This window comes from Mycobacterium parmense, from assembly GCF_010730575.1.
GTDB lineage: Bacteria > Actinomycetota > Actinomycetes > Mycobacteriales > Mycobacteriaceae > Mycobacterium > Mycobacterium parmense.
Map to the genome: position 1 here is coordinate 4,505,549 of NZ_AP022614.1, position 461,373 is coordinate 4,966,921.

Sequence of the window (461,373 nt, forward strand, 5' to 3'; positions counted from 1 at the left end):
ACGAGAGTGCCCGTCCCCCGCCGAGGTTGAGCTGGGTGAGCACGACGTCGTGGCGGTCGCGGACCTCGGCCATGACGGCGACCAGTTGCCCGATCGCCGCACCGTAGGCGCCGGCGTCGGCGACCAGGGTCCCCAGCTGGCAGTGCAGCCCGACCGGGTCGAGCCACGGCTGGTCCAGGACTCGCTTGACGGCACCGGCCGCGTGGCCGCCCGTCAGCGCGAAGCCGAACGTCTGCGTGGGCGCGCCGGCCCCGTCGGTGTCGGGAATGGCCCTGATCAGCACCCGCTGGCGGCTGCGAACCCAACCGGCGAGCAGCGCGATCTCGCTGGGGGAGTCGACCACCACCCACCCCACCCCGGCGGCGACCGCGTCGTGCAGTTCACCGGCGGTCTTGGCGTTTCCGTGCAGCACGATCCGCGACGGCGGCACGTCGGCGGCCAGCGCGGTGGCCAGCTCGCCGGCCGAGCAGACGCTCACGCCGGCGCCCGCGTCGGCGGCCCACCCGGCCACCGCCACGCTCAGCAGTGCCTTGCCCGCGTAGATCAGATCGGCTTTCGGCAGCGCCGCGCGGTAGCAGCCGATGCGCGCCCGGAAATCGGTTTCGTCCACCAGATGGGCGGGCGTGCCGAACTCGGCGGCGATCTTCGTGGCGGCCACTCCGCCGACGCACAGCCGGCCGAGGTCGTCGACTTCGGCGCTCAGCGGCCAGGTGGAACGGTCGAGGTGCGCCCCGGACGCGTGCCGCGGCGCCGGGAGCACCTCGAAAACGGTCATGCTTCCACGGTGCGGGTCACGGCAAACTCAGGCCAGCTTCTTAACGAAGCCTTCACAACCGTGCGATCAATCTTCACGGATTTCTCGCGGCGCGACGGACGCGCCCGACGACCGGCTAGGTTTCGGCCCCCGCCGCGACAAACGGCACATCGTCGGGTGCGGCGCGCCGGGCGGCCAACAGCGCCCGCGCGGCGTCGCCGATAGGGATGCGCAGCGGCAGCTGAGGCTTCTCCACGGCGTCGACCACCTCGGCGGCGACCTGCGCGGGGGTGATGATCCCGTCGCGCGGCCCGCCGCCGGCCAGCAGCGCGGCGTAGGGGTCGCCGGGCAGGGTGTAGGTCGTCACGTCGTCGAGGGCACCGGAGCTGACCGCGGCCGGCTCGAGTAGCGCCGCCTGGACACCGAAGGGCGCCACCTCGATGGCCAGCGCTTCGATCAGGGCCTCCAGCGCCCATTTCGTCGACGAGTAGGCCGCGCTCGGTGGCGGCACCACGCGCCCGAGGACGCTGGACATGAAGACGAGCTTCCCCGTTCCGCGGGACCGCATCTGCGGCAGGAACGCCTGGGCCACCCGGATCGCCCCGACCGTGTTGAGGTTGAACAGTCGTTGCAATTCCGGCAGCGGAGTGGCCTCGACGGCCGCGTAGAAGATGCGCCCGGCGTTGGCGACGACGACGTCGACGTCGCCGGCTTCGGCAACCGCCGCGGCGACGCTCGCGTCGTCGGTCACGTCGAGCGCGAGCCGCCGGCCGACGTCCAGGTCCTCCAGGGTGTGCGGGTCACGGGCGGTGGCCACGACGCGGTGCCCGCGCCGGGCGAACTCGCCGGCGAGGGCGCGGCCGATGCCGCGGTTTGCACCGGTGATCAGGACGGTTGGCATGGCGGGCCTTTCAGGGATTGTTTCCGTTGCTGCCGGATGGTTTTGCGTGACCGGGCGTTTCGAAGATCAGCAGCGTGCTCGTCGCGGTGGCGACCAGCTTTCCGTTGGCGTCGACGGCCTTCGCTTCGGCGAAGCCGACCCGCGATCCGGCCTTGACGACGGTCCCGACGGCGGTCACCGGTCCGCTGGAGACGGTGACCGGGCTCAGGTAGTTGACCTTGATCTCGATGGAGGTGTAGGCGACACCCACCGGCAGCGTGGTGTGCAGCGCGCAGCCGGTCACCGTGTCGAGCAGGGTGCACATCACGCCGCCGTGCACCACCCCAAGCGGGTTGTACATGGATCCGTCCGGCGTGCAGGCGAACGCGATGCGCCCGTGGTCCACCTCGACGGCGCTCATCCGCATGAGCTCGCCGATGGGCGGTGGCGGCAGTTCTGCTGCCACGACCGCCTGCCAGTAGGCGAGACCCGACATCGACGCGACGCTGGCCTGCGTCGTCATCGGGTCGTGCCAGGTCAGTTCGCGCGACTGTCGCGCGCCCCAACCGGCTCCGACCGCGGTCTCGGTGTTGCCGCGAGCGTCCTGGGTCATCCGTCCATCCCTGGTAGAGGAAACTGATCGGTTTACCTGCTGGCGTCAGCCTAACCGCATCGTCGACGGATGTAAACCGATCGGTGTAACGTGACGGCATGTCAGCACCCACCCGCGCGCCGCGCGCGAGCGGGCGCGGGGCACGCGAGAGGATCGAGCGCGCCGCGGCCCGGCTCTTCTACCGCAACGGAATCCACGCGACCGGGGTCGAATCGATCGCACGCGAGGCCCACGTGTCGAAGCGGACGCTCTATGCGCACTTCGCCAGCAAGAATGACCTTGTCGACGCCTACCTGCGCGGCTTCGAGGCTCGGGGCCTGCCGGCCGAACGGCGCCTGGACGACACGACCCTGGCCGCCCGGGACCGACTGCTGGGCATCTTCGAGATGCCGAGCCGGGATGTGTTGCGCGGCTGCCCCTTTCACAATGCCGCCGTTGAATCCGCCGGCTTCCTGGTGAGTGCCGACGACATCGTGCGCTCGCACAAGCTGCGCGTTACGGGCCGCCTGGTCGCGCTCGCGCGCGAGGCCGGCGCCGCCGATCCCGACCTGTTGGGCCGGCAGCTGGCCGTCCTCTTCGAGGGCGCCGCGGCGATGGCGACGTCGCTGAACGACACCGCACCCGTCGCGCATGCCCGCACAGCCGCCGCCACGCTGATCGACGCCGCGCTGAACGCTTGACTCGCGAATCGGACAACTGCTAGACAGGGCCTGCACCCAGATTTGGGCGATCGCCCAAAACTGGGAGCGCGAAGTGAGGAGCCCGATGACTCTGGCCAACGACACGGACGTCTACTACGACCCCTACGACGTCGACATCATCGCCGATCCGTACCCGGTCTACGCCCGGCTGCGTGAGGAGGCGCCGATCTACTACAACCAGACGTACGACTTCTGGGCCCTATCAAGGCATTCCGACGTCGAGCAGGCGCTGGCGAACTGGCAGGTCTTCTCCAGCCGCCGCAGCGACATCCTCGAGCTGGTCAAGTCGACATACGACATGCCCGGCGGCGTCATGATGTTCCAGGACCCGCCCGAGCACACCAGGCTGCGCGGCCTGATGTCGCGCGTCTTCACCCCACGCCGGATGGCCGAGCTCGAAGACCAGATCCGCCAGTACTGCGTGCGGTGTCTGGATCCGCTGGTGGGCTCCTCGAGCTTCGACATCATCGCCGAGCTCGCCTCGATGATGCCCATGAGGGTGATCGGCATGCTGTTGGGAATCCCCGAGTCCGAGCAGGTCTCGGTCCGCGACGCCAACGACGCCAACCTGCGCACCAAACCCGGCGCGCCGCTGAAGGTGGCCGACGCCGACTCGATCGCCGACGGCCGGATATACGCCGACTACGTCGAGTGGCGCTCGCGCAACCCGTCCGACGACCTGATGACGGTGCTGCTCAACGTCGAGTTCGACGACGACGAAGGCGTTCACCGCAAGCTGACCCGCAACGAAGTGCTGCACTACACCCAGGTGGTCGCCGGTGCGGGCAACGAGACCACCGGCCGGCTGATCGGCTGGCTGGCCAAGGTGCTCGCCGAGCATCCGGACCAGCGCCGGCAGATCCACGAGGACCGGTCGCTGCTGAACCGCGCGGTCGACGAGACACTGCGCTTCGAACCCACCGGCCCCCACGTGGCCCGTTGGATGGCACAGGATTTCACCTGCTACGGCAGGACGGTTCCGGCGGGCAGCGCCATGCTGCTGCTGTTCGGCGCCGCCAACCGCGATCATCGCCGCTACACCGATCCCGACGCCTTCGACATCCATCGTGACAACATCTCGCACATCACGTTCGGCAAGGGCGTGCACTACTGCCTGGGTGCGAACCTGGCGCGACTGGAAGGCCGCGTCGCCCTCGACGAGATGCTCAACCGCTGGCCGGAGTGGGGAATCGACTACGGCACCGCCCAATTGGCGTCGACGTCGACGGTCCGGGGCTGGGAGCGGCTGCGGGTGGTGCCCAGCTAGTCCCCGGTGGGACGGCGAGACCGGGGTGCCGGCATCTCGAAGCGGTCGAGCAGGCGGTTGACCAACGCGACGGCGTCATCGTGTCCCCCGGACGAACCCAGACCCTGCTCCAGGATCAGGGTGCGGCCGATCGCGGTGATGATGACGGCGAGCCCGGCGGCAGGATATTCCTCGGCGTCCAGCTCATGCTGGCGCACAATGAAATTCAGGGCGGTGATCTGCTGCTCGCGCCACCGCTCCGACCAGGCGGCGATCTCCGCCCGGATCTCCTTGCGGTGGTTGGCCAGTCCCATGAACTCCAGCAGCAGCCGGGTGTCCTTGGGTTCGGTCAGGGTTTCCCAGAACGCGTGCAGCGGGCGGTCGGAAGCCAGCGCCTTCTGCTGGCGCTGCAGGTAGATCGCGGCACCGCGGCGGAAGACCGCCAGGTACAGCTCGTCCATCGTGGGGAAGTAGTAGTGCACGAGCGCGGGCTTGACTCCCGCCTTGGCGGCCACCCGGCGTGACGTGGCCGCGGCGTAGCCCTCCTCGACCATGAGTTGACTCGTGGCGTCCACCAGCATGTCGCGGGTGGTCGAATCGCGTGCCCTCGGTGGCCGCGAGGCGGTCATGGGCGAATGCCCTGCGCCGCGGGCAGATCGGCGTGGCGGGCGTGTCCCAAGGCGACCCGGTGGACCGCCCCGAAGATCAGCGCCATCGAGCCGTCTCGTTTCCCGTGGAGTCCGATACCTGAGCGACCGCCCAAATAATTAGTTGACATGCTTGCATCCCCGGCCCGCGGCGGTCAAGGTCGCAACCGGGAGTCGGCCGCGCGATCGCCGAACGGCTGCGCCGCGACGAGGGTGGCCGTCATCGACCTGTCCCGCACCCGCCGAGATGATTAAAAAGGTGAACTATTGGGGAAAGGTCTCTGGCAACCACCGATAGACAAGGACACCAGCGTGGCCACCACCTTCACCGACGTCATCTCGTCGAAGTATCTGCTCCTGACCACCTTCACCAAGGATGGCCGCCCCAAGCCGACCCCGATCTGGGGGGTGCCCGAAGGCGACAAGCTGCTGGTCATCACCGACGACGGCTCCTGGAAGACCAAGCGGATCAAGAACACGCCCAGAGTGACGCTCGCCAAGAGTGCCGCCCTGGGCAAACCCAAGAGCGACGCGGTCGAGGGCGTCGCGCGGGTGCTACCGAAGTCGGAGACCCGGCGCGTCTACAACGCCGTGATCAAGCGCTACTGGTACCACGCGTGGTGGTTCATTCCGCACTCGATCGTCCGCGGGGGCATCGACAAGGTGCACGTCGGCCTGGAGATCAAGCCCGCCGGCTAGTTGCCCTCCCACGACGTCGGAGAGGTCGCCCGCCGGCCCCGCATCCCCGGACGCCCCTCAGCGCCGGAGGGCGGCATAGGTGTCGGCGACGGTCTCTCGCGGGTCGCGGTAGGTGACGCCGAGCTCCCGCTCGCTGGGGGAGTCGTCAGAGGCCGGCATCTGGGTGTAGTACTGCATTCCCGCCCAGGTGATGGGCGTCTCGAAGGGCAGGAAGCGGCTGGCCTGGTCCAGCACCGCCCCCGCGACGCGCAGCGCGGTGTCGGGGATCGGCACGGCGACCATCGCCGTGCCGGCGACGTCGCCGAGGATGGCGGCAAGCTCGGGCACCGCAACACGGTGGCCGCCCGCGGTGTACCGGCGCGGACCGCGGCCGGGCTCCAGCAAGGCCGCGTGCAGCGCGGCCAGGTCGCGGACGTCGACGATCAGCCAGGCCGCGCCGCGTCCGGGGATGGTGTGCATCTGCACGGCGGCCTTGACGCCCTCGCCGGCCTCCCCGAACTGATTGCCGACCGGCGGGCCGAGCACCATACCCGGATAGGTGATGTTCACCGGTGCGCCCGCGTCCTGCAGGCCGCGCGCGTAGATCTCGACCTGCGCCTTGGAGGTTCCGTAGCCGTCGGCGCCGCCGACGACCGGCAGGTCCGCCGTCAGCGTGTCCAGGTCCTTGTGGAACAGCGCGGTGAAGCTCGACACGTGGATGATCGGGTCCAGGCCCAGTTCGACGGACTGCCCGAGGACGTTCTGCGCCCCCTGCATGTTGGTGGCGAGCATGTCGGCGGTCCGGCGCGGATCGGTGGCCACCAGGGCGGCGCTGTGCACCACGGCGTCGCAGCCCTGCAACGCCTCCCGCACCGACACCCGGTCGGTGATGTCGCCGACGGCGAAGTCGGAGGTGTCCACGCCCAGCGTGGCGACGGACGTCTCGAGCCGCGCCGGGTTGCGCACCAGAAACCGGATGTCGTGGCCCGCGTCGGCGATGGCCTTTGCGGTCCACCCGCCCACAAAGCCGGTGCCGCCGGTGACCAGAACGCGCATGGTCACAGGTGGCTGGACGCGAAGTCGGCGGCCTGGCCGGTCATGCCGTTGATCGGGTAGGAGACGTGGGCCGCCGGGTCGCCGCCGTTGCCGCAGATTCCGTCGCCGGAGGCGCACAGCTCGAGGGTCTTGGCCTGGTACTGCGGGCCGATGACGAGCGCGGGCGCGTGATATTTGTCCAGGAACTGGCCCGATGGCGTTCCGAACAGCGTCACCGCGGCGATGTGGTTGGCGATCTGGGGCGGCAGCGGCGGCGGCACCCCCGGCGGCGCGCCCTGCGGGATGGCCGGTGAAGTCGCGTAGCCGACGACGGCCGCGCCCTGCGAGTACCCCCCGATGACCTCTCGGGTGTTGGGGCAGTTCGCGGCCACGGACTCGATGTGGGCGCTGGCATCGCGGATTCCCTCGATGAACATCGCCGGGAAATCGCTGCTGGCGAAGTCCGTGCTGGCCGGGTAGTTGACCGGGTAGACGGCGAGCGAGCGCGAGCCGATCTGCGAGCGCAACGCGTCCACGAAGGGCCCGCCGACGCTGCCGAGGCCCGGGGCCTCCCCGGAACCGCGGGCGAACACCACCTCGACGTCGGGACAGGAATCGGCCCGCGCCGACGGGGTGGTCGCACCTGACGACGACGCACCGGCCACCGCCACCGTCATTGCGACAAGGGCGGTGAGCCGGCGCGCCGCGTGAACGTGTGTCGCCGACAAACCTCTGCTCACCTACTTCTTGAAGGCGTCCTTCACCTTCTCGCCGGCATCCTTGAGGCTCGAATTCGCCTGGTCGGCGCGGCCCTCGTTCTTGGTGTCGGCGTCGCCGGTCACCTTACCGACGGCTTCTTTGGCCCGCCCGCCCAAATCCTCGATCTTGTTCTTCAGCTTGTCTTCGCCGCTCATGTGCGTGCTCCCTTCGAGTTGATGGTTCTAACTACCCGGTCGGAGGTGCTCGCGAAACCCACCGTCGCGGCGATCACTGTCATGATGGTGTGCGTGAGCACCGCGATCGTGGTGGCGGTAGTGGCGGGGCTGATGCTGCTGGGCATCGGCATGGTGGCCAATCAGTTGATCCGCCTCCGCAGATACCTCCGGGAGGCACCGCCGGGTGAGGGCGCCCGCGAGCACCCCCAGGAAGCCCCCGACAATCCGACTCCCTGACAGCCGGCTCGGGTCAGGTCCTGGCGAAGCCGCGGGGCAGCGTCAGCGGGAGGTCGGCGTAGGTGGCGATGCCGGGCGCCGCGGCCACGACGGCCGGGATCGCGTTGATGGCGGGCACCGCCGTCATGATGTGGCCGAGATCCATGAACTCCTCGAGAGTGGTGGCCTCGAAGTAGGGCGGCGGCAGGAAGCCGACCTTGGTGGTCACCGTCGGCTGCCCGTCGATCTGGATCACCCAGCCGTCCTGCTCGATCTTCCAGTCGGGTTCCAGCGTCTGCCCCTTGCGCCAGCGGACGTTGAGGTCGATGAGTGTCTTGCCGTCGACGATGCCCTGCCAGCTGATGTAGGTGCCCGCGACGTGGCCCGCGGGGATGGTCCACGACGCCATCTCGAGATCCGCCGTGGTCTGGGCGAACTCGGCGACGCACGTGACGTCGTCGAGTTCGACGCCGAGCGCGTCGCCCACCAGCCGGACGGCCTCGCCGAAGATCGCCGTCCCCTTGGCGGCCATCGACGGCAGGTCGGGGTAGTGAATCGGCTGACCGAAGCCCACCGGCTTCTCCGTCTCGGGTGAGTCGTAGAACGTGGTGTCTGCGGCCTCGCTGACGGTGACCTTGTCGATGCGGTTGCACACCATCGCCGAGACGATCGCCAGCAGCTCGGCGAAGCCCGGGCTCACGCCGGACCCGAAGATGGTGGCGCCGCCCTTCTCACAGGCGTCCAGGATTCGCCGGCGGCCCTCGCCCAGGTTGTGCCCGGTGATGAACGACGCCGTGGTGACGACGTTGGCGCCCGCGGACAGGATCCGCACCACCTCGTCGACGCTGAACCACATCGGGTTGTAGACGACGCAGTCCGGTTTGAGTGCGAGGAGTTCGTCCACGTCGTTGGTGGCGGCGACCCCGAGCGGGGCGATACCGACCAGCTCGCCGGCGTCGCGGCCGACCTTGTCCGGGGACCAGGCGAAGCACCCGATGAGTTCCAGCGTCGGGTTGTCGGCGATCGACTTCAGCGAGCTCTTGCCCACGTTTCCGGTGTTCCACTGCACGACTCGATAGTTGTTTGGCACTCGCTCAGCATAGGGAAAGATGCCGCGCCGGGCGACAGTGAATTTCGCGACGCGAATCGCCGAACAATCGTCGCCGGATGCACGGCCGGCGGGTCCGACAGCAAACCCCGCGGTAGGCTGCCTCGATGTCGGCGCGACGACGCCCGGCGAAGGGAGACGCCTGCGATGCCCAGCGTGAAGTGGTTGGAAAAGCCTGAGGCGCACGACTTTCCGGCGGCAGCCGACTACCTTGCGTTGCTTGCCGACGCGCACACCGTCAAAGAGGTGACCGATCGGCTGCAGGCCGGCAGCATCGTGCACAAGAAGGCCAAGGACATCCTGCGGGCGGCGCAGCTGATCTTGTTGCCCACCGACAACCCGCATGTGGCCGCCGATCTGTCGAAGATCAAGAAGGGCCAGCCGCTGTCGCCCATCCTGCTGGTGCGCGGCGACTTCGCGACCGGGGTCCCGCTGCAGATCGCCGACGGCTACCACCGGGTGTGCGCCAGTTACCACACCGACGAGAACACCGACATCCCGGTGATCCTCGTCGTGGCGGATCGCTGAGCGGGAACCGGCCGTGATCGAGATCCGGACCGCGGGCACGGCGCAGGTGCTGACCCTGTCGTCGGGCCGGGTCAACGCACTCGACGTCGAGCTGCTCGAGGAGCTCACCCTGGCGGTGCGCGACCTGCGGGTCTCGGGGGCCGACGCGCTCGTCGTCACCGGCGCGGGGCAGGTGTTCAGCGCCGGGGTGGACCTCAAACGCGTCGTGGAGAGCGGCTCGGACTACACCGACCGGCTGGTCACGGCGCTCTCGGAGACCTACGAGGCGCTGTTCTGCTATCCCGCCCCGACCGTCGCCGCGATCAACGGCGCGGCGATCGCGGGTGGGTGCGTGCTCGCGTGCGCGTGCGACCGCCGACTGATCGGCCCGGACGCCGCGATCGGCGCGGCCGAGGTCCGCGTCGGCGTGCCCTTCCCCGTCGCCGCGCTCGAGGTGACGCGTCACGCCTGCGGACGCCACGCCGAGGAGGTACTGCTCGGGGGCCGCACCTACCGGGGAGCCGAGGCCGTCGCCGCCGGCCTGGCCGATTGCGTCGTCACCGACGACCTTCTCGGTGCCGCCGTGGCCGAGGCCTGGGACCTCGACGGCATCCCGGCGGACGCCTACGCCCACACCAAGGCCCAGCTGCGGGCCCCGACCATGGCGCGGATCCGCGAGCGCGCCGGCGTCGACGACGAGGTGCGCCGGATGTGGGGTGCCGAGGAGACGCGACAGCGCATCGCCGACTACGTGGAGCGGCTTCGCTGCCGCGACTGACCGCTACTCGTTGGGCTGTTCGTCGAGCGCGACGCCGCCGCGGGTGCGCCTGCGCCGCATCCGGTGCGAGCCCTTGCCCGTCGGGCGGCGGTTGCGCAGCCCGGCCCCGGCGTCTTGCGAGGCCCCGGCGTCCTCCGACGCCCCGGCCTCGTCTTCCTCCTCCGCCGACCCGGCTTCGGCGGTGTCGGCGCTGTCGGCGGCCGGCCCCGGCGCCGCTTCCGGCGCGCCGGGCTCCTCGGCCTCCGGCTCGCCTGCCTCGGCGGTCGCGGGTTCGTCGGACTCGGGCGCCGCGCTCGTCTGCGCCTTCTCAGCGTCCTTTTTGCGGCCCAGGCGACGACTCGCGGGTTTCTTGGCCTTGATGGGTTTGGGCGGCGGTGGCGGCAGCTCGGCGACGAAGGACAGGTAGAACCCGAACATGCCGAGCAGCGCGATCGCGGCGGCCGCGCCGTAGATCGCGAACAGGTACTGCCCGACCGAGTCGAGCTTGAGCCAGATCTCGCTGATCGCGGTGCCGACGATGAGCACACCGGCCAACACGTGGGCCACGATCGACCACGTCCTGATCGACAGGGCGAGCTGCGGGGTCCCCAGCTCCGGTTTGCGGCTGCGCAGCAAGACGAACACCACCGGCAGAGCCGCCAAGCCGACCAGCGCCCCCGCCGCGATCCGGCCGGCCATTCCCAACGCCTGCGGCATCTCGCCCATCAGCTCGTACCAGCGGGGCAGGACGCAGAAGAAGTAAAGGACGCCGGCGGCCAGCGAGAAGAGCGCGTGCCACAGCACGAACCACTTGCGGCCCATATGCCTCCTCAGGCTGGTGAGCTCGCGCCAGCCGAAGGCGATCAGAACCCACACGTCATCGTGCACGTCCGCGTTGCGGACCGGTTGCGGAGGATGCGGGATTTGAACCCGCGAGGGCTGTTAACCCAACCCGCGTTCCAGGCGAGCGCCATAGGCCACTAGGCGAATCCTCCGTGGCCATGGTAGCCGAGTGGGCCGGGCCGCCGAGACTGCCGCCGCCGGGCCCCGCGCGCCAGGTATTACACTCGCGATGGACCCCGCGCGGCGTCTATCCTGTGAACTCCCCCAGGGCCGGAAGGCAGCAAGGGTCAATGGGCTCTGTCGGGTGCGCGGGGTCCCCTGATGTCGGGGCCCCGGCCCGCGTGCCGGGAGCCCCCCTCTGCAAGGTCCGACAGCGAAAGAGCCCATGGTGTCGTTGGATTCCCTCAGCCCCGAAGAACTCGACGCGGCGCACGTCCGCCACCAGCAGGACTACACGCAGCTGCAGGCCAAGAAGCTGTCGCTGGACCTGACCCGCGGCAAGCCGGCCCCGGCGCAGCTCGACCTGTCCAACCAGCTGTTGAGCCTGCCCGGCGACGACTACCGCGACGCCGAGGGCACCGACACCCGCAACTACGGCGGCCTGCACGGCCTGCCCGGGCTGCGGGCCATCTTCGCCGAGCTGCTCGGCATGCCGGTGCAGAACCTGATCGCGGGCAACAACTCCAGCCTCGAGCTGATGCACGACCTCGTGGCCTTCTCGATGCTCTACGGCGGCGTGGACTCGCAGCGGCCGTGGAAGGACGAGCCGGCCGTCAAGTTCCTGTGCCCGGTCCCCGGCTACGACCGGCACTTCGCCATCACCGAGACGATGGGCGTCGAGATGATCCCCGTCCCGATCCTGCAGGACGGCCCGGACGTCGACCTCATCGAGGAGCTCGTGGCCGCCGATCCCGCCATCAAGGGGATGTGGGCGGTGCCGGTGTTCGCGAACCCGACCGGGGTCACCTACTCGTGGGAAACGGTGCGCCGGCTGGTCCAGATGCGCACGGCCGCACCGGATTTCCGGCTGTTCTGGGACAACGCCTACGCCGTGCACACCCTGACGCACGACTTCGTCCGGCAGGTCGACGTGCTGGGGCTCGCGGCCAAGGCGGGCAACCCGAACCGTCCGTACGTGTTCGCGTCGACCTCCAAGATCACCTTCGCCGGGGCCGGCGTCAGCTTCCTGGGCGGATCGCTGGGCAACATCGCGTGGTACCTGCAGTACGCGGGCAAGAAGTCGATCGGCCCGGACAAGGTCAACCAGCTGCGGCACCTGCGGTTCTTCGGTGACGCCGACGGCGTGCGCCTGCACATGCTGCGCCACCAGCAGATCCTGGCCCCGAAGTTCGCGCTGGCGCTGGAGGTCCTGCAGGATCGCCTCGGCGGCTCCAAGATCGCCTCGTGGACCGAGCCGAAGGGCGGCTACTTCATCAGCCTCGACGTGCTGCCCGGCACCGCGCGGCGGACCGTCGCACTGGCCAAGGATGCCGGCATCGCGGTCACCGAGGCGGGGGCGTCGTTCCCGTACCGGAAAGACCCGGACGACAAGAACATTCGCATCGCGCCCACCTTCCCGTCGTTGCCGGATCTGCGCGACGCGGTCGACGGGCTGGCCACCTGCGCGCTGCTGGCGGCGTCGGAGTCGCTGCTGGTCTCCGCGTCTTCCGGCGTGGGCTGAGATCGTCACCGGTCCCCGGTAGCCTGCTGACCGTGGCCCTCTACCGCAAATACCGACCGGCAACCTTCGCCCAGGTCGTGGGGCAGGAGCACGTCACCGAACCGCTGTCCATCGCTTTGGACGCCGGGCGGATCAACCATGCCTACCTGTTCTCCGGGCCGCGCGGGTGCGGGAAGACCTCGTCGGCGCGCATCCTGGCCCGGTCCCTGAACTGTGTGCAGGGGCCCACGTCGCAGCCGTGCGGCGTGTGCGAGTCGTGCACCGCGCTGGCGCCCAACGCGCCCGGCAGCATCGACGTGGTGGAGCTGGACGCGGCCAGCCACGGCGGCGTGGACGACACCCGCGAGCTCCGCGACCGCGCGTTCTACGCGCCGGCGCAGTCGCGCTACCGGGTCTTCATCGTCGACGAGGCGCACATGGTGACCACCGCGGGCTTCAACGCGCTGCTCAAGATCGTCGAGGAACCACCCGAGCACCTCATTTTCATCTTCGCCACCACCGAACCGGAGAAGGTGTTGCCGACTATCCGGTCGCGCACCCACCACTACCCGTTCCGGCTGCTGCCGCCGAAGACGATGCGGGCGCTGATCGGGCGGATCTGCGAGCAGGAGGGTGTCGTCGTCGACGACGCCGTGTATCCGCTGGTGATCCGCGCCGGCGGTGGCTCGCCGCGCGACACGCTGTCGGTGCTCGACCAACTCGTCGCCGGATCCGAAGCAGGTCCGGCGGGCTCGCACGTGACCTACCAGCGCGCGCTGGGCCTGTTGGGCGCCACCGACGTCGCGCTGATCGACGAGGCCGTCGACGCGCTGGCCGCCGGTGACGCCGCCGCGTTGTTCGGCGCGGTGGAGTCGGTGATCGACGCGGGGCACGATCCGCGCCGCTTCGCCACCGATCTCCTGGAGCGCTTCCGGGACCTGATCGTGCTGCAGGCCGTACCGGATGCCGTCAGCCGCGGCGTGGTGGACGCGCCCGAGGACGTGCTCGACCGGATGCGCGAGCAGGCGACCCGGCTCGGCCCGGGGACGCTGACCCGCTACGCCGAGGTGGTGCAGGCCGGCCTCGGGGAGATGCGCGGGGCGACGGCGCCGCGGCTGTTGCTGGAGGTCGTGTGCGCGCGGCTGCTGTTGCCCTCGGCCAGCGACACCGAGGCGGCGCTGCTGCAGCGCATCGAGCGGATCGAGACCCGGCTGGGCGTGTCGATCCCGGGCGCCGAGGTCGTCGCGCCCCCGCCCCGGCCGGCGCCCGCCGAACCGCCGGCCCCGCCCGTCCGTCCCCGCCGAACGGCCGCCCGGCCCGCCGAGCCGGCGGTCGCGCCCACGCCCCGGCCCGAGCCGCAGCGCGCGCCCGAACCCGCCCCGGCCGCGCCGGCGCCCGAACCGACCGCGGCCCCCGGGGAACTCAACGCGGCGGCGGTGCGCGCCATGTGGCCGACGGTCCGCGACAAGGTGCGTCAGCGCAGCCGCACCACCGAGGTGATGTTGGCCGGCGCCACGGTGCTCGCGCTGGAAGACGACACCCTGGTGTTGGCGCACGCGTCGGCGCCGCTGGCCAAGCGGCTGTCCGAACAGCGCAACGCCGACGTGATCGCCGAGGCGCTCAAGGATGCGCTCGGGGTGAACTGGCGGGTGCGGTGCGAGACCGGCGGACCGGCCGCCGCGCAAGCCCACCCCGGCAGCCCCGTTGGGCCCCCCGCGGCCAGGCCGGTCGCGCCCGCCCCGGACCTGGTGTCCGCGCAGCGCGACGAGGAGGAGGAGCACATGCTCGCCGAAGCCGTGCGCGAGGAGCCCTCGGGACCGCGGCGCGACCCCGAAGAGGTCGCACTCGAATTGCTGCAGAGCGAGCTGGGGGCGCGGCGCATCGACGGCGCCGGCTAGGTCCTCAGGGCCGCCACCACGGCCGCAGCGGCAGGGCGTCGTCGCCGCGCGCGTCGACGTTGGCTGCCAACACGTGGTGCAGCTGAAGGTTGTTCTGCTCGAAGGCCACCCGCGAGGCCGCCATGTACAGGCCCCACACTTTGGCGGTGGGCAACCCCACCTCGGCGACTGCGGAGTCCCAGTGCTCGACCAGGTTGCGGCACCAGTCGCGCAGCGTCATCGCGTAGTGGCGCCGGAAGTTCTCGGCGTGCAAGACTTCGAAGCCGGCGTCCTGGATCTCGGTCAGGATGCGCCCCGAGCCGGTCAGCTCCCCGTCGGGGAAGACGTAGCGGTCGGTGAAACCGCCCGCGAACGACGTCGACCGGTTGTCGTGCCGGGTGATGCAGTGGTTGAGCAGCAGGCCGCCGGTGCGCAACTTGGACTTCAGGAAGCCGAAGTATGCGGGGTAGTTCTTGACCCCGATGTGCTCGGTCAGCCCGATCGACGAGACGGCGTCGAAGTCGACCTCGGGCACGTCGCGGTAGTCGCAGTGGCGCACCTCGGCCAGCCGCCCCAGCCTTTCATGTTCGATCGCCCGCTGGGCCCACTTGGCCTGCTCGGCCGACAACGTCGCGCCGATCACCCGCACACCCTGGCGCGCCGCGTAGCGCACCATTGCGCCCCAGCCGCAGCCGACGTCGAGCAGCCGGTCGCCGGGCTGCAGCCGCAGCTTGTCGAAGATCAGCCGGTACTTGTTGTCCTGGGCCTCTTCCAGTGTCGCGTCGGCGTCGGGGTAGACCGCGCAGGTGTAGGTCATCGACGGCCCCAGCACCCACTCGTAGAAGGTGTTGGACACGTCGTAGTGGTGGTGGATGGCCTCGGCGTCCCGGTGCTTGCTGTGCATGAGGCCGTCGGCGACCCGGCGCCACCGCGGCGGCGCCTCCTGCGGCGGCGGCGCGACCGGCAGCAGACACTCGAGGCCGATCGAACGCACCACGTTCGCCAGCACCAGCGCCGACGGCCGCTTGAACTGCACCCGGTCGGTCAGCGTCTTGAGCAGTTGGTACGGGTCACCGGGATGCACGCCGTAGGTCTGCAGATCGCCCGACACGTACGCGCGCGCGAGGCCGAGCTCACCGGGCGCCGTGGCCAGGTAGGTGGCGCCGCGGGGGGTCCGCAGATCCAGCCCCAGGACGGCGTCCTGGCATCCCGCGCTGCTGCCGTCGTACGCGGTGAGCTTCAGCGGCTCGCGCGCCGCCGCGGTGAAGATTTCCAGCACCTCGGCCATGCTGAGCTTGCGCGCCAGGGTGCGGTTCGGGTCTTTGGTCGCCGTCATCGCCGTTGCACCGCCTTCGCGTAGAGATCGAGGAGACGAGAATCGGGATCGTAGGTCTTCTTTACGGTGTTGTAGGTTTCTCCGCCGTAGAGCGCGTCAAACTCCTCGCGGGAGTAGAAGGAATCCGAGTACAGCGACTTGTGCCCGTGCAGGCGGCTCACCTCGGCTTCGATCATCCGGTTGGTCGCACCCTCGGTGGCCGACGCCGGCACAGAGGACCAGAACCCGATGTTGACGTAGGTGTGGTCCGGCCGCATCGGGTACAGGGGCCAGCCCTCGGGCTCGCGCAGCCGCAGCGGGCACAACCACAGCGGCGTGATGGGCACGGTGGCCAGGAACCACTCCAGGAATTCGCAGGCCCGCTCGACGGGCACCTCGACGTCCTGCACCACCCGCTCGCGGGCCGGACGTCCGTTGCGCTTCTCGACCCAGTCGGACACACCGAAGCGCTGGTCGAGGCCGACGAGCTTGGAGTAGACGCTGCTGCGCCGATAGCGGCGCGGCCACCAGCGCCGCACCGCCGGGTTCTGCATGCCGAACGCGCGCGAGCACCAGAACCAGTCGGTGTCCCAGCGCCAGAAGTAGTCGTGGATGGTGAGCCGGTCGTCTTTGACGGCCCCCTGCGCACCGTTCGAGCCGGGGGAGTCGTGGCGGATCGACTGGTAGTAGATGTCCTTGCCGGTGTAGTCGCTGACCGGCCCGGGCGTCGCGGTGCGTCTGCCCACGCACAGGTAGCTCTCGTCGGGGCTGAACACCACCCCATCCAGATAATCCACGGGGGTGCCGCCCTGGCCGCCGGTGTCGATGATGCGTTCCATCGCCGAGATCATGTCCGGCAGCGAGCCAAACCTGATGTGCCGCAACGCAACAAAGGGCGGGACAGGTTCCAGCTCGATCCGGAGCCGGGTCGAATACCCAAGGGAACCATAGGAATTGGGAAAAGCGCGGAACAGGTCCGAATGCTGGGTGCGCGATGCGGTGAGCAGATCCCCGGCGCCGGTGAGGATGTCCATCTCGAGCACCGATTCGTGGGGCAGGCCGTTGCGAAACGACGCCGACTCGATGCCCAGGCCGCTGACCGCGCCGCCGAGGGTGATGGTCTTCAATTGCGGGACGACAAGTGGCGAAAGGCCGTACGGCAGCGTCGCGGCGACCAGGTCCTCGTAGGTGCACATGCCGGCGACGTCGGCGGTGCGGGCGTCGGGATCGACGGACAGGACGCCGGTCAGGCCCGAGGTGTCCAGCCCGGGCGCGTCGCGTTTGGTCCGGGCGCGGAACAGGTTTGACGTCGGCTTGGAAAGTCGGACGGCGGAGGTTGCCGGGATGGACCGATAGCTGGCCAGCAACCGCTCGACGCCCGACCGATGGTTCGACAGTGCAGATCCAGGGACTGGCACCACATATACCCTAGTCTTCGACAACTGGCCGTGCACCCGTGCGCGGGCGGATCGCAGGCCGATACACGAGGAGTTTCTCTTGGGACAGGTGAGCGCAGCCAGCACGATTCTGATCAACGCCGAGCCCGCGGCCACCCTGGCGGCCGTCGCCGACTATCAGACGGTGCGCCCGAAGATCCTTTCGCCCCAGTACAGCGAATACCAGGTGCTGCAGGGCGGGCAGGGGGCCGGCACCGTCGCCAAGTGGAAGCTGCAGGCGACCAAGTCACGCGTGCGCGACGTCCGGGTCGACGTCGACGTCGCCGGCCACACCGTCATCGAGAAGGACGCGAATTCGTCGATGGTGACCAATTGGACGGTGGCTCCCGCCGGGCCCGGCTCCAGCGTCACGGTGAAGACCAGCTGGACCGGCGCCGGCGGCGTCAAGGGCTTCTTCGAGAAGACGTTTGCGCCGTTGGGCCTGAAGAGGATTCAGGCGGAGGTGCTGGGCAACCTCAAGAGGCAGCTGGAGGCCTAGCGCGCCTGGCCCTGGGTGGCCAGGAAGCCCGCGACCCCGCGGGTGAGCGCGTCGGCGTACTTCTGCCTGCCGTCGGGCGACTCCATCAGCGCCGAGTCCGCCGGGTTTTTCATGTTGCCGCACTCGACCAGGATCGACGGGTACTGCGCCAGATTCAGGCCGGTCAGGTCGGAGCGCCCGTAGAGGCCGCCCTGGCCGATGTAGTTGGCGGGAGGGATGCCCGACGCCTGCATCTGGTCGCGCATGATTCGGGCGAACTGGACCGACGGCCCGGCCTGCGTCTGGTTCAGCGGTGGCGCCGAGTAGTTGACGTGGAAGCCCCGGCCCGACGGCGGGCCGCCGTCGGCGTGGATGCTCAGGATCGCGTTGGGATGCAACGCGGTGGCCATGTTGGCGCGCTCGTCGACGCACGGTGCGAGGCCGGTGTCGTTGCCGCGTGACATGGCCGTCCGGACGCCCAGCGCGTTCAACTCGGCGCGCAGGCGCAGCGCGGTGTCCCAGTTGAAGGTGTGCTCCTGGTACCCGGTGTTGGTCGCCGTACCGCTGGTCTGGCAGTCCTTGGTGCCGCCGCGGCCGGTGGGCACCTGGCGGGTGATCGAAGCGTCGTTGGAGCCGTTGTGGCCGGGGTCGATGAAAACCACCATCCCGGCGATGTTGGAAGGGGCCGGCCAGGCGGCCGGGATCGCCGTCGGGATGATCGCCGCCGAGGCCGCGACCAACGCACCGAACGCCAGTCTGATTCCGACACGGGTGCTCACTCGTAGGTCCACGGCGCAAAGGTAGCGGCGCGCGTCTACGCTGGGGGTTTCGAATCGCCCGACATCCACAGGCGAAACCAACTCGAGACCAAGATGCGAGGGAATTGTCATGCAACCCGGAGGCGACATGTCGGCGCTGCTCGCCCAGGCGCAGCAGATGCAGCAAAAGCTACTTCAGGCCCAGCAACAGCTCGCCAACGCCGAGATCCACGGCCAGGCCGGTGGGGGCTTGGTCAAGGTCGTCGTCAAGGGCAGCGGCGAGGTGATCGGGGTGCAGATCGATCCCCAGGTCGTCGATCCCAACGACATCGAGACCCTGCAGGACCTGATCGTCGGCGCCATGGGCGACGCGTCCAAGCAGGTCACCAAGATGGCGCAGGAGCGGCTCGGCGCGCTGGCCGGCGGGATGGGCGCTCCGCAGGCGCAGCCGGTGGGCCAGCCGCCCGCGCCGCCGACGCGCATGCCGGAGCTGTGACGTCGCACCCGCATGTTTGAGGGACCTGTCCAGGATCTGATCGACGAGCTCGGCAAGCTGCCGGGGATCGGGCCCAAGAGCGCGCAGCGCATCGCCTTCCATCTGCTGTCGGTCGAACCGCCCGAGATCGACCGGCTGACCGGGGTGCTCGCCAAGGTGCGCGACGGCGTGCGGTTCTGTGCGGTGTGCGGCAACGTCTCCGACGACGAGCGCTGCAGGATCTGTTCCGATCCGCGGCGCGACGGGTCGCTCGTGTGCGTGGTCGAGGAGCCCAAGGATGTCCAGGCCGTCGAGCGCACCCGCGAGTTCCGGGGCCGCTACCACGTGCTGGGCGGCGCGCTCGACCCGCTGTCCGGCGTCGGCCCCGAACAGCTGCGGATCCGCGAGCTGCTCAGCCGGATCGGCGAGCGGGTCGACGACGTCGACATCACCGAGGTGATCATCGCCACCGATCCCAACACCGAGGGCGAGGCGACCGCCACCTACCTGGTCAGGATGCTGCGCGACATCCCCGGCCTGACCGTGACCCGCATCGCGTCGGGGCTGCCGATGGGCGGCGACCTGGAGTTCGCCGACGAGCTGACGCTGGGCCGCGCGTTGACGGGCCGCCGGGCGATGGCCTGATCTCGGTTCCTCAGTCGCGAAGGCGGATGGCCCTCAGCGCGCCGCCAGGCGTTCCCGCCGCAGCATGTCCACCTCGGGCAACTCCAGGGGCGCGAGGTCGCCGACCACCTTCGCCAGCAGCAGGTCGGCCAGCTCCGGGTTGCGGGCCAGGCACGGCCCGTGCATGTAGGTCGCGACGACGGAGCCCTGCAGCGCGCCGTCGAAGCCGTCCCCGGCCCGGTTTCCCCCGCCCTTGACCACCGCGCCCAACGGCGCCGCCGCCGCGCCCAGGACCGTGCCGCCCCGATGGTTCTCGAAGCCGGTCAACGGCTGGGTCAACCCGGCGGCCAGCGGCTTGGTGACCAACTCGCCGATGGTCCGCGCCTGCTGCGGCGACGTGGTGGCGTCCAGCAGGCCGACGCCGTCGACCCGCTCGCCGGCCGACGTTTCGTACCAGTGACCGAGCACCTGGACGGCCGCGCAGATCGCCAGCACCGGCGCGCCCCGGGCCGCCGCGCGCTGGAGCCCCGGATACCGCAGCAGGTGCCGGGTGGCCAGCCGCTGCGCGTAGTCCTCCGCGCCGCCCAGCGTGTACAGGTCCAGCTCCTCGGGCACCGGGTCGGCCAGCGTGATCTCGACGATCTCGGCGGGAACGCCGCGCAGGCGCAGCCGCTGGCGCAGCACCAAGGCGTTGCCGCCGTCGCCGTAGGTGCCCATCACGTCGGGCAGCACCAGCCCGATCCGGACGGCCGACTCAGCCATGGCGGGCCAGCGCTCGCTGTAATTGGAGGAAGGCCGTGTAGTTGGCGATCACCTCCACCCGCCCGGGTGGGCAGGACGCGATGGCGGACATGGTGTCGTGCACCAGGGTGTGCTCGACGCCCGCGTAGCCGAGGCGGACGGCCAGGTCGGTGCCGCGCTCGCCGGCGGCGACGACCCGGGTCTCCTCGAGATGCTCGAAGCGCACGTCCCACAGCCACGACAGGTCCTCGCCGTCGGGCACCTGCCCGTTGACCGCGATGACCACCCCGGGGGCGCCCTTGTCCACCATCGACAGCGCCTCCTGCCAGCCGGCCGGATTCTTGGCCAGCAGGACCCGGGCCTCGTGCGCGCCGAGCCGGACGGTCCGGTAGCGTCCGGCGACTTCGTCGACCTGGCAGACCGCCGTCACCGCCTTCGCGGGGTCGGCGCCCAGCGCTACGGCGGCGGCCACCGCCTGCGCGGCATTGCCCCGGTTGACCGCTCCCGGCAGCGCCAGCCGCATCGGCAGCGCCAGGCCGTCGGGGCCGTAGAGCGTGTCGTCGTCGAACCACCATTGCGGGCTGGGGCGCTTGAAGTCGGCGCCGGTGGAATACCAGTGCCCCCGCTCGCGGACGATCACCTCGCCGCTGCGCGGGCAGCTCACCGAGTCGTTCGCCCAGGAGCCGCCCGCGGCCACCCACACCACGTTGGCGCTGTCGTAGGCGGCCGAGGTCATCAGCACGTCGTCGCAGTTGGCGACGACCACCGCCCCCGGGTGCCGCAGCAGGCCGGCGCGCAGCGTGCGTTCGATGACGTTGATCTCCCCGACTCGGTCGAGCTGGTCGCGCGACAGGTTGAGCATGATGACGACCGCGGCGTTCACGGCGTCCATGACGTGCGGGACGTGCATCTCGTCGACCTCCAGCGCCGCCAGCGCGGCACCGCGGTCGGCGGCCAGCGCGGCGACGAGGCCGGCATCCATGTTGGCGCCCTCGGCGTTGGTGGCGACGGCGCCGAGCGTGCCCAGGGCGGCCGCCGTCATGCGCGTGGTGGTCGACTTGCCGTTGGTTCCGGTGACGACGACGGTGCGCCGCCCCGCCGCGAGCTGGCGCAGCACCGAGCGGTCCAGCGTCATTGCCACCAGGCCGCCGATCATCGCCCCGGCGCCGCGGCCGGTCACGCGCGACGCCCAGCGCGCGCCCGCTCCGGCGGCCAGCGCCAGGCGGGCGCGAGTGGTGATCACGCCGGTGAGTTTATGTGGCGCCGATTGCCGACACGATGCGGCAGCGACCGGGTGATGTCGGCCCGACGTGCCATCCTGTCGTTCATGAGCGCGGTTTCCTGGGGTCGGCCGGCGGGCGAGCCGGGCGGGGGCTGGGCCGTCATCGACGTCGAGACATCGGGCTTCCGGCCGGGCCAGGCGCGGATCATCAGCCTCGCGGTGCTCGGCCTCGACTCCGGCGGCCGCGTCGAGCAATCCGTCGTCAGCCTGCTCAATCCCGGCGTCGACCCCGGTCCCACTCATGTGCACGGCCTGACCGCGGCCATGCTCGAGGACCAGCCGCAGTTCGCCGAGATCGTCGGCGACGTCGTCGAGGTGTTGCGCGGCCGCACGCTGGTGGCGCACAACGTCGCGTTCGACTACTCGTTCCTGGCCGCGGAGGCCGAGCTCGCCGGCGCCGAACTCCCGGTCGACGCGGTCATGTGCACGGTGGAGCTGGCCCGCCGGCTGGACCTGGGCACCGAAAACCTGCGCCTGGAAACTCTGGCGGCGCACTGGGGCGTGCGGCAGGAGCGGCCGCACGACGCGTTCGACGACGCGCTGGTGCTGACGGGTGTGCTGGCGGCGGCGCTTGCGCGGGCACGCGAACGCGAGGTCTGGCTGCCGGTACATCCGGTGACGCGGCGCCGCTGGCCGAACGGCCGGGTGACCCATGAAGAGCTGCGTCCGCTGAAGGTGCTCGCGGCGCGGATGCCGTGCCCGTATCTCAACCCCGGCCGCTACGTGCTGGGCAGGCCGCTGGTGCAGGGTATGCGGGTGGCCCTGGCGGCCGAGGTGAGACGCACCCACGAGGAGCTCGTCGAGCGCATTTTGCACGCGGGCCTGGCCTACAGCGATGCCGTCGACCGGGAGACCTCGCTGGTGGTCTGCAACGATCCCGCCGCCGAACAGGGCAAGGGCTACCTGGCGCGGCAGCTGGGCGTGCCGGTGGTCCCCGACGCGCAGTTCATGGAATCGGTGCGCGGCGTCATCGGCGGGCCCACCATGGAGGAGTTCGTCGACGCGACGGCGGCCGACGACCAGCTGGCTCTGTTCTAGGCGTGAATCGGGCGCTTGCCGTTGCGGCCGTGCTACTCGGCGTCGGGGAACGGGATCGAGATGGTGCCCGGCCGCCGACGTCCTAGCGAGACGCCCGGTTCACGGCCGACACGACGGCGCGCAACGACGCGGTGGTGAGCGACGGCGCGGTGCCGACGCCCCACACCGTCTGGCCGTTGATGGACGCCTCGACATACGCCGCCGCCTGCGCCTCCTCGCCGGCGCTCATGGCGTGTTCCGAGTAGTCCAGGACGGACACCTCGAAGCCGACCGTCGCCAGCGCGTCGACGAACGCGGCCAGCGGGCCGTTGCCGACACCGCTGATCTCGGTCTCGACGCCGTTGATCTTGACGGTCGCGGCGATGGTGGTGGTGCCGCCGTCCTCCTCCGAGGCGTCGACGCGCTGCTTGATGCGCTCCAGCGGCCAGATGGGGGACAGGTATTCCTCGGAGAACGCCTCCCACATCTCCTTCGGCGAGACCTCGCCGCCCTCGCCTGCCGTACCCTCCGCGATCTCTTGGATCACGCGCGAGAACTCGATCTGCAACCGCCGTGGCAGGGCCAGGCCGTGATCGGCCTTCATGATGTAGGCCACGCCGCCCTTGCCGGACTGCGAGTTGACCCGGATCACCGCCTCGTAGGTGCGCCCGACGTCCTTGGGGTCGATCGGCAGGTACGGCACCTGCCAGAGCATGTCGTCGACGTCGGCGTCGGCCTCGTCGGCGGCGACCTTCATCGCGTCGAGGCCCTTGTTGATGGCGTCCTGGTGGCTGCCGGAGAACGCGGTGTACACCAGGTCGCCGCCGTAGGGGTGACGCTCGTGCACCGGCAGCTGGTTGCAGTACTCCACCGTGCGGCGGATCTCGTCGATGTTGGAGAAGTCGATCTGCGGGTCCACGCCACGGGAGAACAGGTTGAGGCCCAGCGTCACCAGGCACACGTTGCCGGTGCGCTCGCCGTTGCCGAACAGGCAGCCCTCGATCCGGTCGGCACCCGCCTGATAGCCCAGTTCCGCCGCGGCGACGGCGGTTCCGCGGTCGTTGTGCGGATGCAGGCTCAGGATGACCGATTCACGGTTGGCCAGGTTGCGGCTCATCCACTCGATCGAGTCGGCATAAACGTTTGGCGTGGCCATCTCCACGGTCGCCGGCAGGTTGAAGATGATCGGGTTGTCCGGCGTCGGCGCGATGATCTCGCCGACGGCGTCGCACACCTGCTTGGCGTACTCGAGTTCGGTCCCGGTGTAGGACTCCGGCGAGTACTCGAACCGCCACTGCGTGCCCGGGTGTTTGGCCGCCTCCTCGACGCACTTGCGGGCACCGTCGGTGGCGATGGCCTGCACCGCGGCCCGGTCGGCGCGGAAGACCACACGGCGCTGCAGGATCGACGTCGAGTTGTAGAAGTGGACGATGGCCCGCGGTGCGCCCGCGCACGCCTCGAAGGTGCGCTCGATCAGCTCGGGCCGGCACTGGGTGAGGACCTGGATGGTGACGTCGTCGGGGATGGCGCCGTCGGTGACGATCTCGCGCACGAAGTCGTAGTCGGTCTGGCTGGCCGACGGAAAGCCGACCTCGATCTCCTTGTATCCCATGCGCACCAGCAGGTCGAACATGCGGCGCTTGCGGGCCGGGCTCATCGGGTCGATCAGCGCCTGGTTGCCGTCGCGAAGGTCCACCGCACACCACAGGGGTGCGCGCGTGATGACCCGGTCGGGCCAGGTGCGGTCGGGCAGCCGGACGGGCTCGACTTCCTCGGCGAAGGGCCGGTACCGGTTGACCGGCATGGACGAGCCGCGCTGAGGGTTCCACGCAGGTTGTCCGGGCGCCGGCGGACCGGCCGGATGGACGATGGTTCGTGTCGAGCTGTAGGCGTCTGGGTGAGAAGTCACGGTTATTGCTCCGGGGTGTCAAAGGAACCTCGACCGGCGCATCGAAAGCCCGCGACGGGAAGCCGGTCTGGATCAGACCCCGTCGCGGCGTCCGAGGAGGAGCACCCGCTGCACGTCCTGCACTCTACCGCGCCCGGCGCGGTGACCGAAACCGGATTCGTCGGTTACCCCTCAGACGGCCGCCTGCGGGTCTCGTCGCAGCGGCACCTCGGACGCATTCGATGCGGACGTCCCCCCGACGACCGGGTCCGGATCCCGGCGTCGGAGGGTGCCCGCGTTCCCGCTGCCGATTACGGTGCCGATCCGGCGTACTGGCACTCGACGATCGTGGGCGTGATCAGCGTCCCGGTGGACAGCGTCTTGCCGTTCTGGACCAGGTTGATGTTGTTGCCCGTGCCGCCGTTGACCAGCGAGCCGTTGGTCAGTGCCGCTTCGCAGACCGAGAAGAAGACCTCGCCGTAGTCCGGCATGTTGGTCAGCGCACCGCCGACGACGGGTGTCTCGACCACCCACTCGGCGCTGTTTCCCGTCAGGGCGGTTCCCGTGGGCGCCGTGATCTGATAGGAGGTCGATACGCCGCTGGTGTGATTGCCGAAATAGATTGTCGCTGTTGTGGATCCGGCGCCCTGGGCGGTGCAGATCAGGACCGAGACGAAGTCGCCGGGGCTGACCGCCAGGTTGGTGATCTCCACCCAGCTCGACGGGTACCACTCGTGCCAGGGATAGACGGTGCGCGTGATGGAACTGCCGCTCTGGTAGGCCGCGCAGATCATGCCGGCCTGGCAGACATCACCGGAGCCGTCACCGTCGATGCCGACCCAGGTTGCGCAGTACTGCCATTCGTTCTGTACCGACGGGTACACGTTCGGCACCACCCAGTCGCCCTCGATCCATTTGAACGACTGCCCGCTGGGCGCGTACACCACGCCGCCCGACCAGTTGTCGTAGGTCTCGGTGCCGCCGCCGTTCTGGGCGGCATTGGCGTGCGCGCCCTTGTGCGTGTGTGTGGTTTTCGTCGGGTCGATGCGAAACGTCGGCTCGACGTAGGTGAACTTGTTCTTCGTCTTGGTGAAGAACCGCTCGTAGCGGGCCAGCAGGTGCGGGTCGGTCGGGCGGGGCGGCAAGCCTGCCTGCGCAAGCCGTTTCGCCGGCGAGGTGAGGGGGTCGAGTTCGGGTGAAGGGCTGAAGGTCGTGATCTTGACGTCCTTGCCCAGCTTGATGACTGCCATTTCGGTTTCCAATCGTGGTTGTGGTCTGTCGTCATGGAGGCGACCCGGGTGAAAGAGCCGTGCGGGCTCAGTGCGGACGGTAGGGCTCGGGCGGTTGGATGCGCACGGGTAGTGCACTACCCGTATGGCGTTGTCGCGCCCCCGTATTCGCGGGACACCAGGTCGAGTAGCGCACTACGCATGCCGTCCCGCGGCCCGCGCTTCTACGCTGCGCAAGCCACCACAACCACACCAAGGAGGGTGAAAATGACCGCTCTGCGAGAATCGGCGCCCGTTAAAAGCGTTGAGAAGCAGCAAGATTGGAGCCATGTACGCGGCTACGGTTGGCGACCCCAGTTGCCCGACGCCCGGGACCGGGTGTACGCCGCCAGGCTCACGACCCCCGCGCCGGCGCAATACGATCTGCGCCCGTCGATGCCGCCGGTCTACGACCAGGGCCAGCTCGGGTCCTGCACGGGTAACGCGATCGCCGCGGCGATGGAGTACGAGCGGGATCGCCAGGGCCTGGCGGACTTCGTCCCGTCGCGGCTGTTCATCTACTACAACGAGCGCGCGCTCGAGGGCACGGTGTCCAGCGACTCCGGCGCCGTCATCCGCGACGGCATCAAAGTGATCAACACCGACGGCGTGTGCCAAGAGACGCTGTGGCCCTATGACATCGGGATGTTCACGGTGAAGCCGCCGAAGCGCTGCTACGTCGCCGCGCTGACCGACAAGGCGGCACAGTACGAGGCGGTCCAGACGCTGGGGGACCTCAAGGACGCCATCTCGTCGAATCTGGCAGTGGTTTTCGGTTTCACGGTGTACGAGAGCTTCGAATCGCAGGCCGTCGCCCAGACGGGCGTCGTGCCGTTGCCCGACCCGGCCACGGAGTCGGCCGTGGGCGGCCACGCCGTCCTGGCCGTCGGCTATTCGGATCCGAAGGGCCAGGTGATCGTGCGCAACTCCTGGGGCCCGTCGTGGGGTGACCACGGCTACTTCTACCTGCCGTACCAGTACCTCACCGGGTCGACGTCCAGCTCCGCGGGCTCACCCATCAACGGGGCCTACCTGGCCAGCGACTTCTGGGCGATCGAGCTCGTCGCCTCCTGACCCCTCAACCGGTCGGCGGTGAGCGCCGGGCGCTGTCACACGTATTCTGTTCTCGACCTGCAAGCCGGACCGAAAGAGCAAACAGTGGCGCTCGTCGTGCAGAAGTACGGCGGATCGTCGGTGGCCGACGCCGACCGGATCCGCCGTGTCGCCGAGCGCATCGTCGCGACCAAGAAGCAGGGCAACGACGTCGTCGTCGTGGTCTCGGCGATGGGCGACACCACCGACGACCTCCTGGACCTCGCTCAGCAGGTGTGCCCGGCGCCGCCGCCGCGCGAACTCGACATGTTGCTCACCGCGGGCGAGCGGATCTCCAACGCGCTGGTGGCCATGGCGATCGAATCGCTGGGCGCCCAGGCGCGGTCGTTCACCGGGTCGCAGGCCGGCGTGATCACCACCGGCACCCACGGCAACGCCAAGATCATCGACGTCACCCCGAGCCGGCTGCAGGCCGCGCTCGACGAGGGCCGCATCGTGCTGGTCGCCGGGTTCCAGGGCGTCAGCCAGGACACCCGCGACGTCACGACGCTGGGCCGCGGCGGCTCGGACACCACGGCGGTGGCCCTGGCCGCCGCGCTGGGCGCCGACGTCTGCGAGATCTACACCGACGTCGACGGCATCTTCAGCGCCGACCCGCGAATCGTGCACAACGCCCGCAAGCTCGAGACGGTGACGTTCGAGGAGATGCTCGAGATGGCGGCCTGCGGCGCCAAGGTGCTGATGCTGCGCTGCGTGGAATACGCCCGTCGTTACAACACCCCGGTGCATGTCCGGTCGTCGTACTCGGACAAGCCAGGCACCGTCGTCACCGGATCGATCAAGGACAGCCCCATGGAAGACCCCATCCTGACCGGAGTCGCGCACGACCGCAGCGAGGCGAAGGTGACCATCGTCGGCATCCCCGACATCCCGGGTTACGCGGCCCGGGTCTTCCGGGCCGTCGCCGACGCCGACGTGAACATCGACATGGTGTTGCAGAACGTGTCCAAGGTGGAGGACGGCAAGACCGACATCACCTTCACCTGCTCGCGCGACAGCGGACCCACCGCGGTGGCCAAGTTGGACGCGCTCAAGGGCGAGATCGGTTTCACCCAACTGCTTTACGACGACCACATCGGCAAGGTGTCGCTGATCGGCGCGGGCATGCGCAGCCATCCCGGCGTCACCGCCACCTTCTGTGAGGCGCTGGCCGCGGTGGGCGTCAACATCGAGCTCATCTCCACCTCCGAGATCCGCATCTCGGTGCTGTGCCGCGACACCGAACTGGACAAGGCCGTCGTGGCGTTGCACGAGGCGTTCGGGTTGGGCGGCGAGGAGACGGCGACGGTGTACGCGGGGACCGGCCGGTGAGGGGCGGCGGAGGTTTGTCGATCGGGGTGGTGGGCGCCACCGGCCAGGTGGGCCAGGTCATGCGCACGCTGCTCGAGGAACGCGGCTTCCCCGCGAGCACCGTGCGATTCTTCGCGTCGGCCCGCTCGCAGGGACGCAAACTGGCATTCCGCGGCCGGGAGATCGAGGTCGAGGACGCCGAGACGGCCGATCCCGCCGGGCTGGACATCGCGTTGTTCTCCGCCGGGTCGGCGATGTCGCGGGTGCAGGCGCCGCGGTTCGCGGCGGCGGGAGTGACCGTCATCGACAACTCCTCGGCGTGGCGCAAGGACCCCGACGTGCCGCTGGTGGTGTCGGAGGTCAACTTCACCCGCGACGCTCCCCGGCGCCCGAAGGGCATCATCGCCAACCCGAACTGCACCACGATGGCCGCGATGCCGGTGCTCAAGGTGCTGCACGACGAAGCCGGCCTGGTCCGCATGGTGGTGTCGAGCTATCAGGCGGTGTCGGGCAGCGGGCTGGCCGGGGTGGCGGAGCTGGCCACGCAGGTGCGCGGGGTCATCGACGGCGCCGAGCGGCTGGTGCACGACGGGGGCGCGCTGGAGTTCCCGCCGCCGAAGACCTACGTCGCGCCGATCGGGTTCAACGTCATTCCGCTGGCCGGCTCGCTGGTGGACGACGGCTCGGGCGAGACCGACGAGGACCAGAAGCTGCGCCACGAGAGCCGCAAGATCCTCGGCATTCCCGGCCTGCTGGTCAGCGGCACCTGCGTGCGGGTACCGGTGTTCACCGGGCACTCGCTGTCGATCAATGCCGAGTTCGAACGGCCGCTGTCGCCGCAGCGGGCCCGCGAGCTGCTGGACGGCGCTCCTGGCGTCAAGGTCGTCGACGTGCCGACGCCGCTGGCGGCCGCCGGGGGCGACGACTCGCTGGTGGGCCGCATCCGGCAGGATCCCGGTGTGCCCGGCGGGCGCGGCCTGGCGCTGTTCGTCTCCGGAGACAACCTGCGCAAGGGTGCGGCGCTGAACACCATTCAGATCGCCGAGCTGCTCGCCGCCGAAAACTCGTCCGCGCGGTGATCCGCGGGTGCGCCTGGTGAGTTCAGGCCCCACCCGAGTGATCGCGCGTTGGTCGCTGTACGCGGCGTCTCTGCTGGTGGCGCAGACCGTCTGGCATGCGCCGGGGCCTGCGCGCGCCGACCCGCCGGCGCCCGCGCCCGGTCCGGTGGCCCCGCCGCTGGCGCCCGGTCAGGTGCTGCGGCTCGGCGCGACGGCCGGCACCGGCACACCGACGCGCGACATCGACGTCGGCGCCACCGACCTCTGCGAGTTCATGCAGTTCCCCACCGAGGTGCTGCAGGTCTGCGGCGACAGCTTTCCGGGGCAGGGCGTCGGCTTCGGTCGCGACTTCGCGCCCATCGCGCTGCGCGTCGACACCGCGTCGGTCGACGACCCGGCGGGCGTGCGCTACTCCGGGGTGATGGGGGTGTGGAATCCCCTGCTCGCCGACCCCACCCCGCCGGGTGACTCGCAACTGCCCGCCGGCGTGGTGGAGATCAACCGGCGCAACTACCTGATGGTCACCACCACGCGCGATCTGGTGCCGCAGAACTCGCGGCTGGTGGCCGCCGAGCCCGCCCGCGCCGGCTGGCGGACCCTGCCCGGTTCGCGCCGCCCCGCCGGCTACCAGGGCGGCGCGCAGACTCAGGTCAGCGGCTACTACGACCCGATCCCCACCCCGGACTCGCCCGGCGGCTGGGTGTACATCGTGGCCGACAGCTTCACCCGCAGCCTGCCGGTCGAGCTGTATCGGGCCACCCCGCAGAACTTCACCGACCGGTCCAAGTGGCAGGGCTGGGCGCCCGGGCCGGGGGGCGGCTGGAACAAGCCGCCGGCGCCCCTGTGGCCCGACATGGTCGGCGAGATGTCGATCCGGCAGATCGACGGCAAGGCGGTGCTGTCGTACTTCAACGCGAGCAACGGCGACATGGAGGTCCGCGTCGCCGACGACCCCACCCAGCTCGGCAACGCGCCCGTCACCACCGTGGTGCGCCACGACGACTGGCCGGATCCGGCCGAGAGCCTGCCGCCCCCGTACGACAACAGGCTCGCCCAGCCGTACGGCGGCTACATCTCACCCGGCTCGACGCTGGACGAGCTGCGCATCTTCGTCAGCCAGTGGGACACCGAGCCGCGCGCGACCGCGCCGTACCGGGTGATCCAGTTCGCCGTGAACCCGCTGAAACCGGGCCCGCCCGCGGATGGGTGACCGCGGTGAATTCGCTGGTGAAAGCCATTTTTCGGCTCACAGCTGCTGCTTAACGACTGCATAGCCGTCACTTGTGTTGACCGGTGCATCATCTGTCTCATGAGCGAAACATCTGAAACCCCAACCGTGCGGACCTCCACCGCAACTGCACCGGCGCCCGCCGCTGTCGAGCCGGCGCCCTACCACCGGCCACCCCGCGTCTTCGCGATCGCGGCGTGGGTCGCGATTGTCGCGGGCATCGTCTTCATCGTCGCGACCATCTTCTTCACCGGGTTCATGCTCGGTAAGCACTCCGGTCACCACGGCGGCTTTCCCCACCACAAGCCGCACGCCGCATTCATGCACCCGCACCACATGGGCGGTCCCGGGGGCCCCGGCGGCCAGTTCGGCCCCGGCGGTCCGGGTGGGCCGGGCGGCCCCGGCGCGACCACGCCGGGGGCACCGTCGACGGTGCGCCCCAGCTCCGGCCCCGGCCAGCTGCCGTCGTCGGTGTTCCGCACCGCGACCGCCGCGCCGTCGGGCGCCGGTGACGTACCGACCGTGATCGTCCTCGCCGGCTGACCCGGCGGCCCATCAACCCGTAACTCGCGGCCCGGCGCTCACCCGAGCGCCGGGCCGCCCGCTTGCGTCGGATCACCGCGTTATCTCAATTCACAGCATCTTTGTCGGCCGAACCTGTTAGTACTGTCGCGGCGGGGGCAATATGGGTGGACATGAGCGATACACCCGAACCGCCGTCGACGCATCCCACGCAGCCCACCCCCGTCGGCGCGGCCCCGCCGCCACCGCCCCCGCCGCCGGCGGCGGTGCCCGAGCGAGCGAAGCCGCCCCGGCTGTACGTCGCGGCGGCGTGGGTGGTGATCGTCGCGGGAATCGTGTTCATCCTGTCGACCGTATTCTTCGCCGGGGCAATGGTTTTCGGTGACCATGCGCGTTGCCACCATCCGCACGGCATGATGTTCAAGCCCGGCGGCGGCCCCGGCGGCCCGGGCGGCATGGGCCCCGGCGGCCCCGGCGGCATGGGCCCCGGCAACGGACCGTGGCAGTTCGGCCCCGGCGGTCCCGGGGGCATGGGCCCCGGCAACGGGCCGTGGCAGTTCGGTGGCGCCGGCCCCGCGCTGATAGTCCCCGGACCTTTCCCCGGCGGGACGGGTGCGGGTCCGGGCGGCCCCAACGGTCCCGGCCAGTCCGGTCCGGCGGGGCCGACGACGTCGAGCGCCCCGAGCCCGGGGCCCGGCAGCCCGGCGCCGCGCCCGTAGCTTTGGCTAACTTTTCTTGACTCGGTCAAGAAAAGGAGAATACTCGGCTGCAGGGCAACCCGGAATCCACCGCCTCGGCCGTCGATCGAAAATGTCTGAGCCGCAAAGATTTCCAAACGGCTCGACCCGGAGTTTCCGAGGAGTCAGCCCAGTTAAGGAGATATCGACATGACGGAGCGTTTCACCACCACCGACGCGGGCATCGCCGCTCCCAGCGACGAGCAGTCGTTGACGATCGGCCCCGATGGCCCGATCCTGCTGCAGGACCACTACCTGATCGAGCAGATGGCTCAGTTCAACCGGGAACGCATTCCGGAACGCCAGCCGCACGCCAAGGGCGGCGGGGCCTTCGGCCAGTTCGAGGTGACCAACGACGTCAGCCAATTCACCCGGGCAGCCGTCTTCCAGCCCGGCACCAAAACCGAGATGCTGGCCCGGTTCTCCACCGTCGCGGGCGAGCGCGGCAGCCCAGACACCTGGCGGGACCCGCGCGGCTTCGCGCTGAAGTTCTACACGACCGAGGGCAACTTCGACATGGTCGGCAACAACACCCCCGTCTTCTTCATGCGCGACCCGCTGAAGTTCCAGCACTTCATCCGCTCGCAGAAGCGCATGCAGGCGACCAACCTGCGCGACCACAACATGCAGTGGGACTTCTGGTCGCTCTCGCCGGAGTCCGCCCACCAGGTGACCTGGCTGATGGGCGATCGTGGCATCCCCAAGACGTGGCGCAACATGAACGGCTACAGCAGCCACACCTACAGCTGGATCAACGCCGCCGGCGAGATCTTCTGGGTGAAGTACCACTTCATCACCGACCAGGGCATCGAGTTCCTGACCCAGGAGGACGCCGACCGCTTGGCCGGTGAGGACGGCGACTACCACCAGCGCGACCTGTACGACGCGATCGAGCGCGGCGACCACCCGAGCTGGACGCTCAAGGTTCAGGTCATGCCCTACGAGGAGGCCCGCGGCTACCGGTTCAACCCGTTCGACCTCACCAAGGTGTGGCCGCACAGCGACTACCCGCTGATCGACGTGGGCAAGATGACGCTGAACCGCAACGTCACCGATTACCACACCGAGATCGAGCAGGCCGCTTTCGAGCCGAACAACACGGTGCCCGGCACCGGGCTGAGCCCCGACAAGATGCTGCAGGCCCGTGGCTTCTCCTACTCCGACGCGCACCGGGCCAGGCTGGGCACCAACTACCGGCAGATCCCGGTCAACGAGCCCAAGGTCGAGGTCAACAGCTACTCCAAGGACGGCGCCATGCGGGTGAAGAACGTCTCCGACCCCGTCTACGCGCCCAATTCCTACGGCGGCCCGCAGGCCGACCCGGCGCGCGCCGCCGAGATCCGCTGGCACGCCGACGGTGACATGGTCCGCGCGGCCTACACCTTGCACGCCGAGGACGACGACTGGGGACAGGCCGGCGCGATGGTTCGCGAAGTTCTCGACGACGCGGCCCGAGAGCGCTTGGCGCACAACATCATCGGTCACGTCAGCAAGGGCGTCAAGGAGCCGGTGCTGTCGCGGGTGTTCGAGTACTGGCGCAACGTCGACCCCGATCTCGGCAAGGCGGTCGAGGAGGGTGTCCGGGCCAAGACCGGCTGAGAACGCCGCGGACGGCGGGCCGCGGGGCGCGTTCAGCCCCACGGCCCGCCGTCCGGCATGCCTGGCATGATCGCCTCCATGACCATCCGGGCGGGCCGCATCGCCGGCGTCGCGCTCTGCGCCGGCCTGGCCGTCGGCGCCGCCGCCCCGGTCGCCAGGGCCCACCCGTCGGAGCCCGGAGTGGTCAACTACGCCGTCCTGGCCAAGGGGTCGGTCGGCAACATCGTCGGCGCCCCCATGGGGTGGGAATCGACGTTCACCGATCCGTTCCAGGGCTACTGGGTGGACCTGCCGGCCTGCAACAACTGGGCCGACATCGGGTTACCGGAGGTGTACAACGACCCCGACCTCGCGTCGTTCAACGGGGCCACCACCCAGACCTCGGCGACCGATCAGACCCACTTCGTCAAACAGGCAATCGGCGTCTTCGCCACCGACGACGCCGCGACCCGGGCGTTCCACCGGGTCGTGGACCGCACGGCGGGTTGTTCGGGGCAGACCACGGCCATGCATCTGGACAACGGCCAGACCCAGACATGGTCGTTCGACGGCGGGCCGTCCGGTGCGGCCGACGAGAACTGGACCAAGCAGGAAGTCGGCACGGATCGACGCTGTTTCGATCAAACCAGGCTGCGTGAAAATGTTTTGCTGCAGGCGAAGGTCTGCCAGGCTGGCAACGCCGGTCCGGCGGTCAACGTGCTGGCCGGCGCGATGCAGAACGCGCTGGGCCAATAGCCGGGTGATCGCCGGCACGGCCCGGCCCGCGCGGTGAAATGCTGCGGAAAGGGGAATATGTCGGGGGCATCTGCTAGATGAAGTAGTGGCGGTTAGCGTTCCGTTGGCTGCGCAGGGAGGCGGTCCGCACAGGCATGCTCGGGCATGCCCGGGCCCGAAGGGATCGTGATATGACGTTCGCCGCTACCACCAGAGCGGCCTCGCAGCTGGACACCGCCCGCCCGGGCGAAGCCGAGCTGGCCGACTCGTCGGCCGCGGCGCTCCTGATCGCCGACGGCTGCCTCGTCGACGCCCCGCTGGGCCGGGTCGGCCTGGAGATGGAGGCGCACTGTCACGATCCGGCCGACCCCAACCGCCGGCCCAGCTGGGACGAGATCCGCGCGGTCATCGACGCGATGCCCGCCCTGCCGTGCCGCAGCGCCGTCACCGTCGAACCGGGCGGCGCCGTCGAGCTGTCGGGCCCGCCCGTCGACGGAGTGCTGGCGGCCATCGAGGCGATGGGCCGCGACCAGGCCGTGCTGCGCGCCGCCTTCGCCGACGCCGGGCTAGGCCTGGTGTTCCTCGGCGCGGACCCGCTGCGGCCGCCCAGGCGGATCAACCCGGGCAACCGTTACCTCGCCATGGAGCAGTTCTTCGCCACCAGCCGCTCGGGGGAGGCGGGCGCGTCGATGATGACGTCCACCGCCTCGATCCAGGTGAATCTGGACGCCGGGCCGCAGGACGGCTGGGCCGCGCGAGTGCGGCTGGCGCACGCCCTGGGGCCCACGATGATCGCCATCGCCGCCAATTCGCCGATGCTGGGCGGCGAGTTCACGGGCTGGGTCTCCACCCGGCAGCGGGTGTGGGGGCAGATGGATTCGGCGCGCTGCGGCCCGGTGCTGGGTGCCAGCGGCGACGACCCGGGCACCGACTGGGCGCGTTATGCGCTCAAGGCTCCGGTGATGCTCGTCAACAACCCGGAGGCGGTGGCGGTCACCCAGTGGGTGCCGTTCGCCGACTGGGCGGACGGCCGGGTGTTGCTCGGCGGCCGCAAGCCCACCGTGTCCGACCTGGAGTACCACCTGACCACGCTGTTCCCGCCGGTGCGCCCGCGCCAGTGGCTGGAGATCCGCTATCTGGACAGCCTGCCGGACTCCTGCTGGCCCGCCGTGGTGTTCACGCTGGTCTGCCTGCTCGACGACCCGGTCGCCGCGGACGTCGCCGCCGAGGCCGTCGAACCGGTGGCCACGGCGTGGGACGTCGCCGCCCGGCTGGGCCTGGGCGACCGACGGCTGCATGCGGCGGCCACCCGGTGCGTGGCCACCGCCGCCGAAAAGGCGCCGGCCGGGCTGACCGAGGCGATGCAACGGCTGCTGCGCCGCGTCGAGCTGGGCCGGTGCCCCGCCGACGACTTCTCCGAGCAGGTGATCGAGCACGGCATCGCGGCGGCGGTCTCCCGGGCCGCGCGCTCGCAAGGGGGGTTGTGACTTCCAGGCAGGATCTCGCCGACGGCTTGGCCCGGGCGCGAACGAGGACGTTGCGGCTCGTCGACTTCGACGACGCCGAGCTGTACCGGCAGTACGACCCCCTGATGAGCCCCCTGGTCTGGGACCTGGCGCACATCGGCCAGCAGGAGGAGCTGTGGCTGCTGCGCGGCGGTGACCCGAGCCGGCCGGGGATGTTGCCGCCCGCCGTCGAGGGCCTGTACGACGCCTTCGTCCACTCCCGCGCCAGCCGCGCAGAGCTGCCGCTGCTGTCGCCTGACCGCGCGCGGTCGTATTGCCAAACGGTTCGGTCCGCGGCGCTCGACGCATTGGACGCGCTGCCCGACGACCCCGCCGGCGACCGCGCGGCCTTCGTGTACGCCATGGTGGTCAGCCACGAGAACCAGCACAACGAAACCATGCTGCAGGCGCTGAACCTGCGCAGCGGCGCGCCGCTGCTGGGCGACGCTTCCGTCCCGCCGCGGGGCCGGCCTGGCCTGGCCGGCACGTCGGTGCTGGTTCCCGCGGGCCCGTTCGTCCTGGGGGTGGACGCCGCGAGCGAGCCGTCGTCGCTGGACAACGAGCGTCCCGCGCACGTGGTGGACCTGCCGGCGTTTCGCATCGGCCGGGTTCCGGTCACCAACGGCGAGTGGCGGGCGTTCGTCGAGGACGGCGGGTACCGCGAGTCGCGGTGGTGGTCGCAGCGCGGCTGGGAGCACCGCATGTCCGCGGGCCTGACCGGGCCGCAGTTCTGGGCCGCCGACGGGCGCACGCGCACCCGGTTCGGCCATGTCGAGGACATCCCGGCCGACGAGCCGGTGCAGCACGTCACCTATTTCGAGGCCGAGGCCTACGCCGCCTGGGCGGGCGCCCGGCTGCCCACCGAGATGGAATGGGAGAAGGCCTGCGCCTGGGATCCGGCCACCGGCACGCGCCGCCGCTACCCGTGGGGGGCGCAGCCGCCGTCGGACGCCGTCGCGAACCTCGGCGGCACGTCGCTGCGCCCGGCGCCGGTGGGCGCCTACCCGGACGGCGCGTCGGCCTATGGGGCCGAGCAGATGCTGGGCGACGTGTGGGAGTGGACCAGTTCGCCGCTGCGGCCCTGGCCGGGGTTCACCCCGATGATCTACGAGCGTTACTCCCAGCCCTTCTTCGACGGCGACTACCGGGTTCTGCGCGGCGGCTCGTGGGCCGTGGAGTCGGCCATCCTGCGCCCCAGCTTCCGCAACTGGGACCACCCGTACCGGCGCCAGATCTTCGCCGGTGTCCGGCTGGCCTGGGACGCCGGGGACGGCCGCTGATGTGCCGTCACCTCGGGTGGCTCGGCGCGGAGGTCCCGGTCTCCTCGCTGGTGCTCGACCCGCCGCACGGGTTGCGGGTGCAGTCCTACGCGCCGCGCCGCCAGAAGCACTGCCTGCTCAACGCCGACGGTTGGGGCGTCGGGTTCTTCGACCGCCCTTCCGAGGGCGGCCTGCCCCGCCGGTGGCGCAGCCAGGCGCCGCTGTGGGGCGACGTGTCGTTCGACTCGGTGGCGCCGGCGCTGCGCAGCCACTGCGTCGTGGCCGCGGTGCGATCGGCCACCGTCGGCATGCCGATCGACGTCAGCGCGACGGCGCCGTTCACCGACGGTCAGTGGTTGTTGTCGCACAACGGGATCGTCGACCGCGCGGTGCTGCCCGCGACCTCCTCGGCCGAATCTGTCTGTGACAGCGCCCTGCTCGCGGCCGCGATCTTCGAGAGGGGCCTCGACGCGCTCGGCGAGACGATCGTCGACGTGGCGTCGGCCGACCCCAGTGCCCGGCTGAACATATTGGCCGCCAACGGTTCCCGATTGCTGGCCACGACCTGGGGCGACACGCTGTGCATCCTGCGCCGCGCCGATGGCGTGGTGGTGGCCAGCGAGCCCTACGACAACGACTCGGAATGGGAGGACGTGCCCGACCGTCACCTCGTCGAGGTCGCCGCCGACGGCGTCACGATGACACCGCTGGACTAACCGAAAGGTCATTGATGACTCTCTCGCTGTTCAACCACCTCGCCGCAGACTCGGCCTACCACGCGTTGCGCCGCGACGTGTACGACGGCCTGCGCCAAACCCCGAAGACGTTGCCGCCCAAGTGGTTCTATGATTCGGTGGGCAGCGACCTGTTCGACCAGATCACCCGGCTGCCCGAGTACTACCCGACCCGCGCCGAGGCGGAGATCCTGCGTGACCGCGCGGCCGAGGTGGCGTCGGCCAGCCGGGCCGACACGCTGGTCGAACTGGGCAGCGGCACCTCGGAGAAGACCCGCCTGCTGCTCGATGCGCTGCGCGACCGCGGATCCCTGCGCAGGTTCGTCCCGTTCGACGTCGACGCCAGCATCCTGTCGTCGGCCGCGACCGCCATCCAGCAGGAGTACTCGGGTGTCGAAATCCAAGCTGTCTGCGGCGATTTCGAGGAGCACCTGACCGAGATCCCCGCCGGGGGCAGGCGGCTGTTCGTCTTCCTCGGGTCGACCATCGGCAACCTCACGCCCGGCCCGCGCGCGCGGTTCCTCTCCGATCTGTCGTCTCAGATGCGGCCCGGCGACAGCCTGTTGCTGGGCACCGACCTGGTCAAGGACACCGATCGGCTGGTGCGCGCATACGACGACGCCGCGGGGGTGACCGCGGCCTTCAACCGCAACGTGCTCGCGGTCATCAACCGGCAGCTCGACGGCGACTTCGACGTAGACGCCTACCGGCACGTGGCCCGCTGGAACGCCGGCGAGGAGCGCATCGAGATGTGGTTGCGGTCCGACCGCAGCCAGCGGGTGCGGGTGGGCGCGCTGCAGCTGAGCGTCGAGTTCGCCGCCGGCGAGGAGATGCTGACCGAGGTGTCGTGCAAGTTCCGGCCCGACGGGGTGCGCGACGAGCTGGCGGGCGCCGGACTGCGCCGTGTGCGGTGGTGGACCGACAGCGCGGGCGACTTCGGGTTGTCGCTGGCCGTGAGGTGAGCGGGTCGCTGGCCGACCGGTGGCGGGCGGCCCGGCCACCGGCGGCCGGGTTGCACCTGGACAGCGCGGCCTGCTCGCGCCAGAGCCTGGCGGTGATCGAGGCCGCCGCCCGCCACGCCCGCCACGAGTCCGAGGTCGGGGGGTATGTCGCGGCGGAGGCGGCCACGCCGGCGCTCGACGCGGGCCGCGTCGCGTTCGCCGCGCTGTGCGGCATGACCGAGGCCGCGGTGGTGTTCACCACCGGCTCGCTGCACGCGCTGGACCTGCTGCTCGGGGCGTGGCCGAGCGACCGCGGGACGGTAGCCTGCCTGCCCGGCGAATACGGTCCCAACCTGGCGATGATGGCCCTGCACGGGTTCGACCGCCGGCTGCTGCCGACGCTCGGGGACGGCCGCCTGGCGCTCGACGACGCGGCGCTGGCCCTGCAGGCCGATCCGCCCGATCTGGTGCACCTGACCGCGGTCGCCAGCCACAGCGGCGTGGTGCAGCCGCTGCCGATGATCGCCCGGCTGTGCCGCGAGTTGGGGGTGCCGCTGGTCGTCGACGCCGCCCAGGCGCTGGGCCACGTGGACTGCGCGGTGGGTGCCGACGTGACCTACTCGTCGTCGCGCAAGTGGATCGCGGGACCGCGCGGCGTCGGGATGCTCGCGGTGCGCCGCGACCTGATGGAGCGGTTGCGTCCGAGGCTGGCCACCCCGGAGTGGGCGGCCCGGGCGGCCGTGGCCCGGCAACTGGAAGTCGGCGAGGCCAATGTCGCCGCGCGCGTAGGCTTTTCGGCGGCGCTGGGGGAGCACCTGGCGTGCGGACCGGAGTCGGTGCGCGAGCGCCTGGCCGAGTTGGGGCGCGTCAGCCGGATGGCGCTGGCCGACGTGGCGGGCTGGGTGGTGGTCGAGGAGGCCGACGAGCCCAGCGCCATCACCACCCTGGCGCCGGTCGACGGCGCCGACCCGCAGGCGGTGCGGGACTGGCTGCTGGCCGAGCGCCGGATCCTGACCACGTTCGTCGCGGTGCCGCGGGCGCCGCTCGAGTTGGCCGGCCCGCTGCTGCGGATCTCGCCGCACGTGGACAGCACGCCCGAGGACCTGCAGACCTTCGCCGAGGCGCTGATCGCCGCGACGGCGGCCCGGCAGCGATGAGCCCCGGCCTACCCGGGCCGGCGCGGTTGTTCTACAGCCCCCAGGTGTGCACCGGCCGGTTGGCGTGCATGTGCCCGCAGTAGCGCCGCAGCATCTCGGCCAGCGCCGCGCGGCGGGTCATCCCGCCTTTCTCCAGCGAACGCACCGTGGCCACCTGCCAACTGGCGCCGTTGCGGCCCGCCTCGGCCCGGCCCTGCACGACGCCGAGAAACCGCTCGCGCACGTCGTCGTCGACACCCCAGCGGCGCAGCCCATCGTGCGCGATAGGCAGCAGCGTGCCCAGCACCAGTTCGCGTGCGCTCACCTCGCCCAGGCCGGGCCAGCTCAGCCGCGCGTCGATGCCGTGGCGCGCGGCCTCGAGGAAGTTATGGTGCGCCACAGCGAAATCCATCGTCGACCACACCGGGGACGGCGCCTCGGACAACCCGCGCAGCGCGCCGTAGAAGAAGGCCGAATTCGCCAGCATGTCGACGACCGTCGGCCCTGCCGGCAGCACCCGGTTCTCCAGCCGCAGGTGCGGGCGCTTGACCCCGTCGGCCTCCAGCACGTCATAGACCGGCCGGTTCCACCGGTACACGGTGCCGTTGTGCAGGCGCAGTTCGGACAGCTGGGGGGCGCGCCCGGCGGCCAGCTCGGCCACGGGGTCCTCGTCGGACACCTCGGGCAACAGGGACGGAAAGTAGCGCAGGTTCTCCCGGTAGAGGTCGAGGACGGAGTCGATCCACCGCTCGCCGAACCACACCCGCGGCCGCACACCTCGGGCCTTGAGGTCGTCGGACCGGGTGTCGGTGGACTGCGCGAACACCTCGATTCGGGTCTCCGACCACAGCCGGTGGGCGAAGAAGAACGGCGAGTTGGCGCCCAGTGCCAGCTGGGGGCCGGCCAGCGCCTGCGCGGCGTTCCAGTTGGCGGCGAAATCCTCGGGGGCCAGCTGCAGATGCAATTGCATGCTGGTGCAGGCGGATTCGGGCGCGATCGAGGCGGCTTGCCAGCTCAGGGGCTCGGGGCCGGAGATGTTGATCGGGATCTCCTCGCCGCGGGCGGAGAAGATCGAGTCGTTGAGGGCGGTGTAGCGCGCCGACTCGCTCATCCAGCCGGTGTCGAGGTGTTCGGGCATCAGCGTGGGCAGGATGCCGATCATGACGATGTGGGCCCCGCCTTCGCTCGCCTTGATCTCGGCGTCGTTGAGGCTGGCGCGCACCTCGGCCTCGAGGTCGAGGCCGGTATGGCCGGGTAGGGGGCGGGGCGGCACGTTGAATTCGATGTTGTAGGCGCCTAATTCGGACTGGTAAGCCGGATCGGCGATGGCGTCGAGCACGTCACGGTTGGACATGGCCGGCTGATAATCGGAGTCGACGAGGTTGCACTCGATCTCCATGCCGGTGAGGGGCCGGTCGGACTCGAAGCGTGACTGGGCCAGCATCGTCTCCAAGACGTCCAGACACAGCTGCACTTTGCGCCGGTATTCCCGCCGATCGGAGCGGTTATACGTGGTGCGCTTGACCTCGTCGCCCACCCCCCGATGCAACAGGGTCGACGGCGTCGGCGCAAGGGCGACGCGCTGACGTGCGGCATCGTCCGGCGCCGAAACGCGCGGGCCACCTGGGTGTCCGACGGTGGCGGGGTAGACCATCATGGACCGGGAAACGTTTCCCACGGGTGGAGGAGAGCAGTGGCAGGGTCCGCCGAATTCGTCGCCGCCATCGATCAGGGCACCACCAGCACCCGCTGCATGATCTTCGACCACGGCGGTGCCGAAGTGGCCCGCCACCAGCTCGAGCACGAACAGATCCTGCCCCGCGCCGGCTGGGTGGAACACGACCCGGTGGAGATCTGGGAGCGCACGTCGTCGGTGCTGCTGTCGGTGCTCAACCGCGCCAACCTGACCGCGGAAAACCTTGCTGCGCTGGGTATCACGAACCAACGGGAAACCACGCTGGTGTGGAACCGGCGCACCGGGCGGCCGTACTACAACGCGATCGTCTGGCAGGACACCCGCACCGACCGCATCGCGTCGGCGCTGCAGCGCGACGGGCGCGGGGAGGTGATCCGCCGCAAGGCGGGCCTGCCGCCGGCGCCCTACTTCTCCGGCGGCAAGCTGCAGTGGATCCTGGACAACGTCGACGGGGTGCGCGCGGCGGCCGAGAGCGGCGACGCCGTGTTCGGCACGGCCGACACCTGGCTGCTGTGGAACCTGACCGGGGGGCCGCGGGGCGGCGTGCACGTCACCGACGTGACCAACGCCAGCCGGACCATGCTGATGGACCTCGAGACGCTGGACTGGGACGACGAGCTGTTGTCGTTCTTCTCTATTCCGAGGGCCATGCTGCCGGCGATCGCGCCGTCGTCGCCGCTGCAGCCTTATGGGGTCACGCTCGACGGGGGGCCCGTCGGCGGCGAGGTCCCGATCACCGGAGTCCTGGGCGACCAGCACGCGGCGATGGTGGGGCAGGTGTGCCTGGGCGAGGGCGAGGCCAAAAACACCTACGGCACCGGCAATTTCCTGCTGCTCAACACCGGCGAGACCATCGTGCGGTCCGGCAACGGGTTGCTGACCACCGTCTGCTACCAGTTCGGCGACGCGAAACCCGTTTACGCGCTTGAGGGTTCGATCGCCGTCACCGGCGCGGCGGTGCAGTGGCTGCGCGATCAGCTGGGCGTCATCAGCGGCGCCGCGCAGAGTGAGGCGCTGGCGCGACAGGTCACCGACAACGGCGGCGTGTATTTCGTGCCGGCGTTCTCCGGGTTGTTCGCCCCGTATTGGCGATCGGACGCCCGCGGCGCCATCGTGGGGCTGTCACGGTTCAACACCAACGCCCATCTCGCTCGCGCGACTCTGGAGGCGATCTGCTACCAGAGCCGCGACGTGGTGGAGGCGATGGCGGCGGATTCCGGTGTGCGCCTTGAAGAATTGAAGGTCGACGGCGGTGTCACCGGCAACGACCTGTGCATGCAGATTCAGGCCGACGTGCTGGGCGTCGACGTGGTGCGGCCCGTGGTCGCCGAGACCACCGCGCTGGGGGCGGCCTACGCGGCCGGGCTGGCGGTCGGGTTCTGGGCCGACCCGTCGGAGTTGCGCGCCAATTGGCGCGAGGACAGGCGCTGGACGCCGCGCTGGGACGACGACGAGCGCGCCGCCGGGTATGCGGGTTGGCACAAGGCGGTCCAGCGGACGCTGGACTGGGTCGACGTGACCTGACCGCCCGGCCGCGAGGCCTGGGCCGCCCGGCCGCGAGCGCGCGTGTCTGTACGTCGACACGCCGGTACGGGCGCACATTTGCGCGCGCTCGCGGCACGGGGAGGGGATCAGTCCTCGCCGAGGATTCCGTAGATTTCGCGTCGCGCGTTGTTGAGGAGTTCGACGATGCGCTGCTGTTGTTCGGCGGTGGCGGTGTGCGCGGACTGCGCAACCGCTCCGAACAGCTGGCCCGCGGCCGCCCGCAGGTTCATGTGGCCGGGGTCGGCGCCTTCGGCGATCTCGTCCCAGGGCGGGGTCTCGACCTTCTCGGCCGCCGCCCGGCCCTCCTCGGTCAGCTCGAACAGCTTCTTGCTGCCCTCGCTCTCGCGGGCGGTGATCAGGCCCTCGTCGTCCAGCAGCTGCAGCGTCGGGTACACCGAACCGGGGCTGGGCTTCCAGATCCCGTCGCTGCGCTCCGCGATCTGCTGGATCATCTCGTAGCCGTGCATCGGCCGCTCGGCCAGCAGCACCAGGATCGCCGCGCGGACGTCACCGCGACGCCCGCGGCCAGGGCCGCCACGACGCCATCCGCCGCGTCGCCCGCCGGGCCCGAAGCCGCCGGGCCCGAAACCGAAGTTGAAGCCGGGACCGAAGCCCGGACCGAATCCCATCGGGCCATCATGCCCGCCGTGCTCGCGAAGGTGCTCGAAGAATTCCTGGCGGGCCGCCCGCCGGGCACCGTGCAGGGCACGACGCTGGGCCGGGCCGGGTCCGAAGCCGAAGCCGGGCCGTCCGGTGAACGGCCCGTCGCCAGGAGTGAAGGTGTGGTTCATGGTGATTCCTTACGTGTGGGCGAAGCACCCCGTGTGCTTCGAACCATCACGATATATCGAAAACTATCGACGATGCAACGTCCGGCCGTGATGGCGATGTCCGAACGGGCAGTGAACTGGGGTTTCGTGCGCACCTCGACTCTCGGCGACTCTCGGCGGACGCTCGCGGCGCCGTTTGCACCAGCCGGCTGGCGGGTAGCACCCCCACGATGAACGCCGACGACACCAACCTGAAGGCCGGCGCTGCGCCCGGCGCGGCGGCGCCCGCGTCCCTCGACGGCGGCCGCGGCCGCAACGTGCGGCCGTGGGTCAACTGGGGACTGGCGCTGGCGACGGTGCCGGCGGCCGCGATCGTGATGCTGTTCGCGCTCGGCGCGGTCATGAGCACCGACGGCTGCGGCACGGGCAACTGCCCGAACCTGGGGCGCGGCGGCATCGACTTCGGCGTCGCGTTCTACGGCGCGCCTCTGGTCGCCTTCGTCGTCATCGTCATCTCGTTCTTCACGGCCAAACGACGCGGCGGAATCGTGGTTCCGCTGGCCGGCTGGGCACTGCTGATCGCCGACGTCGTCCTGATGGCGGCGACCGTCTCCGGCTAGCGCGGCGGTGTGAAGCCGCCCGCGGGGGTCCCCGGTCCCGGCGGTACGGTCGGCACCCCGGGTTGCCACGGCGGCGCGCCGAGCGGTGGCCAGGGTGCCGGCGGGCCGAAAGCCGGTCGCAGGCGCGCGAGTTCGCGACGATGACGTTCGGCCAGCACGGCGGCCAGCACGAGTTCCGGCGGCGCGCCCTGCGGTGGCGGCGGCGCGATGCGCGCCACCACCTCACCCGCGATCCGGTAGCCCATCTGCCGTCGCAGTGCTGGATCGAGTTGCGTTGCCCTGGAAAGGAACTGGCGGGCCACTTCCGCCTGGCCGGGGTCCAGGCCGGACAGCTGCAGCGACGACGCCCACCACGCCAGCGCCGGCGGCATCACCGGCGGCGGCCCCGGCCGGGGCCCGCGCTCGCTGACCACCACCGTGCCCGCGAAGATGTCGCCGACCCGCTTCGCCTTCGACGACAAGATGCTGCAGACGACGGCGGGGCTGCCGAGGAACATCCAGATCTCCACCACCGACGCCAACGCGCGAAACAGCGCCTGCCGGAAGCGCTCCGGGCCGCCGTCGTCGGACACCACCCGCAAGCCCATCACGATCTTTCCCACCGACCGGCCCCGCGTCGCGGTCTCGAACACCAGGGGATAGCCCACGATCACCAGCACGGTGAAGATGATGAGCACGGCGGTGCTCAGCGCGCTGTCGAACTCGGTCAGGGTGGCCGCCCACAGCAGCAGCCCGACGACATAGCCGACGAAGATCACCCCGATGTCGATCAGCGCGCCGACGGCCCGCACCGGCAACTGGGCGATCTGCACGTCGAGCACCACGGCGTCCCCGGTCACCACCTCCGACATAACACCGAACGGTACCCTGCCCAGGGTGGACGTCGACGCATTCGTGCTGACCCATCGCGGGGCCTGGGACCGTCTCGAGGAGTTGGTCAAGCGGCGCAGGTCGCTGACCGGCGCCGAGGTCGACGAACTCGTCGAGCTCTACCAGCGGGTCTCCACGCACCTGTCGATGCTGCGTTCCGCCTCGTCGGATTCCCTGCTGATCGGCCGGCTCTCGAGCCTGGTGGCGCGCGCGAGGTCGGTGGTGACCGGCGCCCACGCGCCGCTGAGCCGGACGTTCGTCCGGTTCTGGACGGTGTCGTTCCCGGTGGCCGCCTATCGTGGCCGGTGGTGGTGGCTCGGCACGGCGCTGGCGTTCCTGGCCACCGTGGTGGTCATCGCGCTGTGGGTGGCCGGCAATCCCGAGGTGCAGTCGGCCGTCGGAACACCAAGCGACATCGACCAATTGGTGAATCACGACGTGGCGTCCTACTACAGCGAGCACCCCGCCGCGGCGTTCGCCCTGCAGGTCTGGGTGAACAACGCGTGGGTGTCCGCGCAGTGCATCGCAATGGCCGTCGTGCTGGGGTTGCCGATCCCGATCGTGTTGTTCAACAACGCCGCCAACGTCGGGCTGATCGCCGGGTTGATGTTCCAGGCCGGCAAGGGCGGCGTCCTGCTGGGCCTGCTGGCGCCGCACGGGCTGCTGGAGCTCACGGCGGTCTTCCTCGCCGGCGCGACGGGGATGCGGCTGGGCTGGTCGGTGATCTCACCGGGCGACCGGCCGCGCGGCCAGGTGCTCGCCGAGCAGGGCCGCGCCGTCGTGGCGGTGGCCGTCGGGCTGGTGGCGGTGCTGCTGGTCTCCGGCCTGATCGAGGCATTGGTCACGCCGTCGCCGCTGCCGACTCCCGTCCGGGTCGGCATCGGGGTCCTGGCCGAGCTGCTCTTTCTCGGTTACATCGGCTATTTCGGCCGGCGCGCCGCGCTGGCCGGCGAAACCGGCGACATCGAGGACGCGCCCGACGTGGTGCCGACGGCCTGAGCCAGGGCGGCGAAAGTCACAGCCGCCCGGTCGCTTTCATCGCCAGGTAGCAGTCGGCCAGCGCGGGCGCCAGCTCGGCGGGCGGGGCGTCGACGACTTCCACGCCGCTGCGCCGCAGCCGCGCCGCGATCGCGCGGCGGTCGTTGCGTGATTTTTCGGCCGCCGCGGCGTCGTACACGGCGGCCGCGTCGGACCGGCCGGCGGCCAGCTCGTCGACGCGCGGGTCGGCAACAGCGGCGAGAAGCAGGTGGTGGCGCGAGGACAGCTGCGGCAGGACAGGCAGCAGCCCCTCGTCGAGGGCGGTCGCGTTGAGGTCGGTCAGCAGCACCACCAGCGACCGGCGCCGGGCGCGTCTGGCCACGGTGGCAACCATTGCGCGCCAATCGGATTCCACAAGCGCGGATTCCAGCGGCGCCATCGCCTCGACCAGCTGGGCGAGCAGCTCGGTGCGCGACGCGCCGAACACCCCGGCGCGGGTCACCCGGTCGTGGGCGAGGAAGTCGACGTGGTCGCCGGCCCGCGACGCCAGCGCCGCGAGCAGCAGCGCGGCGTCCATGGACCAGTCCAGCCGGGGCCACCCCGCGGGGTCGGCAGCCGTGGGGTCGACGCCGACGCGCCCGGCCGCGGTGCGCCCGGTGTCGAGCACGATCACCACGCGGCGGTCGCGTTCGGGTCGCCAGGTGCGCACCACCACGTCGCCGCGGCGGGCGGTGGCGCGCCAGTCGATGGAGCGGACGTCGTCGCCGACGACATAGTTGCGCAGCGAGTCGAATTCGGTGCCCTGGCCGCGGATCAGCGTCGGCAGCAGCCCGTCGATCTCCCGCAGCTTGGCGAGCCGCGACGGTAGGTGCTTGCGGGACAAGAACGGTGGCAACACCCGGAGCTGTCCGGGCACCGGGCGTGACGCCTGCCGTCCTGCCAGTCCCAGCGGCCCGATCGAGCGGGCAGTGACCGCGGCCGCGCGCTGGTCGCCGCGGCGGACCGGCCGCAACGCGGTGCGCAGCTGCTGTCGTTGCCCGGCCGGGATGTCGACCGGTTGGTTGCGCGGGTGCGCGCGGGCGCTGGGCGGCCAGGCGTCGCGGATCTGGCCGCGAAACCGGCGGCGGCCGTCGTTGTGGACCAGCAGGCCGGCGTCCACCTCCTGGGCGAGACGGGCCGAGCGGTCGGGCGAACGGGCGTAGCGCAGGCCGCCCGGTCCGGCCGCCAGGGCGACATCCAGGGCCACGGCGATCAGCAGCACCCCCAGCAGCGCCGCGAAAGCCGTTGCCGGCCACGGGGACAACGCGATGGGTAGGATGCAGATCAGCGCGACCAGCCCGGCGCGTCCGGTCAGGATCACTAGCGCGGCACCGGAACCGACGCCAGGATTCCGTCCAGCACACCGTCGGGCGTGGCGCCTTCGAGCTCGGCTTCCGGGCGCAGCATCACCCGGTGGCGCAGCGTGGGGCGGGCCATCGCCTTGACGTCGTCGGGGGTGACGTAGTTGCGGCCGGACAGCCACGCCCAGGACCGGGCGGTGCCCAGCAGGGCGGTCGCGCCGCGCGGCGAAACCCCGAGCTGCAGGGCGGGAGACGAGCGGGTGGCCCCGACGATGTCGACGATGTACCCCAGGACCTCGTCGGCGACCCGCACCCCGCGCACCGCCTCGCGGCCGGCCGCCAGCTCGGCGGGTCCGGCGACCGGCCTGATCGCGGACAGGTCGCGCGGGTCGAAGCCGTGCGCGTGCCGGTGCAGGATGGCGATCTCGGCGTCACGCGGCGGCAGCGTGACGTTGAGCTTGAGCAGGAAGCGGTCCAGCTGCGCTTCGGGCAGCTGGTAGGTGCCCTCGTATTCGACGGGGTTCTGGGTGGCGGCGACGATGAACGGGTCGGGCAGCGGCCGGGGTTCGCCGTCCACGCTGACCTGCCGCTCCTCCATCGCCTCGAGCAGCGCGGCCTGGGTCTTGGGCGGGGTCCGGTTGATCTCGTCGGCCAGCAGCAGGTTGGTGAACACCGGCCCGGGCCGGAACACGAAAGCCGCGGTGCGCGCGTCGTACACCAGCGACCCCGTGACGTCGCCGGGCATCAGGTCCGGGGTGAACTGCACCCGCTTGAATTCGAGGCTCAGCGCCGCGGCCAGGGCCCGGACGAGCAGCGTCTTGGCCACCCCCGGAACGCCTTCCAGCAGCACGTGGCCGCGACACAGCAGCGCGATCACCAGGCCGCTGACGACGCCCTCCTGGCCGACGACGGCCTTGGCGAGCTCGGCCCGCAACGCCAGCAGCGCGTCGCGGGCGGATTCAGCGGTGGGCGTCGAGGCGGTGTCCGCTTGCGGCGCGGAAGGGGACTGCGTCACGTGTGGGTGACCTGCCTTTCGATGTCGTCGAGCGCACGGGCAAGTTGTAGCAGTTCGTGGTCGGAGGCCGGAGGCGGACCGAACAGGTGGTAGGAAACCAGGCCCGGGTCGGCTCCGGGCGGACCCGACGAGCGCCGGGCCACGGTGCCCACCACCGCCGCGGGCGAGGCCCCCGCGGCCAGGCCCAGCCGGGGCAGCAGACGCGCCAGGGTGGCCGCCCGCAGCGCCGCGGCGGCCCGGTCGCGCGCCCGGCGGGACCGGTAGAGCCGGCCGCGGCCCTCGACGGTCTCCGACGCGCGAACCACGACGGGCAGCTCCTCGGCCACCAGCCGTCCGAGCCGGCGGCCCTTCCACAGGGCCACCAGCAGCACGACCACACAGAGCTGCCAGAACGCCCACGTCGCGTTCGGCGGGATCATGTCGAACACCGACGCCGAGGCCGACGACTCGCCTTCGACGTGATGCGGTGCGTACCAGACGAGCCGGGGCCGGTCGCCCGCGAGGTTCATCGCCAGCGCGGCGTTGCCCGCCTGTGCCAGGCCGCCGTTGGTCATGAAGTCGGTGCTGCCGACCGCGGTGATCGTCCGCCCGCCGTCGCGGATCCGGATCAGCACCCCGCCGTAGCATCGGGTGATCGTGCGCCCCTTGGCGGCGCGGAACGTGTCGCTCGGCCCGAACCGGACCGGCCCGGCCCGATCGGCTTCCCGCAGTGTGCAATTCGGGTCGCTGTCGAAGGTGTCGGCGGCCGAGACGCGGATGCCGGGCAGCAGCGCCTGGCGGGTTCGCGCGGTCGGCTCCACCAGCAGCAGGTCGCCGGGCACCTCGGCCAGCCGGCCGACCAGCTCGTCGCTGAGGAACTGGCTCTGCGCCACCAGGACCAGGGTGTCGGGGCGCGCCGCCCGTTCGACGTCTTCGATGCCGTTCGCCACCACGACGTCGACGCCGCCGGCGCGCAGCAGGGCCACCAGCGCGTGGGCGCCGTCGGGATCGGTAGACCCCGGATCCATGCGCGCGCCGGGGCGCGGCGCGGTGATGTAGGTGCTGACCCCGACCACCAGTACCAGCGCAGCGATGGTCAGGGCTATCAGGCCCCAGGAGCGCCGCGACCGCATTCGCTGCGCCATCACCGCACCTGGGCCCAGGAGTCGGCGGACACGGGCCGGCCGGCCGCCGTCGCCGCGGCCGGCGACCGCGACCGCAGGTGGTCGTCGAGGTCGGCGACCAGCTGGTAGGAGTCCCGGGTCCCGGGCTGCTCGCCGTAGGTCACGTCGTTGAAAGCCGTTGCCGCTTCGGATAATTCGCCGGCCAAATGGGGCAGCACCGTGCCGGCGTCGCGCGCGAGCTCGTTGGCGGTGCGGCCGGGCGCGGGCGCGAGCACGCCGGTCTCCTCCAGCTGACGGGCGACGGCCCGCAATCGATGGCGGATCGCTGCGGCCCAATCACCTTCTGCAGCAAAGTCTTTCGCGATATCGCGGTGTTGGGCGGCGGTGAGTTGCGCGGCGTCGAACAACAGGTGGTCGCCGCCGCGCCTGGTGCGCAGGGTGCGCCGGGCGATGCGGACACCCACCACCACGGCGACGAAGAGCAGGATGAGGAGCACCGTCACGGTGAACCACCCGCCGGGTATGGCGGCCGTCTTCTGCAGCAGCCGGTAGATCAACTCGTCGAGCCACTCGACGAGCTTTTGCGCCGCGGAGCCTTTGGAGTAGATCGGCTTGTCGAGTTCGGCCTGCGCGGCCCGGTGCGCGGCGTCGCGGTCGATGTCGATGGAGGGCACGGTCACACCCCTTGGTCGGTGCTCACGCGGGCCGGGTCAGCCACAGGTTGTCCGTCGAGGCGACCGCGTAGGGGCCCCGGGCGGCGCCGGTCTGCAAGACGAGGTCGAACGCCTCGGCGCGCATGCGACGGTCGGTGTAGAGCAACACGATGACCCCGGCGTTGAAGGGCGCGGTGACGATCTGCCCGATTGCCGACCCCAGGGACGCGACGACGTTGCCCAGCAACAGGATTGCGAACGATCCAGAGGACATCGCGGCGCCCAGCGCCAGCTGGCTGGCGATGGTGAAGGGCGCGGCGATGGCGCTCGCGACGACCGTCGTCACCAGGAACGTCAGCGCGCGGATGCCCAGGACGCGCCAGAATCCGTTGCGAATCAACGCGAATGACCGGGCGATCGCATCCATGACCGGCAGCCGCTCGAGCACGATCAGCACGGGCGCGAACAGGACCCCGGTGTACAGATACACCAGCCCCGCGATCAGCAGCAGCGCGAGCGGGAGGCCGGCCACCACCGCGACCGCGGCGTTGCCGATCGCCGCGAGCAACGCGACCGCCACGGCCACCAGCCCGAGCAGGGCCGCGAGCACCACGGCTTCCAGCAGCGCCAGGGCGAGCAACGGCAGCAACCGGCCCCGGATCTTGGCCCAGGTTTCGCCGATGGTGATCGTCGCGCCGAACACCGCCCGCCCGACGATGACGGTGAGCATTCCGGACAGCAGCATGCCGCCCAGCCAGGTGATCAAGAGGCCGGCCGCCGAGGATCCCAGCCAGGCGCCGATGAAACCGGAGCTCAGCTGGTCCGGCGTGTCGGTGATGGCCCCGCGGTAGGCGGCCAGCGGCCCGAGCGCCGCAACCAGCGACACGATCTGCATGACGATGACCACCATCGCGGTCAGTCCCAGCGTCGCCTGGGGATTGGTCCGGATGTAGCCGACCGCGCCGTTGAAGATCTCGCTCAACGTCAAGGGGCGCAGCGGGATGATCCCGGGCCGCAACGCGGCCGTGAACGGTTGCGGCGGGCCGTAATACCCGGGCGTGGGACCGTACGCGGGGGGAGGGCCGTAATAGCCGGGCGGGGGCCCGTATGCGGGGGGAGGGCCGTAATAGCCGGGCGGGGGGCCGAGAGACGGGGATGGGCCGGAAGCGGGCGGGGGGCCGTAGGCCGGAGGCGGGCCGATCGGGTAGCCAGGCGGGGGCGCGCTCACCGTGTTCCGCGGCCTTGCAAGCCGGGCCCGTCGTTCGTCATGGGGTCCATCCTGTCGGCGGTGTGGGCATTTCTCAATCATGTCGGGTGCCGCGGCGCGTAGCGTCACAGCCATGGCGGAACTCAAAGCCCGGCTGCGCGCGGACCTCACCCAGGCGATGAAGTCTCAGGACAAGCTGCGGACGGCGACGTTGCGCATGTTGCTCGCCGCGATCCAGACCGAGGAGGTCTCCGGCAAGCAGGCGAAGGACCTCACCGACGACGAGGTCATCAAGGTGCTGGCCAGGGAGTCCCGCAAGCGCGGAGAGGCGGCCGAGATCTACACCCAGAACGGCCGGGGGGACCTCGCCGCCACCGAGCACGCCGAGGCGCGGGTCATCGACGACTATCTGCCCACCCCACTCACCGAGGCCGAGCTGGCCGACGTGGCCGACACCGCGATCGCGCAGGTCGCCGAGGAGATCGGCGAACGGCCGGGCATCAAGCAGATGGGCATGGTGATGAAGGCCGCCACCGCGATCGCGGCGGGCAAAGCCGACGGTGCGAGGCTGTCGGCGGCGGTCAAAGAGCGCCTGTAGCTAACTCGGCGAGACGACGACCGTTCGCGTGCTGTCGCCGGCGCGCCGCGTGACGCGCCGGGCATCCAGCTGCTCGAGCAGCGGCACCGCGACCCGGCGGGTGGTCCCGAGCGCGCGGCGCGCCTCGCTGACCGTGAACGGCTGCCGCAGCGTCGCCAGGACGGCGGCCGCGCGCTCGAACGCGCCGGGCCCCAGCACCACCCCGTCGGCGATCCGGGTCAGCCGCCCGGCGCGCACCGCCGCGGCCAGCTCGCGGGGCCCCAGCTTCAGCTCGGCCAACTCGTCGGCCTCCGGCGCTCGAAACGGCTCGGCGGCCAGCCACTCCTCGAGCGTGCGCAGGGCCTTGTCCACCCGCGCCGGCAGGTCCGCGCCCGGCACGCGCACCACCCCGTCGGCAACCTGAAGGCCGGTGCCCTCGAGCAGCCCCGACACCAACTCCGCCGCGGGCAACCCCGCGCGCTGCCGCAACGTCTCCAGCGGCATGCCCGCCGCGATGTCGTGATCGTCCGCCCAGCGCCGCACCGTGGCGGTCGCGGCCTCGCGCCGGGCGGCCCACCACTGCGGGTCCACCATCCAGTCGCCCACCCGGAGGCCGACGGGCGGCAGCCCCATGGCCCGCAGCTCGGCCACCGGGGCGCACTCGGGCGGGGGGACCCGGCCCGTCGCCAGCTCCGCGGCCCGCTCGCGAGCCGCGCCCCTGCGGCGCAACGCGGGCGGCCGGACGTCGAGCACCTCGATGCCGGCCGCGATCCGGTGCTCCCCGGGGTCGCGCAGCAGCCCGACATCCCCGACCCGCAGCGGCAGCGGCGTGGCCAGGCGCAGCCGCGCCGCCGCCGTTCCCAGTTGACGGACCTGCGCCGGCACGGCCGCGGACCCGATGTGCAGGACGAGCCGGCGGTGCAGGGTGTCCGCAGAGCGCAGCGACACGTCGACCTCGGCGGTGTCCAGCCAGGCGCCCGGTGTCCGGACCGCGTCGCCGCGGCCGATGTCCCTGCGGTCGACACCGCGCAGGTTCAGCGCGACGCGCGCCACCGCGCCGAGCGCCGCCCGGTCGCGGCCCAGCGATTGCAGCCCGCGGACCGTGACGCGCCGGCCGGCGTGTTCCAGCTCGTCGCCCACCCGGATCGTGCCCGCCGCCAGGGTGCCGGTCACCACGGTGCCCGCACCCCGCACGGTGAAGCTCCGGTCGACCCACAGCCGCACGTCGGCGCCCGGGTCCGGGGCCGGGAGTCGGCCGGTCAGCGCCGACAGCTCCGTGCGCACCCGGTCCAGGTCGGTGCCGATCGCGACGGGGGCGCCCGCGAGCGAGCTGGCGGCGAACCGCTCGGACACCTGGGCGACGGCCGGCCCGGGGTCGGCGAGGTCGGCCTTGCTGATGACCACCAGGCCGTGGCGCACCCCGAGGGCGTCCAGGGCCGCCAGGTGCTCTTCGGACTGCGGCATCCAGCCCTCGGTGGCGGCGACGACGAACATCACCGCCGGGACCGGTCCGGCCCCGGCCAGCATGTTGGCCACGAAGCGCTGGTGGCCCGGGACGTCGACGAACGCCAACTGACGCCCGTCGACCTCGGTCCAGGCGAAGCCCAGGTCGATGGTCAGGCCGCGGCGTTGTTCCTCGGCCAGCCGGTCGGGCCACATGCCGGTGAGCCGGTGCAACAGGGTGGTCTTGCCGTGGTCGACGTGCCCGGCGGTGGCTAGGACGAACACGCCCGCACCGCCGCCACCAGCAGCTCGTCGTCCTCGGGCGCGACCGTGCGCAGATCCAGCAGGCAGCGGCCCGCCTCCAGCCGGCCGACGACCGGCGGGCTGCCCCTACGCAGCGCGGCGGCGTAGGGCTCGGGCAGGCTCACCCCGGCGCTGGGCAGTTCGACGCCCGGCGCCCCGCCGCCGCCGACGGCCGCGACGCAGTCCACCGCGACCGCGCCGGGCAGCGCCGCGGCGACGCGCTCGGCGCGGGCGCGCAGCTGCGCCACGTCGGCGGCCAGCGCCCGGGCCACCGGTGGTGGCGGCCCCACCAGGGTCGCCTCCAGCGCGGCCAGCGTCAGCTTGTCCACCCGTAGGGCGCGCGCCGCCGGGTGCCGGCGCAGCCGGTCGATCAGCGCGGCGTCGCCCAGCAGCAGGCCGGCCTGCGGGCCGCCGAGCAGCTTGTCACCGCTGGCGGTGACCAGGTCCGCGCCGGCGCGCAGCGCCGACGTCGCGTCCGGCTCGTCGGGCAGCGCCGGGTGCGGGGTCAGCAGCCCGGAGCCGATGTCCACCACGAGCGGGACGTCGAGACCCGCCAGCTCGGTGACGCTCACCGCCGAGGTGAACCCGCTGAGGCGGAAGTTCGACGGGTGCACCTTCAGCACGAAGCCGGTGTCGGGCCCGATCGCCTCGGCGTAGTCGCGCAGCGCGGTGCGGTTGGTGGTGCCGACCTCGCGCAGCCGCGCACCGGTGCACGCCAGCAGATCCGGGATCCGGAAGCCGTCACCGATTTCGACGAGTTCGCCCCGGCTGATCACGATCTCGCGGTCGGGCGCCAGCGTCAGCGCGGTCAGCAGCAGCGCGGCCGCGTTGTTGTTGACCACGTGCACGCCGCCGGCGGCCGGGACCGCGCGGGCCAGCGCCGCCAGCGCGCCCCGGCCCCGCCGCGCGCGCCGCCCGGTCTGCAGGTCGAACTCGACGTCCGTGGTGCCGGCCGCGGCGATCAACGCGTCGAGCGCTGCCCCCGACAGCGGCGCCCGGCCCAGGTTGGTGTGCACCACGACACCGGTGGCGTTGACGACGGGCCGCAGGCTCGACGCGGTGGCGGGCAGCGCGGCGACGGCGCATTCGGCGACCCGGTCGGGCTCGATCTCACCGGCGCGGGCCCGCTGCTGCGCGTCGGCGATCACGGCCTTCACCAGCGCGCGGCCCAGCACGCGCTGCGCCTCGAGAAGGCGGGGATCGGCGAGCAGGGTGTCGGTGCCCGGCACCCGGCGGCGCGGGTCGCTCATGCCGCACCCCAGGGAGCATGGCGGAGGCGGACGGGAATCGAACCCGCCAGCGGCAGCGTCTGCCGTTCGACGGTTTTGAAGACCGCGCCGGTCACCAGACCGGACACGCCTCCCTGGACCATGCGGACAATTATGGACGCCATGACCTATCGCCTCACCCAGTACGCCCACGGCGGCGGCTGCGCGTGCAAGATCCCGCCCGCCGAGCTCGAGGACGTCATCGGCGGTCTCGGGGTGGTCGCGCCGCGCGACCCGGCCGGGGAGCTGCTGGTGGGGCTGGACGGCGGTGACGACGCCGCGGTGGTGCGCCTCGAAAACGGCACGGCGCTGATCGCGACGACGGATTTCTTCACGCCGGTGGTGGACGACGCCTACGACTGGGGCCGGATCGCGGCCACCAACGCGCTGTCGGACGTGTACGCGATGGGCGGGCGCCCGGTGGTCGCGGTGAACCTGCTGGGCTGGCCGCGCGACGTGTTGCCGTTCGAGCTGGCGGCCGAGACGCTGCGCGGCGGGATGGACGTCTGCGCGCTGGCCGGCTGCCACCTGGCCGGCGGGCACAGCGTCGACGACCCGGAACCCAAATACGGGCTGGCGGTCACCGGGATCGCGGACCCGAACCGGTTGCTGCGCAACAACTCCGGCAAGGCGGGTACGCCGCTGTCGCTGACCAAGCCGCTCGGGGTCGGCGTGCTGAACGCCAGGCACAAGGCCACCGGCGAGCGCTTCGAGCAGGCGATCGAGGTGATGACCACCCTCAACGCCGCGGCGGCCGGCGCGGCGCTGGCGGCCGGCGTCGAATGTGCAACGGACATCACGGGTTTCGGTCTGCTGGGACACCTGCACAAGCTGGCGCGGGCCAGCGGCGTCACGGCGGTGATCGAGTCGGCGGCGGTGCCCTACCTGGAGGGCGCGCGCGAGGCGCTGGCGGCCGGCTACGTCAGCGGCGGCACCCGGCGAAACCTCGACTGGGTCGCGCCGCACGCCGACCTGGCGCGGATCGGCGAGGACGACGCTTTGCTGCTCGCCGACGCGCAGACCTCGGGCGGCCTGCTGATCGCCGGGGAGATCCCCGGAGCGCCCGTCATCGGGGAGCTGACGGCGCGCCGCGAGCACACCATCGTGGTCCGCTGACCGGGTGCGGTATCGCGGTGACGCACTAGGGTGAGGGAATGGCACTGCCGAAGATCTTCCTGGAATGGCCCGTCGTGCGTCAGTGGCGTTCACCGGACAAGCTCGGCCGCGGCTCGGCGGTGACCTCCAGGCACACCCGCGCCGTCACCCCGCGCACCACGACGGCCGACCGGGTCGTGCAGAGCATCTGCCCGTACTGCGCCGTGGGATGCGGTCAGCGCGTGTACGTCAAGGACGAGCGCGTCGTCCAGATCGAGGGCGACCCCGACTCCCCGATCTCGCGAGGCCGGCTGTGCCCCAAGGGTTCCGCGAGCGAACAACTGGTGAATTCGCCGGGCCGGCAGCACCACGTGCTCTACCGCGCGCCGCGGGCGACGCAGTGGCAGCCCCTCGAGCTGGACACCGCGATCGACATGATCGCCGACCGCTTCCTGGAGGCCCGCCGCAACAGCTGGCAGGACATCGACAAGAAGGGCAACCTGCTGCGCCGCACCATGGGCATCGCCGCGCTCGGCGGGGCCACGCTGGACAACGAGGAGAACTATCTCATCAAGAAGTTGTTCACGGCCGCGGGCGCCATCCAGATCGAGAACCAAGCCCGTATTTGACACTCCGCCACGGTTCCCGGTCTGGGAGCCTCCTTCGGGCGCGGCGGCGCCACCCAGTCACTGCAAGACATGGCCAATGCCGACTGCATCGTCATCCAGGGCTCCAACATGGCCGAGTGCCACCCGGTGGGATTCCAGTGGGTCGAGGAGGCCAGGGCGCGGGGCGCGCGGATCATCCACGTCGACCCGCGGTTCACCCGGACGTCGGCGGTGTCGGACCGGCACATCCCGATCCGGGCCGGGTCGGACGTGGTGCTGCTCGGCGCCCTGATCAACCACGTCCTTGCCAATGATCTCTGGTTCAAGGAGTACGTGGTCGCCTACACCAACGCCGCGACGCTGATCAACGAGGACTTCAGGGACGCCGAGGACCTCGGCGGTCTGTTCTCCGGCTTCGACCCGCAGACCGGCCAGTACGACACGTCGACGTGGGCCTACGAGGAGGAAGGCAACGGTCAGGTCGAGTCCGCCGGCGGCGGCCACACGCACGGTGCCACCGCCTCGGACAGCGCGGCCGGTCACCAGCAGGGCAGCGGAGGTCCGCCGCTCGCGCACGCCCGCGTGAAGCGCGACGAGACCCTGCAGCACCCGCGAACGGTCTTCCAGATCGTCAAGCGCCACTACGGCCGCTACACCCCGCAGATGGTCACCGAGGTGTGCGGCATCAGCCGCGAGGACTTCGACTACCTCGCGCGCAGTATCGTCGAGAACTCCGGGCGCGAGCGCACCACCTGCTTCGCGTACGCCGTCGGATGGACGCAGCACACCCTCGGTGCCCAATTCATCCGCACCGCAACCATTCTGCAGCTCCTGCTGGGCAACGTCGGCCGGCCCGGCAGCGGCATCATGGCGCTGCGCGGACACGCCACCATCCAGGGCTCCACCGACATCCCCACGCTGTTCAACCTGCTGCCCGGGTACCTGCCGATGCCCAAGGCGGGCATGCACGACACGCTGGACGCCTATCTCAATGCGGTCGGGTCGAAGAGACAGAAGGGCTTCTGGGCCAACGCCGACGCCTACACGGTCAGCCTGCTCAAGGCGTGGTGGGGCGAGGCGGCCACCGAGGACAACGACTGGGCGTACGACTACCTGCCGCGTCTGACCGGCCCGCACGGCACCTACCAGACCCTGATGGGAATGCTGGACGACGAGGTCCAGGGCTACTTCCTGCTGGGCCAGAACCCCGCGGTCGGCTCGGCCCACGGCCGGTTGCAGCGGCTCGGCATGGCCCACCTCAAGTGGCTGGTGGTGCGCGATCTCAACCTCATCGAGTCGGCCACCTGGTGGAAGGACGGGCCGGAGATCGCGTCGGGCGAACTGAAGACCGAGGAGATCGAGACCGAGGTGTTCTTCCTGCCGGCGGCCACCCACGTGGAGAAGGCCGGGTCGTTCACCCAGACCCAGCGGCTGGTGCAGTGGCGGCACAAGGCCGTCGAGCCGCCCGGTCAGTGCCAGAGCGAGTTGCAGTTCTTCTTCGAGCTGGGCAAGCGGATCCGGCAGCGGCTGGCCGGTTCGACCGACGAGCGCGACCGGCCGCTGCTGGACCTGACGTGGGACTACCCGACCGACGAGCACGGCGAGCCAGACGGCGAGGCCGTGCTGGCCGAGATCAACGGCTATCACCTCTCCAACACCGCCGGCCCGAACGCGCGAAAGCCGTTGTCGTCGTACACCGAGATGCGCGCCGACGGGTCGACCGCGGGCGGCTGCTGGATCTACACCGGCGTCTACGCCGGCGCCACCAACCAGGCCGCGCGCCGCGTTCCCCACGGGGGCCCGTCACCGAGCCAGCAGGAATGGGGCTGGGCGTGGCCCGCCGACCGCCGGATCCTCTACAACCGCGCCTCCGCCGACCCGGACGGCAAGCCGTGGAGCGAGCGCAAGCGCTACATCTGGTGGGACGACACCCAACAGCGTTGGGTCGGCTACGACGTGGCCGACTTCCCGGCCGACCGGGCGCCGGGCAGCCGGCCCGATCCCGACGTCGGCGGCCCCGACGCGCTCGCCGGCGACGACCCGTTCGTCATGCAGGCCGACGGCAAGGGCTGGCTGTTCGCTCCGAAGGGTGTCGTCGACGGGCCGCTGCCCACGCACTACGAGCCCCAGGAATCCCCGGTGGCCAACGCGCTGTATCCCCAGCAGCAGAATCCGGCGCGAATCACGTTCCCGCGCAAGGACAATCTCAGCGCACCCAGCGCCGGTGAACCCGGGGCCGAGGTCTACCCCTACGTGTTCACCACCTACCGGCTCACCGAGCACCACACCGCCGGCGGGATGAGCCGGTGGCTGCCCTATCTCTCGGAGCTGCAGCCCGAGATGTTCTGCGAGGTGTCCAAGGAGCTGGCGGCCGAACGCGGACTCGAGCCCTACGGGTGGGCCACCATCGTCTCGCCGCGCGCGGCGATCGAAGCCCGCGTGCTGGTCACCGCGCGCCTGGCGCCGCTGGTGGTCGGCGGCCGCACGGTGCACCAGATCGGCCTGCCGTATCACTGGGGCGTGGGGGGCGACGCGGTGGTCAGCGGGGACGCCGCCAACGACCTCCTCGGCATTACGCTCGACCCCAACGTGCAGATCCAGGAGTCCAAGGCCGGGTCCTGCGACATCCGGCCCGGGCGCCGCCCGCAGGGTGAGGAACTGCTGCGCCTGATCGCCGACTACCAATCCCGTTCGGGCGCAACGGCCGAGACCGGCAACACACGACTGAGCGACGCCGTCTGGAAAGGGGGAGCCGATGGGGCTGCTGAGCGGTCCGAGTGACCCGGCCACCGACGCCGGCTGGGTCGACCCGAAGCCGCGCAAGGGGTTCTTCACCGACACCTCGATCTGCATCGGCTGCAAGGCGTGCGAGGTGGCCTGCAAGGAGTGGAACCGCAACCCGCGCGACGGCGACCTGGAGCTGCTGGGTTCGTCCTACGACAACACGGGCGCGTTGGGCGCCAGCACGTGGCGGCACGTGGCGTTCATCGAGCAGGGCCGGGACCGGATCGCGCAGGCACGCGATTCCGGCCGCGCCCTGATCGATCTGGGGATGCCGGCGCTTCCCGGTGCCGGCGCGGGCGGCGAACCCGTCGCGCCGCCGCACACGCCGGAGTTCCGGTGGCTGATGTCCTCGGACGTGTGCAAGCACTGCACGCACGCCGGCTGCCTGGACGTCTGCCCGACGGGTGCGTTGTTCCGCACCGAGTTCGGCACCGTCGTCGTGCAGGACGACGTCTGCAACGGCTGCGGCACCTGCGTGGCGGGCTGCCCGTTCGGGGTGGTCGAGCGCCGCAGCGACGGCACGTACGCGACGCCGGTGGACCGGCCCGGCCGGCCCGCCGAGAAGTTCGTCACGGGCGTCGCGCAGAAGTGCACCCTGTGCTACGACCGGCTGGTCGAAGACCAGATCCCGGCCTGCGCCCAGACCTGCCCCACCACGTCGATCAAGTTCGGCGACCACGACGACCTGGTGGTCACGGCGCGGGAACGGGTCGCCGCCCTGCACGCGCAGGGCCTCACCGAGGCGCGCCTCTACGGCGCCAACGAGTTCGACGGCGTCGGGGGCACCGGTTCGGTCTTCCTGCTGCTCGACGAGCCGGAGGTGTACGGGCTGCCGCCGGACCCGCGGGTCTGCACGGCCGACCTGCCGCAGATGTTCAAGCGCGCGGGGGTGGCGGCGGCCGGGATGGTCGCCGCCGCCGCGCTGGCGTTCTGGAAGGGCCGGTAGCCGGGTGAGCACCTCCGAATACGACAGCCTGCGCCCGCCCGAGCCCGAGGGCGGCCGGCGCCGCGGCCGCAGGCGGTCCGGCCGCCGGGGCGGCAGAAACGACGGCTCACGTGAGATGCCGATGGTCCCCGAGGCCGAGTTCAGCTCCTATTACGGGCGTCCGGTGATCAAGCCCCCACCGTGGGAGGCCGAGGTGGGCGCCTACCTGTTCCTGGGCGGCGTGGCGGGCGGCTCCGGTCTGCTGGCCGCCGGCGCGCAGCTCACCGGTCGGGAGGCATTGCGCCGCAACACCCGCCTGACCGGGTTCGTGGCGGTGCTGCTGAGCCTGGCCGCCCTGGTCAAGGACCTGGGCCGGCCGGAGCGCTTCCTGAACATGCTGCGCACATTCAAGCCGACGTCGCCGATGAACCTGGGCTCCTGGATCCTGAGCGCCTACAGCGCCGGCCTGTCGGTCGCCGCCGCCTCGGAGATCGACCGGATGACCGGCAGCCGGCTCCCGTTGGGCCCGTTGCGCCCGGTCCTGCGCGGCGTGGAGGGCCCGGCCGGGCTGGAGGCCGCGGTGCTCGCGGCGCCGCTGGCCGTCTACACCGCGGTGCTGCTGGCCGACACCGCCATCCCGACCTGGAACGCCGCCCACGAGGACCTGCCGTTCGTGTTCGTCAGCTCGGCGAGCCTGGCGGCGTCGGGGCTGGCGATGGTCACCACGCCGGTGGCCGAGGCGGGCCCGGCCCGCGTGCTGGCCGTCCTGGGCGTGCTGGGTGACCTGGTGGCGACGAGGGTGATGGAACGGCGGATGGACCCGGTGGCCGCCGAACCGCTCCATCACGGCCGCCCGGGCCACATGCTGCGCTACAGCGAACGACTGGTGATCGCCGGCGGGCTGGGGACGCTGCTCGGCGGTCGCAACCGCGGGGTCGCGGTGGTGTCCGGCCTGGCGCTGGCGACGGCGTCGGCCCTGACCCGGTTCGGCGTGTTCGAGGCGGGTAAGGAATCGGCCCGCCACCCGCGTTACACGATCGAGCCGCAGAAGCGCAGGCTCGCGGCCCGCCGGTCGGCCGGCATCACCGGCGACTCGATCACCACCGCGGGCTGAGCCCCTTACGGGGTCGCCCGTTTTGCACCGCCCGCACCAGGGTACGTATGCGCCTATGACCAATTTCGGCTACACGCTGATGACCGAGCAGAGTGGTCCCAAAGACCTTGTCTCCTACGCGGTTTCGGCCGAAGAGCGCGGATTCGACTTCGAAGTGTGCAGCGATCACTTCTCGCCGTGGCTGACCTCGCAGGGGCACGCGCCCAACGCCTGGACGGTCCTCGGTGCGGTGGCGCACGCCACCCGCCGGGTGGACCTCTACACCTACGTGACCTGCCCGACGATGCGGTACCACCCGGCCGTGGTCGCCCAGCAGGCCGCCACGCTGCAGATTCTCGCCGACGGCCGGTTCACCCTGGGCCTGGGCAGCGGCGAGAACCTCAACGAACACGTCGTCGGCAAGGGCTGGCCCACCGTGGCGCGCCGGCAGGAGATGCTGCGCGAGGCCATCGAGATCATCCGCGAGCTGTTCAGCGGCGAGCTGGTGGACTGGCGGGGGGAGTACTACCAGGTCGACTCTGCCCGGCTGTGGGACGTTCCCGAGGTCCCCGTCGGCATCGCGGTGGCGATCGGCGGAGAGAGGGCCATCGACAAATTCGTCAAGCTCGCCGACCACTTCGTCGCCGTCGAACCGGACAAGGAACTGGTCGACGCGTGGCACGCCGCCCGCCAGGTGGCCAACGACGGCCAGGCCGGCCGCGTCGTCGGGCAGATACCAGTGTCCTGGGACCCGGACCGCGACGCCGCGATGCAGCGCGCCCACGACCAGTTCCGCTGGTTCGCCGGGGGGTGGAAGGTCAACGCCGACCTGCCGACGCCGGCCGGATTCGCCGGCGCGACGCAGTTCGTGCGACCCGAGGATGTGGCCGAGACCATCCCCTGCGGCCCGGACCTCGACGCCATCGTCGAGGCCGTCCGGCCGTACTGGGAAGCCGGGTTCACCGACATCGCGCTGGTCCAGATCGGCGGACAGACTCAGGAGAGGTTTCTCAAGGAGGCCGCCGAGCCCTTGCTGGAGGCGCTGCGCTCGGCAGCAAACTGAGCCCGACGTTTGGGTGCTGCCCGCACGGGTATCCGGGCACCATCGCGCATCGGCGGTCGACACCGTCGGTCCAGGCGCAGAAATTCAAAAGCGGGTGCGGCACAGCGGTTATTGAGGGGCCCCTCGCCGGGGCGGAGCGGGGAGTCGAGGATGACGGAGCCAAGCACCAGCACCGCAACGTTGGTGAAGACGCTCGGGGGAGCCAGCGTAGGGCTGGGATTGGCGGAGTTGGTCGCACCCCACAAGGTCGCGGCGGTGGCGGGTGTCGACGACACCACCCGGTCGCGCAACATCATCCGCGGGCTGGGTCTTCGCGAATGCGGCCATGGCGCAGCACTGTTGGGCGGTCCCCAGAAGCTGGTGTGGACGAGGGTGGCCGGCGACGTCCTCGATGTCGCGCTGCTGGCGGCCGGGGTGGCCGCGCGCGGCCGCGGCCGGCGCCGGCGGGGCTTGATCTCGGCCGCGCTGCTCGCCGGCATCGGCGGTCTCGACCTGTACACCGCGTTGCGGACCACCGGCAACGGGTCCGGCCGATAAGGCGGCCGCCCGGCTAACCGTAAAGGAAGATCAGCGATGTCGAATACTTTGCAAGGCAAGAAGATCGCGTTCTTGGCCGCCGACGGTGTGGAGAAGGTGGAGCTCGAGCGACCACGGGCGGCGCTGGAAGACGCCGGCGCCCGGGTCGAGCTCCTTTCGCTCGAGAAGGGCGAAATCCAGGCCCGCAACCATGATCTCGAACCGGCGGGCACGTTCGCCGTGGACCGTGCGGTGTCGGCCTCGGCGGTCGGCGACTACGACGGCCTGGTGCTGCCCGGCGGCACGGTGAACCCCGACAAGCTCCGCCTGGACGACTCCGCCGTGGCGTTCGTGCGCGACTTCGTCGACTCCGGCAAGCCGGTCGCCGCGATCTGTCACGGCCCCTGGACCCTGGTGGAAGCGGGGGTGGCCAAAGGGCGAAGGCTCACCTCGTATCCCAGCATCCGCACCGACCTTCGTAACGCCGGCGCCGACGTCGTCGACGAAGAGGTGGTGGTCGACGGAAACCTGATCACCAGCCGCTCGCCGTCGGACCTCGACGCGTTCTGCGCGACGATCATCGAGCAGTTAGCCCACGCCCCCGCGGGTTAGCCGCAAACGTTTCTGGGCTGGTCGGTTTGAATGCACCGGTTTGCGGGCATCAGTCAGGCGCAGTCGGAGATCGCTGCGGCGATCCGTCGAAAGGCCAATAGTGACAACCATTTATCCCGACCCCGCGGTGTCCGCCGCGCGCAACGTGTATCAGCCGCAAGAGGACTCCCGTTTACTTGTGGACGCGATGCACCAGAGCGCGCTCATCCCCGGACGGCGCGTCCTCGACCTGTGTACGGGAAGCGGCTTCGTGGCCATCGCCGCCGCCGAGCTGGGAGCCGCCGGAGTCACGGCCTTCGACATCTGCCCACACGCGGTCGACTGCTCACGGGGCAATGCCGCCGTCGCCGGCCGGCTGGTCGACGTGCGTCGGGGAACCTGGATCGAAGCTCTGGAGCTGGCGCCGTTCGACGTCGTGGTGTCGAACCCGCCTTACGTGCCGACCCCGCCCGCCGACGACACCGACATGATCCACCCGGCGGCCGGGCCGTCGTGGGCCTGGAACGCCGGGCCCGACGGCCGCATGGTGTTGGACCCGCTGTGCGAGGCGGCCCCGAAGCTGTTGTGCGACGGCGGCACCCTGCTGCTGGTCCATTCGGCGCTTGCCGGTGTGCGGCAGTCGCTGGACACGCTGAAGTGGGCCGGCATGGACGCCGAAGTCATTGCCAGCAAATGGATCCCGTTCGGACCCGTGCTGAGGGCGCGGGCCCGCTGGCTCGAAGAGGTCGGCCTGATCCCCCGTGGGCGCCGGGAGGAGGAGCTGGTGGTGATCCGGGCGGACAAGAGATGAGCGCCACCCGGGTGCAAGTGGTGCCGAACGGGCCCGTACTGGTTTCGGGCCCGGTCCGCATCGAGATGCCCGACGGCGACGTCGTCGAGTCCGACCGTTTCATGGTGGCGATCTGCACCTGCCGGCGCAGCGACGACTACCCGTTGTGCGACACCAGCCATCGGCGCTGCCGCAACGTCTCGGCGGCGCCGGAACGTCTCGGCGATCGAATCGAGCGGGAAGCCCGCTAGTCCAGCGGCTTGCGCAGCGAGCTCTGACCCTGCTCCCACGACGCCATGAGGCGTTCGGCCAGCCGGTTTTCCACCGCCGCGTGCGCGCGGATCCCGAACACCACGTCGCGGTCGAGGTGCGGCTCCCGCGCGACGAGGTCGCCGACGACCGCGGTGCGGACCACCTGCTCGTGCACCGCATCGGCCTCGACGTGCTCGCTGTAGAACCGCACGCACTCCTGCGGCGCCCGCATCCGCCGCAGCGCGACGACGAAGCGGCGCGACCCCGGCGGCGAGGTGATCTCCGTCGACGCGAAGTGCCCTATTGCCGCCGCGCGCAACGACCGGTGCAGCCCGAACATCGACATGAGATTGACCGCCGCCAACGACTCGGCCGCGACGGCGTCGACGTAGTGCAGGTAGGTCGGGTCGAGGCCGGCTGCGACCATCAGGTCGGCGAACAGCTGCTGGTGCAGGCGCTGCGGTTGCCCGGCGCCGTACTCGTCGAACTCCACGGCGACGAAGGCCGCTTTGGCCCCGCCCAGCAGGCGCGGGATGGCCCAGGCGTGTGGGTCGCCCTCTTTGAGGTGGTACACCGAGCGGTGCACGAACAGTTCGCGCATCTGCTCCCAGGTTCCGTTGTCGCGCAGGTGGTATGACGGACCCGTGCCGTCGGCGGGCTCGACCGAGATCGCGTCCATCTCCGCGGCCGCCGTCCGGTCGGGCTCGATGGGGCCGACGTCGCGGCGCACACCCGCCAGGAAGACCCGCTCCAGTTCGGCACGCAATGCCAGCAACGCCGGATTCCACTCCCAGGCGGGGTCGACCCCGGCGAACCCGCGGTAGTGCAGCTCGTAGCACATGCACAGCGCCAACTGCAGATCCAGGCCGTAGGGATCGGAGTCGCGCACGGACGTGCCGCTGCGGACGAGCTGGTCTCGTGAGGACGGCGCGGCCAGTGCCTGCCGAACGGCTGTCGACAACGGGCCGTGCGCCGCCGGCAGGACGGGTTCGACCGTGGTGGATGCTCGGGTCACGCCGATGTCTACCCGCCACGCCGGGGCCGCAAACGGCGCGGACGCTTGCTACTTGCCAGACCGGGCCGCCGGCGTGGGCAGCCGGAAGCTGACGTGCGCGGTGGTCCCGGTCGCGGCGCGGTCGATTTCCAGGGCATCGCTGATCGCTCTGATCAGCAACAGCCCGCGCCCGCTGTTGCCCGGGTGCTCGGCGGGCTTTTTCCACGAGCCGAAGTCGGCGATTCGCGCGCGCACCTCGCCGCCGCCGATCTCGGCGTCCAGCACCATTGTCCCGGCGGCACGGCTCGCGTACGCGTGTTCGACACAGTTGGTGCACGCCTCGCTCACGACCAGCACGACGTCGGCGGCCAACTCCTCGGGCACCTCGTTGGCCCGCAGCCATGCGGCGAGCCGATGCCGGACCATCACCAATTGCTCTGCGCGCGCGTCGCTTTCGATGTGCAGTGGCGTCCGCCGGTGCCGGTAGATCACCATCGCCACGTCGTCATCGTAGCCGGCCGGCGGCGACAACTCGCGAAGCATGGTGTCCGCGACCGCATCCAGCGGCATCGTCTGGGTCTTGACCAGAACGGCTGCGGCGCGGTCGATCCCGTCATCGATGGACTCGCGTTTGCGTTCGACCAGTCCGTCGGTGAACACCATCAGCGTGCAGCCGGGCGGCAGCACCCGGGTGGTTTGCGGGCGCGGCCGGTTGCGGCGCACGGCCAGCGGCACCGACGAGGCGTCGGTCAACAGGGTGGTGACCCCGGGCTCGGGCCCGGCGAGGACGGCCGGCATGTGGCCCGCGTTGCTGTACTGCAAGACGCCGGACCCGGTGTCCAGGATGGCCAGAAAGACGGTGGTGCAATAGGCGTTCGGGATGAGCGATGCCGCCGAGTCGAGCTGCTCGAGCAGAACGGCGGGCTGTGCGCCGTTGATCAGCAACGCCCGCGCGGAGCTGCGTAGTTGCCCCATGATCGCCGCCGCGGGCAGGCCGCGGCCGACGCAGTCGCCGACCACGATGCCGATGCGGTGCTCCCCGATCGGCAGCACGTCATACCAGTCGCCGCCGATCTCCAGGGGTGGCACCGCGGGCTCGTAACGCACGGCGAAACCCGGTGGCGGCTGCAGCGGCGGCAGCATCGCGCGCTGCAGCGTCAGTGACGTCTCGCGGGCGCTCTCGAACTGGCGGACGTGCTGCATGGCCAGACTGAGGTGCCCGACGAGCACCGTGATCAGCAGCCGGTCTTCGGCGCTCACCCAGCGCGGGGAGCGCAGCTGCAGCCATAGCGCCAGATCGCCCGCACCCGAGAGCACCGCGACCAGTCCCTGTGCCTTGCCGGGGGCATCGGGCCGCTCGACCGTCCGGGCGGTCAGCGGCAACTGGTGACGCGCGTCGGCGAAGACGTCGCGCAACCAGGACTCGAGAGTGTGCCACCGTGTTTCGGCAGGCTCGCCCGCCACCTGGACCGCCGGCTCTCCTTCGCCGCCCGGCCAGGACACCGCGATCACGCGCTGCACGTCGATCGTCGTGCTGCACTCGTCGAGCGTGATCGCCAGCAGCTCGTCCACGCTCTTGGCGACGGCCACCGCGGTGGCCAGTCGCAGCACCGCGCTCTCGCGGGCGGCGAAGGCCCGTTCGGCGGTGACGTCGCGGACCGTCCCCACGTATACGTCGCGTTCGCCCGCCGCCTCGTTGACCGCGTTGATGCTGACCGTCACCCACGCCAGGTGACCGTCGCGGTGCCGGATCGGTGTCTCGTAGGTGGTGGCCCCGACGCTTCGGACCAGCAGTTGTTGTTGCCGCGCGGCGCTTGTGTCCACCAACCACGGGTGTGGCCACCGGTAGGGCAGGCCCTCGGCGGGATAGCCGAGGATCTCGGCGAAGGCGCTGTTCATGTCGACCACCGATCCTTCGTGGTCGGCGACGAAGAAGCCCTCTTGCAGCGAATTCACCAAGGCGGTGCGAAATCGGTCCCGATCGGCGAGATCCTCGGCGCGGGCCCGCTGTTCCTCGTAGCGCCGCGCGCCATCGAGGAACCCGCGGGTCGCGACGTCGAGCGGGGCCAGCGTCTGCAACAGGAACTCCAGGGCCGCCGGCCTGTCCACGGCGGACTTCGCCGCCAGCTCGCGCACCAGCAGGAAGTGATGCTCGACGATGTCGAGCACGCTGATACGTTCCTGCAGGGCCCGCCGCCCGAGCTCCTGGCCGACGGCCAGGGTGTCCTCGCCGCGCGCCTGCAGAAAGGTGCGCAGTGCGCCCACATAGTCGGCGAGGAAGTCGTCTGTCTGCGTCATGCCGAGGATCCCGGGGGGCGCGGCGCCGCAGGCACGACGGCGTCGTCGCTCTGCTTGGCATTCTTCAAACGCAAATCGCCGGCGCGAGCCGGAATCGACTGTGTCGGAACCGTTCCGGGGATGGGCCCGAAACGGGCGTTCTCAGGCACCGGGCGGCACCCACTTCCACATCTCGACCACCGTGCCCTTGCCGAGCGTGGAGTCGACGATCAGCCGGTCCATCAGGCGCCGGGCGCCGGGCAGGCCCATCCCGAGGCCGCGACCGGTCGAATAGCCGTCCTCGAGCGCACGGCCGACGTCGGCGATACCGGGGCCGTTGTCCTCGGCGCGCACCACCAGGCACTTGCGGCCCTCGCGGTCGGCCACGGCGACCCGGACGGCGCCGCGACCGGCGTAGCTGGTGATGTTTCGCGCGACCTCGGAGATCGCGGTGGCGATCATGGTGACGTCGGTCATCGAGAACCCGAGATCGAGGGCGAGTTGATGTCCGGCTTGGCGCGCCGCGACGATGTCGTCGGAGGTGTTGATGTCGATGACGATGTCAGCCGCCATCGCCGCGCCCGATCGTCGACTTATGTTGTGCCGGTAGGTCGGCTCGGAAAGGGATCGCACCCTGCTTCAGGATTGGTACCGGCATGAATCGCTCGCGGTCGTCCCGCTCACCCGGTTTGTCCGCCGGTACGGCCGGCCCCGTAGCCCAGCAGGCGCTCGGCTTCGTCGACGCCGGCCACAAGCGCGGACGCGGCGACCGTGCACGCCGGGCGGTTGGGCAGCCGGCCCTGATATCTGACGGGCGAAACTGACATATGGCCTCCCGAGGCCTCCCGAATACGCGTCGCGCTCCCGCGGTGGCCCATCCTTTTGCGAGACTAGCCCGGGTGGTCGCCTGGCAGGTGCCTAGGGCTTATTCTTCTCGCAGTTCGGCGTGGCAGGCTAGGCTTGCAGCACGCTCGAGGCCGAGACGAAGGATTGCCATTGTCAGCTCCTGATTCGATTACTACGTTGGTTGAGGACCACGACGGAGTGTCGGTGGTCAGTGTCAGCGGCGAAATCGATCTGGTGACCGCTCCCGCGCTCGAACAGGCGATCGGTACGGTTGTCGCGGAGAGTCCGACGGCCCTGGTCATCGATCTGTCCGCCGTGGAGTTCCTCGGTTCGGTAGGGCTGAAGATCCTGGCCGCCACCTACGAGAATCTCGGCACGGCCGCGGGTTTCGGAGTGGTCGCCCGCGGTCCGGCCACGCGGCGGCCCATCCACCTGACCGGGCTGGACAAGACCTTCCCGCTGTATTCGACGCTGGACGATGCGCTGACCGGCGTGCGCGACGACAACCCCGGCCAGTAGCCCCTGTTCGCCCGGAACGCGCGAACGCATTCCAAACCGGTGCAGCGCAAGCCTGTTTGACGACTTCCGAGTACTCCGTGGTGCGATGATGATAGTCATGGATGTCGATCGCCCCGAAGACGACCAGCAGTGGGACCGGCGGCAGCGTGGTGAAACGGAAATCCAACGGCTGGACCGTAATTGGAACAGCCTGCTGCAGGAACTGCGGGTGGTGCAAACCGGCGTGCAACTGCTCACCGGGTTCCTGCTGACGCTGCCTTTCCAGCAGCGGTTCGACGTGCTCGACTCGCCCATGCGGACCGTGTACCTGGCGACGGTCGCCTGCTCGGTGGGCGCGACGGTGTTGCTGATCGCCCCGGTGGCCATGCACCGGCTGCTGTTCCGGCGCCATCGCGTTCACGTGCTGGTGTCGGCCGCGCACCGATGCGCCTACGCCGGACTCGGCCTGCTCGGTATGGCACTGACCGGGGTCACGATCATCGTCTTCGCGGCGGTGTCGGGAAGCGACGCGGCGCTGATCGCGGGGGCGTGCGCGCTGGCGTTGTTCACGTTCTGCTGGTGGGCACTGCCGCTGGCGCTGCGCACCCGCGGGATGTGACGCCAGGTTTAGCGCTTGGCGGCCAGTGCGCCGATGCTGGTCGAGTCCAGGTTCTCGAGCAGATCCTGGGCGTCGTCGAAGAGGGGTGCCGCCCCGGCGGCCTGCAGTTCGGCACGGGCGATGCCGCCGCTGAGCACCCCGATGCACGGTAAACCCGCGCCGGCCGCGGCGTGGGCGTCCCACACGGCGTCGCCGACGAAGACGGCATGGGCGGCGTCCACGCCCGCCCGGTCCAGCGCCACCTCAACGATGCCGGGCTCGGGTTTGGCGGTGTCGACGTCGCGCGACGACGTCGTTTCGGAGATGACGTCGTCGCAGTCGAGCGCCTTGAGCAGGGCCTCGAGCTCGTCCTCGGGTGCCGACGTCGCCAGGACCACCTGCAACCCCAGATCGGCCACCCTGCGCAGCAACTCCCGCGCACCCGGCAACGGCGCCAGCAGCGGTATGAGCTCACGGTAGTAGCGGCTGTGCGCATCGCTGAGCCGCTCGGCAACCTCATCGGGGGCGTCGCCGGACAACGCGCTCACCAGCCGGGAGCCGTCCATGCCGATGCAGCGGTGGATCTTCCAGGCGCCCACGCGGATGCCTTCGTCGTGGAACGCGCGTTGCCATGCGTAGACGTGCAGATAGTTGGAGTCGATGAGCGTTCCGTCGACGTCGAACAGGACAGCGGGCTTGCCGCCGCCGGGACTCAGCGGACACTCCTGTGCCCGACACCCGTGCGCGATCGCAACGGCTTCTGAGACATCTGTGACATCTGGGCGGCATACCCACGCCGGCGCACCCTGACACCGGGCGGCCGGACGAGTTTTGCGGTTGCACGCGGCGGGCAACCGCCGTCCGGGTCTCGCGCTCAGGTGTGCAAACCCCGTCCCGGGTACTCGGGTAGCCCCTCGGTCTGCCGACCGACGTCCCGTCCGTCATCGAATGGCTTGCTGCGCAGTCCTTTTCACGAGGAGAGAGCTCCCCGCCGCCGGCCAGCAGCTGATCGGTTCGATTTGCCGGCAGCCACGCCCGGCGGACGCGGCGTGTTTAGCCATCAGCGGCGACCGGGTACCAATACGGCATGTCCGTTGTGTCAAGTACGTTGCTGCCGGCGGACGACCTCGTACGCTACGAGCCCGTCGGCGGCTGTTCTCAGAATCTCCCCCGTGCCCAGGGTGTCCGCCTCTCCGGCGTCGTGGCCGCGGCGGTCTGGGCGATCGGGGTGGTCGTCGGCCTGGTTGCGTTGACGGCCGGGCACCCGGGCGTGGCCCTCGCGGCCCTGGTGGTCGGCGTGGCGGCGCCGTGCGTCGGGGTTGCGTGGTTGCTGCGCGAGGAAGCGGCGACCCAACCGGGTCCTCGCTGCGCCCACTGATCCCCGGCCTTCCCCGGCCCTCTGACCCCCGGCGTTGCACCGCACCACCCGCGGTTTTCGGGCGGGCGGCCCAATCTTGACTTCGATGAACTTTTTTTCGCTCGGATGCGTGTAGTCAGCATCCGAACGGGGTAATGCCTGCGCCACGGGTGACTACTAGGGAAGTGCGTCAACCCGCCTTCGAGAGGCTCTGAGAGGAAGGAACTCCCATGGCGACCGTGAGCGACTATGACGCACGCCGTGTGACCGACATCGACCAGGACAAGTCCCCGCTGCGGGACCTGGCGCCGACCCTGCAGGGTTCGGCCACGGTGGTCATCGACGAGGACCCCAATGACCTCAACTTCTTCGAGTTGCCCGGCGCGGACCTGTCCGCCGAGGAGCTGACGGTGACCGTGATTCCGCAACGGTCCGACGAGTTCACTTGCCCGAGTTGCTTTTTGGTGCAGCACCGCAGCCGCCAGCGCCGCTCCGGCTCCGGTCTCTCGGTCTGCGCCGACTGCGCGTAGGTCGCCGCCCGCCGGCCCGGCCGTAGACTGGGTTGATGAGCGGCACCCTCGCTTTCGACGGGCGTTGCGGGATGTGCACGCGGGCCGTCAACCGACTGGCCCGGTGGGATCGCACCGGCGCCCTGACGATCGAGCCGTTCCAGAGCCCCGAAATCGCCGACCGGATCGCGGTGCGGGCCGACCGACTGCGCGAATCGGCGTGGTGGTTGGACTCGTCCGGCGAAATCTTCTCCGGCGCGCACGCCATGAACGCGGCCCTGGCCGCGGCGCTCGGCACCCCGCTGCCCCTGCGGGTCTACCGGCTGCCAGGTGTCGGCGCCGTGCAGGACGCCGTCTACCGGTGGGTCGCGACACACCGGTCTCGCTTCCGCGGAGCGATGCCGCTGTGCGAGGCCGACCCGCAGCGCTGCGCATAGCCGCCGCCGGCCGGCCATCCACCGAAGTCGGGGTGGCGGGATTCGAACCCACGGCCTCTTCGTCCCGAACGAAGCGCGCTACCAAGCTGCGCCACACCCCGCTTGAAGCTTCGACAGCCTATCGCACCGGCCTGGCGGCTGACCAAATCGCGATGTGGCGGGTCACTTCCAGACGCACGAACGCTCGAACTCCACCAGCGCCTCGGCGGGGCCGGTCGGGTCGAGTCCCTGCGCGCCCACCCACTCGTCGCTGAAGTAGGTGTCGGCATAGCGGTCACCGCTGTCGGCGAGCAGGGTGACCACCGATCCGCTGCGCCCCTCGGCCACCAGCTCCGCGAGCAGGCCGAACGCACCCCACAGGTTGGTGCCCGTCGACGGCCCCACCCGCCGGCCCAGCACGGCGCTGACGTGGCGGGCGGCGGCGATGGACGCCGCGTCGGGCACCGCCACCATCCGGTCGACCACGCCGGGCAGAAACGACGGTTCCACCCGCGGCCGGCCGATACCCTCGATGCGCGACGACACGGGCATCACAAGGTGGTCTAGGTCGTTCCGACCTGAGGCGTAGGCGGGGAAAAACGCCGAGTTCTCCGGGTCGACGACGCACAACCGGGTCGCGTGCCGCTTGTAGCGGATATACCGGCCGATCGTCGCGCTGGTTCCCCCGGTGCCCGCGCCCACCACGATCCATTCCGGGACCGGATGTCGCTCGTCGCGCATCTGCTCGTAGATCGACTCGGCGATGTTGTTGTTGCCCCGCCAGTCGGTGGCGCGTTCGGCGTTGGTGAACTGATCGAGGTAATGCCCCCCGGTTTCGTGGGCGAGGCGCTCGGCCTCCGCGTAGACCTCGCTGGAGTTCTGCACGAAATGGCAGCGGCCGCCCTGGGCTTCGATCAGCGCCACCTTCGACGAGCTGGTGGCCGCCGGCATCACGGCGATGAACGGCAGGCCCAGCATGGCCGCGAAGTAGGCCTCCGACACCGCCGTCGAGCCGGAGGACGCCTCGACCACCGTGGTGCCCTCGCCGATCCACCCGTTGCACAGCGCATACAGGAACAGCGAGCGCGCCAGCCGGTGCTTGAGGCTGCCGGTGATGTGCGTCGTCTCGTCTTTGAGGTACAACGCGACGTGAGCGTCGGGGCTGGTGGTGCTCCAGGCCGATGGCAGCGGGTAGCGCAGCAGGTGGGTGTCGGCGCTGCGACGGGCGTCGGCCTGGATCAGCCGGATCGCGTTGTCGGTCCAGTGACGCGAACGGCTACGGACCGCGATCCGCGCCCCGCCGGTCAACGCACGGAAGCTGTTGGCTGCGAACGGCTCAGGTCGCTGGTCGCATCCCGGTCGCCCATCGGGGCGGCGATCAACGTCAGCAGGGTCGCCTCGGGCCGGCAGCAGAAGCGGACCGGGGCGAACGGCGAGGTGCCCAGCCCGGCGGAGACGTGCAGCGCCATGTTCGCGCCCCAGCGCGACGGCCCCTTGGCGCGGGACCGGTCCAGCCCGCAATTGGTCACCAGGGCGCCGTAGAACGGCAGGCACACCTGCCCGCCGTGGGTGTGGCCGGCCATCACCAGCTGGTAGCCGTCGGCGGCGAAGCGGTCCAGCACCCGCGGCTCCGGCGAGTGCGTCAGTCCCAGCCGCAGGTTGGCGGCCGGGCTCGCAGGCCCGGAGATCGCGTCGTAGCGGTCGCGGTTGATGTGCGGGTCGTCCACGCCCGCGGCGGCGATATGCAGGCCGGCCACCTCGAACTCGCGGCGGGTGTGGGTCAGGTCCAGCCACCCGCGTTCGGTGAACGCCGCCCGCAGGTCCTGCCACGGCAGCGGTTCGCCGCGGACCCGGTGCGACGGGTTGGTCACGTAGTTCAGCGGGTTCTTCAGCCGGGGACCGAAGTAGTCGTTGCTGCCGAAGACGAACACCCCCGGTCGCGACAATAGGTCGCCCAGGGTCTGCACCACCGCGGGCACCGCCTTGGGGTGCGCCAGGTTGTCGCCGGTGTTCACCACCAGGTCGGGTTCCCAGTTGGCCAGCTCGCGCAACCAGGCCTGTTTGCGGCGCTGGTTGGGCGTCATGTGCAGATCACTGATGTGCAGCACCCGCAGCGGTGTGGACCCCGGCGAGAGGACCGGCATGGTGATCTCGCGCAGGACGAACGCGTTGCGCTCGACGATCGAGGCGTAACCGATCCCGGCGGCGGTCGAGCCGACCGCAACAGCGCCGGTGCGAATCAAGGCGGGCAGAACGTTAGCCATGCAGGAAGCCTACTGCCGCTCGCGAAATAGCGGCCGCATCGCAGCGTATTTCCTGCGCCACAGTGTCTTCGGGCCCTACGGGGGCGGCTGTCCCGGCGGAGGGGGAGGCGCCAGCAGCGGGATGGTGATCGGCGGCAGCCCGGGAATCTCCACGACCTGCGATCCCATCGGCGGCGGAGCGCCTTCCGGCGGCGGAGGCGGCGCCGGCGGGATGCCGTTGCTGACCTGGATCGTGACGATGGACCCCGGAATGGTCTGGCCGCTCGGCGTCGTCCCGACCACCTCGCCCAATTCCGCGCTGCTGTTGACCGAGTTGGTCTGGTCGGCGACCTGGAAGCCGGCGTCTTTGAGCCGCTGGCGCGCGGCATCCACCTTCAGGCCCGCGACGCTGGGGACCCGGGAGGCCGGTGAGCCGTCGACGTAGCGCGGGTCGGTCGGCGGCAGTACCACCGGCCCGAAGTTGGTGGCGATCGGCTTCATCGCCGTGAACCAGGTGCGGGCAGGTTCGTTGCCGCCGTAGAGGTCACCGTCGCCGCAGTGCCGCAGCGGCGACGAGCACAGGTCGGTCGGGTTGGGGGAGTCGTCGTAGATGTAGTTCGCCGCCGCGTAGTGGCTGGTGAATCCCACGAAGCCCGACGAGCGGTGCGCCTCGGTGGTCCCCGTCTTACCGGACACCGGAAGGTCCCAGCCCGCGGCGCTCGCCGAACCCGCCGCGGTGCCCCCGCCCAGCGCGTCCTTGCTCATCGCATTGGCCAGGGTGTTGGCCAGCCCCTCGGGCACCACCTGATCGCACGTCTCGGTGGTGACCGCGACCTCGTTGCCGTGCCGGTCGTAGAGCTTGTCGATCGGGTTCGGCGGGCACCACACGCCGCCGCTGGCCAGCGTTGCCGCGACGTTCGACAGCTCCAGCGCGTTGACCTCGATGGGCCCGAGGGTGAAGGATCCGATGTTCTGCCGCTTGACGAAGTCGGCGAGGCTCTCGTTGCTGTCCGGGTTGTAGGTCCTGGCCGTGCCGGGATCCGCGTAGGAACGCAGGCCCAGCTTGATGGCCATGTCCACGGTGCGCGTCACCCCCACCTGCTGGATCAGTTTGGCGAACGCGGTGTTGGGCGAGGTGGCCAGCGCGTCGGTCACGTTCATCGAGCCCCGGTAGTTACCGGCGTTGACCACGCACCAGTAGTCCTTCGGGCACCCCTTGGCGCCACCGCTTCCCATCCCCTTGGCCTGGAACCGGCTCGGGACCTCGAGCGTGGCGTTGGTGCCCATGCCCATGTCCAGCGCCGCAGCGGTGGTGAAGATCTTGAAGACCGATCCCGCGCCGTCTCCGACCAGCGAGAACGGTTGGGGGCGCATCGTCTGGCCGGCGTCGGTGTCCAGGCCGTAGGTGCGGTTGCTGGCCATCGCCATCACCTTGTGGGAGTCCTTGCCCGGCCTGATCACGCTCATGACGCTGGAGATGCCCGCCAGCGTCGGGCTGGCGAACTTGTCGATCGCCGTCTTGACGGGAATCTGCACGTCCGGGTCCAGCGTGGTGCGGATCAGGTAGCCGCCCCGGGCCACCTGTTCCTTACTGATGCCCGCACGCGACAGGTACTCCTGGACGTAGTCGCAGAAGAAGGCGCGGTCGCCGGCCGCGATGCAGCCGCGGGGCAATTCGTTGGGCTGCGGCAGCACGCCCAGCGGCGTCGCCTTGGCGGCCCGCAGCGCATCTTCCTCCTGCGGGATGTTCTCGATCATCGTGTCCAGGACCACGTTGCGGCGGGCCAGCGCGCCGTCGGGGTTGGTGTAGGGGTTCAGGGCGCTGGTCGACTGCACCATGCCGGCCAGCAGCGCCGCCTGCTGCCAGTTCAGCTCCGAGGCGTTGACGCCGAAGTACGTCTGCGCCGCGTCCTGCACGCCGAACGAACCGTTACCGAAGGACACCAGGTTCAGATACCGGGTCAAGATCTCGGGTTTGGTGAAGGTTTTGTCCAGCGTGAGCGCCATGCGGATCTCGCGCAGCTTGCGCGCCGGGGTGGTCTCCACGGCGGCCCGCTTCTCCGCGTCGGTCTTCGCGGTGACCAGCAGCTGGTAGTTCTTGATGTACTGCTGCTCGATCGTCGAACCGCCCCGGGTGTCGACGTCGCCGCGCGCGTAGCCCGCCAGGCCGGTCAGGGTGCCTTTCCAGTCCACCCCGTTGTGTTCGGCGAACCGCTTGTCCTCGATCGAGACGATCGCCAGCTTCATGGTGTTGGCGATCTTGTCGCCGGGCACCTCGAACCGGCGCTGGGAATACAGCCAGGCGATGGTGTTGCCCTTCGCGTCGACCATGGTCGACACCGCGGGCACCTCGCCCTGCAGGAGCTGCGCCGAGCCGTTGGCCACGACCTCGGACGCGCGATTCGACATCAACCCGAACCCGCCTGCCAGCGGGAACAGCAGCGCGGTGGCCAGGACGCTGGCCAGTAGACAGCACCCCACGAGCTTGAGGACGGTGAGGGCGGCCGGCGGGCGGTCTGACATGGCTACCAGATTAGCGGCCCCGGAACACCCCGCCACGCTGCGAGTTCTCGGATCTCTTCCGCCGCCGCCGCGCGCCGCCGTACTATCGAGGTTGCAGAAATTAGTGGTTCCGTCATCACTCGGTTACCAGGTCGAGATGCGCTCGACCGCGTTGGGTCTTAGTCTTCTCTCTACAGACTGCACGGGCGTCCCAAAAAAAGCGTTATCAGACTGTTGCGCAATTGGCACCTGACCACCTAACTTATACACACGGTGAGATTCAGATAACACCGAAGTGCACAGTGTGGCGTAGATCGCAGCTGGGGTCTGCACCCGAGGAGGGCGGTCGCTGACAAGCGGCCGGGAGGAAGGGAACGACACGTGTCAGGATCACGGCCTGCCGCGCGTAGGACAAACAACGCGGCTCAACCAGGCTTTCTACGCAGCGTGGATTCTGAAGACCGCATCGCCTGGGTTTCCCAGGCACTCTGCCGTACCACGGACCCGGACGAGCTGTTCGTCCGAGGCGCAGCGCAGCGCAAGGCCGCGGTCATCTGCCGGCACTGCCCGGTGATGCAGGAGTGCGGCGCGGACGCATTGGACAACAAGGTCGAATTCGGAGTCTGGGGCGGCATGACCGAGCGGCAGCGCAGGGCCCTGCTCAAGCAGCACCCCGAGGTGGTCTCGTGGGCCGACTTCTTCGACAAGAAGAGGGGCCGCGGCGTCGGATAGTCTGAATCGCGACCATGTGCCGGGGGGCCGGTCGCGAAGGATTCCACGACGTCGCCGTAGTCCGTCATTACTTTTCTGTTACAGCCGCAGCTCCCTTGATCAGCGCCGATCGGGAGCGGTGTCGCTTATTGGCTTGTGACGAACGGCGTTTCGTCCGGCCGGCTTCTCAGCGTCCCGCTGCGCGGGACGCCTCGGCGCCGACTTCTGCCGATGGGCCGGCTTCTCAGCGTCCCGCTGCGCGGGACGCTTCGGCGCCGACTTCTGCCGATGGGCCGGCTTCTCAGCGTCCCGCTGCGCGGGACGCTTCGGCGCCGACCGAAGTGATCTGGTCGGCGAGCGCACGCAGCGCCTCGAGATCCGAAACGTCGAACGGCAGCGACGGCACCCCGACGACCGGCACGTGCGGGTGCGCGCCGGTGAACCGGGACAGCAGCCTGATCTCTCGTCGGGCCGTCTGAGCGCGGTCGGCGTGAATCCGCAGCATCGCGGAGGTCAGCGGAGCGGCTTCGGAATCCGTGCTCGCATCCAGTGTTTCGCTGCCGTCGATGGCCCGCTCGGCGGGCAGCGCGCACAGCATCGGATGGGTGCGGTTCAAGACGAGCCCCGCCAGCGGCATCCCCTCCTGGGACAGCCGGTCGACGAAGAACGCCGCCTCGCGCAGTGCGTCGGGCTCGGCCGCCGACACGACAACGAACTGGGTGCCACGTCTTTTCAGCAACGCGTAGGTGCGATCGGCCTTCTCGCGGAAGCCACCGAACGTCGCATCCAGTGACTGCACGAACGCCGCCGCGTCGCCCAGCATCTGGGAACCGAGCACGGTGGACATCGCCTTCATCGCCAAACCCATTGCGCCGGTTACCAATCTGCCGATGCCGCGCCCCGGCGCCAGCAGTAGCCGCCACAGGCGGCTGTCCATGAAGCTGCCCAACCGCTTCGGCGCGTCCAAGAAGTCCAGCGCGTTGCGCGACGGCGGGGTGTCCACCACCACCAGGTCCCACCGGTCCTCGGCGAGCAGCTGACCCAGCTTCTCCATCGCCATGTACTCCTGCGTGCCGGCGAGCGAGCTGGCCACCGTCTGGTAGAACTGGTTGTCCAGAATCGCCTGCGCCCGGCCGGTCCCGGAGTACTGGACCACCATCTCGTCGAATGTCCGGCGCATGTCGAGCATCATCGCGTGCAGCTCACCGGTCACCTCTGGAGCCAAGGGCACCCGCTGCGGTGTGTTGCCGAGGTCGTTGACGCCAAGCGCCTGGGCCAGGCGCTTGGCGGGGTCGATCGTCAAAACGCAAACGTGGCGGCCGTATTCGGCCGCGCGCAACGCGATCGCGGCCGCGGTGGTGGTCTTGCCCACACCGCCGGCGCCGCAGCACACCACCACACGGTTGGCGGTGTCGGCCAAAATGGCCGCCATGTCAAGAGCTTTCGGCGCGGTGCTCATCGGACCCCCTGTTGGGCAAGCGAATCGGATAGTTCGTAGAGGCTCCCGAGGTCGACACCGTCGGAGATCGCCGGCAGCTCCAGGCGCGGCACGTGCAACGCGTCGAGTTGCTGGGCCGTCTCGGCGCGCGCGGCCATTCGCGTTGCGTGCTGGATGGTTTCGGTCAGCAGGCCGGCGAAATCGGTGTCGTCGAGTGCGATGCCGGCCATCTTCAACCCGGCCCGCACCGAGTCCACGTCGACGTCACCCTCGGCGGCCTTGGCCAGGTCACCGGGCTCCAGGAACGCCGGGATGTTGCGGTTCACGATGACGCTGCCGATGGGCAGCTCCATCTCCGCGAGCTCCTCGATGGCCTCCAGCGTCTCCTGAACGGGCAACGCCTCCAGCAGCGTCACCAGGTGAATGGCGGTCTGATCGGAGTGCAGCAGCTTCACCACGCCCTCGCTCTGCGAGTGCACCGGCCCGCCTTTGGCCAGGTCGGACACGGCTTTGGTGACATCCAGGAAGCGCGCGATCCGCCCGGTGGGTGGCGCGTCGACAACCACCGCGTCATACACGGGGAGCCGGTTCTTGTCGACGCGCACCACCGACTCCTTGATCTTTCCGGTGAGCAGCACGTCGCGCAGACCGGGGGCGATGGTGGTCGCGAACTCGATGGCGCCGATGCGGCGCATGGCCCGGCCCGCGATGCCGAGGTTGTAGAACATGTCGAGGTATTCCAGGAACGCGGCCTCGATGTCGATGGCCAGCGCGTTCACCTGGCCGCCCCGCTCGGCGGTGGCGATCTTGAGCTCCTCGTACGGCAGCGGCGGCACGTCGAACAGCTGCGCAATCCCTTGGCGCCCTTCGACTTCCACAAGCAGAACCTTGCGCCCGCCCGCCGCCAGGGTCAGCGCCAGCGCAGCCGCGACCGTCGACTTACCCGTGCCGCCCTTGCCCGTCACGAAATGTAGACGGGCCTTCGACAGGCGCGCCGGCCAGCCGACGAGACCGCCGCCGCTAGATGTGTTTGCCACCATCGCATGCTAGCCCGAGCGCGATATGGCCCCTGGGCAGGCCAGAGGCGCTCATGCGCGGGCGATAAGCTCGGCCCCATGAGCCAACCGACCGCGTGGGAGTACGTCACCGTCCCGCTGCTGACGCACGCCACCAAGCAGATCCTCGACCAGTGGGGCGCCGACGGCTGGGAGCTGGTCTCCGTGCTGCCCGGTCCCACCGGCGAGCAGCACGTCGCCTATTTGAAGCGCCCCAAGTAGCGGGGCGGTCTGGATGGGTGCATCCGAACGGCTCGGGCAGCTCAATCTCGCGCTTCCGGACGTCGTCGCGCCGCTGGCCGCGTACGTGCCGGCCGTCCGGACCGGCAACCTGGTCTACACGGCAGGTCAGCTGCCGATGCAGGCCGGGAGTCTGGTGGGCACCGGCAAGGTCGGCGCGGACGTCAGCCCCGACGAGGCCAAGGCGATGGCGCGGATCTGCGCGCTCAACGCGCTGGCGGCGGTCGACTCCGTGGTGGGAATCGACGCGGTGACCCGGGTGGTCAAAGTCGTCGGCTTCGTCGCGTCCGCCCCCGGATTCAACGGCCAGCCCGCCGTCGTCAACGGGGCGTCGGAACTGCTGGCAGAGGTCTTCGGCGACGTTGGCGCGCACGCGCGTTCGGCGGTCGGGGTGTCCGAGCTGCCGCTGGACGCGCCGGTGGAGGTCGAGCTGATCGTGGAGGTCGGCGCACGGCCGTGACCGAGGCTCCCGAGTCGCTGACCCACCCCGCATACCGCCGGCTGCGGGCGGTCACTAGCACGGCCTCGGTGCTGCTGGCCGACAACCCCGGGCTGCTGACCCTGGAGGGAACCAACACCTGGGTGCTGCGGGGGCCGCGCAGCGACGAGGTGGTGATCGTCGACCCGGGGCCCGACGACGACGAGCACCTCGACCTGCTCGCCGCGGTCGGTCGTGTGGCGCTGGTGCTGATCAGCCATCGGCACGGCGACCACACCGACGGCATCGACAAACTGGTCGAGCGGACCGGCGCGCCGGTCCGCTCGGCGGGCAGCGGGTTCCTGCGCGGGTTTTCCGCCGAGCTGATCGACGGCGAGGTCATCGACGCCGCGGGGCTGAAGATCACGGTGCTGTCGACGCCCGGCCACACCGCCGACTCGTTGTCGTTCGTGCTCGACGACGCCGTGCTCACCGCGGACACCGTGCTGGGTCGCGGCACGACCGTCATCGACAGAGAGGACGGGAGCCTGGCCGACTATCTCGAGTCGTTGCAGCGGCTGCGCGGTCTGGGCCGGCGGACCGTGCTGCCCGGGCACGGACCCGAACTGCCGGATCTGAGCGCCGTCGCGTCGGGATATCTCACCCACCGCCACGAACGCCTCGCGCAGGTGCGGGCGGCGCTGCGCGATCTGGGCGACGACGCCTCCGCCCGCCAGATCGTCGAACACGTCTATGTCGACGTCGACGAGGAGCTCTGGGATGCGGCCGAATGGTCCGTGCAGGCGCAGCTGAACTACCTGCGCAGCTAGCGGCCCCGGCGAGCGCGCTCAGATGTACCCCGTATGCGGCGTGTCGCCGTGCAGACACGCGCGCTCGAGGGCCGGCGCGCGCCCAACGCGCTCGGCGGGCCAGCCGCTCAACGCGCTCGGCGGGCCAGCCGTTCGGAGTCCGAGATCAGCACGCTCTTGCCCTCCAGGCGGATCCAGCCGCGGTGGGCGAAATCGGCCAGCGCCTTGTTGACCGTCTCGCGCGAAGCGCCCACCAGCTGGGCGATCTCCTCCTGCGTGAGGTCGTGGGTGACGCGCATCGCGCCACCTTCCTGCGTGCCGAAGCGCTGGGCCAGCTGCAGCAGCTGCTTGGCGACCCGGCCCGGCACGTCGGTGAAGATGAGGTCGGCCAGGTTGTTGTTGGTGCGGCGCAAGCGGCGGGCCAGCACCCGCAGCAGCTGCTCGGCGATCTCGGGACGATCGGCGATCCACGCGCGCAGGGCGTCGCGGTCCATGGACACCGCCCGCACCTCGGTGATCGTGGTCGCGCTGGACGTCCGGGGGCCCGGGTCGAAGATCGAGAGCTCGCCGAACATGTCCGACGGGCCCATGATGGTGAGCAGGTTCTCGCGGCCGTCGGGCGAACGGCGGCCGATCTTCACCTTGCCCGAGACAATGATGTACAACCGGTCGCCCGGCTCACCCTCGGCGAATACCGTGTGTCCGCGTGGGAAGTCGACGGGTTGAAGTTGTTTGGTCAGTGCGGCGACTGCGCCGGGCTCAACCCCTTGGAAGATTCCTGCCCTTGCCAGGATCTCGTCCACTTTGCCTCTTCAGCTTTCGAATTATGTGATTCGAGCAGGCCAACCCCGTGCTCGTGTGACGTAAGTCTAGAGGTAAGCCCAATGTGTCCAACGTGCCACGCTACACACGATTGACGTCCCGAGTCCCGTTAAATTGCGGATTCATGGGCGAATAGCTGCGGTTTCGCGTCGGCAACCGCGGCTCGTCCAGGGCGGCGAAATCGGTGGCAAACAGCGGCGCGGCGTAGCTCGGGGCGGCGTGTCGGCCGGCCGGCAGGGCTTCGGGCCCGCGCCGGGCCTCGCACCGGTGCAGGTATTCCACCGCCTCGGGCATGCCTTCACGGGCCAGCTCGCGAACGTCGACAGCGCGTGCGCCGTCGACGAACTCGTCCACGCCGCTCGACGCGGCGTCGCGGACAAGGTCTGTTTCCAACCGGCCCAGACCGAGCGCCGCAAGCATGAGTAGCCCCGGAACGCAGGCCACGAGCAACCATGACACAAGGGAAGTAAACAGGTCCTTGCATCAACACGGGGTCTCGGCGAGATTACGAAATCAGTACTCTGTCGTAGGTGACAGCGGCGAAGTCGTCCAGGCGTTCGAAAGCGGCACCGGCCCGGCCCGTCGACGACCTCGCCCGGCGCTGGTCCGAGGAAACCCCGACCGGCCTGGTGCGACGGGCGCGCCGGATGAATCGCGCGCTCGCGCAAGCCTTTCCGGACGCGCACTGTGAACTGGACTTCACCACGCCGCTCGAGCTCACGGTGGCCACCATCCTGTCGGCCCAGAGCACCGACAAGCGGGTCAACCTGACGACGCCGGCGCTGTTCAAGCGGTACCGGTCGGCGCTGGACTACGCGCAAGCCGACCGCGCCGAACTGGAGAACCTCATCCATCCCACGGGTTTCTTCCGCAACAAGGCCACGTCGCTCATCGGGCTCGGGCAGGCGCTCGTCGAACGGTTCGGCGGCGAGGTGCCGTCGACCCTGGACGAGCTGGTGACGCTGCCCGGGGTGGGGCGCAAGACCGCCAACGTCATCCTGGGCAACGCCTTCGGCGTTCCGGGAATCACCGTCGACACCCACTTCAAGCGGTTGGTGCAGCGCTGGCGCTGGACCACCGCCGAGGACCCGGTCAAGATCGAGCACGCGGTCGGTGCGCTGATCGAACGCCGCGAGTGGACAATGCTGAGCCATCGCGTGATCTTCCACGGCCGGCGGGTGTGTCACGCCCGCAAGCCCGCGTGCGGGGTGTGCGTGGTCGCCAAGGACTGCCCCTCCTTCGGCCTGGGCCCCACGGATCCGCTGCTGGCCGCGCCGCTGGTCCGCGGCCCCGAAACCGAGCACCTGCTGGCCCTGGCGGGCCTGTAGACGCCGCGCGCACAGACGACCGCCGAACGATGCCGACGTTGTCCCGCAGAACGCGCTGGCAGATCGCGATCCTGGCCGTGGTGGCGGCGCTGACGGGGGCGCTGGTCGCCCAGCTGCGCGACGACGCCCAGCCTCCCGGGACTGCCCACACGATGGCCGACCGCGAACATCGCGACGCCGACACGGCGGCCGCGCTGGCCGGTCCCCGGCAAAGCGCCGACCTGCCGCCCTGCCCGGCGGGCGGCGTCGCCCCCGGCCCCCCGGCGCTGCGCGGGGTGACCGCGGACTGCGCGGCCGACGGGTCCACCGTCGACGTCGCGCGCGCGCTGGCCGGACGCCGGGTCGTCCTCAACTTCTGGGCGTACTGGTGCGCGCCGTGCATCACCGAACTTCCCGCCATGGCCGAGTACCAACGACGCGTGGGCCCGGACGTGTTGGTGGTGACCGTGCATCAGGACGAGAACGAGACCGCGGCCCTGTTGCGCCTCGCCGAGCTGGGAGTTCGGCTGCCGACGCTGCAGGACGGTCGTCGCCGGGTCGCCGCGGCGCTGCGGGTGGCAAACGTGATGCCCGCGACGGTGGTCCTGCGACCGGACGGTAGCGTTGCGCAGACGCTACCGCGGCCATTCGCCACTGCCGACGAGATCGCGGCCGCGGTCGGAACCGACACGGGATAAGCCGGGCAAGTGAATTCGTGGGAGGCGCGGTGAGTAGTGGGGGAGCGCCCATGCACAGCGGCAAGCCCACCCACGCGCGGACGTCGGCCACGCCGGCGCCCGACGCCAGCCCGGCCTGGCTGCGCCCGCTGCTCGACAACCTCGATGCGATCCCTGACGCCTACCGGCGCCGGCTGCCGCCCGACGTGCTGGAGATGATCACCACCACCGCCGCGTCCACCAGGGGGTCCGCGCGCGAGGCCGCCGTCCTGGTGTTGTTCTCGGGCCCGGAGTCCGGACCCGCGCACGGCGGTGTGCCCGACGACGTCGACCTGTTGGTCACCGTGCGCGCGTCGACGCTGCGCCACCACGCCGGCCAGGCGGCGTTCCCGGGCGGTGCCGCCGACCCCGACGACGACGGCCCGGTGGACACCGCCCTGCGCGAGGCGCACGAGGAGACCGGAATCGACCTGTCGAGGCTGCGTCCCCTGGCCACCATGGAGCGGGCGTTCATCGCGCCGTCGGAATTCCACGTCGTGCCCGTCCTGGCGTACTCGCCGGACCCCGGGCCGGTGGCCGTCGTCAACGAGGCCGAGACGGCCATGGTCGCACGGGTTCCGTTGCGCGCGTTCATTAATCCGGCGAACAGGCTCATGGTCTACCGCGGCGACCTCGGCCGGCGCTGGTCCGGGCCGGCGTTCTTGTTGAACGAGATGCTGGTCTGGGGATTCACCGGCCAGGTGATCTCCGCGATCCTGGACGTGGCCGGCTGGGCCCGGCCCTGGGACACCGGTGACGTGCGTGAATTGGACGCCACGATGGCGCTGGTCGGCGGCGGGACCCGCGGATGAACATGAACTCGATGACCCCGTCGCAGTGGCTCGACGTCGCGGTGCTGGCCGTCGCCTTCATCGCGGCGGTCTCGGGCTGGCGTTCCGGCGCGCTAGGATCGTTGCTGTCGTTCGTGGGCGTGCTGCTGGGCGCGATCGCGGGTGTGCTGCTGGCGCCGCACCTGGTCGCGCATATCGCGGCGCCCCGCGCCAAGCTGTTCACCGCCCTGTTCTTGATCCTCGCCCTGGTGGTCGTGGGCGAGGTCGCGGGCGTGGTGCTGGGACGGGCCGTGCGCGGCGCGATTCACAGTCGCACAATCCGATTGGTCGACTCGATCATCGGCGTGGGTGTCCAGTTGGTGGTGGTGCTGACCGCGGCGTGGTTGCTGGCGACGCCGCTGACGCAGTCCAAGGACCAGCCGGAGCTGGCGTCGGCGGTTAAGGGTTCGCGGGTGCTGGCCCGCGTCAACGAGGTCGCGCCCCCCTGGCTCAAGACGGTGCCCAAGCGGCTCTCGGCGCTGCTGAACACGTCCGGCCTGCCGGCGGTGCTCGAGCCCTTCAGCCGCACGCCGGTGGTGCCGGTCGCGTCGCCGGACCCGGCCCTGGCCAACAACCCCGTCGTGCTGGCCACGGCACCCAGCGTCGTGAAGGTGCGCAGCCTGGCCCCCAGCTGTCAGAAGGTGTTGGAGGGCAGCGGATTCGTCATCGCGCCCGACCGCGTGATGACCAATGCGCACGTGGTGGCCGGGTCCAGCAGCGTGCAGATCTACGCGAGCGGCAATCCCCTCGACGCCACCGTCGTCTCCTACAACCCGTCGGTCGACATCGCCATCCTGGCGGTCCCCAACCTGCCGCCGCCACCGCTGGCCTTCGCTCAGGCCGAGGCGAAGAACGGCCAGAGCGTGGTGGTCCTCGGCTATCCCGGCGGCGGCAATTTCACCGCGACGCCGGCCAGGATCCGCGAGGCCATCAAACTCAGCGGTCCGGACATCTACCGGGACCCACAACCGGTGACCCGCGACGTGTACACGATCAGGGCCAGTGTGGAGCAGGGCAATTCGGGGGGACCGCTGATCGACCTCGACGGCCACGTGCTGGGCGTGGTGTTCGGTGCGGCCGTCGACGACCCCGACACCGGGTTCGTGCTGACGGCCGACGAGGTGGCCGGTCAGCTCTCCAAGATCGGCGACACCCAGCAGGTGGCCACCGGCACCTGTGTCAGCTGACGTTCACCGGCCTTTGTGCACGTGCTCGAAGAACCTCGTCAGGTGCCTGTTGACCTCGTCGGGCATCTCTTCGTGGCTGTAATGCCCTGCGCCGGAGACGGATACGTAGCGGCCCTGCGGGGCGTAACGCTGCGTGCGGTCGACCGGGTCCGCCAGCACGTACGGATCGGCGTCGCCGCGCAGGTGCAGCAACGGCACGCTGAGCTGTTGCGACATCGACCCCATGAATCGCCGGCCCTCCCCGCGTAGCTGGCTGCGCACCGCCCAGCGCTGATACTCCAGTGCGCAGTGCGCCGCGCCCGGAATCTGGATGGCCCTGCGCAGGTGGCCGATTGTCTCCGAAAAGTCCTCGGAGGCAAGCCATTTGGCGCTACCGCGGCTGCGAACCAACCGCTCGACCTCGGCCGCGTCGTCGCGGGTCAGCAGGCGTTCGGGCCAGATGGGCAATTGGTAGTTCAGCAGCGCGGGCAACAGCGCGTAGCCCTGGTCGCGCCGCGTCAACGTGGAGCGGCGCATGGCGGCCGGGTGCGGCGAGCTGATCAGCGCGATCGCGCTCACCAGCCGCGGATGCAGCACGGCCGTGGCCCAGCAGGCCATGCCGCCGTCGGCGTGGCCGACCAGGGTGGCCGAGGAGTGGCCGAGCGCGCGGATCAGCCCGGCCGTGTCACCGGCGAGCGTGAAGCCGTCATAACCCCGCGGCGGCTTGTCGCTGCCGCCGTAGCCGCGCAGGTCCACGGCGATCACTCGCGCGCCGGCCAGGCCCCGCAACTGATGCCGCCACGACCACCAGAACGACGCGAAGCCGTGCAGCAGGATCACCAGGGGCCGCGCCGTGCCGGGGGCGGTGGCATCGGGGCCGGCCGGCACGGCCTCGGCGACATGGAACCGGATGCCGTTGGCGTGCACGTCCAGGTGGCGCCACGGCCCGTCGATGCGGGTCACCGACGGATCCGGCGCCGGCATCTACCACCCCGACGGATCTGCGGGAGCACCGTCGGCGGGCTTCTCGTGCCTGCCGCGGTGCCCGGTGAGCTCCCCGGCGGCGCCGGAGGTCTTGTCGTGGCCGGGGGTGAGCGCCGTGCGCGTCTCCTTCACCGACGCGATGGTCTCGCGCGGCCCCCGGATCCTGCGCACCTTGAGGAAGCCCAGCAGGGCCAGCAGCCCGCCGAACACCAGCATGATCCCGAACACGATCAGGTACGACGCCCAGCGCCACAGCCACGTGTCGAGCAGCTCGGCGAGGAAAAAGAAGAAGAAGAACGTCGAATAGAACAGCACTACCAGCGCGGCGATGAAGAACACGCTGCCGGTGAGGCCCTTCTTGACGTCCCGCGTGATCTCCGAGCGGGCCAGCTCGACCTCGGCCCGCACCAGCGTCGACACCTGAGCGGTCGCGTCCTTGATGAGGTCGCCGATCGACGGCTCGGCCACCCGGGCGTGCGGATCGGTCAACGGGATCGTGGTCAGGGTGCTGGGCACACCGTTCTTGCCATCGCCTCTGCTGCTCACAACGGTCCTCTCCGCTTGCGCCCCGACTCGCTCTCGTCGCGGTTCATGTTGCCATGCGCCGCGCGGGCGGACGAGGCCAGCCGAGGGGCCACCGGGAAGCGGTCAGAGGTGACTGGCGGCGAAGTCGGCCCCCTGGTCCACCAGGCCGTCCTCGTAGGCGGCGGCGTGATGCGCGGCGAACTCCAGCCCGTCCGAGCAGACCGGGTCGTCGGGGACGCACAACTGGATGGTCTTGGGGGCGTACAGCGGGCCGATGACCACCGGCGGCTGGCCGAGGAAGTTCATCGCCCGGACGTTCGGCTCGCCGAAGAGGACGACGGCGGCGACGTGGTCGGCCACCTCCGGGCTCAGCGGTTTGGGCACCGTCGCCGGGTCGATCCCCGGCGGCACGTCGGCGGAGGTGACGAAGCCCATCACGGCGGCACCCTGCGAATACCCGCTGAGCACCATCCGGGTGTTCGGACAGCTCGACGCCATGGAGACGACGTGAGCGCTCGCGTCGCGGATGCCGTCGACGCCGGTGGGCCAGTCCCGGCTGGCCGGATAGTCGACCGCGTACACCCCCAGCGAACGGTTACCCACGCGGGAGCGCAGCTTGTCGACGAAGGCCTGCCCGATGGCGCCGAGGCCGGGCGGCTCACCGGTGCCCCGGGCGTACACCACCTGTGCGTAGGGGCAGGGGGCGCCGGACGCGGACGGGATCGGGGAGGTCAGCAGCGCGCAGGCCGCGACGAGCGCGGCCCCGAGACAGGTGAGGGAGCGTGGCACGTTCACGCGCAACAAAGTGCCCAACGGGAATGTTTCCAATCTCGAAAAAATTCGGTGACGGCCGATGCACTCATCATTCTGAGGTCTCGGCGGCCATCCGGCCATTCGAGCGCTCGCAACACACCGCGCTCGGCAGCCGGATCCCGCTGCGGCGGAAGGGCCGTCGAACGGGCCTGCGAACGGGCCTGCGAAAGGGCCTGCGAAAAGGGGGAGGGGCGGCCACCTGTGAGAGCCCGCTCGCCGCCGCGGCCAGGCGTCCCGGACGACTAGACTGGCGGGGCCGGTCGAAATGTCCGGCGGACGGACAGGAGTGGTGCATTGCTGACGGCGCACCGTTGCTTTGCGGCCACCGTGGTGGCCGCGCTCGTGGCCCTGGTGGGCGCCCCGGCCCGCGCCGCTGCCGCCGATGTCCGCATCCCGATGGGCGGGGGTGCGGGCATCGTCATCAACGGCGACACGATGTGCACCCTGACCACCATCGGCACCGACTCCTCCGGCGCGCTGATCGGCTTCACCTCCGCGCACTGCGGAGGCCCCGGCGAACAGGTGGCCGCCGAGGGCGCCGAGAACGCCGGCCCGCTGGGCACCATGGTCGCCGGCAACGACAAGCTCGACTACGCGGTGATCAGGTTCGATCCGGCCAAGGTGACGCCGGTGGCCAACTACAACGGCTTCGCGATCAACGGCATCGGGCCGGATCCGACGTTCGGTCAGATCGCCTGCAAGCAGGGCCGCACGACAGGCAATTCGTGCGGTGTCACCTGGGGACCGGGCCAGGACCCGGGCACCATCGTCATGCAGGTGTGCGGTCAGCCCGGTGACTCGGGTGCGCCGGTCACCGTCGACGGCATGCTGGTCGGCATGATCCACGGCGCGTTCAGCGACAACCTGCCGACGTGCGTCATCAAATACATCCCGCTGCACACGCCGGCGGTGGTGATGTCGTTCAACGCCGACCTCGCCGACATCAACGCCAAGCACCGGCCCGGCGCGGGATTCACCCCGCTGCCCCCGGCCGCCTGACGGGCGGCGCTACTTCGAGGTCTGGATCGCGTCGAACACGCTGGGGTCCAGCAGCGTCGACGTGTCACCGAGCTCGCGGTTCTCGGCGATGTCGCGCAGCAGCCTGCGCATGATCTTGCCGCTGCGGGTCTTGGGCAGCTCGGGCACGACATGGACCTCGCGCGGCTTGGCGATCGGCGAGATCTCCCGCGAGACCTCGACGCGCAACTCGTCGACGATCCCGTCGTGCACCGCGAAGTCGGCGCACAACACCACGAAGGCGCAGATGGCCTGCCCGGTGGTCTCGTCGGTCACCCCGACCACGGCGGCCTCGGCCACCGCCGTGTGGCCCACGAGCGCCGACTCCACCTCGGCGGTCGAGAGCCGGTGCCCCGACACGTTCATCACGTCGTCGATGCGGCCCACCACCCAGATGGCGCCGTCGGCGTCGTACCAGGCGCTGTCGCCCGCGAAGTACCAGCCCTGCTCGGCGAACCGCGACCAGTAGGTCTCGACGTAGCGCTCGGGGTCACCCCAGATGCCACGCAGCATCGACGGCCACGGCTGGTCGAGCACCAGGTAGCCGGTGACGTGCTCGCCCCGATTGTTGCCGTGCGGAAGCAGCTCGCCGTGGTCGTCGACGATCGTGGCGGAGATGCCGGGCAACGGCGTCATCGCCGAGCCCGGTTTGGCCGCGGCCACCCCCGGCAGTGGCGAGATCATCGCGGCGCCCGTTTCGGTCTGCCACCAGGTGTCGACGATCGGGACGCGATCGGCGCCGATCACCTTGCGGTACCAGCGCCACGCCTCGGGGTTGATCGGCTCGCCGACCGAGCCCAGCAGCCGCAGGCTGGACAGGTCGTGCGCGTCGGGAATGTCGCGCCCCCACTTCATGAACGTGCGGATCAGCGTCGGCGCGGTGTAATAGATTGTCACACCGTACTTTTCGATGATCTCGAAATGACGGTGCTGGGTCGGGGTGTCGGGCGTGCCCTCGTAGAGGACCTCGGTGACGCCGTTGGACAGCGGACCGTAGACCCCGTAGGTGTGCCCGGTGACCCAGCCGATGTCCGCCGTGCACCAGAACACGTCCGTGTCGGCCTTGATGTCGAAGATGTAGTAGTGCGTGTAGGAGGCCTGGGTCAGGTAGCCGCCGCTGGTGTGCACGATCCCCTTGGGCTTGCCGGTGGTGCCCGAGGTGTAGAGCAGGAACAGCGGCTGTTCGGCGTCGAACGGCTCGGGGGTGTGTTCGGGCGACGCGGTGTCGACGACATCGTGCCACCACAGATCGCGATCGTCGTTCCAGGACACGTCGATTCCGGTGCGCCGCACCACCAGTACGCGCTCGACGGGGCTGGGCCCGTCCTCGCCGGCCGAGACGGCCTCGTCGGCCGCGTCCTTCAGCGGCGCCGGCTTGCCGCGGCGGTACTGCCCGTCGCTGGTGATCAGGACCTTGGCCTGGGCGTCGGCGATCCGCGCCCGCAGCGCCTTCGCGGTGAAACCGGCGAACACGACGCTGTGCATGATTCCCAGCCGCGCGCAGGCGAGCATCGCGACCACCGCCTCGGGGATCAGGGGCAGGTAGATGGCGACGCGGTCGCCCGCGACCAGGCCAAGGCCGGTCAGCGCGTTGGCCGCCTTGCACACCTCGGCCTTCAGCTCGGCGTAGGTAAGACTCCGGCTGTCCCCGGCGGGCTCCCCCTCCCAGTGGATGGCGACGCGATCCGAGAGCCCGGCCTCCACATGCCGGTCCACGCAGTTATAGGCCACATTGAGCTTGCCGTCGGCGAACCACTTGGCGAACGGCGCGTTGGACCAGTCCAGCACCTCGGTGAACGGCCTCGACCAGGACAGCCGCCGGGCCTGCTCGGCCCAGAATGCGAGCCGGTCCTCGTCGGCCGCGCGGTAGAGTTCCTCGCCGGCGTTAGCCTGCTCGCGGAACGTCGCCGACGGGGGGTACGCCGACGGGCCTTCGGTATCGGTGGCGGTCACTGGCGTCTCTCCTAGCCTCAGCCGTTGGGGGGCCGACCGTGCAGGCGGCGGCCGATGTGAGCCTAGCCCAGCCAGGTGTCGAAATTTCAGGGCAAAAAGTCATGCTGTGGCCGATAATCATCGGTGTGCCGCGACCGTACCGGCGGCGCACCCGCCGGCCAGCCATCAGCTTTGCTGCGGCCACCACCGGCTACGCCGTGAGCGCGATGTCGGCGCTACCCGCATGGGCCCTGCCGGCCGACGGCACCGACGGGCCGACACCATGCTGGTCGGACCAGATCGCGGTGAGTGCCTCGCCGGCGCAGGCCGCGATGGGCCATCGCGGGCTGACCCTGTTGTTCACGCTCGCGGGCGGCGCCGAGCCCTGTTCGCTGACCGGCTATCCCGGCGTCGACGCGCGCGCGGGTGGCCCGCCGGCGCATGCCCGGCCGACGCCGCGCGGCTACCTCGGAGGTCTGCCCGCCGGCGTCGATGTGCCACCCATCGTCACGCTGTCGCTCTCGACGAGCGCGCAGGCCGTGGTCGAGGGCACCGCCGCCACCGACGGCGGTCCGTGTCCCACCTACGCCGAGTTGCTCGTCAATCCTCCCGACACCATGGCCGTGTTCACCGTGCCGGTCGCCATCGACGCGTGCGAGCTGGAGGTGCACCCGGTCACCGCCGGCTGAGGTGTCGCCACCGCGGGCGCGCCGGCAGGACCTAGGGTCGAATGTCATGCATCGGAAGCGGGGGCCGGCGGCCCTGCCGGCCTTGATGGCCGCCGGACTGCTGGCCGTCGCGTCGCTGGCCGGCTGCGGGGGTGGTGTCCTGAGCCCCGATCTCGTCGTCGTCAACGCCGCCGAACCGCCCAACCCGCTGATCCCGACCGGCGTCAACGACAGCAACGGCGGGCGCATCCTCGACCGGCTCTTCGCCGGGCTGATGTCCTACGACGCCGCCGGCCACCCGTCGGCGGAGGTCGCCCAGTCGATCGAGACCACCGACAACGTTCACTACCGCATCACCCTGAAACCCGGCTGGAAGTTCACCGACGGCTCACCCGTGACGTCCCATTCGTTCGTCGACGCGTGGAACTACGGCGCCCTGGGTGCCAATGCCCAACTGCAGCAGAGCTTCTTTCGCCCCATCGAAGGCTTCGACGAGGTCGCCGGCCTCACCGCCGGCGGAAAGCCCGCGGCGACGACGATGTCGGGGCTGCGGGTGGTCAGCGACCGGGAGTTCACCGTCGCACTCAAGGCGCCGACCGTCGACTTCGTCCTGCGCCTGGCGTTCAGTCCGTTCTACCCCTTGCCGGACAAGGCATTTCAAGACATGGAGGCCTTCGGCCGCAACCCGATCGGTGACGGCCCGTACCAACTCGCCGCAGGCCCCGACGGGCCGGCCTGGGAACACAACGTGCGGATCGACCTGCGACCCAACCCCGACTATCACGGCAACCGCAAGCCACGCAACAAGGGCCTGCGGTTCGAGTTCTACGCCAGCCTGGACACCGCCTATGCCGATCTGCTCTCGGGCAATCTCGACGTCCTGGACACGATTCCACCCAGCGCGCTGACGATCTACAAACGTGACCTCGGCGCCAGGAGCGCCAGCGGTCCCGCCGCGATCAACCAGACCCTGGACACCCCGCTGCGGCTGGCCCATTTCGGCGGCGAGGAGGGCCGGCTGCGCCGGCTGGCGCTGTCGGCCGCGATCAACCGCCCGCAGATCTGCCGGCAGATGTTCGCCGATACCCGCAGTCCCGCAAGAGATTTCACCGCACGGTCACTGCCGGGATTCGACCCGGACATTCCGGGCAGCGACGCGCTCAACTTCGACCCGGACCGGGCCCGGCGACTGTGGGCGCAGGCCGACGCCATCTCGGCGTGGAGCGGCCGCTACGCCATCGCCTACAACGCCGACGCCGGCCACCGCGAATGGGTCGACGCCGTGGCCAACAGCATCAAGAACGTCCTGGGCGTCGAGGCGGCGGGCGCTCCCCAGCCCACCTTCGCCGGCTTCCGCACCCAGATCACCGACCACACCATCGCGACCGCTTTTCGGGCCGGCTGGCAGGGCGACTACCCGTCGTTGACCGAATTCCTGGCGCCGCTGTTCGCCACCGGCGCCGGGTCCAACGACGTCGGCTACTCCAACCCGCAGTTCGACGCGGCGCTGGCCGCGGCCGAAGCCGCGCCCACCCTGCGGCGGGCCGGCGAGCTGGCCAACGACGCGCAGCGAATCCTGTTGCACGACATGCCCGTCGTCGCGCTGTGGGACTACATCAGCGTGGCCGGCTGGTCGCCGCAGGTCAGCGAGGTCACCGTCACCTGGAACGGCCTGCCCGACTACGAGAACATCGTGAAGGCCTGACCGATGGGCTGGTATGTCGCGCGCCGGATCGCCGCCATGGTCCCCGTCTTCCTCGGCGCGACCCTGCTGATCTACGGGATGGTCTTCCTATTGCCTGGTGACCCGCTGGTCGCAATCGCCGGCGACCGCCCGTTGACGCCCGCCGTGGCCGCGCAACTGCGCACCCGCTACCACCTCGACGATCCGTTCCTCGTCCAGTACCTGCGCTATCTGGGCGGTGTCCTGCACGGCGACCTGGGCCGCGCGTATTCCGGGTTGCCGGTCAGCGACGTTCTGGCACACGCCTTTCCGGTGACCTTCAGGCTGGCCCTGGTTGCCCTCGTCGTCGAGGCGGTGTTCGGGATCGGGTTCGGGGTGGTCGCCGGCCTGCGCCAAGGCGGGTGGCTGGACTCCGCGGTGCTGATCACCGGGCTGGTCATCATCGCGGTCCCGATCTTCGTGCTGGGCTTCCTGGCCCAGTTCGTGTTCGGCGTGCGGCTGGGCCTCGCACCCGTGACGGTGGGGGAGAGGTCGACCTTCGGGCGGCTGCTGCTGCCCGGGATCGTCCTGGGCTCGGCGTCTTTCGCGTACGTGGTGAGGTTGACCCGGTCCGCGGTGGCCGCCAACGCCCACGCCGACTACGTTCGCACCGCCACCGCCAAGGGCCTGTCCCGGCGGCGGGTGGTGCTCGTGCACATCCTGCGCAACTCGATGATCCCGGTGGTGACCTTCCTCGGCGCGGACCTCGGCGCGCTGATGGGCGGAGCCGTCGTGACCGAAGGCATCTTCAACATCCACGGCGTGGGCGGTGTGCTGTACCAGGCCGTCACGAGGCAGGAGGCGCCCACGGTGGTGTCGATCGTGACGGTGCTGGTGCTGATATATCTGGTCACCAACCTGATGGTCGATCTGTTGTATGCGGCGCTGGACCCGCGGATCCGGTATGGCTGAACCCTCGGCGAGGCACAGCGGATTCTGGCGCGACACGTGGCGGGGGCTGCGGCGGCGCCCGAAATTCGTCGTCGCCGCCGCGCTGATCGTGCTCGTCCTCGCCGTCGCCACGTTTCCGTCGCTGTTCACCGCGGCCGACCCCGGCTACGCCGACCCGGGCCAGAGCATGCTTGCGCCGTCGGGCGCCCACTGGTTCGGCACCGACCTGCAGGGCCACGACATCTACGCGCGAACGATCTACGGGGCACGGGCCTCGGTCACGGTGGGGCTGGGGGCCGCGGCGATCGTGTTCGTCGTCGGCGGAGCGCTGGGCGCGCTGGCCGGCTTCTACGGCGGCTGGGCCGACGCGGCGGTCTCCCGTGTCACCGACGTGTTCTTCGGGCTGCCGCTGCTGCTCGCCGCGATCGTCCTCATGCAGGTGATGCACCACCGCACGGTCTGGACGGTGATCGCCGTCCTCGCCGCGTTCGGCTGGCCGCAGGTGGCCAGGATCGCCCGCGGTGCCGTCCTCGAGGTGCGGGCCGCCGACTACGTGCTGGCCGCGAAAGCGTTGGGCATGAGCAGGATTCAGATCCTGCTGCGGCACGTGCTGCCCAACGCGCTGGGGCCGGTCATCGCGGTGGCCACCATCGCCCTGGGGCTGTTCGTGGTCAGCGAGGCGACGCTGTCCTACCTGGGTGTCGGGCTACCCACAACGGTCGTGTCCTGGGGCGGTGACATCAACACGGCTCAGACGCGCCTGCGGGCGGGGTCGCCGATCCTGTTCTATCCCGCCGGGGCGCTGGCGGTCACGGTGCTGGCCTTCATGATGATGGGCGACGCCCTGCGCGATGCCCTGGACCCCGCGTCACGGGCCTGGCGGGCATGAGCGACCCGCCGCCGCTGTTGTCGGTCGAAGGGCTGCAGGTCGCGTTCGGCGGCCGGCCCGCCGTGCGGGGGGCGGCGCTGACCGTCGCGCCCGCTCAGACCGTGGCGGTCGTGGGGGAGTCCGGGTCGGGCAAGTCCACCACCGCGGCCGCCATCCTCGGCCTGCTGCCCCCCGGCGGCCGAATCACCGGGGGGCGCATCGTTTTCGACGGCCTCGACCTCACCCGGGCCGACCGGCGGACGTTGCGGTCGATCAGGGGCCGCGCCATCGGCTACGTGCCGCAGGACCCGATGACCAACCTCAATCCGGTGTGGAAGGTGGGCTTCCAGGTCCGGGAGGCGTTGCGCGTCAACACCGGTGGGCGCGCGGCGCGGCGGCGGGCGGTCGAACTGCTCGCCGAGGCCGGTATGCCCGAGGCGGCCAGGCAGGCGGGGCGCTACCCGCACGAGCTCTCCGGGGGCATGTGCCAGCGCGCGCTGATCGCCATCGGGCTGGCGGGCCGGCCGCGGCTGCTGATCGCCGACGAGCCGACCTCGGCCCTGGACGTCACCGTGCAGCGGCAGGTGCTCGACCATCTGCAGCGGCTCACCGCGGAGTCGGGCACCGCGCTGCTGCTGATCACCCACGACCTGGCCCTGGCCGCCGAGCGCGCCGAGTCGGTGTTCGTCATGCACCGCGGTGTGGTGGTGGAATCCGGTGCGGCAGCGATGATCCTGCACAACCCGCGGCACGAGTACACCCGCAGGCTGGTGGCTGCGGCGCCGTCCCTGCACGTGCACGGCCCGGCCCGAACGCGTCCGGACACCGCCGACATCCTGGTCGCCTCGGAGTTGACCAAGGTGTACCGCGAGCCCGGCGGCCCGCCGTGGCGCCGCAAGGAGTTCCGCGCCGTCGACGCGGTGTCCTTCCGGCTGCGCCGGTCCAGCACGCTGGCCGTCGCCGGCGAGTCGGGCTCGGGCAAGTCGACACTGGCGCGCATGGCGCTCGGGTTGCTGCAACCGACCTCGGGCACGGTGCTGTTCGACGGATCGGCGGTCGGTAAGCGCAGCCGGCGCGACGAGCTGGCGTTTCGCCGCCGGGTGCAGCCGGTCTTTCAAAACCCTTACGGCAGCCTCGATCCCAGGTATTCGGTGTTCCGCGCCGTCGAGGAGCCGTTGCGGGTCCACCGGGTGGGAAACCGCAGGGAGCGGGAGCGGGCCGTACGCGAGCTCGTCGATCAGGTGGCGCTGCCGTCGTCGATGCTGGGCCGGCTGCCGGGCGAACTGTCGGGCGGCCAGCGGCAGCGGGTCGCGATCGCGCGGGCCCTGGCACTGCGGCCGGACGTCCTGGTCTGCGACGAGCCGGTCTCGGCGCTCGACGTCCTGGTGCAGGCGCAGATCCTGGACCTGTTGGCCGACCTGCAGGCCGAGCTGGGCCTGGCCTACCTGTTCATCAGCCACGACCTGTCGGTGATCCGGCAGATCGCCGACGACGTCCTGGTCATGCGGGCCGGCCGGGTGGTCGAGGAGGGGCCCGCGGCGCAGGTGTTCGGCCGGCCCGCGCAGGAGTACACCCGGCGCCTGCTGGAGGCCATCCCGCGGGCGCCCGGACGCCGGGGATAGGTTGGCAACCTGTGACCGCCGACCCGCTCGCCCCGCTGATGGAGCTTCCCGGCGTCGCCGAGGCCAGCGACCGCGCCCGCGACGCGCTGGGCCGCGCCCACCGGCACCGGGCGAACCTGCGGGGCTGGCCGGTGACCGCCGCGGAGGCGTCGCTGCGGGCGGCCCGGGCGTCGTCGGTGCTGGACGGCGGTCCCGTCAGACTCGACGACCTGGCGGACGGCGCCGGGGTCAGCGACCCCGTGTTCGGCGGGGCGCTGCGGGTGGCCCAGGCGCTCGAGGGCGGAGAGGGGCCCGTCGTGGGCATCTGGCGCCGCGCGCCGTTGCAGGCGCTGGCCCGCCTGCACATGCTTGCGGCGGCCGACCAGGTCGACGCCGATCGGTTGGGCCGCCCACGCGCGGACGCCGGGGTGGGGCCGCGCCTGGAGATGCTTGCGGGCCTGGTGACCGGGGGCACGCGGGCGCCGGCACCGGTGGTCGCGGCGGTCGCGCACGGCGAGTTGCTGGCGCTGCGGCCCTTCGGCAGCGCGGACGGCGTCGTGGCCCGCGCCGTGTCGCGGTTGGTGACGATCGCCAGCGCGCTGGACCCGCACGGGCTCGGTGTGCCGGAGGTCAGTTGGATGCGGCAGCCGTCGAAATACCGCGACGCCGTCGAGGGGTTCGCCGGTGGCACTCCGGGGGGCGTCGGGGCGTGGCTGGTGTTGTGCTGCCGGGCCCTGCAGGCGGGCGCGCAGGAGGCTCTGTCGATCGCCGATTCGATGCCCGGCCGGTAGCCGGCTGTGAGTGCAGGGCGGCCCGCGGGTAAGCGAAGCGGGCGACGTCCCGAACGAATTCGGTCCGCCGCCCGCTAGCACGGAACCCGGTTACCAAGCGTGCATCTCTGGGTTGCGTGGGTTGGCCTCGGCGATCTTGCGAAACTTTCGGTTGCAACCCCACCCAAAGGGCCGTCGGCACCGTCAAATTTTCGCAATTACGCAGGCCCGCAACACTTCTGCCATTATCGCGGCTGTGACTCGGCGTGGGTGCCGGGCACCGTGCTGGGCGCCCGGTTCGGGAGGACGAACCTTCTCTTCCGGACCGACCTAGGCCTTACCGGGCTTCCGTGGTTACCTTTGTACTACTGGAGTTCTGGCACAGCAAGGCCCAATTGCGAAGCGGCTAGAACGCGAACCGGCGCAGCAGCGAGTAGGTGACCGCCCCGGCCGCCAGGGCGCTGATTCCGACGGCGGCGGTCGTCGCGATCGCGGCGCCCGAGGGGGCCGGGATCCGGTCGCGCAACGACACCGGCCGGGAGAAGGTCAGCACGGGCCAGCTTCGCTCGACGGCCTCGCGGCGCAGGCTGCGGTCGGGGTTGACGACGCTGGGGTGGCCGACGGACTCGAGCATCGGCAGGTCGGTGATCGAGTCGGAGTAGGCGTAGCAGTGCTCCAGCGGGTAGCCCTCACGGGCGGCCAATTCGCGGATCGCCTGGACCTTGCCCTCGCCGTAGCAGTAGAACGCGATCTCGCCGGTGTACCGGCCGTCCTCGACCACCATCCGGGTCGCCATCGCGTGGGTGGCGCCCAGCGCGCGGGCAATGGGCGCGACGATCTCTTCGCCGGACGCGGACACCACCACCACATCGCGGCCGCACAGTTTGTGCGCGGCGATCAGGTCGGCGGCCTCGGCGAACACCAGCGGGGTCACGATGTCGTGCAGCGTCTCGCCGACGATCGACTTGACCTGTTCGACGTCCCAACCGGTGCACATGTTGGTCATGTGGGCGCGCATCCGGTCCATCTGGTCATGATCGGCCCCGGAGAGCAGGTAGATGAACTGGGCGTAGCTGGACTTGAGAACGGCGCGGCGGTTGAGCAGTCCCTGGTTGAAGAATGGTTTGCTGAAGGCCAGCGTGCTGGACTTGGCGATGATCGTCTTGTCCAGGTCGAAGAAGGCGGCGGTGCGAGCGCTGGGAGCGGCGTTCGCCGCTGATTCCGCCGAGCTGTGCTGCTGCGCGGCCGGGTCGAAGACGGTCACCGACCCAGCATAGGTGCGGACTCGCGAAGTGCTGCGACTTCGCACCGAAACACGGGCTCAAGCGGGGTGCGCAGGGCTTCGCGGCGATGTTTTTGCGGCTCAACGTCTTTTTTCGGTCGAACAGCTATTGCGTTAGTCCGCACTGTCATGTGTATAGTAAGCATTACTCGGCCTGAGCCGAGGGTGTATCAGCCCGACCCCCCGGGGCTGATGCACGACGACCCTCGCCTCCTCCCCCCCTGGCGGGGGTCGTCCCTTTTCCAGGGTAATTTTCGGTCGCGGCGCAGGGCCCGATCCGCGTGCCCGTGGGTTGCGGGGATCGCGGTTGCGGTGCGCTGGGCGCATGCCGCGCGCGGCCATTATGCACAGTCCCGTCTCTATCCACAGATCGCGCCTTTGGGACTGGTGTCCCAACGTCTCGCTCACGCACGGTGGATGCATGACTGGCATCTCCCGAACCCCGGCGGCCGCATCCGCGGGCGTGCTCGCGGTGCTGAGCGAGACGGAATTGCGGGACGAGTTGGACCGGGTGGCGGCGGCCGTCGGGGTACGGGTGGTGCATGCCGGCGGGCGGTCCCCGGTCAGCCGCAAGACCTGGTCGGCGGCAGCGGCCGTGGTGCTCGACGAGGCCGCCGCGGCGAACTTCGGGCGCGCGGGGATGCCGCGGCGTGCCCACGTGACGGTGTTGACCGCTGCCGAGCCCCTGACCGCGACGTGGTCGGCCGCGGTCGCGGCCGGCGCCGGGCAGGGTTCTGCGGCTGCCCGGGCAGGAGCGCGAACTGATCTGCGAACTCGCCGACGCGGGTGAATCGTCGCGCGACGGCCGGTCGCGCGGGCACGCCCTGGCCGTCGTCGGGGGCTGCGGCGGGGCCGGCGCCTCGGTGCTCGCCGTCGCGCTCGCGCAGGCCGCCGCCGCCGCGCTGCTGGTGGACCTCGACCCATGGGGCGGCGGCCTCGATCTGCTGGTGGGCGGCGAGAACACGCCGGGCTTGCGCTGGCCGGACCTGGCGCTGCAGGGAGGCCGGCTGACCTGGTCGGCCGTGCGCGAGGCACTCCCGCGGCACCGGGGTGTCAGCCTGCTTTCGGGCACGCGGCGCGGCTGGGAGCCGGACGCGGGACCGGTGCACGCCGTCGTCGACGCCGGCAAGCGCGGGGGCGTCACCGTGGTCTGCGACCTCCCCCGGCGGCTGACCGACGCCGCGCAGGCCGCAGTGGACTCCGCCGACCTGGTCGTCGTCGTCTGTCGCGCGGACGTGCGCGCATGCGCCGCGACGGGGGCCTTGGCACCGCTGCTGGCCGCGGTCAACCCCAACCTGGGTTTGGTGGTGCGTGGCCCGTCGCCCGGCGGGTTGCGGGCGGCGGAGATCGCCGACGTCACCGGGCTGCCGTTGCTGGCCTCGATCCGAGCCCAGCCGCAACTCGCCGAGCAGGCCGAACGCGGCGGCCTGCGGTTGGGCGGGCGCTCCGCGCTGACGGTCGCGGCGCGCCGGGTGCTGGCCGTGCTGCCCGGTGTGGGCTCGTCGATCGGCAGGGCGGCGTGAGCGGCTCGCTGATCGAGCGGGTGCGCGAGCGGTTGGCGGCCGACGCGGCGCCGCCGGGGTCAGCCCTGCGCCCCAGCGTCGTGGCGGCCGCCATCCGGGCCGAGTCGGGCGGGATGCTGGGTGACACCGAGGTGCTGGCCAACCTGCGAGTGCTGCAGACCGAGCTGACCGGCGCCGGCATCCTCGAGCCGTTGCTGTGCGCCGACGGCACCACGGATGTGCTGGTGACCGCGCCCGACGCGGTGTGGGTCGACGATGGAAACGGGTTGCGGCGCAGCAACATCCGGTTCCCCGATGAGGCGGCGGTGCGCCGGCTGGCGCAGCGGCTGGCGCTGGCCGCGGGCCGGCGCCTCGACGACGCGCAGCCCTGGGTGGACGGCCAGCTGACCGGCATCGGCGCCGGGGCGTTCGCGGTCCGCCTGCACGCGGTGTTGCCGCCGGTGGCGGCCGCGGGCACCTGCCTGTCGCTGCGGGTGTTGCGTCCGGCCAGCCAGGATCTGGCGGCCCTGACCGCGGCGGGCGCCGTGCCTCCGGACGCCGCCGTGCTGGTCGCCGACATCATCGCCGCGCGGCTGGCGTTCTTGGTGTGCGGCGGGACCGGGGCGGGCAAGACGACCCTGCTGGCGGCGATGCTGGGCGCGGTCGCGCCCACGGAGCGGATCGTCTGCGTCGAGGATGCCGCCGAGCTCGCGCCGCGGCACCCGCACCTGGTCAAGCTGGTCGCGCGGTGCGCCAACGTCGAGGGCGCCGGCGAGGTGCCGCTGCGCGAACTCGTCCGGCAGGCGTTGCGGATGCGGCCCGACCGCATCGTGGTCGGCGAGGTCCGCGGCGCCGAAGTGGTCGACCTGCTGGCGGCGCTGAACACCGGCCACGACGGCGGGGCCGGCACCGTGCACGCCAACAGTCCGGGCGAGGTGCCCGCGCGCCTGGAGGCGCTCGGAGCGCTCGGCGGCCTGGACCGGGCGGCGCTGCACAGCCAGCTCGCCGCCGCGGTTCAGGTGCTGTTGCACGTCACCCGCGACCGCTCCGGGCGGCGCCGGCTCGGTGAGATCGCCGTGCTGCGCGAGACGCAGGGGCGGGTGCGCGCGGTCACCGCGTGGCACGCGGACCGCGGGTCGACCGACGACGCCGCGTATCTGCACCGGCTGCTGACCAGCCGGCTGTCCGCATGAGCGGCCTTTCGGTCGCCGCGGCGCTGTCGGCGATCGCGCTGCTCGTCCTTCCCCCGTCACCGCGGCGCCGGCTGGCCGCGGATTCGCCGGTCCGCCGGCGCATCCCCGCGCCGGGGCCGGGCGGGGTCGCTCTGGCCGCGACGTGCGCCGTCGGCCTGGCCGCACTGCTGTTGCCGCTCACGACCGTGCTGGCCGCCGCCGCGATCGGGGCGACCACGGGCCTGCGCTACCGCCGCCGCCTCCGCGCGCGGCGCGCGACGCGCGAGGGCCACACGCTGGGGACCGCACTGGATGTGCTGGTCGGCGAACTGCGGGTCGGTTCGCATCCGGTGCGGGCCTTTCGGGTGGCCGCCGGCGAGACGGCCGGCGCGGTGGCCGAGTCGTTGGGCGCCGTCGCGGCGAGGGCCGGACTGGGAGCCGACGTCGCTGCCGGGCTGCGCGCCGCGGCACGCTCGTCGGCCCTGCCCGCGCAGTGGGGCCGACTCGCGGTGTGCTGGCAGCTGGCCGGTGACCACGGGCTGGCGATCGCCACGCTGATGCGCGCGGCGCAACGCGATATCGCGGCGCGACAACGGTTCTCGGGGTCGGTGTCGTCCAGCATGGCCGGGGCACGCGCCACCGCCACGATCCTGGCCGGCCTGCCGGTGCTCGGGGTGCTGCTGGGTGAGCTGATCGGCGCACGGCCGCTGCGGTTCCTGCTCGGTGGGCATGCGGGCGGGTGGTTGTTGGTCGTCGGGTCGACGCTGGCCTGCGCCGGTCTGCTGTGGTCGGACCGCATCACCGACCGGATTGCGTCATGACGATCGCGGCCGTGCTGCTCGCGCTGGCGCTGTGGGCCGGCCCCGGCCCGGCGCAGGTGCGGTCGCGCGCCGGGGCGCCCCCCGGCGGCCGTCGCCGGGAGCCGCGGGACGGGCCCGCCCACGGCCCCGATCCGCTGGCGGTCGCATCCAGTCTCGACGTGCTGGCGGTGTGCCTGGGCGCCGGCATGGCGGTGCCCGTCGCCGCGGCGGCCGCCGCCGAGTCCGCACCGCCGGCGCTGGCGCGGATATTGCGCCGCGCCGGCGCCCTGCTGGCCCTGGGGGCCGATCCCGCCGTGGCGTGGTCGGTTCCGGCTGGACTGCCGGGCGGCGCGGTCGACGCTCAGATCGACGCGGTGCTGCGGCTCGCGCGCCGCTCGGCCTCCTCGGGCGCGGCGCTGGCCGATGCCGTCGCCGAATTGGCCGACCAGTGCCGCCACGACGCCGCGCACGCGGCGACCGCCGCCGCCGAGCGGGCCGGGGTGCTGATCGCCGGACCGCTCGGGCTGTGCTTTTTGCCGGCGTTCGTGTGCCTGGGCATCGCGCCGGTGGTCGCGGGTCTGGCCGGCGACGTCTTGCAGTCGGGCCTGCTATGAGCCGCGGGCGCAAAGCACACGAGAGGGGATGTATTGATGATCAACATGTTTCGCGCTTTCCTGGCACGCCTGACGGTCCTGGTGACCGACGAGTCGGGCATGTCGACCGTCGAGTACGCGATCGGCACTATCGCCGCGGCCGCCTTCGCCGCGATCCTGTACACCGTGGTCACCGGCGATTCCATCGTCTCGGCGCTGACCAACATCATCGCGCGCGCGCTGAACACGAAGGTCTAGCGGGCTGTGCGGGCGCCGGAACCGTCGAGGCCGCGCTGGCCGTCGCCGCGCTGGTGGTGGTGCTGGCGCTGTGCCTGGCCGGCCTCACGGCGGTGTCGATGCAGGTCCGCTGCGTCGACGCGGCCCGCGAGGCCGCACGGTTGGCGGCGCGCGGTGATCAGCGCTCGGCACTCGAGGCCGCCCACCGACTCGCGCCGGGCGGGGCGCGGGTCGATGTGCGCCGCGACGGCGATTTCCTGGTCGCCACGGTGGTCGCCCACTCGAAGCTTCTGCCCACCTTGGCCATTGGGGCAAAGGCGGTATCGGCCGCGGAGCCGCTGCGATGACCGGGGCGCGGCCACCGTGCTCGCGGCGGGGATGGTCATCGTGCTGCTGTGGGTCACCGGCGCGGGCGCCTACCTCGGCTCGGTGGTGGTCGCGCGGCACCGCGCGCAGGCGGCGGCCGACCTGGCCGCGTTGGCCGCCGCGACGCGCCTGCCTGCCGGGGAGGCGGCGGCCTGCGCCCGTGCGACGACGGTGGCCCGTGAGATGGGCGTCGACGGCGACCGGTGCGAGGTGGACGGTCTCGACGTGGTCGTCACGGTCCGGGTTGGCGTCCCGTTCGCCGGCGTCGCGCGGGCCGCCGCGCGGGCAGGTCCGGTCGACACGTTGTGATCACGTCGCCGAGTCGGGCAGTCCCGCCCCGGCGAGTTCCTCGGTGGTGGGCAGGCGCAGCGAGACCAACCCCGCGAAGGTCTCGGGTTCCAGTTCGATCCGGTTGACCGTGACGTGCACGGGCACCCAATCGGCGTCGTGGCCGGGCATCCGCAGCACGCGACTGGTCGCGCCGTCGGCGAATTCCTTTGTCATCGACGTCATCAGCCGCTCGTCGTCGGGGTGGACCTTCGGCTTGCCGGTCTCGATGGTGCCCTTCCAGTCGTAGAAGGTGCAGGGCTCGTCGAGCCACTTCAGCAGCGTCCAGTTGTTGAGGTCCACGAGGGCGCGGTGCACTCCGGCCTGCGCGAGGCCGCTGAGGATGCGTTGCGCCAGGTCGTCGGTCGACACCCCCGGGCCTTTGAGCTCGCAGCGCCAGTTGATGGCCCGCGCGACCAGGTGGTCGCGGCCGTCGGGCCCGGACTCGATCTTGGTGCGCGCAACGAACCCGATCCGGATCGGCGACCCTTGCCAGTCGGTGAGATCCCAAGTGCTGCAGAGGGTTTGGTCTGGCTTCGCTTTGACCGCCATGGCGAGCACCTTCGTCTCGTTCGGGTTAAGCTCGCGGGAGGGAAGGTCCTCGGCGAAAGCCCGGCCCAAGGTGACCTCGACCTCGGGATTCTTGCCGCTGTTGGTCAGCGACTCCCGGGTGTCGGTGGCCACGCCGAGGGTCAGATCCCACTTCAGCGGGCCGGGGGTCGGCCGCTCGGGGGGTTCGGCGTCGGCAGGGCCGGTCCAGACGTGCACGCCGTGGATGTAACCGTCGGACATCACGACCGGTTCGGTGCGGATCACGCGGTCACGCTTCGGGGTGATGCTGGTCAGGCTCTGGCCGGTCTGCAACGACTCGGCGATCGCCGTGCGGACCGCCGAGAGGTAGGGACTGCGGCGCAGAAACGAGGTGATCGGGACGAGATTCTTGAGTTGCCGCCCCTGGGCCACCACGGCGGGGTCACCCCCCAGCGTCTCCACGAGCAACCAGTCGTGGGCCATGCCGGTAGATTTTACGGGCGCGCGCGGCGCTTCTCGTCGACGCCTACGTTGCGGCCGGGCCGGACGCGCCCGCCGGCCGGATGCCGACGGGGTCTTCTCAGCGCCGCCGGCCTTTGCGCCGCGATCCGGCGTCGCCGACCGCTGCGGGACGGTTTGGCACCTTATCGCCGCAAAGCTGTTGTTCCGCGACAGGATTGGCGCGGGAATCGATCGCGGGCCGGCTAGATCAGCCCATCGGCACCGTTTGCGCCCAAGAGCAAGCCGGGTGTGCCGCCGGTTCCCGGGGCGCCGATGACGAGACCGACCCCGCCGTTGCCCCCGCCGCCGCCATTGCCGATCACCACGCTGGAGCCGCCGTTTCCGCCGGGACCGCCGTCCGTCTGACTGCCGCCGCCCTCGCCGCCGGAACCCCCATTGCCGACCAGGAAGGCGTTGCCGCCGGTCCCGCCCGCGCCGCCGGTGGCACCGACCCCGGCGGCCCCGCCGGTCCCGCCGTCACCGAGCAGTGGCGCTGTGCCGCCGGTTCCCCCGGTCCCGCCGGTTGCGGTGGCGCTGAACCCGCCGGCGCCGCCGGAGCCACCGTCGGAGAACAGCAGCCCCGCCTGGCCGCCGTGCCCGCCGCCACCGCCGCCGACCTGGCCGAAGCCGCCGTCACCGCCCATGCCGCCGCTGCCGAACAGTATCCCGGCGTTGCCCCCGGCCCCGCCGGTTCCGCCGGTGCCGGCCGCCCCGCTGGCACCGCCGAACCCGCCGTCGCCGCCCGCCCCGCCGAAGCCGCCCAGCAGGCCCGCGCTGCCGCCGGCTCCGCCCGCGCCCCCGACGCCGGCGTCGCCGACGCCACCGGCACCGCCGTGCCCGCCGCCGGCGCCGAAGAACCCGCTGAGCAGGCCCCCGGCCCCGCCGGTCCCGCCTGCCCCGCCGGAGCCGCCGGCGTCGTCGAACAGCGCGATCCCGCCGGCACCCCCGACGCCGCCCCCGCCGATCAGCCCGCCGGCGCCGCCGACCCCGCCGGCACCCGCCGTGCTGGCGTCGCTGAATCCGCCGGCCCCGCCGACCCCGCCGTCGCCGGAGAACAAGCCGCCCATCCCACCGGCCCCACCGGCGCCGCCGCCGGCGGTCAACGAGCTCGCGCCGGCCCCGCCGGCGCCGCCGACTCCCAGCAGCCCCGCGGCCCCGCCGGCGCCGCCGGCCTGGCCCGACCCGCCGGCACCTGAGCCGCCGGCGCCGCCGTCACCGATCAACCAGCCGCCCGGCGTTCCGTTCTGGCCGCTTCCCGGGGCCGCGTTGACGCCGTTGCCGATCAGCGGGCGGCCGGTGAGCGCCTCGGCGGGCAGATTGACCGCGTTGAACACCGGCTGCAGTGGGGAGGCGACACCGTCGACGCCAGGTGTGCCCGTGGCCGGGCCGCTGCCACCTTCGCCGGCGATGCCGGGTGTGCCGATCAGCGCGGCGCCGCCGCCGTTACCCCCGGCGCCGCCGGCGGTGAAGCCCTCGCCGCCGGCGCCGCCCGCGCCACCCACGCCCACCAGCAGGTTTGCGCTGCCGCCGGTTCCGCCGGCCCCGCCGGTCGTGAGACCGATTCCGCCGGCACCACCCGTCCCGCCACCACCGAACAGGCCACCGTTGCCGCCGGCGCCACCCGCCCCGCCGGTGACTCCGGAGACGCCGCCGGCGCCGCCCGTGCCGCCGCTGGAGAACATCAGACCCGCCTGGCCGCCGTTGCCGCCGGCTCCGCCGACGCCCGTTCCGCTGTGCCCGCCGGTCCCGCCCGCGCCACCGGCGCCGAAGACCAGGCCGGCGTTGCCGCCCGTGCCGCCGGCCCCGCCGGCCGGGCCGCCGCTGTATCCGCCGGCGCCCCCACTGCCGCCGGGACCGGCGAGCAGGCCGGCGTTGCCGCCGGCGCCGCCGGTGCCCCCGACGCCGCCGCCGCTGAGCCCGCCCGCGCCGCCGTCGCCGCCACCCGCACCGACCAGCCCGCTAAACAATCCGCCCGTCCCGCCGGCGCCGCCGGTCCCGCCGACCGAACCGGCGGCGGTGCTGGGATCGGCGCCACCGGCGCCGCCCGCCCCGCCTGCCCCGAACAGGCCGCCGGCCCCCCCGGCGCCACCCGTCCCGGCCGTCCCGAAGAAGTTGTAACCGCCGGTGCCGCCGACGCCGCCGTTGCCCCACAGCAGCCCGCCGGTCCCGCCGGCGCCACCGGCCCCGCCGCCGGACCCGCCGCTCCCCCCGGCGCCGCCGGTGCCGATCAGCCCGGCGGCTCCGCCGTTGCCGCCGTTCTGGCCCGCCGCGCCCGCGCTGCCGGTGCCGCCGTTGCCCAGCAGCCAACCGCCGGGCGCGCCGTTCTGGCCCGAGCCGGGAGCCGCGTTGGCGCCGTTGCCGATCAGCGGGCGCCCGGTGAGGGCCAGGCTGGGCGCGTTGATCAGGCCGAGCAGGTCCTGTCCGATGGACTGGGCCGGATTGGCGCTCAACGCGCTGAGGTTGGCGGCCTCGGCGCTGGTGTAGGAGCCCGTGCTCGAGGTCAGCGCCTGCAGGAACTGGTCGTGGAACTCCGCCGCCCGCGCGCTGAGCGCCTGGAAACCCTGACCGTGGGCGGAGAACAGCGCGGCGATGGCCGTCGACACCTCGTCCTCGGCCGCGGCCGCCATCCCCGTCGTCTGGGGCGCGGCGGCCGCGTTGGCCGCGCTGATGGCCTCGCGGATGCGGGCTAGATTGCTGGAAGCCACCCCGAGTGCCTCCGGCACCGCCATCACAAACGACATCTCCGGCCTCCCAGACGGCACAAACGACGATTCAATCCTGGTCAACATATACGTACTTTTGGGATTGAGCAGACGCTTTATTTAAACCGAAAGTATTGTCGGTCACGGTGGCTGTGGCAAGGTCTGCCATGTTGTGCCCGCGGACGCCCGACGAGGTCGGAAATCACGTCGAGACTCGACGCGGTGCTGCGCCGCTGGGCGATCATGGCTGCGGCGAGTTCGGCACAACGCCGGATCCCCGCAGGTCGGAAGACCGAACCTGAACTCGGTCACGCCAACGAGCCGTTGATCCCCTGTTCGCCCAACAGCAGACCGGACGCGCCACCGACACCGGCGGCATCGGTCGTCGTCGCTCCAAGCCCCTGGTTTCCGCCGTCGCCGCCGTCGCCGATCGCCGCGCTCCCGCCGCCGCCTCCGCCCGCACCCGCGGCGGCCGGGCTGCTGCCGCCCTCGCCGCCGGCTCCGCCGTCGCCGAGCAAGAAGGTGTTCCCGCCGCTCCCACCGGCCCCTCCGGAGGCGGTACCGGCACCACCGGCGCCGCCGGCACCGCCGGTCCCGCCGTCGCCAACAAGGAAGGCGTTACCGCCGGTTCCACCGGCGCCGCCCGCGGCGACAATGCTGAATCCGCCGCTGCCGCCGGCGCCGCCGTCGGAGAAGAGCGCGCCCGCGGTGCCGCCGGTCCCGCCGGCACCGCCATCCCCGGTCACGCCGGCTCCGCCGATCCCGCCCTGTCCGCCGCCGCCGACCAGCACACCTGCACTGCCCCCGCTTCCTCCGGCGCCGCCGACCACGCCGACGGCGCCATCCCCGCCCGCACCGCCGGGCCCGGCAAGTGGGCCGGCGCTGCCGCCGGCGCCGCCGGCGCCGCCAATGCCGTCGTCGCTCACTCCGCCGAGGCCACCATGCCCCCCGCCGGCGCCGATCAGCCCGCCGAGCACCCCGCCGGTCCCGCCTGCCCCGCCTGCGCCCCCGGCACCGCCGATATCGGTCGACAGGGCGACCCCGCCGGCTCCGCCGCCCCCGCCACTTCCGAGCAGCCCGCCGGCCCCGCCGGCTCCGCCGGCCCCCGCGGTGCCGGCGGATATGGCGATTCCGCCGTCCCCGCCAACCCCGCCGACGCCGGATATCAGCCCGCCCGCACCGCCGGCTCCGCCGGCTCCGCCAGGCCCGCCCGAGCTTGCGCCGGCCCCGCCGGCCCCACCGGCGCCGCCCGCGCCCAGGAGCCCCGCGGCGCCGCCGGAGCCGCCGCCCTGACCCGTCATCCCCGTGCCTGAGCCGCCCGCGCCCCCGTCACCGAGCAACCACCCGCCGGCGGTGCCGTTTTGACCGGATCCCGGGGCCGCGCTGACCCCGTCGCCGATCAGTGGCCGCCCGGTGGCAGCCTCGACGGGCCCGTTGATGGCGTCGAATGCCGGCTGCAACGGCGAGCCCGCGCCGCCGAGGCCGGCGCTGCCGATGGCGGGGCCGAACCCGCCCTCGCCGGCGGTGCCGGGGGTGCCGATCAGCGCGGTGGCGCCCGCGTTGCCGCCGGCGCCACCGGCGGTGAAGCCCTCGCCGCCGGCGCCGCCGGCCCCACCGACACCCACGAGTAGGTCGGCGCTGCCGCCGGCCCCACCGGCTCCGCCGGTGCCGGCACTGACTCCGCCGGCCCCGCCGGCTCCGCCCACCCCGAATAGCCCGCCTGCACCGCCGGTCCCGCCGGCCCCGCCGGTCAACCCGGCCACTCCGCCGCCCCCGCCGGCCCCGCCACTGGACAACAGCAGCCCGGCGTTGCCGCCCGCGCCGCCCACTCCGCCCGTGCCGGTGCCGCTGTGTCCGCCGGTCCCGCCGCCTCCGCCAGGGCCGAACACCAGGCCGGCGTTGCCGCCGGCCCCGCCGGCCCCGCCGATCGCGGCGGCGCTGTATCCGCCCGTCCCGCCGGCGCCACCCGAACCGGCGAGCAGGCCGGCGTTGCCGCCGGCACCACCGGCACCGCCGGCACCCGTGCCGCTGATTCCGCCGGCTCCGCCGTCCCCGCCACCCGCGTCGAAGAGCCCGCCGAGTAGGCCGCCGGTTCCACCGGCTCCTCCGGCCCCGCCGCCCCCGACGTTGGGCGCCGCCCCGCCTGCTCCACCCGCCCCGCCGGCTCCGAACAACCCGCCGGTGCCACCGGTGCCACCGGCCCCGCCGGCGCCGGCGAGGTCGTATCCGCCCGCGCCTCCGCTTCCGCCGCTGCCCCACAGCAGTCCGCCGGCCCCGCCCGTTCCGCCGGCGCCGCCGCCTGCACCGCCGGCGCCACCGACACCGCCGGTGCCGATCAGGCCCGCGACCCCGCCGTTGCCGCCGTTCTGGCCCGCCGCACCGGATCCGCCCGCGCCGCCGTTGCCGATCAGCCAGCCGCCGGCCGCGCCGCTTTGCCCGGTACCCGCGGCCCCGTTGGCGCCGTTGCCGATCAGCGGGCGCCCGGTTAGCGCCAGGCTGGGCGCGTTGATCAAGGTGGTCAGGTCCTGACCCATCGTCTGCGCCGGATTGGCGGCAAACGCCGCGACATTGGCGGTCTCCGCGTCGACATAGGACCCCGCACCCGCGCTCAGTGTCTGCACGAACTGGTCGTGAAACGCCGCCGCCTGCGCGCTGAGCGCGTGAAAGCTGCTGCCGTGTGCCGAGAACAGTGCCGCGATGGCCGTCGACACCTCGTCCTCGGCCGCGGCCATCATCCCCGTGGTCCGGGCGGCCGCGGCCGCGTTGGCCGCGGTGATCGCCTCGCCGATGCTGGCCAGATCGCCGGACGCCACCCCCAGGCCCTCCGGCACCGCCATCACAAACGACACTCCGGCCTCCCCTGCACGGCGCACACTACGGTTCAGACGAAGCCAAGGTATACGTACTTTTGGCACCCGGCGACCGCAGAAAACCAACTACCAGTATCGAATTGGTGTACAGTTAACGGATTGGCGTGTGCCGCTGGTGAATGTCGCCGAGCTGGAATTCGAAAGATCGCGCTATGTTCAGGCCGCTTCCGCCCCCAACTCCGCGAGCACCAGCCGCAGCACCAGCACGGCCCCCGCCTTGTCCAGCGGGTCGTTGCCGTTGCCGCACTTGGGCGACTGCACGCACGACGGGCAGCCCCGTGGGCACTCGCACGCCGCGATGGCGTCCGCGGTTGCGCCCAGCCAGGTGCGGGCGCGCCGGAAGCCCCGCTCGGCGAAGCCCGCCCCACCCGGGTAGCCGTCGTAGACGAACACGCTGGGAAGGCCGGCGGCATCCGGCCCGATGGCGGTGGACATGCCGCCGATGTCGCCGCGGTCGCAGCTGGCCACCAGCGGCAGCAGCCCGATCGCGGCGTGCTCGGCGGCATGCAACGAGCCGGGGATGCGCGGGGCGTCGATTCCCTTCTGCAGCAACGCTTCCGGGGTGATCGTGTACATGACGGCGGTGGTGGCCAGCGTGCGTTCGGGCATCTCCAGCTCGATGAAGTCGATCACCTCGCCGTTGAGCCGGCGGCGCAGATACCCGACCATGCGGTGGGTGACCCGGACGGGGACCAGACCCAGGGTGACGGGCCCGAACTCGTGACGTTCGCCCGCACCGGTGACGGCGATGTCGGTGAGTTCCCTGGCGAACGTGGCATAGCCGGGATCCTCGGCGTGGACGAACGCGATCCCGTCCTCGAGGTCCAGGGAGTCGACGACGTAGCTCTCACCCTGATGCAGGTACACCGCGCCGGGGTGCACCGAGGCCGGGGCCCGGTCGGCGCCGACGCTGCCCAGCAACCGGCCGGTATCGGCCTCCACGATGACGATCTGCGTGCCGGCCGAGCCCCGAATGTCCACGGCCGCGTGCGGTTGGAGCCCCGCGGCCGGGAAGTACCGGCCGTTGCGTACCCGCAGCAGGCCATCCTCGACCAGGCCCCGGGCCACCTCGGTGGCCCCGAAAGCGGAGATCTCGGCCGCGTCGAGCGGCATTTCACAAGCAGCACAGAGCAATTGGGGGCCCAGCAGGTAGGGGTTGGCGGGGTCGATCACGACCCGCTCGACGGGTTTGCCCAGCAGCGCGGCGGGATTGTGCACCAGGTAGGTGTCCAGCGGATCGTCGCGGGCGATCAGCACCACCAGCGCGCCCTGCCCGCGCCGGCCCGAGCGCCCGGCCTGCTGCCAGAACGAGGCCACCGTGCCAGGGAAACCGGCGAGCACCACCGCGTCCAGCCCGGCGATGTCGACGCCCAACTCCAGTGCGTTGGTGGTGGCCAGGCCGCGTAACCGGCCCTCGGCGAGGGCGCGCTGAAGCGCGGCGCGGTCCTCGGGCAGGTAGCCGGCCCGATACGACGCGACCCGTGGTGACAATTCGGGGGCGATCTCGTCGAGCCGGGCCTGCGCGCCCAGCGCGGTCAACTCCGCGGCGCGGCGCGACCGTACGAACGTCAGCGTCTGCGCCCCCTCGGCGACCAGGTCGGCCATCACCCGCGCCGCCTCCGCCCCGGCCGAGCTGCGCACCGGTGCGCCGTTCTCACCGATCAGGTCGGTGCGCAGGGCGGGCTCCCACAACGCCACCGTTCGGGATCCCTGCGGGGAGCCGTCGTCGGTGACCTCCTCGACCGGGCGGCCGATCAGCTCGGCGGCCGTCGCCCCCGGTGCATCCGTTGTCGCGCTGGCGAAAACGAACGTCGGGGTGGCGGAGTAGCGCGCGCACAGGCGCAACAGGCGCCGCAGCACCATCGCCACATTGGAACCGAAAACGCCTCGGTAGTAGTGACATTCGTCGACAACGACAAACCGCAGCCCCCGCAGCAGCGCGGCCCAGCGGGCGTGGTTGCGCAGGATCGACAAATGGATCATGTCGGGGTTGGAGAACAGCCACCGAGACCGCTCGCGCGCGAAACGCCTTACTTCGCTTGCGCTGTCGCCGTCGTAGGCGGTGGGCGCGACCCCGAAACCAGGATCGCGCAGCCGCGGGACGGCCGCGGTGAGCGCGGTCGCCGCGCGCAGCTGGTCGTGCCCCAGTGCCTTCGTGGGCGACAGATAAAGCACCCGCGCCCGCGGGTCGGTCGCCAGCGCATTGAGGACGGGAAGCTGGTAGGCCAGCGACTTGCCCGACGCGGTGCCGGTGCTGAGGACCACGTGGCGCCCGGCGTGGGCCAGGTCCGCGGCCGCGGATTGGTGCGACCAGGGCGCGGCGATGCCGCGGTCGGTGAACGCGCGGACGACGTCGGGCTCGGCCCACGCCGGCCAGCCGGCCGGCCGGCCGCCGCGCGCCGGCAGTTCCGCGACATGGCGCAGCGGGTGCTCGTCTGCCGCCGTGCCGGCGAGTGCGACGGCCAGCAGGTCGCTGCCGAAGGTCGCCATGAGAAGTCCTTTCGGAATCCATCCGACGTAGAAGTCTGTCGTCGACGCGACGAACGTGGTTGGATGATTGCGGTCGCAGCTTCTGTGTTCGTGTCAAACTTTCGCAGGATCGACGTTGCGGCCGCGGTTCCTGCGAGGTTAATCGGTCGGGTGAAGTTCCGGCGACTGAGCGAGGTATGGCGGTCGTACCAGGCCCGGGGCATCGAAAGGCGATGCCCAGCACCCAGAAGAAAAGGAAAGATCGAGAGATGCCACAGGGAACTGTGAAGTGGTTCAACGCGGAGAAGGGCTTCGGGTTCATCGCTCCCGAAGACGGATCCGCGGATGTTTTTGTCCACTACACGGAGATCCAGGGTTCGGGCTTCCGCACCCTCGAAGAGAACCAGAAGGTCGAGTTCGAAATCGGCCACAGCCCGAAGGGGCCCCAGGCCACCGGAGTCCGCTCTCTGTAAAGAGGCGAACAGACTCTCCACGACACCCCCCAGCGCAGCCCGGTTCGACGGGCGCCGCCGGGGGGTTTTCGTTTTGCCGCGCCGCTCGCCTGGGCGCGCGCGCGGACGACCTGGCCTACTGTCGGTGGCGTGAGCCAGCTGTCGTTCTTCACCGCGGAGTCGGTGCCGCCGGCGGTCACCGATCTTTCCGGGGTGCTGGCGGCTTCGGGCCAGATCGTGCTGGTCGGCGCGCCGGCCCCGTGCGGCGCCCGGCTCTCGGTGGTGGTCGACCGGCTCTGGCGCGCCTCGGCGCTGGCCGAGATGATCAGGGAGGCCGGCCTGGCCGCCGAGATCGGGCGCACCGACGAGGACACCCCGCTGGTGCGGACCGACGTGAATCCGGCGTTGACGGGCCTGGCCGGCGAATGGACCCGAGGCGCGGTCAAGACGGTGCCTCCGCGCTGGCTGCCCGGTCCGCGCGAGCTGCGGGCGTGGACGCTGGCGGCCGGTCATCCCGAAGGGGAGCACTATCTGCTCGGCCTGGATCCGCACGCGCCCGACACCCATTCCCCGCTGGCGTCGGCGCTGATGCGGGTCGGGATCGCGCCGACCCTCATCGGCACCCGCGGGGGCCGGCCCGCGCTGCGGATCAGCGGCCGCCGGAGGTTGTCGCGCCTGGTAGAGAACGTGGGGGAACCACCCGAGGGAGTCGACGAGTTATCCCTGTGGCCGCGGGTATAACGGCTCCAGACGACCTGCCGTTGGGGCGGCCGGTTTGCGCAGTTCCGCCTCCGGGTGCGAAATTGTCAGGTGCCCCAAAGGTTCGAAGGAACGTCGACGTACCTGATTCTCCCGGAATTTCGTCGCTGACCTGTCATTCTTCTGGCGGGGCGGTTCCGCAGGGGGCCGGGTGAAAGAGATGGAGCGTAAGCGCAGTTGGCTGACCCGAAGCTGAAGGACCGCGAAAGCGGGCGAAATGGGAGCCGTAGGCGACTGGTGATCGTGGAGTCGCCGACCAAGGCGCGCAAATTGGCCGGCTATCTGGGCTCTTCGTACATCGTCGAGTCCTCCCGCGGCCACATCCGCGACCTGCCCCGGGCGGCCGCCGACGTCCCCGCGAAGTACAAATCGGAGCCGTGGGCCAGGCTCGGGGTCAACGTCGACGCCGACTTCGAGCCGCTCTACATCATCAGCCCGGAGAAAAAGCACACGGTCACCGAGCTCAGGGACCTGCTCAAGGGTGTCGACGAGCTCTACCTGGCCACGGACGGTGACCGCGAGGGCGAAGCCATCGCCTGGCACCTGCTGGAAACCCTGAAGCCGAATGTCCCGGTCAAGCGGATGGTGTTCCACGAGATCACCGAGCCGGCGATCCTCGAGGCCGCCGAGAACCCCCGCGACCTCGACATCGACCTGGTCGACGCGCAGGAGACGCGGCGCATCCTGGACCGGTTGTACGGCTACGAGGTCAGCCCGGTGCTGTGGAAGAAGGTGGCGCCGAGGCTTTCCGCCGGCCGCGTCCAATCGGTGGCCACCCGTATCATCGTGCAGCGCGAGCGCGACCGCATGGCGTTCCGCAGCGCTTCCTACTGGGACATCGTCGCCCAGCTCGACGCCAGCGTCTCCGACGCGAAGGCCCAGCCACCCACCTTCTCCGCCCGGCTGACCTCGGTGGACGGCCTGCGCGTGGCCTCCGGACGCGACTTCGACTCCCTGGGCCAGCTGCGTAAGGCCGACGAGGTCACCGTGCTCGACGAGGCGCGGGCCACCGAGCTGGCCGAGGGCCTGCGAGGGGCCCAGCTCAACGTCGCGTCGGTCGAGGAGAAGCCCTACACGCGGCGTCCGTACGCGCCGTTCATGACGTCGACGCTGCAGCAGGAGGCGGGCCGCAAGCTGCGGTTCTCCTCGGAGCGCACGATGAGCATCGCGCAGCGGCTGTACGAGAACGGCTACATCACCTACATGCGTACCGACTCGACGACGTTGTCGGAATCGGCCATCAACGCCGCACGCACCCAGGCGCGTCAGCTCTACGGCGCGGAGTACGTCTCGCCGTCACCGCGCCAGTACACCCGCAAGGTCAAAAACGCGCAGGAGGCCCACGAGGCCATCCGGCCCGCCGGCGACACCTTCGCCACGCCCGACGCGGTGCGCCGCGAACTCGACGGCGACGAATTCCGGCTCTACGAGCTGATCTGGCAGCGCACGGTGGCCTCGCAGATGGCCGACGCGCGCGGTACCACGCTGAGCCTGCGGATCAACGGCAGAGTCCAGGCCGCGCAGACAAGGGAAGTGCAGTTCTCGGCCAGCGGCCGCACGATCACCTTCGCGGGCTTCCTCAAGGCCTACGTGGAGACCGTGGACGAGCTGGTCGGCGGCGAGGCCGACGACGCCGAAAGCCGGCTGCCGCAGCTGACCCAGGGGCAGCGCCTCGACGTCCTCGAGCTCCACCCCGACGGTCACGCCACCAACCCGCCCGCCCGGTACACCGAGGCGTCGCTGGTCAAGGCGCTCGAGGAGTTGGGGATCGGGCGCCCTTCGACGTACTCGTCGATCATCAAGACCATCCAGGACCGCGGCTACGTGCACAAGAAGGGCAGCGCGCTGGTGCCGTCGTGGGTGGCGTTCGCCGTGACGGGTCTGCTGGAGCAGCACTTCGGCCGGCTGGTCGACTACGACTTCACCGCCGCCATGGAGGACGAGCTCGACGCGATCGCCTCGGGCCAGGAGCGGCGCACCGACTGGCTCAACAACTTCTACTTCGGCGGCGAGCACGGGGTGGCCGACTCGGTGGCCCGCTCCGGCGGCCTGAAGAAGCTGGTCGGGGTCAACCTCGAGGGCATCGACGCGCGAGAAGTCAACTCCATCAAGCTGTTCGACGACGAGCAGGGCCGTCCGGTCTATGTCCGGGTGGGCAAGAACGGGCCGTACCTGGAGCGCATGGTCACCGGCGACCCCGATGATCCCAGCGGTGAGCTCAAGCCGCAGCGCGCCAACCTCAACGACTCGCTGACCCCCGACGAGCTGACGCTGGAGGTGGCCGAGGAGCTCTTCGCCACCCCACAGGAGGGCCGCTCCCTGGGGGTGGATCCGGAGACGGGCCACGAGATCGTCGCCAAGGACGGCAGGTACGGGCCGTACGTGACCGAGATCCTGCCCGAGCCGCCCGGCGGCGACGACGGCAGCGCCGGCACCCCGGCCAAGAAGGGCAAGAAACCCACCGGGCCCAAGCCCAGGACCGGTTCGCTGCTGCGCAGCATGGACCTGCAGACCGTCACCCTCGAGGACGCGCTCAAACTGCTGTCGCTGCCCCGGGTGGTCGGCGTCGACCCGCAGACCGGCGAGGAGATCACCGCGCAGAACGGCCGTTACGGCCCATACCTGAAGCGCGGCACGGACTCTCGCTCACTGGCGACCGAGGACCAGATCTTCGGGATCACTCTCGACGAGGCGCTGAAGATCTACGCCGAGCCCAAGCGCCGCGGCAGGCAGAGCGCGGCCGCGCCGCCGCTGCGCGAACTGGGCACCGACCCGGCGTCGGGCAAGCCGATGGTGGTCAAGGACGGCCGGTTCGGGCCGTACGTCACCGACGGCGAGACCAACGCGAGCCTGCGCAAGGGCGATGACGTCGCGTCCATCACCGACGAGCGCGCCGCCGAGCTGCTGGCCGACCGCAGGGCGCGGGGCCCCGCCAAGCGGCCCGCCAAGAAAGCCGCCCGCAAGGCGCCGGCCAAGAAGGCCCCGGCCAAGCGGGCCGCGAAGAAGACCTGACCGCGAGGATCTCCTAGTAGCCGGGGCCGATCGCCTCGCTGGGCATGTCGCTCGGACGCGCCCGGCTGGGCGCCGAATTGCTGACCCCGGCCAGTTTCAGCGGCCTCGCCAGCTGGGTGGGCGCCGCCCGCCCGCGCAGCTCGACGACCTCGCCGACATCCCAGCACAGCGCCTCGGCGTCCAGGGCGCCGCTGACGGCGATCGCCGACGCCAGCACGTGGCCGCTCTCGAGTTTGGCCAGTTCGGTCAGCCGGGCGGCCTCGTTGACCGGGTCGCCGATCACGGTGTACTCGAACCGGGCCTGCGCGCCGATATGCCCGGCGATGGCCCTGCCCGACGACACCCCGATGCCGAACTCCGCGGAACCGATCACCGGGAGCAGCTCGTCGTGCAGCTCACGGGCCGCGGCCAGCGCACCGCCTGAGGAGTCGGGGTGCTCGATCGGCGCGCCGAAGATGGCCAGCGCGGCGTCGCCCTGGAACTTGTTGACGAAGCCGCCGTGCTTGCCGACGGTGTCCACCACCACCCGGAAGAATTCGTTGAGCAGGTGGACGACCTCGGCGGGCGGCCGCGTGGCGGCAAGCTTGGTGGACCCCACCAGGTCGACGAACAGCACCGCCACGTCGCGCTCCTGCCCGCCCAGCTCGGTGCCGCGCTCGAGGGCGCGGCGGGCCACGTCCTCGCCGACGTAGCGGCCGAACAGGTCGCGCAGCCGCTGCCGCTCGGACAGGTCACGCACCATGTCGTTGAAGCCGGCCTGCAGCAGCCCCAGCTCGCTGGCGTCGTAGATCTGCATGTGCGCGTTGTAGTTACCGCGCTGCACCTCCGACAGGGCCCAGCGCAGCTGGCGCAGCGGGTCGGCGATCGACATGGCCACCAGCAGCGTGCTGACGAAACCGATGCCCAGCGCCGCCACCGCCAGCAGCAGGATGGGGGTGAACAGCTTTTCGGGGGTGGCGTGCAGCAGTGACGCCTTGTCGGCCACCACCGCCAGCACGATCGCCAGCACCGGCACGGCGGTGGACAGCATCCAGGTCAGCATCTGGCGCAGGATCACGCCGGGTGCCTGGACGTTCTCGGGCACGCCGCTGCGCAGGGCGGCCACCGCCACCGGCCGGAGCACGCGCTCGGACTGCAGGTAGCCGATGATCGCGGTGGCGGCCGCGCCCAGGCCGGTGGCGACGGCCACGACGGGCGCGGCGAACCTGGCCACCGACCAGCTCGCGATGATGAACACCACGCCACCAATGGCCCAGGCCACCATGCTGGTGAGGGTCCGGTAGAAGGGCATCCGCAGCGCGCGGCTGCGGGCCAGCTCGGTGGCGGCCGGGTCGGCGTCGGCCAGCAGGATGTCGCGCCGCTGCCAGCGGAAGACCGGCATCAGCAGCTTGAGGCTGACGGCCCAGCCGGCCAGGACCAGGACCACCAACGACAATCCGAAGATCGCCAGGTTCAGCGCAGGCAGGTCCTGAAGCTGGATGCGGTCCTCGGGGGGCAGGGCGTAGCGCAGGAAACCGAGCACGAACAGCGCGCCGATGATGTCGGCCTGCAGCATGCTCAGCGAGAACAGCGGCCACGGGGTGCGCACCACCCAGCGGACGAATGCGCTGATCCGCCCGGGAAGTGATGCCGTTGTTGCCACGATCCCACCGTATCGGTCACCACAGACTTGTCGGCAATTCAGAAGTATCTCGGCAAGTCGCCGAAAAAGGCCGAAATGGGCCGATTTGTAACGAAACTGTCGCGGCGAGGTGGCCGATCGGTATCGGTCGGTAATCGTTACTAGTGTTGCCGGTGATGTCCGGAGTATTTACGCGGCTGGTAGGCCAGGAGGCCGTCACCGCCGAGTTGCTGGCCGCCGCCAGAGCCGCCCGCGGTGACGTGGTTCACAGCGGCGGCGGAGCCGGGACTATGACACATGCGTGGCTGATCACCGGCCCGCCGGGTTCCGGGCGCTCTGTGGCCGCGTTGTGCTTCGCGGCCGCGCTGCAGTGCACGTCTTCCGTCGAAGACGGCGGCCCGGGGTGCGGCCGGTGCCGGGCGTGCACGACGACCCTGGCGGGCACCCACGCCGACGTGCGCCGGGTGATCCCCGAGGGCCTGTCCATCGGCGTCGACGAGATGCGCGCGATCGTGCAGATCGCCTCGCGCCGGCCCAGCACCGGTCACCGGCAGATCGTGGTCGTCGAAGACGCCGACCGGCTGACCGAAGGCGCGGCCAACGCGCTGCTCAAGGTCGTCGAGGAACCGCCGCCGTCGACGGTTTTCCTGCTGTGCGCCCCGTCGGTGGACCCCGAGGACATCGCCGTCACGCTGCGGTCGCGGTGCCGGCACGTCGCGCTGGTGACGCCGTCGACCGAGGCGATCGCGGGCGTGCTGGTCGACAGCGACGGCCTGCCCCCCGACACGGCGACCTGGGCGGCGTCGGTCAGCGGCGGCCACGTGGGGCGGGCGCGCCGGCTGGCCACCGACCCCGAGGCCCGGGAGCGGCGCGAGCGGGCGCTGGCGCTGGTGCGCGACGCGGCCACCCCGTCGCGGGCCTACGCCGCCGCCGAGGAGTTGGTGGCCGCGGCCGAGGCCGAGGCGGTGGTGCTGACCGCCGACCGGGCCGAGGCCGAGACCGAGGAGTTGCGCACGGCGCTGGGGGCTGGGGGCACCGGCAAGGGCACGGCGGGCGCGATGCGTGGCGCCGCGGGCGCGATGAAAGATCTGGAGCGGCGCCAGAAGTCGCGTCATACCCGGGCCTCGCGTGATGCGCTGGACCGCGCGCTGATCGACCTGGCCACCTACTTCCGTGACGCGCTGCTGTTGTCGGCGCACGCCGGCGGGATACGGGCCAACCATCCCGACATGACCGAGCGCATCGCGTCGCTGGCCGCCCACGCCACGCCCGAGCGGCTGTTGCGGTGCATCGAGGCCGTCCTGGACTGCCGCGAGGCGCTGGCGGTCAACGTCAAGCCCAAGTTCGCCGTCGACGCGATGGTCGCCACCATCGGTGGCGAACTGCGCGATTGATTCGATGCGACTTGGGACGGCCGGCCCGGCTGCCGTAGACTCGTGCCGCCCGGCGAGAGGGTGTGCCGCCTTAGCTCAGTCGGTAGAGCGATTCACTCGTAATGAATAGGTCGGGGGTTCGATTCCCCCAGGCGGCTCCACCAACCAGCGGGTATGGTCCCGAATGAATCTGTCTTTGCGGCAGGCGGGGTTCATCAGGGGGTGGCCGATGTCGTTCGTGATCGCGGTCCCCGAGGCGCTGGCGGTAGCGGCCTCGGATGTCGAAGGTATCGGTTGGAGCCTGAGCGCGGCCAACGCGGCCGCCTCGGGCCCGACGACCGGGCTCCCGGCCGCGGGCGCCGACGAGGTGTCGGCGGCCGTCGCGTCGGTCTTCTCCCGGCAGGGTCAGGAATTCCAGGCGCTGACCTCCCGCGCGGCGGCCTTCCACGCGCAATTCGTGCAGAACCTGAACGCGATCGGCGCCGCGTACGCCGGCGTCGAGGCCGCCAACGCGTCTCCGCTGCAGGAACTGCTCGACGCGATCAACGCGCCGACCATGACGCTGCTGGGGCGCCCGCTGATCGGCAACGGCGCCAACGGCGCAACCGTCGGGGGCGTGGGCCAGAGCGGCGCGCCGGGCGGCCTGCTGTTCGGCAACGGCGGGGCGGGCGGCAACAGCACCGCAGCCGGGGTCGCCGGCGGAAACGGCGGGGCGGCCGGACTGTTCGGCACGGGTGGCGCCGGCGGTGCCGGCGGCGCCGCCACCGGGCCCGGCGGCATCGGGGGAGCCGGGGGCGCCGGCGGCCCGGGCGGATTCTTCGGTGCCGGCGGTGTCGGTGGCACGGGCGGCTACGGCCTGGCGCAAGGCGGCCCGGGTGGCGCCGGCGGCGCGGGCGGGCTCTTCGGTTTCGGCGGCCCGGACGTCGTCTCCGGCGGCGCGGGCGGCACCGGGGGCGCCTCCGGGGGGATCGGCGGTGCCGGCGGCGCGGGCGGCAACGGCGGGCTCGTCTTCGGCTCCGCGGGAACCGGCGGCACGGGCGGCGAGGGCGGCGCCCTCGGCGGCACGGGTGGCGCCGGCGGCTCGGCCGGGGCGTGGGGAGATGGCGGCGCCGGAGGCACCGGTGGCGTCGGCGCGTCCGGTGCGGGCGGCGCGGGCGGTGCGGGCGGCAACGGCGGAAGCTTCGAGGGGCTCGGCGGCAACGGCGGGACGGGCGGGACGGGCGTCGCGGGCAACGGCGGCGCCGGCGGCGTGGGCGGTGACTCCGTCGGGATCTCGGGTAACGGCGGGCTCGGCGGTGCCGGTGGAACGAGCGTCACGGCCCACGGCGGCAACGGCGGGGCCGGCGGCAACGCCGATCCCTTCATGGGCGCCGGCGGGGGCGGCGGTGTCGGAGGCACCGGCCTGACCGTCGGCGGCAACGGCGGGCGGGCGGCGCCGGGAGCGCCTTCAACGGCTCCGGCGGCGCGGGCGGTACGGGCGGCTTCGGCCAGACCGGCGGCAACGGCGGCGTCGGAGGCAACGCGGGCGCGATCGGTAACGGCGGCGTGGGCGGCGCCGGCGGCATCGGTTTGGTGACCGGAGGAAACGGCGGCAATGGCGGCAACGCGTCGGTGATCGGCAACGGCGGCAGCGGCGGGGCCGCCGGAGCCGGCCCCACGGCGGGCCTACCCGGCGCCGGGGGCGCCGGCGGCCTGTTCGGCGCGCCGGGCGGCACCGGGTCTACCTAGCCGGCGGCCCCGTCGCCGGCACCACGAAACCCACCGGCCCCGACGCGACGCACAGCGCCAGCGCGGCGGTGTCGGCCCGCACGGTGATCGCGTCACCGGCCCCCGGCAGCCGCACGAACACGCGGTTGAGTCCCGGGTGCACCGGGACTTTGACGCCGGGCCCCTGGGTGAGCGACATCGTCATCGATCCGTCGCTGTTGGCCAGGTAGTTGATCTCGGCGGTCCAGTCGGCGGGCAGCAGCGGCCCGTCGAGCACCAGCCGCGCCGGGTGATCGGGCTGCGCGAAGTAACCGCAGCGCGGCATCGGTCCCGGCGCGATGGTCCGGATCCAGGTCACGCGGGCGGGGACCAGCCGGCCCGAGCTGTCCAGCATGCGCAATTGCGTTGTGGCCATAGCGAAATCGGGCCTGTCGCGCAGCAGCGCGAACATGTGGCTGGCCAGCTGCTCGGGCGCGGCCACCCGCTGCAGAATTAGCGGGTCGACCTCCTGATCCAGCAGCGGCGCGTTCGACTCCGCGTGCGCGGCGGCCAACGCGGTCCGCACGTTGCGCAGGTAGGCCCGGGCGGGGTCGTCGCGCCAGCTCGTCAGGAACGTCGCGGTCGAGTAGAGGCTGCTGGCCAGGAACGACGCCGCCAGCCCGACGGTGACCGCGGCGCGGCGCGGCGACGCGTCCAGCCTGCGCGGCGCGGACGGCCGGTTGGGCGCGCAGAGCGCCACGGCGGTCAGCAGCGCCAGCACCACCACCAGGTCCGGCAGGTAGCGCAGGGTCTGCGCCAGCTCCAGCGCGGTCAACCGTGACGATCGCATCAGGTAGATCGGGACCTGGCAGGCGACGGCGTATCCCAGCGCGGTCAGCCACACCGGCCCGATGCGCTGTTTGCGGACGAGGGACACCGCCAGCAGCCCGGCCAGTACCAGCCAGCCCAGTACCGCGACGGCCGGCGGGGGCGTCGCCCACGGCGAGGCCGGCGCCCACCGGTCCCAGTGCCACGGTCCACCGGCCAGGCCCGGCACGATGCCGCGGGTGAACGACCGCACCAGCAGGTTCCACGTCATCGCGACGTCGAAACTCCACCGGCGCTGATTGACCACGGCCAGGTAGACCGCCACCCAGGCGACGGTCGTCGTCAGCGTGGCGACCCACAGCCGCGCCCCGGAGCGCCCCACCGTCCGCAGCGCCGTGGGGTCGCCCTGCACGTGGCGCAGCAGCGCGGCCACGGCGAACGCGACGAACGGGATCACCGCCGCCTTCTCGAAGAACAGCAGCCCGCCGAGGTAGGCCAGCGCGCCGGTCACGGCGTACCGCTGGTTGCCGGTGCGGACCAACAGGATCGCGTCGGCGCACACCCAGGACAGCGCGGCCAGCATCGGCAGCGAGTTCAGCGCCGCCGCCCACCACGCGAACCCGGGCACCGCCAGCGGGGTGAACAACGCGAACGTCAACGGGATCAGCAGCACCGGCCGCCAGCCGAGGATGACGTGCAACGCCCGCAGCAACGCCAGTGACGCCACCAGTTGCAGCACCAGCAGGCTGATCGCCGGGCCGGTCCAGTCCAGCGGGGCCAACCGGATGATGACGCCGGCGAGCAGGAATGCGCCCGGCATGAGGTGGCCGTCGTGGTCGTCGAACAGGTACGACGGCGACAGCAGGTGGTGGGTTGCGGCCTTGCCGACCAGGATCAGGTCGTCCCAGTAGAAGTAGCCGCCGAACGCCAGCGCCGCGCGCACGGCCAGCTGCGCCACGACGAGCGCGGCCGCCGCCACCGCCACTCTGTATGGTGGGCCGGTGCGAGCACTGGTTACCGGAGCGGCCGGATTCATCGGGTCGACGCTAGTCGACCGCCTGCTGGACGACGGTCACACGGTGGTCGGGCTGGACAACTTCGCGAGCGGTCGCGCGACCAACCTCGAGCACCTGGCCGGCAACCCCGCTTACGGCTTCGTCGAGGCCGACATCGTGACCGCCGACCTCGAGGCCATCCTCGCCGAGCACCGGCCCGAAGTGGTTTTCCATCTCGCCGCGCAGATCGACGTGCGCCGCTCGGTGGCCGAGCCGCAATTCGACGCGTCGGTCAACGTGATGGGCACGGTGCGCCTGGCCGAGGCCGCCCGCCGCGCGGGCGTGCGCAAGGTCGTGCACACCTCCTCGGGCGGGTCGATCTATGGCACCCCGCCGCGATACCCGACCCCGGAAACCGTTCCCACCGACCCGGCCTCGCCCTACGCCGCCGGCAAGGTGGCCGGGGAGATCTACCTGAACACCTTTCGTCACCTCTACGGAATCGAGTGCTCACACATCGCGCCGGCCAACGTCTACGGCCCGCGGCAGGACCCACACGGCGAGGCGGGCGTGGTGGCGATCTTCGCCCAGGCGCTGCTGTCCGGTAAGCCCACCAAGGTGTTCGGGGACGGCGGCAAGACCCGCGACTACGTGTTCGTCGACGACGTGGTGGACGCCTTCGTCAAGGCGGCCGGTGAGGCCGGCGGCGGGCAGCGTTTCAACATCGGCACCGGGCTGGAAACCTCGGACCGGCAACTGCATTCGGCGGTGGCGGCCGCCGTCGGCGGTCCCGACGAGCCGGAGTTCCATCCGGACCGCCTGGGCGACCTGAGGCGGTCCTGCCTCGACATCGGCCTGGCCCAGCGGGTTTTGGGCTGGCAGCCCAAGGTCCAGCTGGACGAAGGCGTGCGGCGCACCGTGGAATACTTCCGCAGCGTCCGTTGAGGACCGACGACTTACTCGAATTTCATTGTGCCCGAGCTTATTTCGGCCTCGGGCGGTTGCGCGCCCTCGAGCGCGACCGCCCGCGCCAGGCGCGCGTAGCGCAACTCCAGGTCCTTGAACCGCAGGTAGGTGCTCAGCGTGGTGAAGCAGAACGCCATGATCAGCGCGTAGAGCATCAGGTCGGTGCCGCGGCCGATCCCGAACCAGTGCGCGACCACCGTGGTGTCGTGTGGCCGCAGCACGGCGTAGATGCCGCCGAGCACGAACACGACATATCCGACCTTGACCCAGGCCCGCGACCGCGCGTTGCGGCGCGACCGCAGCAGGTAGACCAGCAGCGTGATGATCGAGGCGATCAGCAGCACCTGGATCCAGTTCATCGGGAAGTCCTCCCTCGCAGTAACCCGTCGAAGATGATGTTCACGCCGTTGAGCAGCGGCTGCCCCTTGGACTTGGAGTACTCGGTGTAGAGCACGTCGACGGGTTGTTCGGCCACCCGCCAATGGTTTTCGTCGACCAGCATGATGAATTCGTTGGCGTGGCTCATGCCGCTCATCGTGATGTTCAGCCCGTCGGCGACCTTCTTGTTGAACACCCGCAAGCCGTTGTTGGTGTCGGTCAGCCCGAGCCGGCGGCCGCGCCGGCTCAGCCGCGCGGCGGTCTGCAGCACGATTTGCTTGACGAACGGGGGCCGGCTGCCCTCGGGTGCCCCGAAGCGGGTCCCGATGACGACGTCGACGTCACCCGCGGCGAGCCGGTCGATCATCGCGGCGACGTCCTTGACGCGGTGCTGGCCGTCGGCGTCGAACGTTGCGAACACCTGCGCGCCGGGTTGCTTGCGCGCGTACTCGACGCCGGTCTGGATCGCCGCGCCCTGCCCCAGGTTGACCGGGTGGCGCACCAGGTGCGCGCCCGCCCGCCTGGCGATCTCCCCGGTGCCGTCGGTGCTGCCGTCGTCCACGCACACGACGTTGTCGAAGACCGCGCGCACATCGGCGATCACCTCGCCGATGACGGCGGCTTCGTTGAAGGCGGGGATGACGATCCAGACGTCGTGCATACCGGTGTTCGTTTTCGGAGCCATTTGTGCCCACAAGGTTAGCCAGGATCAGCCGGTTAGGCGCCCGGCGCGCGCCAGCGCGACCAGATGGACGCCGATCCCGACCAGCGGGCCCAGCAGCAGCCCCACCACGGTGCGGGTCTGCAGCGGCAGCGGCAACAGCAGCAGCAGTCCCGACGCCGCCGTCGCCCCCACCCAGCCCAGCGAGTAGGCGCGATGCAGAGCGGCCGCGACCGCGGCCGCACCCGTCAGCGTCAGCATGGCGATGGCCACCGCGGCCGCCGTCAGCCACGCCAGCAGCGGGCCGCTCGCGTGGTACTGCGGCCCGAAGCCGACCCGCAGCAGCCACGGGCCCACCACGCCCGCCGCCAGCACGCCGACCGCGCCGACGCCCCCGATGACGGCCGCCGGGGCCGACAGGGCGCGGACCCGGTCGCTGCGCTCGTCGACGAAGTGGGCGATCAGGTTGCCCTGCATCGCCGTCAACGGCACCAGCAGCGGCGCCCGGGTCAGCGTCACGGCCAGGATTATCACGCCGCCCTGCGGCCCGAGCTGGGCGCTGGTCAGCTTCAGCAGCACGGGGAACCCCATCACCAGGATCGCGCTGGCGCCGGCGGCGGTGATCGAATGCGCCGCGCCGCGCAGGAAGTTCGCCGTGCCGACGAAGGTCTGCCGACGCGCGATGGCGCGCGCCGCGGGCGAGGCCACCAGCATGAGCAGCCACGAGGCGGCGCCGGCCACGGTGGCCCACAGAAAGCCGACCAGGCCCCAGCCGAGCACGACGGTGGCCGCGGCGACGGCCACCCGCAACACTGCGTCGGTGACCATCAACGCCCCGTAGCGCGTCCAGTGGTTGGTGCCCGCCAGCATGCCCAGCAGCGTGGCGTGCAGGCAGAACCCGGCCAGCCCGGCGCTGAGCAGCCCGACCGAAAGCCACCGGGCCGAGACGAACACCCACCCGCCCCACAGCGGCGAGCTGCCGGCGATCGCCACGGCCGCTGCGACGCCGACCAGCGCGGCGACCCGCATGGGGCGTGTCCGCTCCGCGGGCGGTGGGCCGGCGTACTGCGTGGCGCGGACCTCGCGGGTGGTCTCCTGCAGCAGTCCGTTGGCGGCCCCGGTCACCAGGCCGAACGCGCCCCAGAACACCCCGAAGACCGAGAAGCCACCGGGCGCGAGGTCGCGGGCCGCCAGATAGATCACCGCGTAGCCGCACACCGCCGTCACCGCGGTCGCCGTGCCGACGCGGGCCACGCTGCCGCGGGCGACCGGCCCCCTCGAGGCTCCGACTTCAGTCATCTGCGCAGACCAGTCATAGCCACAATCTGAAAATAGTAAGTGGCCGGTGCGGTAAATCCCCGGAGCCGCGGGCGTTCGCTAAGGTGGGCGGCTGTCGGGAAGGAGCCATGGCCGCGTTCCGCACCTTCGGGATTTCGCTGGTGGTCACCGTGGCGGCCCTGGCCGCCGGGTATGCCCACGGCGGGCTCAAGGACCTGTTTCTGCTGCTGGTGCTCGCCATTCTCGAGGTGTCGCTGTCGTTCGACAACGCCATCATCAACGCCGCGATTCTCAAGCAGATGAGCCCGTTCTGGCGGCAGATGTTCTTGACCGTCGGGATTTTGATCGCGGTGTTCGGCATGCGGCTGGTGTTCCCGCTGCTGCTGGTGTGGGCGACCGCGGGCCTCGATCCCGTGCGCGCGATGGACTTGGCGCTGCACCCGCCGCCGCACGGCGGGCTGGTCTTCCCCGACGGGTCGCCGAGTTACGAGAAGCTGGTCGCCGCGGCCCACCCGCAGATCGCGGCGTTCGGCGGGACGTTCCTGCTGATGTTGTTCCTGGACTTCGTGTTTCACGATCGAGACATCAAGTGGCTCAAGTGGATCGAGGTGCCCTTCGCCCGCATCGGGCGCCTCGGCCAGGTGCCGGTGGCGGTTGCGTGCGTCACCCTGGTGCTGGCCGGCGCGTGCCTGACGCGCTCCGGTGACGAGCGCGCGACCGTGCTCACCGCGGGCCTGCTCGGACTGGTCTCCTACCTGGTGGTCAACGGCCTGAGCCGGGCCTTTCGCCCGCCCGACCTCGAGGCGGCCCAGGCCGGCCGGACCGGGGTGACGGGCAGGGCCGGCCTGGGGCTGTTCGTCTACCTCGAGGTCCTCGACGCCGCCTTCTCGTTCGACGGGGTCACCGGCGCCTTTGCCATCACGTCCGATCCCATCGTGATCGCGCTGGGTCTGGGCCTGGTGGGTTCGATGTTCGTCCGGTCGATCACGATCTTCCTGGTGCAACAGGAGGCGCTGGACCGCTACGTCTACCTCGAGCACGGCGCGCACTGGGCGATCGGGGTGCTGTCGGTGATCATGCTGGGATCGATCGACCCGAGATTCCAGGTGCCCGAGGCGGTCACCGCGTCGGTGGGCGTGGTCTTCATCGGCGCCGCGCTGGGCTGGAGCGTGTTGCGCAACCGGCGCCACGCCCGCGCACAGGGCGCCCGAACCTAGGCCTCGATCTGGCCCGCGATGCGCCGTTCGATGGCCGCCCGCGCCCGGGGCGGCAGCACGATCAGTCCGTCGATTTCCCGGCCAGCGCGCGTGTAGGCGTTCTGCCGCTCGTCGCGCGTCGCCGCCTCGTCGGTGGCCAGGTCGAGCAGGTGCCGGGCGCGTGCCAGGCGCTGCTGGTCATCCGCGGAGAAGTCGCTGCGACGGCGGCGGACCGCCTCGGCCTCGGCGATCTCGAACGCGGAGACGTACTCGTGGACCGCGTCGCGGTACTCGAGTTGCGCGTCGCGGTCGCCGACGAGGTCGTCGGGCCGTTCCGGGCGCAGCAGGTCAGCGCGTCGCATCGCGCGGTGGAACGCGATGGTCAGCGGCTCGCGCATGTCGGTCATCATCGGGAAGTCCAGCAGCTTCGCGACGTCGACCTCGTAGTCCAACCATCGGGCGTCGGTCGCGGCGTGGGTCTGCGCGGTCTTTACGAGTTCCCTGCGGACGCCTTCGGCGTCGGCGTTCGCCCGGCCGGAGGCCTGCGCCACGGCGATCTTGGCCTGCTGCTTGAGCCGGTAGCGCTCCATGCGACGCTCGGCCCGGCGCTCGTTCGCGGCGGCGATCGCCCGGACCGTCCCGCCGATGGCACCGCCCAGCGGGAAGATCAGCCACCAGAAGCTGGCGGCGAAATGCAGCGCCGGGGTCACATCGCCAGGATGCCACCGCGAATCGTCGCGCGGGTTACGCCAAAGGCGTAACCCGCTACGGCTTTTCCGGAGGGCTGGTGTCCGGAGGCTAGTGTCCGGAGGTCTTGAACCGCTCGATCGAGCGCTGGATCTCGGCCTCGGCGTCGGCGCGGCCGACCCAGTCCGCGGCCTTGACGAATTTGCCCGGCTCGAGGTCCTTGTAGTGCACGAAGAAGTGCTTGATGACGTCGAGCTCGAACTCCGGGACGTCGCCGATGTCCTGGACGTGCTCCCAGCGGTGGTCGCCGGCCGGCACGCACAGGACCTTGTCGTCGCCGCCCTTCTCGTCGGTCATCCGGAACATGCCCACGGGGCGGGCCTCGACGATGACGCCCGGGAACACCGACTGCGGCAGCAGCACCATCGCGTCCAGTGGGTCGCCGTCCTCGCCGAGGGTGTCCTCGATGAAGCCGTAATCGGTCGGGTAGCCCATCGCGGTGTACAGGTAGCGGTCCAGCCGCACCCGGCCCGTCTTGTGATCGATCTCGTATTTGTTCCGCTGACCCTTCAGGATCTCGATGGTCACATCGAATTCCACCGCGTCGGCTCCTTTCCTGGTTAGGAAGACCAAGTTTCCTCTGTTACACCCTAGTCGAGCATATGACCGCCGATTCGGCACAATGGCCCCAGACAGTCAGGAGGGTGATGGGTCGTACTCGCTGGCGGAAGTCCACCCAGGTGCTCGTCGGGCTGGCCGTGCTGGCGTTCGTCGCGGCCGTCGTGGCGGCGGCGACGTTCTTCACCACCGGTGGGCACGGCGGCGGCGCGCGGGCTCCCATACCGCCTCCGCACGCGCCGCCGGTGAAGCCGGGGATGGTCCCGGTCAGCGACAGCGCCGAGACGCCCAGCCCCGGCGGGGTGGCCGCCGCGCTGGCGGGCGTGGCCGCCGATCCCAACCTCGGCCGGCTCGGGGGCCGGATCACCGACGCCCTCACCGGCAAGGAGGTGTGGCAGGTCGCCGACGACGTGCCGCTCGTGCCGGCCTCGACCAACAAGGTCCTCACCTCGGCCGCGGCGCTGCTGACGCTGGACCGGCAGGCCCGGATCAGCACCAGGGTGGTCGCCGGCAGCCAGAACGCGCAGGGGCCGGTGGTCCTGGTGGGCGCCGGGGACCCGACGCTCTCGGCCGCGCCGCCGGATGCGCCGACCTGGTACAAGAACGCGCCGCGCGTCAGCGACCTCGTCGAGCAGATCAAGCGCAGCGGCATGACGCCCACGGCCGTGCAGGTGGACACCTCGGCGTTCACCGGTCCGACGATGGCGCAGGGCTGGGACCCGGCCGATGTCGACAACGGCGACATCGCGCCGATCGAGGCGGCGATGATCGACGCCGGGCGCATCCAGCCGAGCACGGTCAACTCGCGGCGCACCAGAACCCCGGCCCTGGACGCCGGGCGGGAGCTGGCCAAGGCGCTGGGCCTCGATCCCGGGGCGGTGACGATCGCGACGGCGCCGGCCGGCGCGCGGCAGCTGGCCGTCGTGCAGTCGGCGCCGCTGGTCCAGCGGCTGTCCCAGATGATGAACGCCTCGGACAACGTGATGGCCGAGTGCATCGCCCGTGAGGTGGCCGCGGCCATCAACCGGCCCCGCAGCTTCTCGGGCGCCGCCGACGCGGTGACCAACCGGCTGAGCACCGCGCACGTCGACACCACCGGCGCCGCGCTGATGGACTCCAGCGGCTTGTCCGTCGACGACCGGTTGACCGCGAAGACCCTCGACGGCGTCGTGCAGGCTGCCGCGGGGCCGGACCAGCCGTCCCTTCGTGCGCTGCTGGACCTGCTCCCGATCGCCGCCGGCAGCGGGACGCTGGCCGACCGCTTCGTCGACTCGGCCACCAACCAGGGCCCGGCCGGCTGGCTGCGCGCCAAAACCGGCTCGCTGACCGCCATCAACGCGCTGGCCGGTGTGCTCACCGACCGCAGCGGGCGGGTGCTCACGTTCGCGTTCCTGTCCAACGCCGCGGGCCCCAACGGCCGCAACGCGATGGACGCCCTGGCGGCGCGCCTGTGGTCCTGCGGGTGCGCATGAGCCCGCCGTCCGACCTGACCCTGGGCACCGCCGTCGACTGGCGCTTCGCGGCCACCGTCGGCCAGCGGCTGGCCCGGCCGGGCCCGCCGTCCAGCGACTACACCCGCCGCCAGGCGATCGACGAGCTGGCGAGCGCGGCCGCCCGGGCCGAGCCGCCGGTGCGTGACATCACCGGCCTGGTCACCAGCGGCGCCGTGCCGGCGGCGCGCATCGTCGACCGCTCCGCGTGGATCGGTGCGGCGGCCGAATCGATGCGGGTGATGATGGACGGCTCCGAGAAGCCGCGCGGGTTCCTCACCGGCCGCGTCACCGGCGCCCAGACGGGCGCCGTGCTGGCGTTCGTGTCGTCGGGCATCCTCGGCCAGTACGACCCGTTCGCCACCAACAACGGCTCCCGAGAGGGCTGCCTGCTGCTGGTGTATCCGAACGTGATCGCCGTCGAGCGCCAGCTGCGGGTCGAGCCCACCGATTTCCGGTTGTGGGTCTGCCTGCACGAGGTGACCCACCGCGTCCAGTTCACCGCCAACCCGTGGTTGTCCGAGTACATGTCGCAGGCGCTGGGGCTGCTGACGCGTGACCCCGGCGAAGACCTGGGGCAGCTGATCGCCCGGCTAGCCGAATTCGTCCGCAGCCGGCGCGACCCGGCGTCCGGATCCGACGGCAATTCACCGGGAATCCTCGGCCTGGTCCGGGCCGTGCAGTCCGAGCCCCAGCGCATCGCCCTGGACCAGCTGCTGGTGCTCGGCACGCTCCTCGAGGGCCATGCCGACCACGTGATGGACGCCGTGGGGCCCATGGTGGTGCCGTCCGTGGCGACCATCCGCCGCCGGTTCGACGAGCGACGCAATCGCAGACAACCTCCCCTGCAGCGCCTGCTGCGCGCCCTGCTGGGGCTCGACGCCAAGCTCAGCCAGTACACCCGCGGCAAGGCGTTCGTCGACCACGTGGTGGGCCGGGTGGGCATGGAGAAGTTCAACGCCGTCTGGTCGGGGCCCGAGACGCTGCCGCTGCCCGCCGAGATCGAAGAACCGCAGCGATGGATCGACCGGGTGCTGTAGCGCAGCTGCGCGCGGCCGTCGAGACGTTCGCCCGAACCCACCTCGCCGCCGGTGAGCGCTGGTGCGTGGCGCTGTCGGGCGGCGCGGACTCGCTGGCGCTGACCGCGGTGGCGGCCCGGCTGCGGCCCACGACGGCGCTGATCGTCGACCACGGGCTGCAACCCGGCTCGGCCGAGATTGCCGACACCGCCCGTGGTCAGGCGATAACTTTGGGATGCTTTGCGGCACAAGTACTTTCCGTCCAGGTAGGCGCCGGCGGCGGGCCGGAGGCGGCGGCCCGCGCCGCGCGTTACGCCGCGCTGGACGCCCACCGCGACGGCCCGGTGCTGCTGGCGCACACGCTCGACGACCAGGCCGAAACGGTGCTGCTGGGGTTGGGCCGGGGCTCCGGGGGGCGCTCGATGGCCGGGATGCGTCCATACGATCCGCCGTGGTGCCGGCCGCTGCTGGGCGTGCGGCGCGCCGCGACCCATGCCGCGTGCCGCGAGCTCGGCCTGACCGCTTGGCAGGACCCGCACAACCGCGACCGGCGCTTCACCCGGTCGCGGCTGCGGCTGGAGGTGCTGCCGCTGCTCGAGGACGTCCTGGGCGGCGGGGTGGCCGAGGCGCTGGCCCGCACCGCGACGGCGCTGCGTGAGGACACCGAGCTCATCGACACGCTCGCCGAACAGGCCCTGCAGGACGTGCGCGAGGGCGCGCAATTGCGGGTCGGCGCCCTGGCCGCGCTGCCGGACCCGGTGCGGCGGCGAGTGATCCGCGGCTGGCTGCTGGCCGGGGGTGCGACGGGGCTGACGGACAAGCAGATCCGCGGCGTGGACGCGCTGGTCACGGCCTGGCGCGGGCAGGGCGGGGTGGCGGTGGGGTCGGCCTTGCGCAGCGAGAGGTTGATCGCGGGACGGCGCGACGGCGCCCTGCTCCTGTGGCGTGAACCCGTCCGGTAGCCCGCAACACCGGGCCTGCCGTTGGTTATCGGCCCGCAGCCGTGGCACGCTGTGGGCGTGGCCCAGATCTCCTCGGCGATCACCCCCGCCCAGCCCGTGGAGCTTTATCCGGGGGACATCGAGTCAGTGCTGCTCACAGCGGAGCAGATTCAGGCCCGCATCGCCGAACTCGGCGACCACATCGGCAACGACTATCGCGACGCCGCCGGCGAGACGGGCCAGGACCTGCTGCTGATCACGGTGCTCAAGGGCGCTGTGATGTTCGTCACCGACCTGGCCCGCGCGATCCCAGTGCCGACCCAGTTCGAGTTCATGGCCGTCAGCTCCTACGGGTCCTCGACGTCGTCGTCCGGCGTGGTGCGGATTCTCAAAGACCTGGACCGCGACATCAACGGGCGCGACGTGCTGATCGTCGAGGACGTCGTCGACTCGGGCCTGACGCTGTCCTGGCTGCTGCGCAACCTGAGCAGCCGCCATCCGCGCTCGCTGCGCGTCTGCACGCTGCTGCGCAAGCCCGACGCCCGGGGCGCCAACGTCGACATCTCCTACGTGGGGTTCGACATCCCCAACGACTTCGTCGTCGGCTACGGCCTGGATTACGACGAGCGCTACCGCGATCTGCCCTACATCGGCACCCTGCACCCCAGGGTCTACCAGCAGTAGCTCGGCGACTCAGTCCAACTCCCATACGGCGGTGACCGAGAAGCTCACGGTCTGCTGGCCGGGCTCGAGCGGGACGGCGCTCGGCATGGCCCTGGGCGCCGGCAGCACGGGCGCCGCATTGGCGGGCGCCTCGGAGATGGCGAGGATCTTGCCCAGCCGCAGCCCGGACAGCTGCGCGTACTGGTCGGCCCGGCCCTTGGCGTCGTCGAACGCCCGCGCCCGGGCGTCCTTCACCAGCTGCGAGTCGTCGGCGATCGAGTAGCTGACCGAGCTGATGCGGGTGGCGTCGCCGCCGGTGCCGACGATCAGGGCCAGCAGCCGCGACGCCGCCTCGGGCGGGTGGATCTTCACCTCGATGGAGTTGGCGGCCCGGTAACCGGTGATGGCCGGCGTTTCGTTCGGCCCGGGATTGCCGTACTGCGGCTGCAGCGTGACCTCGGTGGTTCGGATGTCCTTGCGGTCGACGCCCGCGCCGAGGAGCGCGTTGATGACGGCCTGCTGGCGGTCGTTGGTCCGGTTCATCGCGGTCGTGACGTCCGGCGCGGTGAACTCGACGGCCACGTCGGCGGTCAGCGTGTCCGGGACGCCCTGCACCTGCCCCGAACCCACCACGGTCACCTGTCGCGGACTCGCGGTGTCCTCCTCGGATCCACAGCCGGCCACCGTCGCGACGGCCAAACCCGCGGCGGCCCAGGCGATCGTCCTGCGGTAGGCCGGCACACTGAGTTTCGGCATGGGTGGAACCCTCTCAGAAGGGCGGGTCGTCGGGCAAGGGGCGGCCGGGGAGCACACGCGACGCCCTGGGTGCACACGCGACGGCCGGGGAGCGCACTCATCGCCCAGGGTGCACATTCAGCGCCCTGGCAGCACACTCACCGGCCGGGTTGCACACTCAACGCCCACGCAGCACATGCGCCGGCCGGGGCTTCGGTTGTGCGCTCACGGTTTTGAGTGTGCGTGTAGGGCGGTGTTCGTCGGCGTGTCGCCGCCCTGGGTGCACACTCAACGCCCACGCTGCACACTCAACGCCCTGGCAGCACACTCAACCCCCACGCAGCACACTCAACGCCCACGCTGCACACTCAACGCCCTGGCAGCACACTCAACGCCCACGCAGCACACGCGCCGGCCGGGGCTTCGGTTGTGCGCTCACGGTTTTGAGTGTGCGTGTAGGGCGGTGTTCGGCGGCGTGTCGCCGCCCTGGGTGCACACGCGACGCCCTGGGTGCACACGCGACGCCCTGGGTGCACACTCGACGCCCACGCTGCACACTCAACGCCCACGCTGCACACCCGACGCCCACGCTGCACACTCAACGCGGTCCGACGGCAGTCGCTCGAATCTGCGCGGCGCCAACGGCCGTAATTGCCTGTGGGGCTAGCGCGTTGGTGCTGTGCGCCGGTCGGCGCGAATAGGGCTCACGGCCGACCAGCCCATGCGGCCGCTGCACCCGCGCCTAGGGCGTGACGAGAATCTTGCAGTGCCGCTCGGGGTCGGCGAGGTCGTCAAAGGCCTCGCCGACCCCGTCCAGTCCCACCTCCCCGGTGATCACCGGGGTGACGTCGATCTGCCCCTCGGCCAGGGCGCGCAGCGAGTCGGTGAACTCGTCGGGCGTGTAGGCCAGCACGAACTGGACGTTGATCTCCTTGGCAATCGCGAAGAACGGGTGCACGGTGTCGGGTTGCATGCACACCCCGGCGACCACCAGGCGGGTGCCCGGCCGGGCCCGCAGCAGCACGTCGTCGATGATCCCCGGGACGCCGACCGCCTCGAACACCACTGCGGGTTTGACGGTGTCGAACGGCGAGCCCTGCGCCGCGTCCAGCGTCTGATGGGCGCCCATCGCGGTAGCCAACTCCCGACGTTTCGGCGAGAAATCCGATGCCACAATCGTTTCCACACCGCGGGCCCGCAACGCCGCGACGATCGCGATGCCGATGGGGCCGCAGCCCAGCACCAGCGCCGTCTCGCCCGTCGCGATGTTCGACTTGTTGACGGCGTGCAACCCGACGGCTATCGGTTCGGTAAGGGCCGCGTGCCTGAGGTCGAGCCCGTTGGGAATCGGCAGCAGCAGCGGCGCCGACAGCAGCATCCGCTCGGCGTAGCCGCCGATGGTGTGGTTGCTGTACACGATCGGCTCGACCCCCTTGGCGGACAACAGCACCGGCAGCGAGGTGACCAGGGTCCCCGGCGGGTGGGTCTCGGTGTCCGGCCCGGCCTCGAGCACCTCGGCGCTGAATTCGTGGCCCATGAAGACGTCGTGCTCCAGGTCGACGCGCATGGCGCCCGCGCCGCCGGCCACCCGGTCGCTCATTTCCAGCACCTGGGCGCCGTGTGCGGCGAAATGCAGGTCCGAACCGCAGATTCCACACGCCCGCACGGCGACCAGCACCTGCCCGGCCTCGGGTACCGGCTCGGGCACGTCGTCCCGATACACCATGCGGCCGTCCCGCAGGACCGCGGCGCGCATCAGCGACCCCCCTCGGTTTCGGCCACATGCTCGGTGATGGCTTTGACGACGGCCTCCCCGGCGCGACCGATCAGCTGGTCCCGCCTGCCCTTCGCCCACTCGTGCGACGAGCGCGAGGCCTGCAGCTGGCCCTTGAAATGCGGAATCACCTTGCGCGCCATCAGGTCGTAGCAGCGGTAGGTCGCCTCGGGGGACGCCCAGTCGTGGCCCAGCATCAGCAGCGTGCCAAATCCGCCCGAACGCTCCAGCAGGTCCTCGATGTGGGCGATCGCCTCGTCAGGCGTGCCGATGCAGCAATTTCCTTTGGCCGCGTAGTCTTCGACGAAATCGTGCGGTGTCTGGGCGGCGCCGTCGACGGCGTTGGACAGCGGGACGAATCCGGCCGCACCGAAGTAATTGGCGAAATCCTGCAGCCCGTAGGTGCAGTCGTCGATCGCGCGCTCGCGGGTGTCCGCGACGTGCATGATGCTCAGTACCCGCCAGTTCGCCCGGTCCGGCTCGTCGCGACCGGCTTTGGCGGCCTGTTCGCGCACTACGTCCCACGTGGTCTCCAGCGCGGCATACCCGCCGGGCACCGACATGGACAGCGACAGCAGCGACGTACCCAGGGCACCCGCGAGCCGCGGGCCGGACGGGGAAATCATTGCCGCGGTGGAGATCTCGGGATACGGCCAGGTGTAGGGGCGGATGTGCAACTGCGCGTCGCGCAGCGTGAACCAGTCGGAGTGGCGGTCGATGCGCTCGGACGGCGCGGCGCGCAGCAGAGCGAGGATGGCCTCCAGGGATTCCTGCATCATCCGCCGCTGCTCGACCGGGTCGATGCCCATCATGTAGGCGTCCGACGGCAGCGCGCCGGGGCCCGTGCCGAACATCACGCGGCCGCGGGTCAGGTGGTCGAGCAGCACCCAGCGATCGGCCACCATCAGCGGGTGGTGATACGGCAGCGAGACCACCCCGGTGCCCAGTCGAATGTGCTTGGTTCGCTCCGCGGCCGCCGCGATGAACACCTCGGGGCAGGCGATCAGCTCGTAACCGCCGGAGTGATGTTCACCGAACCAGGCTTCGTCGAACCCCAGGCGATCCAGTGCGACGACACGTTCCATGTCGTATTCCAGCGCCACAGTGGGGGATTGGCCGGTCGGGTGAAACGGGGTGATGAAGACGCCGAAGCGCAGGGGTGCGACCGTCACCAGGTGACCCCTTTCAGGAATCCGAGCAGTTCCGCGTTCACCTCGTCGGGCCGTTCCTGCTGCAGCCAATGTCCGGCGCCGTCGATCATCACCTCGCGGTAGGGCCCGGAGATCACCTCCGAAACACGGTCGCGACTGGTGAAGGACAGGACCGGGTCGCCCGTCCCCGCCATGAAGAGGCAGGGCACACCGATTGTGGCGCCGTCGAGTTCGGCGGTGGTCTCCCAGTTGCGGTCGAAATTGCGGTACCAGTTCAGGCCCCCGGTGAAACCGGTGCGGGAGAACTCGCTGACGTAGTGGTCGATTTCCTCCTGGCTGATCCAATCGGGCAGCCCGTCGGGTTCGGGAAGGCGATCGATGAAACCCTGCGGACCGGGGGCCGCCATCTTCAGCATCGCTTCCGGGCCGCCGGAACCCGTCAAGCCGCCCATCATCCGGCGCATGGTTCGGGCCGGGTCGCCGTTGAGCTCGGCGTCGGCGACACCCGGCTCCTGGAAATACAGGATGTAGAAGAAATTCTCGCCGAAGAGCTTGCGCCACGCCTTCGTCGGCGCGACATGCGAGCGGGGTAGCGCCGGCACGCTCAGCGCGGCGACGGCCGCGACCCGGTCGGGATGCAGCAGCGGCGCGTGCCACGCCACCGGCGCGCCCCAGTCGTGTCCGACCCACGCGGCCCGTTCGGCGCCGACGTCGTCGAGCAGGCCGACCAGGTCGGCGGTCAGTTCGTGAATGTCGTAGGCCTCGACCGCTTCGGGCCGCGACGAGCCGCCGTAGCCGCGCTGATCGGGCGCCAGCACGTGGTAGCCCGCCTCGGCCAGGGCCGGTATCTGGTGTCGCCACGAGTACGCGAGTTCGGGGAAGCCGTGAGCCAGGATGACGACGGGCGCGCCGCGGTCGCCCGCCTCGATCACCCGGAGTTGCACACCGTTGGTATCCACGAGCCGCTCGGTCGTCGTGGGATCGGGAGAGGGCATGTCTCACCAAATCACAACGGCTTCTGGCTGAGAAGGGGTTTGCCGGGTGCGACGCCTTGTAGGGTCGCCGTGTCGGGTGTGACCGCAGAGGGGTGGACGGATCGGTGAGGCTGGACCACATCGTGGTGTGGACGAGGGACCCGCGGGTCTCGATGGACTTCTATTCGCGCGTGGTCGGCCTGGCGCCGGTCCGATTTGACGAATTCGAGGCCGGCGAGGCGCCCTTCCCGAGCGTGCGGGTGTGTGGTGACTCGATCATCGACCTGATCCCGGTGGACAACGCCGCCGGCACCGAGTCGATGACGCGGGTGAAGGGCAGCGCCGGCCACCCCGTCAACCATCTCTGCCTGGCGCTGTCCAAAGACGAGTACGACGCGCTGGACCGGCGCCTGCAATCCGAAGGCGTGGACACCAGCTCGCGACTACACCACTCGTTCGGGGCCCGGGGCTGGTCGCCGCAGACGTTCTACTTCGCCGACCCCGACGGCAACGTCCTCGAAGCCCGCTACTACGAGTAGCCGCCCCGACGCCCGCGGGCCGCGGGGTGGGAACCGTGGGTCGTTGTAGAGGAGGATGGCGGCAACCCGCTGCGCCCCGGCGCTGCCGGGGCTGGCGATTGCCGCGACAGCGATGGCGGCAACCCGCTGCGCCCCGGCGCTGCCGGGGCTGGCGATTGCCGCGACAGCGATGGCGGCAACCCGCTGCGCCCCGGCGCTGCCGGGGCTGGCGATTGCCGCGAGCGGTAACCTGGACTTTTCGAGCTGCGTGTACATCGGGGAAGGACCTGGCCGCGAAGGCCGATGATTGATGAACCGGAAAAACGTTATCCGCACCGTCATGGCGATTGCCGTCGTGGTGCTGCTCGGTTGGTCGTTCTTCTATTTCAGCGACGACACCCGCGGCTATAAGCCCGTCGACACGTCGGTGGCGGTGTCGCAGATCAACAGCGACAACGTCAAGAACGCGCAGATCGACGATCGCGAGCAGCAGCTGCGGTTGACGCTGAAGAAGCCCAACAACGACACCGACAACTCCGACAAGGTCATCACCAAGTACCCGAGCGGGTACGCGGTGGACCTTTTCAATGCGCTCACCGCCAAGAACGCGAAGGTCAGCACCGTCGTCAACCAGGGCAGCATCCTGGGCGAGCTGCTGGTCTACGTGCTGCCGTTGTTGCTGCTGGTCGGCTTGTTCGTGATGTTCTCCCGCATGCAGGGCGGCGCCCGGATGGGCTTCGGGTTCGGCAAGTCGCGCGCCAAGCAACTCTCCAAGGACATGCCCAAGACCACGTTCGCCGACGTCGCCGGCGTCGACGAGGCCGTCGAGGAGCTCTACGAGATCAAGGACTTCCTGCAGAACCCGGGCCGGTATCAGGCGCTGGGCGCCAAGATCCCCAAGGGCGTGCTGCTCTACGGCCCGCCCGGGACCGGCAAGACGCTGCTGGCCCGCGCCGTCGCCGGCGAGGCGGGGGTCCCGTTCTTCACCATCTCCGGTTCCGACTTCGTCGAGATGTTCGTCGGCGTCGGCGCGTCGCGCGTTCGCGACCTGTTCGACCAGGCAAAGCAGAACAATCCCTGCATCATCTTCGTCGACGAGATCGACGCGGTGGGCCGGCAGCGCGGCGCCGGCCTCGGCGGCGGTCACGACGAGCGCGAGCAGACGCTCAACCAGTTGCTGGTCGAGATGGACGGCTTCGACCCGCGGGCCGGCGTCATCCTGATCGCGGCCACCAACCGCCCGGACATCCTGGACCCGGCGCTGCTGCGGCCCGGCCGGTTCGACCGGCAGATTCCGGTGTCCAATCCCGACCTGGCGGGGCGCCGCGCGGTGCTGCGGGTGCACGCGAAGGGCAAGCCCATCGCGCCGGACGCCGACCTCGACGGGCTGGCCAAGCGCACCGTCGGCATGACCGGCGCCGATCTGGCCAACGTCATCAACGAGGCGGCGCTGCTGACCGCCCGGGAGAACGGCACGGTGGTCACCAGCGCCGCGCTGGAGGAGGCGGTGGACCGGGTGATCGGCGGCCCGCGCCGCAAGGGCCGCATCATCAGCGAGCAGGAGAAGAAGATCACCGCCTACCACGAGGGCGGGCACACCCTGGCCGCGTGGGCGATGCCCGACATCGAGCCGATCTACAAGGTGACCATCCTGGCGCGGGGACGCACCGGCGGGCACGCGGTGGCGGTGCCGGAGGAGGACAAGGGCCTGCGCACCCGTTCGGAGATGGTGGCCCAGCTGGTGTTCGCCATGGGCGGGCGTGCCGCCGAGGAACTGGTATTCCGCGAGCCCACCACGGGCGCGGTCTCCGACATCGAGCAGGCCACCAAGATCGCGCGCGCGATGGTCACCGAGTTCGGGATGAGCTCCAAGCTGGGGGCGGTCAAATACGGCTCCGAGCACGGCGATCCGTTCCTGGGCAGGACCATGGGAAACCAGGCCGACTACTCCCACGAGGTGGCCCGCGACATCGACGACGAGGTCCGCAAGCTGATCGAGGCCGCCCACACCGAGGCGTGGGAGATCCTCACCGAATATCGCGACGTGCTCGACACGCTGGCCGGTCAGCTGCTGGAGAAGGAGACCCTGCACCGCCCCGAGCTGGAGGGCATCTTCTCCGGGGTCGAGAAGCGTCCCCGGCTCACGATGTTCGATGACTTCGGCGGCCGCATCCCGTCGGACAAACCGCCGATCAAGACGCCCGGCGAGCTGGCCATGGAGCGCGGCGAGCCCTGGCCGCCGCCCGTCCCGGAGCCGGCGTTCAAAGCGGCGATCGCCCGGGCCAGCGAGGCGGCCGAGGCTGCCCGCGCTGAGGCCGAGCGAAACGCCAACGGCGGCAACGGTTCCCGCGGCGGTCACGAGGCCGGCGACCAGCAGGGCCCCACCCAGCCCGACTACGGCGCCCCGGCGGGCTGGCGGGCGCCGGGCTGGCCTCCGCAGCAACAGGGTTACTGGCATCCGCCCGCGCCGCAGCCCCATCAGCCGCAGCAGCCCTACTGGCCGCAACCGGCCCCGAGCTACCCCGGGCAGGGGCATCCGCAGCATTCGCAGCACCCACAGAACTCGCAGCATTCGCCGTACCCGCCGTATGCGCCCTATCCGCCGCCTGCGCGACCGCACCCGGACAGCGGACGGTCTCCCGACCAGCAGGGCGATGACGTGAGCCGGTCCAACCCTCCGGCGCACGGCTGACGAACGGAGAATCCGATGGCGTTACCGGACATCGTGGATCCGGAGACCCGGGTCTTCGACCAACCCCGGGCCGAGGCTGCCGTCCGTGAGTTGCTGTACGCGATCGGCGAAGACCCGGACCGGCACGGCCTGAAGGAGACCCCGGCCCGCGTCGCTCGCGCCTACCGGGAGATCTTCGCCGGGCTCTACACCGACCCCGCCGCCGTGCTGAACACCATGTTCGACGAGGAGCACGACGAACTGGTGCTGGTCAAGGAAATCCCGTTGTACTCCACCTGCGAGCACCACCTGGTGTCGTTCCACGGCGTCGCCCACGTCGGATACATCCCCGGCAGCGACGGCAGGGTGACGGGCCTGTCGAAGATCGCCCGGCTGGTCGACCTGTACGCCAAGCGGCCGCAGGTGCAGGAGCGGTTGACGAGCCAGATCGCCGACGCGCTGGTGAGCAAGCTCGACCCGCGCGGGGTGATCGTGGTGATCGAGGCCGAGCATCTGTGCATGGCGATGCGCGGCGTCCGCAAGCCCGGCGCCGTCACCACGACGTCGGCGGTGCGCGGCCAGTTCAAGACGAGTGCCGCCTCTCGAGCCGAAGCGCTCGACCTGATACTGCGCAAGTGAGCCCGGCGCCCGTGCAGGTGATGGGAGTCCTGAACGTCACTGACGATTCGTTCTCCGACGGCGGGCGCTACCTCGATGCCGATGACGCCGTCGCGCACGGCCTGGCACTGGTTGCCGAGGGGGCGGCCATCGTCGACGTGGGCGGGGAGTCGACGCGGCCCGGCGCGGTGCGCATCGACGCCCGCACGGAGACTTCCCGGGTGGTTCCCGTCGTCAAAGAGCTTGCGGCGCAAGGCGTCACCGTCAGCATCGACACCATGCACGCGGACGTCGCGGCGGCGGCGCTGCAGAACGGTGCGCAGATCGTCAACGACGTCTCCGGCGGCAGAGCTGATCCCGCCATGGCTCCGCTGCTGGCCGATGCCGGTGTGCCCTGGGTGCTGATGCACTGGCGATCGGTGTCGCCGGACCGTCCGCACGCGCCGCCGCCCTACCGCGACGTGGTCGCCGAGGTGCGCGCCGAGTTGCTGGCCGGCGTCGAAGACGCGGTGGCCGCCGGCGTCGACCCGGCCAAGCTGCTGATCGACCCGGGGCTGGGCTTCGCCAAGACGGGTCAGGACAATTGGGCGCTGCTGCGGGCGCTGCCGCAGTTGGTCGCCACCGGTGTCCCGGTCCTCCTCGGTGCGTCGCGCAAACGGTTCCTCGGTAGGTTGTTGGCCGGGCCCGACGGGTCGCCGCGACCGCCCGACGGCCGTGAGACGGCGACCGCCGTGGTGTCCGCGCTGGCGGCCCTGCACGGGGCCTGGGGTGTGCGCGTGCACGACGTGCGCGCCACGGTCGATGCCCTCAAGGTCGTCGGGGCTTGGACCGACACGCTGACTCACACGGAACCGGCTGGAGACGATGGCTGATCGAATCGAATTGCGCGGGCTGACCGTTCGCGGGCGGCACGGGGTTTTCGACCACGAGCGCGCCAACGGACAGGACTTCGTCGTCGACGTCACCGTGTGGATCGATCTGGCCGATGCCGCGGCCAGCGACGACCTGACCGACACCTACGACTACGGCGCGCTGGCGAAGCTGGCCGCGGACGTCGTGGCCGGCGAGCCGTGCAACCTGATCGAAGCGGTCGGCGGCCGGATCGCCGACCGGGTGATGGACGACCAGCGGGTGCACGCCGTCGAGGTGGTGGTGCACAAGCCGCAGGCCCCCATCGAGCAGCGGTTCGCCGACGTCGCGGTGGTGGTGCGGCGGTCGCGGCGCGGCGGTCGCGGCTCGGTTGTCCCGGCGGGTAGGGCCCTGTGAGCCGCGTCGTGCTGTCGATCGGGTCCAACCTGGGCGACCGGCTGGCGCGGTTGCAGTCGGTCGTCGACGGGCTCGGTGATTGCGTGGTCGCGGTGTCGCCGGTGTACGAGACCGACCCCTGGGGCCGGGTGGATCAGGCGCCGTTCCTCAACGCGGTGCTGATCGCCGACGACCCCGACTGCGACGGCCAGGGCTGGTTGCGGCGGGCACAGCAGTTCGAACAGGCGGCGGGGCGGGTGCGCGGCGAGCGGTGGGGCCCGCGCAGCCTCGACGTCGACGTCATCGCCTGCTATCAGGGCGAGGGGGCCGAGGTGATCTCCCGGGAGAACAACCTGACGCTCCCGCATCCGCTGGCCCACCTGCGCGCCTTCGTGATGGTGCCGTGGCTGGACATCGAACCGGAGGCGAAGCTGACGGTCGCGGGGGGCCCGCAGCCCGTCGCGCGACTGCTGGCCGAGCTGGAGCCGGCCGACCGGGAAGGGGTGCGGCCCAGCGGGCTGGCACTCGCGCCGTCGGGCGCTCCCGAAGGGGTCGATCGGGAATCGGGCAGCTGATGGGGCCCACCAGGAAACGCGACCTGACGGCCGCGGTCGTGGGCGCCGCGGTGATCGGCTATCTCCTGGTGAACGGCCTGTACCGGTGGTTCCCGCCGATCACCGTGTGGACCGGGCTCTCGCTGCTGGCCGTGGCCGTCGGCGAGGCGCTGTGGGCCCGTTACGTCCGGGCCAAGATCAACGACGGCGAGATCGGCTTCGGCCGGGGGTGGCTGCACCCGCTCGCGGTGGCGCGCAGCCTGGTGGTCGCCAAGGCGTCGGCCTGGGTGGGCGCCCTGGTCCTGGGCTGGTGGGTCGGGGTGCTGGTGTATTTCATGCCGAGGCGGTCATGGCTGCGCGCCGCCGCCGAGGACACCGCCGGCACGGTGGTCGCGGCCGGCAGCGCCCTGGCGCTGGTCCTCGCCGCGATGTGGTTGCAGCACGCCTGCAAGTCGCCGCCGCAGGACCCGGCCGAGCGCGGTGAGGGTGCCGAAACCTGATTCCCCCGATTGCGATGCGGACCGCGAAACGGCCCGACGAGTGTAGGCCGGGCAGGTGACTCGCGCATTAACCCAGGTGAGAATCGCCGGAGTAGCGCAACATGCGGAACGAGCTCGCGCAGGTACAGTCAGGCCATGACCGTTCTGTCCCGCGGCGCCCGGGTCCGGCGCGGCGGCCGCAGGCCGGGGTGGGTGCTCTTGACGGTGTTGCTGGTCCTGGCGATAGGCGCCAGTTCCGCACTCGTTTTCACCAACCGGGTGGAGCTTCTCAAGCTCGCTGTGATCCTGGCGCTGTGGGCCGCGGTGTGCGGCGCCTTCGTGTCGGTGCTCTACCGCCGCCAAAGTGACGCGGACCAGTCGCGCGCGCGTGACCTCAAGCTGGTCTACGACCTGCAGCTGGACCGCGAAATAGCGGCGCGTCGCGAGTACGAGCTGACCGTGGAATCCCAGCTGCGCCGCGAGCTGGCCTCCGAGCTGCGGGCCCAGGCCGCCGACGACCTGGCGACGCTGCGCGCGGAGCTCAACGCGCTGCGCACCAGCCTGGAGATCCTGTTCGACACCGACCTCGCGCAGCGCCCGGCCCTCGAGACGCCCGAGACCGAGGCGCCACGCGAGCGCGCCTACAGCGAGTGGGACCGCAACGGCGAGCGCCACCGTGACACGCCCGTTGATTGGGTGTCCAGCGATCGGGTGACGGCGGTCCCGCGCGACCGGGCCGACGAGACCGCGATCATCGACGTGCCCGAGGAGCCGTTGCTGCCGCCCCGGCAGCCGCGGCGCGAGCGCGGCCCGTACCGGTACGAGGGTCCGCCGGAACCCGCGCAGCCGGTCGCGCAGGAGCCGGCCTACGCCGCTGCCCCGCGCGAGCCGGAGCCGCATCACCCCCCTCGTCAGCCCCCGCCCCCCAGGTCGGAGCCCCAGCCGTCGTGGCCGGCCCAGGCGCAGGAGTGGCAGCCGGCGGCCGCGGACGGCCAGTGGTTGCCGCCCGGCGCGGCGGGCAGCAACCGGGTCGCTCCGGAACCCGCCCCGGCCGCCGATGCCGCGCAGAGCGGCCGGCGAGCCCGCCACTACGGCCCGGACGAACCCCCGGAGGGCCCGCCGGCGGCGGAGCCGATGCCCCGGCGACCATACGAGGAGGCCGGCCGCCGGTCCCGGTCGCGGCATTCGGCGGACTACCGCGACTACGGCGTCCGCAACTTCTCGGCGGCTGACGAGGCGGCGGGACCAACGCCCCAGGCCCCCGCCCCCGCGACCCCGCCGCCGCCGCCCCCGCCGCCGGTCCCGACGCCGCCGGCCGAGACCCCGCCGCCGCAGATGGCTGCACCCCCGACGCCCGAGCAGGCGGCCCGGCACCGCGGCGCGGACGCCGGCGACGAGTTGAACGGCTCGCCGGACGGCCCGCCGAGTGGTGGCCAGTCGGTGGCCGACCTGCTGGCCCGCTTCCAGGTCCAGCCGTCCGAAGGCGGCCGGCGCCGCCGCCGTGACGGCTGAGCCGAAACCTCCGTCACATTGGGTCCGGCGCGTTGCATCGATTAAAGTCTTGGTGACCGTCCGGTACCCGGGGCTCGGGACCGGAACGAAACAAGATCGATGTGAGGTCGTCTGCGATGGTGCAGTTCGACGGTTTGCGCCCGGCCCGGCTCAAGGTGGGAATCATCTCGGCCGGCCGGGTGGGCACCGCGCTCGGTGTCGCGCTGGAGCGCGCCGACCACGTCGTGGTCGCGTGCAGCGCCATCTCCCGTGCGTCCCGGCAGCGTGCGCAGCGCCGGCTGCCCGACACCCCGGTGGCTTCGCCGCCGGACGTCGCCGCGAGTTCCGAGCTGCTGCTGCTGGCGGTGCCCGACAGCGAACTCGGCGGGCTGGTGTCGGGGCTGGCGGCGACGGCGGCGGTGCGGCCCGGCACGATCGTGGCGCACACGTCCGGCGCGAACGGGGTCGGCGTCCTGGCGCCGCTGGCCCAGGGCGGCTGCATACCGCTGGCCATTCACCCCGCAATGACCTTCACCGGCTCCGACGAGGACATCGCACGGCTGCCGGACACCTGCTTCGGCATCACCGCGGCCGACGACGTCGGGTACGCGATCGGCCAGTCGCTGGTGCTGGAGATGGGTGGGGAGCCGTTCTGTGTGCGCGAGGAGGCCCGGGTCCTCTACCACGCCGCCCTGGCGCACGCGGGCAACCACATCGTGACCGTGGTCGCCGACGCGCTCGAGGCGCTGCGGGCGGCGCTGTGCGGCAGCGAACTGCTCGGCCAGCAGTGCGTCGACGATCAGCCGGGCGGCATCGCCGAGCGCATCGTCGGGCCCCTGGCCCGGGCGGCGCTGGACAACACCCTGCAGCGCGGGCAGGCGGCGCTGACCGGCCCGGTCGCGCGCGGTGACGCGGCCGCGGTCGCCGGGCACCTGGCCGCGCTGGCCGGGGCCGATCCGCAGCTGGCCCAGGCATACCGGGTGATCGCCCTGCGCACCGCGCAGCGCGCCCACGCACCCAGCGCCGTCGTCGAGGTGCTGTCGCCGTGAGCATGCAGGCCAAGCCGTCCGCGTTCGCGGCGGGTGAGCTCAACGTCTACCGGCGACCCCGCGACGTCTCCGACGTCACCCGCGCGCTGCGGCACACCGGCCGACGGGTGATGCTGGTGCCCACCATGGGCGCGCTGCACGACGGGCACCTGGCCCTGGTGCGTGCCGCCAAGCGGGTGCCCGGTTCGGTGGTGGTGGTCTCGATCTTCGTCAACCCGCTGCAGTTCGGTGCCGGCGAGGACCTCGACGCCTACCCGAGGACCCTCGACGACGACCTGGCGCTGCTGCGCGGCGAGGATGTCGAGATCGTGTTCGCACCGACGGCGTCGGCGATGTATCCCGACGGCCTGCGCACCACCGTGCAGCCCGGCCCGGTGGCCGCCGGGCTCGAGGGCGGGGTCCGGCCCACGCACTTCGCCGGCGTGCTGACGGTGGTCTGCAAGCTGCTGCAGATCGTGCGCCCGGACCGGGTTTTCTTCGGCGAGAAGGACTATCAGCAACTGGTCCTGATCCGCCAGATGGCGGCCGACCTGAACCTGGACGTCACCGTCGTCGGCGTGCCGACGATCCGGGAGGCCGACGGGCTGGCGATGTCGTCGCGCAACCGCTACCTGAACCCGGCGCAGCGGGAGGCGGCCGTCGCGGTGTCGGCGGCGTTGAGCGCCGGGGCGCATGCCGCGCACAACGGCGCGCAGGCCGCGCTGGATGCGGCGCGCGCGGTGCTCGACGCCGCGCCCGGCCTCACGGTCGACTACCTGGAACTGCGCGACCCCGAACTCGGCCCGCTGCGGGCCGACAGACCCGGTCGCCTGCTGGTCGCCGTCCGGCTGGGCGGGACCCGACTGTTGGACAACATCGCTGTCGAGATCGGAACTTCGCCGGCACCAGCGGGCTCAGGGCGCCCGGGCCGGACGGACGCAAACCAAGCCCAAACACCTTGGAGGAATTGATGTTTCGGACCATGCTCAAGTCGAAGATCCATCGGGCCACCGTCACCCAGGCCGACCTGCACTACGTCGGTTCGGTGACCATCGACGCCGACCTGATGGAGGCCGCGGACCTGCTCGAGGGCGAGCAGGTGACCATCGTCGACATCGACAACGGCGCGCGGCTGGTCACCTACGCCATCACCGGCGAGCGCGGCAGCGGAGTCATCGGAATCAACGGCGCGGCAGCGCATCTCGTCCACCCCGGCGATCTGGTCATCCTCATCGCCTACGGGACCATGGAAGAGGCGGAGGCGCGCGCGTACGAGCCCCGGATCGTGTTCGTCGACTCCGGCAACAAGCCGGTCGACCTGGGTTGCGACCCCGCGTTCGTGCCCGCTGACGCAGCCGACCTGCTTGATCCCCGGATCGTTGTGCGGTAGCCGTGCTGCTGGCCATCGACGTCCGCAACACCCACACCGTCGTGGGGTTGCTCTCCGGAACGAAAGAGCACGCGAAGGTTGTGCAGCACTGGCGGATTCGTACCGAGTCCGAGGTCACTGCCGACGAGCTGGCGCTCACCATCGACGGTCTGATCGGTGACGACTCCGAGCGGTTGACGGGCGCCGTCGCGCTGTCCACCGTCCCGTCGGTGCTACACGAGGTGCGGGTCATGCTGGACCAGTACTGGCCGTCGGTGCCGCACGTGCTGATCGAGCCCGGCGTCCGGACGGGCATCCCGCTGCTCGTCGACAACCCGAAGGAGGTGGGAGCCGACCGGATCGTCAACTGCCTGGCGGCGTTCCACCGCTTCAAGAGCGCCTCGATCGTCATCGACTTCGGATCCTCGATCTGCGTGGACGTGGTGTCGGCCAAAGGGGAGTTCCTCGGCGGCGCGATCGCTCCCGGGGTGCAGGTCTCCTCGGACGCCGCCGCGGCCCGCTCCGCGGCGCTGCGGCGGGTGGAGCTGTCCCGGCCCCGGTCGGTGGTCGGCAAGAACACCGTCGAGTGCATGCAGGCGGGTGCGGTGTTCGGGTTCGCCGGACTGGTTGACGGCCTGGTGGGCCGCATCCGTGCGGACGTCGACGGATTCTGCGGGCACGACGTCGCGGTGGTGGCCACCGGGCACACCGCGCCCCTGCTGCTGCCCGAGCTGCGCACCGACGCCCATTACGACAAGCACCTGACCCTGCACGGCCTGCAACTGGTCTTCGAGCGCAACCGGGAAGCCCAGCGCGGACGGCTCAAGACGGCCCGCTGACCGCACAATCCGCGCGATGCCCGCGACCGGCGGTCACATCAGGTCATTTAAGCTGGCACGTCGTGACATCTGAGCCCCCGGAAGCGCCGCCGACCGCAGATTCGGACCTGCCCGAGCAGTTCCGGATCCGCCGGGACAAGCGGGCACGCCTGCTTTCGGAGGGCATCGATCCATATCCGGTGGCCGTCGAGCGCACCCACACCCTGGCCCAGGTGCGCGCCGAACACCCCGATCTGCCGGTCGACACCGCCACCGACGACGTCGTGGGCGTCGCCGGCCGGGTCATCTTCGCGCGCAACTCCGGAAAACTGTGCTTCGCCACGCTGCAGGAGGGCGACGGCGCCACGCTGCAGGTGATGATCAGCCTCGACAAGGTGGGCCGCGAGGCGCTGGACGCGTGGAAGGCCGACGTCGACCTCGGTGACATCGTCTACGTCCACGGCACTGTGATCAGCTCGCGGCGCGGCGAATTGTCCGTGCTCGCCGACACCTGGCGGATGGCGTCCAAGTCGCTGCGGCCGCTGCCCGTCGCGCACAAGGACATGAGCGAAGAGTCGCGGGTCCGGCAGCGCTACGTGGACCTGATCGTGCGCCCGCAGGCCCGCACGATAGCCCGGCAGCGAATCGCGGTGATCCGCGCGATCCGCAACGCGCTGGAACGACGCGGGTTCCTCGAAGTCGAGACGCCGATGTTGCAGACGCTGGCCGGCGGCGCCGCGGCCCGTCCCTTCATCACGCATTCCAATGCGCTGGACATCGATCTCTACCTGCGCATCGCGCCGGAACTGTTCCTCAAGCGCTGCGTCGTCGGTGGTTTCGACAAGGTCTTCGAGCTAAATCGGGTGTTCCGAAACGAAGGGGCCGATTCCACGCATTCTCCGGAATTTTCCATGCTGGAGACCTACCAGGCCTACGGAACCTATGACGATTCGGCAGTCGTCACTCGCGAGATTATTCAAGAGGTCGCCGACGAGGCGATCGGAACCAGACAACTGCCGCTGCCCGACGGCAGTGTGTATGACATAGACGGAGAATGGGCGTCGATACAAATGTACCCGTCGTTGTCGGCGGCCCTCGGTGAGGAGATCACGCCGGACACCACGCTCGATCGCCTGCTGGCCATTGCCGACCGCCTCGGGGTTGAGATCCCCGAGCACAAGGGGTTCGGCCACGGCAAAGTGGTCGAGGAACTGTGGGAGCACACGGTGGGCAACACGTTGGCCGCCCCCACCTTCGTCAGGGATTTCCCGGTCGAGACAACACCTTTGACGCGACAGCACCGCAGCATCCCCGGCGTCACCGAGAAGTGGGACCTTTACGTGCGCGGCGTCGAACTGGCGACCGGCTATTCGGAATTGAATGACCCGATCGTGCAGCGCGAACGATTCGAGGCGCAAGCGCGCGCGGCGGCCGCCGGCGATGACGAGGCCATGGTGCTCGACGAGGACTTTCTGGCCGCGCTCGAGTATGCGATGCCGCCGTGCACCGGGACCGGAATGGGTATCGATCGCCTGTTGATGTCTTTGACCGGCCTCTCAATTCGCGAGACCGTTTTGTTCCCGATTGTTCGGCCGCACTGAACAAACGGTGAACTCTGCGCCGCGTGTGCGGATTGAGTATGCTGCGTAGTTATGGCAGATTGAGGGTCCGGGGAGGTCAGTCCAATCTGCTCAGCAACTGCTCAGGACGAAACGCGAGGGTAAGCAAATGGCGAAAAAAGTGACCGTCACTCTGGTCGATGATTTCGACGGTGCCGGCGCAGCCGACGAAACGGTCGAATTCGGGCTTGACGGGGTGACGTATGAGATTGACCTTTCGTCCAAGAATGCGGCAAAACTGCGCAACGATTTGAAGCAGTGGGTCGCGGCCGGTCGTCGCGTCGGCGGCCGTCGGCGGGGGCGCGCGGCTTCCGGGCGCGGGCGTGGCGCGATCGACCGCGAGCAGAGCGCCGCGATCCGGGAATGGGCTCGCCGCAACGGTCACAACGTGTCCACCCGTGGACGCATCCCCGCCGACGTCATCGACGCGTTCCACGCCGCGACCTGACGAAGCGCTCGAAAAGCGCCCGGGCCCGGCGGCCCGGGCGCTTCGCGGTTCAGCGGGTTCACTGGTGGCGAAACTTATGCCCGAAGAAAAGTGGTGGCCGAGGAAACGAATTGGCGCGTTGCCTCGTTGCTCGAGGTACGGCCATGTCATGGGCAGTCATCGACAGTTGTGGCCGGGGGGTCGCAAGGTTAGGCCCCCTGGCAGGCCGACCATTACAGTGGATGGCAGGTACGCAGTGCCGGCACCACTGGACCGGTAACGAGGTTGTACCGATGGTGAGGGAGAGCAGGTAAGCACCGATGTTCGAAAGATTTACCGACCGTGCCCGCAGGGTCGTCGTCCTGGCGCAAGAAGAGGCCCGGATGCTCAACCACAACTACATCGGCACCGAGCACATCCTGTTGGGTCTGATTCACGAGGGCGAGGGCGTCGCGGCGAAGTCGCTGGAGTCGCTGGGCATCTCGCTCGAGGGCGTCCGCAGCCAGGTCGAGGAGATCATCGGCCAGGGCCAGCAGGCGCCGTCGGGCCACATCCCGTTCACGCCGCGTGCCAAGAAGGTCCTCGAGCTGAGCCTGCGCGAGGCGCTGCAACTCGGCCACAACTACATCGGCACCGAGCACATCCTGCTGGGTCTGATCCGCGAGGGCGAGGGCGTCGCCGCGCAGGTGCTGGTCAAGCTCGGCGCCGAGCTGACCCGGGTGCGCCAGCAGGTCATCCAGCTGCTGTCCGGCTACCAGGGCAAGGAGGCCGCCGAGGCCGGCACCGGGGGCCGGGGTGGCGAGTCCGGCTCGCCGTCCACGTCGCTGGTGCTCGACCAGTTCGGCCGCAACCTCACGGCCGCCGCGATGGAGGGCAAGCTCGATCCCGTCATCGGCCGCGAGAAGGAAATCGAGCGGGTGATGCAGGTGCTGAGCCGGCGCACCAAGAACAACCCGGTGCTGATCGGCGAGCCCGGCGTCGGAAAGACGGCGGTGGTCGAGGGCCTGGCCCAGGCGATCGTGCACGGCCAGGTGCCCGAGACGCTGAAGGACAAGCAGCTCTACACCCTGGACCTCGGCTCGCTGGTCGCGGGCTCGCGCTACCGCGGTGACTTCGAGGAACGCCTGAAGAAGGTGCTCAAGGAGATCAACACCCGCGGCGACATCATCCTGTTCATCGACGAGCTGCACACGCTGGTCGGGGCGGGCGCCGCCGAGGGCGCGATCGACGCCGCGTCGATCCTCAAGCCGAAGCTGGCCCGCGGCGAGCTGCAGACCATCGGCGCCACCACGCTCGACGAGTACCGCAAGTACATCGAGAAGGACGCCGCCCTGGAGCGCCGCTTCCAGCCGGTGCAGGTCGGGGAGCCGACGGTGGAGCACACCATCGAGATCCTCAAGGGTCTGCGCGACCGCTACGAGGCGCACCACCGGGTGTCGATCACCGACTCGGCGATGGTGGCCGCCGCCACGCTGGCCGACCGCTACATCAACGACCGGTACCTGCCGGACAAGGCGATCGACCTGATCGACGAGGCCGGCGCCCGGATGCGGATCCGCCGCATGACCGCTCCGCCGGACCTGCGCGAGTTCGACGAGAAGATCGCCGAGGCGCGCCGGGAGAAGGAATCGGCGATCGACGCCCAGGACTTCGAGAAGGCCGCCAGCCTGCGTGATCGCGAGAAGCAGCTGGTGGGCCAGCGGGCCGAGCGGGAGAAGCAGTGGCGCTCCGGCGACCTCGACGTGGTCGCCGAGGTCGACGACGAGCAGATCGCCGAGGTGCTGGGCAACTGGACCGGCATCCCGGTGTTCAAGCTCACCGAGGCCGAGACCACCCGCCTGCTGCGCATGGAGGACGAGCTGCACAAGCGGATCATCGGCCAGGAGGACGCCGTCAAGGCCGTCTCCAAGGCGATCCGCCGCACCCGCGCCGGGTTGAAGGACCCCAAGCGGCCGTCGGGCTCGTTCATCTTCGCCGGCCCGTCCGGTGTCGGTAAGACCGAGCTGTCCAAGGCGCTGGCGAACTTCCTGTTCGGCGACGACGACGCGCTCATCCAGATCGACATGGGCGAGTTCCACGACCGGTTCACCGCGTCGCGGCTGTTCGGCGCCCCGCCGGGGTATGTCGGCTACGAGGAGGGCGGCCAGCTCACCGAGAAGGTGCGGCGCAAGCCGTTCTCGGTGGTGCTGTTCGACGAGATCGAGAAGGCGCACCAGGAGATCTACAACAGCCTGTTGCAGGTGCTCGAGGACGGCCGCCTGACCGACGGCCAGGGCCGCACGGTCGACTTCAAGAACACCGTGCTGATCTTCACGTCCAACCTCGGCACCGGCGACATCTCCAAGCCGGTGGGACTGGGCTTCACCCAGGGCGGCGGTGAGAACAACTACGAGCGGATGAAGCAGAAGGTCAACGACGAGCTCAAGAAGCACTTCCGGCCGGAGTTCCTCAACCGCATCGACGACATCATCGTCTTCCACCAGCTGACCAAGGACGAGATCATCCAGATGGTCGACCTCATGATCGGCCGGGTCGCCAACCAGCTCAAGGGCAAGGACATGGCCCTGGAGCTGACCGACAAGGCGAAGTCGTTGCTGGCCAAGCGCGGCTTCGACCCGGTGTTGGGCGCCCGCCCGCTGCGGCGGACCATCCAGCGCGAGATCGAGGACCAGCTGTCCGAGAAGATCCTCTTCGAGGAAGTCGGGCCCGGACAGGTCGTCACGGTCGACGTCGACAACTGGGACGGCGAGGGTTCGGGCGAGGATGCGGTGTTCACCTTCACCGGCACCCGCAAGCCGCCGAACGAGCCGGACCTGGCCAAAGCCGGAGCGCACGCCGCCCCGGACACGCAATAGGGGTTACCCGAAACGGGCGGCTAGTCTTTGACGGACTGGCCGCCCGTTTCGCTGTGTTCAGGGGGTTCCGCTCGTGCTGATCGTCACCACCAACGATCTTCCGGGGTGGGAGATCCGCCGGGTGTACGGCGAGGTGTTCGGGCTGGCGGTGCGCTCGCGAAACGCGCTTTCGCAGCTGGGCGCCAACATCCGGTCGATCTTCGGCGGCGAATTGCAGGACATGACCCAGAATCTCGCCGACGGCCGCAACGAGGCCGTGGACCGGCTGATGGTCGAGGCCCGCAATCGCGGCGCCAACGCGGTTGTCGCGATGCGGTTCGACACCACCGACATCGGCGACGTGTGGACCGAGATCTGCGCGTACGGGACGGCCGTCCAGGCGACCCCGGTCACCGACGCCGCGAAATACACCGCGAGCCAGCTGCGCTACAGCGGCCCCGCGTAGGGGTTTACACTGACGTTCGTTATCGACGGGTAACGGAATCCTGGTGAAATTCCAGAACGGTCGCGCCACTGTCAAAGTCAGACCTGAGCTCGTCATCCCCCATGGGGCCGCGCAATCCCCAGAAGGAGTCGACCGTGACCAATCCCCTCAAGACCGCGGGCCGCACCCGGCCGGTAGACCTGTCGGCGGCAAGCTCGGCGCTGTGGCTGGCGGCGACCGTCTTCCTGGCACTGCTGGCGCTGTACTTCGTTGGCATCGACCAGGGCGCGGTGTCGCTGTTCGGCAACGACTCCCACGTGCACGAGTTCGTCCACGACGCGCGCCACCTGCTCGGCTTCCCCTGCCACTGACCGCGTGGAGAAGCCGCTGATAGCGCGCGGCCTCCTGGCGGGCGCCGCCGGCGCGGTGCCGGCGTTCCTGTTCGCCCGGCTGTGCGCCGAACCCGTCATCGGGCGCGCGATCGCCTACGAGGACGGCCGGGCCGACGTCGAGGACGCGCACGGGGTGCACGCGCACGGGGCCGAGTTGTTCAGCCGCGGGGTGCAGGCCAACCCCGGGCTGGGGTTCGGCGTCCTGATCTTCGGCGTCGCCGTGGGCGCACTCTTCGCGGTGCTGTTCTGTGTGGTGTCCGCGCGCGTCAAAACCGTGGAGCCACGCCTTCTTTCGGTCCTGCTGGCCGCCGCGGCATTCGCCGCGGCGTACCTGGTGCCGTTCGTGAAGTACCCGCCGAATCCGCCGGCGGTGGGTCAGGCGGACACGATCGAAGAGCGCACCGGCTGGTATGTGGTGATGGTCCTGGCCTCGGTGCTGCTGGCCATCGCCGCCGTCCGGCTGGCGGGGACGCTCGCGAGCCGGCTCGGTGGCTGGAATTCGGCCGTGCTGGCGGCGGGGGCCTATCTCGCGGCGGTCGCCGTGGTGATGCTGCTGCTGCCCGGGGTCGACGAGACGCCCGCGCCGATGCGCGACGCGGCGGGCGCGATCGTCTACCCGGGGTTCCCGGCCGACGTGCTCTACGAATTCAGGCTGGTATCGCTGGCCACCCAGCTCGTGCTGTGGGTGAGCATCGGTGTGGTCTTCGCGACGCTCGCCGGCCGGCTGCTGCGGCCGCGGGTGCACGGCGGCGGGACGCCGGGCGCCGGGGCGTGAGTGAGGTCCTGCGCCTGACCCTGGTGGCGCACGCCATGACCCCCGCAATGGCGGCGGGCTGCTTTCCCGATGACGAGCCGCTCAACGACTTCGGCCGCCGTCAGACCGGTCGCCTCGACCTCCGCGGCGATGGGCGGCCGCTCTGCGCGCCCGAGCTTCGTGCCAGGCAGACCGCCGAGCTGCTCGGTCTGCGCCCGGCGATCGAGCCGCGGCTTGCAGACCTGGACTGCCGCCGATGGCGCGGCAAGCCGACGCAAGGCGTGCCCCCCGAGGCGCTGCGCACGTGGCTGACCGACCCCCGCCAGGCGCCGCACGGCGGTGAGTCCATCGCCGACCTCGTTGCGCGGGTGGCGGACTGGCTTGAGCTGTTGACGGGTGACCCGTCGCGCACGGTCGCCGTCACTCACCCGGCGGTCATCCGCGCCGCGGTCCTGCACGCCCTGCGCATGCCCGCGGAGTCGTTCTGGCGCATGGACGTCGCACCGGCGAGTCACGTCACCATGCACCACCGGCGGGGCGGCTGGACGCTGCGGCTGTGACGGCTACCGGGGCGCGATCAGCGCGAAGACCTGCCTGGCGACCTGCAGCATCCAGCCGGTCACGGTCGGCCCGTGATCGCGCGGCCAGTTCAGCTGGAAGCTGACCACCCACGGCTGCTGCGTCTTGTCGACGGCGTACCAGCTGAACGTCAGATCACCCGGCAGGCCACCGGCTTTGGCGCCGATGTAGGGCCAGACCTTGCGGTCCAGCTGGATGCCGGAAACTGCCGAGAGAATCTGTCTGACCGGCGCCGCGGCGCCGACCGCGTCGGCCTGCAGCGCAACGTGGACCTTGCAGATGTCCTCGGCGTTGCCGTACCACTCCGCGCCGTACGAGGACGCCGGCGAGTGGGCGCGGGTCGGATCGGGTTCGTAGGGTGTCGAGTTCGCCTGCTCCAGTAGCCGGGCGCGCACCTGCGGCGACCCGTTCGCCCACTGGCTGCGCAGGTCCGGTTTGCCCCAGCCGACGGAGAACAACTCGTACATGGTGGGGAAGGGCGTCATGCTGCCCGGATCGTGGTGGCCAGCGGTCACGAGCGCCTGCACGATCGCCGGCGGGCCCAACCGCCCGATCAGCAGGTCGGTCGCCATGTTGTCGCTGGTGGCGATCATCTTCTCGGCGGCCGTGCGCACCGAAACATGCGCTCCGGGAGTCACATCGAGGCCGGAGGAGCCCACCGCGCGGCTCTTGTCGGTGACGGTCAACTGGTCGTCCCAGGAGACGGTCCCGTTTCTGATCGCGCCCGCGAGGGCGTGCAGCACGTACAACTTGAAGATCGATGCCAGCGGCAGGGATTCGCCGGTGTTGGTGCCGGCCACGCGGTCGCAGCGACCGTCGTCGACCTTGGCGACCTGGTAGGAGTAGCGGGCGCCGGTCCTGGTCAGGACCGTGTCGACGTCCTGCCACGAGCTGATCGTCGGTGCGCGGGTCTCCAGGCCGAACCGGTCGACCCGGCCCTGGTCGTCGGTGTGGATCCGGATGTCTTGGCGCGCGCCGTAAGACGAGACCAGGTGCAGCGTGGCCACACTCGCGCTGATGTCGACGCCGGCCAGGGTGAACGGGCGGTCCCACCAGAGCGACTCCATGGTGGTCTGCACCGAGTCGACCTGCTCGGGCGCGGCCAGGGTGCCGACCCCGACCGGGCCGATGGGCCAGTCCGAGTTCAGCATGTCCAGGGTCTGCTGGGCCCGCAGCCCCGGCGGCGTGCGGGTGTCGATGGCCCGCCCCGGGTTCGCCGCCTTGGCCTGGGGGGAAGGGGCGGACGCGCAGGCCGGGGCGAAGCTCACCACGAGTGCGGCGGCGGCGCTCAACGCAACGGCGCGGTGACGGGCCGAGCGCCTGCCCGCTTGCTTACTTGCTCCCGGCAACGTCGAGCACAACCTCGAATTCCAGCAACGACGCCCCCGTCGCCACCGGGTTGGCCCGGTGTCCGGCGTGGGCCTCGATCGCGGGGCCGGAGGCCCACGCCTGGAACGCCTCCTCGGACTCCCAGCGCGTCACCACGAAGTAGCGGTCCTCGCCCTTGATCGGACGCAGCAGCTGGAAGCCGAGAAAGCCGGGCTGGTTCTCCACGGCGTGAGCGCGGTGCGAGAACCGTTTTTCCAGTTCCGGGCCAGCCTCTGCGGGCACTTCGATTGCGTTGATCTTCACCACCGGCGGCATGGCGCTAGGCTACCCCTTCGCCCGGGCCCTTCCGATCGAGGGCGGTCCGAGCAGGATGGTGGGATGCCCAGCGAACTTCTGACGTGCCAGGGCGGGCGCGGCGAGCCGTTGGTGCTGCTGCACGGCCTGATGGGCCGGGGCACCACCTGGTCGCGTCAGCTGCCCTGGCTGACCCGGCTGGGTACGGTGTACACCTACGACGCGTTGTGGCACCGGGGGCGCGACGTCGACGACCCCCACCCGATCGGCACCGAGCGGTTCGTCGCCGACCTGGCCGGCGCGGTGGCCACGCTGGCGGCCCCGGCAAGGCTCGTCGGGCATTCGATGGGCGCCCTGCACGCGTGGTGCCTGGCCGCGCAGCGTCCCGACCTGGTCACCGCGCTGGTGCTCGAGGACATGGCCCCGGATTTTCGCGGTCGCACCACCGGTCCATGGGAACCGTGGCTGCACGCCCTGCCCGTCGAATTCGGTTCCGCCGAACAGGTTCTCGACGAGTTCGGCCCGGTCGCCGGGCAGTATTTTCTGGAGGCCTTCGACCGCACCGCCACCGGGTGGCGCCTGCACGGTCAGCCCGGGCGGTGGATCGAGATCGCCGCCGAATGGGGCACCCGCGACTACTGGGACCAGTGGCATGCGGTGGGCGCCCGGGCGCTGCTCATCGAGGCCGGCAACTCGGTCACCCCGCCGGGGCAGATGCGGGAAATGGCCGAAACAAACCCGGCCGCAACATATTTGCGTGTTCCCGACACCGGTCACTTGGTTCACGACGAAGCGCCGGACGCCTACCGCCGGGCGGTCGAATCATTCCTGTCGGTGCCGAACCCGAGCTGCTGAATGTCACGGTTCGGGGCCGCCGGGGCACGCACGAGCACGATATGATAAATTCTTCAATCGTTCAAGCCAAGAATTCGTGCAGCCTTCAGGAGGATCCCGGGTGTCTGAGCCGCTTTACCAGGTCAAGGCGGAGTTCTTCAAGACGCTGGGGCATCCGGCGCGGGTCAGGATTCTGGAGCTGCTCGTGACTGGGGACAAGTCCGTTGCCGAACTCTTGCCCGAGGTCGGGCTGGAATCGTCGAATCTGTCCCAACAGCTCGGCGTGCTCCGCCGGGCCGGAGTGGTCGAGGCGCAGCGGGACGGCAACACGATGATCTATTCGATCGCCTCCTCCGACATCGCCGAACTGCTGATGGTGGCGCGCAAGGTTCTCACCGGGGTGCTCAGCGACCGCGTGGCGGTCTTGGAACACCTGCGCGCCGGCGCGGAGTAGCGGCGATGGGCTGGATAGGCAAAGCCTTCAGGACCGGTCGAATCGTCGAACGCGCGACACCCGTACCGGAGCAGGCCATGAAACCACCCGCGGGAGTGCGTGGTTCGCTGCAGATCCGGCATGTCGACGCTGGTTCGTGCAACGGATGCGAGGTCGAGATTTCGGGCGTTTTCGGACCGGTGTATGACGCCGAGAGATTCGGTGCGCGGCTGGTGGCCTCACCGCGCCATGCGGATGCGCTGCTGGTGACCGGCGTCGTGACACACAACATGCTCGGCCCGCTGCGCAACACGATTGACGCCACCCCGCTACCGCGGCGGGTGATCGCCTGCGGGGACTGCGCGCTGAACCGAGGGGTCTTCGGAGATGCCTATGGCGTGGTCGGCGCGGTGAGCGAGGTGGTGCCCGTCGATCTGGAAATTCCCGGGTGCCCCCCGACGCCGGGTGAGATCGTCGCCGCGTTGCGATCGGTGACGGGTAAGTGACCGCCGAGCTGGTGACCAACGCGGCACCCGTTCCAAAGGTTATGCCGCGCAATGATGTCGGGTCTGCCATGGTGGGCGCGCTGACGTCGGTGATCGGCGCCGGCGGGATCTGGGCCGGCATATCGGGGATGTTCGGTGCGGTTCGCGCCGTCCACATCGCGTGGCTGCTCCCACTGTCGGGTGTGCAGTTGAAGCTCGATCCTCTGGGTGGCTTCTTCATGGCGCTCACCGGCGCAGTGGCGGTCGTGGTCGGGATTTACGTGATCGGGTATGCCCGCCGCGGGCATCTCGGGTGGGCCAGCCTGTCGGTGTTGCCGATATTCGTCGCGGCGATGCTGCTGGTACCAGCCGCCGGGTCGGTGACGACGTTTCTGCTGGCCTGGGAGTTGATGGCGATCGCGTCTCTGGTGCTCGTACTGGCGGGCCACACCCGTGCGCAGGTTCGCTCCGCGGGGCTGGTTTACGCGGTGATGACCCAGTTGGGGTTTGCGGCGATCCTGGTCGGTTTGATGACATTTTCGGCGGCGGGCGGTGCGGACCGGTTCGCTGACTTGCACCGGATCTCGCCGGGTGAATCCACCGCGGTGTTCGTGTTGACGTTGGCCGGCTTCGGGTCGAAAGCCGGGCTGGTGCCGCTGCACGCCTGGCTGCCGCGCGCTCACCCGGAGGCGCCGAGTCCGGTGTCGGCGCTGATGAGCGCGGCGATGGTCAACCTGGGGATATACGGCATCTGCCGGATCGACCTGCAGCTGCTCGGGCCGGGACCGCGTTGGTGGGGGCTGATCCTGATGGTCGTCGGCGCGGTATCGGCGCTCTATGGCGTGGTGCAGGCTTCGGTGGCCACCGACCTCAAGCGGCTACTTGCCTATTCGACCACCGAAAACCTCGGATTGATCGCGCTGGCATTGGGAGCCGCGACACTGTTCACGGCCTGCGGCACCTATGCGCCGGCGACCATCGCCGCCGCCGCGGCGATGCTTCATCTGATCGCACACGCGGCGTTTAAGAGCCTCGGGTTCCTGGCGGCGGGTTCGGTGCTGGCGGCGACCGGGCTCCGAGACCTCGACCGGCTGGGCGGACTGGCCCGCCGGATGCCCGCGACAACCGCCCTGTTCGGCGTGGCCGCACTCGGAGCGTGCGGGCTACCACTGGGTGCCGGGTTCGTCAGCGAGTGGTTGCTCGTGCAGTCGCTGATCCACACGCCTCCCGGGCAGGCCACCATCTTGGCCCTGACCACGCCGCTGGCTGTGGGGGTCGTAGCGCTGACCGCCGGCCTGGGCGTCGCCGCGATGGTGAAGGCATTCGGGATCGGGTTTCTGGCGCGGCCTCGCTGCGACGAGAGTGCCCAGGCCCGCGAGGCAGGGCGCAGCATGCTGGCCGGCATGGCGATTGCGGCGGCGGCCTGTGTGACGCTGGCGGTGGCGCCCTCGCTGGTCGCACCCGCGCTGCGCGCGGCAGTCGCCGCGCTCCCGGCAGCCCGGACGGTGGGTTTCACCGATTTCGGCGTCATGGTGCGACTGCCGGGCGTGCAGGGTTCGATTGCGCCCGCTGTGATCGCGGCCTGCGTCGTGGCGGCTGCGCTGAGTGCGGCCGGCCTCGCGCGCTGGCGTCGCGGGCGCCGACCGGCGCCCGCCACATTGCCGCTATGGGCTTGTGGGGCAGACGCTCTCACCGCGCGGATGCAGTACACGGCCACGTCGTTCGCTGAGCCGTTGCAACGAGTCTTCGACGACGTCCTGCGTCCCGACACCGATATCGAGGTCACGCACACTCCCGAGTCGCAGTATCTGGCCGAGAAGATCGTCTACCGCACGACCATCGCCGACGGGATAGAGGAGCGCTTCTACAGGCCGGTGATCCACGCGGTGGCAGCCGCGGCGGAAACGGTGCGGCGCGCGCACACCGGCAGCGTGCATCTCTACCTGGCATATGGTGCGCTCGGTGTGCTGACCGTGCTGGTGGTCGCCCGATGAACGCCCTTTCCTACGTTGCGGGCGCGGTGCAGATCGGCACCGTGATGGTCGGTGCGCCGTTGGTGGTCGGCCTCACTCGGCAGGTGCGCGCGCGCTGGGAGGGTCGCGCCGGTGGTGGTGTCCTGCAGCCGTGGCGCGACATTGCCAAACAGCTCGGCAAACAACAGATAACGCCGCGAGGAACGACGGTGGTGTTCGCGGCGGCGCCGGCCGTCGTCGCCGGATCCACCTTGCTGATCGCGGCGATCGCGCCGCTGGTCGCCACCGGGTCACCCCTGGATTCCAGCGCGGACTTGTTCGCCGTGGTCGGACTGCTGTTCTTGGGTACCGTCGCGCTGACCCTGGCCGGCATCGACACCGGGACCTCGTTCGGCGGGATGGGCGCCAGCCGCGAGATCACCATCGCCGCCTTGGTCGAGCCCACCATCTTGCTCGCGGTCTTCGCGCTGTCCATCCCGGCGGGGTCGGCCAATCTCGGCGCCCTGGTGGCGAATACCATCGCCCACCCCGAGCAGGTTCTCTCGTTGGCCGCGGTGCTGGCGTTCACCGCGCTGGTGATCGTGATCGTCGCCGAGACCGGGCGTCTTCCGGTGGACAACCCGGCCACCCATCTCGAGCTGACCATGGTGCACGAGGCGATGATCCTCGAGTACGCGGGTCCGAGGCTGGCGCTGGTCGAGTGGGCCGCCGGCATGCGACTGGCCGTCCTGCTTGGTCTATTGGCAAACCTGTTCGCGCCGTGGGGAATCGCCGGCAGCCATCCCGGCGCGGCCGATATCGTCGTCGGCCTCGCCGCGGTGGTGATCAAGGTCGCGATGCTGGCCGGACTGCTCGCAACCGTGGAGGTGTTCGTCGCCAAGTTGCGGCTGTTCCGGGTTCCCGAACTGCTCGCGGGGTCGTTTCTCCTGGCGCTGCTCGCGGTCACCGCCGCCAACTTCTTCGGAGTGCCCGCATGACGTACGACGACTTTGCCGTATTGGTCGACCTCGCCGCCGGCGGGCTGATCTTGTCCGCGGTGCTGATCGTGTGGCGCCGCGACTTGTCCGCGATCATCCGTCTGCTGGCCTGGCAGGGTGTCGCTTTGGCGGCCATTCCCATCTTGCGCGGATTGCACGACACCGACCATGCGCTGATCGGTGTTGGCCTGGCGGTGGTGGTGTTGCGCACCGCGGTGTTGCCCCGGGCGCTGGCCCGAGCACGCGGCGCCGAGCCACAGTTCCAGCGCGAGGCCACCCCGCTGGTGAACACCGCCACGTCGCTGCTCATCACCGCCGTCTTGACGCTGGCGGCGTTCGCCGCCACCCGGTCATTGGTGAAACTGCAGCCCGCGGCCACCACCAACGCGGTCCCGGCCGCCACGGCGGTCGTGCTCATCGCCTTGTTCATGATGGTCACGCGGCGGCATGCGTTGTCGCAAGCGGTGGGATTTCTCATGCTGGACAACGGCATCGCCGCGACGGCGTTCCTGCTCACCGCCGGGGTGCCGCTGATCGTCGAACTCGGCGCCTCGTTGGACGTGTTGTTCGCCGTCATCGTGATCGGCGTCCTCACCGGCAGGCTTTCCCGCAGCTTCGGTGGCGCCGACCTGGATGCGTTGCGGGAGTTGCACGATTGATGACCGGATTACTGCTCGCCGCGATACTCACGCCGATCGCTGCATCGATTGCCATGATGATGTTCGGCTGGCGCCGGGAGACCGCCACCGGGGTCTTGCTCTCGGCGGTAGCAGTCCTGGGTTGCGGCGCGGCGCTGGGAGTCGGGGTTGGATCGGAGGCCCGATTCGCCTTGGGTGGGCTGCTGCGTGTGGATGCGCTCACCGTGACCATGCTGATCGTCATCGGGATCGTTGCCACACTGGCCAGCTGGGCCAGCATCGGCTACCTCGACGCCGAACTCGCGCACGGCCACACCGACGGGCGCGCGTCTCGGACGTACGGCTCGCTCACCGCGGCGTTCCTGGCGGCGATGGTTGTTGCGGTGTGCGCCAACAACATCGGCGTGGTCTGGGTCGCCGTCGAAGCCACCACAGTGATCACCGCCTTCCTGGTCGGACACCGTCGCACCCGCGCGGCACTCGAAGCCACCTGGAAGTACGTCGTGATCTGCTCGGTCGGCATCGCGATCGCTTTTCTGGGCACGGCGCTGCTGTACTTCGCCGTCGAACACGCCGGCGCGCCGGCCGCCGCCGCCCTGAACCTCGACGTGGTCACGGCGTACGCGGGCCGGTTGGATCCAGGAATCGCTCGACTGGCGGGCGGTCTGCTGCTCATCGGGTACGGGGCCAAGGCCGGGCTCTTTCCCTTCCATACCTGGTTGGCCGACGCGCACAGCCAGGCCCCGGCACCCGTTTCGGCACTGATGAGCGGGGTGCTTCTCTCGGTGGCGTTCTCGGTGCTTCTTCGCATCAGACCGGTCATCGACACCGCCACCGGGCCCACCTTCATGCGGTCGGGGCTGCTGGTGGTCGGGTTGGCGACGCTGGTGATCGCAGCCTTGATGCTGACGGTGACATCCGACATCAAACGGATGCTCGCCTACTCGTCGATGGAGAACATGGGCCTGATCGCGATCGCCGCGGCCGCCGGGACGACGCTGGCGATCGCTGCGCTGTTACTTCACGTGCTTGCGCACGGGATCGGCAAAACGGTCCTGTTCTTGGCGAGTGGTTCGCTGCAGGCTGCACACGATTCCACTGCGATCGCTGACATCAGCGCGGTTCTGCGACGCTCCCGGCTGATCGGTGTATCGCTCGCCGTGGGCCTGATCGTGTTGTTGGGGCTGCCGCCCTTCGCGATGTTCGCCAGCGAATTGGCCATCGCGCGCTCGCTCGCCGACGCCCGACTCACCTGGGCACTCGGTGCGGGCATGCTGATGGTCGCGATCGCCTTCGCCGCGCTGGCGCGCAACGCGGGCCGCATCCTCTTGGGGAATTCGACCGGCGCGCCGCTGATCACTGTGCCCGCAACGGTCGGCGCGGCCCTGGTCCTCGGCGTCGTGGCATCGATTGCCCTCGGTATCACCGCCGGCCCCCTCACCGCCCTGTTCATCACCGCGGGCGCCGGCGTTGGGGTACATCATGGGCCATAATCTCCTGCACTACAGGGTGTCCCAGGAGGAACTGGCCGAGATGGCCGGAGAGATGCTGGCCGACGGGTTTCGGCTGGCAATGATGGCGGCTCACGACGACGGTGCTACCTTGCGCGTCGTCTACTTGTTCCTCGCCGGCTGGCCGGATCGGCGCGTCGAGCTCGAATGCGTTGTGCCCAAAAGTGACCCGGAGTTGCAATCGCTTGCGTACCTGTCGTTTGCGGCGAGCAGGTTCGAGCGCGAAATGGCCGATTTGTACGGGATCCGGCCGGTCGGACATCCCAAGCCGCGGCGACTGGTGCGTCATGGCCACTGGCCGGAGGACTGGTACCCCATGCGCCGCAACGCCGCACCCGTCAAGGAATTCGCGCAGTCCGAGGACTTTCCTTTCGTCACTGTCGAGGGGCCCGGCGTGTACGAGATACCGGTCGGCCCCGTACATGCCGGGCTGATCGAGCCCGGACACTTCCGTTTCTCCGTCGCCGGCGAAACGGTGCTGCGACTCAAGGCCCGGTTGTGGTTTGTCCACCGCGGCTTGGAAAAGCTCTTCGAAGGGCGGGCCGCTGACGACGCTGTAGGCCTGGCCGAACGGGTCAGTGGCGATACCTCCGTCGGTCACGCGCTAGCCCACTGCCTCGCCGTCGAGGACGCGCTGGGAATCCGGCTTTCCGACGGGGCGCACCGGCTGCGGGCACTGCTCGTTGAGCTCGAGCGGCTTTACAACCATGTCGCCGATCTCGGCGCCCTGGCCAACGATGTGGGATTCGCACTCGCCAACGCGCACGCTCAACGCATCCGGGAAAAATTGCTGCGGCTCAACGCGGACGTCACTGGAAATCGCCTGCTGCGCCGCGCTATCCGCCCCGGCGGGATCAGGCTGCGAGCCCTGCCCGACGTTGCTGTGCTGAAATCCATCGCGGCGGACGTCGCCGAGGTTGCGGAACTGACGTTGCGCAACGCCGTCGTGTACGACCGATTCGCCGGAACCGCCGTCCTGCACGCCCAGGACGCTCACGCCATGGGCTGCCTCGGCTACGTCGCGCGAGCCAGCGGTATGCGGACCGACGCGAGAGTCGAACATCCCACCATCGCGCTGCCCGTCACCGAGATCACTGCCGCGGCAGGTGACGTGCTTGCCCGTTACACGGTGCGCCGGGAAGAGTTCGCCGCGTCAACCGAGTTGTTATGCCACCTGATCGAATCACATTCCGGCGCAAACGAATACGTTAGTGTCCGGCCTTCTCGAGCTCAACCTGGCAGCGGTATCGGCATTGTCGAGGGCTGGCGGGGCACCATTGTCCACCGCGTCGAAATCGGTGCGGCAAATCGCATCACCCGCGCGAAGATCGTCGACCCGTCCTGGCTCAACTGGCCCGCGCTGCCCGTCGCGATGGCTGACACCATCGTCCCCGACTTCCCGCTGGCCAACAAAAGCTTCAACCAGTCCTACGCGGGCAACGACCTATGACAAACCAATCCGTGTCCGGCTACCCCTCGCCCGCCAATGCGAACCGGCCGTCGGCCGTCTGGGTCACCAGGCCGTCGGCAAGCAACGAATACAGGGCCCGGTCGCGTTGGGCGGTGTCGCTGCGCCATGCCACATCCAGCTCGGTGCGCGTGACGGGAGAGTCGTTGGCGCGCAGCACGTCCAGCAAGCGGCCGCGGACCTGGCGGTCGGTGCCCGCGTAGGCCTGGACGCGGCGCGCCGGGCCCTGCGCCGGGGGATACCCGGCGACCCGCCAGGCGCAGCGGCCGAGCGGGCACAGGCCGCAGCGCGGCGCGCGAGCGGTGCAGACCGTCGCGCCCAGCTCCATCAGCGCCACCGAGAACTGCGTCGCCGTCTCGTCGGCGGGCAACAGCGCCGCCACGTCGGCGTGGTCACGCGTCGCGGACGGCGCTCCCGCATCGGCCAGGCCGTGCACGGTGCGGGCCACCACCCGGCGAACGTTGGTGTCCACCACCGGCACCCGTTGCCGGTAGGCGAAACAGGCGATCGCGCGGGCGGTGTAGCTCCCGACGCCCGGCAGGGCCAGCAGGATGTCGACATCGTCGGGAACCACGTCGTCGTGGTCGCGCGCGACGACGACAGCGCATTCGTGCAGGCGCTTGGCGCGCCGCGGGTAGCCCAGCTTGCCCCAAGCGCGCAGCACGTCGGCGACGCTGGCCGCGGCGGTCGCCGAGGCGGTGGGCCAGCGCCGCACCCAGTCCGGCCAGATCGGCAGCACCCGCGACACCGGGGTCTGCTGCAGCATGAATTCACTGACCAGGATCTGCCAGGCGCTGACGCCGGGTTCCCGCCACGGCAGGTCGCGGCGCGATTGGTCGTACCACCCGAGCAACTCGGCGGCCGGAACATTTGGCCGCCCGTTCACCGGCGGGTGCGGCATGATGTCAGCCATGCCTAACACCAGTCCCGTAACCGCGTGGAAAGCACTCAAAGAGGGTAACGAGCGATTCGTCGCCGGCAAGCCTGAGCATCCCAGTCAGAGCGTCGAACACCGGGCCAGTCTGGCTGCCGGGCAGAAGCCCACGGCGGTGGTCTTCGGTTGCGCGGACAGTCGGGTGGCGGCCGAGCTCATCTTCGACCAAGGTCTGGGCGATATGTTCGTGGTACGCACCGCCGGACAGGCCATCGACTCGGCGGTGCTGGGATCCATCGAGTTCGCGGTGACGGTGCTCGACGTGCCGCTCATCGTGGTCCTGGGCCATGACAGTTGCGGTGCCGTCAAGGCTGCTCTGGGTGCGATCGAGGACGGAACGATACCTGGCGGTTTCGTGCGAGACGTGGTCGAGCGGGTCGCGCCGTCGATCCTGATGGGCCGCCGCGACGGCCTCAGGCGTGTCGACGAGTTCGAGGAACGGCATGTCCGTGAAACCGTGGCCCAGCTCCTGTCGCGTTCGACCGCGATCGCCGAGCGCGTGGCTGCGGGGACCCTGGCGGTCGGAGGCGCCACCTATCACCTGGCCGACGGGCGTGCTGTGTTGGTCGACCACGTCGGTGACATAGGCGAATAACGGCCGCGGGCCCGTTTTCGGGCCACTAACACGAACGTCGGCCGGCAAACCCGGCGACACGCCGAGGCGGGTCAGGCAAATCGGTGTGACCTGGGCCTACGCTGCGATCGTGCTGGATCTGGAACCGCGAGGCCCGCTACCGACCGAGATTTATTGGCGGCGCAGGGGACTGGCCGTGGGGGTCGCGGTCGTCGTCATCGGGATCGTGGTCGCCACGATCGTCGCCTTCATGGGCAACAGCGCGGGCTCCAAGCCCGCAAGCGCCGACAAGTCGAACGGCGCACAGAACAAGCCCGGCGCGCCCGTGCCGCAACCGCCGCAGGCGTTGGCGCCGCCAGGGCAGCCGGGAAACCCCGACGCGCCACTGCTGGGCCAGAACCCGGAATCGCCGACCCCGACCGCCGCGGTGCTCCCGCCGCCGGTGCTCAAGGAGGGCGACGACTGCCCCGACGCGACGCTGGCCGTCAAGGGACTGACCAACGCCCCCCAGTACTTCATCGGTGACCAGCCGAAATTCACCATGGTGGTCACCAACATCGGCCTGGTCTCGTGCAAGCGCGACGTCGGCGCCGCGGTGCTGGCCGCTTACGTGTACTCGCTGGACAACAAGCGACTGTGGTCCAACCTCGACTGCGCGCCGTCCAACGAGACGCTGATCAAGATGTTCACGCCGGGCGAACAGGTGACGACCGCGGTGACGTGGACGGGAATGGGCTCTGCGCCGCACTGCCCGCTGCCGCGGCCCGCGATCGGCCCGGGCACCTACAACCTGGTGGTCCAGCTGGGCAACCTGCGTTCGATGCCGGTGCCGTTCATCATGAACCAGCCGCCACCGCCGCCCGGGCCGGTGCCGGGCGCGCCGGCGCAGGCTCCGCCGCCCGAGGCGCCGCCCGCCGGCTGACGCCTTACGTCAGCGGGTCGGCGATCGTCGACTCCGCCAGCTGAGACAGCCCTTCGCGGACGTGGCGGGCCCACATCGCGCCGATCCCGTCGACCGACTGCAGGTCGCTGGCGCTGGCCGCCAGCAGGTCCTGCAGGGTGCCGAACGTCCGCACCAGCAGGTCCACGTGCGCAAACTGCAACCGGGGGATGCCGGCCATGGCGCGGTAGCCACGCGGGCTCAGCGCCGAGTCCTGCGCCTCCGCCGTGGTCGGATAGCCGAAAACCTTTGCCAGCGTGGTGAAGTCGAGTAATTCGGTGTCCGAGAGGGTGTCCAGCTCGTCGAGCATTGCGCTGATCTGCGCCTCGGCCAGCGGCTCGGGGCTGGCGTGATAGTCACGCACGATCAGCTCGCGGTCGATGTCGTTGCCGCCCAGCAGTTCCTCGAGCTGTAACCGCAGCTGGCGCCCGTCGGTGCCGAGTTCGACGACGTCGTTGTCGATCACCAGGCCGATCCGCCGGACCAGCTCGAGCCGCTGCACCACCGTCATCACGTCGCGCAGCGTGACGAAGTCCTCGATCTCGGCGCGCGAGAGCTGCCTGCTGACCTCGTCGAGCCGGGTCTTGTACCGCTCCAGCGTCGCGATGGCCTGGTTCGCGCGCGACAGGATGGTCGCGGAGTCGGCGACCACGTGGCGCTCGCCGTCGACATAGACGGTGACGATGTTCATCGAGTGGCTGACCGAGATGACCGGGTACCCGGTCTGGATGGCGGCACGTTCGGCGGAGCGGTGCCGGGTGCCGGACTCGTCGGTGGCTATCGAGGGATCCGGAACGAGCTGGACGTTGGCCCGCAGGATGCGGCTGCCGTCGGTCGACAGCACGACGGCGCCGTCCATCTTGGCCAGCTCGCGCAGCCGTGTCGGCGCGTACCGGACGTCGAGCGCGAATCCGCCGTCGCAGATCGCCTCGACGCTCTCGTCGTTGCCGAGGACGATGAGCGCGCCGGTGCGGCCGCGGAGGATGCGCTCCAGGCCGTCGCGCAGCCCGGTGCCGGGGGCCAGGCGGGCGACGGTCTCACGCAGCGTCGGACGGGTCACAGCGTGTCATTGTGCGGCCCGGCGGCGTCATGCGTCCAGCCGGTCGCGTTGGTCGGCGATGTCTTTGATGTGCCGCAGTGCCGCGACGATGGTCGGTGCCCGCAGCGCCCGCATCCCTTGCGGCACGATGTCGCGGCGCGGGTCGTCGCCGTCCGGGATGAGCGCGATGGTGAATCCCTGGCGCGCGGCCTCGGCGAGCCGCCGTTCGATCCCGCTGACGCGCCGCAGGTCCCCGGCCAGCCCCACCTCGCCGATCATCACCGCGGTGGTCGGCAACGGCAGGTTCGCGTACGCCGAGGCCAGCGCCGCCGCGACGGCGAGGTCGGAGGACGCGTCGGTCAGCCGCATGCCGCCGACGGTGGACAGGTAGATGTCGTTGGGCGCGAGCGTCAGCTTGCCGTGCTTCTCCAACACGGCCGTGATCATCGCGGCCCGAGAATGGTCGATGCCGCTGACGGCGCGGCGTGGCGAGCCCCCCGACGGCGTGGCGAGCAGCGCCTGGACCTCGCCGGTGAGCGGCCGCTTGCCGTCGAGCGTCACGGTGATCGCGGTGCCGGCGACCGGCGCCGGCCGCTGGTCCAGGAACAGGTTCGACGGGTCGGCGACATCCTCGATCCCGTTGTCGTGCAGCGTGAAACAGCCGACCTCGTCGGCCGCGCCGAAGCGGTTCTTGACCCCGCGCACCATGCGCAGCGGGCCGTTGCGGTCGCCCTCGAAGTGCAGCACCACGTCGACGAGGTGCTCGAGGGAGCGCGGGCCGGCGATGGCGCCGTCCTTGGTGACGTGGCCGACGAGGATCAGCGCGACGCCGCTGGACTTGGCCGCCGCGGTGAGCGCGGCGGTGACCGCGCGCACCTGGGTGACGCCGCCGGCGACGCCGTCGGCCTCGGTGGTCGACATGGTTTGGACCGAGTCGACGATGACCAGGGCGGGCCGCACCGTGGCGATGTGGTCTAGCACGGTGTGCAGGTCGGACTCGGCGGCCAGGAAGATCTCGTCCCCGCGGCAGCCGATCCGGTCCGCCCGCAGCCGGATCTGGCCGGCGGACTCCTCGCCGGAGATGTAGAGGGCGCGCCGGCCGGCCTGCGCCCAGCGGTGCGCGACCTTGAGCAGCAGCGTCGACTTGCCGACGCCGGGGTCACCCGCCAGCAGCGTCACGGAACCGGGCACCACGCCGCCCCCGAGCACCCGGTCGAGTTCCCCGACGCCCGTCGAGCGGTGGCGGCTGGCGTCGGGCTCGACGGACGTGATCGGAACCGGTCGCGAAGCCGTGCCGAGAGCGCCACCCGGGGCGCGGCGGCCGCCGCGGGAGACGCCTACCGCGCTGTGGCCGACGACCTCATCGACGGTCCCCCAGGTGCCGCACTCGAGGCAGCGCCCGAACCATTTCGGGGTGACATGCCGGCATTCCGAGCAACGGTATTGCGAACGCGGATTTGCCACGCCATGACGGTATCGGCCCGGTCCGACAAGACCGATCCGCGACAGGCCGTCAGGCGCCTTCGATTTGCTGCGGCGGCGGCTTCAAACCCGCGGAAATGGGCACCTGCACGGTGGCCTGACCCGCCTTTTCGAAATTGAAAGTGAAGCTGTAATTCAGGCCGTTGGTGACGGGCTTGGACAAAGTGACGGTCGCCTTGGCCGCGTTGTTGTTGTCGATCGGGCCGGGCGCCACCTTCTGGCCGTCCGGCGTGCCGATGAACAACATCCCCCCGGCGGGCAGCCGGCCGTCGCCGGTGAGCGTGACCGTGCCGATGTCACTGGTGATGCCGACCAGCCGGTCGGGCACGTCCGCCGACTGGTTGACCGCCACCGCGACCAGGTCCACCGTCCGGCCGGGCTGCAGGAAGTCGCCGGTCTGGGCCGCCTGGATGCGGATGTCGCGCAGCGCCACATTGTTGAAGGTGACCTTGTTGCCGTTGACGGCCGGCTCCTGGGTGGCCATCTGCGAGATCTGGCCCGCGCCGCAACCGCTGAGCAGCGCGGCGGTCAGGGCGAGCGCCGCGGCCGGCGCGACGCCGCCCGCGCCACGACGGGACGGGAGGCTGGTCTTGAAGCGGTTCACTCGAAGTCTCCTGCCGGCCGGTTCAAACCAATGCAACTATGCACAGTAGTAGGAAGCCGTCGCGCGCGGTAGCGCGGGGCGTACCACACTGGTCGGCGGCCCCGGACGGCCGCTCGACGGCCGAAAAGACGCCGCTGGTATCGTGCTCCATTGCACGTTCTGTTCCCCCTGTCAACCCCTAACCTGCGCGTGTCGTGCCCCTGACCTGCACTGTTGCTTCACGAGTGTTGGGCGGCCGTGTTAGACTGAAGTAACGAAAGGGGCTCGAATCTGATGATCTTCAAGGTCGGCGACACCGTTGTTTATCCGCATCACGGTGCTGCGTTAGTCGAGGCGATTGAAACCCGCACCATCAAAGGGGAGCAAAAAGAGTATCTCGTCTTGAAAGTTGCGCAGGGCGACCTGACTGTTCGAGTTCCCGCCGAGAACGCCGAGTACGTCGGTGTCCGCGACGTCGTCGGGCAGGAGGGCCTGGACAAGGTTTTTCAGGTGTTGCGCGCTCCGCACACCGAGGAGCCGACGAACTGGTCGCGCCGCTACAAGGCGAACCTCGAGAAGCTCGCCTCCGGTGACGTCAACAAGGTGGCGGAGGTAGTCCGCGACCTGTGGCGCCGCGACCAGGAACGCGGCCTGTCCGCCGGTGAGAAGCGCATGCTGGCCAAGGCCCGGCAGATCCTGGTCGGTGAATTGGCGTTGGCCGAGAGCACCGACGACGCGAAAGCGGAGACCATCCTCGACGAGGTTCTGGCCGCCGCTTCCTGAAGGCCCTGACGCTCCCGTGGCCGAGCGGACGGGCGCCGTGTGCGCGGTGGTTCCGGCCGCGGGTTCCGGAGAACGTCTGGCGGCCGGCATCCCCAAGGCATTCTGCGAGCTCGACGGGCTGACCCTGCTCGAGCGGGCCGTCGATGGGTTGCTGGCGTCGGCGGTCGTCGACAGCGTCGTGGTCGCCGTTCCCCGCGACCGGGTCGATGAGGCCGAGCGCATACTGGGCGCTCGGGCCACCGTCGTCGCCGGGGGGGCCGACCGGACCGAATCCGTGAGCCTGGCGCTGGCCGCCGTCTCCGGGGGTGCCGGGACTGACCCGTCGAACGCGCCCGACTTCGTGCTGGTGCACGACGCCGCGCGGGCGCTCACGCCACCGGCCCTGATCGCGCGCGTGGTCGAGGCGCTGCGCGCCGGCCACCACGCCGTCGTGCCCGCGCTGCCCCTGCATGACACGATCAAAGCCGTGGATGCCGACGGCGTGGTGCTCGACACGCCCGAGAGGGCCGGCCTGCGGGCGGTGCAGACGCCGCAAGGCTTCGCCACCGATCTCTTGTTGCGCGCCTACCGCGCGCATCGCGGCGCGGGCGGATTCACCGACGACGCCTCGCTCGTCGAGCACGTCGGCGGCCGGGTCCAGATCGTGGACGGCGACCCGCTCGCGTTCAAGATCACCACCCGGCTCGACCTGACTCTTGCCGAAGCGGTCGTGCGCGGGTGAACGACCTTCCCCGGGTCGGGCTGGGCGCCGACGTCCACCCGATCGAACCCGGCCGGCCCTGCTGGTTGGTGGGTCTGCTGTTTCCCGGCGTCGACGGCTGCGCCGGCCACTCCGACGGCGACGTGGGTGCGCATGCGCTCTGCGACGCGGTGCTCTCGGCCGCCGGCCTAGGCGACATCGGCTCCGTCTTCGGCGTCGACGACCCGCGCTGGAAAGGGGTCAGCGGCGCCGCCATGCTGAGCCACGTCGTCGACCTCCTTTCGGGGCAGGGCTTCCGGGTCGGCAACGCCGCCGTGCAGGTGATCGGCAACCGGCCCAAGGTCGGCCCGAGGCGCGCCGAGGCCCAGCAGGTGCTGTCCGGTCTGCTGCGGGCGCCGGTGTCGGTGTCGGCGACGACCACCGACGGGCTGGGCCTGACGGGGCGCGGCGAGGGGCTGGCCGCAATCGCCACCGCTTTGGTGGTCGCCGCCGGGTGACCGGCGCCCGCTCGCGATCACAGGGCACCGCAATTGGCCAGGTAAGCTCGCACGTCGTGACCGATCGCCCCTTGCGGCTCCACGACACGGCAGCCGGTGCCGTCCGTGACTTCGTGCCGCTGCGTCCCGGCCACGTCTCCATCTATCTGTGCGGCGCCACCGTCCAGGGCCAGCCCCACATCGGGCACGTCCGCAGCGGCGTGGCGTTCGACATCCTGCGCCGCTGGCTGATGGCGCGCGGGTGCGACGTCGCCTTCGTGCGCAACGTCACCGACATCGACGACAAGATCCTCAACAAGGCCGCAGCCGCGGGCCGCCCGTGGTGGGAGTGGGCGGCCACCTACGAGCGGGCGTTCAGCGCCGCCTACGACGCCCTCGACGTCCTGCCGCCGTCCGTCGAGCCGCGCGCCACCGGCCACATCACCCAGATGGTCGAGCTGATGGACCGCCTCATCCAGACCGGCCACGCCTATGCCGCCGGCGGCGACGTCTACTTCGACGTGCTCAGCTACCCCGAGTACGGGCAGCTATCCGGCCACCGGATCGACGATGTCCACCAGGGCGAGGGGGTGGCCACCTGCAAGCGCGACCAGCGCGACTTCACGCTGTGGAAGGCGGCCAAGCCCGGTGAGCCGTCGTGGCCCACGCCCTGGGGCCGCGGGCGTCCCGGCTGGCACCTGGAGTGCTCGGCGATGGCCCGCACCTATCTCGGCGCGGAGTTCGACATCCATTGCGGCGGGATGGATTTGGTGTTCCCGCATCATGAGAACGAGATCGCCCAGAGCCGCGCCGCCGGTGACGGGTTCGCCCGTTACTGGCTGCACAACGGGTGGGTCACCATGGGCGGGGAGAAGATGAGCAAGTCGCTGGGCAACGTGCTGGCCATCCCGGCCATGCTGCAGCGCGTGCGGCCCGCCGAGCTGCGCTACTACCTGGGCAGCGCCCACTACCGGTCGATGCTCGAATTCTCCGAGACCGCCCTGCAGGACGCGGTGAAGGCCTACGTCGGCGTCGAGGAGTTCCTGCACCGCGTCCGCACCCGCGTCGGCGCCGTGCGGCCCGGGACGTGGACGCCAAAGTTCGCCGCGGCCCTCGACGACGACCTGGCGGTCCCGATCGCGCTGGCCGAGGTGCACCAGAGCCGCGCCGAGGGCAACCGGGCCCTCGACAGCGGTGACCACGACGCCGCGCTGCTGCACGCCGGTGCGATCCGCGCCATGATGGGGATCCTCGGCTGCGACCCGCTCGACGAGCGCTGGGAGACCCGCGACGAGACCTCGGCCGCCCTGGCGGCCGTCGACGTGCTGGTGCAGGCCGAGCTGGCGAACCGGCAGACGGCGCGCGAGCAGCGCAACTGGGCGCTTGCCGACCAGATCCGGGACCGGCTGAAGAAGGCCGGCATCGAGGTCACCGACACCGCCGACGGGCCGCAGTGGGAACTGTCGGCCCGCGACGAGAACCGCGACGGGTAATGGCCGGCAATTCGCGGCGTCGGGGGGCGATCCGCAAGTCCGGCACCAAGAAGGGACCCACGGTGGGATCGGGGGGCCAGCGTCGCCGCGCTCTTGAGGGGCGCGGCCCCACGCCACCGGCACACCTGCGCCCCAACCATCCCGCCGCCAAGCGGGCCCAGCCGCCCGCGCGCAGGCCGGCCCGCAGTCGCACCGACGAGGCCGAGACCGTGCTCGGCCGCAACCCGGTGGTCGAATGCCTGCGCGCCGGCGTCCCGGCGACCGCGCTGTACGTCGCGCTGGGTACCGAGGCCGACGAGCGGCTTACCGAATCCGTTTCCCGCGCAGCCGATCTGGGCATCGCTATTCTGGAGGTGCCGCGCACCGACCTGGACCGGATGACCGGCAACCACCTGCACCAGGGCATCGCGCTGCAGGTGCCGCCGTACGAGTACGCCCACCCCGACGACCTGCTCGCCGTCGCAACCGGCTCGCCCCCCGCGCTGCTGGTCGCGCTGGACAACATCTCCGACCCCCGGAATCTGGGCGCGATCGTGCGCTCGGTCGCGGCCTTCGGTGGCCACGGCGTGCTGATCCCGCAGCGGCGCTCGGCGTCGGTGACGGCGGTCGCCTGGCGCACCAGCGCCGGGGCGGCGGCCCGGCTTCCGGTCGCGCGGGCCACCAATCTGACCAGGGCACTGAAGGATTGGGCCGACCATGGGGTCCGGGTGGTCGGGCTGGACGCCGGCGGCGACACCACCCTGGACGACCTGGACGCCTCCGACCCGCTGGTGATCGTCGTGGGCTCGGAGGGCAAGGGCCTGTCGCGGCTGGTGCGCCAGACGTGCGACGAGGTGGTGTCCATCCCGATGGCCGGGCATACCGAATCCCTGAACGCCTCGGTGGCCGCCGGGGTGGTGCTCGCCGAAGTCGCCCGCCGACGCAGGGGGCTGACTCCGCGTTGACCTGCAGGCCGCGCCCGCCCGCTCGCCTCGGCGCCGTGGCGGCGGCGGTCGCGGTGGTCGTGATGGTCACCGCGGTGATCGTGCCGGCATCGGCGGCTCGTGCGCAGGCGGCCGCGTTCGACCTGCAGGCACACGCCGGCGGCCGGGGACAGGCGACCGGAGAATCGTTGCGCGCCTTCGCGAAATCACTCGAACTGGGGGTCAGCACACTCGAACTCGACATCAACGTCACCGCGGACGGGCAGCCGCTGGTATGGCACGACCCGGTCATCGAGCCCGAGCAGTGCAGCGATACCGGCCCGGCGTTCGCCGGCGACCCGGCGTATCCCTACGTCGGGCGCGCGGTGCACGAGCTCACCCTGGCGCAGATCCGCACGCTGGACTGCGGCAAACCCAACCCGCAGTTCCCCGACGCGGAAGTGGTGCGCGGCAACAAGGTTGCGATCTTGCCGGAGGTCTTCGCGCTGGCGGAGTCCTACCACGCCTCGGGTCCGGACGGGATCCGCTACAACATCGAGACCAAGGTGGCCGCCGATCGCCCCGAACTCACGGCCAGCCCGCAGGAATTCGTCGACGTGATTCTGGCCGCGGTCAGGTCCGCGGGGCAGACCGGCCGGGTCGAGATCCAGAGTTTCGACTGGCGGACGCTGCCTCTGGTGCGCCACGCCGAGCCCTCCATTCCGTTGGTGGCGTTGTGGGATCGGCAGACCTGGGCCCCGGACTCGCCGTGGTCGGCCGGCATCAACCCGGCCACGGTCGGCGATCCGATGGTCGCCGCCAAGCTGGTCGGGGCCGACATCCTCTCGCCCGTTAGCACTTTGGTCAATAAAGACTTCGTCGACCGCGCCCACGCGTGGGGATTCGGGGTCATACCCTGGACGGTCGATCAGGTGCCCGCGATGCGCGAACAGATCGCCGACGGCGTCGACGGCCTCATCACCAACTACCCCGCCCGGCTGCGCGGCGTGCTGGCCGAGCTGGGCATGCCGCTGCCGCGCCCCTACCGTCGGGCACCCTAGACGGCGGGCGAGCCCACTCAGAGAGAAGGCGTACGCTGGGGACCGCGCGTTTCTTGGTCCGCCGGTACCTGTGGACTGGGTCTCGCTGCACAACCCATCAGCCAGATGGCGCTCGCGCCAGCGTCTGGTACGAATCTGCGGGTGTGACGGTACTCACCGTTCGACTGTCAAGCGGCGGTTGAGCGTTCGCGTGCCCGAGCGTCTGACGATTCTTACCCGCTTAAGTAGTTCGGGTAGCATCCGGCTCAAGGGTCAATTGTGGGGTCGAGAAGTATCAATCCTGTTGGGGGACATCGTGAGTTTGAATCCATTTGACGACGACGCCGGCACCTTTTTCGTCTTGGTCAACGACGAGGAGCAGCACAGCCTCTGGCCGACTTTCGCCGATGTCCCCGCCGGCTGGCGAGTGGTTTATGGCGAAGCCGATCGCGCCGCCTGCCTGGAATACGTCGAACAGAATTGGCCCGACATACGGCCGAAGAGTCTTCGCGAGAGATTGGCGCAGGCCCGGGGGGTTTGATCGGTCAGCCGTCTCGATTTGGGGGGTCAGATGGAGTTCGGTGACCGGGGACTGCCGGTAACCCGTGGACAACTGGATATATGGCTCGCGCAGGAGACGGGCCACTCGGGGACGGAGTGGCAGCTCGGCCTGTTCGTGAGGATCGAGGGCGTCGTCGATCGCGAGGCGCTGGAGTGGGCCGTCCGCCGGGTGGTGCAGGAGGCCGAGCCGGTGCGGGCCTGCTTCTTCGAGGAGGACGGGCAGGTATTCCAGCGGGCGATCGATTACCCGGACGTCGAGCTCGCATTCATGGATTTGACGCGCTCGCTGGATCCGGTGCGAGAAGCGCGCGAGGTGGCGTCGTCCATTCAACGCACGCCGATGCCCTTAACCGGCCAATTGTTCAAGTTTCTGGCTTTACAGACACGGGCCGATGAATTCCACCTGTATGTTTGTTGTCATCACATAGTCATCGACGGATTCGGTCTGGCCCTGGTGTGCCAGAGGGTTGCGTCCGTCTACTCCGCAATTGTCTCCGGCGCACCGATACCGCCCCCGATTTTCGGTTCCCTACAGGATTTGCTGGATGCCGAATCGGAATATGAAGCATCCGAGGATTATCGGGAAGATCAGGCGTACTGGACTCAGAACCTGCCGACCCTGGGCGGGGCATACCATCGGGCCGTCGCTGACCGCGATGAGTGTGATCCTTATCGCTCTTCCGGGCCGGTCGCGCTGGATCCGGTGATACTGCGCCGGGTTCAGCAGCTGTGCGAGGTGTGGGATATGCCTCGTTCCTCGGTGATCACCGCGGCGTGCGCACTGATGGTCCGCGGCTGGAGCGGCGAGGGCCGAGAGGTCGTGCTCGACTTCCCGGTCGGCAGGCGGGTTCTCCCGGAGTTGAAGACGCTCCCCGGGATGGTCGCCGGCGTCGTCCCCCTGTCGGTCACGGTCTCGCCGGATTGCGCGCTGGCTGATTTCTGCAAGCATGTCGACACCCGCATCCGCGAGGCGCTGGACCACCAGCGGTTCCCCGTGCAGGCACTGGAACGCAACTCGGGCCCGGGGGTGGTGGCCGACAGGATCGTCGTCGACTTCCTGCCGTCCTCGTTCAATGTGCCCTTCGGCGGCGTGGCCGCGTCGGCGTCGCTGATCTCCGGGCTCGGGCGCGGCTTCGGGCTGGTCTTCTCCGGCGCCGGTGACGAGCTGCTGCTGAGCACCCTGGGCGAGGGGCAGCCGTTCTCGAACCTCGATGTCCGTGACATCGCCGCGCAGCTGGAGCGGGTGCTGGCGGCGATCGCCGCCGACTCGGGGCGCCGGCTGTCGACGCTGGACCTGCTCGGCGAATCCGAACGCGCCCGGCTGGGCGAGATTGGAAACCGGGCCGCATTGGGGCGCCCGGCGGGAACGCCGGTGTCGGTCACCGAGTTGTTCGACGCCCAGGTGGCCGGCACTCCGGAGGCGGTGGCGATCAGCGGCGAAGGCGGGTCGCTGACCTACCGCGAGCTGGACGGTGCCGCAAATCGGTTGGCGCACCTGCTCGTCGGCCACGGCGCCGGTCCGGGTCGGTGTGTGGCGCTGCTGTGTTCGCGTTCGGCCGAGGCGGTCGTGGGAATCGTCGCGGTGCTCAAAACCGGGGCGGCGTACCTGCCGATCGATCCCGGTCTTCCGGCGGCGCGGATCGAGTTCATGCTCGGCGACGCCGCGCCGATCGCGGTGCTCACCACCGCCGACCTTGCCGACCTGCTCGACGGGTTCGGCGGCCCGGTCGTCGACGTGCACGACACCGGCTCTGACGCCCTGCCCGACACTGCGCCGCCGGCGCCTGCCGCCGACGACATCGCCTACCTCATCTACACGTCGGGCACGACCGGCACGCCCAAGGGCGTGGCCATCGCCCACCACAACCTGACCCAGCTGCTCATGTCGCTGGATGGCGGACTGCCCCAGGCGTCCGAACAGGTGTGGTCGCAATGCCACTCGTACGCTTTCGACTTCTCGGTGTGGGAGATCTTCGGCGCGCTGCTGCGCGGGGGCCGGTTGGTGGTGATCCCGGAAGCGGTCGCGGGCTCGCCCACCGACATGCGCGACCTGCTGATCGCCCAGCGGGTCAACGTGCTCACCCAAACCCCCTCCGCCGTGGGAACGTTGGCGCCCGAAGGCCTGGAGTCGGTCGCCCTGGTGATGGGCGGTGAGGCCTGCCCGCCGGACGTGGTGGATCGGTGGGCGCCGGGGCGCGTCATGGTCAACGCCTACGGCCCGACGGAGACCACGATGTGCGTGGCGATCAGCGCGCCGCTCACGGCGGGGTCGCCCGCGGTGCCGATCGGCTCGCCGGTGGCCGGCGCGGCGCTGTTTGTCCTCGACGAGTGGCTGCAGCCGCTGCCGATCGGGGTGGTCGGCGAGCTGTACGTGGCGGGGGCGGGGCTGGGAGTCGGCTACCTGAGCCGGGCGGGCCTGACCTCGTCGCGGTTCGTGGCGTGCCCCTTCGGCGGCGCCGGCGCGCGCATGTACCGCACCGGTGACCTCGCCTACTGGGGCGACGACGGGCAGCTGCGGTGCCTGGGGCGGGTCGACGAGCAGGTCAAGGTCCGCGGCTACCGCATCGAGCTCGGCGAGATCCGGGCTGCGCTGGCCGCATTCGACGGGGTGGAGCAGGCGGTGGTGATCGCCCGCGAGGATCGCCCGGGCAGCAAGCGCCTGGTCGGCTACGTCACCGGCAACGTCGACCCGGTCGAGGCGCGTCGCGTGCTGTCCGAGCGGCTTCCGGCCTACATGGTCCCGGCGGCGGTGGTGGTCCTCGAGGCGCTGCCGCTCACGCCCAACGGCAAGCTCGACCTGCGTGCCCTGCCGGCGCCGGAATACACCGTCAGCGAGTACCGCGCCCCCGCCGGCGCGGTCGAGGAGATCCTCGCCGGCATCTACGCCGACGTCCTCGGCGTCGACCGCGTCGGGGTCGACGACTCGTTCTTCGAACTGGGCGGCGACAGCATCTCGTCGATGCAGGTGGTGGCCCGCGCGCGGGCCGCGGGCCTGACATGCCGTCCGCGCGACGTCTTCGTCGAACAAACCGTTGCGCGGCTGGCCGCGGTGACCAAGGCCGCCGGCGCCTCCGACGAAAGCGTGATCGACGAGGGCGTCGGGCCGGTGCCGGCGACCCCGATCATGCTGTGGCTGGCCCACACTAATGGATTGGACGGCCCGGCCGCGCAGTTCAACCAGACGGTGCTGGTGCAGGCCCCCGCGGGTGTCACCGAGGCCGACGTGGTGGCGGTGCTGCAGGCCCTGCTGGACCACCACGCCATGCTCAGGCTATGCGTGAATCGAGCTGCGGCTGAAAATGATTGGTCGCTGGCCGTCCCCGAATCCGGGAGCGTGAATGCCCGCGAGTGCCTGCGGGCGGTGGACGCGCTGACCGACGCGGCGGTGGGACAGGCGCGGTCGCGGCTCGACCCGGCGGCCGGGGTGATGCTCAGCGCCCTGTGGGTCGCCTCCAGCCGCGAGCTGATGCTGGCCATCCACCACCTCGCCGTCGACGGGGTATCGTGGCGAATCCTGTTGGAAGACATCAACATCGCGTGGGCTCAGCACCACGCGGGGCAGCCGGTGGCGCTGCCGGCCGCGGGGACGTCGTTCCAGCGGTGGGCGACGTTGCTCGCCGAGCACGCGCACCGTCCGGAAGTCGTGGAGCAGGCGGGCGCATGGCGGCAGGTGGCTGAGATTCCGGGGGCCCGCGAGTCGCTGCCCCCGGTCCGGCCCGACGTCGACACCTACGCCACCGCCGGTCACCTGGCTGTGCGGCTCGACGCCGCGGACACCCGGACGCTGCTCGGCGAGGCGCCGGCGGCGTTCCACGCCGGCGTCAACGACATCCTGCTGATCGGCTTCGCGCTGGCCGTCGCGGAGTTCCTGCGCCCCAGCCAGATTGGTGATCAACCCATCTGCATCGACGTCGAGGGCCATGGCCGCCACGAGGAATTCGCGGCCGAGCACGAACACGTCGACCTGTCGCGCACGGTCGGGTGGTTCACCACGAAACACCCGGCGGCGCTGCGCGTCGGTGAGTTGCCGTGGGCAAAGGTCACCGCCGGTGACCCCGCGCTGGGCGCGGTCCTCAAGGACGCCAAGGAGCAGCTTCGCGCCCTGCCGCCCGCGCTGACCTACGGCCTGCTGCGCTACTGCAACGGCGATGTCGAGCTGGACGGGCCCGACCCGCGGATCGGCTTCAACTACCTCGGGCGCCTGGGCGCCCCGGCGGCGGACGCCGAGGGGCTTTGGCAGCTGGGTCGGCAGGGCCTGTCGTTGATGGGCGCCGCCGCCGCGGTGCCCATGCCGATGGCGCACACCGTCGAGCTCAACGCCGGCGCCCTCGACACCGACGCCGGCCTGCAACTGCATGCCGAATGGACCTGGGCGCCATCGGCGTTCGACCACGCCCAGATCGCCAGGCTCGGCCGGCTGTGGTTCGAGGCGCTGGCCGGAATCTGTGTGCACGTACGAAACGGTGGGGGCGGGCTGACCCCGTCCGACATCGCGCCGGCACGGCTGCGCCAGGAAGAGATCGACGAACTGCAGCGCCGGTACCGAGTGGCCGACATCCTGCCGCTGACCCCGCTGCAGCAGGGGCTGCTCTTCCACGCCAGCACCGCGCAGGCCGACGTCGACATGTACGCCGTGCAACTGGACTTCACGGTGCTGGGCCCGCTGGACCCCGTGCGTCTGCGCGACGCGGTGCACGCGGTGGTGGTCCGGCATCCGCACCTGGCCGCCCAGTTCTGCCAGCAATTCGAGCAGCCGGTCCAGATCATCTCCTCCGATCCCGAAATGGCTTGGCGATACCTCGAACTCGACGCCGACTCGGACGGCGACGACCAGATCGAGCGGCTGTGCGCCGCCGAACGGGCCGCGGTGTGCGACCTCGCCGACCAGCCCGCTTTCCGCGCCGTACTGGTCCGCATCGCCGAGGGGCGGCACCGGTTCGTCCTGACAAATCACCACATCGTGCTCGACGGCTGGTCGCTGCCGATCCTGTTGCGCGAGATCTTCGCCGGCTACTACGGGCAACGGCTGCCCCCCGCCGCGTCGTACCGGAAGTTCATCACCTGGCTGGCCGACCGGGACCTCGACGCCGCCCGCGAGGCCTGGCGCGCGGTGCTGGACGGCTTCGACACCCCCACGCTGGTCGGCCCACGCGACCGGCTGCAGGACCGGCTGGGGCACGGTCAGCGCGGCTTCGCCACCGCCCGGGTGTCCGAGCAGACCACGTCGGCACTGACCGAGCTGGCGCGGACGTGCCACACCACCGTCAGCACCGTGTTGCAGGGCGCGTGGGCGCTGCTGCTGACCTCGCTGACCGGCCGGCACGACGTGGTGTTCGGCACGGCGCGCTCGCGCGTCGGCCAGCCCGAGGTGGCCGACGCCGAGACGATGGTCGGCCTGCTGATCAACACCGTGCCGGTGCGCGGCAGCATCGGCGCGGATACCACCACCGCCGACCTGCTCGACCAGCTGCAGCGCGCCCACGTGGACACCCTCGAGCATCAACACTTGGCGCTCAACGAGATTCACCGAGTCGCCGGCCACGAGATGCTGTTCGACACCCTGTTCGTCTACGAGAACTACCCGCTCGACACGAGCAAGCCGATGGGTGTCGACGAGCTGACGATCGCCGATTTCACCAACCGCGAGTACAACCACTACCCGCTGACGGTGGAAGCCCTGCCGGGCCGCGAGCTGAACCTGCACCTCGAGTACGACACCGCCGTGTTCGACGGGGCCGGCATCGAGGCGCTGATCGAGCGGATGCGGCGGGCGCTGGAGGCGATGACCGCCGACCCGAACCGGCGGCTGTCGTCGATCGACCTGCTCGACGCCGGTGAGCGCGCGCAGCTGCAGCAGTGGTCGGGCGCGGGGGTCGGTGCGCCGGTTGGGATCGCGCCGGACGTGCTGGCCGCGGCGGTGACGGCCGACCCCGACGCGCCGGCGGTCGTCGACGGCGCCCGCGTCCTGTCCTATCGCGAGCTCGACGACTGGTCCACACGGTTGGCGCGGTTGCTGATCGGTGCCGGTGTCGGCGCGGATTGTGCGGTGGGCGTGGCGATGGACCGGTGCGCCGAATTGGTGGTCGCGTGGTGGGCGGTGCTCAAGGCCGGCGGAGTCTACGTTCCGGTGGATCGGGCACACCCGGTCGAGCGGATCGCCAGCGTGCTGGATTCGGTTGCGGCGCAATGTGTCCTGACCCGCGGAGCCGAATCGGTGGCCGGAGCCGGTGCGCGTCCGGTGATCCGCGTCGACGGGCTCGACGTGTCGGGGCACAGCGCGAACCCGATCACCGACGCCGACCGGACCGCGGCGCTGGGGACGGACAGCACGGCCTATGTGATCTTCACGTCGGGGTCCACCGGCGAACCCAAGGGCGTGGCGGTCGGCCACGCCGGCCTGCTGGGCGCGGCCGCGGGACAGCGCGCGATGTATCGACTGCCCGCCGCGGCGCGCGTGCTGATGGTGGCCGCGCCGACCTTCGACGCGTCGCTGTTCGAGATCGCGCTGGCGACCGGATCGGGCGCGGCGCTGGTGATCGCGCCGCCCGATGTGTATGCCGGCGAGGCGCTGACGGCCCTGCTGCACCGGGAGCGGGTCAGCGCCGCCCTGATCACGCCGACGGTGGTGTCGTCGCTGGACCGCACGCGTCTGGACGCGCTGACCACGTTGATCACCGGCGGCGAGGCCTGCCCGGACGAGTTGGTGCACGCCTGGGCGCCCGGACGGCGGATGTTCAACGCCTACGGTCCCTCCGAGGCCACGATCTGGGCGACCGGCGCGACCATGTCGCCCGGCGAGCCGGTCAGCATCGGCGCACCGATCCCGGGCGTGTGCGCGCTGGTCCTGGACGCGCGGCTGAATCCGGCGCCCATCGGGGTGATGGGTGAGCTGTATCTGGCCGGGCCCGCACTGGCGCACGGCTATATCGACCGCGCGCGGCTGACCGCCGAGCGATTCGTCGCAAATCCGTTTGCGCCCAACGGTGTAACGGGTGCACGCATGTATCGCACCGGCGACCTGGCGCGCTGGACCGCGGCCGGGAGGCTGGAGTACCTGGGCCGGGCCGACACCCAGATCAAGCTGCGCGGGCAGCGCATCGAGCTCGGCGAGATCGAAAGCGCTCTGCTCGCCTGCCCGCAGGTCGGCCAGGCCGCCGCCACCGTGCACCACGGCACCACCGGCTCCCAACTGGTCGCCTACATCACCCTGGAGCACGCCGGCACCGCCGACGACGACGCCGAGATCGTCGGCGAGTGGCAGCACGTCTACGACGAGCTGTACGCCGCTCCGGACGCCGAGGTCACCGAGGGCGCCGGGGCCGGCGTCGTGGGGTTCGGCATGGACTTCCGGGGCTGGAACAGCAGCTACACCGGTGACCCCATCCCGCTCGAGGAGATGGCGGAATGGCGCGCGGCCACGGTGGACCGCATCCTCGCCCTGCGCCCGCGGCAGGTGCTCGAGATCGGCGCGGGTTCCGGGCTGATCCTGTCGCAGGTCGCCCCGCACTGCGAACGCTATGTCGCAACGGACATTTCGTCGGCGGCCGTCGACAAGCTGACCCGCTCGCTGGAGCGGCTGCAGATCCCGTGGCGCGACCGCGTCGAGCTGCGTGCCCAGCCGGCCCACGTCACCGAGGGGCTGCCGCCGGGCGAGTTCGACACCATCGTCATCAACTCGGTCGTCCAGTACTTCCCCAACGCGGGCTACCTGGCCGAGGTCATTGACAACGCACTCGAGCTGCTGGCCCCCGGCGGCACGTTGTTCGTCGGCGACGTCCGCAACCATTCCCTGCAGGGGGCGTTCCAGACCGCGATCGCCCTGACCCGCACCGGCGCCACCGACGCCGCGGTGCTGCGCCAACGGGTCCACCACGCGATGCTCGGTGAGCCCGAATTATTGCTCGCCCCAGAGTTCTTCAGCGCTTGGGCCGCCGATCGCGCGTCGGTGGCCGGGATCGAGATCGCGCTCAAGCGCGGATCGGCCGACAACGAGCTGAACCGCTACCGCTACGACGTCGCGATCCACAAGGGGCCCGCCGCCGTGCGCTCGCTGGCCGCCGCGCCCACGTGGGAATGGGCCGACTGCGCGGGCCTGACCGGGCTGCACACCCGGTTGGCTTCGCAGCGTCCCGGCACCGTCCGTGTCACCGGCATCCCCCGCGCCGGGGTCATCGGCGACGTCGTGCTCGAGCAGGCCCTCGCCGACGGGCTGCCCCTGGCCGAGGCGCTCGCCCGGGCCGAGGACGCCGACGGTTCCCTGACGCCCGAGGACCTGCACCGCCTCGGCGAGGCCGCCGGCTATCACGTCGCCGTCACCTGGGGCAATCCGCCCGGCACGGTCGACGCCGTGTTCGTCACTCGCGCGGACGCATCCGCGCCCGCGTTCACCGATCTCTACCTCCCCCCGGCCGGGGCGCATCACAGCCCCGTCCACGCCAACGACCCGCACAGCAACACCAAGATCGGCGCGGTGCGCCAGCGGTTGAGCGCGTGGCTGCCCGACTACATGGTCCCGCCGCACATCGTGGTGCTCGAGGAGATGCCCTTGACCTCCTCGGGCAAGCTCGACCGAAAGTCGTTGCCGGCGCCCGACTTCGAGGACAGCGACCGCTACCGCGCGCCGGCCGGTGCCGTCGAGGAGATCCTGGCCGACATCTATGCGCAGGTGCTGGGGCTCCCGCGGGTCGGCGTCGACGACTCGTTCTTCGACCTGGGCGGGGACTCGCTGTCGGCGATGCGCCTGATCGGCGCTGTCAACACCAGCCTGGACGCCGACCTTTCGGTGCGCACTGTCTTCGAGGCGCCCACCATCGCCCAGTTGGCGCCGCGCATCGGCGGCGACGCCCGCCGGCTCGAGCCGTTGGTGCCCGCCCAGCGTCCCGAGGCGATCCCGCTGTCGTTCGCGCAGAGCCGGCTGTGGTTCATCGACCAACTGCAGGGCCCGTCGCCCGTCTACAACATGGCGGTGGCGTTGCGGCTGCGCGGCCGGCTCGACACCGGCGCTCTGGGCGCGGCGCTCACCGACGTGGTCGACCGCCACGAGCCCCTGCGCACGCTGTTCGCGGCGCCCGACGGGATACCCCGGCAGGTGGTGCTGCCCGCCGGGCAGACCGACTTCGGCTGGGACGTCGTCGATGCGACCGGGTGGCCGCAGGACCGGCTGGACGAGGCCGTCAACGACTCGGTGCGCCACACTTTCGACCTGTCCGCCCAAATACCCTTCCACGCAAGGCTTTTCCGCTGCGCTGATGACGAGCACATGCTGGTGGCCGTCGTGCACCACATCGCCGCCGACGGCTGGTCGATCACTCCGCTGGTGCGCGACCTGGGCGTCGCGTACGCGAGCCGCTGCGTGGGGCAGGCGCCGGCCTGGGCGCCGCTCGCGGTGCAGTACGTCGACTACACGCTGTGGCAGCGCGCGCAACTCGGCGAGATCGACGACAGCGACAGCCCGATCGCGGCGCAGCTGGCCTACTGGGAGGACGCCCTGGCCGGGCTGCCCGAACGGTTGCAGCTGCCCACCGACCGGCCCTACCCGCCGGTCGCCGACCACCGCGGCGCCCGGGTGAGCATCGAGTGGCCCGCCGAACTGCAGCGCCAGGTCCGCCGCGTGGCCCGCGAGCACAAGGCCACCAGCTTCATGGTGATCCAGGCCGCCCTGGCCACACTGCTGTCCAAGATCAGCGCGAGTTCCGATGTGGCGGTGGGCTTTCCCATCGCGGGCCGGCGCGACGCCTCGCTCGACGAGCTGGTCGGGTTCTTCGTCAACACGCTGGTGCTGCGGGTCGACATCGCCGGCGACCCCACCTTCGCCGAGCTACTGGGCCAGGTGCGCCGGCGCAGCCTGGCCGCCTACGAACACCAGGACGTGCCGTTCGAGCTGCTGGTCGAGCGCCTCAACCCGGCCCGCAGCCTGACGCATCACCCGCTGGTGCAGGTGCTGCTGGGCTGGCAGAACTTCGACTGGCAGGCCAGTGACGCCGCCGGGCTGGCGCTGGGCGATCTGCAGGCGACCGCGTTGCCGGTGGACACCCACACGGCCAGAATGGATTTGGCGTTCTCCCTGGGCGAGCGCTGGGGCGAGGACGGGGAGCCCGCCGGACTCGACGTGGCGGTGGAATTCCGCACCGACGTTTTCGACGCCGACACGATCGAGGAGCTCGTCGGGCGGTTCGAGCGGGTGCTGGCCGCCCTGACCGCCGACCCGGACCTGCGGCTCTCGTCGCTCGACCTGCTCGACGAGGTCGAGCACGTGCGGCTGTCCCGGTGGGGAAACCGGGCTGTGCTCGACCTTCCGGTGGCCGGGGTGTCGGTGCCGGTGTTGTTCGCCGCCCAGGTGGTGCGCAGTCCTGATGCGGTGGCGGTGGTGTGTGGTGGCGGGTCGTTGACGTATCGGGAGCTTGACGAGGCGTCCAACCGGCTGGCGCACCTGCTGTCCGCCCACGGGGCGGGTCCGGGTCGGGTTGTGGCGGTGTTGTTCTCGCGTTCGGCCGAGGCGGTCGTGGCGATTTTGGCGGTGTTGAAGTCCGGGGCGGCGTATCTGCCGATTGATCCGGCGCTGCCGCAGGCTCGGGTGGAGTTCATGGTTGCCGATGCCGGGCCGGTGGTGGCGGTCAGCACCGGTGATCTGGCGGGGCGCTTGGCGGGGATGGGCCTGTCGGTCGTCGACGTGCACGATCCGGCCGTCCTCACCCAGCCGAGCACGGTGCTGCCCGGGCCGGGTCCGCGCGATGTGGCGCACATCATTTACACCTCGGGCACTACTGGTGTGCCCAAGGGTGTTGCGGTGGAGCATCGTAACGTGACGCAGTTGTTTGATGGGCTGGATATCGGCGTCGCGTTGGCGCCGGGGCAGGTGTGGACGCAGTTCCATTCGTATGCGTTTGATTTCTCGGTGTGGGAGATCTGGGGTGCGTTGCTGCATGGCGGGCGGCTGGTGGTGGTGCCCGATGCGGTGGCCCGTTCGGCCGATGATTTTCATGCGCTGCTGGTCGAGCAGGGGGTGACGGTGTTGACGCAGACGCCGTCGGCGGTGGGGGTGCTCTCGCCGGCGGGTTTGCAGTCCGCGGCGTTGGTGATCGGGGCCGAGCCGTGCCCGCCGGAGTTGGTGGACCGGTGGGCGCCGGGGCGGGCGATGGTCAATGTTTATGGGCCGACGGAGACCACGATGTGGGCTTGCAAGAGCGCGCCGCTGGCGGCGGGATGCGGTGCGCCGCCGATTGGTTCGCCGGTGTCCGGGGCGGCGTTCTTTGTCCTCGATGATTGGCTGCGGCCGGTGCCGGCCGGGGTGGTCGGCGAGTTGTACATCGCGGGCCGTGGCGTCGGGATCGGCTACTGGCGCCGAACGGCGTTGACGGCATCGCGTTTCGTGGCCTGCCCGTTCGAGGGGGCACGCGGGCAGCGGATGTATCGCACCGGTGATCTGGTCTGCTGGGGTTCTGACGGGCAGCTGCGCTATCACGGGCGTGTCGATGAGCAGGTCAAGATCCGCGGCTACCGCATCGAACTCGGCGAGGTCCGCTCGGCGCTGGCCGCCCTCGACGGGGTGGACCAGGCCGTCGTCGTCGCCCGCGAGGATCGGGGCGGCGGCAAGCGCCTGGTCGGCTACATCACCGGGGCCGCCGACCCCGGCGAAGCGCGGGCCGCGTTGGCGGCGCGGCTGCCGGGCTACATGGTCCCGGCCGCGGTCGTCGGTTTGGCGGCGCTGCCGGTGACGGTCAACGGCAAGCTCGACCTGCGCGCGCTGCCGGAGCCGGACTTCGCGGCTCGGGGGTACCGGGCCCCGGGCAGCCTCACCGAAGAGATCCTGGCCGGCGTGTTCGCGCAGGTGCTCGGGGTGCAGCGGGTCGGCGTCGATGACTCGTTCTTCGACCTCGGGGGGGATTCGCTGTCGACGATGCGGCTGGTCGCGGCGATCAACGCCGCCCTGCAGGTCGACCTGCCGGTGCGCACGGTGTTCGAGGCACCCACCGTGGCCCGGCTGGCGCCGCGTGTCGGCGAGGGCAACAGCAGGCTGCAGCCGCTGGTCGCGCTCGAGCGGCCCCCGGTGATCCCGTTGTCGTTCGCGCAGAACCGGTTGTGGTTCATCGACCAGCTGCAGGGCCCCTCGCCGGTCTACAACATGGCCGTAGCGCTGCGGTTGAGCGGACGACTGGATACCGACGCGCTGGGCGCCGCACTGGCCGACGTCGTGGCCCGGCACGAAAGCCTGCGCACGCTGTTCACCGCGCCCGACGGCACCCCCCAGCAGGTGATCGTCCCCGCCGAGCAGGCGCGCCCCGGCTGGGAGGTCGTCGACGCCGTCGGCTGGCCCGCCAGCCAGTTGGAGGGCGCCGTCACCGAGGCGGCGCACCACACCTTCCGCCTGGACTCCGAAATACCGATTTGCGCAACGCTTTTCCGGGCCGGCGACGACGAGCACGTGCTGGTGGCCGTCGTGCACCACATCGCCGCCGACGGCTGGTCGGTCGGCCCGCTGGTCGCCGACCTCGGCGCGGCGTACGCCAGCCGGTGCGCCGGCCAGGCCCCCGACTGGGCACCGCTGGCCGTGCAGTACGTCGACTACACGCTGTGGCAGCGCGCGCGCCTGGGGAGCATCGACGACGGCGACAGCCCCATCGCCGCGCAGCTGGCGTATTGGCAGAACGCGCTGGCCGGCATGCCCGAACGCCTCGAGCTGCCCACCGACCGGCCGTACCCGGCGAGGGCCGACATGGCCGGCGCCACCATCGACGTCGACTGGCCCGCCGAGCTCCAACACCAGGTCACTTTGCTGGCCCGCGAGCACGACGCGACCAGCTTCATGGTGATGCAGGCCGCGCTGGCGGTGCTGCTGTCGAAGATCAGCACGAGTTCCGATGTCGCCGTGGGCTTTCCGATCGCCGGGCGAAACGATCCCGCGCTCGACCAGCTGGTGGGCTTCTTCGTCAACACCCTGGTGCTGCGCGCAGACCTGACCGGCGATCCCAGCGTCGCCGAACTGCTTGCCCGGGTGCGCGCGCGCAGCCTGGAGGCCTTCGAGCACCAGGACGTGCCGTTCGAGGTTCTCGTGGAGCGACTCAACCCCACCCGCAGCCTGACCCACCACCCGCTGGTGCAGGTCATGCTGGGCTGGCAGAACCTGTCCTGGCAGGACGACCCGGCGGCCGGACTGGCGCTGGGCGACGTGGAGGTCACGCCCCTTCCGGTGGAAACCCACACGGCCCGAATGGATCTGGCCTTCTCGCTGGCCGAACGCTGGACCGGTGCCGGTGAACCCGCCGGAATCGGCGGCAAGGTGGAATTCCGGACCGACGTGTTCGACGCGGCCTCGATCGAGCTGCTGGTCGAGCGGCTGCGGCGGGTGCTGGTCTCGATGACCGCCGATGCCGACCTCAGGTTGTCGGCGCTGGATGTCCTCGAGACGGGCGAGCGTGAGCGCCTCGACGCGCTGGGCAACCGGGCGGTGCTGACCTCGCCGGCGGTTTCGCCGGCGTCGATCACGCAGATGTTCGCCGGCCACGTCGCGCGCGCGCCGCAGGCGGTGGCCGTCAGCGACGACGGCCGGTCGGTGACCTACCGCGAGCTCGACGAAGCATCGAACCGGTTGGCGCACTTGCTGATCGGACGGGGAGCGGGGCCCGGCGGGTGTGTGGGCCTGGTGCTGTCGCGGTCGGCCGAGGCGATCGCGGCGATGCTGGCGGTCCTCAAGACCGGGGCCGCCTACCTGCCGATCGACCCCGCGCTGCCCGACACCCGGATCGAGTTCATGCTCACCGACGCCGCGCCGCTGGCGGTGGTGACCAACGCCGCGTTCGCCGAGCGGGTGGCCGGCTACCCCGGCTACCGGGGGCCGGTCATCGAGGTGGACGACCCGCACATCGACGCGCGTCCGGGCACCCCCCCGCCGGTCGCCGCGTCCCCGGACGACCTCGCCTACCTGATCTACACCTCCGGCACCACCGGCGTGCCCAAGGGCGTGGGGTTGACCCACGCCAACGTCACCCGATTGCTGGGCCACCTCCCGCCGGAGCTGCCGGCGCCGGGAGTGTGGAGTCACAGCCATTCGCCGGCCTTCGACGTGTCGGTGTGGGAGATCTTCGGTGCCCTGCTGCGCGGGGGCCGGGTCGTGGTGATCCCCGAAGTGCTGGCGCGCTCGCCGCAGGAGATGCACGCCGTGCTGGTGGCCGAGCAGGTCAGCGTCCTGACCCAGACCCCTTCCGCGGTCGCGGTCCTGCCGACCCACGGGCTGGAATCGGCGGCGCTGGTGATGGCGGGGGAGGCGTGCCCGCCCGAGGTGGTGGACCGCTGGGCGCCAGGCCGGGTGATGCTCAACGCCTACGGGCCGACCGAGACCACCATGTGCGTGGCCATCAGCGCGCCGCTGGCAACGGGGTCGGGCGCCCCACCCATCGGGTCGCCCGTGCCGGGCGCCGCGCTGTTCGTGCTGGACGGCTGGTTGCGGCCGGTCCCGCCCGGTGTCGCCGGTGAGCTGTACGTCGCCGGCGCCGGCCTGGGGGCGGGCTATCTGCGGCGTGCGGGCCTGACGGCCTCGCGCTTCGTGGCGTGTCCGTTCGCCGCCGCGGGACAACGGATGTACCGGACCGGGGACCTGGTGCGCTGGGGCTCCGACGGGCAGCTGCAATACCTCGGCCGCGCCGACGAGCAGGTCAAGATCCGCGGCTACCGCATCGAACTCGGCGACGTCCAGGCCGCGCTCGCCGCGCTCGACGGGGCCGGCCAGACCGCGGTGATCGCCCGCGAGGACCGCCCCGGCGACACCCGCCTCGTCGGCTACGTCACCGGCGGCATCGACCCCGCCCACGCGCGCGCCGTGCTGGCCGAGCGGCTGCCGGCCTACATGGTGCCCGCGGCCATCGTCAACGTCGAAGCAATGCCGTTGACGCCCAACGGAAAACTCGACGCACGCGCGCTGCCCGCGCCGGAGTACACCGGCGCCGGTTACCGGGCCCCGACCGGCGCCGTCGAGGAGATCCTGGCCGGCCTCTTCGCCCAGACCCTGGGCGTGGAGCGGGTGGGCGTCGACGACTCGTTCTTCGACCTGGGCGGCGACAGCATCTCGGCGATGCGCCTTGTCGCGGCGGTCAACGCCGGCCTGGGCGCCGACCTGGCCGTGCGCACCCTCTTCGAGGCCCCCACCGTCGCCCAGCTGGCGCCCCGGATCGGCGAGGGCGCAAGCCGGCTCGAGCCGTTGGTGGCGCGCGACCGGCCCGCGGTGATCCCGTTGTCGTTCGCGCAGAACCGGCTCTGGTTCTTGGAGCAGCTCCAGGGGCCGTCGGCGGTCTACAACCTGGCGACGACGCTGCGGCTGGACGGGCCCCTGGACGCCGGCGCGATGCGCGCGGCCATGGCCGACGTGGTGGCCCGGCACGAGACCCTGCGAACGCTTTTCGTGGCGCCCGACGGCATACCGCAGCAGGTGGTCCTGCCGGTCGAGCGGGCCGAGGTCGACTGGCGGGTCGTCGACGCGACCACCTGGCCGGCGACGCGGTTACACGAGGCCGTCGAGGACGCCGCGCGCTACGCGTTTGACCTGAGCACCGAAATACCGCTGCGGGCAACACTATTCCGTGTTGCCGACGACCAGCACCTGCTGGTGGCCGCGGTGCACCACATCGCGGCCGACGGCTGGTCGATCACCCCGCTGGCGCGCGACCTCAGTGCGGCCTACGCCGCCCGCTGCGCCGGGCGGTCGCCGGAATGGGCCGAATTGCCGGTCCAGTACGTCGATTACACGCTGTGGCAACGCGAGCAGTTCGGCGATCTGCGGGACGGCGTAAGTCCCATCGCCGCGCAGGTGGCGCACTGGGAGAGCACGCTGGCCGGGCTGCCCGAGCGCATCCAGCTGCCCACCGACCGGCCCTACCCGCTGGTCGCCGACCAGCGCGGCGCCACCGTCGCGGTGGACTGGCCGGCCGAGCTGCAGCGGCGTGTCGATCGGGTGGCACGCGACCACCACGCCACCACGTTCATGGTGGTCCAGGCCGCGCTGGCGGTACTGCTGTCGAAGATCGGCGCGAGTTCCGATGTGGCGGTGGGTTTCCCGATCGCCGGGCGGCGCGATCCCGCGCTCGACGACCTGGTGGGCTTCTTCGTCAACACCCTGGTGCTGCGGGTCGACACGGCCGGTGACCCCACCTTCACCGAGCTGCTCGGCCAGGTGCGCCACCGCAGCCTGGCCGCCTACGAACACCAGGACGTCCCCTTCGAGGTGCTCGTCGAGCGGCTCAACCCCTCTCGATCCCTCACCCATCACCCGCTGGTGCAGGTCATGCTCGCCTGGCAGAACCTGCCCGGGCAGCACAACGATCCGGCCGCCGGGCTGACCCTCGGCGAACTGCGGGTCACCCCGCTACCCGTCGACACCCAAACCGCGCGAATGGATCTCACCTTCTCGCTGGCCGAGCGCTGGACCGAGACCGGCGAGCCCGCCGGGATCGGCGGGACGGTGGAGTTCCGCACCGACGTCTTCGACGCGGACAGCATCGAGGCCCTGGTGGGCCGGCTGCAGCGGGTGCTGACGGCCCTGACCGCCGATCCGGCCCGGGCGTTGTCGACGGTCGAGCTGCTCGACGATCTCGAACGCGCACGCGTGGACGGGATCGGGAACCGCGCGGTGCTGACGCGCCCGGCGCCGGAACCCGAATCGGTGCCGGCGCTGTTCGCCGCGCAGGTGACCCGGACCCCCGATGCCGTGGCCCTGGTCTGCGACGGCCGGTCGTTGACCTACCGGCAGCTCGACGAGGCCGCCAACCGGTTGGCGCACCTGCTGTCCGGTCGCGGCGCGGCCCCGGGGCGAAGCGTGGCGTTGCTGTTCTCGCGTTCGGCCGAAGCCGTCGTCGCGATCCTGGCCACGCTCAAGACCGGGGCGGCCTACCTGCCGATCGATCCGTCGCTACCGTCGGCGCGCATCGGCTTCGTGCTCGCCGATGCCGCGCCGGTCGCCGCCGTCACCACCGCCGGCCTCGCCGACCGCCTCGACGGGCTCGATGTGGCCGTCATCGACGTCGCCGATCCCGCCGTCGAGGCCCAGCCCACCACGCCGCCGCCCGCCCCGGCCGCCGACCACATCGCCTACCTGATCTACACCTCCGGCACCACCGGTGTCCCCAAAGGCGTTGCGGTCACGCACCGCAACGTCGCGCAACTGCTCGCGGGCGCGAATACGGGCCTGCCGCGGGCGGGGGTGTGGTCGCAGTGGCATTCGCTGGCCTTCGACGTCTCGGTGTGGGAGATCTTCGGCGCGCTGCTGCACGGCGGCCGGCTGGTGGTCGTCCCCGAGTCGGTCGCCCGCTCACCGGAAGACCTGCGCGCCCTGCTGGTTGCCGAACAGGTCAGCGTGCTGAGCCAGACGCCGTCGGCCGCGGGTGCTCTCTCGCCGGCCGGTCTGGACGCCGTCACACTGGTGGTCGCCGGCGAGGCCTGCCCGCCCGAACTGGTGGACCAGTGGGCCCCCGGGCGCGTGATGATCAACGCCTACGGCCCCACCGAGGCCACCGTGTACGCCGCGATCAGCGCGCCCCTGCAAGGGGGCTCGGCCGGGGTCGTCCCGATCGGGTCGCCCGTGCCGGGCGGCGCGATGTTCGTGCTCGACGCGTCGCTGCGGCACGTCCCGCCCGGCGTCGTCGGTGAGCTGTACGTGGCCGGAGCCGGTGTGGCATGCGGCTATTGGCAGCGGACCGGGCTGACGGCCACGCGGTTCGTCGCGTGCCCGTTTGGCGGGCCGGGCGATCGCATGTACCGCACCGGCGACCTGGTGCGCTGGCGCGCCGACGGGCAGCTGGACTACCTGGGCCGCGTCGACGACCAGGTCAAGATCCGCGGCTATCGCATCGAACTCGGCGAGGTGCGCGCCGCGCTGGCCGCGCTCGACGGGGTGGACCAGGCCGTCGTCGTCGCCCGCGAGGACCGGCCGGGGGACAAGCGGCTCGTCGGCTACGTCACCGGAACCGCCGACCCGGCCGCGGCCCGCGCCGCGCTCGGCGACCGGCTGCCGTCGTACATGATCCCGGCCGCCGTCGTGGCGTTGCGCACGCTGCCGCTGACTCCCAACGGCAAACTCGACGCGCGCGCGCTGCCCGCCCCGGAATACACCGCCGGCGAGTACCGCGCCCCGGGCAACGCCGTCGAGGAGATCCTCGCCGGCATCTACGCCGAGGTCCTCGGGCTCGAGCGGGTCGGGATCGACGACTCGTTCTTCGACCTGGGCGGCGACAGCATCTCGTCGATGCAGGTGGTGACGCGGGCGCGCGCCGCCGGCCTGACCTGCAGGACGCGCGACATCTTCGTCGAACAGACCGTGGCCCGGCTGGCCCGGGTGGCCGTTCTCGCCGACGGCGATGACGCCGGTGTGATAGACGAGGGTGTCGGGCCGGTGGTCGCCACTCCGATCATGAAGTGGCTCAACGATATCGGCGGGCCGGTCGACCAGTTCAACCAGACCGTGCTCGTCCAGGCCCCCGACGGCGTGACCGAAGCCGACGTCGTCGTGGTGCTGCAGGCCCTGCTGGACCGGCACGCCATGCTCCGGCTACGCCTCGACGGCGGCGGGCTGACCGTGCCCGGGCCGAGGGCGGTGGACGCCTCCGAGTGCCTGCGCACCGTGGCCACCCTGTCCGAAGAGGCGGTGGCGCAGGCACGTTCGCGGCTGGACCCCGCGGCCGGGGTCGTGCTGAGCGCACTGTGGGCCGACACCACCGGGCACCTCGTGGTGACCGTTCACCACCTCGCCGTGGACGCCGTATCGTGGCGAATCCTGCTCGAAGACCTCAACATCGCGTGGGCCCAGCACCGCGCCGGGCAACCGGTGGCGTTGCCGCCGGGCGGCACATCGTTTCAGCGGTGGGCGTCGCTGCTGGCCGAGCACGCCGGCACCCCGCGGGTCGTCGCCGCCGCGGACGCCTGGCAGCGGGTCGTGGCGACACCGCCGATGCTGCCCGCCGTGCGCCCCGACGCCGACACGTTCGCCACGGCCGGACACCTGTCGGACGAGCTGGACGCCGCGACCACCGGCACGCTGCTGAGCGAGGTCCCGGCCGCCTTCCACACCGGCATCAACGACATCCTGCTGATCGCGTTCGCCCTTGCGCTGGCGGAGTTCTCGGGCAGCGAACTGCCCGCGGACGCGCCCATCGGGATCGACGTCGAGGGCCACGGGCGCCACGAGGAACTCGCCCGCCACGTCGACCTGTCGCGCACGGTGGGCTGGTTCACCACCAAGTACCCGGTAGCGCTCAAGCTGGGCCGTGGCCTGTCCTGGGCGCAGGTGACCGCGGGCGACGCCGCACTGGGCGCCGCTCTCAAGGACGCCAAGGAGCAGCTGCGCGCCCTGCCCGACGGCCTCACCTACGGCCTGCTGCGCTACCTCAACGACGACGTCGACCTCTCGGCGCCGGAACCGTCCATCGGGTTCAACTACCTTGGGCGTCAAGGCGGTTCCGCCGAGCTCTCGCGGGATCTGTGGCGGGTCGGACAGGACTGGTCGCTCACGCGCGCCGCCGCGGCGATACCCATGCCGCTCATGCACACCCTCGAGCTCAACGCCGGCACCATCGACACCGGCGACGGCGCGCGGCTGCACGCCAACTGGACGTGGGCGCCGTCGGCGCTCGACGAGGCGCGGGTCGCCCGGCTGAGCCGGCTGTGGTTCGAGGCGCTGGCCGGCATCTGCGCCCACGTGCGCACCGGCGGCGGCGGGCTGACGCCGTCGGACATCGCGCCCGCGCGCCTCAGCCAGGAGCAGATCGATGCCCTGCAGCGCCAGCACGGCGTGGCCGACGTGCTGCCCCTGACCCCGGTGCAACAGGGGTTGCTCTTTCACGCGCGCGCCATGCAGGGCAGCGGCGCCGACCTGTATGCGGGCCAACTGGACATCAGCCTCGCCGGCGCCCTCGACCCGCACCGCCTGCGCGCGGCGGTGCGCGCGGCGGTCGCCCGGCACCCCAACCTGGTGGCCCGGTTCATCGCCCACTTCCACGAGCCGGTGCAGATTTTGCTGTCCGAGCCCGACATGGGCTGGCGCTACGCCGAACTCGACGACGAACAAGAGATCGAGCGGCTCTGCGCCGACGAGCGCGCGGCGGTCTGCGACCTCGGCGACCGGCCGGCCTTCAGGGCCGCGCTGATCCGTGTCGCGGCCGACCGCTATCGATTCGTTCTGACCAACCACCACATCGTGCTGGACGGCTGGTCCATGCCGATCCTGCTGGGGGAGATCTTTGCGGGCTACTACGGGCAACGGCTGCCGGCGCCGGCTCCCTACCGCGACTTCGTCGCCTGGCTGGCCGGCCGGGACCGCGACGCCGCTCGCTCGGCGTGGGGGGAGCTGTTCGACGGCTTCGACACGCCGACGCTGGTCGGGTCGCAGGATCGGCTGGAACCCGGGCCCCGCAGCGTGGAAACGTTCGTGTTGCCCGCGGAGATCGGCCAGGCCGCAAGCGAATTGGCGCGTTCATGCCACACGACCGTCAACACCGTGCTGCAGGCCGCCTTCGCGCAGCTGCTGTGCCGGCTGACCGGCCGGCACGACGTCGCCTTCGGCACCACGGTCTCGGGCAGGCCGGCCGAAGTCGCCGGAGTGGAGTCGATGGTCGGCCTGTTCATCAACACGCTGCCGGTGCGCGCCAACATCACCCCGGCCACCACCACCGTCGATCTGCTCGAACAGCTGCAGGGCGCCTACAACGAGACGCTCGACCACCAGCACCTGGCGCTCAGCGAGATCCACCGAGTCACGGGTCAGGACAGGCTGTTCGACACCCTCTTCGCCTACGAGAACTACCCCGTCGACGCCGACGCGCTGTCCGGGGACCACGACCTGGCCGTCACCGGCATCGCGACCCGGGAATCCACCCACTACCCGCTGGCGGTGCAGGCGCAGCCCGGCACCGAGCTGAGACTGCGCGTCGAGTACGACACCGACGTGTTCGACGCCGCCGGCGTCACCGCACTGATCCAGCGGCTGCAGCGGGTGCTGGTCGCCATGACCACCGATCCGCGGCGGCGGCTGTCGGCCATGGACGCGCTGGACGCGACCGACGCCGACGAACCGAACACGCTGTCCCGGTGGGGAAACCGGGCTGTGCTCGACCTTCCGGTGGCCGGGGTGTCGGTGCCGGTGTTGTTCGCCGCCCAGGTGGTGCGCAGTCCTGATGCGGTGGCGGTGGTGTGTGGTGGCGGGTCGTTGACGTATCGGGAGCTTGACGAGGCGTCCAACCGGCTGGCGCACCTGCTGTCCGCCCACGGGGCGGGTCCGGGTCAGGTTGTGGCGGTGTTGTTCTCGCGTTCGGCCGAGGCGGTCGTGGCGATTTTGGCGGTGTTGAAGTCCGGGGCGGCGTATCTGCCGATTGATCCGGCGCTGCCGCAGGCTCGGGTGGAGTTCATGGTGGCCGATGCCGGGCCGGTGGTGGCGGTCAGCACCGGTGATCTGGCGGGGCGCTTGGCGGGGATGGGCCTGTCGGTCGTCGACGTGCACGATCCGGCCGTCCTCACCCAGCCGAGCACGGTGCTGCCCGGGCCGGGTCCGCGCGATGTGGCGCACATCATTTACACCTCGGGCACTACTGGTGTGCCCAAGGGTGTTGCGGTGGAGCATCGTAACGTGACGCAGTTGTTTGATGGGCTGGATATCGGCGTCGCGTTGGCGCCGGGGCAGGTGTGGACGCAGTTCCATTCGTATGCGTTTGATTTCTCGGTGTGGGAGATCTGGGGTGCGTTGCTGCATGGCGGGCGGCTGGTGGTGGTGCCCGATGCGGTGGCCCGTTCGGCCGATGATTTTCATGCGCTGCTGGTCGAGCAGGGGGTGACGGTGTTGACGCAGACGCCGTCGGCGGTGGGGGTGCTCTCGCCGGCGGGTTTGCAGTCCGCGGCGTTGGTGATCGGGGCCGAGCCGTGCCCGCCGGAGTTGGTGGACCGGTGGGCGCCGGGGCGGGCGATGGTCAATGTTTATGGGCCGACGGAGACCACGATGTGGGCTTGCAAGAGCGCGCCGCTGGCGGCGGGATGCGGTGCGCCGCCGATTGGTTCGCCGGTGTCCGGGGCGGCGTTCTTTGTCCTCGATGATTGGCTGCGGCCGGTGCCGGCCGGGGTGGTCGGCGAGTTGTACATCGCGGGCCGTGGCGTCGGGATCGGCTACTGGCGCCGAACGGCGTTGACGGCATCGCGTTTCGTGGCCTGCCCGTTCGAGGGGGCACGCGGGCAGCGGATGTATCGCACCGGTGATCTGGTCTGCTGGGGTTCTGACGGGCAGCTGCGCTATCACGGGCGTGTCGATGAGCAGGTCAAGATCCGCGGCTACCGCATCGAACTCGGCGAGGTCCGCTCGGCGCTGGCCGCCCTCGACGGGGTGGACCAGGCCGTCGTCGTCGCCCGCGAGGATCGGGGCGGCGGCAAGCGCCTGGTCGGCTACATCACCGGGGCCGCCGACCCCGGCGAAGCGCGGGCCGCGTTGGCAGCGCGGCTGCCGGGCTACATGGTCCCGGCCGCGGTCGTCGGTTTGGCGGCGCTGCCGGTGACGGTCAACGGCAAGCTCGACCTGCGCGCGCTGCCGGAGCCGGACTTCGCGGCTCGGGGGTACCGGGCCCCGGGCAGCCTCACCGAAGAGATCCTGGCCGGCGTGTTCGCGCAGGTGCTCGGCGTGGAGCGGGTCGGCGTCGATGACTCGTTCTTCGACCTCGGGGGGGATTCGCTGTCGACGATGCGGCTGGTCGCGGCGATCAACGCCGCCCTGCAGGTCGACCTGCCGGTGCGCACGGTGTTCGAGGCACCCACCGTGGCCCGGCTGGCGCCGCGTGTCGGCGAGGGCAACAGCAGGCTGCAGCCGCTGGTCGCGCTCGAGCGGCCCCCGGTGATCCCGTTGTCGTTCGCGCAGAACCGGTTGTGGTTCATCGACCAGCTGCAGGGCCCCTCGCCGGTCTACAACATGGCGGCGGCCATGCGGTTGAGCGGCGGGCTCGACGTCGAGGCGCTCGGGGCGGCACTGGCTGACGTCGTGGCCCGTCACGAAAGCCTGCGCACGCTGTTCACCGCGCCCGACGGCACCCCCCAGCAGGTGGTCGTCCCCGCCGAGCAGGCCGACTTCGGCTGGGACGTCGTCGATGCGAGCCGGTGGTCGCAGAACCGCCTGCACGAGGCCCTCGAGGTCGCGGCGCGTGAGACCTTCGACCTGGCCACCGATATCCCGTTGCGGGCGCACCTTTTCCGCATCGCCGCCGACGAGCACGTGGTGGTGGCCGTCGTGCACCACATCGCCGCCGACGGCTGGTCGCTGCGGCCGCTGGTCGCCGACCTCGGCGCGGCGTACGCCAGCCGGTGCGCCGGCCAGGCCCCCGACTGGGCACCGCTGCCGGTGCAGTACGTCGACTACACGCTGTGGCAGCGTGCGCAATTCGGCAACCTCGACGACAGCGCGAGCCGGGTCGCCGCGCAGCTGGCCTATTGGGAGGACGCGCTGGCCGGGTTGCCCGAGCGGGTGCAGCTGCCCACCGACCGGCCCTACCCGCTGGTCGCCGACATGGCCGGCGCCACCGTGGCGGTGGACTGGCCCGCCGAGCTTCAACAGCAGGTCGCCCGGCTGGCCCGCGAGCACAATGCCACCAGCTTCATGGTGGTCCAGGCCGCCCTTGTCGTACTGCTGTCGAAGATCAGCGCCAGTTCCGATGTCGCCGTTGGCTTTCCGATCGCCGGGCGGCGCGACCCCGCGCTCGACGATCTGGTGGGCTTCTTCGTCAACACCCTGGTGCTGCGCGCGGACCTGACCGGCGATCCCAGCTTCGGCGAAATGCTGACGCAGGTCCGCACGCGCAGTCTGGAGGCCTTCGAGCACCAGGACGTGCCGTTCGAGGTGCTCGTGGAGCGACTCAACCCCACCCGCAGCCTGACCCACCACCCGCTGGTGCAGGTCATGCTGTCCTGGCAGAACTTCGCCGGGCTGAGCGATCCGGCCGCCGGTTCGGGGTTGAAGGGCGTCGACGTCGAGTCGATACCGCTGGGCACCCAGTCCGCCCGCATGGACCTGACGTTCTCGCTGTCCGAGCGCTGGAACGCCGGCGGGGCGCCCGCCGGGATCGGCGGCGAGGTCGAGTTCCGCACCGACGTGTTCGATGCCGAGACCATCGAGACGCTGATCGATCGCCTGGAGCGGGTGCTGGCGGCCATGACCGCCGACCCGGACCGGTCGTTGTCGTCGCTGTCCCTGCTCGACGAGGCCGAGCACGCCCGGCTGGCGGAACTGGGCAACCGGGCTGTGTTGACCGACCCGCCGGACGCCCCGGCCGGCGACGCGTCCATTCCGGAATTGTTTGCGGCGCAGGTGATTCGCACCCCGGAGGAGCCGGCGCTGACCTTCGGGGGCCGGTCGTGGACGTACGCCGAACTGGACGAGGCGTCCAACCGGTTGGCGCACCTGCTGGTGGCCCGCGGCGCGGGACCGGGCCGGACCGTGGCGCTGCTGTTCAACCGTTCGGCCGAGGCGATCGCATCGATCGTGGCGGTGCTCAAGGCCGGGGCCGCCTACCTGCCGATCGACCCGGCGCTGCCCCAGGCGCGCATCGCGTTCATGCTCGCCGACGCCGCGCCGGTCGCCGCCGTCACCACGAGCGACCTGGCCGCCCGGCTCGACGAGTTCGACCTGGCCGTCGTCGACGTCGCCGACCCCGCCATCGGCGATCGGCCCGCCACGCCGCTGCCGGCGCCGGACCAGAGTGACATCGCCTACCTGATCTACACGTCGGGCACCACCGGTGTGCCCAAAGGCGTTGCCATCACCCACCGCAACGTTCTCGGGCTGTTGAGATCGCCGGGCCTCGAGCTGCCGTCGGCGGGGGTGTGGAGCCAGTGGCACTCGCTCGCGTTCGACGTCTCGGTCTGGGAGATCTGGGGGGCGTTGCTGCACGGCGGGCGGCTGGTGGTCGTGCCCGAGTCGGTGGCGCGCTCACCGGAAGACCTGCACGCCCTGCTGCGGGCCGAAAACGTCAGCGTCCTGACCCAAACCCCTTCGGCGGCAATGATGTTGTCCCCGGAGGGACTGGACTCGACAGCGCTGGTGGTCGCCGGCGAGGCCTGCCCCGCCGAGTTGGTCGAGAGGTGGGCGCCGGGGCGGATCATGCTCAACGCCTACGGTCCCACCGAGGCCACCATCTACGCGGCCGTCAGCGCGCCGCTGAGGCCGGGTTCGGGCGTCGTGCCCATCGGCACGCCGGTCCCCAGGGCCGCGCTGTTCGTGCTGGACGAATGGCTGCGGCCCGTCCCGATCGGCGTGGTCGGCGAGTTGTACGTGGCCGGCGCCGGCGTCGCATGCGGATACGCCGGACGGCCGCAGCTGACCGCGTCCCGCTTCCTGGCCTGCCCGTTCAACGGCCCGGGATCTCGCATGTACCGGACCGGGGACCTGGTGCGCTGGGGCTCCGACGGGCAGCTGCAATACCTCGGCCGCGCCGACGAGCAGGTCAAGATCCGCGGCTACCGCATCGAACTCGGCGACGTCCAGGCCGCGCTGGGCGGCCTCGACGGAGTCCGGCAGGCCGCCGTGATCGCCCGCGAGGACCGCCCCGGCGACAAGCGACTCGTCGGCTACATCGTCGGCACCGCCGACCCGGCCGAGGCGCGCGCCGCGGTGGCCAAGTACCTGCCGGCGTACATGGTGCCGGCGGCGGTGGTGGCGCTGGATGCCCTGCCGCTGACCCCCAACGGCAAGCTCGACAAGCGCGCCCTGCCCGCGCCGACGTACGGAAGCGTCGAGCAGTACCGCGCCCCGGGCAACGCGGTCGAAGAGGTTCTGGCCGGCATCTACGCCGAGGTGCTCGGGGTCGCCCGCGTGGGTGTCGACGACTCGTTCTTCGAGCTCGGTGGCGACAGCATCATGTCGATGCAGGTGGTGGCCCGGGCGCGCGCCGCGGGGCTCACGTGCAGGCCGCGCGACATCTTCGTCGAGCAGACCGTGGCCCGGCTGGCCCTGGTGGCCGGCGCGGCCGACGACGAATCCGACGTGGCGGACGAGGGTGTCGGCCCGGTGCCGCCCACCCCGATCATGCGCTGGCTGCGCGGCGTCGAAGGCCCGACCGAGCAGTTCAACCAGACGATGGTGGTGCAGGCACCCGCCGGCGTCGGCCGGGCCGACGTGGTGGCGGTGCTGCAGGCCCTGCTCGACCGGCACGCCATGCTGCGGCTGCACGTCGAGCCCACGGACTGCTCGATGCAGGTGCCCGAACCCGGGGCGGTGGACGCCCGCAACTGCCTGGACTCTGTGGAAGAGGCCACGGACGAGGCCCTGCGGCAGGCCGTCGTCGCGGCGCGGTCACGGTTGAACCCGGCGGCCGGCATGATGCTCAGCGCGTTGTGGGTGGCCCCGATGAGCCAGCTGGTGTTGATCGTCCACCACCTGGCCGTGGACGGGGTGTCATGGCGAATCCTGTTGGAAGACATGAACATTGCGTGGGCCCAGCACCGCGCCGGCCAGCCCGTCGAGTTGCCGGCCGGCGGCACGTCGTTCGCGCGGTGGGCGGAATTGCTCGACGAACACGCCGGCGCCACCGACGTCGTCGCGCAGGCGGACACCTGGCGGCGGGTGGCCCGGCTCGCCCAGACCCCCGCGTTGCCGGCCGTGCGGCCGCAGGTCGACACCTTCGCCACCGCCGGGCAGCTGTCGGTGTCGCTGGACGACGCCGACACGGTCTCCACCCTGCTGCGCGAGGCGCCCGCCGCGTTCCACGCCGGAATCAACGACATCCTGTTGATCGGGTTCGCCCTGGCGGTGGCGGAGTTCTTGGGGAACCCCGCGACCCCGATCGGGATCGACGTCGAGGGCCACGGCCGCGACGAGGACGCGGCCGCCCCGGGCAGGCGCGTGGACCTGTCGCGGACGGTGGGCTGGTTCACCACCAAATACCCGGTGGCCTTCCAGCCGGGTGGCCTGGCCTGGACGCAAGTGGCGGCGGGGGACGCCGCGCTGGGCGCGGTGATCAAGGACGCCAAGGAGCAACTGCGTGCGCTTCCCGACGGCATCACCTACGGCCTGCTGCGCTACCTCAACGCCGACGTCGACCTCGACGGTTCCGACCCGCAGATCGGGTTCAACTACCTGGGCCGGCTGGGCGGCGCCGCCGGGCCGTCCGACGAGCTGTGGCGGCCCGCAACCGACGGGTCGGCGGTCACCGGTGCGGCCACCGCGGTGCCCATGCCCCTGATGCACACCCTGGAGCTCAACGCCGGCACGGTGGACACCGACGCGGGCCCGCAGCTGCACGCCAACTGGACATGGGCGCCCTCGGCGCTCGATCATGCGGCGGTCACCCGGCTCAGCCGGCTGTGGTTCGAAGCACTGGCGGGCATCAGCGCGCACGTGCGCGGCGGCGGAGGCGGCCTGACCCCGTCCGACGTGGCGCCCGCCAGGCTCAGCCAGCAGCAGATCGACGAGCTCGAGCGGCAATACCGCGTCGCCGACATCCTGCCGGTGACCCCGCTGCAGCAGGGCCTGCTCTTCCACGCCCGCACCGTCGAGCCCGGCGAGAATGCCGCCGACATGTACGCGGTGCAGCTGGATTTGACCGTCACCGGAGCGCTCGACCCGGATCGCCTGCGCGACGCGGTGCAGACGGTGGCGGCCCGACACCCGAACCTGGCCGCCCGCTTCTGCGACGAGCTCGACGAGACGGTGCAGATCATCCCGGCCGACCCGGCGGCGTCCTGGCAGTACGCCGAGTACGACGGCGACGCGGCCGCTGATGCCGACGAGCGGGTCGCTCGGCTGTGCGCCGCCGAACGCGCCGCGGTCTGCGACCTAGCCGGGCAGCCGGCCTTCCGGGTTGCGCTGGTGCGCACGGCGGCGAAGCGGCACCGGTTGGTGCTGACCAACCACCACATCGTGATGGACGGCTGGTCGCTGCCGATCCTGCTGCGCGAGATCTTCGCGAGCTACTACGGGGCCCGGCTGCCCGCGGCCGTGCCGTACCGCAAGTTCATCGGCTGGCTGGCCGGCCGCGACGTGGACGCGGCCCGGGCCGCGTGGGCCGAGGTGCTCGCCGGCTTCGACACCCCGACGCTCGTCGGGGCGCCGGGCCGGCCGCGGGATCGGCTGCGGCCGGGGCGCCGGGACGTCCGCTCGTTCCGGGTGCCCGAACAGACGGTGCAGGCGGTCGGCGAGCTGGCGCGCGCGTGCCACACCACCGCGAACGTCGTCCTGCAGGGCGCCTTCGCGCAGCTGCTGATGCGGCTGACCGGTCACCACGACGTGGCATTCGGCACCGCCGTCTCGGGCCGGCCGACCGACGTGGCCGGCGCCGATTCGATGGTGGGCCTGATGATCAACACCGTGCCGGTGCGGGCCCGCCTCACCGCCACGACCACCACCCACGACCTGCTCAACCAGCTGCAGACCGCCCACAACACGACGCTCGAGCACCAGCACCTGGCGCTCGGCGAGATCCACCGGATCACCGGGCGCGACATCCTCTTCGACACCCTCTTCGCCTTCGAGAACTACCCGATCGGCGATGTGGCGCTCGGGGGCTCGTCGGACGCGGACGAGCTGGCCATCACGGAGTTCAGCAGCCACGAGCACAACCACTATCCGCTGACCGTGCAGGCCATGCCGGGCAACGGACTGGGACTGCGCGTCGAATACGACACCGGCGTCTTCGGCGCCGCCGACATCGAGACGCTGATCGGGCGTTTCGAGCGGGTGCTGATGGCGATGACGGCCGAGCCCGCCCGGCGGCTCGCCTCGATCGATCTGCTCGACGAGGGCGAGCACTCGTGGCTCGAGCAGGTCGGCAACCGCGAGGCGCTGGTCGCGCCGCCGGTGGCGCACGCCTCGATCCCGGAGCTGTTCGCCGCGCGGGTCGGCACCGCGCCGGACGCGGTGGCGGTGACCGCCGGGCCGCGGTCGATGACGTACCGCGAGCTCGACGAGGCCGCGAACCGGCTGGCGCGACAGCTCGCGGCTCACGGTGCGGGTCCGGGACAGTCTGTGGCGCTGATGTTTCCGCGTTCGGCCGAGGCGATCGTCGCGATCCTGGCGGCGGTCAAGGCCGGGGCGGCCTACCTGCCGATCGACCCCGCGGTGCCCGGCGAACGCCTGGAGTTCATGCTGGCCGACGCCGGGCCCGTCGCGGCGGTCACGACCCGCGACCTGGGCGGGCGGTTCGCCGGGGCGGGCGTGCCGGTGATCGATGCCACGAACATCGGGGACGCCGCGTTCGGGACCCAGCCCATCGCGGCGCCGGCGATGCCTGCCCCCGAGGACGTCGCCCACATCATCTACACGTCGGGCACCACCGGCGTGCCCAAGGGCGTGGCCGTCACCCATGGCAACGTGACCCAGCTGCTCGGTTCGTTGGACGCCGGCCTGCCGCCGGATCAGGTGTGGACGCAGGTCCACTCCTACGCCTTCGATTTCTCGGTGGGCGAGATCTGGGGCGCGCTGCTGGCCGGCGGGCGGCTGGTGATCGTGCCGGAGTCCGTGGCCGCCGCCCCGGCGGACTTCCACGCGTTGCTGGTCGCCGAAGGGGTCAACGTCATCACCCAGACGCCGTCGGCGGCGGAGGTGCTGTCGCCCCAGGGGCTCGGGTCGGCGGCGCTGCTGCTGGGCGGTGAGCCCTGCCCGCCCGAGCTGGTGGACCGCTGGGCGCCCGGCCGGGTGGTCGTCAACGCCTACGGCCCGACCGAGACGACGGTCTACGCGGCGATGAGCGCGCCCCTTACCGCCGGGACCGCCGGGTCGGTGCCGATCGGGCCGCCGGTGCCGGGGGCGGCGCTGTTCGTGCTCGACGCCTGGTTGCGGCCCGTCGCGCCCGGCGTGGTCGGCGAGCTGTACGTGGCCGGCGCCGGCGTCAGCCTCGGGTATGTGCGCCGCGCGGGGTTGACCGCGTCGCGGTTCGTGGCCTGCCCGTTCGACGCCGAAGCCGGGACGCGCATGTACCGCACCGGGGACCTGGTGCGCTGGGGTGACGACGGGCAGCTGCACTACATCGGGCGCGCCGACGAACAGGTCAAGATCCGTGGGTTCCGCATCGAGCCCGGCGAGGTACGGGCAGCGCTGGCCGGCCTCGACGGGGTCGCGCAGGCGGCGGTGATCGCCCGCGAGGACCGCCCGGGTGACAGGCGGCTGGTCGGGTACGTCACCGGCACGGCGGACCCCGCCGCGCTGCGCTCCCAGCTGGCCCAGCGCCTCCCGGGACACATGGTCCCGGCGGCGGTGGTGGTGCTGCCGGAGCTGCCCATGACGGTCAACGGCAAGCTCGACACCCGCGCGTTGCCACCCCCGGAATACCGGGCCGGCGAGTACCGCGCTCCGGGCAATGCCACCGAGGAGGCGCTGGCGGAGATCTTCGCCCGGATCCTCGGCGTCGAGCGGGTCGGGATCGACGAGTCCTTCTTCGACCTCGGCGGCGACAGCATCGCGGCGATGCGCCTGATCGCCGCCGTCAACACCGGCCTGCATGCCGCACTGTCGGTGCCCGCCCTCTTCGAGGCGCCGACCGTGGCGGCGTTGAGCCGTCGCCTGCTGTCGGGCGCCGCGTCCGGCCAGGATGTCGCGGCGGTCCAGGTGCTCAAGGATGGCACCGGCGTGCCCGTGTTCTGCGCGCACGAGGTCAGCGGGATCAGCTGGTCGTACCGGGTCCTCGCCGATCACCTGGACTGCCCGATCATCGGGATCCAGCAGACTCCGCTCGACGGCGAGGCCGCACCGGGGTCGATCCGCGAGATGGCGGCCAACTACGCCGACAGGATTCAGGCGAACCATCCATCCGGCCCCTATCACCTGCTGGGGTGGTCCTTCGGCGGCGTCGTGGCCCATGCGGTGGCCGTCGAGCTGGAACGGCGCGGCGCCGTCGTCGCGCGGCTGGTCCTCCTCGACGCCGAACCGACGCTGCACAGCGGCGCGCGGCAGTCGGTGGACTCCGAACAGTTGGCGGAGGAAATCTCGCGCTTGGGCGCGGGTGACTTCGGCAGCGAATTCCTCGAGCGGGTCGCGGACAACTTCAACGCCAACATCGGGTTCTATCGTGAACACGAGGCCGGGGTCTTCGGTGGCGATCTGGTGATATTCGCCGCGGCGCGCGACGGCGACGATCGCGGTTCGGTGCTGCAGCGCGGTTGGCGACCGCACGTGGCCGGCGACATCACCGTGCACCCCGTCGATTGCACGCACCAGCAGATGCTGACCGCCGAGTCGCTGAGGCTCTACGGCCGGCAGCTCCGCCGATCACTTGGCAGTGAGACGATGTGAACTTGGATTGGCCGCGACGGCTGACCGGGCTGGTCCGCCGCAAGTTCACCGTCAGGTTGTCGGTCGGTGGCGTGTTTGCGCTGCTGGCGCGCCTGGTGTTGCGCCGGCCGTGGCTGGTGATCGGCTTCTGGCTGCTGCTGGCCGCGGTGCTGTCGGTGACGTTCGCGCCGCTGACCGTGCTGGCCCGCGACCACAACCAGGAGTCCATGCCGAGCGACTCGGCGGTGACCCTGGCGACCAAGCAGATGACCAAGGCGTTTCACGAGCCGGGCCTGCAGAACATCGCCCTGGTGGTGTTCACCGACGAACACGGGATGAACCCCGCCGACGAAGACGTCTACCGCAACGTGGTGGACAAGTTGCGTCGCGACCCGCGCGACGTCGTGATGATGCAGGACTTCATCTCCAAACCCCCGCTGCGCGACGTGATGGCCAGCAAGGACCACAAGGCCTTCTTTTTGCCCGTCGCCGTCGCCGGCGACCTCGGCTCATCCGAGTCGAACGCGGCCTACGAGCGGGTCGTCGACATCGTCAACAAGACCGCGAAAGAGGCGCCGGCGGGCTCCACCCTGACCGTGCACATGACCGGGCTGACGGCGACCGTCGACGAGCTGTCCAAGATCGGCCAGCGCGACCTGCGGGTCATCGAGAGCGCGACCCTGGCGATGGTGTTGCTGATTCTGCTTGTCGTCTACCGCAATCCGGTCACGATGATGCTGCCGCTGCTGACCATCGGCATCTCGCAGACGGTCGCGCTGCAGGTGGTCGCCGGGCTCGTGGGTGTGGGCCTGGGGATTTCGCAGCAGACGATCGTGTTCATGACGTCGATGATGATCGGCGCGGGCGTCGACTACGCCGTCTTCCTGATCAGCCGGTACCACGAACACCTCCGCCAGGGCATGGACTCCGACCAGGCCGTCGCGCGGGCGATGGCGGGCATCGGAAAGGTGATCGCCGCCTCGGCGGCCACCGTCGCGATCACCTTCCTCGGCATGAGCTTCACCACGCTGAAGGTGTTCTCCACCGCCGGTCCGGCGTTGGCCGTTTCGATCGCGGTGGCGTTCATCGCGGCGATCACGCTGCTGCCGGCGATGCTGGCGATCGGCGGGCGGCGTGGCTGGGTGAAGCCCCGACGCGAACTCACCAGCCGGTTTTGGCGACGTTCCGGTGTTCACATCGTGCGGCGCCCGGCCGCGCACCTCGCCGCCAGCCTGGTGGTCCTGATCGCCCTGGCCAGTTGCGTCACCATGCTGCACACCAGCTATGACGCGCGGACCACGCTGCCGCCGTCGGCCGAGAGCAACGTCGGAATGGCCGCTCTGGAAAAGCATTTCCCGGCAAGCCTGACCGCTCCGCAGTACATATTCATCCAGTCGCCGCACGACCTGCGTACGTCCAAGGGGCTGGCGGATCTCGAGCAGATGGCGCAGCGGGTCAGCGAGCTGCCCGACATCGCGACAGTGCGGGGTGTGACGCGGCCGACGGGCGCGCCGCTGGAGCAGGCCACGCTGAGCTATCAGGCCGGCGAGATCGGCAGCAAGCTCAGGGACGCTTCGTCGAAGATCGCCGCGAGCACCGACGCCCGCGCGGCGCTGACCGGCGGCGCCGCCAAACTCGCCGACAGCCTCGGCATGGTGCGCAATCAGCTGACCAAGGCGACGTCCGTGCTGGACAACCTGGGCAAGACGATGGCCGACATCCGAACCAAGCTTGCGAACTCCCAGGCGATCCAGGACGCCGAAAAGGCTTTGGCCAGTGAGCGTTCGGCCGGCAACTCGATGGACATCGGCAACTTCGACGAGACGGTCGACACCGCCGGTTCGGTGCTCAGCGACCTGGAAGCCGACCCGGGCTGCGACATCGACGCCGTGTGCGCCAAGCAGCGGGAGCAGATGAAACGCGTCGTCGACACGTTGCGCAAGGTGCAGCCGTCGCTGGACGCGGCGGTCAAATCCATGCGCGCGCTCGGCCTCAGCGGCTCGGGCGGCGGCCTGCAGCAGAGCGTCGGCCAGCTCGAACAGGGCGCAGACGCCCTTGCCGACGGCAGCCGCAAGATCGCCGACGGGGTCCGGACGCTGGACGACCAGACCAAGCAGCTGGGTGAAGGCCTGTCGCGCGCCTCGGCCTTCCTGCTCGCGATGAAGCTCAACGCGTCGGAGCCCGGCGCGGCGGGGTTCTACATATCGCCGGAGATCCTGGACAACGAGAAGTTCAAAGACCTTGCGGCGGTGTTCATGTCGCCCGACGGCCATGCGGCCCGCTACCTGGTGGTCTCCAAGCTGGACCCCTACGACACCAAGGCGATGGAGCAGGTCAAGTCGATCGTCGGGGCGGCACGCAGCGCGCAGGCCAACACGTCCCTGGCAGACGCGTCGATATCGATGACGGGCCTGACCCCCTACTACAGTGAGATGCGCGACTACTACAACCACGACCTGCGGTTCATCATCCTGACCACGGTCGCCGTCGTGTTCCTGATCCTGGTGATGCTGCTGCGGGCGATCGTGGCACCGCTGTATCTCGTTGGGACGGTGATCCTTTCGTATTTGTCGTCGCTGGGCGTCGGGGTGCTGGTGTTGCAGATTCTGGGCGGCAATCCCCTGGCCGCGAGCATGCCGGGGATGGCGTTCATCGTGCTGGTGGCTGTCGGCGCGGACTACAACATGCTGCTGATCTCGCGGATCCGCGACGAGTCCCCGGTGGGGATCCGCTCCGGCGTGATCCGGACGGTCCGCACCACCGGGGGCGTGATCACCTCTGCCGGAATCATTTTCGCCGCGCCCATGTTCGCGATGCTGTTCAGCAGCATCAGCTCGATCGTGCAGGCGGGCTTCGTGATCGGTGTCGGCCTGCTGCTGGACACGTTCGTGGTGCGCACCATCACCGTGCCGGCCCTGGCGGTACTGGTGGGCAGGAACAACTGGTGGCCGTCGGGGTGGCGGGAGCGACGGCGCATGGCCAAGGGGCCGTCTCGGCGGCGCTCACCGGCCCCCGTGCGCGACGTGGCGCCCGAACCGGCGCCGGCCTCGGCGCAGGGCGCGTGGCTGTGGTCGGGGCCGTTCAAGGACAGGTGGCTGCGCCAGCTCTAGGCTTGCGCCATCCCGAGCTACTTCGGCGGGAAGCCGCCGGTGGCGATCGGCCCCCAGCGGCGCGGGGTCACCCGGATGAGGCACTTACCTTGGTCGACCATCGCGCGGCGATAATCCGCCCAGTCCGGGTGCTCGCCGGCGATCGCACGGTAGTAGTCGACGAGCGGTTCCACCGCTTCGGGCACGTCGATCACCTCGGCGTCCCCGTCGAGTTGCACGTATGCGCCGTTGAATTCGTCGGACAGTACGACGACGCTGGCCTTCCCGTTGCGCCGGACGTTGACGCTCTTCGCGCGCTGCGGATAGCTCGCGATCACGACCCGGCCGTGCCCGTCGATCCCGCCGGTCACCGGGGAGCTCTGCAGCGACCCGTCGGCGCGAAACGTGGTCAACACCATGCGGTGTCGGGGGCGGACGAACTCGAGCAGCTCGGACATGTCCACCGGGGTGGCTGTCGCAAATTTGGGACCCACACTCTGACTCTAGTGGCGATCGCGAGCGCGGCGGAGCCGGGCGATATGGGTCGGCACCGTCGGGTCTCGTGGCGATCGCGAGCGCGGCGGAGCCGGGCGATGCGGGTCGGCACCGTCGGGTCTCGTGGCGATCGCGAGCGCGGCGGAGCCGGGCGAAGCGGGTGACCACGCGCGGTGTTGCCAAAAACGCGGTACAGCAACAACTCTCGGGTTTGATTTGCTAGTTGTTGTTGGTGGGCGGTTGGGGTTGGAAGGGTTGGTACCACCACCATTGGGCGCGTTCGCCGGTGGGTCCGGGGTATGGGGGGACGGCGGGTGGTGGTGTCGTGGGTGGGCGTGCCAGTGGTCCGGGCTGCAGGGGTCGGCCGGTGTTGTCGGTCACGCACAAAGCGTCGGCGGGTCCGGTGAGGGTGATGTCGCCGCGGTGGTGGGCGCGGTGGTGGTGGGGGCAGATCAGGACCAGGTTGGTCAGGTCGGTGGGGCCGCCGTTTTCCCAGTGTTGGAGGTGGTGGGCGTGTAGGCCGCGGGTGGCGCCACAGCCGGGGACTGCGCAGTGGGGGTGGCGGTGTTGCAGGGCGCGGCGTAGTCGCCGGTTGATGGTGCGGGTGGTGCGTGCGGCGCCGATGGGCTGGCCGTCGCGGTGAAACCAGACTTCGTAGGTGGCATCGCAGGTCAGGTACTGGCGTTCGGCGTCGGTGAGTGCCGGCCCCAGGTGCAGGGCGGCGGCGGGCTGCTCGACGTCGAGGTGCACCACCACGGTGGTGTGCTGGCCGTGCGGGCGGCGGGTGGCTTCGGTGTCCCAGCCGGTCTCGATCAGGCGCATCAACGCCTCGACGCTGCCCGGGAACGGCGGCGCGCTCTCCGAAACACGGGTGGCGTCGCCGCGGTCGTGTTTCCACTCGGCGATCAGTGCCTCGCGATGCGCGCCCAGCGCGGCGTCGAGTTTCGCGGAGTCGGGGTGCGGGAGCCTGATCCGCCAGCAGGTGAACTGCTCGCCGGCGGTGGTGGTGATCGAGGGGCCGGGTTCGGGGCGCGCCGGGGGGTCGGGGCGTGGTTCGAGGCTGACCGCGGTGCGCAGCTGGGTGACCGTGGCCACCGACGCCAGCTGGGCGTAGTGCTCATCAGACCCCTCACCCGCCGACGCCGCGATGACCCCGACCTGATCCAGTGACAGCCGGCCCTCCCGCAGGCCCTGGGCGCAGCGCGGGAACTGCTCGAGCCGGCGCGCCACGGTGGTGATCGTGTGGGCATGGGCCGAGGACGCGCCCAGCTTCCAGGCCACCAACGCCGCGATCGAGCGCGCGCCGGTGGCCCCGCACAGCTCGTCGCGATCCAACTCGGCCACAATTTCCACGATGCGCCCATCGATGGCATTGCGCTGACCGGCCAACTCCGCCAACTCCGCAAACAACCCATCAACCCGCTCAGCAGGACTCACCGCCACAGCAGACGAAGTGGTCAACGACATACCCCCATCATCGCAACCACGTCCGACAAGTTTGGGCCGCCGAACGCCCGGGGCGACCGCCATCGTCGGCCAACCGCCACAGCAGACGAAGTGGTCAACGACATAACCCCATCATCGCAACCAGGTCCGACAACTTTCGGCCGACGAATCGCCCGGGCCGCGACCCACATCGTCGGCCAACCGCCACAGCCTGATTGGACACCAAACGCTCTACACCGCGACTGAGACTTGTCGTAATACCGTTGCGACGGCAGGCGGACTCGACACGTGGGAGGTTCTGTGAGAAATCCGTCAGCCCGGGCAGCGGTGATCATCTGGCTCGGCGGCTCGGCCGCCGCATTGGTGACGCAAGGTGTGTTTCGTAAACGGTTCGCGCAACACAGCGCATGGGGCTACAACGGTGGCTGGCAACGCGAAATCGCGGTGTGGAACTTCGGCACCATCGTCGCGGGACTCGGGATAGCTGCGTCGGGCGACGAAGCAGCACGAGCCCAACTTCGGGGTCTCATGGTGCTCTCCACATTGTTCGCTCTCAACCACCTGGCGGCCGCATTGCGGGCACCCAAGAGTTGGAGCAATTGGATCGGTGCAGGCGCGAACGCCGGGGTACTGGCGACGGGTGTGCCAGCACTGCTGAACTCCCGCCGACACGCGTCAGCCGCCGTATAGAACGCATTTCGGCCAATCGTCGCCATCGGATACCGACGCCACCGGCGCGCCGGCGAGCGGCAGGTCATGAGCTATCTTGTTGGTCGCGAGAGGGGACGGATCATGACGGACAACCGGCGACCGGCAGCGCGTATCGGCATCATGGACTGTCGATGATCGAGTTCACGCTCACCCGGACCTCGACGGCGCCGATCGAGACCGTGTTCGACGCCATGACCGACCACCGCGGGATCGCGGACTACCTGTGGGCATGCCGACGCAGCACGCTCGATCGAGAGGGGATCCCCGCACCGAACGGCGTCGGCGCGATCAGACGTCTGGTGTTCGTCGGCCCGCCATTCGTCGAGGAGATCATCGAGTATGAGCGACCCGTCCGCTATGCGTATAAGATGCTGTCGGGCGCACCGACGCGCAACCACATCGGCACGATCCAGCTGCGCGACGCAGGGGCAGGGACCGAGGTCAGCTGGCACCTGCGGTCGACGCTGAAGATCCCCGGCGTAGACCGGCTGATGCTGCCGGTGTTCAAGAAGGTCATCGACGAGCTTCTCAAAGGCGGCATCAGCGCCGCCGAGCGCCGCACCTGAACGCGGTCCGCGCCGGAATGCCGGGCACCAAAGGCGCCATCGGTAGCCGGAATGCGAGGCGGCTCAGGCCATCTCGGCTTGAGCCGGTGCGAGCTTCTCGTACAGTAGGCCCGCGAGACCGCGAATGGTGGTGATCTCGGTGGAGGTGATGCGCACCCCCGTCTCGGCCTCGATCCGGGTGGACAACTCGAGGGCCCCCAGCGAGTCGATGCCGCACTCGGGCAGCGGCCGGTCGGGATCGATACTGCGCCGCACGATGACGCTGACCTGATCGGAGATCAGCCGGCGCAACCGCAGCGGCCACTCGTCCAGCGGCAGCTCGTCGAGCTCGGCGCGCAATTTGCTTGCGCCCGCCGCGTTTTGGCGCGCCGCGCGGAAGGCCTCGGCGAACGGCCCGCGCTGCGCGAAGGCGGTCAGCCACGGTGTCCCGGCGATCGGTGCGTAGCCGCTGTAGCCGCGGTCGTAGCGAAGCAGCGCCTCGAACGCGTAGGCGCCTTCGTCCGGGGCGATGGCGCCCCCGGCGCCGTCGGCCAGGGCGGTGCCGCGCCCGATCTGCGACCAGGCGCCCCACGCGATCGTCGTCGCCGGCAGGCCCTGGGCGCGACGCCAGGAGGCGAACGCGTCCAGCCAGCTGTTGGCCGCGGCGTAGGCGCCTTGGCCGGGCGAACCCACCAGCGCCGCCGCCGAGGAGAAGGAGCAGAACCAGTCCAGCGGCTGGCCGGCGAGGGCGGTGTGCAGGTTCCATGCGCCGTAAACCTTCGGCGCCCAGTCGTGCTCGATGATCTCGTCGGTGATGTTGGTCAGCGTGGCGTCCTCGATGACGCCCGCCGCGTGCAGGACGCCGCGTACGGGCAGCCCGGTGGCGGTCGCGGCGGCGACCAACCGGCGCGCGGTGTCGTCGTCGGCGATGTCGCCGCACTCCACCACGACGTCGGCGCTGCTGGCGCGGATCATTTCGATCGTCTCCAGCGTCTTGACCGTCGGCTGCGAACGCGACGACAGCACGATGCGCCCGCAACCGCCGGCCGACATCTTCTCCGCGAGGAACAGGCCCAGGCCGCCGAGCCCGCCGGTGACGATGTAGGCGCCGTCTGCCCGGAAGACCGGGGCCTGCGCGGGCGGCACCACCACCCGGGCCTGTCCGGTGCGCGGAATGTCGAATACCAGCTTCCCCGTGTGCTGGGCACCACCCATCACCCGAATGGCGTTGGCGGCGTCGGCAAGTGGGTAGTGCGTGCACTGTGGCAGCGGCAGCTTCCCGTCGGCGGTGAGCGCGTAGACCGTGCTCAGCAGCGCGCGCAGGCGGCCCGGGTGACTGTAGGCCAGCAGGCCGAGGTCGACGGCGTAGAAGGTGAGGTTGCGCCGGAACGGGAAGAGCCCCAACCGGGTGTCGGCGTAGATGTCGCGCTTGCCGATCTCGACGAAGCGGCCCCCGAACGACAGGAGTTCGAGGCTGGCGCGCTGGGCGGGGCCGATCACCGAGTTGAGCACGATGTCGACGCCGTAGCCGCCGGTGTCACGGCGGATCTGTTCGGCGAAGTCCAGGCTGCGCGAGTCGTAGACACGCGCGATTCCCATGCTGCGCAGCAACTCTCGCCGCTCATCGTTGCCTGCGGTGGCGAAGATCTCGGCCCCGGCGGCGCGCGCGATCGCGATCGCGGCCTGCCCCACGCCGCCGGTCGCCGAATGGATGAGCACCTTGTCGTCGGCGGTGATCCGCGCCAGGTCGTGCAGGCCGTAGTAGGCCGTGGCGTGTGCGGTGGTCACCGCCGCCGCGTAATCGTCGGAGAGGCCCGCCGGCAGCGTGACGGCCAGCCGTGCGTCGCAGGTGAGGAAGGTGCCCCAGCAGCCGTCGGCGCACAGGCCGCCGACGTGGTCGCCGACCTTGTGGTCGGTCACGTCCGGTCCGACCGCGGTCACCACCCCGGCGAAGTCGGTGCCCAGCTGCGGAAGCCGGCCCTCGAACGCCGGGTAGCGGCCGAACGCGACGAGCACGTCGGCAAAGTTGATACTGGACGCACCGACGGCGACTTCGATCTCGCCCGGACCTGGCGAGACGCGTTCGCACGCAACGAGTTCGGTGGACTCCAGATCCCCGGGCGTGCGGATCTGCAGCCGCATCCCATCGCGCTCGGGATCGACGACCACGGTGCGCCGCTCCTCGGGACGCAGCGGTGCGGGGTACAGCCGGGCGGTGTGCCACTGACCGTTGCGCCACGCGGTCTCGTCCTCCTCGGAGCCGCCGAGCAGTTGGCGGGCCAGCTGCCAGACGTCGACCGCGTCGTCGACGTCGATGTGGGCGGCCCCCAGGTGCGGATGCTCGTTGCCGATCACCCGGATCAGCCCGCGCAGGCCGGCCTGCTCCAGATTGGGCTGCTCCCCGGGCAGCACCGGCTGCGCGGCACGGGTCACGACGTACAGCCGGGGTGGCTCCGCGGCGGCCCCCAGCAATCCGCGGGTGATCCCCACCAGATGCTGCACGTACTCCCGGCCCCGCCGTGCGGACGCGTCACCCGCCTCGGGCTGCCCCGCCAGGATCACCACGCCGCTGAATTCACCTGCGCGCAGATGATTTTCGAACAACTCGGCGTGCGCCGGGTCGTCCTCGTGGACGGCCCAGTCCATCCGCACGCAGTGTGCGCCGTGGCCTTCCAGGGCATCACCTAGCCCGGACCCCAGCGCGTCCCCCGCGGTGCAGCTGACCAGCAGCCAGGTGCCGGGGTCGGACTGCGAAAGCTCGGGCAGCTGCCGCTGCTGCCATTCCACGGTCAGCAGGCGCTCGGCCAGCACCCGCTCGTTGCGGCCGCCCTCGGAGGTCTCGGTGGCGAATCGCAGCCCCTCCACGACGAGCAGTACCGCGCCGTGCTGGTCGAGCACCTCGAGGTCGGTCTCGATGCCGGTGGTGTCGATGCCGGTGATCCGCATCAGGCAGTAGCGGGCGTTGCGGGCCGAGCCGTACGCGCGCAGCCGACGGGCGCCCACCGGCAACACCAGCGAGTCCCCGCTCATGGCACGCACGTCGGGATGCGCGGCGACGGACTGGAAGCAGGCGTCGAGCAGGGCCGGGTGCACGCCGTAGGCGCCCTGCTGAGCGCGGGTCGGGCCGTTCAGCGAGACCTCGGCCACCACGGTGGCGCTCTTCTCCTGGCCGGCCCGTTCCCCGGTATGCACGACGGCCAGGCCGCTGAACACCGGGCCGTAGTGAATTCCCAGCTGGCTCAGCCGGTTTCGCGTCTCTTCGCCCTGTTCGCTGTGCGGGTGCGCCGCGAGCAGGGCGGCCACGTCGCGCACGGGCGGTTCCTCGTCGGCCGCGGCCTGCTCGAGAGTTTGCAGCGTCGCGGCGGCGTGCCGCACCTGCGCGCCGCCCTGCCGGGTCTCCACCACGAAGCTGACGGGCCCGCCGGCCGCGCCCGGGGCATCGATCGTCGCGGTGGCGCCGACGGTGGTCTGTTCGCCGAGCAGCAGTGCCTGCTCGAAGCGGATGTCGCGCACCTCGGTGGCCTCGCCCAGCACCTCGCGGGCGGCGGCCAGCGCCATCTCGCAGTACGCCGCCCCCGGCAGCACCGCGACGTTGTGGATCTGGTGATCACCCAGCCAGGGCTGAGCTTCGGTGCCGACCTCGGCCTGCCAGACGTGTCGCTCGGACTCCTCCTGCAGGCACACGTGCGGCCCCAGCAGCGGGTGCACCGATATGGTGCGGCCCCCCCGGGCCCGGCTGTCCTGACCCTCCTCGCTGAACCACAGCCGCCGGTGGGTCCACGTCGGCAGCGGCGCATCGACCAGCCGCCCGTGAGGATAGGGGACCGAGAAGTCGACCGCGGCGCCCGCGCTGTGCAGGTCCCCGACGAATTCCTGCATCCCGTGCGGGAGTTCCTGGTGACGGCGCATGCTCGCCAGGGTGGTCAGCGGCGTGTCGAGGCTGCGGGCGGTCTGCTCGACGGCGTGGGTGAGCAGGGGATGGGGGGCCAGTTCCGCGAACACCCGGTGCCCGTCCTCCAGGGCGGCGCGCACGGCCGCCGAGAACCGCACCATGCGGCGCATGTTCGCCGCCCAGTAGCGGCCGTCGCACACCGGCTGTTCGCGGGGGTCGTACGACGTCGCCGAGTAGAACGGAACTTCCGGCGGCATCGGCGTGAGTTCCGCGAGCGCCTCGGTGAGGTCGGCGACGATCGGGTCGACCTGCGGCGAGTGAAAGGCGACGTCGGTCGGGATCTCGCGGGCCATCACCCCGCGCTCCTCCCAGGCCGCGACCAGCTCGTGGACCGTCTCGGCCGCACCGGCGATGACGGTGGACTCCGGGGAGGCCACCACGGCGACCACCACGTCGTTGCGACCGCGCACGGCGAGCTCCGAAATCACCTGCTGCGCAGGCAGTTGCACCGACGCCGTGGCACCGGCGCCGGCGACCCGGGACATCAGCTGCGAGCGGCGGCACACGACGCGCAGCCCGTCCTGAAGCGAGAGTGCCCCCGCGACCACCGCGGCCGCGGCCTCGCCGAGGGAATGCCCGATGACCGCCCCCGGCCGGACCCCGTGCGCCTTCATGGTCGCGGCCAGGGCCACCTGCATGGTGAACAGGGTCGGCTGGATCCGGTCTTGACCGGTCACCACCTCGGCCGCCGAAATCGCCTCGGTCACCGAGAAACCGCACTCGCGCGCGATCACCGGCTCGGCCTGCGCGACGGTCGCGGCGAACACCGGTTCGGTGGCCAGCAGGTCGGCGCCCATCCGGGCCCACTGCGAGCCCTGCCCGGAGAACACCCACACCGGGCCCCGGTCGTCGCGCCCCATCGCTGGCTCGTACGGGGTCTGGCCGCCCGCCACCTCGCGCAGCGCCCCGGCGAGTTGCGAACGGTCGCCGGCGATCACGGCCGTGCGTACCGGCCGGTGCGTGCGCCGGCGCGCCAGCGTGTAGGCCAGGTCGGCCAGCGCCACGTCGTCGTGCGCATCGACCCAGTCGGCCAGCCGGCCCGCGGTGCGGCGCAGTTCGTCGGCCGAGGTGGAGGACACGGGGAACAGCAGCGCCGCCGCGGGCTTGGCGGAATCAGTCGAAACCACCGGTGGCGCAACGGCTTCGGGTGCCTGCTCCAGGACGCCGTGCACGTTGGTTCCCGACAGCCCGTACGACGACACCGCCGCGCGCCGCGGATCGCCGCCGTTGGTGGTCCACGGCATAGGTTCCTGCGGCACAACGAGTTTGGTGTCGATGCGCGCGAGATCGTCGGGCAGCGCGGTGAAGTGCAGGTTCTTCGGGACCAGGCCGTGCTGCAGTGCGAGCACCGCCTTCATCAGCCCGAGGACCCCGGCGGCCGACTGGGTGTGTCCGAAGTTGGTCTTCGAGGACGCCAGCGCGCACGCGACCTCGGTGCCGTAAACCTCCGCGAGGCTTGCGTATTCGATAGGGTCGCCGATCGGGGTACCGGTGCCGTGCGCCTCGACCATGCCGACGGTGCCGGGGTCGACACCGGCGGCGGCCAGCGCCTTGCGGTAGACCGCGCTCTGCGCCTGCTGCGACGGCGTCCCGATGTGCACGGTGTGGCCGTCCTGGTTGGCGGCGGTGCCACGAATCACCGCGAGGACGCGGTCGCCGTCGCGCAGCGCGTCGGGCAGGCGCTTGAGCACCACCACCGCGGCAGCCTCACCGGAGACGAACCCGTCCGCCGTCGCGTCGAACGCGTGGCAACGTCCCGTGGGCGAGAGCATGCCCGCCGCCGAGCCCGCCGCGAACTTGCGCGGTTCCAGCATCACGCAGGCCCCGCCCGCGAGCGCGACGTCGCTCTCGCCGTCGTCGAGGCTGCGGCAGGCCTCGTGCACGGCCAGCAGGCCCGACGAGCAGGCCGAGTCGACCGTGAAGGCGGGACCGTGCACCCGCAGGGCGTACGCGATCCGCCCGGACGCCATCGAGAAGCCGTTGCCCTGGAAGCCGTACGGGCCGTCCATGGCGTGGTTGTCGGCGGCGACGATCTGGTAGTCGAAGTGGGTCAGCCCCAGAAAGACTCCGGTGAGCGAGCCGGCGACCGTCTCCTGGGTGAGGCCGGCGTGCTCCACGGCTTCCCAGGAGGTCTCCAGCAGCAAGCGGTGTTGTGGGTCCAGCGCGGCCGCCTCGCGGTCGTTGATGCCGAAGAACTCCGCGTCGAAGCCGGCGACGTCGTCGAGGAAGGCGCCCCACTTGGACACCGATCGGCCCGGGATGCCGGGTTCGGGATCGTAGAAGTCGTCGACGTTCCAGCGATCGGGCGGCACTTCGGTGACCAGGTCGTCGCCGCGCAGCAGCGCATCCCACAGCAGCTCGGGCGAGTCGATGCCCCCCGGAAGCCGGCAGGCCATGCCGATGACTGCGACCGGTGTGACGGCTGCGCCGCCACGATCGTCGAATTCACCCAATGCGACCATTACGCCCCCCATAAATTTGGCGCCCCGACCGCGTGCGGCTACTCACGGCACTGCAGCGCGCCCCCGCGACGACGATATACCGCGGCCCTTGGTTCAGGCATAGCCGCAGTTCAGGCGGGTGACCGGGCAGCGGGGCACCCGAAGCGGACATCTCGTGCTGATAAGTTGGGATTTCGAAAAGCGTTAGGGCGACATCCGGGGGGATTGACGCAAGTGATCGAGGGTTCCATTCCGGCGGTGCTGCGCGAACGCGCCAGCCTGCAATCAGACGACGAAGCCGTCACGTTCATCGACTACGACAAGGACTGGGACGGCGTACCCGAGACCCTGACGTGGTCGCAGCTGTACCGGCGATCGTGCAGCGTCGCCCGTGAACTCGACCGCTGCGGGTCGCCCGGCGACCGCGCCGTGATCCTGGCCCCCCAGGGTCTGGACTACATGGTCGCGTTCCTGGGTGCGCTGCAGGCCGGACGGATCGCGGTGCCGCTGTCGGTTCCGCTGGGCGGTGCGATCGACGAGCGCGTCGGGCTGGCGGTGGCCGACGCCACCCCCGCCGCCGTCCTCACCACGTCCGCCGTGTCGGGTTTCGTCGCCGACCACACCGAGTTGCCGGCCGGCCCGGACGCACCCGCGTTCATCGAGGTCGATCGGCTCGACCCCGAGCCGCGATACAGCACCCACACCGAAGCCGACGCCCGGGACACCGCGTACCTGCAGTACACGTCCGGGTCCACCCGCGAGCCGGCGGGCGTGATGATGTCGCATCAGAACCTGCAGGCCAACTTCGAGCAGTCGATGGCCGACTACTTCGCGGACTACGGCAAGATCCCGCCGCCGGACACCACCGTCGTGTCGTGGCTGCCGTTCTACCACGACATGGGGCTGATGCTCGCGATGCGCGAGCCGATCCTGTTGGGCTTTCCCAGCGTGATCATGAGCCCGGTGGCCTTCCTGCAGCGGCCCGCGCGGTGGATGCAACTGCTGGCACGCCACACCCACGCGTTCTCGGCCGGACCCAACTTCGCGTACGAGATCGCCGCGCGCAAAACGTCGGACGCCGATATGGCCGGTCTCGACCTCGGCGGCGTGCTGGGGCTCGTCACCGGCAGCGAACGGGTGCATCCGGCGACCCTGCGCCGCTTCACCCAGCGCTTCGCCCGCTTCAACCTGCCCGAGAAGGCGATCCGGCCGTCCTACGGGCTGGCCGAGGCGACCGTCTACGTGACGACCCGGCTGCCGGGGGCGGCGCCCAAGATCGTCCACTTCGATTCCGAGAAGCTGGCCGACGGGCGCGCCGAGCCGCCCGCGGCCGGCCCGGGCACACCGCTGATCAGCTACGGCGCGCCGCAGCGCTCGCTGCTGAAGATCGTGGATCCCGAGACGCGCACCGAGTGTCCCGCCGCGACGACGGGCGAGATCTGGGTGCACGGCGACCACGTCGCCGCGGGCTACTGGGGCAAACCCGAGGAAACCGCGCGCACCTTCGGCGGCGCGCTGGTGGGCGCGACCGGCGACACGCCCGAGGGGCCGTGGCTGCGGACCGGCGACCTCGGCTTCGTCGCCGACGGGGAGCTGTTCATCGTCGGCCGCATCAAGGACCTGCTGATCGTGCGCGGGCGCAACCACGCCCCCGACGACATCGAGGCGACGGTCCAGGAGATCACCAACGGCCGCGTCGCGGCGATCTCCGTCCCGGAGGGACACACCGAAAAGGTCGTCGCCATCATCGAATACAAGAAGAAGGGCCAATCCCCCGACGAGGCGCTCGAGGGCCTGGCCTCGGTGCGGGGCGAGGTCGCCTCGGCGGTCTTCAACGCCCACGGCCTCAGCATCGGCGACCTGGTCCTGGTGCCCCCGGGTTCCATACCGATCACCACGAGCGGCAAAGTCCGGCGCGCGGCGTGTGTCGAGCAGTACCGGCACGGCCAGTTCAGCCGCCTGGATCTGCAAGACGCCTAGCGCGGTGGCGTAGCCCATGTGGAGCTCGGTGGTGGTGCTGGCGCTTCCGATCGCACTGGACCCGGTGCGCCTGGGTGTCAACCTGCTGCTCATCTCCCGTCCGCGGCCGGCGCAGAACCTGCTCGTCTACTGGATCGGTTGCGTGCTGGCGAGCCTGCTCCTGCTGCTGGTCCCCATCCTGGTGTTGCACTTCACGCCCGCGTTCTCCTCGTTGGTGCACGACATGGCCGATCCGCACACCAGGGCCAGCTCCACGCTGCGGCACGCCGAAATCGTGCTCGGGGCGCTGGTGTTGGCGATCGCCGCGCTGATCGCGGCGCGCCACCTGGTGCGCCGGCGAGTCCCGGTGCCCGCCGGGGCCGCCGAGACGCCCAACCCGATCTCGCGGCTGCTCGGCGCGGAATCCGGGTCCGAGGCCGGTGCGGGGTCCGGTGGTCGACGCCTACTCGGGCGCGCCCGCAACGCCTGGGAGGGCGGCTCGTTGTGGGTCGCGCTGGCGATCGGCTTCTGGGCCGGTCCCAACCCGTCGCTGGTGATCTTCGCGCTCGCCACCATCCTGGCGTCGGGGGCCGCGATCGGGACGCAGGTGAGCGCGGCAGTGGCGTTCATCGTCGAGACGCTGGCGGTGGTCGAGATCGTGCTGCTGTGCGACGTGTTCGCGCCCGCCCGGACCGAGGCGGCGCTGCGCCGCGTGCACGACTGGGCCCGCGCCTACCGCCGGCAGATCCTGGTGGCGATGCTCACCCTCGTCGGCCTCGCGCTGGTGGCGCAGGGCACCGGCAGCCTGTAGGCGCCTACATCCCCAGCAGTCGCACGCTGGCCCACAGCGCCAGCACCGCCACCGCCAGGCCGATGGGCACCGTGGCCAGGCCGAGCAGGGTGTACTCGCCCACGCCCGCTTCGACGTCGTACTGCCGAAGTACGCGCCGCCACAACAGGTTGGACAGCGAACCGACGTAGGTGAGGTTGGGTCCGATGTTGACCCCGATCAGCACCGCCAGGATGGCGACCGTGCCGCCGGGCGCGACCAGTGGCAGCAGCACCAGCGTGGCGGGCAGGTTGTTGACGACGTTGGCCAGGACGGCGGCCACGGCGGCGATGGCGAGCAGCGCGGGCAGGCCGGTGCCCGACGGCAGCACCTTGGACATCGCGGTGTCCATCCCGTTGAGCGTGACCGCGTGCACCACCACCCCCAGCGCCAGCACGAACACCAGGAACGAGACGCTGGCCGAGCGCGCGATCTCCACCAGCGAGGTGTGCCCCCGGCCAAGGCTGCGCACCGCCAGCACCGTCGCCCCCGCCAGCGCCACCCAGGCCGGGGCCACGCCGACGGACTGGGCGACCGCGAATCCGGCCAGCGTCAGCCCCACGACCACCAGCACGAACACCGGCGGCCGCGGGGCCGGGCCCGCTTCTTCGGGGTTGGGCGCCACCCGCAGGTCCGCGGCGAAGAACCAGCGGAAGGCCACATACACCACGACTATGGTGGCCAGCCACGGCAGCGCCATCGCCAGGGTGAATTTGGTGAACGAGATGTTCGCCTGGTGAAAGGCCAACAGGTTGGTCAGATTAGACACCGGAAGCAGCAGCGAGGCGGCGTTGGCCAGGTGCGCGGTGGCGTAGGCGTACGGGCGCACCGGGGTGCGCAGCCGGCGGACGGCGGCCAGCACCACCGGCGTCAGCAACACCACCGTGGCGTCCAGGCTCAGGACGGCGGTGATGGTCGAGGCGATGGCGAACACCTGGCGCAGCAGGCCGTGCGAGCCGACCCGCACCCGCGAGATGGCCGCGCCGGCGGCCTCGAACAGCCCCTCGTCGTCGCACAGCTTGGCGAACACCAGCACCGCGCCCAGGAACGCGACGACGCCCGACAGGTCGGCGATCTGCGCGACGGCTTGCCGCACCGGGACCGCGCCGATCGCCACCAGGATTGCGGCCGCCGGGACCGCCGCGACCGCTTCGGGCCAGCCGCGGGGGCGCACGACGGCGAACGCGAGCACGCCGGCGAGCAGCACCAGCGCAATGGTCAGTGTCAAGAGCGAATCCGATTCACGCCCAGGGGTCCTCGCGGCGCCAGACCGTCGGCAGGTGCAATGCGACACCGTCTTGCGCCGCCAGCTCGTCGAGGACGCGAAGGGACACGTCGAGGTCGTCACCCGCATAGGGCAAGGCGCGTATCGGCTTCGACAGCGGCCGGAAGAAGTCGTCCCAGTGAATGAGGACCACACGACGAGCGCCCACCGCGCGCACGGTCTCGGTCCAATAGTCGATCAGGTAGGACCGCGGCCGCAGCCCCAGCTGCCCGACGGACAGATAGACGGCGTCGGCGCGGTGGCCGGCGAGCGCGCCCTCGACGAATCCGGCGCTGCCCTGGATCAGCAGCCGCCGGCCCGACGGCCGGTGCGCCACCAGGGCCGACCATGCCTCACCGCACCGGTAGGCCGCCGCCCTGACCGGCGGGGTGAGCGGCGAGTCGATCACGCCGGGGAAGCGGTCGGGCGGGCAGTGGTGGGATTGCACCAGGGTTACCTCGAAGGCGCCCAACTGAATCGGGTGGCCGCTGACCGCGACGACGACGCGGTTCTCCGGCAGCCCGTACCCGCGCCCGACGTTGGCGGCCGACTCGCCCCCCACGAGCTGGGCGCCCGTGCGGTCGGCGACCAGCGCCGAGTCCAGAACGTGGTCGATGTGGGTGTGCACCGGGATGACGGCCGCGAGCCGCGACACCCTGGCCCGGGCCAGGCAGCCGTCGACGCGTGCGGGCGACGGCGCCACCTTGCCCGCCGCGACGCGGGCCAGGCCCGGCCGGGAGAAGTAGCCGTCGGTCATCAGCGTCGAGGTCCCGTCGCCGACCAGCAGCGTGGCCACGCCCAGCCACGTCACCGACAGGCCCGCGCCGGCGGCGGGCACGTCGAACCGGTCCGCGTACCGTGTCAGGTCGGGGCGCCCCAGCTTCAGCCGCATCAGCAGAACGCCCTGATGTCGGTGCCGTCGGCGGTCAGCCGTTTGCGCACAGCGGTGGCGATCTGCACCGCACCCGGCGAATCACCATGGACGCAAACGGATTCCACACTCACGGCGATGGTGCTGCCGTCGACCGCGGTGACCTGTCTCGCGTTCACCATGGCCGCCACCCGCTCGGCGATGGCCGCCGGGTCCTGCAACACCGCGCCGGGTTCGCGGCGCGAGACCAACTGGCCGTCGGGCCGGTAGGCGCGGTCGGCGAAGGCCTCGGGCACCGTGCGCAACCCCAGGCCCGCGGCCTCGTCGAAGAACGCCGAACCGGCCAGGCCCAGCACGGGCAGCGAGGCGTCCGCCAGCTGGACCGCCCGCGCGACGGCGGCGGCCTGCTCGCGGTGGGTCACGATCGTGTTGTACAGCGCCCCATGGGGTTTGACATAGGACACGGCCGTGCCGGACGCGCGCGCGATCGCCTGCAGCGCGCCTATCTGGTACACCACGTCGGCGAGGAGATCCTCGGCGGCGACGTCGATGAAGCGCCTGCCGAACCCGGCCAGGTCGCGATAGCTCACCTGGGCGCCGATCCGCACCCCGCGCTCGGCGGCCGACCGGCACACCCGAAGCAGGGTCGCGGGGTCGCCCGCGTGGAACCCGCACGCCACGTTGGCGCTGCTGACGATTCCGAGCATCGCGTCGTCGTCGCCGAGGCGCCAGACGCCGAAACCCTCGCCCAGGTCGGCGTTGAGGTCGATGCGGGCCACCCGCCTAGCTTAGGGAACCGGGGACCTCGCGCCGTCGCCCGAGTGCCCAGCAAACCAGGTAGATGACGAACGAGATGGTCGCGACGAACACCGACACCGGGACTCCCGGCGCCAGCGACAGCACGATCCCCCCGACGGCGGACACCTCCGCGAACACCACCGACGTCAGCATCGCCGCGGCCGGCGAGGCCACCACCCGGGCGGCCGCGGCCGCCGGCGTGATCAACAGCGACATCACCAGCAGCGCCCCCACGATCTGCACCGCCTGCGCTGCCACCACACCGACCAGCGCGGCGAACACGATGCCCAGCGCGCGCACGGGCACGCCGCGGGCCGCCGCGACGTCGGGGTCGACGGTGGCGAACAGCAGCGGGCGGTAGCAGGCCGCCAGCACGGCGACCACGAGCAGACACACCAGCGCGAGCATGGCCAGCCCGGTGTAGCCGACCCCGACGATCTGCCCGGTGAGCAGCGCGAAGCTGGTTCCGGACCGGCCCGGGTAGAGGTGGATGAACAGCACCGCCAGGCCGAGCCCGAACGCCAGCACCACGCCGATCACCGAGTCCCGTTCGGATGCCCGCCGGCCGAGCACGCCGAACAGCGCGGCGGCAAGGGCGCTGCCGACGAGCGCGCCCGTACCGACCTCGCACCCGATGAGCAGCGCGAAAGCCGCTCCGGTGAGCGACAATTCGCTCGAACCGTGCACGGCGAAGGACATCTGCCGCATCACGATGAACGGCCCGATCAGCCCGGACACCAGCCCCAGGAGCGCGGCGGCCAGCAGCGCCTGCTGGACGAAGTCGAGGCCGAGCAGGCCGGCGGTGATGTCGAAGGCGAACAGGTGGTCGAACATGTCGGCGAGCCGGTGATTCATGCGCTGCACCCGCCGCCCGGCCCGCCCGCCACCACGTAGCCGCCCCTGACCCGGACCACCTCGACGTCGGCGCCGTACAGCTCCGAGAGCGTCTCGGTGGTCATCACCTGTTCGACGGCGCCGATCCTGAACCGCCCGTCGACGAGATAGAGCACCCGGTCCACGTACGGCAGGATCGCGTTGAACTCATGGGTGACGACGATGACCGCCGTCGCCGCGTCGCGGCGCCGCCGGTCGATCAGCCCCGCGACGAGCTTGGCGTTGGCCGGGTCGAGCGTCAGCAGCGGCTCGTCGCACAGCAGCAGCGTCGGGTCGCTGGCCAGCGCCTGCGCGATGCGGACGCGTTGCAGCTCGCCGCCCGACATGGTCCCGGCCCGCACGTCGGCCAGGTGTTCGCCGTTGACCTGGCGCAGCGCCCGCGCCACCGCGGCGCGGCGGCGCGCCCGGTCGGCGGACCGCAGCGGCATGCCGCCCCAGCGATCGCCGTCGATGCCCAGCCGGACCAGGTCGCGCCCGCGCACCATCACGTCGCGGTCGATCGGGCGGTGTTGCGGCACATAGCCGATCCGGCCGCTGCCCGAGCCGATCGGTTTCCCGTCCACCCACGCGGCGCCCGCGCTCAGCGGCAGCTGCCCGAGCAGCACCTTGAGCAACGACGTCTTGCCGCTGCCGTTGGGTCCGAGCACCGCGATGAACTCGCCGGGCGACACCGCCAGGTCGAGGTGGTCCCACAGCACGCGGTCACCGAACGCCAGCCGCGCGCCGACCAGCGATACGGCGTGGCGGTCGACGGATCCGGCCGCGGGCACTGGCACGGCGCCGGCGCTCAGCGGCTCGACCGCAGCGCGGCCAGCAATCCGTTGACGGTGTTGCGTTGCCAGGTCAGGTAGTCGGTGTCGTCTGGCAGGGTCTCGGTCACCTCGGTCACCGGCACGCCCGCCCGCCGGGCGGCGTGCTCGAGGCCGGTGATCGCCGCGGTGGACGTCTGCGGGTTGACCAGCACCGCCGACACCTGACGGCGGTGGATCAGGTCCAGCACCGAGGCCATGTCGCGGGGCGAGGGATCGGTCTCGTCCTCGTTGGCCTCGGTGAAGGCGGCGGGGGTGCGATTCGTCAGTCCGGACGCCGCCAGCAGGTAGTAGCCGACGGGCTCGGTGGCCACGACCCCGGTGTCGGGGTACGCGCTGGCGATCGCGTGCTCGGAGATGGTGATGGCGTCGGCGCCGCGGCAGAACTCGGCCGCGTTGGCCCGGTAGTCGGCGGCGTTGCCCGGGTCGACGGCCGCCATTCGGTCCGCGATCGAGGTGGCGACGGACTTCGCGACGTTCATGTCGTAGAAGACGTGTTCGTTCGGCGGTGTGCCCGCGGTGGTGGGAGCGGCGACGAACGAATAGGCGTCCACGGTTGGTATGCCCGGGTGGGCGGCCAGCACCTCGTCCACCCACGGGTCGTAGCCGCCGCCGTTGTAGACGACCAGCGCGGCATCGGACAGCGCGGCGGCATCAGACGCGGTGACCTGGTAGGAGTGCGGGTCGGCGTCGGCTCCACTCAGCAGGGATGTGACGGGAACGTGCCGGCCGAGGACGGCGCGCGCGACGCTGCCCCACACGTCGGTGGACGCCACGACGGCCGCCGCGCGCGGGTGCGCCGCGACGCCGCAGCCGGCCGGGGCGATCCCGATCGTCAGGACCGCCGCGGCGAACGACAGCCGGCGGGCCGTGTCAGTCACGGCACGCCGTCGCGTCGTCAGGGCCATGCCCACGCCCAATGTCCTCTCGTCCGCCCACCGGCCGACCGATCATACTAATGAAAATCGTTTCCATTACAAAGTGCGCGGTGGGAGTCGCGTGGGCGCGCGCGGTGATCCCCGCGATTCGCTGTAGCGTCACCGGACGTGAGTCCGACTCCGCGGCGGCGCGCGACTCTGGCGTCGGTGGCGGCCGAACTGAAGGTTTCCCGCACCACCATCTCGAACGCCTTCAACCGTCCGGACCAGCTCTCCGCCGACCTGCGCGAACGGGTGCTCGCGACGGCGAAGCGGCTCGGTTACCCGGGGCCGGACCCGGTGGCGCGGTCGTTGCGGACGCGCAAGGCCGGGGCCGTCGGGCTTGTCATGGCCGAACCGCTGACCTACTTCTTCAGCGACCCGGCCGCGCGCGATTTCGTCACCGGGGTCGCCCAGTCGTGTGAGGAGCTGGGGCAGGGGCTGCTGCTGGTGGCCGTCGGGCCCAGCCGAAGCCTCGAGGACGGGACGGCCGCCGTGCTGGGCGCGGGTGTGGACGGCTTCGTGGTGTATTCGGTGTGCGACGAAGATCCCTACCTGCAGGTGGTGCTGCAGCGACGCCTGCCCGTGGTGGTCGCCGACCAGCCCAAGGCCCTCGCCGGCGTGTCCCGGGTGGGCATCGACGACCGCGCGGCGATGCGCGAGCTCGCCGCCCACGTCCTGTCCCTGGGGCACCGCGAGATCGGCCTGCTGACCATGCGGCTCGGCCGGGAGCGCCGCCAGGGCCTGGCGGACGCCGACCGGCTGCGGTCACCGGCCTTCGACGTCCAGCGCGAACGCATCGTCGGCGTGTGGGAGGCGATGTCGGCCGCGGGTGTCGACCCGGAATCGCTCACCGTGGTCGAAAGCTACGAGCACACCCCGGCGTCGGGCGGCGACGCCGCCAGGGTGGCGCTGGAGGCCAACCCGCGGATCACCGCGCTGATGTGCACCGCGGACATCCTGGCCCTCTCGGCGATGGATTACCTTCGCGCGCATGGGATTTACGTGCCCGGCCAGATGACGGTCACGGGTTTCGACGGCGTGCCGGAGGCCGTCAGCCGCGGCCTGACCACGGTGTCTCAGCCGAGCCTGCAGAAGGGCCGCCGCGCGGGCGCGCTGCTGCTGAACCCGCCGAGATCGGGGCTGCCGGCCACCGAGTTGCTGGACACCGAGCTGATGCGCGGCCGCACCGCGGGGCCGCCGAGCTAGACCGGGGCGGCGACCCTTGCGCGCCGCGCCGGCGATCCCCGCTAGCTCTGGTCGCCGATCAGCAGCCGCACCGCCAGGTCCAGCCGCTTGCTGACGTCGGTCGCCGAGGCGCGCCGGGTGAGCCACGCGAGCAGATTGGACAGCCAGACGTCGGAGATCACCCGCGCGATGTGGTACTGGTCCTCGGTCGGCTCGCCGTCGGCCATCGCCCGCGCGAACATGCTGTCGATCAGCTTCTCGACCTGGTCGACCTCGCTGGCCGCCGACGCGTCGGCGAACACGTAGGCGCGCGTCATGGCCTCGGTCAGCAGCGGGTTGCGCTGCATGGCGCGGTTGAGCTTTCCCACCATGAAGTTCAGCCGCTGAAACGGGGTGCCCCCGGCGACCGCCGAGCGGTCCGTCTTGGCGTCGATGCGGCTGAATTCCCGGCCCAGCGCCGAGACCAGCAGGTGCACCTTGGACGGGAAGTAGCGGTACAGGGTGCCCACGGCCACGTCCGCGCGGTCGGCCACGGCGCGCATTTGGACCGCTTCGTAGCCGCCCTTCGAGGCGATCGCCATCGTGGCGTCCAGGATGCGCTTACGGCGTTCCCGCTGCGCCTCGGATCCGAGTTCCGACTCGGCCAGCACCGCCACGTTCATGACCTCGCGTGGCTGCGAGTCAGAAACGCGGCTGGAATTCGGGCTGGCTGGCATGTGGCGGGTTGCTCCTGTTCCGGGCGGCTCGCTTGCAAACGATACGCATGATCAGTGCGAATTTCCCACCTCCGTGCCGCCGGGGCAGCCGTGTGGGCTGCTGTGATGACATTCGACTTGACGGTCGCCCGCTGGCATTATTAGAACACGTTCTAGTCTGGGGTGACGCGGGTTATCAGCCAATCCGGGCGCAGTCGAAGGACGTGGAGGGTTCAAGGGTGGTAGCGACGGTCACCGACGAACAGTTCGCTGCGCGTGCGCTGGTGCGCGACTGGGCGCGCAACACGACGTCCGGGCCGGGCGGGACCGCGGCCATCCGCGAGGTCGAGCAGGGCCATCCCGACGCCTGGCGGCCCGTCTACGCCGGCCTGGCCGATCTCGGCATCTTCGGTGTCGCGGTCCCGGAGGACCACGGCGGGGCGGGCGGCACCGTCGAGCACCTGTGCGCCATGGTCGAGGAAGCCGCCAAGGCACTGGTGCCCGGGCCGGTCGCGACCACCGCGGTGGCCACCCTGGTGGTCGACGACCCCGGCGTGCTGGAGAGCCTGGCGTCCGGCGAGCGCTTCGCCGGCCTCGCCCTCGAGGGTGACGTTCGCTTCGACGGCCGCACCGCGTCGGGCACGTTGCCGTTGGTGCTCGGCGCCGCCGACGGCGGCGTCCTGCTGGTGCCGGCCGACGGGACGTGGCTGCTGGTCGATGCCGCGGGCGACGGGGTTCGGCTCGAGCCGCTGCAGGCGACCGACTTTTCCCGCCCCTTGGCCCGGGTGGTGCTGAGCTCGGCGCCGGCCGCCGAGGTCGCGGGCCCGGGGCAGCGCGTGACCGAACTGGCCGCGACGGTCCTCGCCGCGGAGGCGGCCGGTATCACGCGGTGGTCGTTGGACACCGCGGTCGCCTACGCCAAGGTGCGCGAGCAGTTCGGCAAACCGATCGGCAGCTTCCAGGCGGTCAAGCACCTGTGCGCCGAGATGCTGTGTCGCGCCGAGCAGGCCGAGGTGGCCGCCGCCGACGCGGCCCGCGCCGCCGGGGAAGCCGACCAGGAGCAGTTCGCGATCGCCGCTGCCCTTGCCGCGGGCACGGGCATCGCCGCCGCCAAGGCCAACGTCAAGGACTGCATCCAGGTACTCGGCGGCATCGGCTGCACCTGGGAGCACGACGCGCACCTGTACCTGCGCCGGGCGCATGCCATCGGCCGGTTCCTCGGTGGCGCCGAGTACTGGCTGCGTCGCGTCGCCGCGCTCACCCAGGGCGGCGTGCGGCGCCGGCTCGGCATCGACCTGACCGAGGTCGAGGCCTCGCGGCCCGAGATCACCGCCGCCGTCGCCCGGGTCGCCGCGCTACCCGAGGCACAACGTCAGGCGGCCCTCGCCGAGGCGGGGCTGCAGGCGCCGCACTGGCCGGTGCCCTACGGTCGGGGCGCCTCACCGGCCGAGCAGCTGCTGATCGACCAGGAGCTGGCGGCCGCCGGGGTGGCGCGTCCGGACCTGGTCATCGGCTGGTGGGCGGCGCCGACCATCCTCGAGCACGGCACGCCGGAGCAGATCGAGCAGTTCGTCCCGGCCACCACCCGCGGCGAATTCCTCTGGTGTCAACTGTTTTCCGAGCCGGGCGCCGGTTCGGACCTGGCGTCGCTGCGCACGAAAGCCGTGCGCGCAGACGGTGGCTGGCTGCTGAGTGGGCAGAAGGTCTGGACGTCCGCGGCCCACAAGGCCCGGTGGGGCGTGTGCCTGGCGCGCACGGACCCCGACGCCCCGAAACACAAAGGGATCACCTACTTCCTGGTCGACATGAAATCGCCCGGCATCGAGATCCGGCCGCTGCGCGAGATCACCGGCGACTCGCTGTTCAACGAGGTGTTCCTGGACAACGTGTTCGTGCCCGACGAGATGGTGGTCGGCGCGGTGAACGACGGCTGGCGGCTGGCGCGGACCACGCTGGCCAACGAGCGCGTCGCGATGGCGACCGGGACCGCGCTGGGCAACCCGATGGAGGAGTTGCTCGGGGTTCTGTCGGGCATCGACCTCGACGCCGCCCAGCAGGACCGGCTCGGGCGGCTCATCGTGCTCGCCCAGACGGGCGCGCTGCTCGACCAGCGCATCGCCCAACTCGCCGTGGGCGGCCAAGATCCCGGGGCGCAGTCCAGCGTCCGCAAGCTGATCGGCGTCCGCTACCGGCAGGCGCTGGCCGAATTCATGATGGACGTCTCCGACGGTGGCGGGCTCGTGCACAACCACGCCGTGTTCGACTTCCTCAACACCCGTTGCCTCACGATCGCCGGTGGCACGGAGCAGATCCTGCTCACGGTCGCCGCGGAGCGATTGCTCGGCCTGCCGCGCTAGCCGCGGGGCGTTGCGTCACCGAGAAGGGTCCTATGGCCATGTGGGGCGGGACTTGTGGCTGCTGACTGTTATCGCCGACGCTCCTAGCGTTGGTGTATGAATTCCAATGCGATAGTGGCGACGGTGATCGTCGTTTTTGTGGCCCTGCTGCTGCTGGGCGCGTCGATCCGGATTGTGCAGCAGTATCAGCGCGGTGTGCACTTCCGCCTCGGCCGGGTGATCGGGGTCCGCGAGCCGGGGCTGCGGTTCATCATCCCGATCGTCGATCGAATGTGGCGCGTGTCGATGCGCATAGTGACCATGCCGATTCAGTCGCAAGGGATCATCACCCGCGACAACGTGAGCGTCGACATCGCCGCGGTTGCGTACTTCCGCGTCATCGATGCCCGCAAGGCCGTCGTCATGATCGAGAACGTCAACGCCGCCATCAACCAGATCGCCCAGACGACGCTGCGCAACGTCGTCGGCCAACACTCCCTCGACGAGGTCCTCGCCAAGACGGAGAAGATCAACGGCAGCATCCGCCAGATCCTCGACACCACGACCGTGGAATGGGGTGTGGAGGTCACGTTGGTGGAACTCAAGGACATCCAACTTCCCGACAGCATGAAACGCGCGATGGCGCGCGAGGCGGAGGCCGAACGCGAGAAGAGGGCGAAAATCATTGCCGCAGAGGGCGAAGCGCGTGCCGCCGCAGCTCTCGGAGACGCATCCGACATCATGATGCGTCATCCCCTGGCGCTGCAGTTGCGGAACCTGCAGACCCTCCTCGAGCTGGGCGTGGAGAAGAACACCACCATCGTGTTCCCCGCGCCGCTGATGAGTGCGATCGGCGAACTCACCGGGTTCCTGACGCGCGAATCGTCCGCGGCCAAGCCGGCTGTGGGCAACGGCTCGCCGGCCGAGAAGTTGTCTCACGTCTGACCCCGCATCGCCGCCGCCCGGCCGCGACCTGAGAGCTGCGCCGATCTCGTCTTCGCCGGTGATCTTTGCGCTTTGTTTACAGCGCGATCGATCGCGTCCCATCGTCGTGCGCGGTTAGATCACTGCATGGCGCACAGGCGAGAACCCATGACCGAGCCCGCGAGGCGGTAATGCCCGGCTACGCCTATTTGGAGTCGGACTGGCGCAAAGAGGCGATCCGCACCAACCTATGGGTACTCCCGACGGCCGTAACCGCGGCGGCGCTGGTCATTTTCGGGTTCACCTACGCCGCCGACCGCGCCGCCTACGACGGGAATCTGCAGTTGCCCTCGTGGGTGCTCAGCGGCACGTCCGACGCCGCTCGGATTGTCTTGACCACCATTGCGGCGGCTCTTATCACGGTGGTCGGCATCGTGTTCTCGATAACGATCGTGTCCCTGACGCTGGCATCGACGCAGTTCGGCCCCCGGATACTGCGAAACTTTGTGCGCGATCAGGGTACTCAGATCACGTTGGGCGCATTTGTGGCGACTTTCTGCTACGCGATGATCACCTTGGTGTCGGTCAGTGGCGGTCCGCGCGGCGACTTCGTGCCGCATCTGTCGATCACCGTCGCGCTGGCGATGACGCTGGTCGACGTCGGGGTGCTGATCTATTTCCTCAACCACATCGCGACGATGATCCAGCTTCCGGTGGTGATCGCCGTGATAGCCGGCACGTTGGCCGGCGAGATCGCGTCTGCGGAACGCGGCGCGTCGTTCGGGCTCGGCGCGTCCCGCGGGCCCAGCGCCGATGAAATCCTCGCACAGATTGACGAGTCAGGAGCCGAGATCCGCACTCCCCGAAGCGGTTATCTGCAAGTCATCCGGAATGAGTCGCTGCTCAGGGTCGCCACGTCGGCCGAGGCCGTGATCCACCTGCCCTACCGTCCCGGTCATTTCCTGGTGGCCGGCCAGGTGATGGCGCGGGTGTGGCCCGCCAGCGCCGCGAGCTATGTTGAGCAGAATCTGGTGCGCGGGCACGTCACGGGACCGTATCGAACCCTGACGCAAGACATCTCATTCGGTTTCGACCAGCTCGTCGAGATCGCCCTGCGGGCACTGTCGCCGGCGGTGAACGACACGTTCACGGCGTTGACGTGTATCGACTGGCTCGGCGACTGCTTGTGCCGGATCTCCACGTCATGGCGGCCGCAGCGCATCCGTCGAGACGCGACGGGTCACATCCGGGTGATCGCTTACCAGGCCGACTTCGATCGCTTGGTGGAGCGGGCTTTCGAGAAGATACGCCAGTGCTCCGATGGCATGCCGGCGGTCATGATCCGCCAGCTGGAGTCGCTGGCCAAGATCATCGACCAGACCCCCGATTGCGCACGGCGGGCGACACTGTTGAGCCAAGCCGAGCGAATTCATCGGGCCGGTATGCGTTCGGTGGCCGAAGTCGCCGACCGCGACGACGTCACGAGACGGTACGAGGCGATCCGGGCCATGGTCTGTCCGGAGCATCCCGCCTGAGTCGCACGCCGTCGAAAGCTCCGAACGGGAAGGCGATCGCAATGCAGCGGGGAACGGCCGCTTGGCCGCAATCGAATATCTGCCCGCGCTGGCGCCGGCGCCGATCGCCGAAGGGTTCTCCCAGGGGTCGTCCGCCCTACGAGAATGTCGTCTGCGCGCAGGTGCTGGGTGAGGTGATATTGACTCCCGGGTAGACGACCTGGATGTGGGTGCAGACGATCACGTTGACGTCGGTCTTCGGCTGGCCCGTGGACCAGTCGGTCGAGTCGATGCGCCCGGTCGTCTGGTACTTGTCCGGCGGGCCTTCGCCGAAGTAGACGGTGGTGATCTCGTCGGACCCCATCGACTTCATGACCCGCTCGTGCTCGCCCGCGGCGTGCGCGTCCAAGTAGGCCATCCGGTTCGAGGACCGGATCTCGGTGGTCTGCCGGGCCCACAGGCCGGGAGGGAAGCCGCGCACGCCGTCGGGCGTCTGCATGTCCGCCCCGGCGGTGAAGTCGCAGTGACCGTCGGAGGTGAAGCAGTTGAGGAAGGTGTGGGTCTCCAGCTGGTTGGGCCCGTCCAGCGGGAACAGGGTGGTGGCGGTGTTGCTCGCCGCCCCGCATACCCCGGTGGGCACGAACGTCAGCGCGCCTGCGGCCACCGCGAACCCGCTCACCAGTCGCCTCATCGCGCTCCCTTCCGCCAGTACACCCGGGGTGAACTTAACCCGCGGCTACTCGTCGTAGGTCACTTCCACCGAATCCGTCTCGGGGTGGGATTGGCAGGCCAGGATCAGGCCTTCGTCGAGGTCCTGCTGCTCGAGCACGTCGTTGACCTCCATGGTCACCCTGCCCTGGCGCAGGGTGCACGCGCACGCGCCGCAGTGACCCTCGCGGCACGAGAACGGCGCGTCGAGACCCTTGGCCAGCAGCACGTCGAGCAGCTTGGCGTTGCGCGGCCACGACACGGTGTGCGTCTCGCCGTCCAGCTGCACCACCGCCGTGGCCGGCGGCTGGTCGCCCTCGGGGGTGTCCTCGACCTTGACCGCGGCGAAAGGATCCGAGTCCAGCGACTTGAACACCTCGATATGCACTTGGCGCTCAGGGACTTTGAGCGCCTTGAGGGCCTGGCGTGCGGCATCCATGAACGGGCCCGGGCCACAGATGTACACGGGCCGGTCCGGGAAGGGCGCGGCCAGCTTCGCCAGCGCGGCGGCGCTCGGCAGCCCCTGTACCGATTCCAGCCAGTGCACCACGGTCAACCGGTCGGGGTATTTGGCCGACAATCCGCGCAGCGCCTCGGCGAAGATCACCGAGCGCTCGTCGCGGTTGGCGTAGACCAGCGTCACCTGGCCGGCGCCCTCGGCAAGCGCCGACTTCGCGATCGACATGATGGGGGTGATCCCGCTGCCGGCGGCCAGCAGCAGGAAGTCGTCGTCGAGCGTCTTGGGCACGAAGGTACCCGACGGCGCGAGCACGTGGATGCGCATGCCCTGGTGCGCGTTGTCGCACAGCCAATTCGACGCGTAGCCGTCGGTGGTGCGCTTAACGGTGACCGTGAGCGCGTCGTCGGTGAACGGCGAGCTGCACAGCGAGTAGCAGCGGGCCACCGAACCGGTCCGTTCGCTGGGCACCCGCAGCGTCAGGAACTGGCCGGGGGAGTAGCGCAGTCGCTCGGGCGGGATGCCGGGATCGCCCTCGGTGTCGGGAACCGTGAACACCAGCGACCGCGCGTCGTCGGTTTCGGCGACGACCTCGGCGATCTGCAGTTCGAGGACGTGGTCGCCGAGTGGCTCGTCGGGAACTGCCTCGGTCAAGGACCCATCCTCCCTCTCATCACAACTAGAACATGTTACAGAAAACGCGATTCATACCGCTACCAGCCGCAGGAATACCCTGCTCGACACGAATCGGAACGTGTTCTAGTCTCTGGTGTAAGCCCACTGTTAAGTCTGGCCCAGGAGGCAACCCAAGTGACGTCCATTCAACAGCGTGATGCGCAATCGGTGTTGGCCGGCATCGATGATCTGCTCCCGCGGATCCGGGAGCGCGCTCAGGCGACGGAGGATCTGCGCCGACTGCCCGAGGAGACCGTTCAGGATCTGCAGGACGTCGGCTTCTTCACCCTGTTGCAGCCCGAGCAGTGGGGCGGCCTGCAATGCGACCCGACCCTGTTCTACGAGGCGGTCCGGCGGCTGGCCAGCGCATGCGGTTCCACCGGCTGGGTGAGCTCGATCATCGGCGTGCACAACTGGCACCTCGCGCTGTTCGACCAGCGTGCGCAGGAAGAGGTCTGGGGCGACGACCCGAACGTACGGGTCTCGTCGTCCTACGCGCCGATGGGCGCCGGTGTCGTGACCGACGGCGGGTACCTGGTGAACGGCTCGTGGAACTGGTCGTCGGGCTGTGACCACGCCACCTGGGCCTTCCTCGGCGGACCGGTCATCAAGGACGGCCGCCCCGTGGACTTCGGCAGCTTCTTGATCCCGCGCAGCGAGTACCGCATCGACGACGTGTGGCATGTCGTCGGCCTGCGCGGCACCGGCAGCAACACCGTCGTGGTCAAGGACGTCTTCGTGCCGCGCCACCGGTTCCTGTCCTACAAGGCCATGAACGACGGCACCGCCGGCGGATACCAGACCAACTCCGCGGCGGTGTACAAGATGCCCTGGGGCACAATGCATCCCACCACCATCTCGGCGCCCATCGTCGGCATGGCGTACGGCGCGTACGACGCGCACGTCGAGCACCAGGGCAAGCGGGTCCGGGCGGCGTTCGCCGGGGAGAAGGCCAAGGACGACCCGTTCGCGAAGGTCCGAATCGCCGAGGCCGCCAGCGACATCGATGCCGCGTGGCGCCAGCTGAGCGGCAACGTCGCCGACGAGTACGCATTGCTGGCCGCCGGCAAGGAGATTCCGTTCGGCCTGCGCGCGCGGGCGCGCCGCGACCAGGTGCGGGCCACCGGTCGTGCGATCGCCTCGATCGACCGGCTGTTCGAGGCGTCGGGTGCCACGGCCCTGGGCAACGACCAACCGGTGCAACGGTTCTGGCGCGACGCGCACGCCGGACGGGTGCACGCGGCCAACGATCCCGAGCGGGCCTACCAGATCTTCGGGAACAACGAGTTCGGGTTGCCGCCCGGCGACACCATGGTCTGATGACGGCGACGGAACAACTCACCTTCGAATCCACCTCGCGCTTCGCCGAAGTCGACGTCGACGGACCGCTGAAGCTGCACTACCACGAGGCGGGTGCCGGCAACGACCAGACCGTGGTGCTGCTGCACGGGGGCGGTCCGGGCGCGGCGAGCTGGACGAACTTCTCGCGCAACATCCCGGTGCTGGCCGAGCGGTTCCACGTGCTGGCCGTCGACCAACCGGGCTACGGCCTGTCGGACAAGCGCGCCGAGCACGGTCAGTTCAACCGCTACGCCGCGCGAGCGCTGAAGGGCCTCTTCGACCAGCTGGGTCTGGGACGTGTTCCGCTGGTGGGCAACTCGCTCGGTGGGGGCACTGCCGTCCGCTTCGCCCTCGACTACCCCGATAAGGCCGGGAAGCTGGTGCTGATGGGTCCCGGCGGGCTGAGCATCAACCTGTTCGCGCCGGACCCGACCGAGGGTGTCAAGCGGCTCGGCAAGTTCTCTTCTCAGCCGACCCGGGAGAACCTCGAGGCGTTCCTGCGGGTGATGGTCCACGACCAGAAGCTGATCACCCCGGAGCTGATCGATCAGCGCTTCGAGCTGGCGTCGACGCCGGAGTCGCTGGCGGCGACCCGGGCCATGGGCATGTCGTTCGCCGGAGCCGACTTCGAACTCGGCATGATGTGGCGCGAGGTGCACCGGCTGCGCCAGCCCGTCCTGCTGATCTGGGGGCGCGAGGACCGGGTCAATCCCCTGGACGGCGCGCTGGTCGCGCTCAAGACCATTCCGCGTGCGCAGCTGCACGTCTTCGGGCAGTGCGGGCACTGGGCCCAGGTGGAGAAGTTCGACGAGTTCAACAAGCTGACCGCTGATTTCCTGGGAGGCGCGTGATGAGCATCCGTTCGCTGGGCTATCTGCGCATCGAGGCCACCGACATGGCGGCCTGGCGCGACTTCGGCCTGAAGGTCCTCGGCATGGTCGAGGGTAGGGGCAGCACCGAGGGTGCGCTCTACCTGCGGATGGACGATTTCCCGGCCCGGCTGGTGATCGTCCCCGGCGAGCAGGACCGGCTGATCGAGGCCGGCTGGGAATGCGCGAATGCCGAAGGCCTGCAAGAGATCCGGAACCGGCTCGACGTCGAGGGCACGCCGTACAAGGAGGCCAGCGCCGCCGAGTTGGCCGATCGCCGGGTGGACGAGATGATCCGGTTCGCCGACCCGTCGGGCAACTGCCTGGAGGTCTTCCACGGCGCCGCGCTGGAGCACCGCCGCGTCGTCAGCCCGTACGGTCACAAGTTCGTCACCGCCGAACAGGGACTCGGGCACGTGGTGTTGACCACCCGCGACGACGAGGAGACGTTGCACTTCTACCGTGACGTCCTCGACTTCAAGCTGCGTGACTCCATGCGGCTGCCCCCGCAGGTGGTCGGCCGGCCCGCCGACGGGGCGCCGGCCTGGCTGCGGTTCCTGGGCTGCAACCCCCGCCACCACAGCCTGGCCTTCATGCCCGGGCAGACGCCCAGCGGCATCGTGCACCTGATGGTCGAGGTCGAGCAGGCCGACGACGTCGGGCTGTGCCTTGACCGCGCGCTGCGGCGCAAGGTACCCATGTCGGCGACGTTGGGCCGCCACGTCAACGACCTGATGCTGTCCTTCTACATGAAGACACCCAGTGGGTTTGACGTCGAATTCGGTTGCGAAGGAAGGAAAGTCGACGACATCGACTGGATTGCCCGGGAAAGCACCGCGATCAGCTTGTGGGGGCACGACTTCAGCGTGGGCTTTCAGGGCTAATCTCGGGCTATCATGACTGCCGCGCCGATCGACCCGCGCACGTTCCGCAACGTGCTCGGTCAGTTCTGCACCGGGATCACCATCATCACCACCGTGCACGACGACGTACCGATCGGTTTCGCCTGCCAATCCTTCGCGGCCTTGTCGCTGGACCCGCCGCTGGTGCTGTTCTGCCCGACCAAGGTTTCGCGATCGTGGAAGGCCATCGAGGCCAGCGGCCGGTTCTGCGTCAACATGCTGACGGAGAGCCAAAAGCACGTCTCGGCGCGGTTCGGATCCAAAGAGCCCGACAAGTTCGCCGGCGTCGATTGGCATCCTTCGGAATTGGGCTCGCCGATCATCGACGAGTCGCTGGCCTACGTCGACTGCACGGTGGCATCGGTGCACGACGGCGGCGACCACTTCGTGGTGTTCGGCGCCGTCCAGTCGCTGTCTGAAGCGCCCAAGATCAAGCCGCGACCGCTGCTGTTCTACCGCGGCGAATACACGGGCATCGAACCGGACAAGACCACGCCCGCCCAGTGGCGCGACGACCTCGAGGCGTTTTTGACCACCACCACGCAGGACACCTGGCTCTGACTGCCGCCCGGGTGGGGTGACGCGCCGGTCCGCAGTGAGCGCCGCAGGGCCGGCCGGGCACCCGTGCCGTCAGAGCCGGTCGAGGAGTTCGGCCTTCTTCGCGGCGAACTCCTCGTCGGAGAGGATGCCGCGCTGATTCAGCCCGGCCAGCGCCTCGATGGCCGCAACCACCGCTGCGGCATCCCCGGCGGCCTGCGGGGTGGCCCGGGGTTGAGGCGGGGCCTGCGGCGCCGGGCCGGACTGATACTGCGTTTGGTGCTGCGGGGCGGGCGCCGCGGCGGGAGTGTCGGCCACTTGCCGCGCACCGAGCTCACGCAAACTCGACACGTCGAAAGTGCCCAACTGGCTGGTGAAGCTCACCGAGCCGTAACCGGTGCCCTGCTGTTGTTGGACCCCGGCGATGTGGTGCTCGCCGGTATCGAAAACCCTTGTTACACCACCGAACTGAATCGCCAGCCGCCGGGTCGCGGGGAAGATCGCGTAGCGCACGTCGTTTTGCCCGCCGGAGGAGCTCGGCACGCCGAGGTCGGCCGGCCACCAGCCGCCCGAGCCGAACCCGGCCTGCGCCGCCTGGGACACCCCGGCCGTCGGGAGGAACACCGTGGTGGTGGCGACCAGTTGAACCAGCTCGTTGCACAGGGCGTCGACGCGCGCTTTGAGTGCGTTGTCGAACATGTCGCCGACCATCGTCATCCCGCCCCGCATCCACTGCCCGGACCCGCCGAGCTCGGGGATGCAGAACTGCGCCATGGTGCCGCCACCGGCCTGCAGGGCGAACAGCATGGCCAGGACCGCCTCCCGGGACAGCCCGTGGCGGGCGGCGATGTCGGTGATGGCGCCCTCGGCATCCGGGGTCACCGCTGCGGGCCGGCCTGGCTGCATGATCGTGAATCTTTCGTCGTCGGTACCGCTTCGAGATTACGCAAGGCGAGGGCGGTTTGCCCACGGCGCGATCGAGCGAGGGATACCGGCGACGAGCGGCGCCGCTCAGCTGGACGGAGTGCTCAGCCCGGCGTCGCGACGGGGTGCGCCGGCCGACGGCTCCTGCTCGCTGTAGGCGGTCCCCGGGTCGGTGTCGCCCTCGGCCTGCGGCCTCGGGTTCTCGCCGGCCTGCGGGTCGAGGCTGTCGGCTCGCTCCCACTGCTCCTGCAGTTGTTCACGCGACGTCGCCGCCTCGCTCTGGTGCGCGGCCGCACGCTCCTGCAGCCGGGAGGCCTCCGCGGCCTTGGCTTCGGCCTCGGCCTGCGCGGCGCGGGCCTTGGCGGCCGTTTCGGCGGCAAGCGCTTCTCGTCGTTCGACCTTGGCCGTTGCCAGCCTGGCCTGCTCGCGGATCTCCTCGGCCTGCTGCGCGCGGCGGCGCTTCCTGGCTCTTGCCGTGACGACTACCAGGGCGACTACGAGGAGGACCGCCGCCACGGCGGCGGCAACGATCCACATGGTGCTGGTGCTGATGCTCATCGGGGGCTCCGTGGTTAGATCGGCGATGGTGTGATACGGCCCGTCTGAACCGGATCCCCGAATTCGACACGAATCAAACTATTCGCGGTTGGACGCCACGGTGTGCGGCGCGGGCGGGGCGGTCAGGCCCGCGATCGGCGCCACCAGCGCCCTCGTGACTCCTTGGGGTGGCCGGGGCACCACTGCGACCCGGGGACCGTCCGGCGAACCTCCTCGACGTGCGCTCCGCAACCCGCCCAGGTCGTCTTCCCGCAGGTGCGGCACGTGACGGCGTAACACATCAGCGAGGCCCTTCGTCGATCACCGGCGGTCTGTGGTGCGCCGCATCCAGGAGCCGTCGCGGGCTCTCCCACGACAATGGCCACCCGGGCTCGGGATAGGGGTCGATGTCAGCCACTGGTTCCTCCTCCTTGACACCGGCGGCGGTTCGCAGACGTACCCGCCGCCGGCCGCGTTGGAGGCGAGCATACCCCCATGGGTATCTACTGTCGAAGTGGCGATAGCGGCACAATGTTTCTTATGGCGCTGGACCTCAACGGCTACTTCGACCGCATCGGCTACCGCGGCCCCGCCGAGGCGAGCCTCGACGTCCTGCGGGCGCTGGTCACCGCGCACACCCGGGCGATCCCGTTCGAGAACCTCGATCCCCTGACGGGGACGCCGGTCGACGACCTGGGTCCGGATGCCCTCGCCGACAAGCTCGTGCACCGGCGCCGGGGCGGCTACTGCTACGAGCAGAACGGCCTGATGGGCTACGTGCTGGACGCGATCGGCTTCCGGGTCCGGCGATGGGGCGCCCGGGTCGTGTGGATGCGCCCGCCCGATGCACCGTTCCCGACTCAGACGCATACGATGCTCGCGGTGCGGTTCCCCGATGCACCGCGGCCGTATCTGGTCGATGTCGGCTTCGGCGGCCAGACCCCCACCGCGCCCCTTCGCATCGAGACCGGCACCGTCCAGCAGACCCCGCACGGGCCCTACCGGCTGGACGACCGCGGCGACGGGATGCTTCTGCAGGCCATGGTCCGCGACGAGTGGCAGCCGCTCTACGAACTCACGGCGCGCACCCAGCCCGACGTCGACCTGCGGGTGAGCAGCTGGTTCGTCTCGACGCACCCGTCGTCGATCTTCGTCACCGGTGTGATGGCCGCACTGGTCACCGACGACGGCCGGTTGAACCTGGCCGGCCGCGAGCTCACCCTGCACCGGCCCGACGGGACGGACAGGTCGGTTCTGCCCGACGCGGCTGCCGTCGTCGAGGCCCTCGGCGCCCGGTTCGGCATCGACGTGGCGGGCGTCGGCGAGCGCGGCGCGCTGGAAGCCCGGCTCGGGGCGCTCCTGGCCTCCTAGCGGCGCGACAGCCAGGGGCCCAGCCGCCGCAGCGCCTCCGCGATGTCGGCGGTCGGTCCGGCGAACGACAGCCGGACGAACGAATTGCCCCGCGCCGGGTCGAAATCGATTCCCGGCGCAATCGCGACACCGGTCTGCGCCAACAGCTTCGAGCAGAATGCGAGCGAGTCGCCGGTGTAATCCGAGACATCGGCGTACACGTAGAACGCGCCGTCGGTGGGCGCGAGCCGGTCGACACCGATCCGGCGCAGCCCGTCGAGCAGCAGCGACCGGTTCTTCGCATAGTGCCGCAGATTGACGTCGGCCTCCGCGGTCGACTCGGGGGTGAACGCCGCCACCGCTGCGATCTGCGACAGCACCGGCGGGCAGATGGTGAAGTTCCCCGTCAGGCAGTCGACCGCGCGGCGCAGTTCCGGCGGCACCAGCAGCCAGCCAAGCCGCCACCCCGTCATCGCGTAGTACTTGGAAAAGCTGTTCACCACCACCGAATTTCGCGACGTCTGCCAGGCGCAGCTGGTCTGCGGCGAGCCTTCGTAGACCAGGCCGTGGTAGACCTCGTCGCTGATCAAGCGGACGCCGGTGGCATCGCACCAGGACGCGATGGCCGCCAACTCGTGCGGCGGGACGACCGTCCCGGTGGGGTTGGCGGGGCTCGCGACGATCACGCCCTGCACCGGCGGGTCGAGTTCGGCGAGCAGCTGCGCGGTGGGCTGAAAGCGCGTCGCCGGCCCACAAGGGATCTCGACCACTTCGCAGCCGAGCGCGGACAAGATGTTGCGGTAACAGGGGTAGCCCGGACTGGCCAGGGCCACCCGGTCGCCCGCGTCGAAGCAGGCCAGAAACGCGAGCAGGAATCCGCCCGACGAACCGGTGGTGACGACCACCGCGTCCGATTCGACCTGAATTCCGTACTTGCGCAGATAGTCCGCCGCTATCGCCTCGCGTAGCTCGGGACGGCCCAACGCGACGGTGTAGCCCAGCTCGTTGAGATGCAGGGCGGCGGCCGCTGCCGCGCGCACCGGCTCGGGGGCGCCGACGCTGGGCTGGCCGGCCGAGAGGTTGACCAGATCGCCGTGGCTGCGCTGTCGCTCGGCGGCGGCCAGCCAGACATCCATCACGTAGAACGGCGGGATGCCCGCGCGCAGCGAGACATGACCGGTCACGGTGCGGGGAGCACCTCGGCTTCCAGTCGGCCCAGCAGCTCGCGCTCAGAGTCGAGCAGCCACGAACTGCCGTGTGCGCGTTTGAAATACAGGTGCATGTCGTGTTCCCAGGTGATCGCGATCCCACCATGGAGCTGGATGCCCTCGGCGGCCACGGTGCACAACGCCTCGGTGGCGGCCAGGCGGGCGGTGGCGGCGCTGGTGGGGCCGGGATCGTCGCACGCGTCGGAGACCACGGCCCTGGCGGCGGCGACCGCCACGTACAGGTCGGCCATGCGGTGCTTGAGCGCTTGGAAGCTGCCGATCGGGCGGCCGAACTGGACGCGGTTCTTCGCGTAGTCGACGGTCAGTTCCAGGCACCGCTCGGCGGCGCCGATCTGCTCGGCCGCCAGCAGGATGGCCGCGGTGTGGGCGAGCCCGGGGTCGGGGCCCAGCGCCTCGGTCGCCCCCGGCTGCACCCGGGCCAGCCGGCGCGTCGGGTCCATGGTGGCGACCGGCGCGGCGGTGAACCGGGTCCAGCGGGTCAGGTCGCCGTCGGCGGCGGCAACGACGACATCGGCGATGTCGCCGTTGACCACGTAGTCGGCGTCGAGCACGAGCGCGCCGATCGACGTCCCCTCCGCGAGGCCTTGCAGCGTCGCCGCGTCCGGCTCGGGCGCGGCCAGCAGCGCCAGCTCGGCCAGCGTGGTGCCCAGCAGCGGGGAGGGCACCAGGTTGCGGCCCAGCTCCTGCAGAACCGTTGCGGCGTCGGCCAATTCGCCGCCCGCGCCACCCAGCTCCTCGGGAATCACCAGCGCCGCCGCGCCCACCTGCTCGCACAGCAGCTGCCACAACGCCTCGTCGTAGCCGCGGTCGGATTGCAGCGCGGCGCGCACCGCCGCGGGGTCCGCATGCTTGGCGATCAGCGCCGCCACGGTGTCCCGCAGCATCTCCCGTTCTTCAGTCACGGGCGCCGCTCCTTGTCCTCGCTGCGCTCGGCGCGTCGTCGCTTCGCATCGGCGTGCTCACAGCGCCTCCAGCACGCGGCGGCGATGCGCCTCGGGAGTTCCCCACGCCGAGCGTAGTGCCTGCACGCGCAGCAACCACAGTGACAGGTCGTGCTCCTGGGTGAACCCGATGGCGCCGTGGGTCTGCAGCGCCGAACGCGCCGCCAGCAGGGCCGCCTCCGACGCGGCCGCCTTCGCCGCGCTGACGTCGCGGGCGTCCAGCGTCAGGGCGGCGCCGTAGACCAGCGGGCGGGCCAGCTCGTTGGCGATGTGAGCGTCGGCGAGCTTGTGCTTGATCGCCTGATAGGAGCCGATCACCCGGCCGAACTGGGCACGCTGCTTGGCGTAGGCCACGGCGGCCTCCACCAGCGCCCCGGCGGCGCCGATCAGTTGCGCCGCGGTGGCCAGCGCCCCGAACCCGTAGGCGCGCTCGAGGTCAGCCCGCCAGGGCGCGCCGGCCGCGGTCACGTCGTAGAGCCGGCGGCTGGGGTCGACGGACTCGTGGCGTTCGCCCGGTTCACCCACGGTGACTTCGCCGCCGGCGGCCAGCAGCACCAGCCCGGCCGTGTCGGCGTCAACCGCTCGCGGCGCGTCGGGAGGCATGGCGACCGTCGCGATCAGCTCACCCGCGGCCAGGGCGGCGCAGCGTTCATCGTCGGTCAGCAAAAGCGGTGCGACGGCGATTGATTCGGTGACCGGGCCGGGCACGCACCAGCGCCCGAGCCGCTCGAGCGCGACCACCACATCGACGGGATGTGCATCGATGCCGTCGTATTTCTCCGGCACGGCCAGCGCGGTGACACCGAGGTTGGTCAGCTGCTCCCACACCTTTCGGCCGGGTGCGGTGTCGCCCGTCGACCAGGCGCGCACGGCGGCGGGCAGGTCCGCCGCCCCGAGCGCCGCGTCGATGCTGGCCGCGAAGTCGCGCTGCTGTTCGTCCAGTTCGAATTTCACTTCTTGCCCCCGGTCGCTTCGCGCGGCAGCCCCAGCAACCGCTCCGAGATGATGTTCCGCTGAATCTCGTTGGTGCCGGCGTAGATCGGGCCGCCGAGCGCGAACAGCAGCCCGTCCGTCCACGGGCCGGCCAGCTCGCCGTCGGCACCGAGGATGTCGAGCGCGGTCTGGTGCAGTTCCACGTCGAGGTCCGACCAGAACACCTTGGTCACCGATGACTCGGCGCCCAGTTCACCGCCGCCGGCCAGCCTGCTGACCGTGCCGAACGTCTGCAGGCGGTAGGCCTGCGCCTTGATCCATCCGTCGGCGACCCGGTCGGCGAATCCTTCGGGGGAGCCCTTGTCCTTCCACAGCCGGACCAATCGTTCGGCGGCGGCGAGGAATCGCGCCGGGCTGCGCAGCGACATGCCGCGCTCGTTGCTCGACGTGCTCATGGCAGCGCGCCAGCCCTCGTTCGCAACGCCGATGACGTCGGCGTCGGGAACGAAGACGTCGTCGAGGAAGATCTCGCCGAAGCCGGTGTCGCCGCCCAGCTGGGCGATCGGGCGGACCGTGATCCCGTCGGCCTTCAGGTCGAACATGAAGTAGGTCAGCCCGCGATGCCGCTCGGCGGTGGGGTCCGAGCGGAAAAGCCCGAATCCCATGTCGGCGAACGGCGCTCGTGAGCTCCAGATCTTCTGACCGTTGAGCAGCCAGCCGCCGTCGGTCTTGGTGGCGGTGGACCGCAGCGAGGCCAGGTCGCTGCCGGCCTCGGGTTCCGACCAGGCCTGCGCCCAGATCTGCTCACCGCTGGCCATTTTGGGCAGCACCCTGTCGAGCTGTTCGGCGGTGCCGTGCGCGAACAGGGTCGGGGCCAGCATGGAGGTGCCGTTGGCGCTGGCCCGCCCGGGAGCGCCCGCGCGGAAGTACTCCTCCTCGAACACCACCCAGTGCAGCAGCGGGGCGTCGCGGCCGCCGTATCTGGCCGGCCAGGTGATCACCGACAGCCCGGCATCGAAGAGCACCCGGTCCCAACGCCGGTGCTGGGCGAAGCCTTCGGCGTTGTCATAGGACCGGGTGGGGATGGCTGCGGCGTTGTCCGAGAGGAACTCGCGCACCTCGGCCTGGAATTCCAGCGTCGCGTCGTCCAATTCCAGATCCATCAGCCCATGTCCCTCAGTTGTGGTTTGAGCACCTTGCCGCCCGCGTTGCGGGGCAACTCGTCGACGAAGCGCACCGATCGCGGCGCTTTGAAGTTGGCCAGATGCTCACGGGTGTAGGCGATCACCGCCCGTTCGTCGAGCTGTGTGCCGGGACGGGTCACCAGGAACGCGCGGCCCACCTCGCCGAGCCGCTCGTCGGGGACGCCGATCACAGCGGCGTCGGCGACGCCGTCGAGGCGCGCCAGCACCTGCTCGACCTCGGCGGGATAGACGTTGAACCCGCCGCAGATGTACATGTCTTTGAGCCGGTCGGTGATCCGCAGGTTGCCCGCGGCGTCGACGACGCCGACGTCCCCGGTGTGCAGCCAGCCCTCGGCGTCGATCGCGGCCGCGGTCGCGGCCGGATCATCGAGGTAGCCGAGCATCACGTTCGGCCCGCGCAGCAGGACTTCTCCCGATTCGCCGGGAACCGCTGTGTCGATGCGTAATTCGAAGTCGGCGAACGGGCGCCCGCAGGTGGTCGCGACCGTGACCGGGTCGTCGTCGGCGCGGCACATGGTTCCCATGCCGTTGGCCTCGGTCAGGCCGTACGCGGTCAGCACGATGTCGATGTCGAGCTCGGACTGCATCCGCTCTACCAGCACGACCGGCACCGTCGCGGCCCCGGTTACCGCGAACCGCAGCGAGCTCAGGTCGTAATCCCGGCGTGCCGGATGGTCGAGCAGGGTCTGGTAGATGGTGGGTGGCCCGGGCAGCACCGTGATGCGGTGGCGTTCGATGGCCTGCAGCGCGCGCAGCGGGTCGAAGGTCAGGTGCGGGATCAGCGTGGCGCCGGTCTGCAAGCAGGCGAGGATGCCGGCCTTGTAGCCGAAGTTGTGGAAGAACGGGTTGATGCACAGATAGCGGTCGTCGCTGGTGATCTTGCCGTTGGCGGCCCACGACGCCGAGGCCGACAGCGACTGCCGGTGCGCGCACAGCACGCCCTTGCTGCGTCCGGTGGTACCGGAGGTGAAGAGGATGTCGCTGACGTCGTCGGGCCGCACGGCCGCGGCGCGGGCGGTCACCGGGCCCGCGGCCGCCGGCGCGGAGCCGCGCTCGATGAATTCGTCCCACGTCCCGTCGTCCGCCTCGACTGGGATGCGCACGATGTGCCGCAACGCCGGCAGGGAAGCGAGGTCGAGGCCGGCCGTGCGGTCGCTGCCGAGGAATTCCCCCATCGCGAACAGGACCGGCGACTCGGTGCGGGCCAGGATGTCGGTGGCCTCTTCGGCGGTGTAGCGGGTGTTGAGCGGCACCATGGCCGCGCCGGCGTGGTGGATCGCCAGGCAGGCGATGACCCAGTGCCAGGTGTTGGGCGACCAGATCGCCACGCGGTCACCGGCCTGCACGCCCAGGCCGATGAGGGCCGCGGCGGCGCGGTGCACCTCGGTACGCAGCGCGGCGGCGGTGAAGGTCCGCTCGTCGGTGATCAACGCCGGGTGGTCGGGCAGTTGCTGGGCGAAACGATCCAGCGCCGCGGGCACGGTGCGGGGATCGTTGGTCATCGGCGACGCTCCTAACAAAGCAAGTGCTTGGTAGGTTAGCCTACAGGGCATGCAGGACGTCGAGGACTTCCGGGCCGAGGTCCGCCAATGGCTCGCCGACAATCTGGTCGGCGAATTCGCGGCTCTCAAGGGCCTGGGCGGCCCGGGAAGCGAGCACGAGGCGTTCGAGGAGCGCCGCGCCTGGAACCAGCACCTCGCCAAGGCGGGCCTGACGTGCCTGGGCTGGCCTGTCGAACACGGCGGGCGTGGGCTTTCCACCGCCCACCGGGTCGCCTTCTACGAGGAGTACGCCCGCGCCGACGCCCCGGACAAGGTCAACCACTTCGGCGAGGAGCTGCTCGGACCGACGCTGATCGCGTTCGGCACGCCCGAGCAGCAGCAGCGGTTCCTGCCCCGCATCCTCGACGTCACCGAGCTGTGGTGCCAGGGATATTCGGAACCCGGCGCCGGCAGCGACCTGGCCAACGTGGCCACCACCGCCGAGCTGGACGGTGACCAGTGGGTGATCAACGGCCAGAAGGTGTGGACGTCGCTGGCGCACCTGTCGCAGTGGTGCTTCGTGGTCGCGCGCACCGAGAAGGGCTCCAAGCGGCATGCCGGCCTGTCCTACCTCCTGGTGCCGTTGGACCAGCCCGGCGTGCAGGTCCGGCCGATCGTCCAGATCACCGGCACCGCGGAATTCAACGAGGTGTTCTTCGACGACGCCCGCACCGACGCCTCGATGGTGGTCGGCCAGCCCGGCGACGGCTGGCGGGTGGCGATGGCGACGCTGACCTTCGAGCGCGGCGTGTCCACGCTCGGGCAGCAAATCGTCTATGCCCGTGAACTTTCCAATCTCGCCGCTCTCGCTCGGCGCAACGGTGCCGCCGACGACCCGTTCATCCGGGAGCGGCTGACCCGGGCCTGGACGGGTCTGCGGGCCATGCGGTCGTATGCCCTGGCCACCATGGATGTCGAGCAGCCCGGCCAGGACAACGTGTCGAAGCTGTTGTGGGCCAACTGGCATCGCGCTCTCGGTGAGCTGGCCATGGACGTGGTCGGCAAGCCCTCGATGACCCTGTCCGACGGTGAGTTCGACGAGTGGCAGCGGCTGTTCCTGTTCACCCGCGCCGACACCATCTACGGCGGCTCCAACGAGATCCAGCGCAACATCATCGCCGAGCGGGTGCTCGGCCTGCCGCGAGAGGTAAAGGGATGACGCTCTCCGAAGCGCCGAAAGAGATTGCCGGACACGGACTTCTGGAAGGCAAGGTAGTGGTGGTCACCGCCGCGGCAGGAACCGGCATCGGGTCGGCGACCGCGCGGCGGGCGCTGGCCGAGGGCGCCGAAGTGGTGGTCTCCGACCACCACGAGCGGCGACTGGGGGAGACGGCCGACGAGCTGAGCGCGCTGGGGCTGGGCCGGGTCGAGAAGGTGGTGTGCGACGTGACGTCCACCGCCCAGGTCGACGCCCTGATCGCCTCCACCACCGCGCGGATGGGCCGCATCGACGTGCTGGTCAACAACGCCGGGCTGGGGGGCCAGACGCCGGTGGTCGAGATGACCGACGACGAGTGGGACCGCGTCCTGAACGTGACGCTCAACTCGGTGTTCCGGGCCACGCGCGCGGCTCTGCGCTACTTCCGCGAAGCCAAACACGGCGGCGTGATCGTCAACAATGCCAGTGTGCTGGGCTGGCGCGCGCAGCACTCCCAGTCGCACTATGCGGCGGCCAAGGCGGGTGTGATGGCATTAACTCGTTGCAGCGCAATCGAAGCCGCGGAGTACGGCGTGCGGATCAACGCCGTCTCGCCCAGCATCGCGCGGCACAAGTTTCTGGAGAAGACGTCGTCGTCCGAGCTGCTCGACCGGCTCTCCGCGGGCGAGGCGTTCGGCCGTGCCGCCGAGCCGTGGGAGGTGGCCGCCACGATCGCCTTCCTGGCCAGCGACTACTCCAGTTACCTGACCGGCGAGGTCATTTCGGTGTCGAGCCAGCATCCGTGAGACGGGCCGGCCGGCAATCTCGCCTAGGCGAGGGCGGCGGAGAAACTTCCGCCCGCCACCAGCGCGATGATCAGCGCCGCAGTGGTCTGCCCCATCGACGCGGCCACGACGATTCCCACGATCGCGCTGATGAATATCGTGACCACGAATGCCGCCATCAGCATCGGGTGTGAGCCGGACGCGCCACGGGGGCGCGGCGCAGCTGAGGGCTTGTGCGAACGGTCAGCCATCACGCAACCTCCGAGGTGTGATCTCTGATACACCATAGCGCCCAATGTGCGGCACCTCACAACCCGGTGGGGTTCATTCGACGGGACCCGGGTGTGCCATCCGTCTGAGAACCCGCGGTGGCCAAGCAAGCGCTTGGTTGATATGCTGGGCCGGTGGACCGAGTGACCGGTCAGGCGAACAGCCGGCGAGACGAGCTGCTGGGTCTCGCCGCGACCATGTTCGCCGAGCGCGGGTTGCGCGCCACGACCGTGCGCGACATCGCCGATGGCGCCGGCATCCTGTCCGGCAGTCTGTACCACCATTTCTCCTCCAAGGAGGAGATGGTCGACGAGTTGCTGCGCGGCTTTCTGGACTGGCTGTTCGCCCGCTACCGCGAGATCGTCGACGGCGAACCCAATCCATTGGAGCGGCTCAAGGGGCTCTTCATGGCGTCGTTCGAGGCAATCGAACACCGGCATGCGCAGGTCGTCATCTACCAGGACGAGGCGCAGCGGTTGTCGACGCAACCCCGGTTCTCCTACATCGAGGACATGAACCGCCAGCAACGCAAGATGTGGGTCGAGGTGATCAACCAGGGCGTCGACGAGGGCTACTTCCGGCCCGACCTCAACGTCGACCTCATCTACCGTTTCATTCGAGACACCACCTGGGTGTCGGTGCGCTGGTATCAACCCGGCGGACCGCTCACGGCGCAACAGGTGGGCGCGCAATACCTGGCCATTGTCCTTGGCGGGATCACGAAACAAAAAGGAGTCTGACATGTCCGAGGCGTACGTCATCGACGCTGTGCGTACCGCGGTTGGCAAGCGCAACGGATCGCTGGCCGGGATTCACCCAGTCGACCTGGGTGCGCACGGGTGGCGCGGCCTGCTCGACCGGGTGGACGTCGATCCCGCCGCCGTCGACGACGTGATCGCCGGATGCGTCGACGCCATCGGGGGACAGGCGGGCAACATCGCGCGACTGTCGTGGCTGGCGGCCGGTTACCCCGAGGAGGTGCCCGGTGTCACCGTGGACCGGCAGTGCGGGTCCAGCCAGCAGGCCATTTCCTTTGGCGCGCAGGCGATCATGGCCGGCACCGCCGACCTCATCGTCGCCGGCGGTGTGCAGAACATGAGTCAGATCCCGATCTCCTCGGCGATGAACGTCGGTGAGCAGTTCGGCTTCACCTCGCCGACCAACGAGTCCAAGCAGTGGCTGCACCGCTACGGCGACCAGGAGATCTCGCAGTTCCGCGGCTCGGAGCTGATCGCCGAGAAGTGGAACATCTCTCGTGAGGAGATGGAGCGGTACGCGCTGACCAGTCACGAGCGCGCGTTCGCGGCGATCCGCGGCGGCCACTTCGACAACGAAATCATCACCGTGGAAACCGAATCCGGGCCGTTCCGGGTGGACGAAGGACCGCGCGAGTCGTCGCTGGAGAAGATGGCCGGCTTGAAGACCCTGGTCGAAGGCGGGCGGTTGACCGCGGCGATGGCCAGCCAGATCTCCGACGGCGCCAGCGCCGTGCTGTTGGCTTCCGAGCAGGCGGTCAAGGACCACGGCCTCAAGCCCCGCGCCCGCATCCACCACATCAGCGCCCGTGCCGCCGACCCGGTCTTCATGCTGACCGGCCCGATCCCCGCCACCCGCTACGCGCTGGACAAGACCGGGCTCTCGATCGGCGACATCGACACCGTCGAGATCAACGAGGCGTTCGCGCCGGTGGTGCTGGCGTGGCTCAAGGAGGTCAAGGCCGATCCGGAGAAGGTCAACCCCAACGGCGGCGCGATCGCGCTCGGGCACCCGCTCGGCGCCACCGGGGCAAAGCTTTTCACCACCATGCTGAACGAGCTCGAGCGCATCGGCGGCCGCTACGGCCTGCAGACGATGTGCGAGGGCGGCGGCACGGCGAACGTCACGATCATCGAGCGGCTGTAGCCGGCTCATCGGGTCGCCAGCACCAGCGCGATCCCGGCGAGCGCCAGCAGCCAACTCGTGAAGCTGCCCACCAGAAAGTACTCCGTCACCTCGTCGATGCCGACCTCCCCGTTGCGGTCTTTCTGGGCGCTCAGCTCGGGAAAACGGATGATGCCCTTGGCGGCGACGACGGCGCCGGCCGCGGCCACCTGCCCGCCGACGCCGAGGCTCAGGATCAGCAGCCGTTCCATCGGGCCCAGCAGCCGGCCGCCCTTGAGCCGGTCCGACGGCTGCGGCTCGCCTGCGGGGCGCACCGCCCCCACCGAGCCAAGCACCAGGCGCACCAACTGATTTCCGGTGGCGAACTGCATCGCCACCACACCGAGGATCATCAGCAGCCGCGTGGGCGTCACGTGGCCCAGCGGCAGCTGCACCCACGCCGACCACCGCCCGACGACTCCGCCGACCGCCGAGGACCAGCCGGACAAGACGATCAGCAGCACCAGCGCCGCGACGAATACGGCCAACGGGGCCGCCTGCTGCCCGCCGCTGCGCTCGCTGCGCAGGCACAGCCACTCCCACGCGATCGCCGCGGCGGCCGCCACCAGGAGCAGCGGGATATCGCCGCGATGCGACAGCGCGCCCAGCGCCGCGCACGCCACCACCACGGCCGGTCCGGTCGCCAGTGCAGGCCACGATCCGCGAACCGCTCGCCGGCACAGGTCCGCGACCCCGACCGCGATCAGGAAAACGGCGACGGCGCTCACCGCAGACTCCGAAGGTATTGCGACGCAAGGACGATGAGATCCAGGCCGTCGCGGCTGGCCCGCTGGGAGACCGCCGAGGCGCTGATGCCCTCGGCGGCGGCGAGTTCCTTCTTGGCGCGGCCGTCCATCAAACCCGTCACGATTCGCAGCGATCTTTCATCGAGCGATCCAAGCAGATGGTCCCGACAGATCAGCGCCGCGTTGACGGCGGCGACGTCTGTGCGCGTGTCCTCGGCCGCCCGAAAGGTGGTGCGCACCAGCGTGAAGCCGGGCTGTCGTTGCATTTGCGCGGTCGCCTGGATCGCCTCGCGCGCCGCCCACCACGTCGGCCCGTCCTGGATGCCGGCGTCGGGGTCCAAGACGGTGACGAGGCCCCAGCCGATCCCGAAGCGGACGTCGACCTCGGGGGCGAGGAGCAGTCGCAGGCGCAAGGCGGCGTCGACGGCGGCACCCACCGCGGGGTAGCTGCCCTGGAACTCGTCGCCGACGGTGAAGGCCGGGGCGGCGATCGCGCCGCCGGCGACCTCGCGCAGGGCTGTGCTCACGCGTCGATGCAGGGCGGACCGGTCGACGGCGCGCCGCGACGCGACGACGTCACCGATCACCGCCGCGCACGGTGAAGGGTTTTCCTTCACTACATTCATATGAAGACTATAGCTTCATTTAGCGATAATGCAGCTATCTGCTTAAGGTACCGACGACTCCGGCGATGATGTCGTCGACGGTGCGTGCCGCGAGCGCCTCGACCTCGCGTCGACCGGCGTGCCGCAGCGGTCCGCGCAGGGCAAGCTCGGCGAAGCCGTGTACCGCCGACCAGCAGGGCCATTCGGCGCCTTCGCGCCTTTCGGGGGGCAGCACCCGCGCGTCCGCCATCGCATCGAGCGCCTCGACCAACGCCACGTACGGCGGCGCGCCGGCGGTCTCGCCGGTCAGCAGGTCAGCGCCGAAAAAAGCCACGGTGAACCATCCCGGCTCGTCGAGAGCGAATTCGATGTAGCCGAGCCCGACCGCGCGGAGCCGATCATCCGGCCGCTGCGGCGCGGCGCCGCGCCGGCGCGGTCGGCTTTGCATCCGCGCCGCCATCCGGTGCTGGATAGCTGTCGCGACAGCGCCGAGCAGAGCTTCGCGATCGGCGAAGTGGCGATATGCGGCGTTGGGTGAAACTCCCACTCGGCGAGTCGCTTCCCGAATGGTGAGTGCGTCGGGACCGCCGGTCCGGGTGAGCTGCAGGCCGGCGTCGATCAGGGCGGTGCGCAGATCCCCGTGGTGATAGCCGGTCTTCGAGGTGGTCACGCTTGACCCTTCTCACGCGGGAAGTGTACGGTGTGAACATTACCATGTGGACACCGTGAACATAGGAAAGGGGAGGTGGTTCGTGAGCACCGCAGCATTGCCGCCGGTCGTGGACGAGCAGGTGTGGCGGCGCGAATTGGACGCGCTGCGCGCCCGGGAGAAGGCGGCCACTCGTGAGCTCGATGCGATCGCGGCGCAGCGACGCCGGCTACCCATGGTCGCGATGAGCGAGTACGTCCTGGAGGGCGAGGACGGACCGGTGCGGCTGGCCGACGTGTTCGACGGCAGGTCGCAGTTGATCGTGTACCACCACATGTGGTCTCCCGGCGAGAAGTGGCAGTGCCCGGGCTGCACCGGCTTCACGTCGCAGTTCACGCGGCTGGAGTTTCTCGACAACTACGACGCCCGCTTCGTCGTCGTCACACAGGGCCCCATTGACGAAGCGCTCGAATACAGGCGGCGGGTGGGGAACCGGATGGCCTGGTACTCCACCGCCGACAGTTCGTTCGGTGCCGACGTCGGTGCCCCACCGGGCGGCGGATTCGCGGTCAATGTGTTTCTGCGCGAGGGGGACAGGGTCTATCGAACCTGGCATACCGACGGGCGCGGCACCGAGCAACTCAGCCACTCGTTCGCGTTGATCGATCTGCTGCCGTACGGCCGCCAAGAAGAATGGCAGGACTCCCCGGACGGTTGGCCCCAGCGGCCCACGTACAGCGGATGGGCCGGCTCGCAGGAGATCGCGCGGGCCTACGGTGCTGACGCCGACGTCCAACCGGAGGGAGCGCGATGACCACCACGACGACCGGCCTGAGGACGATCAGCCTGGTGTGCGTACCGACACCCGAGCAGGACGAAGCGGTCGAGTTCTACGAGTCGCTCGGGTTCGAGAAGCGAACCGATCAGCCGTTCGGCGGCGGCTACCGGTGGATCGAGGTCTATCCGCCCGAGGGCATGACCGGCATCGCGCTCGCTCCGCCCCCGCCCGACGGCGGACCGGTGCAGCCCGCCAACACCGGTATCACGTTGTCCACCAGCGACATCGACGCCACTCACGCGGCCATGGCCGAACTCGGCATCGACGTCGACCCGCAGGTGTCGCGAATGGGCGAGCCGGTCCCGCCGATGTTCTGGTTCCGCGACCCGAGCGGACACACGCTGCTGGTCGTCGAGTCCTAGGCAACCACCGGCCACGGGCTCGCGGTCACTGCACCAGAGCGGCCGCCGACTGCAGGTGCGTGATCGCGTCGCGCACGATCGCCTCGATGAGTTCCGCGCACGACGGCAGGTCGTCGAGAATCCCGGCGACCTGACCGGAGGCGAGCACGCCGGCGTCGGTGTTGCCTTCCACCAGGCCCGCCTTCAGCAGCATCGGCGTGTTGGCCGCCATCACGACCTGTGACCACGTGAGGTCTTTGCCGTGCCGCATCGCCAGGCCGTCGGTGATCATCGACCGCCAGGTCATCTGCGACATCTGCTTGAACTTCGCCGCATTGCGCACCGCAGCGACCAAACCCCTTGCGGGTGAACCGCTCTCCAGCTTCTCGACCAGGCCGGTGCGCAGCACGCGGTGCGGCATGCCGTCGACGCGGGTGGTGACCACCGTGCCGTCCAGCGCCGCCTCGAGGTAGCGCCGTTTCACGGCGTCGGGCACGGTCGAGTCCGAGGTCAGCAGGAACCGCGTGCCCATCGCCACGCCGGCCGCGCCGTAGCTCAGAGCGGCAGCGAGGCCGCGCCCGTCGAAGAATCCGCCCGCCGCGATCACCGGGATCCCGCTGCCCTGCACGGCGTCCAGCACCGACGGCAGCAGCAGCGTGGTGGCGACGGGGCCGGTGTGTCCGCCGCCTTCACCGCCCTGCACGATCATCGCGTCCGCACCCCAGCCCGCGACCTTGCGCGCATGCTTCGCGGCGCCGATCGACGGGATGACCACGGACCCCGCCTCTTTCAGTCGCGCAATCAGTTCCTGCTTGGGCGCCAGCGCGAACGACGCCACCTTCACACCCTCGCGGATCATCAACTCGACGCGGTCCCCCGCGTCGGCCGCGTCGGCGCGGATGTTCACCCCGAACGGCTTGTCGGTGGCGGCCTTGACCTTGCCGATGGCCGTTGCCAGCTCGTCGAGCGTCATGGTGGCCGAGGCCAGGATTCCGAGTCCGCCCGCGTTCGCGGTCGCGGACACCAGCCGCGCGCCGGCGACCCAGCCCATCCCGGTCTGCACCACCGGGTGCTCGACGCCGACCAGCTCGGTCAGCGGCGTGCGCAGCTTCATGACCGTATCTCTTTATCCCGCAGCGACTTCGGGTCTATGACCTCGCGGATCAGGCGGAGCTCGTCGTCGGTCGGCAGGCGGGTTTCCGCTGCCTCGTCGAGACCGTGGATGTCGAACGAACTCGCTTCGCGGACGTCGTCGGGCGCCACGCCGGGGTGCAGCGAAAGCGCCCGCATGGACCGGTCGGGGCCGCCGAAGTCGAACACGCCGAGGTTGGACACCACCCGATACGTGTTGGCGAACCGGAATGCCGGGTTGTCCGCATCCACCTTGTCCCACCCGATTCCGCAGACCACGTCGACCGCCTCGCAGAAGACCCGCTTCGAGTGATTGCCCACCCAGTAGCTGGTCGCGTGGTTGATCGCGTTGCCGGGCGCGCCGCGGACCCCGAACATCTGCCGCGTCGGTCGTTGCAGCGGGCCGAACGCCGAGATGTTCTGATTGCCGAAGCGATCGACCTGGTTCGCGCCCATCACCACATGGCGCCGCCCCCAGGCCAGCGTCTCGAACACGCGGCCGAACGGCATCCAGCCCTCCACCGCTCCCGGCGCGCCGAGCGCCGGCGTGTCGGCCAGCAGCTGGGCCTCGCCGTCGGTCAGCACGATATCGGGGGAGAAGGTCAGCCGGGCCAGCCGCGCGCCCACCGACGCCATGTTGGTCATCGGGCTGACCATGATTTCGCCCGCGTCGGCGAACAGTTCGGCGCAGGCGACGGCGCAGATCTCGGCTCGGGTGCTGCTCACTTGGAGGCCTCCTCTGCGAACGCGCGAACCGCCGCCTGGTAGTCGTCCTCGCTGCCCGACAGGTAGGTCTGCACGAACGTCTGCCAGCCCTCCTGGGTGGCGGCCGCCTCGGCGTAGTGCCGCTGGAACTTTTCGTCGCGACCATAATCCGGTGCGGCGGTGGTGAAGTGGGCACCGCCGGGCGCCTCGACCACCGCGTCGACCATCATCCGGTTCACCAGCAACGCCTGGGGCGGGACCGCCTTGATCAACTCGTCGGTGGCCACGACGCGCTCCACCGACAGGTAGCGCTTCTGCGCGGCCATCAGGAACAGGTCGTCGAAATAGGGGTCGATCCCGGTGTAGGCGGCGTTTCCTTGGCTGTCACCGAGATTGAGGTGCACGAAGGCGGCGTCGAGCGTCAGCGCCGGCATTGCGATCAGCGTCTCGTGTCCGCCGCCGGGCGCGGGATAGGGGCTGGTCACCGTTTGCAGCTCGCCGTCCCAGAAGTCCGGGACAGAGCTACCCAGCCCGGCGCGGATCGGCAGGAACGGCAGCCGCTGCGCGGCGGCCTGCAGCCCGCACCGCAGCATGCCCTCGTCCATCTCCCGGGCCTCGATCGCACCGGCGCTGCGTGCCTTGGCGAACCACGGGTCATAGAACGGCGGCGAATCCAGCGACACGAAGCCGTAGTAGACGCGCTTGACCTTGCCCGCCGAACACAACAGCCCGACGTCCGGGCCGCCGTAGGTGACGACGGTGAGGTCGTTGACGTCGGTGCGCAGCATGGCGCGCACGAAGGCCATCGGCTTGCGCCGCGACCCCCAGCCGCCGATGCCGATCGTCATGCCGCTGCGCAGCCCGGCGACGGCGTGCTCGAGAGTGGTTCGTTTGTCCGACATTTAGGCCTTCTCGCCCTTCGTCGTGCCGGCGAACGCGTCCCGGTGCTCGTCGGACACGCCGGCGAGATTCAGCTCGAACGTGAAGCCCTGCTCCATGCGGTAACTCGAGTTCACCTGCTGCACGTCGATCAGGTTGAGCGCCTCTTTTGCCGCGCGGATGACCCGGGTGTCCTTGGCGGCGATGTCGCGGGCCACCCGCAGCGCGGCTTCGTCGAGCTCGGCGCGGGGCACCACCTCGTGCACGGAGCCGAAGTGGTGCAAAGTGGCGGCGTCCACGGTCGCCGCGGTGAAGAACAGCCGCCGCATCATGTGCTGCGGCACCAGGCGCGACAGGTGCGTCGCCGCCCCGAGTGCGCCGCGCTCCACCTCCGGTAGGCCGAAGGTCGCGTCGTCGGAGGCCACGATGACGTCGGCATTGCCGACGAGGCCGATGCCGCCTCCGACGCAGAATCCGTTGACCGCGGCGATCACCGGCACCGCGCACTCGTAGACCGCGCGGAACGCCGCGAAGCAGCCGCGGTTGGCGTCGATCAGGGCGGTGAAGCCTTCGGTGCGCTGCATCTCCTTGATGTCCACCCCGGCGTTGAAGCCGCGGCCCTCGGCCCGCAGGATGACCGCGTGGGTTTCGGGGTCCCGGCCGGCGGCCGTGATCGCGTCGCCGAGTTCGAACCAGCCGCGCGACGGGATGGCGTTGACGGGCGGAAAGTCGACGGTGACCGCGACGATGCCCGGTTCTGTGGTGGTGGATGTGATGGGCAAGGTGCCACTTCCTTGTGGGGGGTAACTACCTAAGCAAGCACTTGCTTGGTACGCTAGCACAGTGACTCGCGCCGAAGAACCCGACGCCATCGTGTTGGGATTGGCCGGGCGGGTGGTTCTGGTCACCGGCGGCATTCGAGGGGTAGGCGCCGGAATCAGTTCGGTCTTCGCCCGGCAGGGCGCGACCGTCGTCACCTGCGCGCGCCGTCCCGTCGAGGGGCTGCCGTATGAGTTCCACTCCTGCGACGTCCGCGACGACGATGCCGTCAAGGCGCTGATCGACGCGATCGTGGACAAGCACGGCAGCATCGACGTCGTCGTCAACAACGCCGGGGGCTCGCCGTACGTGCTGACGGCGGACTCCAGCGCGAAGTTCAACCGCAAGATCATAGAACTCAATCTCATTGGCGGACTCCAAGTTTCGCAACACGCCAATGCCAAGATGCAGAACCAGCCGGGCGGCGGGTCGATCGTCAACATCTGCAGCCTCAGCGGCCGGCGTCCGTCACCAGGGACGGGTGCGTACGGCGCCGCCAAGGCCGGGCTGGAAAGCCTCACGCAGACCCTTGCGGTGGAGTGGGGACCCAAGGTGCGGGTGAACGCGTGCGTGGTCGGCATGGTGGAGACCGAACAATCCGAGCTGTTCTACGGCAACGCCGAGTCGATCGCCGCGATTTCGCGGAACGTGCCCCTTGGCCGGCTGGCCAAGCCGGAGGACATCGGCTGGGCCGCCGCGTTTTTGGCATCGGACGCGGCGCGTTACATCAGCGGCGCCTCGCTGGAGGTGCACGGTGGCGGCGAGCCGCCGCACTATCTGTCCACGACCAACGCGAGCGCGGTCAAGTAGAGGAGACAACGGATATGGGAGTGGTCGACGGACGCGTCGTCATCGTCACCGGAGCGGGCGGTGGTATCGGTCGCGAACACGCGCTGGCCTTCGCGGCCGAAGGCGCGCGTGTGGTGGTCAACGACATCGGCGTGGGCCTGGACGGCTCGCCGGCGGGGGGCGGCAGCGCCGCGCAGGGCGTGGTCGACGAGATCACCGCGGCCGGCGGGGAAGCCATCGCCGACGGATCGAACGTCGCCGACTGGGACCAGGCGGCGGCCCTGATCGCGACCGCCGTCGAAACCTTCGGCGGGCTGGACGTTTTGGTCAACAACGCCGGCATCGTGCGCGACCGGATGATGGCCAACACCAGCGAAGAGGAGTTCGACGCCGTGGTCGCGGTGCACCTCAAGGGCCACTTCGCCACGATGCGCCACGCGGCGTCGTACTGGCGCGGGCTGTCCAAAGCAGGAAAAGGCCCGAAAGACATCGACGCGCGGATCGTCAACACCAGTTCGGGCGCGGGCCTGCAGGGCAGCGTCGGACAGGGCAACTACAGCGCCGCCAAGGCGGGCATCGCGGCGCTGACCCTGGTCGGCGCGGCCGAGATGGGTCGCTACGGCGTCACCGTCAACGCCATCGCGCCGTCGGCGCGCACCCGCATGACCGAAACGGTATTCGCCGAGATGATGGCAACGCAGGACCAGGATTTCGACGCGATGGCGCCGGAGAACGTCTCGCCATTGGTGGTCTGGCTGGGCAGTGCCGAATCCCGCGACGTCACCGGCAAGGTGTTCGAAGTCGAGGGCGGCAAGATCCGCGTCGCGGAGGGCTGGGCGCATGGTCCGCAGATCGACAAGGGCGCCAAGTGGGATCCGGCCGAGCTGGGTCCCGTGGTCGCCGACCTGCTGGCCAAGGCGCGCCCGCCGGTCCCGGTCTACGGCGCCTGAGGACCAAGCCCCTGCGTCGAACGTGCACTGGCTGCGAGATTTTGGCCCATTTCTCGCAGTGAGTACACGTTCGGTGGTCGGGGGAGGCTATGCGGGGTCGCAGATGACGACCGGGATGACCCGGTCCGTCCAGGACCGGTAATCGTCGAAGGACGGGTACATCGCGTCCAGCTTAGGCCAGTATTCTGCGCGCTCCGCCTCGGTGGCGTCGCGGGCCCGCAAGTGCAGCACCTCGTCCTTGATCTGCACCGAAACCCGTGGATCGGCCTTCAGATTCAGGTACCACATCGGGTGCTTGTCGCTGCCGCCCTTCGACGCGACCAGCACCACCCGGCTCCCCTCCCGCAGGTACAGCAGGGGGCTCACCCGTGGTTCGCCGGTCTTGCGTCCCGTCGTGGTGAGCAGGGCGACGGGAGCCTTGCCGAAGGTGCCGCCGAGTCTTCCGTTGCTGCGCCGGTAGATCCACGCGTTGCCCTTGGCCATGTATTTGATGATCAGGCCGACCCAGGGAGCGTTCAGTGAGCGGGGCTTCGCTTTCGGCATGTCGTTCCTAGCGCTGGATGTATGGGTGGAAGCGGACGTTGATGTGGTGTATTTCCGCGTTCCCGCTTGAACTTTCGGCGGGTATCACGAACGTCTCGTCGACCCGCGCGGCCACCCGCCGGCCACCGAACACCGCCTTGGTCGCCACGTTGTACGCGGCATGCACCTGATCGCCGCTGACGACGAAGTCCGGCGGCGAGGCGTCGGCGAGCAATCGGTACTGGATCCCGCGATTCAGGCTGCGCCGCAGGTGATTTCCGGAGAAGCCATTCTTGAGCCCCTGCTCGACGCGGGTGCAGCCCACGGCGAACGGGACGGTGTTGCCGTCATGGCTGATCAGCGCGTCGATGTAGGCCTGCGCCGCGGCGACGCGGCGCTCCTCGGGGACCAGCACGGACCGCGCTAGATGCGCTCGATGATGGTGCCCGTCGACAGGGCGCCGCCCGCGCACATGGTGATCAGCGCGGTGGTCTGGTCGGAGCGCTCCAGCTCGTGCAGCGCGGTGGTGATCAGCCGGCTGCCGGTGCTGCCCACCGGGTGACCCAGCGCGATCGCGCCGCCGTTCACGTTGACCTTGGCCATGTCGGGTTCGTGCACCCGCGCCCACGACAGCACCACCGACGCGAAGGCCTCGTTGATCTCGGTGATGTCGATGTCGCCCATCTTCATCCCGGCCTTCTCGAGGACCCGGGCGGTCGACTGCACCGGGCCGTCCAGGTGGTAGTAGGGCTCGGCCCCGACCAGCGCCTGGCTGATTATCCGGGCCCGCGGCCGCAGCCCGAGCGCCTTCGCCTTGTCCTCGTCCATCCACAAGACCGCCGCGGCGCCGTCGGAGATCTGCGACGACGTCCCCGCCGTGTGAATCCCGCCCTCGAGGACCGGTTTCAGCACGCTCAGGCCCGCGAGCGTGGTGTCGCGCAGGCCCTGGTCGCGGCTGATCGTGACGCGCTCGGAGGTCGGCTGCTTGTTCTCGTCGAGCGCCGGCGCCTCGATCGGGGAGATCTCGCGGTCGAAACGGCCTTCGTCCCACGCTTGCTTGGCCTTGACCTGGGACGCCAGCCCGAACTCGTCGATGTCGTCGCGGGTGATGCCGCGGCGCTTGGCGATCCGCTCGGCGGCGGTGAACTGGTCGGGCAGGTCGATGTCCCATGACGCGGGGCGCAGGATGCTGCGGTCGGGACCGGCGTTGGCGCCCAGGCCGACACGGCTCATGGCCTCGATCCCGCACGCGATGCCGACGTCGATCGCTCCGGCCGCGATCAGTCCGGCGATCAGGCCATTGGCCTGCTGCCCGCTGCCGCACTGGCAGTCCACGGTCATCGCGCCGACGTGCTCCGGCAGCCCGGCGACCAGCCAGCTCACCCTGCTGATGTTGTTGGACTGCTCGCCGTACTGTGTGACGCAGCCGCCGATCACCTGCTCGACATCGCCGGCGTCGATGCCGGCTTTCTCCACGAGGGCCTTCTGCACCGCGCCCAACAGCTCGGTGGCATGCAGTCCGGACAGCCATCCGTTGCGTTTGCCGATCGGGCTGCGAGTGGCTTCGACGATTACCGGGTTACCCATGGGGCCAGGCTAGAACACGTTTCATTACTATGACAAGCGACGATGCCCCAGCGCCTTTTGTCTGCGGTGGAGGCATGTTTTACTGGAACTAGAACACGTTGTAGTTCAGGAGAGAAACTTAATGGCACCCCACATTCCGGCTGACTTCGACTTTCTCGATCCCGACGTCAACCTGGCGGGACTTCCCGTAACCGAACTCGCCCAGCTCCGGGCGTCCGAGCCGATCCACTGGGTCAGCGTCCCCGAAGGCTGCGGAGGCTTCGAAGACAACGGCTACTGGCTTCTCACCAAGCATGCCGACGTCAAGGAGGTCTCCCGCCGCAGCGACCTCTTCTCCAGTTGGCAGAACGGGGCGATCCCCACGTGGCCGCCGGAGATGAAGCGGGAGCAGGTCGAGCTGCAGCGCAGCGTCATGCTGAACATGGACGCGCCGCACCACACCCGGCTGCGCAAGATCATCTCCCGCGGGTTCACGCCACGCGCGATCGGGCGCCTGGAGGCCGAGCTCGCCCAGCGCGCCCAGAACATCGCCAAGGCGGCGGCGGCGGAGGGCGTCGGCGACTTCGTCGAGCAGGTGTCGTGTGAGCTGCCGCTGCAGGCCATCGCCGGCTTGCTCGGCGTGCCGCAGGAGGACCGCGACAAGCTCTTCCGCTGGTCCAACGAGATGACGGGCGGCACCGACCCCGAATACGCCGACGTCGATCCCGCGCAGTCGTCGATGGAACTGATCATGTACGCGATGGCGATGGCCGCGGAGCGCAACCAGAATCCCACCGACGACATCGTCACCACGCTGATCCAGGCCGACATCGACGGGGAGAAGCTCTCCGACGACGAGTTCGGTTTCTTCGTCGTCATGCTCGCGGTGGCGGGAAACGAGACCACCCGCAACTCGATCACCCACGGGATGATCGCCTTCGCGAACAACCCCGACCAGTGGGAGCTGTTCAAGCGGGAGCGCCCGTCCACGACCGCCGACGAGATCGTCCGCTGGGCGACACCGGTCTCGGCCTTCCAGCGCACCGCCAACGAGGACACCGAACTGGGCGGCGTTCAGATCAAGAAGGGCCAGCGGCTGGTGATGTCTTACCGCTCGGCCAATTTCGACGACGAGGTCTTCGACGACCCCTACACGTTCAACATCCTGCGCGACCCGAACCCGCACGTGGGATTCGGCGGCACCGGTGCGCACTATTGCATCGGCTCCAACCTCGCGCGCATGACGATCAACCTGATCTTCAACGCCGTTGCGGACCACATGCCGGACCTCAAGCCGGTCGGCGAGCCCGAGCGGTTGCGGTCGGGCTGGCTCAACGGCATCAAGCACTGGCAGGTCGACTACACCGGTAAGAACTGATGGACTTCGACCTCACCCCGACGCAGCGGGCCGTCGCCGACGTCGTGACGTCGGTGCTGGATCGGGAGTTGACGTGGGACGCCCTGGTCAGCGGGGGAGTGGCGGCACTACCGGTGCCCGAACGCCTCGGCGGCGACGGCGTGGGCATCGCCGAGGTCGCGACCGTGCTCACCGAGGCGGGCCGGCACGGCGCGATCACGCCGGCGCTCGCGAGCCTGGGCTTGGGTGTCGTGCCGTTGCTGGACCTGGCCTCCGACGCCCAACAGGACCGGTTCTTGGCCGGGGTGGCCAAGGGCGGCGTGCTCACAGCGGCGCTCAACGAGCCTGGCGCCGCGCTCCCGGACCGGCCGTCGACCAGGCTCTCGGGCGGCCGCCTCTCGGGCACCAAAGTCGGCGTCGGCTATGCGGGGCAATCGGATTGGATGATCGTGACCGCGGACAGCGGGGTCGCGGTGGTGTCGCCGAAGGCCGAGGGCGTGCGGCTGGTGCACACGCCGACGTCCAATGGTTCCGACGAGTACACGGTGACGTTCTCCGACGTGACCGTAGACGACGCCGACGTTCTCGCCGGCGCTTCGGCGCAGCGGGTCAACCAGCTTGCGTTGGCGCTGACCGGCGCCTATGTGGACGGGCTGGTGGCCGGCGCGCTGCGGTTGACCGCGGACTACGTGGCCAACCGCAAGCAGTTCGGCAAGCCGCTGTCGACGTTCCAGACCGTCGCGGCGCAGCTCGCCGAGATCTACATCGCCTCGCGCACCATCGATTTGGTGGCCAAGTCGGTCGTCTGGCGGTTGTCGGAGGGGCTGGACGCCGACTCCGACCTGGAGGTCCTCGGGTACTGGGTGACTTCGCAGGCGCCGCCGGTGATGCAACTCTGCCACCACCTGCACGGCGGCATGGGCATGGACATCACCTACCCGATGCACCGGTACTACTCCACGATCAAAGACCTGTCCCGGCAGCTGGGCGGGCCTTCTCATCGCCTTGACCTGGTGGGGATCGCAAGCGCGGCGCAACCAAGCGCCGGCCCAGAAACGTTGGTGGGAGCCTGATGTTCATCGACCTGACCCCCGAGCAGCGTCAGCTGCAAGCCGATCTGCGGAAATACTTCTCGAATCTCATCTCTTCCGACGAGATGAAGGCGATGGAGAAGGACCGGCATAACGAGGCCTACCGCGCGGTCATCCGGCGGATGGGCAAGGACGGCATGCTCGGTGTCGGGTGGCCGAAAGAGTACGGCGGCCAGGGGTTCGGCCCCGTCGAGCAGTCGATCTTCGTCAACGAGGCGCACCGGGCCGACGTGCCCCTGCCCGCGGTGACGCTGCAGACGGTCGGTCCGGTGCTGCAGCAATTCGGCAGCGAACTGCAGAAGAAGAAGTTCCTGCCGGCCATCCTGGCCGGCGAGGTGCACTTCGCGATCGGCTACAGCGAACCCGAGGCGGGCACCGACCTGGCGTCGTTGCGGACCGCCGCGGTGCGCCAGGGCGACGAGTACATCGTCAACGGACAGAAGATGTGGACCACCGGCGGGCACGACGCCGACTATGTCTGGCTGGCCTGCCGCACCGACCCGGAAGCGGTGAAGCACAAAGGCATTTCGATCCTGATCGTCGACACCAAGGACCCCGGCTACTCGTGGACGCCGGTCATCCTGTCCGACGGCGCCCACCACACCAACGCGACGTACTACAACGACGTGCGGGTGCCGGCCGACATGCTGGTCGGCGAGGAGAACGGTGGCTGGCGGCTGATCACCACCCAGCTCAACAACGAGCGGGTCATGCTCGGGCCCGCGGGCCGCACGGCGGGCATCTACGACCGGTTGCACGCCTGGGCGTCCAGGCCCGGCGGCGACGGTGTCACCCCCCTCGACCGCCCCGACGTCAAGCGCGCCCTCGGCGAGATCTATGCGATGTGGCGGATCAACGAGCTGCTCAACTGGCAGGTGGCCGCGGCCGGCGAGGACATCAACGTGGCCGACGCCGCGTCCACGAAAGTGTTCGGCACCGAGCGCATCCAGTACATCGGGCGGCTCGCCGAGGAGATCGTCGGCCGATACGGCGACCCTGCCGAGCCTGACACCGCCGAACTGCTCGACTGGCTGGACTCGCAGACCAAGCGCAATCTCGTCATCACCTTCGGCGGCGGCGTCAACGAGGTGATGCGGGAGATGATCGCCGCCGCCGGCCTCAAGGTGCCCAGGGTGCCTCGATGACGGACATCGCGAAGGCCGTCGCGGAGATCACGGCCACCGTGGTGGCCAAGCCCCGCGCGGGCCGGGACCCCGTGAACCTGCCGATCATCAACAACTGGGTGGAAGCGCTCGGCGACCGCAACCCGATCTACACCGACGAGGCCGCGGCGCGCGCCGCCGGTCACCCGGGAATCGTGGCTCCGCCGGCCATGATTCAGGTCTGGACGATGTTCGGCCTGGGCGGCGAGCGTCCGACGGACGATCCCATGGGGCCCATCATGGAGCTGTTCGACCGCGCCGGGTATGTCGGCGTGGTGGCCACCAACTGCGAGCAGACCTACCACCGGTATCTGCGGCCCGGCGAGCAGGTGACCGTTTCCTCCGAGATGCGCGACGTCGTCGGGCCCAAGCAGACCGCGCTCGGTGAGGGCTGGTTCATCAACCAGCACATCACCTGGCGCGTAGGTGACGAGGATGTCGCCGAAATGGCCTGGCGCATACTCAAGTTCAAGCCGAGCGAAGCCGCCGGCGCGGCTCCGGTGCCCGAGGATCTGGACCCCGAGGTCATGATGCGCCCCGCGGTGTCGCGTGACACCGCGTTCTTCTGGGAGGGCGTCGAGGCACACGAGCTGCGCATCCAGCGCAGGCCCGACGGCAGCCTGCAGCACCCGCCGGTGCCGGCGGTGTGGCAGGACAAAGAGCGGGCGATCGACTACGTGGTGGCCGCCGGCACGGGCACGGTGTTCAGCTACGTGGTCCACCATGCGCCCAAGGTGCCCGGCCGGACGCTGCCGTTCGTCATCGCGCTGGTGGAACTCGACGAGGGCGTCCGCATGCTGGGCGAGCTGCGTGGGGTGGAGCCCGCCGAGGTCAAGATCGGGATGCCCGTCCGCGCAACCTATCTCGACTTTCCGGCCGGCGAGGCCGCTCCGGCGTGGACCCTGTACGCCTGGGAGCCGTCGGCATGAGCGCACCCGTTGTCGAGGTGGGCACGGTGCTGCCCGAACTCAAGATCTACGGCGACCCCACCTTCATCATCTCGACGGCCATCGCCACGCGCGACTTCCAGGACGTGCACCACGACCGGGACCTGGCGCAGGCCAAGGGATCCAAGGACATCTTCGTCAACATCCTCACCGATACCGGGCTGGTGCAGCGGTTCATCACCGACTGGGCCGGGCCGTCCGCACGGATCAAGTCGATCGGGTTGCGGCTGGGGGTGCCTTGGTATGCCTACGACACGGTCACCTTCAGCGGTGATGTCACCGCGGTCGAGGACGGTCTGATCACGGTGAAGGTGTTCGGCCGCAACAGTCTTGGCGACCACGTCATCGCGACGGTAACGCTGACGATGGGGGACGCGTGATGTTGTCGGGCAAGGCCGCGATCGTCGGCATCGGAGCCACGGACTTCTCCAAGAACTCCGGCCGCAGCGAGTTGCGACTGGCGGCCGAGGCCGTCCTGGACGCGCTGCAGGACGCCGGCTTGTCGCCGTCGGACGTCGACGGTCTGACGACCTTCACGATGGACACCAACAACGAGACCGCGGTGGCGCGCGCGGCGGGCATCGGGGAGCTGAAGTTCTTCTCGCAGATCGGTTACGGCGGTGGGGCGGCCTGTGCGACCGTCGCGCAGGCCGCGATGGCCGTCGCCACCGGGGTGGCCGACGTCGTGGTGGCCTACCGCGCGTTCAACGAGCGGTCCGGCATGCGGTTCGGCCAGGTGCAGACGCGATTGGCGGGAAGTGCCGGCGTGCAGGCCGATTCCACCGCGGCCGACAACTCGTTCTCCTACCCGCACGGGCTCTCCACGCCGGCGGCTCAGGTCGCGATGATCGCCCAGCGCTACATGCACATGTCCGGGGCCACCAGCCGGGACTTCGGCGCGATCTCGGTGGCCGACCGCAGGCACGCCGCCAAGAACCCGAAGGCGTACTTTTACGAGAAGCCGATCACCATCGAGGAGCACCAGAATTCGCGCTGGATCGCCGAGCCGCTGCGGCTGCTGGACTGCTGCCAGGAGACCGACGGTGCGGTCGCGATCGTGGTGACGTCGCCGGAGCGTGCGCGGGACCTCAAGCAGCGGCCGGCGGTGATCGAGGCGGCGGCGCAGGGTTCCAGCCCCGACCAGTACACGATGGTCAGCTACTACCGTCCCGAGCTCGGCCTGCCCGAGATGGGCGTCGTCGGTCGGCAACTGTGGGGGCAGTCGGGTCTTTCGCCCGCCGATATCCAGACCGCCGTCCTGTACGACCACTTCACGCCCTTCACGCTGATTCAGTTGGAGGAGCTGGGTTTCTGCGGTCGCGGCGAGGCAAAGGACTTCATCGCCGACGGTGCGATCGAGCTGGGCGGGCGGCTGCCCATCAACACCCACGGCGGCCAGCTCGGTGAGGCCTACATCCACGGCATGAACGGCATCGCCGAGGGGGTGCGGCAGTTGCGCGGCACCTCGGTGAACCCGGTCCCCGACGTCGAACACGTCCTCGTCACCGCGGGCACCGGCGTGCCCACGTCGGGCCTGATCCTGGGCTGAGTTCGCCCGGCGCGCGCCTGCCCGGCGCGCGCCTGCTTGGCAAGTACCGCCGAGTGTGCGGCGAGCCGCACATTCGGCGGCCAGTGTGCGGCCAGCCGCACACTCGCTAGGTGAAGTGACGCCCGCGGGGCCCCATGCGACGCTGCGGGGTCATGGGAGTCCCCTTCATCGGCAGCGAGGCCATCGCTGCCGGGAGATTGACCAAGGCCGAACTGGCGACGCGGTACCGTCGGCTGTTCCCCGACGTCTACATCGAGCGTGAAGCACTCGTCACGGCGGAGATACGGGCGCTGGCGGGCTGGCTCTGGACCGGACGGCGAGGCGTCGTCGCAGGCTTCGCCGCGGCGGCGTTGCACGGCAGCAACTGGGTCGACGATGCCCAGGTTGTTGACCTGATTCACGACAATCGACGCGGGCCGCCCGGGATTCGGACCCATCGCGAACGCATCGAGGAAGACGAAATGCAGACGGTTGCCGGCATACCGGTGACATCCCCGGTCAGGACGGCGCTGGATCTCGGTTGTTGGTACCCGACGACGGGCGCGGTAGCGGCCATAGATGCCCTGGCCCGCGAGACCGAGATCAAGGCGGCCGATGTGGAGGCGCTGGCACTCAGATACGGTGGACGGCGCGGGATCTCGCGTGCGCGTACCGCGGTGGGCCTCTTCGATGCCGGTTCCCAATCACCCAAGGAGTCGTGGTTGCGGGTCGTGCTGATTCAAGCCGGACTGCCGCCGCCGCGAACCCAGATTCCCGTCGAAAACCGGATCGGCGACGTATTCGCCTACCTCGATATGGGTTGGGACGACCTCAAAGTCGCCGTCGAGTACGACGGCGAGCAGCATCGCAGCGACCGCCGGCAGTACACGAGGGACGTCCGGCGACTGGAGATGCTCGAGCGACTCGGCTGGATCGTCGTCCGGGTGGTGGCGGGTGACCGGCCAGCCGAGATCGTGAGCCGTGTCAGGGCGGCCCGGGCCCGACGAGTGTGCGGCTAGCCGCACACTCGAAAACCAGTGTGCGGCTAGCCGCACACTGGGCGCCTACAGCTAGGCCGGGATCAGCTCGACGCCGCTGAGCACGACGGCGTTGTCGCGCGAGGGCGCGACAACGCCGGCCAGAAAGCGGTTGTCGTCCTTCCAGATGTCGACTCGCAACGTCTCCCCGGGGAACGCGACGCCGGCGAAGCGCGCGCCGTAGCCGGCGACGGCCGTGGCATCGCCGTCGAGCAGCGCGTCGGTGATCGCCTTGCAGGTCATGCCGTACGTACACAGGCCATGCAGAATGGGCCGCGAAAAGCCTGCTGCGGCAGCGAATTCCGGGTCGGAGTGCAGGGGGTTGCGATCGCCGCAGAGCCGGTAGAGCAGGGCCTGCTGCGGCAGGATCGGCATCGCAACCTCCAGGTCGGGGGCGCGGTCGGGCGTGCTGTCAGAACTCGAAGGCCCCCGGGAGCCGCCGAATCCCCCTTCGCCTCGCGCGAAGATCGACCGCTTCTGCGTCCACAGCAGCGTGCCGTCCGGCGCGGTGACCGTCGTCTCGCTCCAGATCACCGCGGCCTTGCCCTTGTCCCAGATGTCGGTGAAGCGTGTCACGGCGCGGGCCGAACCCGACGGTGGCAGCGGCGCGGGCACTTGCACACGCTCGCTGGCGTGCAGCACCTTGCCCAGCTCGATGTCGATGCCGGGGAACTGCACCGTCGGCGGCGTGGTCATGTGGAAGCTTGCGGCCACGTTGCCGAACGTCGGCAACACCTGCGGGGTGTCGTCGATCAGGTAGCGCAGCTCGCGGGGGTTCGTCGGGTCGGAGCCGGCGCCCAGGCCCAGGTGATACAGCTGCACGTCGCTGCTGACCCAGGAGAAGTCGATGGGCTCCAGTTCGGCGGCCAGGGCGACGTCTACGTCGATGGGCATGTCAGCGTTCTCCCGCGATGTGCAGCGCGGCCAGATAGCCGAAGGTCATCGCCGGGCCGATCGTCCCACCCGGACCGGGATACGTGTGTCCCATCACCGGGGCGCTGACATTGCCTGCGGCATAGAGCCCTTCGATGACGCTGCCGTCGTCGCGCAGCGCGCGGCCGTGGACATCGGTGCGGACGCCGCCCTTGGTGCCGAGGTCACCGGGCACCATCTTGGCGGCGTAGTACGGCGCGTGCCTGATCTCACCGAGGTTCGGGTTCGGCTTGTTGGTGGGATCGCCGTAGTAGCGGTCGTACGCGCTCTCGCCGCGGTGGTAGTCCTGGTCGACCCCGGACCGCGCGAATCCGTTGAAACGTTCGACGGTGGCGGTCAACTGGTCGACCGGCAGGCCGGCCTTGTCGGCCAACTCGGCGAGCGTGCCGGCCTGGATGACGACGCCGGACTCCAGCCACTTGCGTGGAATACGTTGCCCGGGATTGAGTCCGGCGAAGATGTAGCGATCCCGGTACTGCTGGTCGAAAATCAGCCAGGCGGGGATGTTCTCACCCGGACCGGGGCCCTGGCCGAACTCCCCGCCGTACATGTGATGGCAGGCCTCGACGTAGGGCATCGACTCGTTCATGAAGCGCTTGCCCGACATGTTGACGATGATCGACCCCGGCGAGTTGCGCTCCGACAGCGCGAACCAGGGGGAGCCCACCAGCGGCACCGTCGGGCCCCACCAGGCGTCCTCCATCAGATCCAGTGCGGCGCCAAGCTTTTCGGCGGCGACGATACCGTCGCCGGTGTTGGCCTTGGCGCCGACCGTCCACTCGGTGGTGATGGGCGCGCGCTGGTACTTGACCCGCATCTGCTCGTTGTGCTCGAAACCGCCCGACGCCAGGATCACGCCGCGCCGGGCCCGGATGAGCCGGGGCTCAACGCGTTCGGACGCATCGCTCACATAAACTCCGCGCACGACGCCGTCCTCGACGTAGAGGTCCGTCAACGCCGTGTTGAGCAGCACCGGGACCCCGGCTCGCTGCAGGCCGATCCGCAAGGGACCGATCAAGGCGCGCCCCATGCCGACGAGGTTCTTCCCGGTCGCCTTCGCCCACATGGTGCGGCCGCCGACCTTCAGGCTGCGCAGCACGCCACGCGGGTGCCGCTTGAGCTGGTTGAGCCGCACGTAATCCTGTTGCATGACAACGACGTTCAACGGGACCTTGCCGTACGCAGGCTCCAGCCCCGCCTCGTCGGGGCCGAGCTTTCGGGCGTCGAACGGCTTCGGCTCGATCGAGCGGCCCTCGGCGCGACCGCCCGGCGCCTCGGGGTAGTAGTCCGAATAGCGCGGCACCCAGCACATCTTCAGCGGCGTGTGCTTCAGCACGAACGAGAGCATCTCGGGACCGCGCTCGAGGTAGGTGTCGATGCGCTCCGGCTCGACCCCGCTCACCGACTTGTCGCCGATGATGCCGTGCAGGTAGGTGCGCGCCGCGGTGGTGGTGTCGCGCACCCGGTGGCGTTCGAGCACCTCGTTGTTGGGAATCCACACGCCGCCGCCGGACCGCGCGGTGGAGCCGCCGAAGTGGGGAGCCTTCTCGATGACTACTGTCGATAGACCGCGGTGCGCGGCGGTGAGGGCAGCTACCATGCCGGCACCGCCGCTGCCGACCACGACGACGTCGTACTCCTGCGCTGTCATGTAGAACACGTTATAGAATTGCCCGGGTAGGGCGCTACCGGCCCGGTCAAACGGACGAGGGGACTTCGGTAAATGCTCAGTGTTGCAGTCCGCGACGAGCTGGCCGCCGACCTGGCGCAAGCGGAGCGGAGCCGTGAGCCCATGGCCCCGTTGACCGCCGGCCACCCCGACATCGACGTCGTCGACGCCTACGAGATCCAGCTGATCAACATCCGGCAGCGCGTCGCCGAGGGCGCGCGGGTGGTGGGGCACAAGGTCGGCCTGTCCAGCAAGGCGATGCAGCAGATGATGGGCGTCGACGAGCCCGACTACGGGCACCTGCTCGACGAGATGCAGGTGTTCGAGGACACCCCCGTGAAGGCCGGCCGCTACCTCTATCCCCGGGTCGAGGTCGAGGTGGGCTTCATCCTGGCCGAGGACCTGCCCGGCGCCGGATGCACCGAGGACGACGTGCTCGCGGCGACCGAGGCCCTGGTGCCGTCGATCGAGCTGATCGACACCCGGATCACCGACTGGAAGATCGCTCTGTGCGACACGATCGCCGACAACGCGTCGTCGGCGGGGTTCGTGCTGGGTGAGGCGCGGGTGTCGCCCGCCGACCTCGACGTCAAGACCATCGACGCGGTGCTGACCCGCAACGGCGAGGTTATTGCCGAGGGCCGCAGCGACGCCGTGCTGGGCAATCCGGTGACCGCGGTCGCGTGGCTGGCCCGCAAGGTGGAAAGCTTCGGGGTGCGGCTGCGTAAAGGCGACGTCGTGCTCCCCGGTTCGTGCACGCGGGCGATAGATGCACACGCCGGAGACCAGTTCGTCGCCGACTTCACGGGCCTGGGTTCCGTGCGGTTGTCGTTCGAATAATCTCGAATTACTTTCGAAATTGAATACCAGGAGCGTTTGATATGCCCTCGAAGGCGAGTGTGGCCATTGTCGGGTCGGGAAACATCAGCACCGATCTGCTCTACAAGCTCCTGCGGTCCGACTGGCTGGAACCGCGCTGGATGGTCGGCATCGACCCGCAGAGCGAGGGCCTGGCGCGGGCGCGCAAGCTTGGCCTGGAGACCACCCACGAAGGCGTCGACTGGCTGCTGGCGCAGTCCGAGAAGCCCGACCTGGTGTTCGAGGCGACCAGCGCCTACGTGCACCGCGACGCCGCACCCAAGTACGCGGCGGCGGGGATCCGGGCCGTCGACCTGACGCCGGCCGCGGTCGGCCCGGCGGTGATCCCGCCGGCGAACCTGCGCGAGCACCTGGACGCGCCGAACGTCAACATGATCACCTGCGGGGGCCAGGCCACGATTCCGATCGTGTACGCGGTGTCGCGCGCCGTGGCCGAGTCGGGCGGCGTGCCGTACGCGGAGATCGTCGCGTCGGTTGCGTCGTTGTCGGCGGGCCCGGGCACCCGGGCCAACATCGACGAGTTCACCAAGACCACCAGCAAGGGCGTGGAGACCATCGGCGGCGCCCGGCGTGGCAAGGCCATCATCATCCTGAACCCGGCCGACCCGCCGATGATCATGCGCGACACCATCTTCTGCGCCATCCCCGAGGATGCCGACCGCGACGCGATCGCCAAGTCCATCCACGACGTGGTGGCCGAGGTGCAGACCTATGTGCCGGGCTACCGGCTGCTCAACGAGCCGCAGTTCGACGACCCGTCGATGAACTCCGGAGGCCAAGCCCTGGTCACCACGTTCGTCGAGGTCGAGGGCGCCGGGGACTACCTGCCGCCGTACGCCGGGAACCTGGACATCATGACCGCGGCGGCCACCAAGGTCGGCGAGGAGATCGCCAAGGAGTCCCTGACGGCGGCCGCCGGGACGGCGGAAGGAGCGCAAGCATGAGCGACATCTTCTTCAACCCGGTCTGGGACGTCCGCATCACCGACACGTCGCTGCGCGACGGGTCGCACCACAAGCGCCACCAGTTCACCAAGGACGAGGTCCACGGCATCGTGGCGGCGCTCGACGCCGCCGGGGTGCCGGTGATCGAGGTGACGCACGGCGACGGGCTGGGCGGGTCCTCGTTCAACTACGGCTTCTCCAAGACCCCGGAGCAGGAGCTGATCAAACTCGCCGCCGAGACCGCCAAGGAGGCCAAGATCGCCTTTCTGATGCTGCCGGGGGTGGGCACCAAAGAGGACATCAAGGAGGCGCAGGACAACGGCGGCTCGATTTGCCGGATCGCCACCCACTGCACCGAGGCCGACGTCTCCATCCAGCACTTCGGCCTGGCCCGCGAGCTGGGCCTCGAGACCGTCGGGTTCCTGATGATGAGTCACACCATCCCGCCGGAGAAGCTGGCGGCCCAGGCGCGCATCATGGCCGACGCGGGTTGCCAGTGCGTCTACGTCGTCGACTCCGCGGGCGCCCTGGTGCTCGACGGGGTGGCCGACCGGGTGGCCGCGCTGGTCGCCGAACTCGGCGACGACGCCCAGGTGGGCTTCCACGGGCACGAAAACCTCGGCCTGGGGGTTGCCAACTCGGTGGAGGCGGTGCGTGCGGGCGCCAAGCAGATCGACGGCAGCGTGCGCCGCTTCGGGGCGGGCGCGGGCAACGCGCCGGTCGAGGCGCTGATCGGGGTGTTCGACAAGATCGGCGTCAAGACGGGCATCGACTTCTTCGACATCGCCGACGCCGCCGAGGACGTGGTGCGCCCGGCCATGCCCGCCGAGTGCCTGCTCGACCGCAACGCGCTGATCATGGGGTATTCGGGGGTCTACTCCAGCTTCCTCAAGCACGCGGTGCGCCAGTCGGAGCGCTACGGCGTGCCGGCCCACCAGCTGTTGCACCGGGCCGGTCAGCGCAAGCTGATCGGCGGCCAGGAGGACCAGCTGATCGACATCGCGCTGGAGATCAAGCGCGAGCAGGACAGCGGCGCCGCCGTCACGCGGTGACGCTTGTATGAATTAGCTATCAGATGGCTCACATCCGCCGGAACCTGAGATTTATCACCCCGGTTTGGCATAGTTTTGTGACTATCGACTGAAGTCGTCGCCGAGGGGACCCGATGAGTTTCTTTACGCTGCCGCCGGAGATCAATTCACTGCTGATGTACTCTGGCGCCGGATCCGCGCCGATGCTGCAGGCAGCGGCTGCGTGGAACGGGTTGGCTTCCGAGCTTTCGGCGGCGGCCGAGTCCTTCAGCTCGGTCACATCGAATCTGGCGAGCCAGGCGTGGCAGGGTGCGGCGGCGGCGGCGATGGCGCAGGCGGCGGCCCCTTACGCCGGCTGGCTCAACGCGGCAGCGACTCAGGCAGCGGGGGCGGCCGCCCAGGCCCAGGCGGTGGCCAGTTCGTTCGAGGCCGCTCTGGCGGCCACGATTCACCCGCTGGAGGTGCAGGCCAACCGCAACGGCCTGGTGAACCTCGTGATGTCGAACTTCTTCGGGCAGAACTGGCCGGCGATCGCGCAGACCGAATTCAACTACGCGGAGATGTGGGCCCAGGACGTGGCGGCGATGGTGGGCTACCACGGCGGGGCGTCGGCGGCTGCCGGCCAGCTGCTGTCGGGTCAGGCCAGCCTGCCGATGCTGCCGAGCCTGCCCGGCATGCCGATGGGCGGCGTGGGCGGCGCCTCGAATGGCGGCGTTGCCGGGCCGACCTCCGCGGGTGGCGCCGCCGCGGCGGGCGCCGGGACTCCCGGCGCGACCGGCGCCGGTGGTGCGGTCCAGGGCGGCGGCGGCGGTGGTTCTGTGGGCGATGTCGGTAACACGGGCGTCGTGGCGACGGCTGCGCCGAGCGGTGACGGCGGATACGTCGCCGCAGACGCGGGCAGCGGCACCGTCGTGGCCGGCCAGTCCGGCGACCCCGGTGCGACGTTGGCCGGCGGGCCCGCGCAGGTCGCCGGCGGCGGCGGTGGCGGCGGCGGCGGCATGAACCCCGGCGTCATGGGCGCGGGGATGGGCGCGATGATGATGGCCCGCGCGGCGGGCTCGGCGAGCTCTCAAGACGGCGGCTCGCTGGGCATGGGCCCGGCGGTGAAGATCCCGGGCACGTCGAGCTTCGAAGAGGAGACGACGGCCGTCGAGCGGGTGGAAGAGGCCGCCGTGGTGGAAGAGGAGGCCCTCGCGGCCGCGACGCCTCTGGCCAGCACTCCGGACGCGGCCAAGCCCGCCGCGGCGGTCACCCAGCCCATGCACGCGGCGCCGGAAGAAGCCCGCGGCCCGCGCGAGCGGATCGCCGTGGAGTACCCGGAGCCGGAGATCGAGCCCCTGAAAGCCCGCGCCAACTAGCGGCCGGGATTCCCGCCGGGCCGACGCGGGTAATCTCGATTTCATGACGGACACTTCTGGATTTCTTCGTCGCGGGCTGCCGGCCGCAGGTCTGCTCGGTGTCGCCGTCTGCGCGCTGATCGCGGTGCCGGCGGCCAACGCAGCTCCCGCGTGCAATCAGACCGTGGGCGACTCGATCAACTCCTACCTGATCCGCCATCCGGATGTGAAGGCGCAACTGCAGGCGCGGTCCAGCGCCGAGGGCGACGGCGGCAACGTCATCGACTACCTGAATCGCCATCCGGACGTGCGGCAGCATCTGATCGACCTGTCGCAGCAGTGCGCCTCGTAGCGATTCGGACTCGTTTCCCGACGCTGCGGGCGACACGCGAGAATGTTCGCCATTGACTCAAAATGAGAACACGTTCTAGCGTCTAGGCGTGCTCTCTGATTCCGTCTCCGGACCCCTCACCGATGCGATCGCCGAAGCCGAAAAACTTGTGGCGGCCGCGCCGCACATCGAGACCGAGGCCGACCTCCTCGAGGGGCTGCAGTACCTGGCGGGCTGCATTGCGGGCTGCATGCACCTGGCCTTCGACTACGAGCGCGACCACCCGTTCCTGCAGTCGGGCACCGGGCCGTTCACCAAGATGGGCCTGGACAACCCCGACACCCTCTACTTCGGTACGCGGGTGCGGGCCGACCACGACTACGTCGTCACCGGCAAGCGCGGCACCACCACCGACCTGAGTTTCCAGCTGCTCGGCGGCGAGTACACCGACGACAACGTGCCTGCCAGCCAGGCCGCGTTCGACGACCGTGAGCTCGAGATCGCCGCGGACGGCAGCTTCGAATGGCGAGTCCGGCCGACGAGTCCCGGGCAGCTGGTGATCCGCGAGGTGTACGGGGACTGGGCGGCGCAACGGGGCACGCTGGCGATCGCCCGGCTGGACACCGCGGGGACCGCGCCGCCGCCGCTGTCGCGGCAGACGCTCGAAAAGCGTTATGCCACAGCGGGCAAACAACTGGTCAACCGGGTGAAGACCTGGCTGCAGTTCCCGCAGTGGTTCTACTTCGACCTTCCCGTCAACACCATGGTGGCGCCGCGCCTGACACCGGGCGGCCTGGCGACCCAGTACTCGTCGGTCGGGCATTTCGAGCTGCGCCCCGACCAGGCGCTGGTGATCACCATCCCGGTCACCGATGCGCCCTACCTCGGTTTCCAGCTGGGAAGCCTCTGGTACATCTCGCTCGACTACATCAACCACCAGACCTCGCTGAACAACACCCAGGCGCAAGCGGATCCGGACGGCAAGGTGCGCATCGTCGTCGCCGACCAGAACCCCGGCGTGACCAACTGGGTCGAAACGCTGGGCCATCGCAAGGGCATCCTGCAATTCCGCTGGCAACGCGTCTCGCGTCAGCTGACCGAGGCCGACGGCCCCACCGTCGAGTTGGTGGACTTCGAAGCCGTGCCGGCCGCGCTGCCGCACTTCGACCACAACAAGATCTCCGACGACGAGTGGCGAGCGCGAATCGCGTTGCGTCAACAACAGATTGCGGCGAGGATGCTGGGGTGACGATGTCAGGGATGCTCGATCAGAAGGTGGTCATCATCAGCGGCGTCGGGCCCGGGCTGGGCACCACGCTGGCGCACCGGTGCGCGAGCGAGGGTGCCGACCTGGTGCTGGCCGCCCGCACCGTCGAACGGTTGGAGGAACTGGCCAAGCAGGTCAACGACACCGGGCGCAAGGCGCTGGCGGTGCGTGCCGACATCACCGACGACGAAGAGGTGGCATACCTCGTCGAGACGACGATGGCGACCTACGGCAAGGCCGACGTGTTGGTCAACAACGCCTTCCGGGTGCCGTCGATGAAGCCGTTGGCCGCGACCAGTTTTCAGCACATCCGCGACGCGATCGAGCTCAGCGCGCTGGGGGCGCTGCGGCTGATCCAGGCGTTCACACCGGCGCTGGAGCGCTCGCACGGGTCGATCGTCAACGTCAACTCGATGGTGCTGCGGCACTCGCAGGCCAAGTACGGCGCCTACAAGATGGCGAAGTCCGCGCTGCTGTCCATGTCGCAGTCGCTGGCGACCGAACTGGGCGAAAAGGGCATACGGGTAAATTCCGTTGCCCCGGGCTACATCTGGGGCGACACCCTGAAGGGCTACTTCGAGCATCAGGCGGGCAAGTACGGCACCACGATGGACCAGATCTACCAGGCGACCGCGGCCAACTCCGATCTCAAGCGGCTGCCGACCGAGGACGAGGTGGCCTCGGCGATATTGTTCCTCGCCAGCGACCTGTCCAGCGGCATCACCGGGCAGACGCTGGACGTGAACTGCGGGGAGTACCACACGTAATGGCCGAACGGACCGACGTCGCCACCGTCGACGAGCTGCACGCCTCGGCCACCAAAGTGACCGGTCTCGACGATTTCGGCAGCGACGACGACAACTACCTCGAAGCGTTGCACGTGCTGCTCGAATCGTACCGGCGCGAGGCCGGCCTGACGGCGCTGGGCAGCAAGATGAACCGCTTCTTCCTGCGTGGCGCGCTGGTGGCCCGGCTGCTGAGCGAATCCGCGTGGAAGCAATACCCGCAACACGCCCACGTCCAGATCGAGCGGCCGATCTTCGTCACGGGGCTGGTGCGCACCGGCACCACGGCGCTGCACCGGCTGCTGGGCGCCGACCCCGCCCATCAGGGCCTGCACATGTGGCTGGCGGAGTTCCCGCAGCCGCGCCCGCCCCGCGACACGTGGGACTCAAACCCGTTGTACCGCCAGCTCGATGCGCAATTCACGCAGCACCATCAGGACAACCCGGGCTACACGGGCCTGCATTTCATGGCCGCCTACGAGCTGGAGGAGTGCTGGCAGCTGCTACGCCAATCGCTGCACTCGGTGTCCTACGAGACGCTGGCGCACATCCCGAGTTACGCCCAGTGGTTGTCGCGTCAGGACTGGACGCCCTCTTACCGCCGGCACCGCCGAAACCTTCAGCTGATCGGGCTCAACGACGCCGACAAGCGTTGGGTACTGAAGAATCCCAGCCACCTGTTCGCGCTGGACGCCCTGATGACGACGTATCCGGACGCGCTGGTGATCCAGACGCATCGCCCGGTCGAGACGATCATGGCGTCGATGTGTTCGCTGGCTCAGCACACCGCAGACGGCTGGTCGACCACCTTCGTCGGCGCCCAGATCGGCGCTGACGCAATGGAAACCTGGTCACGAGGGTTGGAGCGGTTCGACGCCGCCCGGGCGAAATACGACCCGGCGCAGTTCTACGACGTGCAGTACCGCGACCTGATCGCCGACCCGATGGGCACGGTCGCCGACATCTACCGCCACTTCGGCATCACGCTGACCGACGAGGCGCGGGTGGCCATGGAGAAGAGCTACGGCGAGAGCCAGTCGGGTGAGCGTGCGCCCAAACACAAGTATTCCCTTGAGGATTACGGGCTGACGGTCGAGGCCGTCAAGGAGCGGTTCGCCGGGCTCTGACTGAAAGCCCGGCGCGGATCAGTCGGCGTCGGGCGCGTCGTCCAGGATGCCCTCGGCGACCGCGTGTTCGATGCTGTCGCCGAGTTTGGGACATGACCGCGTGCGCGCGGTGTCGCCGCCGGACGCGCGCACCTCGGCGAAATAGGCGCAGCGATTCGCCGCGTCGGTGTTCCACTGCACGGCGGTGTGGCCGGGACCCACCCGCCGGACGGTGACCGCGACGTGGCAGAACCGGCAATCCACCGATTGCATGCCCGAGCTCAGGTATCGTTCCCGGTCCGCGCGGGTGGCTTCGCGCACAGCGGCCGCGCGGTCCGGGTCGTTGCTGAAATCCCTTGACTTCGCCCACGCCTCGCCGTTGCGGCCCGTCCGGGACGATGCCTGGTCGTGGTCGTGGTCGTGGTCGTGGTGATCGCCGTGCAGCAACAGCATGGACCGCGCGAGCCGATCGACGTCGGGAATCGCCGGCTGGTCTTCAGGCATGGTCAGTGTTGCTGCGCGGGTTCGGGCGCGTCGGAGTCCCGCGCCTTCAGGTTCTCCTCGACCTCGGCATTCCAGTACTCGTTGGCGCGGGTGGTATCGACCTCGATCTCGAAGCGCTCCACCATTTCCGGCTTGATGTCGGCGACGTCGACATAGAACTGCTGATACCAGCGGCGCAGCTGGTAGACGGCGCCGTCCTCCTCGACCAGCAGGGGGTTGTCGATCCTCGTCTTGTGCTTCCAGATCTCGACGTCCTGCAGGAAACCCTTGCTGACCCCCTCGGTGAACACCCGCGAGAGCTTGTCGGTCATCGCTTCGTCCATGCCCTTGGGCTTTTCGACGACGACGCCCCACTGCAGGACGAACGAGTTCTGTGTCACCGGGTAGTGGCAGTTGATCAGGATCGACTCGGCTTTGTAGCCGCCGTAGCTGTTGTGCAGCCAGTTGATCATGAAGGACGGCCCGAAGTAGGACGCCTCGGAATCCAGGTGCGCCTCACCGTAGGAGGTGCCCAGGTCGTTGACGTCTGGCCGGCCCACGTTGTGCAGGTACTGCGACGCGATGTGACCCTCGAAGACGTTCTTGAAGTACGTCGGCAACCCGAAATGGATGTAGAAGAAGTGCGCCATGTCGGTGACGTTGTCGATGATGTCGCGGCAGTTGGAGCCCTCGATGAGGATGCGGTTCCACCGCCAGTCGGTCCACTCGTCGCTGGCGGCTTCGGGAATGTCGGGGATCCTGACCGCGGGGTCCGGTGGGTTGCCTTCGTGGTCGTGCCAGACGAAGAGCAGGCCGCCGCGGACATCGGTGGTCCATGCCCGGGTGCGCGCGGTCTTCGGGGTGCGCTTGGCGTAGGGCACCAGCTTGCAGCGCCCGTCGCCGCCCCAGCGCCAGTCGTGGAAGGGGCAGGCGACCTCGTCGCCCTTGATGGTGCCCTCGGACAGGTCACCGCCCATGTGCCGGCAGTAACCGTCGAGGACCTTCAGTTCCCCGTGTGAGTCGGCGAACACCACCAGCTTGGTGCCGAACGCCTCGATCGGGTGCGGCTTGCCGTCCTGAAACTCTTTCGCGACGCCCAGGCAGTGCCAGCCCCGGGCGTACCTGGTCGGCAGGGCGCCGGGATCAATCTCCCGGATGCCGACCGCGTTGGTGTCGGTACTCACCTGTAACCTCCACTTGCTAGCCCTCTAACTAGAACACGTTACAGTTTTGCCGTGGGCCCGCGCAACGAAGCGCCCCCTAACCACGCGATATCCGCGGGGGCGCACCCGCCCTACGGTATATCTAGACGATGCCGCTGTTTGCTTTCGAAGGCCGGGCGCCGCGCATCGATCCCACGGCCTTCGTGGCCCCGACCGCGACCCTGATCGGCGACGTGACCGTCGAAGCGGGGGCGTCGGTGTGGTTCAACGCCGTGCTGCGCGGCGACTACGGCCCGATCGTCGTCCGGGAAGGCGCCAACGTGCAGGACGGCTCCATGTTGCACGCGCCGCCGGGCATCCCGGTCGACATCGGCCCCGGAGCGACGGTGGCCCACCTGTGCGTCATCCACGGCGTCCACGTGGGTCCCGAGGCGCTGATCGCCAACCACGCCACGGTGCTCGACGGCGCGGTGATCGGGGCGCGCAGCTTGATCGCCGCCGGCTCGCTGGTGCTGGCCGGCACGCAGATTCCGGCGGGGATGCTGGCGGTGGGGTCGCCGGCCCAGGTGAAGGGGCCGGTCGCCGGAACGGGCGCCGAGATGTGGGTCAACGTCAACCCGCAGGCCTACCGGGACCTGGCTGCCCGGCATATCGCCGGACTGGAGCCGATCTAGATCGCGCGCCGCGCTCCGAGGGCGCAAAATTCGTGTGGAAGCATCCACGAAATGCTGACCCCGCCGGACGGAGAGCGCGATGAAGAAGGTTTTGATCACCGGGTCGGGCACGGGGTTTGGCCACGAAGTGGCCATGCGACTGGCCGAGAAGGGCTTTGATGTCGTCGCCGCCGTCGAGATCTACGCGCAAGTGCAGACCCTGAAGCGTCAAGCTGCTGCGCGAAACGTCTCACTCCAAGTGGAAAAGCTGGACGTGACGGACGCGGGTGACCGGCGCAAGGCTCTGGAGTGGGAAGTCGAAATCTTGGTGAACAATGCCGGACTTCTGGAGGGCGGATCCGTTCTGGACGTCCCGGCGGTCAACATGCGCAGGGAGTTCGAAGTCAATGTTATCGGCCCGCTGCTGCTGACTCAGGGGATCGCAAAGCAGATGGTCAAGCGCGGCGAGGGGCGGATAGTGTGGGTCTCGTCGCGAGAAGGGCTGAACACCAACCCCTTTACCGGAATCTATTCGGCTTCCAAGCATGCCGTCGAAGCCATCGCGGAAACGATGAGCCTGGAGCTCCAGGAGTTCGGGATCGAGGTGGCCACAGTCAATCCGGGCCCGTTCCTGACGGGTTTCAACGACCGCGGCTTCGAGACATGGCGTAGTTGGGAGGACGACGCGTCCGAGCGGCTCTTCGATTACTCCAAGCTCGCGTTCCCCCGAGCCCAGTTCGATCCCGAACCGGTATACGCGACCCTGACCGCTGTCGCGGCGGGCGAGGTCGACAGTTACCGCAACCTCGAGCCGAAGTCGATGCTCGAGGAGACCAAGAGACTCATCGAAGCCCCATGGACGAAGAAGGTGCGCGATGGTCTGGGAACTCGGCCGCCCAGCCTGCAGAATTCTTTCGAGATGAAGCCCGAAACTCCCGTGGCAGAGTGAGGATCCTTCGAAGTCCTACGAGAACCGCGGTAACGGCCAGACTTTCGATGCGTTGACGACCAAGGGGAAACGGGTTACGCAAGTGCGCTGGACACCCGAATGCCCTGCCTGACGAAGCCGTTCACAGCCCCTCGAAAGCCTCAAAGGCGTCAAGGGCCCTCTGGGCGGCGCTGCGCGCGCTGGCCGGATTCGCCCCGGTGATCAGCCTCCCAGCGGTAATCGAGTAGTCGTCAAAGGGATGCATGGGGGAGCTGTAGTGTGCTCCCGCTTTGGTGACCGCGTCCACGACGGGGGCGACTCTATCGGACTTCAGCTTGTCCCAGACCTGCAGCACAATCTCGCCTTCGATCGTGAACCCGGTTACCGTTTGCCCTTCGATGATCGAGCGGCCGTTCGACTCGGTTACACCCGGCAGCAGAACCGGTCCATGACATACCGCCGCGACGATTCCGCCTCGGCCCCAGACGTCCGTGGCCACCGTCTGAAGCCCGCTGGCGGTGGGATAGTCATACAGCGCGGCATGTCCAGCCGAACCGAAGAATAGTCCGTATTGTCCCTTATCCAGCTCCGACGCCTTCTTCAGCTGCGAATTCAGCTGCACGTTGAACGGGTGCTGCGGGTTCTGATAAACAGCCTTGTCATCGCCGGCCAAGAACCGGTCGGTAAGCGAGAGATCGTCAAGCCCGTATGTACCGGTTTCGCTGGCTAGATCCACGTCGAAACCGGCTGCCGTCAATACTTCGTAGGGATGCAACGCCTCGGTGTAGAAGAGGCCGGTTTTCGTGCCGTCGGGATAGATCACTCCGTGGTAGCTGCTGATCGAGATCAGCGCCTTGCGGGGAAGGTTTGCAGTCATGGTCGACTCCCAGTGCGTGTGCCCGTGCATGCCGCCGCACAGCAATCCAACCTCACAACGCACACGACCGCCAGTTGGACTGTCCAGGGCTGAGCGCTAGACCCGGCGGGTACTCGCGACCGCCCGGTCCATCTCCCAGTACGCGCGCAGGGCGACCATCTCGCCGTGGTCGTTGGCCTTATAGGTGAACACGCCCTCGGCGGTGGTCTGATAGTCGCCCGTCGTGATCAGGATGTGCCCGACGTTGGCTTCCTCGTTGCCGCACTGGTAAGTGTCGCGGAAGACGAACTCGATCTTGGTGGTGGGGGCGATGGCCTTGTCCCAGAAGGCCGAGATCGCGTCGCGGCCCCGGTGTCCCTTGCCCTCCGGGTCGAACGGCGACGGCCCGATCGGGTCCTCGACGACGGCGTCGTCGGCGAACACCGCCAGCCAGGCGTCCTTGTCCCGGGCCATCACCGCCTCCCGGGAGCGCCGCCCCGCCTCGTGCGCCGGGTGCAGGGTCATGCCGGTTCCTTCTCGGGCTTGTCCGCCCCCACCACCCACATGGAGTAGTACTGCGAGCCGCCACCGTAGGCGTGCCCCAACGCCTTTCGCGCACCCGGCACCTGATGGTCGCCACCCTTGCCCATCACCTGGATCGCCGACTCGGCGAAGCGGATCAGGCCCGACGCGCCGATCGGGTTGGACGACAGCACGCCGCCGGACGGGTTCACCGGCAGCCGCCCCCCGATCGCCGTCTCGCCCGCCTCGGTGAGCTTCCAGCCCTCGCCCTCGGGCGCGAACCCCAGGCTTTCCAGCCACATCGGCTCGAACCACGAGAAGGGAACATAGATCTCGGCGGCGTCGATCTCGTCGATGGGGCTGGTGATGCCGGCGGACTTCCACAGTGCCGCCGCCGCATCGCGGCTGGCCTGCGGGCTGACCTGGTCGCGGCCGGCGAACTGCAGCGGCTCGGTGCGCAGGGCGGTCGCGTGGATCCAGGCGACCGGATTCCCTTGGGCCAGGCGGCCTTCGGCTGCCTCCTCGTCACCGATGACGACCGCGCACGCACCGTCGGACGACGGGCAGGTCTCGTCGTAGCGGATCGGGTCCCACAGCATCGGCGACTCCATCACCTTCTCGACGGTGATGTCGGGCTGGTGCAGGTGAGCCAGCGGGTTGCGGGCGCCGTTGAGCCGGTCTTTGACCGCGACGATGGCGCCGATGTTCAACGGAGCACCCGAGCGGCGGATGTAGGACCGCACGTGCGGTGCGAAATACCCGCCCGCGCCCGCCCCGACGGGCTTGATGAACGGGATCGGAATCGACAACGCCCACATGGCGTTTGACTCCGACTGCTTCTCCCAGGCCATCGCCAGCACCCGCCGGTATTTGCCCGACTGGACCAGGCTGGCGGCCACGACGCCGGTGGACCCGCCGACCGAACCGGCCGTGTGCACGCGGATCAGCGGCTTGCCGGTGGCGCCCACGGCGTCGGCCATGAACAGCTCCGGCATCATGACGCCCTCGAAGAAGTCGGGCGCCTTGCCGACCACGACGGCGTCGATGTCGTCGAACGTCGAACCGGAGTCGGCGAGCGCCCGGTCGATCGCCTCGCGCACGAGGCCGTTCATCGAGACGTCCTTGCGCTTGGCCACGTACTTCGTCTGTCCGGTACCGAGTACCGCGGCCAGGTTCTGCCCTGCACCGGCCATCAGTTCTTCCCTTCCATGACCGCGACCAGGTTTTGCTGCAGCGCGGGCCCGCTGGTGGCATGCGCGAGCACCCGCCCGGCGGACCCGTCCCAGATGTGTTGGGCCGCAAATCCGATACGTTCCAGGCCGGCGACGAACATCGGGTTCGCCGCCAGTGCGCCGCCGGACGGATTGACCTTGGTCTTGCCGTTCAGCCCGATGGCCTCGGCGAGGATCAGGTGCTGGTGGGTGAAGGGCGCGTGGATCTCGGCGACGTCGATGCTGCCGGTGTCGTCGCCGGTGGCCCCCTTCGCCGACGCCGCGGTCGAGGTCGACACGGTCAGGTCGCGCACCCCCAGCGACGGCGACTCGATGCGGTGCTCGAAACCGGTGATCCAGGCCGGGTTTTCGCGTAGCTCGCGTGCCCGGTCGTCGGCGGCCAGGACGATGGCCGCGGCGCCGTCGGTGATCGGCGCGATGTCGTGGCGCCGCAGCGGGTCGTTGAAGAACGGGCGGCCGAGCAACTCGTCGATGCTCTTGGCGGGCTTCTCGGAGTCGTTGCGCTCGGCGTAGGAGAACGAGTCGAGGGCAACCTGGGCCATCTGCTCGTGGGTCCACTTGCCGCTGTCCAGGCCCATACGGGCCTGCAGTCCCGCCATCGACACCGAGTCCGGCCACAGCGGTGCGACGGTGTAGGGGTCGGTCTGCCGCGACAGGATCTGGCGCAGGATGCCCGCCGATGACTTGCCGAAGCCGTACACCAGTGCGGTGTCGACCTCGCCGGTCAGGATCTTGATGTAGGCCTCGTAGAGGGCCCAGGCCGCGTCCATCTCGACGTGCGACTCGTTGATCGGGGGAACGGCGCCGATCGAGTCGATCGCGGAGATGAACGAAAAAGCGCGTCCGGCAAGGTAATCGGAAGATCCCGAGCACCAGAAGCCGATGTCGGTGCGGGCGATGCCCAGCTCTTCGTAGAGCCGGGCGAAGCACGGTATCAACATCTCGACGCCGTTGGTGGTGCCGTCGGTGCGGCGTACGTGTGGGGCGTGGGCGAAGCCGACGACCGCAACGTTGCGAGCGCTCATGTGCAGTTAAGCCCTTTACAGGTGGTGCTTGTAGGTGTCGTAGTCGGCGTCGGGTTCACCCGTGGGCCGGAAGTACTCGATGTTGTCGATGCCGAAGCCCCACTCGTCTTTGGGCTTCCACACCGCCTCCACCCGCATCCCCATGCGCACCTCGTGCGCGTCGATATCGGCGACCAGGTGCAAAAACGGGATGTCCGCGCCGTCGAGCAGCACGTACGCCGCGACGTACGGCGGCTTGATGCGCTGGCCCTGGAACGGGATGTTGATGATCGCGAACGTCGTCACCGTGCCCTTGTCCGGCAGTTCGACGAATTCGGTGGTCGGCTGCCCGGTCGCCGGGTCGGCGCCATGCGGCGGGAAGTAGACCTTGCCGCTCTCGCCCGTCCGGGCACCCAGCAGCTTGCCCACAGCGATGGCCCGCAGGTAGGCGCTCTCCTCGTGGGAGGCGGTGTGCTGGATTGTCAGCGAGATCGGCGTGACGATCATCGTGACCGGATCCTGTTCGCCCGCAGAAGTTTCCGGTACGGCTTCGGTCTCCTCGCCCAGCTCGAAGTAGGCGATGTCGGTGATGGAACCCACCGGCTCGTCGGCCCAGTGCACGTGCACGCGGGCGCCGGTCCGGATCGCCTCGGGCGCCCCGGCGTCGACCGCGTGCATCAGCAGCGTGTCGGCGCCGTCGAGCTTGATCAGCGCCCAGGCGAACGGGCGGTCCAGCGGCTGGCCCGCCAACGGGTCGGGCTGCCAGGTCCAGGAAGCGACCGTGCCGACGCTGGACACCGGCACCATCTCGTCCAGCGGCTCGTAGGTGACCGGGTCGTATTCCGCCGGAGGGACGTGGACGCGGCCATCGGATCCGCGCACCCCCAGGATGCGGCGCTCACGCAGCGCGGTGAAGAACTTGCTCAGCGTGGGGCCGACCGAACGGGTGTAGTCGAAGGACAACGTCAGTGGCGCGGAAAGTGGCGGTTCAGGATGATCCATCAAGGTCGGGCTGCTCGAACTGGCTGTCACGCCATCGAGTAGAACAGGTTCTAAGAACGGATTCAACATCGGGTCAATGGGAAGGGCGAACGCTATGAAGCTGGGGTTGCAGCTCGGATATTGGGGCGCGCAGCCGCCGCACAATCACGGTGAGCTCGTCGCCGCAGCCGAAGAGGCGGGGTTCGACGCCGTCTTCACCGCCGAGGCGTGGGGATCCGACGCCTACACGCCGCTGGCGTGGCTGGGTTCCTCGACGCAGCGGCTTCGCCTGGGTACCTCGGTGATTCAGCTGTCGGCGCGGACTCCGACCGCGTGCGCCATGGCCGCGCTGACGCTCGACCATCTGTCCGGCGGCCGGCACATCCTGGGGCTGGGCGTCTCCGGCCCGCAAGTGGTGGAGGGCTGGTACGGCCAGCCGTTTCCCAAGCCGCTGGCGCGCACCCGCGAATACGTCGACATCATCCGGCAGGTCTGGGCCCGCGACAAGCCGGTGACCAGTGCGGGTCCGCACTATCCGTTGCCGCTCACGGGCGATGGCACGACCGGTCTGGGCAAACCGCTCAAGCCGATCACCCACCCGCTGCGCCCCGACATCCCGATTTTCCTGGGCGCCGAGGGGCCGAAGAACGTCGCGCTGGCCGCGGAGATCGGCGACGGGTGGCTGCCGATCTTCTACACCCCGCGGATGGCCGACACCTACAACGAATGGCTCGACGAAGGGTTCGCCAGGCCCGGGGCGAGGCGCACGCGCGGCGACTTCGAGATCTGCGCGACCGCGAACATCGTCATCACCGATGACCGCGCCGCCGCCTTCGCGGCGATGAAGCCCTATCTGGCCCTCTACATGGGCGGCATGGGCGCCGAGGACACCAACTTCCATGCCGACGTCTATCGCCGGATGGGCTACGCCGAGGTGGTCGACGAGGTCACCGCGCTGTTCCGGTCCAACCAGAAGGAGAAGGCCGCCGAGATCATCCCCGACGAGGTGGTCGATGACGCCGCCATCGTCGGTGACGTCGACTACGTGCGTAAGCAAATCACGGCCTGGGAGGCCGCCGGCGTCACCATGATGGTGGTGTCCGGCCGCAGTACAGAGCAGGTACGGGAGTTGGCGACGCTGATCTGAGGCGTTGCTTGCCTCCGCATAGAACACGTTCTAGATTGACCGGGTGACAGCCTCGCAGCACACAATCGCGGGCACGGTGCTGACCATGCCCGTGCGGATCCGCAAGGCGACCCAGCACATGGCGATGTTCTCGGTGGACGCCGACGCCGCCCAGCGCCTGATCGACTACAGCGGCCTGCAGGTCTGCCGTTACCTGCCCGGCCGCGCCGTCGTCGTCCTGATGCTGATGCACTACATCGACGGCGACCTGGGTCAGTACCACGAATTCGGAACCAGCGTGATGGTCAATCCGCCGGGGTCCAGGGCCAAGGGCCCGCGGGCGCTGCAGTCGGCCGGCGCCTTCATCCATCACCTGCCCGTCGACCAAGCCTTCACGCTCGAGGCTGGGACCACGATCTGGGGATACCCGAAAGTCATGGCGGACTTCACCGTTCGGGAAGGCCGCGACTTCTCCTTCGACCTCAGCATCGACCGCCAGCTGGTGGTGAGCATGGATTTCCGCCGCGGTCTGCCGTTTCGGCTGACCCCGCGGCAGCAGTCGCAGCGCACGTATTCGCACCGCGACGGCGTCACGCGCGAGACGTCGTTCGAACACACGCTGGACGGCGTGCGGACCCGGTTCGGGGGAGTGCACATGCGCCTGGGCGATCACCCTTACGCAAAAGAGCTGGCTTCGCTTGGCCTGCCGAAGCGCGCGATGGTGTCCAGCTCCGTTGACGAGGTACAAATGACATTCGGCGATGCCCAGGAGATCTCATGACGGTGACTTCCACGACCCGACCCGATGTCGACCTGACCGACGGCACGTTCTATGCCGGTGATTCCCGGGCGGTCTACCGCTGGATGCGCCACAACGAGCCCGTGTTCCGGGACCGCAACGGATTGGCCGCCGCGTCGACGTACCAGGCGGTGATCGAGGCCGAGCGCAACCCCGAGCTGTTCTCGAACGCGGGCGGCATCCGGCCCGATCAGGACGGCGTCGAGATGATGATCGAGATGGACGACCCGCAACACCTTTTGCGGCGCAAGCTCGTCAACGCCGGTTTCACCCGCAAGCGGGTCAAGGACCTGGAGCCCAAGATCTCCGCCCTGTGTGACACCCTGATCGACGCGGTGTGCGAACGCGGCGAGTGCGACTTCGTCTGGGACCTGGCCGCGCCGCTGCCGATGGCCGTGATCGGCGACATGCTCGGGGTGCGGCCGGAGGAACGCACCATGTTCCTCAAGTGGTCCGACGATCTGGTCAGCTTCCTGAGCAGCACGGCCGACCCGGAGCAGTTCCAGGTCACCATGGACGCGTTCGCCGCCTACAGCCAATACATGATGGGCATGATCGAGGCCCGGAAGAAGGAGCCGACCGACGACCTGGTCAGCGTCTTGGTGCATGCGGAGGTCGAAGGCTCGCGGCTGGAGGACCATCAGATCGTCACCGAGGTCCTGCTGCTGTTGATCGGCGGCGACGAGACCACGCGGCACACGCTGTCGGGGGGGACTCGGCAGCTGCTGCTGCACCCCGACCAGCACCGGCGGCTCGTAGGCGACCCGGGCCTGCTGCCCAACGCGATCGAAGAGATGCTGCGCTGGACCGCGCCGGTGAAGAACATGGCACGCACCATCACCGCCGACACGGAATTCCACGGCACGCAGCTGCGTCAGGGCGAGAAGATGATCCTGCTGTTCGAGTCGGCGAACTTCGACGAGAAGGTGTTCGACGACCCGGAGAGCTTCGACATCGGGCGCTATCCGAACAACCACCTCGCGTTCGGGTTCGGCACGCACTTCTGCCTGGGCAACCAGCTCGCCCGGCTGGAGCTGTCGATCATGCAGTCGCGGCTGCTGGCGCGGCTCCCGGACATGCGGCTGGCGTCGGACGCCGAGCTGCCGTTGCGTCCGGCGAACTTCGTATCGGGCCTGGAGAAGATGCCGGTGGCGTTCACGCCCGCCGCGCCGCTGGGCTGAACGCCTTCGTCCCATCGCCGAGCGTGTAATCACTGCGAAATCCGAGCGAGTTTTTCGCGCTGAGTGCACGTTCGGCGCCGCCAGGCCGTCGCCACCCTGCTCAAGACGGCGCCTTCGGTGTCCTCTGCCGTGACGCGAACATTCATCCAGCCCAACTCGGCGACGGCCTCCGCGCGCCGAATGTCCTTGTTGAACTGCCGTCGGTCGGTGCGGTGATGGTCGCCGTCGTATTCGACGCCCAGCTTGACGTCCTCCCAGCCCATGTCGAGGACCGCGACGAGCTCTCCGTATTCCCCGTAGACGGGGATCTGGGTTTGCGGTCGCGGATAGCCTGCCCGGATGAGCAGGAGCCGCAGCCACGTCTCGCGGGGTGACTCGGCGCCGGGATCGACCAGGGGCAGCACGACGCGGGCACGCCTGATGCCGCGGCGGCCCCGGTAGCGCTCGGCGAGGGCCTCGACGTCAACCACCTTGAGATCCGTCGCGCGCGCCAGCGCGTCGATGGCCGCGACCGCCTCGCCGGTCGGATAGCGGCACGCCAAATCGAGCGCGGTTCTGGCCGGCGTGGTGACCGGGATGCCGGCGATCAGCGCCACCTCGTCCTCGCCGACGCGATCCGACCAGGTCCGGACACCGCCCGGCGGCCTGCGGTAGCCGTAGAGCAACTCCGCGGGTGCCCGATCACCGACCCATCTGACGCCGTGGAGTGCCGAGGAGGAGCGGCCGGCGACGATGCCGCGGCGCCGGGACCACAGCCACGCGGCACGTGCGCGGGATCGAGCGGTGAGCTCGGCGCCGGCCGAGACGTACACGTCGGGATGGATCGAGACGAAGCGGCTGCGCAGCGCGTACGGCGTCACGATGCCGGCGTCGACGGCCTCGCTACCGAGAAACGGCTCCTCCATGGCAGGCGAGTGTGGCGGAGGGGACCGACACCGTCGCCGAACGTGCACTCACCGCGAAAAAGCGGCCGAGACTTCGCAAAGGATGCACGCTCGGCGCGGGGGCGGTCCTAGCGATTCTGGAAGTTGGGCTTGCGCTTCTCGGCGAACGCCCGCGGACCTTCCTTGGCGTCGTCGGACAGGAACACCTTGATCCCGATCTGCGTGTCGATCTTGAACGCCTCGTTCTCGTGCATGCCCTCGGTCTCGCGGATCGCCCGCAGGATCGCCTGGACGGCCAGGGGCCCGTTGTTCTCGATGATCCCGGCGATCTCCAGCGCCTTGGACAGCGCCTGCCCGTCCGGGACGACGTGCCCGATCAGGCCCATCTCCTTGGCCTCGGCGGCGGTGATGTGGCGTCCGGTCAGCAAGAGGTCGCACGCCACCGTGTAGGGGATCTGGCGCACCAGTCGCACCGCGGAGCCACCCATCGGGTACAGGCTCCACTTGGCCTCCGAGATCCCGAACTTCGCGCTCTCGCCGGCGATCCGGATGTCGGTGCCCTGCAGGATCTCGGTGCCGCCGGCGATCGCCGGCCCTTCGACGGCCGCGATCAGCGGCTTGGTCAGCCGGCGGCCCTTGAGCAAGGCGTCGATTCGTGATGGGTCGTAGCTGCCGTCCTTGAACGACTCGCCCGGCGGTTTCTTGGTTGCCGCCTTGAGATCCATGCCCGCGCAGAAGTAGCCGCCGGCGCCGGTCAGGATGCAGCAGCGGATGTCCGGGTCGTTGTCGACGCGGTCCCACGCCTCGACCATGATCTGCATCATCTCGGTGCTCAGCGCGTTGCGGGCGTGTGGCCGATTCAACGTGACGATCAGGGTGTGACCGCGCTGCTCCACCAGCGCGTCCGCCTCCTGGGGTCCCGCCTGTTCCTTTGCTGGCGCGTCGGCCACGGTGATCGCCCTTCCCTCGACAGTGAGCATCAGCTTGTCAAGAAATGTAACACGTTCTAGTTTGGTGGCCGTGGCCCTGAATATTGCCGACCTCGCAGAGCACGCCATCGACGCCGTGCCCGACCGTGTTGCCCTGATCTGCGGCGACGAGAAGCTGACGTACGCCGAGTTGGAGGAGAAAGCCAACCGCCTGGCGCACTTCCTAATCGACCAGGGTGTCAAGAAGGACGACAAGGTCGGACTCTACTGCCGCAACCGCATCGAGATCGTGATCGCGATGCTGGGCATCGTCAAGGCCGGCGCCATCCTGGTCAACGTCAATTACCGCTACGTCGAGGGCGAACTGCGCTACCTTTTCGACAACTCCGACATGGTCGCGCTGGTCCACGAGCGCCAGTACGCCGACCGGGTGGCCAACGTGTTGCCGGAGACGCCCGACGTCAAGACGATCCTGGTGATCGAGGACGGCAGCGACGCGGATTTCAAGCGCTACGGCGGCGTCGAGTTCTACTCGGCGATCGCGCAGGGCTCACCCGAACGCGATTTCGGAGAGCGCAGCGCCGACGACATCTACCTGCTCTACACCGGCGGCACCACCGGTTTCCCCAAGGGCGTGATGTGGCGCCACGAAGACATCTACCGCGTGTTGTTCGGCGGAACCGACTTCGCCACAGGCGAATTCGTCAAGGACGAGCACGACCTGGCCAAGGCGGCCGCCGCCAATCCGCCGATGGTCCGCTACCCGATCCCGCCGATGATCCACGGCGCCACGCAGTCGGCCACCTGGATGTCGATCTTCTCGGGTCAGACCACGGTGCTGGCGCCGGAATTCAACGCCGACGAGGTCTGGCGCACCATTCACGAGCACAAGGTGAACCTGCTGTTCTTCACCGGCGACGCCATGGCCCGCCCGCTGCTCGACGCGCTGAGCGCAGATCATGACTACGACCTCTCGTCGCTGTTCCTGTTGGCCAGCACCGCGGCGCTGTTCTCGCCGAGCATCAAGGAGCGACTTCTCGAGCTGCTGCCCAACCGGGTGATCACCGACTCGATCGGCTCGTCGGAAACCGGCTTCGGGGGCACCAGCATCGTCGCCAAGGACGCGCCGCACGCCGGCGGTCCGCGCGTGACCATCGACCACCGCACCGTCGTGCTCGACGAGGAGGGCAACGAGGTCAAGCCCGGCTCGGGCGTGCGCGGTCTGATCGCGAAAAAGGGCAACATACCGGTCGGTTACTACAAGGACGAGAAGAAGACCGCCGAGACGTTCAAGACGTTCAACGGTGTCCGTTACGCCATCCCCGGGGACTACGCGCTGGTCGAGGAGGACGGCAGCGTCACGATGCTCGGCCGCGGTTCGGTGTCCATCAACAGCGGCGGAGAGAAGATTTACCCGGAGGAGGTCGAGGGGGCGCTGAAGGGGCATCCCGACGTGTTCGACGCCCTGGTGGTCGGCGTGCCCGATCCCCGCTACGGGCAGCACGTCGCGGCCGTCGTGCAGCCCCGCGCGGGGTGCCGGCCGTCGCTGGCCGAGTTGGACCGGTTCGTGCGCTCCGAGATCGCCGGGTACAAGGTGCCGCGGAGCCTGTGGCTGGTCGACGAGGTGAAGCGCTCGCCTGCCGGCAAGCCCGATTACCGATGGGCCAAGGAGCAGACCGAGGCGCGCCCTGCCGACGACGTCCACGCCGCTCACGTGAGCGCTTGACCGATTTCGTCAAGCAGCACCCCGGCGCACCGGCAGGCTACTTCGCTTGGGAGGCAGCCGGATTGCGGTGGCTCTCCGATGTCGACGGGGGCGCCGCGTGCGCCGACGTCATCGCCGTCGACGATACGAGCCTGACGCTGCGCCGGCTGGGTTCGGTGCCGCCGGCGGCCCCGGCGGCACGCGCATTCGGCGCCCAACTGGCCGTCACGCACGACGCGGGTGGCGCGGAGTTCGGCGCGGGTCCCGACGGATGGGACGGCCCGGGGTTCTTCGGGCCGCTGTCGCAGCCGCTGCCGATGTCGCTGCGCCGCCACCGGCGGTGGGGCGCCTTCTACGCCGAGGAGCGGCTGGCCCCGATGGCCGAGTTGGCCGCGGCGCGCCTCGATCCCCCGACCCGCGACGCGGTCGACTCGGTCATCGCACGTTGCGGCGCGGGTGATTTCGACGACGACGAGCCCCCGGCGCGGCTGCATGGCGATCTGTGGAGCGGCAACGTGATGTGGACGCCCGACGGGGTGGTGCTGATCGACCCCGCGGCGCACGCCGGCCACCGCGAGACCGACCTGGCGATGCTCGAGCTGTTCGGCTGCCCGCATTACGACCAGGTCGTCGCCGGCTATCAGGGCGTTCGGTCGCTGCGGGCCGGCTGGCGCGATCGCATCGGCCTGCACCAGCTGTTTGCGCTGCTGGCGCACGTGGTGCTGTTCGGCGAGGGGTACGCGGCGCGGACGAAAGCGGCCGCCCGCGCCGCGCTCGCCGCGTAGGCCTACGCTCGTTCGCGATGACCATCGACGTGTGGATGCAGCATCCCACTGTGCGGTTCCTGCGCAGCGACATGCTGGCGTCCCTGCGGCGCTGGACGGGCGGGTCGATACCGGACACCGAGATCCCGATCGACGCGACCATCGCCGCGATGGACGCGGCCGGTGTCGACTTCGGGTTGCTCAGCGCGTGGCGTGGCCCGTTCGGTCAGGACCTGGTCTCCAACGATGAGGTGGCCGACTGGATTCGGTTGCACCCGGACAGGTTCGGCGGTCTGGCGGCGGTCGACCTCGACCGGCCGATGGAGGCGGTACGCGAATTGCGGCGGCGGGTCGGCGACGGCGGGTTCGTCGGCCTGCGGGTGGTGCCGTGGCTGTGGGACGCGCCGCCCACCGACCGCCGCTACTATCCGCTGTTCGCCCAGTGCGTCGAGTCCGGGGTGCCGTTCTGCACGCAGGTCGGCCACACCGGGCCGCTGCGACCCTCGGAGACCGGGCGCCCGATTCCCTACATCGACCAGGTGGCCCTGGACTTCCCGGAGTTGGTGATCGTCTGCGGCCACGTCGGCTATCCGTGGACCGAGGAGATGGTCGCCGTCGCCCGCAAGCATGAGAACGTCTACATCGACACCTCGGCGTACACCATCAGGCGCCTCCCGCAAGAACTCGTCGATTTCATGAAAACCGGTACCGGACAACGCAAAGTGCTGTTCGGCACCAACTACCCGATGATCACGCACGCGCACGCCCTGGCGGATCTGGACAACCTCGGGCTGGCCGTCGAGGCCCGCCACGACTTCCTGCACCGCAACGCCCGGCGCGTGTTCGGACTGGAGGCGAGAACGTGAACGGCGCTCAGGCACTGATCAACACCCTGGTAGACGGCGGCGTCGACGTCTGCTTCGCCAACCCCGGCACCTCCGAGATGCACTTCGTGGCCGGGCTGGACAGCGTTCCCCGGATGCGCGGCGTGCTAACGCTTTTCGAGGGCGTCGCGACCGGCGCGGCCGACGGGTATGCCCGCATCGCCGGCCGGCCGGCCGCGGTGCTGCTGCATCTGGGCCCCGGGCTGGGCAACGGACTGGCCAACCTGCACAACGCCCGGCGCGCCCGGGTGCCGATGGTGGTGGTCGTCGGAGACCACGCCACCTACCACAAAAAATACGACGCCCCACTGGAATCCGACATCGACGCGCTCGCCGGCACCGTCTCGGGGTGGCTGCGCCGGACGACCGGCACCGCCGACGTCGCGGCCGACGCCGCCGAGGCCATCGCCGCGAGTCGGACGGGCTCGCAGATCTCGACGCTGATATTGCCCGCCGACGTGTCGTGGTCGGCGGGCGCCCGGCCGGCCGGCGCGACGCAACCACCACCACGGGGGGCCGACCCGATGCTGGTGCCCGAGGTCGTGCAGGTGCTGCGGTCCGGGGAGCCGACGGTGCTGATGGTGGGCGGCGACGCCACCCGCGGCCCGGGCCTCGCGGCGGCCACGCGCATCGCCCAGGCGACCGGGGCCCGCGTGCTGTGCGAGACGTTCCCGACGCGGCTGGAACGCGGCGCCGGCGTCCCCGCGGTCGAGCGGCTCGCGTACTTCGCCGAGGCCGCGACGGCCCAGCTCGACGGCGCAAAGCACCTGGTGCTGGCGGGCGCCAAGTCGCCGGTGTCGTTCTTTGCCTACCCGAACGCCCCCAGCGACCTGGTCCCGGCCGGGTGTGAGGTGCACGTGCTGGCCGGCCACAGCGGCGCGGCCGAGGCGCTGGCCGCGGTGGCCGACGACGTCGCGCCCGGCGCGCAGGCGGCGGTGGCCCAGCCCGGCCGTCCCGCCATGCCGAGCGGCCCCCTGACGTCCGCGTCAGCGGCCGATGTGATCGGCGCTCTGCTGCCCGAGCGCGCGATCGTGGTCGACGAGTCGAACACCTCCGGCCTGCTGCTTGCCCAGGCCACCGCCGGGGCGCCGGCCCACGACTGGCTGACGCTGACCGGCGGGGCGATCGGCTACGGCATCCCCGCCGCGGTGGGCGCCGCGATCGCCGCGCCGGACCGCCCGGTGCTGTGCCTGGAGTCCGACGGCTCGGCCATGTACACGATCTCGGGGCTGTGGACCCAGGCGCGCGAGAACCTCGACGTCACCACCGTGATCTACGACAACGGCGCCTACGACATCCTGCGCATCGAGCTGGCCCGCGTCGGCGCGGGCTCGGCGCCCGGGCCCAAGGCCCTCGACTTGCTCGACTTGTCGCGCCCCGCAATCGACTTCGTCAAAATCAGCGAGGGCATGGGCGTGCCGGCCCGCCGCGTGCACACCGCCGATGAATTCGCCGAGGCGCTGCGCGCGGCGGCGGCCGAACGAGGTCCGCACCTGATCGACGCGGTGGTCCCGTCAATAGCGGGCTAGCCCGGGCAACCGGCTCAGCGCCCAGTCCGACAGGGTGTCGAGCACCTTCACTCCCGCCTCGAACACCTGCGCCTCGGCCGCCAGCGCCACGCCCCATTCGCCCGATGGCGTGGGTACGATCCCGAACTGGCGGACCAGGTACTCACCGCGCACCCCCGGGCCCCAACCGCCCTTGGCCGCGAAGCCATGAGCCGCCAGGCCCCACCGGTGCTCGCCGACGAGCTGGCGCATCAAGGCGACGACGTCGTCGGCGCCGGGGATCGATGCCAGCTCGGCGGCGAACCGGGCCTGGCGCTGCAGCGTCCACTGCGTCTGGCCGAAGGCGGTGTAGCCCCGCCGGATCCGGCGGGGCTCGACGACGGTGGCGGTGTCCCCGCCCTCGGCGATGACGCGCTGCACGTGCCGCGCCGCGGCCGCCGGATCACCCAACAGCGACCACAGCTGCTCGGAGGCCTGGTTGTCGGAAGCGGTGATCGCCTTGACGGCCAGGTCTTTGGCGCCCAGCCAGTCGCGGCGCAGCGCCGCGATCGCCAATGGCACCTTGATCGTCGACCACGCCACCCCGGACCACCACCGGCCCAGCGAATACGTCCGGTCCGGGCGGGCGATCGCGATGCCGACCTGCGCCGGAACCGAGGCCGAGAGCTGTTCGAAACTCGCGTCAAGCGCCTGCTCGAGGGGCCGGGAAGTCACGCCTGCTGCCGGTGGATCGGCCAGACGGCATCACCGCAATCGACGCCCTGGGCCGACAATTGTCGTTTGAGCACCTTGAAGGTCATCGTCCGCGGCAACTCGGCGCTCACCCGCACGTACGACGGCCACTGCTTGGGACCCAGGTCAGGCTGCTCGGCCAGGAACGCGCTGAACTTCTCGGCGTCGAAGTCGACGCCCGGGGCCAGCACGACGGCCGCCATCACCTGATCGCCCACGACGGGATCGGGCACCGCGTACACCGCCACCTCGGTCACGTCTGGATACCGTAGCAGCACCCGCTCGATCGGTGCGGTACCCAGGTTTTCGCCGTCGACCCGCATCCAGTCGCCGAGCCGCCCGGCGAAATAGGCGTAGCCGTCGGCGTCACGGTAGGCCAGGTCGCCGCTGTGGTAGACCCCGCCGGCCATCCGCTCGGCCTCGGCGGCCTCGTCGTTGTAATAGCCCTCGAAACGGCCCGGGCCGCCGGCGTTCACCAGCTCGCCGACCACGCCCGGGGCGCAGGGCTTTCCGGTGTCCGGGTCGACGATCTCGATTCCCTCCGGCAGCGGACCCAGGGAGCCGGGGGGAGTGTCGGGGGTGCGCGCGATCGCCACCCCGCCCTCCGTCGAGCCGAACCCGTCTTGCACCACGCAGCCGAACCTGCGGCCAAAGCGATCGATGTCGGCCGGCACGCCCTCGTTGCCGTACACCGCCCGCAGCGGGTTATCCGCGTCATCGGGCTGCTCGGGCGTGGCGAGCACGTACGACAGCGGTTTGCCGACGTAGTTGGCGTAGGTGGCGCCGTAGCGGCGGACGTCCGGCAGGAAACCCGACGCAGAGAACTTGCGGCGCAACGCCATCGAGCCCTGGCAGGCGGCCGCCACCGCCCAGCCGACCAACACGGCGTTGGAATGGAAGAGCGGCATCGACACGTAGCAGACATCGTCGCGGCCCAGGCCGAAGCGCTGCGTCATGGTCGCGCCCGCGACCGCGACCTTGCCGTGGCTGCACTTGACCGCCTTGGGGTCGCCGCTGGTTCCCGAAGTGAAGATCAGCATGAACAGGTCAGCGGGCGACGCGGGCCGAAAGGACGGCTCGGCGCCCCGGAACGCCTCGACCTCGGCGGCCCACTGAGCGGAGTCGACGTTCACGTGGTCGATACCATCCAGTGTCGCCGTCGAATTCGAGTCGGCCAGCACCAACTGGCAGTCCGCCCGCTCGATGTCGCGCCGTAGCGCCTCGCCGCGGCGCACCGGGTTGAGCCCCACCGGCACGATCCCCGACATCCCGGCCGCCACCAGCGTCGCCGAGAAGAACGGGATGTTTTCCAGCAGCACCCCGACGTGCGGTGGCCGCGCCGGGTCCAGGCGGTCACGCAGCGCCGCCACGATCGCGGCGCCGTGCCGCAGGTGATCGCGCCAGCTGATGAACGAGTCCTCGAAGTAGACGCCCCGGTCGTCGATATCAGCCAGCGGCACAAGCAGTTTGGTGACGGTCAGGTCGGTCGGGTCGAGCATTCACGCCCCCGTCGTGGCGAATGTGCGGCTGGCTTCACATTGGAGCTCGAATGTGCGGCTGGCTTCACGCTCGAGCGATCAGGCGGGCGTCTCGGCGAGTTCGCGGCCGATCCGGCGCAGCTGCCCCGTCGCGCCGCCCAGCGCGAACTCGATATCCTTGGCGGCCAGGAAGTACCGGTGCACGGGGTGATCGGTGTCGACGCCCACGCCGCCGTGCACGTGCACGATCGTGTGCGCCACCCGGTGGCCGGCGTCGGCGGCCCAGAAGGCCGCGCTGGCCACGTCGATGTCGGCGGGAAGGTCCTCCGACACCCGCCAGGCCGCCTGGGTGAGCGTCAGCCGCAGGCCCTTCACATCGATATAGCCGTCGGCAAGTCGCTGCGCGACGGCCTGGAAGCTGCCGATCGGGCGGTCGAATTGCTCGCGGGTGCGGGCATATTCGGCGGTGAGCTGCAACCCGCGCTCGAGCACCCCGAGTTGGAAGGCGCTGCGGCCCAGGCTGGTGAGCGTGTCGAGCCACACCACCGCTTCGGCGCCACCGACCATCCGGGTGCCGTCGATCTGGGTGCCGTCCAGGGTCAGGTGCCCGACGCTGCCCTTGCCGGTGGTCTGCATCGTGGTCACCGCGACGCCGGGGTCGTCGGCGGCGACCAGGAAAACCGCGGTGCCGGAATCGGTTTGCGCCGGAACGAGAAACGCGTCGGCGACGGGGCCGTAACCCACCTGGGTGCGGGTGCCGGTGAGCCGGTAGCCCTCACCGGAGCGGGCGGCCTCGACCGGGCCCTCACCCATCTCGCCGAGAAGGGCCGCGGTGAGGATTTTCTCGCCGCCTACCGCCGCGGCGCCCCAGTTCTCCTGCAGGTCGGCGGCGCCGAACCGGGACAGGGCGCCGGCCCCCAGAACCACCGACTCCAGGTACGGCACGGCGGCCAGCTGGTGGCCGAGGGCGACCAGAATGGCCACCTGCTCGAGCGCCCCGAATCCGTCGCCGCCCACCGAGGTGGCCGAGGCGCTCGCCAGGATGCCGGCGTCGATCAGCTTGCGCCACAACTCGCGGTCGAACCGTTGGTCGAGGCCGTCGAGCTCGCGCTGGCGCTCGGGCGTGCACACCGCGTCGACGATGCTGTCCACCAGGCCGCCGAGGTCGGTTGCCGCTTCGGTCGTCGTGAAATCCATGAATCCAGTCCTTAGGAAGAGGCTCAGCGGTTGGCCCGGGGCAGACCCAGCGCGACCATCCCGATGATGTCGCGCTGCACTTCGTTGGTGCCGCCGCCGAAGGTCAGGATCAGACACGCCCGGTGCATCCGCTCGACGCGGCCGCGCAACAGGGCGCCCGGTGAGTCCTGGCGCACCGTCCCCGCGGTGCCCAGCACCTCCATCAGCAGCCGGTAGGCCTCGGTGGCCAGCTCGGTGCCGTACACCTTGGCCGCCGACGCGTCCGCCGGCCCCAGGGCTTCGGTTTCCGCCGACGCCAGTTCCCAGTTGATCAGCTTGAGGACCTCCGCCTTGGCGTGCACGCGGGCCAGGTTGAGCTGCACCCACTCCGAGTCGATCAGCCGCGCCCCACCATGGTCTTTGGTGTTTTGTGCCCACTCGCGAACCTCGCGCAGCGCCAGGAAGATCGGCTGCGGGGAAACCAGGGCGACGCGCTCGTGGTTGAGCTGGTTGGTCACCAGCTTCCAGCCGCCGTTCTCCTCACCGACCAGGTTGGTCACCGGCACCCGCACGTCGGAGTAGTAGGTGGCGCTGGTGTCCACGCCGGCCATGGTGTGCACCGGCGTCCAGGAAAAGCCCTCCGCCGTCGTCGGCACCACCAGCATCGAGATGCCCCGGTGTTTCTTGGCCTCGGGGTTGGTGCGCACGGCCAGCCACACCCAGTCGGCGTAGGCGATCAGGCTGGTCCACATCTTCTGGCCGTTGACCACGTAGTCGTCGCCGTCGCGCACCGCGCTGGTGCGCAGGTTCGCCAGGTCGGTGCCGGCGCCGGGCTCGGAGTAGCCGATGGAGAAGTGCAGTTCGCCGGCCGCGATCTTGGGCAGGAAGAACTTCTTCTGCTCCTCGGTGCCGAAGGCCATGATGGTCGGCGCCACGCTGTTGATGGTCAGGAACGGCACCGGCACGCCGGCGATGGCCGCCTCGTCGGTGAAGATCAGCGAGTCCATCGGGGAGCGGTCCTGGCCGCCGTACTCTTTCGGCCAGTTCAGGGTGAGCCAACCGTCTTTGCCCATCTGTGCGACGGTGTCGCGGTAGGCGTTGCCGGTGCCGACCTCGCCCTGGGTGGAGCTCAGCGCCTCGCGGCGCTCCGGCGTCATGAGTGCGGTGAAGTACGACCGCAGCTCGCGACGCAGCTCCTCCTGTTCGGGGGTGTAACTGATGCGCATCCGAGCCGTCCTCGAGGGTCTTGAGAGTCCTATTCACCAGGCGCCACATCACCGGCCGCGGCGCGACCAACGGCTACCCGTTCGCCTCCCCGGTTGTAACACGTTCTAGTCTCTGAATCCAGCGACCGTTTCCCCGGACGTATCGGGGCCCTATGGTGGAGCTATCCCGTCATAGGGCGTGTGCTCGGAACGACGACCAGGTGCAAGGAGGGTGCTGTGCGGGTGATCGTGGACCGTGACCGGTGTGAAGGTAACGCCGTGTGCTTGGGAATCGCGCCGGATATCTTCGACCTCGACGACGAGGACTACGCGGTCGTGAAGCTCGACCCGATCCCGCCGGACCAGGAGCAATTGGCCGAACAGGCGATCGCCGAATGCCCGCGCGCGGCACTGCTGCGCGAAGATCAGAGCGCGTGAACCGAAACTAGAGGTATTCATAAATTGACTAGCAGCACGAACGCGACCGATCTGTCCGGCAAGGTTGCGGTGGTGACCGGTGCGGCAGCGGGCCTGGGGCGGGCCGAGGCGCTCGGCTTGGCCCGGGCCGGCGCCACCGTGGTCGTCAACGACATCGCCGCCGCCCTGGACGCCTCCGATGTCATCGACGAGATCAGCGCGGCCGGCGCCAAAGCCGTCGCGGTGGCCGGCGACATCAGCGAGCGGGCCACCGCCGACGAGCTGGTGGCCACCGCCGACGGGCTGGGCAGCCTGGACATCGTCGTGAACAACGCCGGGATCACCCGCGACCGGATGCTGTTCAACATGTCCGACGAGGAGTGGGACCTGGTGATCGCCGTGCACCTGCGCGGCCATTTCCTGCTCACCCGCAACGCGGCCACCTACTGGCGCTCCAAGGCCAAGGACGCAGGGGGGAAGGTCTTCGGCCGCCTCGTCAACACCGCGTCGGAGGCGGGCCTGGTGGGCCCGGTGGGCCAGGCAAACTACGGCGCCGCCAAGGCGGGCATCATTTCGCTGACACTGACGGCTGCGCGGGCGCTCGGCCGCTACGGGGTGTGCGCCAACGCGATCTGCCCGCGCGCCCGCACGGCGATGACGGCCGACGTCTTCGGCGCGGCGCCCGAGGTCGAAGCGGGGCAGATCGACCCGCTGTCGCCGGAGCACGTCGTCAGCCTGGTGAAGTTCCTGGCTTCGCCGGCGGCCGCGGAAGTCAACGGGCAGGTCTTCATCGTGTACGGCCCGCAGGTGACGCTCGTGTCGGCGCCGACCGCCGAGCACCGGTTCAGCGCCGACGGGGCGGCGTGGGACTTCGCCGAATTGAGCGCGTCATTGCAGGAATACTTTGCTGGCCGCGATCCTGAGCGGAATTTTTCCGCGGTCGCACTGATGGAGCAATAAGGGCGTATCGTGGCCACGCGGGGGAAAAACACCGACTAGAACGTGTATCAGTTTGCACCAGCTGTAACGGCTTTGACCTGGTAAATTAACGGTTCGGGCAGAGTAATCCTGTTCATTGACAGGGTGAACCGCATCTGAGTTAATATGATCCGGCTCACGCCGAGCCGCGTGCGATCGAAGACGGCGCCAATGCTTTGCATAAACTTCGCCGCGAGCAGCCCGAGGGGGGTACTGAGTTGATTCAGCAACTTGCAGTACCCGCACGCGCTGTCGGTGGGTTCTTCGAGATGATGATCGACACGGGCCGCGCGGCTTTCAGACGACCGTTCCAATTCGGCGAGTTTCTGGACCAGACGTGGATGATCGCGCGGGTGTCGCTGGTGCCCACGCTGCTCGTGTCCATCCCCTTCACGGTCCTGGTGGCGTTCACCCTCAACATCCTGCTGCGTGAGATCGGGGCCGCCGACTTGTCCGGCGCCGGAACGGCGTTCGGCACCATCACGCAGCTGGGGCCGGTGGTCACCGTGCTGGTCGTGGCCGGCGCCGGCGCCACCGCGATCTGCGCCGACCTGGGCGCGCGCACCATCCGCGAGGAGATCGACGCGATGCGCGTGCTCGGCATCGACCCGATCCAGCGGCTGGTGGTGCCCCGCGTGCTGGCGTCCACGGTGGTCGCGATGCTGCTCAACGGCCTGGTCTGCGCGATCGGCCTGTCCGGCGGCTACGTTTTCTCCGTGTTTCTGCAGGGCGTCAACCCGGGCGCTTTCATCAACGGCCTGACCGTGCTCACCGGCCTGCGCGAGCTGGTCCTCGCCGAGGTCAAGGCGTTGCTGTTCGGGATCATGGCCGGGCTCGTCGGCTGCTACCGCGGCCTGACCGTCAAGGGTGGCCCCAAGGGCGTGGGCAACGCGGTCAACGAAACCGTCGTCTACGCCTTCATCTGTCTGTTCGTCATCAACGTGGTGATGACCGCCATCGGCGTTCGGCTGTCTGCCAAATGACGGGGCGGGTGGGTAGGCGATGAGTTACGACGCCACGCTGCGAGTCCGCCGCCTGTTCTCCCGGTTCCAGGAGCCGGTCGACGACTTCGGCGAGCAGGCGTTGTTCTACGGGCGGACCGTACGTTATATCCCCAACGCCCTCACCCGCTATCGCAAGGAGACCATTCGGCTGATCGCCGAGATGACGCTGGGCGCCGGAGCGCTCGTCATGATCGGCGGCACCGTCGGCGTCGCCGCCTTCCTGACGCTGGCCTCCGGCGGCGTCATCGCGGTGCAGGGCTATTCGTCGCTGGGCAACATCGGCATCGAGGCCCTCACCGGGTTCCTCTCGGCGTTCCTCAACGTGCGCGTGGTCGCCCCGGTGATCGCGGGTATCGCGCTGGCGGCCACCATCGGGGCCGGCGCCACCGCCCAGCTGGGCGCAATGCGGGTCTCCGAGGAGATCGACGCCGTCGAATGCATGGCGGTGCATTCGGTTTCCTATCTGGTGTCGACGCGGCTGATCGCCGGTCTCATCGCGATCGTCCCGCTGTACTCGCTGTCGGTGCTGGCGGCGTTCTTCGCCGCCCGCTTCACCACCGTGTACATCAACGGGCAGTCGAAGGGCCTTTACGACCACTACTTCAATACGTTCCTCATCCCGTCGGACCTGCTGTGGTCCTTTCTGCAGGCCATCGTGATGTCCATCGCGGTGATGCTCATCCACACCTATTACGGCTACAACGCCAACGGCGGCCCGGTGGGTGTGGGCATCGCGGTGGGCCAGGCCGTGCGGACCTCGCTGATAGTGGTCGTGGTCATTACTTTGTTCATCTCGCTCGCGGTGTACGGCTCGTCCGGTAACTTCAACCTCTCCGGGTAAGGGGACCGCTTAGAACATGGCAGAAGGCGAATCTCGGCGATCGACCGTGCGGCTGGCAGCAGCGCTGCTGGCCGGTCTGATCGTCGCGTTCGCCGCGCTGACCTACCTTTCCTACACGGCGGCCTTCGCGTCGGTGGACACCGTCACCGTCTCGGCGCCCCGGGCCGGGCTGGTGATGGACAAGGGCGCCAAGGTCAAGTACCGCGGCATCCAGGTCGGCAAGGTCGAGAGCATCGACTACGCCACGGATCAGGCGCGCCTGACGCTGGCGATCAACAGCGACGACATGCATTTCATCCCGTCCAACGCCACGGTCCACATCGCCGGGAACACGATCTTCGGTGCCAAGTCGGTGGAATTCATTCCCCCCAGGCAACCGTCGCCGTCGCCGCTGCGCCCGGACGCGCACGTGGCGGCCTCGGCGGTGCAACTCGAGGTCAACACCCTGTTCCAGTCCCTGATCGACCTGCTGCACAAGATCGACCCCGTCGAGCTGAACGGGACGCTGAGCGCGCTGTCCGAGGGCCTGCGTGGCCACGGCGACGACCTGGGCGACCTGCTTGGTGGACTCAACACGCTGTCGCGCCAGGCGAACCCGAAGTTGCCCGCGCTGCAGGAGGATTTCCGCAAGGCCGGTGTCGTCACCAACATCTACGCCGACGCCGCGCCCGACCTGAACACCGTGATCGACAATCTGCCGACGATCAGCAAGACCGTCGTGGACCAGCAGGGCAACCTCAACGACACATTGCTGGCCGCGATCGGCCTGGCCAACAACGCCTACGACACGCTGGCCCCGGCCGAGCAGGATTTCATCGACGCGATCAACCGGCTGCGCGCCCCGCTCAAGGTGGCCTCGGACTACTCTCCGGAATTCGGCTGCCTGTTCGCCGGGATCGGGCGCGGCATCAAGGAATTCGCCCCGCTGATCGGTGTCCGCAAGGCCGGCCTGTTCACGTCGTCGAGCTTCGTGCTGGGCGCGCCGGCCTACACCTACCCGGAGTCGCTGCCGATCGTCAACGGCTCCGGTGGCCCGAATTGCCGTGGGCTGCCTGACCTTCCGACCAAGCAGACCGGCGGGTCGTTCTACCGCGCGCCGTTCCTGGTCACCGACAACGCCAACATCCCGTACGAGCCGTTCACCGAACTGCAGTTCGACGCGCCCTCGACCCTGCAGTTCTTGTTCCACGGCGCCTTCGCGGAACGGGACGACTTCTGATGGCGGCTTCGGGAATGCCGTCGCACCGGTCGATGGTGATCAAGGTCGGGATCTTCACGGTGACGATGGTGCTCGTCGCGGCCGGGCTGGTGGTGGTCTTCGGTGACTTCCGGTTCGGCCCCGAAAGCACCTACCACGCAACGTTCACCAACGTGTCGCGGTTGAAGGCGGGCCAGAAGGTGCGCATCGCCGGAGTTCCGGTGGGCGCGGTATCGGGAATCGCGCTCAACCGGGACAACACCATCGACGTCAAGTTCGGGATCGACAAGCGCTACACGCTGTACTCGTCGACACGCGCGGTGATTCGCTACGAAAACCTGGTCGGCGACCGGTATTTGGAGATCACCTCGGGTCCTGGCGAGCTGCGCAAGCTGCCGCCGGGTGGCACCATCAATTCCCAGCACACCCAGCCCGCGCTGGACCTCGACGCGCTGCTGGGCGGGCTGCGGCCGGTGACCAAGGGCCTGGACGGCGACAAGATCAACACCATCAGCAGCGCCGTCATCCAGTTGTTGCAGGGCCAGGGCGGGGCGTTGTCCAACGTCTTGTCCGACACCAGTTCGTTCTCGTCGGCCCTGGCGCAACGCGACCAGCTCATCGGTGACGTGATCACCAACCTCAACACGGTGCTGGGGACCATCGACGCCAAGGGCGCTCAATTCTCCGCCAGCGTCGACCAGTTGCAGCAGCTGATCACCGGGCTGGCCCAGCACAAGGACGAGATCGCCGGGGCCATCCCGCCGCTGGCGTCGACCACGACGGATCTGACTGAGCTGCTGCAGAATTCCCGACGGCCACTGCAGGGCATCATCGAGAACACCCGGCCGCTGGCCACCGAGCTGGACAACCGCAAGGCCGAGGTGGACAGCGACGTCGAGCAGCTGGGCGAGGACTATCTGCGCCTGGCGGCACTCGGCGCCTACGGTTCGTTCTTCAACATCTATTTCTGTTCGGTGACCATCAAGATCAACGGCCCGGCCGGCGGCGACATCCTGCTGCCGCTGGGCGGACAGGTCGATCCCAGCAAGGGGAGGTGCGCTTTTGTCAAGTAGTGCCAAGCGCGACCGCGACCCGCTTCGCACCGGCATCTTCGGGGTGGTGCTGGTGGTCTGTGTCGTGCTCATCGCGTTCGGCTATGCGGGGCTGCCGTTCTTTCCGCAGGGAAAGGTCTACGACGCGTACTTCACCGACGCCGGCGGGATTTCGCCCGGCAACACGGTGTACGTGTCGGGCTTCAAGGTCGGCAAGGTGCAGTCGGTCGGCCTGGCCGGCGACAGCGCCAAGATCAGCTTCACCGTGGACCGCCACGTCGCCGTCGGCGACCAGTCCCTCGCGGCGATCCGCACCGACACCATCCTCGGCGAGCGTTCCATCGCGGTGACCCCGGCCGGTGGCGGCAAGGCGACCACGATTCCGCTCAGCCGGACCACCACGCCCTACACTCTGGCCGGCGCGCTGGAAGACCTGGGCCAAAACGCCACCACACTGAACAAGCCGCAGTTCGAGCAGGCCCTCGACGTGCTGACCGACACGTTGCAGGACGCCACCCCGGACCTGCGCGGCGCCCTCGACGGTGTGACGTCGCTGTCGCGCACCCTGAACAAGCGGGACGAGGCGCTGCAAAGCCTTCTGGCGCATGCCAAGTCGGTGACCGGGATGCTGAGCCAGCGCGCCGGCCAGGTCAACCAGCTCGTCGACGACGGCAACGCGCTGTTCGCGGCGCTCGACGAGCGGCGCGCGGCCCTGAGCCGGCTGATCTCGGGCATCCAGGGCCTCTCGGCGCAGATCTCCGGCTTCGTCGCCGACAACCGCAAGGAGTTCGGCCCGTCGTTGTCCAAGCTCAACCAGGTGCTGGCGAACCTCAACGAGCGCCGCGACTACATCACCGAGGCCCTCAAACGGCTGCCCACCTATGCCACCGAACTCGGCGAGGTGGTCGGGTCCGGGCCAGGGTTCAACGTCAACGTGTACGGGGTGATCCCGGCGCCGCTGCTGGCCACGATGTTCGACTTCTTCTACCAGCCGGGCAAGCTGCCGGCCAGTCTTGCCGACTACCTGCGCGGCCTCATCCAGGAGCGTTGGATCATCAGGCCGAAGTCACCATGAGCGGGTCGCCATGCTGAAGCGGATCAAGGGCGGCCGGGGGTTGCGCTTTGCCACCGCCCTCGCGCTGGTGGCGGCCCTGGTGGGCGGCGTGTACGTGTTGACGTCGACGGGAAATACCCGCAGCGTCGTCGGCTACTTCGCCTCCGCCGTCGGGCTTTATCCGGGAGACCAGGTCCGCATCCTCGGGGTGCCGGTGGGCCAGGTCGACTCGATCGAACCGCGGCCCTCCGACGTCAAGATCACCATGTCGGTGTCCAAGGACGTGCGAATTCCCTCCGACGCCAAGGCCATCATCGTGTCGCCGAACCTGGTGTCGGCGCGGTTCGTCCAGCTGACCCCTGCCTACACCGGCGGGCCGGCGCTGCCGCCCGGCGGCAGCATCGACCTCGCCCGCACCGCCGTCCCGGTGGAGTGGGACGAGGTGAAGGAGGCGCTGACGCAGCTGGCCTCCCAGCTCGGCCCGACGACCGGGTCGATGCAGGGCCCGCTGGGCGCGGCGATCAACCAGGCCGCCGACACGTTCAACGGCAATGGCGAGTCGTTCCACAACGCCCTGCAGGAACTGTCGCAAGTCGCTGGGCGGCTTGGTGATTCGCGTGGTGACATCTTCGGGACGGTCAAGAACCTGCAGGTGCTCGTCGACGCGCTGTCGAACAGCAACGAGCAGATCGTGCAGTTCGCGGGCAACGTCGCCTCGGTGTCACAGGTGCTCGCCGACAGCTCCCGCCATCTGGACACGACCCTGGGGACCCTGAACAAGGCGCTCTCCGACGTCCGTGGCTTCCTGCACGAGAACAACTCGACGCTGGTCGACACCGTCAACAACCTCAACGATTTCGCCAAGACGCTGAGCGACCAGAGCGACAACATCGAGCAGGTGCTGCACGTCGCGGGGCCCGGGATCTCCAACTTCTACAACATCTACGACCCCGCACAGGGCACGCTGAACGGTCTGCTGTCGATCCCGGAATTCGCCAATCCCGTGCAGTTCATCTGCGGTGGGTCCTTCGACACCGCCGCCGGGCCGCGCGCACCCGACTATTACAAGCGCGCCGAATTGTGCCGTGAGCGGCTGGGTCCCGTTCTGCGGCGGCTCTCCGTGAACTACCCGCCGATCATGTTCCATCCCCTCAATACGATCACGGCGTACAAGGGTCAGATCATCTACGACACCCCGGACACCCAGGCGAAGTCGGCGACTCCGGTCCCGCAGCTGACCTGGGTGCCGGCCAAGGGCGCGCAGACGCCGCCGGCCGCGCAGAACCCGGCGGACCTCCAAGCGCTGCTGGTGCCGACGGCGCCGCAGGCCGCCCAGCCGGGCGGTACCCCGCCGGGGGCCGCGCCCGGGCCGGGGAACTTCGGTCCGCTGCCCGGCCCCGCGCCGGGCCAGGCCCCACCACCGGCATCGGCCGATCTGGGCGGCGGCCAGTGAATCGAATGTGGTTGCGTGGCAGCGCATTGGCTGCGGGCAGCGCCCTGTTGGCCGGCTGCCAGTACGGCGGCCTGAATTCGCTGTCGATGCCCGGCACCGCCGGGCACGGCAGCGGCGCCTACTCGATCAGCGTCGAGCTGCCGGACGTGGCGACGCTGCCGCAGAACTCGCCGGTGATGGTCGACGACGTCACGGTCGGCAGCGTCGCGGGGATCGCGGCCGAACAGCGCTCCGACGGCAGTTTCTACGCCGCGGTCAAGTTGGCGTTGGACAAGGACGTGGTGTTGCCGGCCAACGCGACCGCGACGGTCGCCCAGACGTCGCTGCTGGGTTCGATGCACGTCGACCTGGCCCGCCCGAAGGACAAGCCGGCGGTCGGCAGGCTGACCGACGGGTCCAAGATCGCCGAGTCCCACACCGGCCGCTACCCGACCACCGAGGAGGTGCTCTCGGCGCTCGGCGTGGTGGTGAACAAGGGCAACGTCGGCGCCCTCGAGGAGATCACCGACGAGACGTACAAGGCCGTCGCGGGCCGTCAGGACCAGTTCGTCGATCTGGTGCCCCGGCTGGCGGAGCTGACCGGGGGGCTCAACCGTCAGGTCAACGACATCATCGACGCGGTCGACGGCTTGAACCGGTTCTCGGCGACCCTGGCCCGCGACAAGGACAACCTCGGCCGGGCGCTGGCCACGCTGCCCGAAGCGGTTCGCGTGCTCAACAAGAACCGCGAGCACATCGTCGACGCTTTCGCGGCGCTCAAAAGGCTGGCCACCGTCACCGCGCACGTCCTGTCCAAAACGAAGGTGGACTTCGCCGCGGACCTCAAGGACCTGTACTCGGCCGTCAAGGCGCTCAACGACAACCGCAAGAACTTCGTCACCTCGCTGCAACTGCTGCTGACGTTCCCGTTCCCGAACTTCGGGATCAAGCAGGCCGTGCGCGGCGACTACCTCAACGTGTTCACCACGTTCGACCTGACCTTGCGCCGCATCGGTGAAACCTTCTTCACCACCGCGTACTTCGACCCGAACATGGTCCACATGAACGAGATCCTCAACCCGCCGGACTTCTTGGTCGGGGAGATGGCCAACCTGTCGGGACAGGCGGCCGACCCGTTCAAGATCCCGCCCGGCAAGGCCTCGGGACAGTAGGCGCGGCCGATGATCGACAAGCTCACCAAGATCCAGCTCGCCATCTTCGCCGTGATCACCGCGCTCACCCTGACCGTGATGGCGATCTTCTACCTGCGCCTGCCCGCCACGTTCGGCCTCGGGACCTACGCCGGCACAGCCGATTTCGTCGCCGGCGGCGGGTTGTATCCTAACGCCAACGTCACGTATCGCGGGGTCGCCGTGGGCCGGGTGGAGTCGGTCGGGCTGAACCCCAGCGGCGTCACCGCCCGAATGCGGCTGAACAGCGGGACCCCCATCCCGTCGAACGTCACCGCAACCGTCAAGAGCGTGTCGGCGGTCGGTGAGCAGTACATCGATCTGGTGCCCCCGAACCCGCCGGCGACCGGCAAGCTGCACAACGGGTTTCGGATCGAACGGCAGAACACCCGAATCGGCCAGGACGTCGCCGACCTGCTGAAGCGGGCGGAGGCGCTGGTCAACAGCATCGGTGACACGCGGTTGCGCGAGCTGCTGCACGAGACGTTCGTCGCGACCAACGGGTCGGGTCCCGAGCTCGCCAGGCTGATCGAGTCGGCTCGCATGCTGGTCGACGAGGCCAACGCCGACTATCCGCAGGTCTCCCAGCTGATCGACCAGGCCGGCCCGTTCCTGCAGGCCCAGATTCGCGCCGGCGCCGACATCAAGAGCCTGTCCGACGGGCTGGCGCGGTTCACCTCCGAGGTGCGCCAGGCCGACCCGCAGCTTCGCACGACGCTGGACATCGCCCCGGGCGCGGCCGACGAGGCCAGCACCGCATTCTCCGGTATCCGCCCGTCGTTCCCGGCGCTGGCCGCCAGCCTGGCCAACCTGGGCCGGGTCGGCGTGATCTACCACAAGTCGATCGAGCACCTGCTGGTGGTGCTGCCGGCGCTGTTCGCCGCCATAACCACTGCGGCCGGCGGGGCCCCGCAGGACGAGGGCGCCAAGCTGGACTTCAAGCTCGACCTCAACGACCCGCCGCCTTGCGCCGTCGGTTTCCTGCCGCCGCCGCTGATGCGCACGCCCGCCGACGAGACGCTGCGCGAGCTCCCGAGGGACATGTACTGCAAGGTCGCGCAGAACGATCCCAGCACTGTGCGCGGAGCGCGCAATTACCCGTGCCAGGAGTTCCCCGGCAAACGGGCCCCGACCATCCAGCTGTGCCGCGACCCGAAAGGCTATGTGCCCGTCGGCCGCAACCCCTGGCGCGGTCCGCCCATCCCGTATGACGCCCCGGTGACCAACGGGCTGAACGTGTTGCCGCCCAACAAGTTTCCTTACATTCCGCCGGGTGCCGAACCGGATCCCGGCACGCCGATCGTGGGCCCGCCGCCCCCCGGTGTGACGCCCGGCCCGGGGCCGATGCCCGGGCACCAGCCGGCCTACGACCCGCCGCCGCCCAACGACAACGGGCCGCCGCCGCCCTTCACGTCGTGGCAGCCACCCGGGGTGCCGCCGGTCCCGCCTGCGCTGCCGTACCCGAAGTGGTTGCCGCCGCCACCACCGCCGGAAGGGATCAACCCGCCGCCGCCGGGCCCGGGACCGGAGAAGCCGTGGGGGGCGCCCGCCCCGGCGCCGGGCCCGCAGCCGCAGGCCAGCGGCCCGTCGTACACCACGTACGACCAGAAGACCGGCGCGTTTGTGGACCCGGCGGGCGGCACTGGTATTTTCGCGCCCGGCGGGGGCGGCGGATCCAGCGCCGAGAACTGGGTGGACCTCATGCTTGATCCGAGGCCCCTCTGAAGGATCGAGTAGTGGCAGACGAGCAACCAACCACAGCGCACGTCCGCAGGCGGGCGTCCCGCGCGGCCGGGCCCGCGACGAACGGGTCGAGCCCGGCCGGCACGGCGCGGGTCGATGCGCCCGGCGCACCGAAGCAGCCCCCGAAACCGGTCACGGCACTCAAGCCGGTCAAACCGCCGCCGCGGCGCCCCCCGCATCGAGTGCTGGTGGCGTGCATCGCGTTGGCCGCGGTGCTCCTCGCGGTCGGTGCGCTGGCCGGATGCGTGGCCTTCCTGGTGCTGCAGCAACGTCATGCCGACGCCCAGCGGGCTCGCGACCAGCGCTTCGTCGACACCGCCACGCAAACGGTGATCAACATGTTCAGCTACAAGCAGGACAACATCGACGAGAGCGTGAACCGGTTCTTCGACGGCACCAGCGGCCCGCTGCGCGGCATGCTGGGAGCCAACAACAACATCGAGAACCTCAAGGGACTGTTCCGCTCCACCAACGCGACCTCGGAGGCCGTCGTCAACGGCGCCGCCCTCGAAGGCGTCGACAACGTCACCGACAACGCGTCGGTGCTGGTGTCGGTGCGCGTCACGGTCGCTGACATCGACGGGGTGAACAAGCCGTCGATGCCCTACCGGCTGCGCGTGATCGTGCACGAGGACGAGGCCGGGCACATGACCGGCTATGACCTGAAGTATCCCGACGGGGGCAACTGATGCGGTGGCTGCGCCGGCTGGCCGCGGTCGCGGGCGTCCTGCTGGTCGCGGCGTTCGTCGGGCTGTCGGCGGCGGCGGGCTGGTTCTACTGGGACAGGGTGCAGACCCGCGGCGAGCAGGCGGCCCGCGCGGTGCTGCCGCAGCTGGCCGCCAAGGAGATCCCCGAGGTGTTCGCCTACGACTATCAGACCGTCGAACGCAGCCTCAGCGACGCGTACCCGCTGCTGACCCCCGACTACCGGCAGGAGTTCCGCAAGAGCGCCAACACGCAGATCATCCCGGAGGCCAAGAAGCGTGAGGTGGTGGTCCAGGCCAACGTCGTGGGTGTGGGAGTCATGACCGCACAACGGGACTCGGCCTCGGTGATGGTCTACATGAACCGGACGGTCACCGACAAGTCGCGCCAGCCGCTCTACGACGGCAGCCGGCTGCGGGTGGATTTCAAGAAGATCGGCAAGCAGTGGCTGATCGCCTACATCACGCCCATCTAGCCCTGCGGCCGGCCTAGGAGCACATCGCGATGTCGTTGCACAGCAACGGATATCGCTGGATCGGGCTGGGCGGCGGACCCGCGAGCTGCAGCGAGAACGGTTGCTTGCTCATCGCGGGCTGCATGCCGCACACGGCGCCGTGCAGGCTGGTGTGCGTGCCGGACATCGTCTCGTTGTCGAACGCGTAGGTTTCGGTGGAGGTCCCGGTGCCGCCGCCCGGGCACAAGACGCCGTCGGCCATGTCGACCTTGAATGTCCACAGTCCGCTGACCAGCCGGGCCCGGCCGCTGTAATTGTGCAGCTTGTCCTCGCGACTGATCTGTTCGTCGGTGGCGCTCACCACGTTCAGGGCGCAGAAGTCGGCCATGATGTCGGGGTTGGAATAGTCCTTGTAGTAGCGGCTGCCGTTGACCTGGTCGCACAGCGCCGTCACCGTCCAGGTCACCCCGGACACGCCCGCCTGGTTGAAGATGTACGTGCCGTCGGCCGGGGGCGCGACCGCCTGCGCCGGTTCGCCTGACTCGAGCGCGACGCCGAGGGCCACCGCGCCGAAGATGCCGGCGCCGGCGGCCAGACCGTGACGCAGCCTCATCCGATGTCTCCCTCCGTCGCTGCGTCGAGTATCACAGCGTTGGCCTCGCGACACCAAGGGAATTGGCCTATCCGCCGGGCTGAGAATGCGGTTCGGCGAGCGCGTCGAGGAACGACCGCGCCCAGCGGTCCACGTCGTGGGCGAGCACCTGGCGCCGCATCGCGCGCATCCGCCGCCGCCCGTCCTCCACCGACTGGTTGAGCGCCGCCTCGATCGCGTCTTTGACCCCCTCGAGGTCGTGCGGGTTGACCAGGTAGGCAGTTCGGAGTTCGGCTGCGGCGCCGGTGAATTCGCTCAGCACGAGCGCGCCGCCGAGATCGCTGCGGCAGGCCACGTACTCCTTGGCCACCAGGTTCATCCCGTCGCGCAGCGGGGTGACCAGCATGACGTCGGCGGCGACGAAGAACGCGATCAGCTCGTCGCGGGGGACCGGACGGTGCAGGTAATGCACGACGGGGTGCCCGACCTCGGCGTACTCGCCGTTGATGTGGCCAACCTCGCGTTCGATGTCGTTGCGCAGGATCTGGTAGCTCTCCACGCGTTCGCGGCTCGGGGTCGCCAGCTGGATCAGCACGGTGTCGTCGCGTTTTGCCCGCCCTTCCGCGAGCAGTTCGGAGAAGGCCTTGAGCCGGACGTCGATGCCCTTGGTGTAGTCGAGGCGGTCGACGCCCAGCAGGATCTTGCGCGGGTTGCCGAGCTCGGCGCGGATCTCGCGGGCGCGGCGCCGGACGTCGCGGTGGCGGGCTTTCGCGTCCAGGTCGGCCGAGTCGATGGAGATGGGGAAGGCGCCGACGCGCACCGTGCGGGAAGCGAGTTCCACCTCGCCCAACCGCGACCGGACCCCGACCGATCCCCGGGAGGTGTTCGCGCCGATCAGCCGGCGCGACAGGATCAGGAAGTTCTGCGCCCCGCCGGCCAGATGGAAGCCGACCAGGTCGGCGCCGAGCAGGCCCTCGACGATCTCGGTGCGCCAGGGCAGCTGCATGAACAGCTCCACCGGCGGAAAGGGGATGTGCAGGAAGAACCCGATGACCAGGTCGGGACGCAACTCGCGCAGCATCTTGGGCACCAGTTGCAGCTGGTAATCCTGCACCCACACGGTGGCACCCTTGGCGGCGGCGCGGGACGTGGCGTCGGCGAAGCGACGGTTGACCGCAACGTAGCGGTCCCACCATTCGCGGTGGTAGATGGGTTTGACGATGACGTCGTGATACAGCGGCCACAGCGTGGCGTTGGAGAATCCCTCGTAGTACTCGGCGACGTCGGCGGCGCTCAGCCGCACCGGACGCAGTTCGAGGTCCTCCTGAAGGATCGGCTCGTCGCGGCCCTCGACGTCTTCGTCGACGACGCCCGGCCAGCCGACCCACGCCCCGCGTCGCCGGCGCAAGAGCGGCTCGAGGGCGGTGACCAGCCCGCCGGGGCTGCGTTTCCATGCGGTGGTGCCGTCGGGCAGCCGCTCCTGGTCGACGGGCAGCCGGTTGGCGACGACGACGAAGTCGGAATGCCCGAAGCGCGCAGGCTCCGGGCCCTTCGCCGTGGACCGCCCTTCCGGGGACGCCATTTACGTGTCGAGCTTCGCCGGCCCAATACCAAGCATGGACAGGAACACCCGGCACTCGTCGGCGTCGGTCGCGTAGGCCGCGACGACACGTCTGGCCTGGCTGGCGGTGCTGTCTGCCACCGGTTCGACATCGCCGATCTCGGCAGGATCAGATTTCGTAGCCATGAGTCAACTGTAGGCGAAGCCCGTGTCCACCCGCAGGCGTCCCACTTCGGACGACGACGCCGGTCACGCCGGCGGCGCCATAGGCTGAACATCGTGGCGGGTGAGGAGTCGGTCTTCGATTTCATCGACGTTGTGGTCGAGCGGGAGGGCGTGCGGGCGCTCGACGGGCTCACGGCGACGATCCCGGCCCAGGGGGTGACGGCGGTGTTCGGGCCGTCGGGGTCGGGCAAGTCCACGTTGCTTCGGCTGTGCAATCGGCTCGAGGTGCCGACCAGTGGGCGAGTGATGTTCCGAGGAACCGACATCGTCGAGATCGACCCGCTGGTGCTGCGGCGCCGGGTGGGCATGTGCTTCCAGCGCCCGACCCCGTTTCCCGGCACGGTGGCCGACAACCTGCGGGCGGCCGACCCGGCGGCTTCCGCGGAGCGGATGAGGGACACGCTGGCCCGCGTCGCGTTGACGGGATCGTGGCTGGACCGCGACGCCGGAGCGCTGTCGGGAGGGGAGGCACAGCGCATGTGCCTGGCGCGCACGCTGATGGCGCGGCCCGAGGTGTTGCTGCTCGACGAACCCACGTCGGCGGTGGATGCCGAAGCGGCCGAGGTAATCGAGCGCGCGGTGCGCGAGCTGGCCGCTGACGGGATCCCGGCCCTTTGGGTCTCCCACGACGCGTCGCAGGTCGGGCGGGCCGCCGACCGCGTCCTGCGCGTGCAGCGGGGCCGCAGCCGCGGGTTGGAGCCGACGGCGCCGCGGCCGGGCGACGGGACGGTGGCGAAATGAACGGTCAGGTCGGCTGGGTCGGGCTGGCGGCGTCGCTGGCCCTGGTGGTGCTCGCGGCAGCCATTTCGCTGTGGCAGCAGTTGGGCCTGGAGCGTCAGGTGCTGTGGGCGGCGGCCCGTGCGCTGGCCCAGCTGCTGCTGGTCGGCGGGGCGCTCACGCTGCTGTTCGCGCCCGGCCGGTCGCTGTGGTGGTCGTGGGCGTGGACGGCGGGCATGATCGCCTACGCCGGTGACGTCGCGCACCGGCGCGCGCCGGAGGTGCCGAGGCTGGCGCCGCTGGCCATCGCCGCGTTCACCGCCGCGGCGGTGGTCACCCTTGGCGTGATCTTCGGGCTGCGGGTGTTCCCGCTGCAGGCGCGGACGCTGGTGCCCATCGCCGGGATGATGATCGGGAACTCGATGACGGCGATGGTGCTGGTCGCCCGGCGGTTGGTCGACGAGCTGCGCGACAAGCGCGACGAGGTCGAGGCGCGCCTGGCCCTCGGCCAGCCGTCCCGCCAGGCCGCGGCACCCTATCTGCGAATAGCGTTGCGCTCGGCGATATCTCCTCAAATCGAGACCACGAAGGCCACCGGGCTGGTATTCCTCCCGGGCGCCATGACCGGCCTCATCCTGGCGGGCGTGCACCCGGTGCAGGCCGTGCTCGTGCAGGCCGTCGTCATGTTCCTGATCCTGGGGTCGGTCGCGGCCACCACCGTGGTGGTGGCGCTCGGCCTGGTCCGCCTGGTGTTCACCCGCGACCACCGGCTATTGCCGCTCGGCCGGCGGCGCGACCGCGCCGGCTCGCGCCGCTGACGGGCCGCCGACCCTGCGCGGGCCCGGTTACACACTGGCCGTAATGTGTAAACGGGTCTGACCTGACAACCGATGCGAGGTGGGCTGCAATGACACTTTCCGAGCAAGCCGACGCGAAAGCGGGCGGCGCCGACGCCGAGGGCCTGGTGAGCTACGAGACCCTCGACGACGGCCGCGTCGCCCGGATCTGGCTCAACCGTCCCGAGTCCCACAACGCGCAGAGCCGCGGCCTGCTGGTGCAGCTCGACGAGGCATTCCTGCGGGCTGAGGCAGACGACGGCGTCCGGGTGGTGATCCTGGCCGCGCGCGGCCGCAACTTCTCCGCCGGCCACGACCTGGGCTCCGAATTGGCTCTCGCCGAGCGGCAGCCCGGGCCCGGCCAGCACCCGACCTTCCGGATCAACGGCGCCACCCGCGATCCCGTGGCGGAGAAGACCTACCTGCAGGAGTGGCACTACTTTTTCCAAAACACCTGCCGCTGGCGCGATCTGCGCAAGATCACCATCGCCCAGGTGCAGGGCAACGCGATCTCGGCGGGCCTGATGCTGATCTGGGCGTGCGACCTCATCGTGGCCGCCGACAACGCGAAGTTCAGCGACGTGGTGGCGGTGCGCATGGGCATGCCGGGCGTCGAATACTACGCTCACCCTTGGGAATTCGGCCCTCGCAAGGCCAAGGAGCTGCTGCTGACCGGGGATGCGCTCGACGCCGACGAGGCCTACCGGCTGGGCATGGTGTCCAAGGTCTTCCCCGTCGACGAATTAGCGGACAAGACATTGGAATTCGCGCGGCGTATTGCCGACCGGCCGACGATGGCGGCGCTGCTGGTGAAGGATTCGGTGAACGCCGCCTCCGACGCGATGGGGTTCACCGAGGCGCTGCGGCACGCTTTCCACATCCACGAGCTCGGGCACGCGCACTGGGCGGCCCACAACGAGAACCGCTACCCGGTGGGCCTGCCGCCCGACGTCGAGGACTGGCGCAACGCCAAGCCGACGAAGCTGGCGACCCGCGACACCCCGTAGTCGCAGTCGGTGCGCTCACCGACGCCGGTGCAGCCCACCGGTCACTGAGGGAGCGGGCACCGGGCCGGCCGCCTTGCGGCCGACAAACGCGGTGCTGACGCGGGGTTTGCGGCTGCCGCGGGGAGACGTGCAGACCGGTCACCTCCGTTGTCGGAGGCCATCGTGACGGGTGTCACGGCTGCCCTATGCTAGAACCTGTTTCAGTTTTGGCGTTAGGGGATTGCGTGCAGCTTTCTTTCGAGAACCGGACGTACCTGGTCACCGGTGGTGGCAGCGGAATCGGCAAGGGCGTCGCGGCCGGACTCGTCGCTGCGGGCGCCAACGTCATGATCGTCGGGCGCAACGCCGACCGGCTGGCCGGCGCCGCCGAGGAGCTCGAGGCGCGCGGGCCCGGGCACATTCGCTACGAGCCCGCCGACGTCACCAACGAGGACGAAGCCACCCGCGCGGTGGACGCCGCGACGGCCTGGCACGGGCAACTGCACGGCGCGGTGCACTGCGCGGGCGGATCCGAGACAATCGGGCCGATCACCCAGATCGACTCGGAGGCGTGGCGGCGCACCGTCGACCTCAACGTCAACGGCACCATGTACGTGCTCAAGCACGTCGCACGCGAGCTGGTCCGCGGTGGTGGTGGCTCCTTCGTCGGCATCTCGTCGATCGCGGCTAGCAACACCCACCGCTGGTTCGGCGCTTACGGGGTCAGCAAATCGGCCGTCGACCACATGATGCAGCTGGCCGCCGACGAGCTGGGCGCGTCGTGGGTGCGGGTCAACAGCATCCGGCCCGGCCTGATCCGCACCGACCTCGTGGCGCCGGTGTTCGCCCTGCCGGAGCTGAGCGCGGACTACGCGCAGTGCACCCCCCTGCCGCGGCCCGGTGAAGTCGAAGACGTCGCCAACCTGGCGATGTTCCTGCTCAGCGACGCAGCCTGCTACATCACCGGGCAGGTCATCAACGTCGACGGTGGCCTGATGCTGCGCCGCGGCCCCGATTATTCGGCCATGCTGGAGCCCGCGTTCGGCGCCGAGGGGCTGCGTGGGGTGGTGTGAGCACATGCAAGCTGCGATGACGCGACTCGAAGGCAAGCGCATCCTGGTGACCGGCGCCGCGTCCGGCATCGGTCAGGCCACCGCGCTGCGGTTGCTGGACGAAGGTGCCGCGGTGGTGGGCGCCGATGTCGCGGCCGACGGCCTGGCCAAGACTCAGGCGCGGGCAGACGAAAACGGGACCGGTGACCGGCTCACCACCCGCGAGATGAACGTCGCCGACGAACGCTCCGTGATCGACGGCGTCTCGTGGGCCGTCGAGACACTTGGCGGACTGGATTCGCTGGTCAACGCCGCCGGAGTCCTGCGCGCCGCCCACACCCACGAGACCAGCCTGGAGCTGTGGAGCCAGATCGTCGGCATCAACCTCACCGGCACCTTCCTGGTGGTCCGCGAGGCGCTCCCAGCGCTGCTGGCCAACGCGCGCAGCGCCGTCGTGAACTTCAGCTCCACCTCGGCGTCGTTCGCCCACCCGTACATGGCGGCCTACGCGGCGAGCAAGGGCGGCATCCAGGCGTTCACCCATTCCCTGGCGCTGGAATACGCGCGTGAGGGGCTGCGCGCGGTGTGCGTGGCGCCGGGCAGCATCAAGTCCGGGATCACCGATGCGACAGGCGGCTTGATCCCCAAAGATGCGGACTGGTCGCTGTTTTCGAGGCTGATGCCGATCCTGCCCACCACCGTGGAGTCCAGCGGAACGGGCATGGCCGATCCCTCGGTGGTTGCCGGGGTGATCGCCATGCTGGTGTCCGAGGACGGCGCGTTCATCACCGGCACCGAGATACGCATCGACGGCGGCACCCACGCCTGACGCGACCCGCTTCGCCCGGCTTCGCCGCGCTTGCGATCGCCGCGCTTCGCCCGGCTTCGCCGCGCTTGCGATCGCCGCTAGTTCACGCAGGGCACCCCGCCACCGTCGATCGGCTTTCCCTGATCGGGCGTCGGATAGGTGGTCGTGGCGTCGTAGCCGTAGCCGTATTGGCTCGACTTGCCGCTGGCAGTGGTGGTGGTCGTCGTCGTGGTGGTCGTGTCGTCCACCGTGCTGTCGTCCGGGGGCGGCATCGCGAAGTTGGTGTCGACGGTGATCCGGATGTGACCTGCCTGGATACTCGGATCGGGTTGGATCGGGGCGTCCATGCCCAGCATCGCGGCGAGGTTCTTGGCGTCGGTCTGCGCGCCGGCGCCGTACGCGATCGAGGTCGTCTTGGGTTCGCCGGACTCGCGATCGCGGACCTGGCCCGCGGTGTACCCGCGATTCTTCAGTGCGCGGGACACCTCGGTGGCCATCCCGCTGATGCTGCCCGAGTTGATCACGTCGACGACGGTCGACGGGCTCGGCTTGGCCGCCGTGGTGGCCGCGGTGGTGCTCGGCGAGACGGACCCGATCGCGGTGGCCACCTCCGCCTTGATCGCCGACGGGTCGACGATGTTGACGTCCTGGCCGTCGATGTTGTCGTAACGCACCACCGGCAGCGTTCGGAATTCGATGTTCCCGCCGGTCAGCGCCCCCAGGCGCTGGATCATGTCGTCGTTCCAGCCCGCCGACAGCACCAGGTCCCGGCGTGCCACCGCCATCAGGCTCTTGAGCTTGTCGAGGTTGGTGAAGGTGCCCGACGCCTGCAGCTCCTGCATGACGGAGGAGATGAACGCCTGCTGGCGATGGGTGCGGTCGAGGTCCCCGTTGTCCAACTCGTGACGCTGCCGGACGAACGCGAGCGCCTGTGCGGCGTCGAGGCGCTGCCGCCCGGCCGGGAAGTCGGCGCCGGAATAGGAGTCGTACACGGCGTGGTTCAGGCAGACCTCGACACCGCCCAGCGTCTGGGCCAGGTCGTAGAAGCCCGCCAGGTTGACCTCGGCAAAGTAGTCGATCGGGACGCCGGTCAGGTTGCGCACCGCGCGCAGGGTTGCCGCCCGGCCGGCCTCGCGGCCCTTGGTCTCGAGCTCCTTCTGATCGCTGACACCCTGATTGATCAATTTCTGCGCCACGTATTGCTTGGTCAGCCCATACGCCTCTTTGATCTTGATGTGGTTGTAGCCCGGCACGCCGTTGAAGGCGACCCAGTCGTCGCGAGGAATGGAGAACGCGACCACTTTGTCGTCGGCGCTGACGTGCACCAGGATCAGCGTGTTGGTGTTGTAGCCGCCGTCGTCTGAATCGCCGGCGTGCAGGTGCTTGAGGATGGACCACGGCAGGTCGTTGCCGTCCTGGTCTTTGCGGGAGTCCAAGCCGATGAGCAGGATGTTCATGTTGTCGCCGCTGGACCGTGGGTCCTCGGGCCGCAGGGCTTCGGAAACCGTGATGCCACCCAGCGCGCCGTGAGCCACGTAATATCCGGCGGCGGTCATCAGCACCGCGCCCACCGAGACCAGCGCCATGAAGCTGCGCGCCAGCCCCTTGCGCAGGCGGGAGGGCTTCCGAACGGCTCGATGGCGGTGGTGCGCACCGCCGGCTCGCGCCATCACCGACTCCAGCTCGCACCCAGCGCACCACCGGGCGCCGGGCCGGCGCTGCATGGCGACGTCGCTCGGAACATGGTGTCAAGTATGCGTTAGCCCGGGGTGTGGGTCGTATTCGAAGCACAGATGTGGCCTTGGTCACTGCGGTGTGGCCGCAACTGTTAGCCCGTGTTTATCGATTCCTCGCCCGACTTGTAATAAACGCGGATGTTGGCGCCGGTGAGAAGCGCACCGCTTGGCCGCTTCCGCGCAGTAGGGTCTCACAGCTATGACCACAGCAAACCCGGGTGAGGCACGGACCCGAGTGGAGGTACTGGGCAACATCGGGCCCAACTGGTTCGCATCGGTTATGGGAACGGGCATCGTGGCCACCGCCGGCGCCGGCCTGCCCATCCGTGTGGTGGGGCTGCACGTGTTCACCGAGGCCGTGTGGGTGATCGCCGCGGTCCTGCTGGTGGTGCTGATCGTCGTGGTCGGCGGCCACTGGCTGCGCCACCCCACCGTCGCCCGCACCCATGCCCGCAACCCGCAGATGGCCCACTTCTACGGCGCCGCGCCCATGGCGTTGCTGACGGTCGGCGCGGGCGCGGTGCTGGTCGGGCGGAATCTCATGGGCGAGCGCATCGCCGTCGACCTCGACTGGGTGCTGTGGTCCTGCGGCACCCTCGGCGGCCTGTTCACCGCGGTCAGCATTCCCTTCTTCATGTTCACCCAGCACGACGTCGAGCCCGACGCAGCATTCGGCGGATGGTTGATGCCGGTGGTGCCGCCCATGGTCTCGGCCGCGACGGGGGCGCTGCTGCTGCCGCACCTGGCCGCGGGCGCCGCACGCGCGACGATGCTGTACGGGTGTTACGCGATGTTCGGGCTGTCGTTGGTGGCTTCGTTGAACGTCATCTCGATGATCTGGACGCGCCTGACCATGTACGGCACCTCCGGGTCCGCACGCGTGCCCACGCTGTGGATCGTGCTGGGGCCGCTCGGCCAGTCCATCACCGCTGTGGGACTTCTCGGTGCCGGCGCGAGGCTCGCGGTCGACCGCCGGATCGCCGAGGAAATGGACGCGTTCGCAATCCTGTACGGGGTTCCGGTGTGGGGCTTCGCCGTGCTGTGGATCGCGTTGGCGACGTCGCTGACGGTGCGCACCCTGCGGCGCGGGATGCCCTTCGCGCTGACGTGGTGGAGCCTGACGTTCCCGGTGGGAACGTTCGTCACGGGCACCTCGCAGCTCGCCGCCCACACCCACCTCGGCGCGTTCGCGGTGGCCGCCGTCGTCGCCTACGCCGGTCTGCTGCTCACCTGGTTGCTGGTGGCCGTCCGCACCGCTCGCGGCAGTGTGCGCGGCGGCCTGCTCACGCTGCCGCCGAGCGCGGCGCCGGTCAAGGCCAGCAAGGATCGGGTCCGCTGAGGATCGGGCGACGTTTCGATTCACCGCTGCGGCGGGTAGGCCTCCTGGAGCCGCCGGACGGCTGAGCACGGCCGGGCCGCCACCGAGCAGGAGGAATGTGCATGCGCGCCGAGGAAGGCAACGAATCCGTCCAGGACTACGCCGAAGACAGTCGCCAGACCCTCGGCAAGATCAGGGAATCGCAGCGGGCGGGCGGCCGGCTGGGCGACATCGCCCGGCGATTCGCCAGGGCGTGGCGCGGCGCCCGGCGGTAGTAGCCGGCTGCCGGGCCCGGCGGGGGCGCTGGGGGCCTTAATATCACCTGATGCCCACGGCACCCGAACTCTTCTGGACCAACGGGCCCGGCGGGGTCCGCATCGCCGCCGATCGCCTGGGCGATCCGCAGGCGCGCGCCGTGGTGTTCCTGCACGGCGGAGGGCAGACCCGCCGCTCTTGGGGTAAGGCCGCCGCTGCCGTCGCTCGACGGGGCTGGCAGGCGGTGACGATCGACCTGCGCGGCCACGGGGAATCGGACTGGTCGAGCGACGGCGACTACCGCGTCGTCAGCTTCGCCGCCGATGTCCAAGAGGTGCTCACCGGCCTGCCTCCACAACCGGTGCTGGTCGGGGCCTCGCTGGGAGGGTTCACTTCGATGCTGCTGGCCGGCGAATTGATGCCGGGCGTCGCCAGCGCCGTCGTCCTGGTAGACATCGTGCCGAACATGGACCAGTCCGGAGCCAATCGCATCCACGCCTTCATGGCCGACCGGGTGGAGTCCGGGTTCGAATCACTGGACGAGGTTGCCGACGCGATCGCCGAATACAACCCACACCGTCCCCGGCCGACCGATCTGGAAGGCCTGACCACCAACCTGCGCCGCCGCGGCGACCGCTGGTATTGGCATTGGGATCCGCAGTTCATCAGCGGCACCGCCGCATTTCCGCCCTTCGAGGTCACCGATGCCGACCGCATGCACGCCGCGGTCGCGGAAATCGTCGGCAACGGCGTGCCGATGCTGCTGATCCGCGGACAGATGAGCGATCTCGTGAGCCAGGAACGCGCCGACGAGTTCCTCGCACGCTTTCCGCAGGTAGAATTCACCGACGTTCTCGGCGCCGGCCACATGGTGGCCGGCGATCGTAATGACATCTTCGCGAACGCCGTCTTGGACTTCCTCGACCGGCACGTCGATTCCGCGTGACGCGGTCAGCGCAGCCCGGGCAACTGTGTCGATAGCCGATTACGGCGACACAAATCGGGCCGAAAGGCCCTAGGTACCAGGCGGCGTCGCGCTTAACGTGGGCTTTCGTCGTCCACACGCGATCGAGGAGCGATGCATGGTTCTGAACACCGTCCGGGTATTGAACAAACGTGTGCTGAATCCCATGATGCTGCATGTCGCCGGCCAAAAGCATTGGTACGCAGGGGTAATCGAGCACAAAGGCAGACATTCCGGGAAGACGTACGATACCCCGGTCGTGATTGAACGCACGGGCGACGGCTTCCTCATCGCGCTGCCCTACGGTACACAGGTGGACTGGCTGCGCAACGTGCTGGCCGCCGGTCGGGCCACCATCCGGGTACACGGGGAAACTTGCCAGGCCGTCGAACCGCGGGTCATCGACGCGACGACGGCGTCGCAGTACCTCTCTTCCCTGCGCCGCCTCGAATTCGGTGGGCTGCGTATCAAGAACTACCTGCTGCTCAAGCGCAGCCCCGAAACCGCGTGAACACAGGATCGCGCAATTGCTGAAACCGTTCTGCCACAACTGCAATCGGTGCCACCGTTCGTCGTTCGCCCACTGACCCGGGTAGATGACACGGGGGTTAACTCGGCGACGATCATGTGTCCGGTTGTCACGGCCGTGTCAGGTTCGGTTCGACCGCGTTCGACGCTGCTACCATGCTGCCGAGCACAAGCGGAGGAGGACGGCGTGACCACATCCTGGTTGCGAGGGTTGGCGGTGTTCGGCGCCACCGTGACGGCGGCGACGACGTTCGCGAACCCGGCGCTGGCGACGTCGCCTCCGCGCCCGGGGATGCAGGTTGATGCCCAAAACAGCAGGTGCACAGCGGGTTTCGCGGCCCAGGGCAACGACGGCAGCTACTACCTGTTCACCAGTGGGCACTGTGACGCGCACGACGACTCGGAATGGACCTATGGCAACGCCGTTCCGCTGGGGAGAATCACCGCCAGCGAGCACGAAGGCGACACCGTCGACGCCGCGATCATTCACCTGGACCCCAGCGTTGGCGCGCCGGTGGGTAATGTCGGTGGCAAGTATATTGTCCGAGATGTGTTGAGCCCGATGCAGGTTGAGCGCGGCATGCCGTTCTGTAAGATCGGCGCGGTCAGCGGTGAAACGTGCGGGGTGGTCCAAGACGTCAAGAACGACGTGGTGCTGGCCAGCGTCTACAGCGCCAACGGCGACAGCGGCAGTCCCGGTTTCGTGATGAACCCGGACGGCACCGTGAGCGCGGTCGGTTTGTTGATGTCGTCGCCCGACGGGGACGACAACTCTACATATTTCGCGAGCATTCAGCCGCTGCTCGGCCGGTGGGGCCTGCGCGTGCTGCCCTGACGGGCTCACCGGGCCCCCGGTGCCACGACAACCGGCCCCCGTAACGCAGAGTTTGCATTCGCTGCGGATAGGGTAACCGCCGGAGCGGCGTGCACGCGCCCGCCGAAGCCCGTCAGGCCCTGGCGGCCCGGGTGATTACAGCGGCACCGGCGACACGAAGGGGTGTGTAGTGAAGCGTGGTTTCGTGATTGGTGCAGCCGGGGTTGCCGTGGTGGCCGCGGCCTGCGCCGGATGTTCGAGCAACAAGCCCAGCACGGGGGCGTCGGGTTCGTCGTCTCCCGCGGCGGCGGCCGGGACGCAGGTCATCGTCGACGGCCAGGCCCAGAATGTGAGTGGGGCGGTCACCTGCAACCCGTCCGGCGACAACATCAACATCGGCGTGGGTGACCCGTCGGCCGGAATCGGGGCGGTCATCAGCAACGCCAATCCGCCCATCGTCCACTCGGTGGGGCTGGGCAGCGTCAACGGCATCACGCTTGGTTTCTCCGACGCCGCGCCCAACAACCAGGGCGGAAACGCCGGCGCTGCGGTGAGCGGCAAGTCCTACGCGATCAAGGGCACCGCGACCGGTGTCGACATGAGCAACCCGCAGCAGCCGCAGCAGGTGACCAAGTCATTCGAGATGGACGTGACCTGCCCGTAGCGCAGGCGATCGACATCCAAGAGGGGACGCAGCTATGTCTATGAAACGTGTCGTCAGCGCGGCGGCGGTCGCGGCCGGTCTCACCATGTCCACCGTGGCGCTCGGCCCCGGGTACGCCTACTCGGCGCCCCTCGACCCCCCGCCGCCGTGTCCGGGCTGCCACGGCGGTGGCGGTGGAGGCGGTAACCCGGGTGGTCCCGGTGGTGGCAACCCCGGCGGTGCTCCCGGCGGCCAACAGGGCGGTCCGGGCGGTCAGGCGGGTGGCCAGAGCAACCCGCCGCCGCAGGGCGGCCAGAGCAACCCGCCGCCGCAGGGCGGCCAGAACAACCCGCCGCCACAGGGCGGGCAGAACAACCCGCCGCCGCAGGGCGGGCAGAACAACCCGCCGCCACAGGGCGGGCACGGGCAGAATCCGCAGCCGGGCGGTCAGAACAATCCACCGCAGGGCGGGCAGAACACTCCGCCGCCGCAGGGTGGTCCGTCCAACCAGCCGGGTGGGCATGGGCAGAACCCCCAGCAGCCGGGCAATGAGAACAACCCGCCGCAGGGCGGCCAGAACACTCCGTCGCCGCAGGGTGGTCCGTCCAACCAGCCGGGTGTGCATGGGCAGAACCCCCAGCAGCCCGGTAATCAGAACAACCCGCCGCAGAACGGGCCCAACAACGAGCCCCACGGGAGGCCGGCCAACCTCAACCCGCCGCCCACCCAGCCGCCGCACCCGCCGTATATTCCTCCGCGCGGGACCTACGCGAGCGGCAACGCGCAGATCGGCGGCCCCACGGGCCTGACGGTCGGTTTCAGTGTCGTCGGCCACGGGGCGCCGCCTCCGCCGCCGCAGCGAGGCTTCGGCTGGAACGACGGCCCGGCGCCCGGTCACCCGCCGCCGCATTGGGAGGGTCCGCCGCCTCCCGGCGGCTGGGACGGCCCGCCGCCTCCCGGCGGCTGGAACCGGCCGTGGAGTGGGCCCCCGCGCGACGTAGCAGTGGCGCAGGCCGACTTCGGCCCGTTCAACTACGACACCTTCACCGTGCTGCCCGTGTTCAACTGGCAGTACGGGGGATGGGGTTACTGGTTCTTCGGAGTCTGGGTCCCGCTGTACTGACATCAGAAGCCGACGTCACAGGGAGCGCCCGTCAGGATCGACCTGGCAGGCGCTCCCTGTTGCGCTTGCCCGCACGCAATCTGCGAGGGAGCGAGGTTCGACCCGCCGGTGAACCCCGCCGCGCGGACTGGTCCGACCGGTCAACCGGCGTGGCCAATCCCCTGCCCGGTGCTTTCTCTGGCCGCAGTTTTCTACCCTGGCGCTCACCACACTGATTCGGGTGGTGCGGCACGCGCCCCCCAAATCTCGGCATTTACAGTTTGTTTCGACTACCGGTGTGGGTCGTCCCTGTTGACGACTTCGCGGCTATCGCGATGGAGCTGGGCGCTAGACGTAGTTCTCATGGACGTAGCACCAGCGCCACGTCTCTCCGGACTCCATGGACTGCACGATCGGGTGATCCGTGGCAAGGAAGTGCGCACTTGCGTGCTGCATCGGTGACGAATCGCAACAGCCGACGTATCCACAGGTGAGGCACAGCCGCAAATGCACCCACTGCGTGCCGAGCCGCAGGCACTCTTGGCAGCCCTTATGGGTACGCGGGCTCACGGGGTTGATGGCGACGACATCGGGATCCATGTGCGTCGAGGTCATTGACACGCCTCCTTGTGGGTGTGTTCTACCGTTTGCGTTTCCAAACCATTTTCGTTGCGCCACAACGGAATCGCCTCCTCGGACACTGCACCGAAGCGGGGTCCGCCGAATCGCCGAGCCACCCGGTGCCGAGCTCCGGAATCCACTTTGCCAGCGTCGCGTCGACAGAGCGTGCGCCCGGCGGGTTGAAATCGTTGCCCCAAATTCGTTGCAACAGCACAACCTTTTGGATCGGGACGCGGCGCTGCGTGACGAGCCGCGGTGCTTCTTATGAGAGCGTCCGTTCACATACGCGTGTGCTCGGGCCGTGACGTGCCGGCGCAGGACGAGGTAGGTTGGCGTTCTTCCGAAAGCCAACTCGTTTCGACGGAATGGCTTGCGCAATTGGCACTTTTGTCGGCACCCGGCGGACTGTACTGATTGACGGCTGCTTACGAACCGGCCACTTCCATTGCAGGACTGTCCGCCTCGCGTCGCCGTCGCGCTTCGAATGCAGCCAGCCGAGCGTGGGGGCCTTCGCCTTCTTCTCCCGACAGGGGAGCAAACTGCCGTAAAAGGCGAGCGAATTCTTGAACAATGGTGCTGTAGAACGCACGCAGTACATGAGGCGAAAGCGACTCGCCATCCAGTACGGAGGCGCCGGTCTGTCGCAGGGACCGGATCGTCAGAGCGGACGGAAGACTTCGGCCCCGGGCCACACCCGCCTCAAGCAGGGTCCAGGTGCCGGGGCAGACAACCCCGACCGGCTTCGACAAAGTGATGAAATCACCAACGAACGAGACCACGCTATCGTGGCTGGAAAGCTGGTGAGACCTAACCATCCCGGGCAGCAGTAGCAACGCCTCGTACTCGTCCACCGACGCTTCGCCCACCGCCCGGTCGACGGTGTACACGCGGGCCGGTTCGAGGTCTTCGTTGAGCGATTGGATCTGCCCGGCTCGCAGTGCCAACAGCTGAGTGTGTGCGCCCGCTTGTCGCACAGCATCGCCCGCCGCGTCCAATTCGGTCTGCCCGACGCCGTCCGCCGCAAGCAGTGCGATCCTCGAACCTCGCAGGTATTCGGCCATGTCGGGCTCCACTCGGCAACGGGGTGTGAACGGGGGACTTCTCGCTGACAAGCATCACCGTTGAGGACGTCGATGTCTTGCCCCCGTCCGAGCGAATATGTCTGTCGCACTTCGCCCCGCTGTGACAGGACCGCGGGATCGTCACGTTCCCCTTCTGACAGTCATGTAGCACCCTCTGCTTTGCAGAACTCGTCTTTCGGAACATCGATCGGGCGTGCTCGCGTTCTCGCTTCACCACAACGGATCACGCATGTACTTGGCTAAAAGCGGGCTTTGCCTGCCTTCGCCCAGAGGATGACATACTCGGGATGCGCCTTGCGCTGGGCGATCTCCGCCGGCAGCAGGCATGCGGAATTGGCACGAACGCACGCGCGCTTGGTGCCGTACGTGAATCCCCAATTCTGTTCCCTCTGAGGTATTTTGTCTCCGATGTCGACTGAGTACCCATCGGCGGCAACGGTGTCGAAGCGAGACCGGGTCGCCCTTTATGCGGTGAACTTCTTCATGGCCGACATGGAGGCCGGTATGGGCCCCTTCCTGGGCGTGCTGCTGCAGAGCCGTGGGTGGAGCACCGGCAGCATCGGCGCGGTCATCACTTTGGGTGCCGTCGTCGGCATGGTCGCGGTCACTCCCGCGGGTGCGCTGGTAGACGCCACCAGCCACAAGCGGGCCTGCGTCATTGTCGTCGGGCTTGGTGCCGTGGCGGGCGCGGCGGTCATCCTGACGTCGCAGCACTTCTGGGTGATCGCCGGGGCTCAGGCGGTGATGTGCATTTCGGGGGCAACGATCGCGCCTGCGATGATCGGCATCACCCTCGGGGTCGTGGGGCAAGCAAGGTTTACGGGTCAAAACGGCCGTAATCAGGCCTTCAATCACGCCGGCAACATGGCTGGAGCGGCCATCGCCGGCCTGCTGGGCTGGCATTTCGGTTACGCCGCGGTGTTCTGGCTGGCGGCAGGGTTTGCTGCCGTCACTGTCGCCGCCGTGCTGGCGATCCCGGCTGGTCACATCGACCATCACCTCGCCCGCGGGGAGGCATTTGCCACCGACCAGCCGCGTATCAAATCGCTGCGCGTCCTCCTTGGGTGCCGACCCCTGCTGGCGGTAGCGGCAGCGGTGATGCTTTTCCACCTGGGCAACGCCGCGATGCTGCCGCTCTATGGGTTGGCAGTGGTGGCCAGAAACGGCAACCCGTTCATCACCGTGGCCGGTACCGTCGTCATCGCCCAAGCCGTGATGGTGCCCGCCTCGCTGGCAGCCTTGAGAATTGCGGAAGTCCGTGGCTACTGGCCGGCCATCTTGATTGCGTTCACCGCGCTGCCGGCGCGCGCCCTCATTGCCAGCCATGTCATCACCAGCTGGGGTGTGATACCGGTGGAAGTCCTCGATGGCGTCGGTGCCGGCATCTTGTCAGTCGCGGTGCCGGGACTGGTAGCCCGCATACTCGACGGCACAGGCCACATCAATGTCGGTCAGGGCGCCGTGATGGCTGCGCAAGGGCTCGGTGGCGCGCTGAGCCCGGTGCTCGCCGGATTCACTGCGCAGACAATGGGATTCGCAACCGCGTTCGCGATGCTCGGCGGCATTTCGCTGGGATCCCTGGTTATCTGGCTGGCTCTTGCCAAGATGCTGCGCGCCGCCGCCGACAGGTAGCCCGGTAGCCACCCGGCCGGCCGGTTTATCACGACGGATATGTGCCGCCGCGGAATGCTAATATCATGAGAATTTCGGCAGTAAAACTGCGGGTATTGCACCAGGAACCGGGGTATCGCCGGACCGGGCCTGGAGTCCTTCGAATCGGGGCAGTCGGGTGGCTGGGCCGGCCGTGGGAGGAGGTGCGCGACGCGCGACTGTATCCCGTCCGTCTCCCATCGCCACCCCAGTGTTAATTGGATCGGAATTCACGAGACGTATAGGGCACCGGAGTCGCGTATCGGTCATGAACGCCAATTCGACGGTCGCCGGCGATATCGAGCCAACGGGCACCCCGGAAGGCTTGGCGGCGCTGACCCGAATTATCTTCCAATCGTTGGATCCCGAGGACATTCTCGCGGTAGCTGCTGAAGGGGCTGCGGCCCTGTGCACGTGCAGAGTCGAGGCCAGCTACTGCGCTGACGACGAGGAAATGAAGCCGTGCCCACCCTCTCAAACCGAGCGCCCGGAGCTGACAGACGTGCTTCAGCGTGCGAACTGGGAGGGCAGGATCGAACTCCCGCGGGGAGATTGGGGATGGGCGTTTCCCCTATCCCATCGGGATGCTCTACGAGGGTGCCTTGTGATCGGCGCCAGCGTCGAGCCCACACCCGATCACCTGCTGTTGCTGCAGCTGCTCGCACAGAAGGCCGGTGCCGCGCTGGCATGCGCCGAGCTGCATCAGCGGGAAGTTGGACGGGCCGGCCAACTGGCCAAGGCGAATGAGTTTCTCGCCCAAGCGGTGCATCGGCTGAAGGCCCAGACGCAAGCGCATGAGCTGCTGGAGGCGGCGCTGGCCGCTGGCGAGGGCGTGCAAGGCATCGTCGACGCACTTCATCGATTGACGGGACGTTCGGTCTGCGTCGAAGACAGGTTCGGCAACCTCTGCGCATGGGCTGGGCCCGGACAGCCACTCCGGTACCCGAAACAAAAGCCCGGCCAGCGCGACCGGTTCTTGCGTTCGCTCTCGACGCAGGCTGTTCCGGTGAGTTCCGGGGGACGCCTGAGCGTCCTGATAAAGCCGCAGTCGGAGATGCTTGGTGTTGTCGCGCTCGTTGACCCTGGAGACGAGGTCGACGAGGACGTGTTGTTCTCTCTCAGGTACTGCAGCAACGTGCTGGGACTCGAGTTATCCCATCAACGCAACCTCGCCCAGCTGCAGCTGAATCTGCGCCGCGAGCTGGTCGATGATCTGGTGGCGGGCACCAACGAGGATGGGGCCTATGCGCGCGCTGAGGCGCTGATTCATGACTTGCGCCGTCCGCACTATGTCGTGGTGATCCACAGCGGGCGCGGCGCCGGCAACGCCGGCATCGCCGCCGCGGGCCGTGTCGCCGAGAACCTGAATATGAATTACCTGGCGGGGCGTCAGGGAGGTCTGATCGTCCTACTCGTCGACAGTCATCCGGCTCCCGATGCTCTGCACCGGGAGGTCAGTAGACAATTTGGCGACTTGACGAGTGCAATTGGCATCGGGTCGCGCTGTGATGGGCCGGCCGATTTTCCCCAATCTTTCCTCAGAGCCCGTCGCGCGCTCAATGTCCGGCTGAACTCGGCCCATCCCCGGGGAGCTTCTGACTATTACGAGCTGGGTTTCTACCACTTGATCGATGCGGCGCACACCGCCGGTGTCGTCGACGACTACCTCCGCCAATGGCTGGGGCCGCTGATCGATTACGACGCCGTGAAAAAGTCCGATCTGGTACACACCCTGAGTCACTATCTCGAGTGTGGCGGCAATTACGACGAATCGGCTGCCGCTTTGCATATTCACCGGAGCACGTTGCGGTATCGGCTCGGCCGCATCGCGGACCTGACGGGTTTCGACCTTCGCGATGTTGATACTCGCTTCAACCTGCATGCCGCTACGCGAGTGTGGCGCTTCCTTACCTCGACTGCGTGACTGCACGGTAGCCGAAGCGATTGCGAGGCTTAACTTTCAGGGGCAAGGTGCATCACTCGAGGGCGCCGCTGCAGGGCGACCCGTGCGCCGGCTGGATCATCGCGCGCCCAACCCCTGAAACTCCGTGGGCAACTGGCTCAATAAGTCCTCGAACTCACCTGGTGTCACCGCGTCGCGAATCGTCGCCATGACCGCGTCCAAGGCAGCCTCCGCGGCCTCCGTGTCACGCCCACTCCGTTGAGCCACTCGGTTGACGAACTCGTCGTAACTGAAAGCTTCGGCCTCTTCTTCTGTTGGGAGCAAAGCGTCCTGCAGCGGTGAGGGCAGGTGAACGGCCAGATCGCGGGCCTCACCCCCGCTGATCCGCTCCCCGAGAGTGGTCAGGGTGGCGCGGGTGAGGGCCACCGCGTCTCCTTCGAATAGGCCGCTACGCTCGGCCACCGACGAAATGAATTCCTCATATCGCATTTTTCCTCCATGGGTTTCGGCTTCCCATATCGTGGCGAGGCTCGTGCGCCGGTGCATCGTTCTCGGGAGTCGGATTCCGGTGCTGGTAATCAACCTGGCGGGTGAGCTCACGTCGCAGCAATCGGCACACGTGGTGCCGCACAGAGGCTCTCCGCTTCAGTCCTATTGTCGACCAGTACTGTTGGGGTTCTCGCTGAATTGCGACCCCCCGGGGCTGTTACGGCTTAGTCTCTCGGGACGAGCGTTACCACCCTTTCCCGCCCCGTCGGGCCGGTGCGGTTGTGACGACCAATTCGCACCATGAAGTCATGACGCAGGAGCCTTTGAAAGTTGGTCTGCTGGCGCCGCCATGGGCCGCCGTACCCCCACCCGGTTACGGGGGAACCGAGTCAGTGGTGTGCCAGCTTGCGCAGGGCCTGATCGCGGCCGGACACGAGGTCGTGCTGTTTGCCACCGGCGACAGCACCGCACCGGTCCCCGTCGTCTATGCCATGGCCAGCGCGAACTGGGACCGCATCGGGCATGGCGAGGTGGAGCTGCCCCACGTGATGCGCGGCTACGAGGCCCTCGCCGGTTGCGACATAATCCACGACCACACCCTGTTGGGGCCGGCCTGGGCCTTGGCGACCGGCTACGACCGAGTGGTTACCACCTGCCACGGCCCGTTCAGCGGTGCGCTGCGGGGGATCTACCGCCGGTACGGCAAGCGGCTACCGGTCGTTGCGATCTCACACGACCAGGCTTCCCACGCGCCCGAGATCGCGGTGGATCGGGTCATTCACCACGGCCTTGACCCCGACGAATACCCGCAAGGCTGCGGCGACGGAGACTACCTGTTGTTCCTCGGGCGGATGACGCCCGACAAGGGCGTGCGCGAGGCCGTCTTGGCCGCACGCGCCGCTGGCGAGGCGCTGATCATCGCGGCTAAGAACCGAGAACCAGCCGAGCGGGCTTACTTCACCGAAGTAATCGAGCCCCTGCTCACCGACGATGTCGACGTCAGGGGAGAGGTCGCCGGCGATGCGAAGTTGGCGTTACTCGGTGCCGCCAAAGCACTTCTGAATCCCATCCAATGGGCGGAACCGTTCGGGCTGGTGATGATTGAGGCGATGGCCTGCGGCACGCCGGTCATCGCCTGTCCCAACGGTGCGGCGCCCGAGATCGTGGATACCGGCAGGACGGGGTTCCTCTGCTTCGATTCCGCCGACCTGGTGGACGCGATCCACCGCGTCGATGAATTGGACCGTGCAGTGTGCCGCGCCGCCGTCACCGAGCGGTTCTCCACCGCTCGGATGGTCGACGACCACCTCGCCCTGTACCAGCAGATGGTAAGCCGGTGACCTTCGTCGACGGCGAAGAATGCGCGGCCGGAGCTTGGGCGTCGGGAACAGGCCCGCCCGTGACCGGTAGTGACGTGACGCTGCTGGAAGGTTCGACGTTTTGCATTTCGGCCTTATCGGGCGACGTCCATCGCGACCGGCCGCACGGACTGTTCGTGGCCGACACCCGAATGTTGTCCTGCTGGCGGCTTGTCATCGATGGCTCGCCGGTCCAAAACCTTTCCACGATCGAGGAACCGACCGAACCGTACCGCGCGATTTTCGTCGGCCGGACTCCGCCGCGTCAGTGGCTGGCGGACAGCACGATGCTGGTCCTGCGCGACAGGCTGGTTGGTGACGGTTTGCGCGAGGACGTGATCTTGCGCAACCTCGGCGCCGAGCCGGTGGGGGTCACCGTGACGCTGGCCGTCGATACGGACTTCGCGGATGTCTTCGCCGTCAAAGAGGGAAGGGTTCAGCCACCGCACGGCCTGGCCGTCGACATAGGAACGGCATCAATGACTTTCACGCTCGCCGGGCCGGACGACACCCGCATTGCTCAGATCTCCGCCACCGGAGACCCGAGCGTCACACCAGGCAGATTCACCTTCCGGATCGTTGTTCCACAACGCTCCCAGTGGTCAACCTGTTTCGCCGTGGAAGCCACGACTGGAGGCAGGCGAGTTCAGCTTCGGCACAAATGTGGCGAACCGATAGATAGCAGCGCCCCCGCGCGACGGCTGCAGGCATGGCGGCTGTCGAATCCACTTATTGAGACCGGACATTCGGCGCTGGATTGTTCACTGGAAGTGGGCACCCGCGACTTGGGCTCACTCCAGATCGAAGACCCGGCACAGCCGGGCTATCCGATTCTTGCCGCCGGTGCACCCTGGTTCATGACGCTATTCGGGCGAGATTCCCTCTTGACCGCGTGGATGGCCTTAGGCTTGGACTCCCGCTTGGCGCTGAACACTTTGCGCACCCTGGCCAGGCTGCAGGGGACCCGGGTGGATCCACTGACGGAGGAGGAGCCGGGCCGCATCCTGCATGAGGTGCGTTTGGGCAGGGAGGCGGCGCTGACGCTGGGCGGAGGTACCACATACTACGGCACCGCTGACGCCACACCACTTTTCGTCATGCTGCTCGCCGAGCTCGATCGGTGGGGAGCTCTTCCCGACGCTGACCGGCCCGCCCTGGTGGCCGCGGCAGACCGTGCCATGGAGTGGATCCTGCAGTATGGTGACGCTGACGGAGACGGTTACGTGGAGTACCGCCGACACACCGACCGCGGCTTGGTGAACCAGGGCTGGAAAGACTCCTTCGACGGTGTCAACCATGCCGACGGGCATCTCGCCTCACCCCCGATAGCGCTGTGCGAGGTACAGGGCTACGTGTACGCAGCGTTTCAGGCCCGGGCGTTTCTCGCCGAGGGAGACGGTGACCCGGGCTGCGCGCAGCAGTGGCGCAGCAGGGCCGCGCGGCTGAAGGCGGCGTTCAACCTGGCCTTCTGGATGCCCGAACAACAGGCGTTCGCCCTGGCGCTCGACGGCGGCAAACATCAAGTCGATGCCGTCGCGTCGAACATGGGGCACTGCCTGTGGACGGGGATCGTCGACGACGACAAGGCCGCCGCGGTGGCCGCGCATCTCGTAGGCCCTGCGCTGAACTCCGGCTTCGGTGTGCGGACCCTCGCCGCCGACATGAACGCCTACAACCCGATGAGCTACCACAACGGCTCGGTGTGGCCGCACGACACCGCGATCGTCGTCGCCGGGCTAGCCAATTACGGTTTTGCCCAAGAGGCTCAACAGATTGCGTTGGGGCTTCTCGATGCTTCCGACTACTTCGGGGGGCGGCTGCCCGAGCTGTTCTGCGGCTTTCCGCGTGCCGAGTTCTCGCGTCCCGTGCCGTATCCGACGTCGTGTTCGCCGCAAGCCTGGGCCGCTGCGTCGTCGCGCCTGGTGCTGCGCAGCCTGCTGCGATTCAACCCCGACATTCCGCACGGCCAGGTTCAGGTGTGTCCGATTGCTCCGGGTCGGTTCTTGCCTGTGCGCCTGCACAACGTCCCCCTCGCAGGCACCCGGATCAGCCTCACCGTCGACGCACACGGCGGCGTCGATGTGTGCGACCTTCCCCCAGGAGTCCGGCTGGTTACCGCCGAGCCCAGGCGTTCGCCCGGTCGCGCTTCGGCACAGCAGCACGATCGAAGTCACTGAGCTGAGTCGCCTTCGTTGGCAGCTCGTCGGCATCCCGGCGCTCGGCTATTTGCGCCGGCCGCCAAAGGCATTCACGATTTCGCGGCGCGAATTGCGTCGCGTGAACGGTGTCCGGCAACAAGCTCAGGGGGCCCGGCAGCCGCGCTCAGCTCCATCGTGCTGCTCATCGCCTCCTCGCTTCGCGCAGTCGACAAGCCGTCTGGCCACTTCCCGCAGCGGGGTATTGGTCTGTTGCGAGATCGCTCTTAGCATCGCGAAGGCGTGAGCGGCGTCGACACCGAAGCGTTCCATGATCATGCCCTTGGCTTGTCCGATGACGTCGCGGGTGGCAAGCGCGGCCTTGAATTGGCGCTCCTGTTCGTCGTGCATGAATGCGATCGCCGCATGGTTGGCCAGCATCGCGCCAACCGCCTCGGAGTCGGGCCCGAAGGCGTCAGTTCGGAAGCCGAAAAGAGTCAACGTGGCCCAGGTCGCCCGTGGCAGGTCTATCGGAGACGACAAGACGCTGTGCACCCCGGCGGTGGTCGCCGAAGGCGTGAATCGCGGCCATCGGGTATCGGTGCGCAGATCGTTGCAGCAAGTCGCCTTCTTTGCGGTGATCGCCTCCAGGCATGGACCGTGGCCGGCGGCTTGCTGAGCCATGTCCAGCGACGAGGTCAGCTGCGATGTCGCTATGATCGATCGCAGGTGGCCGTCTTCGATTACTGAGACTTTCGCGCAGTCCGCCCCCGGTATCAACGCCAATGAGGCACTGGTCAGCTCGCTGAGGGCGTCCTCGATGCCCGTTGTGCCGACCATCGCACCGGCCAGTCTTGCGATCGTCGACTGAATTGCCTTGCCGCGGCGCCCGTGGCGAATCTGCTCGGGATCCGAGAAGTGACTTATCGCGACCATGGCGAAGCCGTTTCGGAGAAAACGTGGTGCCTCGCCGCAAACCATTGCCGCATAACCGGTTTCGTTGTACCCATAGCACCCCCAGATTTTCCGATGGGTATTACGTCACTGCTGTACGACTATGCCAACCGGAGTGGAGTTCGAGCGTCGACCCGGCAGATCAATAAATGGAATGCAACGTCGACCTCGCGGAGCCACTGGCGCCCGAGTCTCGGCGATACGAGAGGCGTGAAACCCCCCGTGCGTCGTGTCGGCCCACTCACCTGACTGAGGGCCCCGACGTGCCGTGGGGCGCTTCATCAGTTAAGAATGTTAAGTAAGCTCGGAGGCGTGGGACCGGCTGATATCGGCTCATCAACGCGACGCCCATAATGGGAAATGCAACACGGGCCCGATAACTTCGCAGGTGGAGGGCGGATGCGGCGGTGAACTGGGACGGTCAGCGACCCGTCGCGAACCACCTCGATGCGTTGACGTCCGATTGGGCGCAACTAGCGGACACGACGGATATCGACGAAGCGACGGAGATCCTGCGGCCCACGTTTTTCCCTGTCGCGATCACGCCGTGCGGTAGGGGCCCGTTACACATTCGCGTCAAGGCCGAGCAGCTGCCGCTGCTCAGTATCGGCTACCTCGACCTCGGTGGTGAGGCGATGATGCGGGCAGCTGACATACCCGGCTACCAGATCGCCGTCGCGGTGTCGGGTCACAGCGTGACCAAGTGGCCCGATGGTCACGCAACGACCGTCACATCGCCCGGGTCGGCGACGGTCTTCCGCCCCGGCACGGATGTCGAACATCTGTGGTCACACGGTTGCGGCCAGCTCGGTATCAAGCTCGTCCCGGCCGAGCTGACTCGCGAGCTGGAGAATTTGCTCGACCGCTCGATTGGTAAGCCCGTGGAGTTCGCTCGCCGGCTGGACCTGACGGACAGGTCGTCGCAAAGTTGGCTGAGTTTGGTAGCGGTTCTGGCGCGAGAGTCCGGCAACGATGCCGGAATACTCACGCATCGGCTCGCCGCTTCGAATTTGCAGCATCTGCTCCTCGAGGGTCTGCTGCTCACGCAGCCGCACAACTACACGCACGCACTCCGTCAGGACGGTCGGCCCGCCTCCGCAGCGGCGGTCCAGCAGTCAATCGACTTGATGCGGAGTTATCCGGAAGCGGAGTGGACGACCGCGGCACTTGCCCGCGCGACGGGTGTCAGCGCGAGGGCACTGCAGAAGGCGTTCGCCCAGGCGGGCGAGGCGCCGCCTATGACGTACCTGCGCCATTTACGGTTGCAACGGGTACGCGCCGAACTGGCCGACGCGTCGCGGGCACGGCCCTCGGCGGCGGTCACGACGGTGGCGAGCCGGTGGGGATTCGTGCACCTCGGCCGGTTCGCTCAGCAGTACCGTCAATTGTTCGGTGAATCCCCGTCACAGACGCTTCGCGTGTCGTACCGCTAACCGTGACGTTGCGCTTCGCCGACCGTCGCATAGATTTCGAACCGCTCGGTCAGATCAGCCGCGGCGAGGGCTCTCGCGACCGGACCGGTCGGCGAGGTAACCAGGCAGATAGAAGTGTCGGACTCTGCCGCCAACGCGGTAGCGCCGACCAAGGCCTCGACGGCGGTGTCATCGATGGACGTCGCGGCAGAAAGCTCTAACACCAGCTGCGCCGGCGCTTGCGTCAATTCGTCGGCGACGGCGCGGCACAACACCGCTCGCGTTTCGCCGTCGAGGGAACCTGACGCGTGGATGATGCTGGTGCCAGCGGGAAGTCGTTGCACGGTGCAAGAGAACGACCCACCCTGTTGACCTTCTGTTTGACTCGCGCTAACTGACTCCACCTCCCTAGTGCTTCTAAAGAGTCAAGCAAGCAAACGTCGGGTCTCGATATCCGCCGAGCGACGCGGCGCTGTCCGAACTGCGTCGCGCCCTGATTAATCGAACACTCTCGTGTTGGTCGGTCGACGCGGACGACCACCGGCCTACCCATCGCAACGAGGGCAACGGAGCCATCGATCAACTATGTAAGGAACCCGTTGAGCCCAGTGGCGGCCGACCGGCATCGCTGATGTCGGCGTTTCCTAATTCGACGGCCCCCGCTCGCCGGTTCCGCTGGCCGGCGTCATCGGCTGCGTATCCCCGAGCATCTCGGAAATCTTTATCGCTAGGTGCAGGTTGAGGCGCGCCTCCACGTTCTGCAGGTCGCGGCCGGAAATGTCGCGAATGCGTCCGAGGCGGTAACGAAGGGTACTGCGGTGGATATTGAGCGCGCTCGCCGCGTGATCGTAATTTCCTCCGGAATCCAGATAGCGCGCCAAGGTGTTGACCAGGTCGGCGTTCTTGTCCTGGTCGTATGCCACCAGGGGTCCCAGCCATTCCGCTAAGAATTCACGAACCTCGGGGCTGTTGCCGCTCGGATCGACGATTCGGCAGACGCCCAGGTCGTCGAAACGACGGAAGCCGTGCCCGCCTACCGAAGCTTTCTGCACACGCAAGGTTCGCCGGGCCTCAGCAAAGGACCGCGGCAGCTCGGAGGGAGTCAGCGCGACCGACCCGATCGCGATCCATCCGCGCCCGTTCCCGACAGCCGCGGAGATCGCACGATACAGAGACCGCGGTTGGGGCACATCCTCGGTCAGCAGGACTGTCATCGACGGGCGGCGCGCGCAAAGCGGATGCAAACCGGCGGACGTGGCCCACCGAGTGGCCGAGCGGGCGATCAAATCGCCGCCGATTTCGGCGCTCCACTGCAAAACAGTCACCCGATGCGGCCTGCGCAGGTTGTAACCAAGCGCCTCGCCCCGGGCGTATGCCGTGGCGTTGTCGGTTCCGGCGAGCAGATCGTCGACTAGGTCCCGACTCAGTCGCACCTCGGTTTCTGCGAGTGAGCGCTGATGGGAGAATTCGACCGCCAACACCGCGGCCGCGTATTCCAGCGCGAAGATGTCGAGTCGATCAGCCCGGCGCTGCGGATCGTGCAGCACAACGACTCCGAGGAAATCCGCCTTCACGCGGATAAGGCTGAATATCCGGTTCCCGCAGTCGCTGTAATGTCCATGCGACCCCGCGCTGCGAATTACGTCTTCGCGGTTGCCCCCGCCGATCGCCCGGTATGTGGTGGGAATCGGCGCGGGCGACCATGCTCGCAGGTTCCCAAACATGTCCTCGATTGACACTGGCAACGAGGTCAGCTCGTGCAATGCGTCTGCAATGCCGGCCGCATCCGCTGATCCGGACAGGTTGGTCAGCGCCTTATGGATGTGGTCGCGCCGCTCGAGTTCGGCCACGCTGCGTGACAACCGGTGGATCGTTCTCTCGTGTCTGTCAGTCAGCTCCCTGAGCTGGATGTGTCGGCGTCGTTCCCTTTCGATGGCGTCGGCGCTTGTCATCGCCATGGCCGCCTGCTGCGCGAGTACTTTGAGCAACACCAACTCGTGGTAGGAGGAGGGATTCGGGGCGCGGACGACCAGGACACCGGTGACGGTACTGGCGGTGCGCAGCGTGACCGCATACCGCCAAATCGAGTCGGAAAGCGCGATCTCGCTATCGACGCCCACGCTCGCGGCGACTGCCGCATCGAGGGCACTGTCCAGCGACCGGTCAGGATCGCTGTTACGGATCAGGGATCCGTCGACCACCCGATAGGCGGTTTCTGTGGCGTAGTTGCCCAGGGATTGCACTGCGTCCGCGGCCAAGGTCAGTACGGCGCTGGCTGGGCGACCGTCGAACATCAACGAAGACAGGATGAAAACGCCGTACAAGCTCGGAAGCTCGCCACGGTAATCAATGCCCAACTCCGGTAATGACGTGTCGACAGTCATGGCTCACCTCGCGATTTCCCGGCCTGACCTCTGCGCTGTACCCGGGACGGCACCGATCCAACCAATGGGGGAAAACAGCGGTCTATAAGGATATCCGTTGAACGACAATCGATCTCGCGTCACTTCAGCGCGAAATCGGCCCACCGCTGCCAATTGCCGTCGCCAATTTGGGCCTCGCAGGGCGAAGAGTCTGGCCCGGATATAGGCGGCAGACGGCGTGGGCCTGCGTTCGGACAGATCCAGGCCCGAAACGACGATCTTGATGATCGGCAGGACGGCCTGCCGGTGCCGGGCAGGGCGACGGAGGCGGTCGTGTCACCGGCGGGTTGCTCGTAGCCTCCGCCGCTAACGAGGCGACGTGGGAGGACGGTCGCCGACCCGGTTTCGCAGCGTTTCCGAGGGGGTTTCGCCGAACAGCTGATGATATTGACTGGCGAACCTGCCAAGGTGCACGAACCCCCAACGCCCCGCGACCATCGTTACCGTGACCGACTCGGGTGAGCCAGCGGCGAGTTCTGTGTGCGCCCGATGTAGGCGCAGCCGCCGCAGGTATGCCATCGGCGAGGGCTGGTCGGACCGCTCAAATGCCCGCTGCAGCGCTCGTGCGCTGACCCCGGTCTCTCGTGCCAGTTCGGCAGTGCTCCAAAGTGTTTCCGGGTGCGCGTGCATCAGATCGATCGCGCGCTTCGCGACAGTGGTGCTTGCCGCCCCTTCACTTTCAGCCAAAGCCTCGGTGTAATTGTGGGGTTGTATTTGCAGCAGGCCCTGGATCAGCAGAAGCTGCAAGTTCGCCACGGCGAGCCGGTGGTTGAGAAGCCCGTCCTGGCGCCCGACTTCACGGGCCAGGAGCCAGACTAGGTGGTACCAATCGTGGGCGGCGGTGGTGCTCAGACTGAACTGCCGGGCAAACGTAATCCGTTTGCGCACAGGGCGGTTGAGCATGGCTTCCAGCTGCCGACGCATCTGCGGTTCAGAAACCTTCAGACAGATCTGACCGCAGTCGCCCGACCAGTCGAGCACGCACGGCATGCCCGGTGTGAACACCGCGACTGACCCGTTCGTCGTCTTGACGAGCTGGCCGTCACGCCAACGGCTCACCGCCCTGCCTGACAACGGGGCATCAATGTAATAGTCAGTTACGTCGTTTGCCCGGATGGTGACGTCGGCGCCGAAGCCAAGATAGCCCGCGGTGATCAGCGGGAGTTGCACCGCGTTCATCTGCATGTTCACCGATCTGGCCTTGTTAGGGATCAGCTCGGCGGTGACATAGACGCGGCCCAAAGCGTTGGCCGCCTCATCGACGTCCGTTGCCCGGACCTCGGGCGCCAGGTCGAAGGGTAACTCGGTCATTGTCGCTCCCAGCCTGGACTCGGCGGATGGTGTCTTCCGCTTCACTGAAACCCACATGCTACCGCCAGCAGTACCGGCCCGGATCCCACAGCAAAGCACTCAGCGCATCCCGCCGGAGCTGAGCTAATCGAGTAGGAGATCCGCTCATCTCCAACCTGCGTGTCCCCGTTGGCGGGAAACGGACAGTTTGGGGCGCTTATCGGATATCACACGGCTGTATCGGTCCGCTTTGCTACACCGAGGGCCCGACGCGAGGGGAGGCGACGTGAACGAACCAGGCTCTGAGGCCGACGACTGCTGGCTGCTTCGGCATTGTGGGAGTCAACGGGGTGATCACCGTAAACGTCGAAGTGAAGCGAATGACATCGCGATCACGGGTGGCGTCATCGCCCCGGCAAGACGCTGCGCGAGGCCACCGAAGCGCCAACCAACTGCTCACGCGAGGCCGGGACGCCATTTAAGCAAATACTGCGAGAGGCAGCTTTGAGAACCGCAGTCGTCTTTCGAACGTATGCCAAGGCGTTGAAGAAAAGGTGTGAGCAGGCCAACTACGGCGAGCCGGATGAAGTCCAGTTCGAGATGTGCGAATTCACCGATGGCAGAGTGGCTCAACGCTGGCGCGTGGGCGCGCGAAGCTGCGTGTGGTGGGACTCGTTAGAAGATCTCTACGCCATCCATGTCTACGCGCACCCCGATTACGGCACGCGCGTCGAATGGTCAGACGGCTACGTAGAGGAACTATAGCCGTGCCCGGTGCCGTGAAACGTCGTGGCGGGCGACTACAGGCTGGCCTGTCGATGCACCGAAAGCCAACGGTGGCACAGCACTTCGCTCCGGGGAGATCGTAGACCGAGCCGACCAACGCCGGGATCCGCGGCCGCGCACGCTTGAGGCTCCACCGGGGGTAGCTGTCTATAGCTTGACAGAGCAGACGGGCCACGCGGGCTCAACGCAATCGGCGCCTGGCGGACGGATACGGCCGGCTCAGCGGAAAGCCTCGACATGTGATGCGCTGAGCCGAGAGGTGTAGCTGCTCATCTGTCTCTTCAGGCCTATTCAGGCCCCAGCATCTTGTGCTGCAGTGCCCAGTTCTGCGGTGGCCCAGTCGGGCAAGGTTAGAGGCCCGGGTGTCCGTCTCGGACCCGACAAACCCTCAGGAGCCCGATATGACAACAGCCGACGAAAACAGAGAGCGCGACTTTCTCGCGAAGTGCATCGCCGACGCTTACCAGATGCTCGACATCATTCCCGGGGTGAATCCCAATGGCGCCGCGCTGGTGTGGCTTGCCGATCAGTTCATGCAGGTGCGTCGCCGAACTGAGAGCCAACTTGCGTCGACAACATGATCACGGCTGATACCGTCAACCGGATCCTGCGGTTCAATGGACAAGGCCTGCCGGTCGTTTCCCTGTACGCCCCAGTGCCCTGCCAGCCGCAAGGCCGCGTTGTCAGCCTGCGCAGCGAGGTGGACAGTCAGCTACACGCCATCCGGCCGATGGCCAAGGACCGTAGCCTTGGCCACGACGCGAGGTTGTCCATACGCGGTGACATCGACCGAATCATGGATGTCGCGGGGCAGGAACGCTGGCCACCCGGCGCGGTTGCGCTGTTCTCCTGCAGCGGCCGCGGGTTTTTCGAGGAATTGATTTTGCCGCGACAGATCCGAGAGCGGGTCATCGTCGACGAAACCACGTGGGTCCGCCCAATGCTGGCCGTGCTCGACGAGGACCACCGCTGTTGCGTCGCCGCGGTCGACCGAGAGGGCGCCCGCCTCTTGGAGCTTTATCGCGACGACATGCAGGAGCGGGGCACGCTGTCGCTTTCCGCCAAGCCGGGCCTAGACCAGGACAAGCTCGAGGAGCTGACCAAAAAACACTTCCGTGAAGTGATAACCATGATCGACAAGCTCTACTGGGGCGGCGAATTCGAGCTGTTGATCGTCGGCGGCCATCGCCCGCAACTGCCGCGTTTCCTCGACCTGCTCACCCACGAACTGCGGGGGGTGCTCGCCGGCACGTTTCCGGTCGACGATGGCGCGAGGAGCAGCTTTGGCGAGCTCAAACGGCATGCTATCGCGGTCGTGGACCGCTACGAGCGCGCCGAGGAGGAGCGCATGGTCGCCGAGGTCGTCGAGACGTCGGCCGCCGGGGGTCTGGCCGTGCTCGGCATTGAGCCGTGCTTGTGGGCCGGGAGCGCTTCCGCCATCAATCGGCTCATGATTCAAGACGGCGCGATCGCACCCGGGGTGATCTGCGACCGCAAACACTGGCTGGCTCTCGCGGGCGATACGTGCCCTGTGTGCGATCGGCCGGTGCGGCCCGCTCCCGACGTGATAGGCGAACTCGTGGAGGTCGTCATAGACGATGGTGGCGCCATTAAACACGTCTCGGCCCATACGGTCCTCACGGAGCGTGTGGCCGCGGCGTCGTTGCGGTTTCCGCTTCCACCGAAACGATGACGGGTCTGAAAGATATCGCCTGGGGCGTCGAGCCGTAGCTGGTTCTATGCGCCCGCGGGGCGATTCCGGGCGTCCAAATTCGTTTCACCGGAGGGAAGCATCGCTGGGTGGCGCCAACCATGCTGGCAGGCAGACATGTTACGAACGAGCTGAGGGTGGGCTGCGCCATGGGGGACGAACGGGTTCTCGTGACCGGAGGGTCCGGATTTGTCGGTTCTCACTGCGTCTTCGCACTGCTGAACGCCGGCTACCGGGTCCGGACGACTGTGAGATCGGCCCAACGCGAGGCGGACGTCCGTAACATGGTCGAGCGAGCCGGCGCGACGCCGGGCGATAGCCTCACGTTCGCCGTCGCCGACCTCACCTCCGATGCCGGCTGGCCGGAGGCAATGGACGGCAGCACGTTCGTCCTGCACGTTGCCTCGCCTTACCCAGCTGATGAGCCCCCCGATGAAGACGAGGTGATCCTACCCGCTCGCGACGGCACGCTTCGCGTCCTGCGCGCCGCTCGCGACGCGGGTGTCAAGCGGGTCGTACTCACGTCCTCGTTCGTCGCCATCGGCTGCGGCCACGGCAATGTCGAGCGCGAGTTCACCGAGGATGATTGGACCGATCTCGACGGCGAAGGCATCACTGCCTACGTCAAGTCCAAGGTGCTCGCCGAACGCGCGGCGTGGGACTTCGCTGAAAACGAAGCCGGCCGAACCGAACTCAGTGTGGTCAACCCCACCGCGACCTTCGGCCCGACGCTCAGCGACGATATTTCGGCCTCTGTGGCCCCGATTCTGACTCTGCTCATGGCTGGGGAAGAACCCGTATCGATGGCGAACCTCCGGTTTTCGGTGGCTGATGTGCGCGACGTTGCCGACGTCCACCTGCGCGCGATGACGCATCCCGCCGCCGCGGGCCAGCGCTTCATTGCCTGCTGCGATGGCGGCCCCATCACGATGAGACAGGCCGCACAGATTCTGCGTGCCTGGGTGGGCGTCGACTCCGTCACCGCATCGCCTGTCCTTGGTGGGACCGCGCGGCCGTCCAACCGAAAGGCCAAGGCCGTCCTACGCTTTACCCCCCGAGCAATCGAGGAAGTGCTCCTGTCGACCGCAGGAAGCCTCGTCCGTCTCGGTCTCGTGCCAACTGCATGACGACGCGCTCGACCAGTTACCTGAAGCCGAGTCGCAGTCGGGTAGTGCACCTGACTGGATTGTCCTGGTGAGGCGTTCGGTGAACCGGATCGAGGTGTGGCGATCCCCGATCCGATTGGTGGACAACATCTTTGAAATCCCGCACCCGCTCTTGTTGGCGGGTCGAGATGGCCTGCTCGATCGCGTCGAGCACCATCGAGGTAGCGCTCTGCGCCGCGAGTGCAGACTCGATCCCGCGGGAATCAGACAGTGCGTCAAGGGTTTCCTCGACGGGCAGCGCGAAGCGGATCGGAGAGGCCTCGGCGACGTCGTCGCCGGCCACCTGGGCCCGCGCGGCGAAACCTGGTAGCCAGACCCGGCGGGCCCTGACGAACAGCCCACGCGGCGCGGCTACGCCCTCCCGTCCGGGTCCCGGGGTGACCTGGCCGAAGGCGCCAGCCGACGGGCACCCCAAGCGGAGCGTTCCCGCCCCGGACCTCCCAGATGACGCGCAGGGCGGAGACCAGCAGCAGGACGGTCAGTGTGGTGAGTGCGTGTAGTTGCATGCTGAGTGGGACGGTCGCAGCCATGACGCCCCCGGCCACGAGCCGGTCGACCATGATCCTGCGGTGGTCGCGCCACCGGTAGGCGACGTCGCCGAGATAGAACAATGCGACGCCGCCGCTGAGGGCGACACCGGGCAGCGGGGCCATCGGCTCGTCCGGGTGTCCCACGGCCTGATGGACGCCGAGGGCGAAGAAGACGATGCCGGCGACCAGCACGAGGTGGAGATAGCTGTAGGCGTCCCGGGCGTGACGGGCCCGGCGAGCCGGGCTCAGCCGCCGCAGCCGCGCGGCGGCGCGGGGACTCGGCTCGAAGTACGTCCACCACATCCCGGCGGCGATAAGCACCGCCGTCACCATCGCGACGGTGGTCAGCGGCCGGCCGATGCTGTCCTTCGCGCCCCCACCGGCACTCACAATCGACTCGCCGAGGGCGATGATCACGATGAGACCGTGCCGTTCGACGAAGTATTGCGGGGATACCCGCCACCCGGCGCGCCCGGCTATGAGCGGCCCGCTGAGGTCGATGATCGCGGACGCTAGCCATAGCAGCTCCCGGTATGGCGACGTCTTGAAGGCTCCCATGACAATGAGCCCGGAGCCGGCCAGCAGGTAGGGCACCAGCTGGAGGGTGGGCGTGCGGAGCTGCTCGTCTCCGCGCGTCGTGCGTAGGAGCAGCACCACATGAAGCAGCCGGACGAACACGTAGGCGGTTGCGAAGACCAGCGCCATTTTCCCAAAGGCGTTCGGCAGCGCCGTCGCTGCGATGAGCATCGCAGCCATCGCGAAGTAGATCAGGATGCGCGCGGGCGGGTCCGCGCGCTCGAAGGTATTGGTCAGCCAGGCATAGTTCTCCCACGCCCACCAGATCGCCGTCAGTGCCAGCGCCCCTCGACCGAATCCGGTCCACGTGACATTCGCCAACATCAGGATCGTGACCTGCGACATCGCGTAGACGTAGACGAGGTCGAAGAACAGCTCAAGCGTTCCGACTGTACGGTCCTCGTGGTAGGCCGTCCGCTGGTGCGGTGATGCCTTGTCGATCACCGACCCCTCCCATCCGCCCGGGACGTCAGCCGCAGGGGGCCGCCAGTTACGTGCTGGGGCGGTCTGCGACAGTGACCGAAATCTGTTGGGTCGCGCCGCCTCGTTGCACTGTCAGCTGGATCTTGTCGCCTGGTTTACTCACCAGAAGTGCCGATATGAAGCTCTCGGCCGTCGGGGTGTCCCGACCATTGACCGCGGTGATAATGTCGCCCGGCTTAATGCCCGCGTCCGCCGCCGGACCGGGCGTGCCCACCGCCAGCACGACGACGCCGTCGGGGCGGTTGACCCCCAGCTGTTGGGCGATCTGGGGCGTCAGGGTGCGGGGCAGAATGCCGACGTAGGCATGGTGGGCGGTGCCGGTCGCCAACAACTGGTCAGCGACGTCGACGACCGTCGCGGCCGCTGTGGCAAAACCCAGGGCGACCGCGCCAGCCGTCGGGGGAATATAGGCCTCACACACGCCGACAACGTGTCCTCGTCCGTCGATCAAAGCCCCGCCGGAGTTGCCGGGTGAGATCGGCGCGTCGGTCTGGACCAGGTCCACCATTGGAGCAATGGCGGATGCGGACCCAGGGATCTGGCGATGCAGGCCGGAAATGATGCCCGACGTGACGCTGGCCTCGAACCCCAGCGGACTGCCGATGACCACGGCCAGCGCACCGACCTGGGGCAGCGACTTCTCAAATGTCGCGGGAGTTAGCCCACCCCGGTCGGCCTGCAAGACCGCGACATCGGACACGTTGTCCGCGGCACGAACCTTCGCGGTCACCTGCTGCCCGTCGGCGAAGGCCACGGTGATCTGGTGCGCACCGGCGACCACGTGCGCATCGGTGATGATTGTCCCGTCGGCTTTGTATACGATGCCGCTGCCCAGGCCATTGTCCGTGAGCACCGTGACCACCGAGGGCTCCGTCTGCCGAACCAGTGTCGGTATGTCCATCGCGGCCGCCGGAACCGTAGCCGATTGGCCAGTGGGTGAGGTGGGTGTGGTCGGCGGGCTAGCGTTGCGGTCCGGGCCGCATCCAGCACAGAAAGCTACGCCGACCGCGATCGCCAGCCGCGTCCAGGCATTCTTGCGTGCGATCGATGGTGCATGCATCAGCGACCCCGCCTCGGTAGGGAATCCGTCGACGACGTGCGATGAGGCGTCGCGCGCCGCGCCTTCTTGCCAGACTGTGCCAGCCCACGTCGCGATCGGCCTCGTCCCGCCACCTTCAAACCAGGTGCGCTCAGCTGACCTGACAGGCCGGGAAATCCGAAGCATTGCACACTCGGATTGTCGAGATTCTCGCCGCGGAGCATGAACTGTCGCGAAACGGCCCGGATCGCGGCGTCCGGGCCCAACGCAACCTGTCTTCGACGGCCAATCCGGTTATTCGCGCTCTAAAGCTTGCGGTTTTCGGACTTGAGCATCCACGCTTCCTTCTCGAGGGAGTCGATGATGGCATGCAGCAGGTCAGCAGTTGCCGGATCGGCGGCATCGACCTCGTCATGCACAGTCCGCGCGGTGTCGACAACGGCGTAGAGCCGGGTGGCCATCATGTCCACGGTTTCGGTGGTGCTGAGTTCGGCCGGCGGAGCGGGGGGGACGGTGGTCGTGCCCGCGACCGTATCTGAGCGCCCGTCGGGAACTGCGTCAAGGGCGCGCATGCGTTCGGCGATCGTGTCACTGGCTTCGCGTGCGGTGTCGACGATGCTGTCGAGTTGCAGGTGCAAGTCCCGGAAGTTTGTTCCGACGACATTCCAGTGCGCCTGCTTGCCTTGGAGATGCAGCTCGATCAAGTCGACGAGTACCTTCTGCAGGTTGCGCGGCAAGCTATCCGGGGCGACGAACGGGCGCACCTGGTCGATGTCACGACGGTTGGTCTGGATTGAAGTGGTCACGGTAATCCCTTTCGTGGTATCAGCGGTGACGTGTCGTTGCCTGAAAAACTTTGTTGCCGAACGCCCGACCGTGCATGCTGCCGTTTCGGCGAAGGTCGCGGCCGCAGCGGTAGAGCAGCAGAGTACCCAACGCCTCTGGGCGTTCGCGGTCTCCAACGGCCGCAGGTCGGTGTCATGATGTCGCTGCCGGCGTTTGGGCGAAGGCTTTCACGATGGCGGCGCAGAACGCCGGCAGATCCTCCGGTGAGCGACTCGAGATGAGGTTTCCGTCGACCGCGACGTCTTCGTCGACCACGTTAGCGCCCGCGTTTCGCAAGTCGGTCCGGACGCTGGGATACGACGTGAGGGTTCGTCCCGCGACGACGCCTGCCTCGATGAGCGTCCATGGGCCGTGACAGATCACCCCGACCGGTTTGCCCGACTCCACGAATTCCCGCACGAACGCGACTGCACGTTCATGGGTGCGCAGCTTGTCGGGATTCACCGTTCCGCCCGGCAGCAGCAGGCCGCCGTAGTCGTCGATCGACGCGTCGGCGACAACGCGATCGACAGTGAACGTGCCCGCCGGATCGAGGTCGTTGTTGCGCATATGGATCCAGCCATTACGCAAAGACAACAGTTCGGTCTGCCCACCGGCCCGGTGCACCGCCGCGGACGGATGCACCAGCTCGACCCGTTCCACGCCGTCGGCCGCCAGGATTGCAAACTTTCTGCCCTGCAACATTTTTGACATGAATTGCACTCCTCATGCCGCCGCCCGTTGTGGTCTGAGTATTACGATGTTGCGACATAATCGAGTTCGTCGCGCGCCTCGACTGCGCGCCGCAGTTCCTCGTCTGCGTTGCGGTTCGTCTCGGCCTCGGCAACCATCCGCTCCACCGCGCGGCGCCGGCAGGATAGTGTTCAACTTTGAATCGGCCCAATGCCCGTTTTTTGGCTGGCCATTTGGCATACCGGCTGTTAAGGCCGAGAACGCCGAGATGCTCGCCGAGGGACTGGCGAGGACCGCACCTAGGCGTTTACCGTTTGCTGAGACTCAGACGTGGTTGGAATGGCTTGCGGGCCACCGTTCGCCGCGCCGATTGTTATCTTGCGCGGCTTGCTGGCCTCCGACACCGGAACCGTCAAAGTCAGCACGCCATGGTCGACTTGGGCGGTCATCTTGCTCGGATCGAGGTTCTCGCCAAGAAAGAGCTGCCGGCGGAACTCGCCCTGCGGTCGTTCGTCGACGATCACCTGGTCGCCCTCTTGGTGCAGCGGTTGGCGACGGGCGCTCACCTCGACGACGTTGCGTTCGACGGTGACGTCCACATCGTTTTCTGTGATGCCGGGCACGTCGATAGCGATGATGAATTGGTCGCCCCGGCGTAAGGCCTCTATGGGCAGGGTGTGCGCCGTCCAGGCACCTCCCGCTGCCTGATTGGCCAGGCGGTCAAGCTCGCGGAACGGGTCGAAACGCATCAATGTCATGGCTGATCTCCTAGGTTGGCCACGTTCGCGGCGGTCGCCCGTCGACGCCACGTAGAATCCTTACCCGAAGCGCGGTAATGCGCTCCCAGAGCAGAAGTCTGGCATCTGGCCGCGGTAGTCGCGTGCGCCCAGCGGGTCCGAAATCCGGAGTGGGATTCGTCCTCTTAGGACGAGCACCAGAGCGTTGGGCGGGCGATGGTGAGCGTCAGGCTCAGCACCTTTCGCCACGGCAATTGGAGGCTCTACAACGCCGGTGGTGGATTTGGCGCCGGGAGTAGCCTGGTGAACTCCAGAGGAAGGTGCGACATGAAGTCGTTGAACTCCTTCCGGTCCACCGCCTCGCGCAGGGTCAGCAGCACCGCCTCTACACCGGTCATAGTCTCGGTCTTGTTCAGCCCAGTGCGGCGGCTGACGCGCACAATCAGGTCATCCAGGTCGAATCGCTGCGGACCTTTGCTGTTCCATCGCACTGAGTCGCCAAGATCCTCGGGGAGCTGTCGGATCAGGTGCCGTACCTCTCCGCCGTTCACTCGCGTCGCCAAGACCTCGAGTACCGCACGGGTCAGATCGGCTGCCTCCCCCTTCGACAGCATGGTGCGCTCGGCGACGTCGCGATAAAACTCGTGAGCATTCATCGGCTCATCTCCAACTGTCTGTTCCACCGCGGCGGTTTCCTCGGACAATGCCCGGTTGTGCATTTCCGCGCACCAACCTGTGGTTAGTAAGAGTCGATGGACCACCTGTTCTGGCAGATCGAGACCACTGCGAAGGGCGGGCGCCGAGGTCTAGGGAAGCCGATAGTTTTCGTACCAGTGTGTCCAAGACGGCACGGCGGCGTCAGCGGCAGCATGTCGACGAAGACGGTCGGATCACCAAGGAGGTATTCGAGGTATTCGAGGTATTCAAGGTATTCAGTGGCCGCCAGCACCGCCTACATGAGAGGACAGGATGACCAGACTAGAGCTAACAGGTAGTGGGACAGCAGATTTCAATGAGGGCGATGTCTATTTCATCGGTAACGCCACCACATTAATCCGCTTTGGCGGCCTGACGATCCTGACCGATCCCGCCTTCCTGCACAAAGGCGAGCACGTCGATCTGGGTCACGGCATCTGGGCCCGGCGCGAGGTTGAGCCGGCGTGCCAGGTCGCTGACCTGCCACCGATCGATCTGATCGTGTTGTCGCACTACCACGGCGATCATTTCGATGACGTCGCCGCCCAAGAGCTCGACAAGGAACTGCCCGTGGTATCCACGGCTGACGCGGTGGACAAGCTCAGCGCGCTCGGCTTCGCGCAGGGCTATCCCCTCGACACCTGGGAATCCCTGGTGGTGAGCAAAGGCGACGCGACGCTGACTATTACGGCCATGCCGGCCAAGCATGCCGCCGAAGAGTCGGTCAATGACCTGCTCATGCCTGTCAACGGACACCTGCTCGACTTCAGCCGCAACGACGATCACCTCTATCGCCTCTACATCACTGGCGACACCATGCTCGTCGACAGCCTCGAAGACATCCCGCGCCGCTACCCCGACATCGACCTCGGTCTAATCCACACCGGTGGCACTACCTTCCTGGTCACCGTTGTCACGATGACCGGCGAGCAGGCAGTGAAGGCCGTCGAGATCACCAAACCGTGCACCGCCATCCCGATCCACTACAACGACTTCTCGGTATTCCTATCCGGACTCGACGACTTCAAGAAGGCAGCCCAGACCTCGACTGCAGGTGCGAAGTTCGTCTACCTCGCTCACGGCGAGACCTACACCTTCAAACCTCGGGTATGACGCTTGAAAATGGACGCGCCCCCGAGACAAACTGGGGCGGAAACGAAGTGAGACGCATACATCGCTGGAGCGCGGGGCGCCGCGAGTGGGCCGCCGCTGATGTGCGCGTCGGCGAAAAGGGAGCGGACTTCGACCAGGGGCGGCCTGGAGTCCCCACGCGGTGGTGGACGGGCGGCTTGGCACCGGCCGGAATCCGGCGTCCTCTAAGCAGGCGGCCCAGTGCGCGCTTGCCGTCCTCATGGCGACACAGTCCCCGCAGTCGTGACGAGGAAGGAGCCACGGATGCATGTTCGGCACACGCTGATAACCGCCGATCCAGAACGGATCGACGACGCCATCGCATACCTCGCTTCTGATGGCCGATTGCGCCTTGAGGCGGAACCTGGCGAGAAAGGATTGTCGCTACAGGTATCTTTCGACCTGACCATCGCGGTCCTCGAGTCGTTCTGGGTCTCACACGATGCCATGCGAGAAAGCGAACGCGTAGAGGCCGGTGTCCGCGACGACGCGATCCGTCTTGCGCTCGGCACCGCCTCCGTCGAACGCTTCAGGAGGGCGAGCGTGACTCGGGTGGGGCGAGAAGAGGGCGGAGCGGGCGTGCGCCACACCGTCTATCAGACGAATCCGGCCGCACTCGACGAGGCGATAGCGGGATATGAAGACACAGCGGTGCCTTGGCTGACGGAGGCCGACGGGTTCGTCAGTGCAGCCCTTTTGGTCGATCACCGCTCTGGCCGACAACTCAGCCAAACCATTTGGCGCGACATCGACGCCCTGGTAAAGAGCCGCAGTCCTGCCGCAGCGCTCCGAGTGGACGCCGTCGCGGCGACCAACTGCGCCGTAGTCGCACTCGACGAGTACGGGCTGGTGTTTCGGTCCATCCCGGCGGAGTGATCGAAATTGAAAACGCGACAAAGCATTACGTCCCGCGAACACATTGCTGGATTTACTCGGATCCGAGAAACACACCATCGCACTTGCGGCGAGAGGCAGCGCGTCGTAGTTGCAGCGACCGGGTGATGACCGTCGCAGTGACTCCTCATGACAAAGTCGGGGGCCAAGAATCGACCTGCCGGGTCATCTACTGCCGACGAACGAGTGAATACCGTCGAGTCATGGCTGAAGACACGGAAAATCAACACACCAGCGACACCCAAACCACCACCGAAAACGACTCCGCAGTCCCACTGGCACCCGGAGGCAACCCGGACAACCGCGAAACCGTTCAGAACATGGACGCACCCGAACTCCGCAATGCAGTGATAGAGCTGCTGACGATCATCGACGATTCCGATGAAATGGATGTGGTCGTCACTATCTCAGACGACGGCACTGTAGTCGTCGAGGCCGCCTAGTCCGACGAGCATCGAGAATCCGATGACGCAGGAACTTAGGGGTCACCGCGTCGGCATATTGGCCGCCGACGGTGTCGAGCGAGTCGAACTGGAACAGCCCCGCGGGGCGTTACACGGTGCGGGAGCCACGACCGAGGTCATCTCGCTGCATCCGGGCGAGATTCAGGCCCGGCAGTTCGACATGGAGCCGGCCGGAAGCTTTCCGGTCGACCGCTTGGTCGCCGACGTGTCCGCCGATGACTACGACGCGCTGCTGATGCCGGGCGGAACCGTCAACCCTGACAAACTGCGTATGAACGCCGACGCGGTTGGCTTCGTCAAGGCATTCGCGGACACGGGCAAACCGATCGCCGTGATCTGCCACGGCCCGTGGACTCTCGCCGAAGCGGACGTCATTAGGGGAGTGAGGATGACGTCATGGCCTAGCATCCGAACGGATCTCCGGCGGGCCGGGGCGGACGTCGTTGATGAGGAGGTCGTGATCGATCGTCAGTTCATCTCCAGTAGGTCACCCAACGACCTACCAGCTTTCTGCGGCGCGCTAGTAGCCCAGTTCGCGAAGGCGAAACAGCCCGTCTGACGTTTAGGCCCCACGGCTTACGTCGTCGACCTTCGGCGTCCAACTCCGCGGAGAATGTTTGAACTGCCGGGACGAGGCCGGGACTGCGAACGTTGGGCACAGTGGTAACTGAGAAGTGTTGGGACCATTCCGCCGCTGCGGCAGCGTTCTCCGCTTTTCGGTAAACGACAACGGAAAGGAGGCAACCATGGCGACAAAGGCGTTGCTGGTGCGGCTCGAGGCCAAGCCCGGCAAGGAGGCCGCAGTCGAGAAATTTCTTCTGTCGGCGCTGCCGCTTGTCGAGCAAGAACCGGGCACGAAACCATGGCTTGCGGTTCGGTTCAGTCCGTCGGTGTTCGGCATTATCGACGCTTTCCCCGACGAGGCGGCACGAGAGGCACATCTTGGCGGCCCGGTTGGAAAGGCCCTAGCGGACAAGGCCGACGAGCTGTTCGCCTCGCCACCCGCAATCAGCAAATTGGACGTTCTCGCCAACAAGCTCTGAGGCCGTTGCTGACGCCGCGTATCGGGGCAACAGGATAGGCCGCGAAGCAGTCCGGACGCGATCTTTCGGACAGCGTGGACGACGCCCGATTGCTTTGGGCAACGCAGAATTAAGGTGTGGCACGGATAGTCGACGGTGGGGCCGGCCATCTCTAGCAGATCGGACAACATCGTGAACTCATCGGTATCACGTGGACCGGCTGCGGCAGCGTTGTGCGCGCTGATTGCCGCCGCCGCAGTGAGCGGTTGCAGCGCCGGACAACAGTCGCAAACCGCCACGATCGAACCGGCGGTCAACGGCTCCATGGCTACTCTCAATAACATTGCGCTGCGCAACATCCGGATCCGTGCCGAGCAGTCCGGCTACGCCGTGCGGCCGGGCAACACCGTTGACCTGGCCCTGGTGGCCGCCAATCAATCACCGGACACCGCGGACGCCCTCGTCGCGGTTACCTCCGACGTCGGTGCGGTCACCGTGGCCGGAACCGCGACGATACCGGCCGATGGCATACTGATCGTCGACAGCCCGGGCCGGGTGGACGCCAGCGCGCTGGCAGAGGTTATACCCGCCAACACTGCCACCGCGACCGTGATACTGACCAAGCCGATCAGCAATGGGCTGACTTATGAGTTCGCCTTCCAATTCGCACACGTAGGCAAGATATCCGTCCAAGTGCCGGTCTCGGCTGATTAGCGCAATCGGTGTCACGGCCACAGAGACGCCCAGGTGGCGGCCTCGATCGAATCCTCCACCATGTCCCCGGTGTCGGGTGCGGCGACCGGCGTCAGCATCCGTCCGAGCGCGATTGCGCCGTCCCCGTTGAGCAGGCTGGTGATCCGCTCGATGGATGTCGTCGTTTGTGGTATTGGGACGCTCGACGATTCATGGCCGCCGCCATTCCCGGCCCATGCGCTGCAGCATCTCGAACGCCGAAGAGGGGCCCCACGCGCCGGGCTCATACGACTCGGGCCGACCGTGCGCGGCCCAGTACTCGAGGACCGGATCGAGGATCTGCCAGGACAATTCGACCTCCTCGTTGACCGGGAACAGCGATGCCTCACCGAGTAGCACGTCGAGGATCAGCCGTTCGTAAGCCTCGGGCGAGTCCTCGGTGAACGCGGAGCTGTAAGAGAAGTCCATGTTGACGTCGCGGACCTCCATCGCGGTGCCGGGCACCTTGGAGCCGAACCGCAGCGTGATGCCCTCGTCTGGCTGGATCCGTATCACCAACGCGTTGTGGCGCAGCCCCTGGGTCATGATCTGGTCGAACGGCAGATGCGGTGCGCATTTGAAGATCAGCGCAATCTCGGACACTCTGCGGGCCAGGCGTTTTCCGGTCCGCAGGAAGAACGGTACGCCGGCCCAGCGGCGGGTGTCGATCTCCAGCGTGATCGCCGCGAACGTCTCGGTGGTGGACTCGTTGGAAAACCCTTCCTCCTCGAACAGGCCGCGGACGTGTTCGCTGCCTTGCCAGCCGGCGCTGTACTGGCCGCGGGCCGTTGTCTCGTCGAACGGCTGGGCCAGCCGGACCGCCGAGAGGATCTTGACCTTCTCATCTTTCAGTGCGCGCGCGCTGAATCTGATCGGCTCTTCCATCGTGGTGAGCGCCATCAGTTGCAACAGGTGGTTCTGGATCACGTCGCGGGCGGCGCCGATGCCGTCGTAATAGCTGGCGCGTCCGGCGAGGCCGATGTCCTCTGCCATCGTGATCTGCACGTTGTCAACATAATTCGCATTCCAGATCGGTTCGTACAGCTCGTTGGCGAACCGCAGCGCCAGGATGTTCTGGACTGTTTCCTTACCGAGGTAGTGGTCGATGCGGAAAACCGACTCCTCGGGAAAGACTCGGTTGACGATAGCGTTGAGTTCGCGAGCGCTCCGCAAGTCACGGCCAAACGGCTTCTCGATCACCACCCGGCTCCAGGAGCCCTCCCGAGGACACGCCAGCCCGGACTTTTGCAGTTGCTCGCACACCACGGGAAAACCCTCCGGTGGGATCGCCAGGTAGAACGCGTGATTGCCGTCGATGCCGCGCTCCGCATCGAGCTTCTCCAGGCATTCGGCCAGCCGGCCGAACGCCGCCTCGTCATCGAACGTGCCAGGCACGAACGCGAGGCCCTCGGCCAGCCGGTCCCACACCTCCTGCCGGAACGGCGTGCGCGAATACTGCTTGACGGCGTCGTAGGCGACCGTGGCGAAATCCTGGTCAGCCCAATCCCGTCGGGCGAAACCGACTAGTCCGAATGTCGGCGCTAGCAGCCCGCGATTGGCCAGGTCGTAGATCGCCGGCATCAGCTTCTTGCGGGCCAGATCCCCGGTGATCCCGAAGATCACCACCGTGCAGGGGCCGGCGATATGCGGCAGCCGCTTATCCCGCTTGTCTCGCAGCGGGTTCACCCAGGCGGCCGCAGCGGCCGTTGTGGAGTTGGTCGACGGGAGGGTGGTCATTTCGCCGCGGCGTCCAGCTGGGCTTGCGCTTCCTTCAGCAGATCGTTGCGCGACGCCCCGAACTTCTCGACGCCTTCTGTGTCGAGCACGAGGAACACACGGCGCAGATCCAGTGGCACCGCCGAGAGCTCCTCAAATCGCTGACCGCCGAGGTGCACCTCCCGGAGGGCGGCATACGCCAACCGCGCGTCGTCGATGCAGGCCTGGTCGCGCAGCGCGAGCGCCTCGTCGGTGCCGACGTTCTCCAGCCGCGGCAACGACGCTGGTGGGATCGGCGGCTTCCGCGGACTCGGCATGGACTCAGTACGTAGCGGGAGTAGATTGTGCGCGCACGCCCTGCTCATGCAGGCTGGTGCACACGGCTGCCAGGCGATCGCGAAACTGCGCAGCCAGGTCGGCGTTGAAGCCTTCGCGAACCACGATGCGCAACACCGCAACGTCTTCGGCGTTAGCCGGCATAGTATAGGCCGGCACTTGCCAGCCGAAGGCTCGTAACTCGTGGGAGACCTCTGATGCCGTGAAGCCGGCGTCTTCCACCACTTCGAATGTCAGCACAGGCACTGCCGAGCCGTCGCTGACCAGATGGAGCCCGTGGATGGCCTCGATCTGCTTGCCAAGCCACACTGCGGTATCGCGGAGCGTCGACATGATGCTGGTGTATCCGCGGCGACCGAGGCGCAAAAAGTTGTAGTACTGCCCGACTACTTCGTTGCCGGGGCGGGAGAAGTTCAGCGTGAAGGTCGGCATCTCGCCGCCCAGGTAGTTGACCCGGAACACGAGATCCTCTGGCAGATATTCGTGGCCGCGCCACAGTACAAACCCGATGCCCGGGTAGGTGAGTCCGTACTTGTGGCCGCTCACGTTGATTGAGACCACCCGGTCGAGCCGGAAATCCCACTGCAGGTGCGGGTGCAGAAAGGGTGCGACGAATCCGCCGATCGCCGCATCCACGTGCACCGGGACGTCGGGTCCGCCCGCGGCAGCGAGATCGTCGAGCGCGTTGACGATGTCAGCGATCGGGTCCAACTCGCCGGTGAAGGTCGTGCCGAGAACCGCGACCGCTCCGATGGTGTTCTCGTCGGCGGCCTGCCGCACCTGTTCGGGGGTAACGACGTAGCGGCCCTTCTCGATCGGCAGGTAGCGCGCCTCGACGTCGAAGTAGCGGCAGAACTTCTCCCACACGACCTGAACGTTGTTGCCTAGTACCAGGTTCGGCCGGGACACATCCTGGTTCGCGGCGTTGCGCGCAGTGCGCCAGCGCCACTTCAGTGCAAGTCCCCCGAGCATCACCGCCTCAGAGGACCCGACGGTTGACACCCCGGTCGCGCTGGCCGGGTCGCCAGACGACAGCCCGGGGGCGTGGAACAGGTCGGCGACGATGTTCACGCAGCGTTGCTCGATCGCGGCGGTCGCCGGGTACTCGTCCTTGTCGATCAGGTTCTTGTCGAACGTTTCGGCCATGAGCTGCTCGGCCTCGGGTTCCATCCAGGTGGTGACGAAGGTCGCCAGGTTCAGCCGCGAACTTCCATCCAGCATCAGCTCGTCATGGATCAATCGGTACGCGACCCGTGGATCTTGCGTAGCTGCCGGAAGTTGTAGCGCCGGAATATGATTTATTTCAAAGCGTCCGGTGTAAGCGGGCATGATGGCCCCACCGTGGTAATGACGAGTGAGTTGAGTCATCGCTGCCTCCTGCATGGCCTGCGGCATAGTTTGCGGTGAGGGGTTGCGGCGCCGCCACTCTGATCGTCGCCTTCGAACCCCGCGCTTATGGAGTTAATCCCAGCTGATGTCTGGCGAGGCCCGCATCAACCCTCGAGGACCGAGTCACCTTGGTGTTTATGCCTCACCGGGTCCAAGCACATTCCCGACACGTCGGAGGGTAAGAACCGCTTCGGGGTCGTCATCGTGTAATCCGATGACTCGACTGGTCTTTCGTAGCCCCTACCCGAGTGGACCTGGCCCGGGTTGACCTCTGTAGTACTCCCAGCACGACTCACGCGTGAAATGTTCGACCTCGTGGGTTGACGCGACACCGCTGGCGATTGTCAGACTGTGTAGTGGGCGACGAAGCCGACACCATCACGCCTAAATTGAAGCGGGGTCACCGAAAGCAGGGTGACCGATTGGCCGCGTGCGGCATGTGTTGGCGGCGCCGCGCTGCCAGCAATCCCTTAACAGACGACGGGCGAGGTGCAGAAGTGGTTAACGTGGATCAAGCGGAAAAGCCCGAGATCGACGCGACAAAATTATTGCCGCACGCATGGAAAGCGGCGCTGGCGTCAGGGGTGATAGCCGTCATGCTCGGCGTGCTGATTTTGGCGTGGCCTGGCATCTCAATAATGGTCGCCTCGGTGCTATTCGGGGTGTATCTGCTCGCGGTCGGCTGTGCCCAGGTGTTCGCCGCCTTGACGTTGCCGGTATCTGCCGGAGGTCGGATCCTTCTTTTCATCGGCGCCGGCGCGGCGTTGATCGTTGCGGTACTGACCTTTAGACACTTCGGCCAGGCGTATGCGGTGCTGTTGTTGGCCATTTGGATCGCCATCGGTTTCATCTTCCATGGCGTCGCGAGGACAGTCGCCGCTATCAGCCATCCTGAGCTGCCGGCACGCGGGTGGCAGGCCTTCTTCGGCGTGCTCAGTTTGCTTGCCGGGGTAATCGTGCTTGCGGCACCGTTCCCGTCGATCGTCACGTTGGCCCTCGCAGTCGGGGTCTGCCTGATTGTCATCGGGGGGTTCGAGATCATATCGGCGGTGCGCATGCGCGCGGACGTGAAACGGGTCCACGTCCGCGTGCGGCCGGCGAACGGCAGTGCGGCGTAGGCCATGAGTCGACGGCTTGTCAAAGGGTTTCGCGCCTGCCGCGACGTCGATTCGCTCGTACTGTCAGGTTCAGGCGCGACCTGGTGAGCTGGGTCAAACAGTCCGGGCGGTTGCGACATCACCGAGGAGGTAATGGAATGACCCATCCAATGGGGATTCCGCTGTTCGAACGCTTCTTTCGCTCGGCCGCGGGCATAAAATTAGATAAGAACGACCTGCGACGGTTCCGTGAGTTCGTCGACGAGCAGATCGATAGCATCGCCATCGCCGGACGCGACACGGCCAAATGGAACGGTCGCGACGTCATCGTGCCCCAAGACCTCCCGATCACCAGAGGCGTTCAGGAACGGATGCGCGAGTTCGCCAAACTCGATGAGGCTGAGGAGGTCCGGGACCTATTGCGCCAAGTTGTGCGGCGTCCACCGGCGGACGTGACCTTTAGCGAGGACACCGAAGAAATGCTGCCGGAGCTCTTCGGCGGGTTGAGCATCGCGCTGGCGCGGTCGTTCCGCCTGATTGATCCGACCTTAGAAAACCCGTCGCCACAGCACTGGGACCGGGTCCGCGAGTTCTTTAGGTTGATCGTCTGAGGCAAATCGGTCCTGACCGCCATGATCGGCAAATATGTTGTCGCGAGCGGTGTTTCACAGCAGTAGACAGCGCTACGGCGCCCTTTGAACCGTCGGTGGCTGGCGTGAACACGGGTGTGGTCACGCCAGTGGCGACTTACGGAAGTGTCCGCACCCAGCATGCGGTCATGGAACCTTAATCGCTGCTCGATTCCGCCACCTCGATCTTGCTGTGCTTGGTGGTTTGCGCCTTCGGTACTTGAACAGTCAACAGACCATGTGCAAGAGAGGCCTCGACGTCATCAGCCCTAAGGTCACCGGGCAGGGTCACGCGATACTCGAAATTCCCGATGCGACGCGTGCGGCGTCGCAGCAGACCCTCGCGCTTGCGCTCCTTGACTTCGCCGGTCACCACAAGTTCATTGCCGTCCAGCTCCACGTCGACATCCCCGGGCCGCACGCCGGGCAGCTCGATCTCGACGACGTAGGCGGCCTCAGTCTCTGATACATCGGCGGCGGGCAACCATGCACCGTCCCCGCCGGGACCACCGACCAACGACTGCACGAGCCGGTCGAACTCCGAATAAATATCCTCAAATCCACGGAATGGGCGCCACATCGCCGGGGTAGCGCCGGCACGTCGTACAGGCAGAGTCATAACTGAACCTCCTCATTCGAACCGCGTGTGGGTTCTAGAGTGCACTGTCGGCACGATGACCGCGTCGTACTGCCAAGCCGAAACCGGCACCGTCATTGCGCACTCCGTGTCCAAGCTTTTTGTGGCCCGGTGACCGCGGTGATGGCCCCATGACCACCCCGACGCCGTCGGCTGCGGATGAAGCCAACGGTGAACTGGAGTTGGCGGACCGACTCAACGCCCGGGACACCTGATCAGTTCGATTTGTTGAATCGCTTGCGTTGCCGGAGCCCGTACGCCGCGGCCTTGACAACCTCGTCGTCCTCCATCCCGGATCCCAGGGCACCGCCCAACGTTGCCACCGCCGCCACCAACCAGGCCATCAGCAATAAGGTTGACAGGCCGACGGGGTGGCCGATGTTGGAGGCGATGAGTTGGGGCGGAAGCGTCCACCAGGCGGTCACCAGCAGCAGGATGAACAGTCCGATGTGGAGAATGGCGACGCCAATTGTCAGGGTGATGACGGTCGCTGCGTTGTACAACACCGCGCGTTTGCGTTCGCCGGCCGACGGCGGCCGCTCCCATAAATTGTGGTGGAGGATGAGCCACCCGATCATCGCTGCGCTCGCCAAGATCGTCGCCACGCTCAGCCGCCACGGGCCCATCGTGTCGGACAACTGCCACATTGTCGGATATGCCAGGCTCACGGCCCCAGCGGCGAAGGCCGCCATCAGCACCTTGGACAAACCCGCAGCCAACCGCCACGGACGGTTGGCGTAAACCATGCCCATCAGAAGGCGCAGAGTTGACAGCGAGGTCGGCGCGACATAGCGGACAACTCCGTCGTCCTCCGTCAGCCGCTTCATGGATCCGTGTTGCCTCCCCGACTGGCACGTCAGCTCGGTCACGACTGTCTGTGCCAGGGTCCTCACCCGGCGCTCGAGGAACACGCCGCCCACTGCGGGGATGGAAATCATTCCGAACCCGTTGTTCAAGCTGATATCGACAATTACCGGCGTCGTCCCGACACGTCGGGGTAGATCGGTCAGGTAGATCACGATGTCCTCGGGCTCGCCAGCCGGGTCAACGATGCGTATCACCTCCAAGACTTCGGTGTGGTCGTCGACCGGATAGGAGTCGTGTCGCACGGACACGTCCCACTTGCCATCTGCTGCAGCACAGTGCATCAGCGCATTCGGGAGCGAATCAGAAAGGCGTGCGGCGATCGCCGCCGGAACACCGGGGTCGGCGACGAGCAAGATCGATGACGGTGCGCCCGGCATAGGTCCCCCTTCTACCCGTACCCCACACGGCCAAACGCCCCTGGTGGCCGCACTGAGTCCGGCACGACGTTAAACCTCTGCACGTGTGCGCGTCTGACCTCTTGGCTGTCCCGCGTCGGTCATCCCGGTTGGCTGGTGGCTGGTCCCTCGGGGGAGACCGCCGCGATCAGGTCCCGAAGTACTCGTGGATTTGGCGGATCGTCATGGCTCCCTCGCCGACCGCGGATGCCACTCGCTTCACCGACCCGCTGCGCACGTCTCCGGCGGCGAAGACACCGGGCACGCTGGTCTCCAAAAAGACCGGGCGGCGGACGGTGGTGAGCCCGTCTGCGCCGGCAACGTGATTCGCCGCGGCCTGCCCGGTTTCGATGAAGCCGTGGCCGTCGAGCGCGACCGTTCCGGCCAACCACTCGGTGTTCGGGTCCGCCCCGATGAACACGAAAAGTGCCCGTACCTCGATTGAATTCCGCTCACCGGTCTTATTATTCTCGGCCACAACGCTTGTCAAAGCCTTGTCCCCGTGGACTTCGCGGACTTCGGTGTTGAGACGGACCGTCACCCGCGGATGCTGAACTATCTGGTCGATGAGGTAGCGCGACATGCTCTTGCCCAGGTCGTCCCCTCGCACCAGCAGATATACCCGCGACACCTGAGTCGCCAGGAACACGGTCGCCTGACCGGCGGAATTACCGGCCCCGACGATGACCACCGGGCCGTCACCGCACAGCAGCGCTTCCTGATAGGTGGCGGCGTAATACACGCCGTTGCCCTGGAATGCATCGATCCCCGGGGCGTCCAGGCGGCGATAACGTGCGCCGGTGGCCAGCACCGCGGAGCGCCCGACGGCGACGGTGTCGTCGGCGAACGTGATCTGGAGCTGTCCGCCGTCAGATTCCAGCCGGGTGGCCTCCGCGGACACCGAGACTCGTGCGCCGAACTTATCGGCCTGCAGGAATGCACGTTCGGCCAGATCAGACCCGGATATTCCGGCCGGGAAGCCCAGATAGTTCTCGATGCGCGACGAGGTCGAGGCCTGGCCGCCGACGGCGATCCGCTCTATTGCCGAAGTCCGCAACCCGTCTGAAGCGCCGTACACGGCAGCACCGAGACCGGCCGGACCTGCGCCGACCACTATTACGTCCCGTTCGTCGGTGATTACGTCGGGCACGGCGAGGCCCACCACTCGGGCAAGCTCGACGTTGCTGGGATTGCGCAGCACCCTGGTTCCCCAGATCACCACGGGCGTGTCCTCGGGGGGAATGCCGAAACGGTGCAGCAGCCGCTCCGCGTTTGGGTCACGTTCCAGATCCAGCCATCGGTGTGGTAATCGGTTGCGGGCGGCAAACTCTCGTAAGCGGGCGGTGTCGGGCGAGAAACACGATCCGATGATCCGGAACCCGACGCGCTGCCCGATCAACAGGGAACGACGCACGAGATATGCACGCAGTATCAGGTCGCTCAGCACTTGGTCGTGGGCGACCAGAGAACGCACGCGACTGGTGGGAACCGCCAACACCTCGCCCTCGACCACGACGATCGCGGTGTAGACCGCTGGCTGGCCTTCCAGATCACCGAGCTCCCCCAGGAATCTGCCGGCTCCGTGCACGCGCAGCAGCCGCCGCTCACCGGAATCGTCGTCGGTAACGATTGCGACTTTGCCCGACAACACCACGAACAACTCGTCGGATCGCATCCCCTCGCGAACCAGGACCTCGTCAATTCCGACCCGCCGCCTGCTGCCGCCGGGAAGCAATGTCGCGATCTGGTCCTCCGTCAACCGTGGGTATGCACCGAACATGTCCGGGGTCTCTTCCCACTCCTGAGTGGCCGGGACCGGCGATTCCACGGACGTTACGTCAGACATCAGTCACCTCAGACATAGATTTCGTGGACATAGCACCAACGCCACGATTCACCGGGCTCGAACGACTGCACAATTGGATGGCCTACCGTGTGGGCGTGTTGGCGCGCGTGGCGCATCGGAGACGAATCGCAGCACCCGACGTGCCCGCAGCTCAGACACAGCCGAAGATGCAGCCACGGGGTATGCAGACGCAAACATTCCTCACAGCCATTCGGGGTTCTGGGAGTGACCCGGCGGATAGCCGCCAAGTCGGGGTCGATGAATGTCGACGTCACGATCGCGCCTCCTCGGTTGGTGTTGACAGTGCTTGGTCAAGCCAATTGCGCAGCGCCGCAACGGGAGCGGCACCCGATTGCCGCCCCAGTACCCGACCGTGGTCAAGGAGCAGCAGTGTCGGTACTGCCCGCACCGTGAACCGCTGCGAAATCGCCGGTGCTTTGTCCACGTCGACCTTGACCAATTTGAGTTCTCCGGCGCGTTCGCTGGCGAGCTGCTCCAGCGCCGGACTCACCATGCGGCACGGCCCACACCAGGTTGCCCACAGGTCGACAAGTACTGGAACCGAGGACTTTTCGGCAACCTCGGCGAAGTCGAGGTCACCGGCCGCAGCGATCCACGGCAGCCACCGGTGACAGTTGGCGCACCGCGGCTTCCCCACAGCCGCCGCGGGTACGCGGTTGCGTTTCCCGCAGTGCGGGCATGTCACGATGTCTGTTTCCATGGCGCCCTCTCCCTCAGGCCGCCAGAGCCGGTTCCGAATAGGCAACGGCGAGTTCGCCGTTGTCCGCGGTGACCCGAATCTTCCCACCGCCCGCGATGTCGCCGCTCAGCAACGCCCGACCGATCTTGGTCTCCACCTCGTGGGCGATGTAACGGCGCAGCGGACGCGCCCCGTACACCGGGTCGTAGCCGTGTTCGGCGATCATCCGGCGCGCCTCCGGGGTAATGTCGAGCTCAATATCCCTCTCCGCCAACCGATCCCGTAGCTCGGCCAGCTGCAACTCGACGATTCGTTCGAGCTGCGGCATCGACAGCGGAGCGAACAAGACGATGTCGTCGACGCGGTTGAGGAACTCGGGCCGGAAGTGTCCGCGCAGCTCCGCCATCACCCGGTCGCGCGCGTCGGGCTTGATCTCGCCGTCCGCAGTGACGCCCTCGAGCAGGTAGTGCGATCCGATGTTGGAGGTCATGATGACCACCGTGTTGCGGAAGTCGACCTGACGGCCCTGCGCATCGGTGAGCCGGCCATCGTCGAGCACCTGCAGCAGGGTGTTGAACACGTCGGCGTGCGCCTTTTCGATCTCGTCGAGCAGCACCACCGAGTAGGGCTTGCGGCGTACCGCTTCGGTGAGCTGGCCGCCCTCCTCGTAGCCGACGTATCCGGGTGGCGCACCGACCAACCGGCTCACTGTGTGCCGCTCTTGATACTCGCTCATATCAAGCCGGACCATGTTGTCCTCGCTGTCGAACAGTGCCGCGGCCAGCGTCTTCGCGAGTTCGGTCTTGCCGACGCCGGTGGGCCCGAGGAAGATGAACGAGCCGATCGGGCGGCGCGGATCCCGAATTCCGGAGCGGGCCCTAATCACGGCATCGGCGACGAGCTGGACCGCCTCGTCCTGGCCGATCACCCGTTCGTGCAGTATCTCGTCGAGCCGCAGCAGCTTCTCACGCTCGCCCTCCTGCAGTCGCGCGACCGGGATGCCGGTCCATGCCGCAACGATTTCGGCGATCTCGTCCTCGGTGACGGACTCGCGCAGCAGCCGCTTTTCGCCCTGCTTGGACGCCAGCTGTTCTTCGGCCGCTTGCAGTTTGCGTTCCAGCTCGGTGATCTGGCCGTACCGCAACTCGGCCGCCCGGTTGAGGTCATAGTTGCGTTCGGCTTCCTCGGCCTCGTGCCGAAGCTGTTCGAGTTGCCCGCGCAGTTCCTGTACCCGCCGGATCGCCTGCCGTTCGGCATCCCATTGCGCGTGCCGGGCATCGGCCTCAGCTCGCAGATCGGCCAGCTCCTTGCGAAGTTCCCCCAGACGGGACTTGCTGGCCGCGTCGGTCTCCTTGGCCAGCGCTGCCTCCTCGATCTCGAGCCGGGTGACCCGGCGGGTGATCTCATCCAACTCCGCTGGCATGGAGTCGATTTCGGTCCGAAGCCGCGCACATGCCTCGTCGACCAGGTCGATCGCCTTGTCGGGCAGGAAGCGGTCGGTGATGTAGCGATGCGACAACGTCGCGGCCGCGACCAGGGCGGCATCTTGAATCTTCACGCCGTGGAACACCTCGAAGCGTTCGCGCAGGCCGCGCAGGATCGAGATTGTGTCCTCCACGTCGGGCTCGTCGACCAGCACGGTCTGGAACCGTCGCTCCAGCGCGGCGTCTTTTTCGATGTGCTTGCGGTACTCGTCAAGCGTGGTTGCACCAATCATGTGCAGCTCACCGCGGGCAAGCATCGGCTTGAGCATGTTGCCGGCGTCGAGGGAACCTTCCGTCGCCCCCGCGCCGACCACCGTATGCAACTCGTCGACGAACAGCAGGATTCGACCCTCGCCCGCCTTCACCTCTGACAGCACCGCCTGCAGTCGTTCCTCGAATTCACCCCGGTACTTCGCACCTGCCACCAGCAAACCCATGTCCAGGGAGAAAATGGTTTTGTCGCGCAGGCCTTCCGGGACATCGGCACGAACGATCCGCTGGGCCAGGCCCTCCACGATCGCGGTCTTGCCGACCCCCGGGTCGCCGATGAGCACCGGATTGTTCTTGGTCTTGCGGCTGAGGATCTGAATCACCCGGCGGATCTCGGAGTCTCGGCCGATCACCGGGTCCAGCTTGCCGGCGCGACCCTCGGCGACCAGGTCGCGGCCGTACTTCTCCAGGGCCTCGTAGGCCCCCTCCGGCGACGCTGACGTGACCCGCTGGTTGCCGCGGACCTTGGTCAGCGCGCCGAGGAACGATTCCCGCGTAACACCATGGGAAGCCAGAATCCTTCCGGCGACGCTCGCCGAACCCTCCTCGGCGAGGGCGATGACAAGGTGCTCCACCGACACGTATTCATCCTTGAGCCGCTTGGCTTCTCGCTCGGCAGCCTCCAACAGGGCCGCCAGGCGCCGGGTGACAGACACCTGACCCGGCGCGACGCCCGGGCCGCTTACCTTCGGCCGACGATTCAGCTCGCGTTCCAGGTCCGCCCGCAGGGCCGCTGTGTCGGCGCCCGTCTGCTCGAGCAGCCGCGGTACGAGACCCTCGGGCTGGTCGATCAGCGCCATCAACAGGTGTTCGCCGTCGACCTCGATGTGACCCATTCGGGTCGCAAGGTTCTGCGCTTCGGCCAATGCCTCCTGTGACTTCTGCGTCAGCTTGTTGACGTCCACGGTGAGGTCCTCCTCCTTCGGCGAGCAACGGATTCCAGCTCTTCGATGTGGTCCAGCAGGTCGAGCACCAGCCCGATCGCCGCGTAGTTGAGTCCCAGACCGGTCCTCAACCGCTGGATGCGGGCGACCGTCGCCAACGCGGACGGTTCGAACCAGAGCTCGCCGCGGGCATCCTGCCGGCAGGCGACGAGGCCGAGCGCCACCAGCCGGCGCACCATTTCGGGATGCAACGCGCAGCGTGTTGCGAAGACGTCGAGCCGCATTCCGGGCCGCCGCGCCAGGACATAGTGGGAGGCGGTCATCGCCCCCTCCTCGGGTCGAACGTGGACTCCGTTGCCAATTGCTCGAACAGCTCGCGTTCCCGCGCCGTGGGTTTCGACGGCACCATCACCTTGATCTCCGCATAGAGGTCGCCAGCGGCACCGCGCGGGTTGGGCATGCCTTCGCCACGCAACCGCAGCCGCCGACCGGTCGACGACCCCTGCGGCACCTTGACTTTCGCTTCGCCACCGGGAGTTCGAATAGCGACCGTGGTCCCCAGCACCCCCTCCCACGGCGACACCGGCAGATCGACGATAACGTCGCGTCCGTCGAGCCGGAAGCGGGGATGGGGCTTGATGCGCACCCGCAGGTACAGATCTCCGGCCGGTCCGTCGCCGCTGCCTCGACCGCCCTCTCCCGGCAACCGTATGCGCTGACCGTCGATGACGCCGGCGGGAATGTTCACCGCGTAGTTGCGGCCATCCAGTGAGATCTGCCGTTTGCCGCCCCGATAGGCCTCCTCGACGGTCAGCTCCAGTACCGCTTCCTGGTCGGCGCCCGGAATCGGCCCGAATCCTCCACTGCCTGCGAACATGTCGCCGAAAAGGTCTTCGATGTTGATGCCCCCCGCACCGCCGAACCCCTGGCCGTAGCGCACCCGCGCGCCCGAGGGCCGGGGCCCTCCGGCCTGGAAGCCACCGAAGCCGCCGGCGCCGGCGCCCACCCGTTCCTCCCAGTCCTCGGGAACCTGGCGGAAGTCTTCGCCGAATCGGTCGTAGCGCTTGCGGGTGTCAGGATCCGACAGCACGTGATAGGCCTCGTTGACCTCCTTGAACCGTTCTTCGGCCGCTGGATCCTTGTTGACGTCGGGATGATATTTGCGGGCCAGTGTGCGGAACGCCCGCTGAATCTGATCGGCGGTCGCGTCCCGCGACACCCCGAGCACGTCGTAGTAGTCGCGGGCCACGACGCGTCACTCCCCGCGGCGGCTGACCACCACGGCCGCCGGCCGCAGTTGTCTCGAACCTTCGCCGTAGCCCGGTCGAAGCACTTCGACAACCGTCCCGGGCGTGCTGTCCGGGTGCTCCACCACATCGACCACCTCGTGACGCTCGGGGTCGAAGGGCACTCCCGCCTCCGCATCGCGCGGGTAGCCGAGCTGCTCCAGAATCTGCAGTGCATGCTCGAGAATGCTCCGCAAGCCGTCGAGTAGCGCGTCCGATCGGTCGCCGGCGTGATTGATCGCCCGCTCCAGGTTGTCGACGACGGGCAGCCACGCGCCGGCCACCCTGGACCGTTCCGTTGCTCGTTCGCGGTCCAGTTCGCTGGCATACCGCTTGCGCACATTGTCCAGATCGGCGACAGCGCGCCGCCAGCGGTCCTCGAGCCGGGCGCGCTCCTTGTCGAAATCAGATTGAGACCCAACGGCTTCTGGCGGACTCTCGCCGACTAGGCCACCATCCTCTTTGGTTTTGGAATGTTCTGCGGGGCTTACCATTACGGCTCAGCCCCGATCGAACTCGGCGTCGACCACGTCGTCGTCGCGCACCTGAGAGCCCTGGCCGTCGCCTGTCGGTTGACCGTTGCCACCACCGGACGACATGGGCTGCAACCCGTAAAGCACCTGTTGCAGTTCGGAAGTCAGCGACTGTACTCGGTCCATCGGTGCATCTTCCTTGACGGCTTGGCGCGCGTCGGCGATCAGCATCTCGGCCCGTGCTCGGTCGTGCGGGGCCGCCGAATCGCCCAGTTCGGCAAGCCGGCGCTCCACCTGGTAAGCCGCCGAGTCGAGCGCGTTGCGCGCCTCGACGGCCTTGCGCAGTTGCTCGTCCTCGCGGCGGTTGGCCTCGGCCTCGGCGAGCATCCGCTCCACCTCGCTTTTGTCGAGGTTCGACTGCTCGCTGATGGTGATGCCCTGCTCGGCACCGGTGTCCTTGTCGCGCGCCGTGACGTGCAGGATTCCGTTGGCGTCGATATCGAAGATGACCTCGATCTGCGGCTCGCCCCTGGGGGCCGGCCGGATGTTCTCCAGTTTGAATCGACCGAGTACCCGGTTGTCCCTGGCGAGCTCCCGTTCACCCTGCAGGACAACCACATCCACGGCCGGCTGGTTATCCGCGGCGGTGGTGAACACCTCGCTGCGCCGTGCCGGGATGGTGGTGTTGCGCTCGATGATCTTGGTCATCAGCCCGCCGGCGGTCTCCACGCCCAGCGACAATGGGGTGACGTCGAGCAGCAGCACGTCGGAGACCTCGCCCTTGAGCACGCCGGCCTGGATCGCGGCGCCGAGCGCCACGACCTCGTCGGGGTTCACGCTCATGTTCGGGTCCTTGCCGCCGGTGAGCCGGCGGACCAATGCCTGGACTGCGGGGATCCGGGTGGAACCGCCCACCAGGATCACCTCGTCGATGTCGTTCGCGCTCACCTTGGCATCGCTCATCGCCTGCTTGACCGGGCCCATCGTTCGCTCAACCAGGTCCGCGGTGAGGTCCTCGAACTTCGATCGCATGATCGTCGTGGTCAAATGCTTCGGTCCGCTGGCGTCGGCGGTGATGAACGGCAGATTGACCTGGGTCTGCGCTACCGAGGACAGTTCGACCTTGGCTTTCTCGGCCGCCTCGAACAGCCGCTGCAGCGCCTGCGGATCTTTCCGCAGATCGATGTTGTTCTCACGCTGGAACTCGTCGGCGAGGTAGTCGACGAGCCGGCGGTCGAAGTCATCGCCACCCAGGTGCGAATCACCGGCGGTGGCGCGCACCTCGACCACCCCATCACCCACGTCGAGCAGGCTGACGTCGAACGTGCCACCGCCGAGGTCGAAAACGAGCACCGTCTCGTGCCCCTTCTTGTCCAGCCCGTAGGCCAGTGCCGCGGCCGTGGGCTCGTTGATGATGCGCAGCACGTCGAGGCCGGCGATGCGGCCGGCATCCTTGGTGGCGTTGCGTTGGGCGTCGTTGAAATAGGCCGGAACGGTGATCACCGCTTCCTTGACCCGCTCACCGAGGAACTTGCTGGCATCGTCGACGAGCTTGCGCAGCACCAGTGCGCTGATCTCCTCCGGTGCATACTGCTTGCCGCGCACCTCGAATCGAGCGGCGCCACCCTCACCCTCGACGACATCGAAGCTGACCGCCTTGGCTTCCTCCGAGATCTCATCGAAGCGGCGGCCGATGAATCGCTTCGCCGAATAGATTGTGCCCTTAGGGTTCATGATCGACTGGCGCCGAGCCAGTTGCCCCACCAGGCGCTCGCCGTTTTCCGTGAACGCCACCACCGAGGGCGTGGTGCGCCCCCCTTCGGCGTTGGGGATTACGATCGGTTCGCCGCCCTGCCAAGCGGCGATGACCGAGTTGGTTGTCCCGAGATCAATGCCTACCGCTGTTGCCATCGTCTATCTTCCTTCAGTTGTGGCTAGTGAGGTTCTGCAGTCCGCAGTCGGGCTACCTGACCGTCAGCGACGCCGTCGTGGTGTTCGGGCCCGAAAGCTTCGGCAGCCGATAGCCCGTACGCACAGCCTGCCCGTAGCCTCCGAACAAGAGTTTTCCAATCAAATTCGGCGAGCGCGTGCTCCCAACGAGCCAGAAATGTGGCTTGGGATTGGTCCTGTCAGCACGAAGGATGCGTTGCGCTGCGCGAGACCCCGTCACCGTCCCAGCGCAGCGCCCAACTCATGCGACACCTGCTCGGCGATGCGGGCGACCACCTTGCTGGGGTCGGACGGTACCGGCGCGTCAGCGGTGACGTCGGCGAAGGCCACCAGCGCCTCGGACGCCAGCGGACTCCACTTCTCGATCCAGCCCGACACCACCTCGGCATTGGCGGTGTTGTCGTCGATGATGTGGCGCATCAGCGCCGTGGCCCACTCACGATGCCAACGAGCATCCTCGTCGAGCGAGAAGTGGATGCTCGTCAGAATCGGATCGCCGTTGGCGGTCGCGAGCGCGCCGGCGAGTTCCTGGTTGACAAGGCGGTCGATCCGCGGCTTGATGACCGCGTTCGTCACGATGAAGGACTCGCCCCAGTCATAGGCGACCAGCGCACGTTCGATGAGCTCGCGAAGCGGCTGGAACGCGGCAGCTTCTTCCCACGCCGCCCGCTGCCGCGCCGCGGCCTCGTCGTCGAACGGGGGACCGGCCAATTGCACAGTGCGGTAAGCGATCCGCTGGACCCGGCGCATCTCGTCGCCGGTCTGGAAGGCGGCGCAGTTGGTGATCCTGGATGAGGGCGCCATCTGCGCGATGTAGGCGGCCAGCATCTGCAACCCGTGCACGGGGAAGCGCAGCGGGGAGTACCAGCGGTCGAGGAACCTCACCCAATCGTCGGCTAGCTGGGCGTCGTACGCTGTGTCGTCGACCTCCCGGAGCAGGCCGTCGACAACGCCTTCGCGACCGTCCTGCAGCTGGGTGTAGCTCCGGTAGGTGGTGCGGCGCGGGTCGGCGAACTGGTCCCAGTCGCGGGCTTGCAGGGAGGAGCCTTCGCGATTGCGGTGATACCAGTCGACAACCGCGTTGCCGGCCGGCAGTTCGAAGCGCCGGGGAAAGTTGTAATGCAGGTCGGTGCTCGTCAGCTCGTACTCGGTGGGGATGCGCCGGTCTGTCGCGAGCCGGGTGTAGGTCTTGCGGCCCGGTGGCCGTTCCAGCGGAGTCACGACGGCTCACCCGCGAGCCGCCAGACCGCGTCATCCTCGGTCAGCTGCATGATGCCCGTGAACGACGACATCACCACCTCCAGCTCACCCGGAAATCGGACGGCGACCCCCGTCGCTGCCTCGAGCCCCGCCCGCGACAGCCGGCAGATTCGAGGGGCCAGCACGCGCAGGTAGGCGCCCTCGTCCTGAACGACCACCTGTTCGTTCTCGTCCCGGATGGCCGAGATGACCGTGCGCGCGAACGGCGTTGCGTGCAGGACTGGGCCAACGCTTTCGCCCGAGCTCATAGCGCTTTCGGCCGCGCTCATCCGACCACCCCCAGGTGCACCAAGATGCGGTCGCCGTCGACCCGCACCGGAAAGCGGCGCAGGCACGCGTCTTCGGGGTTGACTCCGTTGCCGGTTTGAGCGTCGAACACCCACTCGTGGGCGGCGCAAGTCAGGATGTTCCCCTGGAGTTCGCCCTCCGAAAGCGGATTGGCCAGGTGAGGGCACCGGTCCTGATAGGCGTGCACCTGGCCCGCAACGTTGCACAGCAAGACGTCGACGGCGCCCAGGGTGACGGCGCACATCTCGCCCTCCCAGACATCGTCGAGCGTCCCGGCGTCCAGCCAGACGCCCACTGCGCCGTCAGCCCCGCTCGACGGTGAAGATGTCACCGTTGCCCAGTCCTGCCGCAGCGATCGTCGAATTGAGATCGAGTTCGTCGCCTATCTCGTTGTGCACGGTCAGCGGCCCGCCACATTCGGGCGCCAGTCCCCAGGCGACCAGCTGATCAGCCAGCTGCGCCACTGTGCGTTCGTTGGGTGTCACTATCACCCTCATCAAAAAGTCGTCGCTCGCGTAGCCGAACAGATAGATCCGCACCGCCGCACTCCTACGCCGTCGGGATGGGATCGAGGCGCCACGGATCCAGTCCGCGCCGTAGGTCCTTGCCGGTCTCGACGGGCGCGTCGAGTCCCATCCACCCGTGCAGATCCGTGAGCTTGCCCGGCGCCTCCCCCACGACGATCCGATCGACCACGCTCTTGTGGTCTGCGAACCGGGCACTTTCTTGCCGGAAGATCCAACGGCACGGCTGCGAGCAGAACAAGTAGCGTCTGCCGTTCATCTCCAGGGTGCACGCGGTATTCCGCCCGGGTCTGACGAACAGCGCCGGAAGCTGACAGAGGTTGCACAGCGCGGGCAGCCCGTAGGACAGCGTGTTGGCCTCGCCGCCTGCCGCCCAGCTTCGCTCGAGCCGATCCCACAGCGGTCCGTAGGTCGCCTCCCAGTCCGGGTACTTCGCGTTCAACCACGCCCGCTCGGAATTGTCAGGCATTGCGACGTCGAACCACAGCGTGGTGCGGTAGGTGTACAACCCCAGTTGGAAGCTATGGTGTGCGTAGTCGAGCTCTTCGACGAAAAGGTCCCAGAACCAGGGCTTTTCGAGGTCGAACTCGGCGAGATTCTTCATGAACTGTTCGGTCACCCACTCTTTCATGAACTCCTTGAACGAGCGGGTCCGCGCGTCGAGTGGGGTGAGGTACTCCATGGCGGTTCCCGTCAGCGCCAGGAACAGCCGCCAGCACCGCCACCACATCTTGTCGACGAGGTACTGTGCCCGCTCCCGGGAACCGTTCTCGAGTAGCGTCCGCAAGACCGGGTGGCCGATCTGGGCGTGGCGGGCCTCGTCGGTCTGAATGCTCGCCAGCGTCTTCTCGAACAGGTGATGGTGGGCACGGTCGGCCATCGCCGCCATCGCCATGAACTGCAGGTTGGTGAAGCCGGTCTCGAACACGAAGTTGAGCTGGATCGCGCTGTCGATCGCATCGGCCGCGAGAAACATGTCGTCGAACAGATGCCGGGCGGCCAGAATCACCCACTCGTTGGTATGGAAGGCCTTGTGTGTCCAGTCGAAGTTGCCGTCGTGGGCCAGCATGTCGTGGCCGATCAGCAATGGGATCTGGGTGTGCCGGATCTCGTCGAGCGCGCCCAGGCTCGACATCATCCGCCAGGCGCTGTCGCGACCGAACCGCGCCATCCGCAGCTCTGCGATCGCGCCGGCGTATTCCACGAGAGCAACCGCACCGTTGTGGAACTTGACCAGCTGCACCCAGCCGGGATCGAGGCCCTCGAAGAGGTGTGGTTTGTCCAATGCCGACCGCACGCCGAGCACTGCGGCGTCTTTCTCGCGCTGGTTTGCGACGTATTCGCGGTAGGTGGTGCGGTAAGTCTCGTTCCAGTCGCGCCAAGCATCGTGTGCCAACCAGGGCCGGCCGCTGAGTTCTTCAGGAAACATTTCCCGCTCATCGACATAGCGGGGTGTCCAGTTGACCTTGCGGGCTAGGTCGAGCCAGTCGTCTCGTCGAAGTACCATCTCGCCGCCTCATCGATCTCGCCATCCGCGGTCTCTGAACCTCCGCGCTCCGCCCGGTGAAGGAATTCGTCGGGGGACGTGTAGTAGGGGTTCTCGACGAGCATTCCGCCGATCAGCATCCGAGGGTGCGTCTTCAGCAGGTCGACGATGATGCCACTGCCGAACCGATCGATGTCGTACAGGCACACGACGACCTGGGGGAACAGTGGCAGGAATCGATTCATCTCGGACTCGAGCATGAGGAGTTCGTCCATGTCGGGAACGACGTCACGGCGTGACCACGTCTCCACGGCCCGCACCACGTCGAACCGGCCGTCGTACATGACGTCGGACATGGCGGCCTTCCAGGAGCCGATCACCTCGTTGGCACAAAAGCCACCGGATCGCAAATACATGTCGGGCGCGCGGATGACCTCGAGCTGCTTGTCGACCACGAATTTCGCGGCGTCCGCGCCAGTGTCGAGGGCCGCGACCACCTCTTTCGGATCGGTCCCGTCGACGACGCAGATGCACTTGTCGCCGGCCGCAAGACCTGCCTCGAGGAAGGGGAGCAGGATCTGGTCGCGCTGGAGTTGGTTGGAGTAGAGGCCGCAGATGTGGTCGCCCAGCGCCGCTTCGATACCCGTGACACCCAAGTCGAGGGTATCGGACACCCCGCACCCCCGATCGACACAAGTTGTTCGAAGAGCTCAGTCTAATTAGTGCTGGGGGTTTAAAGAACCGTCACCGCATGACGAATTTTGACGGCTGTTGGGCAGGATGATCGGCGTGGAGAGGCTTTGGCCTGGGGCGCTTCGAGTGCGTGGTGGTTAGGCGCGCTAGCTGTCGTTTCCGGGCCACCGCGCCTGCTGTCGATTTGTTCGGTTATTCATACTGTGATGCCGAAACTCTTGCCCAGAACTGTCCTGACAGGCCGAAGAGGGCGGGTTGTGGGCTGTGCGATGTTGTAGGGCAATCACGGATCGAGCACGGGCTGGGGGCGGGATACTTGACTATGGCGCGCGAGGCCCCTGAATTCGCCTCCAGGCGGATCGCACATCGGTCATCGGAGAACGCCCGCGCCCAGCTCTCGAACCTCTATGGGGTTCTTATCCTTTCGGCGTTGATGTTCGACGGCCGCGACGCCGATTCGATACTCGAGACAGCCGCCAACGCGGTCTCGTCTCTCGGCGCGTTTCACACCGAGGCGACCTATCGAGTCGCGAATGGGACGCTGGTAGACGGCCGTGATCCCGGCAGGAAGCTTGATAGCCGCATTGACTCTCTCGTCACCGCGAACTTAGGGGCGGATCTGCCCATCGAGCTGCCCGATGGTCAGTGGCGATATGCGATCGCCCTGCAGGCGGTGGAAGGCTGCAAGGGTGCGCTGGTGATCCGGGCTGACATCGCTCCCTCGGCGGATGAATTGTTCTTGCTTCGGGCATTGACTCAGCAAACGGCCGCGGCGATGACAAATGCCGACCTGCTCAAGAAGGAGCGCGCACTCACTCAGGAACGTGAGTGTGCGATACAGCGCTTGTCCGCCACCATTTCCGAGCTCACGCGGCAGGACAAGATACACGCGACCCTGACGGCCGTATCCGGCTCGGGCTCGGGTGTGCAGGGAATCGCTGATGCGCTTCGGGAGCTTACGTCTTTGGACGTCATCGTTGAGGACGTGTTCGGCAATCCGCGGGCGTGGTCCGGCGGACGGGAGCCAAATCCGCACCGGCCGATCGGCGGCGACAACCGCGAAGAAATACTCCGGCGTGCCGCCGCTCATGGCACACCCCAGCGTGATGGCAATCAGATCTTCTGGCTTATTCGGCAGAAGGCGAAGATCCTTGGCGTTGTGCTCCTGCACGATCCGAAGAGGAACGCCGATCGTCTCGACATCGTCGCGCTAGAGCATGCTGCTACTGTGCTGGCACTGGAATTTGCCCACCATCGAGTCCTAGCCGAAACCGAGCTGCGGCTGCGCCGCGACCTCGTTGAGGACTTGTTGGCCGGCACGGACAATGAGAGCGCATGCCTGCGCGCGGAGGCACTCGGTCACGATCTTCTCGTGCCACACACCGTCACGGTTCTGCATTGGCAGCGTGGGGTCTCCGGCGATGCGATCGCCACTGCCGCGCGACGATGGGCCACCAACGCGCGAATGCATTCCCTCGCGGTGCGAAGACCAACCATGACCGTCTTGCTCACAGACGGTGTGCCCGAGCCGTCCTCTCTCTACCGTGCGATAGCGGTTGATGTCAGTTGCGAATCAGGCTCGATCGGCATAGGTTCGGCGGCCGCCACCCCGTCGGAGCTGCCGCGGTCATTCGCCGAGGCGCAGCGGGCGCTGCAGGTCCAAAAGGAGTCCATGTCACCGTACGGCGGCCGACGCTTCGAGGACCTCGGCCTGTACCGCATCCTTGACCGCGCCGGCGATAGGCCGGAGGTTCACGACTTCGTGATGGAATGGTTGGGTCCGTTGCTGAGCTACGACCGCAAGAAGAACGCCGATTTGGTCATGACACTCGCCCAGTACCTGGACTGCGGCGGGAACTACGACGCTGCGGCAGAGTCGCTCACTATCCACAGAAGCACCTTGCGTTATCGGCTTGGCCGCATTCGCGACATCTCGGGGCGTGACCTACAGGATGTCGAGGACCGACTGAACTTGCATATAGCGACCCGGATTGTCCGCATTTCCGGGATGCGGTTGTCGCAAGAATAAATTGGGTCCAGACGCATGAACTCATCGAATGCCGGCCGTTCACAGAACCTCGAGCGGACGCCCCCGGGTAGGCGGCGGGAACGCGCGGTCGAGGGCATGCAACTCGTCGCGGGTCAGCTCGATGTCGCGGGCGGCGGCGTTTTGCCGAACGTGCAGAAGCGTTCCGGCGCGTGGAATAGCGTTGACGCCGTCGTGTTGAAGCACCCAGGCGAGCGCGATCTGTGCAGGAGTCGCATCGTGTTGCAGCGCGATCGGTTGCAGCGCAGGGTGTTCCAGCAGCCGGCCCTGCTCGATCGGCGAGTAGGCCATGGGCGGGATCCGATGTTCTGCCAGCCACGGCAATAGGGCGTACTCAGGGCCTCGGCGGGCCAGGTTGTAGAGGATCTGATTAGCCTGGACCTCATCACCGCCCGGGACGCTCCAAAGTTCGACCATGTCGTCGATGTCGAAATTGCTTACGCCCCAATGGCGGATCATCCCATTCTGCTTCAATTCGGCAAAGCCTTCGATTGTCTCGGCCAGCGGGATAAGGCCCCGCCAGTGCAGGAGGTAGAGATCGATGTATTCGACGCCGAGCCTGACCAGGCTTGCCTCACACGCCCGGACGGTGCCTACCCGGCTCGCATGGTGTGGGAGCACCTTGTCGACGAGGAATGCTTCGCTGCGGCGTCCTTTCATCGCCTCACCCACCAAGGTCTCCGCCGCGCCGTTGCCGTACATCTCCGCGGTGTCGATCACCGTCATTCCCAGGTCAACACCGAGCCGGATCGAGGCCACCTCCTGGGCCCGCCGCCCTGGATTTTCGCCAAAATGCCAAGTGCCCTGCCCGAGGGCGGCGATCTTCTCGCCTGAGCGCAAGGACATTGACCGAACTGGTTTCATGGATCAACCGCCCTTTCGCGAACGTCCGGGCTGAACGGAGACACCACCGCTGCACCGGACAGACCTATTGTGTTTGCGGCATCACGCACCGCACTTCGACCTGAGAGGGCACAACTGCGTGACCGGTGTGGTTGTTCCGGGTCCAATGCTGGGCCTTGCCCGCGCGAACCACCGCCGCAACGCCGTTGCCGTCAACACCACCCCCGTTCGGCGCCACGGGTGACCGAGGACGGCTGACCCCAATCCGGCACTGCCAGTGGGTTTCACGCAAGTCAGTGACGACTTGCAGGCTGGTCTGGCGTTTCGCGGGGGCCAAAGAGGTGCCGCAAACTCGACCCGGCAGGACGAAGATGTGACAACTGCCGTCTGCAAGCATGGTTGATGTTGGGTGAGTGTCTGTGCACGGCCTCGGATTTTCGTTGGGAGAGAACATGAAAGCTGTCGTATACGAGGGGCCCAGGAACGTCAGCGTCGAGGAGGTTCCGGACCCGGTCGTCTCGGAGCCCACCGATGTCCTCGTCCGGATCACCACCACCAATATTTGCGGGTCCGACCTGCACATGTACGAGGGCCGGACAGCGATGGACAGTGGCAGGGTCCTCGGCCACGAGAATCTCGGCGAAGTTGTTGACACAGGAGCCGCCGTGGTCTCGGTGCGAGTGGGTGATCGGGTATGCCTGCCCTTCAACATCAGCTGCGGCTTCTGCCGCAATTGCGAGAGAGGGCTGACGGCTTTCTGCCTGACCACCAATCCCGACCCGGACATGGTTGGGGCGGCCTACGGGTTCGCGGGTATGGGCCCGTACAACGGCGGGCAAGCCGAGTACTTGCGGGTGCCGTTCGGCGACTCGAACTGCCTGAAACTGCCCGACGACGCGCAGGAGAAGGAAAACGACTACGTCATGCTGTCGGACATTTTCCCGACCGGCTGGCACTGTACAGAACTTGCGGGAATGCAACCCGGCGATGAGATTGTGGTCTATGGTGCGGGCCCGGTCGGGTTGATGGCTGCCCATTCAGCGATGATCAAGGGCGCGGCCAAGGTGATGATCGTCGATCGTCACCCCGATCGGCTCAAGCTGGCCGAACAAATCGGCGTCATCGCGATCGACGATTCGAAGGGGTCTGCCGTCGAGCAGATCCTTGAGCAAACCAACGGCGCCGGCGCCGACTGCGGTTGCGACTGCATCGGTTATCAGGCGCATGACCCTCAGGGCCAGGAGGATCCCGCGATGGTGCTCCGGGATCTCGTGCGGGTAGTGAAGTTCACCGGCGGAATCGGCGTGGTGGGATTGTATCTGCCGCAGGATCCAGGCGCGCCGGACCAAGAACGACAAAAGGGCAGAATCACTTTCGAAATGGGCCAATTCTGGGTCAAGGGCCAACGGATGGGTACCGGTCAGGCCAACGTCAAGCATTACAACCGCCAGTTGCGTGATCTGATCCACGAAGGCAGGGCCAACCCGTCGTGGATCATCTCTCACCAGCTGCCGTTGTCTGAGGCCCCGAGCGCGTACGAGCACTTCGACGCCCGCGACGACGGTTGGACCAAAGTGGTGCTCAAGCCGCAACTTGCGTCGGATTGAAGGAGGATTCCGATGTTGAACCACGTTCAGGGCAAGTTCGTTGGTGAATCGGGCGCGCGATGACTCTCGATGAGACATCGGTTTGTCTTGATGACGCGCAGCGAGTGGTTGCCGCGGGCAGGGCCAAAGCCGAGGAGATTTCCTCGCCGTCGAATATCGCGGTCGTCGACGTCGGCGGCAATCTGGTGACGCACATTCGGATGGACGGCGCCTGGATAGGCAGTGTCGACATCTCCATAAACAAGGCCTTCACGGCCCGTGCATTCGACATCGCGACCGAAGAGCTGGCGGCCGACGCCGGTCCGGGCGGTCAGTTCTATGGAATCCACGTCTCAAACGGGGGCAGAGTCATGATTTTTGCAGGAGGAATCCCACTGCGACGTGCCGACCGGATAGTAGGCGCCGTCGGCGTCAGCGGCGGGAGCGGGAAGCAGGACCAGGCTGTCGCCGAAGCCGCCGCCGCTGCCCTTTAACAACATGTTTGACGCCCTTTAACAACATGTTTGACAACGCATCTGGAAACGCCGTCGCCATTGCGCTGTTGCCACGGCGCTAGCCGAAGAATCCGGCTGTCGGCTGGGCGCCACGCTCGACCACCCGCACCAGCTTCGGGTTGAGGAATTCTTTGATGCCCAGTGGACCGAGCTCACGTCCGTATCCGGAGCGTTTGATACCTCCGAAGGGCAGCTGCGGTTGTGAGCTGGTGGGATAGTTGATCCATACCATGCCGGTCTCCAACCGGGCGGCCAGGTTCCGAGCCCGCCGCTCGTCCCCGCTCCACACCGAACCGCCGAGTGCGAACGGTGTAGCGTTGGCGAGTTCGATTGCCTCGGCGTCGGTTTCGACCCGGTACACCTGCGCCGCCGGACCGAATAGCTCCTCGCGAAAGGCCGGGTTGTCCGGTGTGATATCGGTCAGGATGGTCGGCTGGACGTAGGCGCCGGGGCGGTCGATGCGGCCGCCGCCGAGTACCAGGGTGGCGCCGCTGGCGACGCCCTGTTGGATCTGATCGATCAGGCGTTGTGCGGCCTGCTCGGAGCTGAGCGGGGCAAGGGTGGTGGCCTCGTCGGTCGGGTCTCCCGGCCTCAGTGCGACCATTCGTTCCCGCAAACCCTGCAGGAAGCGGTCGTAGAGGTCGCCGAGGACGATGAATCGCTTTGCGGCGACGCAGCTCTGGCCGCAGTTCGCGACGCGGGCCGTCACCGCGAAGTCCAGCGTGCGCTCGAAGTCCTCATCGTCGAGCACGATGAACGCATCACTGCCGCCCAGTTCGAGCACTGTCTTCTTCACCTCGTGTCCCGCGCTCTCGGCGACCGACTGGCCGGCGGCGTCGCTCCCGGTCAGCGAGACGCCGCGCACCAAGGGATTCGTGATTACCCTTTGCACCGTGCGACCGGGCACCAGCAGGTTGACGTAAACGCCGCGCGGGAGGCCCGCATCGGTCAGCAGCTTCTCGATCGCGATCGAGCATTGCGGACATTGGCTCGCGTGTTTCAACACGATGGTGTTGCCGGCGGCGATGTTGGGCGCCGCGAAGCGGGCAACCTGGTATATCGGGAAATTCCACGGCATGACGCCGAGCAGCACGCCCAATGGCTCGTAGCGTATCTCCGCGCTACCCGCGTCCGCGGTGAGCGGTTCGGGCGCAAGTAGTTCCGCGGCGTTTTCTGCGTAGTAGCGAAAGATCTCGGCGCTCAGGTTCACCTCGCCGCGCGCTTCGTGACGAAGCTTGCCCATTTCCATGGTCACCAGGCCGCTGAGCTCATCGATGCGCTCCAGCATCAGGTCGGCGGCCCGGGCGAGCGCGGCCACCCGCTCACTGACGGGACGCTCGCGCCAGGACAGGAAGGCTCGATGGGCGTCGTAGACCGCGTGATCGACCTGCTCGTCGCTCATCGGGTTGAACTCCCGTAGCACCTGCCCGTTGGCCGGGTTCACGGTCGCAATGGGTGAAGGGTGTTCGATCTTGACCGAATGTGAGTCCATGGTCTCCTCCATTACCTGCGGGCGCTTCATCAGGTCGTGCTACCGACCCCACGCTCCCTACGCGAGGGGCTTGATCGCGCCTTCGGCACCGAATTCGCCGTGCTCCTCGATGGCAGCCGACGCCTTCGAAGTGTGGCAATCCGGTGTGAGGTGAATCTTGGACCCGGTCGTACCTATTTCGCGGTGCGCATTCGTCCCGTCAGTACCACGGCCGAGGGCGGCTCGGCCCACGATTCTTCACCTATGTCGGGTTGATCACGGCGACCTGAAGGTGACGTGCAGAGCGTTGGGTCCCCGCAGGGTGGTACCGACTTGGCTTGTAATCGTTGACGTATGGGCCCGCGCGGGATCCAGGGCGAGGTCAGGCAAACGCCGCACCAGCAACGTCAGCGCTGCGGCGAGTTCTGTGTTAGCCAGCCAGTTCCCGATACAGCTGTGAGGGCCCTGCCCGAAGGACACCGTCGGCATCACATTGCGGGTGATGTCGAATTCGTCGGGCCGATCGTAGACAGCCGGATCTCGATGCGCGGCGTTGATGGCGAAAATCATGGGTGTCAAGGCAGGGATCTCGATCCCACGCCAGGTGGTCGCCGCCGGGCATGCTCGGGGGAGCATTCCGACGGCGGGTTCCCAGCGCAGTCCTTCCCACACCGCAGGTTGCACGTACTTTTCGAGATCTGAGCGCAGAAGGTCGAGTTGCTCGGGATGGTTGAGTAGCGCGGACAACGTGTTGCCCAGAGCAAGCATGGTGGTGTCGGCTCCCAGCGGGAACAGCATCCTCAAGAAGGTGTGAATCTCTTCGTCGGTAAGGGTTTGCCCGTTTTCTGCGCTGGCCGTGACCAGCATCGAGATCATGTCGTCGTTCGGTTCGCGACGGCGCTCGGCGAGCAACGGAGCCACATAGTCGGTGAACTCCCGGGCCGACCGGGTCGCCCAGTCGGGATCGAACGGGTAGTGGATCATGGCCTGTGCCCAGCGATGAACCTTGGCCTCGTCATCGACGGGAATGCCGAGCAGGCGGCTGATGATCAGCAATGAGTATCGCTGGGTGAACTCGGTGACCAGGTCGGCCCTTCCCCGGTCGATAAACCGGTCGATCAACTCATTGATGACCGGTTCGATCACCGGCCGCACGTACTGCTGGACACGATTACGCCGCAAGGGCGCGGACACCATCGCGCGGTTGGCTCGGTGCTCGGTGCCGGACATGCTTAACACCGTTCTGCCGAACACCGGTTCGGTGGTCATCGCGTACACGGGTGCAGCGGGGAACGTGGCCTCGTCTCTAAAGGCGGCCCGGACCAGCTCGTCGGTCAACAACAAAACCGCGGGTACCCCGGCGAACCGGACGATGGCGTAGGGCTTGCGTTCCCGCAGCCGCGCCAGCACAGCGTGTAGGTCGGGCTGATCATCAAACGCGAAATCGACGTCGTCGATGTCCAAGGTTTGTGCCGTAGGCATGCACCCACCGTACAGCCGACGCAACAGTCGACGCAATATGTAGCACGTCGTGTATCGATACGGATCCCGTGCTGTACCGTTGCAGCGCCCCGGCCGGCGGGAGACTACCGGATAATCCGCGGGGGGCTTGATTTGCGCTACCTCAAGCGGTTTCATTCAAACCATGACGTTCTCATCTGGCGAACTCGTGACCGAGTTCTGTGGTCTCTGGGCAACCCCCGACGCTGAGACGCTGGCCGGCTATTTCACCGAAGATGCGGTCTATCACAATATTCCGATGCAGGCGCTACGTGGACGTCCTGCGATCAAGGAGTTCATCGAGGGGTTCACCGCCACTCTCGACGGCATCGACTTCCGAATTCATAGGCAGCTCAACCATGGTCAGCTGGTGATGAACGAACGCACTGATGTGTTGCTGCGCAAGGACGGCGGTGAAATACACCTTCCAGTGGCGGGAATCTTCGAGATCCGGGACCAACGGATAGCGGCATGGCGCGATTACTTCGACATGGGCGCGATCACCAGAGCCTTCAGCTGATCCTCAGGCGGAGCTTTCCCCGTCGGGGCGAAAGCGGTGCAATCCGAACCGGATAGCCCTCTATCGATCGGTCATCCCGCGCGGCGAGTTCTGCCGGGCGTAGCCGGGCCACCAACTCGCCTCGCGGAGCAACGTGGCGATGGCGGGCACCATTAGCGTCCGGACGACGAACGTGTCCAGCAGCAGTCCACATCCGATGATGAAACCCATTTGAACCATCGTTGCGATGGAACCGACCATCAACCCGAACATGCTCGCCGCAAAGATCAAACCGGCCGAGGTGATGACCGAGCCGGTGCTGGCAACGGTCCGCAGCACCCCCACCCTGAAATTGTTGGCCGACTCTTCACGAAGGCGTGAGATCAAAAGCATGTTGTAGTCGGCACCCACTGCGACCAGGATGATGAACGACAACAACGGCACCGGCCAGGTGATGTCATGATGCAAGCCGTAACGGAACACCAATACTCCCGTGCCCATTGCGGCGGCGTAGTTGAGCACCACGGTGGCGAGCAGGTAAAGGGGTGCGAGCACCGCTCGAAGAAGAGCAACCAATATCAGTCCCACGATGACCAATGTCGCGATCCCGAGCTTGACGAAGTCGCCGACCAGCAGATGTTGAATATCGGCATTGACGGCCGGAAATCCGACCATCGAAACCTTGGCGCCGGCCAGCGACGTGTTGGGTGTCGCAGCCACCGCGACATCGGTGGTCTTGTGCACGAGCGCCATCGCCTCGGCCGTGTAGGGATCGTACTGTGACTCGATCGCGAACCGTACGGTCTTGCCGTCCGGCGACACGAATTGGCGAGCGACCTCACCGAGGCGCTTGTCCTGCAGCGCGTTCGGCGGCAGATAGAAACCGGCGGCCGCATCCGATCCTTGCGTGGATCTGGCCGATTCGCGTAGTTGTGCGGCAATTTGACTCATACCGCCCAGCAGTGCGATGTTGCTGTCGGCCAGCGTGTGTACACCCATCGCAAGCGCCCGGGCACCCGAGGCGAGCCGGCCGATGCCGTTTTGCAGCAGTCGAATCTCGTTGGCAAGACCAGCATTTGGGCGCGCGGCGCCGTTGAAGCTTCGGCCAAGGGCGTCCGCCGCCTGTTGTATCTCCGCTATCGTCGGTTCGACGGATAACTCGCCCGCCTTGGCGCTCAACTCATCACCAAGGTTGGCGACCTGATCGAAGAAGCCGCCGCTGCGTAGCGCAACTAGGGTCGCGACGTGTTCGCGTAGCGCCACGCATTGCGGCGTTCCTGCACACCAGGGCGCGCCGTCGAGCGTTGCGGCCAGGGGTTCGATCGCGGCGACCGCGTCGCCCGCCCGCATGGCCAATGGTCGCAAGCCGGCGCGGTCCGCAAGAGCGCGATCAATATTGGGCGCCATCGTATTCAGTTGCTTCAGCGCCGCTCGGTAGCCGTCGACCTGTCCTCCCACACCTTGCAACCGATCCAACAAACCCGTCATCGGGCCCAACGCCGTTCGTACGCCGGTATCGAGCTTCGTCAGGCCGTCGGCCAGCTGATCCGCCCCGTCGGTCAGCTGCTTGAGTTGATCTTTGTGGCCTTCTCCGTCTCGGGCGGCACCGCCGAGCCTGTCACCGATTTGGGCGTTTTGCCAGGACAATTCAGCTTGTTGCAGGCGTTGGCCGGTGGGCCGGGTCACGCCGACAACCTTGGTTACCCCAGCTATCTGAGAGACGCGGGATGCCAGCTCTTCGAGATCGGCGAGTCCTGTGCCGGTTCGCATGTCCTTCGGCGACTCCACGAGCAGAAAGTCCGTCATGGTCGTGTCCTTGGGGAAGTGCCTGTCCAACAACCGGTAGCCTTGATTGCTGGCGGTGTCGGCCGGCTGCGCCTTGCGATCGTCGTAACTTATGCGCATGGTGAGACAAGCTGTGGCCAGGGCCAGCAAAACGACCAGACTGATCACGAACAACGGCACCGGCCTGCGGACCACCGTCACGGCGATGCGGTTCCAGTAAGCACGTGTCCGATCCGCGCGAGGTTCACCGATGCCACGTCTCGCGGCCACTACCAACACCGGTGGCAGCAATGTCACCGTGGCAACAAATCCGATCAGCACGGCAACGGCGCACGCCGGTCCCGATGTCGCAAAGATGTTCAACGTAGCGAATGCCATTGACATCATGGCTAACGCGACGGTCGCGGCTGACGCCAGAATCACGCGCCCGATCGTCGCGGTGGCGTGGACGACCGCGGCGTCAACCGCGACTCCCTGTCGTCGTTGCTCGTGATAGCGGCTGATCAAGAAGACCGAGTAATCAGTGCCGGCGCCAAGAAGGATGACGGTCATGAACGCGATCGTGAACTGCGAGACGGGCACGCCCAACTCACCGAGTGCCGCGAGTATTCCGCGTCCGACCGCCAAGCTCAGGCCGATGACAAGCAGCGGAAGCAGCGCCGTGAACACCGAGCGATAAACCAGCAGCAGGATCGCGGCGATCAGGGCTGCGGTGGCGACCGAGATGATCAACAAGTCGTTGTCGGCGGCCACGATCTGATCGCTCATCGTCGCGGCCGGACCGGTTACCTTGGTGACGGTCCCGGTGCCGCCGAAGGCGTTGGCGGCGATGTCGCGCACCGAGTGCACCGATTCGGCCGCCCGGGGGCTGCCCAGGGTCCCTGCGATCCCGACCGGCAAGTACCACGCTTTGCCGTCACGGCTTGTCGCCTGCCCCGCGGTCGCGGGGTCGGCCAGCAGGTCTCGGACCAGCTTCACTCGGTTGGTGTGAGCGCGAAGTTTGTCGACCATGTCCGAATAGCGCTGTCGCACCGGCGGAGTCAGCCCCTCTGGATTCTCCATGGCGACGACCACCGTCGTGGTCGATCCCTCTTCGCCGAACGCCTTCGCCATTCGGTCCAGCGCCTGCAACGATGGGATGTCGCGTGGAACCGGGTCCACCGATTGCTGCCGGACGACGGTTTCCAGTTGCGGGAACGCCGACGCCAGGATGACCGCCAGACCCAGCCATGCGCCGACCACGATCGCCTTGTGTGTCACCGCGAACCGGGCCACGCCGGCCAAGAATGTGCTGTAGTGGTCGACGTCGCTGGATTGTGTCATCGCCGTTCGCCGCTTACACAGCGGCCGGGGGCCAGAAAACGGGGCCGAACCGGCCCCATATCAGTAGCAGCCACGCAACCCCCCGAAAGCATCTCAACAGTCCCGCGGCGCTGCCTACCTCAGCGCGCGATGACAACATACAACATTTTTCATTGGTTGTTGTACCGAGATTAGCGTTAGCCGAGCGATGAGCCATCCGCGGGGCCACAGGTGCGCCCACCGCGATATCAAACGGTCCCAGCTGCGGGTCCAATATGGCGCGTCCGCGAGCCTCCCCGTGTCGCGCCGTTGAGTGTGTTGATTAAGGATTCGGCGGGCGAGTTTCACGATCACCGCGCTAGAGGATCACGGGCCGAACGCATGGAGCGGGACGCTGTGATCTAGACGCGTTTGCCGTTTCGGTGGGCCAACTTCTCATGGGCCGGTTCGCCCCAGCGATGAACAAGGCCGGTATCCAGGTCGAACAAATCCAGTACCCGCCCGATCGTGTGGTTGACGATGTCGTCGACGGTCGCCGGCCGGTCGTAAAATGCAGGCACTGGTGGAAAAACGATGGCTCCGCCCTCGGTTGCCGCGAGCATGTTCCGCAGATGAATGGTGGTGAGAGGGGCTTCACGCACAAGTAGGACGACGCGTCGGCGCTCTTTGAGGCAAACGTCGGCCGCCCGCGTTAACAGGGTGGTGGTAACGCCAGTGGCGATTTCGGCCAGTGTGCGCATCGAGCATGGGGCGATGATCATTCCCTGTGTTCGGAACGACCCGCTGGCAATGGCCGCGCCCACATCACCGATGGGGTAGCTCACGTCGGCCTTCGCCCGCAGTTCTCCTGCCGTGTAGTGGGTTTCGTATGACCTGGTTATTTCGCCGGCTCGGCTGGTGACCAGGTGGGTTTCAACTCCTGCGGCATGCAACTGGTCTAAAAGCCGGATACCGTAGATGATTCCGGTGGCACCGGAGATCCCGACGATGAGGCGCTTCGTCTTGCCGGCAGCCGTGCAATCCTGCTGAGCACCTTGTGCCGCAGGAGAATCCGTTAAATCCCTCCTTGCCAACATCTTTGACTCCTCACCGGCGCAATGCCGATAATTGGATCAAGCCTCGGTGCTACTCCGGCGGGTAGCCATAGTTTTGCCAGTTTGCCAGGACCTTTTGTTGCAAGGCCTTCGGGTAAGCCGTGGTGAACGAGGCGACCTCAGGCAGGGGCCGTCCAAACGACTGCGGGTGCATCAGGCAGTTGTAGAGTGCCTGCCCGCCACGACCTGTGTATTTCTCCGACGAGTCGAGGTAGGCGACCCAGAACCCGAGTTTGGTCATATTAAACAAGATTTCGCCCGAACCGGGATGGCACCGAGTCGCAAACGCCCACACGACCTGGGTGAGGTCGGTCGGGTCGATGTCGTCGCCCATGACCAGGATTTTGGGGAATTGCCAGCCCGTGTGTGACGCGAAGATGGTCTGCCCGATGCGGTGCAAGAAATCATCGACGGAAAGGCCCGTGTCGTCGTGCCAGCTGTCCGGGACGGTGACCGCCATCCAATGCGTCGCCGAATCCAGCGGAGTCCAGCACGCGGTGACGGGCAACTGCGCCTTGCGGCACAAGTCTAGGCTCTCGGCCGAGATTCCCAGACCCCATATCGTGTGCACGTCTTCCACAGGCCGACCGGGCGCGATCACCGGCAGTATCGCGCGGTCACGGTAAGTTACGGCGGTCACGGTGAACAGCGGCCACGGCTCTGGCTCGCCCATGGTGTACCCGCCGTATTCGCCGAGCGGGCCTTCCATCGCGGTCTCGGTGTCGGAGATGAAGCCCTCTAACACGATCTCGGCTGTGGCCGGCACCTCGATGTCGACGGTTTCGCATTTGATGAGCTCGACCGCCGTACCGGTAAGCTGGCTGACGAAGTCGCACTCGTTGACATAGGCGGGCATCGGTGCGCCGGCGGCGAGCATCGCCGCTGGAGGTGCGCCCAGCGCCAGGGCCCATGGCGTCGGCTTACCCTCCAGCTTCCACATGCTGTGCACCATGCCGATGTGTTGCTCGGGTATCACGAGGCCGGTGAGGTGATTCCTGTCCACGAGCATGGAGCGGTTCACCGACCAGTTCGTCCATGTGCCGTCCGGTGAGCGCACGATATTCACGCCGGCCGTTTGGATGTAGCGGCCACCGTCGCCGTCGTGAATATAGGGCACCGGAAACCGCGTGAGGTCAACATCATCGCCGAGCATGACGTTCTGCTTACATGGCGCCTTGTCTCTCGCTACCACATTCGGCGCCAGCACCGGCCGTGTCTTCGCCTCTACGAAGGCCTCAACGAGTTCGAGAGCGGTGGCGCGTGGGTCGTGGCCCATCATCATGGCCAGGCGCGCCAGGTAGTGCCCCGGTTGGCGGCTCGTCGCCGCGGGCGCGCCCATCGCACGCAAACCCGGATCGGCTCCAATCACATTGTTGAACAACGGAGCGGCGGCCTTTGTCTCGGTGCAGTGACGAATGATTGCGCCCATCTCGAGGTTCCAGTCGACGGGTTGGTCGATCTCCTGGATTTCACCGATGTCCTTGAGCGCTGCGACGTAATCGCGGAAACTGTTGAAGTGGCGGCCCTTATGTGCCTCGGGGTCGACACGCTGCGCGGGGTAGGGAGCAGTTCGCATCAACGTCATGGCGTTCCTTGAGTCGCGGTCTTCGCTGCGGAGGTGCCGGGCGGGCTCGGTCTCACCGCATGTGCGGAACTAAGCCCCGGATTACTGTGCCAATCCCGCCTCGTTAACGCGTGCGCCCGATAGGTTGAAATTGACAGCCGTCATTCGCCCTGTGATGACGACCGCCCGGATTGGGTGACGCGCCGACGCGAGACTGCCGCGCTCAGCTCTCCGGTCGCGCCCGTATCGCGAGCCGTGTTCAGTGATTATCATGCTGTGTCGGCAGCTGCCTCTGCGCTCGTGCTCCGGCACGCAGGCTTGCTACACACTGATCTTCCCGTGGGTATCGTGGCGGTCGCGGCGAATCGCCCTGCTGGAGAGCAACTTTCGATGACAGACCCCGATTGGTGCGATGGCCGACGGGGTGCGTTGGTCGTGGTGCGCCCGCCGGGATCAAGGCGCCGGTCCAAGCAGGCCGCCCGGCATCCGCGCACCATCGCCTCGGTGCCTGTGCGTGCACTAAGTCATGCGGCGGTGCGATAGCGTCGGGAATCAAAACTTAAGGCGTCGCGCCAGCAGACTTCGGATGCAAGGCGTTGTTCGCTACGTTGTTGTTGTGCGCGTTACTGCCGCGAAGGGAGATCCATAGCGAGATGCGAATCGATGTGCGCAGCGGCGGCTGTGGACCTGCCTGCCCGGCGCCGCGCAAGCCGAGGTCGAATAGTGACACCTAATCGGCTCCGGGTCACTGAGAAGGCGGCCCGCTCCGGGACGTGGGGCGATCGCCCGCCGATCGATGACGACCAGGCTCGCAGTCGCCTGCTCGATGCGGCCGAGGCGTGCTATGAGCGGCACGGCGTCAGCCGCACTACGGTCGACGACATCGCCAAGGAAGCCTCAGTGCACCGGACGACGGTGTACCGCTACTTCGGGTCGCGCGACGACGTGTTGGCGTTCGTGCTGCTGCGCGAGTCGGCCGCCGTGATCGAGGGGGCCGAGCAGACGCTGAATGGCAACCGCCCGTTCGGCAACCGGCTGCTTGACGCTCTCGATGGGGCGATCGCTGCCGTGGAAAAATCACGGTGGTTGCGCGTGCTGTTCTCGGCGGAAAGCCTCACCATGACGGTCGCGGCCGCGGCATCTACAGCCTTCCGGGATCGGATCCGACAAACGCTGCGACCTTACGTCGATGCGGCGAAGGCGAACGGCGAGGTGCGCGAGCAACTCGACTCCGACGCGGTTGCCGACTGGCTGGTGCGGGTTGCGCAGATGCTGCTGATGGATCACCTCGCCGAGGGACAGCACGATGCCAAGTTGGACAGGCGGGCAACCCTGCGCAATTTCGTCATTCCGGGCGTCCTCACCCCTACCGCTGCCGACACCGCGACAGCGCCGACACGACCGAAGAGGCCAAAGCGCTAGCTGGTCGATTGCGCACCACCGTCACCGCGCCACTGATTACCGAGCGGGCCGACGGGCGCGTCGGGTCCCACCTCATTGTTGGCCGACTGGCCTTGGCGCGCGACTGCCGGGTGGCTGACGTCAGCCCGCCACACGCTCGACCGCGGCCACGATCAGATCCGGCCGGGCGGGAATCGGTTCGCCTTGGACGAAGACGGTGGGGGTGCCGCCGACGCCGCGCGCGAGCGCACGCTCGGTGACAAAGCCTGGCCAGGGAATGTACCTGCCCTGCCGGATCTCACCGGGAAACGAGGGATCTGTGACGCCGATGATCTGCCCAAGATTGATGAGCTCTTCATCTGTCAGGCCGGGACCGCCCTCGGGCGGCTGATATTCAAATAGGGCGCGGGCGTACTCGTGCAGCCGTCCCGCGTCCGACGCCGCTGCGGCCGCCGCAGCAGCACGGGTCGAGTAGTGAGTCGTCGACGCGGCGTCCAAGAAGTTCATCGGGTGGCGTACGAACCGGATAATCTGCCGGTCAATCAGCATGTCGATACTGTCGCCGGAAGCCAGCTCGAATTGTCTGCAGAAGGGACATTGGAAGTCGATGTAGGCGTGTACGTCGACCGGGCCTGTGCCGACGGCGACGCCGGTCCTGTCGTCGGTGGCACCGCGCGGAACGGGGATTTCCTGTGTCTGGTTCTGAGCCATGGGCGCCATGATGCCCGTCGCCGACCGGCATGGCCTCGGCCCAGCGGCGCAAGCCGTCCGACGTCGGTTCGGCATCGCGGTACGGGATCGCCGGCGCTGAACCCGGAGACGCGTGACTCCTCACCGCGCCTGCGAGAAGCCATGACGCCCCTGCCATTATCGGGCCCCATCGCAGGTGCACGTGTCCGCGGCGTCAGATCCTGTGGTCAAGCAGCAAAAGCATGCTTGCCCGGCTGCAGCACGGGTATTCGTCTGAGCACGATGACAGGAATGTCCGACCGGCGCAGGGATGAACCCGACTCTTGCGTGCGCGTTTACGGGACGCGGGTCCACAATCTGCGGGGTGTCGACGTCGCGGCGCCGCGTGACGCGCTGGTCGCGTTCACCGGGATCTCCGGATCGGGCAAGTCGTCGTTGGCCTTCGGGACCATCTATGCCGAGGCCCAGCGCCGCTATTTCGAATCGGTCGCCCCGTACGCCCGCCGCCTGCTGTTGCCGGCCGGCGCGCCGAAGGTAGATGACATTACCGGTCTTCCGCCCGCCGTCGCATTGCAGCAGCGCCGCGGTTCGGCGACTTCGCGGTCGACGGTCGGCACGGTCACTACCCTGTCGAACCTGCTGAGGATGTTGTTCTCCCGCGCCGGAACCTATCCGCCGGGGGCCACGGAACGACTGGACTCCGATGCGTTCTCCCCGAACACCGCGGTTGGGGCGTGCCCCGAATGCCACGGTCTGGGACGAATCCATCGGGTGACCGAAGAGACACTGGTACCGGACCCTTCGCTGACCATTCGTGAAGGCGCCGTCGCCGCATGGCCCGGCGCGTGGCAGGGCCAAAACCTACGTGACATCCTGGTCACGCTGGGGTACGACATCGACAGGCCGTGGCGGAAACTACCTAAGCGGCAACGCAATTGGATACTTTTCACCGATGAGCAGCCAACGGTCGAAATAGATCCGCGCCAACACCCCGTGCAGGCCGATTACTACTACAACGGGACGTTTTCCAGTGCCGAACGCCACGTCCGCCACACGTTGGCCAACTCCCATAGCGCGATGATGCGCCGGCGCGTCCTGCAATTCGTCGACACCGTTGAGTGCCCGAGATGCGACGGTTCCGGGCTGCGACCGGAAGCGCTGAAGGTGACATTCGCGGGGCGCACCATCGCCGACTACGCGGGCATGCCGTTGGCCGACCTTGCTGACACGTTGCGCCCGACGGCTTCTCGGGCCGACGCCGCCGCCGCGTACGAGTCAACGGAATCAGGTGAGTTGACGGAAGTGGCGACGATGATCGCCGCCGACCTCGTCGCACGCCTTCAGGTACTGGTCGACCTCGGCCTCGGCTACCTCACGCTGAGTCGCCGCACTCCGACGGTGTCACCCGGCGAATTGCAGCGGTTGCGGCTGGCCACCCAATTGCGCGCCGGCTTGTTCGGCGTGCTTTACGTGCTCGATGAGCCGTCGGCCGGACTGCACCCCGCGGACGCCGAACCGCTACTCGACGTGCTCGATCGCCTGCGGCGCGCGGGCAATTCGCTGTTCGTGGTCGAGCACGACATGGACGTGGTCCGCCGTGCCGATTGGATCGTCGACGTCGGACCCGGGGCGGGAGAGCTTGGCGGAAACGTGCTCTACAGCGGACCGGTGCCGGGTCTGGCCGACATCGAGGGATCGGTCACTCGCAGGTACCTTTTCGAAGGGGCCAGTCCGACGCCTCGTCATCCCCGCACGCGGTCCGGGCAGCTGCGGTTGCGCGGGATCTGCTTCCACAATTTGCGGGACCTCGACGTGGATCTGCCACTTGGCGTGTACACCGCTGTCACCGGAGTGTCCGGCTCGGGCAAGTCGACGCTCGTCGTCAAGGTCCTCGGCGACGTCGTGAACCGCCATCTGGGCACCGGACGGGCAGCCGAGCCGACCGCGTCTGACGACGACGAAACTGACACCGAGGTCGTCGATCTCGATCACGACGCGAGCGTCGGCGTGACGGCAGAAGGTGTCGAGGAGATCCATCGGCTGGTATCCGTCGACCAGCGCCCGATCGGACGCACGCCGCGCTCGACACTGGCGACGTACACCGGCTTGTTCGACGCCGTGCGCCAGGAATTCGCCGCCACTTCCGAGGCGCGTCGCCGCGGTTGGACAGCGGGCCGGTTTTCGTTCAACGTGGCCGAAGGCCGCTGCCCAACCTGTCGGGGGGAGGGTTTCGTCTCGGTCGAATTGCTGTTTCTGCCGGGCACATACGCCACATGCCCGACGTGTCGAGGAGCGCGCTACTCCGCGGAGACACTCGAGGTGCGGTACCGCGACCGCACGATCGCCGACGTGCTGGCGATGACCGTCGATGAGGCCTCGGACCTTCTTGCCGACGTTACGAAGGCGGCCCGGAGCCTGATCACGTTGCGAGAGGTCGGACTGGGATATCTGCGTCTCGGGCAGCCGGCGACTGAGCTTTCAGGTGGTGAGGCGCAGCGGATCAAGCTCGCCTCCGAACTCCAGAGACCCCGCCGAGGGCATACCCTCTACGTCCTCGACGAGCCGACGACCGGGCTTCATCCCGCCGATGTGGATCTGCTCGATCGCCAACTGCACCGCCTGGTCGACGCGGGCAATACCGTCGTGGTGGCCGAACATGACATGCGGATGGTCGCGGGTGCGGACTGGGTGATCGACCTTGGGCCGGGAGCCGGCAGCGACGGCGGTCGGGTTGTTGCGGCGGGCGCGCCGGATGAGGTTGCACGTGCGAAACACAGCCGGACGGCGCCGTATTTGGCGAAACGGATGGCACCGTCTTGGAGCCCCCTGTCAGGATTGAACTGACGACCGCTCGCTTACAAGGCGAGTGCTCTACCACTGAGCTAAGGAGGCCGGATAACCGGCACCAAGCCTAACGGGTCAGTCGTCGGCTTCGATGACGCGCTGAGAGCGCACGGGTCGTGACGTGGGGCGGCGTCCGGGGCGACGGCCGGGCAGCGGGATGCGGTCGGCGATGTTGCTCAGCGGGTTGACCACCATGGTCAGCGCGACCACGGCGTCCTGCAGCGTGGCGATGGCCGGCTCGAGCGCCTCCATTCCGGGCGTCAGGCGGGCCAGGGTGTCGGCGACGTCGGCCAGCTGGTCCAGCGGCCCGTTCTTGGCGGTCAGCTTGTCCACCAGCCCGCCCTCCGAGAGCAGCCGGGCGGCCAGGCCGTCCTCGGCCAGCACCCGCTCGATCAACCCGTCCTCGGCGAGCAGCTGATCGGCCAGCCCGCCGGGCTGCAGCGTGCGGTGCAGCCCGCCGCCCTCCGCCGTCAGCCGGTCGAGCAGGCCGCCTTCCGAGGTGAGCAGGTCGACCACCCCACCCGGCCGCAGCAGCCGGTCGATTGGCCCGTCGGGCGCCACCGCACGCCCCAATGGCGCGTCGTCGTCGAGAAGCCTTGCCAGCCGGTTGGCGCGCAGGATCGCGTCGTCGATCCCCCACATGGAAGCCATGGGGTTGGTTCCGGTGCCGCCGCCCTCGCCCAGCGCTTTTTTCGCCACGCCGACCGCGGCGGTTGCGACGGTCAGGCTCGCGTCGGCGACGGCCAGCCCGGCCCGTGCGGGGGCGGTCGCGGCCGACACGACCCGTTTGGCGAGGTTCATTCCTCGAGTCTATTCGCGACGCGCGCCCGTAAAGCGGTGTATGTCCAAGCCGGTGCGATGATGGCTGGCAGACTGTTAGCAGATTGTTCGCACTGAGCTCTCAGGAAACACACAATGACTGCCAAGGTAATATTCAACCAAGGATACGACTCATGACAGCGGCCACACCCAGTGAAACACAGCCCGAGGCACGCGTCCTCGTGGTCGACGACGAAGCCAACATTGTCGAGCTGCTTTCCGTGAGCCTCAAGTTCCAGGGGTTCGAGGTCTATACCGCGACCAACGGGGCCCAAGCTCTGGACCGCGCCCGCGACGCCCGCCCGGACGCCGTCATCCTCGACGTGATGATGCCCGGTATGGACGGCTTCGGGGTGCTGCGGAGGCTGCGTGCCGACGGCATCGACGCGCCGGCCCTGTTCCTGACCGCCCGTGATTCGCTGCAGGACAAGATCGCCGGCCTCACCCTCGGCGGCGACGATTACGTGACCAAGCCGTTCAGCCTCGAGGAGGTCGTCGCCCGGCTGCGCGTCATCCTGCGGCGCGCCGGCAAGGGTGGGGCGGAGCCGCGCAACGCCCGGCTGACCTTCGCCGACATCGAGCTCGACGAAGAGACCCACGAGGTCTGGAAGGCCGGCGAGCCGGTGTCGTTGTCGCCCACCGAGTTCACGCTGCTGCGCTATTTTGTGATCAACGCGGGCACCGTGCTCAGCAAACCGAAGATCCTCGACCACGTCTGGCGATACGACTTCGGCGGCGACGTCAATGTCGTGGAGTCCTATGTGTCGTATCTTCGTCGCAAGATCGACACCGGGGAGAAGCGGCTGCTGCACACGTTGCGCGGGGTGGGTTATGTGCTCCGCGAACCGCGATGAGCACTCTGCGGCCCCGACGATGGAGCAGTGGTGACAGCTAAATTGCCCAGGGTTTTGCGTGGCGACAGGCCATACCCGCGCGGAGTGCCGCTCCGGTTGGGTCTCGTGGCCGCCACCCTCATCCTGGTCGCCTGCGGCCTGGCCGTCTCCGGTCTCGCGGTCACGTCGATCCTGCGACACAGCCTGGTGAGCAGGATCGATGCGACGCTGGTCGACGCATCGCGCGGCTGGGCGCAGGCGCCGCGGCGTCAGTCGCCGCCGCCCTACGAAAGTCCCGATCCCGGGCGGCCGCCGTCGAAGTTCTACGTCCGCGGCATCGGGAGCGACGGCACGCCCTTCACCGCCATCAACGACCGCAATGCCGAGCCGGCGCTGCCGCCGGACAACGACGTCGGGCCCACTCCGACCACCCTGCCGTCGGTCAACGGCTCCGACATCCAATGGCGCGCGGTGTCGGTGCGGGGCCCGCACGGTCTGACCACCGTCGCGATCGACCTCTCCGACGTCCAGCACACGGTCAGTTCGCTCGTCTGGCTGCAGATCGGCATCGGTGTCGCGGTGCTGGCCGTGGTCGGTATCGCCAGCTTCGTCGTGGTGCACCGCAGCCTTCGCCCGCTGGCCGAAGTGGAGCAGACCGCGGCGGCGATCGCGGGCGGTCAGCTGGACCGCCGGGTTCCGGAACGCGATCCGCGAACCGAGGTCGGCCGGCTTTCACTCGCGCTCAACGGCATGCTCGCCCAGATCCAGCAGGCCGTCGCCTCCTCGGAGTCCTCGGCCGAGAAGGCCCGCAGCTCCGAGGACCGGATGCGACGGTTCATCACCGACGCCAGTCACGAATTGCGCACCCCGCTGACCACCATCCGCGGCTTCGCCGAGCTCTATCGGCAGGGCGCCGCCCGCGACGTGGCGATGCTGTTGTCGCGGATCGAAAGCGAGGCCAGCCGGATGGGCTTCCTGGTCGACGACCTGTTGCTGCTGGCCCGGCTGGACGTCCAGCGGCCCCTGGAACACAATCGTGTCGATCTGCTGGCCTTGGCCAGCGACGCCGTGCACGACGCGCAGGCGATGGCCCCCCAGCGCTCCATCACGATGGAGGTTTTCGACGGCCCCGGCATCCCGGAGGTACTGGGCGACGAGCCGCGGATCCGGCAGGTGATGAGCAACCTCGTCGCCAACGCCCTGCAGCACACGCCGGAAAGCGCCGCCGTCGTGGTCCGGGTCGGCACCGAGGGCGACGACGCGGTGCTCGAGGTCACCGACAAGGGCCCCGGGATGAACGAGCAAGACGCGTCACGGGTGTTCGAGCGGTTCTATCGCACGGACTCGTCACGGGCGCGTGCCAGCGGCGGCACGGGGCTGGGGCTGTCGATCGTCGACTCACTGGTGCGCGCGCACGGCGGTACCGTCGGCGTGCAGACCGCGCCCGGGGAAGGTTGTCGCTTCCGCGTGTCGCTGCCGCGGGTGAGCGACATGCCGGCGCCGGAGCCGGTTCACGCCAGCTGAGTCAGCGCCGCCTTGATTTTTTCCTGGGCCTCGTCGAGCGATTTCGGCGACGGGTTGCGGTCGACGTTGGCGAACCCGAAGTCGCTGAGGCTGCGGGTGGGGAAGACGTGGACGTGCAGGTGCGGCACCTCGAGCCCGGCGATGATCATGCCGGACCGCTCGGTGCGGAACGCCTTGCACACCGCCTTGCCGATCAGCTGGCTCACCGACATCACGCGGGCGAAAGCCTCGCCATCGACGTCCTGCCAATTGTCGATCTCGGCGCGCGGGACCACCAGCGTGTGCCCTTGCGTCATCGGCTCGATCGTCAGGAACGCGACGACGTCGTCGTCCTCGTAGACGAAGCGGCCGGGGAGTTCACGGTTGATGATCTTGGTGAAGATCGAAGCCATGAGCCCAGCATATGTTCGGCGTTCGGCCGCCCTCGCGTCACTCCTGACCGAAGGTCATCCTGTCGAGGTTCCAGTACCCGCGCATGTTGGTGATCAGGCCCGCGTCGTCGACCTTGTAGGTGAACACCCCGCGCACCGAGCTGGTCAGCCCGCCGTCGAACCTGCTGTCGAGCACCAGGATGTGGGCGATCTCGTGGGGTGAGCTCGACGGGAACGTCTCCTCGCAGGTGATGGTCAGCCGGTTGGCGGCGATGTTGGTGTCGAAGAACGCGCCGACGGCCTCTTTGCCCCGGACACCAGTGCCGTCGGGGTTGGTCACCGATTTGCCGATCGGGTCCTCGATCACGACGTCCTCGGCCATCAGTGCCAGCCAGCCCTCGCGATCGTGGGCCTGCACGCACTGCCACGACGACTGCGACGCGGCCAGCGCCGGCGACGCCTTGGTTTCCTCGGTTTGGGTCATCGGTCTCAGCGCTTAACGATCGGCGTCCGTGAAGCGGACGACGCCGCGGATGTTCTTACCGTCGAGCATGTCCTGGTAGCCCTCGTTGATCTGCTCGAGGCGGTACTGGGTGGTGACCATGTCGTCCAGGTTCAGTTTGCCGGCCTTGTACATCGACAGCAGCTGCGGGATGTCGTACTGCGGGTTGCCGCCCCCGAAGATGGTGCCCTGCAAGTTCTTCTGCATCAGGGTCAGCATCGCCAGGTTCAGCGTCACGTTGGTGTCGAGCAGGCTGCCGATGGCGGTCAGCACGCAGGTGCCGCCCTTCTGGGTGATGTTCAGGTAGTTGTCGATGTCGGCGCCCTGCAACTCGCCGACGGTGACCACGACCTTGTGCGCCATCAGGCCGTAGGTGACCTCCATGATCCCCATCAGCGCGGCGTTGATGTCCGGATAGACATGTGTGGCGCCGAATTTCAGCGCCTGGTCGCGCTTCCACTCCACCGGGTCGATCGCGAAGATGTAGCGGGCGCCGGCGTTGGCGGCGCCCTGCAGGGCGGCCATGCCGACCCCGCCGACGCCGACGATGGCGACGTCCTGGCCCGGCCGGATGTCGGCGGTGCGGACCGCCGAACCGTAGCCGGTGGTCACGCCGCAACCGACCAGGGCGGCGACCTCGAACGGGATCGACGGGTCGATCTTCACCACCGAACTGCGGTGCACCACCATGTACGGCGAGAAGGTCCCCAGCAGCGTCATGGGGAAGACGTTCTGGCCGCGGGCCTGGATGCGGAACGTGCCGTCGGAGACGGCGGCACCGCCGAGCAGCCCGGCGCCCAGGTCGCACAGGTTGCGCATGCCCGCCTGGCAGGTCGGGCACTGCCCACAGGAGGGGATGAACGAGAGCACGACGTGGTCACCCGGGGCGATGTCCTCGACGCCCGGGCCGACCTCGGTGACGATGCCCGCGCCCTCGTGGCCGCCGAGCACGGGGAAGCCCGCCATCGGGATGCCGCCGGTGACCAGGTGATGGTCGGAGTGGCACATGCCCGCCGCTTCCATCTGGATCTTGACCTCGTGCGCCTGCGGGTCGCCGATCTCGATTTCCTCGATCGACCAGGGCTGGTTGAACTCCCAGATCAGTGCGCCTTTTGTCTTCACGATGGTCCTGACCCCATTTCGCCTTTGAATTGAGACTGCCCGGCCCTGTCGAACCGGGCAGCGTGGTGACGAGTGCCACAGGGCACGTCCGTTGCGACAGCATAGCGCGTGCAACTAATCAAATGCTTGGTTGGTGGTGCCGCGATCGCACGCGAGGGCGCTGCGGGCCGCCATTGTCGGCTGCTCACCAGATCGGGACCGGCGCCTGGCCGAGCGGGTAGTAGCCGGGCAGCTTCTCGCCGGCGATGCTGCGCTCGATCCGCTTCTGCATTCCGGCGCTCAGATCGCCGGACTCGATGAGCTTGCCGAACATGTACGCGACGTGACCGAAGTCGAAGAAGTCCCGCTGCCACTCGATGAGCTGATCGCCGTTGAGGCGGAACCAGCTGCCGCCGATGCCGTAGATCTCGTCCCGGGTGCCGTCGGACTTGTTGACGATCTGCTTCCAGAAGCCGACGATCTCGCCCTGCTTCTCGTCGATGAGCACCTTCTGATACTCGTAGACCCAGTTCTCCAGGCCCTCCATCTCCAGGCCGAGGGCGACGTCGCGGATCTCGTCGACGCCGACGCACATCACATCCTCCTTGGGGCCGATGTTCCATCCGTAAGTGGCGTCGTCGGCGTAGAAATCCGCCAGCGGCCGCCAGTCACCGGCCTTTTCGCAGTCCTTGTTGACCCGCAGCCAGCGGTCGACCCAGGCTTCGAGTTCTTCGCGTGAGTGTGACGCCATTGTCGTTATTCTTCTCTCTCTTGGATGAATAGTGCATGCGTTGGGCACATTTCGACCGCGCGCTCGACTTCATCGCGGGCGTCCTCGGGCGGTTCGGCGTCGACGATCTCGACCTTGCCCCGCTTGGGCACCCGGAAGTAATCGGGCGCCTCCAACTCGCACATGGCATGACCTTGACACAGGTCAAGATCGGCTTCTATCCGAAATCCCATGGGGTGACCTACTTCTGACGTTTGCGGTAGCGCACCTTGGCCGGCCGGGCCAGCTGGACGACCATCTTCGAGTGGTCGTTGTGGTAGCTGTCGGCGGGCTGTGCCATCTCGAATTCGTACTCGCGCAACAGGACAGAGAAGATCGCCTTGATCTGCATCTGCGCGAAGGCCGCGCCCACGCAGCGGTGCCGGCCCGCGCCGAACGGGATCCAGGTCCACCGGTTGACGATGTCGGCCTGCATGGGCTTGTTGTAGCGGTCGGGGTTGAACGCGTCGGGGTCGGGGAAGTCCTCGGGAATCCGGTTCGAGATCGCCGGGGAGGCCGCCACGAAGTCGCCCTTGTGGATCGGGAAGCCCTCCACCTCGAACTCGCCCTGGGCGACCCGCATCAGGATGATCAGCGGCGGGTGCAGGCGCAGGGTCTCCTTGACGACGTTGTCCAGCTTCGGAATCGAGCGCAGCGCGTGGAAACTCACCTCCTGGCCGTCGGCGTAGAGCTCGTCGAGCTCGGCCAGCACCTCGGCGTAGACATCGGTGTGGCGGATCAGCTCGATCAGGGTCCACGCCGAGGTGCCGGAACTGGTGTGGTGCCCCGCGAACATCAGCGAGATGAACATCCCGGTGACCTCGTCGGCGGAAAAGCGCGGGTCGCCCTGCTCGTCCTTGATCGAGACCAGCACGTCGAGCATGTCGCGGTCGGCCTTGTCCTTCGGCGGGTTGGCCAGCCGCTGGTCCATGATCTCCTGCACCAGCGCAACCAGTTTCACGCGCGCCTCATCGCGCAACCGGAAGCTCTCGATCGGCAGGTAGGGGTCGACGTAGCACAGCGGGTCGGTACCCCGCTCCAGCATGTGGTAGTACTCGGCGAACCGGTGGTCGAGCTGCTCGCGGAACTTCAGCCCGATCAGGCAGGCCGTCGACGTGTAAATGGTCAGCTCGGCGAAGAAGTCGAGCAGTTCGATCTCGCCCTCGTCACCCCAGCCGGCGATCATCTTGTTGACTTCGCCCTCGATGGTGGCGGCGTGGCCCTTCATCTGCTCGCCCCGCAGCGCCGAGTTGTGCAGCATCTCCTTGCGCCGCTCGGGACTGGCGTCGAACACCACGCCCTTGCCGAAGATCGGCGTCATGAAGGGGTACGCCTCGGCCTGGTCCAGATCCTCGTCGGCGGAACGGAAGAAGAACTCGTTGGCCTGCGCGCCCGACAGCAGGATGACGTGTTTGTCGACCAGTTGAAACCACCCGACGTCGCCGCATTCCTCGCGCACGCGCCTCATCAAACCGATGGGGTCGGTGCGGAACTCCTCGAGGTGGCCGTGCTCTTCTTCGCCGCCGGAAACCCGCGGCACGATGGCGGTGGTCATTGTGCGCACTCCTCCTCGGCGCGAGTACCCCGCGCCGAATCGACGATTCGCGAAGAAGTCATGACGGCAATCCCTCTTCTCCCAGGGCGAGCTTCTGGCGATCTTTCTTGTCGGCCAACGGGGCCTCGGGCTGCAGCTCCATGTTCGCGATGAAGCCACCGCGCGGGGTCTCGGCGACGAACGTGATGGCGCGCGCCAAATCCGCCGCCCGCAGGAAGTAGTCGTGTCGGGCCTGGCCCCACTTGGCCCAGTCTTCGAGTGCGGGGCCGATCTTCTCGGCCGGCAGGCTCCAGCCCATCGAGGTCTTCGTCGGCCCGGGGTGCACGATCGAGGCGCGCACCCCGGTGCCCTCGAGCTCCATCTGGAAGTTGGTGACCATCGCGACCAGCGCGGCCTTGGCCGCGCCGTAGGCGCCCATGTGCGGCCGCTGACGCAGGGCCACATCGGAGCCGACGAAGATCAGATCGCCGCGCCGCCGCTCCAGCATGCCCGGAAGGACGGTTGAGGCTAACCTGAACGCGCCGACCAGGTGGATCTGCAGCTGGGAGTCGAATTCGTCGCCTGCGATCTCGGCGAGCTTGCCGAAGTAGGTGTCGCCTGCGCCGGCTACCAGCACCTCGATGTCGCCCAGCGCTTCGATAGCTTGTCCGACAAACGATTTGACCGAATTCGGGTCGGTGACGTCCAGGTGGAATCCGACCGCCTCGCCGCCTTCGGCGTTGATCTTGCCGACGATGTCGTTGAGCTTCTCCACCCGGCGGGCGCCCAGCGCGACCGGGAAGCCGTGCGCGGCGAGTTCGATGGCGGTGGCCTCCCCGATGCCGGAGGAGGCGCCGGCCACGATCGCCGGGCGCCGTTCGGGCAGGGGGTCGAAGCGGGGCATTCAGCGGACCTCCACGCTCATGGGTAGGTGAGCGAATCCGCGGACATTGCTCGAGTGGACGCGGACGGCGTTGGCCTCGTCCACCTCGTATCCGCGGATTCGCTTGAACAACTCGGTTAGCGCGACCCGGGCTTCCATCCGCGCCAGATGCGCGCCCAGGCAGAAGTGCGCGCCGCTACCGAAACTCAGCAGCTTGGGCCCGATTTCGCGCCCGATCACGTAGTCGTCGGGATTGTCGAACACCCGCTCGTCCCGGTGACCCGAACCGGGCAGCAGCAGCACCACGTCGCCGTCCGGAATGGTGGTGTCGTAGAGGGTGAGTTCGCCGGACACCGTGCGCGCCAGGATCTGGCTGGAGGTGTCATAGCGCAGCGTCTCCTCGACCCACAGCGGCACGAGCGCGGCATCGTCGTACACGGGCGCCAGCTGACCGGGATTCTTGTGGCCCCAGAACGCGGCATTGGCAAGGAGTTTCGTGGTGGTCTCGTTTCCGGCGATCACCATTAGGAACATGAAGCCGAGCACCTCGTCGTCGGTGAGGCGGTCGCCGTCGATCTCGGCTTGCAGAAGCGCGGTGGTCAGGTCGTCGGTGGGCCTGGTGCGCCGCTCGGCCACCATCTGCTGGTAGTAGACGATCAGATTGATGGAGGCCTCGACGGCCTCGGGCGGCACGTCGGTGACGCCCTCGTCTCGGTGCATCACGCCGTCGGCCCAGGCCCGCACCTGCACGCGGTCCGGCTCGGGGACGCCCATGAGCTCGGAGATCACGTCCATGGGCAGTTTGCCGGCGAATTCGTCGACATAGTCGACGGTTTCGGACGATTGTGAGCCGGCCTTCTCGAGCATGGTGTCGATATGCTTGACGGCGATCTCGGTGACCCGCGGTTCCAGTTCGCGGATACGGCGCGGGGTGAAGCCCTTGGACACCAGGGTGCGCAGTCGCAGATGGGCGGGATCGTCCATCGCGAGGAAGCTCATCGTCTTGCTGGCGTGCGGGCCGCGTGACGCCGGATCCAGTGAGACGCCGTACTTGTTGGACAGCGTCGTGCTGTTGCGGAAGCCCTGCAGCACGTCGCGGTGCCGAGACAACGCCCAGAAGGACAATTCCTCGTTGCGGTAGAGCGGCGCTTCGTCGCGCAGCCGCTTGTAGTAGGGGTACGGATCCTCGTGGAAGGCGTAGTCGTACGGATCCAGGAGCGGCTCTCCGGTCTTCAGGGTCATCGGGTTCCTTCGGGCGGCTGCAGGATGAGGCCGACGGCGTAACCGAGGTGGTCGGCGATCTGGTGATAGGTGTAGGCGCCGCTCGCCGCGTTGACCAGCGCGCCGAAGAACGTCATCTCCAGAACGGACACGATCCGGGGATCGGCGTCGGGGCCGAGCGCCGAGACGATGCGCCGGTGGATCTCGGCGCCGATGCGGTCGCGCGCGGTTCGCACCGCCGGGTCCGCGCCGCCGGACAGCAGCGCCGTCGTGCACGCTGCCGCGACCTCCGGCTCGTCGGCGACCACCAGGGCCAGGTGTCGCAGGGCCTGGTCCACCCGCGTCGGCATGGGTTCGTTGACGTCGGTGAAGTAGGGCACCTGACGAACCAGGTCGAGGTAGACCTCGGCAATGAGGTGGTTCTTCGACGAGAAGTAGGTGTAGGCGGTGGCAGGGGCAACCTTGGCGCGCGCCGCCACCGCGCGCACCGTCAGGTCGGCGTACGACTTCTCCCGCAAGGTCTCCATGCCGGCGGCCAGCACCTTGCGGAAGGTCTCCTCCTGGCGCCGGTTGCGCGGCACCTGTCCGGTCTGAGACTTGCCCCCGGGCGCGGGCGCAACCAGTGCTTCGCTGGACACATGTCCAAGCTATCGGATCGGGTCGCGAAGTGGCAAGACCGACAGGCAAATAAGCAGTTCAACAGGGCCAACAAGCGAACTTCGGGCGTAATCTGGGGATCGGCTCTTGCACCTTGGAGGGCGCGAAGACTATGGTTCGGAAGGTCGATATCGGACAACTGTCCATTGAACTTTCTGGTAAGCAAGCGACGCGAGGGAGCGGGAAATGGCCTTGCTGGCCGACGGCGTGAGTGAGCTCTTCATCGACGGCAAGATGTCGACCGGCAACGCCGGCACCTTCCCGACGGTCAACCCGGCGACCGAGGAGGTGCTGGGAGTCGCCGCCGACGCCGACGCCGAGGACATGGGCCGCGCGATCGACGCCGCGCGCCGGGCCTTCGACGACACGGACTGGTCGCGCGACACCGCGCTGCGGGTCCGCTGCGTGCGTCAGCTGCGCGAGGCGATGCGACAGCATCTCGAAGAGCTGCGCGACCTGACCATCGCCGAAGTCGGCGCGCCGCGGATGCTCACCGCGATCGCGCAGCTCGAGGTCCCTGTCAACGACCTGGCGTTCGCGGCCGACACCGCCGAATCCTACGAATACAACCAGGATCTCGGCCAAGCGTCGCCCATGGGGATCCCTACCCGGCGCACCATCGCCCGCGAGGCCGTCGGTGTCGTCGGCGCCATCACACCGTGGAACTTCCCGCACCAGATCAACCTCGCCAAGATCGGACCGGCACTGGCCGCCGGAAACACCGTCGTCCTCAAGCCCGCCCCCGACACCCCGTGGTGCGCCGCCGTGCTGGGGGAACTCATCGCCGAGCACACCGACTTTCCGCCCGGCGTGATCAACATCGTCACGTCCAGCGACCACAGCGTGGGCGCGCTGCTCGCCAAAGACCCTCGGGTGGACATGATTTCGTTCACCGGGTCGACCGCCACCGGCCGCAGCGTGATGGCCGACGGCGCCGCGACCATCAAGAAGGTCTTCCTCGAGCTGGGGGGCAAGTCGGCGTTCATCGTCCTCGACGACGCCGACTTGGGCGGCGCGGTCGGCATGGCGGGATTCTCGGTGTGCATGCACGCCGGGCAGGGGTGCGCCATCACCACCCGGCTGGTGGTGCCGCGGGCGCGGTACGACGAGGCCGTCTCCATCGCCGCCGCGACGGTGGGCGGCATCAAGGCCGGTGACCCCGCCGATCCCGGAACCATCTGCGGCCCCGTCATCTCCGCGCGTCAGCGCGATCGGATCCAGGGCTACCTCGACTCGGCCGTCGCCGAGGGGGGAACGTTCGCGTGCGGGGGCGGCCGCCCGGCCGACCGCGACGTCGGTTTCTTCATCGAGCCCACGGTGATCGCGGGGCTGGGCAACGATGCCCGCTGCGCCCGCGAGGAGATCTTCGGCCCGGTCCTGACGGTGATCCCGCACGATGGTGACGACGACGCCGTGCGCATCGCCAACGACTCGCCGTACGGGTTGTCGGGCACGGTGTTCGGTGCCGACCCGGAGCGGGCGGCGCGGGTGGCCGCGCGGGTCCGTGCGGGCACGATCAACGTCAACGGTGGCGTCTGGTATTCGGCCGATGCGCCGTTCGGCGGTTACAAGCAGTCCGGAAACGGCCGCGAGATGGGCCTGGCCGGTTTCGAGGAGTACCTGGAGACCAAGACCATCGCGACAGCGGTTTAGCCAGAGGAGCTTCGAGCATGAGGTTTGAGAACAAGGTCGCCATCGTCACCGGGTCCGGGGGCGGCATCGGGCAGGCGTACGCCGAGGCGCTGGCCCGTGAGGGCGCCGCCGTCGTCGTGGCCGACATCAAGGCCGAGGCGGCCGAGGGGGTCGCCAAGCAGATCGTCGCCGACGGCGGCACGGCGCTTGCCGTTCCGGTCGACGTGTCCGACCCGGCGTCGGCGAAGGCGATGGCCGACCGCGCGCTGGCGGAGTTCGGTGGCATCGACTACCTGGTGAACAACGCCGCGATCTTCGGGGGGATGAAGTTGGATTTCCTGCTCACCATCGACCCGGAGTATTACCGGAAGTTCATGAGCGTCAACCTCGACGGCGCGCTGTGGTGTACCCGCGCGGTGTACAAGAAGATGGCCAAGCGCGGCGGCGGTGCGATCATCAACCAGTCGTCCACCGCCGCGTGGTTGTACTCGAACTTCTACGGCCTGGCCAAGGTCGGCATCAACGGCCTCACCCAACAGCTTTCGCGGGAGTTGGGCGGTCAGAACATCCGGATCAACGCGATCGCGCCCGGGCCCATCGACACCGAGGCCAACCGCACCACCACGCCGGCAGAGATGGTCGCCGACATAGTCAAGGGTCTTCCGCTGTCGCGCATGGGAACTCCCGAAGACCTGGTCGGGATGTGTCTGTTCCTGCTGTCCGACGAGGCGTCGTGGATCACCGGGCAGATCTTCAATGTCGACGGCGGACAGATCTTCCGCTCATGAGTCAGGACCTACGCCTCGGGTACATCGGTCTGGGCAACATGGGTGCGCCGATGGCCACTAAGATGACCGAATGGCCAGGCGGGATAACGGTTTACGACATTCGCACGGAGGCGATGACGCCGCTGGCCGAAAAGGGCGCCGGCCTGGCCGACAGCGTCGCCGACGTTGCCGCCGCCGACCTCATCCACGTCACGGTTCTCGACGACACTCAGGTGCGTGAAGTCGTCGGCGAACTGGCGGCGCACGCCAAACCCGGCACCATCATCGCGATCCACTCCACCATCAACGACACTACGGCCGAACAGCTTGCGCGAGACTTGAAGCCGCAGGACATTCACGTCATCGACGCGCCGGTCAGCGGCGGCGCCGGGGCCGCCGCGAAGGGCGAGCTGGCCACCATGGTGGGAGCCGAGCGCGAGGTGTACGAGAAGATCAAGCCGGCGTTCAAACACTGGGCGTCGGTGGTCATCCACGCGGGTGAGCCGGGCGCCGGGACGCGAATGAAGCTGGCCCGAAACATGTTGACCTTCACCTCTTACGTGGCGGCATGCGAGGCGATGAAACTGGCCGAGGCGGCCGGGCTCGACCTGCAGGCGCTGGGCCGGGTGGTGCGTCACACCGACACGCTCACCGGCGGGCCCGGGGCGATCATGGTGCGTGACGACATGAACGACCTTCAGCCAGAACACTTCCTGTATCAGCCGTTTATACATACCCGTGGTCTGGGCGAGAAGGACCTGAGCCTGGCGCTAGGTTTGGGTGAGGCGTTATCGGTCGATCTGCCGTTGGCCAGGCTGGCGTTGGAGCGACTGGCGCCCGGCCTGGGGGTACCACACACAGAGAAAGAGGCGTGATGGACGAGCTGCGCCGCAAGGGCCTCGAGAAGATGAACGAAGTCTACGGCTGGGAGATGCCCAACACCGAAGGCGACCCCTACTTCGATCTGACGGTCGACCACCTGTTCGGCACCATCTGGAGCCGGCCGGGGCTGTCGATGCGCGACAAGCGCATCATGACGCTGACGGCGGTCACGGCGGTCGGCAACCGCGACCTGGCCGAGATCCAGATCAACGCCGCGCTTCTCAACGGGGAACTCACCGAGACCGAGTTGAAGGAGATGGCCGTCTTCCTCACCCACTACCTCGGGTTCCCCCTGGGGTCGGCGCTCAACGGCGCCGTCGACGCCGTCGTGGCCAAGCGCAGGAAGGCGGCGGCCAAGAACGCCGGCGAGGACAAGAAGGCCAACGTCGAGGCCGCGCTGAAGATGCACTCCGGGGGAGACCGGTAACGGGGCGTTCTTAATTGTTCGCCGATCCCGCCCGACCCGATAAACCCTTGTGTCACATTGGTTTCAATCGTCATCGCCGGGGCCTCGATGCTGCAAGCATCGGCGATCCGGCCTTGAGCCGAATGGCCGATGCCCCTACGACCGCTTGGAGTAGCTGTTGCCGAGGTCGTCCTGCAGGACCTGGGCGCTGGTCGACGTGCTGATCACCTGCAGGGGGGCGGACAGGGTGGTCACCGCGTAGGTCCATCCGGCCGGCAACTTCAGCCGCGATCCCAGCGCCGCGAGATCGGCCTGCGAGAGTGCGTGGTCCTTCTGCTGGCTCCAGGTCTGCATGACCCAGCGCGTCCCGCCCGGCTCCACCAGTTCATAGATCTGGCGTCCGGCGTTGAAGGTGAACACCGTCCGCCGATCCACCGTGTGCGGGGTGTAGGGCCGCTTCGCCGTCATCGGATCGCCGACCTCGACGGTGGCCTCCTTGCGCATGGCGATGCCGCCGAAGGTCTTGGTCTCGCTCGAAACATCGTCCTTCGTGATCGAGTCCATCAGCCAATACCGGGGGCCGTTGAGGACGGCGGTCAATGCGTCGTTGTCCCTGGCGATCTGCGATGCATCAAGCGAAGACCATGCCTGCTGCGGGCAGTCGTTGAGTCCGTAGGAGTTGTAGACGTCGGCGGCCAGCCCCGCGGCGTCCAGCTGGATCAACAGGACCTCGCAGTAGCGCTTGCCGACCAGGCCCGTGGCCACAACCGGTGAGGCCGAGGCCGCGGCAGTCGTCGGGGTGGCAGTGGTCGGCGCGCTGACCGGCGCGGAACGGCACGCCGCGGTGATCAGGCCGAGGCCGACGATTCCGGCCGCGACCCTGCCGTAGCGCCTGCGCGGGGATGCCATGCCGGCAAGTAAACCACCATCGCCAATGTATTGCGAGTCCCACTAGCAATAGATGGCAGCGCGTCCTACGCTCGTGGGGTGAGCACCGACGGACGGCGGGCGCGTCGCGAGCGCGGTCGAGAAGCTGTGGTCGACGCCGCCTTCGGGCTGATCCTGGAGGGCAAGACCCAACCGTCGGCCCAGGATGTCGCCGATCGGGCCGGCGTGTCGGTGTCCTCGGTGTTTCGCAATTTCGACGGGCTGGCCGACCTGCAGGGTCAGGCACTCGACCGGTTCCGCTCCCGCTATTCGCATTTCGTTGCCGCCAGGCCGGCACCGGGTGCGGACGTCGACTCTCGGATCGGGTTCTTCGTGCGTCATCGCGTCCGGCTGTACAGCCAGGCAGGGCCGCTGTTGATGCTCGCCCGGATGCGGGCGCTGGACTCCGAAAGGATGGTGGAAGCGGTCGCGTACAACCGCGCCGCGCTCGCGGCGCAGACCCGCGACTGCTTCCGGCCCGAAATCGCGGAGCGGACAACGACCGATGCGGCCGACCTGGTGTCCCTGGTGGATTCACTGACTTCCCCGGAATCGTTCGACCTGATGACCAGAACCCATGCCCGATCAGCCCGCCAGATCGCCCGATCGTGGCGGTCGGGCCTGCGGGCGTTGCTCACCGGGTGCCCGCCGCCGCCGCGGCAAGCTGAACTCGGTGAGACGGATGCCCTGTGATTACCGGATGGTGGGTATGGCTGGTGGCGTTGGCGCTATACATCGGGTTTCGACTGTTCTACGACAATCTGCGCGGCAGAGTGACGCGCGAGGAGATCGATAACCTGGTGAGCCGGGCCGAAGCGCTGGGTGGCGATGGAGTCAACGACCTTTCGATCGTGCGGCAATTCCTCGAGGACGACGATGGGCGGGAGTTCGTGATGGTCAACCTGGTGCGGGTGCCCGACGCCATGGTCACCCATCCCGACACCGGGGCGCAGGTTCCGGCGCGCGAGATGATGAAGGCCTGTACCAATTCGTTCATGCCGCTGTTGATGCGACGCGGAGGTCATCCGGCGCTGGTGGCGCGGAAAGTCGGCGGATACCTCGATTCGTGGATGGTGGGGCCTGATCCGGGCTGGAGCATGGTCGGTTTCGTGCGCTACCGGTCGCGCCGCGACATGCTCAAGGTCGTCCTCGATCCCGCCTTCGAGGCCGCACACGAATACAAGCGTGTGGCGCTGGCCGAGACGTTCTCCTTCCCGACCCAGCCCTTCCTGCGCGCCTATATCGGCCCGAGAGGCTCGGTTTTCCTGATCCTCGCCCTGGCCGCGGCGCTCGCCCAGCTGGCCATGCTCGCCACCGGCTGACCCGAGAGCCCGCAGGCGCCGCGTGCCCGCCTGCTGTATGCGAGCGCCCGCAGCCCGGCTAGTCTGACCTGTCGTGCGCGTCCTGGTAATCGGTTCCGGTGCCCGTGAACATGCGCTGTTGCTCGCGCTTCGCGACGACCCGCAGGTCACCGGGCTGGCCGTCGCACCCGGCAACGCCGGCACCGCCCGCCTCGCCGAGCAACACGAGGTCGACATCACCTCGGGGGACGGCGTCGTAGCGCTGGCGCAAGAGGTGCGGGCCGACATGGTGGTCATCGGTCCCGAAGTCCCCCTGGTGCTGGGGGTGGCCGACGCCGTGCGCGCAGCCGGCATCGCCTGCTTCGGGCCCGGGAAGGACGCCGCCCGCATCGAGGGATCCAAGGCCTTCGCCAAGGAGGTCATGGCCGCCGCCGGGGTGCGGACGGCGAACACCGAAATAGTCGACAGCCCAGCGCTTCTGGATGCCGCCCTGGACAGGTTCGGCCCCCCGTCGGGCGACCCGGCCTGGGTGGTCAAAGACGACCGACTGGCGGCCGGCAAGGGCGTGGTGGTGACGGCGGACCGCGAGGTCGCGCGCGCGCACGCCGCCGGGTTGCTGGAAGCCGGCCACCCTGTGCTGCTCGAGTCGTTCCTGGACGGGCCCGAGGTGTCACTGTTCTGCGTCGTCGATGGCCACACGGTGGTGCCGCTGCTACCGGCCCAGGACTTCAAACGGGTCGGCGACGGCGACACCGGACCGAATACCGGCGGCATGGGCGCCTACGCGCCCGTGCCCTGGCTCCCCGACGACGTCTACCGCGGCATCGTGCACGACATCGTCGAACCGGTTGCGGCCGAAATGGTCCGGCGCGGAAGCTCGTTCAGCGGGTTGCTGTATGTGGGCCTGGCGATCACCGAGCGAGGTCCGGCAGTCGTCGAATTCAACTGCCGCTTCGGTGATCCCGAGACCCAGGCCGTGCTGGCCCTGCTCGAGTCACCGCTGGGGCAGCTGCTCTACGCCGCGAGCACCGGCGCCCTGGCCGACTTCGGCGAGCTGCGCTGGCGCGGCGGCGCCGCCGTCACGGTGGTGCTGGCGGCGGAAAGCTACCCCGGACGCCCCCGCGTGGGGGACGTCGTCGTCGGCTCGGAAGCCGACGGGGTGCTGCACGCGGGAACGACCCGGCGCGACGACGGCGAGATCGTCTCGTCGGGTGGGCGGGTGCTGTCGGTGGTCGGCACCGGCGTCGACCTCACCGCCGCACGCGCGCGCGCCTACGACATCCTGGGATCGGTTCGACTGCCCGGCAGCCACTTCCGCAGCGACATCGCCTTGCTGGCGGCCGAGGGCAAGGTCCGGGTCTAATATCCCGCGGCCAGCCCGTCGCGCCGCGGATCGCTGGCCGCGAGGTAGCCGCCGTCGAGCCGCCAGATCGCCTGGCAGCTGCCGAACTGGTTGTAGTCGTCGACCGCAACCAGGTCGTGTCCCCGGCTGCGCAGTTCGTCGAGCGTCGACGGCGGGAATCCCTTCTCGCAGCTGACCTGCAGGCCCTGCACCCACCGGAACCGCGGGCCGTCGCACGCCGCCTGGGGGTTCTGCCCGTGGTCGGCGATGCGCGACATCACCTGCACATGGCCCTGTGGCTGCATCGTCCCGCCCATCACCCCGAAACTCATCACCGGGACGCCGTCCTTCGTCACGAAACCGGGAATGATCGTGTGATAGGGCCGCTTGCGCGGGCCCACTGTGTTCGGATGACCCTGCTGTGAAACGAAATTCGCGCCACGATTCTGCAGCGAGATGCCGGCGCCGGTGACCACGACGCCCGATCCGAAGCCCATGTAATTGGACTGAATCATCGAGACCATCATCCCGGCGCCGTCGGCGGCGGTCAGATACACGGTGCCCCCACCAGGGCTGCCCGCGGTCGCGGTCGCGGCGCGCTTCGGATCGATCGATGCGGCGCGCTGCTTCAGGTACTCCCGGTCCAGCAGCCGTGCGGGGTCCAACGGCATGTGGTCGATGTCGGCGACATAGGCCTGCGCGTCGGCGAAAGCCAGCTTCAGCGCTTCGATCTGCAGATGCACGCTGTCGGCGGAGTCGGTCGGCGACGAGCTCATGTCGAAATGCTCGAGGATCCCCAGGGCGATCAGGGCCACGATCCCCTGGCCGTTGGGCGGGATTTCGTGCACGGTGTAGCCGCGGTAGGTGCCGCTGATCGTGCCGACCCAGTCCGGGCGATGGGCGGCCAGGTCGGCGGCCCGCATGGCGCCGCCATGGGCGCACGCGTGCGCCTCGAGCCGGGTGGCCAGTTCGCCGCGGTAGAACGCCTCGCCGCCGGTCGCGGCGATCTTTTCGAGCGTGGCCGCATGGTCGGGGAACCAGAACCGCTCGCCGGGCTTCGGCGCGCGCCCGGACGGCAGGAACGCCGCGGCGAACCCGGGCTGGTCGGCGAAGAGCGGCGCCTGCGCCGCCCACTGCTGCGCGACGGTGGGCGACACGAGAAACCCGTTTCGGCCGTAGCAGATCGCCGGTTCGAAGAGCCGGTCGAACGGCAGCTTTCCGAATTTGGCGTGCAGCTCCGCCCACGCCGACACAGCGCCGGGCACGGTCACCGAGTTCCAGCCCACTGCGGGAACCCCGTTGTCGCCGAAGTAGTCCGGGGTCCAAGCCGCCGGCGCGCGGCCCGACGCGTTCAGGCCGTGCAGCCGCTCGCCGTCCCAGACGATGGCGAAGGCGTCCGAGCCGATGCCGTTGGACACCGGCTCCACCAAGGTCAGAGTGATGGCGGTGGCGATGGCCGCGTCGACCGCGCTGCCTCCCTCCGCGAGCATCCGCAGACCCGCCTGCGCGGCCAGCGGCTGGGACGTGCACACCACGTTCGCTGCGAGAACGGGCCTGCGGGGCCAGGCATAGGGGAGATCCCAATCGAACGGCATCCTCACACCCGCGAGAGTAGGCGCTGCGTTCCCGAACCCGTCAGGCCGTGAGCAGCGGCGCCAACCAGGCGATCTCGGCGGGCAGCTGCGAGCTCCAGAACTCTGCGTTGTGCCCGCCGGGTGAGAATCCGCCCGCGGGCGGGTTGGGCAGCTGGGCGATGAACTGCTTCGTCGCGGAGTAGAACGGGTCGCTGTCGCCGCAGTCAACCCGGATCGGGATCGACCCCAGCGCGGGCATGCCGAACACCGAGTTCGCCGCGAAGTCGTCGGGCCCGTCGAAGGCGCCGGGCGCCGCGGCGCCCGAGGACATCCACAGCGCCGGGCTCACCGCGCAGATCGCGGCGGTGCGTGCCGGGCCCAGCCGGCCGCCGAGCAGCAGCGCGCCGTAGCCGCCCATCGACCAACCCAGGAACGCCACCCGCGAGGTGTCCAAATTCTGGCCGCTCAACATGGGGATGAGCTCGTCGAGCACCATGGCGCCGCTGTCCTCGCCGGAGGCCCGCTTGTGCCAGTAGCTGCCGCCGCCGTCGACGGCCACCACCGCGAACGGTGGCAGCCCGGCGTCGACGGCCTGCGCCAGGCCCTGCTCGACGCCCCCGGCCATCACGGTGGCCGCGTCGCTGCCTTTGCCGTGCAACGCGATGACCGGCCGCAGCGCCTTCGTCTGGCCGGGCGGCCGCGCGATCGCCCAGTTGGTGCCGGCGCCGCCCCGCGCCGCCGACACGAAGGAGCCGGTCACCATGGTCGGCGCGGGCGGGCCTGCCGGGGCGGGCTCCCGGGGCGCGGGCGGCGCCTGCGTGCCGGCTGGGGCCGGGAGCGGCATGGCCTGCGACGTTCGTGGTTCGAACAGAATGTCGAGTGCGTAGGCACCGACCGCGCCGGCTGCGGCGCTCGCGCCGAGGCCGAGCACGGCGCGGCGGCTCAAGTCGGGCATGCGGGCCATCATGCCATGTGCGATTGGTCAGCCGTTTGGCGAAAATGGCAATGCAGTACCACTTTGACTGGCACGATGGCTTCTCGTGACTGCAGCAGTTACTCCCAAAGGGGAGCGTCGACGGTATGCGCTCGTGAGCGCCGCCGCCGAGCTGCTTGCCGAGGGCGGATTCGAAGCGGTGCGGCATCGGGCGGTCGCCCGCCGCGCCGGCCTGCCACTGGCCTCTACCACCTATTACTTCTCTTCTCTGGACGATCTGATCGCCCGGGCGGTCGAGCACATCGGGATGATCGAGGTGGCCCAGCTGCGGGCGCGGGTCACCGCGCTGTCGCGGCGCCGCCGGGGACCCGAGACCACCGCCGAGGTGTTGGTTGACCTGCTGGTGGGGGACGTCTCGGGGCCGGGACTGACCGATCACCTGATCTCGCGTTATGAGCGGCACATCGCCTGCACCCGCCTGCCCGCCCTGCGCGAGACCATGCGCCGCAGCCTGCGGCAGCGCGCGGAGGCGGTGGCCGAGGCCATCGAACGGTCGGGCCGGTCGGTGCGCATCGAACTGGTGTGCACATTGATCTGCGCGGTCGACGGCTCGGTGGTGTCCGCCCTGGTGGAAGGCGGCGACCCGCGAACGGCGGCGCTGGCGACGGTCGTCGACCTGATCGACGTGCTGGCGCCCATCGATCAGCGGCCGGTCCGAATCTGAGCTAGCTGCCGGGCAACGACGGCGTGACGATGTATCCGGTTGCCAGGTTCCCGTAGATCGTGACGGCGGCCGGTTTGCGCCAGAAGTAGAGCGCCACGTAGGCGCAGACGACGGCATCGATCGGATCCTCGGCGCGGCGCAGCTCGCTCTTGCGTTGCGCCGCCGTCACCTGATCCCGCAGGCCGATCCAGTCGGGATGGTCCCGGACGCGCAACGGCACGTCGGCGCAGGCCAGGCGCTCTACGCCGTCCATCAACAGCAGCAGTTCGGATCTGAGCCGTTCGAGGGTGCGGCCGGGCTTGGCCTTGTATTTCAGCGTGCGTTCCAATCCGAACAGCGCGACCGTCGCCGCGTGCGGGTAGACCTCCAGGGCGCGCCGCGTGGCCGGTGAGCGGGGGTCGATGTCAAGGCCCAGCGACGCGGCCAGCCGGCCGCCGCGCGGACCGTCGGCGAACTCGGGCTTTCCGGTGTTGGCGGGATGGGTGCCGGCTTCGAAGCGGCGAAAGTCGCGGTTGAGTGCGGTCTCGGCCGGCCGCGTGCCCGTGGGGTTGGTCACCACCAGCGGCGCATCGAACCCGACGACGCAGTCGCCCTGCACGTATGGGCCGAGCGCGGCGAGGATCTCGTGGTCCTCGCGGACCGCGCCGGCGCTCACCAGGCAGCCGCCGGGCTCGACGACCGCCACGCCGGTCGGGTTGCGTCCGGCCCACGCCAGGTCCACGCCGGCGAAGTACACCGTTGAAGTGTGCCGTGGGACCGCGACCGCGGACGCCACCACCTTCGAAAATGCGTTGTCACCGCACAGTCGCGCGGTGGATAAGCTGACCGGGTGAGCATTCCGAACGTGCTGGCCAACCGGTATGCCAGCGCCGAGATGGTGGCGATCTGGTCACCCGAGGCCAAGATCGTCGCCGAGCGGCGGCTGTGGCTGGCGGTGCTGCGCGCACAGGCGGAGCTGGGTGTCGCGGTGCCGCCCGACGCGGTCGCCGCCTACGAGCGGGTGCTCGAGGACGTCGACCTGGGCTCGATCGCGGCCCGCGAACGGACCCTGCGCCACGACGTCAAGGCCCGCATCGAGGAGTTCAACGCGCTGGCCGGCCACGAGCAGGTCCACAAGGGAATGACCAGTCGGGACCTGACCGAGAACGTCGAGCAGCTGCAGGTGCGGCGGTCCCTGGAACTGGTCTTCTCCCACGGGGTGGCCGTGGCGGCGCGGCTGGCCGAGCGGGCGGTGACCTATCGCGACCTGGTGATGGCCGGGCGCAGCCACAATGTGGCCGCACAAGCCACCACCCTGGGCAAGCGGTTCGCCTCGGCCGCGCAGGAAGTGCTGGTCGCGCTGGCCCGGCTGCGGGAGCTGATCGACCGCTACCCGCTGCGCGGCATCAAGGGCCCGATGGGCACGGCCCAGGACATGCTCGACCTGATGGACGGCGACGCCGACAAGCTGGCCGAACTCGAGCGGCGCGTCGCCGAATTCCTGGGATTCACAACGGTTTTGACCAGCGTCGGCCAGGTGTATCCGCGCTCGCTGGACCACGACGTGTTATCCGCGCTGGTGCAGTTGGGCGCCGGCCCGTCGTCGATGGCCCACACCATCCGGCTGATGGCCGGGCACGAGCTGGTCACCGAGGGGTTCGCACCGGGTCAGGTCGGCTCGTCGGCGATGCCGCACAAGATGAACACCCGCAGCTGCGAACGGGTCAACGGTCTGCAGGTGGTGTTGCGCGGCTACGCCTCGATGGCCGCCGAGCTCGCCGGGGCGCAATGGAACGAGGGCGACGTGTTCTGCTCGGTGGTACGGCGGGTTGCCTTGCCGGACAGCTTCTTCGCCGTCGACGGGCAGATCGAGACGTTCCTGACGGTGCTAGACGAGTTCGGCGCCTACCCGGCCGTGATCGGCCGCGAGCTGGACCGGTATCTGCCGTTTCTGGCCACCACCAAGGTTCTCATGGCTGCGGTGCGCGCGGGGATGGGCCGCGAGGCAGCGCATCACGTGATCCGCGAACACGCGGTCGCGACGGCGCTGGCGATGCGCGAACGCGGGGCCGAACCCGACCTGCTCGACCGGTTGGCCGCCGACGAGCGGCTGCCGCTGGACAGGGCGGCGTTGCACGCCGCGCTGGCCGACAAGCAGGCGTTCACGGGGGCTGCGGGCGACCAGGTCGACGAGGTGGCCCGGGCGGTGGGGGAGTTGGTGAGTCGCTACCCGGACGCCGCCAAGTACACGCCGGGCGCGATCCTGTGAGCCCGGTAGGTTATCGAGCCGAGGCGCTCGCGGGAGTCGACTTCACCGACCTGGACAACTTCGCCAACGGTTTCCCGCACGAGCTCTTCGCCCTGCACCGGCGCGAGGCGCCGGTGTACTGGCACGAGCCGACGGAGAACACCCCTGACGGCGAAGGCTTCTGGTCGGTCGCGACATATCCGGAAACGCTTGCGGTGCTGCGGGATCCGGCGACGTACTCGTCGGTCACGGGCGGGGCGCGGCCCTACGGGGGCACCCTGCTGCAAGACCTCGCCATCGCGGGCCAGGTGCTCAACATGATGGACGACCCGCGCCATTCGCAGATCCGGCGGCTGGTCAGCTCTGGGCTGACGCCGCGGATGATCGGTCTGGTCGAGGACGACCTGCGCACGCGGGCGCGCCGGTTGCTCGACGACGTGGTCCCCGGCGAGCCGTTCGACTTCCTGGTCGACATCGCCGCCGAGCTGCCAATGCAGATGATCTGCATCCTGCTGGGCGTGCCGGAGTCGGAACGGCATTGGTTGTTCGAGGCCATCGAGCCGCAGTTCGACTTCGGTGGTTCACGCAAAGCTTCGCTGTCCCAACTCTCGGCCGAAGAGGCCGGCTCCCGCATGTACGCCTACGGTCAGCGGCTGATCGCCGCCAAGCGTGCCGAGCCGACGGACGACATGCTGTCGGTGGTCGCGAACGCCACGCTCGACGATGCCGATGCGCCGTCGCTGTCGGACCTAGAGCTGTACCTGTTCTTCAGCCTGCTGTTCAGCGCCGGCGCCGAGACCACCCGCAACGCGGTCGCAGGCGGGCTGCTGGCGCTGGCCGAGCACCCGGAGCAGCTTCGCGCGCTGCGCGCCGACCTCGGCGAGCTGCCGACGGCGGTCGAGGAGATGGTCCGGTGGACGTCGCCGTCGCCGTCGAAGCGGCGCACCGCCACCCGGGACGTCACGCTCGGCGGACACGAGATCGCGGCGGGCCAGAAGATCCAAGTCTGGGAGGGTTCGGCCAACCGCGACGCCGCCGTTTTCGACCGCGCCGACGAGTTCGACATCGCCCGGAAACCCAACCCGCATCTGGGATTCGGGCAGGGCGTGCACTACTGCCTGGGGGCCAACCTGGCCCGGCTGGAGCTGCGGGTGCTGTTCGAGGAGTTGCTGTCGCGCTTCGGTGCGGTGCGGGTGGTGCGGCCGGTCGAATGGACCCGCAGCAATCGGCACACCGGCATCCGGCATCTGGTCGTCGAACTGCTTGGCGGCCCTTAGCGCCGCCGAATCCGAATGCCGGCCGAGCGCAGCTCCAGTGCGGCCAGTGCCCGGATGGTCACAGGATCCTCGCGGCGCCAACCACCCACCGGGTCAGCGCCCACCTCGGCCAGCTTGCCCGGCGGCCGGTTGGTCAGGGCCCGCAGGGCCAGTAGCTGCTCGCCGGCCGGAGTGGCGGCCAGGGCGCTCACCGTCAGCTTGCGCCGGAAGAACCGGAGCCGCAGGAAAAGCCACGGCCCGACCGCGACCAGGATCGGGAGCGCCGCAACCGTGATCGCGAGCAGGACCGCCAGCCAGCTCGCGGTGGTGTCCAGGTTGTGGCCGGCGCCGGCGAGGCCGAGCGCGGCGTCGGCCGCGGAGGTGAGCGGGGTGCTTACCTGATCTCCCACCAGCGGAATGTGTTGCGCGCTGTGGCCCGCCGAAGCCAGGTTGCCGGCGATCCCGCGGGCGCCGTCCTCGACCTGCCGCCCGGCTTCGGCGATGGTCGAGATGGCGTCGTACACGGCCAGGCCGACGAGCAGCCACAGCGCCGTCCACACCAGGACGGCGAAATCGCTGAACAGCTGGGCCAGCAGCCGGCCGGGCCGGGTGGAGTAGGGCAAAAACCGCGATGTCATAGCCCCGATCCCAGCACAAGCCACGTCCGCGAGAGCCGGATAGGCTGACCCGATGCGTCCCGCACTGTCCGATTACCGGCATCTGGCCAGCGGCAAGGTTCGCGAGCTCTACCGGATCGATGACGAGCACCTGCTGCTGGTCGCGAGCGACCGGATCTCGGCGTACGACTACGTCCTGGACAGCACCATCCCGGACAAGGGCCGCATCCTCACGGCGATGAGCTTCTTCTTCTTCGGCCTGGTCTCCGATCTTGTTCAGGCCCCGAACCACCTGGCGGGGGGCCCGGACGACCCACGCATCCCCGACGAGGTGCTCGGCCGTGCGATGGTCGCGCGCCGGCTCGAGATGATGCCGGTGGAATGTGTGGCCCGCGGCTACCTGACCGGCTCGGGACTGCTCGACTATCAGGCGACCGGAGGAGTCTGCGGAATCCCGCTGCCGCCCGGGCTGGTCGAGGCGAGCAGGTTCGCCGAACCGCTGTTCACTCCCGCGACGAAGGCCGCGCTCGGCGATCACGACGAGAACATCCCGTTCGCCCGCGTGGTCGAGATGCTCGGTGGGGTGCGCGCCAACCAGCTGCGCGACCGTACGCTGAAGATCTATGTCCATGCCGCAGATCACGCCCTGAAGAGGGGAATCATCATCGCCGACACCAAATTCGAATTCGGCACCGACCGCGACGGCAATCTGTTGCTCGCCGACGAGATCTTCACTCCGGATTCGTCGCGATACTGGCCGGCCGCGGATTACCGCGCCGGCGTGGTGCAGACCAGTTTCGACAAGCAGTTCGTGCGCAACTGGCTGACCAGCCCCGAGTCCGGCTGGGACCGCTACGGCTCCCAGCCCCCGCCACCGCTTCCCGCCCCGATCATCGAGGCGACCCGTGACCGCTATGTCGAGGCTTACGAACGCATCTCCGGCCTCCGGTTCGATGACTGGATCGGCCCGGCCGCGTGACTGAATCAGCGCTGCGGGTGCCGGTTCCGCCCGTCGCCAAGCGGGTCGAGACCCGCCGTGAGCACCACGGGGATGTCTTCGTCGACCCCTACGAGTGGCTTCGCGACAAGGACAATCCCGACGTCATCGCCTACCTCGAGGCGGAGAACGACTACGCCGACCGCATGACCGCCGGCCTGGAACCGTTGCGGCAGAAGATCTTCGACGAGATCAAGGCACGTACCAAGGAGACGGACCTGTCGGTGCCGACCCGTCAGGGCGACTGGTGGTACTACGCGCGCACCTTCGAAGGCAAGCAGTACCGCGTCCAGTGCCGCTGTCCGATAACGGGTCCCGACGACTGGGCGCCGCCCGCCCTGGACGAGGACACCGACATACCCGGCGAGCAGATCCTGCTGGACTCGAACGCCGAAGCGCAGGGCCACGAGTTCTTCTCGCTCGGCGCTGCCACGGTGACCCTGGACGGCAACCTGCTGGCCTACTCCGTCGACGTCATCGGTGACGAGCGTTACACGTTGCGGTTCAAGGACTTACGCTCGGGCGAGCTCTATCCCGACGAGATCGCCGACATCGGGGCGGGGGCGACCTGGGCGGCCGACAACCGCACCGTGTACTACCAGACGCTGGACACGGCCCACCGGCCGGACAAGGTGTGGCGATACCGCCTCGGCTCCGGCGAGCCGTCGGAGCTGGTGTACCACGAGCCCGACGAGCGGTTCTGGCTCGGCGTCGGGATGACTCGCAGCGAGGCTTACATCTTCATTGCCTCGGGGTCCGCCGTCACCTCCGAGATCCGCTACGCCGACTCCGCCGACCCCCACGCACAATTCACCGTCGTGCTGCCCCGGCGCGAGGGCGTCGAGTATTCGGTGGAACACGTTGTGGTCGGGGGCCGGGACCGGTTCCTGATCCTGCACAACGACGGTGCGGTGAACTTCACGCTGACGGAGGCACCGGTCAGCGATCCCACGCAGCAGCGCACCCTGATCCCGCACCGCGACGACGTCCGCCTCGACGCGGTGGACGCCTTCGCCCGGCACCTGGTGGTCAGCTACCGGCGCGAGGCGTTGCCGCGGCTTCAGGTGTGGCGCATCGATGACGACGGGAATTACGGCGAACCCGAAGAGCTTTCGTTCGACTCAGAGCTGATGTCGACCGGCTTGGCGGGCAACCCGAACTGGGACGCGCCCAAGCTGCGGATCAGGGCGGGTTCGCTTGTCATCCCGGCCCGCGTCTACGACGTCGACCTCGCCACCGGGCAGCGCATCCTGCTGCGCGAGCAACCGGTCCTGGGCGGTTACTCGCCCGCCGACTACGTCGAACGCCGCGACTGGGCGGTCGCCGACGACGGTGCCCGCATCCCGGTGTCGATCGTGCACCGTGCCGGCATCGAACTCCCAGCGCCCGCGCTGCTTTACGGCTACGGCGCCTACGAGATATGCACCGACCCCAGCTTCTCCATCGCGCGGTTGTCGCTGCTGGACCGCGGCATGGTCTTCGCGATCGCCCACGTCCGCGGCGGCGGCGAGATGGGCCGGCTCTGGTACGAACGCGGCAAGCTGCTGGACAAGCGGAACACGTTCACCGACTTCATCGCGGTGGCCCGACACCTGGTGGACTCCGGAGTCACCCAGCCCCGGCACCTGGTGGCGCTGGGCGGCAGCGCGGGCGGCCTGCTCATGGGAGCGGTGGCCAATCTGGCGCCGGACCTCTTCGCCGGAATCCTGGCGCAGGTTCCTTTCGTCGACCCGCTGACCACCATCCTCGACCCTTCCCTGCCCTTGACGGTCACCGAATGGGACGAGTGGGGAAACCCGTTGCACGACAAGGACGTCTACTCCTACATGAAGTCCTATTCGCCGTACGAGAACGTCGAGTCGAAGCGCTACCCGGCCATCCTGGCGATGACGTCCCTGCACGACACCAGGGTCTACTACGTCGAGCCGGCCAAGTGGGTCGCGGCGCTGCGGCACGCCAACACCGACGGCAATCCGATCCTGCTGAAGACCCAGATGAACGCCGGACACGGCGGGGTGAGCGGCCGCTACAAGGCGTGGCAGGAGGCCGCATTCCAATACGCCTGGCTACTCGCCGCGGCCGAACCCGACCGCTACGGCCGCGTCCAGTAACAGCGGCTCGGCGGCGGTGCAACGGGGTAGCGGCAGCCGTGGAAAGTGACCGCGCTATTCGGCGACGGTCAGATCTGGCGGTTGCTTCGGCAAAAACCAGGCGGGGATGAACGTGGAGATCACCAGCACGACGGCGATCGCGAACACCGCGGTGTAGGCGTGTGACAGGTCGTGAATCACGTTGCCCGCGAAGCCCGGAGCCATCGACTCGCGGGGCATGGCGGATCCGTCGACGGACACCGCGCCTTCGGCGGCCCTCTGCTTGAGCGCCGCGATCTTGTTCGCCGCGACGATGTTCTGGCTCCGGTTGAACTGGTTGGTCAGGATCACCGACATCAGGGCGGTGCCCACCGAGCCGCCCACCTGCTGGCTGACGCTGATCAGCGTTGTCCCGCGCGCGATCTGGGGCGGGGTCAGCGACTGCACCGATGCGACCGAGAGCGGCATCATGGTGCAGCCCATGCCCAGCCCCATGACCGCCAGGCCCACCAGCAGCATGGGCCGGTAGTCGACCTGGCGGAAGACGCCGAAGGTGAACGCGCCCAGTCCCACGGTGATCAACGCGATGCCGACCAGCACGATCTTGCCCGGACCCTGCCGGTCCACGATCCGCCCGGCCAGCCGCATCGTCACCATCGCACCGAGCCCCTGCGGGATCATATGCACGCCGGCCTGCATCGGGGTGTAATGCAGCACCTGCTGGAAATAGCTGGGGAGCAGCAGGCCCGCGCCGAAGAAGGCGATGGCGAAGACCAGCATGGTCAGGTTGGCCTGCGTGAGCACCCGGTTGCCGAACAGCCGCAGGTCGATGAGCGGATGGTGCGCCCGGTACCAGGCGTGCGCGACGAAGGCGGCGATGAGCGTCAGGCCGATGGCCGCCGGTATCAGCACGTGGCGGTCGGCCACCGTGCCGCGGCCCGGGATGGACGACACCGCGAACAGGAACGTCGCCAGGCCGGGCGAGAGCAGCAGCACGCCGACGAGGTCGAACGTCTCCGACCCTGCCGGGGCGTCTCTTTCGAACACCAGCCACGCGAGTAGCGCGGTGATCAGGCCGAAGGGCAGATTGATCAGGAAGATCCACCGCCAGCCGGTGAGGTCGATCAGCCAGCCGCCCAGGATGGGGCCGCCGATGGGGGCGAGCAGCATCGGGATGCTCAGGATGGACATCAGGCGGCCCAGCCGCCGCGGGCCCGCTTCGCGGGTCAGGATGATGAACCCCAGCGGCAGCAGCATGCCGCCCCCGATGCCCTGCACCACCCGGAAGACGATCAGCATGAGAATGCCCGGCGCCACCGCACACAGCAACGAGCCGAGCGTGAAGGCCAGCACCGACCAGATGAACAGCCGCTTGGTGCCGAACCGGTCCGCCGCCCATCCCGTCACCGGGATCACCGCCGTCAGCGCCAGCGTGTAGCCGGTCATCGTCCACGCGACGACGGCCTGGGTGGACCCGAACTGTTCTATGAAGGTGCGCTGCGCCACGCTGACGACGGTGACGTCCAGGATCGCCATCACCGTGGCCAGAATGCACACCCCGGAGATCCGCAGCAGCGCGGCGTCGAGCCCGTCGGGGTAGTCGCGCGCGGGCATCGGGGCGGCGGGCAGCGCAGTCTCGGCCGCTGCGGAAGGGGCCTTGTCCATGGCGTTGCTTAGCATATCGAACCGATCCCGCGCGTCGGGCCGGATGAGCTGTTCCCCTCCGGTGGGCTCACCGGCGGCCGGTGGGCGCGGCGGCGGCTCGGTTCGACGGCTGTTTTACCAGCGTATCGGCCATGTGGATATACGCCTGCTGTCTGCGTGTCCTTTACTGTCCCGACACCTGGCATCGGCAAACTGCTGGTGTGTCTGGAAATTTGATCGTTTCGGTCTCAGGGATCGGTGATAGGACCCTGGCCGACGTCGAAGCGTTCTGCGCGCAGATGGACGCCCGCAAGGTGCCGGTGTCGTTGCTGGTGGCCCCCCGCCTGTCCGGCGACTACCGGCTCGATCGCGACCCCCGCACCGTCGAATGGCTCACGGGCCGCCGGGCCGGCGGCGACGCCATCGTGCTGCACGGCTACGACGACGCGGCCACCAAGAAACGTCGTGGCGAATTCGCGATCCTGCGGGCCCACGAGGCCGGCCTGCGGCTCAAGGGAGCCGACCGGGTGCTCGAACACCTCGGACTTCGCACCAGATTGTTCGCGGCCCCCGGCTGGGTGGTGTCACCGGGTGTCGTCAAGGCGTTGCCCGACAACGGTTTTCGTTTGCTCGCCGACCTGCACGGCATCACCGACCTGGTGCGGCACAACACCGTGCGATCCCGGGTGCTGGGCATCGGCGAGGGCTTCCTCACCGAGCCCTGGTGGTGCCGGATGGTGGTGCTGTCCGCCGAGCGGATCGCCCGTCGCGGCGGCGTCGTCCGCGTTGCGGTAGCCGCTCGTCACCTGCGCAAGCCCGGGCCGCTGCAGGCGATGGTGGATGCCGTCGACCTGTCCCTGATGCACGGCTGCACTCCGGCGGTGTACAGCTGGCGGCGCGACAGGGCGGTTCTCGACGCCGCCTGATCGACTCGCCGGCCGCGGTCACTACCCTGGTCGAGCATGAGCGATTCTTCGGCCACAGGTTTCGGCGCTGACGCGATCATCGTCGGTGCCGGCCTGTCGGGCCTGGTGGCGGCCTGCGAATTGGTGGACCGTGGCCTTCGGGTGCTGATCCTTGATCAGGAGAACAGCGCCAACCTGGGTGGGCAGGCCTTCTGGTCGTTCGGTGGCCTGTTCTTCGTCGACAGCCCCGAGCAGCGCCGGCTGGGCATCCACGACAGCCACGAACTGGCCCTGCAGGACTGGCTGGGCACCGCGGCGTTCGATCGGCCCGAGGACTACTGGCCAAGTCAATGGGCGCACGCCTACGTCGATTTCGCGGCCGGGGAGAAGCGCAGCTGGCTGCGCGCCCGGGGTCTGAAGATATTCCCTCTGGTGGGTTGGGCCGAGCGCGGCGGCTACGACGCGCAGGGGCATGGCAACTCGGTGCCCCGCTTCCACATCACCTGGGGCACGGGGCCGGCGCTGGTCGACATCTTCGCCCGCCGGCTGCGGGACCGCTCGACCGTGCGCTTCGCGCACCGCCATCAGGTCGACGAGTTGATCGTCGAGGGCGGCGCGGTGACCGGCGTCCGCGGCACGGTGCTCGAACCGTGCACCGCGGCGCGAGGAGTTCCGTCGTCGCGTAATGGCATCGGGCAGTTCGAGTTTCGCGCCCCGGCGATCATCGTGACCAGCGGCGGCATCGGCGGCAACCACGATCTGGTGCGCAAGAACTGGCCGAAGCGGATGGGCCGCGTCCCCGATCAGCTGCTCAGCGGCGTGCCGGCTCACGTCGACGGAAGGATGATCGGCATCTCCGAGAGGGCCGGCGCCCGGGTGATCAACCCCGACCGGATGTGGCACTACACCGAGGGCATCACCAACTACGACCCGGTCTGGCCACTGCACGGGATCCGGATCATCCCCGGCCCGTCGTCGCTGTGGCTGGACGCGGAGGGCAAGCGGCTACCCGTCCCGCTGTATCCCGGTTTCGACACCCTCGGCACGCTGGAGTACATCACCAAGTCCGGTCATGACTACACGTGGTTCGTGTTGGACTCCAGGATCATCGAGAAGGAATTTGCGCTGTCGGGCCAGGAGCAGAACCCGGACCTGACGGGGCAGAGCGTGCGCGAGCTGGTTCGCAACCGTGCGCGGTCCGGCCCGCCGGGACCGGTGCAGGCTTTCGTGGACAGGGGCGTGGATTTCGTCAGCGCCAACTCGTTGCGCGAGTTGGTGACCGCCATGAACAAGCTGCCCGACGTGACGCCGCTGGACTACGCGACGGTGGAGGCCGCTGTCACCGCTCGCGATCGGGAGGTGGCCAACAAGTACAGCAAGGACGGCCAGGTCACCGCCATCCGCGCCGCCCGTAACTACCTGGGCGACCGGCTGGGCCGGGTGGTGGCGCCGCATCGGCTCACCGACCCGAAAGCCGGGCCGCTGATCGCAGTCAAACTTCACATCCTGACGCGAAAGACATTGGGCGGCATCGAAACCGACCTCGGCGCGCGCGTGCTCAAGGCCGACGGCACCCCGCTGAGCGGCCTGTACGCGGCGGGTGAGGTAGCCGGGTTCGGCGGCGGCGGTGTGCACGGTTACCGCGCGCTGGAGGGCACGTTCCTCGGCGGCTGCATCTTCTCCGGGCGCGCCGCGGGCCGCGGCGCCGCCGACGACATCGCGTGACGTCTCGCGATCGCCGCTGGTTTTGATGGCGGCGACCCGCTTCGCCCGGCTGCGCCGCGCTCGCGATCGCCGCTGGTGCCGATGGCGGCGACCCGCTTCGCCCGGCTAGAACGCGACGGCGCTCTCTTCCGGGAGCACCTGGAAGTCGGTGTCGGTCATCTCGGTGAACCGGCCGTAATAGATGCCCAGCGCGTCGGGGGCGACGACGCCCTGGTGGATGGGGACCGCGTGGGCCGGTGCCACCGTGCGCAGATAGTCGATCGCCTCGGAGATCTTCATCCACGGCGCGGCCGCCGGCGCGGCCAGCACGTCCACCGGCTCGTCGGGGACGAACAGCGCATCGCCGGGATGCATCAGCCGGGCGCGGCGGTCTCCCTCGTCGACCACATAGGAGATGTTCTCGATCACGGGCAGGTCAGGGTGGATCACGGCGTGTTTGCCGCCGAGCGCGCGGATCTTCAGCTCGCCGACCGTGAGCTCGTCGCCGACGTGGACCACCTGGAAGGGGGCGTCGAGCTGTGCCGCGGTCTGCGAGTCGGTGTAGAGGGCGGCGCCCGGGTTGCCCTCGATGAGCGCCGGCAGCCGCGCGGGGTCGACGTGGTCGGGGTGCTGGTGGGTGATCAGGATGGCGGTCAGGCCGGTGATGCCCTCGAACCCATGCGCGAAGGTCCCCGGGTCGAAGAGCACCTTGGTGTTGTCGAATTCGGCGAGTATGCAGGAATGTCCGAAATGGGTCAGTTGCATGCCCTCGATTGTGCCCCGCGCGGGCGAGTCCGCGCGCCGGCACAGCTAACGTGGCCGCGGATGCGATCGCCGGTAGAGTTGTCGCCGGGACAGAGTTGAGGAGGAGCGCCAGTGGCCCGGGTGGTCGTTAACGTGATGCCCAAAGGGGAGATTCTCGACCCGCAGGGCCAGGCGATTGTCGGTGCGCTGGGCCGTCTGGGCCACCCCGGCATCGCAGACGTCAGGCAGGGCAAGAGGTTTGAGCTCGAGGTCGACGACTCGGTCGACGACGCGGTCCTGGCCGAGATTGCCGAGACGCTGCTGGCCAACACGGTGATCGAAGACTGGACCATCACCCGGGAGACGTCGTGACGGCCCGGATCGGCATCATCACCTTCCCGGGGACGCTGGACGATGTGGACGCCGCCCGCGCGGCGCGGCGGGTTGGCGCCGAGGCGGTCAACCTGTGGCATGCCGATGCCGATCTCAAGGGCGTCGACGCCGTGGTGGTGCCCGGCGGCTTCTCCTATGGCGACTACCTGCGGTGCGGCGCGATCGCGAAATTCGCCCCGGTGATGGGCGAGGTCGTCGACGCCGCGCGACGCGGCATGCCGGTGTTGGGGATTTGCAACGGTTTTCAAGTGCTTTGCGAGGCGGGACTGCTGCCGGGGGCGCTCACCCGCAACGTGGGTCTGCACTTCGTCTGCCGCGACGTATGGCTGCGGGTGGCGTCGACCTCGACGGCGTGGACGTCACGGTTCGAGCCCGACGCCGACCTGCTGGTGCCGCTGAAGTCCGGCGAGGGCCGCTACGTTGCCCCCGCCGAGGTTCTCGAGCGACTGGAGGGCGAGGGCCGGGTGGTGTTCCGCTACCACGAGAACGTCAACGGCTCGTTGCACGACATCGCGGGGGTGAGCTCAGAGAACGGGCGCGTCGTCGGGCTGATGCCGCATCCCGAGCACGCCATCGAAGCCCTGACGGGCCCGTCCGAAGACGGACTCGGGCTGTTTTACTCGGCGCTCGACGCCGTTCTCGTGGCTTAGACCGAAACGCCTGCGGCAGCCCGTAATTCGGCAAACGAGGCGATCAGGGAGTCCGTCGCGTCGTGCGGGTCCTTGAACGTCAGGTCGTCGGTGAGCACCGCGACGCCGAGCTGACCGACGTAGCTCCACACGGTGATGTTGACCGGCGCGCCCGGCGAGAGCACCCCGGTCGAGTAGATCTCGGTGACCGGCGCGCCGCCGAAGTGCCCGCGCTCGCGGGGCCCCACCACGCTGGACACCGCCACGTTCATCAGCTTGTTGGGGATGTCGCGCCGCCCCAGCCAGCGAAACGCCGCCGGGGCCAACGCGGTCGGCAAATAGGCCATCATCCGCCCGTACAGCTGCGGGCCCATGACCTCGTGGTCCTCCTTGGCGATGCGGGTCGCGAGCGCCACGAGTCGCGCGCGTTCGGCGGCGTCGGCGACGTGTACCGGCAGCGAGATCATCAGGCCGCTGATCGCGTTGCCGGTGATCCTCTCCGACTTGTCGGTGGCCGTCGGCACCGACGCGATGAGTGGTCGGTCTGCCGTGCCGTCGTAGTCCAGCAGCAGCTTGCGCAGGCCACCGGCCGCGATCGCGAGAATCAGGTCGTTCATCGTGATGCCCAGCGCCTTGGCCGTCGCCTTAGCGGCGGGTAGTGGCAGCGTCGCGCTGGCGAAGCGTCGCCGCGGCGACACGACGTGGTTGAGGAATGTCGGTGGCGCGTCGAACGCCTCGGCCAGGTCGGGATTGCTTCCGCGCTCCTTCGAGCGGCGGCGGACCCGCGCCATGCCCACCGCGGCGTTTGTGATCAGCCCCGGCAGTTCGGCCACCTGCCGGGCATGGTCGCGCGCGGCGGCGCGCAGCAGGTCGCCCGGCGACGCGGTGATGCCCGCCTCGTCGTTGTCGCGCTCGCTGGTCGCGGGCCCGTCCTCGAGGTCCATCGCGCGCGACAACAGGTTGACCGAGGCGACGCCGTCGGCCAGCGCGTGATGGATTTTGCCGATCAACGCGCACCGGCCCCCGGAAAGCCCTTCGGCGAAATGGAATTCCCACAGCGGCCGACCACGGTCCAGCGGTGTCGAGGCCACCTCGCCGATTACGGCGTCGAGTTCTCGCCGGCCTCCCGGCCCGGGCACCTCAACCCGCCGAAGGTGGTAGTCGAGGTCGACGTCGCAGTCCTCCTGCCACATCGGGTGGTGCAGCTGCCAGGGAATGTCGACGAGCTTGTAGCGCAGCGGTTCCAGCAGGTGCAGCCGCCGGCGTACGTGCCGGCGGAATGCGTCGAACCCGAAGTCGCCGTCGGCGCCGGACGGGTCGATGACCGCCACCTTGAGCGTGTGTGTGTGCAGGTTGGGCGTTTCGCTGTAGAGCAGCATCGCGTCCATGCCGTTGAGTCTTTTCACATGGCACCCGCTTTGCCGACGCTTCAACCGAGCACGGGGAATCGGCGCTGAGCGGCCAGCCGTTTGAGCGCGGCCTCCATTACCGAGCGCACATGTGCGTCGACCTCGTCGACGTCGGGATCGTTGCCGAAGCGGGCGGTGACGTCGATCGGTTCGAGCACTTCGGTGACGATCTTGGCCGGCAGCGGCAGATTGGGCGGGAAGATCACGCTCAGCCCGAACGGGAATCCGAAGCTGACCGGCAGGATGTCCATCCGGGCTTTGGTCAGACCCAGCTTGCGGGCCAGCCAATTGCCGCGGGTCAAGAACAGCTGGGTCTCCTGGGCGCCGATCGACACCGTGGGCACGATCGGAACCCCGGCCTCGATGGCCGTCCGCACGTAACCGGTGCGGCCGTTGAAGTCGATGGTGTTCGCGCTGAGCGTGGGGCGGTAGGAGTCGTAGTCACCGCCCGGGAAGACCAGCACCACCGCGCCGGAATGCAATGCTGCGGCTGCATTTTCGCGGCTCGCCTCGATGACACCCATGCGGCGCAGCCAGCCGTCCATCGGGCCGATGAACACCCCGTAGTGCGCCAGCGTGTAGATGGGGCGGTCGTAGCCGAACTCTTCGTAGAACGCCGACGCGAAGATCAGCACGTCGGGGGTGAGCATGCCGCCCGAGTGGTTGGAGACCACCAGCGCCCCGCCGGCCGGCGGAATGTGGGACAGGTTCTTGACCTCAGCGCGATACCACCGCCTGACCAGCGGCCCGACCGCGTTCTTGACCTGCTGGGTGAACGCGGGATCCCACTTGCGGGTCTCCTGATTGTCGGCCGCCGTGCCCGTGACGTCCTTCATGGTCCGCCCCCACGATCTGCCGGTCGAGTCAACGCGAATGTTATTGCCGGTGTGACGCCGGTCTCAAACCTGACGATTCTGGATATGCTACTCTCCGCATTAGAGAATGTCATATCCGTTTGCTGTGGACGAACCGCGCATCGGAGGGGGATGTCCGAGACAGTTCTGGTGACCGGGGGATTCGGGCTCGTCGGCTCGCAGACCGTGCCACGGCTGGCCGCCGATGGCCACCGCGTCATCGCCACAGACCTGGGCACCGCCGCCCAGCGCAAGGCCGCCGGGGCGCTGCCGCCCGGCACCGAGGCGCGCTGGGCGGACCTCACCGACGGCGGCGAGGTGGAGCGGTTGATCGCCGAAACGACACCGACCGTGATCGTGCACCTGGCGGCGATGATCCCGCCGCTGATCTACCGCCGGCCGGCGCTGGGGCGCCGCGTCAACGTCGACGCCACGGCCGCGTTGCTGCGGGCGGCTCGGTCGAGCCCGCACCCCGTGCGCTTCGTCCAGGCGTCGAGCAACGCCGTGTACGGCGCCCGCAACCCGCACCGGCACCACGGCCTGCTGCGAGCCGACTCCCCGATGATGCCGGCCGAGCTTTACGGCGCGCACAAGGCCGAGGCCGAGCGGGCCATCCGGTCCTCGGATCTCGATTGGGTGATTCTGCGGCTGGCCGGGGTGATAAGCGTCGAACCCGGTGCCATGCCCTTCAGTGCCGATGCGTTGTTCTTCGAGAGCGCCCTGCCCATCGACGGCCGCATCCACACCGTCGACGTCCGCGACGTCGCGCTTGCGTTCGCCGCCGCGGCCACCGCCGACGTCGTCGGGGAGACCCTGCTGATCGGCGGTGACAGCTCACACCTGCTCGAGCAGGGCGACATCGGCAATGCCCTGGCCGCCGCGCGGGGACTCATCGACGCGCTTCCCGGGGGGCGGCCGGGCAATCCCGACAGCGACGACGACTGGTTCGTCACCGACTGGATGGACACCGGGCGCGCCCAGCAGGCGCTGCGATTCCAGCGGCACACCTGGCCGGACATGCTCGAGGAGATGCGGGCCGCCGCGGGGTGGCGACGGTACCCGATGCGGTTGGCCTCACCGCTGGCGCGGCAGTTCCTCAAACGTCGTGCCGCCTATCGGCATTCGCCCGGGCCTTACGCCGACCCCTGGGGTGCGATCCGGGCCGGGCTGGGCGACCCGCGGCCCGACGTCGTGGGGCCGGCAGCCATCTGAGCTCGGCTCAGCCGGCGTCACGCACCAAGGGCCCTGTCGCCGAAGGCAATTCGGTGATTTGGTGCAACGCCGCGAACAGCTCGGTCGCGGCCGCGATGGTGCGGTCGACGAAGGTCGCGAAATCCTCGAACGGGACGTCGGCGGGAATCCACTGTGATGTGCGCGCCACCACACCGATCCGCTGGGGATCGGAGGAGTCGTGCACGACGGCGGTGACGCCGCGGTCCAGGCGGCTCCACCGCTCCGAGAAGTGGGCAAGCCACGGGCGGTCGACGGCGGGGAAGAAGCACCCCGGGGCGACGCGGACGATCAGCACGTCGTCGTGCGACGGGGAGATCTCGAGATGGACGTGCAGCCGCCTGGGCTGCGCTTCGGCGACGAAGAAGAACTCGCCGTCGTGGTGGCCGCGGAAGTATCGGCGTCCGCGGGTGCGCAGGTAGCGTTCGATCAAGTCCACACAGAGGGGCTCGCCGGTCATGAGAGGATGTTGGCGCCAGCGGCTTTGCGGATCCTTTGAGCCAGGCGATGAGGTTCCGAAGAATCTGTTGAGATTTTCCTGAGGCCTCGCGCGCCGCTCAGTGCAGTACGCGGGCGGCTCCCCGACGCCGTGCCGCGAAGCCGACGTCGTTCAGGCGTTCGGATTACTGCGGCGCTTCGACGGTGCGACTAGGCGACCGGCAAGGGGTTGAGATGGGCTTCGAGGTAGAACGGTTCGACCACATCGTGCTCAATTGCACCGGCGTCGATGCCACCGCGTCCTGGTACGAGCGGGATCTCGGCATGCAACGGGAGACCTTGGGGACTTCCGGCAGGACCGCCCTGCGGTTCGGGAACCAGAAGATGACGTCGCACTACTGCCGGGACGTCGACGGCAATCTCATCGAGATAGTGGCGTACTGACCGGACTCCGACGTCAGCCTGCGTGGCATCGGGGATGCGTCAGACAGCGCCGGTCGAGGGAATCAAAGCGGGTAAAGCTCGGGCAGATTGACCACGATCGCCTCCTGGGAGCTGCGCGCGATCACGACCTCGGCGGTGGTGTCGGGGTCGGGGTTTTCCTCCCGGTGCGGCAGGAACGGCGGGATGAAGACGTAGTCGCCGGGCGCGGCGGTGATGCGAACCTCCTGCACGCCGTCGTGAAAGACGAACTCCGGGTTGCCGCTTCGCACATAGATCGCGGTCTCCGACTCACCGTGGTGATGGTTGTCCGACGCGGATCTCGGTAAGGCGTGCGTTTCGCCCATCCAGATCTTCTCGGCGCCCACCGACCGGCCGGACAGCGCGGCGAATCGCCGCAGGCCCTCCGACTGAGCGGTGTCGGAGCTGATCTGCGACGCCTTGACGTGGTGCACGCGATCACGCGTGACTTCCGTCGGCGCGTCGTCGAGGTCCGGGTGGAATCCGTCTGAGGTCGCCATGACTCAATTATTCGCCCCGGCGTCCCGGTACGCCTCGAGAAGCCGCAGCCACAATTCGCTGATGGTCGGGAAGCAGGACACTGCGTGCCACAGCCGGTCGACGGGCACCTGGCCGGCGACGGCGATGGTCGCCGAATGCAGCAGCTCAGTGACGCCCGGGCCCACCAACGTCACGCCGAGCAGGCAGCCCCGCTCTTCGTCGACCACCATCCGCGCCCGGCCGGAGTAACCGTGCGCGTAGAGCTTCGCTCCCTTCACCACGTCCCCGTTTTCGACGTCGACGGCGCGGGCGCGGTGTCCGGCGTCCTCGGCCTCCCGCGCAGTCAACCCGACCGCGGCGGCCTCGGGATCGGTGAAGAAGGCCTGCGGCACCGCGTGATGGTCGGCGGTGGTCGCGTGCCTGCCCCACGGTGCGGTGTCCAACGGCGTCCCTGCCGCGCGGGCGCCGATGGCCGCACCGGCGACACGTCCCTGGTATTTGCCTTGATGGGTGAGCAGGGCGCGGTGGTTGACATCGCCCGCCGCGTAGAGCCAGCCGTCGGCGACCGCGCGCACCCGGCACGTGTCGTCCACGTCGAGCCAGCTGCCCGGGGTCAATCCCACCGTCTCCAAACCGATGTCGTCGGTCAGCGGTGCCCGGCCGGTGGCGAAGAGAACCTCGTCGACCTCCAACACGGAGTCGTCATCGAGCTCCAGGACCACCGGCCCAGTTGGCACGGCGGGTAATCCTCTCGTTCGTACTCACTCAATGGCCGCCGTCGACGAGTCGCTCGGCGAGCTCGCGCATGTCACCGACGACGAGAGTCGGTTGCGGCATGCCGTCGACGGGCAGCGGCGGATTGCCCGGGCGCGTGATGAGGGCGGAGCGCATTCCCACGTTCTGCGCGCCCAGGATGTCCCACACGTGCGCGGCGACCATCATGCACTCCGCCGGAGCCACGCCCAGCGCCTCATACGCATGCCGGTAGACAGCCGGGGACGGCTTGAACGCGCGGCAGGAATCCACGCTGAGCTGCTGTTCGAAGAACCCTGCGAGCCCCGCGTTCTCCAGGGGCGTCGTCGCGCCGGGCCGGTGCGGCGAGTTCGTCAGCGTGGCCAACCGAAAGCCGTTGTCCCGCAATACGGTGAGGCCGTCGACCACATCGGGATAAGCCGGCATCGCGCTCATCTGCGCCTGGACCCGGTGGACGTCATGGTCGGTGATGGGCACCCCGTGAATGTCGCCCAGCATGCGTAACACGCCCTGGCCCAGTGAGAAGAAGTCCACATAACAGTCCGCCAGCGTGGCGGTCATCGAGTACATGACGAGCTGGGCGAACCATTCGCGCAGCACCCGTTCGTCGCCGAAGAGCTCCGCGAAGAGCGGCGCGATGGATTCGAGATCGATCAGCGTCTCGTTGACGTCGAAGACGAGGACGGACGGTTTCGGCATGTCAGCGCCCAGCTTTCGTTCGTTCGGGAATGCCCGGCCGTCGAGACCCGGCCAGGCACAGGAAGATCGGCAGCATCGCCGTCACGGGTCCGTCACGCTAGTGCCTCCCGACAACCTCGTCGGTGTCGAGCCCCCGGTCGACGCCGTGGGGAACGACGGTTTGGCCCGGCTCCAGCCGGAGCTGCTGGCCGTCGAGGTGGACGTCGATCTTGTCGGGTTCGAACGACACCAGGTTGCGCACCCGCCCGACCTCCGTCCACGCGCCGACGTAAGACCATGCCGCTCGCCGGCGGCCGCCGACGTCGTAGTAGGAGCATATCCCCTTGTACGGGCAAAAGGTCTGTCCATCAACGAGTTTGAGGGCGGCTTGGTCGATGTCGGCGCGCGGGACGTACCAGCGGGGCGCAAAGCCGGATTCGTACAGCGCCAGCGGTTGCCGCGTCTCGGCGATCACCCGCTCGCCGTCCCGGACCACGAGGTGCCTCGAGGTGGAGCGGACGTCGATGCGGTGATAGGAGTCGGCCGCGTGACCGACGATGCGCTCGTCCTCTTCGTAGAAGGCGTCCATGCCGCGCCAGGCGAACGCCACCCGCCCGTCCAAAACCGCCGCATGACGTGGCAGGTTGGTGTGCCGCCAGGCGCCGTGGCCGGCCTGGCGGCCCGGTACTGCGACGGTGAACCACCGCGTGTCACCCAGGTCGCGGTGTTGTGTCACCCGCTCCTCGGCGATCAGGGTCGCGCCCCGGACGTCGCTGAGCGGAAAATATGCAACCGGGTAGCGCCCGGGTTCATGCAGGAGCACGACGTCTGGGCTGTCGGCGATCCACACGTCGGCGAAGCGCACCCTCATGCGGCGGCGCAACGGCTCGGCGAAAAGCAGTCGGGATGGCAACGGCTGCTCGGTGAGGAAGTGCCCGACCGAGCCCGTCGCCAGCGGCCCCTGCTGCCAAGCCAAGCCCATCATCAGGCCTTTCGGGTGAGATCCATGGTTCCGTCCGGTGACTGGGTATCGGGTTGGTCCATCACCACGACGACCTTGCCGCCGGCCGCCCCGGACTCGGCCGCCCGGTGTGCGTCGTGAATCTGATCGAACCCGAAGACGCGGGCCGGCGCCGCGTCGAGCGTGCCGTCGGCCACCTGCTGTGCGATCTGGGCCAGTGGCACGTCGGAGACGGGGAAGCCCGGATCGCCGAAGACCGGGCTGGCGAAAAAGGACCAATTGACACCGCTGGCCATCCGCGCCAGCGGATTGAAGTCACCGATCGGGTCCAGCCCGCCCAACCACCCCGCCAGGCAGGCGGTGCCGCCGCGGCGCAGCATGTCGAGAGAGTCGAGGATGGTGCTGTTGCCGACGAGGTCGAGGACGGCATCGAGGCGCTTGGCCTCGGGAAGGTGGGCGGCCAGGTCGGGTCGCTCCAGCTCGACCCGGCGCGCGCCGAGGCTCTCCAACATCGGAATGCGCTCGCGGCGGCGCGCGGTGGCGATCACCGTCGCGCCGGCCGCGACGGCCATCTTCAGGGCGGCCTGGCCTAACGCCGACGTCGCCCCGCGGATCACCAGCGTCTGGCCCGCCTGCAGGTTCAGGTTGCGGAACAGGCACGTCCACGACGTGGCAAAGGTTTCCGGCAATGCGGCAAGCTGTGCCCACGGAAGATCGGATTCGATGGGCGCGACGTTGGCCGCGCGCACTCGCGTGTACTCGGCGTAGCTCCCGTTGATGGTCCGGCCCAGGCCGCCCATCAGGGCGGCCACTTTGGCGCCGACGGGAAACTCGCCGCCGGGGCACGAGTCGACGATGCCGACGCACTCGATGCCGCTGACCTCGGCGGCCTCGGCCCATTCTCCCCGGCGCATGTGTATCTCGGCGTGGTTGATCCCGAACCCCTTCACCGCGATGACGACCTCGCCGACTCTGGGTAACGGCTTGGGTATGTCGGTGTAGACCAGGCTGTCGAGACCGCCGAACTTCGTCAGGATGATCGCGCGCATGTTCTCGCCGCCGGGCTCTTCACGCACCACGGCCGGTGCGGTGGGTCTTCCAGACGGCTGAATGGCCGTTGCAGCGGACATTTTCGATTCTCCCCGGGTCGATTTCGTCGGCTCGGCGACAACGTCTCCAGCATCGCACCGCGGTCACGGCCGGCTGTCCACACCGAGATCAAATGGGCCAACTGACCCATTATTATGGGCCATGCCACCCATTCTGTCCAGGGCTGCGTCAGGGCGTGGGCTTGCGCGGCCCGCCGGTCCGCCCGCGGCGGGGTTTGCGTGGCACGGCGAACGAACGCACGTAGTCGACGGCCGCGTTGAGCGCAGCCCGCAGCGGCTCGCCATCGGCGGTGGCGTGCGTGAGCATGGCGCCGCCCTGGTGAGCGACGACCAGCGATACGGCCAGATGTCGAGGATCGGCTTCGGGGCGCAGCTCGCCACGATCGCGCATCGCGGCCAGGCCGGCCTCGAACAGCCCGATCCACTGGTCGTATCCGGCGGAGAGTTCGCTGTGGATGTCGTCGTCGGCGTCGATCAGCTCACCGGCCAGCGAACCGTAAACGCAACCGCCCACGCGATATACGGCATCGATGTCGGCCACGCAGGCCTGCGCCCACGCCTGCAGAGCTTCGAGGCTGTCGAGGCTTTCGAACCGCGATTGTGTGTGGAAGGTCCGGACGTCGTCGCGGCGGGAGGCGATCACCTGACGCGTAAGCGCCTGCTTGTCGCGAAAGTAGTGCGAGATCTGCGAACCGCCCACCTTCGCCGCGCGCCGCACCTGATCGATGCTGGTACCCGCGACGCCGCGCTCGAACATGAGGCGGGCCGCCGCCTCCACGATCCGGGCCCGGGTCTCCCGTCCCTTACGGGTCAACCCCGGGTCCTGGTCAGACATGGCCCTCATCAGGCACTGTGCCGCCTTGGGCGAATGTGGCTCAGCCGGCCCTCCTCGCAGCGCGCCGGCCACGAGGACGCGGGGCCGGACGCGCAGTCCGTTCCGCGGGGTCGGCGGCGAACGTGCGCAGATAATTGACGGCGAACCGCACGGCGTGCGCGTGCGGCCATTCCGCCCGATACGTGAAGGCCAGCGTGCCGCCGCCCTGGTGGGCGGCGACGATCACCAGGGCGAGGTGAGTCGGGTCGGCCTCGGCAACCAGGACCCCGCGGTCCTTCATCTCCTGCATCGTCTGCCGGAGGAGGTCGATCCATTCGCGGTATCCCGCGGCCAGGGTGGCGCGCGTCGCGTCGTCCGATTTCGCCAGTTGCGCGGCGAGGGCATGGTAGGTGGGAGTGCCGGAGTACCCGATGCGCCGCAGGTAGCGCATGTTGAGCTCGATCCAGCGCTCGAAGTCGTCGAACGACCGCAGGCCGCCCAGCCCGGGCTGCCGGTGAAAGTCCAGGACGACGCCGGTCTGGCGTCGGATGACCGCGCGCAGCAACGCGCCCTTGTCCGCGAAGTAGTGCGCGAGCTGCGATCCGCTGACCGACGCCGCGCCGCGCACGTTCTCCATGTTCATCGCCGAAAGGCCTTCGGCAACGATGATTTGGGCGGCGGACTGCACGATCCGGTCGCGGGTGGCGCGCCCCTTGGCGGTCAACCGTTGTTCGTCGGGAACATCGGGATGGGCCATCGCGTCAGGCTAACCCGCGGACGCCTCCAATTATGGGATATCCAGCCCACTGTGTCGCGCAGCCGGGACGGGCCTCAGCCCGCCCGGTGATGCCGTGCCAGGAAGTCACGCATCAGCCCGGCCACGTCGTCCAGCGCGGATTCCAGCAGGAAGTGCCCACCGTCGAGCAGATGAATCTCGGCGTCGGGCAGGTCGTCGGCGAAGGCCTCGGCGCCGGCCGGCCCGAAGATCTCGTCGCCGCGGCCCCAAACCGCCAGCAGCGGCACGCCGGTGGCGCGGAAGTATTCGTGCAGGCGCGGGTACATCGGGGCGTTGGTGGCGTAGTCCCGCAGCAGCTTCAGCTGCACCAGGTCGTTGCCGGGCCGCGAGATCAGGGCGTAGTCGTGGTACCAGGACTCGGGGTCCACCAGCGTCTCGTCGGCGACTCCGGTGAGGTATTGCCACCGGGTCGCCTCCAGCGTGAGGAACTGCCGCACCGCGGCTTCGGTGTCGGACGTCTGTTGAGACTGGTAGGCCTGCACCACTTTCCAGAAGCTCGCGACGAATCCGGCGTCGTAACCATTGCCGTTTTGGCTGACGATCGCCGCGATCGCGGACGGCTGGCGCAGGGCCAGGCGCCAGCCGATCGGGGCGCCGTAGTCCTGCACGTACATCGCGTAGCGCTTGATGCCGAGGCTGTCCAGCAGGCCCGCGGTCAGCTCGGTCAACGCATCGAAGGTGTAGTCGAAGTCCTCGACCTGCGGCGCGTCGGAAAGCCCGAAGCCCAGGTGGTCCGGGGCGACGACGTGATACCGGTCCGCGAGCGCCGGGATCAGGTTACGGAACATGTGCGAGCTGGTCGGAAATCCGTGCAGCAGAACCAGGGCGGGCGCGGCGGGGTCTCCGGCTTCACGGAAGAACAGCCGGTGGCCGTCGACGGTGGTGTAACGATGGTGAACAGCCGGCATGAGACTCCTCCTGGGCCGTGGGGGTGAGGGCCGCGACGGCCGACCAGATTTTTGGGATGCACAACCCAGTATGCACCAAAACCGACGGCTGGCAAGCCTCCCGGTCGCAGTTGACCTCGCGCGGAAGCGGGCTTAGTGTGGGCCGGTCATCCCAGTCCCGGCAAAGCGCAGGTGCAGACACAGTGGGCAGGCTTGTTTCGGTGAACGTGGGCCTGCCCCGCAACGTGCGGTGGCGGGACAAGACCGTCTACACCGGGATTTGGAAGAGCCCGGTCGAGGGACACGTCATGGTGCGCCGCCTCAACATCGACGGCGACGGGCAGGGCGACCTCGCGGGCCACGGTGGTGAACAACGCGCGGTCATGGTGTACCAGGCGGATTCCTACGACTACTGGCGGTCGTATCTGGGCCGCGACGATCTTCATCCAGGCTCCTTCGGCGAGAACTTCACCGTGACCGGGCTGGCCGATGACCAGGTGTGCATCGGCGACCGCTATCGCATCGGCGGCGCCGAGTTCGAGGTCACCCAACCGCGCGTGACCTGCTTTCGGGTCGGGCTGCGGCTCGAAGAGCCTGAGATGCCCAATCTGCTTGTCGCCCACCGGCGTCCGGGCTTTTACTTTCGCGTCATCAGCGAAGGGCCAGTGCGTGCCGGCGACGACATCGTGTGTACCCGCCGTGGCCGCCACGAGCTGAGCGTCGCCGCCGTCGACGCGCTGCTGTATCTGCCCAACCGCGATATCGCCCAACTGCGCAAGGCCGTCGACGTGCCGGCCCTCAGCCCGGGCTGGCGGCGGTCATTTCACGACCTGCTCAGCCAGCGCGACAAACCCGCGGACGCGGCACTCCCCGGCTGGGCCGGATTTCGCTCGTTGCGCGTCGTCGCCATACGCCTGGAAAGCCCGCAGGTGCTGTCGATCCGGCTGCAGGCCGCGGGCGGCGACCCGCTGCCGCGCCCACTGCCCGGCCAATACCTGACGCTCCGGATTCCCGGCGCCGGCCGCCCGGCGCCCCTGCGCAGCTACTCCCTCTCGGGAGATCCGGCCGAGGCCGAGTACCGCATCAGCGTCAAACTCGAGGACCACGGACTGGTGAGCCGGTGGCTGCACGCCCACGCAAAGCCCGGCTCGGTCATCCAATCCGCTGCTCCGCGTGGCGACTTCTACCTCACCGACGGCGACAACCCGGTGGTGTTGATCTCGGCGGGAATCGGTGTCACTCCCGTCCTGGCGATGCTGCACGCGCTGTCGACGGACCGCAGCCCCCGCGACGTCTGGTGGGTGCACACCACCCGGAATTCCCAAACACACGCGTTCGCAACGGAAGTCACGACGCTGCTCGAGTCGCTGCCCCGTGCCAGGCAGGTCGTTGTATACACACAGAGCCAGGGGCGCATGGACCGGCGGGGTATCGCGCAGCTGGGCCTGCCGTCGGATGCCGCCGCTTACCTCTGCGGGCCAACCCAATTCATGACCGATGTGCGCGAAGCGCTGACCGCGGCGGGGTTCGACCCTGCCCTGGTTCACGGCGAACTGTTCGGCGCCCTGCCGCCGATCAACCCGGGCGTCGTGGACGGCGCCGCGCGCCGCCCGCCGCATCCGCCGGCCGGGACGCCCGGAACCGGGCCGTCGATCACCTTCGCCCGCAGCGGGTTGACCGTGAACTGGTCGGCCGGCTACGGGAGCCTGCTTGACATGGCCGAGGCGTGCGATGTGCCGACGCGGTTCGCCTGCCGCAGCGGCGTGTGCCACACCTGCGTCACCGGGGTGATCGCGGGAACGACAGCCTATCGCCAGCGGCCGCTCGAGCCGCCGGACCCGGGGACGGTGCTCATCTGCTGCGCCGCACCCGAAAGCGACGTGGTACTCGACCTGTAGCGAGAGTCGCCGGCTCACGCCGACATTGCGCGCCGGCTTTACTGGCAGCCCAGGCAGACCGACGCTTCCGCGGTGTAGCACAGGAAGGTCATCGTCTCCTGCAGATAGAGCTGCACCGTGTCGGCGTCGTGGCTGGTGTAACCGATGGAGACGTCGGTCCCCAGCTGCAGATCGAAGTCGCCGCCGCGGGTGGTCAACACCATGGCGCCGTCGATGGCCGGCGCCCAGATGATGTCGCCCTTCACCAACCTGTTCAGGTGTTCGAGGATCGGATAGCCGTGCTCGGTGGTCTCGCTGACCTTGGTGTACATGTCGGCCGACAGCAGCACCGAATACGGTCCGTCGACACCGGCCAGTCGTAGCGAGGTCAACGCCTGCGAGATCGCGTCGGGCATGCCGCGCGGATCCTGCGGCATCGGCACGGGCGGATTGGAGCTGCATCCGCGGATGCCGTCGATCGATGCGGCGGGGTAACCCTCGAAGACCGCGCGGTCCTCGACGAACGCCAGCTTCTTGGCGGCGTCCTTCACCGGGTCCCAGTCGGAGTCCTGCGCGCCGCGCTCGACGTTGTCGATTTCGTAGCGGGACAACGTGAACGGAACCCGCAGTCGGACAAGGGGTTTGCTGGCCCGCAGGTGCGCCTGCACGCCATCGGAGGGGGCTTCGACGTCGATCAGGCGGCCCGTGCTGACCGCCGCGGTTGCCGCCCCCCCGGGGCCGCTGACGTCGACCACCCGACGTCCCGCGATGTGGCGCTTGAACGTCCGCGTCGCCTCCTGTTCGATCTCCTTCCAGGCGACTTCGGTGACCGGTGCCAGGTCGCGGTAGAGGTTGTTCATCGGGAGGTTCCTTTCAGGCTGCCGATCGAAAGTGAGCCTCGCTCGGGAGCGAGGCCGGCGGCGGGTTTGACTGCTGACGCTGTTGCGCGCGGTTGGGGTAGGGGCGGGGGATCGTCGAGGAAATCGACAGTAGGAGAAAAGAAGAGTCCGCCGGTGACCGCGGTCGAGAAGTCGAGAATGCGGTCGGTGTTGCCGGGTGGATCGCCGAGGAACATGTTCTCGAGCATTCTCTCCGTTACCCGCGGAGTGCGGGAGTAGCCGATGAAATACGTGCCGTATTCGCCCCTGCGGAGCTCCCCGAACGGCATGTTGTGCCGCACGATCTTCAATTCGGTGCCGTCGTCGTCGGTGATGACGTTGAGGGCGATGTGGGCGTTGGCGGGCTTCTCGTCGTCGCCGAGTTCGATGTCGTCGAACTTGGTGCGGCCGACCACCAGTTCCTGCTCGTTGACCGGCAGCGAATTCCACGACGCCATGTCATGCACGTACTTCTGCACATGGACGTAACACGATCCCGCGAAATCGGGGTCCTCGTCGCCGACGGTGGTGGAGCTGGCGGCCAGCACGCCGCCGGGGTTTTCGGTGCCGTCGACAAAGCCCAACAGGTCGCGGTTGTCGAAATAGCGGAACCCGTGCACCTCGTCGACCACGGTGACCGCTCCGGCCATCGCCCTGAGAATCCGGTCGGCCAACTCGAAGCACACGTCGAGGCTCTCCGCGCGGATGTGGAACAACAGGTCCCCGGGCGTGGCCGGGGCGACGTGCCGCGGACCCTCGAGCGCGACGAACGGATGCAGCTCCGCGGGGCGGGGCCCCGAGAACAACCGGTCCCAGGCTCTCGAGCCGATCGAGACAACCGCGGACAGCCGCTTCGGCGGCTCCCGGAAACCGATGGCGCGCACCAGCCCGGAGACATCCTGCAGGGCTTCGTGCACCGCGGCCTCGCCGCCCTCGTCGATGGTGACCACCAGGAAGATCGCCGCAGGCGTCAACGGCTCGAGGATGGGTTGCGGCTGGACGGGAGGCACTCTCCCGACCCTATCGTGGTGACGTCGAGCGCCGGAAGCCGAGCGGGTGACGAACCGCCGGCTCGGGTCGGGCCGTGCAGTCGCAGCGTTGGCGGTGCCGCCCGCACCAGACCCGGCCCCAACCCACCCACGCGCCGGCAGCGATGATGGTGCGCATGTCAGACGCGCCCACGAGCTCCGCCAGCGCCCGGGGCCTGTGCGACTTCATCGACGGGTCCCCGTCGCCCTTCCACGCCTGCGCCACGGCCGCGGCCCGGCTGACCGGGGCGGGGTACACCCAGCTCAGCGAGTCGCAATCCTGGCCCGGCCGGGCCGGCCGCTACTTCATCGTGCGGGCCGGATCATTGGTCGCGTGGAATTCCGACGGGCCCGAGGGCCCGTTCCGGATCATCGGTGCGCACACCGACAGCCCAAACCTACGGGTGAAGCAGCACCCGGACCGGGCGATCGCCGGCTGGCGGGTGGTGGCGCTCGAGCCGTACGGCGGCGCGTGGCTGAACTCGTGGCTCGACCGCGACCTGGGCATCAGCGGGCGATTGTCCGTGCGGGCCGGCGGCCGCGTCGCCGATCGGCTGGTGCGGATCGATGAGCCGATCCTGCGGGTCCCGCAGCTGGCCATCCACCTCGCCGAGGATCGCCGGTCGCTGACGCTGGACCCGCAGCGACACCTCAACGCGGTGTGGGGGAGCGGCTCCGGTCCGGCGTCGTTCCTCGGTTACGTCGCCGAGAGCGCCGCGGTGGCGCCGGCCGACGTGCTGGGCGCCGATTTGATGACGCACGACCTGACTCCGTCGCGGGTCATCGGCGCCGACGCCGGCCTGCTCAGCGCGCCCCGCCTGGACAACCAGGCCAGCTGCTATGCGGGACTGGAAGCGCTGCTCGGCGCCCAACCGCGCGGCTTCCTGCCTGTGCTGGTGCTTTTCGACCACGAGGAAGTGGGCTCGGCGTCCGATCGCGGCGCGCAGTCCAACCTGCTGGGCACTGTCCTGGAGCGGATCGTCTCGGCGGCCGGCGGGACCCGGGAGGATTTCCTGCGCCGCCTGCCGGATTCGTTGCTGGCGTCGGCGGACATGGCGCACGCCACCCATCCCAACTACCCGGAACGGCACGAACCCAGCCACCAGATCGAGGTCAACGCCGGACCGGTGCTCAAGGTGCATCCGAATCTCCGCTATGCCACCGACGGGCACACGGCGGCGGCCTTCGCACTGGCGTGCCAGCAGGCCGGGGTGGGGTTACAGCGCTACGAGCACCGGGCGGATCTGCCGTGCGGCTCGACCATCGGCCCGCTGGCGGCGGCGCGGACCGGCATCCCCACCGTCGACGTGGGCGCCCCCCAGCTCGCGATGCATTCCGCGCGCGAGCTGATGGGCGCGCACGATGTGGCCGCGTACTCCGCGGCGCTGGGCGCGTTCCTGGCGCCGGCCTGAGCCCGGCGCCGGTCCCTCGCCTGTGCCGCATCCCGACGGCGGGCGTGCGGCCACCCTAGACTGTCTGGCGTGACCGTCTCCGGGACCAGCGCGCGCACCCAGGCGATCGACACGGTCGAGCACGCCGCGATCACCCCCGACCAGCCCCAACCGTTCGCGGAGCTGGGCCTCAAAGACGACGAATACCAGCGGATCCGCGAGATCCTCGGCCGCAGGCCCACCGACACCGAATTGGCGATGTACTCGGTGATGTGGAGCGAGCACTGCTCCTACAAGTCCTCCAAGGTCCACCTGCGCTATTTCGGCGAGACCACCACCGACGAGATGCGCGCCGGCATGCTGGCCGGGATCGGGGAGAACGCCGGCGTCGTCGACATCGGCGACGGCTGGGCGGTCACCTTCAAGGTCGAGTCGCACAACCACCCGTCGTACGTCGAGCCCTATCAGGGCGCGGCCACCGGTGTCGGCGGCATCGTGCGCGACATCATGGCCATGGGCGCGCGACCCGTCGCCGTCATGGACCAGCTCCGGTTCGGCGCCGCCAACGCACCGGACACCCGCCGGGTGCTCGACGGCGTCGTGCGGGGCATCGGCGGCTACGGCAATTCGCTCGGCCTGCCCAACATCGGCGGCGAAACCGTCTTCGACGCGTGCTACGCGGGCAACCCCTTGGTGAATGCGTTGTGCGTGGGGGTGTTACGGCAGGAGGACCTGCATCTGGCGTTCGCCTCGGGTGTCGGAAACAAGATCATCCTGTTCGGCGCGCGGACGGGTCTGGACGGCATCGGCGGGGTGTCGGTGCTGGCGTCGGACACCTTTGATTTGGAAGACGGCACGGGACCTTCCCGCAAGAAGCTGCCGTCGGTGCAGGTCGGCGACCCCTTCATGGAGAAGGTCCTCATCGAGTGCTGCCTCGAGCTGTACGCGGGCGGCCTGGTGATCGGCATCCAAGATCTCGGTGGCGCCGGATTATCCTGCGCGACATCGGAATTGGCGTCGGCGGGGGACGGCGGTATGGCCGTCCGGCTGGAAACCGTCCCATTGCGGGCCAAGGAGATGACGCCCGCCGAGGTGCTGTGCAGCGAGTCGCAGGAGCGGATGTGCGCGGTGGTCGCGCCGGAGAACGTCGACGCCTTCATGGCCGTGTGCCGCAAATGGGAGGTACTGGCCACCGTCATCGGCGAGGTCACCGACGGCGACAGGTTGCAGATCACCTGGCACGGCGAGACGGTGGTCGACGTGCCCCCGCGCACGGTGGCCCACGAGGGTCCGGTTTACCAGCGCCCGGTCGCCCGTCCCGAATCGCAGGACGCCCTGAACGCCGACCGTTCGACCAAGCTGGCGCGCCCGGCATCCGGCGACGAATTGCGCGCCACTTTGCTTGCGCTGCTGGGCAGCCCGCATTTGTGCAGTCGCGCGTTCATCACCGAACAGTACGACCGGTACGTGCGGGGCAATACCGTGCTGGCCGAACACGCCGACGGCGGCGTGCTGCGTGTGGACGAGTCCACCGGCCGCGGCATCGCGATATCGACCGACGCGTCCGGCCGCTACACCGCGCTGGACCCTTACGCCGGCGCGCAACTCGCGCTGGCCGAGGCGTATCGCAACGTCGCGGTCACCGGCGCCACCCCCGTCGCGGTGACCAACTGCCTCAACTTCGGATCACCCGAAGACCCCGGCGTCATGTGGCAGTTCGCGCAGGCGGTGCGCGGTCTGGCCGATGGCTGTGCGGCGCTGGGCATTCCGGTGACCGGCGGCAACGTCAGCTTCTACAACCAGACCGGGTCGGCGGCGATTCTGCCAACGCCGGTCGTCGGCGTGCTCGGCGTGATCGACGACGTCGCCCGCCGCATCCCGACCGGCTTGGGCCGTGAGCAGGGGGAAACCCTGTTGCTGCTGGGAGATACCCGCGACGAGTTCGACGGCTCCGTCTGGGCCCAGGTGACAGCCGACCACCTCGGCGGCCTTCCGCCCGAGGTCGACCTGGCGCGCGAAAAGCTCATCGCCGACGTGCTCGGTTCGGCGTCGCGCGACGGCTTGGTGTCCGCGGCGCACGACCTGTCCGAAGGCGGCCTCGCCCAGGCCGTCGTCGAAGCGGCCCTGGCGGGCGAAACCGGTTGCCGCATCGTGCTTCCCGAGGACGCCGACCCATTCGTGACACTGTTCTCCGAGTCCGCGGGCCGGGTGCTGGTGGCCGTGCCGCGCACTGAGGAGAGCCGGTTCCGTTCGATGTGCGAGGCGCGGGGACTGCCCGCGGTGCGCGTCGGCGTCGTCGACCAGGGGTCCGACGAGCTCGAGGTGCAGGGCCTGTTCACGATCTCCCTGGCCGAACTACGCGCGACGTCTGAGGCGGTGCTGCCGCGATTCTTCGGGTAGGTCGGCTCCGCGCGGTGTCCCTGGCCGCCGCGCTGGTCGGCTGGAGCTTCCTCGTCCCGCGGCTGCCGGCCCGGTCCCGGAGCCTCACCCAGGGCGTCATTGGCGGGCTGCTGGTCTGGCTGACGCGCGCGCCGCTGGGCCTGCGTCCGCCGCGGCTGTGGGCGGGGCTGCGCCTGGGCGCGGTCACCGGGGCCGCGGCGGCGATCGCTGTCGGGGGGAGCGCCCTGGTGCCACGGGTGCGGCAGTCGATGGCCGACCGCGAACCGCCGGCGCCGGCCCCGGCGTGGTTGTTGGTGCGGATACCCGTGGGCACCGTCTGGGCCGAGGAGTCCGGGTTCCGTGCGGCGCTGGGCGCCGCGGGCGCCGCCGCGTTCGGCACTCCCGCCGGGCGGCTGTTGCAGGCGGGCGCCTTCGGTCTGTCCCACATCCCGGACGCGCGCGCCACCAAGGCACCGGTGATGCCGACGGTGCTGGTCACCGGAGTCGCCGGCTGGCTCTTCGGCTGGCTGGCCGACCGCTGTGGGAGCCTCGCCGCGCCGATCCTGGTGCACCTGGCCGTCAACGAGGCCGGCGCGATCGGCGCGCTGGCCGCGCGATCCGCCGAGCGGCGCCGCGGCGATCCGCGTCTCTGAGACCCTGAGATATGCCCGCACGCCAGAAGGTCGATCCGGCGAAGACCCGGCAGGCGGTGCTGGCCGTCGCGGACTGGCTGCGTGACGAATCCCTGCCGACGCCCGACCGCGAGGGCCTGGCGGCGGCCGTGCGGCTCACCGCCCGCACCCTGGCCGCCGTGGCGCCCGGACGCAGCGTCGAGGTGCGCGTCCCGCCGTTCGCCGCGGTGCAGTGCATCCCCGGGCCCGCCCACGCCCGCGGCACGCCACCCAACGTCGTCGAAACCGACCCGCGGACCTGGCTGCTGCTCGCCACCGGGATGTGCTCGCCCGCGGAGGCGCGAAGCGCGGGCGCGCTGAGCCTTTCCGGCTCGCGGGCCGGTGAGATCGGACACTGGCTGCCCCTGGTCGACCTGCGGCAAATATAACCCTGAACTGCAGGTTTAGCTATGCGAGAACGTGATCCGTGCGCCCGACACGCCCGGGAGATTGGCTGGTGGCCCCGCAATACCCGTAGACTCCTGTACGTCACTAACCGTTCTCCGGGGAGCCGCCGAGTCGTGACCGTCCAGGAACCCGAGCAGGACCTCAATTCGCCTCGTGAAGAGTGTGGTGTATTCGGGGTCTGGGCCCCGGGTGAAGAAGTCGCCAAACTCACCTACTACGGCCTGTACGCGCTCCAGCACCGCGGGCAGGAGGCTGCGGGCATCGCCGTGGCGGACGGCTCGCAGGTGCTCGTCTTCAAAGATCTCGGGCTCGTCAGCCAGGTCTTCGACGAGCAAACCCTGGCGGCCATGCACGGGCACGTCGCCATCGGCCACTGCCGCTACTCGACCACGGGCGACACGACGTGGGAGAACGCGCAGCCCGTGTTCCGCAACACCGCGGCCGGCACCGGGGTTGCGTTGGGACACAACGGGAATTTGGTCAACACCGCCGAACTCGCCGCGCGCGCCCGCGACGCGGGGCTGATCGCGCGACGGTGCCCGGCCCCGGCGACGACGGACTCGGACATCCTCGGCGCACTGCTGGCCCATGGCGCGGCCGACTCGACCCTCGAGCAGGCGGCGCTCGACCTGTTGCCCACCGTGCGCGGCGCGTTCTGCCTGACGTTCATGGACGAGAACACGCTTTACGCGTGCCGTGACCCATACGGCGTGCGGCCGCTGTCGCTGGGCCGGCTGGACCGCGGCTGGGTGGTGGCCTCCGAAACGGCGGCGCTCGACATCGTCGGCGCCTCGTTCGTTCGCGACATCGAGCCCGGCGAACTGCTGGCCATCGACGCCGACGGGGTGCGCTCGACGCGTTTCGCCAACCCCAGCCCCAAGGCCTGCGTCTTCGAGTACGTCTACCTGGCAAGACCGGACAGCACCATCGCCGGCCGCTCCGTGCACGCCGCCCGGGTGGAGATCGGCCGGCGGTTGGCCAGGGAGTGCCCGGTCGACGCCGATCTGGTGATCGGCGTGCCGGAATCCGGCACGCCCGCCGCGGTCGGATACGCCCAGGAGTCCGGAATCCCCTACGGCCAGGGCCTGATGAAGAACGCCTACGTCGGGCGCACGTTCATTCAGCCGTCGCAGACCATCCGCCAACTCGGTATCCGGCTCAAGCTCAACCCCCTTCGCGAGGTGATCCGCGGCAAGCGGCTCATCGTCGTCGACGATTCGATCGTGCGGGGCAACACCCAGCGCGCGCTGTTGCGGATGCTGCGCGAGGCCGGCGCCCTCGAGGTGCACGTGCGAATCGCGTCGCCACCGGTGAAGTGGCCCTGCTTCTACGGCATCGACTTCCCGTCGCCCGCCGAGCTGATCGCCAACGCGGTCGAGGACGAGGACGAGATGCTCGAGGCGGTGCGGCACGCCATCGGCGCCGACACGCTGGGCTACATCTCGCTGCGGGGGATGGTCGCGGCCTCCGAGCAGCCGGCGTCGCGCCTGTGCACCGCCTGCTTCGACGGCAAGTACCCGATCGAGCTGCCGGGGGAGAGTGCGCTGGGCAAGAACGTCATCGAGCACATGCTGGCCAATGCCGCACGCGGGGCCGGGCTCGAGGAGCTGGTGCCCGACGAAGTACCCGTCACGCGCTGACTCCGCTCGCGGTGTTCACCAGGCGTGCGAGTCCGGCCGTCGGCGCCGCCCGGTAGCCTTTATCGCGATGACGGATCCCGGAAAAAGCCCCGGACGCGAGCCGGGCAGCCAGGGCATCACCTACGCGTCGGCCGGGGTGGACATCGAGGCCGGTGACCGCGCCGTCGAGCTGTTCAAACCGCTGGCGACGAAGGCCACCCGGCCCGAGGTGCGTGGCGGGCTGGGCGGGTTCGCCGGGCTGTTCGCGTTGCGCGGCGACTACCGCGAACCTGTGCTGGCGGCCTCCACCGATGGTGTGGGCACCAAGCTGGCGGTCGCCCAGGCGATGGACAAGCACGACACCGTCGGCCTGGACCTCGTCGCGATGGTCGTCGACGACCTGGTGGTCTGCGGTGCCGAACCCCTGTTCCTGCAGGACTACATCGCGGTGGGCCGAACGGTGCCCGAACGGGTGAGCGCGATCGTCGCCGGCATCGCCGAGGGATGCGTCCGCGCCGGCTGCGCGCTGCTCGGCGGCGAGACGGCGGAGCATCCCGGCCTGATGGAACCCGACCACTACGACATCTCGGCCACCGGCGTCGGGGTGGTCGAGGCCGACGATGTGCTGGGGCCCGACCGCGTCAAGCCCGGCGACGCCATCATCGCACTGGGCTCGTCCGGGCTGCATTCCAATGGATACTCGCTGGCGCGCAGCGTCCTGCTGGACATCGATCGGATGAGCCTGTCCGGTTACGTGGAGGAGTTCGGCCGCACGCTGGGGGAAGAACTCCTGGAGCCCACCCGGATCTACGCCAAGGACTGCCTGGCCCTGACCGCCGAGACCGACGTTCGGACCTTCTGTCACGTCACCGGGGGTGGGCTGGCCGGCAACCTGCAACGCGTCATCCCCAACGGGCTGGTCGCCGAGATCGACCGCGGCACATGGACGCCGGCACCCGTCTTCGCGATGATCGCCCAGCGCGGCCGCGTGACCCGCGAGGAAATGGAGAAGACGTTCAACATGGGCGTCGGGATGGTCGCCGTCGTCGCCCCGGAAGACACCGACCGCGCGCAGGCCATGCTGACCGCGCGGCACCTCGAGTGCTGGGTGCTCGGGACCGTCGCCAAGGGCAAGGACGGGCCGCGGGCGAAACTGGTAGGACAGCACCCGAGATTCTAAAAGGCCCGACCGGAGCCGGGCCCACGCTGTTCTGATGCCGGGCGCACCGCAGCGGAATCGAGGAGAGTGTCAGCGACGCCAGTCGTCGTGGTCAGCCCAGGCGTCCGGGCCGTCTTCCTCCAGTTGGTTGGCCTCGTCGGCTTCCGACCCTGACAGCTCGCGCTGAAGCCGCTGAAAGTCGGTCTGCGGGGAACTGTATTTGAGTTCTCGAGCAACCTTGGTCTGCTTTGCCTTAGCCCGGCCGCGGCCCATGGGGGAACCCCCTCGCGCAATAACGGAGCGGCCTAACGAGTAGGCGGCTCCGATCTCCTGGTGTCATATTGTCCTGCCGATAGTTTACCGTGCCTTGTGGCCAGGCGTCGGCGCCCCCTGCCCGCCGTGGCGGACTTCACCGGGATTATCTCGCACCACCCCGCAACCGTTCAACGGCCAGACGTCCAGCGCCGATATGTTCCGCGGGCGGCAGCGAATCGGGGTCGATCACGGCGGCCACCGAACCTTGCGGACCGGTCGTCAGAGCCGTGTCGGGCGGGATGCCGCGCTTGAGCAGCGCCAGCGCCACCGGCCCCAGATCCACGTGCTCGACCACGGTCCCGAGCCGTCCGACGGTCCGCCCGGCGGCGAGCACCGGATCGCCCGTCGACGGGCGATCCACCGAGCCGTCGAGCTGCAGGAGCACCAGCATGCGCGGCGGCTTGCCCAAGTTGTGCACGCGCGCGACGGTCTCCTGCCCGCGGTAGCAGCCCTTGTTCAGGTGGACAGCCCCCTCGCCGGGACCGCCGATCCACCCCACCTCGTGCGGGATCGTGCGCTCATCGGTGTCGACGCCCAGGCGTGGACGCAGGGCCGCGACCCGGTGGGCCTCGTAGGCCCACACTCCGGCATCGCGCACGCCGGCCTGCCGCAAGCGGTTCTGCCACTCACCCGCCTCGACGCGGGGCACCAGCAGGTCCAGCTCGATCTGACAGGCCGGGGCGCCGACCCTACGTCGCACGAAGCCGTCGCCGGGCAGCGGCACAGCGGTCATCTCGGCGGGCAGGGTCTCGAGGCCCAGCGCGTCGAGCACAGCCCGGTCGGTCAGCCGCGGGCCGAGCAGCGACAGCACCGCGAGGTCCGCCTCGCTCACGGCAACGTCCGACCAGAACACCATCTTGCGTAGGTACTCCAGAAGTAGGCCGCCACGCCACGGCTCGGTGTCCAGGTAGGTGGTGCCGTCCAGCTCCGTTTGAACCCAGTGGTCCTCGACCCGGCCCTGACCGTCGAGGCTGAGGTTTTGCGTGCTGGACCCGTTGGCCAGCTGGGCGACGTGCTGGGTGGTGAGGCTGTGCAGCCAGGTCTGCCGGTCGGCGCCCGTCAGGGTGAGCACAGCGCGGTGTGAGCGATTCACCACCACCGCACCGGTTTCCGCCGCGCGCTGCTCGCCCAGTGGATCGCCGTAGTGCCAGATCGCGCCGGCGTCGGGTCCCGAGTCGGGCGCGGGAACTGCGTTCATGTGCGCCGCTCCTTTCCCCCGCAGTCGGGAGGTGCGGCCGACGTCGCTTCGCACCGCATCGGCGCCGGCGTGGTTGACTCAACCAACTCTACGGATCGTTCATTTCCTTGGCGCGCACGCGCGGCCGGCGCGGGCGTCCGATCCCATCCGCATGTCGTCGGCAACGCGGGCCTTCGACTGAGTCTTCGCATTTTCGCCGTTAGGCTCGTTTGCTATGTCGAGTGTGATCGTCACCCTGGACGGTGAGGCCCATCCGCCGGAGAGGCCGTTGTTGCACGCCGACGACCTCGCGGCCGTCCGCGGCGACGGCATTTTCGAAACGCTGCTGGTCCGCGACGGCGCGGCCTGCCTGGTCGAGGCGCATCTGCGGCGGCTGGCCCAGTCCGCCAAGATGCTGGACCTACCCGCCCCGGACCTCTCCGATTGGCGCCGCGCGATCGAGGTGGCCACACAAGAGTGGGCCTCGGGCGGCGCCGGCGAAGGCGCGATGCGCCTCATCTACAGCCGTGGCCGGGAAGGCGGCACGACGCCGACCGCCTATGTGATGGTCAGCGCCGTCCCCGAGCGGGTGGCCGACGTCCGGCGCGATGGGCTGGCGGCCATCACGCTGGAGCGGGGCCTGTCGGCGACCGGAACCGACGCAATGCCCTGGTTGGTGGCCGGAGCCAAGACGCTTTCCTATGCGGTCAACATGGCCGCCCTGCGGCACGCCGCCCGCCAGGGCGCCGGCGACGTCATCTTCGTCAGTTCGGACGGCTACATCCTTGAGGGGCCCCGCTCGACGGTGGTGATCGCCGCCGAATCCCAGGCGGGTCCGGGCGGGGCGCCGTGCCTGCTGACGCCGCCCCCGTGGTATCCGATCCTGCGCGGCACCACGCAACAGGCCCTCTTCGAGGTGGCGCGCGCGAAAGGCTACGACTGCGACTACCGGGCGCTCCGTATCGCGGACCTACATGCCGCGCAAGGGGTTTGGCTTGTATCGAGCATGACCCTCGCGGCCAGGGTGCACACGCTCGACGGCCGGCGGCTGCCCGGCCTTGCGATGGCCGCCGAGTTCGCCGAGTTGGTCGACTCGGCGATTGTCATCGATCGCTGAGCGCTGAATTGTGTTGTCGGCTCGCAAAATGGCGGGTACGGTCGCTCGTACACAGGAAGGGAGGTGGTCCGCGAAATTGATAGCTTCATGGACATGTGAGGTGGCTGCGCGCTAGCTGCATCGGCTCGGAAGAGCTGGCGATCAACGCGCGCTGGCGAATTCCCCGCAGTCACCCGGCCCCCGAGCTTCCGGTCAGTCCAACCAGGAGCATTGCTCGGGGGCCGCCCCATGTCAGGGGTCGGCCCCGCCGTGCGCGCGACGCTATCCGACGAACCTGGACAGCCGCGCCGAAAGATGCGGCACCAGGCCGCCGTCGGCGTCCACCCGCTCCTCGACGTAGGCCAGGTCGCCGCCCTCGACGATCCCGTAGAGCCGTTTGGCGCCACCCACCAGCACGCCCGACCTGCTGCGGGCCAGCGCGTCGGTCACCAACTCCCATGACGCCGGCGTGCGCGGACGGCCGTAGAACAGTTCGACGTAACCCGCCGAATGGGCCAGCAGCAGCTCGATCGCGTTCGATTCGCTGGGGTCGTCGGGATCGTTGACGAAGCGCCAGTACCCCGTCTCCCGCAAGCCGCGCTCCTCGTAGTTGCCCGTATCGTCGAGCCGCCACGAGCGGGCCTCCCAGTTCAGGTAGTCGCCGCCGTCGTGCGAGACCACGATCTGCTGTCCGAACCGGTAGTCGCCGTCGTGGCCGCGGCCTTCGCCCTCGCCCCGCCAGACGCCGACGAGCGGCAGCAGCGCCAGCAGCGCGTCGTTGAGGTTGGCGCCCTCGCGAAGGTTCGCGGTGTCGGCGGGCAGCGGCAGGTCGTCGAAAGCCGGAATGTTGCGGGCCGCGGTGATTTTGGCGCGTTCGGCGGCGGCGGCCACCGCACGGTCCCCGGAGTTGGTGGAGCCCACCGCGCCTTCTGTGTCGTCGTCGGAAGTCACGATTCGTCGGTGATGAGCCGGTAGAGCGTGTACAGCGCGAACCACGAGATGACCACGACGGCCAGCACCAGCATAATCTCGAAGAAGAGCACCACGTCGCCGAGTTTATTCGTTCGCGTGGCCGTCGCCCGGCCAGGGCGGCGTCAGGCGATCTTGACGTCGACTTCGTGGATGCCGGCGTGCGACGGCTGCACGACCGCGTCGCCGTTGCCGGCCGCCGCCTGGGCGCGCAGCCTCCAGGATCCCGGCGCGGCGAAGAACCGGAAGTCGCCGCTGGGCGTGGCGAGCACCTCGGCGGTGAACTCATCGGACGAGTCGAGCAGGCGAACGAACGCGCCGCCCACCGCCTGACCGTCACGGTCCACCACGCGTCCGGTGATCACCGTTTCCCTGGCCAGGTCGACGCCGACGGGCAGCGCCGATCCTTGACTCGGTCCAAGGCTCATATCAGCTTCCCAACTCGCTCGGGGCGCCCACCAGGGAGCCGCATTGAACTTCGGCCGTCGTCGTACGTCATGACGCGCCGCCCGAACAGTCACTGCTCCAGGAACCAGCCGGGTGACCGCCGTGTTCCCGGCCGGGCCGCGGGATGGGCCGCAGGCGGGACACCAACGGGTAGAGCCGACAGCCCAGGCAGATGCCGAACGCGGCGTTCACGAAAGCCGCGAACAGGGCGGCGGCGGTGGCGACGACGCCGGGCAGGAAAGCGCCCGCCGCGAACCCGACAGCGCCGGCCACGGCAAAGACCAGGCCGACGAGCTGAGCAAACTTCAGCGGAGCTACCGGTTCACGCTCCCCGACCGGCCCCAGCCGGGGCGCCGCGAACCGGGCGAACAATCGGCCGTACGGGTGGCGGCGCGGGCCGGCCACCGCGCCGATCGCGAAGACGGCGGCCTGCACGGTCAACAACGCCGCGGCCGCCGGCGGGTTGATCCCCGCGGTCAGCAGCGCGACCACCAGCACGGCGGTCGTGACCCATGCGGCGAAGCGGGGTCCGCGCACGTCGACTTGGTCCTGGTGGATGGTGGTGTTGCTGGCTGGCACGGCATTGCTCCTGGGTACGCCTGTTGCTGGGAAGAGTCTTGGGGAGATGCCCGACGGAGAGCGGGACTGCTCCGAGTGCTACGCGGAAACGGCGCGGCGACTCAACAACAACAACGACAGCAACAACCCGCGATGCGGCACAGATCGACTGCGCGACGCTTGGTGAGCACGAGCTCGAAACGGGCGGGCACGACGGCAAGCTTACCCACAGACACAGCAATCAGGCCAACAGCGGTTGTAGCGCGGAACGCAAATCGGCGGCCGTGGGCACCCCTGAGGCGCGATAGCGCTGCCGTCCCTCCACGTCGAAGATCAGCGTGGTGGGCAACGACAGCACCGAGAACCGCCGCGCGGCAACCGGATTGGTGTCCAGATCGACTTCAATATGAGCCACGGCGCCCAGGTCGTCACACACCTGGCCCACCACCCGGCGGACCCGGTCGCAGGGACCGCACCACGGGGCGCTGAAGTGCACGACGGTCGGCCCGCCGCGTGAGATCCCCAGCGCCTCCACGTCGGCGGCAGTCGCGAGCGACGCCTCGGGGACCTCGCGGATGCGTCCCGCGCGCCGCGTCGACAGCCGGCCGGCCAGAGCTCCCACGACGATCGCAGCGACGACCGCGATGATCACCAGACTCATGACTGTTTGAACCCGTCCAGGGTCACGGTTACTCCATACGCGATGCCCTCGATGATGACGTCGGAGCCGCGGGCGCCCTCGGTCTTCGGCGCGACGCCGAACGGGAGCCGCTGGTCGGGCAGCCGAGCACTGAAAGCGCGCAGCACCGCATCGCGTTTGTCGGCGGGCACCGTCTGATTGGCGGAATCGGGGCCGGTGACG

At 69.1% G+C, this 461,373-nt stretch carries 419 protein-coding genes, 5 tRNA genes, 1 other RNA gene, 4 pseudogenes and 1 riboswitch (2 of these 430 only partly in view); of the genes and pseudogenes, 236 read left to right on the plus strand and 193 right to left on the minus strand.

The features are described 5' to 3' along the window. The 3 genes from G6N48_RS20805 to G6N48_RS20815 all read right to left on the minus strand — a co-directional run. Nucleotides 1–775: the 5' portion of a diaminopimelate decarboxylase family protein gene (locus G6N48_RS20805; RefSeq protein ID WP_085270304.1), read on the minus strand. The gene continues 557 nt to the left of window position 1, outside the view; 775 of the gene's 1,332 nt are visible here — the first part of the coding sequence; it begins with the start codon at nt 773–775; its stop codon lies off the left edge, out of view. Nucleotides 776–890: 115 nt separating this feature from the next. Beyond that, on the minus strand, nt 891–1,655 hold the full coding sequence (locus tag G6N48_RS20810; protein ID WP_085270305.1) for an SDR family NAD(P)-dependent oxidoreductase: 765 nt from the start codon (nt 1,653–1,655) through the stop codon (nt 891–893). A 10-nt stretch (nt 1,656–1,665) separates the two neighbouring features. After that, nucleotides 1,666–2,247: a PaaI family thioesterase gene (locus tag G6N48_RS20815; RefSeq protein ID WP_085270306.1), complete on the minus strand. Its 582-nt coding sequence runs from the start codon at nt 2,245–2,247 to the stop codon at nt 1,666–1,668. 98 nt (nt 2,248–2,345) lie between these two features. Here G6N48_RS20815 and G6N48_RS20820 point away from each other — a divergent pair, with 98 nt between their 5' ends. Continuing rightward, entirely contained in the window at nt 2,346–2,927 is a 582-nt protein-coding gene (locus tag G6N48_RS20820; RefSeq protein WP_085270307.1) for a TetR/AcrR family transcriptional regulator, read from the plus strand. Nucleotides 2,928–3,012: 85 nt separating this feature from the next. Beyond that, complete coding sequence (locus G6N48_RS20825; protein WP_085270308.1) at nt 3,013–4,215, plus strand: cytochrome P450; 1,203 nt, start codon at nt 3,013–3,015, stop codon at nt 4,213–4,215. Here the strand turns inward: G6N48_RS20825 and G6N48_RS20830 are convergent. Further along, on the minus strand, nt 4,212–4,823 hold the full coding sequence (locus G6N48_RS20830) for a TetR/AcrR family transcriptional regulator (protein ID WP_085270309.1): 612 nt from the start codon (nt 4,821–4,823) through the stop codon (nt 4,212–4,214). The genes G6N48_RS20825 and G6N48_RS20830 overlap by 4 nt on opposite strands. 330 nt (nt 4,824–5,153) lie before the next feature. Between G6N48_RS20830 and G6N48_RS20835 the strand changes: the two genes are divergently transcribed. Beyond that, nucleotides 5,154–5,540 (plus strand): PPOX class F420-dependent oxidoreductase, encoded by a 387-nt coding sequence (locus tag G6N48_RS20835; RefSeq protein ID WP_085270310.1) that lies wholly within the window; start codon nt 5,154–5,156, stop codon nt 5,538–5,540. Nucleotides 5,541–5,597: 57 nt separating this feature from the next. Here G6N48_RS20835 and G6N48_RS20840 read toward each other — a convergent pair whose 3' ends face one another. The 3 genes from G6N48_RS20840 to G6N48_RS20850 form a co-directional block, all read right to left on the minus strand. Continuing rightward, entirely contained in the window at nt 5,598–6,575 is a 978-nt protein-coding gene (locus tag G6N48_RS20840; protein ID WP_085270311.1) for an SDR family NAD(P)-dependent oxidoreductase, read from the minus strand. A gap of 2 nt (nt 6,576–6,577) precedes the next feature. Next, nucleotides 6,578–7,231 (minus strand): cutinase family protein, encoded by a 654-nt coding sequence (locus G6N48_RS20845; RefSeq protein WP_085270312.1) that lies wholly within the window; start codon nt 7,229–7,231, stop codon nt 6,578–6,580. A gap of 63 nt (nt 7,232–7,294) precedes the next feature. Continuing rightward, a complete protein-coding gene (locus G6N48_RS20850) occupies nt 7,295–7,468 on the minus strand; it encodes a CsbD family protein (RefSeq protein ID WP_085270313.1) in 174 nt (57 codons plus the stop codon). Between the two features lie 21 nt (nt 7,469–7,489). Here G6N48_RS20850 and G6N48_RS20855 point away from each other — a divergent pair, with 21 nt between their 5' ends. After that, nucleotides 7,490–7,726 carry a hypothetical protein gene (locus G6N48_RS20855; protein ID WP_139825869.1) on the plus strand — a complete coding sequence of 79 codons (237 nt, stop codon included), beginning with the start codon at nt 7,490–7,492 and terminating at the stop codon, nt 7,724–7,726. 13 nt (nt 7,727–7,739) lie between these two features. Here G6N48_RS20855 and G6N48_RS20860 read toward each other — a convergent pair whose 3' ends face one another. After that, nucleotides 7,740–8,795 (minus strand): NAD(P)H-dependent amine dehydrogenase family protein, encoded by a 1,056-nt coding sequence (locus tag G6N48_RS20860; RefSeq protein ID WP_085270315.1) that lies wholly within the window; start codon nt 8,793–8,795, stop codon nt 7,740–7,742. Nucleotides 8,796–8,960: 165 nt separating this feature from the next. On the opposite strand from G6N48_RS20860, the gene G6N48_RS20865 reads away from it, so the two are divergent. Both G6N48_RS20865 and G6N48_RS20870 read left to right on the plus strand, forming a co-directional pair. Beyond that, the gene (locus G6N48_RS20865; RefSeq protein WP_085270316.1) at nt 8,961–9,341 is read left to right on the plus strand and encodes a hypothetical protein; all 381 of its coding nucleotides are present in this window, start codon (nt 8,961–8,963) and stop codon (nt 9,339–9,341) included. Between the two features lie 13 nt (nt 9,342–9,354). After that, nucleotides 9,355–10,098 (plus strand): enoyl-CoA hydratase/isomerase family protein, encoded by a 744-nt coding sequence (locus tag G6N48_RS20870; RefSeq protein ID WP_085270317.1) that lies wholly within the window; start codon nt 9,355–9,357, stop codon nt 10,096–10,098. Nucleotides 10,099–10,101: 3 nt separating this feature from the next. Here G6N48_RS20870 and G6N48_RS20875 read toward each other — a convergent pair whose 3' ends face one another. Next, nucleotides 10,102–10,899: a hypothetical protein gene (locus tag G6N48_RS20875; protein ID WP_085270319.1), complete on the minus strand. Its 798-nt coding sequence runs from the start codon at nt 10,897–10,899 to the stop codon at nt 10,102–10,104. An 87-nt stretch (nt 10,900–10,986) separates the two neighbouring features. Beyond that, a tRNA-Ser gene (locus G6N48_RS20880) sits at nt 10,987–11,072 on the minus strand. Nucleotides 11,073–11,148: 76 nt separating this feature from the next. On the opposite strand from G6N48_RS20880, the gene ffs reads away from it, so the two are divergent. The 3 genes from ffs to G6N48_RS20895 all read left to right on the plus strand — a co-directional run bounded on the left by ffs (nt 11,149) and on the right by G6N48_RS20895 (nt 14,478). Continuing rightward, nucleotides 11,149–11,243, plus strand: an RNA gene (gene ffs / locus G6N48_RS20885) — signal recognition particle sRNA small type. A 65-nt stretch (nt 11,244–11,308) separates the two neighbouring features. Then, a complete protein-coding gene (locus G6N48_RS20890; protein ID WP_139825870.1) occupies nt 11,309–12,601 on the plus strand; it encodes an aminotransferase class I/II-fold pyridoxal phosphate-dependent enzyme in 1,293 nt (430 codons plus the stop codon). A 32-nt stretch (nt 12,602–12,633) separates the two neighbouring features. Continuing rightward, complete coding sequence (locus G6N48_RS20895) at nt 12,634–14,478, plus strand: DNA polymerase III subunits gamma/tau (RefSeq protein WP_163670889.1); 1,845 nt, start codon at nt 12,634–12,636, stop codon at nt 14,476–14,478. 4 nt (nt 14,479–14,482) lie between these two features. Here G6N48_RS20895 and G6N48_RS20900 read toward each other — a convergent pair whose 3' ends face one another. Both G6N48_RS20900 and G6N48_RS20905 read right to left on the minus strand, forming a co-directional pair. Continuing rightward, nucleotides 14,483–15,793, minus strand: a complete 1,311-nt coding sequence (locus G6N48_RS20900; RefSeq protein ID WP_197745598.1) for a class I SAM-dependent methyltransferase — start codon at nt 15,791–15,793, stop codon at nt 14,483–14,485. Beyond that, a complete protein-coding gene (locus G6N48_RS20905; protein WP_085271234.1) occupies nt 15,790–17,193 on the minus strand; it encodes an FAD-binding oxidoreductase in 1,404 nt (467 codons plus the stop codon). The genes G6N48_RS20900 and G6N48_RS20905 overlap by 4 nt, the downstream gene beginning before the upstream one ends. Nucleotides 17,194–17,269: 76 nt before the next feature. Between G6N48_RS20905 and G6N48_RS20910 the strand changes: the two genes are divergently transcribed. Beyond that, nucleotides 17,270–17,707, plus strand: a complete 438-nt coding sequence (locus G6N48_RS20910) for an SRPBCC family protein (protein WP_085271233.1) — start codon at nt 17,270–17,272, stop codon at nt 17,705–17,707. Here G6N48_RS20910 and G6N48_RS20915 read toward each other — a convergent pair. Next, the gene (locus G6N48_RS20915; protein ID WP_085271239.1) at nt 17,704–18,477 is read right to left on the minus strand and encodes an Rv3717 family N-acetylmuramoyl-L-alanine amidase; all 774 of its coding nucleotides are present in this window, start codon (nt 18,475–18,477) and stop codon (nt 17,704–17,706) included. The two genes, G6N48_RS20910 and G6N48_RS20915, sit on opposite strands and share 4 nt — an antisense overlap. A 97-nt stretch (nt 18,478–18,574) precedes the next feature. On the opposite strand from G6N48_RS20915, the gene G6N48_RS20920 reads away from it, so the two are divergent. Then, nucleotides 18,575–18,940: a YbaB/EbfC family nucleoid-associated protein gene (locus tag G6N48_RS20920; RefSeq protein WP_085271232.1), complete on the plus strand. Its 366-nt coding sequence runs from the start codon at nt 18,575–18,577 to the stop codon at nt 18,938–18,940. 12 nt (nt 18,941–18,952) lie between these two features. Then, nucleotides 18,953–19,564, plus strand: a complete 612-nt coding sequence (recR, locus tag G6N48_RS20925) for a recombination mediator RecR (protein WP_085271231.1) — start codon at nt 18,953–18,955, stop codon at nt 19,562–19,564. Nucleotides 19,565–19,597: 33 nt separating this feature from the next. On the opposite strand, the gene G6N48_RS20930 is transcribed toward recR, so the two are convergent. Next, nucleotides 19,598–20,305: a type 1 glutamine amidotransferase gene (locus G6N48_RS20930; protein WP_085271230.1), complete on the minus strand. Its 708-nt coding sequence runs from the start codon at nt 20,303–20,305 to the stop codon at nt 19,598–19,600. Next, entirely contained in the window at nt 20,298–21,527 is a 1,230-nt protein-coding gene (locus G6N48_RS20935; RefSeq protein ID WP_085271229.1) for a Mur ligase family protein, read from the minus strand. Before G6N48_RS20935 ends, G6N48_RS20930 begins: the two co-directional genes overlap by 8 nt. Nucleotides 21,528–21,611: 84 nt before the next feature. Between G6N48_RS20935 and G6N48_RS20940 the strand changes: the two genes are divergently transcribed. Further along, nucleotides 21,612–22,604 (plus strand): DEDDh family exonuclease, encoded by a 993-nt coding sequence (locus tag G6N48_RS20940; protein ID WP_085271238.1) that lies wholly within the window; start codon nt 21,612–21,614, stop codon nt 22,602–22,604. Between the two features lie 82 nt (nt 22,605–22,686). Here G6N48_RS20940 and leuA read toward each other — a convergent pair whose 3' ends face one another. Further along, a complete protein-coding gene (gene leuA, locus G6N48_RS20945) occupies nt 22,687–24,492 on the minus strand; it encodes a 2-isopropylmalate synthase (RefSeq protein WP_085271228.1) in 1,806 nt (601 codons plus the stop codon). Nucleotides 24,493–24,782: 290 nt separating this feature from the next. Beyond that, nucleotides 24,783–25,721 (minus strand): G1 family glutamic endopeptidase, encoded by a 939-nt coding sequence (locus tag G6N48_RS20950; protein WP_085271227.1) that lies wholly within the window; start codon nt 25,719–25,721, stop codon nt 24,783–24,785. A 246-nt stretch (nt 25,722–25,967) separates the two neighbouring features. On the opposite strand from G6N48_RS20950, the gene G6N48_RS20955 reads away from it, so the two are divergent. The 13 genes from G6N48_RS20955 (at nt 25,968) to egtE (ending at nt 39,596) form a co-directional block, all read left to right on the plus strand. Continuing rightward, complete coding sequence (locus G6N48_RS20955) at nt 25,968–26,813, plus strand: C1 family peptidase (protein WP_085271237.1); 846 nt, start codon at nt 25,968–25,970, stop codon at nt 26,811–26,813. Between the two features lie 84 nt (nt 26,814–26,897). Then, entirely contained in the window at nt 26,898–28,163 is a 1,266-nt protein-coding gene (locus G6N48_RS20960; RefSeq protein ID WP_085271226.1) for an aspartate kinase, read from the plus strand. After that, on the plus strand, nt 28,160–29,221 hold the full coding sequence (locus tag G6N48_RS20965; protein WP_169718458.1) for an aspartate-semialdehyde dehydrogenase: 1,062 nt from the start codon (nt 28,160–28,162) through the stop codon (nt 29,219–29,221). The genes G6N48_RS20960 and G6N48_RS20965 overlap by 4 nt, the downstream gene beginning before the upstream one ends. Before the next feature lie 16 nt (nt 29,222–29,237). After that, complete coding sequence (locus tag G6N48_RS20970) at nt 29,238–30,410, plus strand: DUF4185 domain-containing protein (RefSeq protein WP_085271235.1); 1,173 nt, start codon at nt 29,238–29,240, stop codon at nt 30,408–30,410. A 99-nt stretch (nt 30,411–30,509) separates the two neighbouring features. Then, a complete protein-coding gene (locus G6N48_RS20975) occupies nt 30,510–30,971 on the plus strand; it encodes a hypothetical protein (protein ID WP_085271225.1) in 462 nt (153 codons plus the stop codon). Nucleotides 30,972–31,123: 152 nt separating this feature from the next. Then, the gene (locus tag G6N48_RS20980; protein WP_163670891.1) at nt 31,124–31,669 is read left to right on the plus strand and encodes a hypothetical protein; all 546 of its coding nucleotides are present in this window, start codon (nt 31,124–31,126) and stop codon (nt 31,667–31,669) included. Nucleotides 31,670–31,837: 168 nt separating this feature from the next. Continuing rightward, a complete protein-coding gene (locus G6N48_RS20985; RefSeq protein WP_085267118.1) occupies nt 31,838–33,286 on the plus strand; it encodes a catalase in 1,449 nt (482 codons plus the stop codon). 78 nt (nt 33,287–33,364) lie between these two features. Further along, the gene (locus tag G6N48_RS20990; RefSeq protein ID WP_085267133.1) at nt 33,365–34,021 is read left to right on the plus strand and encodes a sensor domain-containing protein; all 657 of its coding nucleotides are present in this window, start codon (nt 33,365–33,367) and stop codon (nt 34,019–34,021) included. Between the two features lie 170 nt (nt 34,022–34,191). After that, a complete protein-coding gene (gene egtA / locus G6N48_RS20995; protein WP_085267119.1) occupies nt 34,192–35,487 on the plus strand; it encodes an ergothioneine biosynthesis glutamate--cysteine ligase EgtA in 1,296 nt (431 codons plus the stop codon). Further along, nucleotides 35,484–36,785, plus strand: a complete 1,302-nt coding sequence (gene egtB / locus G6N48_RS21000; protein WP_085267120.1) for an ergothioneine biosynthesis protein EgtB — start codon at nt 35,484–35,486, stop codon at nt 36,783–36,785. Before egtA ends, egtB begins: the two co-directional genes overlap by 4 nt. Continuing rightward, nucleotides 36,785–37,480 carry an ergothioneine biosynthesis protein EgtC gene (gene egtC, locus G6N48_RS21005; RefSeq protein ID WP_085267121.1) on the plus strand — a complete coding sequence of 232 codons (696 nt, stop codon included), beginning with the start codon at nt 36,785–36,787 and terminating at the stop codon, nt 37,478–37,480. The genes egtB and egtC overlap by 1 nt, the downstream gene beginning before the upstream one ends. A 14-nt stretch (nt 37,481–37,494) precedes the next feature. Then, nucleotides 37,495–38,460, plus strand: coding sequence for an L-histidine N(alpha)-methyltransferase (gene egtD / locus G6N48_RS21010; protein WP_085267122.1), 966 nt, complete (start codon nt 37,495–37,497; stop codon nt 38,458–38,460). After that, nucleotides 38,457–39,596: an ergothioneine biosynthesis PLP-dependent enzyme EgtE gene (egtE, locus tag G6N48_RS21015; protein WP_085267123.1), complete on the plus strand. Its 1,140-nt coding sequence runs from the start codon at nt 38,457–38,459 to the stop codon at nt 39,594–39,596. The genes egtD and egtE overlap by 4 nt, the downstream gene beginning before the upstream one ends. A 31-nt stretch (nt 39,597–39,627) precedes the next feature. On the opposite strand, the gene G6N48_RS21020 is transcribed toward egtE, so the two are convergent. Further along, nucleotides 39,628–41,112, minus strand: coding sequence for a glutamate--cysteine ligase (locus G6N48_RS21020; RefSeq protein ID WP_085267124.1), 1,485 nt, complete (start codon nt 41,110–41,112; stop codon nt 39,628–39,630). A 216-nt stretch (nt 41,113–41,328) separates the two neighbouring features. Here G6N48_RS21020 and glpK point away from each other — a divergent pair, with 216 nt between their 5' ends. Further along, nucleotides 41,329–42,795, plus strand: a complete 1,467-nt coding sequence (glpK, locus tag G6N48_RS21025) for a glycerol kinase GlpK (protein WP_232066814.1) — start codon at nt 41,329–41,331, stop codon at nt 42,793–42,795. A 107-nt stretch (nt 42,796–42,902) separates the two neighbouring features. Here glpK and G6N48_RS21030 read toward each other — a convergent pair whose 3' ends face one another. Then, nucleotides 42,903–43,607, minus strand: coding sequence for a PadR family transcriptional regulator (locus G6N48_RS21030; RefSeq protein WP_085267126.1), 705 nt, complete (start codon nt 43,605–43,607; stop codon nt 42,903–42,905). Between the two features lie 209 nt (nt 43,608–43,816). On the opposite strand from G6N48_RS21030, the gene G6N48_RS21035 reads away from it, so the two are divergent. Next, nucleotides 43,817–44,206 (plus strand): hypothetical protein, encoded by a 390-nt coding sequence (locus G6N48_RS21035; protein WP_085267127.1) that lies wholly within the window; start codon nt 43,817–43,819, stop codon nt 44,204–44,206. On the opposite strand, the gene G6N48_RS21040 is transcribed toward G6N48_RS21035, so the two are convergent. Beyond that, nucleotides 44,203–45,057 (minus strand): RDD family protein, encoded by an 855-nt coding sequence (locus G6N48_RS21040; RefSeq protein WP_085267128.1) that lies wholly within the window; start codon nt 45,055–45,057, stop codon nt 44,203–44,205. The genes G6N48_RS21035 and G6N48_RS21040 overlap by 4 nt on opposite strands. 25 nt (nt 45,058–45,082) lie before the next feature. On the opposite strand from G6N48_RS21040, the gene G6N48_RS21045 reads away from it, so the two are divergent. Then, the gene (locus G6N48_RS21045; RefSeq protein WP_085267134.1) at nt 45,083–46,075 is read left to right on the plus strand and encodes a stage II sporulation protein M; all 993 of its coding nucleotides are present in this window, start codon (nt 45,083–45,085) and stop codon (nt 46,073–46,075) included. Between the two features lie 16 nt (nt 46,076–46,091). Here the strand turns inward: G6N48_RS21045 and G6N48_RS21050 are convergent, their stop codons facing one another. The 5 genes from G6N48_RS21050 to G6N48_RS21070 are packed head-to-tail and all read right to left on the minus strand — an operon-like array spanning nt 46,092 to nt 51,507. Further along, a complete protein-coding gene (locus G6N48_RS21050; protein ID WP_085267129.1) occupies nt 46,092–47,414 on the minus strand; it encodes a DUF58 domain-containing protein in 1,323 nt (440 codons plus the stop codon). After that, the gene (locus G6N48_RS21055; RefSeq protein ID WP_085267130.1) at nt 47,414–48,409 is read right to left on the minus strand and encodes an AAA family ATPase; all 996 of its coding nucleotides are present in this window, start codon (nt 48,407–48,409) and stop codon (nt 47,414–47,416) included. Before G6N48_RS21055 ends, G6N48_RS21050 begins: the two co-directional genes overlap by 1 nt. Beyond that, nucleotides 48,406–49,551 carry a DUF4350 domain-containing protein gene (locus G6N48_RS21060; RefSeq protein WP_372511365.1) on the minus strand — a complete coding sequence of 382 codons (1,146 nt, stop codon included), beginning with the start codon at nt 49,549–49,551 and terminating at the stop codon, nt 48,406–48,408. The genes G6N48_RS21055 and G6N48_RS21060 overlap by 4 nt, the downstream gene beginning before the upstream one ends. After that, nucleotides 49,533–50,186: a DUF4129 domain-containing protein gene (locus G6N48_RS21065; RefSeq protein ID WP_085267135.1), complete on the minus strand. Its 654-nt coding sequence runs from the start codon at nt 50,184–50,186 to the stop codon at nt 49,533–49,535. Before G6N48_RS21065 ends, G6N48_RS21060 begins: the two co-directional genes overlap by 19 nt. 22 nt (nt 50,187–50,208) lie before the next feature. Next, nucleotides 50,209–51,507 (minus strand): hypothetical protein, encoded by a 1,299-nt coding sequence (locus G6N48_RS21070; RefSeq protein WP_179969897.1) that lies wholly within the window; start codon nt 51,505–51,507, stop codon nt 50,209–50,211. Here G6N48_RS21070 and G6N48_RS21075 point away from each other — a divergent pair. Continuing rightward, nucleotides 51,506–51,970, plus strand: coding sequence for a GatB/YqeY domain-containing protein (locus tag G6N48_RS21075; protein ID WP_085269105.1), 465 nt, complete (start codon nt 51,506–51,508; stop codon nt 51,968–51,970). The genes G6N48_RS21070 and G6N48_RS21075 overlap by 2 nt on opposite strands. Here G6N48_RS21075 and G6N48_RS21080 read toward each other — a convergent pair whose 3' ends face one another. The 3 genes from G6N48_RS21080 to G6N48_RS21090 all read right to left on the minus strand — a co-directional run bounded on the left by G6N48_RS21080 (nt 51,971) and on the right by G6N48_RS21090 (nt 55,058). Next, nucleotides 51,971–53,677, minus strand: a complete 1,707-nt coding sequence (locus G6N48_RS21080; protein WP_085269106.1) for a SelB domain-containing protein — start codon at nt 53,675–53,677, stop codon at nt 51,971–51,973. Beyond that, nucleotides 53,665–54,945: an L-seryl-tRNA(Sec) selenium transferase gene (gene selA / locus G6N48_RS21085; RefSeq protein ID WP_085269107.1), complete on the minus strand. Its 1,281-nt coding sequence runs from the start codon at nt 54,943–54,945 to the stop codon at nt 53,665–53,667. The genes G6N48_RS21080 and selA overlap by 13 nt, the downstream gene beginning before the upstream one ends. An 18-nt stretch (nt 54,946–54,963) precedes the next feature. Continuing rightward, a tRNA-Sec gene (locus tag G6N48_RS21090) sits at nt 54,964–55,058 on the minus strand. A gap of 28 nt (nt 55,059–55,086) precedes the next feature. Here G6N48_RS21090 and selD point away from each other — a divergent pair. From selD to G6N48_RS21140, 9 genes are all read left to right on the plus strand, one after another. Continuing rightward, nucleotides 55,087–56,079, plus strand: a complete 993-nt coding sequence (gene selD, locus G6N48_RS21095; protein ID WP_085269152.1) for a selenide, water dikinase SelD — start codon at nt 55,087–55,089, stop codon at nt 56,077–56,079. Nucleotides 56,080–56,117: 38 nt separating this feature from the next. After that, nucleotides 56,118–59,447, plus strand: a complete 3,330-nt coding sequence (gene fdh / locus G6N48_RS21105) for a formate dehydrogenase (RefSeq protein ID WP_232066675.1) — start codon at nt 56,118–56,120, stop codon at nt 59,445–59,447. Beyond that, the gene (locus tag G6N48_RS21110) at nt 59,422–60,396 is read left to right on the plus strand and encodes a 4Fe-4S dicluster domain-containing protein (protein ID WP_085269110.1); all 975 of its coding nucleotides are present in this window, start codon (nt 59,422–59,424) and stop codon (nt 60,394–60,396) included. The genes fdh and G6N48_RS21110 overlap by 26 nt, the downstream gene beginning before the upstream one ends. Before the next feature lie 4 nt (nt 60,397–60,400). After that, the gene (gene nrfD, locus G6N48_RS21115) at nt 60,401–61,489 is read left to right on the plus strand and encodes an NrfD/PsrC family molybdoenzyme membrane anchor subunit (RefSeq protein ID WP_085269111.1); all 1,089 of its coding nucleotides are present in this window, start codon (nt 60,401–60,403) and stop codon (nt 61,487–61,489) included. 55 nt (nt 61,490–61,544) lie between these two features. Continuing rightward, nucleotides 61,545–62,531, plus strand: a complete 987-nt coding sequence (locus tag G6N48_RS21120) for an LLM class F420-dependent oxidoreductase (RefSeq protein WP_085269112.1) — start codon at nt 61,545–61,547, stop codon at nt 62,529–62,531. Nucleotides 62,532–62,681: 150 nt separating this feature from the next. Next, nucleotides 62,682–63,068: a malate dehydrogenase gene (locus G6N48_RS21125; protein WP_085269113.1), complete on the plus strand. Its 387-nt coding sequence runs from the start codon at nt 62,682–62,684 to the stop codon at nt 63,066–63,068. A 36-nt stretch (nt 63,069–63,104) separates the two neighbouring features. Then, nucleotides 63,105–63,659, plus strand: coding sequence for a type 1 glutamine amidotransferase domain-containing protein (locus G6N48_RS21130; RefSeq protein WP_085269114.1), 555 nt, complete (start codon nt 63,105–63,107; stop codon nt 63,657–63,659). Between the two features lie 100 nt (nt 63,660–63,759). After that, on the plus strand, nt 63,760–64,449 hold the full coding sequence (locus tag G6N48_RS21135; protein WP_085269115.1) for a HemK2/MTQ2 family protein methyltransferase: 690 nt from the start codon (nt 63,760–63,762) through the stop codon (nt 64,447–64,449). Next, nucleotides 64,446–64,679, plus strand: a complete 234-nt coding sequence (locus G6N48_RS21140; protein ID WP_085269116.1) for a CDGSH iron-sulfur domain-containing protein — start codon at nt 64,446–64,448, stop codon at nt 64,677–64,679. Before G6N48_RS21135 ends, G6N48_RS21140 begins: the two co-directional genes overlap by 4 nt. On the opposite strand, the gene G6N48_RS21145 is transcribed toward G6N48_RS21140, so the two are convergent. The 4 genes from G6N48_RS21145 to G6N48_RS21160 form a co-directional block, all read right to left on the minus strand. Then, entirely contained in the window at nt 64,676–65,695 is a 1,020-nt protein-coding gene (locus G6N48_RS21145) for an iron-containing redox enzyme family protein (RefSeq protein ID WP_085269117.1), read from the minus strand. The genes G6N48_RS21140 and G6N48_RS21145 overlap by 4 nt on opposite strands. A gap of 48 nt (nt 65,696–65,743) precedes the next feature. After that, nucleotides 65,744–67,972, minus strand: a complete 2,229-nt coding sequence (locus tag G6N48_RS21150; RefSeq protein ID WP_085269118.1) for a SpoIIE family protein phosphatase — start codon at nt 67,970–67,972, stop codon at nt 65,744–65,746. A 141-nt stretch (nt 67,973–68,113) separates the two neighbouring features. Next, complete coding sequence (locus G6N48_RS21155; RefSeq protein ID WP_085269119.1) at nt 68,114–68,524, minus strand: anti-sigma regulatory factor; 411 nt, start codon at nt 68,522–68,524, stop codon at nt 68,114–68,116. A gap of 107 nt (nt 68,525–68,631) precedes the next feature. Then, nucleotides 68,632–68,778, minus strand: coding sequence for a hypothetical protein (locus tag G6N48_RS21160; RefSeq protein ID WP_161494209.1), 147 nt, complete (start codon nt 68,776–68,778; stop codon nt 68,632–68,634). Between the two features lie 169 nt (nt 68,779–68,947). On the opposite strand from G6N48_RS21160, the gene G6N48_RS21165 reads away from it, so the two are divergent. Next, nucleotides 68,948–69,316: an STAS domain-containing protein gene (locus G6N48_RS21165; protein ID WP_139825758.1), complete on the plus strand. Its 369-nt coding sequence runs from the start codon at nt 68,948–68,950 to the stop codon at nt 69,314–69,316. Between the two features lie 97 nt (nt 69,317–69,413). Continuing rightward, nucleotides 69,414–69,914, plus strand: a complete 501-nt coding sequence (locus G6N48_RS21170; protein ID WP_085269154.1) for a DUF6328 family protein — start codon at nt 69,414–69,416, stop codon at nt 69,912–69,914. Nucleotides 69,915–69,922: 8 nt separating this feature from the next. Here G6N48_RS21170 and G6N48_RS21175 read toward each other — a convergent pair whose 3' ends face one another. Continuing rightward, entirely contained in the window at nt 69,923–70,609 is a 687-nt protein-coding gene (locus tag G6N48_RS21175) for an HAD family hydrolase (RefSeq protein ID WP_085269153.1), read from the minus strand. Between the two features lie 371 nt (nt 70,610–70,980). On the opposite strand from G6N48_RS21175, the gene G6N48_RS21180 reads away from it, so the two are divergent. From G6N48_RS21180 to G6N48_RS21190, 3 genes are all read left to right on the plus strand, one after another. Continuing rightward, on the plus strand, nt 70,981–71,271 hold the full coding sequence (locus G6N48_RS21180) for a hypothetical protein (RefSeq protein WP_139825759.1): 291 nt from the start codon (nt 70,981–70,983) through the stop codon (nt 71,269–71,271). A gap of 209 nt (nt 71,272–71,480) precedes the next feature. Further along, complete coding sequence (locus G6N48_RS21185; protein ID WP_085269122.1) at nt 71,481–71,780, plus strand: DUF4193 domain-containing protein; 300 nt, start codon at nt 71,481–71,483, stop codon at nt 71,778–71,780. A gap of 35 nt (nt 71,781–71,815) precedes the next feature. Further along, nucleotides 71,816–72,196 carry a thiol-disulfide oxidoreductase DCC family protein gene (locus G6N48_RS21190; protein ID WP_085269123.1) on the plus strand — a complete coding sequence of 127 codons (381 nt, stop codon included), beginning with the start codon at nt 71,816–71,818 and terminating at the stop codon, nt 72,194–72,196. 27 nt (nt 72,197–72,223) lie between these two features. Here G6N48_RS21190 and G6N48_RS21195 read toward each other — a convergent pair. From G6N48_RS21195 to ponA2, 4 genes are all read right to left on the minus strand, one after another. Beyond that, a tRNA-Pro gene (locus G6N48_RS21195) sits at nt 72,224–72,297 on the minus strand. A gap of 61 nt (nt 72,298–72,358) precedes the next feature. Beyond that, nucleotides 72,359–73,483, minus strand: coding sequence for an L-cysteine desulfhydrase Cds1 (gene cds1, locus G6N48_RS21200; protein WP_085269124.1), 1,125 nt, complete (start codon nt 73,481–73,483; stop codon nt 72,359–72,361). Then, entirely contained in the window at nt 73,480–74,439 is a 960-nt protein-coding gene (locus G6N48_RS21205; RefSeq protein WP_085269125.1) for a metallophosphoesterase, read from the minus strand. Before G6N48_RS21205 ends, cds1 begins: the two co-directional genes overlap by 4 nt. Nucleotides 74,440–74,514: 75 nt before the next feature. Further along, the gene (gene ponA2, locus G6N48_RS21210; protein ID WP_085269126.1) at nt 74,515–76,941 is read right to left on the minus strand and encodes a transglycosylase/D,D-transpeptidase PonA2; all 2,427 of its coding nucleotides are present in this window, start codon (nt 76,939–76,941) and stop codon (nt 74,515–74,517) included. A gap of 360 nt (nt 76,942–77,301) precedes the next feature. Between ponA2 and G6N48_RS21215 the strand changes: the two genes are divergently transcribed. Then, nucleotides 77,302–77,652 carry a WhiB family transcriptional regulator gene (locus G6N48_RS21215; RefSeq protein WP_085269127.1) on the plus strand — a complete coding sequence of 117 codons (351 nt, stop codon included), beginning with the start codon at nt 77,302–77,304 and terminating at the stop codon, nt 77,650–77,652. 280 nt (nt 77,653–77,932) lie between these two features. On the opposite strand, the gene G6N48_RS21220 is transcribed toward G6N48_RS21215, so the two are convergent. Beyond that, entirely contained in the window at nt 77,933–79,090 is a 1,158-nt protein-coding gene (locus G6N48_RS21220; protein ID WP_085269128.1) for an ArsA family ATPase, read from the minus strand. Then, nucleotides 79,087–80,109, minus strand: a complete 1,023-nt coding sequence (locus G6N48_RS21225) for an ArsA-related P-loop ATPase (protein ID WP_085269129.1) — start codon at nt 80,107–80,109, stop codon at nt 79,087–79,089. Before G6N48_RS21225 ends, G6N48_RS21220 begins: the two co-directional genes overlap by 4 nt. A 75-nt stretch (nt 80,110–80,184) precedes the next feature. Between G6N48_RS21225 and G6N48_RS21230 the strand changes: the two genes are divergently transcribed. Genes G6N48_RS21230 through G6N48_RS21240 form a run of 3 tightly spaced genes read left to right on the plus strand, consistent with a single transcriptional unit; the run spans nt 80,185 to nt 81,612 of the window. Then, the gene (locus G6N48_RS21230) at nt 80,185–80,346 is read left to right on the plus strand and encodes a DUF4177 domain-containing protein (protein WP_007166633.1); all 162 of its coding nucleotides are present in this window, start codon (nt 80,185–80,187) and stop codon (nt 80,344–80,346) included. A 13-nt stretch (nt 80,347–80,359) separates the two neighbouring features. Next, nucleotides 80,360–80,824, plus strand: a complete 465-nt coding sequence (locus G6N48_RS21235) for a RidA family protein (protein WP_085269130.1) — start codon at nt 80,360–80,362, stop codon at nt 80,822–80,824. Further along, nucleotides 80,821–81,612: an MBL fold metallo-hydrolase gene (locus G6N48_RS21240; protein WP_085269131.1), complete on the plus strand. Its 792-nt coding sequence runs from the start codon at nt 80,821–80,823 to the stop codon at nt 81,610–81,612. Before G6N48_RS21235 ends, G6N48_RS21240 begins: the two co-directional genes overlap by 4 nt. Nucleotides 81,613–81,719: 107 nt before the next feature. Here G6N48_RS21240 and crp read toward each other — a convergent pair whose 3' ends face one another. Next, nucleotides 81,720–82,394: a cAMP-activated global transcriptional regulator CRP gene (gene crp / locus G6N48_RS21245; protein ID WP_044508824.1), complete on the minus strand. Its 675-nt coding sequence runs from the start codon at nt 82,392–82,394 to the stop codon at nt 81,720–81,722. A gap of 100 nt (nt 82,395–82,494) precedes the next feature. Next, nucleotides 82,495–82,887, minus strand: a complete 393-nt coding sequence (locus G6N48_RS21250) for a hypothetical protein (protein WP_085269132.1) — start codon at nt 82,885–82,887, stop codon at nt 82,495–82,497. 173 nt (nt 82,888–83,060) lie between these two features. Between G6N48_RS21250 and nth the strand changes: the two genes are divergently transcribed. The 4 genes from nth to marP are packed head-to-tail and all read left to right on the plus strand — an operon-like array spanning nt 83,061 to nt 86,453. Next, the gene (gene nth / locus G6N48_RS21255; RefSeq protein WP_139825764.1) at nt 83,061–83,741 is read left to right on the plus strand and encodes an endonuclease III; all 681 of its coding nucleotides are present in this window, start codon (nt 83,061–83,063) and stop codon (nt 83,739–83,741) included. A 29-nt stretch (nt 83,742–83,770) separates the two neighbouring features. After that, complete coding sequence (locus G6N48_RS21260; protein ID WP_085269134.1) at nt 83,771–84,418, plus strand: TlpA family protein disulfide reductase; 648 nt, start codon at nt 83,771–83,773, stop codon at nt 84,416–84,418. Nucleotides 84,419–84,447: 29 nt separating this feature from the next. Beyond that, complete coding sequence (locus G6N48_RS21265; RefSeq protein ID WP_085269155.1) at nt 84,448–85,248, plus strand: NUDIX hydrolase; 801 nt, start codon at nt 84,448–84,450, stop codon at nt 85,246–85,248. Between the two features lie 11 nt (nt 85,249–85,259). Beyond that, nucleotides 85,260–86,453 carry an acid resistance serine protease MarP gene (gene marP / locus G6N48_RS21270; RefSeq protein ID WP_139825762.1) on the plus strand — a complete coding sequence of 398 codons (1,194 nt, stop codon included), beginning with the start codon at nt 85,260–85,262 and terminating at the stop codon, nt 86,451–86,453. 3 nt (nt 86,454–86,456) lie between these two features. On the opposite strand, the gene G6N48_RS21275 is transcribed toward marP, so the two are convergent. The 3 genes from G6N48_RS21275 to G6N48_RS21285 all read right to left on the minus strand — a co-directional run bounded on the left by G6N48_RS21275 (nt 86,457) and on the right by G6N48_RS21285 (nt 88,745). Beyond that, nucleotides 86,457–87,416: an alpha/beta fold hydrolase gene (locus G6N48_RS21275; RefSeq protein WP_085269136.1), complete on the minus strand. Its 960-nt coding sequence runs from the start codon at nt 87,414–87,416 to the stop codon at nt 86,457–86,459. Further along, nucleotides 87,417–87,962 (minus strand): phage holin family protein, encoded by a 546-nt coding sequence (locus G6N48_RS21280; RefSeq protein WP_085269137.1) that lies wholly within the window; start codon nt 87,960–87,962, stop codon nt 87,417–87,419. It abuts the gene before it with no gap. Between the two features lie 102 nt (nt 87,963–88,064). Further along, nucleotides 88,065–88,745: a cutinase family protein gene (locus tag G6N48_RS21285; protein ID WP_372511366.1), complete on the minus strand. Its 681-nt coding sequence runs from the start codon at nt 88,743–88,745 to the stop codon at nt 88,065–88,067. A 303-nt stretch (nt 88,746–89,048) separates the two neighbouring features. Here G6N48_RS21285 and G6N48_RS21290 point away from each other — a divergent pair, with 303 nt between their 5' ends. Next, nucleotides 89,049–89,753, plus strand: a complete 705-nt coding sequence (locus G6N48_RS21290) for a S1 family peptidase (RefSeq protein ID WP_085269139.1) — start codon at nt 89,049–89,051, stop codon at nt 89,751–89,753. A gap of 9 nt (nt 89,754–89,762) precedes the next feature. Here the strand turns inward: G6N48_RS21290 and acs are convergent, their stop codons facing one another. Then, nucleotides 89,763–91,724 carry an acetate--CoA ligase gene (gene acs, locus G6N48_RS21295; RefSeq protein WP_085269140.1) on the minus strand — a complete coding sequence of 654 codons (1,962 nt, stop codon included), beginning with the start codon at nt 91,722–91,724 and terminating at the stop codon, nt 89,763–89,765. 206 nt (nt 91,725–91,930) lie between these two features. Here acs and G6N48_RS21300 point away from each other — a divergent pair, with 206 nt between their 5' ends. From G6N48_RS21300 to G6N48_RS21325, 6 genes are read left to right on the plus strand one after another with little or no spacing between them, the layout of a single operon-like run. Further along, nucleotides 91,931–92,392, plus strand: coding sequence for a DUF4232 domain-containing protein (locus G6N48_RS21300; protein ID WP_085269156.1), 462 nt, complete (start codon nt 91,931–91,933; stop codon nt 92,390–92,392). Between the two features lie 46 nt (nt 92,393–92,438). Then, the gene (locus tag G6N48_RS21305) at nt 92,439–94,076 is read left to right on the plus strand and encodes a peptide ABC transporter substrate-binding protein (protein WP_085269141.1); all 1,638 of its coding nucleotides are present in this window, start codon (nt 92,439–92,441) and stop codon (nt 94,074–94,076) included. A 3-nt stretch (nt 94,077–94,079) separates the two neighbouring features. Further along, entirely contained in the window at nt 94,080–95,006 is a 927-nt protein-coding gene (locus G6N48_RS21310; protein WP_085269142.1) for an ABC transporter permease, read from the plus strand. Beyond that, complete coding sequence (locus G6N48_RS21315) at nt 94,999–95,874, plus strand: ABC transporter permease (RefSeq protein WP_085269143.1); 876 nt, start codon at nt 94,999–95,001, stop codon at nt 95,872–95,874. The genes G6N48_RS21310 and G6N48_RS21315 overlap by 8 nt, the downstream gene beginning before the upstream one ends. Then, complete coding sequence (locus G6N48_RS21320) at nt 95,871–97,475, plus strand: dipeptide ABC transporter ATP-binding protein (protein WP_085269144.1); 1,605 nt, start codon at nt 95,871–95,873, stop codon at nt 97,473–97,475. Before G6N48_RS21315 ends, G6N48_RS21320 begins: the two co-directional genes overlap by 4 nt. An 11-nt stretch (nt 97,476–97,486) precedes the next feature. Next, nucleotides 97,487–98,245, plus strand: a complete 759-nt coding sequence (locus G6N48_RS21325) for an oxidoreductase (RefSeq protein WP_085269145.1) — start codon at nt 97,487–97,489, stop codon at nt 98,243–98,245. 385 nt (nt 98,246–98,630) lie between these two features. On the opposite strand, the gene G6N48_RS21330 is transcribed toward G6N48_RS21325, so the two are convergent. Then, the gene (locus G6N48_RS21330) at nt 98,631–99,488 is read right to left on the minus strand and encodes an HAD-IB family hydrolase (RefSeq protein ID WP_085269146.1); all 858 of its coding nucleotides are present in this window, start codon (nt 99,486–99,488) and stop codon (nt 98,631–98,633) included. Nucleotides 99,489–99,927: 439 nt separating this feature from the next. On the opposite strand from G6N48_RS21330, the pseudogene ssd reads away from it, so the two are divergent. The 7 genes and pseudogenes from ssd (at nt 99,928) to G6N48_RS21365 (ending at nt 104,485) form a co-directional block, all read left to right on the plus strand. Next, a pseudogene (ssd, locus tag G6N48_RS21335) lies at nt 99,928–101,029 on the plus strand (septum site-determining protein Ssd). Beyond that, nucleotides 101,026–102,201 carry a TadA family conjugal transfer-associated ATPase gene (locus G6N48_RS21340; protein WP_085269148.1) on the plus strand — a complete coding sequence of 392 codons (1,176 nt, stop codon included), beginning with the start codon at nt 101,026–101,028 and terminating at the stop codon, nt 102,199–102,201. Before ssd ends, G6N48_RS21340 begins: the two are co-directional and overlap by 4 nt. Beyond that, nucleotides 102,198–103,001 (plus strand): type II secretion system F family protein, encoded by an 804-nt coding sequence (locus G6N48_RS21345; RefSeq protein WP_085269149.1) that lies wholly within the window; start codon nt 102,198–102,200, stop codon nt 102,999–103,001. Before G6N48_RS21340 ends, G6N48_RS21345 begins: the two co-directional genes overlap by 4 nt. Beyond that, on the plus strand, nt 102,998–103,594 hold the full coding sequence (locus G6N48_RS21350; RefSeq protein WP_179969898.1) for a type II secretion system F family protein: 597 nt from the start codon (nt 102,998–103,000) through the stop codon (nt 103,592–103,594). The genes G6N48_RS21345 and G6N48_RS21350 overlap by 4 nt, the downstream gene beginning before the upstream one ends. A 36-nt stretch (nt 103,595–103,630) precedes the next feature. Then, nucleotides 103,631–103,831 carry a DUF4244 domain-containing protein gene (locus G6N48_RS21355; RefSeq protein ID WP_085269158.1) on the plus strand — a complete coding sequence of 67 codons (201 nt, stop codon included), beginning with the start codon at nt 103,631–103,633 and terminating at the stop codon, nt 103,829–103,831. 50 nt (nt 103,832–103,881) lie between these two features. Then, nucleotides 103,882–104,157, plus strand: a complete 276-nt coding sequence (locus tag G6N48_RS21360) for a TadE family type IV pilus minor pilin (protein ID WP_372511367.1) — start codon at nt 103,882–103,884, stop codon at nt 104,155–104,157. A 16-nt stretch (nt 104,158–104,173) separates the two neighbouring features. Next, nucleotides 104,174–104,485, plus strand: coding sequence for an Rv3654c family TadE-like protein (locus G6N48_RS21365; protein ID WP_232066676.1), 312 nt, complete (start codon nt 104,174–104,176; stop codon nt 104,483–104,485). On the opposite strand, the gene G6N48_RS21370 is transcribed toward G6N48_RS21365, so the two are convergent. The 4 genes from G6N48_RS21370 to G6N48_RS21385 all read right to left on the minus strand — a co-directional run bounded on the left by G6N48_RS21370 (nt 104,486) and on the right by G6N48_RS21385 (nt 113,597). After that, the gene (locus G6N48_RS21370; RefSeq protein WP_085269151.1) at nt 104,486–105,517 is read right to left on the minus strand and encodes a PAS domain-containing protein; all 1,032 of its coding nucleotides are present in this window, start codon (nt 105,515–105,517) and stop codon (nt 104,486–104,488) included. A 221-nt stretch (nt 105,518–105,738) separates the two neighbouring features. After that, on the minus strand, nt 105,739–108,276 hold the full coding sequence (locus G6N48_RS21375; protein WP_163670895.1) for a PE family protein: 2,538 nt from the start codon (nt 108,274–108,276) through the stop codon (nt 105,739–105,741). 269 nt (nt 108,277–108,545) lie between these two features. Then, nucleotides 108,546–111,086: a PE family protein gene (locus G6N48_RS21380; RefSeq protein ID WP_232066677.1), complete on the minus strand. Its 2,541-nt coding sequence runs from the start codon at nt 111,084–111,086 to the stop codon at nt 108,546–108,548. Nucleotides 111,087–111,263: 177 nt separating this feature from the next. Then, nucleotides 111,264–113,597 (minus strand): DEAD/DEAH box helicase, encoded by a 2,334-nt coding sequence (locus G6N48_RS21385; RefSeq protein WP_085267341.1) that lies wholly within the window; start codon nt 113,595–113,597, stop codon nt 111,264–111,266. Nucleotides 113,598–113,845: 248 nt separating this feature from the next. On the opposite strand from G6N48_RS21385, the gene cspA reads away from it, so the two are divergent. The 3 genes from cspA to topA all read left to right on the plus strand — a co-directional run bounded on the left by cspA (nt 113,846) and on the right by topA (nt 117,799). Then, nucleotides 113,846–114,049, plus strand: coding sequence for a cold shock protein CspA (gene cspA / locus G6N48_RS21390; protein ID WP_007772268.1), 204 nt, complete (start codon nt 113,846–113,848; stop codon nt 114,047–114,049). A 129-nt stretch (nt 114,050–114,178) separates the two neighbouring features. Next, a complete protein-coding gene (locus tag G6N48_RS21395; protein WP_085267342.1) occupies nt 114,179–114,769 on the plus strand; it encodes a hypothetical protein in 591 nt (196 codons plus the stop codon). 195 nt (nt 114,770–114,964) lie between these two features. Further along, complete coding sequence (topA, locus tag G6N48_RS21400; RefSeq protein ID WP_085267343.1) at nt 114,965–117,799, plus strand: type I DNA topoisomerase; 2,835 nt, start codon at nt 114,965–114,967, stop codon at nt 117,797–117,799. A 13-nt stretch (nt 117,800–117,812) separates the two neighbouring features. Here topA and G6N48_RS21405 read toward each other — a convergent pair whose 3' ends face one another. Further along, complete coding sequence (locus tag G6N48_RS21405; protein WP_232066816.1) at nt 117,813–119,489, minus strand: adenylate/guanylate cyclase domain-containing protein; 1,677 nt, start codon at nt 119,487–119,489, stop codon at nt 117,813–117,815. 107 nt (nt 119,490–119,596) lie between these two features. Here G6N48_RS21405 and G6N48_RS21410 point away from each other — a divergent pair, with 107 nt between their 5' ends. The 3 genes and pseudogenes from G6N48_RS21410 (at nt 119,597) to G6N48_RS21420 (ending at nt 122,521) form a co-directional block, all read left to right on the plus strand. Continuing rightward, nucleotides 119,597–120,814, plus strand: coding sequence for a DNA polymerase III subunit delta' (locus G6N48_RS21410; protein WP_085267367.1), 1,218 nt, complete (start codon nt 119,597–119,599; stop codon nt 120,812–120,814). Between the two features lie 64 nt (nt 120,815–120,878). Continuing rightward, nucleotides 120,879–120,954, plus strand: a tRNA-Thr gene (locus G6N48_RS21415). A 68-nt stretch (nt 120,955–121,022) separates the two neighbouring features. After that, nucleotides 121,023–122,521: pseudogene (locus G6N48_RS21420) on the plus strand (PE family protein). Here G6N48_RS21420 and G6N48_RS21425 read toward each other — a convergent pair. Next, nucleotides 122,514–124,343 (minus strand): hypothetical protein, encoded by a 1,830-nt coding sequence (locus G6N48_RS21425; RefSeq protein ID WP_163670897.1) that lies wholly within the window; start codon nt 124,341–124,343, stop codon nt 122,514–122,516. The pseudogene G6N48_RS21420 and the gene G6N48_RS21425 sit on opposite strands and share 8 nt — an antisense overlap. Between G6N48_RS21425 and G6N48_RS21430 the strand changes: the two genes are divergently transcribed. Next, nucleotides 124,309–125,247, plus strand: coding sequence for an NAD-dependent epimerase/dehydratase family protein (locus tag G6N48_RS21430; RefSeq protein ID WP_085267346.1), 939 nt, complete (start codon nt 124,309–124,311; stop codon nt 125,245–125,247). The two genes, G6N48_RS21425 and G6N48_RS21430, sit on opposite strands and share 35 nt — an antisense overlap. Nucleotides 125,248–125,258: 11 nt before the next feature. On the opposite strand, the gene G6N48_RS21435 is transcribed toward G6N48_RS21430, so the two are convergent. From G6N48_RS21435 to G6N48_RS21445, 3 genes are read right to left on the minus strand one after another with little or no spacing between them, the layout of a single operon-like run. Next, nucleotides 125,259–125,627, minus strand: a complete 369-nt coding sequence (locus G6N48_RS21435) for a DUF2304 domain-containing protein (RefSeq protein ID WP_085267347.1) — start codon at nt 125,625–125,627, stop codon at nt 125,259–125,261. Beyond that, nucleotides 125,624–126,331 carry a glycosyltransferase family 2 protein gene (locus G6N48_RS21440; RefSeq protein WP_085267348.1) on the minus strand — a complete coding sequence of 236 codons (708 nt, stop codon included), beginning with the start codon at nt 126,329–126,331 and terminating at the stop codon, nt 125,624–125,626. Before G6N48_RS21440 ends, G6N48_RS21435 begins: the two co-directional genes overlap by 4 nt. Before the next feature lie 24 nt (nt 126,332–126,355). Then, nucleotides 126,356–127,606, minus strand: coding sequence for a hypothetical protein (locus tag G6N48_RS21445; RefSeq protein WP_085267349.1), 1,251 nt, complete (start codon nt 127,604–127,606; stop codon nt 126,356–126,358). 107 nt (nt 127,607–127,713) lie between these two features. Here G6N48_RS21445 and G6N48_RS21450 point away from each other — a divergent pair, with 107 nt between their 5' ends. After that, nucleotides 127,714–128,802, plus strand: coding sequence for a DUF475 domain-containing protein (locus G6N48_RS21450; RefSeq protein WP_085267350.1), 1,089 nt, complete (start codon nt 127,714–127,716; stop codon nt 128,800–128,802). On the opposite strand, the gene G6N48_RS21455 is transcribed toward G6N48_RS21450, so the two are convergent. Next, nucleotides 128,799–129,491, minus strand: a complete 693-nt coding sequence (locus G6N48_RS21455; protein WP_085267351.1) for a hypothetical protein — start codon at nt 129,489–129,491, stop codon at nt 128,799–128,801. The genes G6N48_RS21450 and G6N48_RS21455 overlap by 4 nt on opposite strands. Nucleotides 129,492–129,579: 88 nt before the next feature. Beyond that, entirely contained in the window at nt 129,580–130,068 is a 489-nt protein-coding gene (locus G6N48_RS21460; protein WP_085267352.1) for an inorganic diphosphatase, read from the minus strand. Between the two features lie 107 nt (nt 130,069–130,175). Here G6N48_RS21460 and dacB point away from each other — a divergent pair, with 107 nt between their 5' ends. The 4 genes from dacB to hpt are packed head-to-tail and all read left to right on the plus strand — an operon-like array spanning nt 130,176 to nt 134,220. Further along, the gene (dacB, locus tag G6N48_RS21465; protein WP_139825588.1) at nt 130,176–131,558 is read left to right on the plus strand and encodes a D-alanyl-D-alanine carboxypeptidase/D-alanyl-D-alanine endopeptidase; all 1,383 of its coding nucleotides are present in this window, start codon (nt 130,176–130,178) and stop codon (nt 131,556–131,558) included. Beyond that, on the plus strand, nt 131,555–132,616 hold the full coding sequence (locus G6N48_RS21470; RefSeq protein WP_085267369.1) for a zinc-dependent metalloprotease: 1,062 nt from the start codon (nt 131,555–131,557) through the stop codon (nt 132,614–132,616). Before dacB ends, G6N48_RS21470 begins: the two co-directional genes overlap by 4 nt. After that, nucleotides 132,595–133,557: a tRNA lysidine(34) synthetase TilS gene (tilS, locus tag G6N48_RS21475; RefSeq protein WP_085267354.1), complete on the plus strand. Its 963-nt coding sequence runs from the start codon at nt 132,595–132,597 to the stop codon at nt 133,555–133,557. Before G6N48_RS21470 ends, tilS begins: the two co-directional genes overlap by 22 nt. A gap of 51 nt (nt 133,558–133,608) precedes the next feature. Beyond that, nucleotides 133,609–134,220, plus strand: a complete 612-nt coding sequence (gene hpt / locus G6N48_RS21480; protein WP_085267355.1) for a hypoxanthine phosphoribosyltransferase — start codon at nt 133,609–133,611, stop codon at nt 134,218–134,220. A gap of 9 nt (nt 134,221–134,229) precedes the next feature. On the opposite strand, the gene G6N48_RS21485 is transcribed toward hpt, so the two are convergent. The 4 genes from G6N48_RS21485 to G6N48_RS21500 all read right to left on the minus strand — a co-directional run bounded on the left by G6N48_RS21485 (nt 134,230) and on the right by G6N48_RS21500 (nt 138,854). Further along, a complete protein-coding gene (locus G6N48_RS21485; protein WP_085267356.1) occupies nt 134,230–134,955 on the minus strand; it encodes an SIMPL domain-containing protein in 726 nt (241 codons plus the stop codon). Between the two features lie 721 nt (nt 134,956–135,676). Then, complete coding sequence (locus tag G6N48_RS21490; protein WP_085267357.1) at nt 135,677–136,690, minus strand: zinc-binding dehydrogenase; 1,014 nt, start codon at nt 136,688–136,690, stop codon at nt 135,677–135,679. Further along, nucleotides 136,690–137,880, minus strand: a complete 1,191-nt coding sequence (locus tag G6N48_RS21495) for an LLM class flavin-dependent oxidoreductase (protein WP_085267358.1) — start codon at nt 137,878–137,880, stop codon at nt 136,690–136,692. The genes G6N48_RS21490 and G6N48_RS21495 overlap by 1 nt, the downstream gene beginning before the upstream one ends. Further along, on the minus strand, nt 137,877–138,854 hold the full coding sequence (locus tag G6N48_RS21500; RefSeq protein ID WP_085267359.1) for an alpha/beta fold hydrolase: 978 nt from the start codon (nt 138,852–138,854) through the stop codon (nt 137,877–137,879). Before G6N48_RS21500 ends, G6N48_RS21495 begins: the two co-directional genes overlap by 4 nt. A gap of 104 nt (nt 138,855–138,958) precedes the next feature. Between G6N48_RS21500 and G6N48_RS21505 the strand changes: the two genes are divergently transcribed. From G6N48_RS21505 to G6N48_RS21595, 19 genes are all read left to right on the plus strand, one after another. After that, the gene (locus G6N48_RS21505) at nt 138,959–139,372 is read left to right on the plus strand and encodes a VOC family protein (protein WP_085267370.1); all 414 of its coding nucleotides are present in this window, start codon (nt 138,959–138,961) and stop codon (nt 139,370–139,372) included. Nucleotides 139,373–139,661: 289 nt separating this feature from the next. Beyond that, on the plus strand, nt 139,662–142,043 hold the full coding sequence (ftsH, locus tag G6N48_RS21510; protein WP_085267361.1) for an ATP-dependent zinc metalloprotease FtsH: 2,382 nt from the start codon (nt 139,662–139,664) through the stop codon (nt 142,041–142,043). A 15-nt stretch (nt 142,044–142,058) separates the two neighbouring features. Beyond that, nucleotides 142,059–142,661: a GTP cyclohydrolase I FolE gene (gene folE / locus G6N48_RS21515; protein WP_085267362.1), complete on the plus strand. Its 603-nt coding sequence runs from the start codon at nt 142,059–142,061 to the stop codon at nt 142,659–142,661. Then, complete coding sequence (folP, locus tag G6N48_RS21520; RefSeq protein ID WP_139825589.1) at nt 142,658–143,512, plus strand: dihydropteroate synthase; 855 nt, start codon at nt 142,658–142,660, stop codon at nt 143,510–143,512. The genes folE and folP overlap by 4 nt, the downstream gene beginning before the upstream one ends. Next, entirely contained in the window at nt 143,505–143,906 is a 402-nt protein-coding gene (gene folB, locus G6N48_RS21525) for a dihydroneopterin aldolase (protein ID WP_085267363.1), read from the plus strand. The genes folP and folB overlap by 8 nt, the downstream gene beginning before the upstream one ends. Continuing rightward, nucleotides 143,903–144,460: a 2-amino-4-hydroxy-6-hydroxymethyldihydropteridine diphosphokinase gene (folK, locus tag G6N48_RS21530; RefSeq protein ID WP_085267364.1), complete on the plus strand. Its 558-nt coding sequence runs from the start codon at nt 143,903–143,905 to the stop codon at nt 144,458–144,460. Before folB ends, folK begins: the two co-directional genes overlap by 4 nt. Then, a complete protein-coding gene (locus tag G6N48_RS21535) occupies nt 144,460–144,939 on the plus strand; it encodes a DUF3180 domain-containing protein (protein WP_085267365.1) in 480 nt (159 codons plus the stop codon). Before folK ends, G6N48_RS21535 begins: the two co-directional genes overlap by 1 nt. A gap of 135 nt (nt 144,940–145,074) precedes the next feature. Further along, on the plus strand, nt 145,075–146,430 hold the full coding sequence (locus G6N48_RS21540) for a DUF6779 domain-containing protein (protein ID WP_163670899.1): 1,356 nt from the start codon (nt 145,075–145,077) through the stop codon (nt 146,428–146,430). Nucleotides 146,431–146,546: 116 nt separating this feature from the next. Then, nucleotides 146,547–147,458: a Rossmann-like and DUF2520 domain-containing protein gene (locus G6N48_RS21545; RefSeq protein WP_085270357.1), complete on the plus strand. Its 912-nt coding sequence runs from the start codon at nt 146,547–146,549 to the stop codon at nt 147,456–147,458. Nucleotides 147,459–147,460: 2 nt separating this feature from the next. Next, nucleotides 147,461–148,408 (plus strand): pantoate--beta-alanine ligase, encoded by a 948-nt coding sequence (gene panC, locus G6N48_RS21550; RefSeq protein WP_085270358.1) that lies wholly within the window; start codon nt 147,461–147,463, stop codon nt 148,406–148,408. Continuing rightward, nucleotides 148,408–148,827 (plus strand): aspartate 1-decarboxylase, encoded by a 420-nt coding sequence (gene panD, locus G6N48_RS21555; protein ID WP_085270359.1) that lies wholly within the window; start codon nt 148,408–148,410, stop codon nt 148,825–148,827. The genes panC and panD overlap by 1 nt, the downstream gene beginning before the upstream one ends. A 2-nt stretch (nt 148,828–148,829) precedes the next feature. Further along, a complete protein-coding gene (locus G6N48_RS21560; RefSeq protein ID WP_085270360.1) occupies nt 148,830–149,645 on the plus strand; it encodes a type III pantothenate kinase in 816 nt (271 codons plus the stop codon). 62 nt (nt 149,646–149,707) lie between these two features. Then, nucleotides 149,708–151,225: a lysine--tRNA ligase gene (lysS, locus tag G6N48_RS21565; RefSeq protein WP_085270361.1), complete on the plus strand. Its 1,518-nt coding sequence runs from the start codon at nt 149,708–149,710 to the stop codon at nt 151,223–151,225. 127 nt (nt 151,226–151,352) lie between these two features. Next, complete coding sequence (gene lsr2 / locus G6N48_RS21570; protein ID WP_085270362.1) at nt 151,353–151,691, plus strand: histone-like nucleoid-structuring protein Lsr2; 339 nt, start codon at nt 151,353–151,355, stop codon at nt 151,689–151,691. A gap of 299 nt (nt 151,692–151,990) precedes the next feature. Further along, entirely contained in the window at nt 151,991–154,525 is a 2,535-nt protein-coding gene (gene clpC1 / locus G6N48_RS21575; protein ID WP_085270363.1) for an ATP-dependent protease ATP-binding subunit ClpC, read from the plus strand. A gap of 73 nt (nt 154,526–154,598) precedes the next feature. Beyond that, on the plus strand, nt 154,599–154,970 hold the full coding sequence (locus tag G6N48_RS21580) for a YbjQ family protein (protein WP_085270364.1): 372 nt from the start codon (nt 154,599–154,601) through the stop codon (nt 154,968–154,970). Beyond that, a riboswitch (cobalamin riboswitch) is annotated at nt 154,964–155,171 on the plus strand. (Overlaps the previous gene by 7 nt.) After that, a complete protein-coding gene (locus G6N48_RS21585; RefSeq protein WP_428841982.1) occupies nt 155,150–155,320 on the plus strand; it encodes a CbtB domain-containing protein in 171 nt (56 codons plus the stop codon). It overlaps the preceding riboswitch by 22 nt. A 4-nt stretch (nt 155,321–155,324) precedes the next feature. Then, nucleotides 155,325–156,116, plus strand: a complete 792-nt coding sequence (locus tag G6N48_RS21590) for a CbtA family protein (protein ID WP_085270366.1) — start codon at nt 155,325–155,327, stop codon at nt 156,114–156,116. Next, nucleotides 156,113–156,655 (plus strand): histidine phosphatase family protein, encoded by a 543-nt coding sequence (locus tag G6N48_RS21595; RefSeq protein ID WP_085270367.1) that lies wholly within the window; start codon nt 156,113–156,115, stop codon nt 156,653–156,655. The genes G6N48_RS21590 and G6N48_RS21595 overlap by 4 nt, the downstream gene beginning before the upstream one ends. A gap of 3 nt (nt 156,656–156,658) precedes the next feature. On the opposite strand, the gene G6N48_RS21600 is transcribed toward G6N48_RS21595, so the two are convergent. Then, nucleotides 156,659–158,023 carry a Cpe/LpqF family protein gene (locus G6N48_RS21600; protein WP_085270368.1) on the minus strand — a complete coding sequence of 455 codons (1,365 nt, stop codon included), beginning with the start codon at nt 158,021–158,023 and terminating at the stop codon, nt 156,659–156,661. Next, a complete protein-coding gene (mhuD, locus tag G6N48_RS21605; protein ID WP_085270369.1) occupies nt 158,007–158,318 on the minus strand; it encodes a mycobilin-forming heme oxygenase MhuD in 312 nt (103 codons plus the stop codon). Before mhuD ends, G6N48_RS21600 begins: the two co-directional genes overlap by 17 nt. 63 nt (nt 158,319–158,381) lie before the next feature. On the opposite strand from mhuD, the gene G6N48_RS21610 reads away from it, so the two are divergent. The 8 genes from G6N48_RS21610 to G6N48_RS21645 all read left to right on the plus strand — a co-directional run bounded on the left by G6N48_RS21610 (nt 158,382) and on the right by G6N48_RS21645 (nt 166,598). After that, complete coding sequence (locus tag G6N48_RS21610) at nt 158,382–159,152, plus strand: alpha/beta fold hydrolase (RefSeq protein ID WP_085270370.1); 771 nt, start codon at nt 158,382–158,384, stop codon at nt 159,150–159,152. Nucleotides 159,153–159,252: 100 nt separating this feature from the next. After that, a complete protein-coding gene (locus G6N48_RS21615) occupies nt 159,253–159,585 on the plus strand; it encodes a lsr2/espR transcriptional regulator (protein WP_085270371.1) in 333 nt (110 codons plus the stop codon). A 5-nt stretch (nt 159,586–159,590) separates the two neighbouring features. Further along, the gene (locus G6N48_RS21620) at nt 159,591–160,070 is read left to right on the plus strand and encodes an NADH-quinone oxidoreductase subunit B family protein (RefSeq protein ID WP_085270372.1); all 480 of its coding nucleotides are present in this window, start codon (nt 159,591–159,593) and stop codon (nt 160,068–160,070) included. 68 nt (nt 160,071–160,138) lie between these two features. Beyond that, nucleotides 160,139–162,043 (plus strand): proton-conducting transporter transmembrane domain-containing protein, encoded by a 1,905-nt coding sequence (locus tag G6N48_RS21625; RefSeq protein ID WP_139825882.1) that lies wholly within the window; start codon nt 160,139–160,141, stop codon nt 162,041–162,043. After that, on the plus strand, nt 162,040–162,999 hold the full coding sequence (locus G6N48_RS21630) for a respiratory chain complex I subunit 1 family protein (protein WP_085270373.1): 960 nt from the start codon (nt 162,040–162,042) through the stop codon (nt 162,997–162,999). The genes G6N48_RS21625 and G6N48_RS21630 overlap by 4 nt, the downstream gene beginning before the upstream one ends. Then, nucleotides 162,996–163,658, plus strand: a complete 663-nt coding sequence (locus tag G6N48_RS21635) for a hypothetical protein (RefSeq protein WP_085270374.1) — start codon at nt 162,996–162,998, stop codon at nt 163,656–163,658. The genes G6N48_RS21630 and G6N48_RS21635 overlap by 4 nt, the downstream gene beginning before the upstream one ends. Further along, nucleotides 163,658–165,130, plus strand: a complete 1,473-nt coding sequence (locus G6N48_RS21640; RefSeq protein WP_085270375.1) for a proton-conducting transporter transmembrane domain-containing protein — start codon at nt 163,658–163,660, stop codon at nt 165,128–165,130. Before G6N48_RS21635 ends, G6N48_RS21640 begins: the two co-directional genes overlap by 1 nt. Then, complete coding sequence (locus G6N48_RS21645; RefSeq protein ID WP_085270387.1) at nt 165,117–166,598, plus strand: hydrogenase large subunit; 1,482 nt, start codon at nt 165,117–165,119, stop codon at nt 166,596–166,598. The genes G6N48_RS21640 and G6N48_RS21645 overlap by 14 nt, the downstream gene beginning before the upstream one ends. 19 nt (nt 166,599–166,617) lie before the next feature. On the opposite strand, the gene G6N48_RS21650 is transcribed toward G6N48_RS21645, so the two are convergent. Beyond that, complete coding sequence (locus G6N48_RS21650) at nt 166,618–167,529, minus strand: HhH-GPD family protein (protein ID WP_085270376.1); 912 nt, start codon at nt 167,527–167,529, stop codon at nt 166,618–166,620. Between G6N48_RS21650 and G6N48_RS21655 the strand changes: the two genes are divergently transcribed. Both G6N48_RS21655 and G6N48_RS21660 read left to right on the plus strand, forming a co-directional pair. Then, nucleotides 167,528–168,145, plus strand: a complete 618-nt coding sequence (locus G6N48_RS21655) for a carbonic anhydrase (protein ID WP_085270377.1) — start codon at nt 167,528–167,530, stop codon at nt 168,143–168,145. The two genes, G6N48_RS21650 and G6N48_RS21655, sit on opposite strands and share 2 nt — an antisense overlap. Before the next feature lie 109 nt (nt 168,146–168,254). Next, nucleotides 168,255–169,046, plus strand: a complete 792-nt coding sequence (locus G6N48_RS21660) for a hypothetical protein (RefSeq protein ID WP_139825880.1) — start codon at nt 168,255–168,257, stop codon at nt 169,044–169,046. Nucleotides 169,047–169,050: 4 nt separating this feature from the next. Here the strand turns inward: G6N48_RS21660 and disA are convergent, their stop codons facing one another. Genes disA through G6N48_RS21675 form a run of 3 tightly spaced genes read right to left on the minus strand, consistent with a single transcriptional unit; the run spans nt 169,051 to nt 172,189 of the window. Further along, nucleotides 169,051–170,124: a DNA integrity scanning diadenylate cyclase DisA gene (disA, locus tag G6N48_RS21665; RefSeq protein ID WP_085270379.1), complete on the minus strand. Its 1,074-nt coding sequence runs from the start codon at nt 170,122–170,124 to the stop codon at nt 169,051–169,053. 27 nt (nt 170,125–170,151) lie between these two features. Then, on the minus strand, nt 170,152–171,567 hold the full coding sequence (gene radA / locus G6N48_RS21670; RefSeq protein WP_085270380.1) for a DNA repair protein RadA: 1,416 nt from the start codon (nt 171,565–171,567) through the stop codon (nt 170,152–170,154). Nucleotides 171,568–171,616: 49 nt separating this feature from the next. Continuing rightward, nucleotides 171,617–172,189, minus strand: coding sequence for a hypothetical protein (locus G6N48_RS21675; RefSeq protein ID WP_085270381.1), 573 nt, complete (start codon nt 172,187–172,189; stop codon nt 171,617–171,619). 273 nt (nt 172,190–172,462) lie between these two features. Here G6N48_RS21675 and carD point away from each other — a divergent pair, with 273 nt between their 5' ends. The 9 genes from carD (at nt 172,463) to G6N48_RS21720 (ending at nt 212,434) form a co-directional block, all read left to right on the plus strand. Continuing rightward, nucleotides 172,463–172,951 (plus strand): RNA polymerase-binding transcription factor CarD, encoded by a 489-nt coding sequence (carD, locus tag G6N48_RS21680; RefSeq protein WP_003419482.1) that lies wholly within the window; start codon nt 172,463–172,465, stop codon nt 172,949–172,951. Between the two features lie 16 nt (nt 172,952–172,967). Continuing rightward, nucleotides 172,968–173,672 (plus strand): 2-C-methyl-D-erythritol 4-phosphate cytidylyltransferase, encoded by a 705-nt coding sequence (gene ispD / locus G6N48_RS21685; RefSeq protein ID WP_085270382.1) that lies wholly within the window; start codon nt 172,968–172,970, stop codon nt 173,670–173,672. Then, nucleotides 173,669–174,148: a 2-C-methyl-D-erythritol 2,4-cyclodiphosphate synthase gene (gene ispF / locus G6N48_RS21690; protein WP_085270383.1), complete on the plus strand. Its 480-nt coding sequence runs from the start codon at nt 173,669–173,671 to the stop codon at nt 174,146–174,148. Before ispD ends, ispF begins: the two co-directional genes overlap by 4 nt. A 56-nt stretch (nt 174,149–174,204) precedes the next feature. Next, the gene (cysS, locus tag G6N48_RS21695) at nt 174,205–175,620 is read left to right on the plus strand and encodes a cysteine--tRNA ligase (protein WP_085270384.1); all 1,416 of its coding nucleotides are present in this window, start codon (nt 174,205–174,207) and stop codon (nt 175,618–175,620) included. Beyond that, on the plus strand, nt 175,620–176,564 hold the full coding sequence (gene rlmB / locus G6N48_RS21700; protein WP_085270385.1) for a 23S rRNA (guanosine(2251)-2'-O)-methyltransferase RlmB: 945 nt from the start codon (nt 175,620–175,622) through the stop codon (nt 176,562–176,564). Before cysS ends, rlmB begins: the two co-directional genes overlap by 1 nt. A gap of 35 nt (nt 176,565–176,599) precedes the next feature. Next, nucleotides 176,600–177,583, plus strand: coding sequence for a glycerophosphodiester phosphodiesterase (locus G6N48_RS21705; RefSeq protein WP_372511363.1), 984 nt, complete (start codon nt 176,600–176,602; stop codon nt 177,581–177,583). A 295-nt stretch (nt 177,584–177,878) separates the two neighbouring features. Further along, on the plus strand, nt 177,879–178,103 hold the full coding sequence (locus G6N48_RS21710) for an MbtH family protein (protein WP_085270389.1): 225 nt from the start codon (nt 177,879–177,881) through the stop codon (nt 178,101–178,103). 30 nt (nt 178,104–178,133) lie between these two features. Then, on the plus strand, nt 178,134–209,345 hold the full coding sequence (locus G6N48_RS21715; protein WP_163670901.1) for a non-ribosomal peptide synthase/polyketide synthase: 31,212 nt from the start codon (nt 178,134–178,136) through the stop codon (nt 209,343–209,345). A 2-nt stretch (nt 209,346–209,347) separates the two neighbouring features. Beyond that, entirely contained in the window at nt 209,348–212,434 is a 3,087-nt protein-coding gene (locus G6N48_RS21720) for an MMPL/RND family transporter (RefSeq protein ID WP_232066678.1), read from the plus strand. A 17-nt stretch (nt 212,435–212,451) separates the two neighbouring features. Here G6N48_RS21720 and G6N48_RS21725 read toward each other — a convergent pair whose 3' ends face one another. Further along, nucleotides 212,452–212,907, minus strand: coding sequence for a PPOX class F420-dependent oxidoreductase (locus tag G6N48_RS21725; RefSeq protein ID WP_085271243.1), 456 nt, complete (start codon nt 212,905–212,907; stop codon nt 212,452–212,454). A gap of 220 nt (nt 212,908–213,127) precedes the next feature. Next, on the minus strand, nt 213,128–214,375 hold the full coding sequence (locus tag G6N48_RS21730) for an HNH endonuclease signature motif containing protein (RefSeq protein WP_163670903.1): 1,248 nt from the start codon (nt 214,373–214,375) through the stop codon (nt 213,128–213,130). 306 nt (nt 214,376–214,681) lie between these two features. Here G6N48_RS21730 and G6N48_RS21735 point away from each other — a divergent pair, with 306 nt between their 5' ends. Together G6N48_RS21735 and G6N48_RS21740 are read left to right on the plus strand one after the other, a co-directional pair. Continuing rightward, nucleotides 214,682–215,044: a hypothetical protein gene (locus tag G6N48_RS21735; RefSeq protein WP_085268204.1), complete on the plus strand. Its 363-nt coding sequence runs from the start codon at nt 214,682–214,684 to the stop codon at nt 215,042–215,044. Nucleotides 215,045–215,196: 152 nt separating this feature from the next. Then, nucleotides 215,197–215,631, plus strand: coding sequence for an SRPBCC family protein (locus tag G6N48_RS21740; protein ID WP_085268205.1), 435 nt, complete (start codon nt 215,197–215,199; stop codon nt 215,629–215,631). 63 nt (nt 215,632–215,694) lie between these two features. On the opposite strand, the gene pks2 is transcribed toward G6N48_RS21740, so the two are convergent. Next, nucleotides 215,695–222,024 (minus strand): sulfolipid-1 biosynthesis phthioceranic/hydroxyphthioceranic acid synthase, encoded by a 6,330-nt coding sequence (gene pks2 / locus G6N48_RS21745; RefSeq protein ID WP_232066679.1) that lies wholly within the window; start codon nt 222,022–222,024, stop codon nt 215,695–215,697. A 213-nt stretch (nt 222,025–222,237) separates the two neighbouring features. Between pks2 and G6N48_RS21750 the strand changes: the two genes are divergently transcribed. Together G6N48_RS21750 and G6N48_RS21755 are read left to right on the plus strand one after the other, a co-directional pair. After that, nucleotides 222,238–223,983, plus strand: a complete 1,746-nt coding sequence (locus G6N48_RS21750) for an AMP-binding protein (RefSeq protein ID WP_085268207.1) — start codon at nt 222,238–222,240, stop codon at nt 223,981–223,983. Between the two features lie 16 nt (nt 223,984–223,999). Then, nucleotides 224,000–224,773 (plus strand): GAP family protein, encoded by a 774-nt coding sequence (locus G6N48_RS21755; protein ID WP_139825679.1) that lies wholly within the window; start codon nt 224,000–224,002, stop codon nt 224,771–224,773. Nucleotides 224,774–224,777: 4 nt separating this feature from the next. Here G6N48_RS21755 and G6N48_RS21760 read toward each other — a convergent pair whose 3' ends face one another. Genes G6N48_RS21760 through G6N48_RS21785 form a run of 6 tightly spaced genes read right to left on the minus strand, consistent with a single transcriptional unit; the run spans nt 224,778 to nt 230,335 of the window. After that, on the minus strand, nt 224,778–226,019 hold the full coding sequence (locus G6N48_RS21760; RefSeq protein ID WP_085268208.1) for an SLC13 family permease: 1,242 nt from the start codon (nt 226,017–226,019) through the stop codon (nt 224,778–224,780). 13 nt (nt 226,020–226,032) lie between these two features. Continuing rightward, a complete protein-coding gene (locus tag G6N48_RS21765) occupies nt 226,033–226,947 on the minus strand; it encodes an MBL fold metallo-hydrolase (RefSeq protein WP_085268209.1) in 915 nt (304 codons plus the stop codon). Next, nucleotides 226,947–227,705, minus strand: coding sequence for a LamB/YcsF family protein (locus tag G6N48_RS21770; RefSeq protein WP_085268210.1), 759 nt, complete (start codon nt 227,703–227,705; stop codon nt 226,947–226,949). The genes G6N48_RS21765 and G6N48_RS21770 overlap by 1 nt, the downstream gene beginning before the upstream one ends. A gap of 4 nt (nt 227,706–227,709) precedes the next feature. Beyond that, entirely contained in the window at nt 227,710–228,579 is an 870-nt protein-coding gene (locus G6N48_RS21775) for a metal ABC transporter permease (RefSeq protein WP_085268211.1), read from the minus strand. Next, nucleotides 228,576–229,394, minus strand: coding sequence for a metal ABC transporter ATP-binding protein (locus tag G6N48_RS21780; RefSeq protein WP_085268212.1), 819 nt, complete (start codon nt 229,392–229,394; stop codon nt 228,576–228,578). The genes G6N48_RS21775 and G6N48_RS21780 overlap by 4 nt, the downstream gene beginning before the upstream one ends. A gap of 11 nt (nt 229,395–229,405) precedes the next feature. Further along, nucleotides 229,406–230,335 (minus strand): metal ABC transporter solute-binding protein, Zn/Mn family, encoded by a 930-nt coding sequence (locus tag G6N48_RS21785; protein ID WP_085268429.1) that lies wholly within the window; start codon nt 230,333–230,335, stop codon nt 229,406–229,408. 138 nt (nt 230,336–230,473) lie between these two features. Between G6N48_RS21785 and G6N48_RS21790 the strand changes: the two genes are divergently transcribed. Next, entirely contained in the window at nt 230,474–231,553 is a 1,080-nt protein-coding gene (locus tag G6N48_RS21790; protein ID WP_085268213.1) for a LacI family DNA-binding transcriptional regulator, read from the plus strand. 41 nt (nt 231,554–231,594) lie between these two features. On the opposite strand, the gene kstR is transcribed toward G6N48_RS21790, so the two are convergent. After that, nucleotides 231,595–232,188 (minus strand): cholesterol catabolism transcriptional regulator KstR, encoded by a 594-nt coding sequence (kstR, locus tag G6N48_RS21795; RefSeq protein ID WP_163670998.1) that lies wholly within the window; start codon nt 232,186–232,188, stop codon nt 231,595–231,597. Between the two features lie 278 nt (nt 232,189–232,466). Between kstR and G6N48_RS21800 the strand changes: the two genes are divergently transcribed. The 3 genes from G6N48_RS21800 to G6N48_RS21810 all read left to right on the plus strand — a co-directional run bounded on the left by G6N48_RS21800 (nt 232,467) and on the right by G6N48_RS21810 (nt 237,022). Further along, a complete protein-coding gene (locus tag G6N48_RS21800) occupies nt 232,467–234,584 on the plus strand; it encodes an acyl-CoA dehydrogenase (protein WP_085268215.1) in 2,118 nt (705 codons plus the stop codon). 96 nt (nt 234,585–234,680) lie between these two features. Beyond that, the gene (locus G6N48_RS21805) at nt 234,681–235,508 is read left to right on the plus strand and encodes a slipin family protein (RefSeq protein WP_085268216.1); all 828 of its coding nucleotides are present in this window, start codon (nt 234,681–234,683) and stop codon (nt 235,506–235,508) included. Between the two features lie 170 nt (nt 235,509–235,678). After that, complete coding sequence (locus tag G6N48_RS21810; RefSeq protein WP_085268217.1) at nt 235,679–237,022, plus strand: DUF2254 domain-containing protein; 1,344 nt, start codon at nt 235,679–235,681, stop codon at nt 237,020–237,022. 136 nt (nt 237,023–237,158) lie between these two features. Here G6N48_RS21810 and G6N48_RS21815 read toward each other — a convergent pair whose 3' ends face one another. After that, entirely contained in the window at nt 237,159–237,692 is a 534-nt protein-coding gene (locus tag G6N48_RS21815) for a hypothetical protein (protein WP_085268218.1), read from the minus strand. Nucleotides 237,693–237,737: 45 nt separating this feature from the next. After that, on the minus strand, nt 237,738–238,820 hold the full coding sequence (locus G6N48_RS21820) for a ferredoxin--NADP reductase (protein WP_085268219.1): 1,083 nt from the start codon (nt 238,818–238,820) through the stop codon (nt 237,738–237,740). A 156-nt stretch (nt 238,821–238,976) separates the two neighbouring features. On the opposite strand from G6N48_RS21820, the gene hsaA reads away from it, so the two are divergent. The 4 genes from hsaA to hsaB are packed head-to-tail and all read left to right on the plus strand — an operon-like array spanning nt 238,977 to nt 242,514. After that, nucleotides 238,977–240,161 carry a 3-hydroxy-9,10-secoandrosta-1,3,5(10)-triene-9,17-dione monooxygenase oxygenase subunit gene (gene hsaA / locus G6N48_RS21825; protein WP_085268220.1) on the plus strand — a complete coding sequence of 395 codons (1,185 nt, stop codon included), beginning with the start codon at nt 238,977–238,979 and terminating at the stop codon, nt 240,159–240,161. Then, entirely contained in the window at nt 240,161–241,033 is an 873-nt protein-coding gene (hsaD, locus tag G6N48_RS21830; protein WP_085268221.1) for a 4,5:9,10-diseco-3-hydroxy-5,9,17-trioxoandrosta-1(10),2-diene-4-oate hydrolase, read from the plus strand. The genes hsaA and hsaD overlap by 1 nt, the downstream gene beginning before the upstream one ends. Then, the gene (hsaC, locus tag G6N48_RS21835) at nt 241,033–241,935 is read left to right on the plus strand and encodes an iron-dependent extradiol dioxygenase HsaC (protein ID WP_085268222.1); all 903 of its coding nucleotides are present in this window, start codon (nt 241,033–241,035) and stop codon (nt 241,933–241,935) included. The genes hsaD and hsaC overlap by 1 nt, the downstream gene beginning before the upstream one ends. Before the next feature lie 12 nt (nt 241,936–241,947). After that, on the plus strand, nt 241,948–242,514 hold the full coding sequence (gene hsaB / locus G6N48_RS21840) for a 3-hydroxy-9,10-secoandrosta-1,3,5(10)-triene-9,17-dione monooxygenase reductase subunit (RefSeq protein ID WP_085268223.1): 567 nt from the start codon (nt 241,948–241,950) through the stop codon (nt 242,512–242,514). 69 nt (nt 242,515–242,583) lie between these two features. Here the strand turns inward: hsaB and G6N48_RS21845 are convergent, their stop codons facing one another. Together G6N48_RS21845 and G6N48_RS21850 are read right to left on the minus strand one after the other, a co-directional pair. Beyond that, nucleotides 242,584–243,396: an SHOCT domain-containing protein gene (locus G6N48_RS21845; protein WP_085268224.1), complete on the minus strand. Its 813-nt coding sequence runs from the start codon at nt 243,394–243,396 to the stop codon at nt 242,584–242,586. A gap of 105 nt (nt 243,397–243,501) precedes the next feature. Next, nucleotides 243,502–243,972, minus strand: coding sequence for a hypothetical protein (locus G6N48_RS21850; RefSeq protein ID WP_232066680.1), 471 nt, complete (start codon nt 243,970–243,972; stop codon nt 243,502–243,504). A gap of 519 nt (nt 243,973–244,491) precedes the next feature. On the opposite strand from G6N48_RS21850, the gene G6N48_RS21855 reads away from it, so the two are divergent. Then, nucleotides 244,492–245,322, plus strand: coding sequence for an arylamine N-acetyltransferase family protein (locus G6N48_RS21855; RefSeq protein ID WP_085268225.1), 831 nt, complete (start codon nt 244,492–244,494; stop codon nt 245,320–245,322). Here the strand turns inward: G6N48_RS21855 and G6N48_RS21860 are convergent. The 5 genes from G6N48_RS21860 to fadD3 are packed head-to-tail and all read right to left on the minus strand — an operon-like array spanning nt 245,319 to nt 251,111. Further along, a complete protein-coding gene (locus G6N48_RS21860) occupies nt 245,319–246,485 on the minus strand; it encodes a pyridoxal phosphate-dependent aminotransferase (protein ID WP_085268226.1) in 1,167 nt (388 codons plus the stop codon). The genes G6N48_RS21855 and G6N48_RS21860 overlap by 4 nt on opposite strands. Then, a complete protein-coding gene (gene ipdE2 / locus G6N48_RS21865; RefSeq protein WP_085268227.1) occupies nt 246,482–247,432 on the minus strand; it encodes an acyl-CoA dehydrogenase IpdE2 in 951 nt (316 codons plus the stop codon). Before ipdE2 ends, G6N48_RS21860 begins: the two co-directional genes overlap by 4 nt. A gap of 57 nt (nt 247,433–247,489) precedes the next feature. Continuing rightward, nucleotides 247,490–248,425: an acyl-CoA dehydrogenase family protein gene (locus G6N48_RS21870; RefSeq protein ID WP_085268228.1), complete on the minus strand. Its 936-nt coding sequence runs from the start codon at nt 248,423–248,425 to the stop codon at nt 247,490–247,492. Next, the gene (locus G6N48_RS21875; protein ID WP_085268229.1) at nt 248,422–249,567 is read right to left on the minus strand and encodes an acyl-CoA dehydrogenase family protein; all 1,146 of its coding nucleotides are present in this window, start codon (nt 249,565–249,567) and stop codon (nt 248,422–248,424) included. The genes G6N48_RS21870 and G6N48_RS21875 overlap by 4 nt, the downstream gene beginning before the upstream one ends. Continuing rightward, nucleotides 249,567–251,111, minus strand: a complete 1,545-nt coding sequence (gene fadD3 / locus G6N48_RS21880; protein ID WP_085268230.1) for a 3-((3aS,4S,7aS)-7a-methyl-1,5-dioxo-octahydro-1H-inden-4-yl)propanoate--CoA ligase FadD3 — start codon at nt 251,109–251,111, stop codon at nt 249,567–249,569. Before fadD3 ends, G6N48_RS21875 begins: the two co-directional genes overlap by 1 nt. Nucleotides 251,112–251,160: 49 nt before the next feature. On the opposite strand from fadD3, the gene ipdE1 reads away from it, so the two are divergent. Both ipdE1 and ipdF read left to right on the plus strand, forming a co-directional pair. After that, nucleotides 251,161–252,309, plus strand: a complete 1,149-nt coding sequence (gene ipdE1, locus G6N48_RS21885) for an acyl-CoA dehydrogenase IpdE1 (protein WP_085268231.1) — start codon at nt 251,161–251,163, stop codon at nt 252,307–252,309. Then, the gene (ipdF, locus tag G6N48_RS21890; RefSeq protein ID WP_085268232.1) at nt 252,306–253,094 is read left to right on the plus strand and encodes a (5R,7aS)-5-hydroxy-7a-methyl-1-oxo-2,3,5,6,7,7a-hexahydro-1H-indene-carboxyl-CoA reductase; all 789 of its coding nucleotides are present in this window, start codon (nt 252,306–252,308) and stop codon (nt 253,092–253,094) included. The genes ipdE1 and ipdF overlap by 4 nt, the downstream gene beginning before the upstream one ends. A gap of 23 nt (nt 253,095–253,117) precedes the next feature. On the opposite strand, the gene G6N48_RS21895 is transcribed toward ipdF, so the two are convergent. After that, nucleotides 253,118–253,324 carry a hypothetical protein gene (locus G6N48_RS21895; RefSeq protein WP_139825680.1) on the minus strand — a complete coding sequence of 69 codons (207 nt, stop codon included), beginning with the start codon at nt 253,322–253,324 and terminating at the stop codon, nt 253,118–253,120. Nucleotides 253,325–253,477: 153 nt separating this feature from the next. Here G6N48_RS21895 and kstR2 point away from each other — a divergent pair, with 153 nt between their 5' ends. Both kstR2 and fadA6 read left to right on the plus strand, forming a co-directional pair. Beyond that, nucleotides 253,478–254,083 (plus strand): TetR family transcriptional regulator KstR2, encoded by a 606-nt coding sequence (gene kstR2, locus G6N48_RS21900; protein WP_139825681.1) that lies wholly within the window; start codon nt 253,478–253,480, stop codon nt 254,081–254,083. Nucleotide 254,084: 1 nt separating this feature from the next. Further along, a complete protein-coding gene (gene fadA6 / locus G6N48_RS21905) occupies nt 254,085–255,245 on the plus strand; it encodes a steroid 3-ketoacyl-CoA thiolase FadA6 (protein WP_085268234.1) in 1,161 nt (386 codons plus the stop codon). A 5-nt stretch (nt 255,246–255,250) separates the two neighbouring features. Here the strand turns inward: fadA6 and G6N48_RS21910 are convergent, their stop codons facing one another. From G6N48_RS21910 to G6N48_RS21920, 3 genes are read right to left on the minus strand one after another with little or no spacing between them, the layout of a single operon-like run. Beyond that, nucleotides 255,251–255,991 (minus strand): hypothetical protein, encoded by a 741-nt coding sequence (locus G6N48_RS21910; RefSeq protein WP_085268235.1) that lies wholly within the window; start codon nt 255,989–255,991, stop codon nt 255,251–255,253. Beyond that, the gene (locus G6N48_RS21915) at nt 255,988–256,635 is read right to left on the minus strand and encodes a SatD family protein (RefSeq protein ID WP_085268236.1); all 648 of its coding nucleotides are present in this window, start codon (nt 256,633–256,635) and stop codon (nt 255,988–255,990) included. The genes G6N48_RS21910 and G6N48_RS21915 overlap by 4 nt, the downstream gene beginning before the upstream one ends. Nucleotides 256,636–256,669: 34 nt before the next feature. Further along, nucleotides 256,670–257,284, minus strand: coding sequence for a TetR/AcrR family transcriptional regulator (locus G6N48_RS21920; protein WP_085268237.1), 615 nt, complete (start codon nt 257,282–257,284; stop codon nt 256,670–256,672). Between the two features lie 82 nt (nt 257,285–257,366). On the opposite strand from G6N48_RS21920, the gene G6N48_RS21925 reads away from it, so the two are divergent. Both G6N48_RS21925 and G6N48_RS21930 read left to right on the plus strand, forming a co-directional pair. After that, the gene (locus G6N48_RS21925) at nt 257,367–258,077 is read left to right on the plus strand and encodes a DUF899 domain-containing protein (RefSeq protein ID WP_085268238.1); all 711 of its coding nucleotides are present in this window, start codon (nt 257,367–257,369) and stop codon (nt 258,075–258,077) included. Further along, the gene (locus tag G6N48_RS21930) at nt 258,074–258,463 is read left to right on the plus strand and encodes a VOC family protein (protein ID WP_085268239.1); all 390 of its coding nucleotides are present in this window, start codon (nt 258,074–258,076) and stop codon (nt 258,461–258,463) included. Before G6N48_RS21925 ends, G6N48_RS21930 begins: the two co-directional genes overlap by 4 nt. A 25-nt stretch (nt 258,464–258,488) precedes the next feature. On the opposite strand, the gene ipdC is transcribed toward G6N48_RS21930, so the two are convergent. From ipdC to echA20, 4 genes are read right to left on the minus strand one after another with little or no spacing between them, the layout of a single operon-like run. After that, entirely contained in the window at nt 258,489–259,556 is a 1,068-nt protein-coding gene (gene ipdC, locus G6N48_RS21935; RefSeq protein WP_085268240.1) for a (3aS,4S,5R,7aS)-5-hydroxy-7a-methyl-1-oxo-octahydro-1H-indene-4-carboxyl-CoA dehydrogenase, read from the minus strand. Then, nucleotides 259,553–260,299 (minus strand): cholesterol ring-cleaving hydrolase subunit IpdB, encoded by a 747-nt coding sequence (gene ipdB, locus G6N48_RS21940; RefSeq protein WP_085268241.1) that lies wholly within the window; start codon nt 260,297–260,299, stop codon nt 259,553–259,555. The genes ipdC and ipdB overlap by 4 nt, the downstream gene beginning before the upstream one ends. Beyond that, nucleotides 260,296–261,180 carry a cholesterol ring-cleaving hydrolase subunit IpdA gene (gene ipdA, locus G6N48_RS21945; protein WP_085268242.1) on the minus strand — a complete coding sequence of 295 codons (885 nt, stop codon included), beginning with the start codon at nt 261,178–261,180 and terminating at the stop codon, nt 260,296–260,298. The genes ipdB and ipdA overlap by 4 nt, the downstream gene beginning before the upstream one ends. Continuing rightward, nucleotides 261,181–261,939 carry a (7aS)-7a-methyl-1,5-dioxo-2,3,5,6,7,7a-hexahydro-1H-indene-carboxyl-CoA hydrolase gene (gene echA20, locus G6N48_RS21950; RefSeq protein WP_085268243.1) on the minus strand — a complete coding sequence of 253 codons (759 nt, stop codon included), beginning with the start codon at nt 261,937–261,939 and terminating at the stop codon, nt 261,181–261,183. 88 nt (nt 261,940–262,027) lie between these two features. Here echA20 and G6N48_RS21955 point away from each other — a divergent pair, with 88 nt between their 5' ends. Both G6N48_RS21955 and G6N48_RS21960 read left to right on the plus strand, forming a co-directional pair. Beyond that, the gene (locus G6N48_RS21955; RefSeq protein ID WP_085268431.1) at nt 262,028–262,786 is read left to right on the plus strand and encodes an SDR family oxidoreductase; all 759 of its coding nucleotides are present in this window, start codon (nt 262,028–262,030) and stop codon (nt 262,784–262,786) included. Nucleotides 262,787–262,800: 14 nt separating this feature from the next. Next, nucleotides 262,801–263,715 carry an SDR family oxidoreductase gene (locus G6N48_RS21960; RefSeq protein WP_085268244.1) on the plus strand — a complete coding sequence of 305 codons (915 nt, stop codon included), beginning with the start codon at nt 262,801–262,803 and terminating at the stop codon, nt 263,713–263,715. 87 nt (nt 263,716–263,802) lie between these two features. Here G6N48_RS21960 and G6N48_RS21965 read toward each other — a convergent pair whose 3' ends face one another. The 3 genes from G6N48_RS21965 to G6N48_RS21975 are packed head-to-tail and all read right to left on the minus strand — an operon-like array spanning nt 263,803 to nt 265,824. After that, nucleotides 263,803–264,258 (minus strand): nitroreductase family deazaflavin-dependent oxidoreductase, encoded by a 456-nt coding sequence (locus G6N48_RS21965; protein ID WP_085268245.1) that lies wholly within the window; start codon nt 264,256–264,258, stop codon nt 263,803–263,805. Between the two features lie 7 nt (nt 264,259–264,265). Beyond that, nucleotides 264,266–264,652, minus strand: a complete 387-nt coding sequence (locus G6N48_RS21970; protein WP_085268246.1) for a hypothetical protein — start codon at nt 264,650–264,652, stop codon at nt 264,266–264,268. A gap of 8 nt (nt 264,653–264,660) precedes the next feature. Continuing rightward, nucleotides 264,661–265,824 (minus strand): steroid 3-ketoacyl-CoA thiolase, encoded by a 1,164-nt coding sequence (locus G6N48_RS21975; protein WP_085268247.1) that lies wholly within the window; start codon nt 265,822–265,824, stop codon nt 264,661–264,663. Between the two features lie 121 nt (nt 265,825–265,945). Between G6N48_RS21975 and G6N48_RS21980 the strand changes: the two genes are divergently transcribed. The 7 genes from G6N48_RS21980 (at nt 265,946) to G6N48_RS22010 (ending at nt 272,908) form a co-directional block, all read left to right on the plus strand. Further along, nucleotides 265,946–267,181, plus strand: a complete 1,236-nt coding sequence (locus G6N48_RS21980) for a cytochrome P450 (RefSeq protein WP_085268248.1) — start codon at nt 265,946–265,948, stop codon at nt 267,179–267,181. Then, nucleotides 267,181–268,233 carry an acyl-CoA dehydrogenase family protein gene (locus G6N48_RS21985; RefSeq protein ID WP_085268249.1) on the plus strand — a complete coding sequence of 351 codons (1,053 nt, stop codon included), beginning with the start codon at nt 267,181–267,183 and terminating at the stop codon, nt 268,231–268,233. The genes G6N48_RS21980 and G6N48_RS21985 overlap by 1 nt, the downstream gene beginning before the upstream one ends. Further along, on the plus strand, nt 268,233–269,396 hold the full coding sequence (gene fadE29, locus G6N48_RS21990; protein ID WP_085268250.1) for an acyl-CoA dehydrogenase FadE29: 1,164 nt from the start codon (nt 268,233–268,235) through the stop codon (nt 269,394–269,396). Before G6N48_RS21985 ends, fadE29 begins: the two co-directional genes overlap by 1 nt. Continuing rightward, nucleotides 269,393–270,343, plus strand: a complete 951-nt coding sequence (locus tag G6N48_RS21995) for a bifunctional MaoC family dehydratase N-terminal/OB-fold nucleic acid binding domain-containing protein (RefSeq protein ID WP_085268251.1) — start codon at nt 269,393–269,395, stop codon at nt 270,341–270,343. The genes fadE29 and G6N48_RS21995 overlap by 4 nt, the downstream gene beginning before the upstream one ends. Continuing rightward, nucleotides 270,340–270,741 (plus strand): MaoC family dehydratase, encoded by a 402-nt coding sequence (locus tag G6N48_RS22000; protein WP_085268252.1) that lies wholly within the window; start codon nt 270,340–270,342, stop codon nt 270,739–270,741. The genes G6N48_RS21995 and G6N48_RS22000 overlap by 4 nt, the downstream gene beginning before the upstream one ends. Then, nucleotides 270,741–271,910 (plus strand): lipid-transfer protein, encoded by a 1,170-nt coding sequence (locus tag G6N48_RS22005; protein ID WP_085268253.1) that lies wholly within the window; start codon nt 270,741–270,743, stop codon nt 271,908–271,910. Before G6N48_RS22000 ends, G6N48_RS22005 begins: the two co-directional genes overlap by 1 nt. A gap of 152 nt (nt 271,911–272,062) precedes the next feature. Beyond that, nucleotides 272,063–272,908 (plus strand): endonuclease domain-containing protein, encoded by an 846-nt coding sequence (locus G6N48_RS22010; RefSeq protein ID WP_085268254.1) that lies wholly within the window; start codon nt 272,063–272,065, stop codon nt 272,906–272,908. 51 nt (nt 272,909–272,959) lie between these two features. On the opposite strand, the gene G6N48_RS22015 is transcribed toward G6N48_RS22010, so the two are convergent. Continuing rightward, a complete protein-coding gene (locus G6N48_RS22015) occupies nt 272,960–273,820 on the minus strand; it encodes a MaoC/PaaZ C-terminal domain-containing protein (protein WP_085268255.1) in 861 nt (286 codons plus the stop codon). 1 nt (nt 273,821) lies between these two features. After that, nucleotides 273,822–275,510 (minus strand): 3-oxosteroid 1-dehydrogenase, encoded by a 1,689-nt coding sequence (gene kstD / locus G6N48_RS22020; RefSeq protein WP_085268432.1) that lies wholly within the window; start codon nt 275,508–275,510, stop codon nt 273,822–273,824. 72 nt (nt 275,511–275,582) lie between these two features. Between kstD and G6N48_RS22025 the strand changes: the two genes are divergently transcribed. From G6N48_RS22025 to G6N48_RS22060, 8 genes are all read left to right on the plus strand, one after another. Further along, a complete protein-coding gene (locus tag G6N48_RS22025; RefSeq protein WP_085268256.1) occupies nt 275,583–276,368 on the plus strand; it encodes a 2-keto-4-pentenoate hydratase in 786 nt (261 codons plus the stop codon). Between the two features lie 41 nt (nt 276,369–276,409). Continuing rightward, nucleotides 276,410–277,351, plus strand: coding sequence for an acetaldehyde dehydrogenase (acetylating) (locus G6N48_RS22030; protein WP_085268257.1), 942 nt, complete (start codon nt 276,410–276,412; stop codon nt 277,349–277,351). Beyond that, nucleotides 277,348–278,403: a 4-hydroxy-2-oxovalerate aldolase gene (dmpG, locus tag G6N48_RS22035; protein ID WP_085268258.1), complete on the plus strand. Its 1,056-nt coding sequence runs from the start codon at nt 277,348–277,350 to the stop codon at nt 278,401–278,403. Before G6N48_RS22030 ends, dmpG begins: the two co-directional genes overlap by 4 nt. A 113-nt stretch (nt 278,404–278,516) precedes the next feature. Beyond that, on the plus strand, nt 278,517–279,740 hold the full coding sequence (locus G6N48_RS27960) for a PPE family protein (RefSeq protein WP_085268259.1): 1,224 nt from the start codon (nt 278,517–278,519) through the stop codon (nt 279,738–279,740). A gap of 43 nt (nt 279,741–279,783) precedes the next feature. Then, entirely contained in the window at nt 279,784–280,071 is a 288-nt protein-coding gene (locus G6N48_RS22045) for a hypothetical protein (protein WP_085268260.1), read from the plus strand. An 88-nt stretch (nt 280,072–280,159) separates the two neighbouring features. Continuing rightward, nucleotides 280,160–281,299 carry a hypothetical protein gene (locus tag G6N48_RS22050; RefSeq protein WP_085268261.1) on the plus strand — a complete coding sequence of 380 codons (1,140 nt, stop codon included), beginning with the start codon at nt 280,160–280,162 and terminating at the stop codon, nt 281,297–281,299. A 2-nt stretch (nt 281,300–281,301) separates the two neighbouring features. Continuing rightward, nucleotides 281,302–282,084 carry an SDR family oxidoreductase gene (locus G6N48_RS22055; RefSeq protein WP_085268262.1) on the plus strand — a complete coding sequence of 261 codons (783 nt, stop codon included), beginning with the start codon at nt 281,302–281,304 and terminating at the stop codon, nt 282,082–282,084. Further along, on the plus strand, nt 282,084–283,229 hold the full coding sequence (locus G6N48_RS22060) for a sulfotransferase family protein (protein WP_085268263.1): 1,146 nt from the start codon (nt 282,084–282,086) through the stop codon (nt 283,227–283,229). Before G6N48_RS22055 ends, G6N48_RS22060 begins: the two co-directional genes overlap by 1 nt. Nucleotides 283,230–283,247: 18 nt before the next feature. Here the strand turns inward: G6N48_RS22060 and G6N48_RS22065 are convergent, their stop codons facing one another. Both G6N48_RS22065 and G6N48_RS22070 read right to left on the minus strand, forming a co-directional pair. Next, nucleotides 283,248–283,712 (minus strand): hypothetical protein, encoded by a 465-nt coding sequence (locus G6N48_RS22065; protein WP_085268264.1) that lies wholly within the window; start codon nt 283,710–283,712, stop codon nt 283,248–283,250. Nucleotides 283,713–283,714: 2 nt separating this feature from the next. After that, complete coding sequence (locus tag G6N48_RS22070) at nt 283,715–284,875, minus strand: Rieske 2Fe-2S domain-containing protein (protein WP_085268265.1); 1,161 nt, start codon at nt 284,873–284,875, stop codon at nt 283,715–283,717. A gap of 128 nt (nt 284,876–285,003) precedes the next feature. Between G6N48_RS22070 and G6N48_RS22075 the strand changes: the two genes are divergently transcribed. Then, nucleotides 285,004–285,528 carry a gamma carbonic anhydrase family protein gene (locus G6N48_RS22075; protein WP_085268266.1) on the plus strand — a complete coding sequence of 175 codons (525 nt, stop codon included), beginning with the start codon at nt 285,004–285,006 and terminating at the stop codon, nt 285,526–285,528. Nucleotides 285,529–285,607: 79 nt separating this feature from the next. Continuing rightward, entirely contained in the window at nt 285,608–286,456 is an 849-nt protein-coding gene (locus tag G6N48_RS22080) for an SDR family oxidoreductase (protein ID WP_085268267.1), read from the plus strand. A gap of 121 nt (nt 286,457–286,577) precedes the next feature. Here the strand turns inward: G6N48_RS22080 and G6N48_RS22085 are convergent, their stop codons facing one another. From G6N48_RS22085 to G6N48_RS22105, 5 genes are all read right to left on the minus strand, one after another. Beyond that, nucleotides 286,578–287,312 carry a type 1 glutamine amidotransferase family protein gene (locus tag G6N48_RS22085; protein WP_085268433.1) on the minus strand — a complete coding sequence of 245 codons (735 nt, stop codon included), beginning with the start codon at nt 287,310–287,312 and terminating at the stop codon, nt 286,578–286,580. 96 nt (nt 287,313–287,408) lie between these two features. Further along, the gene (locus tag G6N48_RS22090) at nt 287,409–287,816 is read right to left on the minus strand and encodes a nuclear transport factor 2 family protein (protein WP_085268268.1); all 408 of its coding nucleotides are present in this window, start codon (nt 287,814–287,816) and stop codon (nt 287,409–287,411) included. Next, on the minus strand, nt 287,813–289,006 hold the full coding sequence (locus G6N48_RS22095; RefSeq protein ID WP_085268269.1) for a thiolase domain-containing protein: 1,194 nt from the start codon (nt 289,004–289,006) through the stop codon (nt 287,813–287,815). Before G6N48_RS22095 ends, G6N48_RS22090 begins: the two co-directional genes overlap by 4 nt. Further along, nucleotides 289,006–290,070, minus strand: a complete 1,065-nt coding sequence (locus G6N48_RS22100) for a thiolase domain-containing protein (RefSeq protein ID WP_085268270.1) — start codon at nt 290,068–290,070, stop codon at nt 289,006–289,008. Before G6N48_RS22100 ends, G6N48_RS22095 begins: the two co-directional genes overlap by 1 nt. 15 nt (nt 290,071–290,085) lie before the next feature. After that, complete coding sequence (locus G6N48_RS22105; protein ID WP_179969901.1) at nt 290,086–291,081, minus strand: Zn-ribbon domain-containing OB-fold protein; 996 nt, start codon at nt 291,079–291,081, stop codon at nt 290,086–290,088. Nucleotides 291,082–291,145: 64 nt separating this feature from the next. Between G6N48_RS22105 and G6N48_RS22110 the strand changes: the two genes are divergently transcribed. The 3 genes from G6N48_RS22110 to G6N48_RS22120 are packed head-to-tail and all read left to right on the plus strand — an operon-like array spanning nt 291,146 to nt 294,136. Further along, nucleotides 291,146–292,177 (plus strand): LLM class F420-dependent oxidoreductase, encoded by a 1,032-nt coding sequence (locus G6N48_RS22110; RefSeq protein ID WP_085268272.1) that lies wholly within the window; start codon nt 291,146–291,148, stop codon nt 292,175–292,177. A gap of 43 nt (nt 292,178–292,220) precedes the next feature. Then, complete coding sequence (locus tag G6N48_RS22115) at nt 292,221–292,937, plus strand: acetoacetate decarboxylase family protein (RefSeq protein WP_232066681.1); 717 nt, start codon at nt 292,221–292,223, stop codon at nt 292,935–292,937. Next, nucleotides 292,934–294,136, plus strand: a complete 1,203-nt coding sequence (locus G6N48_RS22120; protein ID WP_085268273.1) for a cytochrome P450 — start codon at nt 292,934–292,936, stop codon at nt 294,134–294,136. Before G6N48_RS22115 ends, G6N48_RS22120 begins: the two co-directional genes overlap by 4 nt. 29 nt (nt 294,137–294,165) lie before the next feature. On the opposite strand, the gene G6N48_RS22125 is transcribed toward G6N48_RS22120, so the two are convergent. Both G6N48_RS22125 and G6N48_RS22130 read right to left on the minus strand, forming a co-directional pair. Beyond that, complete coding sequence (locus G6N48_RS22125) at nt 294,166–295,041, minus strand: hypothetical protein (protein WP_085268274.1); 876 nt, start codon at nt 295,039–295,041, stop codon at nt 294,166–294,168. A 107-nt stretch (nt 295,042–295,148) separates the two neighbouring features. Beyond that, nucleotides 295,149–295,970, minus strand: a complete 822-nt coding sequence (locus G6N48_RS22130; protein WP_085268435.1) for a crotonase/enoyl-CoA hydratase family protein — start codon at nt 295,968–295,970, stop codon at nt 295,149–295,151. 64 nt (nt 295,971–296,034) lie between these two features. On the opposite strand from G6N48_RS22130, the gene G6N48_RS22135 reads away from it, so the two are divergent. The 4 genes from G6N48_RS22135 to G6N48_RS22150 are packed head-to-tail and all read left to right on the plus strand — an operon-like array spanning nt 296,035 to nt 300,831. Further along, entirely contained in the window at nt 296,035–297,675 is a 1,641-nt protein-coding gene (locus tag G6N48_RS22135) for an acyl-CoA synthetase (RefSeq protein WP_085268275.1), read from the plus strand. Then, a complete protein-coding gene (locus tag G6N48_RS22140; protein WP_085268276.1) occupies nt 297,672–298,439 on the plus strand; it encodes a fructosamine kinase family protein in 768 nt (255 codons plus the stop codon). Before G6N48_RS22135 ends, G6N48_RS22140 begins: the two co-directional genes overlap by 4 nt. A gap of 17 nt (nt 298,440–298,456) precedes the next feature. Beyond that, complete coding sequence (locus G6N48_RS22145; protein WP_085268277.1) at nt 298,457–299,284, plus strand: amidohydrolase family protein; 828 nt, start codon at nt 298,457–298,459, stop codon at nt 299,282–299,284. After that, nucleotides 299,281–300,831: an acetolactate synthase large subunit gene (locus G6N48_RS22150; RefSeq protein ID WP_085268278.1), complete on the plus strand. Its 1,551-nt coding sequence runs from the start codon at nt 299,281–299,283 to the stop codon at nt 300,829–300,831. Before G6N48_RS22145 ends, G6N48_RS22150 begins: the two co-directional genes overlap by 4 nt. Here G6N48_RS22150 and G6N48_RS22155 read toward each other — a convergent pair. The 4 genes from G6N48_RS22155 to G6N48_RS22170 all read right to left on the minus strand — a co-directional run bounded on the left by G6N48_RS22155 (nt 300,817) and on the right by G6N48_RS22170 (nt 305,422). Further along, nucleotides 300,817–301,524, minus strand: a complete 708-nt coding sequence (locus G6N48_RS22155; protein ID WP_085268279.1) for a serine hydrolase — start codon at nt 301,522–301,524, stop codon at nt 300,817–300,819. The genes G6N48_RS22150 and G6N48_RS22155 overlap by 15 nt on opposite strands. Next, entirely contained in the window at nt 301,521–303,041 is a 1,521-nt protein-coding gene (gene fadD17 / locus G6N48_RS22160) for a long-chain-fatty-acid--CoA ligase FadD17 (protein ID WP_085268280.1), read from the minus strand. Before fadD17 ends, G6N48_RS22155 begins: the two co-directional genes overlap by 4 nt. A 78-nt stretch (nt 303,042–303,119) precedes the next feature. Beyond that, a complete protein-coding gene (locus G6N48_RS22165) occupies nt 303,120–304,217 on the minus strand; it encodes an acyl-CoA dehydrogenase family protein (protein WP_085268281.1) in 1,098 nt (365 codons plus the stop codon). A 23-nt stretch (nt 304,218–304,240) separates the two neighbouring features. Next, nucleotides 304,241–305,422 carry an acyl-CoA dehydrogenase gene (locus tag G6N48_RS22170; protein WP_085268282.1) on the minus strand — a complete coding sequence of 394 codons (1,182 nt, stop codon included), beginning with the start codon at nt 305,420–305,422 and terminating at the stop codon, nt 304,241–304,243. 216 nt (nt 305,423–305,638) lie between these two features. Here G6N48_RS22170 and G6N48_RS22175 point away from each other — a divergent pair, with 216 nt between their 5' ends. From G6N48_RS22175 to G6N48_RS22230, 12 genes are all read left to right on the plus strand, one after another. Continuing rightward, a complete protein-coding gene (locus G6N48_RS22175) occupies nt 305,639–305,839 on the plus strand; it encodes a ferredoxin (protein WP_085268283.1) in 201 nt (66 codons plus the stop codon). A 24-nt stretch (nt 305,840–305,863) separates the two neighbouring features. Further along, complete coding sequence (locus tag G6N48_RS22180) at nt 305,864–306,778, plus strand: 3-oxoacyl-ACP reductase (RefSeq protein ID WP_085268284.1); 915 nt, start codon at nt 305,864–305,866, stop codon at nt 306,776–306,778. A 236-nt stretch (nt 306,779–307,014) separates the two neighbouring features. Beyond that, nucleotides 307,015–307,779 (plus strand): MlaE family ABC transporter permease, encoded by a 765-nt coding sequence (locus tag G6N48_RS22185; protein WP_085268285.1) that lies wholly within the window; start codon nt 307,015–307,017, stop codon nt 307,777–307,779. 19 nt (nt 307,780–307,798) lie between these two features. Continuing rightward, entirely contained in the window at nt 307,799–308,641 is an 843-nt protein-coding gene (locus G6N48_RS22190) for an MlaE family ABC transporter permease (protein ID WP_085268286.1), read from the plus strand. A gap of 16 nt (nt 308,642–308,657) precedes the next feature. Next, complete coding sequence (locus G6N48_RS22195; protein WP_085268287.1) at nt 308,658–309,860, plus strand: MCE family protein; 1,203 nt, start codon at nt 308,658–308,660, stop codon at nt 309,858–309,860. Continuing rightward, nucleotides 309,860–310,912 carry an MCE family protein gene (locus G6N48_RS22200; RefSeq protein WP_085268288.1) on the plus strand — a complete coding sequence of 351 codons (1,053 nt, stop codon included), beginning with the start codon at nt 309,860–309,862 and terminating at the stop codon, nt 310,910–310,912. Before G6N48_RS22195 ends, G6N48_RS22200 begins: the two co-directional genes overlap by 1 nt. Further along, complete coding sequence (locus tag G6N48_RS22205) at nt 310,902–311,966, plus strand: virulence factor Mce family protein (protein WP_085268289.1); 1,065 nt, start codon at nt 310,902–310,904, stop codon at nt 311,964–311,966. Before G6N48_RS22200 ends, G6N48_RS22205 begins: the two co-directional genes overlap by 11 nt. 10 nt (nt 311,967–311,976) lie before the next feature. Further along, nucleotides 311,977–313,398 (plus strand): virulence factor Mce family protein, encoded by a 1,422-nt coding sequence (locus G6N48_RS22210; RefSeq protein ID WP_085268290.1) that lies wholly within the window; start codon nt 311,977–311,979, stop codon nt 313,396–313,398. Further along, nucleotides 313,395–314,549: an MCE family protein gene (locus G6N48_RS22215; RefSeq protein WP_139825683.1), complete on the plus strand. Its 1,155-nt coding sequence runs from the start codon at nt 313,395–313,397 to the stop codon at nt 314,547–314,549. The genes G6N48_RS22210 and G6N48_RS22215 overlap by 4 nt, the downstream gene beginning before the upstream one ends. A 9-nt stretch (nt 314,550–314,558) precedes the next feature. Then, complete coding sequence (locus tag G6N48_RS22220) at nt 314,559–316,292, plus strand: virulence factor Mce family protein (protein ID WP_085268292.1); 1,734 nt, start codon at nt 314,559–314,561, stop codon at nt 316,290–316,292. Next, nucleotides 316,289–316,999 (plus strand): mammalian cell entry protein, encoded by a 711-nt coding sequence (locus tag G6N48_RS22225; RefSeq protein WP_085268293.1) that lies wholly within the window; start codon nt 316,289–316,291, stop codon nt 316,997–316,999. The genes G6N48_RS22220 and G6N48_RS22225 overlap by 4 nt, the downstream gene beginning before the upstream one ends. 8 nt (nt 317,000–317,007) lie before the next feature. After that, nucleotides 317,008–317,490 (plus strand): mammalian cell entry protein, encoded by a 483-nt coding sequence (locus G6N48_RS22230; RefSeq protein ID WP_139825697.1) that lies wholly within the window; start codon nt 317,008–317,010, stop codon nt 317,488–317,490. Nucleotides 317,491–317,503: 13 nt separating this feature from the next. Here G6N48_RS22230 and G6N48_RS22235 read toward each other — a convergent pair whose 3' ends face one another. The 3 genes from G6N48_RS22235 to G6N48_RS22245 all read right to left on the minus strand — a co-directional run bounded on the left by G6N48_RS22235 (nt 317,504) and on the right by G6N48_RS22245 (nt 319,808). Further along, on the minus strand, nt 317,504–318,082 hold the full coding sequence (locus G6N48_RS22235) for a hypothetical protein (RefSeq protein ID WP_085268295.1): 579 nt from the start codon (nt 318,080–318,082) through the stop codon (nt 317,504–317,506). A gap of 67 nt (nt 318,083–318,149) precedes the next feature. Further along, nucleotides 318,150–319,643 carry an alpha,alpha-trehalose-phosphate synthase (UDP-forming) gene (locus G6N48_RS22240; protein ID WP_085268296.1) on the minus strand — a complete coding sequence of 498 codons (1,494 nt, stop codon included), beginning with the start codon at nt 319,641–319,643 and terminating at the stop codon, nt 318,150–318,152. Beyond that, nucleotides 319,644–319,808 (minus strand): hypothetical protein, encoded by a 165-nt coding sequence (locus G6N48_RS22245; protein WP_139825684.1) that lies wholly within the window; start codon nt 319,806–319,808, stop codon nt 319,644–319,646. A gap of 93 nt (nt 319,809–319,901) precedes the next feature. Here G6N48_RS22245 and G6N48_RS22250 point away from each other — a divergent pair, with 93 nt between their 5' ends. The 5 genes from G6N48_RS22250 (at nt 319,902) to G6N48_RS22270 (ending at nt 324,267) form a co-directional block, all read left to right on the plus strand. Continuing rightward, the gene (locus G6N48_RS22250) at nt 319,902–320,588 is read left to right on the plus strand and encodes an ABC transporter ATP-binding protein (protein ID WP_085268297.1); all 687 of its coding nucleotides are present in this window, start codon (nt 319,902–319,904) and stop codon (nt 320,586–320,588) included. Next, nucleotides 320,585–321,382 (plus strand): ABC transporter permease, encoded by a 798-nt coding sequence (locus G6N48_RS22255; RefSeq protein ID WP_085268298.1) that lies wholly within the window; start codon nt 320,585–320,587, stop codon nt 321,380–321,382. The genes G6N48_RS22250 and G6N48_RS22255 overlap by 4 nt, the downstream gene beginning before the upstream one ends. Before the next feature lie 89 nt (nt 321,383–321,471). Then, nucleotides 321,472–322,407: an enoyl-CoA hydratase gene (locus tag G6N48_RS22260; RefSeq protein ID WP_085268299.1), complete on the plus strand. Its 936-nt coding sequence runs from the start codon at nt 321,472–321,474 to the stop codon at nt 322,405–322,407. Between the two features lie 224 nt (nt 322,408–322,631). Then, nucleotides 322,632–323,459, plus strand: coding sequence for an SDR family oxidoreductase (locus tag G6N48_RS22265; protein WP_085268300.1), 828 nt, complete (start codon nt 322,632–322,634; stop codon nt 323,457–323,459). Nucleotides 323,460–323,475: 16 nt separating this feature from the next. Further along, the gene (locus G6N48_RS22270) at nt 323,476–324,267 is read left to right on the plus strand and encodes an SDR family NAD(P)-dependent oxidoreductase (protein ID WP_085268436.1); all 792 of its coding nucleotides are present in this window, start codon (nt 323,476–323,478) and stop codon (nt 324,265–324,267) included. 77 nt (nt 324,268–324,344) lie between these two features. Here G6N48_RS22270 and G6N48_RS22275 read toward each other — a convergent pair whose 3' ends face one another. Further along, the gene (locus G6N48_RS22275; RefSeq protein WP_085268437.1) at nt 324,345–325,916 is read right to left on the minus strand and encodes an LCP family protein; all 1,572 of its coding nucleotides are present in this window, start codon (nt 325,914–325,916) and stop codon (nt 324,345–324,347) included. 265 nt (nt 325,917–326,181) lie between these two features. Here G6N48_RS22275 and G6N48_RS22280 point away from each other — a divergent pair, with 265 nt between their 5' ends. The 7 genes from G6N48_RS22280 to G6N48_RS22305 all read left to right on the plus strand — a co-directional run bounded on the left by G6N48_RS22280 (nt 326,182) and on the right by G6N48_RS22305 (nt 331,627). Beyond that, entirely contained in the window at nt 326,182–327,321 is a 1,140-nt protein-coding gene (locus G6N48_RS22280; RefSeq protein ID WP_085268301.1) for a TDT family transporter, read from the plus strand. 101 nt (nt 327,322–327,422) lie between these two features. Further along, nucleotides 327,423–327,575 carry a hypothetical protein gene (locus G6N48_RS27755; RefSeq protein WP_169718427.1) on the plus strand — a complete coding sequence of 51 codons (153 nt, stop codon included), beginning with the start codon at nt 327,423–327,425 and terminating at the stop codon, nt 327,573–327,575. A 50-nt stretch (nt 327,576–327,625) separates the two neighbouring features. Beyond that, nucleotides 327,626–328,501, plus strand: coding sequence for an alpha/beta fold hydrolase (locus tag G6N48_RS22285; protein WP_179969902.1), 876 nt, complete (start codon nt 327,626–327,628; stop codon nt 328,499–328,501). 136 nt (nt 328,502–328,637) lie between these two features. Continuing rightward, complete coding sequence (locus G6N48_RS22290; protein WP_085268302.1) at nt 328,638–329,030, plus strand: nitroreductase family deazaflavin-dependent oxidoreductase; 393 nt, start codon at nt 328,638–328,640, stop codon at nt 329,028–329,030. A 204-nt stretch (nt 329,031–329,234) separates the two neighbouring features. Next, nucleotides 329,235–329,882 (plus strand): S1 family peptidase, encoded by a 648-nt coding sequence (locus G6N48_RS22295; protein ID WP_085268303.1) that lies wholly within the window; start codon nt 329,235–329,237, stop codon nt 329,880–329,882. A gap of 169 nt (nt 329,883–330,051) precedes the next feature. After that, on the plus strand, nt 330,052–330,525 hold the full coding sequence (locus tag G6N48_RS22300) for a lipoprotein LpqH (protein ID WP_085268304.1): 474 nt from the start codon (nt 330,052–330,054) through the stop codon (nt 330,523–330,525). Nucleotides 330,526–330,565: 40 nt separating this feature from the next. Further along, the gene (locus G6N48_RS22305) at nt 330,566–331,627 is read left to right on the plus strand and encodes an MAP_0585 family protein (RefSeq protein WP_085268305.1); all 1,062 of its coding nucleotides are present in this window, start codon (nt 330,566–330,568) and stop codon (nt 331,625–331,627) included. Nucleotides 331,628–331,954: 327 nt separating this feature from the next. Here G6N48_RS22305 and G6N48_RS22310 read toward each other — a convergent pair whose 3' ends face one another. Continuing rightward, entirely contained in the window at nt 331,955–332,221 is a 267-nt protein-coding gene (locus G6N48_RS22310) for a UBP-type zinc finger domain-containing protein (RefSeq protein WP_085268306.1), read from the minus strand. A gap of 431 nt (nt 332,222–332,652) precedes the next feature. Continuing rightward, nucleotides 332,653–333,288, minus strand: a complete 636-nt coding sequence (locus G6N48_RS22315; protein ID WP_085268439.1) for a DJ-1/PfpI family protein — start codon at nt 333,286–333,288, stop codon at nt 332,653–332,655. A gap of 429 nt (nt 333,289–333,717) precedes the next feature. Between G6N48_RS22315 and G6N48_RS22320 the strand changes: the two genes are divergently transcribed. Further along, a complete protein-coding gene (locus G6N48_RS22320; RefSeq protein ID WP_085268307.1) occupies nt 333,718–334,941 on the plus strand; it encodes an MFS transporter in 1,224 nt (407 codons plus the stop codon). Nucleotides 334,942–335,227: 286 nt separating this feature from the next. Beyond that, nucleotides 335,228–336,883, plus strand: a complete 1,656-nt coding sequence (locus tag G6N48_RS22325; RefSeq protein ID WP_085268308.1) for a PucR family transcriptional regulator — start codon at nt 335,228–335,230, stop codon at nt 336,881–336,883. A 96-nt stretch (nt 336,884–336,979) separates the two neighbouring features. Here G6N48_RS22325 and G6N48_RS22330 read toward each other — a convergent pair whose 3' ends face one another. Next, nucleotides 336,980–337,408 (minus strand): DUF2267 domain-containing protein, encoded by a 429-nt coding sequence (locus tag G6N48_RS22330; RefSeq protein WP_332107587.1) that lies wholly within the window; start codon nt 337,406–337,408, stop codon nt 336,980–336,982. A gap of 251 nt (nt 337,409–337,659) precedes the next feature. Here G6N48_RS22330 and G6N48_RS22335 point away from each other — a divergent pair, with 251 nt between their 5' ends. Together G6N48_RS22335 and G6N48_RS22340 are read left to right on the plus strand one after the other, a co-directional pair. Continuing rightward, complete coding sequence (locus tag G6N48_RS22335) at nt 337,660–338,691, plus strand: glycosyltransferase family 4 protein (RefSeq protein ID WP_197745599.1); 1,032 nt, start codon at nt 337,660–337,662, stop codon at nt 338,689–338,691. Between the two features lie 59 nt (nt 338,692–338,750). Then, nucleotides 338,751–340,886 (plus strand): amylo-alpha-1,6-glucosidase, encoded by a 2,136-nt coding sequence (locus G6N48_RS22340; protein WP_139825698.1) that lies wholly within the window; start codon nt 338,751–338,753, stop codon nt 340,884–340,886. 123 nt (nt 340,887–341,009) lie between these two features. Here the strand turns inward: G6N48_RS22340 and G6N48_RS22345 are convergent, their stop codons facing one another. Then, the gene (locus tag G6N48_RS22345) at nt 341,010–341,825 is read right to left on the minus strand and encodes a GAF and ANTAR domain-containing protein (protein WP_085268310.1); all 816 of its coding nucleotides are present in this window, start codon (nt 341,823–341,825) and stop codon (nt 341,010–341,012) included. Between the two features lie 380 nt (nt 341,826–342,205). On the opposite strand from G6N48_RS22345, the gene G6N48_RS22350 reads away from it, so the two are divergent. Next, nucleotides 342,206–343,231: an AraC family transcriptional regulator gene (locus G6N48_RS22350; RefSeq protein ID WP_085268311.1), complete on the plus strand. Its 1,026-nt coding sequence runs from the start codon at nt 342,206–342,208 to the stop codon at nt 343,229–343,231. On the opposite strand, the gene G6N48_RS22355 is transcribed toward G6N48_RS22350, so the two are convergent. From G6N48_RS22355 to G6N48_RS22365, 3 genes are all read right to left on the minus strand, one after another. After that, entirely contained in the window at nt 343,228–343,554 is a 327-nt protein-coding gene (locus G6N48_RS22355) for an STAS domain-containing protein (protein WP_161494187.1), read from the minus strand. The two genes, G6N48_RS22350 and G6N48_RS22355, sit on opposite strands and share 4 nt — an antisense overlap. A 300-nt stretch (nt 343,555–343,854) precedes the next feature. Next, nucleotides 343,855–345,594, minus strand: coding sequence for a PucR family transcriptional regulator (locus G6N48_RS22360; protein WP_085268313.1), 1,740 nt, complete (start codon nt 345,592–345,594; stop codon nt 343,855–343,857). Between the two features lie 345 nt (nt 345,595–345,939). Then, nucleotides 345,940–346,944 (minus strand): AraC family transcriptional regulator, encoded by a 1,005-nt coding sequence (locus G6N48_RS22365; protein ID WP_161494188.1) that lies wholly within the window; start codon nt 346,942–346,944, stop codon nt 345,940–345,942. 483 nt (nt 346,945–347,427) lie between these two features. Between G6N48_RS22365 and G6N48_RS22370 the strand changes: the two genes are divergently transcribed. The 4 genes from G6N48_RS22370 to G6N48_RS22385 all read left to right on the plus strand — a co-directional run bounded on the left by G6N48_RS22370 (nt 347,428) and on the right by G6N48_RS22385 (nt 350,547). Further along, nucleotides 347,428–347,688: a hypothetical protein gene (locus G6N48_RS22370; RefSeq protein WP_139825685.1), complete on the plus strand. Its 261-nt coding sequence runs from the start codon at nt 347,428–347,430 to the stop codon at nt 347,686–347,688. Nucleotides 347,689–348,110: 422 nt separating this feature from the next. Beyond that, nucleotides 348,111–348,290, plus strand: coding sequence for a hypothetical protein (locus G6N48_RS22375; protein WP_085268316.1), 180 nt, complete (start codon nt 348,111–348,113; stop codon nt 348,288–348,290). Then, nucleotides 348,287–349,402 (plus strand): baeRF10 domain-containing protein, encoded by a 1,116-nt coding sequence (locus G6N48_RS22380; RefSeq protein WP_085268317.1) that lies wholly within the window; start codon nt 348,287–348,289, stop codon nt 349,400–349,402. Before G6N48_RS22375 ends, G6N48_RS22380 begins: the two co-directional genes overlap by 4 nt. Nucleotides 349,403–349,569: 167 nt before the next feature. Then, entirely contained in the window at nt 349,570–350,547 is a 978-nt protein-coding gene (locus G6N48_RS22385; RefSeq protein WP_085268442.1) for an SDR family oxidoreductase, read from the plus strand. Nucleotides 350,548–350,801: 254 nt separating this feature from the next. Here G6N48_RS22385 and G6N48_RS22390 read toward each other — a convergent pair whose 3' ends face one another. From G6N48_RS22390 to G6N48_RS22415, 6 genes are all read right to left on the minus strand, one after another. Beyond that, nucleotides 350,802–352,136: a low temperature requirement protein A gene (locus G6N48_RS22390; protein WP_232066684.1), complete on the minus strand. Its 1,335-nt coding sequence runs from the start codon at nt 352,134–352,136 to the stop codon at nt 350,802–350,804. Between the two features lie 46 nt (nt 352,137–352,182). Further along, the gene (locus tag G6N48_RS22395) at nt 352,183–353,037 is read right to left on the minus strand and encodes a S1C family serine protease (RefSeq protein ID WP_232066685.1); all 855 of its coding nucleotides are present in this window, start codon (nt 353,035–353,037) and stop codon (nt 352,183–352,185) included. Between the two features lie 482 nt (nt 353,038–353,519). Next, complete coding sequence (locus tag G6N48_RS22400; protein ID WP_085268444.1) at nt 353,520–354,008, minus strand: Dps family protein; 489 nt, start codon at nt 354,006–354,008, stop codon at nt 353,520–353,522. 184 nt (nt 354,009–354,192) lie between these two features. Beyond that, nucleotides 354,193–354,753, minus strand: a complete 561-nt coding sequence (locus G6N48_RS22405) for a type 1 glutamine amidotransferase domain-containing protein (RefSeq protein WP_085268445.1) — start codon at nt 354,751–354,753, stop codon at nt 354,193–354,195. 278 nt (nt 354,754–355,031) lie between these two features. After that, a complete protein-coding gene (locus tag G6N48_RS22410; RefSeq protein WP_085268319.1) occupies nt 355,032–355,490 on the minus strand; it encodes an Hsp20/alpha crystallin family protein in 459 nt (152 codons plus the stop codon). A gap of 242 nt (nt 355,491–355,732) precedes the next feature. Continuing rightward, nucleotides 355,733–356,188: a DUF2267 domain-containing protein gene (locus G6N48_RS22415; protein ID WP_197745601.1), complete on the minus strand. Its 456-nt coding sequence runs from the start codon at nt 356,186–356,188 to the stop codon at nt 355,733–355,735. Nucleotides 356,189–356,438: 250 nt separating this feature from the next. On the opposite strand from G6N48_RS22415, the gene G6N48_RS22420 reads away from it, so the two are divergent. From G6N48_RS22420 to G6N48_RS22445, 6 genes are all read left to right on the plus strand, one after another. After that, on the plus strand, nt 356,439–357,278 hold the full coding sequence (locus G6N48_RS22420; protein ID WP_085268320.1) for an MBL fold metallo-hydrolase: 840 nt from the start codon (nt 356,439–356,441) through the stop codon (nt 357,276–357,278). Nucleotides 357,279–357,560: 282 nt separating this feature from the next. Then, a complete protein-coding gene (locus G6N48_RS22425) occupies nt 357,561–358,172 on the plus strand; it encodes a hypothetical protein (RefSeq protein ID WP_085268321.1) in 612 nt (203 codons plus the stop codon). Between the two features lie 221 nt (nt 358,173–358,393). After that, a complete protein-coding gene (locus tag G6N48_RS22430) occupies nt 358,394–358,633 on the plus strand; it encodes a hypothetical protein (protein ID WP_085268322.1) in 240 nt (79 codons plus the stop codon). A gap of 22 nt (nt 358,634–358,655) precedes the next feature. Beyond that, a complete protein-coding gene (locus G6N48_RS22435; RefSeq protein ID WP_085268323.1) occupies nt 358,656–359,213 on the plus strand; it encodes a type 1 glutamine amidotransferase domain-containing protein in 558 nt (185 codons plus the stop codon). Between the two features lie 187 nt (nt 359,214–359,400). Further along, nucleotides 359,401–359,697 carry a putative quinol monooxygenase gene (locus G6N48_RS22440; protein WP_085268324.1) on the plus strand — a complete coding sequence of 99 codons (297 nt, stop codon included), beginning with the start codon at nt 359,401–359,403 and terminating at the stop codon, nt 359,695–359,697. 171 nt (nt 359,698–359,868) lie between these two features. Continuing rightward, the gene (locus G6N48_RS22445) at nt 359,869–360,390 is read left to right on the plus strand and encodes a hypothetical protein (protein ID WP_232066686.1); all 522 of its coding nucleotides are present in this window, start codon (nt 359,869–359,871) and stop codon (nt 360,388–360,390) included. 189 nt (nt 360,391–360,579) lie between these two features. On the opposite strand, the gene zwf is transcribed toward G6N48_RS22445, so the two are convergent. Genes zwf through G6N48_RS22460 form a run of 3 tightly spaced genes read right to left on the minus strand, consistent with a single transcriptional unit; the run spans nt 360,580 to nt 363,828 of the window. After that, nucleotides 360,580–362,145 (minus strand): glucose-6-phosphate dehydrogenase, encoded by a 1,566-nt coding sequence (zwf, locus tag G6N48_RS22450; protein ID WP_085268326.1) that lies wholly within the window; start codon nt 362,143–362,145, stop codon nt 360,580–360,582. Next, nucleotides 362,142–362,441 carry a beta/alpha barrel domain-containing protein gene (locus tag G6N48_RS22455; protein ID WP_139825686.1) on the minus strand — a complete coding sequence of 100 codons (300 nt, stop codon included), beginning with the start codon at nt 362,439–362,441 and terminating at the stop codon, nt 362,142–362,144. Before G6N48_RS22455 ends, zwf begins: the two co-directional genes overlap by 4 nt. A gap of 4 nt (nt 362,442–362,445) precedes the next feature. Continuing rightward, nucleotides 362,446–363,828 (minus strand): glutamate decarboxylase, encoded by a 1,383-nt coding sequence (locus G6N48_RS22460; RefSeq protein WP_085268447.1) that lies wholly within the window; start codon nt 363,826–363,828, stop codon nt 362,446–362,448. Between the two features lie 527 nt (nt 363,829–364,355). On the opposite strand from G6N48_RS22460, the gene G6N48_RS22465 reads away from it, so the two are divergent. Both G6N48_RS22465 and G6N48_RS22470 read left to right on the plus strand, forming a co-directional pair. Continuing rightward, nucleotides 364,356–364,967, plus strand: coding sequence for an HdeD family acid-resistance protein (locus tag G6N48_RS22465; RefSeq protein WP_264049546.1), 612 nt, complete (start codon nt 364,356–364,358; stop codon nt 364,965–364,967). Nucleotides 364,968–365,104: 137 nt separating this feature from the next. Beyond that, the gene (locus G6N48_RS22470) at nt 365,105–365,557 is read left to right on the plus strand and encodes a DUF1931 family protein (protein ID WP_085268328.1); all 453 of its coding nucleotides are present in this window, start codon (nt 365,105–365,107) and stop codon (nt 365,555–365,557) included. 175 nt (nt 365,558–365,732) lie between these two features. On the opposite strand, the gene G6N48_RS22475 is transcribed toward G6N48_RS22470, so the two are convergent. The 16 genes from G6N48_RS22475 to G6N48_RS22550 all read right to left on the minus strand — a co-directional run bounded on the left by G6N48_RS22475 (nt 365,733) and on the right by G6N48_RS22550 (nt 380,599). Then, a complete protein-coding gene (locus G6N48_RS22475) occupies nt 365,733–366,194 on the minus strand; it encodes an Hsp20/alpha crystallin family protein (RefSeq protein ID WP_085268329.1) in 462 nt (153 codons plus the stop codon). A gap of 233 nt (nt 366,195–366,427) precedes the next feature. Next, nucleotides 366,428–367,456, minus strand: a complete 1,029-nt coding sequence (locus G6N48_RS22480) for a hypothetical protein (protein WP_085268330.1) — start codon at nt 367,454–367,456, stop codon at nt 366,428–366,430. A gap of 166 nt (nt 367,457–367,622) precedes the next feature. Continuing rightward, nucleotides 367,623–369,320 carry an FAD-dependent oxidoreductase gene (locus G6N48_RS22485; RefSeq protein ID WP_085268331.1) on the minus strand — a complete coding sequence of 566 codons (1,698 nt, stop codon included), beginning with the start codon at nt 369,318–369,320 and terminating at the stop codon, nt 367,623–367,625. Between the two features lie 8 nt (nt 369,321–369,328). Next, nucleotides 369,329–369,595 (minus strand): UBP-type zinc finger domain-containing protein, encoded by a 267-nt coding sequence (locus tag G6N48_RS22490; protein ID WP_085268332.1) that lies wholly within the window; start codon nt 369,593–369,595, stop codon nt 369,329–369,331. Continuing rightward, the gene (gene trxA / locus G6N48_RS22495) at nt 369,592–370,041 is read right to left on the minus strand and encodes a thioredoxin (RefSeq protein ID WP_085268333.1); all 450 of its coding nucleotides are present in this window, start codon (nt 370,039–370,041) and stop codon (nt 369,592–369,594) included. The genes G6N48_RS22490 and trxA overlap by 4 nt, the downstream gene beginning before the upstream one ends. 13 nt (nt 370,042–370,054) lie before the next feature. After that, the gene (gene clpB / locus G6N48_RS22500) at nt 370,055–372,679 is read right to left on the minus strand and encodes an ATP-dependent chaperone ClpB (protein WP_085268334.1); all 2,625 of its coding nucleotides are present in this window, start codon (nt 372,677–372,679) and stop codon (nt 370,055–370,057) included. Then, nucleotides 372,661–372,981 (minus strand): chaperone modulator CbpM, encoded by a 321-nt coding sequence (locus G6N48_RS22505; protein ID WP_085268335.1) that lies wholly within the window; start codon nt 372,979–372,981, stop codon nt 372,661–372,663. The genes clpB and G6N48_RS22505 overlap by 19 nt, the downstream gene beginning before the upstream one ends. Next, on the minus strand, nt 372,978–373,907 hold the full coding sequence (locus G6N48_RS22510; RefSeq protein WP_085268336.1) for a DnaJ C-terminal domain-containing protein: 930 nt from the start codon (nt 373,905–373,907) through the stop codon (nt 372,978–372,980). Before G6N48_RS22510 ends, G6N48_RS22505 begins: the two co-directional genes overlap by 4 nt. A gap of 6 nt (nt 373,908–373,913) precedes the next feature. Then, a complete protein-coding gene (locus G6N48_RS22515) occupies nt 373,914–374,438 on the minus strand; it encodes a nucleotide exchange factor GrpE (protein ID WP_085268337.1) in 525 nt (174 codons plus the stop codon). Between the two features lie 6 nt (nt 374,439–374,444). Further along, nucleotides 374,445–376,328 (minus strand): molecular chaperone DnaK, encoded by a 1,884-nt coding sequence (gene dnaK, locus G6N48_RS22520; protein ID WP_085268338.1) that lies wholly within the window; start codon nt 376,326–376,328, stop codon nt 374,445–374,447. 255 nt (nt 376,329–376,583) lie between these two features. Then, a complete protein-coding gene (locus G6N48_RS22525; RefSeq protein ID WP_085268339.1) occupies nt 376,584–377,588 on the minus strand; it encodes a ferritin family protein in 1,005 nt (334 codons plus the stop codon). Next, nucleotides 377,585–377,896, minus strand: a complete 312-nt coding sequence (locus G6N48_RS22530) for an MmoB/DmpM family protein (RefSeq protein ID WP_085268340.1) — start codon at nt 377,894–377,896, stop codon at nt 377,585–377,587. The genes G6N48_RS22525 and G6N48_RS22530 overlap by 4 nt, the downstream gene beginning before the upstream one ends. Next, nucleotides 377,893–378,210, minus strand: coding sequence for a Rieske 2Fe-2S domain-containing protein (locus G6N48_RS22535; RefSeq protein WP_197745602.1), 318 nt, complete (start codon nt 378,208–378,210; stop codon nt 377,893–377,895). Before G6N48_RS22535 ends, G6N48_RS22530 begins: the two co-directional genes overlap by 4 nt. A gap of 7 nt (nt 378,211–378,217) precedes the next feature. After that, on the minus strand, nt 378,218–378,454 hold the full coding sequence (locus G6N48_RS22540; RefSeq protein ID WP_085268341.1) for a hypothetical protein: 237 nt from the start codon (nt 378,452–378,454) through the stop codon (nt 378,218–378,220). A gap of 10 nt (nt 378,455–378,464) precedes the next feature. Next, nucleotides 378,465–379,946 carry a ferritin family protein gene (locus G6N48_RS22545; RefSeq protein WP_085268342.1) on the minus strand — a complete coding sequence of 494 codons (1,482 nt, stop codon included), beginning with the start codon at nt 379,944–379,946 and terminating at the stop codon, nt 378,465–378,467. Further along, nucleotides 379,913–380,599, minus strand: coding sequence for an MEDS domain-containing protein (locus G6N48_RS22550; RefSeq protein ID WP_085268343.1), 687 nt, complete (start codon nt 380,597–380,599; stop codon nt 379,913–379,915). The genes G6N48_RS22545 and G6N48_RS22550 overlap by 34 nt, the downstream gene beginning before the upstream one ends. 341 nt (nt 380,600–380,940) lie before the next feature. On the opposite strand from G6N48_RS22550, the gene G6N48_RS22555 reads away from it, so the two are divergent. Next, a complete protein-coding gene (locus tag G6N48_RS22555; protein ID WP_085268344.1) occupies nt 380,941–382,647 on the plus strand; it encodes a PucR family transcriptional regulator in 1,707 nt (568 codons plus the stop codon). A gap of 39 nt (nt 382,648–382,686) precedes the next feature. Here G6N48_RS22555 and G6N48_RS22560 read toward each other — a convergent pair whose 3' ends face one another. Further along, entirely contained in the window at nt 382,687–383,511 is an 825-nt protein-coding gene (locus tag G6N48_RS22560; RefSeq protein WP_197745603.1) for an aldo/keto reductase, read from the minus strand. A gap of 449 nt (nt 383,512–383,960) precedes the next feature. Between G6N48_RS22560 and G6N48_RS22565 the strand changes: the two genes are divergently transcribed. Together G6N48_RS22565 and G6N48_RS22570 are read left to right on the plus strand one after the other, a co-directional pair. Next, the gene (locus G6N48_RS22565) at nt 383,961–385,115 is read left to right on the plus strand and encodes a glutathione-independent formaldehyde dehydrogenase (RefSeq protein WP_085268450.1); all 1,155 of its coding nucleotides are present in this window, start codon (nt 383,961–383,963) and stop codon (nt 385,113–385,115) included. Nucleotides 385,116–385,174: 59 nt separating this feature from the next. Continuing rightward, nucleotides 385,175–385,588: a GlcG/HbpS family heme-binding protein gene (locus G6N48_RS22570; RefSeq protein ID WP_085268346.1), complete on the plus strand. Its 414-nt coding sequence runs from the start codon at nt 385,175–385,177 to the stop codon at nt 385,586–385,588. A gap of 79 nt (nt 385,589–385,667) precedes the next feature. On the opposite strand, the gene G6N48_RS22575 is transcribed toward G6N48_RS22570, so the two are convergent. Next, a complete protein-coding gene (locus G6N48_RS22575; protein WP_085268451.1) occupies nt 385,668–387,101 on the minus strand; it encodes an NAD-dependent succinate-semialdehyde dehydrogenase in 1,434 nt (477 codons plus the stop codon). A 255-nt stretch (nt 387,102–387,356) separates the two neighbouring features. Further along, complete coding sequence (locus G6N48_RS22580) at nt 387,357–388,544, minus strand: cytochrome P450 (protein WP_232066687.1); 1,188 nt, start codon at nt 388,542–388,544, stop codon at nt 387,357–387,359. Nucleotides 388,545–388,725: 181 nt separating this feature from the next. Between G6N48_RS22580 and G6N48_RS22585 the strand changes: the two genes are divergently transcribed. Continuing rightward, nucleotides 388,726–389,100: a limonene-1,2-epoxide hydrolase family protein gene (locus tag G6N48_RS22585; RefSeq protein WP_085268348.1), complete on the plus strand. Its 375-nt coding sequence runs from the start codon at nt 388,726–388,728 to the stop codon at nt 389,098–389,100. A gap of 60 nt (nt 389,101–389,160) precedes the next feature. On the opposite strand, the gene G6N48_RS22590 is transcribed toward G6N48_RS22585, so the two are convergent. From G6N48_RS22590 to G6N48_RS22600, 3 genes are all read right to left on the minus strand, one after another. Continuing rightward, complete coding sequence (locus tag G6N48_RS22590; protein WP_085268349.1) at nt 389,161–392,187, minus strand: MMPL/RND family transporter; 3,027 nt, start codon at nt 392,185–392,187, stop codon at nt 389,161–389,163. A 380-nt stretch (nt 392,188–392,567) separates the two neighbouring features. Then, a complete protein-coding gene (locus G6N48_RS22595) occupies nt 392,568–393,242 on the minus strand; it encodes a UbiX family flavin prenyltransferase (protein ID WP_085268350.1) in 675 nt (224 codons plus the stop codon). 49 nt (nt 393,243–393,291) lie between these two features. After that, entirely contained in the window at nt 393,292–394,845 is a 1,554-nt protein-coding gene (locus G6N48_RS22600; protein ID WP_085268351.1) for a UbiD family decarboxylase, read from the minus strand. A 660-nt stretch (nt 394,846–395,505) separates the two neighbouring features. Here G6N48_RS22600 and G6N48_RS22605 point away from each other — a divergent pair. Continuing rightward, complete coding sequence (locus G6N48_RS22605) at nt 395,506–396,246, plus strand: TetR/AcrR family transcriptional regulator (RefSeq protein ID WP_161494190.1); 741 nt, start codon at nt 395,506–395,508, stop codon at nt 396,244–396,246. 120 nt (nt 396,247–396,366) lie between these two features. Here the strand turns inward: G6N48_RS22605 and G6N48_RS22610 are convergent, their stop codons facing one another. Further along, on the minus strand, nt 396,367–396,936 hold the full coding sequence (locus tag G6N48_RS22610; protein ID WP_139825687.1) for a DsbA family protein: 570 nt from the start codon (nt 396,934–396,936) through the stop codon (nt 396,367–396,369). 261 nt (nt 396,937–397,197) lie between these two features. On the opposite strand from G6N48_RS22610, the gene G6N48_RS22615 reads away from it, so the two are divergent. Beyond that, the gene (locus tag G6N48_RS22615; protein WP_085268354.1) at nt 397,198–399,759 is read left to right on the plus strand and encodes an excinuclease ABC subunit UvrA; all 2,562 of its coding nucleotides are present in this window, start codon (nt 397,198–397,200) and stop codon (nt 399,757–399,759) included. Here the strand turns inward: G6N48_RS22615 and G6N48_RS22620 are convergent. After that, nucleotides 399,733–399,807, minus strand: a tRNA-Thr gene (locus tag G6N48_RS22620). The two genes, G6N48_RS22615 and G6N48_RS22620, sit on opposite strands and share 27 nt — an antisense overlap. A gap of 27 nt (nt 399,808–399,834) precedes the next feature. Beyond that, nucleotides 399,835–400,560 carry a hypothetical protein gene (locus G6N48_RS22625; protein ID WP_085268355.1) on the minus strand — a complete coding sequence of 242 codons (726 nt, stop codon included), beginning with the start codon at nt 400,558–400,560 and terminating at the stop codon, nt 399,835–399,837. A gap of 152 nt (nt 400,561–400,712) precedes the next feature. Between G6N48_RS22625 and phoP the strand changes: the two genes are divergently transcribed. Both phoP and G6N48_RS22635 read left to right on the plus strand, forming a co-directional pair. After that, a complete protein-coding gene (gene phoP / locus G6N48_RS22630; protein ID WP_085268356.1) occupies nt 400,713–401,432 on the plus strand; it encodes a two-component system response regulator PhoP in 720 nt (239 codons plus the stop codon). 42 nt (nt 401,433–401,474) lie between these two features. After that, nucleotides 401,475–402,935 carry a sensor histidine kinase gene (locus G6N48_RS22635; protein WP_372511219.1) on the plus strand — a complete coding sequence of 487 codons (1,461 nt, stop codon included), beginning with the start codon at nt 401,475–401,477 and terminating at the stop codon, nt 402,933–402,935. On the opposite strand, the gene G6N48_RS22640 is transcribed toward G6N48_RS22635, so the two are convergent. From G6N48_RS22640 to G6N48_RS22680, 9 genes are all read right to left on the minus strand, one after another. Beyond that, on the minus strand, nt 402,923–403,327 hold the full coding sequence (locus tag G6N48_RS22640) for an HIT family protein (RefSeq protein ID WP_085268358.1): 405 nt from the start codon (nt 403,325–403,327) through the stop codon (nt 402,923–402,925). The genes G6N48_RS22635 and G6N48_RS22640 overlap by 13 nt on opposite strands. A gap of 37 nt (nt 403,328–403,364) precedes the next feature. Then, nucleotides 403,365–403,790 (minus strand): ketosteroid isomerase family protein, encoded by a 426-nt coding sequence (locus G6N48_RS22645; protein WP_085268359.1) that lies wholly within the window; start codon nt 403,788–403,790, stop codon nt 403,365–403,367. Nucleotides 403,791–403,802: 12 nt separating this feature from the next. Next, nucleotides 403,803–404,930, minus strand: coding sequence for an NDMA-dependent alcohol dehydrogenase (locus G6N48_RS22650; RefSeq protein WP_085268360.1), 1,128 nt, complete (start codon nt 404,928–404,930; stop codon nt 403,803–403,805). Between the two features lie 184 nt (nt 404,931–405,114). Continuing rightward, on the minus strand, nt 405,115–405,660 hold the full coding sequence (locus tag G6N48_RS22655; RefSeq protein WP_085268361.1) for a nuclear transport factor 2-like protein: 546 nt from the start codon (nt 405,658–405,660) through the stop codon (nt 405,115–405,117). Nucleotides 405,661–405,665: 5 nt separating this feature from the next. Next, nucleotides 405,666–405,872: a ferredoxin gene (locus G6N48_RS22660; protein ID WP_085268362.1), complete on the minus strand. Its 207-nt coding sequence runs from the start codon at nt 405,870–405,872 to the stop codon at nt 405,666–405,668. A gap of 8 nt (nt 405,873–405,880) precedes the next feature. Beyond that, nucleotides 405,881–407,233: a cytochrome P450 gene (locus G6N48_RS22665; RefSeq protein ID WP_085268363.1), complete on the minus strand. Its 1,353-nt coding sequence runs from the start codon at nt 407,231–407,233 to the stop codon at nt 405,881–405,883. A 58-nt stretch (nt 407,234–407,291) separates the two neighbouring features. Further along, nucleotides 407,292–408,116 carry an SDR family oxidoreductase gene (locus G6N48_RS22670; protein WP_085268364.1) on the minus strand — a complete coding sequence of 275 codons (825 nt, stop codon included), beginning with the start codon at nt 408,114–408,116 and terminating at the stop codon, nt 407,292–407,294. Beyond that, the gene (locus G6N48_RS22675; RefSeq protein ID WP_085268365.1) at nt 408,117–409,337 is read right to left on the minus strand and encodes a cytochrome P450; all 1,221 of its coding nucleotides are present in this window, start codon (nt 409,335–409,337) and stop codon (nt 408,117–408,119) included. Continuing rightward, a complete protein-coding gene (locus G6N48_RS22680) occupies nt 409,334–409,954 on the minus strand; it encodes a TetR/AcrR family transcriptional regulator (protein WP_085268366.1) in 621 nt (206 codons plus the stop codon). The genes G6N48_RS22675 and G6N48_RS22680 overlap by 4 nt, the downstream gene beginning before the upstream one ends. Before the next feature lie 205 nt (nt 409,955–410,159). Here G6N48_RS22680 and G6N48_RS22685 point away from each other — a divergent pair, with 205 nt between their 5' ends. The 4 genes from G6N48_RS22685 to G6N48_RS22700 are packed head-to-tail and all read left to right on the plus strand — an operon-like array spanning nt 410,160 to nt 413,681. Continuing rightward, complete coding sequence (locus G6N48_RS22685) at nt 410,160–411,626, plus strand: aldehyde dehydrogenase (protein ID WP_085268367.1); 1,467 nt, start codon at nt 410,160–410,162, stop codon at nt 411,624–411,626. Between the two features lie 17 nt (nt 411,627–411,643). Further along, a complete protein-coding gene (locus G6N48_RS22690; protein ID WP_085268368.1) occupies nt 411,644–412,393 on the plus strand; it encodes an SDR family oxidoreductase in 750 nt (249 codons plus the stop codon). Next, nucleotides 412,390–413,247, plus strand: a complete 858-nt coding sequence (locus G6N48_RS22695) for an NAD(P)-dependent oxidoreductase (RefSeq protein WP_085268369.1) — start codon at nt 412,390–412,392, stop codon at nt 413,245–413,247. The genes G6N48_RS22690 and G6N48_RS22695 overlap by 4 nt, the downstream gene beginning before the upstream one ends. Beyond that, on the plus strand, nt 413,247–413,681 hold the full coding sequence (locus G6N48_RS22700; protein WP_085268370.1) for a carboxymuconolactone decarboxylase family protein: 435 nt from the start codon (nt 413,247–413,249) through the stop codon (nt 413,679–413,681). Before G6N48_RS22695 ends, G6N48_RS22700 begins: the two co-directional genes overlap by 1 nt. Before the next feature lie 135 nt (nt 413,682–413,816). On the opposite strand, the gene G6N48_RS22705 is transcribed toward G6N48_RS22700, so the two are convergent. Continuing rightward, nucleotides 413,817–414,569 carry a hypothetical protein gene (locus G6N48_RS22705; RefSeq protein WP_232066688.1) on the minus strand — a complete coding sequence of 251 codons (753 nt, stop codon included), beginning with the start codon at nt 414,567–414,569 and terminating at the stop codon, nt 413,817–413,819. Between the two features lie 78 nt (nt 414,570–414,647). Between G6N48_RS22705 and G6N48_RS22710 the strand changes: the two genes are divergently transcribed. From G6N48_RS22710 to purD, 3 genes are all read left to right on the plus strand, one after another. Beyond that, the gene (locus G6N48_RS22710) at nt 414,648–415,280 is read left to right on the plus strand and encodes a TetR/AcrR family transcriptional regulator (RefSeq protein ID WP_139825689.1); all 633 of its coding nucleotides are present in this window, start codon (nt 414,648–414,650) and stop codon (nt 415,278–415,280) included. Continuing rightward, nucleotides 415,277–415,909 carry a hypothetical protein gene (locus G6N48_RS22715; RefSeq protein ID WP_085268372.1) on the plus strand — a complete coding sequence of 211 codons (633 nt, stop codon included), beginning with the start codon at nt 415,277–415,279 and terminating at the stop codon, nt 415,907–415,909. Before G6N48_RS22710 ends, G6N48_RS22715 begins: the two co-directional genes overlap by 4 nt. Before the next feature lie 73 nt (nt 415,910–415,982). Continuing rightward, a complete protein-coding gene (purD, locus tag G6N48_RS22720) occupies nt 415,983–417,251 on the plus strand; it encodes a phosphoribosylamine--glycine ligase (RefSeq protein WP_085268373.1) in 1,269 nt (422 codons plus the stop codon). On the opposite strand, the gene G6N48_RS22725 is transcribed toward purD, so the two are convergent. Beyond that, nucleotides 417,248–418,831: a gamma-glutamyltransferase family protein gene (locus G6N48_RS22725; RefSeq protein ID WP_139825690.1), complete on the minus strand. Its 1,584-nt coding sequence runs from the start codon at nt 418,829–418,831 to the stop codon at nt 417,248–417,250. The two genes, purD and G6N48_RS22725, sit on opposite strands and share 4 nt — an antisense overlap. A 34-nt stretch (nt 418,832–418,865) precedes the next feature. After that, nucleotides 418,866–419,771, minus strand: a complete 906-nt coding sequence (locus G6N48_RS22730; protein WP_085268375.1) for an alpha/beta hydrolase-fold protein — start codon at nt 419,769–419,771, stop codon at nt 418,866–418,868. A gap of 73 nt (nt 419,772–419,844) precedes the next feature. Between G6N48_RS22730 and G6N48_RS22735 the strand changes: the two genes are divergently transcribed. After that, entirely contained in the window at nt 419,845–420,462 is a 618-nt protein-coding gene (locus G6N48_RS22735; RefSeq protein ID WP_085268376.1) for a TetR/AcrR family transcriptional regulator, read from the plus strand. 1 nt (nt 420,463) lies between these two features. Here the strand turns inward: G6N48_RS22735 and G6N48_RS22740 are convergent, their stop codons facing one another. Next, on the minus strand, nt 420,464–421,198 hold the full coding sequence (locus tag G6N48_RS22740) for a DUF429 domain-containing protein (RefSeq protein WP_085268453.1): 735 nt from the start codon (nt 421,196–421,198) through the stop codon (nt 420,464–420,466). Between the two features lie 93 nt (nt 421,199–421,291). Here G6N48_RS22740 and purB point away from each other — a divergent pair, with 93 nt between their 5' ends. Beyond that, nucleotides 421,292–422,710 (plus strand): adenylosuccinate lyase, encoded by a 1,419-nt coding sequence (gene purB, locus G6N48_RS22745; RefSeq protein ID WP_085268377.1) that lies wholly within the window; start codon nt 421,292–421,294, stop codon nt 422,708–422,710. Further along, the gene (locus G6N48_RS22750) at nt 422,707–423,966 is read left to right on the plus strand and encodes a cytochrome P450 (protein ID WP_085268378.1); all 1,260 of its coding nucleotides are present in this window, start codon (nt 422,707–422,709) and stop codon (nt 423,964–423,966) included. Before purB ends, G6N48_RS22750 begins: the two co-directional genes overlap by 4 nt. On the opposite strand, the gene G6N48_RS22755 is transcribed toward G6N48_RS22750, so the two are convergent. Continuing rightward, nucleotides 423,963–424,583: a hypothetical protein gene (locus G6N48_RS22755; protein ID WP_085268379.1), complete on the minus strand. Its 621-nt coding sequence runs from the start codon at nt 424,581–424,583 to the stop codon at nt 423,963–423,965. The two genes, G6N48_RS22750 and G6N48_RS22755, sit on opposite strands and share 4 nt — an antisense overlap. 52 nt (nt 424,584–424,635) lie before the next feature. Here G6N48_RS22755 and G6N48_RS22760 point away from each other — a divergent pair, with 52 nt between their 5' ends. Further along, nucleotides 424,636–425,541, plus strand: coding sequence for a phosphoribosylaminoimidazolesuccinocarboxamide synthase (locus G6N48_RS22760; RefSeq protein ID WP_085268380.1), 906 nt, complete (start codon nt 424,636–424,638; stop codon nt 425,539–425,541). Continuing rightward, a complete protein-coding gene (locus tag G6N48_RS22765; protein ID WP_085268381.1) occupies nt 425,538–427,670 on the plus strand; it encodes a S9 family peptidase in 2,133 nt (710 codons plus the stop codon). Before G6N48_RS22760 ends, G6N48_RS22765 begins: the two co-directional genes overlap by 4 nt. Nucleotides 427,671–427,724: 54 nt before the next feature. Here G6N48_RS22765 and G6N48_RS22770 read toward each other — a convergent pair whose 3' ends face one another. Continuing rightward, the gene (locus tag G6N48_RS22770; RefSeq protein ID WP_372511211.1) at nt 427,725–429,329 is read right to left on the minus strand and encodes a DHA2 family efflux MFS transporter permease subunit; all 1,605 of its coding nucleotides are present in this window, start codon (nt 429,327–429,329) and stop codon (nt 427,725–427,727) included. 185 nt (nt 429,330–429,514) lie between these two features. On the opposite strand from G6N48_RS22770, the gene G6N48_RS22775 reads away from it, so the two are divergent. After that, nucleotides 429,515–430,219 (plus strand): DUF2334 domain-containing protein, encoded by a 705-nt coding sequence (locus tag G6N48_RS22775; RefSeq protein WP_085268383.1) that lies wholly within the window; start codon nt 429,515–429,517, stop codon nt 430,217–430,219. Nucleotides 430,220–430,255: 36 nt separating this feature from the next. After that, nucleotides 430,256–431,923 carry an FAD-binding dehydrogenase gene (locus tag G6N48_RS22780; RefSeq protein WP_085268384.1) on the plus strand — a complete coding sequence of 556 codons (1,668 nt, stop codon included), beginning with the start codon at nt 430,256–430,258 and terminating at the stop codon, nt 431,921–431,923. Between the two features lie 105 nt (nt 431,924–432,028). Here G6N48_RS22780 and G6N48_RS22785 read toward each other — a convergent pair whose 3' ends face one another. Then, nucleotides 432,029–432,667, minus strand: coding sequence for an MBL fold metallo-hydrolase (locus tag G6N48_RS22785; protein WP_085268385.1), 639 nt, complete (start codon nt 432,665–432,667; stop codon nt 432,029–432,031). Between the two features lie 111 nt (nt 432,668–432,778). Between G6N48_RS22785 and purS the strand changes: the two genes are divergently transcribed. Both purS and purQ read left to right on the plus strand, forming a co-directional pair. Further along, a complete protein-coding gene (gene purS, locus G6N48_RS22790; protein ID WP_085268386.1) occupies nt 432,779–433,018 on the plus strand; it encodes a phosphoribosylformylglycinamidine synthase subunit PurS in 240 nt (79 codons plus the stop codon). After that, a complete protein-coding gene (gene purQ / locus G6N48_RS22795; RefSeq protein WP_085268387.1) occupies nt 433,015–433,689 on the plus strand; it encodes a phosphoribosylformylglycinamidine synthase subunit PurQ in 675 nt (224 codons plus the stop codon). The genes purS and purQ overlap by 4 nt, the downstream gene beginning before the upstream one ends. On the opposite strand, the gene G6N48_RS22800 is transcribed toward purQ, so the two are convergent. Both G6N48_RS22800 and G6N48_RS22805 read right to left on the minus strand, forming a co-directional pair. Continuing rightward, complete coding sequence (locus G6N48_RS22800; RefSeq protein ID WP_179969903.1) at nt 433,686–435,074, minus strand: WS/DGAT/MGAT family O-acyltransferase; 1,389 nt, start codon at nt 435,072–435,074, stop codon at nt 433,686–433,688. The two genes, purQ and G6N48_RS22800, sit on opposite strands and share 4 nt — an antisense overlap. Before the next feature lie 23 nt (nt 435,075–435,097). After that, nucleotides 435,098–435,913 (minus strand): lysophospholipid acyltransferase family protein, encoded by an 816-nt coding sequence (locus G6N48_RS22805; protein WP_085268389.1) that lies wholly within the window; start codon nt 435,911–435,913, stop codon nt 435,098–435,100. 150 nt (nt 435,914–436,063) lie between these two features. Here G6N48_RS22805 and G6N48_RS22810 point away from each other — a divergent pair, with 150 nt between their 5' ends. Further along, complete coding sequence (locus G6N48_RS22810; protein WP_085268390.1) at nt 436,064–437,143, plus strand: NAD-dependent epimerase/dehydratase family protein; 1,080 nt, start codon at nt 436,064–436,066, stop codon at nt 437,141–437,143. Between the two features lie 7 nt (nt 437,144–437,150). Here the strand turns inward: G6N48_RS22810 and G6N48_RS22815 are convergent, their stop codons facing one another. After that, on the minus strand, nt 437,151–437,621 hold the full coding sequence (locus tag G6N48_RS22815; RefSeq protein WP_085268391.1) for a YbjN domain-containing protein: 471 nt from the start codon (nt 437,619–437,621) through the stop codon (nt 437,151–437,153). 212 nt (nt 437,622–437,833) lie between these two features. Here G6N48_RS22815 and G6N48_RS22820 point away from each other — a divergent pair, with 212 nt between their 5' ends. Then, the gene (locus G6N48_RS22820) at nt 437,834–438,043 is read left to right on the plus strand and encodes a VOC family protein (protein ID WP_085268392.1); all 210 of its coding nucleotides are present in this window, start codon (nt 437,834–437,836) and stop codon (nt 438,041–438,043) included. Between the two features lie 62 nt (nt 438,044–438,105). Here the strand turns inward: G6N48_RS22820 and G6N48_RS22825 are convergent, their stop codons facing one another. The 7 genes and pseudogenes from G6N48_RS22825 to G6N48_RS22860 form a co-directional block, all read right to left on the minus strand. Beyond that, the gene (locus G6N48_RS22825; RefSeq protein ID WP_085268393.1) at nt 438,106–438,561 is read right to left on the minus strand and encodes a cupin domain-containing protein; all 456 of its coding nucleotides are present in this window, start codon (nt 438,559–438,561) and stop codon (nt 438,106–438,108) included. A gap of 3 nt (nt 438,562–438,564) precedes the next feature. Further along, nucleotides 438,565–439,302, minus strand: a pseudogene (locus G6N48_RS22830) (FAD-dependent oxidoreductase); the annotation flags it as partial. Between the two features lie 4 nt (nt 439,303–439,306). Next, nucleotides 439,307–439,993, minus strand: a complete 687-nt coding sequence (locus G6N48_RS22835) for a haloacid dehalogenase type II (RefSeq protein WP_085268394.1) — start codon at nt 439,991–439,993, stop codon at nt 439,307–439,309. Nucleotides 439,994–440,090: 97 nt separating this feature from the next. Beyond that, the gene (locus G6N48_RS22840; RefSeq protein ID WP_085268395.1) at nt 440,091–440,954 is read right to left on the minus strand and encodes a DUF427 domain-containing protein; all 864 of its coding nucleotides are present in this window, start codon (nt 440,952–440,954) and stop codon (nt 440,091–440,093) included. A 2-nt stretch (nt 440,955–440,956) separates the two neighbouring features. After that, nucleotides 440,957–442,063 carry a zinc-binding dehydrogenase gene (locus G6N48_RS22845; protein ID WP_085268396.1) on the minus strand — a complete coding sequence of 369 codons (1,107 nt, stop codon included), beginning with the start codon at nt 442,061–442,063 and terminating at the stop codon, nt 440,957–440,959. A 148-nt stretch (nt 442,064–442,211) separates the two neighbouring features. Next, nucleotides 442,212–443,613, minus strand: a pseudogene (locus G6N48_RS28980) (TetR/AcrR family transcriptional regulator). Nucleotides 443,614–443,687: 74 nt separating this feature from the next. Then, a complete protein-coding gene (locus G6N48_RS22860) occupies nt 443,688–444,560 on the minus strand; it encodes an alpha/beta fold hydrolase (protein ID WP_085268399.1) in 873 nt (290 codons plus the stop codon). Between the two features lie 182 nt (nt 444,561–444,742). On the opposite strand from G6N48_RS22860, the gene G6N48_RS22865 reads away from it, so the two are divergent. After that, nucleotides 444,743–446,437, plus strand: a complete 1,695-nt coding sequence (locus tag G6N48_RS22865; protein WP_085268400.1) for an MOSC and FAD-binding oxidoreductase domain-containing protein — start codon at nt 444,743–444,745, stop codon at nt 446,435–446,437. Between the two features lie 38 nt (nt 446,438–446,475). Here G6N48_RS22865 and G6N48_RS22870 read toward each other — a convergent pair whose 3' ends face one another. After that, the gene (locus G6N48_RS22870; RefSeq protein ID WP_085268401.1) at nt 446,476–447,276 is read right to left on the minus strand and encodes a family 1 encapsulin nanocompartment shell protein; all 801 of its coding nucleotides are present in this window, start codon (nt 447,274–447,276) and stop codon (nt 446,476–446,478) included. Beyond that, the gene (locus G6N48_RS22875) at nt 447,273–448,304 is read right to left on the minus strand and encodes a Dyp-type peroxidase (protein WP_085268402.1); all 1,032 of its coding nucleotides are present in this window, start codon (nt 448,302–448,304) and stop codon (nt 447,273–447,275) included. Before G6N48_RS22875 ends, G6N48_RS22870 begins: the two co-directional genes overlap by 4 nt. Nucleotides 448,305–448,450: 146 nt before the next feature. Here G6N48_RS22875 and G6N48_RS22880 point away from each other — a divergent pair, with 146 nt between their 5' ends. The 6 genes from G6N48_RS22880 to purM all read left to right on the plus strand — a co-directional run bounded on the left by G6N48_RS22880 (nt 448,451) and on the right by purM (nt 455,970). Continuing rightward, nucleotides 448,451–449,734: a M18 family aminopeptidase gene (locus G6N48_RS22880; protein ID WP_372511209.1), complete on the plus strand. Its 1,284-nt coding sequence runs from the start codon at nt 448,451–448,453 to the stop codon at nt 449,732–449,734. Nucleotides 449,735–449,803: 69 nt separating this feature from the next. Further along, a complete protein-coding gene (purL, locus tag G6N48_RS22885; protein WP_085268403.1) occupies nt 449,804–452,113 on the plus strand; it encodes a phosphoribosylformylglycinamidine synthase subunit PurL in 2,310 nt (769 codons plus the stop codon). After that, nucleotides 452,101–452,745, plus strand: coding sequence for an Rv0804 family intramembrane glutamic endopeptidase (locus tag G6N48_RS22890; RefSeq protein WP_179969961.1), 645 nt, complete (start codon nt 452,101–452,103; stop codon nt 452,743–452,745). The genes purL and G6N48_RS22890 overlap by 13 nt, the downstream gene beginning before the upstream one ends. 11 nt (nt 452,746–452,756) lie before the next feature. Next, a complete protein-coding gene (locus G6N48_RS22895; RefSeq protein ID WP_085268404.1) occupies nt 452,757–453,152 on the plus strand; it encodes a sterol carrier family protein in 396 nt (131 codons plus the stop codon). A gap of 132 nt (nt 453,153–453,284) precedes the next feature. Beyond that, nucleotides 453,285–454,811 carry an amidophosphoribosyltransferase gene (purF, locus tag G6N48_RS22900; protein ID WP_085268405.1) on the plus strand — a complete coding sequence of 509 codons (1,527 nt, stop codon included), beginning with the start codon at nt 453,285–453,287 and terminating at the stop codon, nt 454,809–454,811. A gap of 67 nt (nt 454,812–454,878) precedes the next feature. Then, the gene (purM, locus tag G6N48_RS22905) at nt 454,879–455,970 is read left to right on the plus strand and encodes a phosphoribosylformylglycinamidine cyclo-ligase (RefSeq protein ID WP_085268406.1); all 1,092 of its coding nucleotides are present in this window, start codon (nt 454,879–454,881) and stop codon (nt 455,968–455,970) included. A gap of 69 nt (nt 455,971–456,039) precedes the next feature. Here purM and G6N48_RS22910 read toward each other — a convergent pair whose 3' ends face one another. Together G6N48_RS22910 and ygfZ are read right to left on the minus strand one after the other, a co-directional pair. Then, nucleotides 456,040–456,222, minus strand: a complete 183-nt coding sequence (locus G6N48_RS22910) for a DUF3073 domain-containing protein (protein WP_085268407.1) — start codon at nt 456,220–456,222, stop codon at nt 456,040–456,042. 145 nt (nt 456,223–456,367) lie between these two features. Further along, nucleotides 456,368–457,462: a CAF17-like 4Fe-4S cluster assembly/insertion protein YgfZ gene (gene ygfZ, locus G6N48_RS22915; RefSeq protein ID WP_085268408.1), complete on the minus strand. Its 1,095-nt coding sequence runs from the start codon at nt 457,460–457,462 to the stop codon at nt 456,368–456,370. A gap of 223 nt (nt 457,463–457,685) precedes the next feature. Here ygfZ and G6N48_RS22920 point away from each other — a divergent pair, with 223 nt between their 5' ends. Beyond that, nucleotides 457,686–458,558, plus strand: coding sequence for an aminodeoxychorismate lyase (locus tag G6N48_RS22920; protein WP_139825700.1), 873 nt, complete (start codon nt 457,686–457,688; stop codon nt 458,556–458,558). 261 nt (nt 458,559–458,819) lie between these two features. Here the strand turns inward: G6N48_RS22920 and G6N48_RS22925 are convergent, their stop codons facing one another. The 6 genes from G6N48_RS22925 to lmeA all read right to left on the minus strand — a co-directional run. Then, entirely contained in the window at nt 458,820–459,488 is a 669-nt protein-coding gene (locus G6N48_RS22925; protein ID WP_085268410.1) for an FABP family protein, read from the minus strand. A gap of 143 nt (nt 459,489–459,631) precedes the next feature. Then, the gene (locus tag G6N48_RS22930; RefSeq protein ID WP_085268411.1) at nt 459,632–459,934 is read right to left on the minus strand and encodes a DUF1416 domain-containing protein; all 303 of its coding nucleotides are present in this window, start codon (nt 459,932–459,934) and stop codon (nt 459,632–459,634) included. A gap of 67 nt (nt 459,935–460,001) precedes the next feature. Continuing rightward, entirely contained in the window at nt 460,002–460,532 is a 531-nt protein-coding gene (locus G6N48_RS22935; RefSeq protein WP_085268412.1) for a DUF4395 domain-containing protein, read from the minus strand. 101 nt (nt 460,533–460,633) lie between these two features. After that, complete coding sequence (locus G6N48_RS28985) at nt 460,634–460,747, minus strand: Ms5788A family Cys-rich leader peptide (protein WP_408632580.1); 114 nt, start codon at nt 460,745–460,747, stop codon at nt 460,634–460,636. Between the two features lie 5 nt (nt 460,748–460,752). Beyond that, nucleotides 460,753–461,172 (minus strand): TlpA family protein disulfide reductase, encoded by a 420-nt coding sequence (locus G6N48_RS22940; RefSeq protein ID WP_085268413.1) that lies wholly within the window; start codon nt 461,170–461,172, stop codon nt 460,753–460,755. Further along, on the minus strand, nt 461,169–461,373 hold the end of the coding sequence (lmeA, locus tag G6N48_RS22945; protein WP_085268414.1) for a mannan chain length control protein LmeA. It continues 602 nt past the right edge of the window; the window shows 205 of its 807 coding nt (coding positions 603–807); its start codon lies off the right edge, out of view; its stop codon occupies nt 461,169–461,171. The genes G6N48_RS22940 and lmeA overlap by 4 nt, the downstream gene beginning before the upstream one ends.

Bases quoted from the DNA above. Each gene is read 5' to 3' on its own strand.
- G6N48_RS22305 (WP_085268305.1), top strand. From the start codon at position 330,566: ATGAAACGTGTCGTCAGCGCGGCGGCGGTCGCGGCCGGTCTCACCATG.
- G6N48_RS21425 (WP_163670897.1), bottom strand. From the start codon at position 124,343: ATGAATCCGGCCGCTCCGGTAACCAGTGCTCGCACCGGCCCACCATAC.
- G6N48_RS21915 (WP_085268236.1), bottom strand. From the start codon at position 256,635: ATGAATGTAGTGAAGGAAAACCCTTCACCGTGCGCGGCGGTGATCGGT.
- G6N48_RS22365 (WP_161494188.1), bottom strand. From the start codon at position 346,944: ATGACCGAGTTACCCTTCGACCTGGCGCCCGAGGTCCGGGCAACGGAC.
- G6N48_RS21320 (WP_085269144.1), top strand. From the start codon at position 95,871: ATGAGCGACCCGCCGCCGCTGTTGTCGGTCGAAGGGCTGCAGGTCGCG.
- egtC (WP_085267121.1), top strand. From the start codon at position 36,785: ATGTGCCGTCACCTCGGGTGGCTCGGCGCGGAGGTCCCGGTCTCCTCG.
- G6N48_RS21630 (WP_085270373.1), top strand. From the start codon at position 162,040: ATGAACGCCCTTTCCTACGTTGCGGGCGCGGTGCAGATCGGCACCGTG.
- G6N48_RS21410 (WP_085267367.1), top strand. From the start codon at position 119,597: ATGTCCGGAGTATTTACGCGGCTGGTAGGCCAGGAGGCCGTCACCGCC.
- G6N48_RS21470 (WP_085267369.1), top strand. From the start codon at position 131,555: ATGAGCCCGCCGTCCGACCTGACCCTGGGCACCGCCGTCGACTGGCGC.
- G6N48_RS22570 (WP_085268346.1), top strand. From the start codon at position 385,175: ATGACTCTCGATGAGACATCGGTTTGTCTTGATGACGCGCAGCGAGTG.
- G6N48_RS21845 (WP_085268224.1), bottom strand. From the start codon at position 243,396: ATGCAGCCAGGCCGGCCCGCAGCGGTGACCCCGGATGCCGAGGGCGCC.
- G6N48_RS22360 (WP_085268313.1), bottom strand. From the start codon at position 345,594: ATGACTGTCGACACGTCATTACCGGAGTTGGGCATTGATTACCGTGGC.
- G6N48_RS22165 (WP_085268281.1), bottom strand. From the start codon at position 304,217: ATGGATTTCACGACGACCGAAGCGGCAACCGACCTCGGCGGCCTGGTG.
- G6N48_RS22420 (WP_085268320.1), top strand. From the start codon at position 356,439: ATGACCAGACTAGAGCTAACAGGTAGTGGGACAGCAGATTTCAATGAG.
- G6N48_RS22455 (WP_139825686.1), bottom strand. From the start codon at position 362,441: ATGCCGAGTCCGCGGAAGCCGCCGATCCCACCAGCGTCGTTGCCGCGG.
- G6N48_RS22555 (WP_085268344.1), top strand. From the start codon at position 380,941: ATGGCGCGCGAGGCCCCTGAATTCGCCTCCAGGCGGATCGCACATCGG.
- ipdA (WP_085268242.1), bottom strand. From the start codon at position 261,180: ATGTCGGACAAACGAACCACTCTCGAGCACGCCGTCGCCGGGCTGCGC.
- G6N48_RS20980 (WP_163670891.1), top strand. From the start codon at position 31,124: ATGAGCGATACACCCGAACCGCCGTCGACGCATCCCACGCAGCCCACC.
- G6N48_RS21975 (WP_085268247.1), bottom strand. From the start codon at position 265,824: ATGGGTAACCCGGTAATCGTCGAAGCCACTCGCAGCCCGATCGGCAAA.
- G6N48_RS21370 (WP_085269151.1), bottom strand. From the start codon at position 105,517: ATGGCCCACGACTGGTTGCTCGTGGAGACGCTGGGGGGTGACCCCGCC.
- G6N48_RS22655 (WP_085268361.1), bottom strand. From the start codon at position 405,660: ATGGCGTCACACTCACGCGAAGAACTCGAAGCCTGGGTCGACCGCTGG.
- G6N48_RS21640 (WP_085270375.1), top strand. From the start codon at position 163,658: ATGACCGGATTACTGCTCGCCGCGATACTCACGCCGATCGCTGCATCG.
- G6N48_RS21030 (WP_085267126.1), bottom strand. From the start codon at position 43,607: ATGAACCACACCTTCACTCCTGGCGACGGGCCGTTCACCGGACGGCCC.
- G6N48_RS22430 (WP_085268322.1), top strand. From the start codon at position 358,394: ATGGCTGAAGACACGGAAAATCAACACACCAGCGACACCCAAACCACC.
- G6N48_RS21535 (WP_085267365.1), top strand. From the start codon at position 144,460: ATGGGGCCCACCAGGAAACGCGACCTGACGGCCGCGGTCGTGGGCGCC.
- G6N48_RS22760 (WP_085268380.1), top strand. From the start codon at position 424,636: ATGCGTCCCGCACTGTCCGATTACCGGCATCTGGCCAGCGGCAAGGTT.
- fadD3 (WP_085268230.1), bottom strand. From the start codon at position 251,111: ATGACCAACGATCCCCGCACCGTGCCCGCGGCGCTGGATCGTTTCGCC.
- G6N48_RS21260 (WP_085269134.1), top strand. From the start codon at position 83,771: ATGCCGACGTTGTCCCGCAGAACGCGCTGGCAGATCGCGATCCTGGCC.
- G6N48_RS21185 (WP_085269122.1), top strand. From the start codon at position 71,481: ATGGCGACCGTGAGCGACTATGACGCACGCCGTGTGACCGACATCGAC.
- selD (WP_085269152.1), top strand. From the start codon at position 55,087: ATGACCTATCGCCTCACCCAGTACGCCCACGGCGGCGGCTGCGCGTGC.
- G6N48_RS21040 (WP_085267128.1), bottom strand. From the start codon at position 45,057: ATGTCGGAGGTGGTGACCGGGGACGCCGTGGTGCTCGACGTGCAGATC.
- G6N48_RS21815 (WP_085268218.1), bottom strand. From the start codon at position 237,692: ATGAGGCGACTGGTGAGCGGGTTCGCGGTGGCCGCAGGCGCGCTGACG.
- G6N48_RS20810 (WP_085270305.1), bottom strand. From the start codon at position 1,655: ATGCCAACCGTCCTGATCACCGGTGCAAACCGCGGCATCGGCCGCGCC.
- G6N48_RS22145 (WP_085268277.1), top strand. From the start codon at position 298,457: ATGACCATCGACGTGTGGATGCAGCATCCCACTGTGCGGTTCCTGCGC.
- G6N48_RS21070 (WP_179969897.1), bottom strand. From the start codon at position 51,507: ATGGCTGTGACGCTACGCGCCGCGGCACCCGACATGATTGAGAAATGC.
- G6N48_RS22015 (WP_085268255.1), bottom strand. From the start codon at position 273,820: ATGCCCATCGACGTAGACGTCGCCCTGGCCGCCGAACTGGAGCCCATC.
- G6N48_RS21490 (WP_085267357.1), bottom strand. From the start codon at position 136,690: ATGCGCGCCGCGGTCCTGCGGGACGGCCGCATGGTGTATCGGGACGAC.
- G6N48_RS21205 (WP_085269125.1), bottom strand. From the start codon at position 74,439: ATGGCTAACGTTCTGCCCGCCTTGATTCGCACCGGCGCTGTTGCGGTC.
- hsaC (WP_085268222.1), top strand. From the start codon at position 241,033: ATGAGCATCCGTTCGCTGGGCTATCTGCGCATCGAGGCCACCGACATG.
- G6N48_RS22590 (WP_085268349.1), bottom strand. From the start codon at position 392,187: ATGACACAATCCAGCGACGTCGACCACTACAGCACATTCTTGGCCGGC.
- G6N48_RS22075 (WP_085268266.1), top strand. From the start codon at position 285,004: ATGCCGCTGTTTGCTTTCGAAGGCCGGGCGCCGCGCATCGATCCCACG.
- G6N48_RS22565 (WP_085268450.1), top strand. From the start codon at position 383,961: ATGAAAGCTGTCGTATACGAGGGGCCCAGGAACGTCAGCGTCGAGGAG.
- G6N48_RS21540 (WP_163670899.1), top strand. From the start codon at position 145,075: ATGACCGTTCTGTCCCGCGGCGCCCGGGTCCGGCGCGGCGGCCGCAGG.
- G6N48_RS21450 (WP_085267350.1), top strand. From the start codon at position 127,714: ATGGCCGCGTTCCGCACCTTCGGGATTTCGCTGGTGGTCACCGTGGCG.
- G6N48_RS21300 (WP_085269156.1), top strand. From the start codon at position 91,931: ATGTCGGCGCTACCCGCATGGGCCCTGCCGGCCGACGGCACCGACGGG.
- G6N48_RS21305 (WP_085269141.1), top strand. From the start codon at position 92,439: ATGCATCGGAAGCGGGGGCCGGCGGCCCTGCCGGCCTTGATGGCCGCC.
- G6N48_RS20830 (WP_085270309.1), bottom strand. From the start codon at position 4,823: ATGACCGCCTCGCGGCCACCGAGGGCACGCGATTCGACCACCCGCGAC.
- G6N48_RS22080 (WP_085268267.1), top strand. From the start codon at position 285,608: ATGAAGAAGGTTTTGATCACCGGGTCGGGCACGGGGTTTGGCCACGAA.
- G6N48_RS22690 (WP_085268368.1), top strand. From the start codon at position 411,644: ATGAGGTTTGAGAACAAGGTCGCCATCGTCACCGGGTCCGGGGGCGGC.
- G6N48_RS22060 (WP_085268263.1), top strand. From the start codon at position 282,084: ATGGCCGAACGGACCGACGTCGCCACCGTCGACGAGCTGCACGCCTCG.
- G6N48_RS20850 (WP_085270313.1), bottom strand. From the start codon at position 7,468: ATGAGCGGCGAAGACAAGCTGAAGAACAAGATCGAGGATTTGGGCGGG.
- G6N48_RS27960 (WP_085268259.1), top strand. From the start codon at position 278,517: ATGAGTTTCTTTACGCTGCCGCCGGAGATCAATTCACTGCTGATGTAC.
- G6N48_RS21610 (WP_085270370.1), top strand. From the start codon at position 158,382: ATGCCCAGCGAACTTCTGACGTGCCAGGGCGGGCGCGGCGAGCCGTTG.
- panD (WP_085270359.1), top strand. From the start codon at position 148,408: ATGTTTCGGACCATGCTCAAGTCGAAGATCCATCGGGCCACCGTCACC.
- G6N48_RS20825 (WP_085270308.1), top strand. From the start codon at position 3,013: ATGACTCTGGCCAACGACACGGACGTCTACTACGACCCCTACGACGTC.
- G6N48_RS21775 (WP_085268211.1), bottom strand. From the start codon at position 228,579: ATGAATCACCGGCTCGCCGACATGTTCGACCACCTGTTCGCCTTCGAC.
- G6N48_RS22240 (WP_085268296.1), bottom strand. From the start codon at position 319,643: ATGGCGTCCCCGGAAGGGCGGTCCACGGCGAAGGGCCCGGAGCCTGCG.
- marP (WP_139825762.1), top strand. From the start codon at position 85,260: ATGACCCCGTCGCAGTGGCTCGACGTCGCGGTGCTGGCCGTCGCCTTC.
- G6N48_RS27755 (WP_169718427.1), top strand. From the start codon at position 327,423: ATGCGCGCCGAGGAAGGCAACGAATCCGTCCAGGACTACGCCGAAGAC.
- G6N48_RS21635 (WP_085270374.1), top strand. From the start codon at position 162,996: ATGACGTACGACGACTTTGCCGTATTGGTCGACCTCGCCGCCGGCGGG.
- G6N48_RS22545 (WP_085268342.1), bottom strand. From the start codon at position 379,946: ATGGTACTTCGACGAGACGACTGGCTCGACCTAGCCCGCAAGGTCAAC.
- G6N48_RS22380 (WP_085268317.1), top strand. From the start codon at position 348,287: ATGATCACGGCTGATACCGTCAACCGGATCCTGCGGTTCAATGGACAA.
- G6N48_RS22485 (WP_085268331.1), bottom strand. From the start codon at position 369,320: ATGTCTGACGTAACGTCCGTGGAATCGCCGGTCCCGGCCACTCAGGAG.
- G6N48_RS22095 (WP_085268269.1), bottom strand. From the start codon at position 289,006: ATGGCCGGTGCAGGGCAGAACCTGGCCGCGGTACTCGGTACCGGACAG.
- G6N48_RS22125 (WP_085268274.1), bottom strand. From the start codon at position 295,041: ATGGAGGAGCCGTTTCTCGGTAGCGAGGCCGTCGACGCCGGCATCGTG.
- G6N48_RS22585 (WP_085268348.1), top strand. From the start codon at position 388,726: ATGACGTTCTCATCTGGCGAACTCGTGACCGAGTTCTGTGGTCTCTGG.
- G6N48_RS22600 (WP_085268351.1), bottom strand. From the start codon at position 394,845: ATGACGTTGATGCGAACTGCTCCCTACCCCGCGCAGCGTGTCGACCCC.
- G6N48_RS21620 (WP_085270372.1), top strand. From the start codon at position 159,591: ATGGGCTGGATAGGCAAAGCCTTCAGGACCGGTCGAATCGTCGAACGC.
- G6N48_RS22470 (WP_085268328.1), top strand. From the start codon at position 365,105: ATGACCCATCCAATGGGGATTCCGCTGTTCGAACGCTTCTTTCGCTCG.
- fadA6 (WP_085268234.1), top strand. From the start codon at position 254,085: ATGTCCGAGGCGTACGTCATCGACGCTGTGCGTACCGCGGTTGGCAAG.
- egtA (WP_085267119.1), top strand. From the start codon at position 34,192: ATGACGTTCGCCGCTACCACCAGAGCGGCCTCGCAGCTGGACACCGCC.
- G6N48_RS21960 (WP_085268244.1), top strand. From the start codon at position 262,801: ATGGGAGTGGTCGACGGACGCGTCGTCATCGTCACCGGAGCGGGCGGT.
- egtD (WP_085267122.1), top strand. From the start codon at position 37,495: ATGACTCTCTCGCTGTTCAACCACCTCGCCGCAGACTCGGCCTACCAC.
- G6N48_RS21375 (WP_163670895.1), bottom strand. From the start codon at position 108,276: ATGTCGTTTGTGATGGCGGTGCCGGAGGCACTCGGGGTGGCTTCCAGC.
- G6N48_RS21315 (WP_085269143.1), top strand. From the start codon at position 94,999: ATGGCTGAACCCTCGGCGAGGCACAGCGGATTCTGGCGCGACACGTGG.
- G6N48_RS22315 (WP_085268439.1), bottom strand. From the start codon at position 333,288: ATGGCCGAATACCTGCGAGGTTCGAGGATCGCACTGCTTGCGGCGGAC.
- G6N48_RS21160 (WP_161494209.1), bottom strand. From the start codon at position 68,778: ATGTCAGTTTCGCCCGTCAGATATCAGGGCCGGCTGCCCAACCGCCCG.
- G6N48_RS22755 (WP_085268379.1), bottom strand. From the start codon at position 424,583: ATGACATCGCGGTTTTTGCCCTACTCCACCCGGCCCGGCCGGCTGCTG.
- G6N48_RS22120 (WP_085268273.1), top strand. From the start codon at position 292,934: ATGACGGTGACTTCCACGACCCGACCCGATGTCGACCTGACCGACGGC.
- G6N48_RS21715 (WP_163670901.1), top strand. From the start codon at position 178,134: ATGGAGTTCGGTGACCGGGGACTGCCGGTAACCCGTGGACAACTGGAT.
- G6N48_RS22835 (WP_085268394.1), bottom strand. From the start codon at position 439,993: ATGCCGAAACCGTCCGTCCTCGTCTTCGACGTCAACGAGACGCTGATC.
- G6N48_RS22530 (WP_085268340.1), bottom strand. From the start codon at position 377,896: ATGAGCGCGGCCGAAAGCGCTATGAGCTCGGGCGAAAGCGTTGGCCCA.
- G6N48_RS22200 (WP_085268288.1), top strand. From the start codon at position 309,860: ATGGCGGCTTCGGGAATGCCGTCGCACCGGTCGATGGTGATCAAGGTC.
- clpC1 (WP_085270363.1), top strand. From the start codon at position 151,991: ATGTTCGAAAGATTTACCGACCGTGCCCGCAGGGTCGTCGTCCTGGCG.
- G6N48_RS21965 (WP_085268245.1), bottom strand. From the start codon at position 264,258: ATGCCGAAAGCGAAGCCCCGCTCACTGAACGCTCCCTGGGTCGGCCTG.
- G6N48_RS22320 (WP_085268307.1), top strand. From the start codon at position 333,718: ATGTCGACTGAGTACCCATCGGCGGCAACGGTGTCGAAGCGAGACCGG.
- G6N48_RS21130 (WP_085269114.1), top strand. From the start codon at position 63,105: ATGTCGAATACTTTGCAAGGCAAGAAGATCGCGTTCTTGGCCGCCGAC.
- G6N48_RS22405 (WP_085268445.1), bottom strand. From the start codon at position 354,753: ATGTCAAAAATGTTGCAGGGCAGAAAGTTTGCAATCCTGGCGGCCGAC.
- G6N48_RS22615 (WP_085268354.1), top strand. From the start codon at position 397,198: ATGACAGGAATGTCCGACCGGCGCAGGGATGAACCCGACTCTTGCGTG.
- G6N48_RS22805 (WP_085268389.1), bottom strand. From the start codon at position 435,913: ATGAAGGACGTCACGGGCACGGCGGCCGACAATCAGGAGACCCGCAAG.
- G6N48_RS21440 (WP_085267348.1), bottom strand. From the start codon at position 126,331: ATGGCTCCGAAAACGAACACCGGTATGCACGACGTCTGGATCGTCATC.
- G6N48_RS21140 (WP_085269116.1), top strand. From the start codon at position 64,446: ATGAGCGCCACCCGGGTGCAAGTGGTGCCGAACGGGCCCGTACTGGTT.
- pks2 (WP_232066679.1), bottom strand. From the start codon at position 222,024: ATGGTCGCATTGGGTGAATTCGACGATCGTGGCGGCGCAGCCGTCACA.
- G6N48_RS21235 (WP_085269130.1), top strand. From the start codon at position 80,360: ATGGGTGCATCCGAACGGCTCGGGCAGCTCAATCTCGCGCTTCCGGAC.
- G6N48_RS21485 (WP_085267356.1), bottom strand. From the start codon at position 134,955: ATGCCGAAACTCAGTGTGCCGGCCTACCGCAGGACGATCGCCTGGGCC.
- panC (WP_085270358.1), top strand. From the start codon at position 147,461: ATGCAGGCCAAGCCGTCCGCGTTCGCGGCGGGTGAGCTCAACGTCTAC.
- G6N48_RS20875 (WP_085270319.1), bottom strand. From the start codon at position 10,899: ATGGGCCGCAAGTGGTTCGTGCTGTGGCACGCGCTCTTCTCGCTGGCC.
- G6N48_RS21180 (WP_139825759.1), top strand. From the start codon at position 70,981: ATGTCCGTTGTGTCAAGTACGTTGCTGCCGGCGGACGACCTCGTACGC.
- lsr2 (WP_085270362.1), top strand. From the start codon at position 151,353: ATGGCGAAAAAAGTGACCGTCACTCTGGTCGATGATTTCGACGGTGCC.
- recR (WP_085271231.1), top strand. From the start codon at position 18,953: ATGTTTGAGGGACCTGTCCAGGATCTGATCGACGAGCTCGGCAAGCTG.
- G6N48_RS22425 (WP_085268321.1), top strand. From the start codon at position 357,561: ATGCATGTTCGGCACACGCTGATAACCGCCGATCCAGAACGGATCGAC.
- G6N48_RS22515 (WP_085268337.1), bottom strand. From the start codon at position 374,438: ATGGTAAGCCCCGCAGAACATTCCAAAACCAAAGAGGATGGTGGCCTA.
- ipdE1 (WP_085268231.1), top strand. From the start codon at position 251,161: ATGCAGGACGTCGAGGACTTCCGGGCCGAGGTCCGCCAATGGCTCGCC.
- phoP (WP_085268356.1), top strand. From the start codon at position 400,713: ATGACAGCGGCCACACCCAGTGAAACACAGCCCGAGGCACGCGTCCTC.
- dnaK (WP_085268338.1), bottom strand. From the start codon at position 376,328: ATGGCAACAGCGGTAGGCATTGATCTCGGGACAACCAACTCGGTCATC.
- G6N48_RS21810 (WP_085268217.1), top strand. From the start codon at position 235,679: ATGCCCGGCTACGCCTATTTGGAGTCGGACTGGCGCAAAGAGGCGATC.
- zwf (WP_085268326.1), bottom strand. From the start codon at position 362,145: ATGACCACCCTCCCGTCGACCAACTCCACAACGGCCGCTGCGGCCGCC.
- folB (WP_085267363.1), top strand. From the start codon at position 143,505: ATGGCTGATCGAATCGAATTGCGCGGGCTGACCGTTCGCGGGCGGCAC.
- G6N48_RS22860 (WP_085268399.1), bottom strand. From the start codon at position 444,560: ATGCCGGCTGTTCACCATCGTTACACCACCGTCGACGGCCACCGGCTG.
- G6N48_RS22610 (WP_139825687.1), bottom strand. From the start codon at position 396,936: ATGGCTCAGAACCAGACACAGGAAATCCCCGTTCCGCGCGGTGCCACC.
- G6N48_RS22640 (WP_085268358.1), bottom strand. From the start codon at position 403,327: ATGGCTTCGATCTTCACCAAGATCATCAACCGTGAACTCCCCGGCCGC.
- ponA2 (WP_085269126.1), bottom strand. From the start codon at position 76,941: ATGTCAGACCGCCCGCCGGCCGCCCTCACCGTCCTCAAGCTCGTGGGG.
- G6N48_RS22345 (WP_085268310.1), bottom strand. From the start codon at position 341,825: ATGGTTTGCGGCGAGGCACCACGTTTTCTCCGAAACGGCTTCGCCATG.
- G6N48_RS22625 (WP_085268355.1), bottom strand. From the start codon at position 400,560: ATGAACCTCGCCAAACGGGTCGTGTCGGCCGCGACCGCCCCCGCACGG.
- G6N48_RS20990 (WP_085267133.1), top strand. From the start codon at position 33,365: ATGACCATCCGGGCGGGCCGCATCGCCGGCGTCGCGCTCTGCGCCGGC.
- G6N48_RS22665 (WP_085268363.1), bottom strand. From the start codon at position 407,233: ATGACCACCGCCATCGTGCCGCGGGTTTCCGGCGGCGAAGAAGAGCAC.
- G6N48_RS22415 (WP_197745601.1), bottom strand. From the start codon at position 356,188: ATGCACAACCGGGCATTGTCCGAGGAAACCGCCGCGGTGGAACAGACA.
- G6N48_RS22460 (WP_085268447.1), bottom strand. From the start codon at position 363,828: ATGACTCAACTCACTCGTCATTACCACGGTGGGGCCATCATGCCCGCT.
- G6N48_RS22170 (WP_085268282.1), bottom strand. From the start codon at position 305,422: ATGCGCATCAGTTACACCCCCGAACAGGAGGAGCTGCGTCGCGAGCTG.
- G6N48_RS22325 (WP_085268308.1), top strand. From the start codon at position 335,228: ATGAACGCCAATTCGACGGTCGCCGGCGATATCGAGCCAACGGGCACC.
- G6N48_RS21350 (WP_179969898.1), top strand. From the start codon at position 102,998: ATGACGATCGCGGCCGTGCTGCTCGCGCTGGCGCTGTGGGCCGGCCCC.
- G6N48_RS21345 (WP_085269149.1), top strand. From the start codon at position 102,198: ATGAGCGGCCTTTCGGTCGCCGCGGCGCTGTCGGCGATCGCGCTGCTC.
- G6N48_RS22190 (WP_085268286.1), top strand. From the start codon at position 307,799: ATGAGTTACGACGCCACGCTGCGAGTCCGCCGCCTGTTCTCCCGGTTC.
- G6N48_RS20950 (WP_085271227.1), bottom strand. From the start codon at position 25,721: ATGGCAGTCATCAAGCTGGGCAAGGACGTCAAGATCACGACCTTCAGC.
- G6N48_RS22270 (WP_085268436.1), top strand. From the start codon at position 323,476: ATGACGCGACTCGAAGGCAAGCGCATCCTGGTGACCGGCGCCGCGTCC.
- G6N48_RS22660 (WP_085268362.1), bottom strand. From the start codon at position 405,872: ATGGGATTTCGGATAGAAGCCGATCTTGACCTGTGTCAAGGTCATGCC.
- G6N48_RS22825 (WP_085268393.1), bottom strand. From the start codon at position 438,561: ATGGCGACCTCAGACGGATTCCACCCGGACCTCGACGACGCGCCGACG.
- G6N48_RS22695 (WP_085268369.1), top strand. From the start codon at position 412,390: ATGAGTCAGGACCTACGCCTCGGGTACATCGGTCTGGGCAACATGGGT.
- cspA (WP_007772268.1), top strand. From the start codon at position 113,846: ATGCCACAGGGAACTGTGAAGTGGTTCAACGCGGAGAAGGGCTTCGGG.
- G6N48_RS22245 (WP_139825684.1), bottom strand. From the start codon at position 319,808: ATGGCTACGAAATCTGATCCTGCCGAGATCGGCGATGTCGAACCGGTG.
- nth (WP_139825764.1), top strand. From the start codon at position 83,061: ATGAATCGCGCGCTCGCGCAAGCCTTTCCGGACGCGCACTGTGAACTG.
- G6N48_RS21445 (WP_085267349.1), bottom strand. From the start codon at position 127,606: ATGACTGAAGTCGGAGCCTCGAGGGGGCCGGTCGCCCGCGGCAGCGTG.
- selA (WP_085269107.1), bottom strand. From the start codon at position 54,945: ATGAGCGACCCGCGCCGCCGGGTGCCGGGCACCGACACCCTGCTCGCC.
- G6N48_RS22210 (WP_085268290.1), top strand. From the start codon at position 311,977: ATGCTGAAGCGGATCAAGGGCGGCCGGGGGTTGCGCTTTGCCACCGCC.
- G6N48_RS21355 (WP_085269158.1), top strand. From the start codon at position 103,631: ATGATCAACATGTTTCGCGCTTTCCTGGCACGCCTGACGGTCCTGGTG.
- G6N48_RS22700 (WP_085268370.1), top strand. From the start codon at position 413,247: ATGGACGAGCTGCGCCGCAAGGGCCTCGAGAAGATGAACGAAGTCTAC.
- G6N48_RS22480 (WP_085268330.1), bottom strand. From the start codon at position 367,456: ATGCCGGGCGCACCGTCATCGATCTTGCTCGTCGCCGACCCCGGTGTT.
- G6N48_RS22940 (WP_085268413.1), bottom strand. From the start codon at position 461,172: ATGAGTCTGGTGATCATCGCGGTCGTCGCTGCGATCGTCGTGGGAGCT.
- G6N48_RS21385 (WP_085267341.1), bottom strand. From the start codon at position 113,597: ATGGCGACCTTCGGCAGCGACCTGCTGGCCGTCGCACTCGCCGGCACG.
- G6N48_RS22770 (WP_372511211.1), bottom strand. From the start codon at position 429,329: ATGCTAAGCAACGCCATGGACAAGGCCCCTTCCGCAGCGGCCGAGACT.
- tilS (WP_085267354.1), top strand. From the start codon at position 132,595: ATGGATCGACCGGGTGCTGTAGCGCAGCTGCGCGCGGCCGTCGAGACG.
- G6N48_RS21805 (WP_085268216.1), top strand. From the start codon at position 234,681: ATGAATTCCAATGCGATAGTGGCGACGGTGATCGTCGTTTTTGTGGCC.
- hsaD (WP_085268221.1), top strand. From the start codon at position 240,161: ATGACGGCGACGGAACAACTCACCTTCGAATCCACCTCGCGCTTCGCC.
- G6N48_RS20815 (WP_085270306.1), bottom strand. From the start codon at position 2,247: ATGACCCAGGACGCTCGCGGCAACACCGAGACCGCGGTCGGAGCCGGT.
- G6N48_RS22310 (WP_085268306.1), bottom strand. From the start codon at position 332,221: ATGACCTCGACGCACATGGATCCCGATGTCGTCGCCATCAACCCCGTG.
- G6N48_RS22845 (WP_085268396.1), bottom strand. From the start codon at position 442,063: ATGTCCGCTGCAACGGCCATTCAGCCGTCTGGAAGACCCACCGCACCG.
- G6N48_RS22025 (WP_085268256.1), top strand. From the start codon at position 275,583: ATGCTCAGTGTTGCAGTCCGCGACGAGCTGGCCGCCGACCTGGCGCAA.
- G6N48_RS21730 (WP_163670903.1), bottom strand. From the start codon at position 214,375: ATGTCGTTGACCACTTCGTCTGCTGTGGCGGTGAGTCCTGCTGAGCGG.
- G6N48_RS22815 (WP_085268391.1), bottom strand. From the start codon at position 437,621: ATGACCGGCGAGCCCCTCTGTGTGGACTTGATCGAACGCTACCTGCGC.
- G6N48_RS22575 (WP_085268451.1), bottom strand. From the start codon at position 387,101: ATGGACTCACATTCGGTCAAGATCGAACACCCTTCACCCATTGCGACC.
- G6N48_RS22010 (WP_085268254.1), top strand. From the start codon at position 272,063: ATGGGAGTCCCCTTCATCGGCAGCGAGGCCATCGCTGCCGGGAGATTG.
- G6N48_RS22290 (WP_085268302.1), top strand. From the start codon at position 328,638: ATGGTTCTGAACACCGTCCGGGTATTGAACAAACGTGTGCTGAATCCC.
- G6N48_RS21155 (WP_085269119.1), bottom strand. From the start codon at position 68,524: ATGGCGGCTGACATCGTCATCGACATCAACACCTCCGACGACATCGTC.
- G6N48_RS21785 (WP_085268429.1), bottom strand. From the start codon at position 230,335: ATGGCCCTGACGACGCGACGGCGTGCCGTGACTGACACGGCCCGCCGG.
- G6N48_RS21995 (WP_085268251.1), top strand. From the start codon at position 269,393: ATGACGGACATCGCGAAGGCCGTCGCGGAGATCACGGCCACCGTGGTG.
- G6N48_RS22785 (WP_085268385.1), bottom strand. From the start codon at position 432,667: ATGCAACTGACCCATTTCGGACATTCCTGCATACTCGCCGAATTCGAC.
- G6N48_RS21875 (WP_085268229.1), bottom strand. From the start codon at position 249,567: ATGGATCTGGAATTGGACGACGCGACGCTGGAATTCCAGGCCGAGGTG.
- G6N48_RS22780 (WP_085268384.1), top strand. From the start codon at position 430,256: ATGAGCGATTCTTCGGCCACAGGTTTCGGCGCTGACGCGATCATCGTC.
- G6N48_RS22030 (WP_085268257.1), top strand. From the start codon at position 276,410: ATGCCCTCGAAGGCGAGTGTGGCCATTGTCGGGTCGGGAAACATCAGC.
- G6N48_RS20975 (WP_085271225.1), top strand. From the start codon at position 30,510: ATGAGCGAAACATCTGAAACCCCAACCGTGCGGACCTCCACCGCAACT.
- G6N48_RS22840 (WP_085268395.1), bottom strand. From the start codon at position 440,954: ATGGGCTTGGCTTGGCAGCAGGGGCCGCTGGCGACGGGCTCGGTCGGG.
- ftsH (WP_085267361.1), top strand. From the start codon at position 139,662: ATGAACCGGAAAAACGTTATCCGCACCGTCATGGCGATTGCCGTCGTG.
- G6N48_RS22285 (WP_179969902.1), top strand. From the start codon at position 327,626: ATGCCCACGGCACCCGAACTCTTCTGGACCAACGGGCCCGGCGGGGTC.
- G6N48_RS21930 (WP_085268239.1), top strand. From the start codon at position 258,074: ATGACCACCACGACGACCGGCCTGAGGACGATCAGCCTGGTGTGCGTA.
- G6N48_RS20865 (WP_085270316.1), top strand. From the start codon at position 8,961: ATGCCCAGCGTGAAGTGGTTGGAAAAGCCTGAGGCGCACGACTTTCCG.
- G6N48_RS20930 (WP_085271230.1), bottom strand. From the start codon at position 20,305: ATGGCTGAGTCGGCCGTCCGGATCGGGCTGGTGCTGCCCGACGTGATG.
- G6N48_RS22675 (WP_085268365.1), bottom strand. From the start codon at position 409,337: ATGACCCTGAAGACCGGAGAGCCGCTCCTGGATCCGTACGACTACGCC.
- G6N48_RS22335 (WP_197745599.1), top strand. From the start codon at position 337,660: ATGACGCAGGAGCCTTTGAAAGTTGGTCTGCTGGCGCCGCCATGGGCC.
- trxA (WP_085268333.1), bottom strand. From the start codon at position 370,041: ATGGAAACAGACATCGTGACATGCCCGCACTGCGGGAAACGCAACCGC.
- G6N48_RS21075 (WP_085269105.1), top strand. From the start codon at position 51,506: ATGGCGGAACTCAAAGCCCGGCTGCGCGCGGACCTCACCCAGGCGATG.
- G6N48_RS22410 (WP_085268319.1), bottom strand. From the start codon at position 355,490: ATGACATTGATGCGTTTCGACCCGTTCCGCGAGCTTGACCGCCTGGCC.
- folE (WP_085267362.1), top strand. From the start codon at position 142,059: ATGGCGTTACCGGACATCGTGGATCCGGAGACCCGGGTCTTCGACCAA.
- G6N48_RS22560 (WP_197745603.1), bottom strand. From the start codon at position 383,511: ATGTCCTTGCGCTCAGGCGAGAAGATCGCCGCCCTCGGGCAGGGCACT.
- G6N48_RS21435 (WP_085267347.1), bottom strand. From the start codon at position 125,627: ATGAACTGGATCCAGGTGCTGCTGATCGCCTCGATCATCACGCTGCTG.
- G6N48_RS22055 (WP_085268262.1), top strand. From the start codon at position 281,302: ATGTCAGGGATGCTCGATCAGAAGGTGGTCATCATCAGCGGCGTCGGG.
- G6N48_RS20840 (WP_085270311.1), bottom strand. From the start codon at position 6,575: ATGCGCGTTCTGGTCACCGGCGGCACCGGCTTTGTGGGCGGGTGGACC.
- G6N48_RS20845 (WP_085270312.1), bottom strand. From the start codon at position 7,231: ATGACGGTGGCGGTGGCCGGTGCGTCGTCGTCAGGTGCGACCACCCCG.
- G6N48_RS22090 (WP_085268268.1), bottom strand. From the start codon at position 287,816: ATGACCCTGCACCCGGCGCACGAGGCGGGGCGGCGCTCCCGGGAGGCG.
- hsaB (WP_085268223.1), top strand. From the start codon at position 241,948: ATGACTGCCGCGCCGATCGACCCGCGCACGTTCCGCAACGTGCTCGGT.
- G6N48_RS21310 (WP_085269142.1), top strand. From the start codon at position 94,080: ATGGGCTGGTATGTCGCGCGCCGGATCGCCGCCATGGTCCCCGTCTTC.
- G6N48_RS22595 (WP_085268350.1), bottom strand. From the start codon at position 393,242: ATGTTGGCAAGGAGGGATTTAACGGATTCTCCTGCGGCACAAGGTGCT.
- glpK (WP_232066814.1), top strand. From the start codon at position 41,329: ATGATCTTCGACCACGGCGGTGCCGAAGTGGCCCGCCACCAGCTCGAG.
- G6N48_RS22435 (WP_085268323.1), top strand. From the start codon at position 358,656: ATGACGCAGGAACTTAGGGGTCACCGCGTCGGCATATTGGCCGCCGAC.
- G6N48_RS20900 (WP_197745598.1), bottom strand. From the start codon at position 15,793: ATGACGGCGACCAAAGACCCGAACCGCACCCTGGCGCGCAAGCTCAGC.
- G6N48_RS22440 (WP_085268324.1), top strand. From the start codon at position 359,401: ATGGCGACAAAGGCGTTGCTGGTGCGGCTCGAGGCCAAGCCCGGCAAG.
- G6N48_RS21230 (WP_007166633.1), top strand. From the start codon at position 80,185: ATGAGCCAACCGACCGCGTGGGAGTACGTCACCGTCCCGCTGCTGACG.
- dmpG (WP_085268258.1), top strand. From the start codon at position 277,348: ATGAGCGACATCTTCTTCAACCCGGTCTGGGACGTCCGCATCACCGAC.
- G6N48_RS22730 (WP_085268375.1), bottom strand. From the start codon at position 419,771: ATGATGGCCCGCATGCCCGACTTGAGCCGCCGCGCCGTGCTCGGCCTC.
- fadD17 (WP_085268280.1), bottom strand. From the start codon at position 303,041: ATGCTCGACCCGACCGACCTGACCGTCACCAAACTGCTTGTGCCGCTG.
- G6N48_RS22375 (WP_085268316.1), top strand. From the start codon at position 348,111: ATGACAACAGCCGACGAAAACAGAGAGCGCGACTTTCTCGCGAAGTGC.
- G6N48_RS21650 (WP_085270376.1), bottom strand. From the start codon at position 167,529: ATGGCTGACATCATGCCGCACCCGCCGGTGAACGGGCGGCCAAATGTT.
- G6N48_RS21150 (WP_085269118.1), bottom strand. From the start codon at position 67,972: ATGACGCAGACAGACGACTTCCTCGCCGACTATGTGGGCGCACTGCGC.
- G6N48_RS22260 (WP_085268299.1), top strand. From the start codon at position 321,472: ATGACACTTTCCGAGCAAGCCGACGCGAAAGCGGGCGGCGCCGACGCC.
- G6N48_RS22810 (WP_085268390.1), top strand. From the start codon at position 436,064: ATGTCCGAGACAGTTCTGGTGACCGGGGGATTCGGGCTCGTCGGCTCG.
- dacB (WP_139825588.1), top strand. From the start codon at position 130,176: ATGGGTCGTACTCGCTGGCGGAAGTCCACCCAGGTGCTCGTCGGGCTG.
- G6N48_RS21850 (WP_232066680.1), bottom strand. From the start codon at position 243,972: ATGAGCATCAGCACCAGCACCATGTGGATCGTTGCCGCCGCCGTGGCG.
- G6N48_RS22870 (WP_085268401.1), bottom strand. From the start codon at position 447,276: ATGAACAACCTCTACCGCGACCTGGCACCGGTCACCGAAGTCGCCTGG.
- G6N48_RS22880 (WP_372511209.1), top strand. From the start codon at position 448,451: ATGGTGCGCATGTCAGACGCGCCCACGAGCTCCGCCAGCGCCCGGGGC.
- G6N48_RS21855 (WP_085268225.1), top strand. From the start codon at position 244,492: ATGGCGCTGGACCTCAACGGCTACTTCGACCGCATCGGCTACCGCGGC.
- carD (WP_003419482.1), top strand. From the start codon at position 172,463: ATGATCTTCAAGGTCGGCGACACCGTTGTTTATCCGCATCACGGTGCT.
- G6N48_RS22645 (WP_085268359.1), bottom strand. From the start codon at position 403,790: ATGACCCAAACCGAGGAAACCAAGGCGTCGCCGGCGCTGGCCGCGTCG.
- G6N48_RS22385 (WP_085268442.1), top strand. From the start codon at position 349,570: ATGGGGGACGAACGGGTTCTCGTGACCGGAGGGTCCGGATTTGTCGGT.
- G6N48_RS22220 (WP_085268292.1), top strand. From the start codon at position 314,559: ATGATCGACAAGCTCACCAAGATCCAGCTCGCCATCTTCGCCGTGATC.
- G6N48_RS22100 (WP_085268270.1), bottom strand. From the start codon at position 290,070: ATGAGCGCTCGCAACGTTGCGGTCGTCGGCTTCGCCCACGCCCCACAC.
- G6N48_RS22895 (WP_085268404.1), top strand. From the start codon at position 452,757: ATGCCCGCACGCCAGAAGGTCGATCCGGCGAAGACCCGGCAGGCGGTG.
- G6N48_RS20855 (WP_139825869.1), top strand. From the start codon at position 7,490: ATGGTTCTAACTACCCGGTCGGAGGTGCTCGCGAAACCCACCGTCGCG.
- G6N48_RS20985 (WP_085267118.1), top strand. From the start codon at position 31,838: ATGACGGAGCGTTTCACCACCACCGACGCGGGCATCGCCGCTCCCAGC.
- G6N48_RS21275 (WP_085269136.1), bottom strand. From the start codon at position 87,416: ATGCCGGCGCCGGATCCGTCGGTGACCCGCATCGACGGGCCGTGGCGC.
- G6N48_RS21655 (WP_085270377.1), top strand. From the start codon at position 167,528: ATGCCTAACACCAGTCCCGTAACCGCGTGGAAAGCACTCAAAGAGGGT.
- ipdC (WP_085268240.1), bottom strand. From the start codon at position 259,556: ATGAAGCTGCGCACGCCGCTGACCGAGCTGGTCGGCGTCGAGCACCCG.
- G6N48_RS21895 (WP_139825680.1), bottom strand. From the start codon at position 253,324: ATGGCTGACCGTTCGCACAAGCCCTCAGCTGCGCCGCGCCCCCGTGGC.
- G6N48_RS22670 (WP_085268364.1), bottom strand. From the start codon at position 408,116: ATGCCCCGCTTCGACCCCCTGCCCGAACGGCGCCCGGCGATCGTGGCC.
- ygfZ (WP_085268408.1), bottom strand. From the start codon at position 457,462: ATGAACGCAGTTCCCGCGCCCGACTCGGGACCCGACGCCGGCGCGATC.
- G6N48_RS21500 (WP_085267359.1), bottom strand. From the start codon at position 138,854: ATGCCCTCTCCCGATCCCACGACGACCGAGCGGCTCGTGGATACCAAC.
- G6N48_RS21170 (WP_085269154.1), top strand. From the start codon at position 69,414: ATGGATGTCGATCGCCCCGAAGACGACCAGCAGTGGGACCGGCGGCAG.
- purM (WP_085268406.1), top strand. From the start codon at position 454,879: ATGACGGATCCCGGAAAAAGCCCCGGACGCGAGCCGGGCAGCCAGGGC.
- G6N48_RS21225 (WP_085269129.1), bottom strand. From the start codon at position 80,109: ATGGTGGCAAACACATCTAGCGGCGGCGGTCTCGTCGGCTGGCCGGCG.
- G6N48_RS22820 (WP_085268392.1), top strand. From the start codon at position 437,834: ATGGGCTTCGAGGTAGAACGGTTCGACCACATCGTGCTCAATTGCACC.
- G6N48_RS22475 (WP_085268329.1), bottom strand. From the start codon at position 366,194: ATGACTCTGCCTGTACGACGTGCCGGCGCTACCCCGGCGATGTGGCGC.
- G6N48_RS22235 (WP_085268295.1), bottom strand. From the start codon at position 318,082: ATGAGGCTGCGTCACGGTCTGGCCGCCGGCGCCGGCATCTTCGGCGCG.
- G6N48_RS22255 (WP_085268298.1), top strand. From the start codon at position 320,585: ATGAACGGTCAGGTCGGCTGGGTCGGGCTGGCGGCGTCGCTGGCCCTG.
- G6N48_RS20955 (WP_085271237.1), top strand. From the start codon at position 25,968: ATGACCGCTCTGCGAGAATCGGCGCCCGTTAAAAGCGTTGAGAAGCAG.
- G6N48_RS21110 (WP_085269110.1), top strand. From the start codon at position 59,422: ATGGGGCTGCTGAGCGGTCCGAGTGACCCGGCCACCGACGCCGGCTGG.
- ipdF (WP_085268232.1), top strand. From the start codon at position 252,306: ATGACGCTCTCCGAAGCGCCGAAAGAGATTGCCGGACACGGACTTCTG.
- G6N48_RS22930 (WP_085268411.1), bottom strand. From the start codon at position 459,934: ATGAGCCTTGGACCGAGTCAAGGATCGGCGCTGCCCGTCGGCGTCGAC.
- G6N48_RS22330 (WP_332107587.1), bottom strand. From the start codon at position 337,408: ATGCACCGGCGCACGAGCCTCGCCACGATATGGGAAGCCGAAACCCAT.
- G6N48_RS21220 (WP_085269128.1), bottom strand. From the start codon at position 79,090: ATGAGCACCGCGCCGAAAGCTCTTGACATGGCGGCCATTTTGGCCGAC.
- G6N48_RS21985 (WP_085268249.1), top strand. From the start codon at position 267,181: ATGGACTTCGACCTCACCCCGACGCAGCGGGCCGTCGCCGACGTCGTG.
- G6N48_RS20920 (WP_085271232.1), top strand. From the start codon at position 18,575: ATGCAACCCGGAGGCGACATGTCGGCGCTGCTCGCCCAGGCGCAGCAG.
- G6N48_RS20940 (WP_085271238.1), top strand. From the start codon at position 21,612: ATGAGCGCGGTTTCCTGGGGTCGGCCGGCGGGCGAGCCGGGCGGGGGC.
- G6N48_RS21125 (WP_085269113.1), top strand. From the start codon at position 62,682: ATGACGGAGCCAAGCACCAGCACCGCAACGTTGGTGAAGACGCTCGGG.
- G6N48_RS22505 (WP_085268335.1), bottom strand. From the start codon at position 372,981: ATGACCGCCTCCCACTATGTCCTGGCGCGGCGGCCCGGAATGCGGCTC.
- G6N48_RS21740 (WP_085268205.1), top strand. From the start codon at position 215,197: ATGATCGAGTTCACGCTCACCCGGACCTCGACGGCGCCGATCGAGACC.
- G6N48_RS21545 (WP_085270357.1), top strand. From the start codon at position 146,547: ATGGTGCAGTTCGACGGTTTGCGCCCGGCCCGGCTCAAGGTGGGAATC.
- G6N48_RS22005 (WP_085268253.1), top strand. From the start codon at position 270,741: ATGTTGTCGGGCAAGGCCGCGATCGTCGGCATCGGAGCCACGGACTTC.
- kstD (WP_085268432.1), bottom strand. From the start codon at position 275,510: ATGACAGCGCAGGAGTACGACGTCGTCGTGGTCGGCAGCGGCGGTGCC.
- G6N48_RS22910 (WP_085268407.1), bottom strand. From the start codon at position 456,222: ATGGGCCGCGGCCGGGCTAAGGCAAAGCAGACCAAGGTTGCTCGAGAA.
- G6N48_RS22275 (WP_085268437.1), bottom strand. From the start codon at position 325,916: ATGGCGCGAGCCGGCGGTGCGCACCACCGCCATCGAGCCGTTCGGAAG.
- rlmB (WP_085270385.1), top strand. From the start codon at position 175,620: ATGGCCGGCAATTCGCGGCGTCGGGGGGCGATCCGCAAGTCCGGCACC.
- G6N48_RS21035 (WP_085267127.1), top strand. From the start codon at position 43,817: ATGAACGCCGACGACACCAACCTGAAGGCCGGCGCTGCGCCCGGCGCG.
- G6N48_RS22045 (WP_085268260.1), top strand. From the start codon at position 279,784: ATGACGGACACTTCTGGATTTCTTCGTCGCGGGCTGCCGGCCGCAGGT.
- G6N48_RS22195 (WP_085268287.1), top strand. From the start codon at position 308,658: ATGGCAGAAGGCGAATCTCGGCGATCGACCGTGCGGCTGGCAGCAGCG.
- G6N48_RS22065 (WP_085268264.1), bottom strand. From the start codon at position 283,712: ATGCCTGAAGACCAGCCGGCGATTCCCGACGTCGATCGGCTCGCGCGG.
- mhuD (WP_085270369.1), bottom strand. From the start codon at position 158,318: ATGCCGCCGGTGGTGAAGATCAACGCAATCGAAGTGCCCGCAGAGGCT.
- G6N48_RS21765 (WP_085268209.1), bottom strand. From the start codon at position 226,947: ATGCGGCTGAAGCTGGGGCGCCCCGACCTGACACGGTACGCGGACCGG.
- G6N48_RS22705 (WP_232066688.1), bottom strand. From the start codon at position 414,569: ATGGCATCCCCGCGCAGGCGCTACGGCAGGGTCGCGGCCGGAATCGTC.
- G6N48_RS21120 (WP_085269112.1), top strand. From the start codon at position 61,545: ATGACCAATTTCGGCTACACGCTGATGACCGAGCAGAGTGGTCCCAAA.
- G6N48_RS21980 (WP_085268248.1), top strand. From the start codon at position 265,946: ATGGCACCCCACATTCCGGCTGACTTCGACTTTCTCGATCCCGACGTC.
- G6N48_RS22685 (WP_085268367.1), top strand. From the start codon at position 410,160: ATGGCCTTGCTGGCCGACGGCGTGAGTGAGCTCTTCATCGACGGCAAG.
- G6N48_RS21190 (WP_085269123.1), top strand. From the start codon at position 71,816: ATGAGCGGCACCCTCGCTTTCGACGGGCGTTGCGGGATGTGCACGCGG.
- G6N48_RS22000 (WP_085268252.1), top strand. From the start codon at position 270,340: ATGAGCGCACCCGTTGTCGAGGTGGGCACGGTGCTGCCCGAACTCAAG.
- G6N48_RS20820 (WP_085270307.1), top strand. From the start codon at position 2,346: ATGTCAGCACCCACCCGCGCGCCGCGCGCGAGCGGGCGCGGGGCACGC.
- G6N48_RS21625 (WP_139825882.1), top strand. From the start codon at position 160,139: ATGGTGGGCGCGCTGACGTCGGTGATCGGCGCCGGCGGGATCTGGGCC.
- G6N48_RS22085 (WP_085268433.1), bottom strand. From the start codon at position 287,312: ATGACTGCAAACCTTCCCCGCAAGGCGCTGATCTCGATCAGCAGCTAC.
- G6N48_RS22280 (WP_085268301.1), top strand. From the start codon at position 326,182: ATGACCACAGCAAACCCGGGTGAGGCACGGACCCGAGTGGAGGTACTG.
- G6N48_RS21755 (WP_139825679.1), top strand. From the start codon at position 224,000: ATGTGGAGCTCGGTGGTGGTGCTGGCGCTTCCGATCGCACTGGACCCG.
- G6N48_RS22110 (WP_085268272.1), top strand. From the start codon at position 291,146: ATGAAGCTGGGGTTGCAGCTCGGATATTGGGGCGCGCAGCCGCCGCAC.
- fadE29 (WP_085268250.1), top strand. From the start codon at position 268,233: ATGTTCATCGACCTGACCCCCGAGCAGCGTCAGCTGCAAGCCGATCTG.